A 377,504-nucleotide genomic window follows, 5' to 3' on the forward strand; every position below is an offset into this window, starting at 1 on the left:
AAATGGCGAAGCAGAGTCCGCTTCTCTCTATAGAGAATATACGCTCTAGCTACACGGTAGTCTCCGTTTTGCATGAGGGATTCCTCTACCGCATTCTGAATTTCTTCCACGGAAACACGAAACTTATCCTCTAGAGCTTCCTCCACCTTTCCCAAAAGAAAGTGGAGCTTCTCCGCCTCTACTGCAATTCCCTCCGAGAGAAAGGCCTTCTCCATGGCTTTTTCGATCTTCTCTCCTCTGTAATCCTCTTCTCCGAGTCCCCTCTTAATGATTGTTTTCATTTAAACCGCTTTCTTTATCTGATGTACACTCGATTTTGTAATCCATTCTTTACGCTTGCCTACGATTTTCCGGTGATGTACGTTTGTGCAGTATTCTCCAAAAAATATTTTCTAAAAATCGGGTAGAATGGCAAAAAAAATACAGCTATAAGCAGTAAACAGGGCTGTAAAAGGGTTCTTTTTAATACGGAATGAATTCCCCAAAAATACAAAATCTTGTGTCCGTTAATTGGCACCAACACAATATAGCAAGGATTTACATTTTTCTCAAGGACTTTTTATATAGAAAAAAACTACAATTTTTTATAAAAAACCCCGGCACCACGTTTTGCAACGGGTATCGGGGTTTCAAATCTTATTCATAACGAGTATCGTGCGCAAAGCGTGCGATATCTCGTTTAGGAAAGCAAAGCAGTCCTATTAGCCAAAATCACCTTAGCGATTTGACATGCCTCGCAAATACAAGTCTCCTCTCCCTTTTCCTTTGCTTCCTTGGCAGCCTTCAAGATGGCTGCGGCCTTCTCTTCACCAAATATCTGCCTTCCATGCTCGCTTCCTGCAAAAGCAATCAAGTCATCAATACTTGTGATGTCCTCTTCCAATTCCTGTAAAAGCGCTTCTGCTTTGCTCTTTTCGTCCGCAGTCCCGTAGGCCTCCAGATAGGCTTGTACCGCTTCTCTACCCTCAGGACAAAGACTGTTGGCCTTAAGTAACTTTTCCACTTCCTGTTTTACTTCCGTTTTCGTCATATGCTCCTCCTTGATAAACAACTCGAATAGCACTCTTTACTGCTATCTATATAGTATACCATCAAATATCCTTAGATATAATACTGTTGTACAAACGGGATATCGCACGCTTTACACACGATACTCGATATGAATATAAATGCGAATCACTTCCCATACGTGGGGCAAATCACTTCCGCCTAAAGACAGGGCGCTCTTCTGTAGGATTATCCCCGCATACGCGGGACAAATTTCACGGTAATTCGAGCACTTACAGCCCCATCAGGATCACCCCCGCATGCGCGGGACAAATAAAAAAGTAACAGTAAAGGTTGAGAAGCTTATAGGATCATCCCCGCATACGCGGGACAAATTAGAAATGGAGAATCCCGCGCCCTCTAATGATGGGATCATCCCCGCATACGCGGGACAAATAAAACGAGATTGCAAACTGCACTAGCACAAGCGGGATCATCCCCGCATACGCGGGACAAATCAGGAGTACCTGTAGATGGAAGAATCCTCTATGGGATCATCCCCGCATACGCGGGACAAATGCGTCTATGAATTCCTCATGACTAATAAGACTAGGATCACCCCCGCATACGCGGGACAAATGAAATTCCTCGTTAGGCGTTTTCTCAAGCAGAGGGATCACCCCCGCATACGCGGGACAAATATAAAAGAGCCCAGCGCAAGGCCGTCTTGTAAAGAATCATCCCCGCATACGCGGGACAAATTTCAAAAAATCTTTTGTCATAAAAACAATTGCGGGATCACCCCCGCATACGCGGGACAAATGCATCATTGATAAGCCTTGTTGCGCTCACCGTAGGATCACCCCCGCATACGCGGGACAAATTCTTTCATTCTTTCACTTCTCCTTTCTTTGGCGGGATCACCCCCGCATACGCGGGACAAATTGTGGATTACTTAAATCAGAAGGGGCAGGGAAGGGATCACCCCCGCATACGCGGGACAAATCAAAGCAATCAGAGTACATAAAGCGGATAAGGAGGATCACCCCCGCATACGCGGGACAAATGGGTAAGCGGAAACACCAAAGAGCACAAGGACAGGATCACCCCCGCATACGCGGGACAAATGAATTTTGTGATAGACGAAATATCTATCAAAGGGGATCACCCCCGCATACGCGGGACAAATTGAATCCTACAAAGGACTTAGGCTTTTTCCCTGGGATCACCCCCGCATACGCGGGACAAATACTTAAAGATCCCCTAAAATAAAGAGCCTTACAGCAGATGTTGACAAAATCCATTCACTTTTGTTGCCAATTCATAAGTCAATCTAGCATCTTCCAAGGCTCTATGCAACTGCTCTTTTTGTATCCCATAGCTTTGTAGCGAAGTTTCCAGCTTATAGTTTTTCTGAAATGGCTTTTCTTTTTTATAATCCTCATTAAATCCATAGAAGGATTATGTAACTTTTCCATGCCATTTTTTGTAAAATAGCATTCAAGAAACGAAGGTCAAAGGCAATATTATATCCGACAATAATTGCCCCTTCTAAAAAATCCAATATCTCTTTCAATACAATCTCAACTTTTCTGCCTTCCCTTTTTAAAAGGTCTGTAGTAATACCTGTTAATCCTGTAATTTCATTTGGTAGCTCTCCCTCATATTCCAGCAAAGAATGGTATCCTAAAATACCGGAGTCCTGCATTACTTTTACTGCCCCTATTTCGATAATACTATTGTACTGTTCCTTCAAACCATCTGTTTCCAAATCCAGAAAAGCATAGCACTCTTTCTTTTCGCCACTATGGTTATTCGCAAATTTTCTGGCTTTATAGTATTTGCTGGCATTACTAAAGCCTTCCTTTATTCCTTCATCATCTCCTTCCGGTTCTGTTTCCAAGGGAAAACAAATCAACGGTATTCCATCACTATTATAAATTTCTCTCCTAGTATTTAAGGTATTGAAAGTATATCCAAGTTCATTTCTCATGGGGTAAGATATCGTTGCTTCTCCGCTTCCCACAGCATCTTGAATTCGTTCCCACAGTTTATCTCTTATTTTCGAATTAAAATTTCCAATATAAACTCCGGTAGCAATTTCTTGCATCCACTTAGATAAATCTCCCTTAAGAGAGTTGCTGACCTTGGATAAAGTAATCACTGTCATCGGCATGATGAATCCTCACTATAATTTACACCGTAAGAAACAAGCCTTTCCTTATCATCCCATAAATTAATACTGTCAACTTCAAAGAATTGATCTTCTTCTACCTCCAGCAAATTTTGAATATCCTTAACCATTCGTTCCAATAGCTTCGTCTCTGTAAAAATATCTCTCATTTTTTTACGAACTTCTCGTGGAAGATTCTCTTCTTCCAAACATTCTGAAACTGTCTGAAAGGCTACCGGAATCGAAGTCCAAGCCTTATACAAATCGGCAATATCATATACAAAGGACAAGTCATGTCCTGTATGCACAAATCCCAATCCCGGAGAAAGTCCCAAGGCAACAATCACACTGTAAGCCAATCCGTATAACGCAACATTGGCAACCGATAATGCTTGATTTATAGGCGTTGCATCAAAAAAATCTTCCGGATCATAATCCCTTTTATCCCATGCCACATGATATTCCTTGGACATATTTCGATAAACTGTTCTAATTCTGGCACCTTCTCTACCTCGAAGCTGCTGCATGGTTAATTTCGAAACATCTTCTCCTGCAAAACGCATTTGATACATTTTTCTGGCAATCTGTAATCTGCTTCGTGTATTACTCACCAAATCAGCTTGTTTTTCCAAGAAACGAGAGGAATGAGACAAAGCCCTTCCGTGGGCGTATTGTCTCACTCCTCTTTCTCCTGTCCATAGGACACTGGTACCTGTATCCCCCAAAAGTTCCATTGCTCTATGAGAGATATCCGTTCCCGGTCCCAGCATAAAAATGCCGATCATAGAAACCGGTACACGAACAATACCATGCTGGTCTGCAACAGTAATAGAAGAATCTTGGCGGTGAATTTTAGCATGCTCTACATAAATAAAACTGACACGATCCCCAATTCTGGGAAGTTCATTTAATTCTACTTTCTTTACATATGCATCACGATTCTTATTCATATTTTTATACCGGTATCACAGTTAATAAACCACAACCATAAGCCTTTTTCTTTCCAATACCATCACATAATGCCTTTCTAAATTGCTCAGCATCAATAACGGTTAGAATTCCTTCATAGATTACTTGAGAAATAGGTGTATCCCTCATTCCTTTCTTTTTCAGCGTTTCAAACTTTCTTTCCTTAATCACAAAGTCTGATGAATTCAAAGAAAATCCATTTTTTTCCGCCCTATCTAAGAGAAAACGACTCTGGTTTTCAATGGTGAGGAGGGGTACAGGCTTTCCGCGTTTCTCTCCTTCAATAGGCTTCGCTACAACCGGGTTTAAAGTGGTGCGAAAACGGTACTTTTTCCCTTCTTGAATACTCGCCAAAAAAGAATCGTAGGATTTTGTTTCCCCACTACCATCCACACCATACTTTTCTAAAGCCTTTAAAGAAGGCTTTTCTTCGCTTAAAATAAGCAAATATTGTCTCCCCTGAATGCTATCAATTCTCCATAGTTTTCTTGAGCGTTCCAACATAGAAATTTGTCCTACAAAGGAATCTTCCACCCAACTATGATATGCTCCCAAATGGGTCAAGTCTCGGATTTTTCTCCGGTTCTCTTTATCAATTTCCACTCTTGAAAGATACATTATGCCTCCTCCAATGTTGAAAAAACGTCATGTTCTATATCTTCCGTTCCTAAGCCTTTTTCTATTCCGCTTAAAACTTCGATAGATATACAAGCTTCCTGCCTAAAGGCAAACTGCCTTCCCTTCCGCGAAAAAGAAATAGGAATATCCCTTCTGAGTTTCGACCTGGTAATTTTCTCTTCTTCTACTATCTCCTCATCCGCATAGACTTCCAGAGATATCTTCTCTCCAATACCTTGTTTTTCTTTCTTTTTTTATACCAAGGGGCAGCCTGCCAAGGCAAGTTTCTAAGGCTATCCAGAATATCTTCTGTACTTACTCCTAAGAAAAAATCCACAGGAACAGGCAAGGATCGTCTCCCCATAAAAGGCTGAAAATAAGGGGTTTTGATAGCCTCTATAAGAGTATCTATCAATTCGTCCATACCGGAAAGAGCAACAACAAATAGAGCATCCTCCAAGTAATAACGGTTTGTTACATACGTTTTGGACTCAACGCCCTTTTCATTATAGGATCTGGCAATATGGTAATCTCTCAATAAAGTTCCATCCTGGTCTATCCGTACTGCAAATTTCAGTTTGGATAGCTCTCTTAAATTCTCTGCCTCATCTCGTCTATAGCCTAAACATGCTGCCAATAGCCCTATCACTGCACTTTTAGATGGATAATAATCGGTATAACGAGTCTCAAAATGAGAAGATGTTCCGTAGGACTGAAGGGGGCCTGTAAATTTCAGCAAAATAGTCTTCATCCTCTTCTCCTTATAAACGGTTCTTTAATTCTGCTCCTAAATCATTTAACAAATTAGACAAGCTAAGTTCCTCTTTCGCTCCCTCTAAGGAATGCCCCTCAGATAAGTTTAGGTAAAAAGAAATTTCCGGTTTTTCTACAAATCGTTGCACGTTCTTATACTCTTTAAACATAGCTTCTATGGACTCATCTACATAGCCTTCTTGCGATAATTTTGTTTTAACCGCTGTCTCAAAAGCACTAACAAAACTTACGGGGCGATCTTTCCTTAAGGATATTACAACGGAAGAGGGTACCGTCTGGTTTGCAAAGCTATTCATCTTTCCTGTAGGAAGAGAATTTAAGAAGGCTTCCACAAATAGCTTTGTTGCTTCAATGGTTTGACTTTTGTTTTCATTTAATTGGTGAAAAAACTCATGCAATGCCACATTGCCATATCGGTATAAGGTTGAAGAATTGTATTCAATAGTATCTATCATTGCTGCACCGGGCTTGGCATCCTTTGATAAATCATCTAATGCAGTGAAATAGTCAAACTCCGTCTGTACTCCATGGGTAGAAATAGCATGGGCAATTTGAGAAGATGCATTCTCACTTAGCTCCTTATCATTTGCTAACATTCGGCCAAATAAAGCAATGTCAATAGCCGCTTTCTCTTTAAATACCTTCCGAAGTTCTTCTTTATTGTATTTTTTTTCAACTGCTTTTTTAGCCAAATTTTCAGCCTGTTCTTTTCCTAAGAAAAATAAAGCTTTTACTCTATTATTTTTCGTTGTTTTAATTCCAGCTTCATTAAAGACTTTTACAGATCTCTGGATTGCATCTTCCAGAGAAATCTCCGGCTTAAGTTCTCTGATTTTTTCTGCAAGAAAACTTACTACATCCAAGCTACGCACTCCCACATTAGAAAAGTTTCCATTTTCTTTAAAGTAATCTCGCATTGCTTTCTTCCAAGACTGTGAACTAACTCTTGCTCTTCTTACTCCACCATAAACCGCCGTCTTAGGACTACCGGTATCATCTCTATTGATATTAGAGGGTGGAAGGGTTTGAATAACATGGATGTCTAAAAATAGCTTTTCTTTACTCATTTGTGTTCTCCTTTTCTACAGTACTTTTTTGAAATGTTTGATAATAGGCTCTTGCCCAATCCATCAGAATATTGTCCTGCTTACCTTTTTGCATCCAGAATAAATCCTTTGCCAATTTAGGATAGTCCACAGAAGGAGTGTCTATATTTGCCTTTAAAATTTTCACCATTTGTCTAAGATAATGAGCTAACTCCTCAAAACTTCCGGCTGTAACCATGGTATTAAAGCGCTCATCCATCGCTTTTGCCTTACTTTCATCTCCTCGAAGAATCCGCAAGCTTTCTCCGATATTTCGAGTAGATTTCACCTCTCCTCTTTCCGACTTTGAGGCGCCCTGCTGCATTAAAGCATAAATCTGCAAACTAAGATAAATCGCATTTTCCTCTGCTGTTATCCTCGCTTTATCCCCAAGATATTCCTCCGGGAGATTTTCAAAAAGTAAGGGCCAAACCTGAGGAGCATTAGTCAGTTCTTTTCCTATTGAATCTCTAATTCCTGCCAGTAAGGCTTTTCCACTTCCAAGAGTTTTGATAGGCTCAATTTCTCCAATGATCTTTCTCATCACCGCATCTACTGATTTTCTTTCTTCATCCATAGCTCCTCCTATTTCATATTTCATACTTTTTTAATTCATGGCAAAAAGATTCATAGATAGTAAAAATATTTATTATAATTTTACCATCTTCAATATAAGTTCCTTGTATATCTCTTGCATCGGCTTCTTTTATTTTTTGAAATGCATGCTCTTTAATAAATCGTATTAGGAAGTCCTTCCATTCCTTAGCTTTTTCTTCTTTTTTGCTAGAAATCTCTATTCCGATAAGCCAATTTCTAAACGGCTTATCAATCTCAAAGTAAATTTGTTTCAGATTATCCTCAAGATAAATTGTAAGGTTTTTATCTTCAATTTTTTTCTTATTGTTACCTCCTTCATAGCTTTTCTTCCTTCTAAGCTCTGCTATATCCTTTAAATATTTCCTATATTTAGTGCTAATAATTTCCTTAGTCTCGTCTACTATTCCTTTTATTCTAGCTACCCATCCTTCTACCCCTTTTTCAAAAAGGACTATTTCATGTAATGCTAAATCATCATTAATTTCATTTACCATCATCCTTGATGCATCAATTCCATCATCCTGAATCCCTACTGCAGATATCATGAGCTTATGACTATAAAAATACGGCCTTATCTTATTCAGCCAGGTTATTATTCCAGGCTCTTTGCCAATTTGGATAATCTCGTCAGGGATAGCAATAGAACCATATGACCTCCATAGTGCTTGATTAGGTTCATGACATTTAGGAACAAAATTATATTTATTATCTCCTTTCATGTCGTATTCCCACAAAGTCATAGGCTCTATTTCCATAATCGAATAATCTAGTTTTGGAAGCTTAACAACTTCAACTAAAATATCTTCAAAAAAATTCAATTCGGGATTCACCAGCATCGCTCTGCTCCAATTTGTATATAGTGCAGCAAGATTATCCTCCACTCCATGAAAAGCTCTTTTTATATTTTCTACTCCAGAATTCTCCCAACATGGACTTTGCCGTGGTATCTCTTCTCCAACTTGTTCAACTGTAATTTTAAAATTCATCATGAGCGTTTCAAATAAATTCTGTCCTCTTAGATAAATCCCTCCTAACTCATATAACCAGCCTATAGAAGGGGTATATTCTTGGCAAAATTTCACTTTATCAAAGTTCCCAAAATAACCTTGTAGCATAATTAGCCATCGAGCAAGCTCACTTTCCAGCATTTTACTTTTGCCTTCTTCTAGTTTAGGCGAAAATAAAGCAACCTTATTATTGCTCTCCGAAATGGTTCTATTAAACTGTTTTCCTAAGATAGGTCCTAGGTTTTGATAATTTCTAGGTAGTGAATCAATCTCTTCCTTGGTCACCTGATAAAAAGGATATTTCTCATCCAGCAGGTAAAAATGCTCTTTCCAAGCCTCCAAATATTCCCTAACTACTGATGGGAATTTTCCTCTTTGCCACAGTGTCTTCCACGTTTCCATAAGGGCATCATTGTATTCCTCTTCATCATCCTCGGAAACAGCCTCCTTTTGTCGGAATTTCTCGTCAATTTCTAAAAACTCATAGGCTTCTCCATCCGCATTCACCCGGGAGAACACGGTATGCAATACCGCTAATATGAATCGCAGCATTGCAAAATCCTGCGTCGCCATCTCCCCTGCCAAGCACCGATACTTTTCCGCATTTTCAAAAAGGGTAATGAGGGATACTTCTTTCATTTCCCCTTCTTCCAAAACTCGAATCCAGTTTTCTTCTAACAAATTAAATCGGCTCAAGCTTTACACCTCCTTCTTATGCCACTGCAAGCCAAATTTTTCATCGTAATGTAAAACAATATTTTTTAAGGGAAAGTCATTGTTCTCATCAAAGATCAATCCTAAACTTCCCTTTAGCCACGCTTCGTTCTGCCACTCCGGAAGTTCCCGTCTGTTATAATCTTCTAAATAACGAATGAGATCCTCTTCCTTGTTATCTTCTTTGTCCTTTTCCATATGAATAATACTTTCTCCTAGTCTTAAAGTTTGACATGCCAGTTTTCTTGCAATTGACGCTTTAGAAAGCTCTTCTGAAATGTCCTTCTGCTCTTGAAAAAGTCCATATCCCGCTCCATATTTTTTTACCGCTATCACTTCTATAGAAGAACCGATATCTCGAACCTTAGCCTGACAAAGTTCTTCTGAATCTATATACGTATTATCCAATAATCCATTTAAACTAATCTCATCTGAGCACTCCAATTTAGGCTTATCTAATCGAAATCCTTCAGCTTTTCTTTTTTGCTTGTCTAAGGTTTCATTTTGTTTCTCTTTACTCTCCTCATATTTCTTCCGAAGGTCAGGTGCTAAAGATGGATTCCATTCTCCATACACTTCCTGCACCAGTGGTGAAATATCTCTTGGGATGGAAATGCTTTTCCCTAAAGCACATTGGGTTTTAATAAGTAAATAATCTCCATAAACCCTTCTTGATCCTTTTTCAAAGTCAAAGCTCTCACTTATTCCCATAAGATAGAGTCTTGCTTCACTATGTTCCTTAGGCCTTTCTATCTTATGCCTATGAAGTCGACCTATTCTTTGGATTAACAGATCCACAGGACATAAATCACTAATCATTAAATCAAAATCAATGTCTAGGGACTGCTCTATCACCTGGGTTCCCACTACGATAAAACGCTTAGGTCTCTCTGCATTTTTCCCGATTTTTTTGAGTAATTCCTCTTCTTTTTTTATGCGATCCGTGTCGATAAATCGAGAATGTAAAAGATGGACTTCTTCCTCCGGAAAAGCTTCTAATAAATCTTTTGTGATTCTCTGCGCCCTCCCAACCGTATTTACAATAATGCCTATGACCGCTCCATTCTTACCAAGACTCTTTACGGTATCTACTAAATTCTCTTCGTCCAGCTGATAAAGCGTAACCTTTTTTTCTTTCTCTTCTTGAAAGTCTGAAAAAGATTCAACCTCACTTCCTTTGCTAAAGGTAAGTAAGGGATAGCTTTCTGCCTTAAGGAAATCAAAATTTCCTATGTCCTTCTCTTTAATCCCTCTACCTTTCAAGTAATACTTCATCAGGTCTTTTCTTCGTTCTATGGGTAAGGTCGCGGATAAGATAATGGTTGGCACTTTATAGGCTCCAAGCCATTGTAAAACCATGTAGAGGTACTGCCCCATATAGGCATCGTAGGCGTGCACTTCATCAATGATGACAACCTTTTTACTAAATCCCAAATGCCGAAGCATAAGATGTTTTTGTTTTAAAGCCATAAGGAGTAAATGATCTACAGTTCCTACTATAAAATCATCCAGCATGGCCTTCTTTCTCCCGGAAAACCATTCATTTACATACACATACTTCGTTTTTCTCCGTCCGGATCTATTCCCTCACTACAGTTTCTGGACAATGTTTGAAACTCTTCATTTAAAGCCGCCTTTCCATGAGATAGGCGAAGAGATAATTTCTCTTGATTTTCTTGCCCAAGGGAATCTACCCAGGACTCCACTCTCGGAAAAATGCCGTTGGAACTGGCTTGAGTAGGCAGTCCAAAGAAAACTCCGGCACATTGCTGCTTTCCCGCTAATTGTTCCGCAGTCATTAAAGCCGCCTCTGTTTTTCCGCAGCCCATGGGCGCCTCAAGAATCACTAAGCCGATGTCCTCAGCCCCGGCAATCTCTGTAAAAACTTTTTCTTGAAAGTCTCTAGGCATAAAGTGAAAGGAATTCTGATAAGACTGATTCGCATCAAAAAGCTGCTTCGCTTCCCATGTTTGATTCTGCGTCCATTTTAGCCAGGCCGATTCCACCCTCTCACTTATTTGTGTTCCTTCTTTCTTCCTATCTTCTTGATTTACTGTAGCATCATCCAACTCATGATCAACTTCATTCTGTAAAGAAAATAAAGGAAAATATTCCTCATTACTGGCTATCCAGTCCGCCATAATTAAAAGTCCGGAAAGTAAGAGCTGTGTCGGTTTGGGACATACCGGAAGTTCCTCTACTTTTTTATAACCGCAACTCTCTAAAGCCCAAGAAAGTAAGTTCTCCTGAGTATCTTTCCATTTTTTGCATATTTGAGAATCTTCTTTTTCTTCCTGATAAAAGTTGGCAGTATAAGCCTCAATAAAAGATGTAAGATTATAGTTTTCCTTCATAGGAATTCCATGATGAGCTCCTATGATAGAAGCAATTCCTCGGTTCATACCCGCTAAACGGCAAATCACTTCTCCAGCATAGGCATGCGGCGTTTTTCCTCGGTCTGTTAGTTCCAGGTCTTTGATTCCGGAAAAACCTTTACGCTCCAATTTCTCCAGTAAAAGAAAATCCAAGTCCTCAGAATTTTGAAATCCTCTTTGAATCTGAAAGGCCGGGGTAGCCTTTCCGATATCATGTATTGCTCCAACAAACATGGCCAAAGACTTAGCTTCATCCTCTTCGACCTTCATAGATTTAGTAATATAGACTCTCTGTCCCTCTGAAAGCCAGTGCTCCCATAGAAGCCCCATGATTTCCCTTGTATCTTCCAGATGCCGCTTTAAAGACAGCCAGTAAAAAATGCCATCCTTCTCTTTCTTTTTCGCCCAAAGTTCTAAACCGCTCCGCATAATTCTACAAATTCCTGTTCTCTGTTTCAGTAAAACCAACCCTATTAATTTAGTTGCATACTCATTGTTTTTTATGCATTTTTCATTATTATTTTGTTTTTATTTGAAATAATTATAGCACTTTTTACAATTCAAACAAGAAGAAGCAAAGAGCCTCTTCATTGTTTTTTCCGTCGTTCCTCAACCCTTCGTACAAAACCATATCCGAATATGGAGTATAGGAGATTGCAATTATCCTTGGTATAATGGGCACCAAGAATTCTATAGCTCTGCAATATTCTATTTTCTCTATCTTCATTCTCATTCTGTCCTTCTTGAGGGAGCTTTTCTATGTCAAAAAAGAGTATCAATTTAAAATTCTCCACAGAACAAGATTTAAAGCGAAAGTTCTTAGCCGAACTCATTCTTATGGATGATATTTTTATGCGCGTCGTTTTAAAGGATGTAAAATGCACGGAATTTATTCTCCAAACCATTTTGGAAAAACCGGAACTCAAGGTGAAAAGCCAAAGTATTCAAAGCGATTTAAAGAATTTGGAAGGACGCTCTTTGGTCCTTGATTGTCTTTGTACAGATAAAGAGGGCACTATTTACAATATTGAACTGCAAAATGACTCTCTAGGTGCCAGCCCAAAACGAGCGCGCTATCATTCCGGACTTATAGATATGAATATTTCAAAAAAAGGAAAATCTTTTGATTATTTACCGGAAAGCTATGTTATATTTATTTGTGGTCGAGATATTTTGAAAGGGGATAAACAAATCTATCACATTTCCAGAATCATAAAAGAATCCGGAGCAGATTTTCCCGACCAAACAAATATTATCTATCTCAATACCAGTAAAAGTAGCAGCAACGACTTAGGAAAATTAATAGAAGATTTTTATACCGCAGATCCTCAAAAAATGCATTCAAAAATACTGGCTAAAAGAGTGAGTAGGCTAAAAATTGCAGAGAACTTAGAGAAAGGAGACGAAAAAGCCATGACTACATACTATGATCGTTTAAAGAGACAATGGAAAAAAGAAGGAACAGAGGAAGGAATGGCTAAAGGAATGGCTAAGGGTCTAGCGGAAGGACTTGAAAAAAGCGAAGATATCATGGCTAAACTGATGGGTATACTAGTTAAAGAAGGTCGTATTGACGATCTTGCCAAAGCTTCAGAAGATAAATCCTATAGAAAATCTCTCTTGAAAGAGTTTCAGTTAATTTAAACGAGATATCGTAAGCTTTGCGCACGATACTCGTTATGAATGAAAATAAAAATACTACATCCGATGAGCCGAAGAGAAACGGATTGCCTTACTTGCCTATTCATCATAGAGGATATCTCTCTGACTTCACCCAAACTCTTTAATCAAAGCTGACATTTTTCAAATGTCAGTTCTGATACCGGCTAAAGTCCATTAACAAAAAACACTGTACTCCCCTGTTCATCGGGGCTGTACAGTGTTTTTAGATAAAAGTCTAATATTCCTAAAACTCCAGCTGTCTCTTTACCTGTTCCTTGTGTTCCGCCTTGATTTTCTTCAAGGTTTCCGGCTCTTCCAGAAGCTCAAGAGCCGTAAATGCCAAGACCTTGGCACCAAGTAAAATAGAGGCGAGGCCAAGATTCGAGCAGGAGGCTTTCACAAATTCCGGGCTGTGTGCCGGAATTTTCTTTTTGCTGATGCAAATGCTCGGTTGGATGGTCGGCACTACTTGGGAAACATTTCCCACATCGGAAGAGCCCATCTGCAATGCCTTCCAATCACAGGGGGTAAACTGTTCTCCAAAGCGATTCAAATGCTTTTCATATAAATCGTCAAAGGAGGGCGTCGGCACGATATTTTCCACCCAGTTTTGATAAGCCTTCATCCTTCCCTTCGCTCCCATGGAAAGGGCGGATCCGACCACAACATTTTCCACCTTCTTATATAAAGCTTCGAGAGACGGCTTTGCACTGGTTCGGAGATAAAACTTCGCATGGGCATAGTCCGGTACAACATTCGGGGCAGAGCCGCCGGAAAGAATGACTCCGTGAATTCGTGTATCATCGGTCAAATGCTGTCTTAAGGCATTGATGGAATTATAGGTCTGAATGAGTGCATCCAAAGCATTGATTCCCTCTTCCGGCTCTCCTGCCGCATGAGCGGATTTTCCCCAAAACTCGATGTCCACCGGCACACAGCCTAAGTTTCTTCCTGTCCTCTTGTGCTCATCCGCAGGATGGGCACAAAGTGCAAAATCAACATCCTTAAAATAGCCCTCTCTCACGAAGGAGCCCTTTGCAGAGCCTTCCTCACCGCCTTCTTCTCCCGGTGTCCCATAAACACGGATTTCACCACCCACTTCATCAATCACTTCCTTTAAGGCTACAGCGGAAAGGGAGGCAGTTGTACCGAAAAGATTGTGTCCGCAGCCGTGTCCCAGCCCTTCTAAGGCATCATATTCCGCAAGGAACACTACAACCGGCCCTTTTTTCTTACTCTTATAGCTTGCCGCAAATCCTGTCCTATGTCCTGCTGCAGGCATCTCCACAAAAAAGCCGAAGGAGGAAAGTGTCTTTGACAGCTCTTCCGATGCAAAAAACTCATAGTTACTGACTTCCGGCTTTTTATGAATGGCCAGCGCCAGATTCTGAAAAAGCTTTCCCTCTTTTTCTACCTTCTTTACAATTCTTTCTTCTCTATCCGAAAGCTGCGCTTCTTCTATTCCTTTCTTTCCCATATTCTTTTCCTCCGTTTCTTCTTTTAAAAATAGGAGGAGCAAGGCTCCTCCTTAGGTTCATCGACCCCTCTATACCCTATACAAATTAGTCCCAAACCGGGATGGACTGTCCGTCGTAGTGCTCTAAAACAACCTGCTTAACTTCGTCGGAATTGTAAGCCTTCTTAATCTTCTGGAAGTCTTCGCTCTCGATACGATCCTTCTTTGCCGCAATGATGTTCCAGTAGTTCTTCATATCCGGCTCTTTGTAATCCTCATAAACGATGGCATCGTTCTTAAGGGTTAATCCCGCATCCTTCGCTACACCGTTGTTAATGCAGGCAAAAGATAAGTCAGGAAGAGAAGCCGGAATCTGGGTTGCTACCATTTCCACAATTTCCACATCCTTGTTATACTTTTCGATATCCATTACGGTCGGAGTCAATCCCGCTTCCTTCTTCAAGGTCAGGAAGCCGTTCTTCTCGAGGAACTTAAGTGCTCTTCCTCCATTGGTTACATCGTTCGGAATAGCAATGATTAAGTGACCTGTTGCCTCGTCCAGGCTCTTATACTTGGAAGAGTAAATGCCCATCGGAGCAACCTGCGTATAAGCAAGAATTCCCAAATCGGTATAGCCTCTCTCCTTCACAAAGTTATTGAAATAAATCTCTGTCTGGAAAGCATTTAAATCAATTTCTCCGTCCTCTAAAGCCTCATTCGGTTTAACATAATCGCTGAACTCTACCATCTCGAGCTTAATATTGTCTTTTGCAAGCAGCTCATTTGCCTTTTCCCACTCCTCGTGGTCGGAACCGTTTACACCGAGCTTGTAGGTACGAAGCTCCCCGGCATCCGCCTTCTCTTCTTTTGCAGCTTCTGTTGCCTTCTCACTGCCCTGCTCTGTACCTGCCTCCGCTTTCTTCTCTGTAGTCTTTGTGCTTGCACCGCCGCATGCCGCTAAGGAAGCTGCAGCAAGTGCTACGGTAAGTCCTAATGCTAAAATTCTTTTTTTCATAATCCTCTCTCCTCTAAACAAAACTGTATATAGTACTTTTATCGATGGCTTACCAGCTTACTTAAGCTGTCTCCCACCCATTGTACGAAGAACACCATGACAAGCATGATGACTATCGTCAGAAACATGACATCGGTCTTATTTTGCCCATAGCCGTAACGGATGGCAAAGTCTCCGAGTCCGCCGCCGCCTACCGATCCGGCTACCGCCGAATAACTGATAAGACCGACCAGCATAATGGTCACCGCCTGAATGATGGCGGAAAAACCTTCCTTTAGCATAACCTTGAAAATGATGGCAATTTCCGAAAATCCCATTGCTCGGTATGCCTCAATCACTCCCTTGTCAATGCTTTGGAGCGCAAGCTCCGTCTGCTTCGCCATAAAGGGTATGCAGGCAATAATCAGAGGAACAATGGCTCCCTTCATTCCTATTGTCGTCCCTACAATGGCACGAACAAGCCAGGGAATGGATGCAATCAAGATGACGAACGGGATGGAACGCACCGTATTCACAATCTTGGAAAGAATGGAATAGAGCGGCGGGAAGGATAAAAGTTCTCCCTTCTTTGTCACTGCAAGGACGATTCCCAAGGGAACACCCAGCACTGCCGCAAACACGCCGGAAATACTGACCATGATGAGCGTCTCATTCAAGGATTTCACAATATAGGGCCAAAGCTTTGCTACATTCGGAAACATACTGTTTAGCCATTCCATATTTTGTCCTCCTCTCTCTTTCCCTCTATCTTATGTCCTCCAAGCTCTTCCACCTTAATCTCTCTACTCTTTAAGTATGCCACCGCATCCAGAATATCTTTCCCTTCTCCCTTCATATCTATCGTAAGGGTTCCAAAAGGTACACCTGAAAGAATTTCGATATTACCGAACAGGATAGACACCTCTACGGGGTAGTTTCGAACCAAATCCATGATAGCCGGATCATTGGCTTTCTCTCCAATAAAGGTAAGTTCATAGAGATTTCTCTTGTTCTTTTCCGCAAGGGCAATCGCTTCCTTCCGGTAAAGCGTTTTCTCACGGAACTCCTTCGTGATGCTGGACTTCGGTTCGGAAAATACCTCTACAAGACTTCCTTCCTCGATAACCTTTCCCTCCTCCATCACCGCAACCTTATTGCAAATGCTCTTCACCACTTCCATTTGGTGGGTAATCATCACTACTGTAAGCTTCAGCTTTTCTTGTAAAGAACGGAGCAATTCAATAATCTGCGTTGTGGTATTCGGATCCAACGCGGAAGTCGCCTCATCGCATAGAAGAATCCTGGGTCTTCCTACCAAGGCTCTTGCTATAGCCACTCTTTGCTTCTGTCCACCCGAAAGCTGTGAAGGATAAGCTCTTGCTTTATCTTCCAGTCCCGTTAAACGAAGCATTTCCTCGACTCTTTCCCTGATTTCTTTTCCGGAAATTCTACCCTGATTTTTGAGCGGTGCAGCAATATTCTCAAAAACATTTGCAGAATTTAAAAGGTTAAAATGTTGGAAAATCATCCCCATTCTCCGCCGTACAGCTCTAAGCTCTACTTCCGAATACGCAGTAATGTTTTTCCCCTCTACGATAACCTCTCCGCTTGTCGGTTTTTCTAAGAGATTAATGCAACGAACCAAGGTAGACTTTCCTGCACCGGAATAGCCGATAATCCCGAAAATATCTCCCTCTTCAATCGTCAAGCTGACATCTCTCACCGCATGAACGCCCTCACCGACCTTCTCCGAAGGGAAGGTTTTTACGATATTCTTTAATTCAATAATCCCCATAACTTTCTCCTCCGGCTTCCAATTGCGCACTTTATGTACGACGCTCGTTATGCATTAAAAATCCCTCCATATTCATCCTTTTCGGGAGTACCCCGGAAAGATTATGAATATTTTGGGATTATAGCCATTTTTTTGAATCCTGTCTAATCGCTGTTCTATATGTCCTGTTATAGGAATAAACTATAGCAGAACAGAAAATCAAGAATTTGGATAAAGCTCCTCAAAGGCTGCCTGCACAATAAAACGCTGGTTTCCTCCTGATGGACCTGAACAGGTTGAAAGCGTAATCAGATTCGGACGTGTAGAAAAGTCAATCGCCCCTTTCGGATAATTTCTATAGGATGAAAGTTTGCTTGTCAATTGCACATAACGATCGTATCCGCTATCTCCTTCAAAGTCCGCGTAAATGTCACTCTCCGTGGTTGTTAAATAATAAGAATAAATGCGATAGCGATAAATTCCATCCGGTTTACAGAGGAAAACATAAGGATTCGAATCCGCAAGACTCGGATCCTTCAAAAAATTCTTCAGCTTTCCGAACATGGACCCATTTTTCATATTGTGGCCAAAGATAAAGGTATTTTTATTGTCATAGCTTCCCTTTGCATTGGCATCCAAAAATATGGAGCCGGCAAAGTTTGCCTTTCCTTCAAATGTTCGGTGCAAATAATCTTCATTATCCTTGCTGCGCACAACCGGATAACTTATACCGATTGCAGGCACATAGATAACGGCAGTAAAATCTCCGTTAATCTTCGCTAAAGTATCATAATTAATCTGAAATTTGGGATGTGCAATGTCAACAGGCTCCGGTGCCTCGGTCTCCGGTTCACTTCCCTTCTCTTCCGCGGAGCCCTCCTCTTTCTTTTTTTCTTCCTTCTGCTCTACCGTCTCCGGCTGGACAACAATGTGTTCTTCCAAAGCGGCATATTCGTCATCTGCCGCTTTATACTCTAAAAAGTCTCGCAGAAACAATCCGCCGAAAACCAACATGGAAATGAATAAAACAAGGGGGATAATCTTATGAATTATGCTCTCCCGCCTTCTTTTATAAGACCTTTTAGAGGGCTGCTGCTCCTGTACTTTCTTTTCTCCGGAAGACGCATCTTCCGTCTTTTCTTCTATAGTTTGTATATTTTGTCCTGCTGCTTTCTTCTCTTCATTTCTATTCTCTTCGTTTCTATTCTCTTCCATTTACCTGATTCCTTCTTTCTCTAAGAGGCACACACACTCGCAGTTATTAGTTCTCGGGAATAAATCCACCGCACAAAGCTTCTTTACCCTGTATCCTGCTGCCTGAAGTGCCTCCAGATCCCTTGCTAAACTCTTGGGCTTACATGCCACATAAATGAGTCTCTCTACTCCGTAACGAATAATTAAATCCAACGCCTTCCTATGCATCCCGTCTCTTGGCGGGTCTACGATAATAAAGTCGGGATGCGGAAGAACAGTTGTCTCCAAGTTCCGCTCTCCATTGCAGTTCCGCGCTCCATTAGCATCCTCTTTTTCCGGGTTTTCCCCTTTCGTTTCCTCCCGCTTTGCACTCTCTTCCAATACCTTCAGCACATCTCCGGCGATAAAATGACAGTTCGTAATGCCGTTGTCTTTCGCATTTTCCTTCGCGGATTCGACTGCTTCTTCGATGATTTCTACCCCGTAAGCATCCCGAGCCACTTTACTCATGAGCTGGGTAATCGTTCCGGTTCCGGAATAGAGATCAAAGATAATCGGTTTATCTTTTGCAGAGTCCGAAAGATTTGCATACTCTCGAATTTTTTCATACAATTTTTCAGCTCCAAGACTATTGGTCTGAAAAAAGAAAAGGGTGTTATTTTAAAACGCAAGCCCAAAAGTTCTTCGTAAAAGAAATCTTTTCCGTAGAGAATCTCCGTGCCTTGGTTTACCACCGCATCCGCCGGACTGTCATTTTTCGTATGCAAAATTCCCGCAAAATGCCCTTCCAAGCTGCCTTCTTTTTCCAATTCCAAGAGGCTTTCGCACCATCCTGTAAGAAGAAACTCCTCAGTCTGTACACTTTCCGGATTCCACGAAGCATGAATGAGGGAAACCAGGATTTCTCCTGTTTTTTCCGCCCTTCTAATCAGAAGATGACGTAGATAGCCCTCATGTCTCTTCTTGTGAAAATAAGAAATACCCTTTTCCCGAAAATAATTTCTGCTCACGGTAAGAATTTTTCCCATATCCGGGCTGGGGAGTCTACAGTCATCCATATTTAAAATATTAAAAAAGCTTCTTTTTTGGTGAAGTCCCAGACAAAGAGGGCCATCCTTTTCCTGATCGCCGAAAGAAAATTCCATCTTATTCCGGTAAGCTTCTTTTTGAGGCGAGGATAAGATTCCCTCAAAGGGAAGCTCTCCTAATACTATCGGCATAAACAGACTTCTTATTTCCTCTTCTTTTTTCTTCAGTTCCTCTTCATAGGAAATCTTCTGGTAAAAGCAGCCTCCGCAATATTCTTCATTTTTACACCATTCCATTGCCATTTTCACCTATACTCTCCCTTACTATTCCTTCCTTTGCGGTTGATTCACGTAGCCCATTCTACAACAAAAACAGATAGATGAACAATCTATAACAAGAACTCCTGCGCTTTCCGTACCATTCTCGTTATGGATGAAGAAAAGGAGGCATTTCTGCCTCCTATATCTGTCCTACCTTCTCTTTTACTCTTCTTCCGAAAAATCCTCGGAATCCTCATCGTAATCATCATACTCATCATACTCATCCGAGTGATTGGGAGCCAAGAAGCGATACACGCAATAAGCCAATCCACAAAAAAGAATAATCCCGCTGATAACCGCTAGTACAATGCAAATCGTTTCCGTTGTCTTTTTTTCTTCTTTATGCTTATCTCTTGTCCTAAGAGCATACTGAAAATCGGAGCTCAAACTTTTCGCCTCTTCCGTAAATCTTCTGGCTCTATCTTTAAGATTTTCTATATTCCACTGTTCCATACATTCTTCCTTTCGAAAAGCATTACCATTCCCGAATGCCTTGTTGATAACTGCCAAATGGCCTTATCACCGGGCGAGTTTTGAATCAGTATATCGGTCTTTTTCTGAAAATGCAATGGGGAAATCACACTGTACCGGATTATTCCAATACCCAGTTTCCATCCGCCATAACAAAGTTCTTCTCCACACCGAGCTTATTCATCCAGAACTTGGTTAAAGCAATCGTATACGTTTCCTGATCCTCCGTAAACGGTTCCTTTCGTTTATCCCAAAGTTCTTTAGAACTGGGCCAGAGAGCATACCGCGGATTAACTGTGCTATAGAAGGCAAAGCTTCCGCCGTGCTGACCGTGATGAGCCATTTGCACAATATCCGCTTTCAGCTTCTCCGCCGGCAATTCCTCCAAAAGCTTTCCCGCCGCCTCATAAGGAAGATCCCCGGTAATCAAGAGCTTCTTTCCGTTTATCGTAATCATGTAGCAAATAGAACTGTTATTTCCGGTATCAATCGGGATGGAATAAGCTGTATTTAAAATCTCCACGGATACATTTCCATAAGAAAATGTTGTACCCCTCTCGGAATTCTCGTGCTTCTTCTCCGCAGGATAAGCAGCAAGATCATCCATTACTTCCTTAATCATCGGTAATCTGTAGCTCTGCTCATACTGCTCATAAAAGGAGTATGGCGCAAAGCTGAAATAAATCTGTCCCGGATCAATATTATAATAATCCGGATGCCCGGCCACCTTCTGCTGTTCCAAAATAACGGAAAGTGCTCCGACATGATCCTCATGCGGATGCGTAAGGAGCCATGCGCTAACCTTTCCTCCCCTTGCCTTAATATACTTGGATAAATAGGGTGCATTGGTCTTTAAGCCGCCATCCACAACAATTAATTGTCCTTCATTGCTTTCAATCACAATACTGATTTGTTGTCCGCTTTCATTGCCCTTAATCATAGTAATCTTGGCACCGCCGAGGCCGATTGTGGAATCGGTATAGGTAGGGGTTGCCTCTCCATTCCGAACATAGATGGGAGCATTGCCTCCACTGGTCTTATCTTGACTTAAACTTGCCTCCGTGTTTGCGTTTCCATAGATGGTTCCCGTGCTGCTTTCCTCAGCAAATGTGGGTAATGCCAAAAGAAAACTCATTCCCACAGCAAGTGCCAGGCTTCCAAATCTTTTATTCATTTATACTCCTTTACGTCTTTCTTACTGTCTTACTCCGTCTGCCCCAATGGAAAAACCGTCTTTTACCGTATTCTGTTCCATGGCTCCTACAGGGATGTCAGCATCACTCACATTGAAGAAATACCACTTCTCTCCGATATTTTCCCAACCGGTCTTCATTTCGCCGTTTTGGATATCCAGATAGTACCACCGGTCATTCAGCTGTCGCCAGGATGTCGCCATCTGTCCCGCAGCTCCGCCTTCCGTATCAAAGTAATACCATTTTCCGCCTACTTCCTGCCAGCCGGAAAGCATTACGCCGTCACCGTTCATATAGTACCAGTGCTCCCCTATCTTCTGCCAACCGGAAAGCATCTTTCCCTGCTCATCAAAATAGAACCAATAATCTTTCACTTTGGTCCAGCCTTTGGCCAATCTTCCGTTTGCTTCATAGTACCAATCCGCACCGTTCTGACGCCAGCCTGAAGCTGCCTCTCCGGGGCCGTTTGCATCGGGATTTTCCTGATTTTGCTGTCCATTATACTTCTCGGAAGCTCTCTTCTTATTATCCTTCTCCCGCTCAGCCTTGGTTTTTTTCTTCTTTTTTGCACTGTATTCTTTGAAGCTTCCCTTTGAGATACCGGTAGCCTTTAACGTAATCAAATTAAAGAAATACTCTCCGCTATCTCCGTCCGGATCTTCTACGCTTCCTGAAGAATCCACATACAGGGAATCCGCAAAATACTGTGCCATATCATCCCTTTTATCATATACGGCACGAACCGCGATATGATCGAACTCTTTTCCGCTTTGGGTATAAGAAGAAAAATTGAACTTGGGAGAATTGCTGTGCTTTTTTACAATTTTTTCATCTCCGTTTGCTGTATTGTAGAATACCAGGACATCATAGCCTGTTGCATAATTAACCTTTTCCCAGGTATAGGATTTTTCATCAGAACTAAAGTTTGTCGGTTCCTTCAAAACATAGTAGGGGTAAGCATTTGCCTTTATTTTAATCGTATTCTTTCCCTTCTCGGTTACCGCCATTTCATACGCGCCGCGTACCTCCACCACGGTAGAAGAATCAAAGAATTGTCCCTCGTCCGCCTTCACGGTTATCGTATAGGTATAGGGTTTTTTGGGAGTATTGTACTTTCCGTCCACAGAGAAACTGCTGACCTCGTATCCGCTATCCATCGCTCTTGCATCCGGCTTGGAATACGTTGCACCGGCTTCCAGCTCTAAATCCTCATTGGGGCTGATGTCCACCTGCACCCTTCCTACCAATTGCTCCGCAAAAGCAGGAAGCGCAAAGATTCCCGATAAAAGTGCGGTAACCAAGATGATTCTTTTCTTCATCATAATTCTCCTTATGTTTCTGTTTTTTTATATTTTTGAAACGCCTTACGGCATCCATGCTCCGTTTGCATCGAAGCGGTATTCCACCCCGTTAATTGTACGGCTTGTATTTTCCAGCATTGCACCGGATTCTTCCATATAATACCACAGATTGTTAATGAATTTCCATCCTGTTCTCATGGCTCCGTCCTGATTTAACCAGTACCATTTTCCGTTAACATTCTGCCAATTCACTGCCATTGCGCCGGAATCCTTCAGATAATACCAAAGATTATTTTGGAATAACCATCCAGTCTGCATGATTCCCCGTGCATCCATAAAATACCACAGGCCGTTTACCTGTTTCCAACCGGTAGTCGCCTTACCGTTTTCCATGTATTTCCATTGTCCGGGCACAGTCTGTACCCAGCCGTTTTCTATACTTGCCGCTTCCTTTCCGGGTCCCTCACCGGAAACAACTGTACCATCAACACCGTTTCCGCTTCCCGTAGTAGAAGTTTTCTCCGTATTTCCGGATGTCTTTTGTGAAGTGCCTGAAGAAGTGGACACGGAATTCGACCCGCTACTTCTTTTTCCCGCATTTTTCTGGGAAGGGTTTCCTCCCCCATATACCTTCCAGGAAAATTCAGTGGTGACCTGTCCTTTGATTCCCTTTACCACACCCTTTTCACTGGACTGCCAGATCGTCGTCTTACTCCCTCCTACCGGTACATAGACCCGATTTTCCGGATAAGCCGCAAACCAAACGTCATAAGAAATCTTGGACAGATTCATGTATTTTGTAAGCCAGGTACGGTTTGCATAGACCATAGGAATAAAACCTGCGTCCTCCACCTTCTTGCAATATGCATTGATCATATCCGTCAAATCGTCCTTACTCAATCCCTCAGACAGCATGGATGCCACTTCCAGGTCATAAGCAACCGGATACTCCAGTTTATAGGGTTTTATTTTTTTAAGGTCAAATCGGCTTCCGCCATCGCATCGTTCATATTTTTTGCGGTCGAACAAAGATAAACGCCGACTTTGATACCGGCCTTCTGCGCCCCTTTTACGTTCGCATCAAAATAAGCATCCTCCTTTGTCCCGTAGGCAAGCCGAATCATAACAAAGTCGAGTCCGTCCTTCTTTGCCGCATTCCAGTCTATGGGACCGTTCTCATTTTGAAACCTGGAAACCTCCGTTCCCTTCTCCAAATATAGAAAATCGGAACCGTCCTGATTGGTATAGCCGTACCACCCGGCATATTCATCCGTTACCGTATTTTCCACAACATCCGTACTCACCGCAGGTTCCGTCTTTCCGATTAAATCTCCCGGTCCAACGGCAAATGCACAACTTGGCGAAAGACAGCTCAGCATAATCATGCAAATAGATGTAAAACAAAGCTTCGTTATTTTTATGGGCATTCTTGTGCAAAACCGCTCATTCGCTTTTTGAAAAACCATTTTATTCCTACTCCTCCACTTCTTATTCCTCTAAGACTATCGGCGAAAAAGAAAAATGGCAATAGCGGGGGAAGAACCGTAAGAGATATTCAGAAAAGAGTAAGGACTTAGCGAATAAAAAGAAGCTTTCGAGGCCGCAAAATAGAGCTATAGGACAAAATATGCTTTATGAAACAATAAGTCCCACATAGAAAGATAGGCCTATAACAAAAAACTTCGGCATCCCAATGTTTTCAGGATACCGAAGCCTCTTGTCACATAGAAGAACATAAGCAAGCTCACTTCTTCTCTTTATATCTCACACACTTACCCCGAAGGGATACTTACTCAGTATATATACTGTATCGGCAAAAAGCGAATTAGTATAAATTATTTGCCCTATATTTTAAAAAAATAATTTAAAACAATCTCCTGATTGATTTAATCGGTTTATAGGTAGCCGACTCAATCGTCACACCGGAACGAGAATTCAGTGCGGAAAGCATTCTTCCTTCCCCGAGGTAAATGCCGACATGACCGGAATAAGCCAATATATCACCGGGAAGCGCATTTTCCAAAGAGCCTACACTCGTACCAACGGAACGAATTGCTCCGGAAGAATGCGGAAGGGAAACCCCGAAATGCCCGAATACGCCTACTAAAAAGCCGGAACAGTCCGACCCGTGAAGAAGACTCAAACCGCCATATCGGTATGGACGTCCGATAAACTGCGAAGCATAGTCTACAACCTGCTGTCCTTTGGCGCGGCTGTCTCCTTTTAAATTATCCTCTACAACTATTTCAACTGTCTGTTCTTCCTCAGAAACCATCCCTCCGTCTTCACTGAAAACCAAAATATCATCTTGCTCCGAAGGTGCCGCCAGGGCGGACAGAGAAGGTACGGAAGAAAAAGCAAATACTGCAATTCCCAGTGCAAGGATTCCTTTTTTTGTCCTTTGCAATACAGAATGTCTTCCTTTCCGTTCAAAGTGCTTGGGTTCTTCCCCTGCTGTGCACAAACTAGCATTCCACTTCTGCATAAAATCTCCTTTGCTCTTTTCTCCGGGCAAAAAGAAAGCCCGAATATCGTAATACGCTATCATTCTAGGGAGAACTTATGGCGAAAATAAAAACACAGTATGAAGATTCGCTAACGCTTTCTTACGAAAGAAACTGTTTTTTTAACGCTTTCATACCGTGTTTTTTACAATTTTATGACATTTTAAGCTTTTTTATAATCAAAATTAAGAGTTTGCCGAAGAGCTTCTCTTTTAACCTTTTAATGCGTCTCTCGCTTCTTCTTCCTTTTCCCCTTCCGGTGTATAGCCGATTAATTTTTCAGATACATGGGTATCAAAGAAATGTACTACCGGTCCGAGACCGAATGCGGATATCAAGGTTCCTATGCCGACCAATCCTCCGGTAAGGAACGTTCCCAGAGCACAGATTCCATCCGTAAACATTCTACAGGCAAAATAATGTTTCTTCGTCTTATCTCGAAGCCCCAGGGAAAGATAGTCATACGGTGCAATCCCGAGGTCAGCCGTCTGGTAAAGAGATACTCCCAAAGAAGTTACCACCACGGCAACTGCAGCCCAAACAATCTGTACAATGAGACCGTGTTCCTCAGCCGCCCCAAAGTTTCGGAGCAGAATAGCATAGAAAAAGCTTACGATATAACCAAGTAAAATTCCATTCACAAAAGTCCCCGCTCCAATGTATTTTCTTCCAAAAATAAACTGAATCAGGAAGAACAGAATATTGCATAACAGATTTTGAAAACCATAGGGAATGCCGAATATCTCCGCTATGCGCATATTCAAGGCGGAAATCGGATCATTTCCGAGATGAGACTCTTTAAACAGAGCTATCCCGATGGAAATAATAAATACCCCGAGCACCATGCTTGCATGTCGTTTAAGCAATACTCTATTATTTTTCATTTTTCACCCGCTCACTAAATGATTGCTTCCCGGAACGCGACTATCACTACTCATGAACCACAATCGGGCATCCCTTCTGAATCCGATTATACAACTCTGCCGCCTTATTTCTCGGCAAATTAATGCAACCGTGGGAGCCGCCTCTGACATAGATATTTCCCCCAAACTTGGAACGCCAGGATGCGTCATGTAAGCCGATTCCCCCATTAAACGGCATCCAATAGTCTACGTGGGCTTCATACTCCGGTTTCCCGTTAACCAGTTTGCCACGGAGCGTTCTATTCGTTTCTTTGCCTTTCAAGAAAAAAATCCCCGACGGCGTCGCTCTGTCTCCGCTCAACATTCCGGTTACCGTAGGACTTTCCCAAACCAGGTTACCGCCTTCATAGTAATAAACATGCTGTAAGCTTAAATCTATTTCCACAAAAGTCGTTCCGAATTGAGGTTGTGCATACTGGGCAGGTCTATAGCTGTAAACCGGTTCTCTTTCCATCGTCTTAAAGGCGGAAATAGCCTGTTTTAAGGCTTCCTTTTCTCCCTGTACATTGATATGAAGAGCATAAGGAGTCAGCATGGCAATGTCCTTCCCGCTGGCCGAATGAAAAGAAACCGTATTTCCCGGGTTTCCGTACTTTCCCTCCAAGTAATTGGCATAGGCCAAAACCTTTGCCTCATCAAAGATAACTCCGTTTCCATTGATTCCCAAAACCATATCACTTAAGGTATCTCCGGAAAGAACTTCCTTGTTCCCTAAAATATTGGTCACGATTTCTACGGACTCCAGACGTCTAACGGCCTCCAGCTTCGGTTCGAGATCGCTCTTATGCACTGTCACCGTGTCGTAAATCCCTCTTTGCGTTAAGTCAAGAGTATTTTCTCCCCTCTGCAGAGCGGAGTACAAATTCGCATAGAACTTTGCCTCGTCCAAAGAATCTCCCTCTACTTCGGGAACAATACTGTATGTACCGTCTTTTTGGATATAAGCATTCGCGGTTTTCTTGCTGTACTTTAAAACGGAAAGCTGTGCAATCCTTTCTTTTAGCTTTGCCTCATCAAATTTTGCGGAACTGCCTTCTAAGGAAAAATCATAACGACCGTCCGCTTTGGGTTCCAAGCCTTCTTTCTCTTCTCTTTTCAGGATTTCCTCTAAATTCGTTGCCGCGGAAAGCTGATAGCCGATATCGGATCCTTTGATTTCCTCTACCTTATCTCTTCCCTTAATATATAAAACATAATTTCGGCTGTATTCTCCTTCCAGATAGGACTTAGCCTCCTCTACAGTCTTTTCGGAAAGGGGAATCCCGTTTCCGTACGTTCCCATAACAAACCGATCCAAGGCATAGGCAGACATCGGTAAAAGCACGCTAAGCAGCAATGCACTCAAAAACAGTTTAATCTTCTTCATGTATTCCTCCAAAAGTATTTTCCCCCTATTCTACACTGTCCGCCTATCTTTGAGTAGTCAAAATATTAAAATTTGTCTTAAGCCCCAAACACCTTTTTTCTTAAAGCCAAACCTGTAGGACTGGCTGCCAGTCCTCCCTGCGCAGTTTCTTTCAGACTGGAAGACATGTTGTCCCCTACCGATTTCATGGCAGCAATGCACTCATCTACCGGAATCTTTAAATCTATTCCGGAGAGCGCCATATCCGCACTGGAAAAGGCAATCATCACGCCCGAGACGTTTCTTTTCACGCAGGGAATCTCCACGAGTCCGGCTACCGGATCACAGACCAGTCCCATTTGATTGATAATAGCCATCCCCAAAGCATCTCCACAGGCACTCGGGCTTCCACCCATAAGCTCCACGAGGGCCGCTGCAGCCATGCCCGATGCGGAACCGCATTCCGCCTGGCATCCTCCCTCCGCCCCGGAAATGGAAGCGGTTTGCGCAATCACCATCCCGAAGGCTCCTGCCGTAAAAATAGACATCACTATATCCCTCTTAGCAAATCCTCTATCCTCATACATGGATACCAAGCATCCCGGAAGGATACCGCAAGAACCTGCCGTGGGGGTAGCCACGATTCTTCCCATCGCGGCATTACAGTTGGAAACACACATGGCTCTTCCTATGGCCTTGGTTAAAAACTTTCCCGAAAGACCTCCGTTTGTCTTTTCGGCATAGTTTAACATCTTATTTCCTTCTCCCCCGGTCAGACCGGAGGTGGAACGAAGGTTCGGATCATTTCCCTTGCTGACGGACTCCAACATCACCTCAAAATTTCTTTCCATGATGGAGTAGATTTCCTCCTCCGACTTCTGCATCTGTTCCGCCTGATCTTTTAGACAAAGCTCACTGATTTTGATTCCCTGCCTCTCTGCCGTATCGCAGAGTTCTTTGATACTCGTATATTTAATCATTTTTTCTCCCGGCTTTCTACTTTCCTGCTTTTCCAAGCCCAAAACTGTTACTAATCCTAAAACTGTTACTAAGCCCAAAACCGTTATATTGCCCTTATCAAAATGGCATTTTCCACATTCGGTAATTGATTGATATCCTTCATCAGATCCTCCGGAGGTAACTGATCAATTTCAATAGTCATTAGAGCCGTTCCCCCTTTTTCAGGACGACTTAGCCGGAAGTTTCCAATATTCAGTTCCTTATACTTTTCATACATAATATGGGTAACTTCGGCAATCACCCCCGGTTTATCCCTATGCAGGACCAGGATGGTATTATTCTCTCCCGTAAAATCGACACGCATGCCGTTTACGGAATCCACCCGAATATTTCCTCCTCCGATGCTGGCACCTTCTACAACTCCGCTTTGTCCGTTATCCAGGGTGTAATGGATTCTCGCCGTATTGGGATGCGCTCCCGGAATATCATTTTCTATAAAACGATAATCTATCCCTCTGTCCTTTGCAATCTGCAAAGCATCTCGGATTTCCTCGTTGTAACTATGGTAGCCCATAATGCCGGCTAATAATGCCCTATCCGTACCATGTCCTCTGTAGGTTCTGGCAAAGGAGCCGGACAATTCAATATCTACCTCTTTGAATTCTCCTCCCTCCGCGAGCTTATTTACAACTCTGCCGAGTCTTACCGCTCCGGCCGTATGAGAACTGGAAGGTCCTATCATAATCGGTCCGATAATATTAAAAACATTCACTGTATACCTCTTTTCTTAAACAGGGGTTGCAAAAAAGAACAGATTATAATTTTTACCTGAAATCCATCCTTTTCACAACCCCTTTTCCATTCTTGCCGCATATGCGGAATTCTTTAATTCTGCTTTATTTACTTCTTTTCTTTGGCAATCATTCTTGTATAGAACTCGTTGACCACTACTCCAATTGCATTATCCCCGGACACATTACAAGCCGTTCCAAAGGAATCCTGCGTGATGTAAAGGGCAACCATGATTGCGCAAATCGGTCCGTTCGGATCTCCCGCTTCTTTCCCAAAAATCATATAAAGGAAGGGGAGCGCCGTCATGATAGAACCGCCCGGTGCACCCGGAGAAGCAACCATCGCAATACCCAGAGTCATAATAAACGGGACTACCGTGGACAAACTGATGGGAATCCGATTCATAAGGCAAACTGCCGTTGCACAAGCCGTAATCGTAATCATGGAACCGCACATATGGATATTGGCACAAAGGGGAACGACGAAGTTTCGAATTTGTTCGGAAATGCCGTCATGCTTTGCACATTCCAAGTTAACCGGGATTGTCGCCGCGGAGGACTGTGTTCCCAGCGCAGTAGTATAACCCGGAATCTGATTTTTCATCAAAGTTAACGGATTTTTCTTTGAAATCGTACCGGCTACAATAAACTGCACAAAGAGATAGCAAAGGTGCATGATAATTACAACAATAAATACCTTCCAAAGAATAGACAAAATAGCAAAGGTCTTTCCGGAACGGGTCATGTCCACAAAGGTTCCCAAAATATACAGCGGAAGCAGAGGAATAATCACTTTGTGTAAAACCCTATCGATGATACCGGAGAAGTCCTTCATTGCGTCATAAAGTGTAGACCCGATTTCCTTCCCGCGCATCGTAGACAGACACAGCCCCATGATAAAAGCCAGTACTACCGCCGACAAAGTATCAAACATCGGCGGGATACTGATGCTGAAAAAAGATGCCACAGATTGATCTGCCGTCGCCTGAATCTGCTTCATTGCATCTGCCGACATAAAGCTTGGAAACAAATTAATAGAGACCAAATAAGAAATCGTTCCGCCAATCAATGTGGAGCCATATGCCAGAATCACCGTAAATAGCAGAAGTTTTCCCGCACCCTGAGAAAGATCCGCAATTCCCATACTGACATAGGCCAAAATCATTAAAGGAATTACAAACTTTAAAAAATTACTGAAAATTCCGGACAAGGTCACAATCAGACTACAAAGTCCGAGTGGTGCATATTGCCCGATTAAAATACCGAGAATAATTGCGATAATGAGTTTTGGTACCAAACCTAGTTTTCTTTTCATTTCCATTCCTCCTCCCAAGGGATATGGCACAGCTTTTCGCCAAGCTTTATACAAAAATCCCCGAGCAGAGACTTCTACCCGGGGATTTTTATTAAAAATATACAAGTAAAATATCTCTTCTTTGTATATTATATCCTATATATTTTGCTTTGTTAAGCTTTTTCTATAATATTCCACCAACTGCCACAATGAGCGGAGCAAACACCAGAGCAATAACCGTCATCAACTTGATGAGAATATTGATAGAAGGTCCGGATGTATCTTTAAAGGGATCCCCAACCGTATCACCCACTACTGCCGCCTTGTGGGTTTCCGATCCCTTTCCGCCGTGATGTCCCTCCTCAACGTACTTTTTCGCATTATCCCAAGCGCCGCCGGAATTGGACATGAAGATAGCCATCATAACTCCGGACACCAGAGCTCCCGCAAGAAGGCCGCCCAAAGACTCTGCCCCCAGTAAAAGACCGATTACAAGTGGAGCAAGTACAGCCAGAACACCGGGAATAATCATCTCTCGTAGCGCTGCATGAGTGGAAATACTCACACAAGTTCTGTAATCCGGCTTCTCCGTACCTTCCATGATACCCGGTTTTTCTCTAAACTGTCTTCTTACCTCGGAAATCATGGAGAAGGCAGCCTTACTCACCGAACTCATGGTAAATGCAGAGAAGAGGAAGGGGAGCATAGCACCGACAAAAAGCCCGATACATACACGGCTGTCCAATACATTGATGTTTTGTAAGCCCACTGCATTCGCATAGGAAGCAAAAAGAGCGAGTGCGGTAAGTGCCGCAGAACCGATGGCAAAGCCCTTTCCCATAGCAGCCGTAGTATTTCCCACAGCGTCCAGCTGATCCGTGATATTTCTTACTTCCTCGGGGAGACCTGCCATCTCCGCAATACCTCCCGCATTATCCGCAATCGGACCGTAAGCATCTACCGCAACGGTAATTGCAGTGGTAGATAACATTCCTACTGCGGCAAGCGCAATCCCGTAAAGTCCCAATACATGATAGGAGACAAAGATTGCCGCACAAATCAGTAAAATCGGAACGGCAGTCGAACGCATACCGATTGCCATACCGGAAATAATATTCGTTGCCGGCCCGGTTTCGGACTGCTTCGCAATGTCTTTTACCGGATTGTAAGCGGACGAAGTGTAATACTCCGTAATAGCACCGATCGCAAGACCCGCAACTAAACCGGCCGTCACAGCCAGAGCCGCATGGAAATTTCCAAAGAAATATTGAGAAAGCCCAAAGGCAAAAACCAGTACAGCCAGCGCCGAAGAATAGCTTGCCATTTTCAAAACCTTACTCGGATTTTCTCCTCCGAGAGAAAGCACCAAAATACTGCCCAAAACGCAGGCAAGTAAGGACAGCCCCGCTAAAAGAAGCGGAAATGCAACACCCTCAACGGACTTTGCCTCCAGCAAGGCTCCAAGGGTCATAGCAGAAACCAGTGCACCGACATAAGACTCAAAGAGGTCAGCTCCCATACCGGCAACGTCACCTACATTATCTCCTACGTTATCGGCAATGACTGCAGGGTTTCTCGGATCATCCTCCGGGATTCCGGCCTCAACCTTTCCAACCAGGTCCGCCCCGACGTCAGCCGCCTTGGTATAAATTCCTCCGCCTACTCGAGCAAAAAGAGCAATACTGGAAGCCCCAAGGGAAAAACCGGAAAGGACGCCGACATCCTTCGTAACAAGGTAAAAAATTCCAACTCCGAAAATACCGAAGCCGGAAACACACATTCCCATAACGGAACCGCCGGAAAAAGCTACCGAAAGAGCCTTTTTCATTCCGGACTGTCTTGCCGCCTCAGCAGTACGAACATTGGCAGCTGTTGCGGAACGCATACCGAAGTAGCCTGCCAAAGTGGAAAGCAGTGCTCCAAAAACAAAAGCTACCGCACTAAGCCAGCTTCTTGTTCCGAATCCGATGCACAAAAATAAGCTGCAAACAAAAAAAGAAGAATCCGATATTCTGCAAAAAGAAATGCTTCTGCACCTTCTGCGATGGCCTTTGCAATTTCTTTCATTCTTTCATTTCCGGAATCCTCTTTCAGAATCTTCTGTCCTTGAAAAAGCGCGAACAAAAGACCCAGAATACCCAAAACAGGTATCGCGAAAAATAAACTATTCATTTTTCCTCCCTCATTGATGAAAATACTGTCACTTCTCCTGTTGTTTCCTCATAATACCAAACGAACATGTATTTTTCTACTATTTATTTAAAAAAAGAAATTTTTTTCTATAAATTATGTGATTTTTTTCCAAGCCTTCCACAAAAAACCCAGAAGATAGAGGAGAGAACCCAAAAAAATAGCTATATCTGCCAGATTAACGATTGCTTTTTTTAGTACTCCTATCCGAATATAAATATAATCCGTCACTTTACCGTCTCTTATCCGGTCAAGAGTATTGGAACCGGCACCGCCCAAGATGAGGGCCGTTCCGATTTTTTGTAGCAAGAAGTTATCTCCAACGGTATAGCTGAAATAAGGTAAACTAAAAAAAAGGAAGCCGGTTGCAAAAATGGAAACAAATCCCACAAACTTCGGATATTTCTCCAGTTTACCCATAGAGAATCCGGGATTATGTGCTTTTCGAATTTCTATCATTCCTCTCGTGCCTCTTAATTTCTTCGGAAAATTTTCTTCCTTCTCCCGATTAATTTTCTTTTTCCAAATTTGATCCAAAGAAAAAACAGCCGCACTAAGGCAAGTGAGTTGTACAAAACCTTTGGGAAGGTACCATATCCAATCAATTTTAAAATGTCGCACTGTTTCTCCTCCGTCTTTTAATTCGATTAATATGCCTTTCAAACTCTCCTCCCTGTAAAAGCTCCGTAAGCAAGCATTGCTCTAAAACCGGAACCGAACAGCTGTAAATAGAGATTTTTTGAAGGTCTTCTTCTACTCTCTCCTTCGGAAGGAGTAAGTAAGCCATTCTGAAAGCGGGTCCTATCGTCCTAGAAAAGCTGTTGATATAGTACACGGAATTTCTCTCATCCATCGAAAAAAGACTGTCTTCCGGCTTTCCCAGAGCTGAGAACTCCGAGTCATAGTCATCCTCTATGATAAATCCGTTTTTTCGTCTGGCATAGTCCAGATACTCCCGCCTTTTTCCCGCAGTAGCGGTAACACCGCTCGGATAGCTGTGAAACGGAGTTACATGCAGAATCCGGCTTTTCGCCTTACGTAAAGCCTCACTGTGAATTCCCTTTTTCCCCATTTCCAAAAATTCCAGTTCGATTCCGTTTGCTTCGTATATTTTCTGCATCTTCTCATAAGAGGGGGACTCCACTGCAAAGCTTTGTCCTCTTCCTAAAATTTGCGCTAAAAGAGAGTAGAGATGCTCTGCTCCGGAGCCGATGAGAATTTGCTCCTCCGTTACAAAAATCCCTCTTGCCCTCCTTAAGTAATCCTTTAATGCTGTACGAAGAAAATACTTTCCTTGCGCTTCAGAACGGCGCAGCAATTCTTCTCCATACTTCCCGAGTACCTTTCGTATCATTTTACTGATAATCGAGAAGCTCATTTCCTCCTTGCCCTGCCCCGGTATTTCCGAAAGAGCCTGAACCGGATCCTCTTTCTCTTCTACCGGAAAAAGTAAACCGTCCTGGTAGCTTACAAAATAGCCACTTCTTTCTCTCCCCTCGATATAGCCTTCCTCTTCCAGAAGAGCATAACAGTGTTCCACGGTTAGGAGCGATACTCCCATGGTATCCGAAAGAATACGCTTTGAAGGCATTTTTTCCTGAAAACGATAGCGTCCCTCCACAATATCTCTTCGGATTTCTTTATACAGTCGGATGTATTTGAATTGCTTCTCCATGGACTACTCCTTTTAAGATAGCACAAAACTCTTGTAAAACCCGTATGCGGAAGGGATACTCAAGTTGTTTTTTATTTCTTCCCTCGTATAAAATCGGAATCCTTCCTCCTTCACCACCGCTTCCGGAAATTCCCCTAAATCTATTTCGTAGCCAATCATGTCCCATTCTTTATGGGTAAAGATATGTCTTGTCGCTCCCAGTTCCCGTAGTTTTAAGGCAGAAAAGCCAAGTTTCCTTGCTTCTTCAAGAGCCTCCTTTTTGCTTACATGGCCTGCCACTTGATAAAAGGCGTAAAGCCCCGCAAGAACACCTTTTTTAGGGCGCTTTACAAGCGCGATTCTATCTCCCTCTCGGAAGACAAAAATACTGTATTTTTCTATTTTCCTGGGTTTTTTTGTCCGCCGTTTCGGATAGTCCTCCGGATTTCCCCCACGATGCGCTTTGCAAAAAGAGGATATCGGACAAGAAGCACAATCTATTTTCCCCTTCGGTAGGCAAACTGTTGCCCCTAAATCCATGAGTGCCTCATTAAAATCTCCCGGAAAATCCCTCATTTTCTCCTGAAAATATTGAAAAGCGGCAAATTTTGCTTCTTTGGAAAGAATATCTCCTTCGTAAAGCTCGCAACGGGAAAAAATCCGGAGAAGATTTCCGTCTACCGCCGGCCTCTTCTCACCGAAAACGATGGAGGAAATCGCCGCCGCCGTATATTCTCCGATTCCCGGAATAGAACGAATATCCGCATAGTTTTTCGGCATTTTTCCGTCAAATTTCTCTACGAGAAGCTTTGCCCCCTTGTGAAGATTCCTTGCACGGGAATAATATCCCAGCCCCTCCCAGAGCTTTAAAACCTCTTCCTCCTCCGCGAAGGCAAGGCTTTGTATGTCGGGAAAACGCTCAATAAAGCGGAAAAAGTATCCCTTTACCGCCTCCACTCGGGTTTGCTGTAGCATGATTTCAGAAAGCCAAGTATAATATGCATTTTTCTTTCCCCGCCAGGGTAAAACTCTTCCATTTTCCCTAAACCAGCTTAAGAGCTCCCCTGAAAACTCCATTCTTCCTGTCTCCTCTTTACAATAAAACAGCTACAGCCAAGAGTACAATTCCTCCCAGGATATCCGCATTTCCGGCATAAACCGTGCCGAACTTTTTCCCGACAAGTATGGCGCAGTAAGATAAGATAAAGGTGACCAAACCTATTATCAGGGCGGAAAGAAATACTCTCGGGATAGAATCTTGCGAAAAGGTAAAGCCCAAAGATAAGGCATCGACCGAGGTCCCCACAGCTTGAAAAAGCAGATTCCCCTCTGTTTCTTCCGTTTCTTTATTCTTTTTCTTCCGGTATCCGCTTAAAATCATTCGCGCCCCGAGATAGCAAAGAATAAGCGTAGAAATCACCGAAACATATTTCATCACAATCGGTGCAAATCCGGCAAAACTTTTTACCAAAAAGAAACCCAAAATCGGCATAAAAAACTGAAAGAAGCCAAAGGAAAAGGCAATCGACAACTTTCTCTCTTCCTTCATTTGCGGATTCTTTAAACCATTTGCCATGGAAACCGCCACTGCATCCATAGACAGTCCCACTCCCAATAAAAGGCTTTTTATGAATAACATGGTTCTCCTTTTATAAAATCAAAGGCGAGACGGCTGCTTCCGTCCTCCACATAAACAATTCCGCAGTAATGAAAACCGAAATTTCTTAAAGCCGCTTGCATGGAAAGATTGTTTTCATGTGTATCAATACGAAGATAAGGAATCTTATCGAGGCAAAAAGAAAAACAGGCTTTCGTAATCCCTCTCCTCTTCCCCGAAGAAGCTACCCGATGTATAGTACCGTAAGGCTCCGCCTTTCTCCAAGCTCCACCTTCAATCTTTCGATAGTTTTTCTCTTCTCCTGTAAAAAAGCTGAAGGCTCCCAGAATGCCATCTTCTTCCAGAACATACAAGGCTTGCTTTGCAAGATCCTCTAACGCATTTGTTTCATTCGGGTACTTTTTCCATTGACTTGTATTCCCTTCAGCCCGCATATGCTCTCTTGCCAACTCATAGATACGACAAATCTCCGGAATATCCTCCTGTCTTGCCAAACGAATTTGCATTCTTTACTCCTTATTGCCCCCTACTTTTCATAACATAGTAAATTTCTATTATATCACTCGCCCTTTTAAAAAAACTATACAATTTTTTCTATCTGAATTTGTGAATGGAGCACAGTTTTTTGTTTTATATACATTATTCTCTTTCAAAAAGCAATCTCCCTTCCGGAAATCATATCATTATTTCTCTTTTCCGCATTATCCGTTTAAGGATAATATCCATGAAGAAATAATATCCGAATATCGAGTATAGGCATTCCGAAATGCCGGCTTTATACTGAATCCAGTACAGGAAGGGATAAAAACACTCTTCCGAAGAGGAGGTAGCCATGCTTCATTCTCATTACGAAGTCCTCTTACTTTTCCTACTCTATGCCGCCTTAAAAGACATCCTGGAGAGAAGAATCCCCAAGCAATTCTTTCTTTGCTTTTTTCTATGCTTCTTCTGTCTTTTGCAAAGCGACTCTTCTAAACACTCTATTCTTCTTTTCCCGATTCTTCTTTTTCTGATTCTTCTGCTAAGCTATCCCCTCTTTTATTTTACCGGAAGCGGAGGAGGAGACTGGAAATTATTCTCTCTCCTTCTCTCCCTGCTCCCGATTAATCTAAGTATTTCCCTCTTGTTTCTTTCCTGTATTTTTTCCTTATTGCTCTTTTATTATCTCAAAGAAGACATTCCCTTTGCCTTCGCCTTATTCTTGGCAGCCATTCCCCTGTTAAGCTAAACGAAACCGATTTCTCATCCGTCTATAGGAAAGGAAGTTCTATGGAAAAAATTTTAACTATTTATGATGAAGACGAGCTGTATTGTAAAAGATTAAGTCTCTACCTACGACAAAATACAAAACTTCCCTTTCAAATTTATCCCATGAGTACTCCTGAACGCCTGGAGGAGTTTCTTAAAAAGAAAAACTCGGATCTCCTTCTCCTATCGGAAAAGAATGCAAAGTCCTTGCATTTTTCCCCTAAGTCCGGAAGGACGCTTTATTTAACAGAGGAGAGTCCTCTTTCCAAAAAGAAAAAAGAGAACTCAATTTATAAATACCAATCTGCAGATCGGATTATGAGAGAAATTCTTTTACAATACGGTGAACTCGCCCTCTTAGAGAGCAATGGGCAGGGAAGAGCAGATATTTTTATGATTTACAGTCCCTTGGGACGGTCGGGAAAGACCGCCTTAGCCTATGAAATAGCGCAAGTTTTGGGAAAAAACAGACAAACGCTGTTTCTTTCCCTTTCCGAGTCAGGTTCTGCCTATAAACAGTCGTCCAATTCTCCCGGCATTTCAAGTATTAAAAGTAATGAAGCAAAAGAAAGGGAGTGCTTAACCGAGGCTCTTTATCACTTTAAAGAAAATACCTTAAGCCCCTTAATTATCAAAGCATTAAGCTACGACAGAGGAAGCTATTCCACCATTCTCCCCGTCCGTTCTCCGGAAGATATCCAGAGTATGAGTTCTCGTGAGCTTGCTCTTTTTCTGGATAAACTGGCAGAGGATGCAGGGGTTTCCGCCTTGATTCTGGATACAGACTGCTCCTTAAGTAAATACCTGGATTGTTTTCCCCAGTGTAAAAAAATCTTTATGCCCATACTCCCCGATATAATTTCCAAAGAAAAATTAGCCTTCTTCCGGAACTATCTGAAAAAAAATCTTGCGGAAGAGATTCTGGAAAAGTTTGTTCAATGTGAAATCCCCTCAGCCATAGAATCCTCGGAATACATCCATCCTGCACAGGGAAAAGTAGAGTATTTGCGGTCCTCTTCCCTAAAGGATTATACCGAATCCCTCCTGCTTCGCTATATCTATGAGGAGGAAGATAAAGAAAAGGAGCAATATAGAAAAATGATTCTCTAGGAGGAAACATGTTGGCCTTAGACAATATTAAACAGGAAATCAAAAGAGAATTGCTGACCGATCTTGAAGAAAGGCAAATGTCCGATTCTCACCTCTACCAACAAATCGACAGCGCCTTACTAAACAGACGGGACATCGGTTTACAGGAAAAGCTGTATTTAAGAACCGCCGTATTTGACAGCTTTCGTCGCTTGGATCTTTTATCCGAACTGTTAGACGACAAAAATGTGACAGAAATTATGATTAACGGTCCAAAGGAAATATTCGTAGAAAAAAAGGAAAGATGGAAAAGTGGAACCGCTCTTTTCAAAGCGAAGAACAACTCTTTGAGCTAATCCAGCAAATCGTTTCCAGAATAAACCGTGCAGTCAATACAAAAAGTCCCATCGTTGATGCCAGATTGGAGGATGGGTCGCGTGTTCATGTGGTCCTTCCTCCGATTGCACTGAAGGGACCGACCGTGACCATTCGAAAATTCCCGGAGCCCATAACCATGGCAAAACTGATTCAGCTTGGGAGTCTTACCGAAGACGCCGCTTTATTTCTGGAGTCCCTGGTGAAGGCCTCCTATAACATCTTTATTTCCGGAGGAACAAATAGCGGAAAGACAACATTTTTAAATGCATTATCACAGTATATTCCCAAGAGAGAAAGAATTATTACGATAGAAGACAGTGCGGAATTACAAATTCAGGAGGTGGAGAATCTGGTTTCTCTGGAGACCAGAAATGCCAATGCCGAAGGCGAAGGGGCAGTCAGCATTTCCGATCTGATAAAGGCTTCTCTTCGAATGAGTCCGAACCGAATTATCGTCGGAGAAGTCCGCGGAAAAGAATGTCTGGATATGCTGAACGCCATGAATACCGGGCACGACGGCAGTATCTCTACAGGACACGGCAACACAAGCAGGGACATGTTGCGCCGAATGGAAACGATGGTTTTACAAGGGGCGGATCTACCCTTAAGTTCTATTCGAAACATGATTGCCTCTGCAATCGAAATCATGGTGCATCTGGGGAGAAGCAAAGATCACAAACGGCGAGTCTTGGAAATCAGCGAAGTGACAGGAGTGGAGAATGGAGAAATTCAGCTTAAGACCTTATATCAATACAATGGGGAAGTTCTGGAAAAATTGTCGAATCTGTCTCGTGAAGAAAAACTCCTCCGTAGATTATAGGCAGTATGAAATCTCTTTAGGAGAATATCTCTATATCCTTGTGAAAATTCTTGGTATTCTTCTTGCCTTTTCTTATGCCTTCTATCATTCTTTTTTACTTTTTTTCATTTTAATTCCCTTTGGCCTCCTGATTCCGTTTTTCTTTCGTCAGACACTGCGAAAAAAGAGACAAGAGCTTCTGCTTATCCAGTTTAAAGAAATGCTTTCTATTTTAAATTCATTTTTAAGTGCCGGTTACTCTATTGAGAATGCATTGATTGCCGCCATTCCCGACTTATCCGCTCTACTTGGAGAAAACAGTTATATGGTCGAAGAACTGAAACAAGTTAAACGAAGTCTGGCTATGAATCGTCCTCTGGAAGAGCCTCTTTCGAATTTTGCCCTGCGTTCGGGATTAGATGATATTCATAACTTCTCGGAGATTTTTCTCGTCGCAAAACGTTCCGGAGGAGAACTCTCGGAAATTATTCAACACAGTAGTTCCATCATTCACGACAAACTGAGTATCCATGAGGAAATATTGACCCTCAGTGCTGCAAAACGTTTTGAGCAGAAAATCATGAATTGCATTCCCTTCTTTATCATTCTGTATTTAAATGCATCTTCTCCGGATTTTTTTCATATTCTGTATCACTCTATTATGGGAAGAATCGTCATGACTGTCGCTCTTTTTATCTACCTCCTTGCGATTTACCTCTCTCAAAAAATCATCAATATTCCCATTTAAACTTGGTCACAGGAATACCCAAAAATCCGTCCACAAGGAATATAAATGCAATAAATTCAGCCGCAGAAATATTAAAAGGCGTTGAATCCTGCTTCTTAAGGTGAACCCATGAAAAACAATGTACTATTTCAATATTTGCATCAATTTCTACAATCCTTCAGTCCGAAAGAGGAGGCAATATTAAAGAAACAATCTCTCCTTATTATTCTTTCTCTTCTACTTTCTTCCGTCGTCTTTCTTAAGACGCAGGAAGAAAGCCATATACAGTCCGGCTATACTTTAAAGCGAGAGGGGATAGGAGGCTCGGAATACAGTCTCCCCTTGCAAGTTCAAGGTCTGAATCCGCAGAGAAAAGAAAATCTGAATATTACCGTCTCGCCCAGAATTTATACCAAGGAAGAAGCGGATAAACTTTTTTCCGAGCTTCATGACAGAATGGAGAGTCTCATTCTCCCGGAAGAAGAAAGCCTGGACGGTATAAAAACCTCTCTCCAATTAAGCTCTTTTTTCCCGAAGGAAAATGTCAAGGCCTCTTGGTCTTTTTCCCCAACAGCTTTAATCAACGGAAAAGAAAAGCTCACCACGGAAAATAATCTGGATTTGATTTTGGGCTATCGCTCTATTTTGGAAGAAAGAGGAAAAATCCATCATGAAATGCTTGCTCAAAATCAGATTTTAGAAGGAGAACTCGAGCTTAAACTCAGTACGATTATCTTACCCCCGAAAGAGGAGAAGACCAATGCCGATTTAGAAAACTATGTTCGAGATTCGGAGGATTATCTTTATTACTCTCCTCGTTATATTTTTCCAATTCGCATTCTTCCCGAAGAAAAAAACTCCCTGGAAACCCTAAGAGATCTTTTGATTCAAAAAATATCCATACTGAACCAAGAAGAAAGAGGAACGGAAGAGCTCCACCTTCCTCAAGAAATAGAAGGACATAGAATTCATTTTTCGGAAGAGAAAAGTCGTGCTTATCTCTACATTCCACTTCTTGGACTCTTTGCAGCATTTCTGCTCCCCCTAAAAGACAAAGAAGAGAAAAAAGAAAACTTGAAAAAACGAGCAAACTCTCTGGAACTCGACTATTCTGAACTGGTTTCCAAATTGGTTGTATATCTCGGTGCCGGTCTCTCTCTTCGTAATGCCTTCACGGAAATCAGCAAGCAATATGAGTATCTTGTAGAGTCCTGCGGTCTTGAAAATCATCCTCTCTACGATGAGCTGCACACTCTCTTAAATCAATTAAAAAGTAATATCGGTGAGGGAAATGCCTATCTCGCCTTTTCCGGCCGAATTTCTCTTCGTCCCTACAATAAATTGATCAGTGTAATCGAACAAAATCGAAAAAACGGAAGCAAACACCTACGTCTGCAATTGCAGGTAGAAATGCAGGAAGCCTTTGAAATGAGAAAAGCAACTGCAAAAAGATTGGGCGAAGAAGCAGGAACCAAACTCCTACTCCCCCTCTTTATGCAACTCTTTATCATCATGATGATGATTCTTTATCCCGCCATGACTTCTTTATCCTAAAAAGCCTTTAATTACTTTATTCTAAAAAGTCTTGATCTACTTTATAGATTAAAGCACTTCCCGTTCTTATTTTTATTCTTTAAAGAAGCATTACAGCGAGGAAGACTTCGGTAAACAGCGATTCTTCTTCGCCTTGTAATACACCTGCGTAAAATATACGCAAAACAATAACGGCAATATTTGCCCCATTTAAAGGAGGTCCTTATGCTACTACAAAACTTGACAGAACTGCAATATTCCTTAGATGCTTTTCTCCTTTCCCGCTGGGAGCAGTGTAAGAAAAAGCGAAAAGAACTGCTGCACGGAAATGACGCCCTAGGCACAATTGAGCTGGTCTTAATTATTGTGGTGCTTATTTCTCTGGTCGTCATCTTCCGAGACAGAATTCAGAAAGTTTTAAATGATATCTTAAAAAAGATTGAAAGCAACGCGAAAAACGTATAGTACCTCATTCATCCGCCCCGCCGGCAAAAGGAAAAATCATGAAAAAGAATTATTCCGCCTCCATTACGGTATTCCTTTCCCTAAGCTTTGTGTTGATTGCTGCACTCATTCTGACCATTACCGAATCAGCCAGGACAATCGCACAGAAGTATTATATGCAAACCGCCCTGAATAGCGCCATGGAATCTCTGTTTTCAGAATTTCACAGGCCTCTCTGGGAAAACTACCGTATTTATGCCTTGGAATTCAGAGATGATAATTTACTGAAAGAAGAACTGCAAAGCTTCATCAAACCTTATTCCGATGCGAGGAATCTATTTCCGGCAAAAATAGAAAAAGACGGTTTCTCCTTTACCGGCAGGGGACTGTTGTCTGAAAGTCATTATTTTGAAGAAGAAATATTGGAGTATATGCCTGCTCTTCTGGCAAAAGACTGTATAGAGTTTTTGGGAGAAAAGAAAAGCGGTACAGATATTCCCTCTATTCTGGAAGAGGCTTCCAAAAAAGAAAAGGAAGCCGACAGCATACAAAGATTACAGGAAAAATATGCCTTAAATCATTACGATGTGGAGTATCTTGAAGACTGCATTAACAACATTGACCGCTTTTGTAAAAAAACGGAGACCTTAAAGCACTATGCTCTTTATTCTTTACAAGCTCATGATGCTTCCCTTTTCTTCAGCTATTCGTCTTCTCTGAAAGCTACATTAAACAGCCTGAAAAATACAGTGAACTCTTATGATGCTCGCGCTGACCTTTTAAAGTCCAAGGTGGAAGCCCTATGGAATGACTTCTCCGCAGAAAAGGAAAATTTGGAGGAAGACGGTATCGCCGCCATTGAAACACAATTGAAAAGTTATGATAACTACCTGGATGATGGCGGAAGAGTCCGGCAAAAGATTGATGGATTTCCCGCGCAATGCGAGAATTTAGACTCTGCAATAGAAGGAATCGAGGAGAATGTCCGGCGCTTTCAAGAATATATTGAAGAAGAGAGGGAAAGGCGCAGAAAGAGAAAAAAAGAGGAGGAAGATTATGATGAAGATAACGGACTGCAAGCAGAAATTGACAACTTTTACAATGACACCATCTCCACATGGCAAGCCCTTACCATGCCCGTATACGGAGAAGCCGTCACGCAAATCAATAAGAAAAACAAAAGAATCCTCGAAAGTATTCACGATATCGGAAAAAAGAAGCTCTTGGAGCTTCTCCTCCCAAGCGGAAAAGAATGCCCCTCTGCCGAGGAATCTTTTTCCTCCGCTCTCTTCTCTACCGAGTCCGCTGCAAATCCCATACAAGTCGGACTGCTCGGGGAATATTCCCTCCGTTTCTTTCATTCCTATCATAAGGAAGAATCCGCCCATACCACTCCTTACAGCAATGCAAAAGGCTTGGAGGTGGAATACCTGCTGCACGGAAAGAAAAGCGACTATGAAAACCTGTCTGCACAAGTCACCTCTCTTCTAGCCTTTAGAGAGTCTATGAATTTTATCCATATCATGTCCGATCCTGAAAAACTGGAAGCTGTTGAAGAATTTGTTACAAGCTTTCTGGCAATCACTGCAAACCCTGTTGTAATTGCGGTTTTTAGCGCATTTGTAATCGGGATATGGGCTTTTGCCCAGTCTCTCCTTGATGTAAAGGAACTCTTAAATGACCAACGTATTCCCCTAATGCACAGTTTAGAGTCGTGGAGTCTTTCACTGAACCATCTTTTAGATTTTCTCTCCTATCTTTCCGGTGAAGAAATCCCAAGAGAAAATATAGGCTTGTCTTACGAAGACTATCTTCGTATCTCCTTATTCACAAAAGGATTACTGTCTCAAGCAAAAATAAACGACTCCATGCTTTACTGTATGGAAAAAGACATACAGACGAGTATCCGGGATAAAGAGCCTTCCTTCCGAATGGATAAATGTCTCTATTATCTCTCTACGGATGCGGAAATTTTTTCCAGGCACAGCCTGTATCATAAGGGCTTCCTGGAGATGATTGGCGTAAATACAGGAGAGGAAAGATACCAAACGGTCTTACATTCTGACTATAAATACAAAAATCTGAGCCATTAAAGGAGCCCCTATGAAATCATATTCCGCCTCCATGACGATAGAGGCCTCTCTCTCCTTGAGCATTTTTATTCTTTCAATGGTCATGCTGATGACTCCGCTCCTTATTCTAAACCGGAGTATCAAAATTTCCTCTATTTTGGAGAAAAATGCACGTTGTGTCAGCATGTATAAGTACCTGGAACATTACGGTCTTTTAAAGACGGAGATAAATGATGTTCCGCACATTGATGAAATTCTGACCGTCGGAGAAACCGCCTTGGAGGACTTGGCACTTCCCGTCGAAGTGGAAATGGAAGGCATGACAAATATAAGGGCTTGGAAATCCCATATTACAAAAGAGGACATTCTTCTTGACTTGGAATATGAAGAACTGATTCCGCTCTCCATCATCAATAAAAAATCCATCTACCAGGAAATCGTAGCTCACAGAAGAGCCTGGATAGGTGTAAAAGGTGCACGGTGGGAAAAGGATGAGGAAGAAACTACGCCTCCGAAAGAAATGGTTTATGTAATCAACGGGCCTTCCCTTGTCTATCATAAGAGCAGGGATTGCAGCTATATCTCTAATGACTTTTTAAGTTGTAGTCCCAGAATGATTGATGGCAGTAGTGCAAAATACGGCGGAAAATTCTGTCCCTGTAAAGCTTGCAAACCTTCCTTAAACAGTGCAATTGTATATTATACCGTTGCGGGAAGACGATATCACAGCAGTCCCGACTGTCCTGCCATGCGTTCTTCCATACATGAAATTCCACTCAGTCAAGCCCTTTCCGAGGGACGGCATCCCTGTCCAAGATGCGGAAACTAAAAGTCCCGGATTAAGGAGTCCTCATGTCAATACTCTTCTTTCTTTTTCTTTTAAAAACCATTTTATTTTACTCTTTTTTTCTCTTTTCCGTTCTCTGGGATTTTCGAAAAAAGTCTCTCCCTAAATTGCTCCTTCTCTTTTATTCCCTAGTCGGAGTCCCTTTTTTTCTTTTCTCTCTTTGGCAGGATTTCTTTCAAGGTCCCTTTCAACTTTCTCTTCCCTTCCTTTACAGTTTTTATCCGTTTCTTTTTTCCTTTCTTCTCTTCCTTTTCGCCAAATGTTCAAAAGGTGCCTTGGGGTGCGGAGACGGATTATTTCTTCTTTGTTGTGCCTTCTATTTAAACTATAAAAGTTTTCTGTTTCTTTTCTTATCCGGACTAATCTGCTCGGCACTGGTTTCCATACTCCTCTTTCTCTTCTCTCTAAAAATGAAAAAGAATTGGAAAAATTTGTCTTTTCCCTTTATTCCCTGTTTTATTCCTGCCGGAGTTTATTTCTTTGTTTTATTATTTACTCCCCGTACTTAAACCGAAAGGAAGTCTTATGCATAGTATTGAAACAAGCCTAATCCTTTTCCTAAGCTTTGTCTGTATCGTATTGCTCCTGCAATGCTGTATTTTCCTACACAGTACCGTAAAGGAAAGAAGCGAAAAAGAATACAGTCGTGAAATAGAAAGTCATAGACTAGGTAAAGATAAGGATTTTTATAAGGTGGAATGCTATACCCGCTTCGTATCTGTCGTGGAAGATCTCCTGCGAAAAGAAGAAGCGGAAAGCAAAGTGAATCCCGAACCATAAGCCTTGCATAAAGTTCAAGTTCGAATCAGAAAGGAATCACCATGTCTCATAGTTCTCTAAGAGTAGAAAAAGATCTTACTCACAGCTACCTCTATCTTTACGGAAAAGTCTGGAAAGAGAATAGCCATGAGCAAAAAATCATTCAACAATGCAGCATTCCGGGAACACTTCCCTTTCGTCTGATTCAAGAAGAACAGGAAGACATTTTTCAGTATAATTTTTCACCCTATGAACGAATGCTGGACTATTTTTCGGATAAAAAAATGAATCTAAATCATATTCTTTCTTTATTCGAGTCTATTCGTTTCGCACTTTTCCATCTGGAAGAATTTCTTCTTTCTCCGGAAATCCTGGGACTCGATGTAGAAGAAATTATTTATGATGCGGAAAATTCCGCTTTTCTCTTTCCACTGATTCCTTCCGCAAAAAACGTATTGGAGGACGAGCTGAAAAAACTGATTGATTATGTTTTTAACCATGTGGATGAAGCAGATGAGCGCGCAATTTTATCCGCCTATTTTCTTCAACAGGAAAAGAAGAAGGACCATTTACAACTTCCCCGCATCCTGCAAATTTTACATTGCACCGTGAATAAGGAAGGAAGGCTCGGTGTTCCTTTCTCGTCTTCCCCGGATCCCAATGCGACTTCTTCCGGAAAGCCCCCCTACGGAAAGCCGGCTTCCGAAGAAACCGAAAAATCACCCGCCAATTCCGTAAGCAAAGCCGATCCGAAGTCTGAAAAAAATCCGGATGCCACTAAAGCGCTTTCTGTGCAGGAGTTGGATTTGTCAAGCTGCAGCTATTCGGAATATATGGGAAAGCAACAAGAAAAATCAGAAAGTTCCATCCCTTTTTCCGGCACTTCGGATTTGACTCCTCCTTTTTCCGAGGAAATCGAGAAAAACGAGAAAAAAAAGGAGAAATGGGCCCCTCCCCGTTTCTCCTCACTAAAGCAAGTTCTTAGAAACAAGAAAAAAATTCTTCTCTGTCTCCTTATCATGATTTTATTTCCCATAATACTTTACGGTTGGAAGGGCAAGACAACCCTGATAGAGGTTCTTCCCTGCATTATTCTTATCGAAGTTGCCATCTTGCTTTATGGCATTTTGGATTTCCTTCCCGTCTTCTTTAACTCTGAAAAAGAAAAAAGTAAAAGTCTTAACGACAAGTAAATGCTCTGACTTCCGGAAACGTTCTTTCTTCCTTTCTCTTACTGAAACATTTCCGCATCACCGAGCTGTTCCTCATGGTTTTCCATAAAAAACATCTGCGCCTCATCTTTGATGAACGACAGCTTTTCCATGTTTAAAGTATGAATACCGAAAATCACCCTCCTCTCGTCCTGAGCCTCCTCAGAGCGTATTAAGATATAGCGCTTCCAAACATACTTTTTCTCCTTGTTTTTTGCCCGAAAATAAGACAATACAAAGCCTTCTCCATTGCTTCCAAGCCTTTCCCACATATCCGAGGGATTGAAAAATTCCCGACAACGGGCGAAGTCATCCGGATGAATATATTTATGGAGATATTTATCCAAATCGTTTGTTAAATCGTTACTTCTCTCTATCTTTTCCGCTGCATTCGTTCTGTAAATCGGAAGCAGTGTGTTATTCTGCAAATCCAGAAGAACAACGGTGTCATACATGGAATACAAAGGCCTTAAGCTATTATCCAAGTTATTTGATTTCTGAAAGGAATCATTATTCGTCAAAATATCTATTCGCAGAAGATAAATATAACTGTTTCCCTTACTGGTTACTCTTCTGACCTGTATTTGACAATACTGTCCCCGAGAAATAAAGTCGGTCGTTTCAATTCCCAGAGAATCCTTTGCCAAGCTGATCGTATCCCTGATTCTCTCCACCACCAGGGACTTTTCATCATTTAAGATGCCCTGAAATTCTTCGATATCTTCATAGCCCAAGTCTTCAATCGTCTTTTTATAAGGTTTTGTCCAATTCAAGTGTTTGATTTTTCCCGCCTTTTCCGAAACCAAAGCCATTGCTAAAACCGTATCAAAACCATATATGGTGGGAGTCTCATCTAAACGATCAAATACAAAGGGTGTAGGACTTAAAATATTGACTAAGCCGACCCGATCATAAAGAAAGGTATCCTCTCCGCTTTCTACTCCATTCTCCTCTATCCGTTCCGCCAGCCAGTTCTCTATAGGCTCCGGTCTTCCAAAACAATAGCCCTGCATACGTTCACAGCCTGCAGCCTTCAAAAACTGATATTGCTCCTCCGTCTCAACACCTTCCGCAACAGTATGAATGCCGATTTCCTTCGCCATATAGAGTATAGAAGAAATAATAATTAAAGATTTCTTTCCCATATCGCTTAAAAAGCGCATATCGATTTTAAAGGTATCAAATTCAAATTCCTTTAAAAGATTCAAGGAGGAGTAGCCTGAACCGAAGTCATCCATCCAAACCTTATAGCCCTGCTCTCGAAGTTGTCGAACGGCAAACTTCATATACTCCTCATTATGCATGACTACGGATTCCGTAATTTCAACATGTAAAATGGATTTCGGAATTTTATACAAAGCCACAAGATCATCCAACTTGTCTAGGAATCTTTCCACATCAAAATCAAGTCTTGAGAAATTCAGGGAAATCGGAAATACCGCCTCTCCTCTGTTTCTCCTCTTGGCAATATTCCGACAGACCTCTTCAAAAACAAAAAAATCCAAGAGATGAATCTTAAGGCTTTTTTCCAAGACGGGAATAAAGTCACCCGGGTAAATCATCCCATACTTAGGGTCAACCCAACGAGAGAGTGCCTCTGCGCCGCACACTCTCCTCGATAAGCCCCGAATATTTACTTGTAGATAAACTTTAATCCATCTCTTTTCAATCGCTTCTTCTATATGAGACTCAATATATTGCTCTAATTCCAAGCGGCTAAAATCTATCTTATCTTGTTGTGAACGAGGAAATTTACGAATTCCTTTTTTTGGCCGTCCCTGATTTTGTTCGTGCTCCATCACTATTACCTATTCTTGCTAGTCCAAGTTACCATTAGAAATTTCGTCCAAAATTTATAAAAACATAAGCAAATCCCGCACCACTTCCGAAGCCAAAATGAGCCCGGCAACAGGGGGAACAAAGGGTACCGACCCGGGCACCCCTCTATCTATCTGCGGTTTCTGAGGATTTTCTTCCGAGTAAACCACTTTCAGTTTGTTGATTCCCCTCTTTTTGCACTCTCTCCTCATCACTCTGGCCAAAGGGCATACTCTGGTTTGATAAATATCGGAAACCTTAAACGCTGCGGGATTCAGCTTGTTTCCGGCTCCCATGGCACTGATAACGGGAGTCCCTGCCCGTTCCGCTTCACAGATTAACGAGAGCTTCGCCGTAACCGTATCAACCGCATCAATGATGTAATCATACGATGAAAAATCAAACTGCTCTTTTGTGTCGGGAAGGTAAAAGCAACAATAGGAATGAACTTCACAATCCGGATTAATGCTATGGATTCTTTCCGCCATAACCTCAACTTTTTCTCTTCCTACCGTATCCCTTGTGGCAATCAGCTGTCTGTTTAAATTGGAAAGACTCACGGTATCTTTATCGACCAAATCTATCCTGCCCACACCGGATCTTGCCAAGGCTTCTACTGCATATCCTCCCACACCGCCTACTCCAAACACAATCACCTTGGCACGGCTCAACTTTTCTATTGCATCCCTTCCCAGGAGAAGTTCGGTTCTTGAAAATTGTTCTAGCATTCTCCACTCCGTTTCTTCAATATCGCTTTCACCTTTCGTCCCAGAACTAAAGCCAAGAAAACTTTAATGCAATCCGGTCCAATGAAGGGAAGAACACCAATCGATAATGCCTTCATAAAGCCCAAGTAAAGCACCTTGGAAAGCCACAACGTTCCCATGATATAACAAAGAAGAATCCCCAGAAGAAAGAACAGGTACTGCAGTATCGGCTTCTTTGCAAAACGATCCACCCCAAAACCGCCCAAGAGACTTAAGAAAAGCATTCCGATGAGATAGCCTCCCGTTGGCCCCATTAACTTAGCAAGACCACCTTCATAATTAGAAAATACAGGCAGACCTGCTAATCCCAGTAAAAGATAGGTCAAGTACGAAACTGTCCCTAAATTCTTGCCGAGAATCGTTACCGAAAGACAGACTGCAAAGGTTCCCAAAGAAATCGGCACCGGTCCGATGGGTATCGAAATAGGAGATAATATTGCTAAAACAGCCGTCATAAGTGCCGCCAAAACAAGTTCTTGTATTTTTAATTTTCTCATAGCCTTATCCTTTTAATCCCTAATTCATTACTTTTCCAAAAAACTAAACAGCCAATTTCCCGCTCCGGAAAACTCCACTTCTCCGCTTCCTGCCGGAATAAAGAAGCTATTTCCCTTCTCTGCAATCATCTCCTGTCTGCTCTCCTCCAAAGAGGCTCCTTCTTCCTCTGTTCTCTTCCTCACTGTTTTTTGGACAATTTTCCCTTTTCCGTCTATTAGAATCGCGGAAAGAAAGCTTTCTTTTCCCACCACTCTCTTATGGATTTCTCCTTCTTTCAGAGAACAACGCTCTACCGTAAAATAGGGGCAGGAGGCAAGACGCTCTGCACCGTTTTCCGGAAGGACGGGTCCGGAAGAAGTTAAGTCCCTGATTTCCGTTTTTTTACAGTTCATAACGGAAAGGGCCTTTTCTATATGTAATTCCCTTTCCCTTCCATCCTTATCTTTTCTTCCATAATCATAAACCCGGTAGGTTAAATTTGAGTTCTCTTGAATCTCCGCAATACAAATCCCGGCCCCGATTGCATGAACAGTGCCTGCCGGAATAAAGAAAACATCCCCTTTCTCTACGGGAATCTTATTCAAGTATTCCGTCAGGAAATGCCCCTCTATTGCTTTTCGTATTTCATCCTTACTGTATTCACTCTTAAATCCGTAATATAGGAATGCCCCTTCTTCTCTCTCTAAAACCACCCAGAGCTCCGTCTTGCCAAGGCTTCTTTCCTCTAAAGCCGCATACTTATCGTCCGGATGAACTTGGACTGAGAGAGGCAGCTTTGCATCAATCAATTTAATAAGCATAGGAAATACGGGAAATTCTTTTCCCATATCTCCTTCGCTTTTCGGATTCTCTTGCAAGAAAGAAGAAAGAGGAAGTCTGACAGAATTGGAGAGCAAAATCTTGCTCTCCCCATCCTTATGACACGACAAAAGCCACGCCTCCGCCAAAGGACTTTTTTCACTGCTTACATGATACTCTTCCCGCAGGCGCTCTCCTCCCCAAAGATAGTCTTTAGTGGCGGCCTCCATCAAATATATACCCATCCTTAGATTTTCCTCCTCCATTCTTTCTAGGGGCTGACTCCGGGACCGTTTTCACTATCCCTTTCTCCTAAATAATTGCCTGCTCCGGGACCGTCATAGAAGTTGCTGCTTCCTCCGGGACCACCGCTATCCTCTTCTTTTAACGGGAGCTTCCGTACTCTTGTAATCGCTTTCTCCAGCTGTTGGCTAAGGGAAGCATAATCCTCAGCCCCTGCCAATTCATGCAGACTGTCTGTTGCATCTGCAATTAAGGCTTCCGTGTCTCCATCCCGATATTCCAAACTTTGTAAAGAACTTAAATAGGATAGAAAAGCCTCTCTGTTCGCACTGTTCTTTTCCTCTTCCTCCTTTGCTTTACTTTCCTCCAGAGACTCGGCAAGCCGGGATTCTTCTTCTTTTTTCTGAAGATATGCTTCTATTTCCACTTTCCATTGTTCTTCAATCTTCAAAAAATCCTTTTGTCTGGCAAAAAGTTTTTCTTGGTATTCTTTTTTGAATTTTTCATCCGGAATATCATTTAAAAGGTCACGAGTCTCTTCAAAAAGAGTCCTTGCGGTAAAAATATCCTCTACCGTATCAACATGCAGATTCTTGTACTCTTCCAATTGCCGAATCACGGTTTGCTTATTCTCTTTTTCCGCCCTCTTCTTGCGTTCCTCTTCTCCTTTTCTCATTGCAGTTCGAGAAACATAGTCTGTAATCCCCGAGTCTTGATCCGTTTCTTTCTCAACGGTAGAAGGAACTTCCCAATCCTCGGGATCCAAGCCTTCATGCAAAACATCCATAACATTTTTCCAAATTTTACCCGCATAAGTCGCCCCATAAATGCCTGGCATTTCTACGGGAATGTCATGTCCTACCCAAACAGCCATGCTGTAGTATTTCGTGTAACCGCAAAACCAGGTGTCTTTGGAACCGTTACTGGTTCCCGTTTTTCCCGCTGCCGGCATCTTATTTTTTAACTTCAGTCCTCTTCCGGTCCCATATTCTGTAGTCATGGTCCCTTTCAGAATATCCGTCATAATAAAGGCTGTATCTTCAGTATATACCTGCGTCTTTTTTAAGCTGTTTTCGTCTGCGACCACGCCGTCCTTTTCCGACGTAATCTTCACGATACAGGTCTTATCCTCGTAAATTCCTCCATTGGCCAACGTAGAATAGCCTCGTGCCATATCGACAATTCGAAGGCCGTTTGTAAACCCTCCGATGGATACCGCAGGCGCTGTATAATCCTTTAAACTGATTCCCAGAAAATGCATTTTTTCCAGATACTCCAAACCGTCGGATATTCCGACACTGTCCAGAATCTGCCACGCCACCGTGTTTAAAGAGCGATTCAAAGCCTCTCTCAAAGTCACTTCTCCGAAATAATTTCCTCCGGAATTGGAGGGTCCGTCCTCCCACTTGTGATCATCTACAAGACTTGCTGCATTGTAAATTCCCATATCCAAGGCAGGTGCATAATCCAGTAAGGGTTTAATGGAAGAACCCGGTTGACGATAACTCAAATAAGCACGATTATACTTATCCTCCGTACCTCTTCCCCCGATTGTAGCCACAACGTAGCCCGTCTTATTATCTATAATAACTGCCGCCCCCTGCATGGAAAACTTACCGTTCTCCTGCACTTCTTTAAACTTGGCAAGTCCCTCATCCAAGAGTGTCTGCGCCTTTGCCTGAATTTCCGGGTTCAAAGATGTATAAATGGTGTATCCGCCTGCCCGAAGTTCTCTATTGTAATAGGCATAACTCTCTTCATATTGTTCCTGATAATTTTCTTTTTCCTCCCTAGTGGAAAAATGATAGGTAAAAGGAAATTGATTCACTTCCATCATCCGAAGTGTTGCCGCATAAAGTGCAAACGAATTTAAGTAATCTTCGTCTGTTCCCTTTTGACTGTTTCCGGAAATCGTTAAGGGCGATGCAACTGCAGCCTCATAATCCTCTTCCGTAAGATACCCAACCGTCTCCATGGATTTTAAGACCTGATTTCTCTTCTTTAAAGCAAGATCCGGATGACGAACCGGTTCATAACGGGAAGGCGCATTGGAGATTCCTGCCAGAGTAGCTGCTTCTTCCACAGTTAAATCCTTTGCCGCTTTATCAAAATAGAATTGGCTTGCCGCCTCAACACCGTAGCAGTTATTTCCATAGAAATTCGTATTACAGTAAATCTCCATGATATCCGCTTTGGTATATCTTTTTTCCAGTTCTTGCGCCAAAATCATTTCCACAATTTTTCTGGTATAGGTTCTCTCAGAACTGAGATAGGTATTCTTGACTACCTGTTGGGTAATGGTAGAACCGCCCTGTTTGATTTTCCCCCTATTTTTAACCAATTGCACAACAGCACGTAGCGTCGCCATGTAGTCTACTCCGTGGTGGCTTCTGAACTTGCGGTCTTCCTGTGCAATATAGGCATTTTGCAGGTTGGGAGAAATCTGATCTATCGTCACATAAACGAAATGCCCGGCATTAACGGTTCCCAGGGTATTTCCCGCATAATCCAAGACTATGGTGTCCGAACGCTTGGTCAAATCTTTCAGATTTCCGCTCGCCAATTTGTCATAGGCAATGGTTCGCAGTCTGTTCAATTCCGGACGAATAAAAATAAAGAATCCCAAAAGGGTCATGAGGGCTAACAGCCCTGTTAAAAACAAGAAAACTTTTCCAAAGAAGCGTAAAATCGACTTCCGCTTTCTTTTTCCTCTGCCTCTATCCCTTCCATTCTCTTCTCTCATGCATTACCCCTTATAAAATACGGCACAAAGCCCCTATGGGCCTTGCGCCGATACCGACACTCTCATGCTAAAAGTCCGGACATAAAGACCTTCCTACTTTGCATAGTCCACTGCTCTGGACTCTCGAATAATATTTACCTTGATTACGCCCGGATATTGCATCTGGTCTTGAATCTGCTGGGAGATGTTTCTAGCCATAATGGTCATATCGTCATCGCTGACTTCATCCGGAACAACCATAATACGAACTTCTCTACCCGCCTGCACAGCAAAGGACTTCTCTACGCCCTTATAGGAATTGGCAATTTCTTCCAGTTCCTTCAAACGATTGGTGTAGGTCTCCAAGGACTTTCTTCTCGCCCCCGGTCTTGCTGCGGAAATGGCATCCGCCGCCGCTACTATAAAGGAAATCAGGGAAGTCGGTTCCGTACCTCCGTGGTGTGATGCGACCGCATTGATGACCACTTCCGGCTCATGATATTTCTGGCAAAGTTCGATTCCCAAATCGACGTGACTTCCTTCCACCTCATGATCGATGGCTTTTCCGATATCATGTAACAAACCGGCACGCTTTGCCATACGGGTATCCAAGCCCAACTCCTGCGCCAAAAGACCGGATATCTGAGCCACTTCCATGGAATGCTGTAATGCATTCTGCCCAAAGGAAGTACGAAATTTCATTCTTCCCAAAAGCATAACAAGCTCCGGATGAATGCCGTGAATCCCCAGCTCTAAAGTCGCCGACTCTCCTTCTTCCTTAATGGTATCATTTACTTCTTTCCTGCTCTTTTCAACCACTTCTTCAATTCTTGCAGGATGAATCCGTCCATCTACAATCAGCTTCTCCAAAGCAATTCTGGCTACTTCTCTTCGAATAGGATCAAACCCGGAAAGCACCACCGCTTCCGGCGTATCGTCAATAATGAGTTCCACTCCCGTAAGTTGCTCTAAAGTCCGAATGTTTCTACCCTCGCGTCCGATGATTCTTCCCTTCATTTCATCATTGGGAAGCTGAACAACGGATACGGTAGACTCTGTTACCTGATCCGCCGCACAACGCTGAATCGCCTCAACAATATATTCCCTGGCTGTCCTCTCCGCCTCCTCCTTGGCTCTTGCGTCATACTCTCTGATGATTAAAGCAGTGTCGTGCTTAATACTGTCTTCCACGGAATGAAGCAGTTCCTGCCTTGCCTGCTCTTTGGTCAGCCCTGATACCCGTTCCAATTCAACAAGCTTCTGTGCCTGCAGCTGCTCAACCTCTCCCTCTTTTTCCTGTAAAACTTCCTCCTTGTGCAGGAGTTCCGCTTCCTTTCGCTCTAAGCTCGCCGCCTTCTTCTCCGAGCTCTCCTCTCTCTTTAAAATTCTTCTTTCCAGCTCATTAACTTCTTTTCTTCTGTCTTTCATCTCCTTATCCAGCTCATTTTTGGCCTTTAAAGCCTCTTCTTTCGCTTCCAATAAGGATTCTCTCTTTTTGCTTTCTGCTGTTCGGATGGCATCATCAATAATTTCTCTGGACTTTTGCTCAGCACTTCCCACCGTTTTAGCATAGATAGACCGCTGTTTATTTTGTCCAAGGATAAACATGATGACCCCCACGATAAGCGCCACAATAACCACAAGGGCTATTCCTAATGGGTCCACTGTTTATACCTCCCTTAATATTCGTTTGTTAATGTACAAATATGCGAAGCAATTATTTTCTTGCGAAATTTCAGATTCCATATTCATCATTTTAACGTATTTATTCTAAGGTATCCGAAAACTTGTGTCAACAATTGTCTAGCCTTGAAATAACGAGAGCATTTTCTTGGACTGGCTTTCTCCGATTCCCATCACATTATTGACAAAAACAATTTCTCCGATTTCCTTATCCCGTATAAGCTCCGGAAGCTTTTTCTCATAATGACGGTAGTCAACCACATAAATATTCCGGTAATCTTGTGCCAAAAAGGGAACAAAAGCATTGGCATAGGAATCTTTAATCACCAGAAGATTTCCGTTTCCCTTTTCATTATGCACTTCAACATAAGGATGATCCCCCAACATGAAACAATTATATTTATTCCCCGGCAGCATATTGGATGCATCATTGATCAGTTTGGCATCACCTTCTTTTCCGTCCGCACTTTGAAAATGCATATCATTTACGGCTCCGGTATAGGCGATTACACTGTCCGGATTCGCCTTCAAAGCCTCCGGACGGTTCATATAGAAATAAAACGTACCGTAAAAGCCGTCATATTCCGCCTTCGAAAAACTCTCCAGAGCTAAGGCTTTGATTCCCCTTACCTTACAATATTCCACGTAAGCATAATACGCACCAAGCTGTGTCCAGTGGTGATCCGTCCTGAAATAAATGTATTCCGACCTATGACGATAAAGAGAAGAAAATACATCTATCGTATGGATGCGCTTATCCATCAGACTGTAGGTGTAGGAAATCGCCTGATCCATCCCCGAGGAAGCCAGCTTCTCCTGCGTTTTGGGATCCAAGAGAACACCGAACGAATTCGGCACCATCATGGCAGTAATCTCCAAATTGGGATAAAGACTGTTCACAGTATTCAAAAGGGATGCATAGCTTCGTACTCCCTTTTCACTGAAATAATACAGTTCAAATGCTTCTTTTCCGCTCAGATAGATACTTCCCGCAGTCTCTCCCTGTAATTCCACATTGGCATCTGCCTTCTTGATTTCTAGATTTCCTTCTGCATCCGTCTCAAAATGTTGATTTTTTTCGGATTCTTTGCTCTCTTCTCCCGTTTTTTCCACTTTCTTAAGCGTTTCTGCATTCTGATTCTCGGAATCCGCAGCAGAAAGTGTCTCTTCAACAGGAACTTTCTCCTTAGAACTCTTTTCCTCATCCTTTTCTAAGGAAAATGTTTCTGCAAGTTCCCCTTCTGTCGGAATGCTCTCTTTTACATTTTTCCCCTCACCGTACAACGCTTCTCCCTGAAAGCCGTAGAGTCCCTCGACCTTGGCTTCCAGGCTGAGCCATCCTTCTTTTCCGGGATAACTGTCCTGGTACCATTCAGAAATATCCTGAAAATAACTTCCTTTCAACACTGCTCCTAAAGAAAATTTCGGAAAGGCCTTCAGCTCTCGTTTTTCCTCGTTAGAATACCGCTTCCGTAAGGGGAGCATCATGCCGATGATGCATAGCACAAAAAGAAAGAGAAACAGGACAACTGCCGATGCCGCCTCATATAGACTTCCTTTCTTTTTATTCCACTTCATAACTCCTCTTCCCCGACTTTCTCTATTGAACCGCTGACTTGAATCATTAGCTTGAACCGCTGTCTTAAACCGCTGACTTCAATCATTAGCTTGAACCGCTGACTTGAAACACTAACTATATCCATTCTTTTACTGTTTGGGCTGTAAAAGAAAATTTTATCCGCTCCACGTTCTTCTCTCTACCATCAGAACTGGTTATACAAGAAGGGAGTATAGCTTTGCCCTGCCATAGCCGCAAAGGAAAGTGCCAATGCCGATAGAGCCAGTGCAAGCTTTACAAAATAATAAATTTTTTCACCATAATCCAAAAGAAAGATTTTCCATTTTGTTTTGATTTGAATCTTTCTTAGAGCCAGAAGGTGGCGCCTATGCGCTTCCTCCGACAGGCCCTCTTCGGCAATTTCCGTTTCCTCCGGTTTTACCTCTTCGGCGATTTCCGTTTCCTCCGGCTTTACCTCTTCCGCAATTTCCGTTTCCTCCGGCTTTACCTCTTCCGCAATTTCCGTTTCCTCCGGCTTTTCCGTCCGCACAAAAGCTGTTTCCGTATCCGTTGTCCGTTCCGTATCGGCTAAGTACTCCGTATCTCCGGTCGCAGGCTCGCAGAATGCAGGTCCACTCGCTTCACGCACAACCTCACCCTCTTCTTCTGCGTCGTCATTATCCTCCATACCGTAAAAGCCTTCCCTTTCCCGCTTAACTTTCCGTTCTTTTCGAAGTCTTCCGCGCATCATAAGTTCTCCCCAGGCTTCATCCATTTTCTTAAAGAAACTCGTGGAGAAGAGTATGGCCAGGATAAACAAAAAGATGTGATTTCGCAGTAAAAGCAAAGTCTTTTCATCGGTAAATGCTTCCGTATTTAGAAAAAAATGTGCCTTAAGGACATTTTTTAACGCCTGAAAATCCTGATACCGGAAAAGAATCCAGGAAAGATAAACTGCAAAGAGGGTATAAATGTGTAAAACCGGCTCTTTCAAAACTTTTAAACGAGAGGAAGTCATTTTTTCCTTCCACTCCGGACGTAAGGTTTCCAAACGATGCAGGGCTTTTCTTCCCATAAGTTCCAACACGATCAAGACAAAGAAATATAGTCCCCAGAGAATAAAATTGAAACTTGCTCCATGCCACATTCCCGTTAAAATCCAAATCAAGAAAAGATTCAGTACTCTTCTCGGAAAGGAAAGTCGGTTTCCGCCCAACGGGATATAAATATAATCTCTAAAAAAAAGAGATAAGGAAATGTGCCAACGTCTCCAGAAATCTCGAACGTTTTTTGCTTCATAAGGATAGTGAAAGTTTTCCGGAATAGTGAAGCCCACCATTTCTCCGATTCCTATTGCCATATCCGTATAAGCGGAAAAATCCAAGTAAATCTGTAACATAAAGGAAAGCGAAGACAAAAAAACCGCCGTAAAAGACGGCAGGGTATTTCCACTGCCTGATAAACCTTTTGCAAGTTCCAAGGGAAGAAAAGAATTGGAAAGTTTTCCCATAGAATCTGCCAGAAGAAGCTTCTTCCAAAGTCCGAAGGAAAAGCGATATAAACCGCGAGAAAGTTTGTCAAAATCCCATTCTCTGTCTTCTATCTCCTCCCGCATTTCCTTATAGCGAAGGATAGGTCCCTGCGAAAGAACCGGAAAGGCAAAGGCATACATTGCAAAATGGAAAAAATTCTCCTCCGCTTTTTCTCCCTTTCTGCAATCCGCAAGATAGGTAATCAGTCGAAAAGTATAAAAGGAGATTCCAAAAGGCATAAACCCTTTTAGCCAAAGAGGTAAAGCCGACAAATAGATACTATACTTAAAGAAAAGGAGCGGCAGGAGCAGGACAAAAATGGAAAAGGCGAAGAACGTCCGGCTCTCCTTCTCCATTCGCTTTCCGATAAAAAAGCTGTAATAGCTAAGTAACGCAAGAATAGACAGAGAAATGAGGCCCTGAAACAAAAGAAAGAGAAGAGAAAAAAAGAGAAAGACCATATTCTTTCCCTTTATATCTCTTCTTAAAAACGAAAAGATAAGGAACAGCGGAAGAAATCCCCCGACAAATATCATTTCCGAAAATTGCATACTTCCCTCTTACTCTGTCTTATATCTTAGCTACTCTGTCTTACTTAGCTACTCTGTCTTACTTAGCTACTCTATCTTATGCCTTAGTACTCCGTCTTATGTCTTAGTACTTTGTCTCATGTCTTAGCGGCGCTGCCTCGAATTCTCAAGCTTCATATAAAAACTTGCAAAGCCTCCTAAAATCCGTTATACTTCTACTGCTTCGGGGGCAATGAAGCTTGGGCCCCACGCAATGGAAGATACCGAACCGTGTCAGGATGGGAACATAGCAGCACTAAGGTAAACCTTTCATGTGCCGTGGGTAATCCTGGGTGGAGTCTCCGAAGTTTTTTTATTTCCAACAAGTATCGAAAGTTCTTCGGGATAGCCTTTGATCACCACACGGGAAAAGCCTCAATATCTTATTTTATTCTGTATACCCGCTTTCCGTTTTCCGCCGTCTTCCGAATCACGTCTTCCACGGAGATTCCCTTCAGTTCCGCTAACAGTTTTGCTACATACTGCAAGTTTCCGGAATGATTTCTTGTTCCCCGGACAGGAACCGGAGCCATATAGGGGCAGTCCGTCTCCAAAACAATGTGTTCCAAAGGAATTTCCACGGCTACCTGCTTTAATTTTTTTGCATTCGTAAAGGTTAAAACACCGCCGATACCCAGCATCATCCCGAGGGAAACGAAGTCCTTTGCCACTTCAAGCGGATAAGAAAAGCAGTGCACAATCCCTCCGTTTACAAAACCCTTCTGATCCCGAATGATTCGGAAAGTATCTAATGCGGCATCCCGGGAATGAATCACGACAGGGAGGTCTCTTCTCTTGGCGAGATCCAGCATCTCGATGAAACAGCTTTTTTGCACTGTCGGTTCCGGATTAAAACATTCCTGGACCTCTTCCCCTCTCCTCTTCTTTTCCTCATCCCGCTCTTTTTGTACTTTAGAACGTTTATCGAGGCGAAAATAATCCAAACCGATTTCTCCGATGGCAACGACTTCCTTTTCCTTGCTTAACGCTTCTATTTTTGCCGTCGCTTCGGGACTCCATACTGCAGCATGTTCGGGATGAATACCGACTACGCTATGAATGGAAAGAGAACTGTCCACGTAAGCTTTCGCAAGTTGAATAGCCTTTTCAGAGCTTTCCGGGGTATATCCGATTTCACAAATTCGATCTACACCCTTCTCCGGAAGACTACGCAATAGTTCTTCTCTATCTTGATCAAAGCTTTCATCATTGTAATGACAATGTGTATCAAATATCATCTTCTTCCCCCTTTAAGCTGTGATTTTCGCTCCCAAATAAATCAGCAAATAGAAAAATATCAAATGTAAGGGATAATAAAAGTACAAAACTCTCCCCAGCGGAAGTCTTCCTTTCTCTCCATTATAGAAGAAAATAGGAAGAAAGCTGCATGCGGCTGCACCGAAGTTCCCAAGAGACAACAGCACGGAAAGAAAGGCTCCCGAAGCGATTCGAAGTGCCTTTTCCTTACGAAAATTATACAAAACGGCAATCAAAAGAATGCCCAATGCTCCGTAATCAAAGTGTAAAAGTTCCGAAAGAGCGGCACAGCCCAGTACCGAAGTCCATTTCAGGAAGGGCTTTCTGCGATATTTTTTCATCAGGAACATGGTTGCAATGCCGAGCGCTAGGGTAAAGCCGATATTTTGTGCCGAAAAGTCGAACCATTGATTGAAAAGGCATAAGTCAAAAGGAATCTCCGCACAAAGTCCCATAAACAGAACTCGAAGAAAATATTTTTTTCTGTCCTTCGTGTGTATAAAGCCCTCTGTTAGCAGAAAGGCAAAAATCGGAAAAGCCAATCTTCCTAAGGTACGGAAAATATGATAAATCCGCATCAGTTGCATGCCTTTTTCCGTTGCTATAGCCATTTGGTAGTATTCCGGATCAAAGCCGTATAAATTTCCATTGTAAATTACAATGGCGGCATAGTGGTCTATCGTCATGGAAACAAGGGCAAGAAGCTTCAGCAAATCCGCTGAAACTCCTCCCCCTTTCTTTTTTGTATCCAGTGCATTTAACCCGGTCATATTATGCGATATCCGCTCCTGCAGGCATATCCCGCAAAGAGGTCATAAGCGATAAAATTTCTTCTCCGTCCTCTTCAAAAGCTGCAGACAGAAGCATACCCTGAGACTCATAGCCGGCAATCATTCTGGGCTTTAAGTTCACGAGTACCATAACCTTCTTCCCCACTAAATCTTCCGGTTTATAGGCAGACTTGATGCCGGAAAGAATCTGACGAACTTCTTCTCCGATTTGTACTTTAAAGAGCAAAAGCTTCTTGGACTTCTTCACTTCCTCCGCATGTAGAATCTTTCCGATACGGAAATCCAGCTTTTCAAAGTCCTCATAGCTTACCTCGTCTTTATAAGGAAGCACTACGGGATTCCTGTCCCTCGGTGCATCCCCTTCTACCGGAGATTCATCTGCAGCATCCTTATTTCCATCTTTCTTCTCCAGCTTTTCTTCTTCCAAGGAGGCCTTTCGAATCTGCTCTTCCGTTATCTTTTCTACTTCCTTCTCAATTTCTTTCCAGTCTTTTCTGTCAAATAAGGTAGAAGGATTCTCGGAAACCTTGGTCCCGGACGGGTACAGACCAAACTGATCCAGCTTTGTAAACTCTCTTTTTTCTGTGGAAAGTTCCTCCAAAATCGTCTTTGCCGTGTTCGGCATAAAGCTTTCCAGAAGAGAAGCTCCAATCACGATGGATTCCGTTAAATTGTAAAGAACATTCTTTAAGCGAGGCGCAAGCTCCTCTTCTCTTGCCAAAACCCATGGTTCCGTCTCATCAATATATTTGTTGGAACGTCTGAATATCTCAAAAATAGCGGTCAGTGCATCGGCAACCCTGTGCTCTTCCATCTTTTCAATCGCAAGCTTCGCCTGAGAAATCACCGTATTCTTTAAATCCGCATCTACGGGCTCTACTGCATCGGTTTTCTCCACGATTCCATCAAAATACTTATTGCTCATCGCAATGGTACGCTTTACCAGATTTCCTAAGATATTTGCAAGCTGAGAATTATAGCGCTCTACCATCAGTTCCCAGGAAATGACACCGTCATTTTCAAAGGGCATTTCATGCAGAACAAAGAAGCGAACCGCATCGACTCCAAAGAGGCGAACCAAATCGTCCGCATAAATTACATTTCCTCTGGACTTGGACATCTTCGTGCCCTCATCGGCCTTTCCTACCGCAGTAAGGAGCCAGGGATGTCCGAATACCTGTTTCGGAAGCGGAATATCCAGGCTCATCAGGAAAATGGGCCAGTAAATCGTATGGAAACGGACGATATCCTTTCCGATTAAGTGAAGATCCGCCGGCCAATATTTTCGATAATTCTCGCCATGCTCCCCATCCACATCATAGCCAATGCCGGTAATATAGTTGGTAAGTGCATCAAGCCATACATAAACCACGTTCTTCTCATCAAAATCTACAGGAATGCCCCAGGTAAAAGAAGAACGAGAAACGCAAAGATCCTGCAGACCCGGCTTTAAGAAGTTGTTCACCATCTCGTTTTTACGGGAAACAGGCTGAATGAACTCGGGATGGGACTCAATATGCTCCATTAAACGGTCGGCATACTTGGACATCTTGAAAAAGTATGCATCCTCACTGGCCTTCTCCACAGGACGTCCGCAGTCCGGACACTTTCCGTCCACAAGCTGCGAATCTGTCCAGAAAGACTCACAGGGCGTGCAATACCAGCCCTCATATTTTCCTTTATAAATGTCCCCTTTTTCATACATCTTTCGGAACATTTTCTGAACCTGTTTCTCATGATAGGGCTCCGTTGTACGCATGAACTTATCGTAGGAAGTATCCATTAAGTCAAAAATACTTCGAATCTCTCCCACTACCTCGTCTACAAACTCCTTCGGAGTCTTTCCAGCATCCTTCGCCTTACCCTCTATCTTCTGCCCGTGCTCGTCGGTTCCGGTCATAAAGAATACATCATATCCCTCATAGCGCTTAAAACGAGCCATCGCATCTGCAAGAATAATTTCATAAGTATTCCCGATATGAGGCTTCCCTGAAGCATAGGCAATCGCCGTGGTAATATAATATGGTTTTCTTTCCATGGACTCTCCTTTACGAACTAAGCATCCCGACAAATTATTAAGAACGTTTCTAGTCTAGCATAGATTTTTAACTAGTCAACAAGTTGTATGAATGCAAAAAGTGGTGTTTCCTTATAGAAACACCACTCTCTGCAAAACTCTTCCCTTATTTCATTTTTTCGGAAAAGCCAAGCTTATTCCGTAAAATGCTTATTAAGTAACTCGTCCACAAACGGAACCGTTATGCTTGCCTGATTCAATGCCTTAAATGCCAGAGCAAGGAATAGACAGGTTCTGAAAATTTCTATAGCCTGGGTAATCAAAGACCAAAATGAAGTAAACGCATAGGTGCTCACATCAAGGCTGATTACGGTAAAGCAGGTTCCTATCCATTTTACAACATCCGGAACCAGACCGAGCACGCTCAGCAGGAAGCTGAAAAACAGCATGGTTGCTACAGCCTTCAATGCAGACTTCTTAAGCCAATCATTGTCTTCCACAAGAAAAATATAACCGGCCGCCAACAATATTGCGGTATAGTTTCCCACTATTGCAAGAATATAAACTCCTGCAGCAACTAAAACGGCAGATACTCCTAATTTTGTTTTCATCTTTTCATTCCCCCTTGCCAAGCTGTCTTACTGTCCTGTGGACTGATTCTCATTTACTGCATTTTCTACCGCAGCTTCCGCTTTGTTTACCGCCTGAGCAGCAGCATCAGCAGCACCTTCCGCAGTACTTTTAGCAGCATCGGCAGCGCCTTCTGCAGCACTTTTAGCAGCGTCTGCAGCGTGATTCAACGTTTCCTTCGCTTCTGTTGCAGCGGCTTCAACCGCAGCCTTGCCTTCATTCTTTAAAGCATTCAACTTCTCCTGAATTTCCGCAATCTTAGCCTGAGCGGCATGGATTTCATCCACGAATTCCTTAAAGCCTTCAGCAGGTGCATTCTTAAAATCTTCAAAGTACTTCTTACCGATCTTGCTGTAAACCGCGGTAATCTTCTTTTCTTCATCATGAATCATGGAGTTGAACTTGGCAGTATCTGCCATTTCCTTCCCCTTCTGCATAACATCCTGACTTGCGTCTGAAATCTTCTTTCCCAATTCATCAAAAAATCCCATAATCTGCCTCCTTTTACATTATTTTTTTCATTTTATCATTTTCACAAGACAAACACAATTCTATTTCTTTACTTGTACCACACCGTTCTTTACCCATCTGCCCTCGTTATCCACTTGATAACCATCCGGTGTTTTTTCATTTCGATAGAGATGCCCTTCGTTGTTTCCGCTGTCCGCTCCGAAGTAATAGCAATATCCGTCAATCCACTGCCAGCCTGTCAACATTCTTCCCATCCAACCGTCGGAGCCAGAGAAGAGATAGTATTTACTGCCATTCAAGTCTACCCATCCTGTTGCCATGTATCCGCTGTCTAGAAAATAATACCAGTAGGACTTTCCATTGTAGGCTTCATAACCCCAGGTATTCTTTGGATAGCTTCCGTCTTTTCTCTTGTACCACCAGCCTTTTTCATCCTTCACCCATTCTCCATTGGAAAGAGAACGATCTACTCCTAAAACTTGCCCGGCAGGACTTCCACTAAAGATTGCAGAAGAACCACCCCCGGAGCCGCCGCTACTTCCGCCGGAGCCGCCGCCACTGAATGCCCCTCCACCGGAGGAGCTTCCGCCGCTATATGAGCCGCCACCCAAGGAACTGCCACCACTGCTACCGCCGGAGGAGCTACCGGAACCGCCGCCATGAGAAGAACCGCCGCCGGAATTTCCACCTGCACCCGTTAGAGTGATATAGTCCGGGTCATACAAGGTAACTTTCAGGCTTCCCGTCACCGGATCGATTGAATCCAAAGAACTTGTTCTCGGATCAATCTGCCATTCTTTATCATTGATGTAAAACCTGGTTACAAGACTGCCATCTACTCCACCGAAGGTGAGTCGATAATGACTGATTGAATTCATCTTCAGTATAAAGTTGCGAAGCACACGGCGATAAGTTCCCGGTCTTGTGATCTTCGATCCGCTTCCATAGTATCCGCCCCTCGAAACATCCTCTAACGCATATTCGCATCTTACTTTATTTTCGCCCTTATGCGGAATGGAGACTTCCGTCTCTGTTTCCTCTCCATTTCCATCAAGCAGTCCATCTCCCATTTTACTCCATGTGGTATAGGGTACCTCGTCTCCTAATTTTCCATACTGTAAATCTTTCTCCGGAAGAAACATCCTGATTTCTTTAAACGGATAATCCTCTTCTACTTTACTCATAGACCCTTCAGAAAAATAAAGAACGAGTTTGTTTGCACTCTCTTCTTCTCCCGCAAAATAGAAAGAATAGGTATGATGGACTCTAATTGTTGCTTGCCCATAAACGGTTTCCAGAGAAAAACTATTCCGTAAATCATTCTCAAACCAGTAATTCTTGTTTGTTGTAGTCAGTTCAATCCCGTAAAAATAGTCTCCGGGAGTAAATGTTCTTTCCGTGTACCGCTCATAATCACTTTCCCCGGTCATCTTGTTATAATAGATAGGAGAGGAAATGTAGATATCGTCTACATTGATGAACTGATTCGGGGCATCCCCCTTCTGATGAATCTTCAGCTTCAAGTTCTTTCCTCTGAGATCAAGCTCTTGTACCCGCATCCCATCTCTCGGTGTATTAGGCATCAAATCAGGCATCAAATCATTTATTTGTTCACGAAGTTGAATCTCGTCAATGACAATCTTTCCTGCAGGCGGAGTCTCGCCAAAATATCCATAGTTAGCTCCGGCAGAAAAAAATTGAGTTCCATGCAAGGAAGAAATATTTGAAGAGCTGGATCTAAGTTCTCTCCCTTCTTCTGCATAAACGCTCATCTTCCCTGCCATAAAAGAGAGTACTATGCCCATACATGCCGCGAATACTATTCTGCTTCTTTTCATCTGCACCTCCTGTAAGCCTGAAAACTCGAAGTACTTTACTCCAACTTTGTATTTTACGCTATATTTCCATTAAGTCCATGCAGAAATATTAAATATTTAATAAAATATTTTTAATCTGAAAATCCATCTGAGACATTCTTTCTCTCTTTAATCTTTTAAGAATCCTTCACAAACGAGATACCGCAGGCTGCACAAGCAATACTCGTTAAGAATGGGATGCCGCAGGCTTCGTCTGTAACACTCGTTATGAATATAAAACAGTCTGCACAGAGCTCTCTGAAACTCCATGCAGACTGTTTCTTATCTTTTTTAATTCATTTTCCGCTCAATGCATCGAAAGCAAATGTCTCCGGACAATCTCTTCCAAAGCACGCTACGACAAATTACTTTCTGTTGAATGCGCCAAATCCCGGATAGTAAGCTGCCTCACCAAGCTCCTCTTCGATGCGAAGAAGCTGGTTGTACTTTGCCACTCTCTCGGAACGGGAAGGAGCACCGGTCTTAATCTGGCAGGTATTTAAAGCAACAGCCAAGTCAGCAATGGTGGTATCCTCCGTCTCACCGGAACGATGAGAAGCGATTGCGGTATAACCGGCCTTATGTGCCATCTTGATAGCCTCTAAGGTCTCGGAAACGGAACCGATCTGGTTCAACTTAATCAGAATGGAGTTAGCGGAACCATTCTTGATTCCCTTGGAAAGACGCTCGGTATTGGTTACAAAGAGGTCATCACCAACGAGCTGCACCTTGTCGCCAAGCTCCTTGGTCATCTTCTCCCAACCTTCCCAGTCTTCCTCATCCAGGCCATCCTCGATGGAGTAAATCGGGTACTTCTCAACCAAAGACTTCCAGTGTGCAATGAGCTCATCGGAAGTGAAGTCCTTTCCGGACTTCGGCTGATGATAGAAGCCCTTACCCTTTTCGCTCTTCCACTCGGAGGAAGCGGCATCCATAGCCAGAACGAAGTCTTTGCCCGGCTCATAGCCTGCTGCCTTGATAGCCTTTAAGATGTGCTCAATGGTATCCTCATCGGAAGCCAAGTTCGGTGCGAAACCGCCCTCGTCTCCTACTGCAGTAGTATTTCCCTCATCCTTTAAAATCTTCTGCAGCGCATGGAAAACCTCAGTACACCAACGAAGACCCTCACGGAAGGAAGGAGCGCCGGCAGGCATAATCATAAATTCCTGTGTATCTACGGAGTTGGTAGCGTGTGCACCGCCGTTTAAGATGTTCATCATCGGAACCGGAAGACGATTTCCGTTTGCACCGCCGAGGAAACGATAAAGAGGAATATCTAAGGCATTTGCTGCAGCCTTGCAGGTAGCAATGGAAACAGCAAGGATTGCATTGGCACCGAGCTTGGACTTATCCTTCGTTCCGTCAGCCTCGATCATAGCGCGATCCACTGCATAGATGTCCATCGGATCCATACCGATTAAAATGTCATTGATTACCGTGTTAATATTTTCAACAGCCTGGGAAACGCCCTTTCCGCCGTAGCGAGACTTGTCCCCATCTCTTAACTCTAATGCTTCAAATTCTCCTGTGGATGCGCCGGAAGGTGCCGTTCCTCTTCCCACTGTTCCATCGGACAAAATAACCTCTGCCTCAACAGTCGGATTTCCTCTGGAGTCAATAATTTCTCTTCCAAGGACCTTTTCAATCTCTAAGTAGCTCATTATACCCTCTCTTTCTTATGCAAATCCTTTGCATAAAACACATTGTCCTTTTATTTTAAGGTGATAACGCCTTAAAAAGTCGGTCTCTATGCCTTAGAAAACTGCTTCCTCTCACGCATAAAATAACCTTACTAATAGTAATGGATTGTCTTATTTGTGTCAAGTTGGACTGACGGCATAAAGCCCTCTGTCTCGACCTTCATAATCCTGAAAAACCTCCACTTCCCGATAGCCTTCTTTTTGGAAAATACTTTTCACGCTTTCACCCTGATCATAGCCGATTTCCAGATAGACTCTGCCTCCCGGAAGTAGAAAACACTTCCCTTCCTTCGCAATTCTCCGATAAAAATCAAGGCCGTCAGTACCGCCGTCCAGGGCCATCCTCGGCTCATGAAGAGCCACCTCTTCATCTAAGCCGGGAACTACGGAAGACCTGATATAAGGCGGATTCGAAACCAAAACATCAAAACCGGAAATCCCCTTCTCTTCCATAAAGGGAGGAAGGGCGGAAAACAGATCCGATTCCGGAAAATACACGGAAACTCGATTCTTTTGTTCCCTTAAATGCTCCCTCTCTACGTTTGCTATCCTTTCTTCCTCTTCCAAGAAGAGTCGCCTGTAATTTTCCTTTGCAACTTCCAGAGCCTTATCCGACTTATCAAGAAGCAGCATGGTTTTACAGTTTAAGTACTTTAACAAGGTAAGACCGATGCAGCCCGAACCGGTACAGAGATCCAAAACGGAAAGTTGCTTTTCGTTTGTATTTGCATCATCTGCGAATGGAAAAGCGGAACTGCCGGGAATGCCTTTACTCTTTTCACTTCTTTTCCCCTTCTCTTTCTCCTCCTGAAGAATCCGCTCCACTATGCATTCCGTATCCTGCCTGGGGCTTAATACATTTTCATTCACTAAAAAGGAAAGCCCGAAGAATTCCTGCCTTCCGAGAATTTGAGAAAGAGGAACGCGTTCTAAGCGCTTCTCCAGAAAAGAGAAAAAACAAGTGAGCGCAGAATCCAATGCTCCCGAAAAGCAAAGTAGAGAATCCGCCGACTCCCCCGGAGCGCTTTTCTGATTGAAAACAGAATGTGCTTCTCTCTGCCGGTAGAAAGCAGAAAGTGCCTCCCTCTTCCATAAAAGGTAGTCTTTTGTCTCCAAAGAAAAGGCTTCTTGCATAAGAAGGCGTAAATCCAGTTCCGCCTCCGGAATCCCCGCTTCTTCTAAAAGAGGAAGTGAAAATCGCTCTATATCCTGCAGGGAAAAATCCTCTTTCGATATACTCTCCTTTGAAAGGCTATCCCAAAAGCATTTTTTAAGGGAAGAAGCCCCTCCTGTTGGATTGGCTTCATGCTTGTTTCCTGCATTCACGTTATCATTTTTCTCCGCATTAAGTTTACGATTATTTTCTGAACTAACTTTACAATTATTTTCTAAATTCATTTTACGATTATTTTCTAAGATGTTTGATTTCCGGCATGAACATTCTCCGAAAAATGCTCTTTCTGAAAGGCTCTCCAATCAAAGACCTTCTCCACAGCGGCAATGGCGACCTCCACTTCCTCGGCGTCAGGCTCTTTAGTAGTTAAGCCCTGCATCCACATTCCCGGAATAAAAAGAATGTGTGTGAGAGGATTGTCAAAGAGTCCCACGAGACGCAGGACTTCATAGCTGATTCCCGCAATGACCGGAATCAGAAGAAGCCGGGAAAGTACTTTCAGCCACAGGCTGTCAAATTGCAGGAACATAAAGAGGAAAATGGAAATCATCATGACATAGACGATAAAACTGGTTCCGCAACGCTTATGCTCCTTAGAGGAAGCGAGAACATTTTCCACAGTTAAATCCAGACCATGCTCCACACAGTTAATGCACTTGTGCTCCGCTCCATGGTACTCGAAGGTTCTTCGAATGTCCTTCGCCCGAGAAATCAGCTTGATATACAGAACAAAAATCAGAATACGAAGAACGCCCTCTAAAAAGGCAAGCATGGAGGACGAAATGGATAATCTTGTTTTCAAAAAATTCAGGAGAATGGTCGGCAGTGCCACAAAAATAAAGAGGGCGGCGGCAAAAGAAAAGACCATAACAAGGGCCGATAAAACCTGCTCCACCTTATCCCCGAAGAGCTTTGTTAAAGCTTTCTCCAATGCTCCGGGTTCAGACCCCTCATCGTCCTCATAAAAGCTTGCGCTATGACTTAAGCACTTCATACCGAGTGCCATAGAATCATAAAAGGAAACAATTCCCCTCAAGAAGGGAAGCTTCAAAAAGGGATATTTGTCCGTCAGGGAAAGGTATTCGCTCTCCATGACATCGATTTCGCCGTTAGGCTTTCGTACCGCCACGGAATATTTTTCCCCATTCTTCATCATAATCCCTTCAATGACGGCTTGCCCGCCAATACCGCTATATCTCTGTTTACTCAATCTTATCCTCTTTTCTACTTACACTTTTATAAATCTATTTTTTGCAGTTCTGCCTGAACGCAATATACATTGAATATCCGTGTACAAATTCTTATGCATTTTGTTCTATCGGTTCTTATCATTCTAACTATACTTCTTCTTCCGTACAATAGACTTAAGCAATACTGTATGGTGTTAAACAATACTATATGGCATTAAACAATACTATATAACGATTATGAAAAAGAAGTGAACAAAAAAGCAGAGCCAAAGCTCTGCTCTTTTCATCTTACTGCTGAATTCCAAAACGCTTATTGAACTTATCAATTCTACCCTTAGCAGCTGCTGCCTTCTGGTTTCCTGTGTAGAACGGATGACACTTGGAACAAATTTCCACGTGAATTTCCGGCTTTGTGGAACCTGTCACGAAGGTGTTTCCACAGTTGCAGGTTACGGTTGCCTGGTAGTAGCTTGGATGAATGTCTTCTCTCATTTTTTCCCTCTTTCTGCATGGTTTCCAACCATGCGCATTCGTCTATCCGCAATCGGATTACTTGGTTTTCATAAAGCAAAATCCGCTTTAGCCAAGATACGATACCACAGAAAAGAGAAAGGCGCAAGAGCTGTTTTCCTATTCTCTTTCCTAAAACGGTATTTTTCTCTTGACTCTTAAGTTCTTACTTTTTTTTCGAAAAGATATCTTCTTGTTTCCGCCTTAATTAGATGGAATCCGAAGAATAGTTCGGTGCCTCTTTCGTGATATGAATATCGTGCGGGTGAGATTCCTTTAAGGATGCGGAGGAAATCTTTACAAACTCGGAAGTTTCCTGCAAGGTCGGAATATCCTTTGCTCCGCAGTAGCCCATACCGGCGCGTAGTCCTCCAATATACTGGAAAATGGTATCCTCCACCTTACCCTTATAGGCGACTCTTCCTTCCACGCCTTCCGGAACCAGCTTCTTCGCTCCAGCCTGGAAGTAACGGTCAGAAGAACCGTTCTTCTGCTTCATGGCGCCAATGGACCCCATTCCGCGATAAACCTTATATTTTCTTCCCTGGAAAAGTTCGAACTCACCGGGTGCTTCATCGCAGCCTGCAAATACTGAGCCCATCATAACCGAGGAACCTCCGGCAGCAAGGGCCTTCGTCACATCTCCGGAATACTGAATTCCGCCGTCTGCAATAATGGGGATTCCGTATTCTTTAGCTACGGCATAGGCATCCATTACTGCAGAAATCTGCGGTACACCGATTCCGGCAACCACTCTGGTTGTACAGATGGAGCCCGGTCCGATACCGATTTTAATGCAATCCGCACCGGCTTCAATCAATGCCTTGGTTGCCTCTTTGGTTGCCACATTTCCGGCAATCACCGGAAGATCCGGGAATTTTTCCTTCAAGCTGCGAACGCAAGTAATTACATTTTTGGAATGGCCATGCGCTGAATCCAGTACAATAGCATCCACATGCGCATTAATCAGCTCTTGTGCTCTGTCCAAGACGTCCATGGTAATCCCGATAGCCGCTCCGCAAAGAAGTCTTCCCTGCTTATCCTTTGCCGCATTGGGATATTTGATCTGCTTCTCAATATCTTTGATGGTGATTAAGCCCTTTAAATTTCCCTCCTCATCCACAATGGGGAGCTTTTCCACCTTGGCACGGGCCAGTATGGATTTTGCCTCCTCCAGGGTTGTACCTTCCTTTGCCGTAACCAGATTTTCAGAGGTCATGCAGGCGGAAATCGGACGATTATAGTCTTCTTCAAACACCAAATCACGATTGGTGATAATTCCGATCAACTTCTTGCCTTCCGTAATGGGAACGCCGGAAATCCTAAACTTTGCCATTAAATCATTGGCATCCTTCAGACTGTGATCCTTGGTAAGGGAAAAGGGGTCGGTAATTACGCCATTTTCCGAACGCTTTACCATATCTACCTCTTCCGCCTGTTCGGAAATAGACATATTCTTATGGATAATGCCGATTCCTCCGCATCTGGCCATCGCAATCGCCATCTGATGCTCTGTTACGGTATCCATTCCTGCGGAAATAAAAGGAATATTCAATCGGATATTCTTGGTCAAATTGGTACTTAAGTCCACTTCATTCGGAATAATATCGGAATAATGCGGAACCAGAAGTACATCATCAAATGTAATACCTTCTCCAATGATTTTTGCCATATTTCGCCTCTTTTCTTTAGCCAGATGAACCCACAGAAAAATATTTTTTCAGTACTATAGCATAGGCTTTTTGGAAAAACAATATTCTTAAACCCGGAAAGACCGGAAGGTGAAATTTTCTTCAGCTTTCACGTTCTGCGACATCCTAGTACTCCTGACTAATCAGAAAATCCGCCATGTGCACAAGCTTTACCCCATTCACATTTCCCCCTGCCAAGTCATCCAGTGTCACCACGTACTTCGGATAATGATCCTTAAGCTCCAAAAGATTCGTTAGCTCCCGGTCCGAATCCTCCGGAAGATTCCGGCAGACCTGTACATAGATTCGCTCATCCCGCCGAACCGCCACAAAATCAATCTCCTTCGTCTCATTTTTCCCGATATAAACCTCATAACCTCTTCGTTTCAGCTCAAAGTACACAAGGTTTTCCAGCATGGACGCAACGGACTTTGGGTTGAAGCCCATCATACAATACTTTAAGGAAGAGTCCGCCAGATAGAATTTTTCCTGTGTTTTCAGGACAGACTTTCCCTGTAAATCATATCGGGGACAGCGGTAAATCACGAAGGCTTTCTCCAGATAGCTTAAGTAGTTGTATATGGATTCAATGGAAAGGGAACGCCCCTCGCTTTTCAGAAACTTAGCTATGGCATTGGCGGAAAAGGTTTTTCCTACATTTTCCACCACAAATTTAACCACACGCTGAAACAAATCCAGGTTTACAATCTTGTACCGCCCGGTAATGTCACTGTTAATGACGGAATTATAGATTCCTTCCACAATCTGATAGGCGGAGCGTTCATCAAAATTGCTGCGGGCCACAATGGGAAAGCCCCCCATACGAATATAGTCCTGCAAGAGCTCCTTTTTAGAACGGAGGTCTCCTTCCTTAAAGCGTAAATACTCGGAAAAAGACAGGGTGTAAACAGGAATGGAAATATACCGCCCTGTTAAATAGTCGGAAATCTCTCCGGACATCAGCTTGGAATTGGAGCCCGTCACATAAATGTCGGTGTTTGCGTCCTCCAAAAGACTGTTTATCGCCTTTTCCCAGCCTGTCACTTCCTGCACCTCGTCCAGCAGAAGATAATAGCGGTCTTTATCCCGCATTAACCGCTTTATCCCCCGATACATTTCCTTACTACTCATGCCCTCTTCCAACTCTTCCGAGGTATAACGCAGGCTAATAATATGATCCTCCGAAATTCCGCTCCGAATCAGCTCTTCCTTGAACATTTCCAATATGGTGGATTTTCCGCAGCGCCGAATTCCTGCCAGGATTTTCACCAAAGGCATATCCCTATACTGCTTAAGTGTCTGCAAATATTCAGGACGCTCTATTCTATTCCGCTCTTCCATACCGTTCTCAGCTCCTTATAAGACTTTCTTTTAGCTGATATTATACCACAACAATGTAGAAAAACTTCCTTGTTTTTAAAAGTTTTTACCTCTTAACAATAAAAAACCGCTATTTTTTACTTCTTTTTTCCACTTTATATTCAGCATTACCGGAAAATCAAGGATGTAGTGAACCCCTGCTCTATTCCTCATACAAAAAATGAGGCTGTAAAATCAAAATAAAAGCAATTTTCGGCAATATAGGTCTGAATGCAGGGGTAGTCTGAGCCCGTCGGTACTTGCGAAAAACAAGAGAAACGCAGTTTTTCGCTTAGTATCCGATACGAGGCGAAGCTAGCGAGAGCGTGCCCCTAATTCAGACCTATATTGCTTAGAAAATTATTTTGATTTTTACAGCCTCAGTTTTATATTTTAGTGTAAGCCTTTATTCTTTCGGTTCATCCGGCTTGATTTCTTCTTTAATTTCTTCCGTTTTAATCACTTCCGTCTTGATGACTTCCGTAGTTACTTCTGCCGCCGGATTTGCTGCTGCAAGCTTCAGCGCTTCCTTCTTCTTTTTCCAGCCTTTAAAGAGGAGGAACTGGCAAAGGAGGTAAAGCACTGCAAAGAGGATATCTACTCCTAAGAAGATTTTATCCATATTGCTCATCTTGCCGGTGGGGTCTCCGTTGTCATAGACGCCGCTATTGGCTACCGTATAAAGAATGTTCTTACATGCCTTTCTCATAGCAAGAGCGGCAGTTGCGCTCTTGTCTGTAAACTTGTTGGAGTCTGCCATAGCAAAGCCCAGCATCAGGTCATTTCCGTTTCGCACGGACTTATCGGAGATCATATAGCCGTAGGAGCCGTCATAGTCGGTGATTACCATACCTTGGAAGCCCCACTCCTTACGAAGCACATCGTTCAAAAGCTCGGGGTTCGCACTGCCTGCAACGGTACCGATGAAGTTGAAGGAGGACATCATGGCCTGAATATTTCCCTCATAGTTCTTCAATCCGATTTCAAAGCCCTTCAGATAATTCTCACGAATCGTCTGCTCCGTTGCGAAAGTCAAAAGGAAGGCACAACGGTTGGTTTCCTGATCGTTCAAGGCAAAATGCTTCAAATACGGATAGACTTTATACTTAATCGCCCCGTTCATTTCCGCTGACGCAAGATGGCCGGAAAGCACGCCGTCTTCGGAGTAATACTCAAAATTTCGTCCGGCAAAGGCACTTCTGTGGGTATTTGCCGCAGGGCCGTACCAGCCGTAGTAGCCTGCAGCCTTAAATTCTGCCGCAATGGCTTCTCCTATCTCGCCCAAAAGCTCTCTATTAAAGCTCTGCGCCATCAGGATTTCTCCCGGGAAGGAGGTCCCGTAAACCTGGGTGATGAAGTTGTTCAGTCCCGCAGGACCGTCACACTCCACCGTTGCCGGCTTACTGATGGACTTAATGGCTGCAGTCTGCCAGCCGCCCACATTGATTAAGGCGCCCATATCGTCAAAGCTCATCTGGTCCAAAAGCTTGTCCCACTTTTCGTCATCGTAGGAGGCTCCCACGAGGTCATAGAGCTTCAGACCGTTCTTTTGCTCCATATTCGGCATGGTGTCCGAAGCATTGTCATACTTTGTCGGATCATAGTAGGCAAAGGACTGCTCTTCCACTGCCTTACGGGTGGCATCGTCCATCACATAGGCATCCTCGGAAAGAGGACCGCAGGCCTCCTTGTAATTGGCAAAATGATCCTTACGGGAAAGAACGGTGAACTTTCCTCTGGTGTAATCTTCAAAAAGATTGACTGCCGCAACCTTGTCACTTTCTCTCTTATTCTTCGAGTAGTCGATATCCTCCGCTACCGTGAAGCTTTCCGATGCGATTTCCTTATGGGAATTTTCCCGAATGGAAATCTTATACTCTCCCGCTTCCAGGATATATCCGCCGCCCTTTACCTTGATGCCCTCCGAATCATAGGAAGCAAGGTCTTCTTTGTTAATGGTAAAGGATAATTTCTCCGACTCACCGGGATTAAGAAGCTTCGTTTTTCCAAAATCAATGAAATTGACTGCGGATTTCTCGATGCCGCCGTTATAGTAGGGAGGGGTAAAATATACCTCTACCACATCTTTTCCGGCTACCTTACCGGTATTTTTCACCTCTACATCAAAGCTCAGCTGATTTCCATTATCCTTAAAGTTCTCCATGGACTGGGTAAAGCTGGTGTAGGAAAGACCGTAGCCGAAGGGATATTGCACAGTATCTTCGTAATTTAAGAAGCCTTCTTCCGCTGCCGTTTCATAGAACTTGTAGCCTGTGTAAATGCCTTCCGCATAATTTACAAAGGAAATGTTTCCTTCCGCAGATTCGTCTGCCGCCACAATCGCCTTCTTGAGGTCATCCACGTTGGAATAGGAATGGTTTCCGATGTTGTTAATGTAGGGAGTCTGCTGCAAATCCTTCACAAAGGTATCCACGGTTCTTCCGGAGGGATTCACATCTCCCTTCAAAATCTCGCCCAGAGCGGAAAATCCTGTTACACCCGCACCGGGAGCCCAAATCATGGACTTAATCTGATTATAGTCATCCGCAAAGCCCAGCTCCATGGGGTTGTTGGCATTGACAATCAAAACTACCTTATCGAAATTTTTACAAACCGTATCCAGCATATCCTTTTCCGGCTTGGAAAGCTCCAGATAGGACTGTCCTTCCTCAAAGTCCGGCGTGGAACCGTTGTTCTTATAGGAAGCACCGAAATAACCGTACTTATCCGGATTCGCCGATACTTCCTTGGCAATATTGTACTTACCGTCGATAATGGCGCGCATATCCATGGGAAGGTCTGCGCCCTCTCCGCCGGATCTGCCCAGTACTACTACGGCCACATCGGAGAAGCTCTTCGCCTTATTCATCAGATCATCCGTATAGTAATCCGCTGTGGGCTCGGGAAGACTCCAATCCTGCTCTTTCATGTTCAGACCCTTGGAAACTCTGCCGTCCTGATACTTCTTATACATCTCCGTAAGGTCGGAATTTAATTCGTAGCCTGCATTCTTAAGAGAATCCAAGATTCCTTCATTGTTCGTGGTATCGGAAGAACCGGAACCTGTTCCGCCGTAAATCGGTGCGGTGGATGCCCAGCCGAAGACATTTAAGTTCTTTTCGTCTTGCAGAGGAAGCAGGGAGTCGTCATTTTTCAGAAGCACAAAGCCCTCTTCTCCCACCTTCTTTACCACTTCTTTACTATGGTTCCTGGTTTCTTCCGGAATCGTCACCTTGGAAGCATTTAAAAATCCGGAGATATTACTGTGCATCGGGCCATAAGCCACCAGATTCACAACGAACACCAGCACCAGGAAGAAGTTCAGCACTGCCTGAAGCCGCACAAAGCGCTTATGCTGCTTTTTAATTACGCTTGCCAAAATCAAGATCACAAGCATTAAAATGAGGGCAATCAAAACCGCTAAGATGTAGCCCTGCAGGGTGGTAATGTAAGACTTTAAATCCGCCTCACTTACCCCCAGGCCGAAGAAAAACGGCCCCACTGTTTTTAAGAGAAAATCAACCATTCATACTCCTTTCTACTCCTTGGCTTATGCAAAGCTCGCACAAGCCATTATTCTTAACGAGTATCGCTCGCGTAGCGTGCGGTATCTCATTTTCCTTTCGGCATAATCCAGAACTTCATCGTAGGGTAACTTAAAAGTACCTGCACAACAATATTCACGATATTGGCCAAAGTCGGCGCAAGGGCAGCCGAAATCCCCATCTTAATGAAAAGACTTTGGCTGTAACCCGGCAATGCCGCAGAAACCAGCACAAGGAAAATAGCAAAGATCACATACTTCGGGATGGCCTTTTCGAAGGCCGCATCGGACTTAAAGACCAGATTCTTCTGCACGAAGAAATTTACCGTCTGGGCCAATGCCGTTGCCAAAAGAAAGCTTAAAAATCCGCAAAGCATCAGGCTCTCGGGGCTTGTGTAATCGAAGACAAGAAAGCGAAAGGGTGTCGTCTTCCAAGCTGTAAAAATCACCCCCGTGCACAGCCACATCATGATGAAATTGGTTACGGTAGCGCAGTTGGAAAGCAGGTTAAAGAGGATAAATTCCCAAAGATTCGGATGGGCAGCAATCCATTTTTTTATGGCGTCCATTCTTTTCCTCCTTCCAAGGCTTGTTCATAGGCCTTATTCTCCTTGCGGTTTCTAAACCATCCGCCGATAAGTCCGCCGATTCCTTTAAAGAAATGGCCGTTTACCACCTTAAGCATGGCCCGTGCCATTTCCATGCTGACATTTCCGGCGCTCATTTTGGCAATGGCACGGAAGGGCATATTGTAAATGAAAAGAATATTTAAATCCGGTTTGCCTTTACGCTCCGCCTCTTTCTTTTTTCCCTCTAAAAATTTAAATAACAGCCTTGCCAATCCGCTTTTCGCATAATACATCTGGCAAATGGCATCATTTTCATCCAATTCTCCGCTCCAGCTGCTGTCCGGAATCGGATGTCCCAGCAGCTTTTCGAAGCATGCATCGGAAATATCGGTGACTTTTCCGCTAAAGTAAGGCTCCAATCCCCCCTCCTGATAGGGAAGCTTGTCCGTACTGGCAGCCTTTTCGATGCTTCCCTCCAAACGGATATCCGTAAGAGAAGCCCCTACCATAATCCGGTATACTCCGCCCTCTACTTCAAAGCGCTTCGTTACATTGTTCCAGTAGCGGAAGCTCTTATCATCAAAGGGAATCTCCACCGCCTTCGTCTCTCCGGCTTTCAGGAAAACCTTGCTAAAGCCCTTTAACTCCTTCTTTGCCCGGAAAATCTTGGAATCCGGAAGGCCGATATAAAGCTGTGCGATTTCCGCCCCGTCCCGCTCTCCGGTATTTGTAATCCGGAAACAAACGCCTTCTTCCGTTACTTCCAGGTCGCTGTACTGAAATTCCGTGTAGGAAAGTCCATAGCCGAAGGGGAAATGCACCTTGGTGTCCGTGGTATCGTAGTAGCGATAGCCCACAAAGATCCCTTCCCGATATTCGGAAGCCTTCTCCTTTGCCGGATAATAATGGTATTCCGGCCCGTCCTCTCCACGAATCGGATAGGTTTCCGCAAGCTTTCCGGAGGGGTTGGCTCTTCCTGTTAAAAGGTCAAAAATAGCACCTGCCCCTGCCTGTCCTCCTAAGTAACTGTGCAGCAGTGCCTTCAAATGTACGGTATGCCCCATGGTTACGGCGGCACCGGAACTTAAAATTCCCACAATGTTGGGATTCACGGTCTGCAAACGGGAAAGCAGAGCAATCTGGTTATTGTTGATTTCCATGTGCTCTCTATCCAGGCCTTCCGACTCACTCATTTCATCCAAACCGAAGAAGAACAGGACAAGCTCCGCACTTTTCGCAAGGTCCAGGGCTTCTTTTTCCAGCGCAAGGTCCTCTCCCCCATGACGGAGGAAGCCCTTGGCCATGCCTACCACTTCAATCTCCGGATACTCTGCGTGCAGTTCTGCACCGATTTCCAGCTTTGTAGTATTTACCACGGAGGAGCCTGCGCCCTGATATCTTGGGGTAAAGGCAAAGTCTCCGATAATGGCTACCTTAGCTCCTTTTTTCAAAGGAAGGGTATGCTCTTCATTCTTTAAAAGCACCGCAGTTTCCAAAGCCGCCTTTCTGGCCAGGCTATGATGTGCTTCGATATCAAATTCCGCCTTCTTATCCTTTGCAGACTCTTTGGTCTCAAAAATTGCGGAAAGCAGTTCGTCTACCCTCTCATCAATCTCCGCTTCCGTGATTTCTCCCTTCTTCACGGCACGAAAAAGGATTCTTGCAGAGTCCAGTCCGGGATTTGGCATTTCCAGATTGGAGCCGGCCTTTACTCCCGCGGTGTGATCGTTGGATCCGCCCCAGTCCGTAATCACGATACCCGGAAATTCCCAATCTCCCCGTAAAATGTCCTTTAAGAGGTGCTCATTTTCATTGGCATAAATGCCGTTCACCCGATTATAACTGGTCATAATCGCCTTGGCTTTTCCCTCTTTTACCGCAATCTCAAAGCCGGTGAGATAGATTTCCCGAAGGGTCCGCTCATCCAAAACCGCGCTCATGGCCATTCTTCTGGTCTCCTGGCTGTTCACGGCAAAGTGCTTTACGCAGGAATAGACCCCCTCACTCTGGATTCCTCTGGCATAGGAAGCCGCCATCTTTCCGGCAAGGTAAGGATCTTCCGAAAAATACTCAAAATTTCTTCCGCAAAGAGGACTTCTCTTGATATTTAATCCCGGGCCTAAAAGCACATTTACGTCCTGCACCTTGGCTTCTTCTCCAAGAGCCTTTCCGACCGCTTCTCCCAAATTCACGTCCCAGCTGTTGGCGATAGATGCCGCTGTGGGAAAACAGGTTGCCGGAAGAGAGGCGTTTAATCCCAAATGATCTCCCGCTCCTGCCTGTCTACGAATACCGTGGGGGCCATCCGAACAGGTCATGAACGGGATGTTGAGCCGCTTTACCTCTCTAGTGCTCCACTCGTCCTTTCCGCTTAAAATAGCGCATTTCTCCGTCAAAGTCATTTGCTGAATCAATTCACTATATTTCATATTTTCCCCCAAAAGAGACACCCTACTCTATTACAGGTCAAAATTCGCCTGAAAATCTGCCTGCATTTTATCAAAAATAATTTTTCTATACAAGAAAAATCATGGCGGGGGATGGAGTAAACTTACTGTCAGTTAGCGAGCTTCAAAAATACGCCTTGATAAAGGTCCTCAACTTTTCAATTATCTTATTATCATTTTTATGTCATGTCAAAATTTTATAATAAACGAAGGTGGTGCGGGTAACCAAAACAACTATTGAAATTTTTTACAACAAAAACTGCATTGCCTCCCACCGTCGCCTGCGCGGCCGCAAAGGGCAGGACAGCACCGTCACGGATCATATGCCGGAAGACCACCAGAAGTATCTGGAATGGAACAGCGATCGTTTCCGCAGCTGGGCTGCACGAATCGGTTATAATACAAACACGGTCATAAATGCACTCCTGACCTCCAAACGAGCGGAACAGCAGTCCTATCGAAGCTGTATGGGATTATTGAAACTGGCGGATAAATATTCCGTCGACAGGCTCGAAGCAGCCTGTGAAAAGGCTCTCACCTATACAGCATCGCCCAGCTACAAGAGCATTAAAAACATCTTGGTCGTCGGGCAGGACAGGCGGTTTCCACTTTTCCGGAATAGCAGCTCCGCCGCACCGGAATATTCAATATATCCAATATTCAATAGACAGTCCATCAGACTGGACTTTACATTGCCAACAAGTATTTGGCTAAATACATCGGCATTTCTTCCATTATTTATATTGGAATTATCCATCTGTACTTTTAAATGCTGATTGAAAAACCCCTTCTCAGTAAATTTTGTTTCCATCGTATCTCCCCTCAGGATTATTTTTCAGTAATTTCCGGTTTATTCTTGTTTTTTATAAAAATAGTTGTTTCAACCGCTATTACCGTGATGATTGAGCAGATTATGTTGACAAGAAACATGTTCTGGTTAAATGCTGTTCCCTGTCCTTTCCCACTTTGCATAACTATCTCATATATTGGTAGGCCAAAGATATTCACGGTGTATTCATTAAAATTATCCTTATAGAAAGTCGAGTAGCCTAAAAAGATTAAAATGCAACACAAAATTACCGAGAATACCATTCCTGCAACTAATTCTAAGATGATACGTAGCCCTTGCTTATTTTTCATTGTTTTTCCCTCCACTGTAAATAAATCTTTTATTTTCTCTAATAATACAGATGCACAAAACTATAGTGCTTATTACCAAGTACACTGCAGATATTAGTAAAAAATCCTTGTCCCAGAATTTCTCCATATTCCAAATGTCAAAGAAGTCATTCATTGCATACTTTATTGGCAAATATGAAGATATATTTCGGAATAACTGTGGTATTTGATCGATAGATATGAACACGCCACAGAACATATATAAAACAAACATTACGACTAGCCCTAGAGTCATTAAAATCTGCGGATTTTTAAATACATAGGCAAATATGCCACCAATAATCATAGCTATAACAATAGCTATGAAATATTGTATAATAAAAGAAAGAAAATGACCTATGGACGGAAATTTTAGTCTCCAAAACAAAAAAGCAACTAATATATTAATAGCCATGCTTATCATTGCCAGTATGAAATGAGCCAGTACATCACCTACGAACATTTTACTTGTATTTACTCCAAAAAAATTCAAGCGTTCTATGCTTTTATTTTCAAAGGAATTGCCTATCCACATTGGGAAAGAAATTAAAGCGAGAGGAAGGATTCCCATTCCAATAGCGGTTCCATAGCCCCTCCATAAACCCGTAACGTATAGTTTCTTAATTATCTGTAATGCCATGACATGGCAATTGTTTTTTTGAAATAGCCTCCAAAGCTTTTGCAACTCTGGAGACAGATGTGATGGAGTAAGCCTTTTACCAAAACTTCTAATAGTGATACAATATCCATGAGAGTAATCTCCTTTGCATAGTTTTTTAGTCGAAACCATTGTATCAAAAGATCATTGATTACTCTCTTTTTATTTCTTTATCAACTGACAAAATCTTTACTCTATTATGGCGGAGGATTAAGGAATCTTTGCGAGGGATTAGGCTATGCACGAAAAAGACGGTCACGAGGCTTCCGTAGGGAGCTGCGCTCTAGCAACGAAGGCGGGCGCATGTTTGAGCCCGAAGGGCGAGTTTGCGCAGGAGCCTGAGTAAAAAAGCGAGTGCAGCGAGTAGGAAACGCAGTGTGTCTTTGAGGCAGAGCCTAAACCGAAGCAAGATATTCATAAGTCTATATGATGGAGTTGCCAACGATTACTTGACAGTAAGCTCCTGTCCCTATTCCACCGGAATTCCGATGTCCTTTCGATAACAGGCTCCCTCAAAATGAATTTCTCCGATGTGGGCGTAAATCTTCTCCCGGCAGGCGGAAAGGCTGTCTCCCATGGTGGTGACGGAGAGCACTCTTCCTCCGTCGGAATACGCTGCGCCCTCTTCCAGGACAGTATTGTTATGGTAAACAAAGATAGTCGGATCGGTAATTTCTCCTGTAATCCGCTTATGCTTTTCATAGGCATGGGGATAGCCCTTGGAGGTCATCACCACCGTCATGCAAGCTTCCTCCGACCACTGAAAGTCTTCCACCCGAAGGCTGTGGGAAATCGCCTTGTCCATAAGAAGCAGTAAATCGCTTTGAAGCCTTGGCAAGATTACCTCCGTCTCCGGATCTCCAAAACGGACGTTAAATTCCAGAATCTTCGGCTCTCCCCTCATTATCATAAAACCGATAAAAAGAATGCCGCTGTACTGAAGTCCTTCCTGCTCCAGTCCGTAGGATATCTTCTTAAGAACCTTTTCAATCTTCTCCTTTAATTCCGCATTAAACAGCTCGTTGGGAGAATAACAGCCTACCCCGCCGGTATTGTCCCCCAGGTCTCCGTCATAGATTCGTTTATAGTCCCTCGCTGATTCCAAAGGAAATAGCCGGTTTCCGGAAACTACGCAAAGAAGGGATGCCTCTTTTCCATCCAGAAATTCCTCTATGACCACCTTCTTCGCTTCTTCTCCAAAAATTTTCTTCACAAAAAGATCCTCTAAATACTGCTTTGCTTGCGCTGCCTCCTGAAAAATCCCAACACCCTTTCCGGCGCAGAGGCCGTCCGCCTTAATCACAAGGGGATAGGAAAAGTCCTGCAACGCCTCCACCGCTTCTTCATAAGAAAATACCGTTTTGTACCGGGCAGTGGGTAAGTCATATTTCTCCAGGAAGTGCTTCGTAAAATCTTTGCTTCCCTCTAATTGAGCCGCCTTCTTTTTCGGGCCAAATGCTTTTACTCCTACCCCTTCCAGTTCATCTACAAGGCCCTCGCACAAGGGCTTTTCCGGGCCCACAACAACAAAGTCCACGTGCTCCTTTGCAAATCTTACTATTTCCTCGTTACTCCCTAGGGAAAGATTCTCTGCATAGCGGGCTGTTCCCCCATTTCCCGGACAGCAATACAGCTTTTCGCAGAGCGGACTTTCCTGTAATTTTTTGCAGAGTGCATCCTCCCGACCGCCATTTCCCACAACTAATACACGCATAGCACAGCCCCTTTCATTTTTATGATATGAACTCTTTGTTCCTCGATATCTTAGCTTCTTAAAATCCAAGTCCTATAGAACCTTGATACTCCGATAGGTTTTTTTCTCGTCCTATAGAGCCTCGATGCTCCGATAGATTTCATACCTTTTAGTGTCTGAAATGCCGAATATGAGTCATCACCAAAGCAATCCCGTACTGATCGCAGAGTTCAATCACTTCCGGATCCTTCACGGAGCCCCCCGGCTGGATTGCCGCACGGATGCCGTGTTTCTGCAAAAGCTCCACCGTATCGGCAAAGAAGAAGCCGTCGGAAGCAAGAACCGCCCCGGAATGTTTCCCTTCTCCATGGGAAAGGGCATCCTCTACTGCCCAGGTACGTCGCACCTGCCCCTGTCCGATGCCGAGAGTTGCGCCGTCCTTTACCAGAACCGCCCCATTGGAAGCAACCATTTTTACCGCCTTAAAGCCAAAAAGCAAATTCCGCATTTCCTCCTCTGTGGGCTTCCGCGCACTGACCACTTCCATTTCTTCCGTAAGATTCGCATTATCATAATCCTGTACCAAAATGCCTCCAAGCACTTCTTTCACCGTCTTCTTCGGCAGGGAGAAGGTGGACAAGTTCGGCATCACAATCACCCGCAGGTTCTTCTTTTCTTCCAGAATGGAAAGGGCCTCTTCCTCATAATCCGGTGCGATCACAATTTCCATAAAGAAGGAATGCAAAACCTCTGCGATATGCTTGGTCACCGGTCGATTCAAGGCAAAAATTCCTCCGAAGAGAGAAGTTGCATCACAGGCATAGGCCTTATCGAAGGCTTCATCAATCGTTTCCCCGATTCCTATTCCGGCCGGATTGTTATGCTTGGTGCCCACCACTGCCGGCTCGGAAAATTCCTTTACAAAGCGAACCGCATTGTACATATCCGTATAATTGTTGTAGGACAGCTCCTTTCCGTGAAGCTGCTTCCACTCTGCCGGATTCTCCTCATATACCTTCTCGTAAAATGCGGCATTCTGATGGGGATTCTCTCCATAGCGAAGGCTTGTGCCCAGGCGATAGCTCAGGCTTAGGTACTCCGGATTGGCTACAGAGAGTCGATTACTAAAGTACTCGGAAATCAACGCATCATAATAGGCGGTATAGCGGAAGGCTTTCGCCGCCATTTGCTCCCGATAGGAAAGGTCATTTCTTCCCTCCCGAAGGCGAAGAAGCACCTCTTCATAATCTCCCGCATCCGTGACCACCAGAACATCCTGAAAATTCTTTGCTGCGGCGCGAATCATGGAAGGTCCGCCGATATCGATATTTTCTACCTGCTCTTCCTCACTCACCCCTTCCTTCTTAAGTACCTTTTCAAAGGGATAAAGATTGTTTACCACAAGGTCAATGGAGTCGATTCCCAGTTCTTCCACGGTTTTTTGATGCAATGCACTTTCTCTTCGATACAGGATTCCGGCATGGATGCGGGGATGCAAAGTCTTCACCCTCCCATCTAAAATTTCCGGAAAACCGGTCAGTTCGGAAACCTCTTTCACTTCCACTTCTTTTTTCAATAATTGATAGGTCCCTCCCGTGGAAATCAGCTGAAAGCCTAAATCCTTTAAGCCTTTACAAAATTCCACAATGCCGTTCTTGTCAAACACACTGATTAATGCAGTTTTCATACTTTTTCCTCCCGAATAAAGGCACGTTCTCCCTGCCAAAACACCCGATCTTCCAAACACGCTTTCACTGCAGCCGGTAGAATGCGATGTTCCACTTCCAAGACCTTTCCGGCAATCTCTTCCGGACCGTCTGCTTCCAAAACGGGAACCACCTCCTGTAGTAGGATTGCCCCGCCATCCACTACTTCACTGACAAAATGCACCGTCGCGCCGCTCCATTTCACTCCGGCACGATACACCGCTTCATGCACCCGCATCCCGTAAAATCCGGGACCGGAGAATGCCGGAATCAAAGAGGGATGAATATTTACAATATGCCGGGGAAAATGGCGGATAAACGCCGGTGTGAGTATCTTCAAAAAGCCGGCGAGCACAATCCACTCCACTTCTCTCTTTTTCAGCTCTTCCAAAAGCGCGCTGTCGTAGTCCCCTTTCGGAAGCACCATAGTCTCTATCCCCTTTTGCTTCGCTCTTTCCAGTCCATAGGCATCCTCCCGACTGGAAACCACAAGGCTGATTACGCCGCTCTTTTCATGCACATTGTCAATAAGGGACTGTAAGTCCGTTCCCCCTCCCGAAATAAACACTGCTATTTTCTTCATTTTGCTCCCTTAAAATACTGTACCCCGCTATAAAACAGATTCTGGGGATTTGGAATTCGACGATTCCGATACAGTCCCTCGCCATAGCGTTCGCTGTGTCCCATTTTTCCGAGGATCAAGCCGTCTTCCGAAACCATGCCCTCGATACCGTACAAAGAGCCGTTGGGGTTGAACTTTCCGTTCAGGCTTGCATTTCCGTCAAAGTCCGCATACTGGAACGCCGCAAGATGCTTCCATTTCTCAATGGATTTTCCTACAAGCTTCCCTTCGCCATGGGAAAATACCACGTCATGCATTTCCCCTAAGCGGAAATGCCGTGTCCATGCACTGTTCGTATTGGCCACCCTGGTAAAGGCGGTAGTGGATACATGGTGCATACAGTCATTGTGATACAGCGTTAAATCCTCCTCAGTTAAATCCCGAATCTCTCCATAGGGAAGTAAGCCGGATTTTAAGAGGGCCTGGAAACCGTTACAGATTCCAAGGATGAGGCGCTTTTTCTTTAAATGGCTATGAACCGCCTCTTTCACCTTCTCATTTCTCAGGAAATTCACAATAAACTTGGCAGAGCCGTCCGGCTCATCTCCGCTGGAAAAGCCGCCCACAAACATCAGGATATGGGCGCCATTTAACTTCTCCACGAACTCTTCCATGCTTTCCTTTAAATCATGCTCTCTTTTATTCCGGATAATAACCGTTTCCACCTCCGCTCCCTCTTTTTGGAAGGCGCGGACACTGTCATACTCGCAATTCGTTCCCGGGAAGACAGGAATCAGGACTTTTACCTGCTCCACCTTTTCCGGAGAGAAAAACTCTCTTTCCATTTCTGTAGACAAGTTCTCGCAGTTTTCCTTCTCCAAATTCACATACTCCGGATAAAGCTTTTCAAAGGTGCCGGTATAGGCTCTCCGTAAGTTCTCCTTATCCAATGGCTCACCATTCGTAAGAATGTCCTCTTCAACCGTTCCGATCTTACGGAAAGGAAGGTCGGTGACCCTGGCTTCAATAACCATGGAGCCCGGCTGAAAGTCTGAAAGCTCTTCCATCGTAACGTGAAAACCTAAGGCATTTCCTACTGCCATCTTGTAAAGGGCGGAAAAGGCGGAGCCTTCCTCTAAAACATAGACGGAACAAACCTTTTTCTCCGAAATATAGCGGTGCAGGAGATCATACTCCGCTACCGTCTCCGCTATATTCGGAAATCCTCTCTCATCCTTTACGACCGGCAGGAAATAAAGGGTATTCCCGCAGTTTTTCAGCTCCGGTGTAAGCACCTGATCCACCTTCACCGTACTGCAAGCAAAGGAAATCAGGGTTTCTACCACATGGAGATCATTAAAGGTACCGGACATACTGTCCTTTCCCCCGATGGCGGAGATCCCCAAGGCTCTCTCGGCGTGCAATGCTCCCAGCAACGCTTCCGTTGCCATGCCCCACTTCTTTTTATCTGTTCCCAGCTTCTCGAAGTACTCCTGACAGGAAAGATAGAGGGTCTTTCTGTCCCCTCCTACCGCATAGACCTTGGCAATGGAGAGAAGAACCGAATAAAGCGCGGATAAAAAGGGAGAATAGTGGGAAATCCTCGGAATAAAGCCATAGGTTAAAACAGTCGCAATGTCACTATCAAATCCTAAAGTGGGAAGCGCCTGTACGGAAGCCTGCGTCGGCGTTAATTCTTCTTTTCCCGTAAAAGGCATCAACACCGTTGTTGCCCCGATACTGCTGTCAAAGTTCGTAGCAAGTCCCTTCTGAGACGCCACATTTTTCTCTGAAAGTTCTTTTACAGCGTCGTCTTTATGAAAGCCATGATGGAGGAATGGATTCTCCTCAGGGTGATCCGTTAAAACAGCCTCTCTATGCTGCCGTACCCCGGAGGTTTCTAAGAAAGAGGCCTTTAAATCCACCACCCTTTCCTTTCCCATAAACATTTCCAGTCGATTTCGACCGGTTACAGTGGCAACATGGGCATATTCGATATTTTCCTCTTCGCAGGCTTTGACGAATGAAGCGTAGTCCTTTTCCGAAACCACCACCGCCATTCTTTCCTGAGATTCACTAATGGCAATTTCCGTGGCATTTAAGCCCTGATACTTGAGAAGCACCTTGTCCAGATGAATCTCCATTCCGGGACTGATTTCTCCGATAGCAACGGCTACCCCGCCGGCACCGAAGTCATTACATTTTTTAATCAGACGGGAAACTTCCGGACGACGGAAAAGTCTTTGAATCTTCCGCTCTTCCGGGGCATTTCCCTTCTGTACCTGGGAAGCCATGGTGTGAAGAGAGGCACTGGTATGCACCACACTGGAGCCGGATGCACCCTGGATGCCGTCCCGACCGGTTCGACCGCCGATTAACACCACAAGATCTCCCGGCGCGGGAAGCTCTCTTCGCACATTTTCAACCGGACTCGCCCCCACTACCGCACCCACCTCCATGTGCTTCGCTACATAGGAATCATCGTACAATTCCCGTACAAAGCTCGTGGCTAGGCCGATTTGATTTCCGTAAGAGGAATAGCCCTGCATGGCTTTTTTCGAAATCTCCGCCTGGGGAAGCTTGTTGGGAAGAGTCTTTTCCCGCCCTTCCAGCACATTTCCCGCACCGCTTAAACGCATCGCCTGATAGACAAAGCTCCGTCCGGACAAGGGATCTCGAATGGCGCCGCCTATACAGGTACTGGCTCCCCCAAAAGGCTCGATTTCCGTCGGATGGTTATGGGTTTCATTTTTAAACTGAATGAGCCACTGCTCATCCTTTCCATCGTGCCGGACGGTCGTAAAGAAAGAACAGGCATTGTTCTCGGAACTGACTTCCACGGTCTGATCCTTTAGAATGATTCGATGATACTTACCTACAATGGTCGCCATATCCATAAGGGTAATCGGTTTCTCCGTCCCAAGCTCCTTTCGAAGGCTGAGATATTCCTGCATAGCCTCTTCCATTTCCTTCTGAAAATGCTCAGACTCCACGGAAATCTTATCCAGCACCGTCTCAAAGGTGGTGTGCCGACAATGATCACTCCAGTAGCAATCCAGAACGTAAAGCTCCGTTTCGCTTGGGTCTCTTTCTTCTCCTCTGTAAAATTCCTGAATAAAGAGGAGGTCTTCCATCAGAAGAGAAAGATTCATCTCCGTCTTTAAAGCAGCCAGCGCTTCTGTGCTGAGCCTCCGGAAACCGCTCATATCCCGCATTTCTTTTCTTTCTGCATCCGGCGAGAAAGAAAGAACTGACATGTCCTTCTCCCGGGACTCAATGGGATTCACCAGATATTTGGAAATCTTCTCCATTTCCGAAGGGCTGAGGCTTCGGTCAAACACAAGTAAAGTTCCGGAGCGCACAAATGCCTTACTTTCCGCATCCAAGAGGCGAATACACTGCATCGCACTGTCTGCCCGCTGGTCAAACTGTGCCGGCAAGGTTTCATAGGCAAAATAAAAGCTTTCCTGAAGGGGCAGCTCTTCGAAAACTTCGTTCACCATTACCTCGGAAAACACGGACTGCTCCGCCCGTTTCAATACTTCTTCTTCAATAGAATACACATCATAGATTTGGTAAATGGCCGCGCTTTTCACAGGGATAGAAAGGCCGCGGAACAATTCCCCTACCAGTTTTTCCTCTTCCTGCCGGTACTGCTCTCTCTTTCGTACAAAAATACGTTTATCCATAGTCCACCTTTTCCCACATGTTAAGTGCCGGAAGTCCTCCGGCGTCTATTCAATTGTCACTTCTTCGGTGCCTACCGAATGTTCACTTTTCCTGCGGCTACTAAATGCTCACTTCTTCGGCGGCTACTGAATGGTCACTTCTCCCTTTCCTCTCACCACTTCTCCGATTCGCCGTGCCTCCGGAAGCATGGATAAAACTTTCTTCTCCTCCTCTTTCCTTACAAAAAGGGTAAAGCCTACCCCCATATTGAAGGTGCCGAACATTTCCTCCCGACTTAATTCTCCCCACTCCTGTAATTTAGTGAAAATAGGAAGGCGGGGCAAAGCGCTTTCGTCGATAAGCACAGAAAGTCCTTCCGGTAATACCCGGGGCAGATTCTCCGGCAAGCCTCCTCCGGTAATGTGGGCCATGGCATGCACATCCACCGCATGGAGAACGTGAAGCACTTCCCGAACATAGATACGAGTGGGGGTGAGTAAAATATCTGCCAAAGACTCACCGGAAATCTGCTCCTTTTCCAAATCCAAGTGCATCTTGTCAAAAATGATTTTCCGAACCAGAGAAAACCCGTTGCTGTGGATTCCGGAAGAGGGAAGTGCCAAGATCAGGTCTCCTTCTTCCACCTTCTTCTTTCCGTCAATAATCTTCTCCCGGTCAACAATTCCCACAGCAAATCCGGCAAGGTCATAGTCCTCTTCCCGGTACACCCCGGGCATCTCCGCGGTCTCCCCTCCGATTAATGCCGCTCCTGCTCTTTTACAACCTTCCGCAACTCCTTCCACAATCCCTGCCATCTTCTCGGCATGGAGTTTTCCGCAGGCAATATAATCTAAGAAAAATAAGGGTTTTGCTCCCTGACAAAGGATGTCATTCACGCACATTGCCACACAGTCAATGCCGATGGTTTTGTGTCTATCCAGCTTCTGCGCCAGTACCACTTTCGTTCCCACACCATCTGTACCGGATACCAGAACAGGATGGGAAATCTTTTCCTGTTCCAAGGAAAACAGGCCTGAAAAGCCCCCCAAATCCGATAAAACGCCGGAAGTATAGGTCTCTTTGATGAACTTCTTGATGAGTCCTACCTCTTTATAGCCCTGCTCCTTGTCTACTCCCGCCTCCTTATAGCTTAGTGACATACTGCCTCCTCTTGGAAAATATCCACTCCTGTAAAATATTTTTCATAATAGCCCTTATTGCCACAGCAATCTTCCAGCCCCTCCAGACTCAGATAATAGAGACTGTCACAGCCGATATAGTCGCGAACCTCTTCTACCGTCTTGTTGTAGCCGATAAGCTGTTCGTTTTTTGGAATATCAATCGCATAGATATCGTTGGAAACCACCTTGGGGCTGGCAACCCGGATATGGACTTCTTTCGCCCCGGCATCCTTTAAAATTTTAATGATTCTCTTCATGGTCGTCCCACGAACGATGGAATCATCCACCAGAATCACCCGTTTATCCTGCAGGTTTTCTTTGATCGCATTTAACTTGATATTGACACTGCTGACTCTTTCCTCCTGGGTGGGTTTAATGAAGGTTCTTTGAATGTAACGATTCTTTAAAATGCCGTCCACAAAGGGAATCCCCGATGCCTTCGCATAGCCTTTCGCGGCAATCAAACCGGAATCCGGAGAGCCGATCACGATATCCGCCTCTGTGGGGCACTCCTCATAGAGCCGCTCTCCCGTCTTATAGCGCGCCTGATAAACGCTCACCCCATCGATAATGGAATCATGGCGTGCAATATAAATCATCTCAAAGAGGCAGAGATGGTGTGGTTTTTGCGCGAATCGATGAACGGAATACTCCCCCTTCTCCACGAGAATCAACTCTCCCGGCTCCACGTCCTGTAGAAATTCCGCATTCATGGCATCTAAGGCACAGCTTTCGGAAACGGCAATAAAGGTATCCTTCAACTTCCCGAGACACAGGGGCTTCACGCCATAAGGATCTCTGGCAATCAGCATTTTCCCCTCATCAATGTAGATGAGGTTATAGGTGCCCTTTAAACTTTCCATATAGTCCTGAAAGCTCTCCAGGGGGCCGTTTATCTTATTCACAAGCTCACAGAAATTAAAATTCCGATTTAAGATTGTACCGTCCAGGGCAATCATGGAGTTGCCATGGTCTGTTTGATACACAAAGGGCATCATCGGCTCATATTTGGTATTGTGGGAAAAAAGATATTTCACAAAACCGATGCCGGCCGATCCGCAGATATCCTCAATAATCTGTTGGTTCAGTACCTCTGAAAGCATGCCCTTCCGCTTTAATTCACAGACTCTCTGCCCCTCCATGGTGGTAATCCCGAATCCCTCCTGTCCTCTGTGCTGTAAGGCATAGAGTCCCACCTCCAGAAGGTCGGTAATATCGTTCTTTTTATCAAAAGAAAAAATGCCGCATAATCCACTCACACTGTACCTCCTAGAGAGAAATCCGCTCATTCATCTCCTGAACGGACTGCTTCATTTTTTCCTTGTATTGTCTAAGCTTCTCTTTTAAATCCGGGTTGGAGAGCGCCAGCATCTCTATAGCAAGAATGGCTGCATTTTCCGCCCCATTGATGGCAACGGTGGCAACCGGAACGCCTTTCGGCATCTGTACCGTACTAAGTAACGCATCCATACCGTCCAGGCAGGAGGACTGGATCGGTACGCCAATCACGGGTTTGATAGATAGTCCGGCCAGTACGCCGGCAAGGTGTGCCGCCTTTCCGGCAAAGGCAATGATAATATCAATCTTATTCTGCTCCATGCTCTCTACGTAATCCAAAACAAGATTCAAAGAACGATGGGCAGAAATCACACGGCAGTCATATTCCACGGAAAAATCCTTCAAAACAGCAGCAGACTTTTTTACAATTTCCTCATCGGAAATACTTCCCATAATCAAAGCGACTTTCATACTTCTCCTTTCAAAAGGGATTAGCGAACACAATTACACAATCACTTTCATAAATAAGATATCTACAGATTCACATACAGCACCGGTTCAGAGCGAGCTCCCCCGCGCCTTGCCGGCTAAACTCATCAGGAATAATACTCTTTAGAAACAAGAAAAGAACTGTAAAAAGAGGGCTAGGACAGTCCTTTGTACAGGCCTTCTCGGGAAGGACTCCCGATATTGACCTGTACAGGGGAAAACTGTTCCTTCATTTCCTCTTTTATACAGTTCCTTTTTCTAAATACGAATATATCTTTAAGGGCTCTACATAGCTGTCTCCGTCAAAAACACGCATATTTCCGCCGGATAGTTCATCGATTAAAATCACTTCTCCATTATGCCGTCCGAATTCCAGCTTAATGTCGTAGAGCGTCAGCCCCTTCTTCGCCAGATCCTCTTTGATGATTCCGGTAATCTCTTTGGTCTTTTCTTTCAGCTCTTTGTATTCTTCCTTCGTAAGAATCCCGAGCATATCCAAAGCATCCTCAGAAATCGGCGGGTCATTTCTTTGATCATCCTTTAAGGTAACTTCTACGAAAGTCCCGGGAAGCACGGTTTTGTCCTGAATGTATGCCCCGTACCTGCGGATGAAAGACCCTGTTGCAATAAAGCGGGCAATCACTTCCAGCCCCTTTCCAAAAACCTCACAGGGCAGCACGGTCATGGTATTTTCCGCTACGTTTGCATCCACATAATGTGTCTTCACGCCGTTCTTTCTTAAGAGCTCAAAAAAGTACTTACTGCACTTCAAATCCTCTTTTCCAACGCCCTCAATGGTCAGGGCAACGGCATTTGCCCCCGGATCAAATACTCCATTCTCTCCGGTGACATCGTCTTTAAACTTTAAAACCAGATTGCCGTCTTCCAGTTTAAAAACATCCTTCGTTTTTCCGGTGTAAATCTTCTGCATAATTTCCTCCTTAAACTCACTGAAATGGTTCTCCAAGAAATAAATGAAGCCTCGGAAGTAGGCTTCAAGTGAAACCTACCTCCGGGGCTTTTATCCCTAAGGTGTCATACTGCCAAGCAGTATGTGTATCGCTCGGACCAGCTTGACCGGAACCCTAGATACACTTTCTCTCGTGATTTATTCGTGGGAATTAGTTCGAATTACGCCTTCATCAAACACCATATCCGTCGTTCTGTCAAGGGGGTTTGAGAAATATTTTAACCTCCAATTTTCGGAAAAAATTTTAATACTTTGCAACACTCAACGAGATGCCGCACACTACGCTATCCATACTCGTTAAAAATAAGTGCTTCCGTATGGAAGATGTGCTGAAGCTACAGCGCTCTATGTGACTCTTCCGTAATGGCATGAATCTTCTCCTCCATGCCCTCCGGAAAGCTTCGGCTCTCTTCTCCTTCATAGCGTAGATAGGCCAGATATTCAATATTTCCCTCCGGTCCTTTAATCGGAGAGAAGCTAAGGCCTTCTATGGAAAATCCGATGCTTGCCGCAAACTCGAGTACCGTACGAATCACCTCTTCATGCACCTTCGGATCTCGAACTACGCCTTTCTTTCCAACCTGCTCTCTTCCGGCTTCAAACTGTGGTTTAATCAGACAGACCACCTCTCCGGGGAGACTTGCGAGCTTTTTTACCACCGGAAGCACGAGCTTTAAACTGATAAAGGAAACATCAATGGAGAAAAAACTCGGTTTTTCTCCCAGATCCGTCTCTTCCACGAAACGAATATTGCACTTTTCCATGCAGTGCACCCGCTCGTCATTTCTAAGCTTCCAATCCAGCTGTCCGTGTCCTACATCCACGGCATAGACCTCCTTTGCCCCATTTTGCAACATGCAATCGGTGAAGCCGCCGGTAGAAGCCCCGATATCCATACAAATCCGGTCTTTCAGCTCTATCGGAAAACTCTTCAATGCCTTTTCCAGCTTTAGACCCCCTCGGGAAACATAGGGAAGGGGATTTCCTTTGACTAAGATTTCCGCAGTAAGAGGAAAGGTCGTTCCTGCCTTGTCTTCCTTTTCCCCATTAACAAAAACAAGACCGGCCATGATGGCACGCTTTGCTTTCTCCCTACTGTCAAAATGTCCTTTCTCCACTAAAAGCACATCCAGGCGTTCTTTCTTCTCTCCCATTTACTTCCCTTCTATTAAAGCTCTCTCTTTGCTGCCTTATCTTGTTGTTACAATCCATGTTGAAAAGGGCCCGTTTATTTTTCATTTCAATCAACGAGATATCGCACGCTTTCCGAGCAATACTTGTTATAAATAGCCAAAAGTACTCGAATTGCACTATTCGAGCGTTTTGAGAAAAATGTTTTATGCTTGCGCCAGTTTTTTCTGTAAAAGCTTATCAATATCCTCAAATGCATTTTCCAATCGTTCTACATGATAGATTTCGTATAAATCATAAATTAAATTTGTAAGACCAATCCGATCCCAAAGCTTAAGAATCTCACTTGCCTTTTCCTTCTTGAAATCAGCATACCGCTCCAAGAGGTAAATAAAAAATTCTCCCTCTTTACTCATTTTCTTCACCTCGTATATATTGCGAATTGCGCGGATCACCCGTAATCATCTCACTTTCCCACATTTCAAAAACAATCTGCGGACTGAAGCTATACACCTCGGTCAAAGGGTCCAAGAGCATTTGATATGTTTCTGAAAACAAAAAAGAGCGAATTGCTTTCATATCTTCCATGCCATATTTCGCTTTTATTAAATAGATTACCTGCCGATCAAAAAAATCTCTTGTTCTGGCATTAACTTCGGTCACCCCTTTTCACTCCCTTCAAAAGTCAAAAAACGAATCGCTTTTTCTGTCAAAAATGCATACTGGTCTGTCAGTTTTTGTGGCAACAATCGCTTCACGGCCTCTTCCTTATCATATTTTCCATCCATATAATCGTCAATAACCGGAAGTGTGGAGTCATTTGCCACAGGTCCAATCACTAAATCGTAAGAACACGCACGCTTTTCTTTCCTGTTCTGTACCACAAAATCCAACCATTCCGCATTTGCTGTTGGAAATTCCAAAACAGACAGTTTAGAGTAAAACTCATCCTCTAATTCATAGATATTTACTATACTATCTCCTTCTCCCCTTCTTCTTGTGACAGCTTTCGCCCATTTCCTCGCCTGTTCTTTGCTGGAAGTCAGATAAAAGCCTGCGCCAAAATCCAAAGCTCGAAGTTTAGTTAGTATTCGAGGTGTATTCACGATAACATTACTTCCATGAAAAAGTTTCATCTCCACCACCTTTTTCAAATAGATATTTTTTAACTTCTTATACTCAGTATAGCATAGATATGAACGTACTGTTTAGACGTCCTATTTTTTAGCGTATTCATTTTAGGACTGTAGAAGCTACTTTTTCATGCAGTTGCAGGTCTAAATATGGGGCAATCTGAGCCCGTCAGTACTTGCTGAAAGCGAGTGTAAACGATGCTTGAAGCTTAGTACTGCAAGGACAGACTTTTCATCAGAAAAGTCTTCCTGTAACAGACCAACTTCCGAAGGAAGTTGCTTTGCGAAGCAAAGTGAGCAGTGAGTAACAAAACCACTGCTCAGTCGGGCGAGGTTAGCGGGAGCGTGCCCCAATTTCAGACCTGCAACTGCAGAAAATATCCTTCTGTAGCCATAATATTTTACTTGAAAAATCCCTTCTCCTCCAGCCCTTCTATAATGCTGTCCGAATCAATCTTTAGCATTTTCCTAAGGGTGGAAACATCGCCGTGCTCCACATAGGCGTCGGGGAGGGTGATATTTTCCACAGCTACCTCTTTGTGATGCGTCTCCATGTAGGAGAGTACCGCCTCTCCAAAACCACCGGAGCGTACGCCCTCTTCCAATGTGAGAATCTTTCTATAGCCTTTTTCGGAAAGTTTATCCAGCATTTCCGTATCAATCGGCTTGGCAAATCGGGCATTCACGAGACTTAAGTTCACGCCTTTTTTTGCCATTTTCTCCACAATATGCTCTCCGGTTGAAACCATGGACCCAAGAGCCAGAAGCGCTATTTTTCCCGTCTGCTCCTCAATTAATATCTCCGCCTTCCCATACTCTATCGGCTCCTGTTTTTCGGAAAAACCTTGGTAGGCTGTCCCTCTCGGGTAGCGAATCGCAATCGGACCCTGAAACTGCAAGGCAAAATGCAGCATTTCTGTAAGCTCCCTCGCATTCTTCGGTGCCATAACCGTCATATTCGGAATACTTCTTAAGTAGGAAATGTCAAAAATCCCCTGATGTGTTTCTCCGTCCGCCCCTACCAGGCCGGCTCTGTCAATCGCAAAGACAACCGGGAGCTTCTGCAGGCAGACATCATGCACCATTTGGTCGTAGGCTCTTTGCAAGAAGCTTGAGTATACCGCAAAAACCGGCTTTAATCCCGCGCTGGCAAGACCTGCTGCAGAGGTTACCGCATGGGCTTCGGCAATCCCCACATCAAAGAAACGCTTCGGAAAGGCCTTTTCGAACTTAGTAAGACCCGTTCCGTCCGGCATGGCCGCCGTAATCGCTACAATTCTCGCATCTTCCTTTCCCTCTTTAATCAGACTTTCCGCAAAAATATCCGTGTAACTCTTCTCCGTACTTTCTTTTTTACTTTTTCCCGTAGCAATGTCAAAGGGCCCGACGCCATGAAATACACTGGGATTTTGCTCCGCCGGAACATAACCCTTTCCTTTTTTCGTAACCACATGCACAAGGACCGCATGATCTATGCGTTTTGCCTCATGGATAACCTGCTCCAAAGCATGAAGATTGTGCCCATCCACCGGCCCGAGATACGTTAGACCCATATTTTCAAAAAGCATTCCGGGCACAAGGAGCTGTTTAATGGAGTTCTTCGTGTTTTTCAGACGCTCCACCAGTCGATCTCCGATCACCGGAATTTTCCCAAGACTGCTCGCCAGATTTTCCTTAAACCGTGTATAGCCCTTATGGGAACGGATACCGTTCAGATATGTGGACATTCCGCCCACATTTTTCGCAATCGACATCTCGTTATCATTTAAAATAATGATGAAATTTTTCTTCATCTTGGAGGCATTATTCAAGGCTTCATATGCCATACCGCCGGTAAGTGCCCCGTCTCCGATTACGGCAAGAACAGTATAGTCCTCTCCCAAAAGATCTCGCCCCTCCGCAATCCCGAGGGCTGCGGAAATGGAGGTCGAGCTGTGTCCTGTATTAAAGCAGTCGTATGGGCTCTCCTCCCGTTTCGGAAAGCCGCTGATTCCCTTGAATTTTCGAAGGAGTGCAAAGTCATCCCGTCTTCCAGAAAGAATTTTATGAGTATAGCACTGGTGCCCCACATCCCAGACGATTTTGTCCTTCGGGAGATTCAGCGTATGAAATAAGGCAATGGTCAGTTCCACCACGCCAAGATTTGAGGCGAGATGCCCTCCATTGTCTGCCATTTTTTCTATGATAAAGCGACGGACTTCCTTCGCTAAGATTTTTTGCTCTTTCAGGGACAGCTTTCGTACATCCTCCGCCCCGCTGATATTCTCCAGTAACATAAATAAACCCTTTTTATTGTTTTTTCTCTATTCGGTCTGCCTAAGACAGCCCGCGGAAGTTTAAATCATTCCCAAAAATGAGAACTTCATAACTTTATTTTTCCTACTCGCAAGGTAAAGCGCAAGTTCCTTTAGGAAAAGGTAAGCGTTATCTCCATCTACATCGGCTTGACATATCTCAGCTAAACGTTCTCTATGCAAATTCTCCAGCGCGGAAATGGCCTTTTCCGTATACTCTTCTACCTTCTCTTCCGCCTTTTCTCTCCCGTAGAGGGAATAAGCCGTTATCTTCCCTTCCTCCTTATCGGAATGTACCGGCTTTCCGAGTTCCTCCGTCGTAGAGATTTCGTCTAAAATATCATCCCGAATCTGAAAGGCGAGACCGAGGTTTTCCCCGTAAAAAGCAATCTTCTCCTGCACTTTTTCCTCTGCGCCGCCTAAAATAGCCCCCATAAGAAGAGATGCCCGAAGTAGTGCCGCCGTCTTCTTCTCCATAATAAAGAAGAGCTCCTCTTCGGAAAGAGGCTGTCCCTCTTTTTCAAGATCCACGACCTGTCCGCCCACCATGCCGTCTATGCCGGACTCTCTCGAGAGCACAAGAAGTGCCGAAAGCACTCTTCCTTCATAGCGGGAAAGCAGGGGATTCTTTCTCTTTTCTTTCTGAAAAGTTTCCAAAACCGCCTGAAAAGCATAGAGCGAGAGGGCGTCTCCCGCAAGGATTCCCTGCGCCTCCGAAAAATGTGCCCAGGTGGAGTCCTGCCCTCTTCTCACGCGGTCATTGTCCATAGCAGGCAGGTCATCATGGCAAAGGGAAAAGCTGTGAATCATTTCGATGGCAGCCATAAAGGAATGTAAAATCGGAAGAAGCACTTCCTTCTCTTCCTCTTTGCAGCAGAGAAAAAATGCTTCCTCCACTAAGATCGGGCGAATCCTCTTTCCCGGTGCCATAAGGCTATAGTTCATCGCCTCTCTGCCGGTTCGGTCAAAGCCTTTTTCTTCCGCTAAGAATCTCTGTAAAATGGCTTCCACAGCTTCTTTCTTTTTCCCGAGTGCCTCTTTGATACTCATTATTTTCCCTCTTCACCGTCTAAAATACGGACTTGCTTTTCGATTCGGTCAATACTGGAATTCGCTTCCTTTAAAAGGGCCACCGCCTTTTCATAGATCGCAAAGCTCTTTTCCAGACTTTCCTCGCCCTCCATCTTTTGCAAAAGGCCGTCCAAGTCCGTAAAAATCTCGCTTAAATCCTTTTTCTTCTCCGCTTTTTTTGCATTGTCTGCCTTATCCACCTTTGTATCCGGAGTGAACACCACTTGCCCATCCTCCACTACTGCTTTCTTCTCTTCATTTCCCTCTATCATAGCCTAAGCTCTCCTCTTATTTGTTATTTTATTCCGTAGTAATTCTTAGTTTTTTGACCTATTTTTCTTATCTTCTACTAAAATCGGCTTTCGTAAATCCATGCATCTTCATCTTTACCGAGACTTTTTATTGCTAATCTCTTCCACCCTGGCTTTTGCAGAGCCGTCTGAGAAATGCAGTTCCAAAAGTTCACCCTTTTGAAGCTTTTCTGCGCTGCTTACCCTGCGCCCTTCCTCGTCTCGCACATAAGAGTAACCGTTAGAAAGGAGACGAAGGGGGGAAAGCGCATCAAACTGCTCCGAAAGAAGCTGCATTCGATGTCTGCTTTCTGCCAGCTTCTCCTCCATAAAGTGAGGAAAATCCTGATAGTTGATAAGTCTGTGCCTTGCCTTTAAGAGTTTTTCCTCCATAAGGTGCGGAAAGCTCTGATAGCGACTGAGACGCGCCTTATCTTCACTGAGTCTCCTCTCCATAAGCTTTGCAAAATTGCCATAATCTTGCAAATTTTCCTTGGCGCTCTGCAGGGACTTCCTCATCTGATTTTGCAAGCGATTCTGTAAATCCAAGAGCCGATGCTGTTTTCCCTGTAAAATGGCTTTGGGATGCAGAACAGAGAATTTCAATTCCTTCTCCTTCAGTCTTTGCCTAAGGAAAAGGATTTTCTTCTCGATTCGCTCGTGAAAGCTATAGGTATAGGAGCTTAAATCATCTACGAACTGCATATAGTCAAAGACCGCAAGCTCTGCAGCGGCAGACGGTGTCGGCGCGCGTAAATCCGCGACAAAATCCGCAATAGTCGTGTCTGTCTCATGTCCGACTGCAGAAATAATAGGTGTCTCCGCATCAAAGATTGCCTTTGCCACCGCCTCTTCATTGAAGGCCCAAAGGTCTTCTATCGATCCGCCTCCTCGCCCCACAATGAGAGCGTCCAGACCAAGCTTATCCAGTCTCTCTATTCCCCGCACAATCGAAGCCACCGCACCCTCTCCTTGCACAAGAGCCGGGAATAGCGTAATTTCCACAAAGGGATTTCTCCGTCTTGCAATCTGCACGATATCCCTCACCGCCGCGCCGGAGCTTGCCGTAACCACGCCGATGCGCCTTGCATACTTCGGAATCGGCTTCTTATACATGGGATCGAAAAGCCCCATTTCCATGAGCTCCTTCTTCAGCGCTTCAAAGCGAAGATGGAGGTCACCCTGTCCCGCAAGTTGGAAGGAATCCGCATAAATCTGATAGATTCCCCCCTGCTCGTAGAGGCCGATTCTTCCCGTACAGAGCACTTTCATACCATTTTCCAAACGAAAACCAAGCCCCGCCCTCTTTCCGGCAAACATGATGCCCGAAAGCTGCGAAGCTTGATCCTTAAGCGTAAAATAAATATGTCCCGACGGGTGCATTTTCAAGTTGGAAATCTCTCCGGACACCGTAAGGTGAGAAAGAAAGAAATCCTCCTGCATCATTCGCGAAAGATAGCGACTGACCTGCGAGACCGTATATTCCTTCTTGGAAGTTCTTTCCATAAATTAATCTTTCTTGTTCAGAACGATGTGGAAAGAAGAATTTTTCTGCTCTTTCTTTCCCTTCTTTTCGCTCTTCTTTTCTTTCTTTTCAGTAGAGTCGGAAAGTTCCGGAGAAAGCTTCGGAAGAATCCGCGCAAGCACGCCGTTCACAAAAGAGCCGGAATCCGCGCCTCCGTACTTCTTTGCAATTTCCACCGCCTCATTCAGGACAACCTTCTTCGGAATTTCCTCTTGGAATTTCAGCTCATAAAGAGAAAGACGAAGCACCGTAAGATCAGTCTTACTCATTCTCTTTGTGGTCCATCCTTCCGTATCCGCATTAATCATGCTGTCGAGCTCGGGAAGCCGTTCCAGAATCTTCAGCACCTCAGCCTCTAAATACGCTTTTTCCTCATCGGGAAGACAATCAAAGGCAATGACGTCCTCATCATCTTCCTCTTTCTCAAAGGAATAGTGACTGATTTGCTCTTCCTTCTCCTCCCCCTCATAAAAGAGGGTGGAAAATAAGAGCTTAAACTTATGACTTCTTTCTTCTCTCTTATTCATTCTCTTTATCTACCACTCCGGAAATCCTGATGTTGACCTCGGAAACATTGAGTCCCGTCATATTGTTGATACTTGCGGAAACCTTATCCTGCACAAGGTCGGAAACCTTCGGGATAGCATAGCCGTATTCCATATTAAGGCTTAAATCTACCTTGACCTCTCCCTCTTTCACCTGTACCTTGACCCCTCTTGCGAGATCCTTGATTCCAAGCTTGGAGATAAACTCCCCTGACCAACCGCCATCCATAGAATGTACGCCCTCTACCTCGGTTGCCGCAATCCCGGCAATAATGGCAAGCACCTCATTGGCAATCACCACATCCCCCAAACTTTTATTTCCCTCTATTTGAATGTTCTTCTCGTCTTCCATATAAGCCCTCCTATCGTCTTTTACAATACTAAGCCTTGCAAAATTCTACCATAAAAAAAGAAAAGGGGAAAGAGATTTAGACAGCCCGGACTTTCGCAAGCATAATTTGCTTTACAGTATTTTAACATAGCGATACTGTTTGCCGATTTCTTCCGGAATATACAGGCTTCCATCTTCTCTTTGCAGGACAACTATTTGCTTTTTCATCGTGAGCACTTTACCGTCACGGTTCACCGCATCGTACAATGTCTTTTCCATAGCGCGTCCTGTAAAGACGAGAAGTTCCGTCTTTTCCGCTTCTCCAGCGGATACATGCCATACCCCGTTTGATTCTTCCGGAAGCATTTCCAAAACCGAACCATCTCGCACAAAAACCGGAATTTCGTCTATTTTCGGATGAACTTCCACATCTGTTCCTCCCTGCAGAACCTCTCCTGTAAATAAGTTCGTCCATCTTCCCTTGGGCAGGTATACCCGATAACTACTTCTCTCAAAGGGTGGACAAACCAAGAGGGAATCCCCCAACATATATTCAAGGTCTTCCCGCACAGCCTGCCGGTCACCGGGATATTCGAAATAGAGAGGCCTCAACATGGGAATACCGGTAAGATGCGCTTCTATCGCCGTATGCCAAAGATACGGAATCAAGCGATGGCGAAATACATCATATTTTCTGGCAACCTCCAGCGCATTCTCGGAAATATTCCAGGGCTCTCTCGCCGTCTTCCCATGAGCTCTTGCAAGCGGCAGAAACATCCCGGTCACGAAGGAGCGCAAATACTGCTCCTCTGACGGAAGACATTCATTTCCATCCAATCCGGTAAGAAAAAAGCCGCCAAGATCATAGCCCCAGTAAGGTGTTCCACACGCAGAAAGTCCCAAGCCTCCATGAATCAGTGCCGAAAGTCCTGCACTCTCGGAGGAAGAATCCCCTGCCCAAATTGCCGGAATGCGATGTGCTCCAAGATACCCGCTCCGACTCCAGATGAGAGGGATTTTCTCTGTGCCTTTGAAAGCTTCCCTCATCGTATCGTAGATTAGATTCGTATACAGAAATGGAATCTTGTTATGCGCTTCCGTGCCGGTACTGCCGTCAAATAAGATCACATCTTCGGGAAGCGCCTCGGAGAAATCCGTCTTAATAACATCTACCCCGTCTCGTAGAATAGCAAAGATACGCTCACGATACCAAGCAACAAAGGCGGAATTCGTAAAGTCATAACAAGCCACTTTATTCTTTGAATCTGCAGTCGCATAGAAAAGTGCAGTCTCTCCCCGGGTATTCCGTACAAAAAATCCCTGCTCTTCGAGTTTGCAAAATTCCGGACAGTTATCATTCACATAAGGAAAGGTCCAGACACTGAGATGAATATGCTTCTCATGCAGTGCATGAATCATTCCCACCGGGTTCGGAAACGCCGTCTTATCCCACTTTAACGTGCCGGCATTGATTGCTCCCTGCCAGTCATCGATATGGATAACATCAAGAGGAAGATGCAGCTTATCAGCCCGCTCAGCGATAGCCATCACTTCATCCTGTGTATGATAAGTACACTTAGACTGCCAGTACCCCAGTGCCCACTTGGGAATAAGAGGCACTTCTCCCGTCAGTTCTATATAATCCTCTATGATTTCTCGATATTTTTCCTTGCCTTCCAATATCAGAACAAGATCCAGGTCTGCATCTTTTACTCCAATCTGAAGACTTAACGTGGAGGAGGCCCCGACATCAAACATACTCTCCGAAAAACTGTTACAAAAAAGACCATAGCCTTTACTCGAAAGATAAAACGGTTCTCCGAGATAAGCCTTTTCCGAATCCGTACTGAGCGCATCAACTTGACGGATCTGATAAACATGCCCTCTTCGATTCATGGATGTGTACTTTTCCCCGAGCCCCCAAATTGCCTCATCGCTTCCGAGCGAAAAATTTTCCCGAACCGCTACGGCTTTTCCGTCTTCCAAGGTGAAACCAAGAGGCAGCATCTTCCATCGATTGTCCACATTCGCATCCGTGACCCCTTCTTCCAGAATCTTCTCATTCTGAACAAAGGCTTCCATCTTCCAGTAATCTTTTCTGAATCTGAGTGTTACATCCCCTGTTTCCGCAATCCATGCATTGTCCCCATCCCGGAATGTCACAGGGACATCGCCATTTTTCGAAAAAGTGAAAACCTGTTTTGTACTTCTGATAGGAAAGAGTGCTTGCCCCTTCGAATCCGAAAGAAATAGATGAAGTTTCACGATTTTTTTGGACAGGAAACGAAGCTTCAAACAGGCATTATTTCCATTTGCAGTCAAAAGGAGAAAGCTGATTTCCCCTTTTTCTTTTTGAGAATCATCCGCATGAATCGCTTTTAAAATATAATCCTCTGAGGCCGGATATAAGCTTCTTCTCTTTCCGGTCTGTTCATTGTAATCAACCTTGGTAGACATATCGCATTCCTCCTGCTCAGATTCTCCTAATCGGCTGCTCCAAATAATATTCATCCGTTCTCGGTATCCAGTCGAGGAACTTCCGTACTTCAAGATCCCAGAATGCCCATTCATGACCGTATCCGGAGAGAATCTCCTGCTCGATTTTCAGTTTTCCGGAAAACTCTTTCTGCAAGAGTTCGGAAAACCAGTCTTGCTTTTTCTTAAGGAAATCTTCTGTCCCGTAGCAGTAGTAAAGAGAAGGAACGCTCTTAATCTTCCCCTTCTCTTTTGCCAAGACAGCCTTTCGCATAAGCAGTTCCGGTTCATAATTGTACAGATTTTCAGGAACGACAGGATTTTCTTCCTTCCCATCCTCGCCAAGAGTTCCTATGGTTGTGAGTGGGGAAAAAGCACCGATTGCACAAAAGCGCTCAGGATTCCGAAAGCCATTACACATGGCTCCATATCCTCCCATGGAAAGTCCGGCAATGTAAGTATCCTTTGGATTCTCCGTCACCGGAAACATGCTGGTCACAAAGTCGGGAATCTCCTCTAAAAGAAGTTTTTCATAATCAGCCGCAACGATCCACCCTGAAGGGTCTTCACAGCCCGTGAATTTTCCAACATTGACATACATGCTGTTTTCAGCAGAGAATGTCACGATTGCAATTCGACGTTCTTCCGCATAACGTTCAATAGAGGTATAGCGTTCCCAGGTACTGTAATCATTGCAATAACCGTGCAGTAAGTAGAGGACGGGATATTTGTATTTCATCCGGTGAGTAACATCGCGTTCTCCCGCTTCAGTGGACGTAACACCGGGTATAATGACATCAATATTGATTGCCCTATTAAGAGTATATGATAGAAAATTACAGGTAAAATGTGCCATTTTTTATCCTTTCACGGCACCTGCCGTTACACCTTCAATAATGTACTTTTGGCAGGCAAAATAGAAGACAACAATGGGAATCAAGGCAATTACAATGACCGACATAAGATGGCCATAGTCCACCGAACCATATCCGCTCTTTAAATATTGTATGGCAACCGGAATGGTCTTGTACTTTGTTCCAATCACCAGGTACGGAAGCAAAAAGTCATTCCAGATCCACATGGCGTTCAGAATGCCAACCGTGATTGTGATAGGCTTCATGACGGGTAACACAATCTTGAAGAATGTCTGGAAAGGATTGCATCCGTCAATCAAAGAGGCTTCCTCCAGCTCGATAGGAATGCCGCTTATAAAACCGCAAAACATGAATACCGCCATTCCGGCACCGAATCCCAAGTACAAAACACAAATTCCGACAAAGTTATCCAGGTGTAGTGTATTGGCAACCTTCGTCATCGTGTACATTACCATCTGAAACGGTATAACCATACTGATAATAAACAGATAATATAAGGACGATGAAAGTTTCCCTTTTACCCGTGAAATCATCCAAGATGTCATCGAGCAGAACAGCACGATAAGAACAACGGAAATGACTGTAATAAAGACCGAGTAGCCTATGCTGGACAGAAAATGGATTTTCGCAAGACCGTCAACATAATTTTTAATATTGACATAGCTTTCCGCATCCGGGAATGCAAACGGCGTGGTAGAGATATACAGCTTGTTCTTGAAAGAATTCATCACAACAAGTGCAATCGGGAAGATGAAAAAAACCGCTAAAAGCGTCATGATGATGTAGAACAGTACCGATGTAATATTTCTCGTTTCTTTCATACCTCCTTCACCTCCCTCGATCTCGAAACTCTCAGCTGAATGATAGATATGGCAAGCACGATGATTGTAAAGATTACCGCCTCAGCTTGCCCGATGCCAGCAAAGCCTTTTCGATTGTAATACGTATTGAATATATTCAGTGCCAGCATAGTGGTCTGGTTAGCAGGGGCTCCTCCGGTTAACGCGAGGTTCTGGTCGTACATTTTAAAGCAATCCGTCAAAGACAAGAACATACAGATTGTGACGGAACCGGAAACCAGCGGAACAATAATCCGCCTAAGGATCTGTTTGGCATTTGCACCGTCGATTCTTGCCGCTTCAATAAGGTCTCCGGGAATCGCCTGGATTCCTGCAATATAAATAATCATCAAGTAGCCTATTTTCTGCCAGTTGTACAAAATAATAAGCCCCCAATAGCCATACTTTGCGTCAAACGTAATATCGTTTCCCGTCAGTCTAATCAGAATACCGTTCAGCAACAATTGCCAAATGTAACCGAGAATGATTCCCCCGATGAGATTAGGCATAAAAATGATGGTGCGGTAAGCATTCGTTCCTCTTCGGTTTTTGGAAAGAACCAAAGCAAGTGCGAATGCAATAAGATTTGCACTGATAACACCAACTACAGCAAACTTTACCGTAAACCACAGTGCCGAAAGAAATCCCTTGCTATCTGTCAACGCATAGATGTAGTTGGAAAGACCGACAAATTTGGCATTCTTTAAAGTCTTGAATTTGCAGAAGGATAATCCTACCCCCATAACAAAAGGCCAAACAAAAGCAATACCGTATGCAATAAGAGTTGGTATTACAAACCACCCATAATACTTCTTATATGTTTTCTCCATAATTTCCGGTGATCCTTTCTCCTATACGAATACCATAATCTTTTTAGAGTATACGAGATAGCGCAAGAAACCCGTACGATACTCGTTACAAACAAGATGTCTCAGGCTTCGCCTGCATCGCTTGTTAAGAAACGAGAAATCACAAGCTTTGCAAGCGATACTCGTTATGAATAGAAAATGCGCCTTGTCGGATTTTATCCGGCAAGGCACATCCATTTCAGAGTGCCCCGTCAGGACATCTGCTATTATTTAGCTGCTTCGTTTGTAATTTTTCTTTCCGTCTCCCACTCAGTAACCGCGTCGGAAACAACCGCATCCCAGTCCTTTTGTCCCTGCGCATACTGCAGAAGACTTGCACCGTAATCATTCTTCCACTGGTCATCCGGAATCAAATTTGCAGCCCAGCAATAAGCTTTCTTCCCTTTTCCTGCGATATCATTTTCACTTTCGAATAACGGATTCGTGTATTCCGCATCCGCCATTGTCGTGAAAGGTGTGACAAGCTGGAGCTTTTGCGCAACAAGCTGTTTACCGGTATCAGAACTGAAAAGCCACTCAAGAAATGCAAGCGCTGCATCCTGATCTTTCTGGTCCAGCTGGCTGTTGATGCACATATACTGAGATGCACCAACGTTCAGACCCATGTCCTTCTCGCCTTCCACGCCGCAGGTAATGGGAATGAAGCAAACATCCTTGTCATTCACTTTCTTTCCGTCCGTTCCGGCAATTGTGCTCCATGCCCAGTCTCCATTCTGAATCATAGCGCACTTGCCCAGTGCAAACTCCGCCATGGAATCATCAACTGTCTTTGTACCTACCAGACTCTTGTCAATGACACTGTTATTCAGATACAGATCCAGGATATCCTTGAAATTTTTATTGTATTCAAACTTGAATTCCGGAATCAGTCCATTTAAATCGATCTTATCGTTTCCGCCCCACTCCCAATACAGCGGCTGGTTCATCAGATGTGTCTGATATCTCCAGTCATCTCCGGCTTTCAAAGACGTCGAACCGAAGACTCCCTCGATGCCGAGCTCATCCTTCATGGACTGCATATCCTCCACAACGGCTTTCAGTGCATCAAAGGTGTATAAATCATCCAGAGAGGTATATTCCGTCTTCTTATTGGGAGAGGCAAAGTAATCATCCGTGATGGCCTTGTTGACAATGATTCCCCACCCTTCCAATGCATAAGAGATACCGTAAACTTTATCATCCTTCTTGAGTGTGTAGGTCTGATCGGAAACAAAACCGTTCAGTTTTGTATTCGTGAGATCCGCACAGTAATCCTGCCACTCATTCAACATCTTCATGCTATCGCAAACGAAAATCGTCGGAGCATCCGAGCTATCCATTCTTGCCGTCAACGTCTGCTCATAGGTATTGGATGCCGCCGTCTCAATCTGTACGTTAACTCCTGTCTCATCCGTATAGGCCTTTGCAACTTCAACCAGCTGATCGGCAATCTCCGGTTTATAGTTGAGCCAACGAATCGTTCCAGTAAAATCACTTGCACCTTCTTTGGCAACATCCGCCTTAGCGGCCTCTGTTGCTTTTGAGCCGGCTGTCGAAGAAGAGCTGCCGCAACCCGCAAGGGCTACCGCCATCATAGACATGCACAACGTTACACCAATTAGCTTTTTCTTCATTTTACCCCTCCCATTTTTGAATTGTCCTAAAAATGTTTCTTCATCAATTGTTTTATTACCTTTTTGATGATTTTTATGATGGATATATTTCTAATTGCAACTAGTATATTATACGATTTCATATCGGAGTACAAGTTTATTGTGCATTATTTTCCAAGTCATTGTTCTTATTTTTTGTGTATATTGCCCAATTGAAAAAAAGCCTCCCTTAGGTACATCCTACGCCTTACTAATCCTTAAAATCGTGTCCTAAAGCAAATCATCCGGTAATCTCTCCAAATCCTCTAAGATATCTTCCAGTTCATCCTCTATAAAGCCCGGATCCATGTGGGCAAGAAAATGCCAGTCTTCCGTTCCCTTTTTTCTGTAAAGCACGGCTTCTCCATCTTCCGAACCGAAGTAGGCTCTGTCCGCCTCATAGCCCTTTTCCTCTAAGAGCCCTTTTATTTTTTGTACTGAAACTCCCTCTTTTCGATATAATCTTTCACTTCTTCATTGGGAATCGCATAAGCATCCACTCGAGTACAGCCTTCCACCATGCCGTCTCCGGGAGAACTCAAATCCGGTATTTCTTTCCAGAAAATGTCTATATCCCCCTCTTCGGTAAACATGAACTTGCTAAAAGGAACGATGTTGCCATTGTAATGCAGCTCCAAATACTTCGGAAGCTTCCTGATGTCCAAGCTTTCATAGAGAAAGCCCTCTTCTTCCTCGCAGCGGTAGCCGTCCACTTGAGAAATAAAGGCTCTTCCCTCTTCGATAGTACGGAATACGGCGATTTCCGTTTCCATGCCCTCTTGGTTTAATTCTAAGATGAACATATTTCCTCCTTTAAGCTTCTCTATCTTGATAACTTTATGCAAAAGATAAATTTTCCGTCTCTTTCCGAGGCCTCATAGGGAATCTTGTAGTTCTTCAGTAAAGTGCTCACAATATATAAGCCCAGACCGTTGCTGTTTTCCTTATTTAAATCAAAATTCATAATACATAGTTTTTCCGTATCAATAGCTGTTCCCTTGCTATGTTCCCTGCTTCCTTCCTTTTTTTCAAAGTAGCGTTTTTCCTGCTTCCGTCCATAAGAAGGATGAATGCTGTTCTCCACATAGAGCAGGCCTTCTTTCGCATAAATCTCTATAGTTCCCCCTTCTTCCGTATATTTTACCGCATTGCTCAATAAGTTGGATAAAATAATCTTTAGAGCCGGCCTTCCGATATAGAGCTTTTCACCCGCTAAGCGATTTTGTAAATGCAGTTTTTTCTGCTGCAGTAAAACCTCGTATTTTTCTAAAACGCTAAGCAGTACAGGCTGAATCTCCAGACTTTCTTCATCCTCTTTTAAATTTTCCAAAGAAGACACGGATAAAATCCGGGAAATACTTTGGCTAAGGCTGTCTACAGTGGCTATACATTCTCCGATATAGAGGTCTCTATCCTTATACTTTCCGATATTGTACTGCATATTTTCCAGAATGATTTTCAGACTCGCAAGAGGGGTTTTCAGCTCATGGGAAGCCCCCTTTAAGAAGTCATATTTCAGTTTTTCCAGCTTTAAAATCTCCTGATTTTTTGTTTCTACATTTTCAATGGATTGTAAGAGGCTTCGATAGAGGGTATTGATTTGCTCCTTTAACTCACCAACTTCGTCTTTGGTGTCAACCGGCAAACACGCCTCTTTATTTAACGCAATCATCTTGTCCGTCTCGTTTTTAATTTCCGAAATATTGTTCTTAATCGCTTTCGCATACACTAAGGAAACCACTATGGAAAACAAAAGAGAAATGGCCAAAGAATAGGGCAGAAATTGCAAGCTCAGTTCCTTTGCTTCCTTTTGCATATCTGCGGTGGAAATAAACTGTAAAATAAGCTTATTCCCCCTATCCGTTTGAATCTCCCTTTCTTCGATAATCATAGAATTGGTCTTACTGTCAAAATCAATAGGCACCGTATCATCTATGGGAATATTCGCGTCAACGGGAATCGATCGGCTCTCCGCACCTTTCTTCACGAAAGCCTGAATATCGCTGCTTTTAGAGTAAAGAGCCAAAGTATTCTCTATGTCTGTAAGGGACTTTCCCTCCATGCCGGCGGAAACTTCATTTGCCCGATTCGTAATGGCTTCCTTCCTCTGTTCAAGATAGCTTACGGGAAAGAAGAAAAAGACCAAGAGATGAATCAAGAGAATAATGATTCCAAGAATAGAAAAAAGCTGTATGAACATTTTCGGAAATAGCTTTAAATTTTTCATTCTTTCTCCAACTTATAGCCCACATTTCTGATGGTAAAAATGCAGTCCAGCTTGAGTTTTCTTCTTAGCTCCTTGATATACACATCAATCACCCTGTCGAAGGGGATTTCTTCCATTTCCTTCCACACATGGTCCAGTATTTGCGTCCTGCTGAGTGCCCGACCTTCATTTTCGGAAAGATACTTTAAAATCTCCACTTCCTTGGCATTCATGTCCACAGGCTTTCCATCCAATTTAGCGGTGTAGCCGGAAAAGTCCACCTCTACATTTTTATAAAGAAACTTATCCGTCTGCCCGTAACTCTTTTGGATTAAAGAATCGATTCTCGCCTTTAAAAGCGGCAGGGAAAAGGGCTTTTCCATATAGCCGTCTGCAAGATGTGTGAAAGCATCAATCTTATATTCCTCATCACTAAAGGCGGTAAGAATTAAAACAGGGAGCTTACTCTGCCTCCGAATCTCCTTTAAGACCTCGAGACCGTTTACAAAGGGAATTTGAATATCCAAAATGACAAGATGAATCTCTTTGTTGAATTTTGAAAGGGCCTCTCGGCCGTCTTTCGCTTCCAGTATGGTATAGCCAAATTCCGACAGAAAGGCGGCGATTCCCTCTCTGATCCTTTGATCGTCTTCCACTACAAGGATGTTCATGCTAGGCCTTCACTTTCACTTCTGCCGCCCCGGCCTGTTCTTTCGGTCTTGTTACCCCGCAGGCAATGGCATCCACCGGGCAGGCGTTTTTACATTTTCCGCAACGGATACACTCCAAATCATTGCAGTTTTGTACCGGATCACATTGCATCTCGCAAACCGCCTTACATCTTCCGCAGTGAATACACTTCTGATGGTCCAAAGTATAACGGAAAAAGGACACGGAATTAAAGAGAGAATAAATCGCGCCCAAGGGACAGATATACTTACAGAAGGGTCTGTAAATGATTACGGAAAGGAGGATGGTTAAAAGCAAAATCAAGCCCTTCCATGCATAAAGAAAGCCTACGGCTCCCCGCATACTGGTGTTCATCCACACCAGAGGAATCCCTCCCTCCAGCATTCCCACAGGACAAATCAGTTTACAAAAATAGGGCGCCCCCTGTCCTATAATATCCACCAAAAAGAGAGGAAGAAGAATCACGAAAACAAGTAAAATAAGATACTTTGCCTTTCGTAAAGGCTTATCCCACTTAAAGGTCTCTATCTTCTTCACAAAGGGAATCTTATGCAGTAAATCCTGTACCAGTCCAAAGGGACAAAGGTATCCGCAAACACCTCTTCCTATCAGCGCTCCCACGAAAAAGAGAAAGCCCACCACATAGTAGCTGAACTTATATTTCGGACTTCCTATGACCGCCTGTAAAGCTCCTATAGGACAGGAGCCCTTTGCTCCCGGGCAGGAATAGCAATTCATGCCGGGAACGCAAAGCTGCTTCAATTCTCCACTATAAATTTTTCCGGTTTTAAATCCCTCAAAAAAGGAATTGGTCACTAAAAACCAAAAGGATTGAAATAAATGTCTTATGTTATTTCTGGCCTTGTACTTATCTTTTTTCGTTTTTCCGTTGATGAATTCTTTTAACTTATCCAATGCCTATACACTCCATGCACACTCTGATTGCCTTATTCATTACTACCAGTGCCTCTCCCCGATGGACTCCTATGTACATCATGGCGATGCCCATACATAGGAGAACCAGGGAGGTCAACCGGGACTTTAAAATATTCTGTTTCATATTCCCTCTTTACTGTTTTACTTTAGTCAGTCTGCTTTACTTTAGTCCTTCCGCTTTACTTTAGCCAGTCCACTTTACTTTAGCCAGTCTGCTTTACTTTAGCCAGTCTACTTCACTTTAGCCAGCTCCTTCTCTATGATTTCCATCCAAGCCTTCTTATTGCGAGAGCCGGAATAGGTCTCGCCCACAATCTGTCCCTTCTTATCCACAAAGAAGGTCTCCGGAAAGGCCTGAATCCCGCTGAGTCTGCCGTTAAAATTACTCTGATCCGGAATCAGGAAGGGATACTCCGCCTTGCTCCTTTCCCGAATCAGCTTCGCCTTCTCCAACGCCTCCCGGTTTTCTCCGGTCTGATCCACCGTATCCGTTACTACCCCAACGATATTGACCCCCTTGTCCTTCATTTCCTTCTGAATTTCCGCAAGGTCCGGAATTTCCTGCACACAGGGACTGCACCAGGTGGCAAAAACATTCACCATGGTAAGGTCGTAATTGGCAAAATCTTTACTGCTAAACTCTTTTCCGTCAATGTCCTTGGTCTGCAGATTACTTAAGTCCGTAACTGCGTTTTGGGAATCGGCGGAAAAAGCCATATCCCCCTCCAAATCGGACTTTTCGGACAAAACAAAGCCATTGTCCGGACGTTCTTTTTTCTCCGTAATCTCTACGGTCGTCTGTTTTAATTCCTCTATCGTCTCTACATCCGCTGTGCTATTTACACTAAGATAATAGCTGTATTTTCCGTCTTTGGACTCTCCCAGTTTCGTACGGCTGTCGCATTTTGTAATCTTCCCGATTTCTTCCTCGGAAAGACTCTTTTCAAACATCCCGATGGTACCGATTCTTTCCAGACTCTCCTGCCACTTTTCGTAGCCGTCTCCCATCTTACCGACTTCCGCATTTTTCTGCTCTTCTGTCAGTTTACTAAAGCTAAGCAGTCCATACTTTAAGTCCTGGTCGATGGGACTTTGGTCATCGAGCATTACGATGTCTTTTGTCTTCATCGCTTCTTTTATTTTTTCAGAAAGACTGAATTGCAGTCCCAAATACTCATAAACATACTCGTCTTTTACAGGAAGCGTATAGTCTGCCGGTTTAAAGCTGTCTCCATTACTGTCCTTATTTACCGATACTCCCGCGTCTTCCGGACTGACCACAAGTCCTTGCTCTCCTGTAGCTTTTTCCTCTGCCGACTTCGTTTCCGTCGAAGTTGGCTCTGCAGCTCCCTTATTTTGACATGCCGTAAAGCTTAAGCTTACGCATAAGCCAAGTACAAGAAATGCTCCCTTAAATTGAGTCTTAACCATGAATCTTCCTCCTTCAATCACTTTATCATTATACGCCCTAATTCTTAAGCTATCTCTCTCGAAAAAAGAAAAAATTCCTTTTCCAATATAGTGTTTCTCTAAACAGAATACAGGGCATTTATAAAATGAATATGAAATGGAAGTAGGGGATTGTATCTTCTCATTGTTCTAAAAGTATAACCATGGATCTACCGGAATTTTTATAGATATCTAATCTATTGCTTTGACTTATCCTCTAAACTCTTAATTCCAGTATTGTTCAACTTTTCAATTGACAGCAGCTGAGTTCTTGCAAGCTTTCTCAGTTCTATCATTCTTTCTTTTTGATCCATACCTTTTCCAATAAGAATTGCATTATAGCTTTCCATATTGGCAAGAACCAATAATTCATTTAAACTCGCATAGTCTCTCATATTCCCTTTTAGGTCCGGATTTTCTTCACGCCACTGTTTTGCTCTTTTGTTAAATAAGGCAACATTGAGCATATCCGCTTCACTTGCGTATTGATAAGATAACTGCTCGTTGGTAAGATCCTTTAAGAGATATTCTTTGATTGCATCTGTATGAATTTTATAGTTAATCTTAGAAATTTCTCGATTAAGATTCCAACCTAATGATAATTTTGAATTTTCATCTGACTTAAGTCTTTTGTAATCTTGGATTAGATAGAGCTTAAACTCTGCTGAAATCCATGAAGCAAATTCCATTGCTATATCAGGATGAGCGAATGTTCCCCCACCTCTCCCGGATTTAGAAAGAATACCGATTGCATTTGTATTTTCAATCCATCTCTGAGGCGATAATGTAAATGCATTTGTTCCTGCTTCCTTTCTAAAGGAGTCGAATTCGACCCCTTTAAAACTAGGATTATGAATAGTCTCCCAGAGTCCAAGAAATTCAATTGTATCTCTTACTCTTAACCAGTTTTTAACAACATCTTTAGGTTCATGCGCGTTTTTATATCTTGCAATATCCGTTAGACTTATATAGTCATTTTTAAAGTCTTCAGTATAAATTTGAATAGTAAAACCCTTTGCTTCAATCGTGTCTTTGTTTCCCTTAGGCATGTGAGTTCCTCCTTCACTAAAGATGGCTCCATGGTACCATATTGCCGAATGTTTTTCCATTATTCCATGACTTGCATTCCGTACTCACCTTATTTCCGGTCAATCCTGCTCTTATTCCCGGTCAAGCTTTTTCCCTCTTGACCCGCTTCTTAATCTTCCCCATAATAGGACTGTTTCTACGATATCTTCTTTGATACGAAAAGCATGAAAACTTCTGATTCGTGCAGAGAAGATTCATTTATGCAATTCCATGGGAGGAAAATGATGAAAAAACAACTATCTTTATTACTCGGCGGCCTTCTTCTGGCTTCTTCTCTGGTAGCCTGCGGTGCAAAGGGAAGCACAGCTTCCACCACTGCGGCGGCAAGTGACAAGGAAACTGCGGCAGAAAGCAATACTGCAAAAGAGGGAGAAAGCAAGGCAGAAGCTTCTTCCGATAGTTCCGATTTTAAGGCACAGATTCTATTCTGCGGTTCCACCTCTTTGTACCCCATTATGTCCTCTTTAGCTTCTTCCTTTACCGAGAAGTATGAGACCTGGGACAAGGTAGATGCTTCTTTCCCGAAGGAGAATATCTCCATCTATGTGGCTCCGGGCGGATCCGGCGTAGGCGTAAAGGCTGCTGTTGACGGCACTGCAGACTTCGGTATGCTGGCAAGAGACATTAAGGATAAAGAAGTAGAGAGCCTTGGCAAGGACTATAAGAGCTTTGAAGTGGCAAAGGATGCTTTAACCGTGTCGGTCAGCAGCAAGAACCCCAATGCGGATAAGCTGGAAAATCTGGATACGGAAACCTTACAGAAGATTTTCGACGGAGAATATACCAAATGGAGTCAAGTGGATTCCTCTCTCTCCGATGATGAGATTCATGTGTACATCCGCGACCTTTCCGGCGGCGCTTATGAAGTTTTCCAGAAGGCAGTTATGGGCGACAAGGAAATCACCCCTTCCGCTACCCAGTCCGCTTCCATGACAGAGCTGGCTACCAATGTGGCAAACGATCCGAACGGTATCGGCTATGTAGGATTCGGTGCATTTAACAAAGCAAACAAAGAAAGCACTGTTTTGAAAGAAATCAAGGTTGACGGCGTAGAAGCTTCCGAAGAGAAGATCTTAAGCGGTGACTACAAGATTCAAAGACCGGTTATGTTCGTTACCGGAAAGAAAATCACAAAGAATGAACAGGCCTTTATTGATTACGTTTTCTCCGAGACAGGGTATGATGCGGTTGTGGCAAATGGTTATATTCCTGCTTTCACCAAGTAAGAATTCGTAAAAACAGAGCTGAAAAATTACAAAAAAGCTTTCCATGCGTATAGCTTTGAAATCGGGGGGCGCTTTGATTGCCCCCTTTTCAAAGCTATACTGCATAGAAGGCAGAAACTATGGTTTAGAAAGGAAAGAAAAAATGCGGAATCTTAAAAGCAGAAAGCTGGAAAACTCTCTCTTTCTTTTTTTCGTTTACGCTTTTTTGTTTCTCTCCACCGGTATTCTGAGTTTTTTCTTTCTTTTTCTGGCTAAGGAATCCTTACCCCTCTTTGAAAGTGTTTCCCTTCCCTCTTTTTTGTTTAGTGCAAAATGGAACCCCATGGCATTTACCGGAACGGCCTCCTTCGGCATTTTCCACTTTCTGATGGGCTCTATTTCCGTTTCCTTCCTCGCCCTCTTGTTCTCCACCCTTTTGTCTCTGGGTTGCAGTATCTTTTTTGCTTTTTATTTTTGGGAGAAGGGAAGACGCATCCTCTACCCACTTTTGGACTTGCTTTCCGGCATTCCTTCCGTGGTTTACGGCTTTATCGGTTTAACGGTAGGAAAGCCTCTCTTTTTGAAAATGGGCGTGAGTACAGGCTCCTGTATCTTACTGGCTGCTGTCCTGCTTTCCATTTTGATTTTCCCCTTTATGGTGGATTCCATCACGGACAGTATGGTGAAATTAAAGGCGAAATACTTTTTAGAGGCAAGGGCTCTGGGACTTTCTCCCGCCTACATTATCCTGAGACTAATTCTACCCTCTTCCCTTCGAAGCATTTTTATGGCCTTCCTGCTGGGTAGCGGAAGAGCGCTGGGAGAGACCATGGCGGTGATGATGGTGGTAGGCAATGCCAACCTTTTTCCGAAGCTCCTCTCCAAGGGCGAAACCATCGCTTCACTCATTGCGCTGGAAATGGGCAGTGCGGAGCATCATTCTCTCCACTACCATGCGCTCTATGCCTCCGGACTCGTGCTTTTACTGCTGGTCGCGCTGCTTCATTTGCTGGTGAAAATGGGAGAAAAACCGGGCGTGCTGCTTCACATTTTCCGATTCGGCAAGAAGAACGCTTTGCAAGATGGGATTTCTCGGAACGCATCCAAGTCATCCCACGCAGTCGATACGGATACGGTCACTGCGGAGTCTCCTTCTGTGCATTCCCCGGAAAATAGGGAAAAAGTAGCGCCTCGTCTACTTGCTACCGGGAAGAGGGCAAAGGCGTCCCGGTCTTTTTCCGCTATCCTCCTCTTCCTGTACAGCTTTCTTTCTTTCCTGCTGATTTTTTCCGCCCTGCTGTTTTTCTTTCTTTATATTTTTTATAAGGGAAACAAGGTCATCTCCCCAAGCTTTCTTTTGGACACGCCAAAGGGAATGGTCTTGGGAGAAGAGGGCGGTATCTTCCCCGCCATCACCGGTTCTTTGGCCTTTTCCCTTACCGCTTTAGTGCTTTCGGGACTGCCAAGCCTTTTTACCGCCCTTTTCATGGTCTTTTATGCAAAGGAAGGCAGAAAAAAAGAGAGCCTGCATTTCTTTATTCACCTGCTCTCCGGCGTTCCTTCCATTGTGTTGGGACTCTTTTCCTACAGCTTATTTGTATACCAGCTAAAGCTGGGACGCTCGGTACTCTCCGGCGCCATCGCTCTGGCGATTATGATTTTCCCCTTCATGGAAATCCGTATGGAAAAGATATTTGAAGAAGTGCCGAAAAGCTACCTCCATTCTTCCGAAAGTCTGGGCTGCTCCAAAGGCTATACCTTGAGAAAGCTTGTACTTCCCTATACTTTGCCGGAACTTCTTTCCACCATGCTTCTGGCCTTTTGCTTTGCTCTCGGTGCCACACCGCCGATTTTATTTACCGGAGGAGTCGCCTTTGCGAAAAGTCCTACCTCCTTACTGTCCCCGGCCATGGCGCTTCCCCTGCATCTATATCTGCTGCTCGTGCAAGGTGGATCCTCCTTATCCAGAGCCTATGGAACCGCTTTGGTGATGCTCTTCCTTTTACTGATTGGAAACGGAATAGCCAGCCTTCTGACCGCTTACTGCCACAGAAAATGGAAAAGATAGCAAGCATGCTCACCGGCTACTACCACAGGAAACAGAGAAGATAAAAGTAACTGACATAAAAAACAACAACCATAAAAATGAACAAGAACTATGTCGGATATCCATAAATCGCAAAATCGAATGGAATAAGAAATATCCGAAAGATTAAAAAAAGCTATTTCAGGAGAATAAAATGTCTACCGAATCTACAAATCCCATTTTATCTACAAATCCCATTTTGGAAGTGAAAAATCTGAGCCTTTCCTACGGCAAAAGACAAATCCTCCGGAATCTGCATTTTCAAATTCCGGAGAAGAGCATCACGGTTTTTCTGGGAAGCTCCGGCTGCGGAAAGTCCACCCTCTTAAATAGTCTAAATGGTCTTCTTTTGGAAAATAAAGAAGCCTCAATGGAAGGGGAAATCTTTCTTTCCGGTGAAAATCTGACAAACAAAAAAGAAAAGCGACTGGAGCAGATTGCCATGGTCTTTCAAAACCCCAGTCCTTTTCCTTTTTCTATTTATAAAAATATGACTTATGCCTTGGAGTACTACGGTATCAAGAACAAAGCCGAGCAGAAGAAATTAATCCTGCAAAAGCTTAAAGACGTAGGACTTTGGGAGGAGATTTCCGGGGATCTCCATCGCTCCGCCCTAAGCCTTTCCGGAGGGCAGGCCCAAAGACTTTGTATTGCCCGCGCCCTTTGCATAGAGCCGAAAATCCTCCTTCTGGATGAGCCCTGTTCTTCTTTAGACCGACTTTCCACCTTAAAAATAGAAGAGCTCCTTCAGAATCTCAAAGAAAGATACAGCATGATTATCGTGACCCATAACCTCTCCGAGGCGAAGCGTATCGGCGACCAGATCCTCTTCTTTCACGAAGGAGAACTTTGGGAAAGCGGCACAAAGGAGGAGTTTTTCACTCATCCAAAGAGACCGGAAACCAAAGAATTTATAGAGGGAGAATGGTAAGCATTCCAAGTGCAAACAACGCATTTATTCATATTTAAACTTGGAAACAGCCTGTCGAAGTTCCGCAGACATCTCCGCAAGCATTGTCGTAGAGTTTGTAATTTCACTCATCGCCGCCGTCTGAGACTCGGAAATCTGCTTGACACTCTCGATATTATTCATGGTATTGTCGGACTTCTCCACAATATCCCTGAAGCTGGTCTGCAAAGTTTCAATCTTTTCGTAGATCTGTTCTACCATCTTCGTGATATCCGTAATCTGGGAAACCACCATCTGCACCTCCGTGCTGATTGCACCGAAGGTTGCCTTGGATTCCTGTACAACGGATACTCCTTCTATCAATTTTTCATTATTTTCCTTACTGGAAACCACTACGCTGTCAATATATCCGCGAATTTCCCGGATAAGTGTCGCAATGGAGTTCGTGGAAGTCTTTGACTGGTCAGCCAGCTTACTCACCTCGCTTGCCACAACCGCAAGGCCTCTTCCCGCCTCTCCCGCACGTGCAGCTTCTGTAGAAGCATTGAGTGCCAGAATGTTGGTCTCATCCGCAATACGGCGGATAGTATGAACAATTTCTTCAATCTTAACCGATCCTGCATTCAGTTTCTCAATTTTAACATTGTTATTCTCAGAGGTTTCCTGCAAATCCAGAATACTCTCCTCGATTCTTGCCGAAGCGTCTGTTCCTTCATTTGTAGAAGTAATCACAGTGTCAATAGACTGATTAATCAGCTTTACGCTTTCATTTAGTGCAGAAATCCGATCCGCCATAAACTGGACATCCGACTTAGCATGCTCTACGGAAACATGCTGTTCGGAAGCCAATGTGCTCGCATCCACTACATTTTGAAATACCTCCCGGTTGGAAGCGGAAAGCTTCTCTCCGGTAACGGAAATCTCTTCCGAATTATTGACCACCTTATAGGACATATCTCCAATGACATGGAACATCTCCTTCAACCCGCCGGAAATGTGATCCAAAGACTTACTGATCATACCGATTTCATCCTTGCGGTTCGTTGCAAAGTGCTTAGTAAAATCTCCCTGTGCAATCACTTCCGCATCCTTTACCAAGGCATGAAGCGGGCGAAATGCAATGGTTAAGAAGAGCATGGCAAGGATAGGAATGATAATCAACATGGCAAGCACTACCATTCCCAATTTACGGAAGGTTTCCTTCTCCTGCATCACAAGGTCCGTGCGGTCATCCACAAACTCTAAAAATCCCAAGGTTTTTCCGTCAAAGGACTTCAAGGGCAGACAATAATAGTTTTGTGTCTCATCCTCGGAAGTCATAAAAACAACTTCTCCATTTTGAATGGCATCCAACTTCTCCGGATAAGGAAATGCAATTTCATCCTCTGAAATGGTAGAAGAAATATACTTTGCTTCTCCATCCTCCAGCTTATACAGGAGAAAATCCCCGTTATAAGACTCTTTCAGAGTCTCTAAGAAACTATGCTCCAACTCTCTTCCGTATTCGAAGCTTCCGATGTGCGTTCCTTCGTAGAAAACCGGCATAACCACTCTGAATCCGAATCCCGATACACCGGCCTCTATTCCCTTTACCGTCTTTTTAGTACTGTTCGCCTCATTTACCGTAAAACGGAAATCTTTCAGGCTGTCGCCGAATTTCTCAGGCTTGTTCATACGAAGAAAAGACACGGAATCCGGAAGATGAAAATGAGCCTGCGGAAACTCTTCCTTCATACTCTTATACGTAGGCAGCATATATTCGTACAGACCTTCTCTATCCCGTTTTGCAAAAAGCTCCTGCACTTTTTGATTCTCCACCACTGCCTTTACATTTGCTTCCGTAAAATCCAGATTGTCCGCAATTTCCTTTTCAATGGATTTACTGACAATGGCTTCCAGGCTTCTCTCGGACTGTGCCATTAAATCTCTTGTCGACTGGTAAAAATACAGCGCGAAAAATCCAACCATCAGCATCATCGCCAGTAAAAAAACAGAATAATCCTCTTCTTCAATGATAAATGCATAACTTCCTCTCCTTTAGTCCCGGATACTATGTGATTGTCACATACTGCATTCCCGCAACAATCGTCATGACTCATGGTTCAAGCGAGAGAACTCCTGCTTTTCTCCCGCTACTCGCTATAAATAGACGTGCCGCGACTTCTCTTGTTAAAAATGTCACGAACTTAACGTTATGATGTATATCGTCACTTTCTCCATTACTTTAGCTATTTTTCGTTTTCTTTTATGAAAATTAAAATTGAATCAAAAAATGACGAAAAGGAACATAAGAAAAAATAAGAGGCATACAATTTGCCTCTTATTTTTTTGATGGTTTAATATTCCACTTTACGATAGTACCTGCGGAGATCCATATCGTGTCCGCTGATTTCCTCTCACTGAGAACAAATCTAAAGATAACCTTAGAGATGTAGCAATTGTAAATCACAAGGGGGATGCTTATAGCATCCCCCTCGTGATTTACAATTTATTTCTTTTCGTAATCCGTTCCGCTCTCTGTCATATAAACATTATGTCCATCTTCACTAAGAATAATCGGCTGATCCCATCCCGGAATCTTCTCACCGTTCTTTAACTCATTTCCCTGCAGAAGATAGCTTGCAACAGCCATTGTAATTCTGCCAAGATCCTGTGTGTTCCACAGATTACCGCAGTCCAGAGATCCATCGGAAAGAACGTCCTGAATATCAGCTTCAACACCGTTTGCTACCAATGTTACCTTATCCTGAAGACCAAGATCTCTAATTGCTTCACCACAGCCGGGTGCTGAAGGTGTGGAATATCCAAGAATTCCGATAACATTCGGATATGCTTTCATAATGTCCTTTGTGGTGGAATATGCAACGTCCTGCTTCTCATCTGTTGGATATGGGTCACCATTGTTTACAATCTCAATGTTAGGATATTTTTTTGCAAGATAATCCTTGGATGCTTTAATCCATGCGTTCAGATTTGCCGCAGAAAGACCACCGGTAACCAGCGCAATCTGTCCAGAATCGGTTCCCATATACTCAATAAGCTTGTCAACCATGTGCTCTCCAAATTTCTGGTCATTTACCTGACAAACAGAAACTTTGGTCAGAGAGGGATCGGCCTGTGTATCCCAGTCCATAACCAAAATACCAGCATCCTTCGCTTTCTTCAGAACGGATGTCATCGCTGCAGGGTCATTGGGAGCAACTGCAATTGCATCAACACCCTGTGCAATATAGTCTTCCAACATAGTTACCTGCTGTGCGGCATCTGCGGTAGTAGGACCGTTGTATGTACAGGTAATGCCCAGTTCTTTTGCAGCTTCCTGTGCACCTTCATTACAGGTTGTGAAATACGGAATACCAACCAGCTTTGGCATAAACACAACATTCTTTTCGCCGCTACTTGCTGTATCCCCTGCTGCAGCTGCTTTAGAGCTTTCTGTTGTAGTTGCTTTATTCCCTCCTCCGCAGGCCATGAGGGACAAGGCCATGGAACCAACCAACAGTGCACTAATCACTTTCTTTTTCATTTACTTTCCTCCTTCTGTATGAATGGTTTGTATGTATATTCTATCATGCCTTTATCATGAAGAATAAACTTTTGTATCTTTATGTAGCCGAAGACTTTTCTTTACGTGCTGCAATCTTTCTACAATCTGAAAGAATCCCAGTAATGTGTCGAATAGCCAGTACTGCTATTAAGATGCCTCCGGTGATGATATTAATGATATATCTGTCCGTACCAAAGATATTTAATCCGGTGGAAATAGTCTGCATAATCATCACGGCAATGACTGTTCCTGCAACCGTTCCCTCTCCGCCATTAATGCTTGTGCCGCCAAGCACTACTGCTGTAACAGCCTGCATAAGATAGGACGAACCGTAGTCCACCTTGGCACTAACGTAATGTGCGCTGATGAGAACCCCGGAAAGCCCGTAACAGAAGCTGGAAAAAACATATACCAAAAAGATTACCCTACGTGTATTAACACCGGAAAAGCGAGTAGCAACTTCGTTAGATCCAAGCATATAGACTTCATGCCCAAATCTGCTGCGCTCAAGCAGGAAATAAGTCACTATGACCATCAACAGGTAAATCAGAATCGTCACGGGAAGCCATCCGATAGTGGCAGAACCGATACTGCTAAACTGCTCAGGAAATCCCGATACAGACCCTCCCTTTGTCAAACGGAGTCCTATTCCTTCAAAAATCATTCGTGTTCCCAATGTAATTAGCATAGCAACACAACCGACATATCCAATAAGATATCCGTTGACAATTCCTGTTAAAAGGGAAATCCCCATAATAATCAGAATTCCAAGTATTGTACCGGCAACAGGGTTAGCCTTAGAAAATTCTGATGACATGAAAAACCCTGCAACAATAGCCGACAGCATAGAGCCGGTAATGATGGACAAATTCATTCCACCTGTCAAAACTGCCGCCATCATGGCAAGTGCCATCAAACCAAATTCCGGCATTTGAAAACACATATTCTGTAGGTTTGTCGATGACAAAAACTTATTTGGTGAAAGCACCGACATTAAAACAAATAAGATGATGAAGATCAGGAACAGCACCATCTCGTTACGGCGCTTCTCTCTTATTCCCTTAAAAAACATATTCCTTCCCCCTTACACATCAACATCTACCTTGATAGCATTTTTCTCCGTTAACCGTGTATTGATGGCATCCATCATAATCGTTGCAACGATAATCGCTCCCATAACGACCTTCTGATAATAGGTTGATACACGCACCAATACCAGACCATTCTTTATGATTGCCATCAAAATGATGCCCAGCGTTGTTCCAAAGACATTTCCTATACCTCCTGACAAAGAGGCTCCTCCCAACACGATGATGGCAATAACATCCATCTCATAGTTTAGATAGGTATTCGGATCCACCTGTCCTACGATACTGATATGGGCGATGGCCGCCAGTCCTGCCATTGCTCCGGAAAACATATATGCAAACATAAGAATTCTATCCGGTTTATATCCGACCCTCAGTGCAGACTGCATATTACCGCCTACCGCATAAATACCACGTCCGGTTAATGTATTGCGAAGGATAAAGGAAGTCAGTACTCCTGTAATTATCAGGAGTATGATTTGGCTATATATACCTGTGATATTACCGGCACTCTCTATTTGTCCCAGCTCGAAAGAACCAAAAGTGGAAAACCATTCCGGAAGCCCGGAAATCCATATTCCTCCGGAATAGAGAAGAACTGCTGCCAGGGTAATGGTTTGTGTTCCAATGGTTGCCACGATGGGCGGAATCTTAATCTTTGTAATAAGAAATCCGTTAAAAGCACCTACTAAGGATCCCACCAACATAGACAAAAGCATGACTACAAAGATGTTGGAGCCGGGATTTGCAAGCATAAAATTACCTGAAATGACTGCACAAAGCGCAATGGTCGAAGAGATCGACAAATCAATTCCCCCTGTAATCAGAACCGGCAACATACCAAATGCCATAATGCCATAAACCGCATTGCTACGAATGAAATCCAAAATGTTGTTCAAAGTAATGAACACCGGATTGACAAACGTAATCAAAATGGAGAGGACAATAATGATTGCGAGAATTACAAATTCTTTTTTCGTTTTAGAAGACTTATCAACTTAGACATGTAGTAGTCATTCCTCCTTATGATACAGACTGATTCATGATCTGTTCCTGTGTAAGGTCCTTATTGTCCAAAATACCGGCAACCCGCCCTCTACGCATGACCATAACTCTGTCGCTGCAAGCCAATACCTCCACCAGTTCAGAGGAAACCATAATCACTGCTGTTCCCTGATTGGCTATGTCACGAAGTATCTTATGGATTTCATCCTTGGCACCGATATCAACGCCATTGGTAGGTTCATCCACAATCAACACACGGGCATTGGTAGATATCCATTTTGCCAAAACTACTTTTTGCTGATTACCGCCGGATAACTGCATAGCAAGATTATTCGGATCACCGGGACGAACATCCAACATCTCAATCCACTGATTCGCCGCATCCCGCATCTTGGCATTATTCAATATTCCAAAGGCATTGGCATACTTGGATAGCTGAGGCAGAAGAATATTATCTCGAATCGTCTTCTTCAATATGAGTCCCTGAGTTTGTCTGCTTTCAGGAATATAGGCAATGCCATGGTCCAGTGCTTCCTTCGGCGAGTGGATATGAACCTCCTGACCATCGAGGATTATCTTTCCCGAATCCGCCGTGTTAATGCCGAAGATTGCCTGCATGGTCTCACTTCTCCCTGCACCAACCAAGCCGGTAACTCCTAGTATTTCTCCTGCTCGTGCTTCAAAGGTAACATCCTTGAAATTTCCGCTCTTACACAGATTTTCGACTCTTAATACCGCTTTCTTTTCTCCCTTAGCCTCTCCCAAATAACTCTGTACTTCAATTTTTCGGCCAACCATCATGGAAATCAACTCCGATTCAGCTGTCTGTTTAGCATCTACCGTATTTACATACTGGCCGTCACGGAATACCGTAAAACGATCAGCCACATGATAGAGCTCATCCATTTTGTGACCCACAAACATAATGGCTATATTTTGTTTTTTTAGATCTTCAATAATCTCATACAGGCGTTCAACTTCTGATCTAGAAAGGGCTGAGGTAGGCTCATCCATGATGATCATTTTGGCTTTCTGTGCCACAGATGCCGCAATAGCAACCATCTGTTGTTTTGCAACCGAAAGATGCCCCACCATATCCTGCGGATTAATGTCTGTTTTCAGGAAAGCAAGCGCCTCTTTCGCCTTTCTATTGACCTCTTTCCAAGGAAGAATCCTTTGATTCTTTTCAATCATTTCATTGATTCCAATATTCTCGGCAACAGTGAGATTTGAAAACAAACTAAAGTCCTGATAAATAACGGAAATTCCCCTTTTTATTGCATCCATGGGACCTTTTAAATGGACTTCCTTTCCCTCGATAATGATTCTTCCCCCCTCATCCGGCGGTTGAACTCCGGAGAGAATTTTAATCAGAGTGGATTTTCCGGCTCCGTTTTCACCTACCAGAGCATGAACCTCTCCCGGATAGATATCAAACTTAACATGATCCAGAGCCTTAACCCCCGGAAATGTTTTGCTGATATTTAAAAGCTCCAAAAACTTTTCCGACATACTTTTACCCTTTGGCTGAAAAATTCAGCCTCCCTTATCCTTGACGATACAATTTCCTATTATTTTCTTAAGGTACCTTCTTATTCTACCACATAAATTTACATTTAAGGGTAATCTTTTTCACAATCGGAGGATTCGATGAGCGACTGCATCTCATCCCAAAAAGAATCCAGTGACTCAATAGCACGAACATACAATCTATACTTCCTGTCATAAATATCTTTCATCGCAGGATTAGGCATTACCGCATCAGATATCCTACTCATGTGGCTAACGGCCTCACTCAAATCCTTATATTCTCCTGTTGCCTTTGCTGCCGCAATGGCACAGCCCAATGCCCCGTTTTCATTCGCACTTAGCGTTTCCACCGGCAACTGCATTACGTCCGCAAACATCTGCACCCATACTTTGGCTTTGGCAGCTCCTCCCGAAAGACGAATCGCTTTCGCTGGCTCCTCTCTTGTTGCCAAAAGCTTTTCCAAATGATAACGGTGACTAAAGGTAATTCCTTCAAATACGCTTCGCACAAGATGTTTTCTCTTATGACTGTAACTGATGCCGATAAAGCTCCCTTTTGCATTCGGATGGACGTTCGATGCCATAGTGAAAGGAAGGAATATAGGCACAAACTCTGATGGCGCTATAGACTCCACCCATTCATCCATCATGTCATATACATTCCGTCCTTCCTGCTTCGCTTGTAATTTCAGCTCCGGCAATAGTTCTCTTACAAACCATTCATTATTCCCTGCACTGGTTGCACTAGACTCTTCTATCAGATAGTATTCCGGTAAAGCAAAAAGAGAATTCATCTGTACCTTACCGTCCAGTACAGGTTCTTTCCGAATATATTCATTAATGGACCAGGTTCCTGCAATCATACAAATCAAGGAAGGATCCAGCACCCCTGAAGCAATGGCACCGGCGTTGATATCAAAAAAGCCTCCAATCACAGGTGTTCCTTCACTCAAACCAGTTTTGGCAGCAGCCTCCGAAGAAATATGTCCACAAACTTCATCCGCACGACAGAGAGGAGGAAGAGCCTTCTGTATCTCCGGTATCCCAAAGAGCTCCAAAATCCTCTGATCATACTCTCCGGTCTTTAAGTTCATAAGATTCGCTCCGGAATAGTCCGTCATCTCCGCCCTGGCTTCACCGGTCAGACGAAAACGAACATAGTCCTTACACTCAAAAACATATTGAATATTCTTGTAATTTTCCGGCTCATTATCTTTTAGCCATGCCAGAAGTGCTACAGGCTGACAAGGCATAATATGCTGGCAACTGTATTCAAACACCTTATCTTCCGTTCCGTCTGCCTTCCATTTTTTGGAATAACGATATGCACGATTATCTGAGGAGATGATTCCGTTACGAACGGGTTGGCCATCCTTTCCCCAAAGGTATAGTCCCTTTCCATGACCACAAACACCAATACCGGCTATGTCCGCCGCTGAGACTCCTGTTTTTTGCAGGAGTTCCTTGATAACCTGACAATTTGCATCCCACATTTCTTCCATGTCACGTTCCACAAAGTCAGGCCTTGGCGTTATAGAAGCAGTAGACATCCCTGCCACGCCAATCTCCTTTCCGTTTGTATCGAAGAGGGCTGCCTTAGTAGTTGTTCCACCGTTATCCAGCCCGATATAATAATGCATAGCTACCTCCGTTTATCCCTTACAAGCAGATAGCTTTCGGGCCATATCCGCCGGTAAGCATCATACCGGCTCATAAGTTTTTACTCCAAACGATCTGAACACGCATCTTCGAAATGCTTTCAAATCCTTAAAAACTCCGTCTGCTATCATTTGTGCCCCGATGTTCCCAATTGCGCTTGCCTCGATAGGTCCTGCATAAACCGTGCGTCCGGTTTCCTTCGCAGTAAGCCTGTTTAGATAGTCTGCTCGGGAACCTCCTCCTACAATATGGATAGAGGAAAATGTTTTCCCTGTTACACGCTCAATTTCCTCTATTGTTCTTTTATAGCAATGCGCAAGAGAACGGTAAATAACCCTGGCAAGTTCCCCTGGTGTTAGCGGGACCTGGCTTCCTCGATCTCTACAGGCCTTCTGAACGGCTTCAATCATCGAATCCGGCGACAGAAAGCACACATCATTTGCATCTACTATGGATTCTATGTGTTCTTTCGCCGCCATTTCGCATAGTCCGGAAAAAGACAAATCCTCCTCTCCTGTTTTCCCCGGGAAAGGATACCCAGCTTCCAGCTCTTTTTTTACGGATTGAATCATCCATAAGCCCATAATATTCTTCAAAAAACGATAGCGGTAATCATAGCCTCCTTCATTGGTCAAATTAGCCTCCCTCGCTTCTTTGGAACAATTGGCATTTGGCAACTCACATCCCATCAGTGACCATGTGCCGGAAGAAAGATACATGCAATCATCACTATCGGAAGGCACACTCATTACTGCTGATGCTGTATCATGAGTGGCCGGTCTGACAACCTTACAGTTAAATCCTACCATCTGCTGAACTTCCTTCGTTAATTGCCCTGCTACTGAACCGGGAAGCACAAGGTCCGGAAATATTCTCTCCGGGTACCCAAGCATTTTAATGAGTTCCATATCCCAAGTATTCGTCTTTGGACTAATCAGCTGTCCTGTCGTTGCATTACAGTATTCTTGGCGGGCATCTCCACACAAAAGATAATGCATATAGTCCGGCATCATCAAAATTTTACTTGCGGCTGCAAGCTTTTTGGGCTCCTGCTCTTTATCCGCCATCAGCTGATAAATTGTATTGAATATGGCTTTCTGTATTCCGGTTCTTTTATAAAGATCTGATTCAGAGATAAACTTATACACCATATCGTCCATGCCATTTAGACGTTTATCTCGATAGGCATAACACTCTCCCAGCTGTTTCCCGGCCGCATCCAGTAGAACATAATCCACGCCCCATGTATCTACACCCATGCTATAAGGGATTTTCCTCTTTTCAGCACATTTTTTCATGCCTGTAATAATTTCACTAAAGAGACGCTCCGTATTCCAAACCTTGTGTCCATCTCGCTTATCCATTGCATTTTCAAAGCGATACAGCTCTTCCAAGCAAATCTTCCCGTCCTCCATGTGTGCAAGCATATGTCTACCGGACGATGCCCCAATATCCACCGCAAGATAATATTTCACACCCATCCTAATACTCTCCGATTAAGCCACTCTTTTTCTCATAAAGAAAATCTTCCTTGATATCCACTCCAAAGGGTGCCTTCAATGCCCGGAAATTCTCCGGTGTGATAGTCTGTCGTTTTTTGTTTGTAACAGACATCACCTTAATTAGAATTTCTGCGGACTTCTCTACTGTATGCATCAATCCGAAAGATTCGTCAAAATCTCTTCCGCAAACAAACACGCCATGGTGCGCCCAAATGGCAATGTCTTGCTTCTTCATAATTTCTGATGTCTTGATGCCGATTTCTCTCCCGCCACAAACCATCCATTCAATGACACCTATGCCTTCCGGAAAAACCACGGGACACTCCGTTGCCATCTCCCATAGTTCCCTCGTGAAAATCTTTCCGTCAAGGGGGAGTATAAAGGTCAGTGCAATGACATTTGTCGGATGACAATGGTAAACGACACGAATTTCCGGATCACGCTTTTTACAAACTTCCAGATTCATAACATGGGTCGGAAATTCAGATGTAGGTCTTGCATTTCCTTTTAGTCCCCATTCGATTCTATACTTACTGCCGCTATCATCGAGTTTTACTAATCCGATATTTGCCGGAGGATCAATTTCCACATTTCGAAAATACTTGCCGGATCCTGTGACCATGAAGTACTCCCCGGCAAGCTCCGGCACTGTAGTCCCCAAGTCATGCCAGACTGCATTTTCATCTAAATCGTCCTTTACGGAAGCAAGTTCTTCCTCCCTAACTCTATAACTTAGGTTGCCACCATTTCTTTCATGCCAACCCATTGTAAATCCATCAGAACACATTCTGATGAAGGACTTTGTAAAACCTGCATCGATTACTTTCATATTGCCTCCCTTTTTCCATTCTATACAAGCATTTTTCCTGCCTGCAATGAAGATAAATCATCTTTACCGAACAGAAAGAACTTCCTTCTCATATCTTTTGCAATCATCGTACCACTGCATTTCCGGTAAAACCCCATGTTGCTCACAATAATAGTCCCAAACATCCCCAAATGGCATCATTTTAGATGCTTCGCTCAGCGACATTGCACTTGTAAAATCTCTTGCTTCCTGTAACTTTGCAAGCTCGGTATTAGGCTGTAAGTTAGCATAGAGCAATGCCTTTTCTAGACTACGCATTCCATTTGTCCATGCAGCTATTCGATTAATCGACGCATCAAAGTAGTCCGTCGCGATAAGCAGCTTTTTGGCATCATTCTTGACAATTTCCTGGGCAATTTCTCGTAAATCATCATTAAAGATAATGACATGATCCGAATCCCAGCGAACAGGTCTTGAAAGATGCAATGCCATTTTGTCAAAAAACAGCAGCATCGAAGAAATTTTATCTGCAACATTTTCCGTTGGATGAAAATGCCCAGTATCAATCAAACACATTAAATCATTCTGCGCAGCATAATTCATATAGAATTCGTGCGATCCAACGGTGTAGGATTCTACGCCGATTCCAAACACTTTTGACTCTACTGCAATATAGACCTTGTCTTTGTCGTATCCTGCTGCCAAAATCCGATCTAAAGAGTCCTTCAGTCTTGCTCTAGGTCCTCGGCGGTCCATAGGAACATCTTTCAGTCCGTCGGGAATCCAGATATTCATTAAACATGGAATACCTGTCTCCTCTGCAAAATACTCCGAAATACGGATACAAGCGATACAGTGATCAATCCAAAATTGACGAACTTCCGAGTCTTCCGAGGAAAGTGTTCCATTTTCTGCTTTTGGATGGGCAAACATTGTCGGGTTAAAGTCCAAACCAATGCCATTTTTCTTTGCAAAATCAATCCATTTTCTAAAATGTCTGGGTTCCAACCTATCTCTGTCCACCCACTCGCCTTCATTAAAAATCGCATAACTGGCATGCAAGTTCAGCTTATGTTTCCCAGGAACATAGGAAAAGACTTTCTCAATATCGCTCATTAATTGCTCTGGTGTCTTTGCCTTATACGGATAATTTCCTGTCGTCTGAATTCCCCCGCTGAGGGTTCCTTTTCGATCAAATCCGGCGACATCGTCTCCCTGCCAACAATGCATGGAAACACGGATTTCCGATGTTTTATTTATTGCCGCATCTATGTCCACAGCTATTTGGGCATATTTCTCTTTTGCATATTCATATCTTTCCTTCGCTGTCATGGAATGTGCTCTCCTCTCTTTTGAATCAAAAATACTACATTCTTCCATACCATACTACTATTTTCACTATTACTAACATGGTTCAAACTTGCCCCTCAATATATAGTTAGTGAATTTCACTATTTTTATATCCTTATCCATCTAAATATTCACTATATTTTATCATAATAAAAATAATATAGAAAGTCCTACGCTAAATATTGATGGGGGTAAACTTACTGTCAGTTATCGAGCCCCGTCTTTGACAGTTGCGAAAGAGTCAAGAGCCCATAAACGGCGTAATTACACCATTTATGGGCTCGTGTTTTCTTTTTGAATTCTAGTAATATTTCTACTTTCTCGTTGCGGTTAAAATCTTTTTTATTTCTCTTTGAGATACAATCTCGTAATCCGTTCTAAAACCAAATGTGTCGTGATTCGATCTTTTCTACTGAGATATACCGGTCTGGCTTGAAATTCACTTTGCATAATCCGGAAACATTCTTCAATCTGCCATCGCTTTTGATTCATACTTATAATCGTTTCCACATCATCTTCCAGGTTTGTGCATACGGCATAGAAACCGTCATAACGTTCCTCTTCTGTGGCAACATCTTCATCTATCGAAGGGATCATTTTATCTGCAATCTCGCCCTCAGAAGTACAGTGATTCTGACGTATAAAACGCTTGGGATCGTTCGGACATTTTTTATTCAGAAATGATACGCAAAAATAATTCAAATATTTTTCAATCTCTTTTCTTCTTTGCTAAAAGTTTTTCTCCAGCCTTTCCGGCTATTCCTATATTATCTTACAGAGAATCAACTTCTAAGCTTATAACTTTCCTGCCAGTCTTTCTATTTCCAGTCCGGCCTTAAAGGACTCCATAAAGCTTTTAAAGCCTTCCACTTCTTTCGAATCAGGCAAAATGGTATTCACATGGCTGTCTGCATATATTTTCTTGGAAAGGAAGTCCTGTAGCTCCTCCCCTTCCTCTCTTTCTAACATAAAGGCAGTAAGTATAGCCATACCCCAAGGGCCTCCCTCACCTGCACTATCCATAACGGAAACAGGAGCTTCCACTGCTGCTGCAAGGAACTTCTGTCCCACGCCGGGAGTCTTAAAATATCCTCCATGCCCAAAGATACTATCAATACGAACATCTTCCTCATGCTTAAGAATATCCATGCCAATTTTCAAAGTTGCTAAGGCAGAATACAGCTGGGCTCTCATAAAATTAGCCAAGTTCATCTTACTATCCGGCTTTCTCACAAAAAGAGGACGTCCAGCTTCACAAGCTGTAATAAATTCTCCGGAAATATAGGCATAGGATAAAAGACCGCCGCAGTTCACGTCTCCTTCCAAGGCTTTTTGGAAAAGTGTACGGTACAAAGTATTCTTATCCACTGAGCTTCCCACTGCTTGTGCAAACTCTTCAAACAAACTTACCCAAGCATCAATGTCGGAAGTGCAGTTGTTGGCATGCACCATAGCCACCGTATGACCTGCAGGCGTCGTCACCATATCAATTTCCGGATGAAATTTTTTCAAGTTATGCTCTAAAACAAACATACCAAAAATGGAGGTTCCCGCAGATACATTTCCGGTTCTTACCCCAACACTATTGGTAGCCACCATCCCTGTTCCTGCATCTCCTTCAGGAGGCGCAACAGGGCACCCCGCTTCCAAAGATCCTGTTGGATCCAAAAGTCTTGCTCCCTCTTCCGTAAGTCTTCCCGCTTCCTCTCCTGCCACCATAACCTTAGGCATAAGATCCAAAAGCTTCCAAGGATATTTCCCTGAAATCTTCTCATCAAAGCTCGCTACCATCTTGCTATAGTAATCTTTCGTCGAAGAATCAATCGGAAACATTCCCGAAGCATCTCCAACGCCCAAGATGCGTTTCCCGGTCATTTTCCAATGGATATAACCGGAAAGGGTGGTGATATAGGAAAGCTCTTTCACATGCTCTTCTCCATTTAAAATCGCCTGGTACAAATGTGCAATACTCCAACGCTCCGGAATATTATATTGAAACAAAGAGCTTAATTCCTTTGCAGCCTGATTTGCTGAGTTATTTCTCCAAGTCCGAAAGGGAGTAAGCAAATCCCCATTTTGGTCAAATGCCATATAGCCATGCATCATCCCTGAAAATCCAATTGCGGCCACTTTACGAAGCTTGGTCTGATATTCTTTTTCAATATTTTCTGCTAAATTTTGATAGCAGTCTTGAAGTCCGGACCAAATCTCCTCTAAAGAATAGGTCCAAATACCTTTTTCATAGTGATTTTCCCAACCGTGTCCTCCAATAGCAATCGTCTGATGATTTTCTCCCAGCAGCACCGCTTTAATTCTTGTGGAACCTAGCTCAATTCCAAGTATCGCCTTTCCTGTCTCAATAATATCTTTGTTTGTTGTCATTTCGCCTCCGTTCTTGGGATTCTACAACCCTATCACACCCAGCACTCTAGCACTTTACAAGCAGCAAATTTCCCGAAACAATTGTATCAAAGGGTTAATGATTTCTCTCTTTTTATTTCTTTATCAACTGACAAAATCTTTACTCTATTTATTGTTTTTATTACATATATTTTTATGCGGTCGATTAGGATGGTTTCCAATTTTTATTATCTGTATTTACCCTTCTTCTCTCTTCCTACTCATCGTTTCCATCCGCTGCTTAATTTGAGGACCGGCTACCTGAATGAGACTTTCTAAACTCTTCTACCTCTATCTTTGTAGGCATGGCAATTTGTGCGCCACACTTCATTACCGTTAATGCACTGCAGGCAGTCGCAAACCTACAGCCTTCAAACAGACTCATTCCGCTTAAAAGTGCGTAAGCTAAGGCTCCAATATAGGAATCTCCTGCCCCCAATGACTCAATTGCATTTACTCTGTAGGAGGGAATAAAGATGACTTCCTTATTACTTGCAACAACCGATCCTGTTGCACCAAGCGTAATAATCCAATCATTTCCCATTTCCATACTCATTTTTAATGCTTCAACTTTTGCTTCTTCTACAGAATCAATTTTTGTCCCACAATAAAATCCGGCCTCAACCTCATTCACTACCACAATATCACACTTGGCAATGTAATGTCGGCTCATCTCTCTAGCCGGTGCAGCATTATAAATAACTTTGTACCCAAATTCTTCCGCCTTATCTACCACATAATAATCTACCTCTCTCGGAATCTCATTTTGCAGAATGACTATATCTGCACTTTTCAATAAAGATTCCGCCATAGTAACATCTTCTATTTTCAATTCAAAATTTGCCCCTTTTACAACCGTACAAAACAAATGGCCATCCGGTAATACATGGGCATCCGCCATTCCGGTAGGGGCATTGGACCTTTTTACATGCGTGACATCCACATGGAATTTCTCTGCTTCAGTTAAGAGAAACTCTCCCATTGTATCTTTTCCTACAGATCCAATCATAGACACATTAGCTCCCAGCTTAGCTGCTTGAACAGCCTGATTAGAGCCTTTCCCCCCAGCCGCCAAAATGCATTCATCCACCATCATGGATTCACCCAAATCGGGCATTCGACTTATTTTCATAATAATATCTTGATTCATGCTCCCTATTACAACAATATTTTTTCCCATAATAACTCCTTTCTTTTCATTATAGCTGATTCGAAATAGAAAAATATTCCTTCTCACTTTAATCATTATATTAAGGCGTCTCCAATAGTCTATAAATTATTAAAGAAAAATAGTTATTTTTTTATCAACTAAGAAAATCTTTACTCGCTTGGGGAACAAGGAGTCTTATAGGCTGTTTCTCCAGTAAAGAAAATGGAAAAATAGAGTCTTGTTCCTCCCTTTTCTTAACCAGTAAATATCCTTGTCCATTAACAAGCAAAAAACAGCCGCAGGAAGGATTTCAATCCCGCCTGCGACTGTTATCATTCTATTGCTTCAATCCTATTTACTTTCGCTAACCAATGTCTGGAAGAGTTCATATCCTTCCGCACCGGTGAGACCGTTGTGAACGACCTCATGCACAGCGTGTGCCATCTGAACCGGATGAGTACTCTGGAAAATATTTCTTCCCATATCTACACCGGCTGCACCGCCCTGGATGCACTTATAGGTCATTTCCAGAGCATCCTTCTCCGTAAGCTTCTTGCCGCCTGCAACCACAATGGGAACAGGGCAAGCGGAAACCACTTCTTCAAAGTTATCGCAGTAGTAGGTCTTTACAATCTGGCAACCTAATTCCGCAACGATTCTTGTCGCAAGCTTAAAGAATCTGTCTGTTCTCTCCATTTGTTTTCCGACAGCTACAACACCCATTGTCGGAATGCTGTACCGGAAGCCGGCATTGACAACCTTGGAAAGGTTATCCAAGCTGGAAAGCTGACCATCTGCACCGATAAAGGTCTGCACTGCCATACAGTCCGCATTCATACGAATTGCATCTTCGATGTCCACCGCTACGACTTCCTGGCTAAGATCCTCTTGTACCATGGATGATCCGGAAGTAACACGAAGTGCAACGCCGTTTTTCAAGTTTGCAGGAATACAGGTTCTGAGAGCGCCTCTCGTAGCCATCCAGACATCTACATAAGGTGCCAAAGGCGGAATCTTAAGATCCAAACGCTCCAAGCCTGCTGTTGATCCCATGAAATAACCATGGTCAAATGCAAACATCACTGTTTTACCGGTCTTCGGATTAAAGATATTGGACAAGTGCTTCTTCATGCCCCAATCCAGACCATTACATCCTTTTACCTGGAAATCCCCCTGATTTGCAAACGGAACATCCACATAATAGTTTTTCGCGACTTTTAATTCATCTAAATCCGCCATTCTTTATCTCCCTCTTACCCTGATTTGCCAATATGCAAACTGTTATCCTTCACTATAACTTAGAAATTATAATCTTTTACGTTCTCTTTAGTAAATACAACTCTTTCCGGAAGAAGTACTACACCGTTGTTCTCCGGAGCTGTCTCTGTTCCGGGTACGAGCTCGCTGTTCGGTACAGTCTTTACAGCGCCGATACCGGGAACATCAATGGTATCTCCTGCCTTAATTGTATTTCCTGCTGCAAGATATGCTGCGAAATAGCATCCTAAAGCACCCTGAACACCACAATCCCAAAGTCCCCATCTCTCCAAGATTCCTGCATCAAGATATGCAGTCATTCCGGAAGGTGTACAGAAACCGGTAATGGTTACGTCCTTCATGGTTAATCCCTTGTTCTGTGCAGCCTGGCACTGACCGGGAAGTGCTGTGGAGTCATTACAGATAATCAAATCGATATCGGGGTTATCATCCAGAACAGCCTCACCGATGGTTACAGACTTCTGAGAATCCTGCTCGGAATAGTACGGATCATGTACAGCAACCCACTTCGGATACTTTTCCTTGATATACTTCTCACCTGCAACATACCAGGAGTTCTGGTCTGCTACTGCAGCCTGAGAATAGTGCCAAGCGTACTTAACTTCTCCCTCAGGATCAACACCGCGGTTCTTAAGAGCTTCAACACCCATATCTACAAGCATTGGTCCTAAAACATCGGCAGTACCCTGAGAAACCATCATAGATCTTGCATCCGGAGATACATCGGAGTCCCAAGTACAAACTACGATTCCTGCATCCTTTGCCTCTTTCAACTTCTCATCCAATGCTGTAGCATCTACAGAGGAAATGGCAATGGCATCTACGCCGGCATCAATAGCCTGCTGGATAACTTCAAGCTGATCTGTTACGGTTGCGTTAGCGCTTCCCATATAGTCAACTGTGATTCCCCATTCCTTAGCATACTTCTGTGCGCCGTTATTTGCAGCCTCAAAGAATGAGTTTCCTGTAAGCTTCGGAATAAAAGCTACCGTCTTTCCCTCGATAGACTTAATGTCACCGGACGCCTGATCAGGCTTAGCTTCTGCAGCGGCCTCTGTTTTAGCCTCTGCCTTGGTTGTCTCGGTAGATGCTCCTCCCGATGTGTTTCCTCCGCCGGCACATCCAACTAAGGACATCACCATACTTGCTGTTAATACAGCTGACAACAGTTTTTTCATAATAAACCTTCCTTTCTTATAGAAAAATTATGGGGATTTCTCCCTCATTTTTTACCTTTTTATTTTCTTCTCTTAAAGAGCTGAAGAACGAGTTTATTTTTCGCCAATTCTCTTCCTATTACGACAATCAGGAGCATGATTCCAATCGGCAGGTCCAAGGACTGCGTCTTGATTCCGAAGCAAAGCGGTAAGCCGTATCGCATAATGCAAATCATCAAAGATGCCAATACCGTTCCGAGAATACTTCCCTTTCCTCCGGTAGACAAGGTTCCGCCAAGCACTACCGCCGTAATGATAGACAGGGTAAAAGTTGATCCCAAATCATATTTAGCCGAATCAATATTTGCCGTTAAGAGTACGCCCGCAATCGATGCACCGATACTGGTCAAAATATAAGTACTCATCACGATTAATTTACTGTTAATTCCCGAATACTCCGCAGCTTCAGGATTCACACCGATAAGAAATACTTTTCTGCCGTATTTTGTTTTATGTAGAAGGATAAAACAAAGCAAAATCAAAACCGCATAAATCGCAACCGGCACAGGTATGGTTCCGAAGAGCATCCCTTTTCCGAGGAAACGGAAACCTGTGAAGCTACCGTTCGCAGCCTTTGCCGGAAATCCGCTGATTCCCTGATAAGCAGGCGTCTTGGAAAGGCCGGAAATGAGCAGTGCCAGACCGGAGTACAGTAAGCTTCCGCCCAAGGTTACAACCATCGGCTGTACTCCACAGTATGCGATAAAGTATCCCGACAAGGCTCCGCAAAGCGTGGACAGAAGCATCGCAAGCAGTACGGCAGTCCAGATATTTAATCCCACATCACTCCACAAAACACCGATACAAATAGACGTCAGACCGATTAAGGCACTTGCCTGAATATCAATTCCTCCGGTAATCATAACAAAAGTAACAAACAAAGCAATAATACAAACACTGATATAATTTGTTACACTCGCCAAAATGGAACTTGCCCGGAAGAATTTTGCCGGATTCGCTACACCGAAAATACCTATCTCCAACACAAACAGCAATAAGAGAATAAATTCCCAATGCTTCAGTAGGCCTTTTATTGTTTTCATTTCTTTGTACCTCCCACTTTAGCATCCATAGCTGCCGTTCTGGACAACAATCTTTTTCTTCTGGCAGATTCCACAGCATGTCTCTGTACCAGAGCATCCGCCACAACAATAATCAAAAGCATGACTCCCGTCAGCGTGTTATTAAAATTGGAGGGAAGATGGATAAATACAAGCATACGGCTTACCGAAGACATAATCACTGCGCCGAAGGCAGCACCCAGTATATTTCCAAGTCCTCCGGAGAGAGAAATTCCTCCCAGCACACAAGCCGCAATGGCGGACATCTCATAGCCGGTTCCGGCCACGATATTGACTTGTCCGTATTTGGAAGCAAAAACAACTCCTGCAACTCCCGCAAAAATGCCGCAGATAATATAGGCGAGCATTTTGGTCTTCATCACAGAAATCCCGACCAGCGTCGCACCGTTCGGATTATCTCCTACCGCAATAAAGTACTTTCCCTTTTTCGTTTTCGTAAGCAGCAAATGAATCACCGCAATAATCACGACTATGATTGCAAGATAAATCGTCACTTCCGCAAACAAAACCTGATTTCCGATTTTCGTAAAGGCTCCGGCAAAGTTTTCCGTTGTTTTTCCGCCGGATACAACATAGATGAGGCCTCTTAAGGCTCCGTTTATGCCCAAGGTAAAAATCAGAGAAGGCACATGGAAAAACGAAACTCCGATTCCGTTCATGGCCCCGACAAGCATCCCGATAAGCACCGCAAATACCAGCATTTCCAGTATACTTCCGTTTCTTTTCGCAATCTGTCCGGCTATTGTCGCCGTAAGCCCCATCACCGCACCGATAGATACATCGATTTCTCCGGTCATAATCACAAAGGCAATTCCGATTGCCAGTAAGGTAAATACGACAGATCCGTTAAAAGAAGTAACAATATTGGAGTAGGTCAAAAAGTCCGGATTAACCATTCCCGTAACAAGGAATAAGGCGATAAGAAAGAGGAAGCTGGACAGCCATCTCGCTTTCTTTAATTCATTTAAATACTTCACTCGGACACCTCCTTTTCTCCCTTAAAGCCGAAGGAGGCCGAGGTTAATCTATCCTGCGTCAGCTCTTCCCGTGAAAATGTTCCCGTAATTCTTCCCTGGAACATGATGATGGCGCGGTCTGCGAGTTCCTCTATTTCCTCCATATCGGACGATACAAGCAACACCGCAACTCCGCTTCGCTTCAAACGGTGAATAATGTTGTAAACATCTCCTCTTGCCGCCGCATCGATTCCTCTTGTCGGCTCGTCCAGAATAACCACTTTGGGACTTGTAGAAAGAGATCTTGCAATAATGACCTTTTGCTGATTTCCGCCGGAAAGGCTTCCGATTTCATCATTCAAACCTACTATTTTGGTCCTGAAGTCATCCGCATAGCTCTTGGCAATCTCATCTTCCTTTTTCCGATTCAGGAAAAAGCGTCCCAGTTTCGGACCATTCAGGAGTGCCGAACTTGTATTGGCGGAGATAGAGCTGATTTTAAACAAACCCTGGTAGTGTCTGTCTTCCGGCACATAATTGATTCCGGCTTCCAGCACCTTTCGAGTAGAAAGCCCTGTAATATCCTTACCACTGAGCTTCACCGTTCCGGACAGTACCTGATCCCGTCCGTAAATGGTACTTACAAGCTCCGTTCTGCCCGCCCCGACAAGGCCGGCAATGCCCAGGATTTCTCCCGGATATAAAGAAAAGTTGATATGACTGAAGCCATAGCCGCTAAGATCGTCAACCACCAGCACCGGATCCAGCTTTCCGCGTTCGAACGCCTCTTCTTCTTGTCGTTCCTCGGTCTTCTTCTCCAGATTCGGAGGCAATAAACCGTTCACAAGATCTTCCTTCGTAAAGTCCGAAACAGGACCGTTCACGGTGATCATGCCGTCTTTCATAATGGAAACGTGCGTCGTAATCTCAAAGACCTCGTTCAGGCGGTGTGTGATGTAAATGATTCCGATTCCCTTCTTTCCGAAGTTACGGATTACTTTGAAGAGAGACTGCACTTCATCAAAGGTCAAGGCACTCGTAGGCTCATCCAGAATCAAAATTCTCGCCTCTCGCATCATACCTCTTAAAATTTCTACCAGCTGCTGTTCCGCAATGGAAAGCGTGCTCGCTTTCCGCTGTAAATTGACATTCCAGTTGAGTTCCTCTACCTTTTCCGAAAGGCGCTTCTTTAATTCGGAAGAGCTCTCAGAAAATCCCATCAGAACATTCTCTTCTACCGTCATGTTCGGAAACAGCATCGGTTCCTGTGGAACCATATAAATCCCTTTGGACAACGCAACCGAAGGATTGACCAGTTCCGTCTTTTCTCCGGCAACGTAAATTTCTCCCGAATCCGCCTGATAAATTCCCATGATGATCTTCATCAAGGTACTCTTACCGGCACCATTTCCTCCGATCAGAGCAATCACTTCCCCCGAGCGAAGATCTAAGTCAATTCCTTTCAATACCGCATTGCTGCCAAAGGTCTTACAGATTCCTTTTACGGACAGTAAGCTATTCGACAATCCCGGTACAGCTTGGTCTTTCTCATGATCCATTACAGTTGTCTCTTTCATTTTCATACCCTTATTGCATCATTTGTTTATGAGTATAACTTTTGTTCTTAGCAGTATGATACTGGATTTCCCCTGCATTGTCAACTGATTTTTGTCTTCCCAAAACCTTAACCCGCCACTCTCGCAATATATCCTTATTCAAGAGTACGAGCCATTAAATTCGGAGTTTTCCGCCTCTTTTTAATAAGAAGTATTTTGCCGCATTCTTGCAATAGTTTATTGACAGAGGATTCTTTGATTGCTATACTTCAACTGTTAACATTTGTTTTGTTTTCAAACATTTATATAAGAAGGAATTATGGAAATCTATGATTATGAAGAAAGCCTGATGGCTAAAACCGCTTGGTACTACTATTCCGAGAATATGACGCAGCAAAATATTTCTGAAGTTCTCGGGATAAGCCGTATGCGTGTCATTAAGCTTTTGGAAAAGGCAAAGCAAAGCGGAATTATCCAGTTTCGAATCCGTTCCAATATTGATAAGAGAATGCAGCTGGAACAAAATCTGATTGAAAAATTCGATTTAAAGGACTGTTTTATTGTTCCCGATTCCGTTCAGACTTTGGCCGTAAACGAAAATGTTGCCAGAGCCGCCGCAATGTATATCTCGAACCGAATCAATGCCGACACCTTTATCAATATAGGATACGGAGACACCACAGGGAGAATTCTGAATCATCTGGCTATCAACACCGAATATACGCCGTCATTTGTCTCCTTAACCGGAGGAGTCAGCTATTATTTGCCTAACGCCAGTTCTTCCACCTTTAACTCCAGGTTATACCTGATTCCTTCTCCTTTAATTACTTCAACCAAAGAGATGGCAAGCGCAATAAAGGCGGAAAAATCCGTGAAAGAGATAGAGCAATTGATTCCTTCTTCTCACCTTTCCGTCGTCGGAATCGGTGCCATGAATCCGAAAGCCACCATTTTGCAGTCCGGTATTTTAAGTCAGAACGAATTTCTGATTTTGGAAAACAACGGCGCCGTGGGGGATGTACTAAGTCATTTTATTGATAAAAATGGGGATGTCGTGAATTCCTCTTTGGAAGGGCGAACCATCAGCACCTCTTTGGATGTGGTTAAGCAGCTGGAAAATGTCATCGGTGTAGCTGCCGGTCAGGAAAAAGTGAATGCCATTCGTTCCGCCTTAAACGGACGTTATCTGGATGTATTGATTACCGATGAGGGAACCGCAAACTCATTAATCTAAAAATAAAATTGGGTAAAGGAGCACATTTATGAATCAACAATATTTGCTTGCAATTGATGCCGGAACAGGCAGTATCAGAGCCGTATTGTTTGACACAAGCGGTCGACAGATTGACTGTGTACAGGAGGAATGGGAACACCACGAAGATCCTCGCTGGCCGGGAAGTATGGACTTCGATTGGACTTTCAACTGGAACTTGGCATCGAGCTGCATAAAAAGACTCATTGAGAAAACAAAGATTGACAATAAAGATATTGCCGGTATATCCACTACTTGCATGAGAGAGGGCATTGTTCTTTATAATAAAGAAGGAAAAGAAATCTGGGCATGTGCAAATGTTGACGGCCGCAGTGTCGATGAAGTTGCCGAGTTGATTCGGCAGAATCCCGCTTTAGAGAAAGTCCTGTACAGCGAATCCGGACAGACCTATGCACTCGGCGCACTCCCCCGCCTTCTTTGGATCAAAAACAAATTACCTCATATTTATGAGGAAACCGCTGTGCTGGGTATGTTTAACGACTGGCTGATTCATAAGCTTACCGGCGTGCTGGCAGTAGAGCCGAGCAACGGTTCCACAACCGGAATCTTTGATTTAAAGAAGCGTTCCTGGAATCCTGAAATTGCCAAGCAATGCGGATTAAGAGATGACATTTTCCCGCCGGTACAGGAATGCGGTACTAAGGCAGGTTATGTCACGGAAAGTGCCGCAGCGGAAACCGGCCTTGCCGCAGGAACCCCTGTCATTGTAGGCGGTGGAGACTGCCAACTGGGATGCATCGGCGTCGGGGCCGTGAACCCGGGAGATGCGACCATCTTTGGCGGAAGCTTCTGGCAGTATGAATATAATACGGAAAGCGGACAAACCGATCCGGAATGCAGAGTCCGTGTAAACTGCCACGCTGTACCGAATCTTTGGCAGTTCGAAGCACTCGCCTTTAAACCGGGACTCGTTATGCGCTGGTATAGAGACGCCTTCTGCCAGCAGGAGAAGGAACTCGCGAAACAAAGTGGAGATGACCATGACCCCTACAACTTGATGAACAAAGAAGCGGAAAAAATTCCCGCAGGTTGTTACGGCATGATGTGTACCTTCTCCGATGTGATGAATTTCATCCAATGGAAGCACGCCGCTCCTTCTTTCTTGAATTTTGAGTTGGATGCGGAGAAATTTAATCGTTACACCTTTTACCGTGCCATTCTGGAAAATGCGGCACTGGTAACGAAGGGGCACATGGAGCTGGTTCAGGCCTCCACAGGTAAGGCGCCAAGTCATGTTGTTTTTGCCGGAGGAGCCAGCAAGTGTCCTCTCTGGTGCCAGATTCTTGCCGATGTATTAAATCTGGAGGTAAGAGTCCCGGTTGTAAAAGAGGCGACCGCACTCGGCGCCGCCATTCTCGCAGGATACGGAGTCGGAATTTACAAAGATATTGCAAGCGCTGCAAAAGAATGTGTGAAGTGGGATAAAGTTTATACACCGAATGCCGAAAATCACGCGGTATATCAAAAGATGTATCCCGTTTGGAGAGAAGTTTACAAAGCACAATTAGAGCTTTGCGACAGAAAATTGACCAAGAATATGTGGATTGCACCGGGCATTTCTTAATCAATAAATCATTAGAAAATAGGAGGGAAAAAATGTACGTAGTTGATGAGAAGGATTATGAGTACCGAAATGAAAATTTGAATGGGCCGAAATACTTAATGAAAGGACCGAGAATGAATTTTGCGCTGGTTCAGTTCCAGCCCGGAAAGGATTTCAAGGCACATTATCACAATGTCATGGAAGAGAATTTCTATATTCTGGAAGGAAAAATCGATGTGATTGTTGACGGTGTTGTGAACCATCTTTCACCGGGACAAATGATTCATATCGAACCGGGCGAAGTACACTATGTTGTTAACAACTATGACGAGCCGGTAAAAATGATTTCCACCCTTGCCCCCTATCAGGAAGTAGATAAGGTTGAAGTCGATAATTATACCTACTAAGTTTGGGAAATAGAAAACAAGTAAAAAAGAGGCATAAGATTTGTATTTCAAAATCATGCCTCTTTATGTTTGTCCGGAATGGCAACACCCCCGTGGCAGAAATCTGCTGCGGGGGTGTTATTTTAAGGGACATGTTATTTACCATTTACTTTCTATTTCATTACTATCCATTTTCCTGACTTAGTAGAGCCTTCTCTTTTAATCTTACCGTCTGCTCTTAATTTCTTTATGTGATAACGAACTCCGTCAAAAGAAACATTTAAATGTTCCGCAATTTGTTTTGCTGTAATATTTGGCTCCATCATCATCAATTCAATAATTCTATTCGGTACGGATTTCTCAATTTTTATTTCTTGGGTAGTTTCTTGGGTAGTTTCTTGGGTAGTACTACCATTAAACTCTTCCAAAAACTCTGCATTTATACCTATAACTGCATTTGTATAGTTATCTTCTTCATTATCCGGGTAAAACTTAAGCTCAGGAGAACCATTTTCAGATAGTGCATCCTTTGCACGCCTTATACCTGAACCGTAAGACTCTATTAAGTTAAGGGAAAAGAACATATCTTTAAGTTCTTTGTTAAGATACTGCCTTCTGTCAAAGCTTCTGTCCTTGTTAAGAGCTTCAATTGTCACAGGAGGGAGTGGTCTATTATGATTTACAAAAGAGATTCTATCCTTGTAAATGTAGATTCCTACGTATTCAGGCGTATCGTATTCCTTATGCAAAATGGCATTCGTAGCAAGCTCTTCAAATGCTGTAAGAGGATAGTTATAGATAATCTTATGCTCGATTTTATCTGCTTCCCTTATGGTATATGAAGCCATAATATTGTCTTCAAAATATTTACTGACTTGTTTTGCCTGTATCCAAACCGGCCCATCAAATCTTTTTGATTCCATTTTATCCGTTCCGTCAATTTCTCTTATGATTTCAACATGGGCATTTGGAATAAATTTATTTGGTGTTTCGGAAAACATCAGCACAGCAAAATTTTTAGCTCTATAACCGCCATACTCACTTTCACTGACAAGTCCCATACTCTTTGCCATATCCAACTTAGACATTTCTCTAATATCTTTCTTTGCTCCCGTCTGAAGCAGATATTCTTTCATATATTCATAGCTTAAATCATCTATGGTAGCTCTATCATTGAGATTGGAACTAAAAGAAAAGTTTGCAAATTTCTTTAAAAGTTCAAATTCTTCGATTGGATTTGGAAGTCTTGAATCTCTGCCGACTCTGATATATCTTCCTGCCTTTAGCTTAATATCTTTATCTCTTTCCGCCCTTTCACTTGTTTGAAACGGTCCATTACTACCACTCTCTACCGCAACTACGATATAATATTCATCATCAATTTTGTCCGTAATAATATGGTAATTTATTTTAGGATAGATATTAGAAAGGAGCGATTTAATTTCATTTTCAATTCCCTCTAATTTTGCTTCTTTTATCCCTTCAATTGGTCTTTTAGGAATTGCTTTTTCTCCCGTAGCTTTATCATCAACTTCTTCAATACCAACAAATAACAATCCTATCTCATTGTTCATATAGTTATTAGCGAAGGCACAAGCGGTTTTTAGTATTTTATCTTTAAAATTTGCCGACTTTTTATATTCGATAAAGCTGCTCTCTATGTATTGATTTTCAAGAATGTTATGAGCCATTCTTTTTATATCTAAAAGCTGCATAATACCCCCTCTTTTCACAAATTTTATCAGTATATTATAGCATTTTTAGAGGGTTTTTTTCACTCTGAAATTAGCAGGTGCTCTGAAAAAAGCTTGAGGAGCTATTCTCCACTAATTCTGTTAGCCGTTATACGTATCTACGTGGAGCATCTAACCACAAGATGGGAGAGTATGAAATTTTTTCTGTAAATGATGACCTTCTATGAAATTTACTTTGTGCTTAATCCCTTTGCATACATGGAAATAATCTTTCGGTCGATATCAGAAATATCTTTCTGACGTTTCTTTACTACTTGAGGTTCAAACTCAGACAAACGATCTTGAGGAACCTCAATATCCATGCTTCCAAAGCTGGAATTAACTTGCTTGGTCTTATAGTTATTTCGGTAGTCTCGTACCTCATCCGTTGAATCAGTATGTTCAGATTTTTCATATCCAAGATGGTGATTCATTTCCGCTTCCATCATTTCTTTGATGGTTCCACCCAATAAATCCTTTAATGCATCCTGAATATCGTATTCTTGCAAAAGTTGCTGGATGATTGCACGTTTGCCATCTGTCATTTGAACGTGATGTACCGGTTTTCTTTCTCTCTTTGCCATAATTAAAGGCCCTCCATGATTTTTCATTGTATCATAGAAGACCTTATGATTATTTATTTACAGACTTTTTTCATACTCTCGAGAAATAAAGCTCTTTATTTTCGACTTGATTCTAATCCGTTTAAGAATCGGCTATAGCATCGGTATGGTTACTCCTGACTTACAATCTCTACATCTCTCTTAGAGTTATAGTTTGCCGCATCCTTGGCTTCCAGAACCTGATTTCCTAAAACAACCTGCTTGGGAACTTTGCCGCCGTCAAGATAGGTATGAGCCGCTTCTAAAATGGAAACTCCAAGTCCGTAAGGTGGCTCGGAAATGGAAGCTTCAATCTTACCTTCCTTCATTGCATCAATAGTGTCGTCAATGCAATCGCATCCGATAATGGTAATTTTATCCAGTCTTCCTGCTGCTTCAATTGCTTCTACCGCACCAAGTGCCATCTCATCATTTGCTGCATAAAGACCGTCAATTTCCGGATTTGCGGATAAAATGTTTTCCATTACGCTCATTGCTGTAGCTCTGTCAAAGTTAGCCACTTCAGACTGAACAACTTCAATATTGGGATACTTCTTAATTTCATCCGTAAATCCCTGGTGTCTGTCCTGTGCCACATTGCTTCCCATGATACCCTGCAATTCAACAACTTTACCTTTTTCGGAAAGAGCCTTAGCTAAATAATCCGCAGCCATGGCGCCGGATTTGATTGCATCGTAGCCGATGTGAGAAACCACCTCTCCGCCGTTGGCCTTTCTATCCATAGTGAATACCGGAATTCCCGCTTCATTACAGGACTCAATAGCCGGAACAATGGCATCCGAATCGCAAGTGTCCACAATAATTGCAGCAGGCTTCATAGAAATTAAATTTTCAATATCTTTTGCCTGGATGGCAGGATCGTCCTGTGCGTCGGTGGCTACAATTTCAATCCCATACTTCGCCGCAGCATCTTTTACACCCTGCTGTACAGACACAAAGAAAGGATTAGTCTGCGTATTCATGGAAAGCCCAATCATTACGCCATCCTTCTTGTCTTCAGACGCTGCAGCTTCTGTAGCTTTTTCTTCCACTTTCGTTTCTGCAGCCTTTGTTGTCTCCGTTTTGGCTCCTGTACTACAGCCAACCAACGCTAACACGGAAAGCATTGCCACTGTTGCCATAAATCTTTTTTTCATCTTTTTTCCTCCTATTTTCCTTTTAAGAGAAAAGAGCAACAAATCTCTTCCTCTTATATTCACATACTTTTAACGATCCGAAAGTTCATTTACCTTCTTGTCCACGAGCACTGCCAACAAAATAACAGCACCTTTTACTATGTTCGTTGCATGAGGATCGATTTTCATCAAAGTTAGAAGATTATCAATAATACCCATTATGATAGCGCCGACGACTGTAGGTAGAATAAAGCCGCTTCCACCGCTCAAACTGGTACCGCCCAGAATAACCGCCGCTATAGCATCCATTTCTATTCCTTCTCCACCGGTAGATTGTGCGGATGCCAGACGGGATGTTAAGACAATTCCGGCCATAGCACACATAAAGCCGTTGATAACATAAACCATCCACTCTACCAATTTCGTACGAATACCGGAAAGCCTTGCCGCTTCTCTACTTCCGCCCAGAGCATACACCGCTCTTCCATACGCCGTCTTGGTCAGAATGTAATGCCCCAGCAAAAAGAAGAAAACAACAAACAGAATCGGGAGTGGAATCCCCAAAAGATTTCCTTTTCCTATAAATTTATAACCTGCGTTCTTAATTGCAATAGGAGAACCTTGGGTATAAACCAACACGCAGCCTCTAAGCAATGTCATCATTCCAAGGGTAGCTATGAAAGCAGGAATTTCACAATACGCGACAAAAAAACCATTGATACAGCCGCATAGCACGCCTACCGTAATCGCTACTAGGATAGCCAGCATCATATTATCCGTGCTCTTTAAAATGCCTGCACAAAGAGCTCCCGTCAGTCCGACTATTGAGCCTACGGACAGATCAATTCCTCCCGTTAAAATCACAAAAGTCATTCCCGCAGCAACTAAGCCGCCAACAGCAACTTGTCGTATAACATTGAATAAGTTACTGAGGCTCAAGAAGTTCTTGGACAAAATACTGGCTACAATACAGATTAATAACAGAATCAGTACCGAACGATAAATATTGACTTGTGCAACCAGTACTCCCTTATTTACTTTTTTCATGATTCAATTCCTCCCGATTCATAAGCCAATATCTTCTCTTGACTTAACTCTTCCTTACTTAACTCCAGAACACGATAGCCTTCTCTCATAATCACCACTCTATCGCTCATTCCAATTACTTCCGGAAGATCTGTGGAAATCAAAATTATACTTTTCCCCTCTTTTGTCATTTGATCCATGATATTGTAAATTTCAGCCTTGGCACCGACATCTACTCCTCGTGTCGGCTCGTCTAAAATAAGGATATCCGTGTCCGCTTCCAAAACTTTGGCGAAAACAACCTTTTGCTGATTCCCTCCGCTAAGTCTTCCTGCAAGTTGCATAGGACTGCTTAGTTTAATATTCAATCGTTCTACTTCATTTTGTACCGCGTTTTGTTCCTTCCGTTTATTAATCCGGAATCCGGAAGAAAACTTCTTTAGGGAAGAAAGAACAATGTTTTCCTTGATACTTCTATTCAGGACAAGCCCTTCATTCTTTCTGTCATCTGAAACAAAACCTATTCCCGCTTGAATCGCTTTATTTGGACTGGAATTATCAATCCTTTTTCCATGAACGAGAATTTCTCCGGACTTCATCGGGATTGCCCCGTAAATCATTTTTGAAAGTTCAATTGTCCCTGAGCCCAACAAACCTGCAATGCCGAGTATCTCCCCTTTACGGAGCTCTATGCTTACGCCGTTAACTCCTTTTCCATGAATATCCTTAGCTTCGAAAACAACTTCACTTCCTTGATAATCTCTTTCAGGATATAAACTTTCCAAACTTCTACCCACCATCAAAGAAACCACTTCCGCATAATTGGTATCCTTGATTTCCTTTGTCTCAATATACGATCCGTCACGGAACACCGTCAGTCGATCCGCAATCTGAAATATTTCATCCATACGGTGGGAGATGTAAAGAATGGATATTCCTTTTTTCTTTAAATCCTCAATAATTTCAAAAAGCACTTTGATTTCTTCATCCGTAAGAGCCGCTGTCGGCTCATCCATAATGATGATTTTTGCTCCGATTGTGAGACACTTTGCAATCTCCGTCATCTGCGCTTCAGCAACACTTAGGTGCTTCACCTTTGTGCGAATATTAATATGAAGCTTCAGTCTATTGATGATTTCCTCCGCATCCTTGTAGAGCTTTCCGAAATCAACTCTGCCTCCGCCCTTCATCGGTAAACGGCCCAAGTACATGTTTTCAGCGACGCTCAGTTCAGGAACCATGTTAAATTCCTGATATATCATTGCAATCCCGTGTTTTTCCGCCTCCTTTGTGGAATGGAAAAATACCTCTTCTCCATCCAAATAAATATGTCCCGAAGTATAGCCTTGTGCACCGGCAATAATCTTCATCAAAGTAGACTTTCCCGCACCGTTTTCCCCACATACGGCATGAACTTCTCCCCTTTTAATTTGAAGATGTGCATCCTTCAGTGCAATGACGCCGGGGAACTTCTTCGTCACTGATTCAATTCGCAATACACAATCATCCATCACTATTTCTCCAATCAATAAGCACAGCCACAAGTCAGAATTACATTGGTATAGCCGGTAAATTCACCTGTTAAAATGATTGCCTTCGCCGATTCGCTCTCTTTCTTCAGCTCTGTATGCGGAATATAACGAAGCGGAAGATTTTCCGGAAGTAAGGAAAGCGCCTTTTTATGGAATTCCGGAGAGACCGTCTTTGCCTCTTCTGCAAAAGTCGCCTGCTCCACCACAAGATATTTTAATATTTCCTCCAAAACTTCCAAATACCCCGGGCTACCGGCTTTCCATCCGAGGTCTATTCTTTCTACCCCATTTGGAATCGGAAGCCCTGCATCACCTATTACCAATGTGTCTCTATGTCTCAGCTCTCCCATAACTCGAAGAAGTTGTGGATGAAAAATACCCTGCTTTATCATATCAGGCCTCCTTATTATTCTCTAAAAATGCTTCTATTTCAGAACGAATCGGCATAGACGGAGTGGTGCCAATCTTCTGTACCGACAATGCCGCGAGTGCGTTTGCAAATCTTGACGCTTCGAGAAGATCCTTTCCCTCCGCCAGAGCCGTAACCAAGCCTCCATTAAAGGCATCTCCCGCCCCGGTGGTATCAATTGCATTGACCTTAAACGCGGGAATTAACTTTCGTTGTTCTTCCGAGGCCACATAAACCCCTCTGCCCCCTAGGGTAATAATGACTGACTTGACTCCCTTATCCATAAACCAATCTGCCGCTTTTTTTGCATTTTCCTCATCGGTAACCGGAATGCCGGTCAAAATCTCGGCTTCCACCTCGTTCGGTGTGATAATGTCTATTTTCGAGAGTACCATATCACTAATCTTTTGAACGGGTGCCGGATTCAAAATAACTTTAACACCCTTCTTTTCTGCCAATGCAACGATTCCTTCCACCGCAGAAACATTCGTCTCCAACTGGGTAAGAAGGTATTCAGACTCTTCTAATACCGGGGAAAGGCTATCCACTTCCTGATCCGTAATCTGGTTGCATGATCCGAGAACAACCACAATTTCATTTTGGCTGGTATTCTCATCTACCATGATGAGGGCTGCACCGGTTTCCGCTTCATCAGTCTGAAAAATATAATCTGCATTCATTTTCAGATTCTTCATGGTTTCCAGAGCTACATTGCCAAAGGTGTCCTTTCCGAGCTTGGTAACCATGACCAGATCCGCTCCGGCTTTATGCGCCGCCACCCCCTGATTGAAGCCTTTACCGCCCGGTCCCATTTTAAACACACTCCCCTTTACCGTCTCTCCGGGAACCGGCAGATGCGGAGTCCTACTCATTAAGTCCACAACGAAACTTCCAAAAACAAGAACTTTTCCCATACATATTTCTCCTTTATATCTTCGGTTTTTCAACAATGTAACCGGTTACTTATTTGTCCTTAAACAAGTATCTCACTCTTTGCGAGTAATACTCTTTTATAAAATATTCTCTTAAATCCACTTCTTATATCTCATGGAGCTTTTTACATTTTTCCGATCCCCTTAATATAACTTTATGAGGAACAAGAATCTTCTTTTTAATTCCCGTATTTCCTTTATTTTTTAACTTGGAAATGAGTGCCCGCATAGTTTCTTTTCCCTGAAACTCTGCATCTCTTTCCACTGTGGAAAGGGGATAAGCAATGAATTTCAACGCATCGATTTGGTCAAATCCGAGGATGGAAATATCTCGCCCGATTTTTATATGATTCTCCGTAAAGTACTTTAACGCCCCTAAAGTTGTTTTATTATTTGAGGTAAAAATTGCTGTTGGCGCCTCCTCTAAAGCCAGTAATTCCCTGGTTCTTTCATATGCCTTATCAATTTGGAAGTCTCCAAACACAATATATTCTTCCTTAACTTCCAATCCGGCATCCCGTAAAGCCTCTTTATATCCAATCAATCTTTCTCTTCCGGGAAGCGAAGTCTCCGGTCCGGCAATGATTGCTATCTTTCTATGCCCTTCTCGAATCAGTGCATGAACCCCTTCGTAAGCCCCCTTCACATTGTCCACAAAAACACCATCGAGTTCTCCCCCATAAACTTCTCTGTCCGCAAGTACCACAGAAATATTTTTCTTCTCCAGTTCTGCCAGTCGATGATAGGTCTCGGCATCCTGCTCGGAAACCGGTGCAATGATAATCCCCGATAGGTATTGCCGTTCTACTTCAGACAGAGCATTATGTTCCTTGTTCATGTCTTCTGCCGTGTCACACAGAATCAGTCTGTATCCTTCCTCTTCGGCCACAGACCCTATTCCTCGAATCAGAGCAGAAAAGAATTCATTTGTAATATCAGGAACAAGCACTGCAATTCCGGAGCTTTCTCTCGAACTGAGGCTTCTTGCCACTTCATTCGGAACATAGCCTGTTTCTTGAATTACTTGTAGTATTTTCTTCTTAGTCTCTTCCTTAACATATCCTGAGCAATTGATTACTCTCGATACCGTCGTGGACGACACGCCCACTATCTTTGCTATATCCCTAATATTCATACTTCCTCTATGTGTAACCGGTTTCTTGTTCTATATTACCTCTATATTGAGATTATGTAAACAGAATTTGTGCAGTTATTATTTTAACAGACACAAATCTGATTTAATTATTATAAAAAATTAAAAAAATCCGCCATTGTTAGCGGATTTTTTTATCAATATATATAAAGCAAATTATTCCGTTGCCATTCCTTTGAAAATCAAGGTTCCCACAACTGCACCACCATCCACGAGGCCCAGGCTCTTCTCTCCGTAATAAGCCGCTCTTCCATGGACTGCCATCATCTCTTTCGTCTTTTCAGCTCCGGCCTTCGATGCTTCATAAGCATTCTGAAAAGCCACTTTATCCTCTTCCGAGCCGGAAGAAAGTAAAGACTCTATTCCGGGAGAAAGAGAATCAATAATCGTTTTTTCTCCGACTTTTGATCCCGTCTTATCCAAGATATTGTCCAGACCTTTTTCCAGCGCTACGGAAAGCTCCTGTCTGGAAACCTCGGTCTTTCCCTTCAGCTCTTTGGCTATTCCCATTAAGCCAAAAGACAGAATGGTTCCGAGAGAGGAAGGCGCCGACTCATTAAAGGTTTTCGACAAATCTCGAAATACTTTCCCAAGATCCGTCTCTTCCGTCTTATTCAGCACCTCTACAAGCGCATTAAATCCTTCCGACATGGAAATCCCCAAATCTCCGTCTCCGTTTCTTTGGTCCAGTTCCACTAAATAATCTCGATTTTCCGTCATTTCTTTCGCGATAGCCGAAATTCCTTTTTTAATTTCCGAAATAGCAATCATGCTTGCCTCCTAAATATTTATCATACCGCAGTTTTTACTTATTGGAATTGGTATAGAAAGGTGTCGATGCCGGATAACGCAGCAAGTCTTTTAATTCCTCATCCAGTTTAAGGACAGTCAAAGACAGTCCGGCCATTTCCATGGATGTGGCATACTCTCCGATATGCGGCATGACAATCTGCACGCCCTTATCCTTCAGAATCTGACTCACCTTTCTGAAGATAATAAACTGCTCTTCCGTCGGAGTCGCTCCCAGGCCGTTAATCATTACGGACACTTCGTCTCCGCTCTTTAAGTCCGCTTCTTCCAGAATCTTGTCCAGCATATTTGTGGCAATTTCATCCGCTGTAGTGAACTTCTTCACTTCGATTCCTTTTTCCCCATGGATTCCCATTCCGAATTCCAGCTCATCTTCTTCGATGTGGAAGGTCGGCTTGCCTACCTCCGGAACAATGCAGGGGCTCAAAGCAATGCCCATAGTGTACATATTCTCCAACGCCTTCTTCGTTACCCGAACGACTTCATCAAGGCTCATCATCTTATCGGCAGCGGCTCCTGCAATTTTATAAGCATAAACAATTCCGGCCACGCCTCTTCTCTTTTCTTTGGTTTCTACCGGACTGGATGCTACATCATCCGCCCCAAGAAGAATTTCCGTCTTAATATCATCAAACTCTACGTCCTCGCACGCCATCTTGAAATTCAAGAGATCCCCGCCATAATTTCCAAAGAGACAAAGGACTCCTGCACCCGCATCACAGGCACGAATTAAATCCGCCATTTTAGAGGAAGCAGGGCTCGCAAAAACATTTCCTACTGCGCAACCATCCAGCATTCCTTCCCCTACATACCCCAGAAATAAGGGTAAATGTCCGGATCCGCCTCCGGTTACAATTCCTACCTTTCCCTTTACCGGTGCATCTTTTCGAATCACCATACGGAAATCATCATTTAATAAGCTGATTTTATCTCCATAGGCGGCAATAATGCCCTCCACTTCTTCCTTTACAAAATCTTTCGGGTCGTTCATTATCTTCTTCATAAAATCACTCCTTTTTGAAATCGAATCTTTATGCTCCAAGATATACTTTCTTTACGTTCTCATCATTTAACAAATCACTTCCCTTACCTTCCATCGTGATTTTTCCCGTTTCCAGTACATACGCTCTATCCGCAATAGACAAGGCCATAGACGCATTTTGCTCAATGAGTAAAATCGTCTTTCCCGTGTCTCGGATTTTTAAAATTAATTCAAAAATATCCTCGACAATAATAGGGGCAAGTCCCATGGAGGGCTCGTCCAGCATAATCAGTTCCGGCTTCATCATTAGGCCTCTGCCTATGGCAAGCATCTGCTGTTCTCCTCCGGATAAGCTTCCTCCAGCCTGTTTTCTTCTTTCTTTCAGTCTTGGGAACAAAGAGAAAATATATTCAATTTGTTCCTCTATTTCCGTCTTCTTTAGTTTGGGATTTCCCAAGCTTCCGACCAGTAAATTTTCATAAACACTCAGGCGCGGAAAAATCTTCCTGCCTTCAGGAACATGGGCAATACCCTTTCTCACAACCTGATCCGGAGGTAACTTGCCAATATCCTCATTATCAAATAAAATCTGTCCCGATGTTTTTTCCACAAGATTGGAAATTGCCATAAGTGTCGTTGTCTTCCCGGCGCCGTTGGAGCCAATCAGAGTAACAATCTCATTTTTGCATACCTGAAGATGGACATTTCTGACAGCTGCCACATAACCATAGTTCACTGAAAGATCGGAAACTTTTAAAATGGTTTCTTTTTCCATATCACATATCTCCCATCAATTTTCCATGACCAAAGTAAGCCTCTTGTACCATCTTGTTTTCCTGAACTTCCTTCGGTCCTCCTTCACAAATTTTCTCTCCAAAATTCAAAACCAAAATGCGATTACAGGAATTCATGATGAACTTCATATCATGTTCAATGACAACTATGGTATATCCGCTTTTGTTTAACGCAATAATAAATTCTCTCAAACTCTCCGTTTCGTTCGGATTCATTCCTGCTGCAGGTTCATCCAATAAGAGAATTTCCGGATTCAGTGCGAGTGCACGAGCAATTTCCACCTTTCTTTGAATCCCGTAAGACAAATTCCCCGCCATCGTATCGGCATAATCCGACAAACCTACCTTTTCCAGAACCTGAGCTACTTGTTCTTCTACAAACTTCTCATCTTCTTTAAATCTTTTAGAATGGAAAATGGCATCCATGATTCCCGACTTAGTCCGCGTATGAAACCCTATTTTTACATTTTCCCGTACAGTCATAAATTTAAACAGCTGAATATTTTGAAAAGTACGAGCCATTCCCTTTCGAGCAATTTGATCGGAGCTCATTAAGGAAATGTCCTCTCCGTTCAAATAAAACTTTCCCTTAGTTGGAGAATATATTCCGGAACAGCTATTAAAAAATGTCGTTTTTCCGGCACCGTTCGGCCCGATAATGCCGAAAATATCGCCTTTGGCAACCTGCATATCCACTTGATTTACCGCTTTCAAACCGCCGAAGAATTTGCAAACGCCCTTTGCTTCCAATATGGTTTCCATCTTTTTCCCTCTTCTATATAAAGTCCTATCTTAGGAACGCGAGATTTTTTTCCCGGAAAGAATACTGTCTGATGCTCCTGCCAAGCCTTGCGGTCTGAGCCAGAGCATGACAATAATCAAAATGGCAAAGGCTACAAGTCTCCACTCTCCAATCGGCCTGAGTATCTCCGTAATAAAGTTCACGATTCCCGCTCCGAGAATAGGGCCAAGTAAGGTTCCCTGTCCCCCTATAATGACCATAGATAATACATTCCATCCTTCATCCAGGGTAAAATAAGTCGAATCGATAAATTTTACATAAGGAGCGTAGGTTGCTCCGACAACGCCTGCCCAAAAGGCGCCATACATGAAATTCATGGCTTTATATTTAGGCGTTTCCACTCCCAGGGAACGGGAGGCCAACTGATCCTCTCTTATACTCATCCAAGCTCGACCCACTCTGGAATGAACCACCCTATTCGTCACAAATAAAAATAATGCAGCTATAACGAGGAAAATGTAATAATACGATTTTGCATTTTTTATGGAATAGCCAAAAAGCTCCGGTGCCGGAATACCCTTAATCCCGAGCGCCCCTCCGGTAACGCCGGTCCAGTTCAATGCAATGAGTCTTACAATCTCCGAAAACCCTAAGGTAACGATAGAAAGATAAATTCCTCTCATCTTCAAAGTCGGTAAAGCAATGAGCAAGCCAATCAATGCCGTAACGATACCGGAAACAGGAAGCAAAAGCCAAAAACTGAGGTGAAGCTTCGTTGCCAGTACAGCCTCCGTATAGGCTCCGATGCAGAAAAAGCCTGCAATACCGAGACAAGTCTGTCCGCTGTAGCCGTTAATACTGTTCAAGGCGCCGGCCAAGGTGGAGTACATCAGAATTCTACACAGTACTCCCATAATATAATTCTTAGGAAAAAGAACCGGCAGGATAAGGAGAACAATCCCCAGAAGGATGTAGAGAAAAATACGATACTTCCGGTAAAAGCCATCCCATCGTTCTAAAACAGGAACTTCGGATTTACTCATACTCTCTCTCCTTTCTTGGATTTAAATCCTTCCGGTCTGATTAGAAGCACCAGAATCAAGAAGCCGAAGGCGAAAATGTCACGAAAACTCGCCGAGGAAAAGGTGATTCCCAAATTCTCTATGATTCCGAGGCACATTCCTCCTACTGCAGAGAAAGGAATATCCGTCAGTCCGCCCAAAACAGAAGCGGAGAACGCTTTCATCCCGTAGGAACCGCCCATTGTCGGAATGGCCATTTGATAATACAGTCCGAGTAGAGTTCCCCCGACACCCCCAAGACCGCATCCGATACAGTTCCCAATCATGGACATGCGTTTCACGTTGATTCCTACCATACTTGCGGCTGTTTTATTCTGGCTTACAGCCCTAAGGCTGATTCCCCAAGTCGTTTTATTAAATACCAAACTTAAAATAACAGCGAGGACAACCACCACAAAAAGGATAATTAACTGTATTTTCTGTACCTGAACAGGACCGATTGTATAAATCGTATTGTTAATGACATTTAAAATCGGCTGTTGATTCGGTCCGAAGAAAATCTGCGCCAGGTTTTTCACCAAAATACTGAAACCGATTGTACAAAGGAGGGGGATATGCCTCGGCGCATTGCTGAATCTTTCATAACAAATATGATATATGGCTATTCCCATAATCCAAGTGGTCAAAAAGCTTGCCACTATGCCCATCAAGAGGTTATTTCCAAAATATTGAAACATATACATGGAGGTATATGCTCCAATCATAATTACCTCACCATAAGTAAAGGTAACCATTCCCACAACTCCCACAATGACAGAGTAGCCGATTGCGAGAAGTGCATAAATAGCCCCTTGGCACAGACCATTGATTAACTGATTCAGAAAATATTCCATAATCCCCCTCAATTTTTCTTCTGCCAAAAAACAAAATCAGTACGTTACATTGATACCATTCTATAAATGTTCTTTTTCAAGATTTTCTAGTTCTCTTTACTGTAGTCAAAGCCTTCCTTGATTACATACTGTCCGTTTTCAATTCCGCAAATCATGTACTGACGGTTAATATCTCCGTTTTCCGTAAACTTAATCGGCCCGGTTACCCCTGTGTAATCCACTTCAGCAAGCTTGTCACGAATAGCCTCTCTGGTGATATCCCCATCAATCGCCTCAATAGCTGTCTTAATGAGATATACCGTGTCATAAGCGCAAGCCGGATGAATGGTCGGCTGGAATCCCGCCTTCGATACAAACTCATCCTTCCATGCAGTAAGTTCCTTATTCTCCGGATCGAAGAAGAAAGGAGATGTAATCAATAAACCTTCGCTGTTCTTTCCGGTCTGGCTGATCAACTGCTCGGAAGTTCCCGGTCCAAGTGCTGCCAATGGAACATCCCATCCGCTTGTACGAATCTGATTGATAATCTGCGGAACGGCTCCCTGGTCAAGGATAATAACATGATCCGGATTAGCGGATTTCAACTTGGTAATCAAGCTGGAAAAGTCCTTTTCATCCTGTACATAGTTTACGCTGGCAGCAATATTTAAGCCGATTTCCTTTGCCGCTTTTTCAAAGTTGGAGAAGGCGGATGTTCCCCAGTCACTATTGATATAAATAACACCGACATTTTTTGCTCCTGCGTATTTCTGCAGTAAATACTTGGCGGCAAACGGTGCCTCCGCACTCTGCAATCCCATAATACTGAAGCAATATTTACTCATCGGAGCATAATCGGGGTTCGAAGCTGTCGGAGAGAGTTGCACGATGCCCGCTTCATCTACAATGCTGGCATTCGCCATACAGCAACCGGAGGTAAAGTCTCCCAAAATTGCCATAATTTCATCATCATCCGCAAACTGTCTTGCAAGGTCTGAGGATTCTTTCTGATCACCCTTTGAATCCTTCACACTAAGCTCGAACTTTTTGCCCTTTACTCCGCCATCTGCATTAATCTTGTCTACCGCCATCTGCATAGCAATCTGGAAGCCTTTTCCATACTCTGCATTGGTTCCTGTCAGCGGTGCCAACACGCCAAGCTTGATTGTGCCGCCTTCTGCAGCATTCCCTTCCTTGGCCGCTTGTGTCTCTCCGCTCTTTTCCGTTGTGTCCGCCTTCTTCTCCGCGCCACCACCGCATGCTGTCAAAAGAGACATGGACGCAACCAGCGCAACAGCAAGAGATGCCTTCATTTTCTTCAATAACATGTTTTCCTCCTTGTCTAAACGAAATGCTGTCCGACTTTTCGGGCACATTCTGTTTGGATAAAAATTAGTTCCTTAATTCAACCCGTGGAGATTGAATAAATTTCCTCAGTGCAACATCTAATTCGAACTGCAATTTTAAAACCGGATTATAATTTTCAATTTAGCCTACAATTTTTTGAAAATCGCCCTTGCACGCTTCTCTTATATATTGAATTTTTTCATAGTCAATCGATCTTGGCAATGTACAATCGGCACCGATGATGACACCCTTACGTCCAACGTCTTTAAGAAGCTTCTGGGTGTAATTCTGAATCTCCCCTTTGTTTCCGGTAAACAGTATGCTGTCCTCCGTATTCAAAAATCCGCCGATTACGCACTTATCATGGAAAAATTTCTTTCCCTCTCTAAGAGACAGGCACTCCGTATTCACTGCCCAGTTAAAAGCAATTGCAGGATAATCCTGATAAATCGTCAGGAAATTCGTATTGCCTCTCCAACCGCAAATATGAAGAAGATTGTACGGAGAAAATGCTTTTGCATTTTCCAGAACCTTTTTCTCGCTCGGGGTAACATATAGTCTGTAAAGTGCATCCGGAATGTAACGGTGCATATCCTGTGCACTAAGATAAATACCGTCTGTAACGCCCTCTTTGACCACTTCTTTCAAAAGAAGAGAAAGATTGTCTGCAATCTTATCGAGGCAAGAAGCCACCGCTTCGGGATTTTCCTTCAGATATCCCAAAATGATTTCATGAGATTCTTCCGCATCCACCTTATATGCTTTTCGAATTGCCTCTTCAAAATGCCATAGTGGGGCAAAAAGATTATGGAAGATGGCAATATCCTTTCCGTAAATCTCCCTATACTCTTTCGCAAGCTCTATCTGCTTTTGAAACCAAGGATGCTCAATTGGCACCAAGGTAAAATTCGGAAGCTTATCTACAGAAGAGATATCCAATTCTATCGGTAAATAAAAATATCCGTCTGTCATAACTTTTACAAAATCCGGATCAAATTCCTCTTTGAATTTTTTTGCCCCTTCGACATTCTGTGTATGGTATGCAGGAGTCTTCAGCGCATCGACATGCTCATCCTCTAAATAATGATGCCAAAAACCAACAGGTACATCCACTACCTCTTCATTTCGTAATGCCTTAAATACTCTCTCCTTTTTTGTTTCCATGCTTTTCTTCCTCCTTATATCGTTATTGAAAATCGCAAACTTCCTATGATTTTTTTGAAGGGTCACAATCATCCGGCAGTAATCTCTATTGCTGAGTCCACCCGTAAAGCAACGCTATGTCCTGCTTTATGGACTCAATATCAGACTGCAGAATCTTACAGGCTTTCTCTATGTCTCCTCTTCTGATTTCCTCCACTATCTCCATATGAACTCTTCCATTCAACTCGCGATTTTTCCCTCGTGCGGCAATAAAATATTGAGAGATAAAAGTAGCCCCCTGTCTTATCAACTTGGATAAATACTTTAGAGCAAATTCGTTTTCATAGAAAGAATATAGGGCAGTATGAAACTCATAGTTTTTAAACCATCCTTCCGACGCAGTTGCGTCGTTTTCCATCCCTCTTTCCGTTATTTTTTCCAAAACTGCAATTTGTTCGTCTGTAAAGTGGTTTCCATATCTTCGCAAACCGCTTATTTCAATATCTACTCTAAAGTCTATGATATTCAAAATGTCCTTTAAATTAACCGGTATAACCTGATACCCCATCCTGGGTATGCTTTTTAGTATTTCATCTTTGCACAGCTCAACCATTGCATCTCGGACCGGAGATTTGCTTACTCCATATTTTTCCGCAATTTTATTCTCAGAGATGATTTCATTCGGCTTTAAAATTCCGTTTGCCACATCCCGATAGACACCTTGATATATCAGGCTTTTTAGATTTTTCTCTTCCAATTTTTCTCCTGGTATGTTCACTGAACTATTACTGCAACCATTAGTATGTTATTTCAGTATACCGCTCTATATTTTTTTGTCAATATGCATAATTTTCACAAAATAAATGTCAAAATTTTGGTTATATAGCAAAAAATAAGAAGCCAAAGGCTTCTTATTTTACTTAATCATATTTTACTTAATGATGAATACCGCTTGCAAAACTGCAGTCTTTTCCCCCTTACAAATAGAAAATTCCGCACAGAATGGTCACAACCAGTCCGAAGATGATGCACATCGGGAAACCGCAACGGAAATAGTCCTTAATGGAATAGCCGCCTGCCTCCCATACCAGGAGATTCGGAGCCGTTCCGAAAGGCGTCGCAAAGGCACCGGATGCGCAGACGGAAACAGCCATGGCGGATGCCAGAGGGTTAATGCCTGCTGCCTGAGAAAGAAGAATGGCGATTGGCAGAACCAGTACCGTTGCCGAACTGTTCATCAGGAACTGCGTTACGAAAATCATCAGGAAGGTAATCGCTCCGAGCAAAATGATGGGCGGAAAATGAGACAGAACGGGCTGCACCGCCTGAACCATGAATTCCGCAGCCTTTGTGGAGACCAGCGCCTTACTCAACGGGAAAATACCGCCTACGATAAAGACTGTCGAAGTCGGGAATGCTTTAACGGCTTCCTCCGCGGTAATGCAACCTGTCAACACAACCAAAATGGCTCCGATAACCCCGGCAATATGCATGGGAATAATATTGGTGGCCATGGAAACCAGTACACCGATAAAGATAACAGCCACGAGAAGCATCTTTCCGGGATTCTTTTCACTGACTCTGTTTACCGCAGCACTTTCTACATCCTTTTCCGGAAGAAGTTTTACGCCGAAAAAGCACATATACAGAATACCGATGATAAGGAGCGGTAAACCGATTTTTGTATACTCAAAAAACCCGAATTCACGAAGTCCGTTGTCCTTTAAAATACCGTTTGCCACGATATGGGGCGTTGTTCCGACAAGGGTAACGGTTCCGCCAAGAGATGCAAAATAGGCAAGAGCCATAAGAAGCTTGGACTTCTTGACATTTGCCTTGTCTGCCATGGAGCCTACAATCGGCATAAGGCAGGCAGTTGAGCCTGTATCATTTAAGAAAGAAGAAAGACCGCCGGCAACAATGCCCGTTCCCAGGATTAGACCCTTTTCCGTCTTTCCGAGGAGCCCGATGATTTTTCCGCCGAGGAATTCCGCAAGACCCGTTTTAAAGAAGGCTTCACCAACCACAACGAGTCCCATAAAGAATACAACCGTGGTATTTCCGAAATCCGAGTAAGCTTCCTTCGGATCAATAACCCCCGCTATGGCAAGCACGGCCGGAATGGCGGCTCCGAGAATGACCATGGGAACCTTTTGCCAAACCAGTAAAATCAATGTAATCAAAAATACTACGCAAGTAAATGTAGCTTGCCAAGTCATACGGTCTCCTTTCCCGCCTCTATAAAAGCTTTGAGTTCTTCATCGTAGGTATTGAGTGCAAGGGAGCAATCCGGTGCAAGGAAGAAGGGAATGTCCTTCATTCGCTTTACGGCGTCTCTCGTTCGAAGATTGATTTCTATCTCCTTATGTTGCCCGAATAGACGCTCATCACAGCCCCCCATGGGTGTGATTTTCGGATCCAGCCACTCTTTCGAGCTGTCCAAAGAGGGATTTCCTATTGCACTTTCCGGCCAGTGTAAAATATCAATCGGATAATGTGCAAAATACTCTGGATGCACATAGATTCCGCAGGCATGCACCATCAGTTTCATAGGACGCATCGCCTCGAAAACCTCAAAATCATAGGGCTTCACAAATTCTTCCCACTCGGAATAATGAAGGTAAGAGTCACGGGACAATCCTGTCGCCCCATAGAATACGCCGAAGGTTCCGGCTTTCTTTAGCTCTTCCGCATAATTCTGCAGTGTTTTTGTAATCACCTTCAGCGCATGATGCACCTTTTCCGGATGATTTTTCATCGTTTGCACAAGCAAATCCTCGCGGCTTGCTTCCCGATATCTGCCGATTGGATTGATATTGCAGATTTTCTGTAAGATACTGGTCGGACACATGATTGTTTGGAAAATCGGAATCTCATCTCCTACCTTTTCCCGTATTTTCCGAATCACTTCCGCCTGTTCCTGAAAGATATTATGACTCCCGGGCACTTCCGTAAGTGCATCAAAATCGGATTCCTTCTCAATCGGTGCTTTAATGCAGGTCGGGAGAACACCCGCGTATTTCGTATAATCAAACTCCGCTCCGAAAGCTTCTTCATAATAAGATGCTCTGGGCTGTAATTTCATGTAATCGAAATCCCACTTTTCCTGCCAGTTCAACATCACTTCCACAAAGGGATCCACTCCATCGTGCTCCGATTCCGTAAAATGTCTCCATGCGGAAATCGGCGGCCTGTCTACCGCTTCTCTTTCAAGTACGGCAAGGACTCGTTCCTTTTTACTTAACATAGTCTCTCCTCCTAAAACCTCAAGACAACGAGTTGTAAAAAACAAGTTTAATTATAGATTTTTTAAAAAAAATATAGTTTTTTTGCCTATTCTTAATAAATTTATTGCACTAAAAAAGATGCCTAATCCATAAAGAATAAGGCATCTTTTTGAACAATTTTCTCTTTTTTTACACGACTTCCAGTCCGGATTTCGTGTATTTTATCTCACAAAGTTCCAATCCTTCTTCCACAGTCTTAATCGGGAGAATCTGCAGCTTCTCCTTAACCTCGTCCGGCACATCCCTAAGATCGTCTTCATTTGCCTTCGGAATCAGAACGGTCTTTACACCGGCACGTTCCGCCGCCATGAGCTTTTCCGGAAGTCCGCCGATGGGGTTCACCAAGCCTTCCAGAGAAACCTCTCCGGTCATGGCAATCCGCGGACTGACAGCCTGCCCCGTCACTAAAGATGCAAGGGCAATGGTAAGCGTAATTCCCGCTGAGGGTCCGTCCTTCGGCGTTGCCCCGTCCGGAACGTGAATATGCAAATCATTTTCCTTAAAGAGCTTCGCCTTATCGGGGAACATGGACTTTACCAAGCTGATGGCAATCTGGGCGGACTCCTTCATCACATCGCCAAGCTGTCCGGTGATATTCAGCTTCCCTTCACCCTTCGTGAACATGCTCTCGATATAGAGGATTTCTCCGCCTACCGCGGTCCAGGCAAGGCCGGTAACAATTCCCGGCTTTCCTTCTTCCTTTACTTCTCTTCTATGCAGCGGGTTCATGTCCAGATATTCTCTAAGGTCTCCCTTTCCTACGGAAATCTTCTCTCCCTTCCCCTTAACAAGATGGACTGCCGCAATACGGCATAAGGTATCCAGTCTCTTCTTTAAGCCTCTGACGCCGGCTTCTCTCGTATAATCGGAGATGATATTTTCCAGGGCTTCGTCCGTAATTTCCACATTTTCCTGTTGTAAACCTACACCCTTTAAGGACTTTCGAAGGAGGTGGCGCTTTGCAATCTCAAACTTTTCTTTCGGGGTATAGCCCTGATACTGGATGACTTCCATACGATTTAAGAGCGGCGCCGGTATGGTGTCCAGAGAATTTGCCGTACAGATAAAGAGCACATCGGACAAATCATAAGGCACATTCATGTAGTGGTCGGTAAAAGTATTATTCTGCTCCGGATCCAAAACCTCAAGGAGGGCCGCAGCAGGATCACCGTTATAGGAGGCGGAAAGCTTATCCACCTCATCCAGTACCATGACCGGATTGGAAACGCCTGCCTTTTGGATACCGTCCATGATTCGACCGGGCATGGCACCGAGATAGGTTCTTCTGTGCCCGCGGATGTCCGCCTCGTCTCGTACACCGCCTAGACTCACGCGAACATATTTTCTTCCCAGCGCTTTCGCAATGCTCTTTCCGATACTGGTTTTCCCTGTACCGGGAGCTCCCACAAAGAGAAGAATGGAGCCGGACTGCTGCTTCTTCAGATTCATGACCGCAATCTGCTGAATCATTCTCTCCTTAACCTTCTTTAAGCCGAAATGGTCCTCCGATAAAATCTTCTCCGCCTCATCCAGGTCAATTTCCTTCTGTTCTTCCTTCTTCCAGGAAAGCCCGGTCACGAAATCCAGATAATCATAGAGCATACCGGCTTCCTGCCCGTTCGTCCCCTCATTCTTCAATCGATTTAGAATCTTTCCGGCTTCCTTCTTTGCCGTTTCATTCATCCCGGCTTCCGCAATACGCAGCTCAAACTTTCGAAGGTCGGAAACCTTCTCCGGATGCATCTCATCCAGCTCTTTCTGGAGATAATCAATCTGTTTCTGGAGCGCCTGCTCCTTATACAGCTTCTGATAATCTTCCTGCTGCTGGGTTCTTGCATCGGTGGTAACCTTCGTCACCTCGATATATTCATAGATTATCTGCTCCAGCATTTTCGTGCGGACGGAAAGTCGGTCTTCCTGTAAAACGCGATATCTTTCTTCATTGTTGAGACTTAGCCAGGGAGACAGAACACACGCCACCTCCTGTATCGCCTGATGGTGGTCGATCATCCCTGCCATGACTTTCCCTGCATGGAAGCGCTCCACCAAGCCTTTTAACTCCTCTTTAATCTCCTGTAATTTCTTAGCCGCTTCCTCTCGATCCACATCTTCCACATCATATAAGGGCGTGGTTTGCAAAAGGAGGGGTTCTCCTTCCACCTGAGAAAGTGCATCAATACGCACTCGATTTCCGGTTTCCACTACCGCATAACCGTCCTTACTGATTTCTTTAATCGTTCCTTCCACACCGATAGGATGCACTTCTTCCTTGTGAAGCGCCCTGGTATCCACCTCATTTTTATGTAAAACGGCTAAAATAAGCTTATCGCCCTCTTCTACCGTCTTTCCTGCCAAAGTCCTGAAATTATCAATCTGAAAATAAATATAGGAATTGGGCAAAATCATCATGTTGTAAACCGGTACTACTCGCATAGCCTGTCCTCCTCTGTCTTTTTCTTCTTCGGAAAATGCTTGCAAAGCCTCCCCTGTCTTTTCGTTTGACTTTGCCTGTTCAGCATTTTTATCCTCTTCTCCGCTCTTCTTCTCCGAACAGGCCTCTCCCTTGGTCTTCGGAATTTCCCTGGAAATTGCGGAAATTCTTCCTTTTTTCTCTACTCCTTCTTCTCTTTTCTCTATCCATTTCTTTAGTGCTTCCACTAATTTATTCATTTTCATACCCATCCTTTTGAAAGGCGAAACGGAAACTCGAGAATCCCTCCGCCATGTCTTTCCTATCCGGCGAGAAACTCTTCCGGAGTGCCTTTTTCGTGCCCTTCGAAATCCTGTTAGCAATCATATAGTTCGAGTGCTAATATCCTCTACAGAGTATCACCCGCCCCTATCCCTGTCAAGGATTTTAGAAATTGTTTATATCCACAAAAAGACCGGACTCCAAGCTTTCCGAGTGTAGGGATAACCGGAATGCCGTAAGACTAATAGTAGGCGCAATCAGTCTTGACCGGTACACATTCCAAATCTTCATCTACATTCCATATAAAAAGTCTTGACATACTTATTTTGCACGTGTATAACACGTATTAAGAGAGGAGAAAGAAAATGAAAGTTTCAGAACTAAGTAAACTCTTGAAGAAAAATGGTTGCTACCTAGTAGAACATGGTAAAGAACATGATGAATGATACAGTGAAATCACAAGGAAAAGCTTCAGACTACCGAGACACCAATCAAAAGAGATAGCAACCGGAACACTAAACAGAATTTTAAAGGATGCGGGGCTGAGATAGCCCCTCTTCCGGAAGGAGAAAATATATGAAATACGTTTATCCGGCAGTATTTACACCTGAAGACAATGGACAATTTTCCGTAAACTTCCCAGACTTGGAAAGTTGCTACACCTGTGGAGACGACTTAGGTGATGCCCTCTATATGGCAGAAGATGTCTTGGCCATGACCTTAGTTAGTTATGAGGATAAAGGCTTGTCTATTCCGGCACCCTCCGAAAAACTTCCCTTAGAGGCTGGAGAATTTCAGAACTTTATAGCCTGTGATACAGAGATCTACAGAAAACAGAATTTGAACAAAGCCGTAAAAAAACACTCACTATTCCGGAATGGCTAAATGAAAAGGCCTTAGCACAAGGTATAAACTTCTCGCAGGTACTGCAGGAAGCTTTAATGGAGAGATTACAGGCTTAGGGTTATGCGTATTGACTTAATGCGTGTTCCTGGGATAGACTATACCTAAAGAAATAGAGAGGGGAAAGTATTATGCCGAAGAAAGCCAAGGAAATGGAAAGAATCATATTAAAAGACGGCTGGTACCTTGTAAGTCAAGAAGGCTCACACAGGCAGTACAAGCACCCGATTAAAAAGGGCAAGGTAACAATCCCCTTCCACACTAAGGAGCTTACTAAGTTTACCGAGTGTTCTATCTACAAACAAGCAGGAATAGAGAGGAGCTAACCATGTTAAGTATATATCCGGCAATATTTTACAAAGAAGACGACGGGAGATATTCCGTTTTATTCCCCGATTTTGATGTTGCGACCTGTGGAAACGATTTAAACGATGCCATGAACATGGCTGTTGAGTGCTTAGCTTTACAGCTTGTTGGTTTGAAACGTGACGGCGATCCATTCCCTGTCTCCTCTCCTGTTGATACAGTAGATCCTGTTGCCTATGCAGAAGAATTGGGGGCAGGTAAGCCGTCGGATTATTTTGTAAATCTTATCAGTGTTGATGCTGATGAGTATGCAAAGTTACACTTCAATAAGTCTGTGCGAAAAAACCTCACTATCCCCGTGTGGCTGAATGAGAAAGCCTTAGCACAAGGTATAAACTTTTCCCAAGTACTACAGGAGGCTTTACTGGAGAGATTAGGAGGATAGGGGGATTAATACTATGCCAACAATATCTATGTTTTATGGAATCATTATCAGAATGTATAACAATGGGGAACACAATCCACCCCATTTCCATGCAAGCTATCAAGGCTACTATGCTACTTTCACTTTGGACGGAGACCTTATAGAAGGTGAAATACCAAAGAAACAAATTAAATTAATTAGCGCTTGGGCTGAAATCCATAAGGACGAACTGCTTGCAAATTGGGACTTAGCAATATCAGAGCAGCCACTTTACAAAATAGATCCACTAAAATAAAAGGAGGACAACACTATGCATATTCCAAAGTGGATAGTTAAAGATGTTCAAGTAGCAAAAAACCATAAGCTTCTGCTTACTTTTATAGACGGTAAAAAAGGAATTTTCGACTTTCTTCCGCAACTTCACAAACCGATATACGAGAAACTTAAAAATGAGGATTTCTTTTCTACGGCTCACGTCGAGGACGGAACTGTAGTATGGGATGATGAAACGGACATAGCGCCGGAATACCTATACGAGAATTCATAGGAGGCAAGTATGAATAAACTTCCTAAAGGCGTTGACCAGCTTCCTTCCGGGAAGTATCGGCTTAGAAAAATGGTAAATGGGCAGATGCTTACGCCTTATTTGAGGAGCAGCCCACACAAAGAGAAGTGATGAGAGTTGTAAAAGCATCTTACAAAAAAGGAAGTAAAAACAAGCAAAAACGCTAGACCACAAGCCATTAAAGGCTTAAAATCTAGCGTTTTAAAATCACGGAGATGGAGGGATTTGAACCCTCGCGCCGGTTACCCGACCTACCGCATTTCGAGTGCGGACCCTTCAACCACTTGGGTACATCTCCATATTCTGCACAGGAAAGGTATAAAAAAACCGGCGAGATCTCTCACCGATTATTCTCCTTTGCTGCCGGCGACCGGGGTCGAACCGGTATGAGATTTATGTCCCGCAGGATTTTAAGTCCTGTGCGTCTACCTATTCCGCCACGCCGGCATGTTAAGATTGCTCCTAACCGTGTCGCTTCTATTGCAACAGACTAATGATACAGAATGAACATCCCTTTGTCAATATTTTTTTATCAGTCCAAAACCCACATTGGGGTCAGTCTAAAAACTACATTTAGCTCAGTCCAAAACCCTGTATTCCTTCATCATTTCCCCGTCCTTGAAGATAACGGGCTTGGCCGTAAGTCCGTCCGCGTCCTTATCATAGTAGCCCATCAGATAATCATTTACCTCCTGTAAAGAAGAAAACTCATCTACCTGGTACGGTAATTCAAAGGCCAGCTTCTCAATAAATAAGTACTTATCACCGTCCTGTACCAAAACGCCGACATGCCCGATAAACTCCTGCACCTTATTCAGGCCGTCGTCCATAGTCATAAAGACGGAAATCATATGCATCTTATCATTGTGAAAGGAAATTTCTTTCTCCTTCCAGGATTGAACAATAGCACTCGATAAGATAGCCGTGTCTTGTGTATTTTCTACATCGATATAGGAAAAAACGGTATCATAGTTCTTCTTTGCCTCTCCTGTAAAGATTTGTTTCGCGGAAATGGCATCAAAGTCGGAGAAGAGCATGGTGGTCTCCCCGGGAGTCGGATTTCCTACGGTAATAAAGTCTCCCATCAGGGAGAACGCGGTGATTCTGCAGTTCCGTCCGACATATCCGCCCTTATCCAGCCAGGCATCTACGAGTTTATCGCTGTCCAGGCTCGGAAATCCGGCATCAATCGTAGTCATCTCCTGTACCAGATTCTCTTTTCCCACGGCGTTATTGTATTCATCCACTGCGGCAAAAAAAGACTTGATTTTATCCTCCTTAAGTCCGGCATTCTTTAAGGCCGCCTCTACCCGCTCTCTGGTTTCCGCGTCAACGAGGTTGGAGTATTTCAACTTCAGCTTGGCCTTACTGATTGGAGCATCGGATTCCCCTGCCCCCGCACTATTCTCTGTTTCCTTTACCGTTTCTTCGCTCTTTTCAGACTTTTCCGAAGACTCCGCACTCTCACTTTCCTTCACTTCCGCTTTTTCCGTCGCTTCGCTAACTGTGCTTTCTTTCGCCTTTCCGCCACTGTTTCCGCACGCAGCAAGAGCAATCGTTAATCCTAAAATCGACATCCATATTTTTCTTTTCAAAATAACAAACCTCTCTTTCTCTTTTTCAGTACTATATAAGACAGAAGGCAAAATCCTGCGACTATTTTCTTAATTCTTTTTCTTATTTTATAAAAAGAAAGGGGCTGCCAAAAAGCCCCCTTATGCAGAACAGGTCCGCAGCGGGGCGCGTTTTCGCTAACCCCGCCACGGACCTGCATGGCAATAAAAAACTGCAACTTACATTTTTACAAATCCTTTTTTCTTATTTCTTCGGATAGAATCCGGACGGCTCTTCCTTCAGATTGATATAGATGTTCTTCATCTGTGTGTAGTGCTCTAAGATAACCTTATGCGTCTCTCTTCCCACACCGGAGGTCTTCACACCGCCAAACGGTGCTCCTGCTGGGATAGCATTGTAAGTATTGATCCAAATTCGTCCCGTCTCAATGCCTCTGGCCACACGCATTGCTCTGTTGATGTCTCTTGTCCAAACCGCTCCGCCAAGACCGTACTCGGAGTCGTTTGCCATGGCAATCACTTCTTCCTCGGTCTTAAACTTAATCACCACCGCAACCGGTCCGAAGATTTCCTCTCTGGCTGCGCGCATCGAATTGTCCACATTGATAAGAAGTGTCGGACGATAGAAGGCACCCTTACTTAATTCCCCTTCGTCAAAGACTCTTCCGCCGCAGGCAATCTTCGCACCGTCCTGCACCGCAATATCTACACAGGACTGAATCTTCTGCACCTGCTTTGCATTAATTTGTGCACCCATCTGCGTGTCCGCTTCCAATGGATTTCCAACCTTAACCTTGTTAAACTGTTCCACTGCCGCTTCCACAAATTTGTCGTAAATATCCTCATGGACAAATACACGGGAACCCGCACAGCACACCTGTCCCTGGTTAAAGAGGATTCCAAGCTGCAATCCGTCAATTGCCATATCGAAATCGCAATCCGGGAAAACAATATTAGCCGACTTTCCACCAAGCTCCAAGGTTGCCGGGATCAAGCGGTCTGCCGCTGCCTTTGCCACGCTGTATCCCACCTCTGTAGAGCCTGTGAATGCCAGCTTTCTGAAGCCTTTATGCTCCAGCATATACTGGCCGGACTTAGATCCGGAGCCGGAAATGACATTAATCACACCCTTCGGTACGATATCCTTAATCAGCTTCATCAGCTCCAGTACACTCAGCGGTGTGGAAGAGCTGGTCTTTAATACGGTACAGCAACCGGACGCAAGTACCGGCGCAAGCTTCCATGCCGCCATTAAAAAGGGGAAGTTCCAAGGCACAATCTGTCCCACAACCCCGATTGGCTCATGGATAATAAGGGAAAGGGTATTTTCATCGAAGAAGGTTGCAGAATCCTCTTCCGTGCGAATGGCTCCGGCAAAGTAGCGGAAATGGTCTGCCGCCAAGGGAACGTCTACAGCAAGGGTCTCTCTTACCGGCTTACCGTTATCCATACTTTCCACCCTGGCCAAATGCTCTTTATTGGCATCGATAATATCCGCAATATCCAGTAGAATCTTGGAGCGGCTTACCTTATCCAGCTTCTTCCAGGATGCAAAGGCTTTCCATGCACAAGATACTGCGCGGTCCACATCTTCTCTCGTAGCTTCCGCAACCTCCGCAAGAACTTCGCCGGTCGCCGGGGAATAGGTCTTGAATCTGGCCTTATCCGAACTTTCGCAAAATTCACCGTCAATAAACAGTCCATAAAATTGATCTAATTTTTCCATGATAGAATCTCCTTTTTCATAATAATAATTCCATAAGCTTCCAAAAAAGCTTTTATTCTTTACGAGTATCGCTTGCCGGGCACGCGGTATCTCTTTTTTCATTCATAACGAGTATCCTGCATAAAGCGTGCGATATCTCGTTTGGAATTTGAAAGGATTGTATCATAGAAAACCCAACAATTAGTCTATTCTAATTTGTGAAATTCTTCTAAAGTTTGACTATTTTTTGACTATTTATTCTATGATTTTTATACAATTTTAATAAATATAAAAATCTTTTCTCTGTTTTTCCGACAGAGATTTGGCAACGTACTGCCTATCCGGCTTCCCGAAGTTACGGCATTCTGGATGCGGAACAGGTAAAGTAAAGAATCTGTCTCTTTTCGGAAAGACCGTCTAAAAGAGCAAGTCCCCTTTCTCCTTTCTCATCATCAAAATGGCTGTAAGGGTCATCCAGGAATAGTACAGCCTTTCCGTCCGGAAACATCGCATCAAAAATAGCAAGTTTCATCGCAAAACGGCACAAATCCTGTAAGCCCTCACTCAGGTAGGCTAAACTTCTCCGCATTCCTCCCTCTATAAATTCAATTTCAAGGTCATTTGTGATGGCGAATTGCATCTTGGTCTTTGTTAATTCTTGGAAATATTTCGTGAAAGCGGAAAGAATCGGTCCTCTGTACTCTGATGCAAAGGCATCCTTTGCCTTTTCCAGATAGTCCTTGGTTTGCTGCAGGATATGAATTCGTTCTTCCATAGCCTGTCGTTCTTCCCGAACAGCTTGAAGCGTTCTTTCCTGTTCGGAAAGAGCCTTAAGAATCTCCACCCTGTCTTCTCTCTCTTCTCTCTTTTCCCGGATGTTGTCCTTCAGTAGCTCCTGTTCTTTTCGATGTCTTTCCAGCCTGCTTTGCGCCTCTTCTAATGAAACAAAGTCAGCCGCGGAATTCTCTACGGTTTTCTTATTTTCTCCCTGTGCCAAAAAGGCGGAAAGCGCCTCCTGCCTTTCCTTCTCTTCCGCTTCCAAAGAAAGCATCTCTTCTACCTTATGATAGTGGGAAAGCAGTTCCTCCAAAGACAAGAGACGGAGCGACTCTTCCTTTCCTCTCTTCTCTTCTTCCGCAAGGCGTCTTCCCAGATAAGCGTTTCTTCTCTCCCTTTCTCCATAGTAAATGGCAAAAGCAATCGCAAAAAGGAGAATGGCGATTAATAGCGAAAGGCTTCCCGGTACCGGCAGGTTTCCCCCGCTGATTTTAAAGAAAAAGAGAAGCAAAAAGACCAGTGCCGTGACGGACAAAATATAAATCAAAGGATTTCTTCTTTCCCTTTCTTCTGTTCCCTTCTCCAAAGAAGCTTCTTCCTTCGGTTTCTCCGCCTCCTTCTTTAAAGCATTGATCTTGGATTTCAATTCCTGCAGTTCTTCCTTCCACAGTCTGTCCTGTTCTTCCTCGCTCAAACTCTCCAAACGATTCTGATAGTACCATTTCTTCGCATTTTCATAACGATAATGGGCTTTTTCCAATTCTTCCTGCAGCTTCTGGTATTCTACCTTTTTCCCCAGCGCTTCCTTTTCAACGATTCCCTTTTGAACCTCCTCTTCCAGTCTTTCCTCTTCCTTTGTTTTCTCTTTCCATTGCTCTTCCAGGGAGAGGACTTCCTCTTCCAGAGAAAGCACCGCTTCCTCTTCCTCTTTCTTTCTGTAAAGAGATGCGGAGAGACTTTCTTCCTCCATTTTTTTCTTAAAAATCGCGCCGGTTCGTCGATTGGGAGAAAGTGCATTAATGGCATCCTTCAAGGTATTCTGTACCTTTTGGAACTTCTGCATATCCTCCCGGTCATCCGAAACATTGCCGAGCTTCGCGTGAATACTGGAGTTAAACCGTAAGGAAAGGTCCTCATGACTGATCATACATACCTTCTGAAAGGCTTCGCTGTCTAACGAAAAAATTTCCTCTCCGATATTCTCACTGTAGTCTTTACTTTCTTTTCCGCCTTCCTCTAAGAGCCGAAAGCTGTCTTCCGCCTTTCTTAAGCCGAAGCTTCGCTCCAAAATATAATTTTTTCCCTTCTCCTGAAAATGAATATTTCCGCCAAAATTTCCGCCCTGAAAAGGCATGAAATGCTTTCTTTCATTTTCAAGAATATCCTGTTTTCTATCTCCGGACAGACCGTAAAACATGATATGGAAAAAATGCATCAAGGTGGTTTTTCCCTCCCCGTTTTCCCAGAGATAAGGGTTCAACGCATCCGAAAAGGAGAAGTCCTTCTCCTTCCACTTTCCAAATTGTGCAATATGACAAGATTTGATAATCATAATTCCTCCCCCTGCAGAAGCCCTATCCCCAGAAGGATAATCTTTTCTTTTTCTTCTTCACTCAAGCTTTCACTGTCACTGACCATACGGAGAAACTCTCCTTTCAGGCTCTTTTCATGCATAAAATCCTCTTTATGAAGCTTTAAGCGACACTCCTCTTTTATCTCTACATAGGCATGATTTTCGCTTAATTGCTTCTCCAGATAGCGGAGATTCCTCTCTCCCTCAGGGCTTTTTTCTCCTTTTAAAATAATCCTGAGGCTGTCCTTTTCTCCTGCTTTTTCCTCTCGAATCCTTTCCGTTATTTTCTCAAGAGCCTCTAAGCTTCCGTCTTCTTCGGAAAGCAGTACCTCGATAATACGAAACTCCCCATCCTTTAGCGGAACAAATTCCGTTCGGATTTCCTTATTCTGCTCGTTAATTTCCAGATAATAAAAGCCTTTTTCTCCTTCTTCGTCAAATCCTCTTCCCTGCAGGCAACCGGGATAGAGGTAGCGTAGTGCACCGAATCTGCCCTCTTCCCTCTTATGGATATGTCCGAGTGCCAGGTAGTGAATCGGATATTTGCTCAGCGCCCTTAGAGAGATACCGTCTTCCGTTTGCACTGTCTCCGGCGTCCTCTCGGAGCTAGCCTTCTCTTCCGACGTCTCTTTGGAAACGGAGGACTCCCTTAGCATGCCGTGTAACATAAGAAGGTTACAATCTTCTTCCTTGAAATTCCAGATGCCTTGCACAGGCTCTTCCTTCTCCGGGAAGCAGTTCATCCCCTCCTCCAAAGCCTGTTCCTCCTCTTCTTCAGAATCAAAGAAGTAGTTTTCCTCTTCCTGCTCTCCTCTCCCGTAAAATTCCTGTCCCGCAAGAACAAGTTTTTCATTTAAGCGGTATTTTTTCCCTTCATGGGAGAAAAGAAACAAGTTTTTCGGGAGATTCTCCTGGAAACGGAAGGTATTTTTTGTATCATGGTTTCCCCTTAGATAAAAAAAGGAAATTTCGGGATTTTTCCTGATAGAAGAAAGGAAAATGTCCATGGTGGAACGGGAAACTACGGGGCTGTCAAATAAGTCCCCCGCAATCAGTACCGCCTGTACCCTTTTTTCCGCCCCGAAGTCCAAAAGCTTATTCCATGCCAGGAGCAGTCCCTGTCTCCTCTCTTCCGCCTCTTCTTTGGAAAAGCGCGACGAAAAAGTAGTATCCAAATGTAAATCCGCCGTATGTATCAAACGCACCATGAAAAGTCCTTTCCTCTCCTTACTCTGCTCTCCCTTACTACAGCATCGCAACTGCCCGGTCTAAAATCCCGTTCATCTTTGCCATAGCAAGACCATAATTGCAAATAGGAATTCCCTTGTCCAGAAAATCCCGATATCTGGATTGTACTTCTCTTTCGCTAAGCATACAAGCACCGCAATGAATCATAAGCTTTAGTTCTTTCTGTTTCTCTTCGGAAAGAAAGCCCTTCCCCTCCGTAAAAACAAAGTCCAGCTTCTTTCCGCTGTACTTTTCCAGCATCTTGGGAAGCTTCACCGTGCCGATGTCTCCGCACTGCCTATGGTGCGTACAGCCTTCCGCAATATAAATCTTATCTCCCTCTTCCAGAGAATCCAAAACCGCACAGCCCTCTAAAGCATAAGACAAAAAGCCCTTGTACCTTGCCATCAGAATGGAAAAGGAGGTCAAGGGAACCGCCTTCTCCAGGATGCACTCCACCTCTTTAAAGGCCTGAGAATCCGTCACAACAAGCTTTACCTTTCCCTCCAGACTCTCCATAATCGTCTTTAATTCTTCCGGCTGCGCAACAACAGGAATCGCATGGTAATCGAGAAGATCCCGTATTGCCATTTGCTGCGGTAAAATGATTCTTCCTTTCGGCGCCGACTCATCAATCGGGCTTACGAGAACGATATAATCTCCCGCTTCCACAAGATCCGAAAAAAGTCTTCTCTCTTTTTGTTTCGGAAGAAAGGCTCCCAGTGCACTTTTTATTTCTTCAATACCTTCTAAATTAAGGCCGGAGGAAGACCGGACTTCCGAAATGCCATACTTTGTTTTTTCTTCCCGCAGAATTTTAATGACTATCTGAAGCGCTTCCCGTTCCGCTTCGGATAGCCTGTCCACCTGACTGAAAATCAGCATAACAGGAATATCTTCCTCCCGGAAATCGGCCAAGAGCGCTCTTTCCCGCTCCGGAAGAAGAAACTGTTCCCTTTTCAAAGCTTTAAGCAATCGAAAAACAGGGGGCTCACCCCTCTCAAGCCCCCTTTGTAAAAACGCGGCATTTTCCTCCAGAAAGACCTTCGCGGACAAAACAAGCAGTGCAATATCCGTCTCCCGAATCACCTCTTTACTGCGCGCGACACGCATTTCTCCAAGACTCCCCTCGTCATCGATTCCCGGGGTGTCAATGAGAAGCACCGGTCCAAGGGGTAAGATTTCCATGGCTTTTCGCACAGGGTCTGTTGTTGTTCCGGGCGTCTCCGAAACGAGGGAAACCGGCTGTCCCGCAATGGCATTAATCAGGCTCGATTTTCCCGCGTTTCTCCTCCCGAAGAAGCCGATATGGATTCGCTCACTCTGCGGTGTATCCTGCAAGCTCATAGTTCCTCCTTAAGTGAAGATCATTGAGTTAAACTTTCTTCATTTTGCATTGCCACATAGGGACACGTAAAAATAAGAAAGATTATCTTTCTGAAATGGCTCCTCTACTGAACTTAAAAATAGAAGTCTCTCTTGTTTGATTTGTAGATACTCTTAATATGCTCCCCGGCAATTCTGCTCCGGTTTGCATTCGGAATGCTCGCAAGCTCTTTCTCGATAAGCTCTTCTCCGCATTTTCCGGTTTCGGGACTTGCATAGTCGGTCAGGTACTCTGCCAAGGTCATTAAGGCATTCGGATGACAGCAGTTTTGAATCTGTCCTGATTTGCAAAGTGCCATAAAGCGGTCACCGGTTCTTCCCTCTCTGTAGCAAGCCGTGCAGAAGGAGGGAATATAGCCGAGATCCATGAGCCACTTTACGACTTCATCCAAGGTTCTCTGGTCGGAAACGTCAAACTGCTCCGTATCATGCGGCCTTTCCTGATCCGTATAGCCGCCAACCGAGGTTCTGGACGCACCGGAAATCTGGGAAATCCCCATAGAAAGTGCTTTCTTTCGCACTTCTTCGGACTCTCTTGTGGAAATAATCATGCCGGTATAGGGTACGGCAATCCGAATGCAGGCAATAATTTTCGAGAAAATCTCATCGTCAATCCCGTTATCAAATTGAGTCGGATCGATGTCGTCCGCCTTCTTCAGTCTCGGTACGGAAATCGTATGCGGTCCAACACCGTGCACCGCTTCCAAGTGCTCCGCATGCATGAGAAGTCCTGCAAATTCATAGCGATATTTGTCGAGGCCGAAAAGAACACCGATTCCCACATCGTCGATTCCGCCTTCCATGGCTCTGTCCATTGCCTCCGTGTGATAACGGTAGTCGTGTTTCGGGCCTGTGGGGTGAAGTTCTTCATAAGCCTTCTTATGGTAGGTCTCCTGGAAGAGGATATACGTTCCGATTCCGGCCTCCTTTAACTTTCTATAGTTCTCCACCGTGGTTGCGGCAATATTGACATTGACTCTGCGAATGTCTCCATTTTTATGATGAATACTGTAAATGGTCTTGATGCTCTCTAAAATATATTCAATCGGGTTATGTACCGGGTCCTCCCCTGCCTCAAGAGCCAGTCTTTTATGCCCCATATCCTGTAGGGCAATGACTTCCTGTCTGATTTCCTCCTGCGTGAGCTTTCTTCTTGCAATGGTCTTGTTTTTCGCATGATACGGGCAATAGGTGCATCCGTTCACACAGTAGTTGGAAAGGTAGAGCGGGGCAAAGAGCACGATACGATTTCCATAAAAGGCCAGCTTAATTTCTTCCGCAAGTTTGATCATTTTTTCATTCAAATCCGGAATTTCACAGGCCAAAAGAACAGAGGCTTCTCTATGGTTCAGTCCTCCACAATGTAAGCTTCCGTTTGGATTGTAAATGGGTTTTGCTTTTTCTAAAATAGATTCGATGTAGGCTCTGTCGTTCTTCTTCTCGTCCGCAAAACGAAGAGTCTCAAGAATTTCCTCATGAGAAATGAATTCTTCCGCTTGTAAAGATTTTGGATTGTAGTTCATGATACTCCCTTCTTTCGGTCCGAAATCCTTTTTCAAATGCTTCTCACGTCAAATATCGAAATGATTCATTTTAAAAAAAATGAGCTATTCCGCTAAAGACATGTTCCATTCAAAAAAAGGAACATTCCGTTCAGATGATAAATAGACTAATTTGAACTGATTTTTCCGCACTTGCTTTTATTTCTCTCACTCACAGCAAGTCCGTCTGTTTCTTTTACTCTCGCTCTCTTTCTCTTTTTTCGCATCCCCCCTGTCTACTAAAAGCTCCGCTCCGATTGCTTTCATTTTCTTCTCTAAGTCCGCCCTGCACTGTGCCGACTCATCTCCCGTACAGATTTTGTTGTCATAAAGAAGATATTTCTTCCTGACCTCTTTCGGCGAAAGGTTCGGCATCAGTACATTCGCCCCGGAAAGAATGCCAAGTTCTCTGCCATGCTCATCAATCGTGCCGAGAGCCGTCGTAGCCGGAAGCAGGAGATTTGGCTTAATCAGACGAAGAAGTGCAAGAAGAAACAAGGTTTCCCTAAGACTTCCCGCCTTTTCCTTTGCAAATTTTGTGGCATGTTGCGGAATAAAAGGCCCGATTCCGCACATATCCGGTTGAAATTCCTGGATAAAGTAGAGGTCCTTTGCCAGGGTCTTTACAGTCTGTCCGGGAGATCCCACCATAAAGCCGCATCCCACCTGGAAGCCGATTTCCTTTAGTTCCTTCAGACAGCGCATCCTCTTCTTCCAGCTCAGCTCCTTCGGGTGCAGGTACTGATAATGCGCTTCATCCGCCGTCTCATGACGAAGAAGATAACGATTTACTCCCGCCTTAAAATACTTTTTATAGGACTCTCCGGACTTTTCCCCGATGGACAGGGTAATTGCACAGTCGGGGTAAGCTTTCCTTATCGCAGAAACAATGTCTACGATTCGCTCATCCGTAAAATAGGGATCCTCTCCCCCCTGCATCACGAACGTCCGAAAACCCAATCGATACCCTTCCTCACAACAGGAAAGAATCTCTTCCTTGGAAAGGCGATAACGCTCCACCTCGCCATTGTCTCTTTGGATTCCGCAATAATGGCAGTTATTCTTGCAAAAGTTCGTAAACTCTATCAGCCCTCTCGTATAGACGCCGCGTCCGTAATACTTTTCCGTGCATTCTCTTGCCAGACTCCTTGCAAGCTCCTCTTCCTCCTTCGTCCTTTCCCGAAGAATTTTCTCATAAGAGGAAAGGCTTAAGTGATGCTTTTTGAAAAGAAGCTGCAAGAGTTCGGAAACCCCTTTCTCCGTCTCCTTATGCGTTGGCATAGGCTGTTTTTACACTGATTCCGGAAATATTTCCTATCTTTCCTGCCAGAGCGGAAATGGTATCATTGGGCGCATCCAGAGCGATGGATACGATATGCAGGTTTTTCTTCTCATAGGGCAGTCCCATTCTTCCTACAATATAATTTCCATACTCGTGTAAAAGCGTATTTAACTCATCCACGGAATCCCTGTTTTCTACAATAATTGCCATCACTGCAATTCTGCTTTCCTGTTCCATTTCTTTGCCCTCCTTTGTGCATTGTTGTTGTGCATTGTTCTGCATTGTTGTACATTATTGTGCATTGTTCTGTAATGAAGTATACCATAGAAAAAGGTCTTGGAGCAAAACTTCCAAGACCTTTTTCTGACAAATGGCACAGGCATTGCCTGAGACACCTTGTTTATTCCAAATGTACATCCTTGTATGAAGTTTCCGTCACCTCGCTCTGACGCTATTCCGGAAGTTCTACCCAAAATTCCAAGGCGTGCCCCAAGAGTTCCCGCGGCTCCACCTGAAATTCTTTTGCCAATTCTCTTAAGCGATCATCGACCAGATAGTCCTTTTTCTTTTCATAGGCTTTCAGTTCTTCTCCATGGAGAAAAACTTCGCTGATCCCATGCGCCTTTCCGCCGATTTTTCGCATCATACTGATAGAGGCCTCATTATCCGCATCTACTCTTCCGCGGAAGACTCTCTCCCCTGTTCGTCTCTTTAAAGCTTTCATAAGAAGGAGCAGACTCTCCGGACCTATGCCGTGCCCCTGATACTGCAGTTTAAGTGCAATCGCGAGTTCCCAAGGCTTTGCCTGTAAATTTAAAATTCCGCAGTAGCCTAAGAAGACGGAGTTTAAGTTAAAAATACTGTAGTAAGCACGATTCGGTTGAAAAAATCCCTCCCACAGTTTTCTCAAAAAACTCTCATCCCGGAAGGCCTCCTTAAAAAAGGAAGCATCATACTCCACTTCCATATAGCCTCGATAGTCCGATTCCGAAATACCGAGCAGGCAAAGATTCTCTCCTTCAATCAAAAGTTCTCCCGCCTTCGGTAAGGGTTCCGGGTCAAAACGAGGATTCCGCTTTTCCGGGCTGTCCTCCTCACAAAGCTTCATTTCTTCCTGTAAGTCAGAAAAGAGGCTGCCAAATCCCTCAGCTGCCTCTTCTTTCCCGTCATATTCTCTATAAATTGTTTTGCTTCTTTTCTCTAAACGATCCAGTAATTCCGAAAACATCATTTGTTCTTTCAAATGAATGTTTCTTTCCTCCTTCTCTTTTCTCATAGGCACCCCTTTCTGTAGGTTGCCATCCTACTTATCTACATTGTACTCCTATAAATACAGAGTTCCTAGAGAAAGAGGGTATAAAAGTTTTTGGAGGACTCGATAAGTGATTCTACATTCAGCCGCTTTACGGAGTTTCTCATTAAACTTCTATAGCGAATATCACATTAAATCGCAATAGAGAATTTCGTATCAGTTAAAATTATACTCCGTCACAATCGGTTTTCTGCCTTCCGTCTTGTCCCTATAATACTCATAGAAAGAGATTCCAAGAAAGGATCCGGAAATATTATAAAGATTCGTATAACCAAGCTTCTGCAAGGCGCAGATTACATTATAACTGCGCTGCGAGGAGCGGCAATGTAAATAGACCGGAACATCCCTCGGAATTTCGGACAATCTCTCACGGAATTGTGACATGGGAATATTGACCGCATGAATGAGGTGCCCTCTTGCAAATTCTTTTTCTTCTCTGACATCGATAATACAAGCCTTGCTCTCCACCAGTTCTCTGACCTTATAAACCGGAACCTGTCTGAATTTTCCATGTAAAAGATTTAAGGCCACAAGGGCTGCCTGATTCACCACATCTCTTGCCGTGGAATAGTGAGGAGAATAGCAAAGTTCCAGTTCCTTCAAATCCTCCAGAGTGGCATTCATACTGATCATTGCCGCAATCACATCGATCCGCTTATCCGCACTCCCCTTTCCGACAGCCTGGGCTCCCAAGATCCTTCCTGTCGGCTTTTCAAAAATCAGCTTAAAGAAAAGTGGATGCGCATCCGGCATGAGACCAACCTTGTCTGTAGAAAGAGTGTAGGCAAAATCGTAGTGATAGCCGTGCTCTTTGCAATCCTTTTCATTTAAACCGGTATTGGCCACATTGAGCTTAAAAAGATGAAGACAGCTCGACCCGATAACCCCCCTGTTACTGTGTGTTTCTCCAAACATATGGTCAGCGGCGGCTCTTGCCTGTCTTTGGGCAGGTCCGGCGAGCGGAAGTCTGCTTTTATCATGGCTCAGTCTGTTTGTCAGTTCAATAGCATCTCCTACAGCATAGATGTCCGGATAATTGGTCTGATAATTGTAATTTACAAGAATACCGCCCGTCTGCCCCAGTTCAATTCCGCAGTCCTTTGCGAGCTTCGTCTCAGGACTGACACCGATAGCCATGATCACGGCTTCAGCAGGAAGTCGCTCTCCACTCGAAAGAACGACCTCCCCTTCTCCTATCTCACTGACCGTCTTCCCCAGATAAAGCTGTATCCCATTATCCAGGAGTTCCTTATGGAGAAATTGCGCCATCTCTTCATCCAGAGGCTTTAGTACCCGGGAAAGACCTTCCACAAGGCTCACTTCCTTGCCGGCCGCTCGAAAGTTTTCCGCTACCTCAAGACCGATGAAACCGCCACCGACAACCGATATCTTCTTGACCTTCTTTTCGGAAACAAAGGCTTCAATTTTCTTGATGTCACTGACATTCTTTAGCACAAAGACATTTTCCCGATCGATTCCCTTGATAGAAGCAGGCAAAATGGCATTCGCCCCCGGTGCAAGGGCAAGCTTATCATAGCTCTCCGTAAAGCATTCCCCGGTAAGAAGATTCTTTACCTTTACTTCCTTCTTGTCCGGCAGAATCTCCGTTACCTCATGTTTTACCAGAGCCTTAATCCTATATTTTTCCCAAAATCCCTCAGGAGTCATCAGCACCAATTTATCGCTCTTGTCCACGATTCCGCTCAGGGCAAAGGGTAGACAACAATTGGAAAAGGAAAGATGCTCTCCTCTTTCAAACATCACAATTTCTGCCGTTTCATCGATTCTTCTTGCTCTTGCGGCAACACCGGCTCCGCCTGCAACACCGCCTACAACTACAATCTTCATATCTCTCCTTTCCGGCGATTTTCTCTCCTTAGAGTATTATACAGCTATGATTTTCTGCCCTGCCGCCTTTTTCATCCGATTCATCAGGGCAAATCCTATCCCTTCCTCCGAATAGCCTTCCGAAAGAATCAGTCCTATTCCCTCCTCGTCACATTCCCGAAGAGTACGAAACAAGTTGTGAGTCATGGACAAGGGCTCATCCCGTCTTCCCAAAACCTTCAGGATTATTCCCTCTTTTTCCGCCATTTCTTGATAGAAATGCTTCGTTTCTTCCGCACAAAGAATGGCAATTTTCTCCCGAGGAAATCCCTTGCCTTCCTCTTCAAGGTACTCCGCTATTCTTTTCGAAACCTTGTATTCATATTCTTTTCCCTCTGAAATCCTGTCTTCAGACCCCTTTTTCTCCGAAGTCTTATCTTCCGATTCCTTTTCCTCTAAAGAGCAAAATAGAATCATTTCCGCCTTTGGCGCATAATGGCGATACTTCATTCCCGGTGCTTTCGGAATAAACCCGTCTTCCATCTTTTTTCCGAGCAAAGTCGGATCAATCTCCGGTTTTTCTCCCAGAACCTCCGTGAGGTCTTCCAACGTGATTGCGCCCGGTCTTAATAAAGTAGGCCTATCCGTGCTCATATCCAAAATCGTGGACTCCACTCCGATTCCGACCGCTCCGTCATCGAGAATTCCCTCGATTCGCCCGGAAAGATCATGATAGACATGAGAGGCCTCCGTCGGACTGGGACTTCCGGAAAGATTCGCGGATGGCCCTGCTACAGGAAGCCCCGCCCTTTCTATCAACTCCAAGGTCACTCCGTTGTCCGGGCAACGGAGTGCCACCGTATCTAAGCCCCCTGTGCTTTCCAAGGGAACGATTTTCGATTTTTTTAAAATGAGTGTGAGCGGGCCCGGCCAAAAGCTCTCCATCAGGAGCTTTGCCTTTTCCGGAACACTTTCGACAAGGGGATACACTTCTTCCATTTTCGAAACATGAAGAATTAAGGGGTTATCCGAGGGACGCCCCTTTGCCGCATAGATTTTCCGTGCCGCCTCCTTATCGAGTCCGTTTCCCCCGAGGCCGTAAACCGTCTCCGTCGGAAAAGCCACCAGTCCGCCTGCTTTCAAAATCTGTGCCGCTTCCTCTATATCCTTTTTCGAAAATATCCTTGTGTTCATAATATTTTTTTCTCTTTTGTGTGAGTTTAGTACCGCTAGCTCGGAATCGAGCGAGAGCGTCTTTAGAGGAAAGGGTATACAGGAACATCCTACTCCCCTGTAAGGATAGACCAAAATCCCTCCGGCTCCTGTCCGAGCTTCCAAGCCGCAACGCCCTGAATGCCATTTTCCTTAAGGAGCTTCATCTTCTCCTTCATCGACTTCTCATCTTCCATCCAGATTTCTTTCTTCTCGTTTCCGTCCTGGATGCTGCCATAGTTCTGCCCTATGTCGCTAAGCCATTCGAGGGAAACATTTTTCTCCTGAATCCATGCGGCCGCCGCCTTAATGGAAAGCGCTTCGGAGCGCAATTTTCCGGACTGATCCGTAATCCAGACTCTGGTGTAGAAGGGGAGAGCAATGATAATTCTGTCCTTATCCATGACAGCCACCGTTTCCTCGATTCCACGGCTCACATAGGAAAGAGAGGATACCGACCCGGCCTCTTCCGATCCCGCATAATGCTCGTCATAGCACATAATCACAACGTAGTCGCAAATCGTTCCCAGCTCCTTAATATTGTAATAAGCGTTATAGTTGAAAGGAACATAACAGTCTACACTTAAGTACAACCCGTTCTTTCGGCAGGCAATGGAAAGCTCCCTCATAAATTCAAGGTAATCTCTTGCCGCTTTTTCCGGAAGCAACTCAATATCCACATTGATGCCGTCTATGCCCTTTTCCTGCATATCTTGAATCAATGCTTCAATCAGTTTGCTACGCTTTGTTCCGCTGGAAAGAAGGCTCTTTAAGTCAATTTTTCCGGCGTCAAAGTTGTTTAATGTGGCAAATACCTTTCTTCCCGTACTATGGGAAAGCGCAACATAAGCCGCATCACTGTAGGAATTTAGATTTCCCTCATTATCCTTTATCGCATACCAGGTCGGTGCGAGAATATTCACTCCTGTCGCATTCGTGAGTAAAGATTGCAAGCCCTTGTTTGACTCGACATTGCTAATCTGGTGGAAAGCCAGCACCGGCTTTACCCCCTCTCCCAGATTTTTATGACTGTATTCCGGAGCCTTAAAGCCACTACTTCGCTCTTCGCTTGTTTCTTTATTTAAACGGCTGTTCCGAAGATAGCCGATAAAGCCGTCCTCCGTTTCCACCTTGGACCACTTCTCCATTTTTTCCAGGATAATGACTTTGGCCCCCTCCTCCAAATCCGTAAGAATTGGGCTCTTTACTCCCCCCTGCAACCGAACCGCCTCTTTTTTCTTGAGACTCGCTACTGTAGCGGGTGTAAATTCATTTTCCAAAAAGACACGCTTATGCTCCGTATCCGTATAACTCCGGCTTAAAAGTGCGGTATGTTTTTCAATTAAGGACAGGCTTATGAAAATGCTTTTCCCGTCCGTAAAGAAATCGGCTTTTCCGCTTTCCCCCTTTTCTCCGTCTGTAAAAAGAAGGAGTTCTTCCGGAAGCGCATAACGAAGGTTCTTCTCCACATCATCATAATAAAAGCGAATATTCAAATTCCGCACGACAAAGCCGTAAGGCAAATATACTTCTCCGTCCCGCATCCGTCCTATGGTAAGCTGCTCCCCGTCCTTCACTTTTTCATGATTCAGGTACAGCTCGACATTATCACCGGAAACGGAAAAATAACTGTTTAAATCGGCCCGTTCCTTGGTTGGCATATATTTTTTCACATAATAATAGCCACCGAAACCGGCAATCCCCAATATAAAAATAAAAAAGATAAGAAAGAAAGGAAGGATACTCCGTCCCTCCCTTCTGCCTCTCTTCCTGCTTTGCTTTTCCGTATTGAAATTCTCCATTTTCCCTCTACTTTTTTGATTCATAACGAGTATCGTGCGCAAAGCGTGCGATACCTCGTTTTGCATTCAATCTACTCTGTTAGCCAAATCTGTTCAAAATAACAGTTCCCATTCTATCTCTTATTTCATACCTTACAAGGCTTCTGCAGGAATCTCCATACTTTCGTAAGGCTTTCTTGCCAATTTACGGATTTTCTTCAGGCAAAGTGTTTTTTTGCAAATTTACGGATTCTCCTCCGACTAAGCGATTTCCCGTAAAATTACGAATCCTCTTCCGACTAAACGATTTCCCGCAAATTTACGGATTTTCCTCCAATCTGGCCAGCTTCTCCGCCTGATCTTCGGTAATCAAAGGATCAATAACAAGATCCAGGTCTCCGCCCAAAACGGCATCAATATTGTAAAGAGTGAGCTTAATGCGATGGTCCGTCACTCTTCCCTGCGGGAAGTTATAGGTACGAATCTTCTCCGAACGGTCTCCGGTCCCGAGCTGCGAGCGCTTTTCCTCCGCATTTTCCTTCTGCTGCTTCTCCAGTTCAATCTCATAGAGTCTTGCGCGAAGAAGGCGCATCGCCTTTTCTCTGTTTTGTACCTGAGAACGCTCTTCCTGACACTCCGCAACCATACCGGTGGGGACATGGATAAGACGCACTGCGGATGAGGTTTTATTGATATGCTGTCCGCCGGCACCGGAAGAGCGGAAAACCTCCATCTTCACATCGGCAGGGTTGATTTCCACCTCTACATCTTCCACTTCCGGCATAACGGCTACGGTCGCGGTGGAAGTATGAATTCTTCCGCCGCTCTCCGTTTCCGGAACTCTCTGTACGCGATGTACGCCGGACTCGTATTTCAATCTCGAATAAGCCCCCTGTCCGTTTACGATAAATACCACTTCCTTCAGACCGCCGAGTCCCGTTTCATTGAAGGAAACAAGCTCCGTCTTCCAGCCTCGTTTTTCCGCATAACTCGTATACATTCTGTATAAAGAGCCGGCAAAAAGAGCAGCCTCTTCTCCGCCTGCTCCGCCACGAATTTCCATAACGATATTCTTATCGTCATTTTCATCCTTCGGGAGCAACAAAAGCTGAATCTCTTTCGTGAGACGCTCCTGATCTTCTTTCGCCGTAGAAAGCTCTTCCTTCGCCATCTCGATTAAGTCCTTGTCCTTTTCATTATCCAAAATGAAAAGGGCATCCTTCTCGCTCTCTTCCGCTTTTCGAAAAGCAATATAGGCTTTATAAATGGGCTCTAAGTTACTCTGCTCTAAAATGAGCTTCTTATATTGGTTGATATCGGAAACCACCTCGGGAATCGTGAGATTCTCCATAATTTCCTCATAATGCTTCTTTACTTCTTCTAAATTCTCAAACATTTTGTCCTCTTTCTGAAGAGTCTGTCTCTTCATAATCTCATCAGACTATAAACAAAAAGAAAGAGGCTGTCAAACGTTACTGTCAAGTAATCGTTGTCAACTTCATCATGCTGGTTGCTGTCAAATAATCGTTGGCAACTCCATCATACAGAAATGTCTTGCTTTGCTTAGGCTCTGCCTCAAAGACACACTACGTTTCCTTCTCGCTGCACTCGCTTTTTCACTCAGGCTCCTGCGCAAACTCGCCCTTCGGGCTCAAACATGCGCCCGACTTCGTTGCTAGAGTGCAGCTCCCAACGGAATCCTCGCGACCGTCTTTTTCGTGCAGAGACTAAGCCCACGCAAAGATTTCTTGCTCTATTTCCTTGAAACGTTGCCCTTTTCTTCTAACATGGAATTCCTCATACAGCTCCTGACCGTAGTGTTTTTTTCAACCATAGAATAGGTTATTTCTGTATGATGAGGAAGAGGCTTCATTCTCTGCCTATTTTTTTCAACTAAAATTTTACTCTAAGCTCATTGTCTTCTCCTTGCAATAAAAAAGAGAAGCGGGTTATTTCTCCACTTCTCTCATTCACTTCTCTATCAGGGATAAATAAGTGTACTTAATCAGGATAAGGCAGTTCAACCGCATCCAGCTCTTCCATATTGAAAACTGCCTCATGCTCAGTAATTTCGTGCTCAATCCCTTTTGTTTTAAGTAACTCGTAAACATCTGTCTTATTCACAGGTTCACCTACGCGAGACAGCTAATGTATACACATTGCAACAACTAGAGGGCCTAAGACCGTCAGTAGAATGTTTCCCATTGCATATCCCGGTGTATATGCTACTGCAAAAATACTGGACTCATATTCCTCCACAACTCCGTTAAGCGCTGCGGTACAGGTTCCGGCACCACACAGAGCTCCAATGATATCTACAGCATCCAGCTTTAATACAAATCTCCCGAAGTAAACGGAAGCAATATGAGGCAAAATAGTCACCAAAACACCGATTAAAAGTACCTTTACGCCCATCGATTGCAGGGCAGATAAGAAGGATGCACCGGATGTAAGCCCCACAATGGCGATAAATAGATTTAGTCCCACACTCTTGCAAAACCACCGTGTTGCTTTCGGCATCAGTCCATAGTTAGAATGTTTGTCCTGATAATATCCGAATAAAAGCCCTCCAATCAAGGCACCTCCGCCGGATCCGAGTGTAATCGGAATTCCGGATACTACGAAGCTGATTGCACCGATTAATAAACCGACTACAAGCCCCATGCTGATGAAGGATACATCTGTCTCGGTACCTGTATCCTTCACATAACCAAGTTTCTTTACAACCTTCGCAATCAAGGCTTTCGGTCCCACCAAGGTCAAGTGGTCGAGAGCTTTTAACGCCTGATCTTCAGAAAGGACATTGTTGTCTCTCTTCCTCTCTGAAATGACAATTCCATTTTCTGAAAGATGCTTTATCACATCCAAAGAGAAATGATTAGTCAAAACAATTTCCTGCTTTATCACATCAAGCTTAAGGGCTTCCGAATCATCCGTTTCCTTCATGCCCGGAGCTTCAAAATGCAATACTGCATCAAGAAGTCCGATAATCGTAACCGTATCCCCTTCCAGGAGCTGCACATCCGATGCAAGGTTCACCTTTTTACCCTTTCGAATGATTTGCGTTATTGTAAGATCATCTCCGTACTGCTCTTCCACCGAACCTATTGTTTTACCAATAAATTCTGCACCATTTTCTATGCAAAATGCACGTGCTTTGATATTTCCAACAACAGTATTTTCCGAAGAAGACTCATGGAAATTTGTTTGATCTATTTTCTTCTTAACAGTATCTGTCAAATTTACACCAATTAACTTCGCTGCACCGTTTTTCAAAAATACCACTACCCCAACGGTTCCGAAAACATAGGTAAGAGCATAGGCAATTGCCATCTGACTTTCCGCTGTTTTCAGTTCTGTGCCTGAAAGCATTCCCTTCATCGTGGAATCCACTGTTCCCAGGATTGCAGACTGTGTAAGGCTACCGGCCAAAATTCCGCCGGCTTCTCCCGCTCCGATACCAAAAGCCTTAAACAAAACTATAGAAACGACAAAGGCTGCCACGGCGAAGAAAAGGGATAAGATAATAATCTTAAGACCGGAGCTTTTTAAACTTGCAAAAAACGAAGGTCCAACCTCATATCCGATAGCAAAAATAAACAGTGAGAAAAAGATTGTCTTCACAGTTCCGTCAATCTGATAGGTTCCCGCCCCCTTAAATACCAGGGATATGAGAAGTCCTACCAGCAAAGTTCCTACAGTGGCTCCTATAGTAAAGGATTTGATTTTTAGCTTTCCAATAAGATACCCTAGTGCAAGACATACAAAGATAGAAATAACCGGATTGGCAATCAAATAATGGGCTATATCGGAAAAACCTGTTATCGTAATATGCTGTGCTGTTTCCAACACTTCATGTGAGATTAATCCTATATTCATATTAAATCCCCCTTATCCTATTTATCCTTTTTCTCTTTTGCATACTTTTCGTGATACTCCTTCAAAAGAGACAGGATACGATTTGCTATTTTCTTATAATCATTGTCCGCTAAGTTTGCTTCAGAAACTCTGACTGTACCCGGAGTTGCTCCAAAACCAACTCCTTCCATCAACACAACACCATCTTCCTTTGCCAAGTGCAAAAGAAAATCGATTTCCTCAAAGTGATTTCTAAGCCATGTTGCGAAGTCCTTATCATAACTTTTCTCGGCAAGTTGGTAGATATCAAGCAGGGAATAATACTTAGCATTGCAGTCACTGTTATCCTCCGGCAAACCTAAAGTAGACATCAGATTGTGGTAACGCATAGCCACAATTTCTTTACAGCCTTCAATATACTGATCTTTTTCATTTTCAAGAACCAAATGAGTCATAGACAAAAGAACCATCATAATCTGCTGCGGAGTGGAGAGCCCACTGGTATGATACAATCCGATGGATCTGCTGTCCGCGCATATCCTGTCAATAAAGCTCATTTCCGAAGGATTCAGTGTGACAATCGAATAATCGCTTTCCAGCTCCTTTTTCTTCTTATCCGGAACCTTCTTAATCAGTTCATCAAAAACATTATCTTCATTTATTGCTATCACGCCGAGTCTCCATCCTGTAACCCCGTAAAGCTTTGAATACGAATAGACTAAAATAGTGTTTCTCGGGCAAACGGAATAAACTGTACGGAAGTTATTGACAAAGGTTCCATATACATCATCTGTGATAATAATAAGGTCAGGGCGCTTTTCAACTACTTTTCTTAACTGTTCCAAAGTCTCATCTGTAAGACTGCGGGAACCCGGATTAGACGGATTTACCAGAAAAAATGCCTTGATGGAAGGATCCAAAAGCTTTTCAAATTCTGAATCCGGAATTTGCCAGTCATTTTCTTCCGTTGCAAGAAGATTGATTTCCGCTAAATCGAAATTCGACAGTCTCGGAATCTGAATATACGGAGTAAACACCGGCGTGTTGATGGCAATGCGGTCCCCCTCCTTAATCAGGCCATTGTGCTTTAAAGCATCAAAAATATAGACGATTGCAGCCGTACCGCCTTCTACCGGAAATACCTTCGTCTTCTTTCTTAAGTCAGTCTTCCCGTACAGAATACTTTGGAGAAATGCATTGATGATGTGCTCCGTATTCTCCAGACAACGGCTAGGTACCGGATAATTGTTTCCGATAATTCCGTTTGTAAGTTCCGTAATCAAAGCTGCCTTATCTAATCCCAGATGGTCTGCGCTATACTCCACTATTTTTTTCAGGAATACATCCACCTCATCGCCATGATTTAGAAATGCATTGTACCTTTCCGCAATTTCTTTAGAGTCTACATATCCCGCCAAGTCTCCCTTGTCCAGAGTCCTTTTGCTTTCTGCCACGCCGAATTCCATCAGTCGTGCAAAAGCTAATCTGCCCAAGGAATTAATCCAATTCGGATTTCCCCTTCCGGCATTTAAAAATTTCAAATGCTTCTCATTCTTTTCTGACAGCTTCAACATATCAAAGCTAATTTCAAATGCTCCAAGTTTTTCCAATTCTCTTTCGTAGCTCTTTTTAATCATCCTTACTTCTCCTTTCACTGCATACGCATTTTCCAAGACCAATACAAGAAAGTTGCCACTTTTATGTATATGGAGATTGTATCATACTGTACAGATAAAAGCTTGTAAGACTTCTTCCTATTTTTTTGCCAACTAAAATTTTACTCTAAGTTTTTTAATTGTTGCAAAATTTTGGACAGTTAAGAGTTAAATGGGCGATAAAAATCAAAAATCGATATAAAATATTTCGATATATCAGTTGTTGATAGATTTTTGTGCTGTGATATAATAAAAAACAAGTGAATTTGAGAGGGAAACAAAGAGGAGAATAGAGATGAAGGACTACTATCTGCGTCTTACGGATTTAGAGATAAACGGTTTAAAAAATGTAAAAAACGGAAAACTGAATTTTGTAAATAAAAGAAAGGCATTTAAAGCCAGCGTTCTTGGACTCTATGGGCAGAACGGTACCGGAAAGACGGCTCTTATCGATGCCTTGCATATTTTAAAATTACTCCTTTCCGGAAAGTCGATTCCGGATGAGTATGGTAACTATATTAATGTGGATTCCCGGGAGGCAAATCTCTCTTATCGTTTCCGGATTTATGTTTCGGAAACGGAAAATTATGATGTAGATTACGAAGTTTGTTTGACGGTGGACGAGCAGAGAGAAGAATCATTTTCAACTTCCGTGGTAGCGGAGGAGGTGTTCCCCCATTTATCGGAAAGAGAGGGGAATCTATGGAATTCCCTGGGAAAAAAGAAGCGTCGATTGGAAATAAAAAGCGAAAAGCTGAGTTATGCCTATACGGATGGGGAGAAGAGGATCAAAAAGCATACTTTTCTGCAAAGCACAAGGACGGAATTGATTGCTCCTAAAAAGTATTACGCACTTCTCTTTGGAAGGAAAAAGAAAACAGCGGAAAGGTTGAAGCTCATCAGTTTTATGGCAAAACAGAAATCGCAGTCTTTATTTTTTTCTGCGGCATTTTTGCAACTGCTTTTTGAACAGCTGAATGCGAGTAAAACTCCGAATGATGAACTTCTCTTTCATATCGATATTTTGGTTAAGTTAGCAAATTACGGTCGTACCGAACTTTTTGTCCTTGGCGCGTCCAGCACGGGGAAGATTAATTTAGGAGAGCTGCCTATCCGGTATAAAGCTTCGGAAAAGCAGGAACACGGGATAACGGGAGAATATTTTCTGTCTTTATATGAGGCGACTGAACTACCGGAAGAACTTTTTCCGGAGGCGAAGAGATTGATTCAAAACATAAATGGTGTTTTGGAGCAAATCATCCCCGGCCTTACCATCTCCGTAGCGGATCTAGGTGCTGTTATGCTTATGGAAAACGGAGAAGGAAAAAAGGGCCGTCGCATACAGCTTATGTCCAATAAAAACAGCAAAGAAATCCCGCTTCGTTGTGAATCGGAAGGAATCAAGAAGATTGTCTCCGTGCTGCATCTTTTAATAGGAATGTACAATCAGTCCTCCATTACAGTGGCAATCGATGAGTTGGATGCCGGAATATTCGAATATCTTCTTGGGGAAATCCTGCACATCCTCTCGGAAAAGGGAAAGGGACAATTAATATTCACCTCACATAACCTGCGTCCCTTGGAGACGATAGACCGTGGCTTTATTGCCTTTACAACAACGAATCCCGAGAACCGATACATTCGCTTTACCAATATCAAAACAACCAATAATCTACGGGATTTCTATTTCAGAGATATTGTCCTCGGCGAGCAAAATGAGCCGGTTTATGAGATGACCAACAATGCGGAGATTGCCTTGGCTTTGAGAGAGGCGGGTGAGTAGCATGGCGCGGAAAAAAATCGTTTTTGTCATAGTAGAAGGCCCGTCGGATGATGAAGCCCTTGGGGCAATCTTTAGCCGTGCTTTCGATAAAAATGCTGTTTATGTGGAAGTGATGCATGGTGATATCACCAGCGTAAAAGGAAATCACAGTGGAAATATTGTAGGTAAAGTTGGAGATTTACTGAAACAATATGCGAAGTCTAACCACTACAGCAAAAGCGATTTTCTGAAAGTGATTCATATTATGGATACGGATGGCGCATTTATTTCCGATAAAAATGTGGTAGAGGATCATAGCCTTAGAACTTTGCAATACAGCTTGTCGGAGATTCGTTGTAAAGATGCCGCCTTAATTCGCAGTCGAAATCAGCAAAAAAGTGAAAATATGGATAAGCTGAGCAGACAAAGTCAAGTTTGGGATTCCGTTCCTTATCAATGCTATTATATGTCTTCTAACTTAGACCATGTCTTACACAATCTCTTAAACTGTTCCTCGGAGGATAAGGAGAGAAATGCTTTTCTCTTTGCTAAAAAATATAAAAATGCTCTAGGAGAATTTCTGCAATTTCTTTGCGAATCGGATTTTTCCGTAAACACAAGCTACAGGGAGTACTGGGATTTTATTAAAGAAGGACTGCGCTCTTTGGAAAGACATAGTAATCTCGGACTTTGTTTTGAATATATTTCTCTAAAATAAAAAAACAGTTCCAGCAAAGCTTACTTCAGATTCTTTGCAATTCATGTTAGAATTATGGAGAATATACGGAAATTTTTATTGTCATAAAACCAAGGATTCTCACAAGGGTCAAACTTGACCAAGAAAGGAGTACTTATGAAATTACAATTCTATGGTAGCCACCTCTGCCCGAAGTGTGTAGAGAGTCAGAAAATTCTGAAGGAAAAGGGAGTGGAATACGAATTTATCGATGTGAACGGAGATTTATACAACTTAAAACGTTTCCTGGCCTTTTGGGTACAGGAAGACATTTTTAAGCCCTTCCGTGAACAGGCCGAAAAACCCGATTATGCTGATGAAGGACGTATCGGACTTCCCTGCTTCCGCTTAGAAGACGGAGAGTGCACAATGGATCTCGATTATGTTCTGACGAAGGTATAGGATTTAGAGTTTTAAAATGAATAGTAAAATACCCCGCATAGCCTATTGCACAAAGTCGCTCTCGCTCGGTTCCGAGCTAACGGCACTAAGCATCAAACTTCGCTTTTGCTCGTTTTCTGCAAGTGCCGAGCTCTCCAAACGCTTTGTTCCACAGGCTATGCGGGGTATTTTTATCTCTTTATCTCATGTAAAGCTCTAAATCCGTCCCTTCTCCGCCTGTTCTTTGGCAAAGACTGCCGCCCCGAGGGCGCCGGCGTAGCGTGCATACCTGTCGGAGTGGATTGGTCTTCCAAGGACTTCCGAAAGAAGTTCTTGAAAATACTCCGCTTCACAGAGTCCGCCCGTGAGATAAACGTCCAAGTCCTGATTTCGTAGTTTTCCGAGCATCTGGGAAACCTTTCCGGCAACAGACTGCAGAATGCCGTAGGCAATATTTTCTCTTGCAATCCCCTGTCCCACCAGAGAAATCACCTCCGACTCCGCAAATACCGTGCACATCGAACTGATTTTCACCTCTTCCGTGTGCTTTCTTGCAAGCTCATTTAGCTCTTCCAGGGAAATATTCAATCGATTTGCCATGACTTCCAAAAACTTTCCCGTTCCGGCGGAACATTTGTCATTCATAAAGAATTCTTCCACCGCTTTTCCCTGACAGGTGATGACCTTCGTGTCCTGTCCGCCGACATCCACCACATTCATGGGATTTTTCCCGAAAAGTGTCATCGCGCCCTTTGCATGACAGGTAATTTCCGTCATGGTCTTTCCCGCAAAGGCTACCGCATTTCTCCCGTAGCCGGTTGCGATACAGGCATAATGCTCCTCATCCATCGGCATACTAAGTTTAGAACCAATAGACTTTAATGCCTCAAAGCTGCTCCAGCCGGTAGGCACGGTAAATGCCTGTTCAATCTCTCCCTTTTCATCGAGTACCACCGCCTTGGCCGCTGTGGAACCGATATCAATCCCCAGAAATTTTCGCTCCATTTTTCAGTTCCTTTCCGCTAACGCCCTTTTCTCCGAAAGCATTTTCACAAAAATATCTCCGCATTTTCCTCTTCGTTTTGCAAATTCTCTTACAGCATCTCAATAAAGGCCGCCACTCTGGTATTCAGCTGCCCGATATCCGACTGAGAGTAGTCCGTTTCCACATTGATATAGGGGATGCCCTTTTCTTCCGTGACAAATCGGCGCACTTTATTCGTCTCAATCGCATAGGTATGGCAGGCCTGCAAGGTCATATCCAGCACGCCGTCCGCGTGATACTCGTCAATCATTTCGGAAAGGCTGTCAAAACGATTCTTGTTTGGCGTCATAATGGAGCAGCCGATAGCCAGATAGCGCCGGGAGAGCGCCTCATAGATATCTTTCGCATTCTCCTCTACCTGAATGCCCACCGCCTTTTCTCCACTGCAATTCTCGTAGCCGATCACTACAGCTCCATTGTCCTCCACGGCACGAATCACCTTCTCCGTGGCTCCTCCGATAGGGCAACCCGTAATGAGAATTCTCGGTCTTTTTTCAAAATGTTTTCCTTCGGCGTATTCCCGCTCAATTTTCTCTCGTAAGGCATTGACCTCGTCCGCAAGAGCTGCACGGTCAAAACGGAAGGTGGAGCCGTAGAGCACCTTAAAAATATCATAGCCGGAAACGGGAGTCGGATCATGTTTCATCACGGAATACAAGTCCTTTAAGGCTTTGTTCGCAAGATTGTTGACTCTTGTCGCTTCTCGCACCATTTCTTCCGTAATCTTCACTTCAAACTTCTGTTCCAGATAGTCCTTTAAGCGCACAATCTCGTCTCTGTAGAGCGCAACCGCCTTCTCCGTCTGCTCGTGCGGAAGGCGAAGGAAGAAGACATCCTTAAACTCGCTCATCAGCTCATACATTTTCTTCTTTCCGTCACAGGTGCTTTCCCCTACCACCACATCGGAAAAATAAAAGAAGGGGCACTTGTCGGTTTTCGCAAAGCCGTAGCTGGACTTAATCAACGGGCAAAGATTCTTCGGTAAATCCTTCTCCGCCTCCGGAATCGTTTCATCGGAGGTCGCACAGAGGGAAATGCTCGCCGCCCCGGCCGCCATCGCAATTTCCTTCGGAAAATAAGTACAGTACGATCCCACAACCGGCTTTCCCTTGTCCTTCCACTCCTTTACGGAAAGAAAAGACTTTTGTCTCTGCTCGGAAAAGCTTGCAAATATCTCCGGTAAATCTTTAACCAGCTCCATAATTTCCTCCTAAAATATTGACCAAATTCTCCTGCTTTTAGGATAGGTTAAGCCGGTCCCTTAGACAAATTCCTTTTATCTATAGTTTTTTTGATTTATAAGGTAGGGGAATGAATCGATTTTACCTTACTCTCTCTTCCGCCACGGGAAGCAATTGTTCTTTCTGTCCATGGCACTACCGAGGAGTCGAGAGCAGCAGAGCGATTCCCCGTTAATCTTCGCGTTCCTCCGACAGCGAACGAATCGACGAACTGTACTCTGACGGAGACATTTTACACTCTTTCTTAAACTGCCGGGAAAAGTAGTGAATGGAAGAAAACTCAAGCTTATCTGCAATCTGCGTGAGGTTGAGCTGCCCTTCCCGAATCATGCGCTTCGCTGTATCCATTTTCATTTTGGAAAATAGAGCCATAACTCCGGTATTTCCGACTTCCCGGAAAATTTTCTGCACGTAGGAACGTCCCATCAGGTTGTCTCTACAGATCCGTTCCATACTGAGCTTCTCATAAACATGGCTCTCCAAGTATTCCACCAGGCGATTATAGCTTTCACTCTGTCTGGAGCTTTTTTCCACATAGTAGTCCTTCGCCTCCATCGGCAGCGGATAGGAAAAATAGCGGCGGTAAAGTTGAATCAAAAACTCGGAAAGATACTGACGGATAAGCTGCTGCCCTCCAAAGCTTTCCTCTTCCAAAAAGAGGAGTTTTTTCTGGTAAGGCTGATCCATTCTTCCGGAAAAAACGCCCTTTCCCTCGGTAATGATTTTCGCAAGAAGGCTCTTCTCCTTATCGCTGATTCGCAGACACTTCTTCTGAAAACGCCAGATAGCGGGACTGTTACAATAAAAGCTGATGACCACGATACTGGGGCTGCTCTTCCCATCCGCCTTCACCGAGTGAAACTCATTTGGCGCATGAAAAAGAATATCTCCTTTTTTCAGAAGATGCGTCTCTTCTCCTGCCTCTACCGTAATCTCCCCGGCATCCACGCAAACGAATTCCCAGAAAGGATGCGTCTCCCCGGGAAAATAAAAGTCACTTCTATATTGAAAATAATGTAGGGAAACAATCTCCCTGATTTCCATGCAATCCTTTAAGCAAACACTTTGATAGTCCATTTTCTGTCCTCAATTAACTGTCACATCACGCATAGTACCGATATTAAATGAGATACCGCACACGCCGCGCACGATACTCATTATGAACGAGATACCTCTGCTCTGCGCACGATACTCATGTAAAACAAGATGTTTCCGGCTTCGCCTGCGCCACTTGTCAAAGAAAAATGATACAATGCCTCTATGTGCAATTGTACCAATAAAGTAAGCAATCGTACAATAGATGGATATAGCTAGACTCTTGAATTTCTTTTATAATGCGAACAGATACTAAACGAGATAACGCACGCTTTGCGCACGATACTCGTTATGAATAAGTTTTTGCAGCGCAAAATACGGAAACAGCAGTACGAAATACGAGGAGATAAACATGAAGAAAACAAGCGGAAGACTGACCCTCCCCAGCGAAAACAATTTTCTAAAAGAAACGGAAGAATTGATTGCACGCCTGGGAGCGGATGCGATACGAGACAGTGACGGAACCAAGCTGGATGAGGAAACTCTTTCTCTTCCGGTGAAGGTTTACAGCACCTATTTCGTGGCGAGAGGCCACAATGAATTTGCCAAAGAACACATGGAAGAATGTCAGCAATTCTACCTCATGTCAAAAAGGGTAACCGCATTTTCGACTCATCTGGAAATCCCCTATATGGACGGTTTTTTCAGAAAGCAGGTCACACCGGACTTCCTGCATGACCCGAAGAAGTGGTGGGAGCTCATCGACAGAACAACGGGAGAAGTGATTTCTCCGGACAAGTGGAGACTTTCCCCTGATAAGTTTGGAAAAGACTCCGGCGAAAAAGCGGTAGCTTCGAAAGAAAACTCGAAAAGCTCTACGGAAAAGACAACAGAAGCAGGACTTCCTTCTTATTTTCTGCAAGATGGAGAAACCGCCCTTCTTATCCTGGAGGACGCCATTCCCTTCCATGAGTATACTTTGAGCTTCCTCGCCTTTGCGCTCTGGGATCCGACGGAAATGTATAACCACATCACGAACAACTGGGGCGATAAACCTGCGGATATTCCCTTTGATATTCGAAAGCCCTACAGCAATCGTTTTGCAAAGGAGGAGTTAAAGCGCTGGCTGGAAGCTCACCCGAAGACGGATGTAGTGCGCTTTACCACCTTCTTCTATCATTTTACTCTGCAGTTTAATCACGAAGAAAAGGAAAAGTTCGTAGACTGGTTCGGTTACGGCGGAACGGTTTCCGTAGAGGCCTTGGAAGCCTTTGAAAAAGAATACGGCTACCGCCTTCGCCCGGAAGACCTTGTGGATGAGGGCTATTTCCACAGCACATTCCGTACTCCGACAAAGGCTTACCTCGACTACATGGACTTTATCGCCCGCTTTGTGGCAAAGGAAGCGAAAGAGCTTGTAGACCTCGTGCACGCTTCCGGAAAAGAGGCCATGATGTTCCTCGGAGACAACTGGATTGGGACCGAGCCCTACGGCAAGTATTTTAAGGAAATCGGGCTGGACAGCGTGGTCGGCAGTGTCGGAGGCGGTGCAACACTCCGCTTAATCGCCGATATTCCCGGTGTGCGCTACACCGAAGGTCGCTTCCTCCCCTATTTCTTCCCGGACACCTTTTACGAGGGAAATGATCCCGTTCCGGAGGCCATGGAAAACTGGGTAAGTGCGCGTCGTGCCATTATGCGGAAACCCGTGGACCGCATCGGCTATGGCGGCTATTTAAGCCTTGCCTATAAGTTCCCGAAATTTATTGACTATATTGCGGAAGTCGCGGAAGAATTCCGTGACCTTTATGAGAAAGTCCAAGGTACAAAGCCCTATACAAAGCTAAAAGTCGGTATCGTCAATGCCTGGGGGAAGCTTCGCTCCTGGCAGGCTTACATGGTTGCCCATGCGCTCTACTATCAAAAGGCCTACAGCTACTTTGGAATCCTGGAGGCCCTCTCCGGAATGGACACAGAGGTGGAGTTCTACTCCTTTGACGAGCTTTTAGAGGGGGGCGTTCCCAAAGATGTGGATGTCCTGATCAATGCCGGAGATGCCATGACCTCCTGGTCGGGCGGAGAAATCTGGAAAGAAGAAAAACTCTTAAGCCTCCTCCGTGCCTTCGTCTATAACGGCGGCGGACTCATCGGAGTCGGAGAGCCGAGCGCCTGCTCCTTCCAGGGAAAATATTTTCAGCTGGCGGATGTCTTCGGTGTAGACAAGGAAATGGGCTTCAGTCTTTCTACGGACAAGTACTTTAAGACCGCAAAAACGGAACATTTCCTCTTGGAGGACTTCCCTGCGGAAAGCTTAAACTTCGGAGAAAGTCAGAAGAGCATCTACGCCTTGGAAAAGGAAACGGAGATTCTGGAGTACAGTGACGGCTCCGTGCATTTATCTGCCCACGATTATGGAAAGGGACGCGGCATCTATATTGCGGGGCTTCCCTACAATATGGAAAATACCCGTCTCCTCCTCCGTGCTCTCCTCTACAGTGCGCACAAGGAAGAAGAAATGCGGAAATGGCAATGCACAAATCTTTCCTGCGAGCTTCATGCCTATCCGGAAAAGGGAATTTACGCAGTGGTGAACAACAGTAAGGAAAAGCAGTGTACCGATTTTTATGACGGAAAGGGAGAGAAGCATTCCGCAAATCTTGCCCCCGGCGCAATGCTTTGGTATGAAATCGGATAAAAGAAACAAAGATAAATCTTTCTTTTCCAAGAAAAACAAAGAAAATCATTTTTCTTTCTTTTAAAAACTTAAAAACTTATGTTTTTTGCCGTTTTATAATAATCAATCGTGTAAATTGTTTGCGCAATAAGACAAAGAGTTTTCTGTTATTTCAACCTATACTGACGATAAATTCACCCTCTTTATTTAGCATTTTGCGCAAAAGAGGAAGTAAATTGGGAGGTATATATGAAAAGAAGAATTTTAGGAACTGCCGTAGCCATTCTTTCCGGATTAACGCTCTTCGCTTGTGGCGGAAAGAAGGAGGAGGCAAAGACAGAAGCTCCTGCTAACGCTCAGGAAAAGACGGACGAGAAAGATACAAGTGCTGCAGAAAAGACGGAAGCTTCTTCCGACGGATTGGTTTACTGGTCCATGTGGGAAGCAACAGAGCCGCAAGGTCAGGTTTTAAAAGAGGCAGTAGAGGCTTTTACCGCTGAAACGGGAATCCCTGTAGATGTACAGTTTAAGGGCAGAACCGGTATCCGTGAGGGATTGCAGCCCGCTCTGGATGCAGGAACCAATATCGACCTTTTTGACGAGGATATCGACAGAGTAAACAAGACCTGGGGAGACTATCTTCTGGATCTGGAAGAGCTCGCTAAGGCAAATGATTATGAGAAGACCGCCAATGCCGGTTTAATCAATGCTTGCCGTGAGGTAGGCGGCGGTACTTTAAAGTCCATTCCTTACCAGCCGAACGTTTTCGCCATGTTCTACAATCAGGAAATTTTTGACAAGGCGGGTGTTACGGAAGTACCGAAGACCTGGGAAGAGCTCGATGCAGCATGTGCAAAGATTAAAGAGGCGGGCTTCACACCGATTACCAGTGACGATGCTTATATCTTAAGCAATTTCGGCTATCACTTATCCAGAATCAACGGCTATGAGAAAGCTTCCGAAATTGTAAAAGAAGGAAAATGGGACGATCCTTCCGTTTTGGAAGTCGCAAAGGCTTACGAGGATTTTGCAAAGAAGGGCTATTTCTCCGAGCAAATCGCATCCAATGTATGGCCTGCAGGCCAGAACCAGGAATTGGCTCTTGGAACTGCCGCAATCTACTTAAACGGTTCTTGGCTTCCGAACGAGGTTAAGGATATCACCGGAGAAGACTTTAGCTGGGGATGCTTCAGCTATCCTGCAGTAAAGGGCGGAAAAGACGGTGTGGAAGCATCCAACTACGGTGCACAGGTTTTCGCCATCAATAAGAAGTCCAAGAAGGCGGAAGACGCTTTCAAGTTAATCCAGTTCTTTACAAAGGGCAAATTCGACGAGAAGCTTTCTCAGGAATCTTTAGGCATTCCGGCAGACTCCGACAATAAGGATTGGCCGAAGCAGCTGGCTAATGTAAGACCGGTTATGGAAGAGTTAAAGACTCGTTATCCCTGGGCAGCCTCTGCAGAAGACAATGTAGATATGACTCCGATTTTAAAGGAGAACTTCATGAAGCTCTGCGGCGGAAGTATTACTGCTGAAGAATTTGTTGCTAATTTAAAGAAATAATAGGATAATATTATCCTGTGAACTCAAGGAGGTGGCGCCGATTCAATGCTCCACTTCCTTTTTTAAAAGAAATCTTTCTAGGAGGTTTTTCGTGAAAAAGAATTCCGCCATGCTGATTGCCTTTGTAAGTCCGGCAGCGCTCTTTTTTATCATCATCTTTTTGTATCCCATTTTACGTACTCTTTTGATGAGTTTCTTTCGCATCGAAGGTGTAACGGACAGTTTTTCCAAATGGCAGTTTGTGGGATTTGCAAACTATGGAAAACTTCTCGGCACAACCCTTTTCCGCATTTCCATGTGGAATCTTTTTCGCATCTGGCTCTTCGGCGGGCTGATCGTCCTCTCTCTGGCCCTGCTCTTTGCCGTCATTATTACATCAGGAATCCGAGGACGGAGTTTCTTCCGCGCCATGATTTACCTGCCGAATATCGTTTCCGCCGTAGCGCTTGCAACCATGTGGTTACAATATGTCTACAGCCCGAAATTCGGTTTGTTGAAGAGCCTCTTCACGTTTCTCCATCTGCCGAAGCTGGCTTCTATCCAGTGGCTCAGTAACGACCATAAATTCATGGCACTGCTCATTGCCTACTGCTTCGGCATGGTCGGCTATCACATGCTCATTTTTTCCAGCGGAATCGAACGCATCAGTAGTGATTACTTTGAAGCGGCAACCCTCGACGGCGCAAACAAAATTCAGCAATTTCAACACATCACTCTTCCTCTGTTAAAGGGAATGTTTCACACGAACATTACCATGTGGTCCGTCAGCAGCGTAGGCTTCTTCGTTTGGTCGCAACTCTTTTCGACCGTAACGGCCGATACCCAGACGATTACCCCCATGGTTTACATGTATATGCAGATTTTCGGAGCCGGAAACAGTGTAACGGAACGAAATGCCGGCATCGGTGCGGCAGTCGGGGTACTTCTCAGTATCTGTGTTGTCATTATTTTCACCGTTTGTAATAAGCTCTTGCAGGATAAAGAGCTGGAATTTTAAGGAGGGGATTATGTTTTCATTGTTTAAAAAAGAAAAGAACTATGCCGAACCCTTCCGCTTAAAGAAGGAGCTGCGCCTTTTTCCGGGCTATCTTCTTCTCCTCCTTTGGATTTTCTTTACGATTGTTCTCCTCGGTTGGGTGCTTATCGCAAGTTTTTCCACCACCAAGGAAATCTTTGCGAACAAACTCTTAAGCAGCGGTTTCCATTTTGAGAATTATGAAAAGGCCTGGGTGAACTCCGATGTGTCCACCATATTCTTCAATTCCCTTTTCTACTCCTTGGTCTCCGTAAGCTTACTCATCCTGGTCTGCGCACCGGCTGCTTACGCCTTATCCCGTTTTGAATTTATCGGAAATAAGCTTATACAGCACTCCTTCGTGGCATCCATGGGTGTTCCGGTCGTGATGATTGTCCTGCCTCTCTTTGCCCTTGTTGCGGGACTCGATATTTTAAACCACGTGGCCGCCAATAAATTGACCTTGATTTTCTTATATGTTGGTATTAATGTTCCTTATACCACCATTTTCCTCATGGGATTTTTTGCCAATATTTCCCGTGCCTTTGAGGAAGCTGCTGCGATTGACGGCTGTCCTCCCGGAAAGACCTTCTGGAAAATCATGCTTCCGATGGCACAGCCCGGCATTATCACGGTGAGTATTTTCAACTTTATCAATGTGTGGAACGAGTACTTTATCTCCCTCATCTTCGGAAACTCCGACAAGGTGCGTTCCGTTGCGGTAGGACTCTACTCCATGATTAACTCCATGAAATATACCGGAGACTGGGCCGGCATGTTTGCCTCGGTAATCATTGTTTTCCTCCCCACCTTCATCCTCTACCTCTTCTTATCGGAGCGGATTATTGCAGGGGTGACCGGTGGCGGTGTTAAGGGCTAAGGCACGTTCTTAAGGGAACGGCTTGATACGTAGGACAGGATACCGCAATAAGAATATTACGGTAGAGAAAGAAAGTAGAAGCAAATAGGACAATCAAAAATGAATAAAGAATTAAGTAAAAAAGAAATTGAAAACGCCCTCTCCCAATTTCAAATTCAGGGAGAGGTGAAATCCTGTGCCCCCTATGGCTCGGGACACATCAACGATACTTTCCTGGTAAAAGCCGATCGGGATTATATCCTGCAGAGGATGAACACGAACATTTTCAAACACCCCAAGGAACTCATGGAGAATGTTACCTTGGTTTGCGACTTTATGGAAAAAGAAATTCTAAAGGCGGGTGGTGACCCCGAGAGAGAAGGCTTACGTCTTGTCCCCACAAAGGCGGGGCTTGGCTACTATGAAGATCAAGAAGAGAATTTCTTCCGCATGTATCTCTTTGTGGAAGATACCAAGTCCTATAATCTTGTGGAGAAGCCGGAGCACTTCTATGAAAGCGCCCGTGCTTTCGGGCATTTCCAAAATCTGCTTGCCTCTTTCCCTGCAGAAAAGCTTCACGAGACCATTCCCGACTTCCATAACAGCGTAAAGCGTTTTGCCCGCTTTAAGGAAGTCCTGGAAAAAGACGCTTTCGGAAGAAGAAAGGACTGCGAAGAAGAAGTACAGTTCTTCTTAAATCACGAGAAGGATCTCTCCTACGCGATGGATCTTCTTGCGAAAAAGGAGCTCCCTCTTCGGGTCAGCCATAACGATACCAAGTTAAATAACGTGCTTTTCGATGCCAAAACGGAAAAAGCACTCTGTATCATTGACTTGGACACCGTCATGCCGGGTCTCTCCATCTTCGACTTCGGAGACGCGATTCGTTTCGGAGCCAATACTGCAGAGGAAGATGAGAAAGATCTGTCCAAGGTTTCCCTCTCCCTTCCCCTCTTCTCCACCTATGTAAAGGGATTTTTAGAAGGTGCAGGCGGAAAGCTTACAAAAAAGGAGATTGAGTCTCTTCCGGAAGGCGCTAAAATCATGACTTTGGAATGCGGTATGCGCTTTTTGACCGATTATCTCGAGGGAGATGTTTATTTCCATACCGCGCGCCCGGGACATAATCTGGACCGTGCAAGAACCCAGATTGCTTTAGTGAAGGACATGGAGCGGCACTGGGAAGAAATGAAAAAAGAAACGAATCAATATACTTAAACAGGCTTTTTCTCTTATCAAATTCAGCCTTCTTTCCGATGAATATAGTATGTGAAACGTCAGAAAGGAGGCTGAGTTGAAAAACATCGCATTAATCATTGCCGGAGGGGTCGGAAGCAGGATGCACCAGGATATCCCGAAGCAATTTCTAAATGTCAACGATAAACCAATCATTATCTATACGCTGGAAGCCTTTCAAAAGCATCCCAATATCGACGCTATCGAGGTAGTCTGCCTAAAAGGATGGCGGGATATCTTATGTGCCTATGCAAAGCAATTCGGCATTACCAAACTCGAAAATGTAGTCACCGGAGGCGAAACCGGTTTAAAATCCATTCGAAAAGGATTATATGATATTGCAAAGCGCTATCAGGGAGAGGATGATATCGTACTGATTCACGACGCCATTCGTCCGATGGTCAGTCAGGATATCATTTCCGACAACATCCGTGTATGCCGGGAATACGGAAATGCCATTACGGTCATTCCCTGTACTGCGGTTATGCTGAAAACCATGGATGGACTCTCTTCCATGGATCAGGTTCCCAGAGACAACTTGAAAATCACGCAAACCCCTCAGACCTTTTTCCTGAAGGAAATCCTGGAGGTGCACAAAGAAGCCATCGAAAAGGGAATTGACGATTCTGTCGCTTCCTGTTCTCTTTATGTGGAATTGGGTCGAAAACTCTATCATTCCATCGGATCGGAAAAAAATATCAAGTTGACCACTTCGGAAGATATCGAAATCTTCACAGCCCTGCTTTCCGTCGAAAGACCGGATTGGCTTAGAAAATAGCGAATAGAATTGAGGAAAGATATGCGAATTGCACTCGGAAGTGACCGAAACGGTCTGGATTATAAAAAAAGAATTATTGCCCATTTGAAAGAACTCGGGCATGAAACCGTAGATGTCGGCACGGAGGAAAATATTCCCTGCGATACCCCCGTTTTTGCCGCCAAAGCAGCGAAATTGGTGGCCTCCAGGGACTGTCAATACGGGATTCTCTTATGTGCCACCGGAACGGGGATGGTTATGGCCGCCAATAAAGTAAAAGGGATTCTCTGCGGTCTTGGCTATGCAGACCTTGTTACGGAGTATATGCGTAAGCACAATGACGCCAACATGATTGCCTTCGGGCAGAAACACATGGGATATGAAGATGTGGAACATAGAGTGGACATCTTTTTGAATACGGAATTCATAGGGGGACATCATGCACCCAGAGTACAGCAAGTCCGTGACCTGGAAGAAGGAAAAGAAATTCAGCAAACCCCCATCATGAATCCCAATTGGAGATAAAAAATGATTATAGAAAAAATAAACAGCCCGGAAGATGTACAGGCCCTGTCTTCGGAGGAATTGAAAACCCTCTCCGCCGAAATAAGGGACTGTCTGATTCGGAAACTCAGTAAGACCGGAGGACATCTGGGATCGAATCTGGGTATGATTGAAATAACCGTAGCCCTGCACAAGGTCTTTCATTCCCCTGTGGATAAGATTCTTTTTGATGTATCTCATCAATGTTACACCCATAAAATCCTGACCGGAAGAAAACAAGCCTTTCTGGAGGAAGCGCATTACCATGATGTCTCGGGATACAGCAATCCCGCGGAAAGCGTACACGACTTCTTTCCCATCGGACATACTTCCACTGCCATCAGCCTCGCAACAGGGATGGCCAAGGTTCGGGATTTACAGGGCGGAAAAGAACAGATTGTCGCGGTAATCGGCGATGCGTCCTTAGACGGCGGAGAAGCCTTTGAAGCGCTGAACTATGTAGCGGAGCTGGACGGTCCGGTGATTATTGTGGTCAATGACAACGATATGTCCATCCCCGAAAATTACGGAGGATTGCATAATCTCCTGAATCGTTTGAAAGCCCAAAACGGAGAAGTCGAAAATAACTTCTTCAAGTCTCTCGGCCTGGAATATGTCCTTGTCCGAGACGGCCATGATATCGATGCCCTTACCGAAGCTTTTTCTTCCGCAAAAAACAGCGGGAAATCCACGGTAATTCATTGCTGTACACAAAAAGGAAAAGGCTATTCCTTTGCCGAAAAGGACAGAGAAAAATGGCATTGGGCAAAGCCCTTTTCTATAGAAAGCGGAGAATTTTTATCCTCTGTGCCGAAGGAAAACTACGGTGCACTGGTTGCCGAGCATCTTTTGGCCAAGATGAAAGAGGACCCGCGCGTTGTGGTCGTGGCTGCCTCCACGCCGCTCTGTATCGGTTTTCATGAAGAAAATCGGAAAAAGGCGGGAAAACAATACATCGATGTCGGCATTGCCGAACAAAACGCGATTACCATGACTGCCGCAATGGCTAAAGCCGGCGGAAAGCCCGTCTTTGCCACGAACAGCACCTTCTATCAAAGAGCCTATGACCAGATTGCCCAGGAGATGTGTCTCGGAAAATGTCCGGCGACACTCCTCCTTAGCCACGCTTCCGTGTGGGGGCATACCAATGATACCCATGTCGGCTTATACGATATGGCTTTGCTCTCGTCCATCCCGAATCTTACTTATCTTGCTCCGACAAATCTGGAAGAGTATCTTGCGATCTTGGATTGGAGTATCGAACAAGAGGAAAACACCGTTGCGATTCGTATTCCCTGGACCGGAGTCTATCATGCGGAAAAAGCAGTGCGAAAAGACTACTCCGACGTAAAATACATGGTGACGGAAGAGGGAGAAGAAGTTGCGATTCTGGCTCTGGGCAGTTTTTATCAGATTGGAGCGGAAGTCAGAGAAAAACTGAAAGCAGCCGGCATCCATGCCAGCCTGATTAATCCGCTTTACATCAATAAAAAGGATGAGACTTTATTGGAGTCGCTTAAGAAAAAGCATCGACTGGTCGTTACCTTGGAAGACGGCATATTGCAAGGCGGTTTCGGAAGCATGATTTCCCAATACTACAGTCTGGATAAGATGAAAGTCTTGAACAAAGGCTTTTTCAAAGCCATTCCTTCCAGCTATGTTCCGGAAGAATTCATGCGGGAAAATCGATTGCTCCCCGAGCAAATCACAGAAGACATTATAGAACTGATAAAGGAAAAATAAATGAGACTATCCACCATTGAGCGAGAAGAGCTCACGAAATATATCGAGACCCATTCTTTTGACCGGGATTTTAAGGGGAAGACCATCTTACTTACCGGAGCAAAGGGTCTGGTCGGTACTGCAATCACCAAGTGGATTCTACTGCAAAACGAAATCAAGAAGACGGATACCGTACTCTATGCTTCCACCAGAAATCCGGAGCAGGTTCCGGACTACATAGAAGACGGTGATCAAATCCACTACATCCCTCACGGAAAAGAAGCGGAGTATTGCAAGGCTCCGGATTATATTTTGCACGCAGCATCTCCGACCGGAAATCAATACCACATGCAATACCCCTTGGAAACCTTCCGCACAAATGTGGACGGCATGGAGAGACTGCTCGACTTATGCAGTCAGAAAAAAGACACTGTACTCCTCTATCTTTCCTCGGAAGAGGTCTACGGCTTACCGAAAGATGATGCTCCGCTTGTAACGGAAGAAACCGTCGGCGCAATCGACAGCCTGCACTTAAGAAGCTGTTACCCCTTAGGGAAGAAAGCCTGCGAGTTTCTCTGTCATGCAGCGGCCAAGGAATATCATTTAAACACGAGAATTATTCGTCCCACCGTAATCCACGGCCTTTTCCAGCGCTATGAGGAACCCAGGGTGGTGAATGAAATTTTACGTTGCATTGTGGAAAACAAAGACCTGCATATGAAATCCGACGGCCTAACCAAAAAGTGTATGTTGTACTCCCTCGATGCCATCAGTGCCATTTTCACTGTTTTGTTAAAAGGGGAAAATGGAGAAGCGTATAACGCATCCAATCCGGATACCTTCCTGACCGTACGGGATCTCGCTGACAGAGTTTTCCAAAAATTTAATCCTTCCATCAAGATTGTTTTTGAAAATGCAGCAAAACAGTCTGACGGTTTTTTACCGCATAGAAGCATCGTGCAGGACTGCACAAAACTGAAAGCGCTGGGATGGGAACCGAAGGCGGATTTAGAGCATATCTACCATGTCGATATTGCCCGGTTTAAGAAATAGTTTTAAAATCAAGTTAAGAAAAAGTTTAACCGAATGTCATCCGGGAACACCGGGACATTCGGTTTCTTTTTTGTCTAATTTGATGTAAAATAATAAATAAAGCACCAAATCACTGGAGAATTTAGCTATTATTTTTTTGCTTATTTCTCTTTGTTTTTATTTTCACACTCTCTTCAAAAGGAAGGAAAAATGCTATGCAAAGTAAAGAATGCGGGGAGAAAAGGCTCTATTTTAACTCCGATTATCTGGCCGGTTGTCACGAGCGGATTCTGCAAAGCTTAATCGAAACCAATCTGATCAAAGCGCCGGGCTACGGAACCGATGAATTCACCCTCGCCGCCAAGAAAAAAATCCTGAATGCCTGTGAACTGGAAGAAGGCGATGTGTACTTTCTGGTAGGCGGAACACAAACCAACGACACCGTCATTTCCACATTTTTACGTTCTTATGAGGGAGTTATCTCTGCCGACACCGGGCACATTGCCACACATGAGGCGGGCATTATCGAAGTACACGGGCACAAAGTCCTGACCATTCCCCATAAGGAGGGAAAGATTTATCCTGCACAGATTCGGGAGTATATGGTACATTTCCATGCAGACGGTAACAATGCCCATATGGTACAGCCCAGGCTGGTCTACCTTTCTCAGCCCACAGAATTCGGAACACTCTACTCCTTGCAGGAGCTGAAGGACATTCGCGAAATTTGCAATAAATACAGTCTCTCCCTTTATGTTGACGGTGCCCGCTTGGCCTACGCTTTGGCCTGCCCGGAAAATGACGTCCGTCTTCCCGATCTAGCTAAACTTTGCGATGCCTTTTATATCGGCGGTACAAAATGCGGAGCCTTATTCGGAGAAGCTGTAGTGATTCCCGAAAAGAGAAATTTTCCCTTCTTCCCGACAACGATAAAACAGCACGGCGCCTTGCTTGCAAAGGGTAAGGCTCTCGGCGTGCAGTTCGATGCTTTGTTTACCGATGATCTGTATCTGCAGATTGGGAAGCACGCTATAGAACTCGCGGATACAATTCGTTCCGCTTTACGAAAAAAGGGGATTCCTTTGGCCGTTTCTTCCCCTACCAACCAAATTTTTATTCTTTTGAAAAAGGAAGAGGCGGAAAGAATCGGAAAAGCCGTGGAACTGACCCACTGGGATGATCCGGACGACGAACATTCCATCCTGCGAATCTGCACCAGCTGGTCTACGGAAGAAGAAGATGTAGAAAAGCTTTTAGCGATTTTATAAAACGAGATACCGCACTACGCGAGCGATACTTGTTATGAGCGAGATGTCTCAAGTTTCGCCTGCGCCCTTGTTAAGAATAAAAAAAAGAGGCACTGCGTCCCTACCTAACGCATTGCCTCTTCTTCAATTTTACAAGTTAAACCTGCTTCAGGAAAATCCCTCTCCTCCATTTTCACTTCGGATAAAATCTTCCCGGTGCTTCACTGCTTACGCAGCGCAGCTCTTTTCACAAAGCAAGTCCCTAGTCAACCGAAAGCCTATTATCTCAGTAAGGATAATACACCCTGCGGCTGCTGGTTAGCCTGTGCAAGCATAGACTGAGCAGCCTGGTTAAGAATGTTGTTCTTAGTGAAAGCTGCGATTTCCTTAGCCATATCTGTATCACGGATACGAGACTCAGCAGAGGTCATGTTCTCGGAAGTAACCTTCAAGTTGTTGATGGTGTGCTCGAGACGGTTCTGAGCAGCTCCGAGCTTAGCTCTGTGCTTAGAAACCTGATCGATAGCTGCGTTCAGCTTTGTGATAGCAGTGTTAGCCTTAGAAACAGAGGTAACAACGATTCCGCTGATACCAAGCTTGCTTGCGTTAAGCTCACTTACAGCAACTGTAAGGATTTCGCCGGAAGTTGGTCCAATCTGAAGTGTGATCGGCTTTGTAGCACCAGTAGCGATCGGCTTAACACCGTTGTAATCAGTTGTGTCAGCGATTCTGGTGATTTCCTTCTTCAGCTCTTCAACCTCTTCCTTGATGGAAGATCTAGCAGTAGTATTGTAAGTTCCGTTAGCTGCCTGTGTGGAAAGAGTAACCAATCTCTGAAGCATGTTGTGAGTCTCAGTTAAAGCACCTTCAGCAGTCTGAATCAAACCGATACCATCCTGAGCGTTCTGTGTAGCCTGATCAAGACCATTGATCTTGGAACGCATCTGCTCGGAAATAGCAAGACCTGCAGCATCATCAGCAGAACGGTTGATTCTGTATCCGGAAGAAAGCTTCTCTAAGTTCTTCTGAGAACCGGTAGCATTCATAGATAAGTTTCTGTAAGCGTTGTTAGCAGCGATATTGTGTTGAATAACCATATAAAATTTCCTCCTATTAGGCGACTTATTGATCGCTATGTACCGTTTTTATTTTTGGCGGTCATAGAAATCCGTCCTATTCAGAGAACCTCCCTGTCCTCACTCCACACTCCCCTTTGCCGGCTTAGAAGAGGTAGATTTTTTTGCCTATACTAAGATTTCGTCGAGGATGGAAATTATATAAGTTTTAATATGCACAAGTTTGTTTATTATATATATAAATATAATTTATCAATCCTATCTCCTCTACGGCCATTCTTCTTTTTCACTGATTTGCTGCTTCCGGAACGTCAGACTGTCTGTCACTCTGCTGCTTCCGGCGCCATGCTGTGTCTATCCCTCTTTTCTACGGTAATTGATTGTAGTCCTCATCACTTACCGCTTCACACCACTCCAAACTGCAATGTTCTCCGGGCAGCTCCTCCGCAATATGCTGGAACCAACTGTCGGACGCCGCACCGTGCCAGTGCTTTACATGCGCAGGAATGAATACCGTATCTCCGGCATGCAACTCTCTCGCTTCTTTTCCCCATTCCTGATACCAGCCTCTTCCATAGGTACAGAGAAGCAGTTGTCCACCGCCCCGATCCGCGCGGTGCACGTGCCAGTTATTTCTTGCTCCCGGAGTAAAGCTCACATGGAAAACATTCATCTGTCCAAGGCTAAGTGTCGCAAGGTAGCTCTTCCCGACAAAATGGTCTAGATACGTCGTATTCTCCTCCCCCACGGGAAACGGTGCGAGGGTCTCCGGCATTGCCGTAATGCGCTTCCTTCCGCTGTTCGGGTTTTGATCCGTAATTCTATTATGTTCCGCGATGGCGGTTCTTTCTTCCGAAATCGCAGGTCCCTCTCCATAAATCTCTTCTATTAGAGGGAAGGCACTCCATGCTTTCGGCCAACCGCAGTAAAATGCAAGCTGCGTGATGATTTCCACTACCTCTTCCTTTTGAATGCCGTGTTCCTTTCCGAGGGCAAGATGGCTCTTTAACTGCGGATACTGCCCCGCGGTGAGCAATGACGCAATCGTAATCATACTTCTGTCTCTCAAGGAGAGTTCCTTTTCTCTCGCCCAAACCTTGCCGAAAAGCACATCATCGTTCAACTCTGCAAATTGCGGAGCAATCCTTCCAAGATATTCCCTGCCTGCTGTCTGTTTCTTCATTTTCTGCCTCCTTTATTGAAGCTCCACCTTACATTCTTTCCCCTATATTATACTCCTTCTGTAAATAGCGGAGACAAAAAAGAGGCTGTATAAAATCAAAAATGCCTTATGCCGCGAAGGTCTATAGGAGACACAAAATCATTGACCTCACAACGAAACTGCAGCGCAAGAAAAATGGCAAATTTGATTTTATACAGCCCCTCACTCTATTCTTTTTTAAGAGGAAAAGCTTTCTGATACAAAGAAAGTACTTTATTCGACAAGCATCAGTGCCAGGTAAACCAGATGAAGAGATAGCCCGCCATTACGGCAACAAAGGTAAAGGGAATCCCGATTTTCATGAAATCGGAAAACTTCACCGTATAGCCGTTCTGCTTCAGCATGCCGACCGCCGTGATATTCGCACTGGCTCCAATCGGGGTAATATTTCCTCCGAGAGTCGCTCCGGATAGCAGCCCGAAATAAAGCAGATAAGGTTCAATCCCGAGCAGTTGGCTGATTCCCGTAATAATCGGAAGCATGGTCGCCACATAGGGAATATTGTCCACGAAGGCGGAAAAAAGTACGGATCCCCAGACAATGATGGTATAAAGCAGGAATAGATTCTTTCCTCCGACCTTGGCAATGCCGTTTGCCACCATAGCAATAATGCCGACATCGGTAATGCCTTGAATCACCAGAAATAAGCCGGTCAGGATACAGAGCGTTTCAAAGTCAACGGAAAGAACAGCCTTCTTGAGATTCTCGGGCATCCTCTTCATCCGAAAATCCATGAGCATGCAAAGCACGGCAATCACACAACAAATGATTCCGTTAATCGTACTCGGTGTATTCGGGATAAAGGAAGCGATAATCAGACATACTACAACACCGCATAAAGCCACAGTCGGAAATATGCCTTCCACTTCCGTTTTTTCCGTCGCTTCCACCGGTTGATTCAGCTTATGGAAAAGGAAAATCATTACCGGAACCGTGAGCAATGCCCCAAGCTCCACTGCCCAGAATATTCCCGGCCTTCCATGCATAAAGAAGAATTGCATAAAGTTCATTTTTGCATAGGCGCCGAGCATAATGGAGGTCGTATCCCCCACGAGCGTTGCCGCCCCCTGCAGGTTAGAGGAAACGGCAATCGCAAGGAGCATCGATACCGGACTGATTTTCAGCTTCTTGCATATCGCAAGTCCGACCGGCGCAATCATTAGCACCGTCGCCACATTGTCGATAAAAGCGGAAACCGCACCGGCAAAGAGAGACATCAGAATAATCACCCACATCACCGTGGGACATTTTTCCAAAATAATCTCCGCCAAACGGTTCGGCATCTTGGATTCAATAAAGTAATACACGATGACCATGGTACCCCCGATCATCATGATTACATTCCAGTTGATGATCGAAAGCCAGTAGAGCGGATTTCTCTTTAAAATACCGAAAAGGACAAAGAGCACGGCCACGCTCCAGATTGCATACAGCCTCCACTCCGTTTTTGCAATCATCACGACATACATCAGAATGAAGAGAATGATTGCAATCATTTGTAAATTCATAAATTAACCCCTTCTTACTCCTTAAATGGAAGCTTTAAGATAATCTTCGTGTAGTTCTGCTCTTCTTTCGAATGCGCGCCGGGTCTGTGTCCGTCCCAAGGAAAGGCTGCCCAAAACATGCCTTTCTTAATTTTCATCTGATGAGAAAAATCGCCTGTATAGCGCGCAGCATCCTTTTCCGCATTGTACGGGATACTTTCCGTAAGTTCTTCTAAAATTGCCCAGGCAATTTCTTCCGAACCTTCCTCAATAATCTGCACATCAATAAAGTTCTTGTGCGCTTCATATGTACCATCGGAGAAAGCCTTGGTCTTGCCTCTTTCCACTTTAAAAAATCCGCCGTCAAAATCATATCTTCCTGCAGGAATCTCTCCTCCGGCCTTTTCCTTCTCCTCCCTAATCGCCTGTAAGCCCTTCTCGAGGTTCGGCAGAAGCGGTGCATAAAAATGAATGTTATCCAGATGATCGATAATCATAAAAGTACCTCCTTTTTTTCAAAAATCTCTTTAATAAACTACTTCTTAATTTCAAATCTTTGTATGCTGTTCCGAAATATAGTACCACAGGAACATCATTTTTCATAATGCCCTCTACAGGAAACAATCAGCAACTCTCCGGAGACAATGGTAAAAACAAGCCTATTTTCTTTATCAATTCTTCTGCTCCAGCCATCACGATATTTTAGGGGTTCAGATTTTCCGATTCCTTGTAAACCATTTCTCTCTATATCTTTTATTAAGGAATTAATCCTCTTCAATGTTTTTTTATCCTGCCCCTGCCAATACAGATAATCCTCCCAGGCTTCATCAGACCATATCTTTCTCATCTTAATCCTCAATTAATTCGTGCACAGTTCCCTTGCCGTCCAGCAATTGTTTAAATCCTCTCTCCAGTTTATCTAAATACCGTGCATTTCGTAATTCCTTTTCCATCTCATTGAACTGTTCCAGGCTTAAAACAACTACATTTTTATCTTCTTTTCGAGTAATGATGATCGTTTCTCCATTATCCGTAGCCAAATCGCAGTATTCCTTCAAATTATTTCTCATTGTTGTATAGTTTACCGCTATCATAAAAGCACCTCCATTTCTGTACAGTCTATTGTACAGAAATGGAGGTGCCATTTCAAGCCTTCTCTTGTATTTTCGAATTTTCAAGCTTTGAATCAAACTATTCCAAAGTAAGTAGAAGTGCCATCTTAAACTTCCCGAGAGCCTTCACGCTGTGCCGTCCGCCTTTAGCAAAATGGAACTGTTCTCCGGCATGGATGGTATGGTCTGTTCCCTCATAATTAATGATTGCCTCTCCTTCCAGCGCGAAGAAAATCGCCTCTCCGGGAGCCGCATGCTCGCTTAAGCCTGTCCCCTCATCAAATGCCATCAGCACGAACTTCATTTTCTCATTGTGAACAACATCCATATTCACAATTTTTCCTTCCCCGTACGGAAGTAAATCCTTTAATTGAAAAACCTCACCCGCCTTAATCACTTCATTCATCTTATCTTCCCTCCTAATATTTATTTCCGTATAAATTGCACCCTGTTTGCTTCGCATTCCTACCGGCTCATCCACCTTGCAGAGAATGGACTCCCCTTGTGAAAGGACCGTGGGATTCTGCAGCTTTTGGGATTTTCCCCCATAAACCTCGAGGTCTCCCGCATGGAGAATCAGAAACTTATGCTCCGAAAAAATCTCCGGGCTGATATCGGTATTCCTGTCCATGGAAAAAATCAGAATCGGATTACGGCCGCCCTCAAGCTCCTTCGACACCGTACAGCCCTTCAGCGGCTGATTCTCCTTTTCTATGGAAAATACTTTTCCTGCTTCCAGTTTCATCTTTCCTCCTTTCTCCTTTCTCCTTTCTCTTTACAGGTATACTGTAACATGCAGTTTACACTATATTTGTTGCAAATGTCACACTTTCACAGCCCTTCATTTCGTTTTATCTCGCAATTCCCATTAAATATACTTTAGTCTTATCCTTTCAAACATTTATGTTTTAACTATCTCGATTTTTAAGTTTTTCCGTCGAAGGAATAGTAGCTGAAATAACACAAAAATGACTTACGAGAGGAAAAAAAATGAAAAAGAAAGCAGCAACAAGAGAGAATACGGGAAAAAGCTCCCGCTGGAAGAAGATGAAGCTAAGTTCCCGCATATCCGTTATTACCGGCTTTCTCAGTATTTTGATTCTGGCAGCTGTCAGTATCTCTATAATTTACATGGGAAAAAATGCATTGTACAAATCCCTGCAGGGAAATATGAACGATAAAATCCGGCTGGGTATTGCAGATCTGGACAATGTGGTAACGCAGGCGGAAACTACCGCCAATACCATAAAAGACGGGATGATTTACATTTACGATCAGACCGATCTGTCGGGTGGTGTTCCGGCAAATCCCTGGACCATCTATGATGATTACGGGAATTTACTGGAAACCAAAGATATGAGCGGCACCATATTCCGCTCCAGAATCATTGATACCACGATTCCCGCGAGTCGTTACAATGCGGAAACCACCATACTGGATTCCCTTTATTCCGCCATCAAAAATAATGAGTCTCTCCTGGGCGCCGGTGTCTTCTTGGAACCGGATGCCTTTTACAAAGGAATTGACGAATATGCTCCCTATATGACCAGTGAACAGGTGCAGAAAAGAGAAGTTACCAATGCCGCCTATGTCAATTACAAAGACCAGGAATATTACCTGAGAGCACGCGAAAGTAAGGGACTCGTCTTGACCAATGCCTATGAAAACTTCGGAACAAACGAGTATGTTGTTTCCGTTGTGGAGCCTATCTTCTATGGAAATGAATTCAAAGGTGTCGTAATTCTGGATATGAATACAGAAGCCTTCGGCATTGTGGAGCAGGAGGATTCCCGTTTTAAAACTCTCTACAGTAGTGTAGTCGATACAAATGGCTTTGTGATGTACAGTATGGATGCCGAAGAAGACAAAAAAAATCTAAAAGATGTACTCCCCGCCGACAGCATGTCTACCTTGCAATCCTTCTTTGATAAAAATGAGCCTTTCTCGACGCATATTGCAAACAGCAAGGGGGAGCTCCTGCAATATAATGCTATGCCTTTACAGGTAGAGGGCGTAACGTGGTGGGTTTCTATTTCCGTTTCCGAAAAAGAGTATACTTCCGCCATTTCTCATATGGTTCTGGTTGCACTTCCCCTCTCTCTTTTAGGAATTCTGATTCTGGTCGCTGCGGGTCATTTCTTTATTCGGAAAGGGCTTGAGCCATTGCAAAGCATTGTGACCGCAGGAGATCGTCTGGCAGTAGGAGATTTCTCTCAGGATATCCAATATGCTTATCAGGATGAGATTGGAAGTATTTTCCTCAGTATGGGAAGAGTGGTCAGTCGAATAAAAAGTATCATCCATGATCTATCCGAAAAGCTATCCCAAATTGCCAAGGGTGACCTTTCCACCGACTTTCAAAACACGGATCTCTATATCGGAGAGTATTCCCCTCTTTTGGATAATCTCAAAGAAATACTGCTTGATTTAAACAATACCATGGGAGAAATCAAAGACAGTTCCACGTCCGTCAACTCTTCCGCCTTTAAGCTAAGTGAATCTGCACAGTACCTTTCGGACGGAGCCTCTGACCAGGCCTCCTCTATTGAGGAATTGAGTGTGACCATGGATGAAATTTCCGCCAATATCCAGGAAACAGCAAATAGGTCTATCCACGCCCTTACCTTGTCCGATCAGGCGGAACAGGCCGTAGGAAGGAGTAATTTGAAGATGGAAGAGATGTCCGAAGCCATGACGGAAATTACGGAAAAGTCTCATGAAATCAGTAAAATCATTAAGACTATAGATGACATTGCCTTTCAAACAAATATCCTATCCCTTAATGCCGCGATAGAAGCGGCAAGGGCCGGTGTAGCCGGAAAAGGGTTTGCCGTTGTTGCGGATGAAGTCGGTAATCTTGCACAAAAATCCGCAGAGGCCGCTAAAAATACGGCAAATTTAATTCAGGAAACGATTAGCTCTGTGAATAAAGGTGCCAAAATATCTACAGAAACAAAGGAATCCTTATCTCTTGTTTCCGAGCAAACCCAAAAAATCAATACAATCATCTCTTCTATTTCGAATGCTTCGGAAAAAGAGGCGGATGGAATTCAACAGCTTAGTAACGGCTTGACGCAGATTTCCTCCGTAGTACAAAAAAACAATGCTACAGCTGAAGAGTCTGCTCTGGCATCCACCGCACTTTCCAAGCAGTCGGAAAGAATGAACGGCTTGGTTGGAAAGTTTAAATTGCGAAGGAAAAGGGAAGACAACGATTAGAAAGAAGTCCCCTAAGCTCGTTATCTCATGCCCGACTCGTGTATGCTCTTAATGAAAAAGGATTGTATGCTCATAGCGAAACATACAATCCTTTTTCTATGTGGATGGCGTTCATACAGCCTTTATTGATTTTGACGCAGAGCGGCTTTTATCAATACATTTCTTCCTATAAACCAAAAGCTGCTTTCCTTAGGCTTCCTGCTCTTTCTTGCGAAGAACAACAAAACCGGCAAGGCTTGCTGCGGAAAGTCCGAACAGAGATGCCCAAAGGGCTGTGAAGTTGTTGTCTCCCGTAGCAACTGCTGCACGGCCGGAAACATTCTTTCCGCTCGGACGGGACTCTCCAAGAACCTCTCCCTTTTTCTCTACAGTCTCTACAGCAGTCGGTGCAGGACGGTTCTCCCCAAGAACTTCACCCTGGTTAGACGGTGTCGGACGATCCTCTCCCAATACATTTCCCGGCTGAGAAGGAGTAGACGGATTCACAATCGGTGTTCTGCTTCCACCGTTGCCACCATTACTGCCATTTCCTCCGTTACTCGGGTTAACAGGCTGTACGGGATTTACCGGATTCTCAGGCTGTACGGGATTTACCGGAGCAATCGGTGTTACCGTACGTTCCTTATCCGTAAACTTAACTGTCAAGTAAACCTTGTCATTATCCTGACCGGCAACACTATCACGACCGGCATCGTCCTGGATAGCGCCCCACTTGTAGGCAGCATCTCTCCATCCTCTGGCTCCCAAGCTGGCTTTCATATATCCAACCAAGGTTCCATTAATGGTTCCCTCCGTCGTTGTCGTGGTAGTGGTTGTTACTTCTGTAGCTGTTTCTGTAGATTCACTTGCCGACTGTTTATTGCCCTTGGCAGAATTAAACTGAACTCCAGTCATTATAAGTTGAATCTTTTGTGCGGATTCGCTGACAATCTTTCTTAAATTTCCAAAGGTACTTGTATTGTAAGTTACTTTATTTTTATAGGTACCATCTGCATTCTTTTTAGAATCATCAGGATAAGTTCCGGCATATTCTCCAGCATTATCTTTCGCAGGATTAAAGAAACCACGCTTAAATGTATGTCTAAAATTCTCGACAGTACTCACTGTATAATTCTTGCCGTCTTTTCCTTTGATAATTGTTGTACTATATAAATCCGGTCCATTTTTTCCATTCTCATACGTCGTTTTAAACGGTGTAATATTCGATAAATCCAAATCCATCGCAATACTTACTTTGTCCTTAGCAAAAGTTGAGTTTGCATAATTAATGCGGAAAATCATACGCTTTCCATCAGAAGCACTTAGTGCATAATGTTGTTTTGCATCCTCTAAGTCTGTAGGAAGATAGAAGCTTCCGTCAAGCTTATCTCCCATCGTAAAAGTAGCGCGAAGCCCGGTTTCCAAGTCATTAACATAAGTAGCCTTTGCATTATCTTTTCCCGCGATCTTATCTCCTACCTCCTCCGATGCAAGAATGGCATTCGTAACCGCGGAGACATCCAAATCCGCCTTTAAAGAGTATGGCTTTCCACTCTCTACGTCGTGTGCAGCAATCTCAGTGGAATCAAAATTCCCGGTACCTTGTTCTTTTATGGAAAGATCTCCCTTCATGACAAGGTCTCCACTTTCCTTATTTGCATACTCTGTTCCATTAAATTCGCTAGACTTAACAGAAAGCTCTGTCTTATCTTTTACATCATCAGGAGTGATTTCAAAGCTAACTCCATCCGCATTGATTTTCGTGCCTTGAAAATCATCCTTATTTACCACATTATTCACTTTATTCGGCACAGTAGTTGCAGGATCTGCTGCCGGCTCTGTAACGGTAACCGGAGCTGCCGGTGTAGCAGCCGTAGCCGTAGTTGTCGTACCTGCAGTAGCCGCTGTTGTCCCGGATGCTGCGGAAGAAGCGCCGGTTCCTGTTGTGCTTGCTGCCGCTGTAGTAGCTACTCCGCTTGCTGCCGGAGCTGTAGTTGTCGTACCTGTAGTAGCTGCTGTACTTTCTACTGCTGTTGCTGTACTGGCCGGAGCCGCTGTAGTAGCCGCTGTACTTTCTACTGTTGTAGCTGTACTAGCCGGAGCTGCTGTTGTTGTGCCTGCTGCTGTTGCAGTGGTCGGTGCTGTTGCCTCGGTACTTGTTACTGCCGCACTGCTTGTTTCTTCTGCTCTTGCTACAAATGGAGTTGTTGCGATTGCTCCCGTCACAGCGAGTGCCGCTACCTGAATCTTCAAATTTTTCTTTCTCATCTTCATTTCTCCTTGGATAAATGTACCATAGCAGTTACTGCTCAATCCTTGAAAATGTCCTATGGTATGGATTTCGGACAAAGACTTCAGACAGAACACGATTTTCCTTCAGAGGGCTCCATCAAATTGTCCACAATTATTTCTTTAAACAACGCCAATAACTATACTACGCATTATAAAGGAAATGCAATAGATAATTAAATTTTAAATTATGAAAATTAAATAAAATCTTAAGCAATTTTTGTAAGAAATGTCATAAAGGTTTTAAAAAAGGAAGGGCTTCTTAAAATCCCTCCCTTGAATAAAATTTTTTCAAACAATTTAATCTTCCGGAGCAAATTCTCCCCCGTTTCCGGGAACAAAATGCCCGCACCCTACGCCCAACACAAAATGGAGTTTTGCAATACCGAGATCCACCAAATCCATTTCGTAACTGTTTTCCACCGTAGCCGTAACAATCCCATTATGATAATGAAAGAAAGGTTTTTGCTTGTTCAAAGCACTCGGTGCAAGAGCTACCGCCTCCATCCCTTCCTTCACCCACTTGGGGTAAGATCGGTCTCCTTCTATACGGGCGGTCCAATCCTTCTTTTTCGTAGGGAGAAGGGAATGGAACAGCTTTCCTCTCAGCCCCTCGTCTCCCGGATAGCCCAGAAGAATCACAGCCTGTACATGCTCCTCCTCCGCATAGGAAAAGCTCTCCCTATCAAAGGTTCCTCCCACCCAACAGGTACTAAGGCCCAGACCTTCCGCAAAAAGAAGGAGTTTTTCACCGTAGTAACCGATTTTCTCCCGAAAGTGGGGTTGTCCCGGATTCCCCTTCAAAAGAAGGAGGCTTCGTACATTTTTAAATAGTCCATAGCTTTTTCCGAAACGGGAAAATGCTCTGCTTCCGTCTTCTACAAATTCAATGGTAAAACCGCTTTCCGCATTTACCTCCAGAATCTCTTCCTGTATCTTCCGAATGCAGTCCTCCTGCAATTCTTCTTTAGAAAAATATCGTTGTGATTTCCGATGCAATATCGTCTCGTCCATGCTAGTCCTTCTTCCATTTCCATATCGCCATGCTGAAAATCAAGGCATATCCTATAAAGCTGTAAATATCCGGTAATTCTCCCAAGATGACAAAGCCGAGTATTGCGGAGAAAATAACCTGACTATAATCAAATACGGAGATTTCCTTCGCGGGGGCATAGGAATACGCCTTCGTTACGAAAATCTGTCCCACAGCCGCACAAAGTCCCGCGCCTGTCAGGAAAAGCAGCTGTTCCGCACTTAAGGGTCTAAACTGCAGAAGGCAAATGGGTAAGAGCGCAATAGAAGAAATAAAGGAAAAATAGAACACAATCTGTGCTCCTCTTACTCCATGCGTTCCGAGCTTTCGCACAAAGGTAAAAGCCGTTCCGGCACAAAAACCTCCCAAAAGACCGACCAGAGCAGGAAGCCCCAGGAGTCCCTGTCCCGGTTTAACAACAAAAGCCGCACCGATTAAGGCGACTAGGACGGAAACGATACTGGTCAGATTCGGTTTTTCCTGCAAGATGAAAATGGACATCACAATAGAAAAAAACGGTGCCATTTTCTGCAGGATACTGGAATCTCCCAGCTTTAAATATCCAATCGCCCAGAAATTACAAATCAGCCCGGCCGTTCCGAAAAAACAGCGCAGAAAAAGGGGGAGCCGATTCTTCTTTTCTACATAAAAGGACACACCTTCGCGTCGCATGATAATGTAGGCAACCACCAAGGCTACCGCATTTCGGAACATGGCCTTTTCAATGACCGGAACCTTCCCGGACAGCTTTACAAAAAAGCTCATTCCGGCAAATCCCGCCGCGGAAATCATAATGGAGATAATCCCCTTCAGGCGTTTATCGTTTACAATCTGTTCACTCATCTCTTAATCCACTTTCCATTGGTAAAGTCGGGAATGGCTACCGCCTGTCCGCCGAGCGCAATCGACTCCTCGGAAAGAGCCGTAATGCTCATCCAGCTTGCCATATCATAGACATCGATAGGCATGGGAAGCCCTTCCTGCAGGCAGTGAATGAATTCGGAGAAAACAAGATAATCCATTCCTCCGTGTCCCTTCTTTACGCCTGCCTTAAGGTAATCCTTCCAAAGCGGGTGCTCATACTGCGCGCGGAAGCGTTCCACATTGCCCCACTGTTTCTTCCAGTCGAAATGATCCTTTGCCCCCTCATCTCCGTCCAGGAAAATAGAAGCATTGTCTTCCATATACATGCCCTTCGTACCTTGTACGGTAAAGCCTCGGGAATAAGCGCGCGGAAGCGTGGTATCCAAGGTCAGTAAAATGCTTTCTCCGTTACTACAGTGAATCATGGTGTTCACAATGTCTCCCTGTTGAAAAACCGTATTCTGCAGTACCTTATCTTCCGGCTTCTTTTCCTGAATGTAATCCCGAAGTCCTGCCGCCTTGGACGCCATGGAGCAGAGGCTCAGCATCCTGTTTCCTCTATTAATATGTAAAATTTTAGCAATCGGGCCTAACTCATGCGTCGGATAATTTTCCGAATTCCGATGGATGTAATTATCCAAACGATAATGGCGATTCTCTCTTCCGAAGGCGATTTCCTCCCGCAAATCATGCTTATAGCCGCCCTCACAGTGTACAATCTCTCCGAGAACGCCCGTCTCCGCCATATGATAAACCATCATTTCGTCTCTGCCGTAGACGCAGTTCTCCATAAACATAATGGGCGTCTTGGTTTCCTCATAGCAGTCCACGAGTCTCCAGCACTCGGCAACGGAATAAGCACCGCCCACTTCGGAAGCTACCGCCTTTCCGGCACGCATAGCGGCAATCGCGATTTCACTGTGGGTATCCCATGAGGCGGAAATGAGAACCGCATCCAGTTCTTTCATCTCCAGCATCTCCCGATAGTCGGAAAAGCACTTCGGTCTTTCCCGCCCCATCTCTTCCAAGGCCTTTGCGATATCTTCTCTTCGATCCTCATAAACATCGCAAAGTGCAATAAATTCCACATCCGGATGCTCTGAATACACGTTCTTTACCAGCTCAGCCCCCCTCTGTCCGAGACCGACTACTCCCAGATTGATCTTTCTTCCCATTATGACCCCTTTCTTGTCCTATGTCATAGCCTTTATACGGTACATCCGATTCTCTTATTTTTTCTCAAACTGTTTTCAATTCTAACATAATTTCGAAAATTAATCACTTTTGCTTTTGTTTCTTTATCAACTGACAAAATCTTTACTCTCTATTCCGTTTTATTCTTCTTTTTCTTTTGTTTTCCTAAATGGCTTGAAATCATTTTGAGATTTTTCCCATAAAATGATAAGATATTCCCAATCATTGCAGTTATTTTGCAAATACGGATTGATCCATCCTGTTACAGCTGACTGCCGAACGAGGAGGTTTCTATGAAAAAAATATTGGCAAATGCCGTTTCTTTGGGGCTGCTCGCCCTATCTCTTTCAGCCTGCGGAGCCGCTAAAGAAAACAGCAATCTTCAAACGACCGCCGGGGAGAGTTCCGCCGAAGAAAAGGCGCAAGAGCTGACGGACGCCGGAAGCCCCATAGATAAGCTGGATGTATGCATCGGCCCCTCTCCGGAAACCATGGATCCCCAGCTGAACTCTACGCTGGACGGAGGCACCATGATTATGCATTGCTTTGAAGGACTGCTAAAATACGGAGAAGACGGGAAAGTCCTCCCTGCCATGGCGGAAAGCTGGGAAGCTTCGAAAGACGGGCTCAGCTGGACCTTCCATTTACGGGATGGCTTAAAGTGGTCGGACGGTCAGGAACTGAGTGCGGAAGACTTCATTTACTCTTTCAGAAGACTGGCAGACCAAAAGACAGCGGCTCCCTATGGCTACGACATGCTGAACATGGTTGCCGGTTATGAAGAAGCGGCAAAGGGAAATCCGGAAGCATTGCAGGTAGAAGCGCCGGATAAGAAAACCTTTATCGTCCATCTTTCTACTCCGCTCAGCTATTATGAGAAAATTGCGGCATTTGTTTCTTTGGTTCCTCTTCGAAAAGACATTCTGGAGAAAAACGGGGAATCCTGGAGCATCAATGCTTCCAGCTACATCTCAAACGGAGCCTATCAGATGAGCGAGTTTGTGGATGGAGACTATATTTCCCTAAAGAAAAATCCCTATTATTACGATGCCGATAAAGTCAACGTAAACGAATTGATCTTCCACCTGGTGGACGATGATAATTCCGCTTACAATGCTTATCAGGAGGGAAGTCTGGATGTCACGAGCCGTATCCCTTCCGAGGAAATGTCCACCCTCCGGAATACGGAAGATTTTAAAACCTATCCCATGCTCGGCACCTCGGGGATGGTATTTAACACGGAAAAGGCCCCTTTTGACAATCCGAAAGTTCGTAAAGCCTTTGCTTTAGCCATTGATAAGAAGTATATTGCAGAAAATATTTTTGAAGGCTATCGTACGCCTGCCTCCACCTTCGTTTGCGAAGGAATCACGGATCCTGCAGACGGAAGCTCCTTTGTGGAAAAGACCTTGCAGGACTATGGAACGCCCTTCCATCCGGACGATTATGAAAAAGACCTGGAAGAGGCCAAGAAATTGATGGCGGAAGCAGGTTTCCCGAACGGAGAAGGTTTCCCGAAGGTAAAATACTTAAACAATGCCGGCGGAGCAAACAATACCATTTCCGAATATCTGCAGAGTGCCTTCAAAGAGCTCGGAGTGGAACTGGAAATTGATACCCAGGAGTGGAAGGTCGTTTCCGCAACCCAGCACGTCGGGGACTTCCAGTTAACTCGTTTTGCATGGGTTTATGACTACAATGAGCCCTCGCAGCTTCTGAATGTTTTCCGTTCCAAGGATCGGAACAACTACGGTCGCTACAGTAATGAAGCCTATGACAAGCTGATGCAGGAAGCCATGGCCGAAAGTGACGGAGAAAAACGTTCGAAACTCCTGCATGAGGCGGAACAGATTCTGCTCGAGGATCTGCCGATGGCGCCTATGGTATTTTCTAAAGACAATTACCTGGTTCGTCCCAATTTAAAGGGCATGCAACACCTCGAGACCGGAAATACTTATTTTATGTATTGCACAAGGACGGAATAGGATCGTGCGTTTTTCAGCACGGCACAAAACAAATTTAGCACGCTTTATGCACGATACTCGTTGTGAGTAAAAGAGACGGAGCAAAAAGAATTTTCTCTTTCTGCTCCGTCTCTTCTGTTTCAGACAAGATCTCTTCTTACTTTGTCTTCATTTCTTATTGTGCGAGGTGGTTTTCCAGACCGTCCGTATAGAATTCCGCACTGTACAGTCCTCTTACCGTAGCATAAACGGAACTGTGATTTCCCGGAACTAAAACAACTGCATTTCCCCTTTCTTCCACCTCATACCGCTTTACTCCATGCAGGAAATCGTCCGGTTCCGTCAGGTAAAGTGCGGTAAGCTTTCCTGCGTGAGTCCATTCTCCTCCAAGAACCAATGCGACTCCGGAAGTTTTCTTCTTTACGTCGCGAAGTCCGCTATGCTCCAAAATAAACGGCTGATTGTTCTCAATTTGTTCCTTGGCCCACTCGGAGAAGGAATTCAAATTTCCGCTGTTTCTTCTGCTTAGCAGGGCTTCTTCGCTATAGTTTGCGGGAATTTTCTTCCCTCTTGCATCCGCACTTAAGTTCGATGCACTGCTAACGGCCGTTCCCGCTTCCGCTGCTTTCTTATATAGAGCGATTGCCGTTTGACCGGCACCGTTCTCTTTCTCTTCCAGCACAGTCTTTAGCTTATGATTCCGTCCGAAAATTCTAAGAGAAGCATCTTCGTTGTCACGCAGGATGTTTTGTACTTCCGCATCATGACTCTTCAAGTAGTAGTCCAGGAGATCCCGTTCAATAGCATAATAAGAAAGTGCTGCAGAATACGCCTTCTCTCCTTCCGCATTCTCTACCTGCTCCGTAATGTTCGCCCGATCAATGATTCCGCTCCCTGCTGCATATTCCTTGAAGCCGTAGCTGTACGTCTTTTCTTCCACATGGACTTTTTTACTGCTAAAATCCGATTCTTGAAGGTCTACTCCGGCTATGAAGAAGGATTCTCTTCTTTCCTCCAGACGCTTTTTCTCCAAAGCCTCCCGCTCCAGTCTGTCCCTCTCCGCCTTACGACGTGCCTCTTCTTCACTATCTTTCTTCTGCTGCGCTTCCTCTTTCTCTCTTTGCTTTCTTTCCGCCTCCGCTCTTCTTTCAATTTCTTCTTTTCGCCTTAGCTCATTTTGTGCGTGATATTGATAGAGCTCTTCCGCTGTCTCAAACGGATTCGTTGTTGAGGGGTTGTAGCTTGTTTGCCAAGCGGAAGTGCTGCCGGATCCTGCTCCACCGGCGCTTCCCGATCCGCCACCGGAACGACCGCCTCCGCCGCCTGAACCGCCTGAGCCTCCTGAACGAATGCCGCTTCCTCCGCCGGAACCGCCGCCGTTAAAAGCCACTGTGCTCTCTTTGTCCTGTCCTCCGGCGTTCAAGGCCTCGGTCTGTTTTCTCTCCTTCTCCGCTTCCTTTTCTTTCTCTACCGTACTTTTTACGCCCAGTTCCGGCTTAAAGACGGATTCACCTTTTTCGTTGGCCCACTTTCCGCCACTTGACACAAAATAGCCGTCCGGAGTCTTTTCATTCTCCGCCATTTTCCCGGTATCGGCAGCAAAATAATAACAGTATCCGTCAATCCACTGCCAGCCCTGCGCCAATTTTCCAAGAGAAGCTTCCTTGGTATCCAGGAAGTACCACTTGCCTTCCATCTGTACCCAACCTGTTGCCAGCGTTCCTTTTACCGGATCAATAAAGTATTTCTGTCCTTTATCCTCTACCCAGCCCGTTTTCTTTTGTCCATTTTGATCCAGAAAAATCCATGTGTCACCGGTCTGCACCCATTTTCCGGCCGTCCCTGACTCTTCCGCTCTTACTGCCAGCGGGGAAAATGCAGTCAATGCCGCAATACTCAAAGGTATAAGTCCTTTTTTTGCCCAATGCTTCATGATTCCTCCTTCTTGCTATCCTATAGTTATTTATACTTATCTGAATTACAGTTTTTCCATATCTTTAGGAACATCGACCGCTTAGAAGGATTAAATAAGGAGTTTTGTTTGCATTTTATCTAAAATAATTAATTTTTATATTATAGGATGCTTTCGCGCAAGCAAGATACCGCACGCTATGCGCACAATACTCGTTATGAAATAGAGTACCTTAACAAGCCAATGTTATAATCGGCTTGTTAAGGTGTTTCATATTTTGAAGTATCAAAAATTATGAGGCTTTTTTTAGTTCAAAAAGATGCGTACCTGTTCGTTTGGCCGCTACGATGTTCTTATATTTAAAAAACTGAGATTATTTTCCATATCCTTCAGGCATGGAATTACTTCTTTTCGCTCCGTTTTCCTTGACGGTCCATGTTAATCCGACTAAAATAGAACAAATTTCTCATCCGAATCAATAATTCATTATTGACACATACACATTGTGAAATGATTTTTAATGGAGTCCGACTATCTTATGAGTACACTTGCCAAGCCAATGAAATCCTCCCAGGACCTTGTTGAACATATGAAAAGCAAGGGAATTACGTTCAATATCGTTTCTCCGGAAGATGCCGTACAGTACATGAAAAAAATAATAACTATTTCCGTGTGGCGTCCTACCGTAAGAACTATAATAAACGACTTGATTCAAAGCAAAATCCAATAGACGAGTATGTAAATTTAGATTTTGGATATCTTCAAGATCTTGCCATTATCGACATGGAACTGAGATACACGTTTATTCAACTCACACTTGATATTGAGCATTTTGCAAAAATGGATCTTCTAGGAGAAATTGAGCGTCATAATGAAGACGGTTATAAAATCGTCTCGGATTTCCTTGATGCTCAGAAAACCGACAGAAAACAACACATTCAATCAGAATTACAGCAAAATCAGAATAGCTATTACACGAAAGATGTCTATAATAAATATAATCCTGATTTCCCTGCTTGGGTTTTTTTAGAACTTCTTCCTTTTGGAACAGTCCTTGATTTCTATCTCTTTTGTGCTAAACGTTTTAACTCTAAACCGATGTGCGATCGCTTTTACATCATGATCAGATGTAAAAATGTTCGAAACGCCTGTGCCCACAACGATTGCCTCATCAATGATTTCCATATAGGTACTGCACCATATCAGCCCAAGTATCCTGTAATCCAAAAGTTAGCATTAATCCCCTCGCTTTCATCTGCCTCCCGTAGACGTCGTATGCAGAATGAACGGATGCAGGAGCTAATATATGTTCTCTACATCCATAACGAAATCGTAACCAGTAAAGGGGTCCACGACAAGGCCACTCAAAAATTACATGCATTTAAAGATCGGATGATGAGGCACGATGACTATTACAACACAAATCAGTTAATTGCCGCGAATTTCAATTTTTTGAAACTGGTCATTGACAACTGGTTCTCCATAGTTTAAACTAGTGGCACGTCGAAAAAGCAGCACTGCTTTTGTAAGGGCTCTATCTTAGGATCGAGCCCTATTTTTATTTACCCCTGGGGCAACCAAACTAATTCCTTGAGGTTTACATCAGGGCTCAGGTTGGCATTCACCTTCTGGATTGTAGCTATATGTAAAGTTGTCTATAGCATTTTCTCCATCAACAGAAAAGGGGAAATTCTACTACTTCCGAATTGCCAAGATGTTCGAGACTGATGTTGAGTTCTTCGGCACTTTTCCTGTTTCTTACCTCGGGCTTTACGAAGTGCTTTCAAACGATAACGGAACGAATCATTCCATTGATGGAATCATAAAGAATTCAAAAGGGGAAGAAATCCGAAAGATTCTTCCCCTTTTGAATTCACTTTTAACTCCCGCTTAGTCATGGCGATTCAGCCAATCGATTAAGAGCACCTTATACTTCTCCGGCTCATCCACAAAGCACATGTGCCTGGAATTTGGAAAGAGCTCCCACTCGGCATTCGGTATCGCATCGTACATCAGCTTTGCGATATAGGGTGAGCAGAGATCCTCCGCACCGCTAAAAATCATGGTCGGGTAGGAAAAGCTCCGGAGTTTCTCCCTATAGTCATAGTCACGAAGACTTCCCGTCGGCGTAAATTCATTCGGTCCCCATGCGGAAACATAGCTTTCCGTTCCGACTATTTTCTTTCTCTTAAGGCACTCCGGACTGCTCTCCGGGAAAGGCCCTGCGCAGTATCTTTCCATAAAAAGCTTAAGCGCACTAAGATACTCCGGCGCTTCATAATTTCCTGTTTCCTCCGCTTTCCGAAAGGCTTCCTGCACATCTTTTCCCATATAGCCTATACGGCGCTTTTGCTCCGATTCCCAAACGCTGTTGTAGGGGAGCGTACTGGAAAGAATCATGGATTTAATGCCCTTTGGTGCACAATCCGAGCCGTAAATAATGGCAAGCATGCCTCCCCAGGACTGTCCAAGCAGGTGGATTTCCTCGAGATTGAGGTGTTTCCTAAGCTCTATCAACTCCTCTACCCAGGTCTCCTTCGTCCAAAGCTCGGGTCTTCCCTCCAAGAAGGATTTTCCACAGCCGAGCTGGTCGTACATGATTATCTGTCTCTGATCCCGATCCGCTATGTCGTCCAGAAGCTCAAAATAATTGTGGGTGGAACCCGGCCCGCCGTGAAGGAGGAGCAGAGGTGCTTTCTTCGGGTTTTTCTCCCCTACAATCCGATAATATGTTTCATAGTTTAGATAGGGCATCATCCCTTCCGTAATCTTTGCCATTTTTCTCCTCTACTCTGCTACTTCCGTTGTGCCGTCTTCCTTTACGATAAGAAGATCCTTCGGATAATGGTTCAATACCATGCAGCCGTCTTCCGTGATTAAGACAAGGTCTTCCACACGCACGCCGGTATTTTCCTCCGGAATATAAATGCCCGGCTCCACGGAAAAGCACTGTCCTACCTCGATGATCTCCTCATTTACGGAAGAAACGTCACCCACTTCATGATCCTCAATTCCTGCGGAATGTCCGGTTCTGTGGGTAAAATATTTTCCAAATCCCTTTTCTTCAATATAATTTCGACAGGCCAGGTCGACATCACACATCCTGTTCCCGGGCTTTGCCATGGCAATGCCCCGAAGATTCGCATCTCGAACAATCTGATAAATCTCCTTATGACGCTCACTGACCTCTCCGAGGAAGACGGTTCTTGTCATGTCGGAAATGTAGTTATCGAGGACCCCGCCGATATCCAAAAGGACACAGTCCCCTCTCTTTCCCTTCGTATCGTCCGTCTCATGATGCGGATCCGCCGCACCTCTTCCGTAAGCGGTTATCGGGTCAAAAGAAACATCGGACGCACCGTGCTTTTTATAGAGATCCCTCGCGATTGCATTTAATTCCTTCTCCGTATGCCCTTTTACCACATAGGGAATGAGCTCCGCCATGACCGCATCATTCAATAAAGAAGATTGAATCAGCTTCTCCTGCTCATCCTTATCCTTAATCTGTCTCACCTTATCCACGATAACGGAACCGTTTACATAGGAGGAAGCGGCTTTCAGCTCCTGCAGGCGGAGGAGGAAGCGGGCAGGCCAGGTCTTATCCACACCCAAGGGACTTTCCTTTTCCACCACCTGGGAAAGCAGCTCCACGCTGTCTTCCATATCGTCAAAATACTGAATCTCTACGCCGAGGTCCTCTTCAATCGGGAAAAGGCGGTTCACAAAGAATCTTTCCTTTCCCTTGGTACTGATATACAAGGCAAGCATTCTTTCTCCCGGATGAATCCATTTGCCTGTCAAATAAAAAATCGCGGGAGGATCGGTAATAATCATTTGGGAAAGATTTCTCTCTTCCATTTTTTTGTAAATTCTCTTTAATTTTTCTCTATCCATATTTTCCTCTATTTCTAAATGCCTGCCTTGTCTACCGTACTTTCTTCTTTAAGCACCTTTTTGCGTTCCGCTAAGTAGCCTCTTCTTAAGCGCCCTTTTGCATTCCGCCTTGCCTTATCGCTGTACTCTTCCGGAGCTGTCTCCGCCCGCAAGCTTCTCGACTTCGGGAACGGTAACCATGTTGTAATCTCCTTCAATACTGTGCTTTAAGGCGGAAGCCGCTACCGCAAACTCCAGTGCCTTTCTACTGTCATCTCCCTTTAAGAAAGAGTAAATGAGCCCTGCCGCAAAGCTGTCTCCACCGCCGATACGGTCCACAATATGCACGGGATAGACCTTTGAGAAGAGACATTCCTTCCCGTCATAGAGGAGACCCGACCAGTCATTATCCGAGGCGCTCTTGCTCTCTCTAAGCGTGATAGCCACTTCAGAGAAGCGGAACTGTTCCATTAACTTCTTCGCCACCTCTTCATAGCCCTCTTTATTCAACTTTCCGCTATGCACATCGGTCTTATCCGCTTGAATCCCGAAGACGGTCTTCGCATCCTCTTCGTTAATAAGAATCAGGTCAATATACTCGCTAAGCTCCGTCATGGCTTCTCTTGCCGCCTCCTTCGTCCAAAGCTTACTGCGGTAGTTGACATCGCAGGAAATCTTGATTCCCTTCTTCTTTGCGACTTGGCAGGCTTCCCGACAAATCTCCAGAACATTTTCAGATAAGGCAGGGGTGATTCCGGTAAAATGGAACCACTCCGCACCGCTAAAGATACTCTCCCAGTCAAAGTCCTCTTTCTTTGCTTCGGAAATCGCGGAATGCGCTCTATCGTAGGTACAAATGCTGGGGCGCTGAGAGGCCCCCTTCTCATTAAAATAAATCCCGACTCTGTCTCCCCCGCGGACAATCTTTCCGGTGTCCACGCCATATCTTCTGAGAGAATTGACTGCCGCCTGCCCGATCATATGAGCGGGGAGCTTCGTAACATAGGAAACATCGACTCCGAAATTCGCAAGCGAAACAGCCACATTGGCCTCCGCTCCGCCGAAAGTAAACTGCACATTTTCCGCCTGCACAAAGCGCTCATAATGGTAAGGCTGCAAGCGCAGCATCACTTCTCCGAAACAAACTACCTTTGCCATGAATACCTCCAAGTCTTCACTATTGATTATTATTAAAACTATCCGATTGCTTACTTTATATCAGCTTTCTTAATCTATCTACTCTTCCATTTCTCTTACTTCTTTTATGAATTCCGGCTTCTTTTATGCATTTCTTGCTTCTTTTATAATGGCAACCGATTCTTCGCAGAGTCTTGTAATTTCATCCCAAGCTCCTTCTTCAATCATCTTATCCTTTACCATATAGCTTCCGCCACAAGCGCAAATGAGAGGAGAGGCAGAATATTCTCCTAAATTTTTTAGAGAAATGCCGCCGGTGGGCATGATTTTAAACATGGGGAAGGGACCCGCTAAGGCTTTAATCATGGCTAAGCCGCCGAGTTGCTCTGCCGGGAAGAATTTCAAAACCTTTAAATCATACTTTAAAGCCTTATGATATTCACTCGCACAGCTCACTCCGGGATAAATCGGCACATTTTTCTCCTGTGCATACTGAATCAGCTCCTCATCAAAGCCGGGACATACGATGAACTTCGCGCCGTTGTCCACTGCTCTGTCAATCTGCTCCGTAGTGGTCACCGTACCGGCTCCAAGCAGCATCTCCGGGATTGCCGCACTCATCAGGCGAAGTGCGGTGTCCGCCCCTTCTGCACGAAAGGTAACCTCTCCAATCGGAACTCCGCCCTTACAAAGGCTCTTTCCCAAATTCACGGCATCTCTTTCCGGATTCTTTAACTTAATCACCGGAACAATCCCCACCTCACTGATTCTCTCTGCAATACTGTCCATTTCTCTTTCTCCTTTCGGCCCTGTATGGTTTCCTGCTCCACTATCTTTAGGATTAACCGTATTGTTTTATTCTATCAAAAATTCTTCCGATTATATAGAATAAAAAGAAGAATTTTCCTTAATTCTCTTGTTATCTTTCTCTTTTTTCTTTTTGTCGTATACTGTAACTTCAGTGTCAAAAATTTTGTCCTATTCAATATGCACCAAAAATACTTTTGGCTATGCACAAAAAATACTTTTGGCTATGCACAAAGATACTTTTCGGCTTGCAGGGTTAAAATCATGCAACGGAAAGATAGATGAATAACAGCAAAGGAGTTTCGAAAAAATATGAGGCAGGCTTATTGCAAAGGGATTTCTTCCCGACTTAACAAAAATCTTTTTCTTTTTCCCCTTTTTCTTCTTTTCAGCTTTTTATTATTCTTTTCGATGAAAGGCTATGCGGAAGAAAATACGGGACATCGCTTGAAGTCTTACTATAGCTTGCAATATAAGGGCCTTGGCTTTTCCGCCTACAGTAATGACGGTCAAAGGCAGAGCCGTACCGATAGCTATCCCACTGCAATGAAGGTATTGTTGAAGCATCAGCCCGAGGGGCTTAGCGGTACAGTTCAGTATCAGGCAAATATTTCCGGAAGCGGTTGGTCAAGCGTCTTTGAAAACGGGCAGGTCGTCGGAGACGGACAGGAGATGCCGCTCGAAGGCATTCGCATTTTCCTAAACGGAGACTTGGCATCGCAATATGATGTGTACTATCGCACTTCCGTACTCGGAGAGTGGCAGAACTGGGCGAAAAATGGGGAGGACAGCAATCCCGTCGGAGTCGGAAAGCACATTGACGGAATAGTGGTTACGGTTGTAAAAAAGGGTGAAAATCCGCAGGAAGAGCAAGCCGCTGTAAATCCTGAAAAAGCCGTATCCACGGAGGGAAATGTCGATCCAAAAAAGCCCATGGTGGCTCTTACCTTTGATGACGGTCCCGGAAACTATGAAGACCGCATCTTAGCCGTGTTACAGAAGTACAATGCCAAGGCTACTTTTTTCTATGTCGGAACTCAGGCTGAAAAGTATCCTTCTACAGTAAAGCGGATGGCCGATGCCGGAATGGAAATCGGAAACCACAGCTATAAACATGAAAATCTTCCAAAGCTTTCGGAAGCCGGTATCGAAACTTCTCTTTCGAAGACCAATTCCATTCTTCGTAAGCTTTCCGGTCAATCCGTAAGCCTGGTTCGTCCTCCGTACGGAGCAACCGGCGGCAGCGTTAAGTCTGCCTTAGCCTCCACAGGGCAGCCTTCCATTCTTTGGAGTATCGATACACTGGACTGGAAGACCAAGAATACCCATAATACGGTCAATGTTGTGCTCACGCAGGTAAAGGACGGAGACGTCATACTGATGCATTCCATTTACAAGCAGACTGCGGAAGCCGCGGAGCAGATTGTTCCCGCTCTGAAAGAAAGAGGCTATCAGCTGGTTACCGTATCTGAGCTGGCCAAGGCAAGAGGTGTCTCCTTACAGGCCGGAAAGAATTACAGTTCTTTTAGAAAGAAAAAGTAGAATGGTGAAAAAATAGGGTGCCGCATATCACGCGGCACCCTATTTTCTTCAACAGGTTTGTATTATTAATCTTTTATTCTTCACCTTTTACATCGTCATAAAGGTGGCAGTACACAATATGACCATTCCCCATATCCTTCTTTTCCGGAACTTTGTTCTTGCAGATTTCCATACACTCCTTGCAACGGGTATGGAACTTACAGCCGGAAGGCGGATTTGCCGGAGAAGGAATGCTTCCTTCCAGAATGATTCGACTCATCTTAGCCTCCGGATCCGGAATCGGGATTGCGGAGAAGAGCGCTTTCGTATAAGGGTGGAGCGGATTGGCAAAGAGGTCCTTGGTATCGCCGAACTCCACAATATTCCCCAAATACATAACACCTACCGTATCGGAAATATGCTCCACTACGGAAAGGTCGTGGGAGATAAAGAGATAAGTCAGCTTAAACTTTTCCTGTAAATCCTCCAGAAGGTTAATCACCTGTGCCTGAATGGATACGTCCAGTGCGGAAACCGGCTCATCGCAGACTACGAATTCCGGGTTCAAAGCCAAAGCTCTTGCAATACAGATTCTCTGTCTCTGTCCGCCGGAGAACTCATGTGGATAGCGTCCTTTATGGAAGGGCTGCAGACCGCATTCGTCCATAATCTTATCAATATACTCCTCATATTCATTCATCGGAACGAGCTTATGCTCCTTCACCGCTTCTCCGATGATTTCTCCGACCGGAAGTCTGGGGGAGAGAGAGGAGAAAGGATCCTGGAAGATGATCTGCATTTTGGTACGCATCTCATTCATCTCATTCTTCGGAATATCGTAAACTTCTCTTCCGTTAAAGAGAACCTGTCCTGCTGTCTTTTCTCCGCCGAGACGTAAAATTGCTCTTCCGGTAGTGGTCTTTCCGCAACCGGACTCTCCAACGAGACCCATGGTCGTTCCTCTCTTGATATGGAAAGAGATTCCGTCAATTGCCTTTACCTGACCGACAACGGTATTGAAGAATCCGCCCTTAATCGGAAAATATTTTTTTAACCCGTTCACTTCCAAAATATTCTCTTCATTGTGAACAATAGGCGTGAAATCTTTCATTTCGCTTTTTTCCATCATTTCCTCGATTTCTTCTTTAAACTCTCTACAACTGGTTCTTTATGAAGCGTCTCAAAAATCGCTTTTCCCGACTTTAATCTTTCTGTGCTTCATCATAGAGATAACAGCTGACTCTGTGTGTTTCGGATAACCAAATCTCGCCCGGATATAATCCGTCGCAACAGGGCTTCCGCTTGTCACAACGATCTCGGAAATAGCAATAATTCGGCATATTAATCGGATTCGGCACCTTACCGGGAATGGAATAAAGCTTATCCACTTCTCTTCCTACTACCGGTTTGGAAGCCATAAGTCCGATAGTATAGGGGTGAGCGGGATGGGCAAAGATTTCCTTTGCCGTTCCGGCCTCCACTACACGTCCGGAGTACATGACTACGACATAGTCTGCCATCTCCGCAATGACACCGAGGTCATGGGTAATCAGCATGATAGAAGAATTAATCTTATCCTTTAGTCCGCGTAAGAGATCCAAAATCTGCGCCTGAATGGTTACATCGAGTGCTGTAGTCGGCTCATCGGCAATGATGAGCTTCGGGTTGCAGGCGAGCGCCATCGCAATCATAACACGCTGTCGCATACCGCCGGAGAGCTCATGAGGATACATCTTATAGACACCCTCACTGTTTGCAATCCCAACCATCTCCAAAAGTTCTATGGTTCTCTTCTTAATCGCTTCCTTTGTATTGTATTCATTCTCATGAAAGAGGAGGACCTCATCGACCTGATCTCCAATCCTGAAAACCGGATTTAAGGAAGTCATCGGCTCTTGGAAAATCATGGACATGAAGTTTCCGCGAAGATGCTGCATGATATGCTCAGGAGTCTTCGTAATCTCATAAACCTTTTCACCCGTATTCAGTCGAATGGAGCCTTCCACAACCTGTCCCTGGGGACGCTGCAACAGTTGCATGAGAGAAAGGCTGGTTACGGACTTTCCGCAACCGGACTCTCCTACAACGCCGACCGTTTTTCCTAAAGGAACATCAAAGCTTACGGAGTCCACACTCTTTACGGTTCCCGCATCGGTAAAGAAGAAGGTATGGAGGTTTTCAAACTCTACCGCATTGGCCGGATTCTTCATTTCCGTAAGATATTCACTTTCCGGAACATTTCTCCGTGTACGTTTCTTTTCCAGCTTGGATGTAATTGCTTTATTTTCTTTCGATATCCTCCGGGATTCTTTCGCGGAAAGATAACCGTCATTTCTTGCCATAGTTTTTCCTCGATTCTATCGTTTCATCTTCGGGTCAAAGGCATCTCGTAAGCCATCGCCCACCAAGTTGAATGCAAGTACCGTTAAGAGTAAGCAAACTCCGGCTGGAACCCAAATAAATAGATAGTTACTTAGTACATACGTGTTGTTTACATCGTTAATGATGTTTCCCCATGAAGCGAAGGGGAACTTTACACCGAGTCCCAGGAAGGACAGAACCGCTTCCGTAAGGATGACTCCGCCGAGGCTCATGGTACAAGTTACAATAAGCTGCGGAATAACGTTCGGCAGTAAGTGTCTGAAAATACGGTGTACAGGCTTAATACCCGTTGCTTCCGTTGCCGTCATGAACTCCTGCTCACGGAGCGTCAAAATCTGTCCGCGGACAAGTCTTGTGATGGACGGCCAGCCGAAGAAGCCGAGTATGATCATCAGATAGAACATTCGAAGCTTCGGATCGACACGCATTGCATCCATTGCGGCACCAATGATGATATAAATAGGAATAGTCGGAATGCAGTAGAACACATCCACCACTCTCATAATCAAATTATCAATCCATCCGCCGAAGTATCCGGAAATTCCGCCCATGATCATACCGATTAAGGTTTCAATGATAACTACGACAAATCCGATATAGAGAGATACTCTTCCGCCATACATCAGTCTCGTCAGCATATCCATTCCGTTCTTATCGGTTCCGAGCGGATGTGCCTTACTCGGTGAGGAATAGGTATCATAGACCATCTGCTCTCTGGTTTGTCTGATGTTGTAGGCTTTGGAAGGTGCATCGTATTCAATGTTGTATACGGATTCTTTACCGTCCGCATCCTGATAGGTAAAGCTCTTACTGTCCGCTTGAATCTCAGACAGCAATTTCTCTTTAAACTCCTTTGACAACTGGATATCACTCATAATGGTGTTGATGACATAACGTCCTGCCGTTGCATAAACCGTTCCGTCTTTTTCTACGGTACCGTCATCTGAAATAGTATAATTTACCCCGTCCAGAGTGAAGGAGCTTTCTTTATTGCTGTATGCCTTCAGGATATTTAACTGCTCGTTAAAACTCGGTGTTTCCGCACCGGCAGCTGTCACCAAGTCCACTGCGGCAAAGGCGACGGGAGTCGCGCTTCCCTTTACACTGATAATATAAAAGTCTTTTCCGGCTTCCTCATAGTTGTAGGTTTTATCGCCTGCGGAGAACTCGGTCTGTTTCTTTCCCTTTGCCAAAACAAACTGTGCCTGCGCAAGGGCGGGGAAAGCATCCTTTTCCGCCTGCTGATAACGAAGTTCGGTGTTTACTTTTACACCGGCATACTTCTGGCTTTGTACATCCTTTCTATAGAAGAGCTGAGACTCCTTATAAGGAGAAATCGCTCCGCCCAAAAAGGAAAAGAGGAACATAGCAAGCAAGATAATCATTCCGAATACCGCAATGCGGTTTCGGAAGAAACGCTTTGCCACCATAGCTCCGGGAGAAAGGGTTTTGACACGACGGTCATCGTTTAGGGAGTATTCCGCCTTGCTTTGTTCTTTTTCCGCAGTAGATTCATCGATTCTGCTATCCGCTGTTACAGCTTCTTCCACTTTCTGTTCTACTACAGCATCTTTCACTACTGCTTTTTCGTCCGCAGTACCGGCTGACATAGTAGATTCATCTACTGTGTTTTTTTCCATCTCAGACATCTTTCCCTCCCTTCCTACGCAATACGAACACGGGGATCAACAACCGCGTATAAAATATCGGTAATTAAGTTCCCGACCAAAGTCAACGCTGCAATAAATACCAGGTAGAACATGGAGAACGGAATGTCTCCGGAAATCATAGCCTGATAAGAAGTGTATCCGATACCGGGGATAGAGAAAAGCTGCTCCGTAATCATGGCACCGGAGAAAAGCCCCGGAAGGGAGGTTCCCCAGATGGTAACCAGGGTAATCAGGGTATTTCGGAAAGCGTGATGATAAATGACACGACGCTCGGAAAGACCCTTTGCTCTTGCCGTACGAATATAGTCGGAGCTTAAAACCTCCAGCATATTCGTTCGGATATATCGCATATAGGCACCGATGCTGGCAATCAGCAGGGTGATAATCGGGAGCACAAGGTGCATGGCAACATCCATTCTCTGCCCCATGGGGGAAAGGAAATCATAATTTCTTCCCACCAGACCGTTTAAATCAAACCAACCGAGCTTTACGGAAAAAATGAGTTTCAATAAGGATGCCGTAAAGAAGGTCGGAAGAGAAATTCCTGCCAAAGCAAGAATGGAAATGGCATTGTCGGTTGCGGAATACTGCTTGGTTGCCGCAATGATTCCGAGCGGAATGGAAATGAGCATCTCCAAAACCATGACAATCAGGCCCATCCAGAAGGAAATACCTACAACCTCGGTGAATTTCCGAGTTACCGGTACGGTATACTTCCAGCTGTCGCCGAAGTCCCCTCGAACGGCCTTGGAAAGCCACGCAAAGAAGCCCGGAACAATCCCCTTATCCATTCCGTAGGTTGCTTCGAGCTGTTGCATCCATTCCTCAAAGGTCTTGGAACCCGGTTGCTGCGACTTCTGTCTGGCAATCTGTTCCAGATAAGAGGTAGGAAGACTTCTCATCAAAATATAAAGCAAAAAGGCCACGATGAATAAAATCAACACAGACCATAATAATCGTTTGATAATATACTTTTTCACTACAAACCTGCTCTTCCAAATAGGCGGTAAATCTCCCGCATTTTATCCGCTTAGTATGGGGAAAAACCGCATTCCCTTAATCTCTTAAGGAACGCGGTTATCCCCCGAAACATGATTCTCGGACTAAACTCCGCTACTTTACTTCGCCAGCTGATAGTTCTGAATCTCTGCAAACCACTTATAGAAGGATGTCATATCCGGTGTAATGGTATCGATATTGATTCTCTGAGAGGAGAAAGTGGTTACTTCCTGTCTCTGGTAAATTGGAACTTCACAAGCCCAATCTACAATGTCATTCAGGCAAGCTCTGTACATCGTCTTACGATATTCCTGATCGGTAGACTCTCTGGCCTGCATAATCATTTCATCCAGCTTCGGATCTTCAATCTGATACATGTAGTTGGAACCGCCCGGCTCTTTTCCGCCGTTTGCAACGTCGGAGTAATAAACCTGGTACATATCGGGATCCGGTGTTGAGTTCCAAGCCGCACACCACATCTCGGCCTGTCTTGCCTGTAACTTGTTCCACAAGTCGGAAGTGTTGGATAAGTCGTTTACGGTTAAGGTGATGCCGATATCGGCAAGGGCTTTCTTTGCTTCGGTTAAGATCATGAAGGAAGGATGGTCACCGTTTCCGCCTCCGCCGATCATAACTTCATATTCCATCTTTGCACCTTCCGGTGCTGCAGTAACTTTTCCGTTCTCTACGGTGTAGCCTGCCGCTTCGAAGAATCCGAGAGCCGCCTTCTTCGCTGCTGCATACTTATCTTCATCGCTCATGCCGGAAGTATAAATCGGGTTTCCTTGTGCATCCTTGGAGAATGCGATTTCATAGCCGTCATCGGTAGGCTGCGGAGCTGCCCAGGAAGTGTTGGAAATCGGGTAGTTAATGACACTTGCTCTGTCTCCGTAATAGGTGCTGATGGCAAGGTCTCTATATACGGAGAAAATCGTTGCGAAAGCGCGACGAAGGTTCTTCGAAGCATCGCTTCCCGGCTCCTTATTTACGGAAACATTGTGGGTATTGATACCGATATAGCCGTAGCCTAAAGCGTCTACCGCTACAGTATGAATCTTATCGCCGGAGAGCTCTCCGTTGCTGTTTGCCTTCTTGATGGCATCTGCCACTTCCGTCGTGAAGGAAGGAGTAGCGATATCCACGGTTCCTGCCAGGATAGAGTTTAATCTGTCGGCTTCCGTTACATAGTTTACTCTTAAGTTCTTTACCTTCGGTGCACCGTCATAGTAGTTCTCATTTGCCGTGAAGGAAATAACACCGTTCTCATACTTTTCAAAAACATAGAAGCCTGCACCGAGCGGCTTGGAAATCTTCTCTCTCATCATGGAAAGATCGCCCTTCGGGAAGCCGAACTGATTCTTCTCTACATCAAACTGCGCCTTATCGCCGTAGTAGTGAAGAGGAGCTACGTTAATGCCGCCCACCTGATAAATCATCTGCGCATCCACTTTTGTTGCGATAACACGGAGCGTGTTCTCGCCGGTCTTCTGGATACCGCTGATATTCGGTGCGGACTCTCCCGTCTCTACACCGACAGAAAACTCCTTATAGCTCGGCATAAGATCGGCAAACTGGGTTCCGGCACTCTCTGCGGAACTCATCTTCGTCACACTGCCGTCATACTTTGCCAGCATGGCATTGAAGAAATCCATAGCCGTAGCGTCCTCTTTCAAGCCTTCATAGCCGTAATTTGCCGCACAAGCCGCAATGGAATCCCCTTCCTTGTTAGAGCCGTTAGACACGCAAAGGTCTACGATTTCCTTTACAAAAGCGTCTACCGCGCTCTTATAGTCTGTCCAGAAGGTCTTCTGCTGCTCTTCCGTCCACTTGGAGAAGTCCTTGTTCTCTTCTCCGGCAGCCAGAATCAGGTTAAAGAGTGTGTCCACACCGCTTCTATATTCCTTCATGCCCTGAATGGGAAGGGAGAAGAAGGAAGCATTTCCGTCATAGGTGGGGTCTGCATATACATACATGGAGAAAATAACATCGTCTACGGTAAGCGGCTCTCCGTCGGAGAACTTTAAGCCATCCTTCATCGTAAAATCATAGTATACGGTTCCGTCACTGTTCTCGGTTACCGTAAGGTCGGAAATGCCGTTATAGGTATATTCCTTCCCGTTATACTCTCTCTTTTCTCCTTCAATGCCCTTGTACACCATGGCACCGCTTCTATCCATAGTAAGAAGGCCGACACTGACAAGATCGTTAATGGTCTGATCGGGAACGGTATCCGCAAAGAACGGAGAGAATTTCGCGTTGAAATCATCCGTAGCAAAGACCATGGCACCGGAAGCATCGGCTTTCGTATCTCCGGCCTTCTTCTGATCCGTCTTCTGATCATCCGTCTTCTTTTCCGCTGTGCCTTTGGAACAGCCGGCAAGAAGTGAGGTGGCCATCACTGCCGCAAGCAGGGAAGCAATGACTTTTTTTCTCATTTTCATAGTACAATCTCCCTTCTGTAAACGAGATATCATAGACTCACGATACCCGCTATAAATAAAATATCTGGTTCATTATAAAGTAAAAAAAGCTATTTCACAACGTCCAATTACGAATTACCCGACTCAGATTCAGCCAAAACACACGGGAAAACACAATAAATCCCAGCTGTATTAAAAGAATCCCGAACTCCAAACCGTAGTTTTTTTCCTCTTTCGCAAGCAGTAAATAGAAAATTTCTATAAGTAAAAATCCGATTCCGAGAATACAGGATACCGCCGCCCTCCCCTGCAGGTTTTGAAAATATTTCCGGTAGTTTCCCCCGTCAATTGCGCCTTCCGCGAAGGAGCCGTCTTCTCTCCGGACTTTTCCGCCTCGGGAAAGATAGAGAAAGCAAAAGAAGCTCACCGTTGTAAGAACAACCGCCACCGCCTCCATGGCATAGGGCAACATGAGATAGGCTATCCGGGAGAGCGCCGCCTTCGCAAAAAAGCCGGGCAGGAGCATCAGAGGAAGAAGCGGAAGAAAATAAAGAAAAAGGCGAATATTTTCTTTTTTCGGATTTCCGGGCTTCTCCGATCCCGATAAATCTTCTTTCGTTCCTCTATCGCTTCTTTGGAAAGGACACCCCCACGGTCATAGGGGGACTGAAACATCCCCATTATTCTATCCCCGTAAGGTCATAGTCGGAAAGATACTTTGCCGCTGTTTCACAGATTCCTCTTAAGCAGCTTTCCTCGAAGGGACTTTCCATACCGGCGTTCTTTAAGAGCTCTGTAAATACCACGGATCCGCCCTGCTTGGTATAGTCCATATAATGCTTCCAGGCATCCTTCTGATCTTTCTGAATCTTATTCCAGAATTCCAGTGCCACTGTCTGCGCAAGGCAGTAATCAATATAGTAGAAAGGCATGGAGTAGATGTGGTGCTGTCTCTGCCAGCCTTCCCCTTCACTGTAGAAAGGAATCTCGCCGTCAAGCTTTAACCACGGCTGATAAATCTTGACAAGCTTCTTCCACTCGGCGTGTCTTTCCGCCGGACTTAAGTGCGGATTTTCATAAACAATGTGCTGGAAATGGTCCACCATCGTGCCGTAGGGGATAAAGGTCAGGGCTCCCGCAAGGTGCGAGTAGTTGTACTTTCTCGCATCCTTTCCGAAAAACTCCTCGGAAAAGGCCTCCGCAAAAAACTCCATGGACATGGAGTGTACTTCACAGGCTTCCATGCCCGGCCAAATCGTCTCAGCCGGCACTCTGTTCCGGTTGATATAGGCCGCAAAGGCATGCCCTGCCTCATGGGTGATGACTTCAATATCATGCTGAGTATCATTGAAGTTTGCAAAAATAAAGGGTGTCTTATAATCCATAATGGAGGTACAATAGCCGCCTCCCTGCTTTCCCTTCGTAGAAAGAAGGTCCATCAGCTCATCCTGAATCATATGATTAAAGAATTCGGAGGTTTCCGGAGAAAGCCAGTCATAGAACTTCTTTCCGGCTTCCACAATCTCATCCGGATTTCCCGCAGGCTTCGGATTTCCGGAACGGAACTCAATAGCCGCATCGGCATAGCTTAAGGGATAGCTCTTCCCCAGTCTTTCCGCCTGTCTTTCGTAAATCTTTGCCGCAAGCGGAACCAGATACTTCTGAACCGCTTCTCTGAACTTCTCCACATCCTGCTTCTTGTAGCAGTTTCTCTTCATTCGGTAGTAGCCAAGCTCCGTAAAGTCCTTGTAGCCAAGCTTCTTTCCCATGCCGTCGCGAAGCTTAACAAGTTCATCATAGAGTCTGTCGAGTTCCTGTTGATTGTCCTTATACCACTGTCCCTCCGCCTTCCATGCGGAAAGTCTTCTTGCATCATCTTTATCATTCTTAAAGGGTGTAATCTGAGACAGGGTGTATACCTTTCCCTCAAAAGGAATCTGCGCGCTCGCAAGGAGCTTCTCATAGGCGGTAACCAGCTCATTTTCCTTCTGTAAATCCGGAATGATTTCCGGAGAAAAGGTCTTTAAAGTCATCTCGGCATTCACAAACATGATGCTGCCGTATTTCTTTTCAAAATCTTCTTTAAAGGGAGAGGCGAGGAGCGCCTTAATCCATTCCTGTCCATATTCCTGAATCTTCGGATAGGCATTGTTCCAATAGTTCTCTTCCTCATCATAAAACTTGTCTTCGGTGTTAATGGAATGACGGATATGCGTCAGGGTGGACATCGTATCAACATGTCCCTGCATCGCTTCCATTCTTAAGAAAACTTCCTCCGCCTCGGAAAAACTCTTCGCAGCCTTCAATTCTTCTATAAGCGCCTTCGTCTCTTCCGCTATTTTTTCCACGGAAATCCGCTCATACTGCATCTCTTTAAATTTCATATTCTATCCTCCGTCCTCTTCGATTCAGAAAATTTTTTCCACAAACAATTTGATAATAAAACCTTTTCCCTACGCGGTCAATGCTTTTACGGAAAGGACAGTGTTACTCCCTTTCATACGACCCCCGGCCCATAACCGAGATACCGGCGCTATGCACAATACTCGTCAAGAACGGAAAGGGGCTGTAAAAAATCAAAATAATAAATAGATTTTAGGCAATATAGGTCTGAATGAGGGGTAGTCTGAGCCCGTCGGTACTTGCGAAAAACAAGAGAATCGAAGTTTTTCGCTTAGTATCCGCTACGTGGCGAAGCTAGCGAGAGCGTGCCCCAAATTCAGACCTACATTGCTTAGAAAACTATTTTGATTTTTTACTGCCCCTTTCTTCTTATGAGAAAGTGTATGATGATTTTACTTCTTGGTAAGATACTTTCGAATATCCAGAGATGCCGCAATAAAGATGACGATACCGATGGCAATGTACTGTGCATTGGCATTCACGCCCAGATACTGTAATGCCGTCTTTAAGAGCTCGAGTACCGCTACACCGATGATTGCACTGGATACCTTACCGCGTCCGCCCGTTACGGATACGCCGCCGAGAGCGCAGGCCGCAATGGCCTCCATCTCATAACCTAGACCGGTGTTTACCGAAGCGCCTCCCGCCTTGGCTCCCAGCATATAGCCTGCCATACCGTAGAACGCGGCAGCCTTTGCATAAATCAGTACAAGCGTCATATTTACCGGCACACCGGCAACCTCTGCCGCCTGCGGATTTCCTCCAATGGCATACATATATTTTCCGTGACGGGTCATGTTGAAGATAAACCAGGTGATTCCCGCCATAATGAGCGCCATCCAGATCAGATAGCTTAAGCCCAAGAATTTTCCGGTTGAGAAAACGGTATAGCCTTCAATATAGCCTCCGAGCGGAGTCGCATTGGTAAAGAGCAGTCCCAGACCATAGATAATCTCCATCATAGCCAGGGTCGCAATAAACGGCGGGACGGAAAGGTAGGCAATAAACCAACCGGTTACCGTTCCAAAGACGGCGCAGACTACCATAACCAAGAGCAAAACAAGAAATGGATTCATCGGGGTTATTTTCAAAAGAATCCCGTTCCCGAAATGCTCCCACTGCGGCTGCGCAAAAAATCTCCCGGAATTCTCCACCTTCTGCAGTAAGGTTCCTGCAATGCAGGCACCGAAACCGATCATACGTCCCGCGGAGAGGTCACAACCCGCCGTGATTACACAGCCTGCAATCCCGAGTGCAATAACCAGACGGTAAGACATATTGGCGAGAAGGTTCAGTCCGTTATCCGGTGTTAAGAAGTTCTTGCTGGTCAGTCCCGTATAGATGACCAGAATAAACATAACGATAATGACTCCGTTATTAATCAGAAAATCCGTTATTTTTGTTTTTGTGTCTTTTGCATTTTCCTTCTCCCCTAAAACATCGTTGCGAAGTTCATGACATTTTCCTGTGTCATCTCTTCCTTATTGTTCAGCTCGCCCGTGAGCTTTCCGTTACACATTACACAGATTCGGTCTGCCATACCGAGGAGCTCCGGCATCTCGGAGGAAATCATGATAATCGCCTTCCCCTGCTTGGCAAGCTCTTCCATGATTTCATATATCTCGTGCTTGGCACCGATATCGATTCCTCTTGTGGGCTCATCCATAATCAGAATATCCGGATCCTTGGCAAGCCACCTGGAAATAATCACCTTCTGCTGGTTTCCTCCGGAAAGGTTTCCGATTTGTTCCTTCATACCGGGCGTTTTGATGGAAAGTCTCTTAATGTTATCATTAACCACCTTATTGATGGCAGGATGATCAAGCATAATGCCGGCTTTTAAGAATTTATTGTAAATGGATACCCCGACATTATCCTTAATGGAAAGGCAGCCGAAAATGCCGTTTCCTCTTCTGTCTTCGGTGATCATGCCTATGCCGTTATTCATCGCATCCTTCGGCCTTCTGACACGAACTTCCTTGCCGTGAACCTTCAGCTTTCCCTTCGTGATGTGGCGAATCCCGAAAATTCCCTCCATAAGCTCCGTCCTCTGTGCCCCGACAAGACCGCCGAAGCCGAGAATCTCTCCTTTTTTAATGGAGAAAGTGATACCGCGGAAGGATTTATCATGAATCGAGGTATAATCCTCCACCTCCATGATGGTCTCTCCGATTTCGTGCCGGTGTTCCGGATAGATATTGGTGAGTTCACGACCTACCATCTTCGCAATAATCTGCTCCGTAGTCATGTCTTCCGCTCTCCAGGTTCCTACATAAGTGCCGTCTCGCATGATGCTGATGTCATCGGAAATGCGCTTAATTTCATCCATCTTGTGGGAGATGTAAATCATGGACACGCCCTTCTTCTTTAAATCTCCCATCACCTTAAAGAGGAATTCCACCTCCTTATCGGAAAGAGAAGAAGTGGGCTCATCGAAGATGATGACTTTCGCATCGTGGGAAACCGCCTTGGCAATCTCCACCATCTGCATCTGTCCGATGGAAAGAGAGGAGAGTGGCGCCTTGACATTGTAATCCAACCCCAACTCCGACAGCCATTTCTTGGTTTCCCGGTGCATTTTACCATGATCAATAACCTGCAGAGGACCAAACTTATGCACCGGAAATCTTCCAAGATACATATTTTCCGAAACGGAACGTGCAAGCACCGGTTGCAACTCCTGGTGCACCATGGCTACGCCGTGTTCCATCGCTTCATCCGGATTGTTGATTTCCACTTTCTTCCCATCCAGAAAAATTTCCCCCTGATCCATCTTGTAAATGCCGAAAAGGCACTTCATCAAAGTGGATTTTCCTGCTCCATTTTCCCCCATGAGGGCATGAACCGTTCCCGGACGGACAGAAAGCTGTACGTTATCCAGCGCTTTAACACCCGGAAATGACTTTGAAATATTTTTCATTTCCAATTTGAATTCTGTCATCTAGTCCTCCATTTCTTTTATAAAAAAATGAAGGAGAGAGGCTTGCAGCTTCACTCCTTCATTTCCTTAAAACATTACTTTAAAAGAGCCAAAATATCTTTCGCATTTTCTGCTGTAACCTTTACATAGTCACATTTGATGTAATGCTCGTTTTCCTTCCCGGCGAGATAATTGATTGCTGCATCACCCGCAGAGTGAGACTGTGTAAGGAAGTCGTTGAATACGGTTCCCGTCTGTGTGCCGGCAAGTACATTCTGGCAAGCCTCGGACAGTGCATCAACACCTACTAAGTAAATGTCTTTTCCAACCGTTCTTCCTGCCGCCTGGATAGCCTGCAATGCGCCAAGAGCCATAGCGTCGTTATTACAGAAAACAACTTCGATATCCTTGCCGTTCTTTGCCAGTGCATTGGCTACCAGAGACTGTGCCTGTGCCTGATCCCAGTTACCAACCTGCTCATCCAGCTTGTTTACTTCCATACCTTTATCCTGTAATGCCTTTACGGAATACTCGGTTCTGTACTGTGCATCGATATTCTCGGGATCACCCTTGATCATGATGTAATCTACCTTACCGTTTCCGTTCATATCCAGCTTATCCATTCCGATATCTCTAATGATTTCGCCCTGGAAAGTACCGGACTGACGAGCGTCACAGCCTACATAGCAAACATTCCACTTATTGTCTTCCCATCTCTTCTCTTCATCCTTACTCGGCTCTCTGTTGATGTAAACCAGAGGAATCCCTGCAGACTGCACCATATCGGTGATGGTTGCTGCGGAAGAAGAGTTAACCGGGTTAACAATGAGAACATCCACCTTGTCGGTGATGAAGTTCTGAATCTGGTTGGTCTGTGTTGCCTGGTCATTTGCTCCGTCTACAACCTTGATATTCTCCTCCTTGAATCCCTTGGATACAAGATAGCTTACCAGCTCATTGTGGAACAGGGACATGAAATTGTCTGAGAACTGGTAGATACAGATGCCGACCTTCTTATCGGAAAAATCTCCGCTCATTGCTTCTACGGCAGCCTTGGTCTCAGCCATTGCCTTGTCGGCTGCTGCAGTGGTTTCCTTTGCATCCTCTGCCGCCTTCGTGGTTGTAGCCGTGCTTCCGGAATTTCCGCAGGCTGCCAGCATGGAAACCGCCATAGCGGAAACCGTTAAAACACTTAAAATTTTCTTCATTTTTCTCTCCTCCCCTTGTTTAAGAGTCATTTAATATCTGAGGAGATTATAGGCGTACCTCGCCCGAAAAAAAATAGAGATTTCTTTCCTGTATCTTAGAATTTCTTTCCAAATTTTTTATTCCCTATGGATCAATTTTTTAATAAAAGAGGATTTTCCCCATTTCCTCCTTCGTGAGTTTTTCGTCCGTGAAAGGAAGATAAATTCGTTTTCTGTACTTTGCGGAAAGATAGATGGCTTTCACCAGCTCCAAGGTTTTTCGTCCTTCCACTCCATCCACCAAAGGCTTTCCGCCTTCTCTTACCGCACGATAGAAATCCTCCAACTGCATAATATGGGTGCTGCCCCAGTAATCCTTTCCCACGGTAACGCTTTTTTTAACCTCGCGGAATTCCTCATACTTTTCCCCAAGATAGGAGTAACCCATATCCTGTATCAAGCCGCATCTCCCCTTTTCACCGCAGAACTCAATTTGTATCGGCGTATCGAAGCCGTTGGTATTGGTGGCAAAGAGGTGATACTTCACCCCGTTTTGAAACTGAATCTGCGCCTCTGCCGTATCCTCCACAAAAAGCTTCGGATGGGTTCTGTTAAAAATGGAGGCCTCTACCCATTCCACATCGGACGCGACAATATAGCGAACCCGGTCGATGCTGTGAATGGCTTGATCGATAATCGTTCCGCCTCCCTCATATTCCCAGGTCCCCTTCCAGTCGCTCCCCGTATAATAAGAATCCGGTCTGTTCCAGGTCAGAATCGAACTTGCCGTAAGGAGTTTTCCGTAAATTCCCTCTTCCAAGCGTCGCTTTAAGATGGAAACCGACTCATTATAGCGAGTTTGAAAAATGCAGCCCAGAAGCTTTCCGCTCCGCTTTTCCGCCTCGAGCATTTCATCCGCCTCTTGCAAGCTCATTGCCATCGGCTTCTCCGTAAGGACATGCTTTCCGTGTTCCAATGCAAGCACGCTGTATGGTTTATGCAAATAGTGCGGAAGACAGAGGTGAATCACATCCAGTTCTTCCTCCAGGATATCTTCATAGCAATCGGTATAGCGGCAGGAAAAATCCGCCGCAAAGTTTTTTGCCTTTTCTATGTCCTTATCTACCGCATAGACCACGCTGACACTGTCCGAGAGCTTCTGAAAAACATCCCGGTAACAATCGGAAATTCTCCCGCAACCCACAATCGCAAGCTTTAACTTATCCATTTTCCCCTCCCAATCTATAGTTTGCCAATATTGTAACCTCTGCAAAGCATTTTTCCCATTATCCCAAGTGAATTCCCTCTATCTTTCTCTCCGTAAAATGAAAATAGCGGGAAAAGAAATAGTCCGCGGCAGCTGCCTGAAGTTCTTCCTTCTCTTCTTTACTGTACAACAAATGCAGGTCCTGCATGATATAGGAAAAGCCGATACGATTGATCTCCGCCTTCAGCTCCTCCAAAAAATCCTCTCCCCATAGGGAAAAGAAACCGCCGAGAAGAATCAAATCCGGAAAGACCATGGTGGAAACATTGGAAATGGCCAGGGATAGGTCTTTTAGAAACTTCTCCTTCACCGCAGTATAGACTCCCTCCGCCTTTTTTCTTCCGTCTATGATTTTTCGTAAAAGCTCCCCCTCTAAAAGGGGCTTAAGCTCTTCCTTTCCGAAATAGGATGCAAATTGCTCTTGTAAAGCGTGCTCCCCGATTTCCGCTTCCAGACACCCGCGCGATCCGCAGGAACATAAACTCCCTCCCGGGTGGACGATGATGTGCCCAAACTGTGTCAGCTTGCCTCCGGCATCTCCGAAAATCTCTCCCTTCATAAAGTAAGCCGCACCGATTCCTGTGGAAAGGTTAATATAAAGAAAGTTTTTTTCCTGCAGGTTCAATCGTTGCATGGCCGCATAGCCCAGGATTGCGTTATCGTTCAATATGCCGACGGAATTCTCTCCGCTCTCTTCTATTTCCGAAATAATCCGTCTTCCCGTCTCCAGATCTATCCCGAGCGGGTGGGATAAAACAGCTCTTCTTAAGGGATCAACTATCCCGGGAAGAACCAGGACACTGCCAAGATACTTGTCTTTTCCATACACTTTTTCATATTTATTTTTGAAGTCCGAAAGAAGACTGAGAGAGCGTTTGCCATATTCCTTTGCAGAGGAAACGGGGCATTCCAGACTTTCCAAAACTCTCTCCGCTCCGCTCTTGTCCTGTGCCATGGAAACAACACTTGCCGAAATCCGCTTGGGCTTCCAAAACAGCACGATACAAAAATGTCTTCGAAAATCCGCCCGGATAACAATCGGGGTTCTTCCGACCCCTCTCTCCCCCTCCTCTTTTCCGTCCTCAAAAAGAGCTCCCATGGAAAGAAGTTCATCTACCAAAGAGGAGCTGGAGGGCCTGCTCAGTCCCAGCGCTTTGGCAATTTTTGCTCTGGACGCACCGGAACTGTGCAAGACGTAGTCATATACATTTTTTAAATTTTGCTCTCGTATATCAATTTGCTTAATCTGTTGCATTGTTCTCATGAAAGACCCGCTGTCAGACTTTTACTCCAATTTCCCGATTAAGTCGGAAAGATACTGTTTGGCAAAAAGGATGTCCCGAATCTGTTCTTCTCCGGAGATTTCCCGTTCTATCGTAATATCTCCCTGATAGCCCAGTTGAAAGAGTTTCTTTAAAAATACCGGATAATCGACTTTTCCGTCTCCAATTTTAGTTTCCCGTCCAAGTTCCCCCGGACAAGTCGGGTAGAGCCCGTCCTTTCCGTGTACACCGCGAATCTTTTTTCCGAAAATGTCTACGGCATCCACGGGATTGGCCTTCCCGTAAAGGAGGAGGTTTGCCGGGTCAAGATTGATTCCCAAATAGTCCGATCCGATGTCCTGAATCATTCGCATTAAAGTAATCGGCGTTTCCTGCCCCGTTTCAAAAAGAAAATATTGCCGATTCGCTTCACAAACCTTCATGAGGTCTTTCAAAGCCGCAAGCGTTCCCGCGTACAAGGGGTCATGTCGGTTTTCCGGTAAGAACCCGACATGGGTAATGAGGTCGGAAACCCCCAGGTCTTTCGCAAAATAGGATCCTTCCTTTAAAGTCTGCAGACGTTCCATTCGATAAGCCTCAGGAACCAGCCCCAGTGTGATGGGGCCTTCCGTAAAGTTCCAGAAAGCAGGGCCTTCCCAGCCGCACCAAAAGGCAGTGATCGTAATTCCCAGGCTCTCCGCCGCATCCTTCACTCTTTTCGCATTTTTTTCCGTATTGAAAAACTTTCTGTCCCAGGAGACCACCTGGCAACTGTGAAGCCCCAGCCCTGCAAGATTCTTCATTTCCTTTTCAATATCCGGATCTCTTTCCAAACGAACTATACAGCCGATATTCATTGCTTCCTCCTATTTCTTTTAACCCTTTACCGCTCCGGCAGTAATTCCCGTTACAATATATTTCTGCATCACCAGGAAGAAAAGCAAGCTCGGAATAATGCTCATCATCGTTCCCGGTAAAGCATGGGACCAGTCCGTACTCTGTACGGAGAAAAACATATACAGGGCATTTTGAATATTCATGGAGCTCATCTTTGTCCCTACAATCAACTGATTGGTAATGACATCGTTCCAGGTGGAAAGTGCGTCCAAAACCAAAACCGTAGTCAGAATCGGCCTTAAGAGAGGCAGAATAATGTAGAAGTAACACTGGAAAATATTTGCCCCGTCGATATAAGCACTCTCCTCCAAGGTCATGGGAATCGTATTGATGTAATTATAAATGATGTATACGGCAAGGGGAAGCAAAAGGCCTACCGTTACCGAAATGTACCCCAGACGAGTTCCGATCAGGTGAAATCCGCCCAGAAACTTCGTAAGGGAAATCATGTAGGTCTGGAAAGGCACCATAATCGGGAGAATCATGAGGAGCAGGCTGATTCTGCACACCAGCATGTGCCGACTTCTCGCAATAAAGTAGGACGCCATGGGGGCAAAGAGCAGAACCATGACCGTAGTCGTTACCGTATAGAAAATCGTATTTTTCAGAAGCAACGGAAAATTAAATTTATTCCAGGTTGCGACGTAATACTGCAAAGTCCATTCCTTCGGAAGGGCCAAGAAATGATTAATAATTTCCGCATCCCCCTTGAAGGAGTTCATAAAAATAAAGATGAGGGGCATCAGCCAAAAGAGAGACAGAACTATGGTAATGGCGAAAATGCCCTTGCCGAGAATCGCTTTTTTCACATCTCCACCTCCCATTTCTTTCTAAGCTGGAACAGTACGCCTGTAATACAAAGCACTACCGCCACGAAGAAGAGGGACTTCGCCGTAGCAAGCCCGTAGTGGTTTGCACTGAAGGCCTCCTTATAGATATTAAAGGAAACGGAAATGGTACTGTTCACCGGTCCGCCCTGCGTAAATACCATGATGATATCGAAAAGCTTTAAACCGAACATCATGGAAAGAAGAATGCAAATGGAGAGAGACGGCACCATAAGAGGCAGCATCACCTTCATAAAGCACTGCTTGCTGTTTGCGCCGTCAATGACCGCCGCCTCCACGAGCTCTCTCGGAATCGTAATGATTCCCGCAATATAGTTCACCATGTAAAAGCCGATGTTCTGCCAAATCGTCATCACAAGAATGATGATAAAAGTAAGCTTCGGTCTTCCGAGCCAGCTGTAATGGAAGAAAGGAATTCCGGTAATATCGTAGAAACCGGAAAAAATCGGTCCCAAGATAAACTGCCAAACCAGACTGATTGCGGTAAGAGAAATGATATGCGGCACATAATAAAGGGTTCTGCCCACCTTGCTTGCAAACGTATTTTTCCAAAGCTGCAGTGCCACAAAAAGGGACAGGATATTGACCAAAATCACGTAATAAACCGTGTAACGCATGGTAAAAAGAAAGCTTTTCCAGAAAAGCTTGTCATGAAAAACCTTGACAAAGTTTTGTAAGCCTACAAAAGTTGCCGACTTGGAGATTCCATTCCATTCAAACAAGGAATACACCATATTTAAAACGAATGGTATATCCGTAGCCAGCAGAACAAAGAACAGTGCCGGAAGAACAAAGAGTATAAAATAAAGGTATTGCTTCCGACCGCGATGTATGCTTCCCATCCTTTTTCTCTCCCCTTTCTGTGCTCCTTTTCCGGCGAAAGTGCCGGGACGTTTCCGGAAGGAAACGCCCTGTACTCCCGCAGTTTTCCTTTTACTGTAAATTCTTAAAGTAATCTTCGAAGCCCTGTGTTACTTCTTCCTTCGTGTACTCGCCGAGGATATAGCCCTGAATCAGCGGTCCAACCGTATCGGAGTAAGTCGTATCACAAATGGTGTGAATCCATCCGTTGGTCTTTCCGGCCTTGATGTACTTCTGTGCATCCTGGGGAAGATCACCGGAAGGCTGTAAATCGCTCGTTGTACTTGCCGGAACGGCATCTACCCCTTCCGTCATCCACTTTGCACCTTCTTCACTGCAAAGCACATACTCACAATATTCCTTTGCCAGATCCAAATTCGGAGAATCCTTATAAACCTGGAATACCCAACCTACGGAGGATAAAATGGTATTGTCGGCCTCACTGCTGCCTACCGGAACGGGAAGGAATGCTAGCTTGGTATCCGGTCCCATCTTTGTGAAGTTGGCCTGTGCCCAGTCTCCCATATGGAGCATTGCGGCTTCTCCTGTTGCTACCGCATTTTCTGCAGGCTCCCAACCGGTCTCAATCGCCTTGTCGCCGTCATATTCCTTTACCAGGTCCAGGAGCTTAAAGAAATTGTCCCAGTGAGGAAGATCCTTAAAGCTCTTCTCGCCGCTCTTTAAAGCCTTCACCGTACCGGCCGCATCCAGACTCTTATCCATAATAAAATGGGTAGCCATCTGTCCCAGAGCCCACTTCTCTTTGCCTGCGATAGCAAGCGGCTTTACCCCGCTATCCTGCAGTTTCTTGCAAATCTCACCAAGTTCTTCGACGGAATTCGGAAGGGTGGTGATTCCGGCCTTATCAAAAACATCTTTGTTGTAAATGAGCGCCATGGTTTCATAGGTCCAAGGCAGTCCGTAGATTGCACCGTCCTCGGTCTTCGTTAAATCCAAAGCATCCTCTTTGAACTTCCCTAGAGTTTCCGTATCCTTTGACCAGTCATAAGAATACTCATAATAGAGCTGTGCTCCTGCACCCGGCTCGTTTAAGAAAACATCGGGAATATCGCCGGAGTTGAATCTGGACTGCAGGAGGGTATTGCTGTCATTTGCCGCATGCTGAATTTCCACCTTGACGCCGGGATGATTCTCTTCGAATTTCTTGATGACTTCGTCATAAGCTTCTACACCATAGGCCATGGAATCGTAGACTTTCAGGGTCACCTCCTGTCCGTCCTTCTGTCCGTCCTTCTTTTCTTCCGCCTTCTGTGTCTCCTTGGAAGTCTCCGCTCCCGCCGGTGTCTCCTTTTCCGTCTTCTGTCCGCAAGAGCAAAGTGCCGCCGCGGTGAGACTCGCTACCATGAGCATTGCCGTCATTTTTTTCATACACTGTCTCCTTTACTTAAGTATGTATTGAACAGGTTAAACGAAACCTGCTTCTAACAAGCTCCCTTTGTTTGCGTGAGAATTTGAATTCCCAGACGCACAGACTCTACCGCATCCGCAAGCGATACCGGATTCTCCGTACTTTTTCCGAGCAGATAGGCAATGAATTTCCGGTCCTCTATCAGATAGGCTCCCAGACTCTTGATATTCATTTCACTTTCTATTTCCTTGTCTTCCCCTCCGATTTTTTTCTTTTCCGCCTTTCCGTCCGTGCAGAGGAAGACGTGTTCCTTATCTATCGCGGAATGGAATTGCACGGTCGCTTTCTCAAAGTCTGCCCGATAGCTCGCGTGGAAAGGATAGGAATCGGCATGATACCAGGCGGCTTCGCATAAGACCTCCAGATCTGGATATTTTGCCTTTGTGACAATATGGTTCACCATCCCGTCTGAAAAACTTGTGTGATGCAGAACCTCCGCCGAATCTGGTTCTCCCAAGATAAAGCGCATAAAATCGAGGTCATGGATGTGCAAATCCAGGATTACGCTGCCGGACTTCTTTTCGTCGTGGAACCAGTCTTCATAGCCCCAGTTCACATTTCCGGAAAGTCTTTCAAAGGACAAATCCAAAAGCTTTCCATATTTTCCCGAATCAATGCATTCCTTTAAAAATAAAAACTCCGGCATATGGCGTACAACCTGGCCGATGCAGATGGGTTTCTCATATTCCGCTTCCATCTTCACAAGCTGATCGCAGTCCTCCGGGCTGAGGCACACCGGCTTTTCACAGAAAATAGAGAGCTTTTTCTCCATTGCCTTTTTCATAAGGGGAAAATGCTCATAGCTCGGTGTAATAATGAACACGGTATCCAATTCTTCTTTTTCCAACAATTCCAAGCCGTCCGTATAAAGCTTTGCCTCGGGAAATACTTTTTCCGCCATTTCCCGCCGTTCTTTTCGTTTATCCGCAATGGCAGATACGCAAATTTCCTCCGTGCCCGCAATTTCCTTCAGGCAAAGTAGGTGGGTATATCCCATGCCCCCTACGCCGATAAAGCCGATTTTCATGGACGCCTCCCCGTCTTGCCGAAAAGCCCGGCAATGCATAGTTTTTTGTGAATATATCTAGGATTTTAATTGTAATGCGGGTTTACAAATAAATCTATGCATAGTTTTTTATATATATTCAAGAATTTTTTATGCGTTTTTTCCAATTTTTTACTTCCGGAAGGAGAGAAGTCGTTCCCAAGATTACAATGGGAAGCCCTTTTTCTTCCGCCTTTTTCATCGCCTCCGTAAAGTTTTCCGCCCATTCTGTCGCGATTCCCTCTTCCGCTATTCTCTCACATTGCTTTTCTGAAAAATGATAATGCGGGTTATTCGTACGGGTCAGAATGACGCTCTCCGAAAGGGGGTGCATTTCCTGCACCACACCGCGGTAATCCTTATCCTCGGGTATCGCAATGATGCTGACCGGCTTCTCTATCTTTCTTTCTGTGAGCACGGCCTTTACCGCCTTCGTGCTTACCCGGTTAATGCAGCAATCCAACAGAATAAAGGGTTCTCCGGAAATCAGTTCCAGTCTGCCCGGCCAGTTGATTTTCGAGAGCCTCTTTCGTACCGCTTCGATCTCCAAAGTCCTTCCCCTTTCCGGGCTCTCCGGAAGCATTGCACTGTGTGAGCTTTCTGTATTCGGCAAACTTTCTGCACTCGGCAAATTTTCTGTATTCGGCATACTTTCTTCTACAACGGAAGCTTTTTCGCTCAAATCCGAAAAGACGGTTTCCGAAACCGCCATGGCCAAGGCACAGTTTTTCGCCTGAAAGTCGCCCAGGAGAGGCAGTCTGATATCCCGGTATCGCTTTCCGAAAACATAGAGGTCAAAAACAATACCCGTCTGCTCCGTGCGAAGATTTTCCTCCCAAAAATCTCTGCCGTAGACCTTTAAGGGTACGGAAAAAAGAGCGGCTCTCTTCTCGATAACCGCCATGGCTTCCTCCGTCTGTTCGCCGACAAACACGGCTTTCTCTCTTCCCGTAATCACATGCGCCTTATCTTCCGCAATTTCAGCGATAGTATTACCGAGTTCTCTTCTATGCTCCAAAAATACCGAATTTATCACCGCGTAATCGTGCAGGATATTGTTTACGTCATCCAGCTTCGCCCCTTTTCCGCATTCAAAAACATTAAAGTCCGTCTTTCTGCTCCGAAACCAGGTCAAGGCAAAATCCGCCTGAATGCCCATGGGACTTACGCAAAACTCTTTCGGAATTTTCCGATCTATCTCTTCTATTTCCGGACGAATCTCTTCCATAAGCATAGAAAAAAGGGGAGAAGATACCTTTTCCCCATTTACCTGAAAACGTTCGCAGAAATCCTCTATATGCGGGCTCGTCATTAAACCGATGGTGAACTTCGTCTGCAAGATTTCCGCAATCATCTTGGAAACGGAGCCCTTTCCCTTGCTTCCCGTCACAATAGCGGCAGGCGTTCCGAATTTTTTCCGAAGGAGCTCCCTCGTAAATTCCGGATGCCTTCGCTCGACATCCTTTTCCTCATAGCCATGGTATTTTTCCGCCCTCAGATAGGAACTGTACACAAAGTCTTCCGCTTCTTTTCGATTCATTTTCTTATCCTTACTTTACTACGTCCTTACTTTTATACGACTTTACTTTAATACGCCCTTACTTTAATGCGCTCTTACTTTACTTAGCCCTTACTTTAATACATCCTTACTTGACTTTAATACGTTCTTCGTTCAAGACCAAATACAGGATGGCCGGGACTAAAACGATGCAGAGCAGTGTTCCGAGCCATAAATTGCTGATAACCTGGAAAACCGCTAAAAAAGTCCCGAGAAAGGCAATCGTCTGCTCCTCGGAGTGCCTCAGGAAGATGTGCATCATATCTCTATGCACCGTAACGATATCGTTAATGCTGTTCATGCCGAGGCTCTTTCTGGTCGGTGCGGGAATCCCGATTTGATAGTCGCTTAAGGTATCCTTATCCAGCACCCGCAGAACCGCCTGCTTTTTTCCGAAATGAATCACAATCTTGTCATTCTCCGAAACCCCGAGGAGATTCATCATATTGGAATTCAAGCGCGCGACATTGTTTCGGTCATCGGTTTCACTGCTCCACTCCGCCTTAAGCAGATAATCCGCCTTTCCGATAGCGAAATTAAGTAGAGAGTTAAATCGCGCTCCTGCCGACGTCTTCAGACTTTTTCGCTCTTCTTTTTCCGCATCCGGGCAGCGGAGCGTCTTCAGCAAATCCACCCTGTCAAAAACATCCAGTCTTCCTTCCGCAAAGCCGGCATAGATTTTATTCTTTAGAATCTCATGCGTTTCTTCCTCCGCTTTTCTTTCCGGAAAGGCAAGCCCCTGTCTTAAGGCAAATTCCAGAACCTCCTCCAGCGAAATCCGGATTTTCTTTAATCTTTCCTCCATGTCCGGCGTCTTTTCCGTAATGCGCGGGATAAGACTCTTTTTCATTTTTAAGCCGAAAAAGGATTCCTCTTCCTTGCTTCCCTTCTGCAAATACGGGTCGAACTCTTCCTCTATGGAATGCCCGCCAAAAAGCTTCGGATAGGCCTCTTTTTCTTCCGTATCTTTCTGCAGGATAGCATGGATAATCCTCCGGATTATGGAACTGTCCTTTTTCCCGGGGTGGAGCAAGTCTTCTACGAAATTACTGACTTCAAACTGCTCTCCCTCATAACTGTCCCGAATCCGGTAAAAAAGTTCCCCGGGAATCGCCTGATAGCAGGCGTCGAAGGCTTCTCTTTCTTTGGGATGCAACTTCTCCCTCAGCACCAAAAACTCTTCTTCCCGAATCATCTTCAGCGGGAAATCCAAATAGCCCAGGAGGCGCTTATAGTAACGGGGCAGCATCACCTTCCGCTCCTTCACGCGTCCTTTGTCCCCGTAATCCGCCTTTGTGAAGTCAAGATGCAATCGAGAATCGGTATAGCGGTTAAAGACCATATAATCATAAAACTTTGCCTCGTCTTTTTTCGATTCCGCAAGAAGGGACGAGAGAAAAATGCCGTCCAGTTTATCCGCCAAAGGCAGACCGATTGCATAATCCTCTCTGGCATATTCATAAACGATGACCGGAGCATAGCCTAAGCGCTCCTTGTCCCACTTCTCCCCGAAAAGCTGCTCTATCAAGCGATTGGTCAGGAAAATCATTTCCCCGATGCCGCCCGCTCCGTCTCCCGCATAAGAAGACGTAAAGCCCAGAGCAAAATCCTCTTTGGGCAGACGAAGCCGCACCTTTTCCGACCCCCTCCCGTAGGAACTGATATTGACAAGGGCGTTGCAGGAAAAGCACTCTCCCTTGATTTCAATCTTATCCTGCGGCTTATGGGTCCTGGACTGCCAGAGCCGGTAAACTTCTATTTTTTCAGCACTCCAATCCAGATGAAGAAGAAGCTGTTCCAGCTCTTCTACCGCCTTATAGAAAAGAGCTTCCGTGTTTCCCGAAAGGGCGCTTTCCCCTCGCCCCTGTATTTCCGTATCGGAAGAAATCTCCGGAAGGAAATCCTCCTCTTCGCACTCTTCCTCCAAAGAGGGGTTAAAATAAAGCTGAAAGCTGCTTAGCGCTTGGAAAGCGGGCGCCTCCGAGAGAGTCTCCCGGCTCTCCTTAAGAAGAATTTTTCTCCCATTCCGTTTCAGACTGTACTCCAAGGAGTAACGGATTGCCCGCCTTACAAAATCAAATCTTTTCTCTCCGCTATCTTCCAACCGAACAAGAAAGCCGGCTTCTACAGGATTCCCCTCCGCACGAAGCCTTAATCCTATCTTTTTCTGTTCCCAAATCCGATTGATTGTTTGAAAATGCTTCTTGCTCATTCGAAAGTTCTCCTTAGTTTGTCCCAATCCAGAGTAGAAAAATAGGATATGCAGTCTCTTAGTCCCTCCACCAGACTCTGCATAGCCAAAGAATGCTCCGTTTCCCGATATTCCCGATTAATTTCCAGCTGAATACAGGCAGTGTTCGTGTGCGCGGAAATATAGTTTGCTATCGTATTTTGATTTTTTGCGGCAAAAAAACATTTTTCGAGATATTCTTCTTTTCCGTGTTCAGGAATAGAAATTTCTCTTCCAAAATTGCTTTAATCACATCATCCACAAAGGGATATTGCAGTAAAGACGCATCCTCTTTTCTCTTCCTCGGCGCCGTTCCCATTTCCACCGCAAACTCCCTTTCCCGTGCCGCACCGTGCAAATCCATCAGTAAATACACGGGATGCGTTTTTAAATATGCTTTAAGACTCTCCTTATATCCTCCCGCCTTGGGACTGTCGTAGTTCGGATCCGTTTCCGTAAAAGACGCGGAATAAATAATGGAACAACCTGTCAGCTCCCGTAAATATCTGGCAATTCCTCCGGTATAGCAATCCGCCGCCTTCAGCTTCCCGTCCCGAAAATGGTTTACCGCATGAGGGGCAGACAGCATAATGGGAACACTGCCCTCCTCAATCCGAAAGGCAGTGTTCCCTGAACCGTTGTAGTGATTGGCTGAAAAAACTTTTTCCAGCTCCTCTATTCTTTTACAATCTACTTCCATATTTTCCGAATTAGGCATGTTCCTCTACTTTTCCGAATTAGGCATGTTCCTCTGCCGGCTTATAGGTGCCTACAATCTCCTTCACAATCTCACGAATGTCCTCTTCCTTATTCTTGTATGCCACGTCCATCAGTCCGTCGATTTTCGTGAGAAAGGCCTCAATATCAAACTGCAGAGGCTTTCCGATATGAATGCGACTGTTTTCCGTCTCCTCCAGTCCTTCTTCCGCCATCAGCTTCTCTTCATAGAGCTTTTCCCCCGGACGAAGTCCGCTGTATTGAATCTTGATATCGATGTCCGGTTTAAAGCCGGAAAGCCGAATCAGGTTTCTGGCCAGACTGTCGATTTTTACGGGAGAGCCCATGTCCAAGACAAAAATCTCTCCGCCCTTGGCAAATCTTCCGGCCTCCAGAACCAGACTTACCGCCTCCGGAATCGTCATAAAATAACGAATGATATCGGGATGCGTGACCGTTACCGGCCCTCCCTTTTCAATCTGCTTTTTGAAAATAGGAATCACGGAGCCGTTCGAGCCTAAGACATTTCCAAAGCGAACCGCCACAAACTCGGTATGAATATTTTGAAAAACGGTTCCGTCTCCCTCTTTATCCGCATTTTCCATTCCCTTATGCGTATAAAGCTGTGGGATTTCCTCCGCCTTTCCTTCCTTAATCTTCTTGTCGAAGGCCTGGATAATCATTTCACAGACCCGCTTGCTGGCTCCCATAATGTTTGCGGGATTCACCGCCTTGTCCGTGGAAATCAGGACGAAACGCTTGCAGCCGTGCGTCATGGCCGCATAAGCCGTCTTATAGGTTCCAAGCACATTATTTTTGATACTCTCACAGGGGCTGTCTTCCATGAGGGGAACATGCTTATGTGCGGCCGCATGATAGACGATGTCCGGGTGATATTTTGCGAAAACCTGGAAGATTCGGCGGGAATCCCGAACCGAACCGATAAGCACAGTAAGCTTCAATTCCGGAAAGTTCTCCCGAAGTTCCAGCTGTATGCTATACGCATTATTTTCATAAATATCAAAAATAATGAGCTCCTTCGGATTGTGTCCGGCAATCTGCCGGCAAAGCTCCGAGCCTATGCTTCCTCCGCCGCCGGTGACCAGTACCGTCTTTCCGTTAATAAAGCGGAAAACCTCCTGTAAATCCGCCTGAATCGGTTCTCTTCCAAGCAGGTCCTCTACGGAAACCTGTCTCATCGCGGATGCCGTTACCTGTCCAAGCACGAGCTGATACATTCCCGGCAGATTCTTCAGTTCACAACTCGTCTCATTGCAGATACTTAAAATATCCCTTCTTTGCGACGGCGTCGCGGAAGGAATGGCGAGGAAAATCTTGTCTATGGAGAACTTCTCCACCATTTCTAAAATGCTCTCACGTCCGCCGACTACGGGGATATTGTCAATCATCCTTCCCCACTTGTTCTGGTTATCGTCAATGATGCAGACCACTTCCCCGTCCACTTCACCGGCACGATGAATGTCCCGGATAAGCATCTGTCCGGCCGCTCCCGCACCGATGACCATAATACGGGAATTGACCTGCTTCGCCTTAATCTTCCGGATGAGAAGAATAAAACGGTAGGAAAAACGAATGCCCAGGACGGCAAGGTACTGCAACAGTGCGCCGATGATGTAGTAAGAAATCGGCATTCTTCTATGCAAAAGGGTGATTCCCACGATATGAAATACCGCGCTGATAAACGTGGCTATACTGACTCTTAAGAGTTCGGAATAGCTCGCAAAACGCCATATGCTCTTGTATAATTTTAAATACCAAAAAACGAGTAAGGAAAAAATTACATGGAACGGAAGAAAATTTTTCCAAGCCTCCACATATACCGTATCAATCATGCTGTAGCGCAGGTCAAAACGGAGCCATAAGGCGATAAAGTAGGAAAGCCCTAAAGCCAAGGCATCATATATCATGAGTAATAGAGCAATAAAATGCCAATGCTCAAACGAGATACCGCACGCTTTGCGAGCGATACTCGTTATGAATTGAAAGCCCTCTCGCTTTCTCTCTGTTTCGTTCTTCATGAATCGTTCAACACTCCAAGTCCATTTTTGTTTCTTCGAGGAGGCAGCACTTCTTGCCGCTTTTCACTGCAGTAATGCTAAAACTCCATCGGCTTTTCCCCGATGTCGATGCGCTTATGCGCTAAACGGGAAGGCTTCTCCCGGATCCACCGTAACGTCCTCTACGGTCTCCTCCCCCTGCTTTACAATATAATGCACGCTGTACTTCTTAAAAAAGCTGCCATACTCCGTATCCGTAGACTTGGAATAGCGAAAATCCTGAATCGCAGCCTCATTGGCAATGGTCTTCATGACTTCGTTCAGGAAGGTATTCAGGGCCTCCGTACTCACATTTTCCACAATTTCCACTTCAACGTTAACCGTCTTTGCGCTGTTATCTCCGGAGATATTTAAGTTCTTTACAAACGGATAGTCCGATGGAGAAACAGATTCCAGCACATCGTTGTGAATCTGATCAAAATCCATGGGAATCTCTACCTCTGCCGCAGCCGTGGTCATCACCGGTGTCTCATTTACGCCGTACTTCGGCTTACAGGCACTAAGCCCCGAGAAAGCAAGAAGCGCTATCGCAATATATACACTGTTTCTTTTTACTATATTCCCATATACTCTCTTCATTTTTTTATCCGTCCTTATCCTTTTCTTGATGAAAAATCGAAATATCATAACGGTTATTATACCATGCTTCTTCCGTATTTCTAGGAAAATGTGCCGAAGAAAAAAGAGCCGTGCAAAAGCACGACTCTTTTCCTATATGCATATTACTTTCTCGGATTCTTAATCTCAGCCTGTGCTGCAGCAAGACGTGCTACCGGCACACGGAACGGAGAGCAGGATACATAGTCCAAACCAATGTTGTGGCAGAACTCAACGGAAGAAGGATCTCCACCGTGCTCACCGCAGATTCCTACGTGTAAGTGCGGATTTACCGGTCTTCCTAGGTCAATCGCCATCTTCATCAGCTTTCCTACACCAACCTGGTCAAGCTTAGCAAACGGATCGGACTCGAAGATCTTGTTGTCATAGTAAGCGTTCAGGAACTTTCCGGCATCGTCTCTGGAGAAGCCGAAGGTCATCTGGGTTAAGTCATTGGTTCCGAAGCAGAAGAAGTCCGCCTCCTTAGCAATCTCATCCGCAGTGAGGCACGCTCTCGGAATCTCAATCATGGTACCTACCTGGTAAGCAAGCTTCACGCCGGCCTTCTTGATTTCCTCTTCGGCAGTCTCTACAACAACCTTCTTAACAACATTGAACTCCTTTACTTCGGAAGTAAGCGGAATCATGATTTCCGGCTCAAGCTTCCAATCCGGATGCTTCTTTTGTACGTTGATTGCCGCACGGATAACAGCCTTCGTCTGCATAACGGCAATTTCCGGATAAGTAACGGCAAGACGCAGTCCTCTGTGTCCCATCATCGGGTTAAACTCGTGTAAGGAAGTGATAATGTCCTTAATCTCCTGAACAGTCTTGTTCTTTGCCTTAGCGAGCTTCTCGATTTCCTCTTCCTCCTGCGGTACGAACTCGTGGAGAGGCGGATCCAAGAAACGAATGGTAACGGGGTTACCCTCAAGAGCCTCATAAAGTGCCTCGAAGTCTCCCTGCTGGAAGGGAAGAATCTTCTCTAAGGCTTCTTCTCTCTCTTCCTTCGTGTCGGAAACAATCATCTCACGGAAAGCAAAGATTCTCTCGGGGTCGAAGAACATGTGCTCTGTACGGCAAAGTCCGATTCCTTCTGCACCGAGCTCTCTTGCTTTCTTAGCATCCTGCGGTGTATCGGCATTGGTACGAACGGCAAGCTTTCTGTATTTGTCAGCCCATCCCATGATACGACCGAACTCACCGGCAATGCTTGCATCTACTGTCGGAATGATGCCCTCATAAACATTTCCTGTTGTTCCGTCGATGGAAATCGCATCTCCCTCATGGAAGGTCTTTCCGCCGAGAGTGAACTTCTTGTTGGCCTCATCCATCACGATGTCACCAAGACCGGCTACACAGCAGGTTCCCATTCCACGTGCAACAACGGCTGCGTGAGAAGTCATACCGCCACGAACGGTTAAGATACCCTGTGCCACCTTCATTCCGGTAATATCCTCCGGAGAAGTCTCTAAACGTACCAAAACAACCTTTTCTCCGCGAGCTGCCCAAGCTTCAGCATCGTCTGCGGAGAATACCACCTTACCGCAAGCAGCTCCGGGAGATGCACCGAGTCCCTTTCCAAGCGGAGTGGCAGCCTTCAATGCCTTCTGATCAAACTGCGGGTGAAGAAGGGTATCCAGGTTACGAGGATCGATCATGGCAACCGCCTCTTCCTCGGTACGCATTCCTTCATCTACTAAATCACATGCAATCTTAAGTGCTGCCTGTGCGGTTCTCTTACCGTTTCTGGTCTGGAGCATGTAGAGCTTTCCGTGCTCAACGGTGAACTCCATATCCTGCATATCTCTGTAGTGCTTCTCCAGAGTACTGCATACCTCTGTAAACTGCTTAAATGCCTCCGGGAACTTCTGCTCCATCTCATTGATGTGCATCGGTGTACGAACACCGGCTACTACGTCTTCTCCCTGTGCATTGGTTAAGAACTCACCGAAAAGTCCCTTGTTTCCGGTTGCCGGATCTCTTGTGAAAGCCACACCGGTTCCGCAATCGTCACCCATGTTACCGAATGCCATGGACTGTACGTTTACGGCTGTACCCCAAGAATAGGGGATGTCGTTGTCTCTACGATAAACGTTTGCACGGGGGTTATCCCAGCTGCGGAATACGGCCTTGATGGCACCGAAAAGCTGTTCCTTCGGATTAGTCGGGAAATCCTTACCGATCTTCTCCTTGTATTCAGCCTTGAACTGCTCGGCAAGCTCGTGAAGGTCTTCTGCGGAAAGCTCAACGTCCTGCTTAACGCCCTTCTTCTCCTTCATCTTATCGATAAGTTCCTCGAAGTACTTCTTTCCAACTTCCATAACAACGTCGGAGTACATCTGGATAAATCTTCTGTAGCAGTCCCAAGCCCATCTTGGATTTCCGGACTTCTCTGCAATAACTCTTACTACATCCTCATTCAAACCAAGGTTTAAGATGGTATCCATCATACCCGGCATAGAAGCTCTTGCGCCGGAACGAACGGATACAAGAAGGGGATTCTCATGGTCTCCGAACTTCTTTCCTGTAATCTCTTCCATCTTCTTGATATGTTCTTCAATCTGCCCCATGATTTCCGCATTGATTTCTCTGCCGTCCTCATAGTACTGTGTACAAGCTTCCGTTGTAATTGTGAAGCCCTGCGGAACAGGTAAACCAATATTGGTCATCTCTGCAAGGTTTGCTCCTTTACCTCCAAGAAGCTCTCTCATGCTTGCGTCACCCTCTGTGAAGAGGTAAACCCACTTTCTTGCCATCTTTAACCTCCTTATATTTCTCTCTTACAAATGAATGTAAAGAAGATAAGTTTGAACGATGTACACCATGTACAACTATGTTGAAACCCCGTGCTTTTTCTTAAAAAAAGGAATAAACACTAAGCGGAATTATATATGACAGGGCATTTTTAGTAAAGGGACGAATGCTATAATTCGAGAATTTTTCGCTATTTCGAAGAAAAAGGCCGGAAGCAGAAAGCCTGCAGAGCTCTCTTCTTCCAACCTTATGAAAAACTTATTTATGCTTTAAAACGATATCCTACGCCCCAGATTGTCTCGATATACTGCGGCTTCACCGCATTACTCATCTCGATTTTTTCACGAAGCTTTTTGATATGTACGGTAACGGTCGCAATGTCTCCGATGGATTCCATCTTCCAGATTTCCTGGAAAAGCTCTTCCTTGGTAAAGACACGGTTCGGATGTGCCGCAAGGAAGGCCAAAAGATCGAATTCCCGAGAGGTAAAAGTGACTTCCTTCCCGTCCACAAAAACCCTTCTTGCCGTAGTATCAATCCGAAGTCCGCGGATCTCAATGATTGCATTTTCCTCTTTTCCGTTGTCTCTAAGTCTCTTATAACGAGCCAAATGTGCCTTCACCCGCGCTACCAGTTCACTCGCGGAAAAAGGCTTCGTCATATAATCATCCGCTCCAAGTCCCAGGCCGCGAATCTTATCAATATCATCTCTTCTGGCAGAAACCAGAAGAATCGGGATATCTTTCTTTGCTCTTAACTCCTGTGTGACGGAAAAACCGTCTCTTCCGGGAAGCATGATATCCAAAATCAAAAGATCGTAGTCTGAAGCAAGGGCACGTTGCAATCCTTTCTCTCCGTCCTTCTCCGTATCTACCAAAAAACCGGACAATTCCAAATAGTCTCTTTCCAGTTCCGCAATGGACTCCTCATCTTCCACAATTAATATTTTCTGCTTTTCTTCCATAAAATTCTCTACCCCTCCATAAAGTGTTTTCTCAAAACAAAATGTATACCGGTACCTACGCCTATTTCACTGTCTGCCCAAATCCGTCCTCCACTGTCCTCAATAATCTTTTTCACAATGGACAAGCCAATACCGGAACCTCCGGTTTCCGTGCTTCTGGCCGTGTCGGAACGATAAAACCGTTCGAAGATATAGGGAAGGTCTTTTTTCTCGATGCCTTTCCCGTTGTCCTCTATCACTACCTCTACAAAGTCTCCCGCATCCAAAAGGCTGAAATGGATCTTCGGCTCCGCCTTATCCATATACTTTACCGCATTGGACACGATATTGTTCAGTACTTTTCTAAGCTGCACGGGATCGGCAATCACCTCTACCGTATCTTCCACGTAGTAATCGGTCGTAAGCTGAAATCCTATAGCGTCCAAGTCTATCGCCATTTCCATGCCGTAATCCTGAAAATATTCCAGCGCCGGAAGATGCACAAAATGATACGGAATCTTGTTCGTCTCAATCTTCGCATAGTAGTTCAACTCATCTATCAGCCGATTCATCTCAACAGCCTTATGATAGATGGTTTGCAGATACTTTCTTTTTTTCTCTTCCGTTGCCGCAACCCCGTCCAGGATTCCCTCCGCATAGCCTCGAATGGCCGTAATCGGCGTTTTTAAATCGTGGGCAATATTGCTGACCAACTCCCGGTTTTCCTCCTCGTCTCTCGCCTTTTCTTCCTGATTTTGCTTCAGCTTCATCCGCATTTTTTCAAAGGCCTGTGTCAGTTCGGCAAACTCGTCATGCGATTCCGCTTCCAGGGTAAAGTTCAAATCACCGGATTCTATGCGCCTCGCGGCATTTTTTAAGCTGTCAATCGGTTTCACGATTCCGTTATAAATCCAAGCCACAAGAAAAATGCCGGCAAGAGCCAGGATGAAAATGTTCTGTCCCATACTCGTAATGCCGTGTGTGGAGAGGAAAAAAGAAAAATCGGCAGAATGGTACTGACACAAAAACTCACCGCCACTCTTCCCATCAAGCCAAGGCTTTTCATTGTCCCTCCTCTCCCGTTCGAAACGGTATTCCGTCCTTACGGCATAGAAACGATTCAGCTTTACCACCGCTGACTCCTACTTGTTTTAACTCCGTCCTTACGGCATAGAAACGCTGTTAAAATGACATGCCTTATCTAAGGGTGTTTTCCGAAAATTGCAGTGCAGCCGCAATCACGGCATCCATATCATAGTACTTGTACTCTCCGAGGCGGCCTCCGAAAAGAAGCTTCTCCTCTTTCTTTGCGAGAGCCTGATACTCTGCAAAGAGAGCCTGATTTTTCTCATCATTTACAGGGTAATACGGTTCTTCCCCTCTCTTCCACTCCGCACTGTATTCCTTGGAAATAATTGTGGTCGGAATGTCTTTTCCTTCCCGGTCTTTTCCGAAGGTAAACCACTTATGTTCGATGATTCTCGTGTAAGGGCTTTCTTCGTCCGTGTAGTTCACGGCCGCATTTCCCTGGAAATTCGGTATCGGAAGCTCCTCCACTTCGAAACGAACTTTTCTGTACTCCAGTTCTCCAAGGCAATAGTCGTAGTAGGCATCGATAGCACCGGTAAAGATGACTTTCTTCGCCTTCCTCATCCACTCCTCCTTCTTTTCCAGGAAGTCTACCGAAAGCTCTACCGGAATGCCCTCCAGCATCTTCTCCACCATAGCCGTATAGCCCTCTACCGGAATCCCCTGATAAAGTGCATTGAAATAGTTGTTGTCATAGGTAAATCGCACGGGAAGTCGACGAATAATGGACGCCGGAAGATCCTTGCAATCTCTTCCCCACTGCTTCTTCGTATAGCCCTTGATGAGCTTTTCGTAAATCTCTCTTCCGACAAGGGAAATGGCCTGCTCTTCCAGATTTTTCGGCTCGCCGATACCTGCAGCCCGCCTCTCCTCTTCAATCTTTTTCTCCGCCTCTTCCGGCGTAATCACTCCCCACATCGTGTTAAAGGTATACATATTGAAAGGAAGAGAATAAATCTTTCCCCTATAGTTCGCTACGGGAGAGTTGGTAAAACGGTTAAAGTCTGCAAAGCGATTCACATAATTCCATACCTTAGTATTGTTGGTATGGAAAATGTGCGCTCCGTAATGGTGTACCATAATTCCGTTTTTCTCATAGGAATACACATTTCCGCCGACATGATCCCGCTTATCGATTACGAGCACCTTCTTTCCCAGGCTCGCAGCTTCGTGTGCAAATACCGCCCCAAAAAGTCCGGCTCCCACTACAAGATAATCCAGCTCTTCCATATTTTTCTCCTTTGCTTTTCGCTCAAAACGGCAACATCCGATTCCTAAACTATTTCGGGGTTTTCCATTGCATGCAGGGTCCTGCTCAATAACTTCTTTAATATCCCTATTTCTTCCAAACTTAAGGGAATACAAGCGCGCATGGAATGCGGCACCGATTTAGCCTTCTCCTGCAGCTTCTCCCCCTCTTCGGTAATATGTACGCAAAGAGCCCTTTCATCGTCCCGATACCGGGCACGGGTAATCAGTCCCTTCTGCTCCAGACGCTTTAAAAGCGGTGTCAGGGTTCCGGAATCCAGATACAAAACCTCTCCCAGGTCCTTCACCCGGACTTCTTTCTTCTCCCACATTACCATCATGGTGATGTATTGGGTATAGGTTAAGTCCAAAGGATCCAAAAAAGGTTTATACCTCCTGGTGACTTCCTTCGCACAAGCATAAAGAGGAAAGCAAAGCTGATTCTCCAGTCTTAACTCCTTATATTCTTCCTGCATAACTCTTTCCTTTCCTTTTTTTCTGAAAATCTATATCGACTTATAAAGCAAGTCCGTTAATATAATTTACGGCAGCAAGGGCCGCCACAGCACCGTCGGAAGCCGCGGTCGCCAATTGCCTTACGGCCTTCGTCCTGCAGTCTCCTGCCGTGAAAATGCCTGCGGTCTTTGTGCTGCAGTCTTCCCCTGCGGAAATATAGCCCTTACCGTCCAGGTCCACCTCATTCCGGAAGGCTTCATTGTCCGGAGCCTGTCCGATAGCCACAAAGAGTCCATCCACCTGAATTCGTCTTTCCTTACCGTCCTTGTCTACAACCAGTATTCCCGTAAGGCCGGAAGCATCGCTTTCCAATGCTTTGATGGTCGAATTCAAAACCAACTCCACATTCTTCTTGGCAACCAGTCGATCGACCTCCGCCTTATCCGCCCGGAAACTGTCTCGTCTATGAATGACATAAACCTTTTCCACGTATTCCGAAAGAAAAGTGGCGTCTTCTACCGCAGTGTTTCCTCCGCCGTTTACCGCTACAACCTTTCCCCGATAAAACATGCCGTCACAGGTCGCGCAATAGGAAACACCCTTCCCTACAAGCTCCTGTTCCTTTTCTATGCCGAGGTTCCTATTTTTTGCTCCGGTTGCCAGAATTACCGCTTTCGCTTCATACTCTTTGTCCTTCGTGACTACAATTTTGTGCCCATTCTTCTCCTGAACGGAGAGAACCTTTTCAAAACGAATCTCCGCTCCCAGTTCCTTTGCCTGGTTATACAGGTTGGTCGCAAACTCAAAACCGGAAATCTTCTTGATTCCGGGATAATTCTCTATCTCCGGTGTATTGATAATCTGTCCACCGTAAGCCGCACCTTCCAATACAAGAACGGACTTGCCGGCGCGAACGCCGTAAATTGCCGCGGAAAGGCCGGCGGTCCCTGCCCCTACTATAATCAAATCGAACATATTTTTCCTCTTTCTTAAACGAGGTGCCGCACAATACTGAGCGACACCTCATCATCTTTTTTCTGTAGTCCCGTATCTCACGGAATCCTTTTTCTGAGCGTTTCTTATTTTTGATCGTTTCTTACTTTCGATCGTCTCTTATTTTCAATCGTTTCTTATTTTCGACCGTTTCTTACTTCAAGAGATCTAAAACCTGGTCCTTCGGAATAAAACCGGTATTCTGCTTATATACCTGACCGTCCTTAAACACAATCAAAGTCGGAATCGCACGAACACCGTAGCGAACCATGAGTTCCTGTTCTTCATCCGCATTTACGGCATAAACCTTAAAATCCTTTGCTTCCTCTGCAATCTCTCCGATGATGGGAGACAGCATCTGGCAAGGACCACACCAGCTTGCCCAGAAATCAACCAAAACCGGTTCCTTAGACTGTAAAACTTTCTCTTCAAATTCTTTTCCTGTGATGCTTGGTGCTGACATAATTTTCTCCTCCTATAAATTTAAATACTGTTTTTCTGTATACTCGCATACGAAATTCCGCATGCAGTTCCTCTTCCCAACTACTTTATCTCTCAATTTTATTTAAGACAAGTTAATTGTACGCAATCTAATGATGCCTGTCAACTGTTTTTTTCTTCCTTTTTTAAAACTCCTTCGCTTTTTTTAAGACTGCTTTTTTAGACCGCCTTCTCTTTCCGTCCCGCTATGATTCAAAGTCTTCTATATCCATCATTTCCCGAATCAAGCTATAAGAAAATCCCTTTCTCATAAGAGAAGCCAAAAGCTTCTCCCTGTCTTTCCGATCGGAAAGGTCAAGACTTCTGCTCTTCTTCTCTATCCACTTCTTTAAAGCTTCCCGCTCGGGATTCGTCTCCTCTTCTCTTTGCTTTTCTCGGAAATCCGCGATGGCACGTTCCAGGGAAACGGAATCCACCCCTCTTAAAAACAGTTTGGACTTCATGTCCAAAAGAGAGCGCTTTCCCGCATTCTCCTCCAGATAACGCAGGGCGTAGTGATAGTCATTCAGATAATCATAGTCCTTCAAAAAGGCAATGGTTTTCTCTATCACATCCTCTGTATACCGTTCCGATTTCACGAGCTTCTCACGAAGACGGCGCTCCGTCTTTGCCGTTCCAGAAAGCAGGTAAAGACTCCTCTCCTTGCAACGCTGTAAGAGCTTCTCCTCCGTAGAGAGAGAAGCCCTTTCCAGAGGATTTCTAACCGTGATTTCTTCTTTCCATTCTTTCATTACGCTTTATGCTTCCTGGCCGGCAGTGTCGGTCTTCCGCTCTTCCGGACTTTCCTCTTCGGCTGCATTTAACACAGCTTCCAGATACGGATCTTCCTTTAAGCCATATTCCTTACGAAGCGCAATTTCGAGTTCAGCCATCAGCTTCGGGTGCTTCCGTAAGAAGTCCTTTGCATTTTCTCTACCCTGGCCGATTTTATTGCCCTGATACGCAAACCATGCTCCACTCTTGTCAATCAGCTTCTTCTCCGCACCAAGATCCAGAAGCTCTCCCTCTTTGGAGATTCCGGTACCGAAGCTGATGTCAAACTCTACCTGCTTAAAGGGTGGTGCAATCTTATTCTTGGCAATCTTTACCTTAACGCGGTTTCCGCTGAACTCACCCTCACCCGCCTTAATCGTCTCTCCTTTCCGGATATCGATACGAACGGAAGAATAGAACTTCAAGGCTCTACCGCCGGTAGTTGTCTCGGGATTACCGAACATCACGCCCACCTTCTCACGGAGCTGGTTAATGAAAATCAAAATACAGTTGGACTTCGCAATGATTGCCGTAAGCTTACGGAGGGCCATGGACATCAGTCTTGCCTGCAGTCCCACATGGCTGTCTCCCATCTCTCCGTCGATTTCCGCCTTCGGCACCAGAGCGGCAACGGAGTCCACAACCAGGATATCCATAGCACCGGAACGCACCATAGTCTCCGCAATATCGAGAGCCTGCTCTCCGGAATCGGGCTGAGACACATAGAGATTGTCAATATCCACGCCGATAGCCTCCGCATATCGCGGGTCCAAAGCATGCTCCGCATCGATAAAGGCTGCAATGCCGCCTCTCTTCTGTACCTCCGCAACGGCATGAAGCGCCAGAGTCGTCTTACCGGAAGACTCCGGACCGTAAATCTCTATAATTCTTCCTCTCGGAAAGCCGCCTGCACCGAGCGCAATATCCACGGAAAGCGATCCGGTCGGCACCACCTCGATGTCCTTGTTCACGCCGGCATCTCCCAGCTTCATGATGGAACCCTTTCCACAATCCTTCTCTATCTTAGTTAAGGCGGCATCCAGTGCCTTCAGTTTTTCCTCATGATCCACCAATGCCACAACCGGAGCCTTGCTCACTTTACCTGCCATACTTTCTCCTTTTCTTCCTATCTCTTCTACCAATCTTTATTCTACTTAAAAAAGCGTACGACCGCCCTGTAACTCAAGCTTTTCCTGTACTCTTTTTCACTCTATGGAAAGCCATAGAGCTTTGCTTTCTGCATTATATCACAGAACATACTTTCTTCCTATACTCCACATTCGGATAAGGTTTTTTGAAAATACCGGCAAAAATCCGCCATTCCGCACGAAAGAGAACAGCAAATTCATTTTTTCAGGAAATGTATTTTTTGAGGAAACGCATTTTTCGAAGAAGGAATAGACATTCCCCTCGCCTAGTGTTAAAATGAGCCGGTCTTAATTGAATCTGTTTTTTCACATTTTTTCATAAGAAGATAAAACTGTTTTGCAATAACCCGGATGGATATGGTTTTTTACTTATTTTCACTGTTAAAGGTAGGTTGAAATTCCCGATTTGGATTGTTACAAAACTTTTTTTATTTTTTACGAATATCGCTCGCAAAGCGTGCGGTATCTCGTTTATAAGGAGTGCCGCACAGTGATTGTGCCGTCTTGTTTCCAAAAGAAGGAGGAAAAATGAGTCAAGAAAAGTCAGAAACCGTCTCTATGGAGAACATTTACCGTCTTGACGGTCGTGTTCCCGTCGCCAAGGCCATTCCCTTCGGCCTGCAGCATGTCCTTGCCATGTTCGTGGCAAACCTAACCCCCATGACCATCATCGCTGCGGCTGCCAAACCCGCACTAAGTCAGCAGGAACTGGCAATGCTGGTACAAAATGCCATGTTTGCTGCAGGCATTGCGACCATGATTCAGCTCTATCCCGTCTGGAAAATCGGCTCAAAGCTCCCGATTGTCATGGGAGTCAGCTTCACCTTCGTCACCATTCTCTCCACAATCGGCGGACAATTCGGCTATCCTGCCGTAGTCGGTGCCGTTTTGGTCGGCGGTATCTTTGAAGGAATCCTCGGACTTCTCGCCAAATACTGGAAAAAAATCATTTCTCCCATAGTGGCCGCAACCGTAGTCACTTCCATCGGTTTTTCTCTCTTCACGGTCGGCGCACGCTCCTTCGGCGGAGGCTATGCCGAGGACTTCGGTTCCGCGACAAATCTCATTATCGCCTCCATCACCCTGGCCACCTGTATACTCTGGAGTATCTTCGTTAAAGGATACATGAAGCAGCTTTCCGTTCTTGCGGGACTGGTTGTCGGCTATATCTGCGCTATTGCCGTAGGAAAGGTGGATTACACCCTCATTTTCTCAAAAGGTCTGATTTCCCTTCCCCACATTCTTCCCGTGATGCCCGTGTTTAACATCGGTGCCATTCTTTCCACCTGTATCATCTTCTTAGTTTCCGCAACGGAAACCATAGGAGATACCACAGCCATGGTCGTTACCGGTCTGAATCGGGATATTACCGAGAAAGAAATTTCCGGATCTTTAGCCTGTGACGGTTTTGCCTCTTCCATTTCCGCCCTCTTCGGCTGTTGTCCGGTAACTTCCTTCTCGCAAAACGTCGGTCTCATCGCCATGACCAAGGTTGTCAACCGTTTCACCATTGCAAGCGGGGCAGCCATGATGCTTCTTGCGGGGCTTCTTCCTCCGGTAGGACAGTTCTTCTCTTCCTTACCCCAGTGCGTTCTGGGCGGATGTACCATCATGATGTTCGGAACCATCGTGGTGTCCGGTATGCAAATGGTGGCTTCCTGCGGATTCTCTCAGAGAAACATCGTCATTTCTTCTCTTTCTCTGGCCATCGGAATCGGTTTTACCTCTACTTCGGAGATTGAAATCTGGAAGATTTTCCCTCCTATCGTACAAAATGTTTTCGGTGCCAATGTTGTTGCGGTTGTTTTTGTTGTTGCCTTGCTCCTGAACCTGATTCTTCCGAAAAATATGGATATTCAGAAGTTATCCGTGGAGTAAAGCTAAGGCCTCTTTTCCGGGAGGCGAAAGCGACAAAATGCATCCAAGGCTTTTCTTCCGAGAAGCTTCATCAGGACAAGAGAGAAGCCGATTAAGAACAAATAGAATAACACGACAATCCATAGGGAGAGTCCCCCTTCCAAGAAGTATCTGTCCGCCCCACATGCAAAAAAGGCATCCCGGAAGGGACGATGGAATACGAAAATCGGAAGGGTGTACTCTCCCGTTTTTTGCAAAAAAGACTCTATCTTCTTCGGTTTTTCCCTGTTTCCGTAAGGAAAGGCGCCGGAAAATCTTTGTCCGCCCCCTTTTTCCAAAAGAAAGCGAAGCAGGAAGAAAAAGAAATAAGCAATGCAAAGCGCAAAAGGAATGTATGCTATACGCAGTACAATCGGATACGTCTTAAAAAAAGGAAGAATGGCTTCCCGCTCTATCCTGTAGCCCCAGGTCCCGTAAAAAACCCGGGTATAGGGGAGAAGCTGCGGTAAGAAGCCGAATAAAGATAAAGAAAAGAGCAGTCCGAGCGTAGCGGGCAGTTTATAGATTTTTTGAAAAGAAAAACCATAGCACTTCGCTAAAAATCCCAAATAGTAAAAGGGAGCGAAGCTAAGGCTTCTGTCCAGGGCAAGGAAGTCCTTCAGTGTTCTCCCGACTTCCAGGAAGGAAAGCGGGACGGAGAGCAGGATCAGGAAGAGGAGGTATGCGGTAATTTCCTTTCCCTCCCTCCTCCTAAGGAAAAGCTCCGCCGGAAGCAGTGCCAAATTCCAGAAAATAAGAGCCAAAATATACCAGGGTGTGGAAGAAGCATGCCAAAAATCCGGGAAAATTCGCGTTGATCCATAGAAAAAAATATCGCAGATATGGAGCATCCCCTGCATAAAAAGATATAAGAAAACATAAGAAAGGAGGGAGCGAAAGTTCGTTCCCCTTTTTTTCCATCCACTATAGCCGAAATAGCCGGAGAGAAAAACAAATGCCGGCATATGAAAACTGTAAATCAGGTAAAAAGAACGAGAAAACAGAGGATAAGGGCTTTCTTTCAGCGGAAGCAAAAAGTGCCCGAACACCACTATAAAAATCAAAAATCCTTTAAAACTGTCCAGTTCTTTTATTCTCTGCGTCTTCTTTTTGGACTGCTTCTCTGTCTGCTGCTTCTCTGTCTGCTGCTTCTCTGTCTGCTCCTTCTCTAGCAAAATGCGGTCCCTCTCTTCTTTCTGCATTCTTAAGCGGGATCATGAAACTTAGCTAAAAATCGGTTGCAAAGCCTTTGCAAGCTTGTCTTTCTCCGCTTTCGCTTCGTCCTTTGTCCTTCCCAGGGTCGTATAATACGCCTTAATCTTCGGCTCCGTTCCGGAAGGACGCACAATGATGCTCTCCCCGTTTTCCAAACTGTACAGCAGGACATTGGACTTCGGAAGTCCCGTCTTCTCACTCTCCAAATAGTCCGTACAAGCCTTTACGGGAATGCCTGCAAAATCCTTCGGGCAATCTTTTCTGAGTGTCTCCATGATACCCTGCATCTTGTCCATGCCGGACAGACCCGGGAAGGAGAAACTGTCCACTGCATTCAGGTAGTAACCATACTTCTTATAAATCTCTTCCAAACGTGCCTTGATGGAAGAGCCGTTCTTTCGATAGTAAGCCGCCATCTCACAAATGAGCATGGAAGCCACCACTGCGTCCTTATCTCTTACCGCGGTACCGGAAAGGTAGCCGTAGCTTTCCTCAAAACCGAAGATGAAACGGTTCTCTTCCCCTTTTTCTTCCAGGAACTTAATCTGCTCTCCAATCCACTTAAAGCCGGTTAAGGTGTGGCGAAGTTCTACCCCGTAGTCTGCTGCAACCTTATCCGCAAGAGGCGTGCTGACAATGGATTTTACGGCAACCGGATCTTTCGGAAGTGTTCCCTCCGCAATTCTGCCCGCCGCAATATAGTCCAGAAGGAGAACGCCCATCTCATTTCCGCTTACCAGTTCATACTCTCCGTCCTCTGTTCGCATGGCAATGCCCACGCGATCCGCATCAGGATCGGTCGCAAGCAGCAAATCCGCATTTTTCTCCTTTGCCAGGGCAAGACCCTTTTCCATAGCCTCCAAAATTTCCGGATTCGGATAAGGGCAGGTGGTAAAATAGCCGTTCGGATATTCCTGTTCCGGTACAATCGTAACATCGGAAATCCCGAGCTCCTTAAAAATACGGGTTACCGGCTCAAGCCCCGTTCCGTTTAACGGAGTATAAACCAACGAAAGTCCTGCATCCTTGCACACTCCCGGATGTACACTCTGAGAAAGAACAGCCTTATAAAAGGCCTCCTTACACTCCTCTTCCACAAAGCGAATCAAGCCCTGATCCACGGCTTTAGAGAAAGGCATTGTCTTAGCTCCGCTTAAAATATCCGTCTCCTGAATTTTCCGGTAAACCTTATCCGCCGCTTCGTCCGTCATCTGACAACCGTCACTGCCGTAGGCCTTGTAGCCGTTATAGACGGCCGGATTGTGGGAAGCGGTAAGCATGATTCCCGCACTGCAATGATAATATCTTGTCGCAAAGGAAAGTGCCGGAACCGGCATCAAAGCATCATAAAGGCGAACGGCAATTCCGTTTGCGGCAAGCACCTGTGCCACTTCTTTCGCAAAGGTCCAGCCCTTTAAACGGGAATCATAGCTGATCGCCACCAGCTTCTCCAGGCCCTCTTCAAGAATATATCTTGCCAGACCCTCCGTTGCCTGCCGAACCACAAAAATATTCATGCGGTTTGTGCCCACACCTAAAGTGCCGCGAATACCGGCAGTGCCGAATTCCAGACTTCTTCCGAAATGCTCTTTTATTTCATCATCCTTCCCCGAAAGGGAATCCAGTTCCCTGCGAAGGTCAAAATCCGGCAAATCCGCCTCTTTCCAGCGTTCGTATTCTTTTTTGTAGTCCAGCATATAAACCCTCCGTTTGCTTCTAAAACAAATGTGACATGTAGTTCTATTCTACTACTTTATCTTTTAAAATAGCAGTGTTTTTCTCCAAATAGAGCAGTAATTTCTCTCTTTGATTTTCCTTCGGATTCTGCAAAACATGGTCAAAAGCATACTGCAAAAGCTCTCCCAGTTTTTTCCCCGGTGCTATTCCGAGGGCAATCAAGTCCTTTCCGCTAAGCGTGAGGTCCGAAAGACAAACACAGTCGCCCTCTTCTTCTATCTTTCGAAGCCAAGACAGTCGTTCCTCCACAACGGCTAAGTCTTTTTCCGGACTGTCCTCTGTGGCATCTCCATTTGTGGCATTTCCCTCTGTGGCACATCCCTTTGTCACATCTCTCTTTGCCGCATCTGCCTCCGTCTCACTGTCTTTCGCCCTTTTAAGAAGCTCTTTCCTTGCTTCATAAAAGTCTCGGACCATTTTCTTTCCATAGCGGGCAATCCGTTTTCGTAAGGCATAGGGCGTGTCCACTTCTTCCTCCGCAAAGAGTCCTGCCAAGTGGCTCGCTCCCTCAATGGTATCCCGATCCAGCTTTAAATCTCTTAAAATCTTTCGGGCATCTTCGGGAACCCCTCGAAGAAAGAGACCGAAACGAAGAATCTTTTCCTTCGGTGCAAAGGGAAGAAGCTCCGGAATCCCTCGAAGGGCAATCTTCGGAAAATCCTCCGTAATATAGGGCGCAAGCCCCGTCGCAAACAGTCTCTCCACCTTCTCCGGATGTGCACTGGCCAAGAGCTTCCAAAGTTCCACGGCAATGCGTTCCTTGGACACCTTGGAAAGACTCTCCTTCAGCTTGCAAATTCCCGAAAATGCCTCTTCGTCCAAGGCAAAGTCGAGTTGCGCGGAAAAGCGAATCCCCCGCATCATTCGAAGCGCATCTTCCCGAAAACGGTCTTCGGCTCTTCCCACTGCCCGAACAATTTTCTTTTCCAAATCCTCCTGTCCGGAAAAAGGATCAATAATCCCTCTTTCCATATGATAAGCCATAGCGTTGATGGTGAAATCCCGCCTTGCCAGGTCTTCCGTGAGAGAACCGGTGAAGGAAACCGCATTCGGATGGCGGTGGTCCGTATATTCCCCGTCAATCCGGTAAGTCGTGACTTCAAAGCTCCGAATCCCTCTCTCCACCTCATCGGGCGGAACAAGCACCGTTACCGTTCCGTGCTCAATGCCGGTATCCACCGTAACCGGAAAGACGGACTTCACTTCCATAGGCTTCGCATTGGTAGTAACATCCCAGTCTTCCGGCTCTCTTCCAAGAATCCCGTCCCGGACACAGCCTCCCACAATATAGGCCTCAAATCCGGCATTTTCCAGAGAACGAATAATAAATTCCGCCCCCTTCGGCATCTTTATTTTCACCATTCTATTTTCCCGGTTTTCCATTCTCGTCTTTTTCCATCCCTTACATAGCCTATCCCTTGTCCTTCTTGGGAAGCATCACGGCAATTGCCCTTTCCAGAATGTCCACTTGCATCTCCCGATAGGCCCCGCCGAACTCTCCGTCCAGAGTCCATTCCAAGTCCTCTTCCGCCTGAATCTCCAGGCTTTTTACCTTAAAAAACTGCACAAGCGGATTGTTTTCCGGAATATCCCCTCCTACTATCGTACTCAGAATTTCTCCGTAATCCGCAATATTTTTCGGCTTATGTATCAACAAAACCTCAAATTCTCCGTCCTGCAAATCCACAGCCAGTCTCTCTTCTATCGTTCCGCCAGGAAAGCCGGTAAAGCCTCCGACAGAACGGGAATTAAAGATGGCGCCGAAAATGTATTCTCCGGAAAAATGGCTCTCTTCGGAGCTGATTTTTAACGAGTAACTCTTGGAAAGGCTCTCCGGCATGGTACGAATCGATTCCAGAAGATAAGCCATATGCCCAAGGTTGTTTTTTAATCCCTGGTCCGTGCCGTAGCTCACCTTGGTAAACGCTCCGAATGCGGCTATGTAGTTAAAATACTGCCCGTTCAACTTTCCGATATCGCAGTAAAAAGGCTCTCCTCTTACAATTCCTTCGATATTCTCTTTCAAGTCCTTAGGAATGCCGAGAGAGTTCGCAAAGTCATTCGTAGACCCCGTCGGAATGTAGCCGACCGGAACAGACAAGTCCTCGCGCATCAGGCTGTTTACCAGATAGTGCAGGGTTCCGTCCCCTCCGACGCAAACAATTAAATCAAATCTGTCTTTATACTTTTCCACAATGGCTTCGGTATTCAATTTTTTCGACTTCGGAAGAATTGGAAAAACCGTCACAACACAGTTTTTCTTGGCAAATTCCTCCACAATATTATACAGGAAGGTTTTCCCCTTTTCCTGTCCGCTTTTACTGTTCACAAGCAAAAGAACATTCTTTCCCATACTACTCCACTCCTTTTTCGAAAAAATCTTTTCCGCTTTTTCCCGAAACGCTCCTTCGGCTATTTGTCATTATATAATGAAAAAGGGAGAAGCCCAAGGCTTCTCCCCGAAATATCTCTTAATAGGCTCTTCCCCAGTAGACCATCTTTGCAGCTTTCTTTCCGCAAACCACACAGGTATCGGAAATCTCTTCCTGCGCCATAGGGATGCAGCGGGAGGTGATTCCGGAATATTCCTTCAGCTTATCTTCACATTCTCTGCATCCGCACCACATCGCGCGTACAAATCCCGGCTTCTTATCGATGGATGCCACAAGCTCGTCCAGACCCTTTGCGTCTGTCGTTCTTTCCTTTTGGAAGGAAAGCGCTCTCTCATACATATCCTTCTGCATCTGCTGCAAAAGTTCCTCCACCTTTGTTGAAAGGCCGGAAAGCTCGGCTACAAGCTTCTCTCTGTTGTCTCTCCGAACGAGGACCGCCTGATTCTTTTCTATATCCTTCGGTCCGATTTCCAAACGAAGCGGAATTCCGCGCACCTCTCCGTCCGCAAACTTAAAGCCCGGCGTCTTATCGGAATCATCCACCTTCACACGAATACCGGCCTTTGTAAGCTCCTCTTTTAAGGCATAGGCTTTGTCGAGCACTCCTTCTTTATTCTGCTGAATCGGGACAATCACAACCTGCGTCGGTGCGATTCTCGGCGGAATCACGAGTCCGGAGTCGTCTCCGTGTACCATAATCAGTGCGCCGATGGTTCTCGTTGTGATTCCCCAGGAAGTCTGGTGCACCGGCTCTATTTTATTTTCCTTACTCAAATACTGCACATCAAAGGCCTTCGCAAAGCCGTCTCCGAAGTTATGGGAAGTCGCACACTGCAGAGCCTGTCCGTCATGCATCAAAGCCTCAACCGTGTAGGTGGCTATCGCACCGGCAAACTTCTCCTTGTCCGTCTTTCTTCCCTTTACTACCGGGATGGCCAACTCATTTTCCAAAACATCCGCATAAATGTCCAGCATCATCCGCGTTCTCTCCTCCGCTTCTTCCGCTGTAGCATGCACGGTATGTCCCTCCTGCCATAAGAACTCTCTGGTTCTTAAGAACGGTCTGGTCGTCTTCTCCCAGCGCACTACGGAGCACCACTGGTTTAAAAGCTGGGGCAAGTCTCTGTAGGACTTGACCACCTTGGAATAGTAGTCGCAGAAAAGCACCTCGGAGGTCGGACGAACGCAGAGCCGCTCTTCCAGTCTCTTGGAACCGCCGTATGTAACCCAAGCCACCTCGGGTGCAAAACCCTCCACGTGCTCGCTTTCCTTCTGCAAAAGGGACTCCGGAATCAGAAGCGGCATAGCACAATTCTGCACACCCGTCGCCTTAAAACGACTGTCCAGTTCCTCTTGAATTCTCTCCCAGATGGCATACCCTGCAGGACGAATGACCATAAAGCCCTTCACGGAAGAATAGTCGGTCAGCTCCGCCTTCTTCACCACATCCGTATACCACTGTGCAAAGTCTTCCTCTCTGGAAGTAATCTGCTCCACCAATTTCTTATCCGCCATATTGCCCCCTCTTGAACCTTATTCTATGTATTCCGGAATCCGTTCCCTTCCGACTCTTCCCTCGGAGTAATCCGCTCTCCGAGGCAAATTCTCGCGGAAGCTCTTCCGATATCCTCTCTCCGATAAAACTATTTGTTGATTCTACCCCATGAAAAACAGAATCGCAAGTGAAGATTTCAGCAGTCTGCGCCTACAAGATTTCAGCAGTCTGCGTCCTACGAGATTTCAGCAGTCTGGGTCCTACAAGATTTCGACAGTCCGCATCCGCCTTGAAACAGGGAATGCACTATTCGTCACGATACTCCGCCGCCATAAACATGGGCTTAATGACAACAAGCCAATCATACACTTTCTGTGAGACCTGCTTCGTGCTGTCCAGTTCTTTCAACTCCTTTTTCAAGAGCTCATAAGAAGAGGCGAGCGTCTCCGCCTTCCCTTCCAAAATATTTTGCTTCATCCATAAAAGGCAGACAGGATGGGCATAGCGCGCGGGAAGCGGGAAGTCCTCCGGAAGAGAATCCTTCATCTTCCGAATGGACTCTTCATACTCCCTCTCCACCTCTTCCTTATTCTGTCTCCCCGTCGGACGGACACGGAAGCCTACCAAAAAGAGCATGAGGAAAAAGCCGAAAAGCACAATGGCATGGCTCTGATCTCCGTTTTTATAAAATATCCCTGCAGAGAGCAGACAGAGCAGACCGCCAAAGAAGAGGAGCAGTGCAAAATGTCCGTAATACGGATTCGTACTTTGCACCATTCTTTCCTGCTTGGCTCGCACTGCAAGATTTTTGCAGAGTTCTTCTCTTTCCCGCAACAGACTATCCGCCTCTTCTATCTCGGAAACGGCCTTTTCGGCCTCCTCCGAAAGCTTAGGAAGAAGCTTGGCCTTTTCTTCCTCTTCTTCCCTGCGAAGACTTTCCTCCGCTCTTTTACTCATAGTGGGGAGATGCGGAAACCGTTTTCGGATTTCCGAAAGCGCTTCATCCACCCTCCATTCCTTTCGAATAAGACAGGCCTTTTCCTTCCCGCCGTCATATTCCACCACGAGGTAGGAAAGGCTCGCAAAAATGCCCTTTCCGGAGAATCCGCCCTTACTCATGGCAACACGCTTATACACTCGCTCTATAGCCTCTATCGGAATATAGTACATCCTGTCGATATAAAAGGAATTTAAGTACAGAGCCTTCTCTCCGATTCCTATCGGGCCGATATGCTTAGCCTCCCTTTTATCCTTCTTTAAAACATCCTTCTCCAGTTTTTTCTCACTCAGGGGAAAATTCATACACTACCCTTTCTATACACTTACACTTGTAATACGCTCTCTTTTTATTTTATCTTTGCTTTTTACGGCTTTTTCCCTATTTTTTAACTCTTCTATTATAAAATTCACCCCGCTCTCAGTACAAGCGAGGTGAACAAGATAACACATTCAATTTTCTGCCGGCTTATGCCTTAGCCTCTCCGGAATAGGGCTTCTTCGTCGCCCGTAAGAAGAGGATTAAGAAAAGTGCCGCAAGAAGAATTCCTGCCGGGTAAGCCACGGTTGTGGTCAGACCGAAAGCGCCCAGACACTCCGGTGCGCAGAAGAAGTAGGTCATGGAAACCGCACTCATAAATACTGCGGGAACCGCTGTAATCCAGTAATTCTTCTTCTCTCTGTAGAGATACATGGAAGCCGCCCAAAGGACAATCATCGCCAGCGTCTGGTTCGTCCAGCTGAAATATCTCCAAACAACGTTATAAGGCAGGTGAGAAATCACTGCACCGGCTCCCAGAATCGGCAGAGTCAGAAGTCCACGCTTCTTGAAGTCGTTCTGATCAATCTTAAACCAGTCCGCAATCGTAAGACGTGCGGAACGGAAGGCCGTATCTCCGGAGGTAATCGGACAAGCAATAACGCCCATCATCGCAAGGAACATTCCTACGGAACCCATTGTGGTCTTACAAATCTCATATACGGTAGTCGAGTTACCGCCCAATAAGTCCACAAGCTTCTGACTGCCATAAATCGCACAACCGGCCGCCGCCCAGATAAGAGCAATAATTCCCTCTGCCACCATGGCACCGTAGAACACGAAACGTCCCTGTTTCTCGCTCTTCATACAACGTGCCATCAGCGGAGACTGGGTAGCATGGAAGCCGGAAATCGCACCGCAGGCTACCGTGATGAACATGAAAGACCAAATCGGAAGTCTATCCGGATGTTCATTGGCAAAATGCTCAAAAATCTCCGGAATCACAAAGCCGTGGGAGAAAATTCCGATTCCCACGCCCAGTGCCATGGCAATTAAGCAGATACCGAAAACCGGATAAATCTTACCGATAATCTTATCAATCGGACAGAAGGTTGCAATTAAGTAATAAAACAAGATAATCCATAACCAAACTTCCTTATTCGTTAATACTGCGTTTGCGGAACCACCCGACTTAATCAAGGTTACAATCAGTCCGGCAGGCCCTACCGCAAATACGGTACCGACCATAATGAGAAGCACTACGGAGAACACACGCATCAGGTTCTTCATGCCAAGTCCGAGATAGTTTCCGGTAACCTCGGAAATAGACGCACCTTCCGAACGCTCACTGAGCATTCCGGAAAAATAATCGTGTACACCGCCGGCAAAAACCGTACCGAAGGTAATCCATAAGAACACAACCGGTCCCCACTCTGCACCGGTCAAAGCACCGAAAATCGGACCGAGACCCGCAATGTTCAGAAGCTGAACAAGGAACAATTTCCATTCCGGCATCACCACATAATCCACGCCGTCGTTAATTCGTACTGCAGGCGTCTCTCTATCATCCGGCCCAAAGGTATTCTCCACGAATTTACCATAGGTAAAATACCCGCCAATCAGAATAAAAAGACACACAAAAAAGCTAACCATAACTTCGCCTCCACTCTTTTTTCTCCTGTTTTTACAAAAAACATTATAAATTTACGAATTTATCGTCGCAAGACAAAGATTAAAGGCATTTTTTTCTCCATTTGGGCAAATTTTCATTACTTTGTTAATTTGTCCAAAAAAAGTTTTGCTATAGTTCATTATTTTGTTGTTTTTTAGGGTTTCAGGCTAATACTCCACCGTTTTCTCGCAAAGGATAAGAATTTTCTTATTCAAAAAAATATTGTATTCGGTATGCAGTATTACAAACTTCTACAAGCTGCCGTTCTCTTTAAAATCCTTTTTACCATTTTATGAAGAAAAACATCTCTATCTAAGTCCTTTTACCTGATTTTGGAAGGTCTTCTCGTTATTTGAAAAACTTGCGGTCGCAAATGGACCTCCTCCAATACCACACCCTCCCTTTGCCGAAGAATCGTTTCCACAGCGGAAGCCACATCGGAAGGAAGGAGATAGCTTTCCGCATTTTCCCCCACCGTAAAATCCGCATTGCGGTATAAATGGCTGTCCGTCATATCCGGTAAAATGCTGTGCACCTTTAGACCGGACTTCCTGTTTTCGACAAAAAGGCTTCTCGCAAAGGAGAGAAGTCCCGCCTTTGTCGCGCCGTAGGCTGCCCCGTATCCGTTTTCATGAAGGGCGGTCACGGAGGAAAGAAAGAATATATGCCCTTTCTCTTCTTTCAAATCTCGCAGGAAATACTGCGTTATCGAGAGCGGAATCGTAAAGTTCACCTCTGTCATTTCCATAATCTTCTCTGCATTTAAACTCTCGTGAAAACCGTAGTAGGCGACCCCCGCTGAATGCACCAGAACCGAGAGTTTGCCCTCCGATTTCAGCTTCCGAAAAAATTCCTCCGAGGCTTTCCGGTCCCGTAAATCCAGACGAACGGGAAGAAAGGGGCAGCTTCCCTCTTCTTCTTTAAAATCCCGTCCTATCCCATAGACAAAATAGCCCATTTCCGAAAGCTTCTCCGCAATGGCCCGTCCTATTCCGCCGGAAGCGCCTGTCACCAGGGCAAGCTTCCGCTCTGAATGCCGAGCGCTATTCCCTTCTTTTTGTCCCTTTTTCATACAATTTCCTTTTCTTTCCATGCACAAATGCCGAGCGAACTCTCTATTTTTCCCCATCGCTCCTTAGCGCATCCTTTCGTCCGTTTCGTCTATCTCGTTGCCTTTATCCTACTTTTCTTCTTCCGTCCACCGGAAAATCTTCTCTTTCGGAAGCTTCTCGAGGAGCCTCTGTTCCAAGAAGCCTTCCATCTTCAGAAGAAGCTCCTTCGGATAATGGTAATAGCCGTCCGTATTTTCGTAAGGAAAAGAAATATAGGGAGAAGCACCGCAGGACTTCGTCATAGTCTTCAGGTAACTCTCCGAAATACGGAAGCTTCCGACACTCACGTCGTATAGTTTTTCCATTGGGATTTCCCTGAAAACCGTTTCTAAAAGTGCGGAATACAGCCTCCCCCAATCCGCATGATAAAGCATGGGATCAAAGCAAAGACGCAGCGTAAAGCCCTCTTCCATGGCCATTTTAACAGCCTTGAGCCTCCCCTTAAGGCCTACCGTTCCATGCTCCGCCTCCGAAACGATTTTCTCCGGAGAGAGGGTAAAGGCAAAAATCAGGCGTTTTTTCGCGTCCTGGGACAAATGCATTTTGAGAAGTCTTCGAAAAAGGCTTTCTCCCCCTGCCTTGGTTCGTACCTCGATGCGGAGATTCGGCTCTTTCTCCAAAAACCTCGCGAAGCGCTCCACAAAGGGATAGAGCTCTTCCAACGCCAGCAAATCCGTGTCATAGGAAATGCAAAGATAGAGACTCCCCCTCTCTTTTATAAGCCTTTGGCAGTCCGAAAAATAATCCTCGAGATTCAGGAAGAGCACCAGATTGGCGGAGGGGTACATCCCCTGTAAGTAGCAGTATTCACAATGAAAGGGGCAGTTCATAAGAAGAGACGCATAATAGAAGCTGCTTTCGGAAAAGCTTTGGCAGACGGGTGCTCCCGGGTAAATCCTCTGCCCTTCCTTCTTGGCAAGAATGAGTTTTCGACTCTTCTCCTGCAAGGCACGATTCTGCTTCCTCCTGTTAAAGAGGTCTTTATAATGCCGAATCGGAATGCACTTCGCCTTCGGAAATTTCCGTAAAATTGCCTCTGCTTCCTCCCCTCCGAGAAGCGCCTCCTCTATATAGATATGCGAGAACGGCGGATAGAGCGGAAGAGCCTTCTCCGACTCTTTTCTCCTTTTCTGCCGAAACTCTTCCTTCTTCCTACTTAGTGCAGATGCTTCTTTCATGGCACCTAATGCATCTACCGCTTCTTCCTTATCCTGCCTTCCCTGCTTTTCCTGAACTAGAAGCCACGCCGTGAAATCGGAAAGCACTTTCTGCCCGCCCCGCTTGTCCCGGCAGGGAAGACATCCTTCTTCCCTCTTTTTTTGAAAATAGGCTCTCCACTCCGAAGAAAGGCTCTCTGCATAGGAGAGTAGACCCTCCAGCTTTTTCGCAAGGACAAAGGATAGACGCAGTTCTTCCGCAAGAGTTGTGCTTTCCCTAAGAAATGCTTCTTCTTTTTCCCTCTCTTTTTCTTTCTCCGCATCCAGTCGCTCTAAATTCGAAAGAAAGGAAAATACCTTCTCCTCTTCCTTCCGCATCTGCTCTCGCAGCATTTCCGGCACAGTTTTCCCGCTTTCGAGTTGCCTGCTTCCGTTTTCCCCTATTCCGAAGTCCGTACCGCAGCGTAAGAAAAATAAATTTTCCAAGGAAAGAAAAGCATTGGCAGCCTGGAAAACCGCTGTGGACTCCATGTCGTAGAGTAAGGTTTCCTCCGCATCCATGCGCTCCGGTCTTTCACCGCACATCGGCACAAACGCATTCGTCCCGAAAGGCGAAACATTCTCTTTCCCACTGTCACTTGCCGGAGAAATCTCCTCTTCTATAGAAGAGTAAGACTTCGTCTCTGTAGTACATGTTGCACCCGAACGCCGTAATACTTTATCCCCTGTAATCAGTCTTGCCGTGGGAAAGTCGGTCTGATAAAGAAGCTCAGGGTAAAAAGCCCTTCCGCTTCCTTCCTCTTCCAGGGCATGAATCAAAAACCATTTTCCTAAAAGACGCTCTTCCCCTACTCCCTTAAGCATTGCCGCGCTGCCGATAGAAAGCAGAATGTCTCCCTTTTTCGCTTCCTCTTTTGCCAGGGTCGCTGCAACCGCAGCTGCCGCATTGTTCCGTCCTTCCCCGCATATCGTCAGCAATATCCTTCCGTCTGCACCCGCACTCTCTTTCATACAGGAACGCTCTTTTCCGGCTTGCTTCTGTTCTTTCTTTGCTCCTGACTCATTCCATCCGTCTGTACAGTACTGCAAAAAGGGAAACGAAATCTTTCGTTTCCCCATTTTCTTCTGCTTTATGATGTTTTCCACTTCGCCGTAATGTGCCGCAAAGATAAAAATCATAATATTTTACTCCAAATTCCTATAGGCCTTTAAAGATAAAGTCATAGTGTTTTACTCCAAATTCCTATAGGCCTCTCGATAAAAGAAGTCCTGCGAGTTAAAGCGTTCCTCCCCAACGCCCTCGGGATCATGATAGAGACCATCGGAAAGAAGCCATTTTCCCTTTTCCGTATCCTTAAAGCCCAGGTCGAAAATTTCCCGTACACGCATCCTGCAACGCTCATCATAAATCGGAGCGGCAACCTCCACCCTTCGAAGGGTATTTCTGGTCATAAAGTCCGCACTGGCAATATAGATTTCCTCTTCTTCGCCCTGCCCAAAGCGATAAATACGGGAATGTTCCAGGAAACGCCCCACTATGCTGTGCACCTGAATATTCTCCGTCTTCCCGGGAATGCCCGGTATCAGGCAGCAGATTCCGCGGATTAAAAGTTGTATCACCACGCCTTTTTGAGAAGCCTCAATCAAAGCATCGATAATGTCCTTATCCGTAAGCGCATTTAACTTCAGGCCGATATAAGCGCCACGCCCCGCTTCCGCCTTTCTGCCCTCCGCCGCTATCTTTTCCAAAATAGCATTTTGCAGGCCCTTCGGTGCAACAAGAAGCGCCGAGCTTTCCTCCACGGTTTCCCCCAGAAGCAGGGTACGGAATACCTCCAGTGCATCTCGCCCGATAGCCTGATTTGCAGTCATCAGGCTTAAGTCCGTGTAAAGCGTTGCCGTTTTCTCATTATAATTTCCGGTGCCGATTTGGGTGAGGAAGGATACTCCCTCCTCCGTTTGCTTCGTAATGAGACAAAGTTTGGAGTGCACCTTATAGTCGGGAAGGCCGTAAATCACCTGACATCCCGCATCCTCCAGACGCCTGGACATCTCAATGTTGGCAGCCTCATCGAATCTGGCACGTAACTCCACGAGAGCAAGGACTTCTTTTCCATTTTCCGCCGCCTCGCAAAGCGCATCCACAATCTGACTGTGATTTGCCATGCGGTAAAGCGTTATCTTAATGGAACGAACGGAAGAATCCACTGCCGCCGCCTGCAAAAAACTGATGAAGTTCTTCATGCTCTCATAGGGATAAGAAAGTAAAATATCCCGTCTTTCCACCTGACTCAAGATATTCTCATCCCTTCGAATCTCCGGACTCATTCTGGGACTGTATTTCGGATAATACCACTCCTGATGCTCCCGCATCGTATTTTGCAAAGTAAACAGATAGGATAAGTCGAGCGGTGTGCCGCAATGTAAAACATGTTCTTCAGAAATGCCGAGGAATTTTGCAAGCTTTTTCTTAATCGACTTATGCAGGTCGCGGCTGAGCTCCAGTCTGACCGGATTTAAGCGTTTTCTCTTCTTCAGAAGCTGTTCCATCATTCCGCGGTAGTCCAAATCCTCATCGTAAACATCTCCTGCATCGATGTCCGCGTTTCTGGTAATGCGGATAATGGATTTTTCCCGAATCTGGTAAGCGGGATAAAGCTTCGATACAAAGTGGAGAATGAGTTCCTCGGAAAGCATGTGGTAGCCTTTTCTACCGGGAATTTCAATCAGTCTCTTAAAGACAGGGTTCCAGCAGGGCACAATCCCCAATCGTTTCTTTCCGCCCTTTGTCTCGAGCCTTGCCACCGCATAGAGCTCCCGATTTTGAAGGAAGGGGAAGGGCTGCTGCTTCCCGACAATCATGGGAGAAAGATAGGGTCGGATTGCCTTATCAAAATAGGCTTCCAGCTGGCTTTGCTCCTGTTTCGAGAGCTTCTGAAAGTTAATGATGTGGATACCCGCCGGTTCCAGCTCTCCCATCAGCTGCTCATAGATTTCTTTTCGCTTTAGTTCGAGGCGCTCTACCTCTTCCAGGATGAGAGCGATTTGCTCCTTACTGCTTAAGCCGGTCTTGTTGTCCTTTGTGGTCTTTTTACCGTTCATCTGCTCCATGAGCGTTCCCACGCGCACCATGAAAAATTCATCTAAATTGGTCTGGTAAATGGAAACGAACTGCAGTCTCTCCATAAGAGGCACGCGAGGATTCGCCGCCTCATTTAAAACTCTTTCATTAAATAAAAGCCATGACAACTCTCTGTTCCGGTAGCATTGCCTGTTATCTTTCATTGTCCCTTCTTCTCCTTCCGGCCTTTTCCCTTAAGAACTGTTTCCTGCCTTTTCTCTACCCCAAATTGTATTTTTCCTATTATACTCGAAATTCCGAAAATATACCAAAAAAGCGCTCGGATTATTTGCACCTGAGCGCTTCTTCTATGAAATGTATTTTTCACCCTGTTCTCAGCTTGTAGCGATACCGTTCAAAACAGCCTCGGAATCTCTATAAGCTTTTTTTATTTTTGGGCTTCGCTTTTGGCCAAAATCGGCATAATGATTCCCAAGACGGAAAGCACCAGAGGGGTAATGATGTTTAAAGCCATGGTAAACAGATCATCGGAGTACATACCGAGAAGACAACTTGCCGCAGTAATCAGGAAACACCAAACACCGAAAGCCAAAGCCAAAGTATTATTCTTCACAAAACAATATTCCGGATGGAACTTGTCTCCCGCCTTACGAAGCGCGATATAAGCTGCAAATACCCAAAGATAACGAAGCGGCATACATACGGAGTTTAACTTAGTCAGCTGCTTTAATACCGCTGCCGCTCCCGGCACAAAGGACTGCACAAGGATGATGGAACCGGAAAGTACAGCCACCATGACAATCCCGTTTGTGTAGGCGCCCACATCATTCTGCTTCAAAAGCTTCTTCGGAATAAACTGCTTTGTGTCTTCATTGTCCAAGAGCATACGAAGCGGTGCATCGATACTTATGATGAGAACGGCAAACTGACCGATCATATTGCACAGGGCATAGATGATTAAGAGGGTATCTCCGATATTATAGTATTGTCCCAGTCTCTGGAAGGCCCAGTAAGCACCGTTTGCCGCATAAGAGTTAAAGCTCTCATCCGAAGCCTTGATCACAGTCGGGTCAAACATCATGCCCATCGCAATGGTACCGAGCATAGCACAAACCACAACCATGATAGCTAGGGCAATCATGCCCTTCGGGAAGCCCTTACTCGGGTTCTCTACCTTGTTTACGTACGGAGAAATCTTCTCACATCCGCCCACCGCAAAAACCAGGATAGAAAGAGAGGTGAAATACTCCAAACGGAATTGCGGGATTAAGTTCTTTAAACTAAAGTCCATAGTGACGTAATCCGCCTTCGGGTTGATTACCGGTGCGGCAAACATCATCAGAATATAAAGCAGGGACATGATAAACATACTGGAACCTGCAAGGGTTGCCATCTTCTTCAAGGGGTTCAAGCCTCTGCTTGCCACATAGCAGAAAATCAGGAGCAGAGCAAAGGTAATCAGCTGAATATAAATACTCGGTAAACGATCATAAAGCTCCGCACTGCGGAAGATGACCCAGGATAACGCCTTCAGGCCGCCACTCGGCTTACTGGCAATATAGGTAATGTGACAAGCCCAATAGGTCCATCCCGCATAGTACGCAAGCTTGGTTCCCATGGTTTCCCGAATCCAGGAACTTACTCCGCCACCTGCATTTTTAAATGCGGAACCGAGTTCTCCTACCATTAAGGCATAAGGTACAAAATACAAGGCAAACATGAAAATCCAGCTGAAAATAACCTGAATTCCGTCAAACCAGACGAAGCCGTTTACCACATTTCCGAAGCCCCAAACCGTGGAAAATGCCATAAACGCCAGCAATTTCCAACTAATCTTTTTTTGTTCCATACTTTTCCTCCAAAATAAATTGTTTCTTTCGTAAAAGAAAATTTTTCTCCTGTAAAAATTCTCTTTTGCTTCCGTCTTCTACTGCGTGCCTCTCTATCCGCTTCTACGACAGCGCCTTAGAATTTGATTTCCAGATTCCCGTCTCCTCTTCCCAGTACAGAAGAAGAGTAGAAAAGCTTAGCCACTTCCACAAGATAGTAGGTATCTTCCACCCCTGCCGTCTCATACGGGGAATGCATGGAAAGCTGCGGCAGTCCGATATCTACGGTATTCAGTGCCACCTGACTGTTTGAGATATTTCCCAGTGTGGAACCGCCCAGCATATCCGAACGGTTGGCAAAACTCTGATACGGCACCTTCGCCTTGTCGCAAAAACGCTTAAACACGGCAGCGGATACGGCATCCGTAGTATACTTCTGGTTTGCACTGTACTTCAGCACGATTCCCTTATTCATATACGGCCGGTTTAAGGCATCCGCCTTGTCGAGGTGCGCGGGGTGCACGGCATGCGCGTTGTCTGCGGAAACGAGGAAGCTGTTCTGCAAAGCCTTCATATAGTCTTCCTCTCCCATCCCGAAAGCAAAGAGAATTCTATGCAATACATCCTTTAAGAAGGTCGAATCCGCTCCCTGTTTCGTGCCGCTTCCCACCTCTTCGTTATCATAAACGCAGTGGAGTGCTACACTCTCCTTCGGCGTTGCGGAAAGCAGTCCCTGTAAGGAAGAAAAGGCGCACTGCAGGTCATCCAGTCTTCCGCTTGCGATAAACTCTTCTTTTCCTCCTAAAATTGTCGCCCTCTGTCTGTTGTAAAGGAACAAATCCCAGTCCAAAATATCCTCTTCTTTAACGGACGCAGCATCGGCCACCGTCTTCTTAAAGCTCCCCTTTCCTTCGATAGTGGAAAACAGGGGTAGCATATCCTTCTGTGCATTGAACTTGTAGCCGTCGTTCACTTCGCGGTTCATATGAATCGCAAGATTCGGGATGATCACTAAGTCACGATCAATGTTCACCAGCTTCGTCTCTACGCCCTTTTCGGTCTTTACCAGGACTCTTCCCGCGATGGAAAGCGGTCTGTCCAACCAGGGAGAGCAAATCATGCCGCCGTACTTTTCCACATTTAACTGGATATAAGACTTATCGATCTCGAGTTCCGGTTCTCCCTTAATCTTAAAGACCGGAGAATCGCTGTGGCTTGCCATCATCTGAAAGCCCTTGAAAGGCTTCTTGGGAAGTACAAAGGCGATGAGTGCGGAACCGTTTCTTGTGACAAAATACTTCCCGCCCTTCTTCAAATTCCAGTCTTCTCCCTCATATAAAGGAAGAAATCCCTCTTCCAAAAGGATATTTTTCATATTTTCCACGGCAAAGAATGCATTTACACTGCTGTCCAAAAAGTCCATCAGTTTCCTGTTCAGCTTCTTTACTTCCGCTGCTTTATTTGCTGCCATATCGGCTCCTTTCCTGATCCTTTACGGAGAAAAATAAGAGCTAGCTAATAGAAAAAACCGGCTTTCCAAACCTCGCCTTTGCTCTCCCGGACCACAACCCTCTAGCATTATACAGGAAAGAAGAAGGCCTGAGAAGCAAAAAAATAGGAGAATTTACCAAGTTTATTTTTTCACAAGCAGCAACGCGAATTGTTGCATTTGCAACACCATTTTTTTATTGTATTTGCTATACTACTCACCGTGACGAAGTATCGTGTGCTGATAAAGATACTCGTTATATATCGATGATTTTGCTCCCTTTCCAAACGCGGGAGTAAAATAAAAGCAGAAAAATCAGGAGGAATATAAAATGGCAAAGATTTCCAGTGATATGTTGGTAGGACAGATTGTGAATGAGCACCCGGAGTTGATTGATACCTTACTTGAGGTCGGTATGCACTGCCTGGGTTGCCCCAGCTCCCAGATGGAGTCCTTAGAGGACGCTTGTATGGTACACGGTTTAAATCCGAATGCGGTTCTCGGCATTTTAAATGAAAAGTTAAGTGAGGTTTCCGAGTAATGAGTGCATTTTTAGGACCGATTCACTATTGGCTTTACAATAAGATTCAGCTGCAGGAAGAGTTGATTCGGAAAATGGCGGAGTACGGCGAGAAAGCAGGCTGGCCCGTTTTTTCCGAGAAGCATTTGGAAAAAGAAACGGTAAACAAGGAGCTTCGCCCCTTAAATGAGTTGATTGACGTGATGAACATTCACGGATGGCTGCAGGAGAGAGTGCAGGATGCGGAAGCGCGTTATGCACTTCTGGTCAGTTCTGTTTTAAAGGAAGATTCGGATCGATTGCCCGAGCTGGAAAAACTGGCCTTCCAATTTGGAAAAGAACGCGCGCTCGATGCTTCTTCCGATGCTTCGGACGCTTACAGAAAAATGGATGATTCTCTCTTAAACGGCATGCCCTGTGACAGGGTAAATGTCATTACGGAGCAGGATCCGGAACGGACCTCCTGGGTACAGGAAGAAGATATCCATGCTCCGTTCTGGATTGCTGTAGATGGAGATCCGACAGTTTACTACCGATTAAGAACGAAAATCATGGAGGGAATGCTCTTCGGAACGGAGCTTCACCTGGACTGCAGCGAAGAGGGACACTACAGCCTCTATAAGTAGCGCTTTAAAGGCGGCTTTCCGGATTACGTTAACTAAGAAAGAGGAAAACAATGAATGTAAGTATTGCCATCATGGAGGAAGAACACAGTAATATCAATCGGGCTCTCGCAGTCGTTCGTACGATCTGCTTGCAAATGATGCAGGGCGCCGAAGTTCCGGATGACGATTTTCGGCAAATTATTGATTTTATCAGAAACTATGCCGATAAACACCACCACGGAAAGGAAGAAAAGTTTCTTTTCCCCGCTATGGTTGCCAAAATGGGGCCTGTAGCGGACAAACTGGTTACACACGGCATGCTGGTAGAGCATGACCTCGGAAGAGCGGATGTGCTTGCCTTGGAGACCGCCTTAAACGAATACCGGAAGAACCCTATTCCGGAGTTAAAGCTGGACATCCTTTCCTACGCGATGGCCTATGCTCATCTTTTACAGCTGCATATCGAAAAAGAAAACAGTGTCGTCTATCCTTTTGCGGAACGAGGCTTAAGCGAAGAAGATTTTCGGGATATCAACGAAAAAAGTGAAACTTACGAGGCGGAAAAGAAAAAAGAAGGGATTCAGGAACATTACCTGACCGCCCTTGGCGCTTTAGAGAAGAAGTATCGGCTGTAGGCTTCTTTCCGGAGGAAATTACGGAGTGAGAGATTGATTTTTCTTCCTATTGTTTATCGTTTTTTTACTGGTATTCTCTTCCGTATTTCGCTATAATGGAATTCCGTATAGAGTGTTTTTATATATTGCAACCGGTTAACAGCAATTTGCCTGGATAGATTTAAAAATACCGCGCGTGACCGCGCGGTATTTTTGTGCTTTCTGAGCAAAGAGCCCTTTCCGGTTTATCCTTTCTCAAAGTTTCCCGTTTACAGTGCCGCCTGTGCTTTCAGAATGAAGGTATTTCGGTCAAAGTCAATAATCCCTTCCTCTTTTAAGGCGGAAAGTTCTCTCGTCATCGCGGAACGGTTTGTGCAGAGGAACTGTGCCATATCCGTGCGGCTTAGGCCGAGTTCTATATACTTCGACTTCTGTTTTTGTGCCTGTAGCGATAAATAGGCCAGAATTTTCTCCCGCAGGCTGCTACGTGAAGTGACCTCTATCTTCTCCATCAGCTGAATATTTTTTTTGCTGATTAAATCAAAGAGATTCTCAATTAAACGGAAGTGAAAGCCGCACTGGTTTTTACAAACGTGAATGGCCTTTTCGAAAGAAAGGAAAAGCACCTCCGTCTTCGCCGCGGAAAGAAAAGAGACATACTCATCCTCGGAAGCACTGTTTCCGAAGGTTTCTCCGAAGATTTCCCCCTCCCCCATATAGGTAAGCAGGGTTTCCTTTCCCCAGACATCCGTTTTAATCATGTGAATGCTGCCGTAAAGCACTACCCCCACATGCTTTTCATGATTTTCCTCCAGGTGAATCATTTCTCCCTTTTTATAAGAGCGTACATAGCTTTTCATACAGTAAAGCAAGGCATTCAGATTTTCTTTCTCAATGCCCTTAAAAATTTCCATATCCGAATAACGAAGAACCTCCTCCTTATTCAGCTTTTTCCGCTCTTCCGTGGTACTGCATCCGCAACTGCAGCAAGCCTTCTTTTCTTCTATCATAAGTACTCCATCCTCTTTGTATTTAATTAATGCACAGTCTAATCTTATTTTGTTGCGCGCGCAACATATTTTTCTTTCCTTTTATTGCAAAATGGAGAACATCGAGCGGCGGAGAACGTTCTTCCGAGATTGTTCCGGGCATAAACGCCTCTTCGCAAAGTAAGAATGAGTCAGGTTTTTTCTTAGGAGGGAAAAATGGAGAATAAGATGTTTTGTTATCAGTGTCAGGAAACGGCAAACTGTTCCGGATGTACCGTATCCGGTGTTTGCGGAAAGAAACCGGATGTCGCGGCTATGCAGGACCTTTTGGTCTATGCCACTAAGGGCTTATCCGCTGTGGCTGAAGAGTTAAGAGCCGAGGGAAAAGAAGTTTCTCCGGAGTTGAATCACCGCGTAACGATGAACCTTTTCATCACCATTACCAATGCAAACTTTGATAAGGATGCTATCGTGGAAAATATTAAGGAAACCTTCGCGCTTAGAGATGCGGTTAGAGCAACACTTTCCGACAGCTCAAAGCTTCCAAAGGCCGCAACCGTGGAAGTCGCAGAGAAGGATTACGAGATCTTTGCACAGAGCATCGGTGTTTTAGCTACGGAAAATGAAGATATCCGTTCTTTAAGAGAGTTAATCACTTACGGATTAAAGGGTCTTGCCGCTTATTCCAAGCATGCAAACGCACTTTTAAAGGATGATGCCAATGTTGACGCTTTCATCCAGAAGGCTCTTACAAAAACCTTGGATGACAGCCTCTCCGTAGACGATTTGGTAGCTCTTACCTTAGAGACCGGTAAGGCCGGTGTAGAGGGTATGGCCCTTCTTGACAGCGCAAATACTTCCACCTACGGAAATCCTGAAATCACAACCGTAAATATCGGTGTTCGCAATAACCCGGGAATCCTCGTTTCCGGACACGATCTTAGGGACCTTGAAATGCTTCTCGACCAGACAGAGGGCACAGGCGTAGATGTTTACACCCACTCCGAGATGCTCCCTGCCCACTACTATCCCTTCTTTAAGAAGTATAAGCACTTCGCAGGAAACTACGGAAATGCTTGGTGGAAGCAGAAGGAAGAGTTCGAGCCGTTTAACGGACCAATCCTGATGACCACAAACTGTATCGTTCCGCCAAAGGACAGCTACAAAGACAGACTTTGGACTACCGGTGCGGCGGGTTATCCCGGATGCAAGCACATCGGCGGAAAGTATGGCGAAATCAAGGATTTCTCCGCTATCATTGAACAGGCTAAGTCCTGCCCCGCTCCAACAGAAATCGAGACCGGAACCATCGTGGGCGGATTTGCGCATGAGCAGGTATTTGCCCTCGCGGATAAGGTGGTAGAGGCTGTAAAGTCCGGCGCCATCAAGAAGTTCGTGGTTATGGCAGGTTGTGACGGAAGACAGAAGAAGAGAGATTACTACACAGAGTTTGCCAAGGCACTTCCAAAGGATGCCATAATCTTAACCGCAGGATGTGCAAAGTATAAGTACAATAAGCTGGATCTTGGCGATATCGGTGGAATTCCAAGAGTTCTCGATGCCGGACAGTGTAACGACTCCTACTCCTTAGCCTTAATCGCTCTGAAGCTGAAGGAAGTATTCGGCTTGGATGATGTAAACAAGTTACCACTCGCATACAACATTGCTTGGTATGAGCAGAAGGCTGTTATTGTTCTTCTTGCCCTTCTCTACTTAGGAGTAAAGAACATTCACCTTGGACCAACCCTTCCCGCCTTCCTTTCTCCGAACGTAGCCAAGGTTCTCGTAGAGAACTTCGGTATTGCCGGAATCGGAACCGTAGAAGACGACATGAAGATTTTCTTCCCGGAAACAGCATAAAGAGAAACGGGATACTGCACGCTGCGCGAGCGATACTCGTTAAGGATCAGAAAAAGAGATTGTCCCGAAAGAGGGCAATCTCTTTTTTAAATTTACTGGAAACTGCTATTCGCATATGCTATATTTATCTATACAATAAAACGAATATCGTAATAGGCTCGATTTGGTAGTGTAGTTCTTAGGAAAATGAGTTTTCCGGGATTCACGCCGGTACTCCCGTTTTCTATGCAACACTGCAGATTTCCTCTTGGGAAGAAAGTGAGTGCAATATGTGTCGATTACAAACGAAACGAATTTATCTTGCGCAGGCTGAAACGGACGGTTTTCGAATATTAACAGACCGATTATGGCCACGAGGCGTGGCAAAAGAAAAAGCGGCAATTGACTACTGGGCAAAGGATTTCAGCCCCTCCACCCACCTGAGAAAGTGGTTTGACCACAAGGAAGAGCTTTTTCCTCGTTTTCGTGAGCTCTATCGTGAGGAACTGGAAAACAATCCCGATAAAGAAAGCTTGATTCAGCTCGTAAAAGAACATCTGGAAAAGGAAAATGTCAGTCTCCTCTTCGCTTCCAAAGAGGAGAAAATGAATCAGGCCGTGGTCTTACTGGAGTGGCTGAAAGAGAAGCTGGCATAAAAGCGGCTCTTCATTCTTTACGCTTTCAAAATGTCCTCCGTTCCTTCCGGGACGGGGGCTTTTTCCTTCCTTGGGAACAATTCCTCCACAATTTCCCGCACCGATACAATTTCCCGAAGCTTTCCCAGATTGGCTCCCGAGAAGAAGAGACCCTCCTCCACATTTCCCTCTACTGCGGAAATGAGAGCATGAGTAATACAATATTTCACACTTCCCGGGTCGCAACTGTGAATACAGCGGGAGCAATGTTTCGGGGGAATGCGACCTGTTTCTCCCAGCTTTTCCAGCATAGGGCTCTTCACCGCCCTTCCCGGCATTCCTACCGGACTATGGATGATGGCAAGGTCCTTTTCACTCTTGGAAATAAGATATTCTTTATAGGCGGTACTCGCGTCACATTCCTCGGTGCCGATAAAACGGGTAGCCATCTGTACACCGTAAGCTCCCGCCTCTTGTACTCTTACAATGTCTTCCCTGCTCCAGATTCCCCCTGCCGCAAAAAGCGGAATCTTCCGGCCGAATTCTTCTTCAAAGCTTTGTAATGCGGCCAAAACTTCCGGAATCAATTCCTCCAGCGATTTAGCCTTCCCTTCCTCCACTTCTACAGCCTTAAAGCCCAGGTGCCCTCCTGCCAAGGGGCCTTCCAAAACCACAAAATCGGCAGTCCTTTGATACTTTTGGCTCCATGTTTTGAGTAAAACCTTGGCCGCCCTGCCACTGGAAACAATGGGCGCAATAAGCGCCTTTCCCTCCGGTACCAGCTCCGGCAGGCTTAAGGGCAGGCCCGCTCCGGAAATCACGGCATCGATTCCCTCTTCCACGGCAACTTTTATAGCATCCTCCCACTGTCTTGTGGCAACCATAGCGTTAATGGAAAGCAGTCCTCTTCCTTCGCTAAGTTCTCTTGCCCTTCGGATCTCCTTCCGCAAGGCCCGCAGATTCGCTTCCTCAGGAGAACGGCGAAAATCCTCCTCACGGTAGCCGCAGTCCGCGGTGCTGATGCAGCCCATAGCACCTGTTTTTGCCACAGCCCCCGCTAAGCCGGAAAGGGAAACGCCTACTCCCATTCCTCCCTGTATTAAGGGAATCTCCAAACCTCTGTTTTCCAAGCAATTTTTCAACTGATTCATTTTCCGTATCCTTTCCGTAATGAAAAAGGGAATTCCTATATGAAAAAAACGAGTTCATATGATTCAATATTTTTAATTATTTGATTGCTCTATCTTAAATCTTTTGAAAATACCCGTAAAGTCATTTTTATACATTCTTTCTTGTGTATTTATTAAATATTTTGAAATATTAACCGTATCCTCCGTGTTTTATTTGTTAAGAATCGAGTAGGAGGCGTGCCGTCCTCTCACAGCAAAAAAGAGGCCCTGCGTATGCAGAACCTCTTTCTATTCTTAACAAGTGACGCGGGCAAAGCCTGAGACAGCTTGTTCATAACGAGTATCGCTCGCAAAGCCTGCGATATCTCCTTTTTTCCTTAAGCCTTAGCCAAAGCCTCTCCTAAAGCCTTACAGTTTGCAAGTCCTTCTTCATCCGGTGTCAGGTTGCAGATAACGGGCTCCGCCACTAAAACCGCTCCGGCCTCTTTCATTCTTCCTTCCCAGGTACGCATCCACTCTCCATCACCCCAGTCATAGGATCCGAAAAGAGCAATCTTCTTTCCCGAAACGGACGGAAGCAACTCTTCTACGAAAGGTTCCATCTCGCCCTCATCCAGAACCTCATCTCCCATTGCGGGACATCCTAAAGCAAAAACGGATTCTCCTGCCAAATCGGCTGCGGAAATATCGGATACGCTGATTGCCTTTCCCTCTCCGCCTGCAGCCTGAATGCCCTCTACTACCGCATCGGCCATAGCCTCTGTATTTCCTGTCTGGCTCCAAAATACAACCTTAATCATCGTTTGTCCTCCTTTGTAAAAAATACATTTGCTCCTTTGTCTATATCATACTATTTTACCGGGAATTGCTTGTTGCGATTGCAACAGTTCTTTGTCCTGTTTGCAATAAGCTTTCCTTTCCAATAGATGGAACACGAATAAATGAATCCCCTCCTTAGGGAATCTTTCCGACTATGCCGCCGTTGCTTTCTTACAGCAGTTCCCGGCTATGCCGCCCTAGCCTTCTTACAATGGCTCTCGGTTATGCCGCAAAAGCCTCCTCACAGCAGTACCCGGCCATCACAGCCAAATTTTCACAACGCTCGGCAAACGCTGTAAAGCGGGCTATACATTCGTCAAAAAGTTGAAAACGTCTCAATGCCCCCTCTACATCAAAGTAAACCTTCCAGTACCCCGTCAGCTTCGCCTTTTGCTTGGGATTCTCGATAAATGCACGAATGTCCCAAAGAGGATAGCCCAAGAAAATCCCGACCTCGTGAGGAAATACGTCTCCCGCCCCCTTATAGTTTTGGAAGCGCTCCTTAAAACGTAGAATCCAGTCTTCTCCTTCCTCATATCCCAGATGCAAGGAATACAAAAAACGCTGTACCCTTTTATCCGCCAAATGGCGAAGTAAGGTTTCTTTTCGGTATAGTAAAATGCTTTCCTTTTCTGCTGAATATAAAGTCAAAATGGAGAGCTCGCTTTCCGTTCCCTGTTCTGCTCCCGCATTTCTTCTTTGGAGCAGCACTCTTTCCAATAATTTCTTTTCTTCCTTCGTGACTGTAAAGATTGCCGCCGGCTTTAAGCCGACAATAACCGGTGCATTCAGACAGAGATGTTCTTTTACCAAATCTTCTGCTGTCTTGTTTTTTTAAAGAATACTCTGCCCTTCTCCATAATTACCCCTCTATTAGTTAGTTTATATTAACTAACCATAACGAAGATTATATTAGTAACACCTAACTTTGTCCAGTGCTTTTTAGTCCGAAGGAACAGATTCCTCTCTTTCCGCCTTTTGCTTCTCTTACCTGTCCTCCCCCGCAATTCTTGCAGCTTTGTAAGATTTCTTTCATCCTTTCCTTCTTTTCTACTGTTTTTCTTTATCTTTTTTATTTTTCTTTAAGTCATAAAACATATTTTAATCACAGTTTCCGATTATCCTATACACAGTTACATAAGATGTAACTAATAAAAAAGCTTTTCATACTCAACTCCGGAACCTTCTCCTGTAAATACAGGTTTCGGAGTCCCCCTTCAAAATGATAGCAAAAGAGCAAGGCGCACGCCTTGCTCTTTTGCTATCTTCTTATACGCGGATAACGCAGGGGTAAATCTCACGCGACCCGTTTTAATAATGCTCTAGCATCCCCTCGGAGAGAGTCTATCCCTCCTCTTCCGCCTCCTTGTCACTCTTCCAATTTCTGCAATCTTCCGCCAAAGCACGAAAGGCCGGAAGAGACGCTTCTATTTTCTCATAAGGCACACAATAGGCTAAACGGAAATAACCGGGAAGTCCGAATCCGTCCGTCGGAACCAAAATAATATGCTGCTTTTCCGCAAGCTTCACAAAGCTTTCCGTGTCTTCCAGAGGGGACTTCACAAGAAGATAAAAGGCGCCCTGAGGCGGTACACAGGTAAAGCCCATTTCGGTAAGCTCCGTGTAGAGTAATTTACGGTTTCTGTCATAGAAGCCTAAGTCGATTTTCACATCCAGGCACTGCCCGATTACCTTTTGGAATAGAGAAGGGGCATTCACAAAGCCGAGTGTCCTCCCTGCAATGATTGCCGCCTGCATAAGCAGCTCTCCGTCCTCCACTGCATCGGAAATTGCCATATAGCCGATACGCTCACCCGGAATGGAAAGTGTCTTGGAAAAGGAATAGAGATAGATGCTGTTTCGATACAGATTCGGTAAATACGGGACCTCCCGTCCGTCGTAGGCCAGTTCACGATACGGTTCATCGCAAATCAGATAAATCGGATGCCCCACTCTTTCTTCCGCTTCCTTCAGCATCTTCGTTAAAAGAAGCAGTTCTTCTTCGGAGTAAATGATGCCGCTGGGGTTATTCGGGTTATTGAGAATTACCGCCTTGGTTCTCTGTCTGATCATCCGCTCTGCAGCGTCCAAATTCAGAGAGAAATCGTCCGCCTTCATCGGAACTACAACCAGTTTTCCCTTATAATGCGAAACATAGGACTTGTATTCCGTAAAATACGGGGCAAAGCAAAGGACCTCATCCTCCTCGTCCAAAAGGCAGCGCATAAGGATATTCAGTCCCCCTGCAGCACCTGCACAAAGTAAAATATTGTCTTTATGGTAGTTTTGCCCGAAACGGGAGTTCAAATGCTCCGCAACCTGTGTCCGAACATCATCGAAGCCGGCATTTTTCATATAGCCGTGAATCTCATGCGGATCCTGATTTTCCAAAAGGCTGATAATGGCGTTCTTCACCTCATAGGGTACCGGCGCAACCGGATTGCCCAGGCTGAAATCATAGACCTGATCTTTTCCATAATTTTTCGCCATTTCCTGTCCCATTTCAAACATTTTCCGAATGACGGAATTCCCTGCCATGAGACCTTCCATCGTGCGTGCTAAACTCATTTCCTCCTCCTAAAGAGCTTGATTCAGCTTCTTTTTTTCTAAAGGCTTCCATGCTGATTTGTATCCTTTAAGGGCTTTAGAGCCGCTTTCTTTAAATCGTCAAATCCACTTGCCTCGGACACCGCCTCCGGATTGTTCCGAAGCATCGTTTTTACCCACCAAGGCATCTTTCCGCTGTTTTCATTTCCGCCGTCTTCCAGAAGAGAGAGTCTCTCTTCCAGACGGGTCTTGTCTTTTTCCAATTCAACGAGCGTTTTCTGCCCAGAGAAGATGGCTTCCGCGGAATCCTTGACATTGCCCGCTACCGCTACGACAGAGTTCTTCAGGCTGCTGGCTACCGCCACGGTGGAGTCCTTCATGGAACTCGCCATGGCCACGGTAGAATCTTTTACGGTACTCGCTACCGCTACGGTGGAATCCTTTACGGTACTCGCTACCGCTACGGTGGAATCCTTTACGGAGCTCGCCACCAGCTTTGCCGCCGCTACATTGCCTTCCGTCTTCTGGACTTCCCGGATTTCTTCCGCAGACTGTTCCCACTCTGCCCTGGTATCCGCAAGTTTCTCATAGACTTCGGCAATGGACTTTCTCAAAAGCTGAATCTCCTCCGAATTCGCCGCCAGACGTGTAACTCTTTCCTTCAGTTCCAGTGCGGCAATCACGGAGAAAATCACATCTTCCACAAATAAAGTATAAAAAATGGTATTCATCACAACAAAGGTGATGTAGGACCAGGTCTCCGGAATACTGGCAATTCGAGGATGCACTACCCGGATCACGAAAATGGCGGCAAGCCCCCAGCCAATGGATGCCGGTAAACAAATGTAGCCGTGAAAATTCAGGGGATTCTGCGAATAATCCCACCAACGCATATGGAAGATTTTGTTCATTAAAAATCCGGTAACGAGCTCCAAGCAAGTACCGCCGAAAAAGCCGACCAAAAACAAATACAGTCGATTCCCCTCATGCCCCTGCGTAAACAGAAGTAAGAGAGACGCGCCTACGCCGTAAATCGGAAGCCATGGTCCATGGCAAAATCCTCTGTTTTGCAGGTGCCCCGACTTGATGGAGCAGTAAGCCGATTCAAAACACCATCCGAACATACAATAGAGCATAAAAAAGTAGTCCATTGTAATACCGTATATGACCCCATAAAAATACCTCTTTGTATCTTTCTGCAAAATCATATCCTAGCACAAAATGGACTTTTTTACAAATTTTCGGCAAAAGGAAACGAGCTCTATCCCCTCTTTGCAAGCCGTTCCAGCGCTTCCGGAAGTTCCTTAAGACAAGTGATTTTCTCTTCAAAGCTCTCCGGATTCCCAAAACCGTATGAAGCGAAAATAAAGGGAATCCCGCATTCCTTTGCGGAAGCACGGTCCAATGCGGTATCGCCGAGGTAAACCGTCTTTTCCCGGCTCAGACCGTTTCTTTCCATAACAAGACGGATGTTCTCCGCCTTGGATTTTCCGGTATTTCCGAAGCACTCGATATCCCGGATAAGCTGCCCTTCCCCGAAGGCTAAGCCTGCCGCAGTAAGCATGGCTTCTATATAGCCCGACTGACAGTTGGAGACGATAAAGAGTTTTTTCCCGGCTTTCTCCAAGCTTTTCACCGTAGAAACAAAATCCGGAAAAAACCTGCCGGGATGTTTTGCCAGGTAAATATTTTCATACTCCATGGCATAGCACATGATTTCTTCTCTTCTCTCCTTCTCCAATCCGGGAAGCAGCCCCTCTCCGATGGCTTCCATCGTGAGCCCCATATACGGTTCCAAATCCGCAGCCGTAAGAACTCTCCCCTTGCTCTCAGGGTAGTTCTGAAACGCCTCCGTCCAAGACTCCGCTACTTCCTTCGCACTGTCCCAAATCGTTCCGTCCACATCAAAAATCACTGCTTCCATTTCCATTCAGACCCCTTTCCTCCATTACCGTCTTCCATTGCTCTTCTCCCCCGTTAATCTTCCGGAAATAGAGCTCCAAAAATACTTCTTTCACCGGTCTTGCCTTTTCTTCCAAGCCTACCGCCGCAGGAATAAACAGCAGAACCTCTCCTATTTCCTCCGCCATCTTTCTGGACAGCGACTCATCGCTCATGCGAATCATCCCAAAGACTGTAGAGCCATAGCTTTTATCCTTTACACAGTTTTCCAGCCAAAGTAAGGCAAAGCACTCTATCTCTTTCTGTCGCAAAGCCGAAAGCGCATCCGCTCCGCCTTCCGTTTGTCCTTCCATTTTCCCGTCCGGAACAAAAATATCGAGGAGCTTATCAAGCTCTTTTTTTACCGCCCTTCGATTCCAAAAGTGAATCCCGGTTCTGCCTGCAATCAGAATATTCATCCAGCTGTACATGTACCGGTCCACAATGATGGGATTCTTTTGAAACGCTTTGCTTTCCCGGAGCGGACGATCCTGCAGGCTCGGATAGCGTTCATAAAGCACACTTAGCCGTTTTTCTTCTTCTCGCTTCTCTTCTTCCCGCTTCCCGTTTTCACTCTGTTCTTCCGGCTGCTCTTCTTCCCGCTTCCCGTTTTCACTCTGTTCTTCCGGCTGCTCTTCTTCCTGTTTCCCGTTTTCACTCTGCTCTTCCGGCGCATCTCCCTGCAAGCGTCTTATTTTTTCTAAAATAAGCTTTTCCCTTTTTTCCGGATTCCTCTCTTCATAGAAGCTCTCCGGCCAATCCGAAAACGGATCTTTTTCTTCCGCTAAATCCTCTCTAAACAGCATATTCCCTCTCAGTTCATGATTCATTCATATTTTGTTATCACATTGTTTACAGCATAAACATAGTTTATTCATGCCTCTTTTTTATACTGCATGCAGATAACGAAATAAACGTTATTCATTAAATAGATTTTTTTCATAATACTTGGCAGGAGTAACCTTGGTGTTGCCCCTGCCTCCTCCCTTTTATGGGAGTTTTTTTATTTCTCACTTTGTACATTTTCCTCTTCGGGCTCTTGCTCTTCCGGCTTCTTTTTCTCGTAGCGGGCAAAAATCCTCCTGAAAAAAGCGGAATTCATCCAAGCCAGCAGCGGAAATCCCAAAATAAAGAAGACGGGAACAAACATCGGAACAAGTCTCAGTAAAAAGAAAACCAGAATGACCGATGCAAAGTCCAAAGCCAGAATTCCCAAGGTATAGGGAAGGTGGTGAATAGACATCAGTAAGGCATGGAGCATCACCTTCTGCCAGCTGTTTTCAAAGCGGGAGAGAAGCGGCCATACATATAGAAATACGAAAATCCAAAGCAAAATCAGTGCATCGGTAATTCCCTGCAGAAGAAAGCGCAGGACGGCATGATTCTGAAACAGCACGGTGAAGAATCGATGATCCAAAAGCAAAATGCCCAGGACGGGAAGAAGAATCAGCCAGATAATCAGCCCTTCCTTCCAGTTCCTTTTGAAGGAACGGAAAAACATACGAAAATTTCCGTCATCCTCATCTTTCACGATTTTCAAAGTGCAATAGTACAGGGCAGTCGTGGAAATCCCGAAGGTCACAATCGGAAGAGAGCAGACGATCCAAAGTAAGTTCAGTACCATGATGTCCGCAAGTCTGCCCACAAAGCGCCATATATCGTTGTCATAATTAAAAAAGCCTTGTAACATTTCGTTTTATTCCTTTCCCGCTTCTTCCTCGCTATTTCCCGTTTTCCTCTTTTCCAGCTCCTTTAAATACGCCTTGGCATCTTTTAGAAAGCTGAAGCTGATCAAGAGAATAATAAATCCGATCGGAAAGGCGGCAATAATTGAAACCGATTGCAGGTTTGCCATAGAGCTTTCCGAAAAAACCAGAGCAAGCGGTAAAAGGATCAAGAGAACCGCCCAAAATCCCTGCACCTTCTTATTCGGTTCTTCTCCTTCCTCCAAATTCTTATAGCTGTACTGCGATGCCACCAAAGCAATCGAATCAAAGGATGTGGCATAAAAAGCAAGCATGGTAAGGAAGAGCAGAGCCAGTACCAAAGGTGCCAGCGGAAGGGCCTCCAGGGCTTGTACGATCACCTCATAAAGAGACTGTGTCTTTTCATAAATCGAAAGAATCGGGACTCTGTGGAAGAGTTCCAGAGACAGGCTGTAATTTCCTAAAACCAGGAAGCTCACAAAAGTACTGCCCACTCCGAAGACATAGCCTCCCAATATGGTTTGCCGTATCGTTCTCCCCTTACTGATACTTCCGATAAAAAAGGGAGATGCCACACACCAAACCATCCAGTAGGCCCAGTAAAAGATTGTCCAATTCTCCGGAAAATGATTCTCCCCGAGTGCATCCGTATAGGTCGCCATGCTCGGGAAGTGTTCCACCATTTTCCCAAAAGCGGAAAAGCCGTGCTTCAAAATAAAATTTCCGGCCCCTCCGAAAAAGAAGACATAAAATAACAGCGAGTAGAAAAGCCAGGTGCAGGTTTTTGCCAAAAGAGAAATCCCCGCCATGCCCTTTAAGAGGGAGTAGGTATAGACCACGCAGGTAATGACCAGAATCAGAATGGTTAAAGTCACCGTAGAAAAGCCAGGCAGAACCTTTCTGATGATTTCAGCCATAAGCGGTGTCGCCACGGAAAAGGTCGTGGCGGTCCCCGCAAGTAATGCAAAAACAGCCAAAAGGTCTATTCCGCGTCCCAGTATTCCGTCCGTCTTTTCTTTGAGAATCGATCTGCAAGCTTCCGAATAACGCTGCCTCTTCCGTTTCCGAACATGAAGCATGAACCCGAAAGCCGCCGCAAGAACCAGATAAAAGCCCCAGGGAATAAAACCCCAGTGAAACAGGGTGTAAACGGTCGCCCACTCTTCCGCATTACCGAGGCTTTGAATATAAGGCTCTCTCACATACAAAATCCATTCACAGAGAGAGTAAAACAGGATATCCGCCGCGAGCCCCGCAGTGAACATCATACTTCCCCAGGTAAAAAAAGAATATGCCGGCTTCTCGTCCGGCTTTCCCAAAACAATCGTTCCATAGGGAGAAAAGGCAATAAACAAAGAGAGAAGAAAGATAAAGAGCCCCAAGCCCAGGTAATATACGGCAAATTCCGAACCCAAAAAGCTGCGAATCGCAGATAGTCCCCGATTCGAATTCTCCGGAAAACGGAAAAAGAAAAAGCACATCAGGAGAATCGCCAAAAGGGGAATCCCGCTGATACCAAAATCCAATCTCTCTTTTTCGCTATTACTCTTCTGCTCTGAATTCTGCATAATTTTCACCGGTTACCTTCCTGTAGGGAATTTTGGTAATCTTCTGGATATCCCTATCCCCTTCCTTTCCTCCATCCTCTGTCGCAAGCTGAAAGGCAATGTTGAAAAGAGCCTTGGCCTGTGCCATCTCATCATTATACACCGTCGCCTTCATTGCTCCTTTTTTAACGGCATTGATGCCTGCCATGGTTCCGTCAATGCCGTATATCCATGGGCGCGCATCCTTTTGCACCCCTATTTTATCATACGCATCCAATACGCCAAGAGCCATATCATCATTGTTAGAAAGAATTAATTCAATCTTATCCTCTAATTCCGAATAAAGCTGCATCATCCTACTCTGCGCTTCCGCTCTGCTCCAGTTTGCAATGCCGTATCCGAGTCTTTCCAGAGGAATCCCCTTCTTTTGCAAAGTACTGACCACATACTCGGTCCGCATGATGGCGTCCTGATGCCCTGCCTCTCCCTCAAAGAGGACATACTGCAGCTTACCGTCTCCGTTTTTGTCTACACTTCGCGGTAACGCTACAGACTTTTCCGACTCCGTTTTTGACTGTACTGTCGTATCGAATTCTTCCCCTAAGAGTCTCCCGCCAAGCTCACCTTCCCATTCCGTTTCCGACTCCGTAACGCCTTCCGGCGCCGGTTCTTCCGGCGCCGTTTCTTCTTCAAGAGTCCTTGTCGTTTCCGGCGCTCCCGGTTCTTCCGCAGAAGAAATCGACTCTTCTTCATGCTCTGCCGAAAGCCCTTCTTCCTTTCCTTCTTCTCTTCCGGAAGCTTCTTTCTCCGCCTCCGCCAATATATCCTCCGCTACCAATTCTCCCTGTAATATTCCGGATTGCTTGGCATCCGCTCCGACATAATAGAGTTGATTCCAGCGGTACAAATCCTCTTCCACAAGTTCTCTGTTGAAGAAGACAACCGGTGTATTTTTCTTCTTAGCCATGTCAATAATCTCGGACGGTGCAGTCCGGTCCACCAAATTGATGCAAAGCACATCACAGGAATTCTGCAGCATTTCCTCTACCTGCTCATTTTGCACGGACTGACTTCCCTCCGCATTGAAACGGAGAACATCCACCTCATAGCCTTCCGCACGCTTCTCCGCCACTTCCTTGTCAAAGGCGCTCATATAGCCGGTGATAAAGGTATCATGACTGTCATACAGGGTGATGCCGATCTTTATTTTCTTCTTTTCCCTTCTCTTCTCACTCGTTTTACAGGCAGATAAAGAAAAAAGCAGAAGAACAACCAAAATCCAAGTTAAAAATCTTCTCCTATTCACACGCATCTCTTTCCTCCCTTCGCTTTGAGCAATCCTTCTTTCAAGTCCTCTCTTTTCGAAAGCTGCTCCGAAAATTTCCCGCTCTTCCCGGAGGGGAAAGCGGCCGTCGGCTTATTAATCTGTCGGAAACAGAATCCGTTCCATTTTTTTACTGTACATATTGCCGGCCTTCACGACATAAAAATCAACAAGGTGGGTTTCTCCGGTCTTTCGTCCCCCGGACAATTGTTTCCACAAGGCTTCCACCGCCGAATAAGCCATATCGTAATGGTCGATAACAATCAGGCTCCGAATCACGCCCGTATCCAAATCATAAATCACTTCCTCGGAATCTCCTACCCCATAGAGCTCGATAAAGCTTCTTCCGGTTTCCTGTGTATAGTGTGCAGCCGCTTCCAGGCTGTCGTTATCCAGAGCAATGATGACATCCACACTCTTCCTATGGCTTTCCTCATCAAGGTCCTTTCGATACTGTCCGCGGTCCTCAATCACCCAGGCAATTTCCTGCTCTCCGCTCTCCAAAACCTTCTTTAGGGCATCCAGGCGTTTCTTCATATTGCCCTTGCTCTGATTTCCGGCGAGAATCCCGATACTCAGTTTTTCTGCCTGTAAGGAGCTTTGTAAAACCTCTGTTCCGAGCGCCGTTCCGAGCGCCTCTTCATCCACGGAAAAGGTCGGAATGAAAAGGTCGGGTCTCACGTTTTCCCGCTCGCTTTCCACCAGGGCGATCTTCACCTGCTTCCCAAGCTCATCCAAAATTTCTCCCGTCCCCTCCGTCGCGCGTAATTCCGTAATAATGCCGTCCGTTCCGTTCTTGACTTCCCGGGTAAGACTTGCATATTCCTGCTGAATGGAACTGAAGCGGCTTGTCGTCACAAAATTATATTCCATGTTGTATTGTTTGACTGCTGCATTTAAGCCTCTCCGAAAGCTGTCCCAGGATGCCGAACTGCTCCGGTCCACCACGATGGAGATCTTATATTTTTCGGGTTTATTCTCCCCCAGGAATCTTCCCAGAGAGAGCAGCAGAAGAATCATCGCTATGACTGCCACCGCCACCGTGAATATCCGATTTTCTTTCATTGTCTTTGCCCCCTCCGTGAAATCCGTCTGTACTGCTGTGCATATTACCGTGCTCCAGACTTTTCTGTGTTTCTTCCGTATACTCTATCGCGGGAAGTCGAACTTCCACTCTGGTTCCCTCATCCGGTTCGCTGTGGATCCTGAGGCCGAAACGAGTTCCAAAACGCAACTGAATTCTTCTGTGTACATTAATCAGTCCCACACCGGAACCTCGTTTCTTCCGGTCGGAGAAATCGGAAATCTCCGCCTCCGTATCGAGCAGGGACTCCGCCTTTTCCTCTGTCATGCCGAAGCCGTTGTCTTCCACGGACAAAAGAACCATGGAACTGTTTTCTCCCTTAATCATTTCGCCTCTGACATGGATTTCCCCATCCTCATCCACACCCGCCATACCGTGATAGATGGCATTTTCCAGGATGGGCTGCAGAATAAGCTTTACGGTCAGACAACGTAAGACTTCCTCGCTCACCGTAAAATCCACCTTGAACTTATCTTTAAAACGGATTTGCTGGATATTCATATAGTTCTTGGCGTGCTGCAGTTCCTGAGAAAGAGGGATGATATTTTTCCCGCCGGAAAGACTGATACGGAAAAAGCTTCCCAGCTCGGTTACCATAAATACCGCATCATCCTTCTTGCCGCTCTCAATCATCCATACCACGGACTCCAAGGTATTATAGAGGAAATGGGGATTAATCTGGGATTGCAAGGCGTCCATCTCGGTCTGTCTTTTCTCTTCCTGTTGCTCTATCTTCTCTTCCGTCAGTCTGTCTATCTGCCGGAAAGACTGCACCAGGGTTTTTCCCAGGTGAATGATCTCCGTGCTGCCGTAGTGGGCGATATCTTCCATAGAAAGTCGCCGCTCCCCCATTTTCTCCAAATCCTCATTCAGCTTACGAATCGGATAGGACAGGCGGAGAGATACCAGCTGGTTAAACAAAAGCGAGATTAATAAAGTTAACGAAATCAGAATGAAGACATAATATAACATTCCGCCGGAGGCAAAAATCCGATTACCTTCCTCCAGAACGGCAACCATCTTCCACCCGGTATAACCTATCGTATCCACGATGATTGCCCTACTGTTACTCCCCGCCTTGATATGATGGATCCCGTCATCCAGCTCGGAAAGCAGCTCCGTATTCTCCTGAAAATCATTTCGTAAAATTTCCCGCATCCTGGGATGGTAAATCAGATTGCCCTTTTTATCACAAAGGTAAAAGTAACGATATTGATCTTCCCCGTTCAGCTTCTCCATCATTCTCTCAATGGTATTAAAATTCATGTCAACAAGCAGAACGCCGTTGCTGCTGGCTCCATTTTCACTCAGTTCCACAACGCGGCTGAGAGAAACGACCCAGTGTGTCCTAAAAGAGGGGTCATCAAAAAGATTCTGCACATGCGGAAGGGAAAAATGCAGATTCTCCACCTGCTGCACGGCAGACGTAAAAAAGTCCTGTTCCACCACCTTTCGATTCTTCTTCTCCGTTGAGTTCGGAACCGCCGTAAGAAGCTTTCCTCCTCCCGAAAAAATGGCAACAGAAACAAGACTTTCCTTATGCGCCTCATATAAGAGGTTCATTTCGGTATTCACTTTCAATAAATTCAGATTGGAACCCTTAATCACATCATAATACATCGCATCCGAAATCTGTCGCATGCTGATCAGGTATTCTTCCAGGCGATTTCCGCCCTGTTTTAAGAGCTGTTCCGCCTGTGTTTCCCGTTCTTCCTTCAGCCGTGCGGAAAACTGCAGATACAGAACCGAGGATAAGAAGAGAATAATGATAATCGATAAGAGCATAAAGCTCATGAGAATCATATTGTGAAAAGAGCGAAACGGGCTCCTTAAAGAAAGGGGCAGGAAAGCACCTTTCTTAAAAAAGATGTCCTGTAGGAAGTGTTTCTTTTCTCCTTTTTCCGATATCCTCATCATACACCCTCTTGCTTCATCCCGCTGGTTTTATATTTGGAGGGAGACATCCCGAATTTTTTCTTAAAAGCGTAGCTGAAGTAATTCGGATCCGCATAGCCTACCGACTCTGCGATAATATAGGTCTTTTCCTCCTCTTCAATGAGAAGACGCAAAGCCTTCTCCATGCGATAATCCGTAAGGTAATTGATAAAGCTCTTTCCCGTTTCCTTCTTAAATACCGTTGAAAAATAAGCCGCCGAAACATGGAGCTCCATGGAAAGTCCCTCTACGGAAAGGTTTTTATCCATGTAATGACTGTGTACATGCTCCACCGCCTTTTTAACAAAAGACTTCGTCTTATCGCTTCGCTTTTCCTGAATAATGCCCTGAATCCTTTCACAAATCCGCTTCATCCAAGCCGAAAGCTCTTCCAAACTGAACTGCTGCACCTTCTGGTACACATCCTCGTCCTTCGGAAAAATAAGGGTCGCGTCCACCTGATTGGACAAAAGGAACTTATGAATATTGGTCACAAGCTCCATCAGGAAAAACTGATACTCCTGCAGAGAAGGCTTCTCCAGGCGGCTGTTCTGGATATAGAGATCGATGTCCTTGAAAAGCTCTTCCTTGGATGCCATCCTGATGCTTCGATAAACGTCCAGAAGCCTTTCCTCATCCAGAAGTTCCCGATTTAAAGACGGGTTCTCCCGTTCCTCCGGGTTAATGTCGGAAACCGCGATGGCCTTTCCCCGTCCGTAGAGAACACGATACGCTACCGCGTCGCGTGCACCCAGATAAGAAAGCGGTAAATCCAATAAGGAGCTCACCGTTTTTCCGATACCCGCCGTAATCGTGGCATTACAGACATACTTTGCCATCCGGCAGAGCGTTTCCATCTCATCCGTCAAGCGATAATGCTCTTCTTCTCTTTTTAACTGTGTAAGGATGACCGTGTTTCCGAGGTAGGTAAAAAAGCAGGCTCTCCATCCCTTGTGCATCCGCTCCTCCGCAAGCTTGCGAATAGACATACTGATTAAGACCGGATTGATGCCTTCCGGCGAAAGGCTTATGGAGTTATGCAGAATCACCACGGCATAGAATTTCCCGGTCAAGTCAATCTGGTAGTCCAACATCGCCCGTGTCAAATCTTCTTGCCGGACATTTCCCTCAATCAGGGAGGTGTAAAAACTCTCCTGCAAAATGGGCAGACTCTCCAGATAGTAATTCTTTAAGTGATTAATATTCTGTTTTTCGTCAAATTCCTTGTCCAGTCTCTCATGTACCGTACGGAAAATGCGGGAAAGTTCTCCGCTGTCTACCGGCTTTAATACATATTCTTCCGCTTCGAGTCGAATCGCCTCTTTGGCATATTCAAATTCATCAAAGCCCGAGAAGATAACAATCTTAATGGAAGGATACAGCTCCTTCAATTTGTGTGACAGAGTCAGCCCGTCCATATACGGCATTTTAATATCGGTAAGGACGACATCCACCTGCTTTTCTTCGGCAATTTCCAGCGCCTCCAAGCCGTTTTTGGCATAGCCCAAAAGCGAATAGCCGAGGCCGTCCCAATCGATTTTCTGCATGATTGCTTTTACTACATCCTCTTCGTCATCGACCAAGAGTACGGAATATTTCTTCATTTTCTATCCCCACTATACTTTTCCTCCAAACGCCGAAATTGCATAGCGACAAGAATAAATCCCAGCAAAATGAGCGATATCCCTAAAAATGGATGAATAAGCATACAAAAAGATGCCACTAACGAAATAGCTGCAAAAATAAGAACCAATATTCCGGCTTCCCTGCCATATCCCTTCTTATCTTGAATGGGAGCGCGCCCCTTCGGACGAATGCTCTCCACATCTTGAAAAACCATTAACTTTATTGCGTAATACAGCAATAGGACTGTAAAAAGTAAGGGCAGCCCCATTTCCTGTATAACTCTCTCTACCATACCTACCGTCTCGATTCTATATTATCTTAAACACCACGCCAAAAAAGCGGGCGCTTTTACTTAAAAAAACTTAAAAATTACCATAAAGCTTCTTTTTATTTTACAAAATCCCCGCCTTCTTTGCAAGTGTCTCATCCTCTCAATACTTAAAGATTTAAGACGATTTGCTTTCGATTGACAGTTCGGAAACTTCCTTGTAGTATCAGGAAAACAGAATTATTTTTTTCATGGAATAAGGAGGGGTTTTTATGAAAAACAAATTATTTATTCAAAAGCTCGTCGGTACCGCCATACTGGCCGCCGTCGTAATCAGTCTTCAGCTTATTCTGGGCAGCATCAAACTCGGCCCTTTCAACATCACTTTTACACTCATTCCCATTATCCTGGCGGCAATTTTATACGGTTCCTTAAGTGCCGCGTTTCTCGGTGCCGTTTTCGGAATCATGGTCTGCTTTTCCGTAGTTTCGGGAAATGATGCGGGCGGCTATATTTTATTTTCACAAAGGCCGCTGATTACCCTCCTGCTCTGTCTTTTGAAAAGCACCCTTGCCGGATACCTCGCAGGGCTAAGTGTGCACTGCACGAAGCAAAAGTTTCTCCGGATTCTTCTGCCGGCTGTCCTTGCTCCCGTTGTAAACACCGGGATATTCATTCTGGGACTGGTTCTCTTCTTTCAGGAGACGCTTGCTCTTTGGGCGAACGGGCAGGACGCCGTCGTACACTTCTTAGTTTTCAGCATTTTAGGCGTGAACTTCCTGATTGAGCTCTTGGTGAATCTGCTTGTCTCCCCCGTCATTGTCCGCATCTTACAGGGAATCCGTTTCACCAAGGAAGAAGTAGAAAATATTTAGCAAAAAAGTAAAAGTATTTAGCAAAAAAGCAAAAGTATTTAGCAAAAAAGCAAAAGTATTTAGCGAAAAGAAGTCGGTAATATTCAGCAAAACAGAACTTGCACAAATTCAGTAAGGGGGAAGCCATGATTTTAGCCATTGACTGCGGAAATACCCACACCAATTTCGGATGCATCCGGGAAAGCGGAGAAATCGCACAGATTTTCTGCATGGAAAGTAACCGCAAGAAAACCAGCTACGAGTATGCGGCGGACATCGATGAAATCTGTACCCTTCTTAAGATTTCCGCCCACGACTTCCAGGCCATGGTGCTGTCCTCCGTTGTACCGGAGCTCACCGGCTCTTTTCAGGAAGCCGCCGAGATTTTAGGCATTCGTGAGTGTTTTATTGTAAACCGGGAAAATGTTTCCGCCGTTTCCTTTTCCGCCGCATCCTACGCGGACGTCGGCCCGGACCTGATTGTTTCCGCTGTTGCGGCCAAGAAACGCTATCCGCTTCCCGCCATCATCATCGATATGGGTACCGCCAGCACCCTGACTGTAGTGAATCGGGAAGGGGTATTTATGGGAGGCGTCATCCTCCCGGGCGTGGGCATTTCCATGAATGCTTTGGCAAAAGAAACCTCGCTTCTTCCTTCTATTGACGTTGCTCCCGCGAAGAAGCTGATTTCCTTAAATACCGTCGATGCCATGCGTTCCGGTATTATTTACGGTACGGCAGGCTCCTTGGACGGCCTCATCGACCGCTTCTTAAAGGAACTCGGTCAAGAAGCCACCCTTCTTGCAACCGGCGGGCTTTCCCATCTGATTTGTCCCTACTGCAGACATTCCATTATCGTAGATGAAAATCTGCTACTCACGGGCTTATGGGAGATCTGGAACGACTCCCGAAAGGCAGGCGCATAGGTCTTTTATAAGGAGAAAGGCAAGCGCATAGGCCTTTTATAAGAAGAAAGGCAGGCGCATAGGCCTGTCATAAGAAGAACGGCAGGTACATAAGCCGATTACCAGAAGGATGGCCGACGCCAAAAGATCTCCTTCCGTGCCTTTTAAGAATAAGCCGACGGGAGAAAGATAAGGCAGGTATTTTACCCATCCGCTTAGGGCACTAAAATCCATAAAAGCGCCTCCCGAAAGGCAGAAAAACAGGCCCAGATTCAAGCTGAGTCCGGTCTCCGCTCCCTCTCCGAGCACTCTTACGGAAAGAAAGCGGGAGAAGCCGAAGAGGAAGAGCGTGTAAGAAAGAAGGGACAGCATCGTATTAAAACTGAAGTCGAGCCGGAGCGCAAAGAAAAAGCAAAGACTGACGCCCAAAAAGACGAGAAAGAGCCCGATCAGATATCTTCTGCTTGCACCGGCTATACTTTGCAGTCGGGCAGCGACTCTTTTTTCTTCTCCTTCTCCGGCAACGGAAGCCAGGGAGAACAGAAAGAAATAGAGCAAAAAGGCATAAACCGCCTCTCTTCGCGGAGAGAAGAGCTCTTCCCGCGTTGCACCGTTTTGTTTTCTTACCGTATATAACGGACTCGTTCTTTTATATTGTTTTTGATTTTTCGTAAGCAAGTCTTGTTCGTCCGCACGAATTTCCCGCCCTAAAAGAGAGGAGAGATAGTCGTTCGCCCCTCTTTCAATCTTCTCACCGGCCACGACCGCCGCCACGATTTCCCGTAGCCCCATTTCCGAAAGAGAAGCACTGCCGCTCTCATAGAGGAGCTTTCCCTTTTCTTCCCGATCTCCGGTATAGCCTTTCCGAATCGTCAGTACCCCTTCCTTATCGCCATAGAGGAGTTTTTCCTCCTTTTCCCTTTCCGGAATGAGCTGTATATCCAGGCTCTTTTCCGCATCCAGGTCTCTAAGCAATTCCCGGCTCCACTCTCCACCGTCCTCATTCACAAGATAGACCGCAATTTTTTCCTGCGTCTTATCCTCGGCATATCTTCCAAGACAGAGGCAAAACAGAAGAAAAAGAAGCACTCCGACCGTTCTCCCCAGTAGAATATAGCCTCTCCACAAGGGGAAAGGAAGGCAGTGCATCAGGAAAGATTTTCCGAAACTCCCTTCTTCACCCCCCCCTTTCTTAAGTAACCCCGTTTTCTTTTCGAGTAGGCCTCTCTTCTCCATAAAGCTGTGTACGAAGCGAAGCAGAATTCCCAAAAGGAGGAAAAGTCCGAGCGGCAGGACGAAAGGCATTAAACGCGCCGGACTGTATCCGCGCCGCAGGCCTTCCAAAAGGACGGCATTGATGCTGATTGGGGAGAAACGCGCTAGAGAAAAAGGCAGCCTTCCCGCGCTAAACAGCCTCCCCGTAAAGAGCAGGAGCAAGAAAATCAAACAAACAGAGAAATTTTTCGCCAGTCGTTCCTCTCTTACAAGACTGAAAATCCCCCAAAAGAAGAGATAAAAGCTGAGTAAGGAAAGCTTGTAATACAGGGCAAAAAAGAGAAGCAATTCCGGTGACAAGGCAAAAGCCTTGTAAAGAAAAAGAAGCGATAATGCGAGAACCGGAAGGGCAAGAAGCAACAGAAGCAGGAATTTTGAGAGGTAAAAGCCCCTTCCTCCCATTTGCCTGAAGCGGGAAACAATGCCCTTCTTTTCCTCCTCCGGAACGGCGGACACCATAGACAGGCTGATAAAGGATAGAAAAAGGAAAAGCAGGGCGGAGGCAATCCGCATAATCAGTGCAAACGCTACATTTGCCCCGACTTCCTCATTCTGAAAAATAAGCTGCCTCTTTAAAACCGAATTAAGCAATCGTTCCGAAGCCCTGTGATAGAGTTCTTCCTCTTCCGAAGCGGAGAGCTTCTCCCCATAAGCCGTATGAAAAACAGCAAGACTCATCTCCTGTTCTTTTTCCATGATTTTCATAATGGAGGTGAAAACCGATTCCAGAATGGCGCTTTCCGTCGCTCTTCTTTCGTTTAAAATCAGCTCTACCGGCTCTCCCTGAAAACGATAAGCCGTATAAAAGAAATCCTTCGGAATGCGCAGAACGCCGACACTTCCCTTTTCCAATTCTTCCGAAATGTCCTCTCGACTGATTTTATGCACTTCCGAAAAAAGCTCCACCTCTTCCATTTGTCGAATGAGGGTTTTCGACATCAGGGTTTCATCCTCGTCAATCACCGAGACCGGAAAAGCTTGCAGACCTCCGGAGCTTCCCCGGAAGAAAAAGAGAAAGAGGGGAAGTAAAAGCAAGGGAAACAGAAGGGAGAAGAGTCCCCCTTTTCGAAAGAACAAACACATATCCTTTTTTAAAGCTGCCAGAAAGCCGTTCATTCTCTTATCTTCCCATCCTCTAAATACACAATGCGATCCGCCATTTCCTCCAATTCTCCCCTACCGTGGCTGATGAGAAGCATGGCCGTGCCCTGTGCTTTCATTTTCCGAAGGAGAGACAAAATCCTCTCATAGGATTCGTTGTCGCACCCTACAGTCGGCTCATCCAGGAGGAGAATAGCCGGTCTTTTCATGAGCGCGGAAGCCAAGTGCACTCTTCTCTTCATCCCGCCGGACAGGGCGGAGAGGCGCTCTCCGGCTTTCTCTTCCAGCCCCAGTTCCCTAAGAAGCCAAGTTGCCCTTGTAAAAATCACCTTCTTCGGAAGCCCCTGTATTTTTCCGTAAAAATACAGATTCTCCATGGCCGTAAGACTCTCATAAAGAGAAAGGTCCTGCGGCAGATAGGAAAGCTCTTTTTGGACTTTGGGCGCAAAGACAATCTCTCCCTCTCCATAAGGAAGAAGACCTGCAAGAGCCTTTAAAAGCGTACTCTTTCCGGCTCCGTTTTCTCCCCTTATGCCCAGAATCTCCCCTTTATGGAAAGAAAGGGAGAGCCCTTTCAAAACCGCTCTCCCCCCTCTTTGGTAGTGAAGTCCCAGATTCCTTATCTCGCAAATCTGCTCTTCCATCTATGATCTTCCTCCATTACTATCCGCCAAAAATCTCCTCCCCGATGTCCTCGATTTCAGAAGAAAACTCTCTCATCAAGTCATAGAGCTCGTAAACGGAATAATCGGTAATGTCCTCCGTCTTTCCCTTGGGCTTAGAGATGTCTGCCCCCTCCTTCACATTGATATGCAGGGTCATGGAGCGAATATCATTGTAGTCTAAGTCATACAGCCCGCTCATTTTCAGCTCGCAGTCCGTACTGTTCTTTTTTCCGGCCTTTACGGTAAGGGTTACCTTTCCGTTATCCCCTTCAATATCTCTAAACTTATACTCTCCATAGGGAAGAATCTGATACTTCTTTCCCGTCTCGATGGTATAGTCCGTTTTATTTAAATAGAGAGTGTCCAACATGCCGGTAATTGTTCCGTCCAGTGTTTTCCCTTTTTTCTTATACGTATTCCAAAGATAGACCACCGAAGAATAACCGTTCGGAGAAATATTAAAGAATTCCGCCACTTCCTCTTTGTCTTTCCCCGATGCCAGCACAAAGTAGGATTCTTCCTCCGTGTCCAGTTCTCCGTTGTCATCGTAGTCGGAGAAAAGATAGATTTCGTGCAGGGTCTTTCCCTCTACTCCCACTACCCAGGTAAGGTTCTTGTCTTCCAACTCCTCCCCTATGTCTTCCGCATTATCACGGAGCCTTTCGGCAATGTCGGAAAGCTGCTCGGCAGTGGATTCATTGCTTCCGTATCCGGAGATTAACTCAAGATACTTCCCGTAAGCGCCCTGTTCAATAAACTTCTCGATGTCCTTGTCCTTTTCCATCATATCGGCGAGCTTCTCTACAAATTTCTCAATTTCTTCCGCCTTAGGCTTAAAGGTATACCTTGTCCCCTTATATTTTGTATCTTTCAAATCCTCATCCAGATGCTCAATTGCGAAGGTTCCCTTCTCCGTAGTGAGATTCTTCTTGTTCATCGACTTGGAAAGGAGTACCCCGTACTTCGCTAAAAGCTTCTTTCCGAGTTTCCGATTTTCCTTTGATTTCTTAAGATCCGGAATCTGCACCTCTTCTCCCGTATTATTCTCGAGTAGGGTCTTTACATCCGCTTTATAAAGCTTCTTATCGATGGACGGGAAGGCAAAGGAAAAGTTTCCGTTATCATATTCACCGTAAGCATCCAGTACCGAGTTTCCCGTCAGTTTAACAAGTAAACTCGCCTGGAGATTTCCCTTATCCAGGTTAGTCTTTGTCTTAAGAACCAGAGAACTGTCTTCCAGATACTCCGCAACCTCTTTATTGCCTTTTACTTCTCCGGTCACGGTGAAGGTCAAAGCCCGATTATCTTCCATGCGAAGCAGTCCAAGATCCTCCATGGCTTTCAGCTTGCCGTTAAAATAATCCGTCTGATAGCCAAGGAACTTTTGTCCCGGAGTTCCGCCTCCCAAAAGCTGCATCGGATTGAAGCCGCCGAATACTTTTCCCAATGCCACAAAACCAATGACCACAAGCAATACAACGGCCGCAACTCCAATCAGAAAATACGGTGGCTGTTTCTTCTTTTCTTCCGGAGTCTCCCGACTCTGCCCGTTATCCCCCGGCGCTCCGGCAGGCTCTCTATATACCGCCTCTTCCATCATCGGCGCAATCGGTACTTCGGAAACCGGTTCCGAAGCAGGCTCCGCAGCCTGAATCTCCTCCGGCACTTCTACAGCCGGTTCCGATACAGGGTCTTCCTTTACCGCCTCTACCGGTACTTCGTTTGCTACAGATACCGGCACTTCGGAGGCAGGCTCTTCCTTTGCCGGCTCCGTTACCGCTTCAGCACTAGGCTCGGTCACGGGTGCTTCCGCCGCTGCATCTGCGTTAGGCTCATTCACGGGTGCTTCCTCTACTGTCTCTGCGGCAGGCTCTGCACTCTGCGCAGGCTCAACCGGCTCCAGCTTTTCTCCACAGTTTGTGCAGAAGCGGAATCCTTCACTAACTTCTTTTCCACAATTCGGACATTTTGCCATGTCTTTTCTCCCTTCAAGCAGGCACGGACATTGCCGGCCTTTTCTCCTGTCTTATAAGCTGTAGCATAACATAAAAGAGGAAAGCCTTCAAATGGCTATCCCCTTTTTTCTGTGAACTATCCTTTTTTTCACTGAAAGGATTAATGCGTCATAAAATATTCGATTTGGAAAAACAGACTTCTCATACTGTCTGGCCCTAATATTTCTTCCCCGATATTCGAAAGTTCCTCCGAGAATGCCTCTCCCAGCTCATTCACTTCATCCAAAGTATAGTCGGAAATATCTACTGTCTTTCCCTTCGGTCTGGAAAGATCCGCCCCCTCGCCTCTTCTATTTTTGTCTTACTTTAAAGAAAATCTCTTCAATAATAACACTCAGCGCCATACAAATACCACATATTGCCCCCATATGAGTTCCTATTGATTTACCAAAATACTCTGATCCGGACTTTGTAAGTTCATAGATAGGTATTCCAAGTATTTTGACGGTTAGTACATTTATATTTGTACTATATGCATTAGTAAAACCAAAATAGATTTTGACGCTCATAAGCAGCATCGCAATAACAAATCCAACAGCCAAAGCAATTAGAATTCTATTTATCATCTTCATATTTTACCCCACTTCGTTTACTTGTACTATCAAAATAGTATTGTATCTCTCAGAATATATTTTTCTCAAGCCATTAAATTACTGTACTTTCAATAGTTTTACAGCCAAAACACTTTGTTACCACTTAATCTAAGCTTCTAATTTACCTATCCCGACAGACAGGGATTTACCTCTACAAACGATATATCATCAGTCCATCGATAATACCACACTTTTGAAATCCATATTTTTCAGCTATCCGAATACTACTTTTTTGTTCAGGTACACATTCAATCACTACCTGTTTACCTGAGTTTCTAGCTTTTGCTATCATACCTGATGTCAAGCCTGATGCAATCCCTAGCCCCCAAAAGGAAGGTTCTAAAACCCATCCAATCTCGACACTCTCTGAATCGTAATCATGATAAATCACATATCCGATGAAGTCGTTATCTTTTTCAACTGCGTATATCAATGGTGTCTCAGAAAGACCGGATCGAAAGAGGAATTGCTCGGTCTGCTCTTTTGTGTAGGGTGCTTCGAGATATTGCATTACTTTCGAATTCGACAAAAGTTTGTAAAGCGGTTCCAAATCACTGACTGTCATTTTTCTAATTCTTATATTCATTCATACTCCACAACTTCTAATCTACCATTTTCTATTTTCCAAAAAAGCCCCCCATCAAAATGATGGAAGGCTTACTATTATTTCTCACCTAATTGTTCATTGAGAAATAAGTATCGCATGTGAAACTCGCTCAATATTTGTTATCACGAGATGTTATCAAAGTTTCCGATTTCGCACTATTTTGCTAGGTGCTGGTTCGGTACAAACTCTATTCTCAGCGTCGAATTCACCGCTTCGGCGATACGATTCAGTAAGGCCAAACTAGGATTCCTTGTGCCATTCTCCAATCTGCTGATATCTGCCTGACTGATTCCGGTTTTCTCGGATAACTCCGCTTGCGTAAGTCCTGCTTCCTTTCTCGCACGAACCAAAGACATCGTGATGTCTCTCTCCGGCTGAAGAGCTTCATATTCCTTTCTAAACGCAGCATCCTGCATGAGTTCGTTAGTCAATTCCTGTAAATCGCTCATCGTATGCTCTCCTTCCTTCTCAAGTAAATCGCTCTCCTCTGCTTTGCTAGCTGGATCTCACTTTGCGGCGTTTTCTGCTGCTTCTTGACAAAACCATTTGTCGCAATAATAATCTCATCTTCATCAAAGAAATACAGAATTCTCACGAACAAATCGCATCTCCTTTATGCTATATATAGCATAATACATGTGGTTCACTCCGTCAATACCTATTAATTCCCCTTTTTCTGTGTACTTCTTTGTGCATTACCTTCTATTTACTTTATTGATTCGATAAACTTTCCGGACTTTAGTTACCGAATATTTCCTCTCCAATATTCGAAAGTTCCTCCGAGAATTCCTCTCCCAGCTCCTTCACCTCATACAAAGTGTAGTCGGAAATGTCTACCGTCTTTCCCTTCGGTCTGGAAAGATCCGCCCCTTCCTTCGCATTGACATGGATGCTGAGGGTTTTGATTCCGGGTAAATCATCCTCTTCTAATCCGCTAATTTTTATTTCATAGTCCGTACTGTTCTTCTTTCCGGCTTTTACCGTCATCTTACCTCGAGGCCCATCATAGCCTAAAGCATCGCTAAAATCATACTCACCGTACGGTAAGGATAAAATCTTATCCTTCTTCCCTTTTTCCACGGAATATTCAATGAGTATATATGGCGATGTAGGAATGCCAGAGCTATAGAAGGAAAAACGTCCCTCAAATGTCGAACCCTTATCCTTATATACATTGTGGAATTGCAAAATGGGACTTCCGTTTGGCTTAAGCAAAAAATACTCTTCTCTTTGTTTTTCATATAGGATGCTAATATAATCAAGGAAAACCTCATCCTCTCCCTCATCAATTTCTCCGTTATCCTCTCTATCAGCTCCTACTTGAATTCTCTGGACTTGATTTCCCTCCATGGTAAGTACCCATTTTATATGCTTTTCTTCGAGCTCTTCCGCGAGTTCTTCCGCATTCTCGCGAAGCCAATCGGCAAAGTCTGCTAAGCGACTCTCATCTATAAATTCATCATAACCTATGTTCTCTGAAATCATTATACCAAGTCCGCTTTGTATCAGAAATTTCGCACAGTCCTCATCCTTTTCCAGCTTATCAGCGAATTTCTCCAAGATTCCCTCCAGATCTTCCGCACTCGGCTGAAAAGTATAAACAGTCCCCTTAAATTCCTTTTCTTCATTGGTACTAACCCCGTAAACAAGCGTCTTAAAGCTTCCCTTTTCTACCGTAAAATTCTCTTCGGTGAAAAATTCGGAAAGCAGGCTTCCGTATTTCTTGAATAACTTTTCGGCAAGCTTTCGGTTTTCCTTCTTATTGAAGTTCGGAAGTTCTATCTCTTCGTCGGATGAATTACTCAGTATGGACTGAAGCTCCCCCTGATAAAACTTCTTTTCCAGAGAGGGAAAAGCCAAGCCGAGTTTTCCGTCCCCATATTCACCATAGGCATCCAGCACATCTTCTCCCATAAGATTAAAGAGCAGGCTCGCCTGATAACTTCCCTTTTCCGGATTCGTCTTGGTCTTCATCACGATGGAAGAGTCTTCCAGATATTTTGCCACCTCTTTGTTTCCCCTCACCTCTCCGCTTATGGTAAAAGTGATGTTTTTTTCGTTAGCGGGAAGATTTCCAGTTTATCGAGATCGTTAAGCTTTTCATTAAAGTAATCCGCCTGATACTTTAGGAATTTCTGTTTTGGACTTAAAAACAGTCCCATGGAAAGGACGGTCTTTCCCAAAACAAACACACCGACCAAAACTGCAATGAAAACAGCCGCTACACCAATGAGAAAATAGGGTTTCCCTCCCTTTTTCTCCTTCGTTTCTTGTGAAGCAGCGCCACTAGAAGCCACATGCACCTCATTCGCACTATTCTGCACAGGCGCTTCGCCTCCCACGGCCTCCTGCACCGGCATTCCCTCTCCTACAGGGTGCTCCTCCAGCTTCTCTCCGCAATGCGTGCAAAACAAACAGCCGTCTTGTACCGCATTTCCGCAATTAGGACAGTTTCTCATGTACTTTCCCCCTTCAAACAGTAAACGTACCGCGTTATTTTGTTTTTCTCCTGTTCTTGTAGAATAACATAAAAGGAGAGAGCCTTCAAACGACTCTCTCCCTTTTTAATCCCGTTCTTTCGGAATCCTATTTTTTACTTCACTACATCTTCCAAACTCTCAAAAATATGCTCGAAGCCCTGCCCGAATTTTTCGGCAAGCTCCGACAATTCCTCTTCGGAGTAATCGGAGATATCCACGGCCTTTCCCTTCGGTGCGGAAAGTTTTGTCTTGTCCGAGCTGTTTACATTGATTTTCAGGGAATCAAATCCCAGATAATAGGATTGCAGCCCGCTGATAACCAGTTCATGATCCGTACTGCCGTTTTTCCCCTCTTTGACGGTCAAATTTGCCTCTCCGCCCATTCCGGTAGGATCCTTTACGGAATAGGTGCCGTAAGGCATCAGAACAGACTTCTTATCCGTTTCAATGGAATATTCCAGTCCCTGAATATTAATGATGCCGTTTCCGCCGGAAATACTTCCCTTCAATGTCTTACCCTTCTTTGTGTAGGTATTGGTAAGATAATAGTTTTCACTGTCGGCAGGCTGAGCATTAAGCTGTTCCACGGTCTTTGCGCCGTCTTTTCCGCTCTCCAGACTGTAAACTCCCTGATCCGAGGAAATCTTAATTTGGCGAAGCTCTTTTCCTTCTACGGCAATTTCCCAGGTGAAGTTCGCCTCTTCGATTGTCTTCCCCATCTCTTCCGCATTGTCCCGAAGATTCTCCGCAAACTTTGCGAGCTGCTCCTTTGCATCCGGTTCCTCTTCGAGCCCCATAGCCGCCTCGAATCCGTTACCATAGCTTCCCTGCTCTAAGAGGGTCTCTAAATCCTTGTCCTTCTCCACCATCGTCGCAAGCTTTTCCATGAAGGCTTGTATGTCTTTTGCTTTCGGCTTAAAGGTATAAACCTCTCCCTTATAGTCCTTTTTTACGGAGTCCAAGGTAAACTTCGTCTTCTCTACTGTAAGATTGTCCTTGGTAATCAGTGTGGAGAGCAGAGCGCCGTACTTCTTTCTCAGCTTTTCCAGCGTTTTCTTATTCTCCTTAAACTGCTTTAAATCGGGCGTTTCATCCGCTTTTTCGCCGGTCAGATTCTCATAAATTTTCTTATAATCACCCTTATAAAAGTTCTCGTCTATCGTAGGAACGGAAAAGCCGATATTTCCGTCTACATACTCTCCATAGGCATCCAGGATATCACTACCCATGAGCTTTAAGCCCATGCTCATCTGCAGACTGCCCTTATCCATATCGGTTTTCGTTTCCAGAGTCAGCGCCGTATCCTCCAGATATTTATTGATTTCTTCCTCTCCTTCCACTTCTCCGGTCAGAACCAGCGTTGCTTCCTGATTCTCTTCCGTACTAAGGAAACCGAGATCCTCCAAGGCTTTAAACTTGTTCTCGAGGTAATCATACTGGTAGTTTAAGAATTTCTGTTCCGGACTTAAGTTCAATCCACCGGAAAATAAATTCTTGCCGAAGGAAAAGACAGCCGCCACAACAATGGCAAGTAAAAGGAACAGACCGATAAAGATAAGCGGTGAAAATCCTTTTTTCTTCTTTTCTTCTACCGTATATCTTGCATATTCCGGTGCCTTCTCCGCCGCAACCGGCGTTGGCTCTACTGCAGAGGATGTCTGCCCTGCTGCCGCTGAAGTTGCATCCGCCGTCGGCTCTACTGCCGCCGGAGTTGCCTTCGCTGTAACCGGCGTTGCTTCCGATGCCGGCTCCGCTGCGGGTTCAATCGTCACGGGCGTCGGCGCTGTTTCGGACTCCACTTTTTCTCCGCAATACGTGCAAAATACATCCTGATCCTGTAAATCTTCTCCACAATTAGGACATTTTTTCATATATTCCTCCCCTAACTCATCTGATGATGAACATTAAGCTTCCTAAAACACTCTCATGGTAGCATACCATAGGACATAATTTATTTCAAATTTATAAATATTTTAAGAAAACTTCTGCCGATTAAGAACCAACGAGATATTGCACGCTTTGCGAACGATACTCGTTATGAAGAAAAAGCCCTCCGCACATGCGGAGAACCCATAAAAAAAGCACCGCTAGAGTAGCGGCGCCATAAAACGCAAAAAGCCTTGAATGCTTCTTTTCAAGAGACTTCTTTTCTTTCCCCATTCCGGGCTGACCTCCCGGGAAACGCGGAAGACTTCATAGAAATCATCCGCAATATCAAAAATGCAGGGGCTTTCATATATCAGCACTCCATTTTCAAAATGATGGTAGAGGGAACGGTAGTCAAAGTTGATTGTCCCCACTGTAGCAATGCGATGATCCACCAGAACCTGCTTGGAATGGATAAAGCCCGGTGTATATTCATAGATACGCACCCCCGCCCGAAGAAGCTGAGCATAATATGAGCGACTGATTGCATAAACCAGTTTTTTATCCGGGATTCCCGGCAAAACAATGCGAACATCCACTCCGCGCCTTGCCGCATTGGTAAGCGCACGACTCATCTCGTCGGTGATAATCAGGTAGGGTGTCGTGATATAAATGCAGTCTTCCGCAGAAGCAATCAGATTCAGATAAACGTCTTCCCCGATCGTCTTATTGTCAATGGGCGAATCCCCGTAGGGGGCACAGTATCCTTCCCCCGGAAAACGATCCCAGTGTCTCGGGAGGTAATTGTAAATCCCGCGCACCAGACTGTCATCCATAGCATGCCACATCTCCAGGAAAAGCAAGGTCAGCGTTCCGACAGCCTCTCCCCGTAAACGAATGCCCGTATCTTTCCAATAGCCGTAGGGAGAATGGATATTAAAATACTCATCTGCAAGATTGTATCCCCCCGTAAATCCGATCTGCCCATCTATAACGGTGATTTTCCGATGATCCCGGTTGTTCATAAAAAGATTCACAATCGGCACAATGGGATTAAAGATGCGGCACTGAATGCCGCCGTCTTCCAGCTCCTGCACAAAGCGCGGATTCACAAAACCGACAGAGCCCACATCGTCATAGAAGAGACGCACTTCTACGCCCTCCTTCGCCTTTGCCAAAAGGACTTCCTTCATCTCTCCGAAGCTTTCCCGGTCTTCTATGGCGTGATACTCCATGAAAATAAACTTTTTGGCTCCCCGAAGCGCTTCTATCTGCGCTTCAAAGCCCAGGCTGGCTTCCTTATAGAAGACTACCTCCGTATTTCTGTAAACCGGAAAGCCCGCATATTGCTCCAGCATGGCAAACTGATTTCCCGCTACCCGGCTCTCTCTCCGTAGCGTTTCTAAAACACCGTGGCTCTGATCCAGGTAGGGAAAAAGCATTCCGTCCGCGAGCTCAAAACGCTTTTGCATGGTTCTTCTGAAATTGGTGCCGTATACCAAAATATAAAGTACCCATCCCAGAATCGGTGCCGCCATAATAAAAACAACCCAAGTCATCTTGATGGAAGCATTCGTTCTCTTTCCGATGATGGAAAAAATGAAAAGAACGGAAAGAATCCGAAAACCGATTGAAATAAAGATATAATTGTCAACAAGATGAACCAGTATAAGATAGAACCAGGCAATCTGCAGAAGAACGGCAAATACCACAAAAAGCAGTCTCCCGACACTATTCTTTTGGTCTTCTTTGTGGATGACTTTCGTCTTTTTCGGCATAACCGGTTCCTTCTTTCCTTCTTAATCTACCTTTCATTTTAGCACGGATTTGCTTTTCTGAAAATTCATCCCGCCTACCGTTTTTCCAATCCGACATTTTCTTGCAGAAAATGCTCTAAATAACTGAGCGGAAAAGGGGGCGAGGCAAGAGGCTTTACCGCGAGCTGCATCAGGAGAATGGGATTGTCATCGGCAAGCGCTCTGTTTAAATTCAGTTTTCCGCAACGCTTGCAGCGGTGAAGAATGCTCCAGTCCCCGTCCTCTCTGGAAACGACCGCAATCGGCTCCATTTTCCCGTGACAGGAAGCCTTCCTGTCCCCGGGCTCTTCATCCACATGAAGACTGTAGAGACAATACGGGCAATGATTTCTATGGTTGGAGCCGGCCCCATCCGGATGAATCTCCTTTCCGCAGTTCGCGCAGAAGAAGCTCTCCATGCAGGCCTCTGTGCGATAATCCGCCTGCACGGACTCTCTTCCCTGCTGCCGTACGCACTGTTTATCCTCCTGCTGCATCTGTTTTTTCGCCTGTTGCGTCGCCTGTCCTTCCGCCTGCTCCCTTCCCGGCACTGCACAGTCTGTTTCCCTTTTTTGCTGTCCCGGCCTTTTAGCCTTTCTTTTTACCGCCATTTCCCCGTTCTTCATTCCCGCTTCTCTCCTAACTTGACAAGGTAATTTTTTAACAATATTATACCATTCTGGCTTGCAAGCAGCATTTTTATTCCGTCCAATCCGGCAGCTTCTTACTCATGGTATAGGTCAGAATGGCAATTTCCAGAAAGAGCCTGTCGCTATGCTCCCGAAAATTCCGATGGATTAATTTTCCGATTTGCTCCATTCGATACTTCACCGAATTCGGGTGAAGAAACATCCTCTCCGCGGCAAGCTTCAGATTCCAATCGCATTCCGCAACAATTTGTAGGGTTTCCAGCATATTTTTTCCATTATCCCGGTCATAATCGAGTAAGGGCTGTAAGCAATTTCTACAGGCCTCCAAAGCTTCCTGATTGTCCAAAATCGGAAGAAGCACCCGAAACAAATCCATTTTCTCATAATACAAAATACGGTCAAACCAGGAGAAAATATAGCTTAAACGAATGACCTCCCGAGCCTCCTGGTAGCTTAAATAAATTTGCTCTATATTCTCATAATATCTGCCGATTCCGAAGGAAATCGTAAAGGGAATGTTCGCAATGCATCGCTGAATCTTGGAAAAGATCTCCGCAAAATTCTTTTCCATCTGCTTCCGCTCTTTGGGGCGAATGCTGAGCACAAAGATGATGATGTCGCTCAAGTTGACATAATGCGCATTGGGATAAAACTTCAAAATCTCCCGTATGGAAATATCAAAGATTTCCGTACTCATTTCCTCCAGCATCTTACTTGTGTTGTTGCTGAAGTTCCTTTTGAAGCGTTGCTTAATGTTATTGATATCCACTTCCAGCACGATTCCGCCGTCATGAAAGTCCCAGCCGAAGATTTCCGCACGATTATGGATTTCGGTTTCGCTCTTAATATTATGAATCAAAATGTCCTGAATGAGGAGTCCCTTATACCGCTCCGCAACCTGTCGGTTGGAGATGATGGTTTGCTCTCGCAGGATGATATTTGTGGTTGTATTTTCCAGTGCAATCTTAAAGCCCGGATCCTTTTCTTGCATCAATAATGCATTAGCGCTTTCCTCTCCCGTCTCCCGTTCCAAGACTCCTTTTTCAAAAATGAGTACACCGAAGCTTCGACTTTGGTTGGCAATCAGATGAAGATCATACCGTGTCCGGTCAAGATCCCGATGAGAAAGAATTCTTTCCGCCTGCAAGTGCTGTGCAAGGCTGCTGTCCGAATCCGAATACCAGATTTGCACCGTTTCAAAATCCAAAAACGCTGCCGGAACCCCCACTATCGACATGAAAGTCGCAAGGATATCGGGGATACTGGCGTCGCTCACGGCCAGTTCCGTGAACTTGGTATGAATAAGATTCGCCTGAATCAGACGGTTCGTTTGCTGATTCACCAGTTCGCTCAGAATAGGATTGATAATATCCGCATAGGGAAACTTCTGCGGAATCAAAAGAAGAGGAAGACCGAGGTCATCGGCAAGTGAAACTGCCGAGTCCGGAATGTTCTCGATATAACGCCCCTGCTTTATCCCGAGCGCACTGGCATTTCGCCGATGCAGGGTATGAATAAAGGCAAGAAGCGCCTCTTCATCGTCTTTTAGCATATAGGCGGTCGTAATGACGAATTCTCCGCCCGAAAGCCATTTGGCACCGTCCGGCGTGTCAATGACCGTCACCGTGCTGATGGCATTTCCTGCACCGGACAAACCGGCAATCAGAGAAAATTCGGAAAATCTTTTGTCCTTTAAAACATCCTGTATCTTCATAATAAGTCCCATTTTCTGCAAGCGATACAAACCGTGACTTTCATTATACGAAGCGCGAAAGAGGATTGTCAAATGCGATATAGGATTGCATGAGACAATACACTGCAAATACAGTGCAATACGCTGCAGCACGGATGAGACAATATAACAAAGTATGAGCCGGCCAATACAACGAACCGAACGAAGTAAAAGTGACTCCCGAAAGGGACAAAGCCCTAAACGAAAGCCACTTTTACAGAGGCAGGAATTTATGGAAACGCGAGTCTCCTCCCCATTCGAAAACGTGAAGGAGACAAGCGTTATCACCTGTATTTCGAGGATTCAGCTCTTTTAACTGTAGAAATTTCTCTGTATTTTACTTCAGGAATTTCTCCGCAATCGCTACGAAGCTTGCGCTACCCATCCAGAATACATCCTCATCCACGTCAAACTTCGGATTATGATGCGGATAATCGGTCTTTTTGGCCGGATTCGCGGAGCTTAAGAACATAAATGCTCCCGGCGCTTTCTGCAGGTAGAGAGCAAAATCCTCTCCGCCCATGTTCGGGCTCTCTCTATAAGTAACCATATGCTCTCCGAAGATATCCCGGATGGCATCCTGGGCAAAGAGCGCCATATCCTTATCATTGATAACGGGAGGTGCACCCCAGTCCATGGTATAGTCTACACTGCCGCCGAAAGCCTCCGCAGTGGTTTTTGCGATTTCACCGATTCGTTTTGCCAGCTTCTGCCTGATCTCTTCTTTTAAAGCACGGGTGGTTCCCTCAATATGCACGGTTGACGGAATGGCATTGTACTGCTCTCCTCCGCGGATCATGCCCATGGTGATTACCCCGGCATCCGTTGCAGCAATCTCTCTGGCATTGATGGTCTGCAATGCGAGGACGATGTGGGATGCCATATTAATCGGATCAACTCCCTTTTCCGGTGTAGAAGCGTGACAGCCCACACCCTTTACATCCAGAACAAAACGGTCATAGGAGGCCATAATCGGTCCGGGAATGCAAGCGATGGTTCCGCAGGGAATCGTCTTATCCAGGATGCTTCCGATGTGGATTCCGAAAACCGCATCCACGCCTTCCATTCCGCCGTTCTCAATCACAATAGCGGATCCCTTAGCCAGCTCCTCTGCGGTCTGGAAGAAGAAACGAATCTCGCCGGAAAGCTCTTCTCTATGCGGGTAGAGCACCTTGATTGCCCCGAGCAGCATAGCCGCGTGCGTATCATGTCCGCAGGCATGCATGCATCCCGGATGCGTCGAGCTAAAGGAAAGACCCGTATCTTCCGTAATCGGAAGAGCATCCATGTCCGCGCGAAGAGCAAGAACCTTTCCCGGTTTTCCACACTTCATAGTCGCAATAACGCTGCTGTCCTTCTCGGAAAGTGTATAGGGAATGCCGATTTCATCCAGCTTCTTCACAACAAACTCACGAGTCTTCGGTAAGTTAAAGCCCAGCTCCGGAATCTTATGCAATTCTCTTCGCATAGCCACAATTTCCTCTTGCAAATCTTTACACTCTTTCCACCACATAATTTCCTCCTTTTATCTATGCAGTTCTATTCTTTTTTTCTCCATCCTTTATGCCGTCTGTGCCGTCTTCTTATCCATTACATAGAAAATTCTGGCAAAAATAACCGTTCCGAATACCGATAAGAGGATAATGAGCCAAGCAGGAAGTCCTCCGACAGCCTTGCAGCAAATGGGAATCGCCAAGCCGATCAGCGCGAGCTTCGGATTCTTCATTCCGAAATTTCCGAGTGTTGCACCGAAAATAGCTGCGGAAGCATAGGATTTTAATCCTTCACTCACAACTGCAGGCAAGACGGTAACGACTGCCGCTCCCACAAAGGCGGCCGCCGTAGTGGCAATGAGGTTCGTGATGATGGAGCCGCAGATTGCCATGGTGGAAACCACCTCGGCCTGAATGGTTCCGGGCTCACTCTTCGTCACATCCTGTGCTAGAGCCGCGCAGGGAACACGCATATTTCCGATATTTCCGGAAAGGAAGCTAAGGTAAGTTCCGGACATGCCGAGTGCCGCATAGTAAGAAACCGGCTCTACTACATAGAAGGCACCGAAGGAAATCAAAAGCATGCCCCACGCTGCGATAACAAGCTTCGGATCCGGCCAACAGTTATAACGAATACAGAGGTAAAGCACCGGGATAAACGCGGTAATTGCCGCTAAAATATTCGTAGGACTTCCTATCAGGATACTTTTCTTTCGCCAAATCGGCATATATTCTTTGCTATCCATAACTTTGTCTCCTTTCCCTTATTTCCCGAAGAGGATGGCAACAGCAATCCCCAGAATCATAGCGATTCCCAAAGAGTACTCCGCAAGCTTCGGAACCTTAGGCACAATAAATTTCCCGAGAAGGATCATAAATATCGCACCGCCAATGCAAGCATAGGCGTTTCCGATTTTCAAATCGCTAAGACCGCCTTTTCCGATACTGAGATTCGCAACAAGGTAGGCAAAAATACCGATGGAGCAGGAAGCGGACATTACGGAAAGCCACTTCATATCGCCCCCGGACATCTTTTCTCTGATTTTCTCAAGCCCCGGTGTGGCAACTCCGGTGAAAAGAAGCCATCCTGCACCGTTTAAGGCCATGGCAAACCAGGAAACCGCAAGCACTTGTATGTTGTATCCCGGGTCGGAAAGTCCACTTAAGCCGCAAGCCTCTGCACCGTAGGTTGCCGCAGTAAGCTCGGTCGGAGCCGCACCGATAATCGAAAGACGAAGCCAAGACATCGGTCCGCCGATAACGGACATCAAGCCCACCATGATGATAAATACGCCTAGTGCCGGGCCTATTGCGGAAACCAAGCCGATTTTAAACGCTTTTTTCGGAATCTCCGGATCCACGTTACAAACCTTGGTTGCCTTTTTTGCTTCCCGGATATAGAGGAACGTCTGGAGGGCGGAAATAAAAACGGTGAAGCTCGCCAGAAGCCAAAATATGGGAAGATTGGAAATTTTTACATGATCCATAAATTTTCCTCCTTCATGATGTCGGTAACTGTGGGACAAGTCGCACGCTTATCCCGCTCAACTTGTCTTAATTTTAACAAAATCAAGTTCCGAATTGTATTAATCCTAAACACAAAGAAATCCCATATTCTTTGTTATTTTATACAAATTATGTAAATCTTGACAAATAAAGAGAAGCGGATTGTGTACATTTTTAATAAAAATAAATAATAGACGTTTTATTTTTTGTTTAAAATACCCCTGTATCCTCATGCAAATTTCTTGACAGCGAAGAAGCCTAGTACTAGGATTATATTAGTTTAAACTAACTTATTTGAGAGAAAGGCAATATCATGAAGAAAAAAAGGACCATGAGTGTCTTGCTAAGAACTGTTCTCATCAGGAAAAATCCCCTTCTCCGATTCTTTGGGCTCTGTCTCAGACCGGCTCTCACAAAGGGGAATATATAAAAAGTGTACTTTTTGCCGTCATCGGCGTGGCCTTTTCCCTTGCCCCGTATTTTGTCATTGTAGAAATAGTAGATGGCCTGATGAGCGGCAATCGGGACTTCTCCTTCTACCTTGGAAAATGTCTTATTACAGCACTCCTATGGATAGGGAGAGTTCTTTTTCATTCCCTTTCCACAGGGAAGAGCCACGCGGCGACCTTTGCGGTGCTCGGAGAGATTCGAAAACGCTGCACGGAAAAGCTCATTCGTATGCCTCTCGGTGCCGTACAGGAACAAAGCTCCGGAGCCTTAAAAAGCACGATCATCGAGCGGATTGACAGTATGGAGACCACGCTCGCGCATATCGTGCCGGAATTCACGGCGAACCTTCTGATTCCCCTGTGTATTCTCCTGTACATTTTTAGTCTGGATTGGAGAATGGGGCTTGCCGAGCTTCTTACCCTTCCCATAGGACTCGTAAGCTTCGCCTTCATGATGGGCGGCAGTCAGAAGTTCTATGAGCATGCCGTGGAAGCCACGAAAACCTTGAACAATACCTCCGTGGAATATATCGGAGGGATTCAAGTCATCAAAGTCTTCGGAAAAACAAAATCCAGTTACGCACGCTTTGTAAGAGACGCCTATGAAGCGGCAAACAGCTACATTTCCTGGATGCGCTACTATATTCTCCCTATGACCTTTTCTCTTTCCGTCATGCCGGCAACCCTCCTCCCCGTTCTTCCGATTGGAGGACTTTTGGTGCGCGGAGGCTCACTTAGCAGTAATCACTTTGTGATGATTATCATTCTTTCCGTAGGGCTTGTTACTCCTCTTATCACTTTGATGAGCTACGGCGATGATTTCCAAACCATGGGAACCATTATGGGCGAGGTAAGAGCTCTTCTGAACGCCCCGGAAATGGAGCGCCCGAAAGAAGGAAATTCCCCGGAGAAAAATGACCTGGCGCTTCGTGATGTCCATTTTTCCTACAAAGAAAAAGAAGTACTGCACGGCATTTCCATGGAGATTCCGGAAGGGAGTTTCATTGCCCTGGTTGGCCCGAGCGGTAGCGGAAAAAGCACGATTGCAAGGCTGATTGCCTCGCTTTGGGATGTAGAGAAAGGCGGTATTTTCCTCGGAGGAAAAGATATTCGGGAGATTCCGCAGGAGGACTACGCCGAAAAGTTCGCCTTCGTCTCCCAGGATAACTATCTGTTTAATAGGAGCGTACGGGAAAATATCCGACTGGGGAATCCCCTCGCAACAGACAGCGAGGTGGAAGAGGTTGCAAGGAAAGCCGGCTGTCATGATTTTATCCTCTCGCTGGAAAAAGGCTATGATACCATGGTCGGAAGTTCGGGCGGTCATCTTTCGGGCGGCGAGCGCCAGAGAATTTCCATTGCAAGAGCCATGTTAAAAGCCGCCCCCATTGTCATCCTTGACGAGGCGACCGCCTATACCGATCCGGAAAATGAAGCCCTGATTCAGCGTTCCGTCTCCAAACTTACAGAAGGAAAGACTTTAATCGTCATCGCACACCGCCTAAGTACCATAATCGATGCGGATAAAATCTTCGTTATAGAGGACGGAAGAATCAATGACTCCGGAATGCACGAAGAACTCTTGTCCCGAGGGGGACTTTACAGCGCGATGTGGAAAGCGCATGAGGAGGTGAAGGACAATGCTTAGTATCATTCGTCGTTTCTTTCAATTTTGCGGGGAGGAAAACCGCAGGAAATTCACCCTTTCCATTTTTCTCGGAGTCGGTGACGCTTTTTTCAACGCCTTAAAAATCCCCGCTATTGCCGTGATGTTAAAGGCTCTTCTTGCTTCCGAAATCCATATGGAGGACATTTTCCTAAGTCTCGGTATCATGCTCCTCAGCGTCTTCGGCATCAGTCTTATCAAGTCGAAAAGCATGATGTTGCAAACTGAAGCGGGCTATGATACCTGCGCAAGGAAAAGAGTGGAAATCGCGGAACACCTCCGTTACCTTCCCATGGGCTATTTTAATCAGAATTCCCTCGGGCAAATCAGCTCTGTCGCAACAAACACGATGCAGATGCTGGAAAATGTGGCTACCCGCGTGATTATGCAGGTTTCGGAAGGCTTGCTCACCACAAGCCTCATCATTCTCATGCTCTTTTTCTTTGACTACCGTATCGCTCTCGTTCTGCTTGTCGGCTTTGTCCTCTTCCTCTTCTGTAACAGCGCTTTGCAAAGGGCAGCCGGGAAGCTTTCAGGACGGAAAATCGAAGCCGAAGCCTCTCTTGTGGAAAAGGTTCTCGAGTACCTCCAAGGGATGGCGGAGGTCAAGGCTTACCATTTAAGCGGAGAAAAGAGCCGGGAGCTAAACGAGGCCATTCATGAAAATGTGCGGATCAACACGGAAATGGAGCTCTCCTTTATTCCGATAATGGCTCTGCAAAGCCTTATTGCAAAGCTCAGCGGCGTCGCCATGGTGCTCTTTTCCTGCCTTTTCTACTGCAGCGGCAGTATGACCACCTTAAATGCCATTGTCATGGTCATCTCCGCTTTTATTGTAAATGCGAGTCTGGAAAGTGCCGGAAGCTATTCCGCCCTCCTCCGTATCGTGGATATAAGTGTGGATAGAGCGGAAGAAATTCTCCGCACCCCGCAAATGAGTATTTCGGGAGAGGACATCCAGCCGAAAAAAAGAGAACTTTCTGCGGAAGCGCTTGCCTTTTCCTACGATCAGCGTTTAATTATAGATGGAATATCTCTCGCAATTCCGGAACACACGACCACAGCCATTGTCGGACCGAGCGGCAGCGGAAAAACCACTTTAGTCAGTCTACTTGCGCGCTTCTGGGATCCGGAAAAGGGAAAAGTTCTGCTCGGCGCGCGAAACGTCAAGGACTACGACATGGACAGCCTTATGGCGAATTTCAGTTTCGTCTTCCAAAATGTCTATCTCTTCCACGACAGCATCTTGAACAATATCCGCTTTGCCCGTCCGGAAGCATCTTTAGAGGAAGTGATCGAGGTTTCCAAGAAGGCCTGCTGCCACGACTTTATCACTGCGCTCCCTGACGGCTATGACACCGTAATCGGAGAAGGCGGCGCCTCTCTTTCCGGCGGAGAAAAGCAGAGAATTTCCATTGCCCGCGCCATGATGAAGGACTCGCCCGTCATTTTCCTGGACGAAGCAACCGCAAATGTGGATCCGGAAAATGAGAACGAGCTGATGCACGCCATTTCCTCTCTCACGAAAGAGAAGACCGTGATTCTGATTGCCCACCGCTTAAAAACCGTTTCCAAGGCGGATCAGATTCTGGTACTCAATCACGGTAAAATTGTACAAAGAGGAACCCATGAAGAGCTGCTTAAGGAAGACGGCCTGTACAGGGATTTCATTCAGGAAAGAAAAGAGGCGGTCAGCTGGAAGGTCAGAAAATAAACGTTTCCCCCGCTGCATCCTTCCAAAGCTTATGCTATGGAGTCTTCCTGTCGACTATTCCAGGGGAGATAGGAGATCGGAAGACACAAAGAAAGGATGCTTATGAAGGTACTGATTTACGGAGTTGGCCTTACCGGAAGGCAGATTTATAAGAATATCAAAAATGACGTTCAAGTCATCGGTTTTTTAGACGGAAATCCGGAGAAAAAAGGGCAGACCGTTGCCGACGGTTTACTCTGTTTCGGCGGGGCGGAAAGCCTCTCCGATATAAACTACGATCGTATTTATATCGGCTCTCTTTTTTGGGAGGATATCCGAAAGACCCTGCTGGACAGCGGTGTTTCAGAGGATAAAATCGTAATCGATCTCCCGGAAGATCCCATTTCGGATATTCGGAATACCTGGTTGGCATCCTATGCAAAACTGCATAAAGGTACGAAAGCATCTGTAGCGGAAGGCGGTGTATTCCGCGGAGAATTTGCCAAATTCATCAATAAGGCCTTCCCTGATTCCAAGCTGTATTTATTTGATACCTTTGAAGGCTTTGATAGCCGGGATGTGGAATACGAGTCGAAAAATTATTCCTTCGGCTTGAATGCCCATGAATTTTCCAACACTTCCATCGATTTGGTGATGTCCAAAATGGAGCATCCCGAAAATGTCATCCTAAGAAAAGGCTTCTTTCCCGAAACCGCTGCCGGCATTGACGACCGCTTCTTATTTGTCCATTTGGACTTTGACTTGTACCTTCCTATATTGGAAGGCTTACGATTCTTTTATCCCAAGATGATTGAAGGAAGCGTCATCCTGATTCACGATTACTACAATATCGGCTTACCCGGGGTAAAAGACGCCATCGAAGATTATGAAAAGGAAATCGGAAGAACAATCTATAAGCTGCCGATAGGAGAAGATCAGAGTATTGCTCTGATAAAGGATAGTCGTTCATAACTTTAAGGAAAGATTCGCACATTTTAAGGGAAGATTCTCATGGATTTTACTGCAAAGGATTTTATTGTTTCGGAAAATGAAGACTTCGCCCTCGTGAATAAGCCGGTCGGTATGGACTCGGAGCGTGCACCGGGCGAGGGCTTTTTTCCTGTACACCGCCTGGACAAGGTCGCAAGCGGGCTTCTTCTTTATGCCAAAAATCCGCGCAGTGCAAAAAAGCTTTCCGAATCCCTCCAAGAGGGGAAAATCAAAAAGAGATACCATATTATTGTGGAAAGTGCCGGCGATACTTCCAAAGAAGATGACGAAGCTCTGTCCGTCAAAACAAACAGCACAAAGAATACAGGCTCTTCCGAAGCTAAGCGGCTTCCGAAAGAAGGCTCTTCCAAGGCTAAGCGGCTTCCGAAAGAAGGCTCTTCCAAGGCTAAGCGGCTTCCGAAAGAAGGCTGTTTCTCCGATTATCTTTATAAAGATACGAAGAAGCAGAAGATGTTTCCCGTAAAAAAGCTCCGTAAGGGGGTAAAAGAAGCTGTCCTCCATTATCAGGTGCTGGAAGAAAGGGACGGCCTTGCCCTTGTGGATGTGGAGCTCGAAACCGGGCGCTTCCACCAGATTCGTGCGCAGTTCTCCGCACACGGCTTTCCTCTCTTCGGAGACGGAAAATACGGTTCCCGTCAGAAGGGGAATGTTGCCCTGCATTGCTATACCCTCTCCTTCCCGGATCCAAAAAGCGGAGAAGAACTGCATTTTGAAATCAAGGACAGGGACGAGGAGCCTTGGAGGAAATTCTTGAAGGAGTGAAAGCGCTCACAAAAAGCATTGGAACGCTTGAAAACATGGTAAAATAATGGTAACTTTTACAGAAAATGCGCTGGAAGAGTATATTTCTTGGCAAACAGAAGACAAGAAAACTCTCAGGCGCATTAATCAACTGATTAAAGATATTTAGGAGGGCTTTCATGTTCGTTGCAAAAAACTGGAAAGACTATGAGGTCATCGACTGCTCTAGGGGCGAAAAACTCGAGCGCTGGGGAAAGTATATCCTTTGCCGTCCGGATCCTCAGGTCATCTGGCAGAGCGAAAAGAAGAACCCTCTCTGGAAGAAGCTGAACGGCCATTATCACCGCTCCAAGGCAGGCGGTGGAGACTGGGAGTTTTTCTCTCTTCCGAAGCAGTGGCAGATTTCCTATCCCTTGGGAGAAAATGGAGAAGACAGGCTGAACTTTCATTTAAAGCCCTTTGCTTTTAAGCACACCGGCATCTTTCCGGAGCAGGCCGTAAACTGGGAATGGTTTTACCGTCTGATTAAGAAAGAAAAGGAAAGACGAGAAGAAAAAGGAGACAAAACACCGATTAAGGTCTTAAATCTCTTTGCCTATACCGGGGGCGCCACCCTTGCCGCTGCAAAGGCCGGTGCGGAGCTCACCCATGTGGACGCATCGAAGGGCATGGTTTCCTGGGCAAAGGAAAATGCGGAAAGCTCAGGACTTGTCAATTCTCCCATTCGTTATCTCGTAGACGACTGCATGAAGTTTGTCGAAAGAGAAATCCGAAGAGGAAATCTCTATGACGGCATCATTATGGATCCTCCCTCTTACGGCAGGGGACCCAAAGGGGAAATCTGGAAAATCGAGGACAGCATCTATCCCTTCCTAAAGCTTAGCGAGAAAATCCTGAAGAAAGATGCCCTCTTCTTCCTCCTAAATTCCTACACAACAGGCCTCCAGGCAGGGGTCATGCAGTATATGCTGGAAGAGCTCATCGGAAAGGGGAGAAACGGAAAAGTTTCATCCGATGAAATCGGACTCCCCGTAGCGGAAAACGGTCTGGTACTTCCTTGCGGTTGTGCAGCCAGGTGGGAAAAAGCCGAATCGTAAGGCATTTGGCGCTCTTTGTCAGAAAAACTTTATTGTTTTTCCCTATAAGAGCGGATAGTATTAAGAGTATCAAGTATGAGGGGACGTGGCTTTATCGGAAAGCTATTTTCCTATAAAAATATAAGCGGCGAACTTTTCAGTTCGGCGAGAGAAAGGATTCAATTCATGCACAAGGGATTTAAAGCTCTTTTATTTAGTTTGACCGCAGCCTCCGTATTTTCCGGAACGGCGGTTGCGGCCGGATGGACTGTCAACGAGCGCGGACAGCAGGTTTATCAAAATGACAACGGCTCCGTTGCCACGAATACCTGGATTAAGATGACCCAGAACGGACGTACTGAGTGGTATTACGCTACCGCAAACGGAAGCTTGAAGCAGGACGGTTGGCAGAAAATCGGAGACAGCTATTATTATTTTGACGGAAACGGGATGATGCAGACCGGCTGGGTACAGGACGATAAATATTACTGTGACCCGTCAAGCGGAAGAATGGTGACCGGTTGGAAGTTGCTTCCCCTTCCAGAAGGGGTAAGCGCTGCAGAAGGCCGAAAGAGTATTAACAACAACTACTGGTTCTATTTTAATGAAAGTACCGGCGAAAAGCTCTACGCGAGAGATGAGCGCGTGGTCATTAAGACCATCGGTAATGCTTCCTACGGCTTCGATGAAAATGGCATCATGGTCATCGGTTGGGCACAGATCGCCGACGGAAATCCCGAAATCGCGGGCTATTCCTATTTTGCGGATAAGACGGAAGGAAACTTAAAGCTCGGCCAGCGCATCTCTGCAAGCTGGTATGCCACCGTCGGTCCCGAAGGGGACAGCGCAAACCTTTCCACCGGAAATGTAGAATGGTTCTATTTTAAAAACAACGGCCATCCTGCTGCAGGAAACGGTTCCGTGTATGAAGTACAGCGTATCGGGGACAAGCGTTACCTCTTTAACGAGAAGGGTAATCCCGTATACGGCATTCAGAAGGGAAAGACCTCTTCCAATGCTGCCGAAGCCTTCTACTATTGCGGAAAAAATAAAGACGACAGTTCCGTAAAGACCGGTAAAATGAATCTGGTGGACGGAGAAGGCGAAGTCATTACCTGTTACTTCGAAAATAGCGGGAAAGGCGTAACCGGTGTCAAGCAGGATTACGTTTACTATAACGGACGTCTGCAGAAGGCGGAAAAAGGAACACATTATCAGAAGATTACGCTTCCCGGGCAGAACCGGAGCTATGTCATTAACGAGTCCGGAAGGATTATGAAGTCCAGAACCAAGTATAGAGATGCAGACGGAAGCAAGTGGTCCGTTAATGCCAGCGGTGTGATCACCCTGGATGAAGGTTTGGACACGGTAGAATTGCTCTCCCCCGCCGTTACGGACATCAGCTAAACGAAAACCGTTCTTGAGGTATCGGCAGAACTTGCCCGATACCTCATTTTTTTTATCTTATAGCCTCCCTTTATTTTTCTTATCCGGTGACCCTTGACGAAAACGGGAATTCGTCCTACTATGAAAAGGTCGCTAGGGGCGCTGTATGCTGAGAGGTGAAAACCGACCCTTTAACCTGACCCGGATAATGCCGGCGTAGGGAAGCTATACTCTTTGCCCCTCCCAGCCATTTTGGCATAAAGGAGGTTTTTTTATGAAACAAAGTACAGAGAAACTCGCATTTTCAGGGGTGTGCATCGCCCTGTCCATGGTTCTTGGAATGGTTAAGGTATTTTCCCTTCCCATGGGTGGATCCGTGACCGCCTGCTCCATGCTCTTTGCCACTCTGCCCGGCTTCTTTTTCGGAACGGGCTACGGTCTGCTTTCGGGCTTCGCCTACGGTCTAATCAGCTTCTTCTTAAAGCCGGAATTCTACAGTCCCGCACAGTTCGTTGTAGACTATATCTTTGCTTTTTCCGCGCTCGGTCTTTCCGGCCTGTTCAGTCGTAAGAAACACGGTTTGTATATCGGCTATATCGTAGCCTGCCTTGGACGTTTCTTCTTCGCCTTCCTGTCCGGCCTGCTCTTCTTCGCCGCGTATGCTCCGGAAGGCATGAATCCGGCATGGTACTCTTTCCTCTACAACATCAGCTATATCAGTATCGAAGCAGCTGTAACCATCGCTGTCTTACTGATTCCGGCCGTTCACAAGACAATTTATCGTCTAAAGGGAAAGTTCATCCGGGAAGTGCCGGTTCCGTTGCGGCCTTAAATCAATTGAAATTCCTGCAGTAAAGACTTCCGATAAGCTTCACTTTCGGAAGCCTTTTTAATATCCGCAATACGCCCCTCTTCTGCCAGAATCCCCATCAGCTTCGCCATTCTGGCTTCACTCTCCGCTCGACCTTCTGCACGGCCTTCTACACGCCCTTCCGCATGTCCTTCTGCCACCGCTTCTTTCTTCCATTGTCTTTTTAACCGTTCAAGATAACTGCTCATCGTATTCCCTTCTCCTTCCTCTATATAGTTTGTCTCCTTTAGTTCCTTCACTCTTTGAGAAAGAATGCGGGAGTGCATCTTCCTCGGGTCTTCCGCATAAAAATCCTCAATTAGCTCTCCCAATTCATCCTGACTCGTTTTTCCCGTATTCAGATAAATAATATGCGTTTTATCCGGAAAGGAATTACCGCTTTCTTCTATGACGCGGGAAATATGATAGATTTGCCTATTTTCCTTTAAGACATCTTTCTCACAGATAAATATAACATAGCTTTCCGGCAAATTCTCAAACTTTTTTCCTGCTTTTAAAAGGTTCATGTCAATGAGTCCGGAATGGTAACGAGCCCGTTTGGGACTTGCTCCCTTAGCCCCATTCTGCAATTCTATGTTGTATACTATGCCATTTTTATCCGTACAAAAGCAATCCAGGATTAACGATCTCCCCTGCAAATTTTTCAAATCCATTTGCAAGGATTGCTTTTTTACTTTTAGATCCGGCTTTCCGAGTATGGTTTGTAAAATGTACTCGGTACATTTTACATCCAGTAAAACCACTCGTATAAAAGCGTCATCCATGAGAATCAGTCTGGGAATAAGCTTCTGTTTCCAATTTTTTCGTCTTTTTGTATGTACTCCGGTAGCACTCATATACTGCCTCCTTTGAAAAAGAGATTTGAGAATTTAGTTCATAGAACAATGAAAAAAGAAAGAACATAGACTAAAGAATAAAAGTGAAAACGAAAAACGAAAAAGAACGAAAATGACCTAAGTACTTTTCTTAGGATTCATTTTACCAAAGAATAGCGCTTAGGCCTATACTCCATATTCGGATAAGGTTTTTATAGGACTGTCTGAAAAAACTTTGCACAATCGTTTTCCACATTTATCTTGTAGGCTTCCTCTATCCTCTTCCCCCATTCAATAGCTTCCACAGCCTCGGAGACAGTCTCTTAATTCCCTTTCCTGTAAAATAGGCAAGGAAGAGGCAGTAGACCGGACTTAAGAGGTAAAAGAAAAGTTTGAATGCGTCCCTCCCCACGTCTCCTGTAGGGAAAACTGCCGTCCTCGTCTCCAAAAAGCTTTGCAGAAAGAACCACAGGCGGAGAAAGAGATAATGTGAAGCATAGATATAAAAGCTCATTTCACTGAGAGTCTGCAGGATGCTTTTCCCCCTCTTCATAAGAAGGATACTTCCCGCCTTCTTCATAAAGAGACTTAAGAAGAAAAGTGCCATACCGAGGCGATAGAAGACGGTTGCCAGCAGTAAAATGCCGATGGCATGAGGCAGGAGTGTCTGTGCATAGCAAAATAAGGCAAAGAATAGGAGCGGAAAGGAAGGCACAAAAAGCTTTCTTCCGTCCCACAGTAGTGCCAATGCCGCTCCAAAGCTGTAGTAAAAGGCCGCATCTTCGTTTACGAAGGGAATATCCACTTGAAAATACACAAGAAGGAGAAACAGGAGCGGAAAGCAGAAAAAGAGCGGAGACATTGGACTTCCGGTACCCGCTCCGTTTATAGCAGTTTTTTTATTTATGGCAGTACTTCTGTTTATGGCGGTATTTCTGTTTATGGCGGTATTCTCCCTTATAAGGATTCCCAAAATCGCCATAAACGGAAGGCAGAAGCTCAGCAGAATCAGCTGATAGAAGTACCAAAACACCGGATTAAAGCGGTAGAGGAAGATTCCTTCCCACAGGCTTTTCAGGCTCCACTCCGCCTTTCCGAAAGAAAGGTAGAGAAGTGTCATAGCGCTGTTCCAAAGGAGATAGGGAAGGACATAGGAAAATACTCTCGACTTTAGTTTTCTTCTCCAACTTTTCACATCGTCCAAACCTCGGAAAAAGAGAAAGCCGCTTAAGAAAAAAAGCCCGGTACAGCAATCTGTCCCAAGAATTCCGAAAAGAAAAACTCTATCTTGATCAAAAAAGAAGCGGAAAAAAAGCCCGAATGCGGAACAGCCTGCAGAGATGCAAGAGAAAAGTGTGTGCTATGCACAAAAATGACTAAGACAGACAAAAAAAGGGTGTAGGACGGCAGAAAGGAAAAGTAGGGATGGGCAGAAGAAAGCAAGCGTCTCTCCTCTCCTTCCGCATTAGCGGAATGACCGCCTTTTTCCTTCGTGCTCTCCATCCCTACCCCTTTTTCTAAGCGTTATATCCTTACTGCTCAAGAGGACCTCATTGCCCAAGAGTTATCTTATTAGCTAAGGCGAACCTGACCGCCCAAGTGCACTCTCCGACCGATTCTTACATATCGTCAAACTCGATGGTAAACTGTGCATTTTCCGTCGCTCTGTGTGCCTTGTATTCATTGACACGCGCATTGATTCTTCCTACCGGATCAAGGATGGAAGAAATGGAAATGTCGTGATTCATATTGTCGATTAAAAGCGCAATATACTTTGACATATCTACGGAAATATACCATTCTCTCTTCAAGAGCTCTTCCGACTGGTAAATCAGATTCGTGGTTAATACCCCTTCCAAAACGCCTGCAGCATAGGCTTCATCAAACTTGTTCAGGCCGTTTGTAAAAAGCCCGAAGGTACAGCAGGCATACACCCTCTTTGCCTTTCTGTCCTTAAGCGCCTTTGCAGTATCAATTAAGGACTCTCCGGAGGAAATCATATCGTCAATGATGATGACATCCTTCCCCTCCACATCCGTTCCCAGGAATTCATGCGCCACAATCGGGTTTCTGCCGTTTACAACTTGAGTATAGTCTCTTCTCTTATAGAACATACCCATATCTACGCCGAGAACGTTTGCATAGTAAATCGCACGGTTCATTCCGCCCTCATCCGGGGAAATCACCATCATATGATCCTTATCAATATCCAAATCTCTTACATTCAAAAGAAGAGCCTTGATAAACTGATAGGTACAGGAAACATTGTCAAAAGAATCTCTTGGAATCGCATTCATGACTCTCGGATCATGCGCATCGAAGGTGAGGAAGTTCTCCACGCCCATCTCATGAAGCTCCTGCAGCATCATCGCGCAGTCCAGGGATTCTCTTCCGGAACGCTTGTGCTGTCTGGACTCATACATAAAGGGCATGATGACGTTGATACGCTTTGCTTTTCCCGTAGTCGCTGCAATCAAGCGTTTCAAATCCGCATAGTGGTCATCCGGAGACATGTGATTCACATGACCGAAGATGGAATACGTGATGGAATAGTTCATCACATCCACCAGTAAATAAATATCCACACCGCGAACCGTCTCCAAAATCTCGCCCTTTGCCTCTCCCGTTCCAAAACGGGAAATCTTGGTCGGTACGATATAATCCGACTTCTGATAACCGGAAAAGGCCAGCGTCTGCTTGTGCTCACTCTCCCTCTTTGTACGCCAGGAAACCAGATAATCGTTTACCTTCTTTCCAAGCGGTGCAATAGACTGAAGCGGCATCAATGCCAAGGGTCCCACCGGAATCCGCTCAATAAACTGAGACGTTCTAGAATCTGCCATGCTAATCCTCCCTATCCATGATAATTCACAACACTATATTCTAAGCTTCTTACACGGTTCCATCCTGCCTATACGGCATACTCCTTAAAAATACAGGAAAGATACGGAAATGTCCATGCCTTTCTCCCTATCCGAGCCTTAAATCTCTGCCATATAAGGGAATAATCTCATAGTCCGACATCATTCGGGAAACCACACGATCCGAGTAAAGCTCCCGGAGGTCTTTAAAATTCAAATTGGTGGAAATCATCATCGTTTTTCTCGTTAAAATCCGCTGGTTCAAGAGATTGAAGAAACGGGATGCCGTAAAGGAATTCGAAAATTCCGTCCCCAAATCATCCAGGAGCAAAACATCCACTTCTTCCACAAACTCATCCTCTATTCCTTCCCGCATCAGCCTGGAAAAATGATTGAACAGCCCTTCCGCGGTGAAATACAGCACGCTTACGCCCCGATCCAGCAGTGCCTTTGCAATGCAGTGGAGGAAAAAGGTCTTTCCCGTTCCGGTTCCTCCCGTGAAAATAAAGTTTCCCTGATTCTCGGGATAATTTTGGCAGTAGCCGTAAAAATAATCCCGGATGTCCTTCATATATTCCCTAACCGTCTTATTGCCGGTCTGTGCCTTCCTCTCCGTATTGTCAAAGCGTTCCAGCTGAAAACGGGAAAATTCTCCCGTTCCAAAATTTCTCCCATCTTGGACTGCTTGTAGAGAATATCCCCCTGCAACTTCATAAAACAGCGACACTTCTTTCCCTCAAAGATACCGCTGTCCCGGCAAAGAGTACAACTGTAATGCGCTTCCAAATCCTCCGGGGAATAACCTGCCTTCTCCAGGAGCACACGCTTCTCCTCCCGAATCTTCTGTATCGCGGGACGCAGTGCGCGAATGGCTTCCGCGTCTCCCTCCTGCGCCTTCTCCATCGCGGAAATGGAAAGCGTACGCAACTTCTCGTCCAGATCCGCGTAGCCCGATACCTTCTCCAGTACCTCTCTCTGCTTCTCTAAGGCCTCTTTCTCCGCCCGAAAACGTCTTTCGGAAAGAATCTCCTGAATCTCATGAAATTGCTCAGCAGTTAATGCCATTCCGTACTACCTCCCTGCCTCAGCAGCTGTAAGGCCTTTTCCTTTGCCAGAGAATCGTAGTCCACCTCATCCTGCTTGAAATTCACAAAGCGGTTCTTCTTCTCTTCCGGCTTTCCCGCATCCTGCCGCGCATTTTGCTTCCTGCTTTTCTTCGTCAAATCAAATTGCTCTATCAGATTCTTTGCCTGCTTTACTGTCTGAATGCGCTTCTCATGCCAGTCCAGCGCAACACTCTCGATATAGCGGGGGCTCGTCTTATCAATGCTTGCACAATAATCCAGTAAGAACTCTATGAGCTCTGAACTCATCCCCAAATACTCCACCATATACTCAAACTTCTGAATATGGCTGCGGCTCACGCCTCCCGGTAGCAAATACTGTGCCACATAGAGGATACCCTCAAACTCTTCCTCATTGATTTCCTGCTTCTTTTCCTCTATCGGAAGCAGATTCCGCTGCGTGTAGGACACGTTCTGCTCTGCTAAAGGCAAATTTTTTTCTGCAAGAGGTAAATGTTTCTGATTTTTCTCAGCAAAAAAAGACAGCTTTGTAAAATTGTTCGCCTGCTTTCTGTGTAAGACTTCCTCGGAAAGTCTGGCAGCCTCCTCGGAGCGAATTTCTTCCTCTACCGCCTTCGCCGTCCCTTCTTTGAAAATCCCTCTTTTTTCCCAATATAAAATAGCTCTCTTGATGTCGTAATCCGTCAAGTTCAATGCATCCGCAATAGAATGAATCTTCAGGTTCTCCCGTAAATGACGCAACAAATAGAGGTAGACCCGAACATACTCTCCGCTTGCCTCCCCTAAATATTCATCTATAAATGCATTCGGGACGCAGGTAATCTCCGCCTTTATCCCTTCTTGAAACTGAATTTCCATCTCTGCCCTTTCCCCGTCTTCTCCCGTTGTCATACTCGATTTGCATCATAGCACAGGAAAAAAATCTCTTCAATGGCACTGTTCCACAAGTTTATCAACAGGACTTATCCACAGCAATGTGGATAATGTGGGTTTCTTTTTTCCAATATTCTAAAAGCCTTTATTTACTGGCTTTTTTACACTTTACTTCTTCTAATGACAGCAACTTTATCCACATTTCATAGGTGGATTTCCAAAAAAATCTTCCTCACGAAAGTTTTTTTATTTTGCTATGATTCCTGTAAAAAATAAAGAGCCTCCGACGTCGAAACCGACGTCCAAGACCCTTATTATCGTATAAACGAGTTTTGTACGAAACTTTACTCGATAAGAAGCCTTGCCACCCGCAATGCGTGTGGCAGTTTGTCTCCCTACAAATTATTTCTCCTATTAATATATCACACCGATTATGGGTAGATACCTTTACTATTGGATATTCTTCTTCTGTTTCTTTTTCTGCCCTAAGCCCCAGAAAAGAAGAGATATCATGGAAACTAGTGCAAACATACCGTAGAGTGCCATGACACTGCCGTCGCCCGTAGCAACCTGTCTCAGTACACCGAGGACATCCGGTTTCTTCATGGTTACATCCGGAGTGGTAATCAGAGGTCTGTTTTCACCTTGTACAGTCGGAACCTTCGGATCCGGTGTATTGGTTCCCGGACTTGGCGGCCTGTTTCCTCCACCGCCCGGATTTCCGGGGGTTGAGCCTCGACTATAGCTATTGTTAAAGACAATCTCATTCTTCTTAGCCAGGTCCTCTCCGGTTCCCACCAGAGCAACCGCTGCAAGATAAGGCGGAACAGGATTATCATTCGCATCCTTCGTAAATTCCATTACCTTCACCAGAACCGTATATACTGTCTGATCATAAGTAAAATAACTCTTATTCCCTGCCGTTTGCTTAATGAAATACCGGTAATCTCCCTTTCTTGTATAGGTCATTTCATTAAAGTTCAGTTCGTGTTGCTGTGGTCCTGCACTTGTCACTGTAAGCTCGCTTGGACTTGCAAGCGGTGTAATCGCCGCATTTTCACTTGCCGGATCCACTTCCATGGTAATCTTATAGGTCTCTTCCGGAGCATTACCGGAAATATTTACTTTAACAGGAATCTTTACGGATGTACTCTCAGCCGCTTTGGCAACCATTCCCAACCCTGCCGATAGGAAAAGCACAGCCGATAGAAGCTTGCCAGCCCTTATTAAAAACTCTTTTGCTTTCATCTCCGTTACTCCTCCATTTATGGGTTCACTCTTACCATAACTACTGCTCTTCCGTTCGTTTCCAAAGAAACACAGGTAGACAAGGCCATAATCTGATCCGATTCCTTCATGCCGATGTCTCTGAAATTCGTAGCGTGATTCTTCAAATACTCTACCAGTTCCATGACATGTCCATTTTTATTATCCGTCCTGTATATCATTTGGTCATACGCGTCACACTCTATGACGGCAAAGACATCCAGCTTTCTTGCTCTTCCATCCGGTAAAAAAAGATGTCCTGTCAGGTGCTTATCAAAGTAATCCTTCTTAATGAACTCCATGACATCCCCATACATCCCGCCGTTATCCATGTGGTGACCATAGGTCAGCATATAGGGATCGCTAAAGTCCGCTTTGTTTTTGGCGCTTAGAAAAATTGAACCGGATAAGGAAAACTCACACGTTACATCCTTATTAACATACTCCATATCGTCTTTTCCCTGAACCATGGGGTAGTCAATGTGTGTTCCGTCTAAAGTAATCCACGCTCTGGTATCGGGATTGATCGCCATAAGCTCTTGCAGGCTCAGCCTCGTTTGCTCGGGATTGTCCAAGCTGGGCTTATACTTTAGAAGATCATTTTTCAGAAAGGCACCGCTCATCGTTACATAGGTGTCCCAAAGAGAATATCCTCCGAAGGACAACATAACCACCATAAGGATGATTGCAAGAAAGGATAAAATCTTGTCGCCAAATCTGGCGGCACTTGCTACTACATCCATGCTTTGTCCTTTCTACTCCTTTAACTTGTACACTGTGTGTACATGATAAACTTTGCTAAACTATCGTCTATTTTCACAAAATTTATAATCTACATACCTTGTATTTCCAGTATCCCTCCCGGGGAGTAAACTCCCCGGGAATTATACTGATTCAAAACTTTCCGTAAACCCCACCGAGTTTGGAGAAGAAGATTTGATTACTCGACAAGACTCGCAGAAATATTTTGAAGCTTAGTTAAAGAATATCGAGAAATTATTCCTCTTCCTTCTTACGGTTAACGAATACTACACCTAATCCACCTGCTACAGCAAGCATCAAAGCGTACGGAGCAACATTCATTACGATACCGGTCGGTGTAATGTTACCCTTGGTATTGGTAACAACAACCTTAGCTTCGTTCTTCAGAACGTTAAAATCTAACTGACGATCATTATCTACATCAATTGCAGTCTTATTGATACGAGATCCTGCTTCCTTAGAACCGGTGTTTGCATAGTTGGACTCATCCTCACCTGCAGTAACTGTGTAGCTTGTGTCGGAATCAATTTCCTTTACAACAACCTTATCACCCTTGGTTAAACCGGTGATCTTGATTCCCTTACCCTGTCCTGCTTCGAAGGTTACAATTTTGTGATTATCTGTTGTAAGCTCTTCACCTGCTGCACTTGCTACAATATGATTACCAACAACATTATCTGATCCCTCATTGATTACAGCGTACTTCTCTCTCTCTCCTGTTGTTACAGCGGTAGTACTTGCAGGAATAACGGAAACTTGGAACTTAAATGCCTTGCTCAGATTCGATCCATTACCTTCAATCTTCTTTGCGATGTGTACTACATGAGTAGAATCGTTTGGCTTGTCATCATTGGGAGGTGTTACAGGAGGTGTATCCGGGTTCTCTGGGGGCGGAGTCGGGTTACCATAGTTATTGGAAATTCCGGAAACCTTTTCGCCAAGAGCTGTCTTCTTTTGTTCCTCTGTAAGTTTTGTATTCCCTGCTTCTACGCGAACTACCTTTGTAATGAGGTGATCTACTTCCTGTCCGCCCTCTGTCATATGATACTTCATAACATAGAGCTTAAACTTAGATGCACTGTACTTTACACCCTCGTACTCGCTATCCTTCTCTACCAAATCATACTCGTAGGTTCCGTATGGCTTAGTTGCAAATTCAGACTCAACAATCTTAAATTTAGCATTTGCAGTAAAGTAGGGATATACTTTTCCGTTTACATTCTCTTCATCATCTTTGAACTTAAGATTCGGTGCAACAGTAGGTGCGAATGTAGCTTTCTCTGCTACAATAACTCCGCCTGCAGGTCCCGGAACTGTATTTACTTCTTCTTCCTTCGTTACAGCACCCTGTTTAACTTGATATTTCCACTTGCCGTTAGCAGTCGCAGGTGTAATCTCGAAGTCAAAAGCAGTCTGCGGTGCTAAAGTTTCACCATCTACGTACAACTTCTTGGTGAATGGAATGGTCAGCTCATTTGCCGGAAAAGCAAATGCCGGAACAGCCATGGACATTACCATCATTCCGGATAATGCCAGTGTTGCGAGTTTGTTTAAATTCTTTCTCATTTTTTCTCCCCTTTTTTAAAAAATAGTAGAAGTGTGTGATATATAAACAGAAGGTGTGCGCCTTCAATTTATTGAGTTACGTGAGGTACGGCTTTGCGCCGTTCTCATTTTCCATTGAAAAGTCTTATATTCTTTCCTGCTTAGCCGATATTACATCTGTCTAAGCTATCTCTTCCGATGCAGATGCAACTGCTGTTGGAGACGCCGGAGTCGCCATTTAAACTCCTTTCGTCGGTCTTCGGTGATTCGAAGTTCTTTTCCAACTTTGTTCTTCTTCAGCAGGTGTATCTGCATCGGAAGAGATATTTTTATAAGCTTTTCAACGAACTTGGTAGGTGTTTCTTTATCAGGAAAGGATGGTGTTTCTATCCTTTCTTTTTGTTTTACGAAGTCTCTGTATTCAGTAGACTTCCTGCTTAGAAAAGAATCTTAAATCTCTACTCTTTTCCTTTTCCTGATTGTGAGGTACATCCCCGCCATCATGGTGAATCCGAAGATACTGAAGAGGTACGGTGTAATGTCTCCACGAAGTCCGGTCGGAACCAAAGTGATTCTCGGGTTTTTGAAGGTAAACTCTTTCCCTTGATCCATAATCTCGGTAATCGAATAATCACACTCATTAATATGAACTTCCTTAATCGTTATCGGTGACTCGTGACCGGAATTGTTCACTACCGCTTTCGCTACTTCATATCCTTCGTCTTTTGACTCCAATATTTTGTAGTACAAGTTTGCATCCAAGTCTAAACTGATTGACTCACCGTGCTTCAGAGAAATCTTTGGCAAGTACGTCTTAACCGTCTTATTATCCCCTATTGGAACGGGTATTTCGTCCTTATATCTGCCGGTTACTATGTCCCCCTTCCCCGGATTCTCCGCTATCCACTTGTTGATTATCGTTTCGATTTCTCTATAGTTCAGTGCTTCATACTCGGAACCGTTATACTTATATAAAGCAATGTAGAAATCAAATTTCTTGTTTAGAGCTTCCTGTGAATAAGCTGTGCCTCCAAATTCTTGAACAATCTTCTTGATGGTGACAGTCTTCTTAGGCTGTTCCTTTTGATAGCTGTTTTGGAACTTAAAGATTCCGCATGCCGTATTGTCAATGGATTTGGGACCATTCGGACCGCCTCCGCCTATATATCTGTACTGTGTACCTGGTTCATCCGGATCCAAAACCGCTTTAGCCTTGTTGTTCTCTAAACCGTTAATATACTCCCAAACATGATAATCATATTTCTCGGAATCAAGGTTATTTACTGTAATGCTAAGCTTTGGCTTACCGTTTGCTTCGTTGATGAGTAGAATCGTAACTTCATGATTCTCTCCGTCAATGGTAACCGGCACTTTCTTACCGTTTCGGGATACTTCCGGATCATTCAGAGCATCTGCCCAAGGCGCCTCTTCAAAGTTGATTGTTAAGAAAGACTTTGCAGGATTCGTTCCCGGCTTATTCTCCGATCTTAAAATATCAAACTTGAGTTGCTGGACTATCTCCTTTCCAAACTTCGTTACGCCGGAACTGTTATTTACAAGCTTCTTATCCAAGCCGACAAAGGTTTTCTCAATTTTTAAATCAGCCCTGTTGACCTTGATTATCGGTCTTTTATAATCTTTGCTCTTATCCTGGCCTTTCCACTTATAACCGAATTTCGCTTCATCGTTCGTATATAAACCAAATTTTTTTGCAGAGGTTCCATACATTGCAGAGTTGCTAAACTCTGACGGTAAGCTAATTTCTTCTCTCCTGAAAATGTCTTGCAAGTCTGTACGTTCATCTCCTTCGTCTTTTGAAGCTTGACCATTTCGGAGCTTTTCGTAAGCCTTTACACTTGGTTTGATTGTCGCAGTTAGGCGTATTTCATACCCTCCGGGTAATGCGAAATCTGCCGGGTCGGTACTTAGTTTTATTTTACCTCCCTGTTCCAAGCTAGCTAACGGCTTTTCAAGAATGAATTTCTTCAGACCCATATCTTTTAATTGAGCTTCTGTTAGAGCATTCCCGTCCGGTTCTACTCCATTCGACTTCATCTTAAATACTTCAACTTTAAGCTCTGTATCCTTCACAAAAGTAACATTTTCGCTTAAGGTATCATTGATTGTAAGATTTGTTGCCTTTGGAGCTATTGTGTTTTTAAGCTCTATAAAAGTGGACTTTAATAACTCGGGAGTTGAACCATCATATACTTTATGATCTACATTTTTTGCTAACGCAGATCCGGCACGAATGAATTTCGATCCAAAACTCGCCCACTTACTGTCCTGATCAAATGCATGAGCTTCTGTAAGTTCCTTCAAGTGAGGCCAGTTTTTCGTATTTCCTATTCCTATGCTATAAAAAGCAGAATACCTATCAATTTTTGCCAGTAATCCCCTAGCTTGATTTAGTCCTACTCTGTTGAATGTTTTTCCATTTCCATAGGAGTAGCCCCTCTTTAAGTTTGTGACAGTTTCGAAAACACTGCTGTAATTTTTATTAAAACCTGTATTAACGGTTGTATCATCGTATTGTCCATCTTCAAGAGCGTAGCTGTACATAGGATCTCCGTCTGCAAGCATAACAACAATCTTTTTTGCATTCGGTCTAGCTTTATTGGCTCCCACTATTTTGCCTTGAAGTTTTTGGTATTCGTCTCCAGTCAATAAATAGTTCATTCCAATTATTGCAGCTACATAGTTCGCTCCTGTGTTTACAGACTCAGTTTCAGGAAGATTTTTAAGGTTTCTTTTAAACTGTTCTGCAGAAGATGTAAATTCGTATACACGGGTGGTATCATTGAACGGAGTATCTGTAATTGTAATTGATTCAGGTTTTACCTTCGATTTCTTTTCATCAGCCAGTATTCTTCTGTCTCGAGTTGGTCCTCCCCAGTAAAAGTATCCACCTTGAGCTACCGTTTCTTTTCTATCACCGCCAAATCCAACTAAAGCAAATTGTGCATCATAGTTTTTATCACCTGAAATATCATCCACCATCGCATTGATATATTCTATGGTCTTATCTTTTCTACTTACTAGTGATTTTTTTGACGCAAAATCATCTTCGGTATAGTCTCCAAGCCCTTCAATCGTCTCGAACGGCAGGTTCATACTCTTAGTAGTATCCAACAAGAAAATGATGTCCAGCTCTTCTTTTGTTTGATTTTTAACTTGTCCTGTAAGAGTCAAGTCGTATGTTCCATCAAGATTGTCTTTAATAAACTTTTCATTCCGAGGCTCTACCTCTTTATCATCAATCTTGGTGACTGTTACAGGATCAATATCATAAACGAAATAGAAGTCATATGTACCGCAGTACTGTATCTGTCCAGCACTGTTATACCAATACCATCTTGTATCATGTTCTCCATTGCGGTAGCTTTTCCAGGTCATAAATCCTGTGTCATTAATGTATTTAACGCCTTCTCCAAATTCTTTTGGAGGGTTGGAACTATCGTACTTATACTGGATATCAAAATAATCCGTACTATTTCCATTGTTTATGTATTGTAGATTGTCATAGGGAAGCTTAAAGGGATAAACTTCAACAAACTTATATCCATAGAAAGATTTTAATGCATCTCCACTAGGTGTAGAATCCGGATTCGGACTTCTATTAAAGAACGTTTGTCCAACATATAGCTGAGAGCCATAGATGCCCGAACGTTTTTTAATTTCAACCCTTTTCGTTGGCCAAATCTCATTAAAGTTCTTATCCACATAATGAAATCTGATTGGCGGACAGTTTGCTAACTCATCATCAGTCCAAGTAATCTGATACAAGGAGAAAGAATCCACCGTAAATTCCTTGGTGATTGTTTCCTTCTTTACTTCCTCATCACTATCACCATTATTTGTTTTCAAGGTGCTTTTTGAATTTTCTAATTCCTTTTCATCTTCACTATTGTAAGTTGCATCATCATTTACAATAAGTTTTTTAGATGCATTTGCTTGAACTACCGTGTCTACCTTTTCAATCTCTTTTGTTTCATCATTTTCTACCAGGTGATGAATGGAGATTGTGTCGGGGGAAACCGTTTCAGGTAAAGCCTTCTTATCAATAGTAATTCTTACCGATACCGGAGACTTTGGCTCTACTTCTGTAGCGCTGTCTTTCTTATCCACAAAGCGGATATCCAAGCTAGCTGCATCGTCGTAGATGGAATGCTCCTTCAGAACCTTAACCTGTTCTTCGGAAAGCTTTTCTCCTTCGGTTTCTTCTTCCGGCTTAAAGAGACGCTTTGCTTCTAAAACCACTTCTTTATCGAAAGCCGCTTCTTCATAGAACACTTCTACGGTTGCAAAGCCTTCGATTTCAACGTTCTGGCTCTTTCGGCCAAGCTCATTTAAGCTGTACTGTGAGAATCTCGCCGATACCAGCTCTCCCAGGAATTCTTCATAGTGGCTGATAACATCCTGTAAGAAGCCGCTAAACTTTACTTCAACTTCTTTAGTGCTTTCTTTCTTTACCGGAGCTTCGGCCGCAGTTTCCGTTTCCGCAGACTCTTCGTTCTTCTCTTCAGCCTTTACTGCCGCCTCGGATGTCTCTTGTTCGCTTGTTTCTTCCTTCTTTTCCTCGGAAACAATGCTTACCTTGGATGCACTGTCTTCTGTGCTTGCCTCCGTAACGGAAGCTTCGGTAGTTTCTTCTTTCGATGCAGCCTGCTTGGCTGTTTCCTTTACTTCTTCAGAGGATGTAGTGGACTCTGCAAGCTGTGCTTCCGATGCAGTGTTCTTCGCCTCTGTACTTTCTTCTATCTTACTTTCCGGCGCCTTCGTAGTTTCTACCGGAACTTTCTTTTCTTCTTTCTTCAGCTTATCCACAAGTTCCTTGAAAAGCTGTGTCTTCGGAGATACCGTAACCTTCGGGTACTTGTTTCCGTCTACGGAAAGCTGGAAGGTGATTCTGTGGTCCGCCTTATTCTTATAAAGGAAGGTAATTAACTCGCTTCCTGTCAGCTCCGTGTTTCTTACCAGGTTGCTGTCAGAAGCAAGGTTTTCCTCTTCTTCCTTCTTAACGGACTCTGTTTCTTCTCCCTTCGGGAACAACTGTTCCAGCTGACTCTTTCCGTCATAGAGAAGCAAGCTTTCCTTACTTTCTTTTCTAACGAGGTTGTCCAGATCCTGTGCATCTCTTTCTACAAAAACCTGTAAACCGGCTTCTTCTTCCGCAAGGCTTTCGGAAAGTCCTTCGGAGATACTGTCTAAAGGAATCTCGTAAACTTCTTTATCCAAGGAGAAGATTCCTGCATAGCTCTTCTGTAATTCCTCATCCTTGCTGTATCCCTTTAAAACCGAATCGTCAACTCTCTCTCCCTTTTCAATCGCTTCCTTTGCCGCTCTTCTTAAGTCTTCTCCAAGAAGCTGTACCTTCACCTGTGTTCCGGAAACGGAGATTTCGTTATTCTGTTCTTTATTCCCCTGTTCCGCTCTTCCGGGAATCGTTAGTCCTCGATAGCCCGTGAACAGGAGGCACGCAATCAAGAGCATAGAAAGCTTCTGCTTCATACCCTTGTTCATATTCATTATATGATTGTTCTGATTAGTCTTCATCATACCTACCTCTTCACAGCACCTTGTCATTTCTACAGTAATAACAGTTTCGTCAGTACAGTACGGGCTCGATGTTGCGGGCGTTCCTCCTCTGTAACTCACTCTATACTTTTCGATTGCATCGGATGTGATACAATCCCTACTCTGATATCGATTCTATCAATCCCATTTTCTTTTTCAATAGACCTTGCTTAAGAGGCCTTTAAAATGTCATAGAATCGGTTTTCCCCGTTTTGAAACAAAAATTTCTTGTTTTGGGATTGGAGAAATCATTGTCATAAACCGCATCATAGCTCTTTTATTTTGTGCAGTTTTTCTTTTACCTCCTTCAAGTTGAAATATTTTCTTAGTTTTTCCTCTCTTCTTTCTTTAGAAGAGGAGTCTGCATGGAATTTAACATTTCTTTCTCGATGCCCTTCTGCTCCACTCTATTCTTTCATTGGAGAAGGGTGTTTTTGCATTTCGTAATTGCTAAAAATATTAAATTCTTAAAACATTTTTCGACAAGCTTTATTTTTTTAATAAATTGATTTTGCCATTTTTGTTAATTTTTTTTCAAAGAAACAGATTACAAAGCTAAAAATGGCTATTTTAGGGCATTTTAAAGGGTGGGGATTCTCTTACAAATTTTTCTGCATTTAGTGGAAAGTATGCTATATTTATTCGTGGACAAAATGTCCGGGTGGATAGAAAGTCATTTTCAAAGAGTAAAAAATAGAATGTTTAAGAAAGAAGGAGACGGAATGACGATACAAGAAGAAAAAGCTTATCAAGAATTACAGATTTTAGAAGAGAGATACCCTGTGCTTGTCCCGTTGCATAAGGAGATTGCAGAGGCATTTTCCATGATGCGGGATTCTTTTGAAAGGGGCGGCAAGCTTCTTCTTTGCGGAAACGGCGGAAGCTCCGCGGACAGTGACCACATTGTCGGAGAGTTAATGAAGGGTTTTTGTAAGAAGAGAAGGATTTCCGAAGAGCTCTCTTCCGAACTCAAGACTCTTTACGGTGAGGCGGAAGCGGAGTATTTTACAAAGCATTTGGAGCAGGGACTGCCGGCTATCGCTTTCAGCGCGCAGACTGCGCTGCATACAGCGTATAGCAACGACCAGGATGAGGCCTTATTTTACGCACAATGTCTCTTAGGATACGGAAAGAAGGAGGATGTGCTTTTCGGCATCAGTACTTCAGGCAATGCAAAGAATGTGGGATATGCTTTAAAGCTCGCCAAAGCTATGGGGATTAAGAGCATTTTACTGACAGGAAAGGACGGCGGTACCGGAAAGGAGCTGGCCGATCTCTCCATCATTGCACCCTCCAAGGAAACTTATCAGATTCAGGAGCTGCACCTGCCGATTTATCACTGTCTGTGTTTGATGATAGAAGCATATTTTTTTGGATGAACAAAGACTAGTATTTCAATGGCTATGAAAAAATATAATCTTGACAAAAACAGTAAACTGACGGATGAGCAGTTTTTAGAATTAAAAGAAGCAGCCCTGCGCCCACTCTCCTTTGATGAAGATTGCCCTGAACTAACAGACGAAGAACTTGCCCGATTTAAGAGAATTGCAGAAATAAATAAAGAAGAGAGAAGGAAGCAATCTGTAACTCTTCGTTTATCCCCACATGCTCTTAAAAAGGCAAAGTCTCTCGGAAAGGGATACACTTCCGTATTAAGTAGGATATTGGAGTCTGCCTTAGATGATAATGAATTGCTAAAGAAAAGCTTATAATATCGCCTTTACCGCATCCAAAAATGTAGGAAAGTAGGAGAAGTCTTGCTTTCCTTCTTTTTTTGCTTTTTTCAGCTCCTCTTGTCCGTAGCCTGTACCGAGGAGTATAGGATTAACACCAAAGTTCCCGCCGGCCAAGCAGTCCAAAAGCTTATCTCCTACCATATAGGAAGAGCTGAGCCAGCTCTTTCTATCGGGAAGCGTTCGATTCTCTTCTTCCAGCTCTGCTTCTTCCCTTGCAGTCAATCTATAGGGGGAGTGAATTTGTATGGTATGAGCAACACTTTCTATGCCACTTAATTCCTTCTCTATGGTTTTTCCGGCACTATTTCTCTCTTCCGTAAGCATATCCCATTCCGCCTGATAGAAGAGTCCGGCCTTCGGCTTTCTGCAGAAGCAGTCGGTATTGTACGGAGGAAGTCCCTCCAAGTGGTGAGGGCAGTAGTAGATTCCTTGCAGGAGTATGCCCTGCTTCCTAAGCTCCTCTCTCATATAACGGTGAAGCAGCTCTGCATCTTTTTCCGTGTAATATCCTCTTCCAATTCCTGCCTGATTCGTAATCACAACAAGCTGAAAGCCGTGCTCATAGAGAAGCTTCATCCCCTCTATCACGCCGGGCAGAAAACGGAAGTCCTCCGCCTTATGGAGGTAAGAAACTTCTTCGTTAATTGTTCCGTCCCGATCTAAAAATACGGTTTTTTTCAGCATTTTCCGCTCTCCACATCTTCCCTAAACTGCGCATAGTCTTCCGGAATCCCGATATCCATAAAGTAGCCGTCCGAGGGAATCGCCTGAAGATAAAGGCCGTCCTCTAGCCATGCCGGGATGCAGTCATTTTCCAAACTCTGCTTTCCTTCGGGGATTTTCTCAATAAGGCTTTTTTGCATGACATAAATGCCCCCGTTGATTTCTCCGGGGCGCGGTGCTTCCGCCTGATCCGAAGACATTTTCTCATTCCAACGAAGAATCCGCCCGCTTTCATCCTTAAGGATTGCTCCGTAGCGGGAGATATCCTCTATTTTCCGGCTGGCAATCGTCATAGCCGCCTTGTTCTTAAGCTGCTCTCTTAGCAAGCTTTCATAATCCGTATGGAAATAAGTATCCGCGTTTAAGACGAGGACATTTTCCCCGGAAACATGGAAAAGAGCATTGCGAATCGCACCGCCTGTCCCTAATGGACTGTCCTCATACGAATAGGAAATAGAAAGTCCATAGTCCTCTCCGCTCTGAAAATACGCCTCTATCTGTTCTCCCATATAGCCGAGGGCAAATATCAGGTGCTTTACACCGCTCTCGGAAAGCATTTTCACAAGGTAATGCAAAAAGGGCTTTCCGGCTATATCCGCCATGGGCTTCGGGCGGTCGGAGACCACTGAGCGAAGCCTCGTACCAAGGCCTCCGCATAAAAGAATTGCTTCCATAGATTTTTCCTAGCTCCTTCCTAACTATGCTGTGCTCGTATCAAGTTGTATTGCAATCGAATCCGATGCTACTGAGGGATTCTCATTGATGATTTCAAGTAGTTTTTCTATTCTTCCTCGCTTTTTACTGCTTTATGAGATAGTTTGGATTTTATCCCATCATTTATCACCTCAGTTTTGTCTTTTGGGGATTTATCACCTCATTTATCACCTCATTTTTACCTTTTTTGGGATTTATCACCTCATTTATCACCTCATTTTTACCTTTTAAGCGATTTATCCCATCATTTATTCCATCATTTTTGCCTCAGTGTCCACTTCTCCGGACTTTGTTACACTATAAGTATGATTTTGGGATTGTATGTGATTTTAGCCGCATACTGCGATTTTGCAGCTGTTGGAATAAGGGGTAATCTGAGCCCGCCGGTACTTGCGAAAAACAAAGAAACTGCAGTTTTTCGCTTATTATCCGCAAGGACAGACTTTTCATCAGAAAAGTCGTCCTGTAGCGGACCAACTTCCGAAGGAATTTGCTTTGCGAAGCAAAGTGAGCAATGGGCTACCGAGCCCATGCTCAGTCAGGGCGAAGTTAGCGGGAGCGTGCCCCTGTTTCAACAGCTGCAAAATGCAGTGTTAGCATAATCTTCTTACACTCCAAAATCATCCTTTATCCCCTTAAACACTGCATCGGGGGAGAAATATTCCGCAATATACTCTGTCGCCTTCTTCGAATACTCCCGAATCCTCGGCAGATTCCGGTACAGCAGCACCGCTTCGTCGGCGAATTTCCGGGGATCGTCCTCTACGACCATGACTTCCTTCGCATGGGGAATGCCTTCTGCGCCACAGGAGGTGGTAAGCACTGCAGCACCCTCATGGAGGGCTTCCACTACCTTTCCTTTTACCCCTGCGCCGTAGCGGAGCGGAACAATCACAAGACGGCTTTCCTGATAGAGCTCATGCAGTCTCTCATCGCTCACAAAGCCGAGAACCTCGACTCCTTCTATCTTTTCCAGCTCCTTCACCTTTTCCGTAACGTGACTTCCTACAATACGGAACTTCAGCTCCGGGAGCTGTCTTTTCATAAAGGGAAGGATTTCTCGAGAGAACCAAAGAACGGCGTCCTCATTGGGCGGGTGCGCAAAGCCTCCCACAAAGAGGATTCCCTCTCTTTCTTCTCCAATCTTCTCTACTGCTGCAGGCTTATCAAAGACATAGGCGGTAATGGCCTTTACCGGGATACTGTCGTCTATCTTATGGATTTCCTCGACTTCCAAAGAAGAGGGATAATAGTTCATTTCCGCCTTGCCCATCACGGAGAACTCCATATTTTTAAAATACTGAATTTCTTCCAGAAGCTCCGGTCGCTGCTCGAGCTCGTACTCTCTTTGGAGACGGAGGAAGTGCAGGTCGTGTCCGTAGAAAATAATCTTCCAGGGCGTATTTTCCTTAATGAAATCAATGTACTTTGTCGCAATATGCGGACGGTTCAAATACGCGACGTCAATCATGTCCTTGTTTCGCTCCATCCAGTTCCAGATATCGCCCTGCATCTTCGTGCCGTAAAGCACCTCGATTCCGAGTTCCTCCAAAGCGGAGGTATAGGGTTCCTCATGGAGGAAGTTATCCCCGAGGAATTTCACGATTACCCCTTTGTCCGTCAGCATTTTCAGGTACTGATAGGTCGTTTTTGAACCGGCATCCTTATCGAAGGTCGGTACATAGTGGTCAACAAAGAGAACATAGCGCCTTCCCTGCCCCCGTTCCCTTGCACGGAAAGGATTGGGATTACCGGTATTGACACTCTGTTTTTTCAGCTCTTCCTTCCACTTTTCCTTGAATTTCTCCTGATTTACCTTCTGATAACGCTTTAAGCCGCTGCCCTCCACATCGGTGCCGTTTGAAATTCCCTCATAGTGGATGACCTTGGAGCGTGGCTGATACAGCACCTTAAAGCCGTGCTTCCGCACGGAGAAGGCGAGGTCGGAATCCTCACAGTAAGCCGGAGCAAAGAGTTCGTCAAAGCCCCCGATTTCTTTCCAAAGGGAAGTGCGAATGAGAATTGCCGCACCGGAGATATAGTCCACTTCCTTCACATAATTATATTCCGGATCATCCGGGTTCTGCAGTCTTCCGTAGTTCCAGCCGGAGGCATCGGACCAGATAATTCCGCCTGCCTCCTGAAGCCTTCCGTCCGGGTAGACGAGCTTTGATCCCACCATACCGGCATCCGGGCGCCTTTCCATAAGCTCAAGCAGGGAAGAAAGCCAGCCTTCGGTCACTTCCGTATCATTGTTTAAGAAGAAGATATATTCTCCTCTTGCGACTTCCGCTGCCTGATTGCAGTTTTTCAGGAAGCCCATATTTTCTTTATTTCGAGCAATGACGAGGTTCTCCGAAAAGAGACGCAGATCCCTCGTTGCGTCAGTGGAAACATCATCCGCAATAATCACTTCGTAAGGCGTTTCCTCCTGGCTCGTGTGAGCAAGGATGGATTGCAGGCAGCGATAGGTATAGTGAATCTGGTTATAGCAGGGAATGATAATGCTGACCTTCGGCTGCTCCATTTTCTCAAAACGAACTTTTCCGCCCTCTATGTAAGCCTTTCCGATTTTAAAATGCCCTAAAATCCGATTTCTTCCGTCCGGAAGAAGATAAAGAAGCATCGTTCTGATCGGGTGCAAAAAGGTCTGCGTGATATAGTGGAGAATCAGTCTTCTCCTGCTATCCTCCGGAAAACGGCGATTGAAAGCGGAAGAGACTTTTCTTCTTACACGGGAATAGAGGCTCTGATGTTTTTCAAAGTACGCCTTTTCCGTCTGAAGCTGCGCAATATCCCGTTCGTGGGTGCTGATCACCTTTTCGAGGTTTCCGACGTGCACCTGGGTCAGACGCAGCACTTCTCTTTCTTTCTTCAGTGCCACATCTTTGTCCTTTATATCTTCCTGAAGATGCGCAATGATTTGCTCTTTTTCCTCTATCACTTCCTTTTGCTTTCGGAAGTTTTCGGGGCTGAAGCGCTGGCTGCGGTAAGCCCAGATATTGCTCTCCTCGCTCTCTCCGTGTACTTCCTCCTGGAATTCTCTTTCCTTCTTCTCCGCAGCGAGAAGCTCCGGCTTTCCCACGGAGAAAAGACGGAAAAAGCTCTCTTCGTCTCTATATCTTAATTTATGCTTATAGCTTTCGTACCAGTAATGGAGAATCCGATACTCCAGAAAGCTCCTTTCCACGCCCTCCGGAAATACCCATTCGCAGTCAATGAGCACCGCCTTATCCTGCACCATTAAGACATTTTCAAAAAGCAAATCATAATTCGCAGGCTGGATCCACTCCTCCCTTCCAAGAAGAAGAACTAAGGCCTCCGTAATTTCCTTAACGGGCGCTTTTCCGTCGGAAATCAGTTCTCCGAGGATTTCGGAAATGCTCTTTCCCTTTACAAAGGGATAGGCGATATAGGAGAGTGCGTCCGAGGATTCATAGGCTCTATGGAACTGCATTTCCTCCAGGACGCTGACATTTCGATCGGCAAAAAATGCTTCCATCAGCTTCCGTTTTTCCGGAAGGGACTCGATGTGCGCATTGGCTTCCTTCGTTATGCCCTCTTTTAAAACGAACTTTTCCCCTTTTTTCTCCGTAAGGATTTCCGTCTTGATGGCATACTCGGGCTTTCTGCTGGAATTGTACTTAATATAGTCCACTCTCTTACTGTGGATGTCCTTCATGCCCCGAATGCCCGCCGTGTCCTTTCTAAAACGATAGAGAAAGCAGGGCGCAAAGGCGGGAAATACCCCTTCCTCGGAGAGGGCGATAATGCTCTTTCCCTCCTCTCCTTCCTTCGGGAGTCTGTCCTTGGTATAAAAATGAATGGGATAATCCAGAGACGGAAGCGGAAAATACACTCTTCCCTCTCCCTTCTCATACTTTGTGAGCAGGACTTTCTCAATGCTTTGTAACTCCAATAGGTTTGTATAGGCGAGTTCCTTCTCCAGATACTCTGTCGCCAGGCTCTCCATACTTTTCTCATTATGTATTCCCAAAACAATTTCCCCTCCGGGAACCAGATATTTTTCCATAAGGGAAGAAAGCAGGAACTCCAACGAGTCCTGAAAAAGCGTAAGGAGACGCTTCGTAAGGTTCGGAATCAAAATGTAATCATATTGTCCTTCCTCCAGGCGAAGCGAGAGACGTTTTACCCGTCTCTTTAAGCGGCTTGCAAACATCTCCTCCGTCTCTTTATCGGAAAGAAGCAGAACTCTCGCATCTCTTTCCAAACCGCCTTCAGCCGGGAAGAAATAGATCCAATCTATGAGATTGCCTTTATATTCGCTAAATGTCATGCGTCATGCCTTTCCAGAGTCACCTTCGACTCCATATCGTAAATCCCCACCGTATTTTTATTGGACAGCACGGTGATGCTGGTAATATCGTATTTTCTGTCATAAACGGTATGCTCTCCGCCCTCAAAGCCCGTACAGGAAATGGAAAGGAGATACTCTCCGCCCTGCAGGTTCATTTTCTGGGTGAAGGAGCAGATATACTCGTCTCCGGCCTTCACACCGGGAATATTTTCCCCTTCAAAAAGCGTATTGGTTCCGCTTAAATCCATGCCGCGCTTATCCTTTATCGTGAAGGTGAAAATCGGGGACGCAATGTCGTCATAAAAGCGTATTCTCTCCCGGATGGTGAAGTTCTCTCCTTTTATGAGAATGTTGCTGAGCTTCCCTTCGTTGTCGAAAATACCGAAGTCCACAATCTCCGCCTTTCCGTTTCCGTAGAGCTGCGCGGAGGGGTTGATGCTCATCTCGTCCTTCATGAGGTGCGAAAGGTCCGTCTCGGCATCCTTACTGCTTTCCGATTCTACAGCTTCTTCCTTCGCCTGTCCCGCCTTCTCCTGTCCTATCGTACCCGCTGTCGTCCCGTCCCCAAGGAAATCCTGCTCATCCACAAACTTCTCCGCTGCGGGGTTCTTTCCGGCAAGGATTTTCTTATACTGATCCACCATTTCTCCGGGAAGGCCTTCCCCGACCTTTTCTCCCTTGTTGAAGAGAATCACGCGGTCGCAATATTTCATAACGGATCCGAGGTCGTGCGTTACCATGAGAATGGTCGTTCCCTTCTTCTTCAGCTCATCCATGCGGTGATAGCATTTTGCCTGAAAGAAGACGTCTCCTACAGAAAGAGCCTCATCAACAATCAAGATTTCGGGGTCGATGGAAATGTAAAGGGCAAAGGCCAGGCGGACGAACATACCGCTGGAATAGGACTTCACGGGCTGATACACGAAGTCTCCGATGTCGGCAAAGTCCAGGATATCCGGAAGCTTCTTGTCCATTTCCTCCTTACTGATACCCATCATGGTGCCGTTCATGTAAATGTTTTCAATCCCGGTATAGTCCTGATTAAAGCCTGCGCCAAGCTCCAGGAGTGCGCAGACGGTTCCCTTCGTTTCCACGCTGCCGCTTGTCGGGGTCAGTACACCGGTAATAATCTTCAGCATTGTGGATTTTCCGGAGCCGTTTGTTCCGATAATCCCCACCGCTTCTCCTTTTTTTACGGAAAAGGATATGTCCTGCAGGGCAAAAAAGTCCTTATGATAGGACTTCTTTCTTATGCTGACACTTTCCAGCAATCTATCTATAGCGCGGTCATACAAACGGTAGACCTTGCTTACCTTTTTCACGGAAATCAGTTCTTCGTTTTCCATTTGCCTCCCTCTTTGCTCTATGCATTCTTTCTTTAAAGACATTTGGAAAAATTATACCATTCCGAAGAACTATGGTCAAAGAAAAGGCGTATTCCGTTCACACAAAAAAACAGCTCCACTTTCGTGGAGCCGCTCTTATTAATCTACCTGATATGGCAATAATGCGATGTGTCTTGCACGCTTAATTGCTGTTGTAATTGCTCTCTGGTGAGATGCGCAGGTACCTGTGATTCTTCTGGGAAGAATCTTACCTCTCTCAGAAATGAACTTTCTAAGAGTTCCTACGTCCTTATAATCTACCGGCTTGGACTTCTCTCCGCAGAATGCACAAACTTTCTTTCTGCTGCGGAAGCCGCCGCCAGCGCGTCTTGGTCTTGCTGAACCGCTTTTATCTGACTTCTGAAATGCCATGGCTTTCCTCCTTCTATGGCAGACTACTTCTGCCTTTTTTCATCCTGAGGAAAACTTCCCAACCTAGGTGAAGGGGAGTCCCTCGTCCTCTACCCCATCAGGTATACTCATAAATCCTTCGCTTAAATCGTCTGTTCCGCCCATAAACGGACTGTTCGATTCTCTGGAATAGGAAGAGCCGTTTCCGCCTCCCTGTCCTTTGCTGTCCGCGAACTCCTGGTCATCCACAATAATATCCGTGGTATACACCGTCTGTCCGTCTTTGTTCTGATAACTGCCGGTTTGAATGCTTCCGGAAACCAACATACGCATCCCCTGATGCATATATTTCTCGGCGAATTCCGCTCTCTGTCCGAAGGACACGCAACGGATAAAGTCTGCCGTCGGCTGACCGTCGTTCTGGTTTCTTCTGCCTCTTCTGTCTACCGCAAGAGTGTATCTTGCAATAGCCATGCTATTCTCCCCTTGGGAATACCGAATCTCAGGATCTCTTACCAATCTACCCATTAGGATAACTCTGTTCATCTTTTACTCGCTTTCCGCTTGCTTATTCAGCTACAGTTTCTGCTGCATGCTCCGTTGTCTTAGCCTGTGCTGTTTCTTCCGGCTTAACAACAAGATAACGGATTACCGGCTCCATAATACGAACCTGGTTCTCGAGCTCGTTAGGAGTGTTTGCATCTCCTGTGAACGGGATGAAATAGTAGTAGGCTTCCTTCATGTGCTGAATTTCGTAAGCCAGTCTCTTCTTTCCCCACTCTTCGATAGGCTCAACAACAGTTCCATTGTAACGGGTAATAAATCCCTTGATCTTTTCAATGGCTGCCGCTCTCTCCTCATCATCGAGCTTCGCACTGAGAACAACGCATAACTCATACTTGTTCATTCGCTTTTACCTCCTTATGGTCTCTGGCCTTTCCTAATGGAAAAGCAAGGAATAGTGATACAGTCGTCTATTTTAGCAAAAAAACTGTTATTCCGCAAGCTAATTCTGGATTTATGCTACCTTTTCTTTACACACCGGTTTTTAGGGAAGGCACACGGCGTTTCTCGTTCTGCCTTCCATAGCTTCCGTTGCTATGGCTTACCACCGCACTTCCGGTATACCGGACTTAAATGTCATCCGAAAAATGAATCCGTTCGCCGGAAAGTCTTCTCAGCAGCTCCTCCTCGCTTTCATCCGGATAGCCGGTATAGGATAGAAAGAGCGGCTTGTTTAAAATCTTCATCATAAGAACCGGATTTTCCGGAAGTGCATCCTCCTCGGAATCCAGTAGCGCTTCCTTTTTTCTCCGTTCCAAAAGTGCCTTTGTCGGTACCGCGTAGAGGACATTTATCCCTTCTTCCGCCTCGCTTTCCTCTTTGGAAAGCTTCGCCACCGTCCGAAAGCCGTAGGGACTGTAAATGCTTTCCGCTACGGGAATCAGGATGCAGAAGACTTCTCCCTCTTCTTTTAAGAGTTGAAAGGCGTAACGGAGGAGTTCTCCCATGATGCCCTGTCTTCTTTTCTCTTTTTTCGTCGCTACCGCATAGATATAGCTGGCGGTGATTTCCTTTCCGAAAAAAGAAAGCAGGAAGGGATTTAAGTGAAGCATGGCAATAATCTGCCCGTCTTCCTCCATGGCAAGAATCCGCTTCGGCCTCTCCTTGTAATAAAAGTCCAGGAACGCTTCCGTATCTTCAGGAAAAATCTCCCGATACAAGGCCTTCGTCCTTTCCTGCTCTTCCGGCGTTTTAAGAAGGAGTATCTTCCTCGTCATACTGCATAACCTCTTCCTCAAACTTATCTACAACAAAGTCTTCATAGCCCTTGAAATCCTTCTGCACGACCATATACTTCCGCGCAAAATCAATGGGATTATAGCTTTCCTTCGCCTTTCGCAGGCCGGCAAGTCCCATGTCGTCCTCTCGATTCACAAGCTTCGCCTGCGGGAACTCATGCAGTAAAAATTCCTGGTTAATAACCTGGTAAATGCCCGGAATCTCGGGATTGCCTTTCTCTATGGAAATGCTGGCCATTTCCTCCCTCGGGTTATAGGCCCCGATGGAAAAAGCTTCCAGTCGGCCATCAATAAAAATGCCGCCGATATAATGGTCAATGCTCATGCAATTCTGCAAAACTTCATGAATCCCCTTGATTTCATATTCCAGGGTATCTTCGCCGTTTCCTTCTTCCTTGACACGAGACTGATACCATCGGTCCAAAAACTCCCAAACAACGACCTTCTCACTGCAGCAAATGCTCCGGTACTCCCAGCGTCCCTCATATTCTCTCTTGAACTTGTTTACCAGGTTCTTCTTCTTATGAAAACGCTTCCCGGGCAGAGTCCTAAGCTCCTCCGCATCATAGAGATAGTCCTTAAAATCTTCCTCTTCCTTCACCAGATAACGCGGGTTCTCTTCCAATTTGAGAAACTTCACCGCCTCCTCATCCGCAAGATAAATCTTGAGAGGTTGGTTCAAAACCTGATTAAAATACTCCTCAATTCTCTGAAAATAAATCGGGAGATCCTCTTCATCACAATACGGCATCGCCGTATATTTCTCACCTTCCCGATCCATCAGAAGAAAAAGGGCCTTGTCCTCCTCTTCAGCGACCATAATATCGCAGTACTCTCTCCATAAATAACTGTCAAGGGCACAGCTGTCACAGGTTCTGTTCGGTCTGCGATAAAAATACGGCGCGATATGCTTGGAGTCTTCAGCCCGCAGTACTGAAAATTGCAGCTTTTTTGCATCCTGCATGAATATTCGTTCCTTTCCTTTTACACTCTAGGCTTATTATTTTACCACAGATTGAAAAAAGAAAAGGAAAAAAGAACTGATTTCCTCCTTTCTTTATGCTTTTTTTAGCTTTCATCGGAAGACATCTTCTCTGTAGACTCCTCTCCAATGATTTCCTTCAATCTAGCACGGCCAAATGCCCTCGCCTAGTCCCTTTATTCGGATAATATCCGTTTACGGATATGCTATTCCGTAGATTTCTTTCAGTTCGTCCGTGTATTCTCCATCTTCCCGATAAACCACAAGCGGAGGGAGGATGCGCAGTTCTACACCGGCATCCTTTCCCGCCTCCATGAGAAAGAGCTTGGCCTCTCCGTTTAGATAGGAGTGCACCATTTGCAGCCGCTTCGGCTCAAGCTTATTTTCCCGCAAAATACTGATAATCTCCGCCATTCTTTTCGGACGATGCACGATAAAGAATTTTCCTCTGCTGTCCAAAGCAAAACGCGCAGCCTTGGCCACATCTTGAAAACGGCAGAGAATTTCATGTCTTGCGATGAGTTTCTTCGAGTCGGGGTTTTGCAAATCCGACTGCATATAGGGAGGATTGGCGGTCACGACCTGAAATCGATGGGCAAGTCGCTCTCCGCCTTTCATGCGAAGCTCTTCTATATGACAAAGATCTCCTGTCAGCATTTCCATTCGTTCTTCTTCCCGATTCAGGGAAATGGATCGCCTCGCAAGACTTGCCGCTTCCTCTTGAATCTCCACTCCGACGAGCTTTCCGGCCTCGGTTTTCGCAGCAAGAAGCAGAGGAACAATGCCGTTTCCGGAACACAAATCCAAAACGGCATTTCCCTTTTTTACCGCTCCCTTTGCAAAGGCACTGAGCAGTACCGCATCTATTCCATAACAAAAGGCTTCCGTATCCTGTACAATACGGTAGCCCTTACACTGCAAATCATCTATTCTTTCCAAAGCTTACTCCAAATCCATTTTCCGACGAGGCTTGAACTTCAAATCCGAAACCGAGTACTCCCTGAGTTCTTTTTCATCCTCTTTTTCCAGATTGACAATCAATTTTACTTTCTGATTCAGAACGGATACGGAAATCACCTCTCCCTTTAAGCCTTCACGCGTGGTCACAAATTCCCCGAGCGCGGGCAGCTTGGAGTTTAAAAAATCATAAACCTCTTCTTCATTTTTTAAACAGCACATCAATCTCCCGCAGACACCGGAGATACTGCTGGGATTTAAGGACAGACCCTGTTCCTTTGCCATCTTGATGGATACCGGTGCAAATTCCGAAAGAAAGCTATGGCAGCAGAGGGGTCTTCCGCAGACACCATAGCCGCCAAGAAGCTTCGTTTCATCCCGGACACCGACCTGTCTCAATTCAATTCTCGTTCTGAAGATGGAGGCCAGGTCCTTTACCAAAGCACGGAAGTCCACTCTTCCCTCCGCCGTAAAGTAAAACAAGGCCTTTCCCTTATCAAAGGTATATTCCACATCAATCAGTTTCATTTCCAAACCGTGCTCTTTAATCTTCTTCTGGCAAGTCTCATAGGCTTCCCGCTCTAAAGCGTGGTTTGCTTCGTACTGTACTCTGTCCTCCTCCGTAGCCTTACGGAGAATATCCTTTAACGGAGCAACAATTTTATCCTCCGTAATCTCCTGATTTTCTAAAAGTACCTCTCCGTATTCCACCCCTCTTGAGGTTTCCACAATGGCATATTCTCCGCGAGAAAAACTCACCCCCTTGGGAGAGAAATAATACACCTTCCCCGCCGTGCGAAACTTAACGCCAATCACTTCTGTCATATAGTAAAACTCCTATCCTTCTTCATGCAGTAGGAAAAATAAATCCATAATCTGTAGGGAAATTTGTACATTATACGTCTTCCCCCTCTTATATCGCTCCAGATATTCCCCCCATTTGCCAAGCAAGCGGAAAGAATATCTCTGCCCCATCTCGGCCAAACACGGAATTCCCTCTTTTTCATATAAAAGCGCCGGATTCCCCGTGCACTTATAGCATAACACATCCCTTAAAATAATATCAAGGAAGCAAAACAAATCCTCAGCAGGTACGGTAGAGAGCTCTTCCGCAAATTCCTGCATTTCCTGTTGTTTCTTAAAGGAAAGCTCCCGAAGAAAGGGTAAGAGCTTGATAAGCGCGGGATTCTGCGAAAAAAATCGAAGGCGCTTCTCTATATCCATTTCCCCCGCAAAGACCTTCACCACACGGCTTAAAACCGTATCCAAAAGCTTCGTTTCATTCTGAGCAAGGAGAAGAATCACCACAAAATCCGGTGCCTCTTCGAGCGTTTTCAAAATCGCATTTTGCGCCTCTACAGTCATGGTATCACTGTGTTTAATGAGATACAGCTTATACTCTCCCTCCTTTGGAGAAATATCGGCTGTGCCCTTGACCTCCGTACGAATCTGCTCTATGGAAATGCTGCTCTTTTTCCCGCCTCCGGCTTTCTCCTGAAAATCCACTACGATGCAGTCCGGATGCTCGCCTTTTTCAACACGAAGCGCCACATTTTCCCGATACTGCTCTTTCGTTGCAAAGCCCTTTTCCTGAAAATGCTTTTCTTCGGAGAGAAGCGTAATGGCAAATCGATTTGCCATGTTCACCAAATCTTCCTCTTCCTGTCCGAGTAGAAGATAGGCGTTATGAATTCGATTGGACGATATCTTGATTTCTTTCATCTTCCTTCCTAAGGCTTCTCCTCTACTCCGTATCCTTTTCGATTTCTCTCGTGCATTCCGAAAGAACCGTATCTTGTTCAATCTCTTTCGTGCATTCCGTAAGATCCGTATTTGGGTAACGCTTTCGGATGCCTGCCTGAGCCAGCTTATCCTCGGAAAAGTCTTCATCATCCGCTTTAAAGCGGCGAAGAATCTCTTCCCTTGTTTTCTTGCCGCCTCCCTCCTGTCTAAGAAAGGCGCGTTCCAGTCGAATTTCGTCCGGAACCTCAATATAGAGTGGAAAGATTCCCCGCTCCCCGAGTTTCTCTTTCAGCTGCAGATAGCTTTCGAGTGTCCCGATTGCCAGGTAACGCTTCTTTGCGGCTCGTTCCGTCTCAGCGGCTTGTTCGGTAACTGCCGTTCTTTCAGGCTTATCAGCTTGTACTGCGGATTCCGCCTCTTCGGGTAAGACGGTACCGTAATACCATTTTCCGAATACCGTATCATAGATACGATGCTCCGCCATTTCTCCGGTGGAAATCAGCTTTTCAAACTCTTCTTCGGAAATAAAATGATACTCCTGCCCCTCCGCCTCTCCTTCCCGCATCGGTCTTGTCGTATAGGGAATCAAGCGTCGGAAATGTCCTTTTTCAAGAAGCTTATGAAAGATGCTGTCTTTTCCGGATGCGGATTTTCCCATAAGGTAATAAATCATCAGTGTACCCCAGGTCCTTCTTCCACAACATCTCCGTCCGCAGCCTTCGGCGCCTCTCCGATGGCAACATGGTCGGAAGGAGCTTTTCCGGAAGAGGTTTCCGCCTTTGTGCTTTCGGCCTTCTTTGTTGCCGCAGTGGGAGATTCCCCGACAACACCATTTTCTTTCGCGGTGCTGCTTTCTTTCTTTGTCTCCGACTCCTTCGTGCTTTCTTTCGTTTCTTCCGTAGTGCTTTCCTTTGTGCTTTCCGTTTCTTTAGACTCTTCTGTCTGCTCCGTTGTCTCTTCTCGACTCTCTTTTTTCGTCTCCTTCGCTGCCTCCGTAATCACAACCGCATCCTTGGTCTGTTCCGTACTGACTTCCGTTTCCTTCAAGTTCGGAAGGCTGAAGCCGGAAATATTTTTAAATAAGATAAAACCTGCCACCACTGTCACTACGGCGATAGACAGGGCAAAAAGCAAACGTACAACGTCGCCGATAAAATTGGCTTCTTCATCCACTCTGTTTCGTTTATTTCGCTTATCTTTCATACTCTCCTCCATACCGACACTTATACAGTACATCAATATAGCATGGTAACGGCTCTGAAATCAAATTTTATCTCTTTCCTCATGAAACAAATTTCACTTCTCCGGATAAGAGAATTTGCGATGCACCGGAATCCAGGCTAAGGAAAAGTTCGCCATGCTTTGTAATTGCTGTCACTACTCCTTCTTTTTCGATTCCATTTTCCGAAAATAAAACACGTCTTCCCAAAACAAGATTATTTTCCCGATATTCCGGTAAAACTTCTTTTTCGTCGCAAATACAGAAGTAATGATAAAGAATCGTAGCCATTAGCCGGTTTCTGTCAAAATCAAAAAAGCGTTCCTCCTGATATTCTCCGAAAAGAGAGCCTGCAATTTCACTTATCTCTGCAGGATATCCGCCTTCCGGTGTGAAAAGATTAATCCCGATACCCATAATGCAATATTCCAAGGCTGGGCAGAATTTTCCTTCTGCAAGAATCCCGCAAACCTTTTTCCCATTTAAAAAAAGGTCATTTACCCACTTAATGGAAAGGGAAATATCGTAAAGCTCCTTCACAGCCCGCACGACCGCTACTGCGGCATGCGTCGTAATGGTTAATGCATCTCCCGAACTTTCCTTCGGCCTGGTTAAAATAGAAAAATATATTCCCATTCCCTTTGGAGAGTAAAAACTGTGTCCCTGTCTTCCTCTCCCGCCGCTTTGACAGTCCGTAAGATATACCGTGCCTTCCGGAGCTTCTCCCTCTTTTTTCAAAGACTCCTTCATATCGGTATTCGTCGATCCCGTTTCCGGAAAAATTTTCACAGACGGAAGAGGGAGCTTCTCTTGATGAGGAGAAGAGATAAGTTTCTCCTTAAAATAGGCAAGAATCTGTTTCTCATTTAAATCAATCATGACTTGGCTTTTTCCTTCTCTATCTTTAGAAGACCGGCATAATACTCTTCCAATTTGGAAAAGAGTTCTTTGTAATCCTTGAAAATCTGCTTCCGTTTCAATTCCGCGCCTATCGGATCATAAAGAAAATCATCGTCCTCTTTTATGGAAGCCATGTCCAATTTTCCCTCTTCATCAAATTGCAGTATAAATATCCCACCAATCTCTTCCGTATAAACGACGGCAATCTTCTGTAGGCTCTCTTGAACCTCTTCCGGAAGATTCTGAAAGCGAGGATTAAAAAAATATTTTTCAATATAGGAATTGGCTCCACACAGTACTCTTTTTGCGGCTTCTCCCTGTTCCGGCAAGTTCATGCTGTCCTCCTTCATCCGGTGAATTTTTATAACAAAAAAATCTCAAGGAAAACCTTGAGACAAAATGACGCCAACGAGACTCGAACTCGTGATACCACCGTGAAAGGGTGGTGTCTTAACCGCTTGACCATGGCGCCAAACTCTTTGTAGAGTGAAAGGCGAAGACCGGATTTGAACCGGTGATCAGGGTGTTGCAGACCCACGCCTTACCACTTGGCTACTTCGCCACACTTCCCTCGGTGAGAGATGTGAAACGCCTCCAGATGGACTCGAACCAACGACACCGCGGTTAACAGCCGCGTGCTCTACCGACTGAGCTATAGAGGCATAAATAAATATCCGTCAGAAAAGGATTATATCGAATAGGGCAAACCCTGTCAAGATAAATCCGCATTGCCTACGATTTCCGGACTCCGCAATCATTCCAGCAGTAAAACATATCAATCAGACGCATTGGATAAGCCCTCGACCTATTAGTAGCTGTCAGCTGAATGCTTTGCAGCACTTACACCTCAGCCCTATCTACCTCGTTCTCTTCAAGGGGTCTTACTCTTAACGATGGGATATCTCATCTTGAGGTTGGCTTCACGCTTAGATGCCTTCAGCGTTTATCCATTCCCAACTTGCCTACCCTGCGATGGGATTGATTCCCAACAGGTTCAGCAGAGGTCAGTCCATCCCGGTCCTCTCGTACTAAGGACAGATCCTCTCAAATATCCTACGCCCGCGCCGGATAGGGACCGAACTGTCTCACGACGTTCTGAACCCAGCTCGCGTACCGCTTTAATGGGCGAACAGCCCAACCCTTGGGACCGACTTCAGCCCCAGGATGCGATGAGCCGACATCGAGGTGCCAAACCTCCCCGTCGATGTGAACTCTTGGGGGAGATCAGCCTGTTATCCCCAGGGTAGCTTTTATCCGTTGAGCGATGGCAATCCCACTTTCATACCACCGGATCACTAAGTCCGTATTTCTACTCTGCTTGGCCCGTCAGCCTCGCAGTCAGGCTCCCTTATGCCTTTACACTCTTTGGATGGTTTCCAACCATCCTGAGGGAACCTTTGAGCGCCTCCGATACACTTTCGGAGGCGACCGCCCCAGTCAAACTCCCCACCTGACATTGTCCCTTGACCGGCTTACGGCCTAAGGTTAGAAATCCAATAACATAAGGGTGGTATCCCAACAGCGACTCTGATAATACCGAAGTACTATCTTCTCAGTCTCCCACCTATCCTGTGCATACATTACCGAATCCCAGTATCAAGCTGGAGTAAAGCTCCATGGGGTCTTTCCGTCCTGGCGCGGGTAACCAGCATCTTCACTGGCACTTCAATTTCACCGGGTGCATTGTTGAGACAGCGCTCAAATCATTACGCCTTTCGTGCGGGTCGGAACTTACCCGACAAGGAATTTCGCTACCTTAGGACCGTTATAGTTACGGCCGCCGTTTACTGGGGCTTCAATTCAAAGCTTCGATTGCTCTAACCTCTCCTCTTAACCTTCCAGCACCGGGCAGGCGTCAGCCCATATACTTTACCTTACGGTTTCGCATAGACCTGTGTTTTTGCTAAACAGTTGCTTGAGCCTTTTCTCTGCGG

320 protein-coding genes, 5 tRNA genes, 1 rRNA gene, 1 other RNA gene, 6 pseudogenes, 1 CRISPR repeat array and 1 riboswitch (1 of these 335 running past the window's edge) are annotated in these 377,504 nt (G+C 44.8%); of the genes and pseudogenes, 62 read left to right on the forward strand and 271 right to left on the reverse strand.

Annotated elements, in window-relative coordinates; translation table 11 throughout:
* The 11 genes from HMPREF9124_RS09725 to HMPREF9124_RS12410 form a co-directional block, all read right to left on the reverse strand.
* On the reverse strand, positions 1-281 hold the 5' end (the start) of the coding sequence (locus HMPREF9124_RS09725) for a ribonucleoside-diphosphate reductase subunit alpha (protein WP_009429083.1). Its footprint begins 2,230 nt before the window's first position; the window shows 281 of its 2,511 coding nt (coding positions 1-281); its start codon is at positions 279-281; the stop codon falls past the left edge of the window.
* Between the two features lie 398 nt (positions 282-679).
* A complete protein-coding gene (locus HMPREF9124_RS09730) occupies positions 680-1,030 on the reverse strand; it encodes a hypothetical protein (protein ID WP_009429533.1) in 351 nt (116 codons plus the stop codon).
* A 203-nt stretch (positions 1,031-1,233) separates the two neighbouring features.
* Positions 1,234-2,237: a CRISPR direct-repeat array (repeat unit 28 nt; unit sequence GGATCACCCCCGCATACGCGGGACAAAT).
* Positions 2,238-2,431: 194 nt separating this feature from the next.
* Complete coding sequence (gene cas2e / locus HMPREF9124_RS09735) at positions 2,432-3,157, reverse strand: type I-E CRISPR-associated endoribonuclease Cas2e (protein ID WP_009428698.1); 726 nt, start codon at positions 3,155-3,157, stop codon at positions 2,432-2,434.
* A complete protein-coding gene (gene cas1e / locus HMPREF9124_RS09740; RefSeq protein WP_009428504.1) occupies positions 3,154-4,110 on the reverse strand; it encodes a type I-E CRISPR-associated endonuclease Cas1e in 957 nt (318 codons plus the stop codon). Before cas1e ends, cas2e begins: the two co-directional genes overlap by 4 nt.
* A 4-nt stretch (positions 4,111-4,114) precedes the next feature.
* Complete coding sequence (gene cas6e, locus HMPREF9124_RS09745; RefSeq protein WP_009427694.1) at positions 4,115-4,747, reverse strand: type I-E CRISPR-associated protein Cas6/Cse3/CasE; 633 nt, start codon at positions 4,745-4,747, stop codon at positions 4,115-4,117.
* A 187-nt stretch (positions 4,748-4,934) separates the two neighbouring features.
* A complete protein-coding gene (gene cas5e, locus HMPREF9124_RS09750) occupies positions 4,935-5,498 on the reverse strand; it encodes a type I-E CRISPR-associated protein Cas5/CasD (RefSeq protein WP_009429844.1) in 564 nt (187 codons plus the stop codon).
* Between the two features lie 10 nt (positions 5,499-5,508).
* Positions 5,509-6,588 (reverse strand): type I-E CRISPR-associated protein Cas7/Cse4/CasC, encoded by a 1,080-nt coding sequence (gene cas7e / locus HMPREF9124_RS09755; RefSeq protein ID WP_009429036.1) that lies wholly within the window; start codon positions 6,586-6,588, stop codon positions 5,509-5,511.
* The gene (casB, locus tag HMPREF9124_RS09760; protein ID WP_009429506.1) at positions 6,581-7,183 is read right to left on the reverse strand and encodes a type I-E CRISPR-associated protein Cse2/CasB; all 603 of its coding nucleotides are present in this window, start codon (positions 7,181-7,183) and stop codon (positions 6,581-6,583) included. The genes cas7e and casB overlap by 8 nt, the downstream gene beginning before the upstream one ends.
* 13 nt (positions 7,184-7,196) lie before the next feature.
* Positions 7,197-8,906 (reverse strand): type I-E CRISPR-associated protein Cse1/CasA, encoded by a 1,710-nt coding sequence (locus HMPREF9124_RS09765; RefSeq protein WP_009428278.1) that lies wholly within the window; start codon positions 8,904-8,906, stop codon positions 7,197-7,199.
* Positions 8,907-8,909: 3 nt separating this feature from the next.
* Entirely contained in the window at positions 8,910-10,478 is a 1,569-nt protein-coding gene (cas3, locus tag HMPREF9124_RS12405) for a CRISPR-associated helicase Cas3' (RefSeq protein WP_009427775.1), read from the reverse strand.
* The gene (locus HMPREF9124_RS12410) at positions 10,469-11,728 is read right to left on the reverse strand and encodes a CRISPR-associated endonuclease Cas3'' (RefSeq protein ID WP_009429625.1); all 1,260 of its coding nucleotides are present in this window, start codon (positions 11,726-11,728) and stop codon (positions 10,469-10,471) included. Before HMPREF9124_RS12410 ends, cas3 begins: the two co-directional genes overlap by 10 nt.
* A 330-nt stretch (positions 11,729-12,058) precedes the next feature.
* On the opposite strand from HMPREF9124_RS12410, the gene HMPREF9124_RS09780 reads away from it, so the two are divergent.
* The gene (locus HMPREF9124_RS09780) at positions 12,059-12,943 is read left to right on the forward strand and encodes a PD-(D/E)XK nuclease family transposase (RefSeq protein ID WP_009429223.1); all 885 of its coding nucleotides are present in this window, start codon (positions 12,059-12,061) and stop codon (positions 12,941-12,943) included.
* A 262-nt stretch (positions 12,944-13,205) separates the two neighbouring features.
* Here HMPREF9124_RS09780 and HMPREF9124_RS09785 read toward each other — a convergent pair whose 3' ends face one another.
* From HMPREF9124_RS09785 to HMPREF9124_RS09890, 23 genes and pseudogenes are all read right to left on the reverse strand, one after another.
* Positions 13,206-14,438, reverse strand: coding sequence for a M20 family metallopeptidase (locus tag HMPREF9124_RS09785; protein WP_330367738.1), 1,233 nt, complete (start codon positions 14,436-14,438; stop codon positions 13,206-13,208).
* A gap of 85 nt (positions 14,439-14,523) precedes the next feature.
* A complete protein-coding gene (locus HMPREF9124_RS09790) occupies positions 14,524-15,432 on the reverse strand; it encodes a MetQ/NlpA family ABC transporter substrate-binding protein (protein ID WP_009428246.1) in 909 nt (302 codons plus the stop codon).
* Positions 15,433-15,470: 38 nt separating this feature from the next.
* On the reverse strand, positions 15,471-16,151 hold the full coding sequence (locus HMPREF9124_RS09795; protein WP_009428350.1) for a methionine ABC transporter permease: 681 nt from the start codon (positions 16,149-16,151) through the stop codon (positions 15,471-15,473).
* Complete coding sequence (locus HMPREF9124_RS09800; RefSeq protein ID WP_009428701.1) at positions 16,139-17,206, reverse strand: methionine ABC transporter ATP-binding protein; 1,068 nt, start codon at positions 17,204-17,206, stop codon at positions 16,139-16,141. The genes HMPREF9124_RS09795 and HMPREF9124_RS09800 overlap by 13 nt, the downstream gene beginning before the upstream one ends.
* Positions 17,207-17,404: 198 nt before the next feature.
* Complete coding sequence (locus HMPREF9124_RS09805; RefSeq protein WP_009428615.1) at positions 17,405-18,400, reverse strand: class B sortase; 996 nt, start codon at positions 18,398-18,400, stop codon at positions 17,405-17,407.
* Positions 18,401-19,704 (reverse strand): annotated as a pseudogene (locus HMPREF9124_RS12890) (class I SAM-dependent RNA methyltransferase). It abuts the gene before it with no gap.
* 186 nt (positions 19,705-19,890) lie between these two features.
* Positions 19,891-20,181, reverse strand: coding sequence for a hypothetical protein (locus HMPREF9124_RS09815; protein ID WP_009428405.1), 291 nt, complete (start codon positions 20,179-20,181; stop codon positions 19,891-19,893).
* Positions 20,182-20,320: 139 nt separating this feature from the next.
* Positions 20,321-21,373, reverse strand: coding sequence for a ComEC/Rec2 family competence protein (locus HMPREF9124_RS09820; RefSeq protein WP_009428302.1), 1,053 nt, complete (start codon positions 21,371-21,373; stop codon positions 20,321-20,323).
* A 21-nt stretch (positions 21,374-21,394) separates the two neighbouring features.
* Positions 21,395-22,714, reverse strand: coding sequence for an N-acetylmuramoyl-L-alanine amidase family protein (locus HMPREF9124_RS09825; protein WP_009427811.1), 1,320 nt, complete (start codon positions 22,712-22,714; stop codon positions 21,395-21,397).
* A gap of 42 nt (positions 22,715-22,756) precedes the next feature.
* Positions 22,757-23,722: a GH25 family lysozyme gene (locus tag HMPREF9124_RS12510; protein WP_255348633.1), complete on the reverse strand. Its 966-nt coding sequence runs from the start codon at positions 23,720-23,722 to the stop codon at positions 22,757-22,759.
* Positions 23,659-24,159, reverse strand: coding sequence for a GH25 family lysozyme (locus HMPREF9124_RS12515; protein WP_009428827.1), 501 nt, complete (start codon positions 24,157-24,159; stop codon positions 23,659-23,661). Before HMPREF9124_RS12515 ends, HMPREF9124_RS12510 begins: the two co-directional genes overlap by 64 nt.
* Positions 24,160-24,557: 398 nt before the next feature.
* Positions 24,558-25,178 (reverse strand): C40 family peptidase, encoded by a 621-nt coding sequence (locus HMPREF9124_RS09835; RefSeq protein WP_036597830.1) that lies wholly within the window; start codon positions 25,176-25,178, stop codon positions 24,558-24,560.
* Positions 25,179-25,409: 231 nt separating this feature from the next.
* Entirely contained in the window at positions 25,410-26,081 is a 672-nt protein-coding gene (locus tag HMPREF9124_RS09840; RefSeq protein ID WP_009429836.1) for a YczE/YyaS/YitT family protein, read from the reverse strand.
* Positions 26,082-26,127: 46 nt separating this feature from the next.
* Positions 26,128-27,486 (reverse strand): L,D-transpeptidase family protein, encoded by a 1,359-nt coding sequence (locus HMPREF9124_RS09845; RefSeq protein WP_009429437.1) that lies wholly within the window; start codon positions 27,484-27,486, stop codon positions 26,128-26,130.
* A gap of 77 nt (positions 27,487-27,563) precedes the next feature.
* Entirely contained in the window at positions 27,564-28,445 is an 882-nt protein-coding gene (gene sdaAA, locus HMPREF9124_RS09850) for an L-serine ammonia-lyase, iron-sulfur-dependent, subunit alpha (protein WP_036598099.1), read from the reverse strand.
* 83 nt (positions 28,446-28,528) lie between these two features.
* Complete coding sequence (gene sdaAB / locus HMPREF9124_RS09855) at positions 28,529-29,197, reverse strand: L-serine ammonia-lyase, iron-sulfur-dependent subunit beta (protein WP_009428413.1); 669 nt, start codon at positions 29,195-29,197, stop codon at positions 28,529-28,531.
* A gap of 128 nt (positions 29,198-29,325) precedes the next feature.
* Positions 29,326-30,537, reverse strand: coding sequence for a dicarboxylate/amino acid:cation symporter (locus tag HMPREF9124_RS09860; protein ID WP_036597831.1), 1,212 nt, complete (start codon positions 30,535-30,537; stop codon positions 29,326-29,328).
* A gap of 157 nt (positions 30,538-30,694) precedes the next feature.
* Positions 30,695-32,607, reverse strand: a pseudogene (locus HMPREF9124_RS09865) (sodium-translocating pyrophosphatase).
* Positions 32,608-32,796: 189 nt separating this feature from the next.
* A complete protein-coding gene (locus tag HMPREF9124_RS09870) occupies positions 32,797-33,321 on the reverse strand; it encodes a signal peptidase II (RefSeq protein ID WP_009428931.1) in 525 nt (174 codons plus the stop codon).
* Positions 33,308-34,375, reverse strand: a complete 1,068-nt coding sequence (gene pdxR, locus HMPREF9124_RS09875) for a MocR-like pyridoxine biosynthesis transcription factor PdxR (RefSeq protein ID WP_009428091.1) — start codon at positions 34,373-34,375, stop codon at positions 33,308-33,310. The genes HMPREF9124_RS09870 and pdxR overlap by 14 nt, the downstream gene beginning before the upstream one ends.
* Positions 34,376-34,387: 12 nt before the next feature.
* Positions 34,388-35,431, reverse strand: coding sequence for an A/G-specific adenine glycosylase (mutY, locus tag HMPREF9124_RS09880; RefSeq protein ID WP_009427928.1), 1,044 nt, complete (start codon positions 35,429-35,431; stop codon positions 34,388-34,390).
* 16 nt (positions 35,432-35,447) lie between these two features.
* Positions 35,448-35,993, reverse strand: coding sequence for a manganese efflux pump MntP (locus tag HMPREF9124_RS09885; protein ID WP_009427719.1), 546 nt, complete (start codon positions 35,991-35,993; stop codon positions 35,448-35,450).
* Positions 35,981-36,478: an acetyltransferase gene (locus HMPREF9124_RS09890; RefSeq protein WP_009429560.1), complete on the reverse strand. Its 498-nt coding sequence runs from the start codon at positions 36,476-36,478 to the stop codon at positions 35,981-35,983. The genes HMPREF9124_RS09885 and HMPREF9124_RS09890 overlap by 13 nt, the downstream gene beginning before the upstream one ends.
* Before the next feature lie 326 nt (positions 36,479-36,804).
* Between HMPREF9124_RS09890 and HMPREF9124_RS09895 the strand changes: the two genes are divergently transcribed.
* The 11 genes and pseudogenes from HMPREF9124_RS09895 to HMPREF9124_RS09945 all read left to right on the forward strand — a co-directional run bounded on the left by HMPREF9124_RS09895 (position 36,805) and on the right by HMPREF9124_RS09945 (position 47,061).
* Positions 36,805-37,200: a prepilin peptidase gene (locus tag HMPREF9124_RS09895; protein ID WP_009428818.1), complete on the forward strand. Its 396-nt coding sequence runs from the start codon at positions 36,805-36,807 to the stop codon at positions 37,198-37,200.
* Between the two features lie 41 nt (positions 37,201-37,241).
* Positions 37,242-38,330: an ATPase AAA gene (locus HMPREF9124_RS09900; RefSeq protein ID WP_009428003.1), complete on the forward strand. Its 1,089-nt coding sequence runs from the start codon at positions 37,242-37,244 to the stop codon at positions 38,328-38,330.
* An 8-nt stretch (positions 38,331-38,338) separates the two neighbouring features.
* Positions 38,339-39,507 (forward strand): annotated as a pseudogene (locus HMPREF9124_RS09905) (CpaF family protein).
* A complete protein-coding gene (locus tag HMPREF9124_RS09910; protein ID WP_242821585.1) occupies positions 39,407-40,234 on the forward strand; it encodes a type II secretion system F family protein in 828 nt (275 codons plus the stop codon). Before HMPREF9124_RS09905 ends, HMPREF9124_RS09910 begins: the two are co-directional and overlap by 101 nt.
* Before the next feature lie 108 nt (positions 40,235-40,342).
* Positions 40,343-41,767 carry a hypothetical protein gene (locus tag HMPREF9124_RS09915; protein ID WP_009429507.1) on the forward strand — a complete coding sequence of 475 codons (1,425 nt, stop codon included), beginning with the start codon at positions 40,343-40,345 and terminating at the stop codon, positions 41,765-41,767.
* Between the two features lie 204 nt (positions 41,768-41,971).
* Positions 41,972-42,211 (forward strand): Flp1 family type IVb pilin, encoded by a 240-nt coding sequence (locus tag HMPREF9124_RS09920; RefSeq protein WP_009429259.1) that lies wholly within the window; start codon positions 41,972-41,974, stop codon positions 42,209-42,211.
* A 38-nt stretch (positions 42,212-42,249) separates the two neighbouring features.
* Positions 42,250-44,283: a DUF5702 domain-containing protein gene (locus HMPREF9124_RS09925; RefSeq protein ID WP_009428360.1), complete on the forward strand. Its 2,034-nt coding sequence runs from the start codon at positions 42,250-42,252 to the stop codon at positions 44,281-44,283.
* 10 nt (positions 44,284-44,293) lie between these two features.
* Complete coding sequence (locus HMPREF9124_RS09930) at positions 44,294-45,091, forward strand: hypothetical protein (protein WP_009429376.1); 798 nt, start codon at positions 44,294-44,296, stop codon at positions 45,089-45,091.
* A 23-nt stretch (positions 45,092-45,114) separates the two neighbouring features.
* A complete protein-coding gene (locus HMPREF9124_RS12895; RefSeq protein ID WP_009429913.1) occupies positions 45,115-45,618 on the forward strand; it encodes a prepilin peptidase in 504 nt (167 codons plus the stop codon).
* Between the two features lie 16 nt (positions 45,619-45,634).
* The gene (locus HMPREF9124_RS09940) at positions 45,635-45,889 is read left to right on the forward strand and encodes a hypothetical protein (RefSeq protein ID WP_009537051.1); all 255 of its coding nucleotides are present in this window, start codon (positions 45,635-45,637) and stop codon (positions 45,887-45,889) included.
* A 41-nt stretch (positions 45,890-45,930) separates the two neighbouring features.
* The gene (locus HMPREF9124_RS09945; protein WP_009428614.1) at positions 45,931-47,061 is read left to right on the forward strand and encodes a DUF6382 domain-containing protein; all 1,131 of its coding nucleotides are present in this window, start codon (positions 45,931-45,933) and stop codon (positions 47,059-47,061) included.
* A gap of 38 nt (positions 47,062-47,099) precedes the next feature.
* Here the strand turns inward: HMPREF9124_RS09945 and HMPREF9124_RS09950 are convergent, their stop codons facing one another.
* The 8 genes from HMPREF9124_RS09950 to HMPREF9124_RS09985 all read right to left on the reverse strand — a co-directional run bounded on the left by HMPREF9124_RS09950 (position 47,100) and on the right by HMPREF9124_RS09985 (position 59,249).
* A complete protein-coding gene (locus HMPREF9124_RS09950; RefSeq protein ID WP_009428062.1) occupies positions 47,100-48,791 on the reverse strand; it encodes an EAL domain-containing protein in 1,692 nt (563 codons plus the stop codon).
* Between the two features lie 141 nt (positions 48,792-48,932).
* Entirely contained in the window at positions 48,933-49,625 is a 693-nt protein-coding gene (locus HMPREF9124_RS09955) for a tRNA threonylcarbamoyladenosine dehydratase (protein ID WP_009429928.1), read from the reverse strand.
* Positions 49,619-50,161: a biotin transporter BioY gene (locus tag HMPREF9124_RS09960; RefSeq protein WP_009428196.1), complete on the reverse strand. Its 543-nt coding sequence runs from the start codon at positions 50,159-50,161 to the stop codon at positions 49,619-49,621. Before HMPREF9124_RS09960 ends, HMPREF9124_RS09955 begins: the two co-directional genes overlap by 7 nt.
* Before the next feature lie 27 nt (positions 50,162-50,188).
* Entirely contained in the window at positions 50,189-51,205 is a 1,017-nt protein-coding gene (locus HMPREF9124_RS09965) for a type I phosphomannose isomerase catalytic subunit (protein ID WP_009428290.1), read from the reverse strand.
* Between the two features lie 26 nt (positions 51,206-51,231).
* The gene (locus tag HMPREF9124_RS09970; protein ID WP_009428965.1) at positions 51,232-53,946 is read right to left on the reverse strand and encodes a transglycosylase domain-containing protein; all 2,715 of its coding nucleotides are present in this window, start codon (positions 53,944-53,946) and stop codon (positions 51,232-51,234) included.
* A 93-nt stretch (positions 53,947-54,039) separates the two neighbouring features.
* Positions 54,040-55,590 (reverse strand): ribonuclease Y, encoded by a 1,551-nt coding sequence (gene rny, locus HMPREF9124_RS09975; protein ID WP_009429356.1) that lies wholly within the window; start codon positions 55,588-55,590, stop codon positions 54,040-54,042.
* Between the two features lie 138 nt (positions 55,591-55,728).
* A complete protein-coding gene (locus HMPREF9124_RS09980; protein ID WP_009428832.1) occupies positions 55,729-57,186 on the reverse strand; it encodes a DHHW family protein in 1,458 nt (485 codons plus the stop codon).
* A gap of 185 nt (positions 57,187-57,371) precedes the next feature.
* Entirely contained in the window at positions 57,372-59,249 is a 1,878-nt protein-coding gene (locus tag HMPREF9124_RS09985) for an MBOAT family O-acyltransferase (protein WP_009429531.1), read from the reverse strand.
* Between the two features lie 216 nt (positions 59,250-59,465).
* Between HMPREF9124_RS09985 and ffs the strand changes: the two genes are divergently transcribed.
* Positions 59,466-59,565, forward strand: an RNA gene (gene ffs, locus HMPREF9124_RS11530) — signal recognition particle sRNA small type.
* An 85-nt stretch (positions 59,566-59,650) separates the two neighbouring features.
* On the opposite strand, the gene HMPREF9124_RS09990 is transcribed toward ffs, so the two are convergent.
* The 15 genes from HMPREF9124_RS09990 to HMPREF9124_RS10060 form a co-directional block, all read right to left on the reverse strand.
* Positions 59,651-60,505, reverse strand: a complete 855-nt coding sequence (locus HMPREF9124_RS09990) for a TatD family hydrolase (protein WP_009428640.1) — start codon at positions 60,503-60,505, stop codon at positions 59,651-59,653.
* A 12-nt stretch (positions 60,506-60,517) separates the two neighbouring features.
* Positions 60,518-61,294, reverse strand: coding sequence for a TraX family protein (locus HMPREF9124_RS09995; protein WP_009428438.1), 777 nt, complete (start codon positions 61,292-61,294; stop codon positions 60,518-60,520).
* A 1-nt stretch (position 61,295) separates the two neighbouring features.
* The gene (gene metG, locus HMPREF9124_RS10000; RefSeq protein ID WP_009428057.1) at positions 61,296-63,353 is read right to left on the reverse strand and encodes a methionine--tRNA ligase; all 2,058 of its coding nucleotides are present in this window, start codon (positions 63,351-63,353) and stop codon (positions 61,296-61,298) included.
* Between the two features lie 173 nt (positions 63,354-63,526).
* Positions 63,527-63,943 (reverse strand): hypothetical protein, encoded by a 417-nt coding sequence (locus HMPREF9124_RS10005; RefSeq protein WP_009428567.1) that lies wholly within the window; start codon positions 63,941-63,943, stop codon positions 63,527-63,529.
* Positions 63,944-63,970: 27 nt separating this feature from the next.
* The gene (locus tag HMPREF9124_RS10010) at positions 63,971-64,453 is read right to left on the reverse strand and encodes a hypothetical protein (RefSeq protein WP_009429302.1); all 483 of its coding nucleotides are present in this window, start codon (positions 64,451-64,453) and stop codon (positions 63,971-63,973) included.
* A gap of 60 nt (positions 64,454-64,513) precedes the next feature.
* On the reverse strand, positions 64,514-66,271 hold the full coding sequence (locus HMPREF9124_RS10015; protein ID WP_009429651.1) for an N-acetylmuramoyl-L-alanine amidase family protein: 1,758 nt from the start codon (positions 66,269-66,271) through the stop codon (positions 64,514-64,516).
* A 383-nt stretch (positions 66,272-66,654) separates the two neighbouring features.
* Entirely contained in the window at positions 66,655-67,950 is a 1,296-nt protein-coding gene (gene eno, locus HMPREF9124_RS10020; RefSeq protein ID WP_009429690.1) for a phosphopyruvate hydratase, read from the reverse strand.
* A 159-nt stretch (positions 67,951-68,109) separates the two neighbouring features.
* Positions 68,110-69,387, reverse strand: a complete 1,278-nt coding sequence (prmC, locus tag HMPREF9124_RS10025; protein ID WP_083816313.1) for a peptide chain release factor N(5)-glutamine methyltransferase — start codon at positions 69,385-69,387, stop codon at positions 68,110-68,112.
* Between the two features lie 14 nt (positions 69,388-69,401).
* Positions 69,402-70,373 (reverse strand): DUF1385 domain-containing protein, encoded by a 972-nt coding sequence (locus tag HMPREF9124_RS10030; protein WP_009427959.1) that lies wholly within the window; start codon positions 70,371-70,373, stop codon positions 69,402-69,404.
* Positions 70,374-70,641: 268 nt separating this feature from the next.
* The gene (rpmE, locus tag HMPREF9124_RS10035; RefSeq protein ID WP_009428743.1) at positions 70,642-70,845 is read right to left on the reverse strand and encodes a 50S ribosomal protein L31; all 204 of its coding nucleotides are present in this window, start codon (positions 70,843-70,845) and stop codon (positions 70,642-70,644) included.
* 226 nt (positions 70,846-71,071) lie between these two features.
* On the reverse strand, positions 71,072-72,535 hold the full coding sequence (guaB, locus tag HMPREF9124_RS10040; RefSeq protein WP_009429016.1) for an IMP dehydrogenase: 1,464 nt from the start codon (positions 72,533-72,535) through the stop codon (positions 71,072-71,074).
* A 145-nt stretch (positions 72,536-72,680) separates the two neighbouring features.
* On the reverse strand, positions 72,681-73,895 hold the full coding sequence (locus tag HMPREF9124_RS10045) for an ATP-binding protein (RefSeq protein WP_009429779.1): 1,215 nt from the start codon (positions 73,893-73,895) through the stop codon (positions 72,681-72,683).
* Between the two features lie 424 nt (positions 73,896-74,319).
* A complete protein-coding gene (locus tag HMPREF9124_RS10050) occupies positions 74,320-77,439 on the reverse strand; it encodes a glycoside hydrolase family 3 C-terminal domain-containing protein (protein WP_009429661.1) in 3,120 nt (1,039 codons plus the stop codon).
* Between the two features lie 86 nt (positions 77,440-77,525).
* Positions 77,526-78,026 (reverse strand): polysaccharide biosynthesis protein GtrA, encoded by a 501-nt coding sequence (locus tag HMPREF9124_RS10055; RefSeq protein ID WP_009427668.1) that lies wholly within the window; start codon positions 78,024-78,026, stop codon positions 77,526-77,528.
* The gene (locus tag HMPREF9124_RS10060; protein WP_036597834.1) at positions 78,014-80,455 is read right to left on the reverse strand and encodes a beta-glucosidase family protein; all 2,442 of its coding nucleotides are present in this window, start codon (positions 80,453-80,455) and stop codon (positions 78,014-78,016) included. The genes HMPREF9124_RS10055 and HMPREF9124_RS10060 overlap by 13 nt, the downstream gene beginning before the upstream one ends.
* Positions 80,456-80,688: 233 nt before the next feature.
* Between HMPREF9124_RS10060 and HMPREF9124_RS12980 the strand changes: the two are divergent.
* A pseudogene (locus tag HMPREF9124_RS12980) lies at positions 80,689-81,069 on the forward strand (IS21 family transposase); the annotation flags it as partial.
* Here HMPREF9124_RS12980 and HMPREF9124_RS12010 read toward each other — a convergent pair.
* The 34 genes from HMPREF9124_RS12010 to HMPREF9124_RS10220 form a co-directional block, all read right to left on the reverse strand.
* Entirely contained in the window at positions 81,030-81,284 is a 255-nt protein-coding gene (locus tag HMPREF9124_RS12010) for a hypothetical protein (RefSeq protein ID WP_009429809.1), read from the reverse strand. The pseudogene HMPREF9124_RS12980 and the gene HMPREF9124_RS12010 overlap by 40 nt on opposite strands.
* Positions 81,285-81,301: 17 nt before the next feature.
* Positions 81,302-81,613: a DUF5963 family protein gene (locus HMPREF9124_RS10070; RefSeq protein ID WP_036597835.1), complete on the reverse strand. Its 312-nt coding sequence runs from the start codon at positions 81,611-81,613 to the stop codon at positions 81,302-81,304.
* On the reverse strand, positions 81,603-82,271 hold the full coding sequence (locus tag HMPREF9124_RS10075; RefSeq protein ID WP_050791215.1) for an ABC transporter permease: 669 nt from the start codon (positions 82,269-82,271) through the stop codon (positions 81,603-81,605). The genes HMPREF9124_RS10070 and HMPREF9124_RS10075 overlap by 11 nt, the downstream gene beginning before the upstream one ends.
* 487 nt (positions 82,272-82,758) lie before the next feature.
* The gene (purD, locus tag HMPREF9124_RS10080) at positions 82,759-84,003 is read right to left on the reverse strand and encodes a phosphoribosylamine--glycine ligase (protein WP_036597838.1); all 1,245 of its coding nucleotides are present in this window, start codon (positions 84,001-84,003) and stop codon (positions 82,759-82,761) included.
* A gap of 148 nt (positions 84,004-84,151) precedes the next feature.
* Positions 84,152-85,669 (reverse strand): bifunctional phosphoribosylaminoimidazolecarboxamide formyltransferase/IMP cyclohydrolase, encoded by a 1,518-nt coding sequence (gene purH / locus HMPREF9124_RS10085; protein ID WP_009429035.1) that lies wholly within the window; start codon positions 85,667-85,669, stop codon positions 84,152-84,154.
* A complete protein-coding gene (purN, locus tag HMPREF9124_RS10090) occupies positions 85,666-86,271 on the reverse strand; it encodes a phosphoribosylglycinamide formyltransferase (RefSeq protein WP_009429721.1) in 606 nt (201 codons plus the stop codon). The genes purH and purN overlap by 4 nt, the downstream gene beginning before the upstream one ends.
* Positions 86,268-89,939: a phosphoribosylformylglycinamidine synthase gene (locus HMPREF9124_RS10095; protein WP_009428263.1), complete on the reverse strand. Its 3,672-nt coding sequence runs from the start codon at positions 89,937-89,939 to the stop codon at positions 86,268-86,270. Before HMPREF9124_RS10095 ends, purN begins: the two co-directional genes overlap by 4 nt.
* A 123-nt stretch (positions 89,940-90,062) precedes the next feature.
* A complete protein-coding gene (gene purM, locus HMPREF9124_RS10100) occupies positions 90,063-91,079 on the reverse strand; it encodes a phosphoribosylformylglycinamidine cyclo-ligase (protein ID WP_009429123.1) in 1,017 nt (338 codons plus the stop codon).
* Entirely contained in the window at positions 91,070-92,359 is a 1,290-nt protein-coding gene (purF, locus tag HMPREF9124_RS10105) for an amidophosphoribosyltransferase (RefSeq protein ID WP_009429900.1), read from the reverse strand. The genes purM and purF overlap by 10 nt, the downstream gene beginning before the upstream one ends.
* A gap of 10 nt (positions 92,360-92,369) precedes the next feature.
* Positions 92,370-92,849, reverse strand: coding sequence for a 5-(carboxyamino)imidazole ribonucleotide mutase (purE, locus tag HMPREF9124_RS10110; RefSeq protein WP_009427766.1), 480 nt, complete (start codon positions 92,847-92,849; stop codon positions 92,370-92,372).
* Between the two features lie 259 nt (positions 92,850-93,108).
* Positions 93,109-93,798 carry a phosphoribosylaminoimidazolesuccinocarboxamide synthase gene (locus HMPREF9124_RS10115; RefSeq protein ID WP_009428224.1) on the reverse strand — a complete coding sequence of 230 codons (690 nt, stop codon included), beginning with the start codon at positions 93,796-93,798 and terminating at the stop codon, positions 93,109-93,111.
* A 374-nt stretch (positions 93,799-94,172) separates the two neighbouring features.
* Positions 94,173-94,991, reverse strand: a complete 819-nt coding sequence (locus HMPREF9124_RS10120; RefSeq protein ID WP_009429871.1) for a TlyA family RNA methyltransferase — start codon at positions 94,989-94,991, stop codon at positions 94,173-94,175.
* Between the two features lie 183 nt (positions 94,992-95,174).
* Complete coding sequence (locus tag HMPREF9124_RS10125; protein ID WP_009429901.1) at positions 95,175-95,384, reverse strand: DUF3791 domain-containing protein; 210 nt, start codon at positions 95,382-95,384, stop codon at positions 95,175-95,177.
* Positions 95,377-95,631 carry a hypothetical protein gene (locus HMPREF9124_RS10130; protein WP_009428548.1) on the reverse strand — a complete coding sequence of 85 codons (255 nt, stop codon included), beginning with the start codon at positions 95,629-95,631 and terminating at the stop codon, positions 95,377-95,379. The genes HMPREF9124_RS10125 and HMPREF9124_RS10130 overlap by 8 nt, the downstream gene beginning before the upstream one ends.
* Entirely contained in the window at positions 95,628-96,104 is a 477-nt protein-coding gene (locus HMPREF9124_RS10135; RefSeq protein WP_036597840.1) for a DUF3990 domain-containing protein, read from the reverse strand. The genes HMPREF9124_RS10130 and HMPREF9124_RS10135 overlap by 4 nt, the downstream gene beginning before the upstream one ends.
* A gap of 398 nt (positions 96,105-96,502) precedes the next feature.
* Positions 96,503-98,377, reverse strand: coding sequence for a 1-deoxy-D-xylulose-5-phosphate synthase (gene dxs, locus HMPREF9124_RS10140; RefSeq protein WP_009429592.1), 1,875 nt, complete (start codon positions 98,375-98,377; stop codon positions 96,503-96,505).
* A 60-nt stretch (positions 98,378-98,437) separates the two neighbouring features.
* Positions 98,438-99,445 carry a polyprenyl synthetase family protein gene (locus HMPREF9124_RS10145; protein WP_009429853.1) on the reverse strand — a complete coding sequence of 336 codons (1,008 nt, stop codon included), beginning with the start codon at positions 99,443-99,445 and terminating at the stop codon, positions 98,438-98,440.
* The gene (locus HMPREF9124_RS10150) at positions 99,445-99,738 is read right to left on the reverse strand and encodes an exodeoxyribonuclease VII small subunit (RefSeq protein WP_009427835.1); all 294 of its coding nucleotides are present in this window, start codon (positions 99,736-99,738) and stop codon (positions 99,445-99,447) included. The genes HMPREF9124_RS10145 and HMPREF9124_RS10150 overlap by 1 nt, the downstream gene beginning before the upstream one ends.
* Positions 99,739-99,852: 114 nt before the next feature.
* Positions 99,853-101,262, reverse strand: a complete 1,410-nt coding sequence (xseA, locus tag HMPREF9124_RS10155; RefSeq protein WP_009428497.1) for an exodeoxyribonuclease VII large subunit — start codon at positions 101,260-101,262, stop codon at positions 99,853-99,855.
* 3 nt (positions 101,263-101,265) lie between these two features.
* On the reverse strand, positions 101,266-101,808 hold the full coding sequence (gene nusB / locus HMPREF9124_RS10160) for a transcription antitermination factor NusB (protein ID WP_009428853.1): 543 nt from the start codon (positions 101,806-101,808) through the stop codon (positions 101,266-101,268).
* On the reverse strand, positions 101,801-102,178 hold the full coding sequence (locus HMPREF9124_RS10165) for an Asp23/Gls24 family envelope stress response protein (RefSeq protein WP_009428835.1): 378 nt from the start codon (positions 102,176-102,178) through the stop codon (positions 101,801-101,803). Before HMPREF9124_RS10165 ends, nusB begins: the two co-directional genes overlap by 8 nt.
* 111 nt (positions 102,179-102,289) lie before the next feature.
* Positions 102,290-104,614, reverse strand: coding sequence for a glycoside hydrolase family 31 protein (locus tag HMPREF9124_RS10170; protein ID WP_009429028.1), 2,325 nt, complete (start codon positions 104,612-104,614; stop codon positions 102,290-102,292).
* Between the two features lie 16 nt (positions 104,615-104,630).
* Complete coding sequence (locus tag HMPREF9124_RS11510; protein ID WP_083816315.1) at positions 104,631-105,488, reverse strand: alpha/beta hydrolase; 858 nt, start codon at positions 105,486-105,488, stop codon at positions 104,631-104,633.
* Positions 105,489-105,491: 3 nt separating this feature from the next.
* Positions 105,492-106,328, reverse strand: coding sequence for a carbohydrate ABC transporter permease (locus tag HMPREF9124_RS10180; protein ID WP_009428776.1), 837 nt, complete (start codon positions 106,326-106,328; stop codon positions 105,492-105,494).
* Positions 106,325-107,176, reverse strand: a complete 852-nt coding sequence (locus HMPREF9124_RS10185) for a carbohydrate ABC transporter permease (RefSeq protein ID WP_009428007.1) — start codon at positions 107,174-107,176, stop codon at positions 106,325-106,327. Before HMPREF9124_RS10185 ends, HMPREF9124_RS10180 begins: the two co-directional genes overlap by 4 nt.
* A 245-nt stretch (positions 107,177-107,421) precedes the next feature.
* The gene (locus HMPREF9124_RS10190) at positions 107,422-108,828 is read right to left on the reverse strand and encodes an ABC transporter substrate-binding protein (RefSeq protein ID WP_009429582.1); all 1,407 of its coding nucleotides are present in this window, start codon (positions 108,826-108,828) and stop codon (positions 107,422-107,424) included.
* Positions 108,829-109,077: 249 nt separating this feature from the next.
* Positions 109,078-109,203 (reverse strand): hypothetical protein, encoded by a 126-nt coding sequence (locus HMPREF9124_RS12520; RefSeq protein WP_009427815.1) that lies wholly within the window; start codon positions 109,201-109,203, stop codon positions 109,078-109,080.
* Positions 109,204-109,271: 68 nt separating this feature from the next.
* Positions 109,272-109,649: a hypothetical protein gene (locus HMPREF9124_RS10195; protein ID WP_009428043.1), complete on the reverse strand. Its 378-nt coding sequence runs from the start codon at positions 109,647-109,649 to the stop codon at positions 109,272-109,274.
* A 20-nt stretch (positions 109,650-109,669) separates the two neighbouring features.
* Positions 109,670-111,073: a sensor histidine kinase gene (locus HMPREF9124_RS10200; RefSeq protein ID WP_009429772.1), complete on the reverse strand. Its 1,404-nt coding sequence runs from the start codon at positions 111,071-111,073 to the stop codon at positions 109,670-109,672.
* Positions 111,070-111,723, reverse strand: coding sequence for a response regulator transcription factor (locus HMPREF9124_RS10205; RefSeq protein WP_009429419.1), 654 nt, complete (start codon positions 111,721-111,723; stop codon positions 111,070-111,072). The genes HMPREF9124_RS10200 and HMPREF9124_RS10205 overlap by 4 nt, the downstream gene beginning before the upstream one ends.
* Position 111,724: 1 nt before the next feature.
* On the reverse strand, positions 111,725-112,657 hold the full coding sequence (locus HMPREF9124_RS10210) for a 4Fe-4S binding protein (protein ID WP_009428733.1): 933 nt from the start codon (positions 112,655-112,657) through the stop codon (positions 111,725-111,727).
* Positions 112,650-112,802, reverse strand: coding sequence for a CD1871A family CXXC motif-containing protein (locus HMPREF9124_RS12015; RefSeq protein ID WP_009429491.1), 153 nt, complete (start codon positions 112,800-112,802; stop codon positions 112,650-112,652). The genes HMPREF9124_RS10210 and HMPREF9124_RS12015 overlap by 8 nt, the downstream gene beginning before the upstream one ends.
* 107 nt (positions 112,803-112,909) lie before the next feature.
* Positions 112,910-114,109: a TlpA family protein disulfide reductase gene (locus HMPREF9124_RS10215; RefSeq protein WP_009427923.1), complete on the reverse strand. Its 1,200-nt coding sequence runs from the start codon at positions 114,107-114,109 to the stop codon at positions 112,910-112,912.
* Between the two features lie 215 nt (positions 114,110-114,324).
* Positions 114,325-115,176 (reverse strand): KilA-N domain-containing protein, encoded by an 852-nt coding sequence (locus tag HMPREF9124_RS10220; protein WP_009429493.1) that lies wholly within the window; start codon positions 115,174-115,176, stop codon positions 114,325-114,327.
* 264 nt (positions 115,177-115,440) lie between these two features.
* Here HMPREF9124_RS10220 and HMPREF9124_RS10225 point away from each other — a divergent pair, with 264 nt between their 5' ends.
* The 3 genes from HMPREF9124_RS10225 to HMPREF9124_RS10240 all read left to right on the forward strand — a co-directional run bounded on the left by HMPREF9124_RS10225 (position 115,441) and on the right by HMPREF9124_RS10240 (position 119,438).
* On the forward strand, positions 115,441-116,442 hold the full coding sequence (locus tag HMPREF9124_RS10225) for a phosphate ABC transporter substrate-binding protein (RefSeq protein WP_009428434.1): 1,002 nt from the start codon (positions 115,441-115,443) through the stop codon (positions 116,440-116,442).
* Positions 116,443-116,584: 142 nt separating this feature from the next.
* Positions 116,585-118,489: a phosphate ABC transporter permease gene (locus HMPREF9124_RS11515; protein WP_242821587.1), complete on the forward strand. Its 1,905-nt coding sequence runs from the start codon at positions 116,585-116,587 to the stop codon at positions 118,487-118,489.
* Between the two features lie 172 nt (positions 118,490-118,661).
* The gene (locus HMPREF9124_RS10240; protein ID WP_009429816.1) at positions 118,662-119,438 is read left to right on the forward strand and encodes a phosphate ABC transporter ATP-binding protein; all 777 of its coding nucleotides are present in this window, start codon (positions 118,662-118,664) and stop codon (positions 119,436-119,438) included.
* Positions 119,439-119,462: 24 nt separating this feature from the next.
* Here the strand turns inward: HMPREF9124_RS10240 and HMPREF9124_RS10245 are convergent, their stop codons facing one another.
* The 17 genes and pseudogenes from HMPREF9124_RS10245 to HMPREF9124_RS10325 form a co-directional block, all read right to left on the reverse strand.
* The gene (locus HMPREF9124_RS10245) at positions 119,463-121,337 is read right to left on the reverse strand and encodes a methyl-accepting chemotaxis protein (RefSeq protein WP_009428215.1); all 1,875 of its coding nucleotides are present in this window, start codon (positions 121,335-121,337) and stop codon (positions 119,463-119,465) included.
* 568 nt (positions 121,338-121,905) lie between these two features.
* Positions 121,906-122,943 carry an autoinducer 2 ABC transporter substrate-binding protein gene (locus HMPREF9124_RS10250; protein WP_009428893.1) on the reverse strand — a complete coding sequence of 346 codons (1,038 nt, stop codon included), beginning with the start codon at positions 122,941-122,943 and terminating at the stop codon, positions 121,906-121,908.
* A gap of 79 nt (positions 122,944-123,022) precedes the next feature.
* Positions 123,023-124,036: an ABC transporter permease gene (locus HMPREF9124_RS10255; protein ID WP_009429438.1), complete on the reverse strand. Its 1,014-nt coding sequence runs from the start codon at positions 124,034-124,036 to the stop codon at positions 123,023-123,025.
* Between the two features lie 12 nt (positions 124,037-124,048).
* A complete protein-coding gene (locus HMPREF9124_RS10260; protein WP_083816316.1) occupies positions 124,049-124,951 on the reverse strand; it encodes an ABC transporter permease in 903 nt (300 codons plus the stop codon).
* Positions 124,952-125,075: 124 nt separating this feature from the next.
* Positions 125,076-126,569 carry a sugar ABC transporter ATP-binding protein gene (locus HMPREF9124_RS10265; RefSeq protein WP_009429873.1) on the reverse strand — a complete coding sequence of 498 codons (1,494 nt, stop codon included), beginning with the start codon at positions 126,567-126,569 and terminating at the stop codon, positions 125,076-125,078.
* 104 nt (positions 126,570-126,673) lie between these two features.
* Positions 126,674-128,227 (reverse strand): FGGY-family carbohydrate kinase, encoded by a 1,554-nt coding sequence (locus HMPREF9124_RS10270; protein ID WP_009427843.1) that lies wholly within the window; start codon positions 128,225-128,227, stop codon positions 126,674-126,676.
* 60 nt (positions 128,228-128,287) lie between these two features.
* Positions 128,288-129,727, reverse strand: a complete 1,440-nt coding sequence (locus HMPREF9124_RS10275; RefSeq protein ID WP_009429261.1) for a rhamnulokinase — start codon at positions 129,725-129,727, stop codon at positions 128,288-128,290.
* 1 nt (position 129,728) lies between these two features.
* Complete coding sequence (gene rhaD / locus HMPREF9124_RS10280) at positions 129,729-130,577, reverse strand: rhamnulose-1-phosphate aldolase (RefSeq protein ID WP_009428867.1); 849 nt, start codon at positions 130,575-130,577, stop codon at positions 129,729-129,731.
* A 63-nt stretch (positions 130,578-130,640) separates the two neighbouring features.
* Complete coding sequence (locus HMPREF9124_RS10285; protein ID WP_009428525.1) at positions 130,641-131,888, reverse strand: L-rhamnose isomerase; 1,248 nt, start codon at positions 131,886-131,888, stop codon at positions 130,641-130,643.
* Positions 131,889-132,219: 331 nt separating this feature from the next.
* Positions 132,220-132,590: pseudogene (locus HMPREF9124_RS10290) on the reverse strand (IS1634 family transposase); the annotation flags it as partial.
* Positions 132,591-132,701: 111 nt separating this feature from the next.
* On the reverse strand, positions 132,702-134,288 hold the full coding sequence (locus HMPREF9124_RS10295) for a xylulokinase (protein ID WP_009428886.1): 1,587 nt from the start codon (positions 134,286-134,288) through the stop codon (positions 132,702-132,704).
* Positions 134,289-134,547: 259 nt separating this feature from the next.
* Positions 134,548-135,486 carry a ribokinase gene (locus tag HMPREF9124_RS10300; RefSeq protein WP_036598114.1) on the reverse strand — a complete coding sequence of 313 codons (939 nt, stop codon included), beginning with the start codon at positions 135,484-135,486 and terminating at the stop codon, positions 134,548-134,550.
* A 321-nt stretch (positions 135,487-135,807) separates the two neighbouring features.
* The gene (lsrF, locus tag HMPREF9124_RS10305; RefSeq protein WP_009429618.1) at positions 135,808-136,695 is read right to left on the reverse strand and encodes a 3-hydroxy-5-phosphonooxypentane-2,4-dione thiolase; all 888 of its coding nucleotides are present in this window, start codon (positions 136,693-136,695) and stop codon (positions 135,808-135,810) included.
* A gap of 59 nt (positions 136,696-136,754) precedes the next feature.
* The gene (locus HMPREF9124_RS10310; RefSeq protein WP_009429067.1) at positions 136,755-137,912 is read right to left on the reverse strand and encodes a substrate-binding domain-containing protein; all 1,158 of its coding nucleotides are present in this window, start codon (positions 137,910-137,912) and stop codon (positions 136,755-136,757) included.
* A 59-nt stretch (positions 137,913-137,971) separates the two neighbouring features.
* Positions 137,972-138,994 (reverse strand): ABC transporter permease, encoded by a 1,023-nt coding sequence (locus HMPREF9124_RS10315; RefSeq protein WP_009429585.1) that lies wholly within the window; start codon positions 138,992-138,994, stop codon positions 137,972-137,974.
* Entirely contained in the window at positions 138,991-140,010 is a 1,020-nt protein-coding gene (locus HMPREF9124_RS10320) for an ABC transporter permease (protein WP_009429048.1), read from the reverse strand. The genes HMPREF9124_RS10315 and HMPREF9124_RS10320 overlap by 4 nt, the downstream gene beginning before the upstream one ends.
* Positions 140,007-141,566, reverse strand: a complete 1,560-nt coding sequence (locus tag HMPREF9124_RS10325) for a sugar ABC transporter ATP-binding protein (protein ID WP_083816317.1) — start codon at positions 141,564-141,566, stop codon at positions 140,007-140,009. The genes HMPREF9124_RS10320 and HMPREF9124_RS10325 overlap by 4 nt, the downstream gene beginning before the upstream one ends.
* A gap of 298 nt (positions 141,567-141,864) precedes the next feature.
* On the opposite strand from HMPREF9124_RS10325, the gene HMPREF9124_RS10330 reads away from it, so the two are divergent.
* From HMPREF9124_RS10330 to HMPREF9124_RS10340, 3 genes are read left to right on the forward strand one after another with little or no spacing between them, the layout of a single operon-like run.
* On the forward strand, positions 141,865-142,779 hold the full coding sequence (locus HMPREF9124_RS10330; RefSeq protein WP_009427752.1) for a sugar-binding transcriptional regulator: 915 nt from the start codon (positions 141,865-141,867) through the stop codon (positions 142,777-142,779).
* Positions 142,780-142,807: 28 nt separating this feature from the next.
* Positions 142,808-144,382 (forward strand): autoinducer-2 kinase, encoded by a 1,575-nt coding sequence (gene lsrK, locus HMPREF9124_RS10335; RefSeq protein WP_009429936.1) that lies wholly within the window; start codon positions 142,808-142,810, stop codon positions 144,380-144,382.
* Positions 144,383-144,414: 32 nt separating this feature from the next.
* Complete coding sequence (locus HMPREF9124_RS10340; RefSeq protein ID WP_009429420.1) at positions 144,415-144,768, forward strand: cupin domain-containing protein; 354 nt, start codon at positions 144,415-144,417, stop codon at positions 144,766-144,768.
* 152 nt (positions 144,769-144,920) lie between these two features.
* Here HMPREF9124_RS10340 and HMPREF9124_RS10345 read toward each other — a convergent pair whose 3' ends face one another.
* From HMPREF9124_RS10345 to lon, 20 genes and pseudogenes are all read right to left on the reverse strand, one after another.
* Positions 144,921-146,462: an AlbA family DNA-binding domain-containing protein gene (locus tag HMPREF9124_RS10345; RefSeq protein WP_009428590.1), complete on the reverse strand. Its 1,542-nt coding sequence runs from the start codon at positions 146,460-146,462 to the stop codon at positions 144,921-144,923.
* Positions 146,463-146,674: 212 nt separating this feature from the next.
* Positions 146,675-147,064, reverse strand: a pseudogene (locus HMPREF9124_RS10350) (transposase); the annotation flags it as partial.
* Positions 147,065-147,213: 149 nt separating this feature from the next.
* The gene (locus HMPREF9124_RS10355) at positions 147,214-148,239 is read right to left on the reverse strand and encodes a substrate-binding domain-containing protein (protein WP_036598117.1); all 1,026 of its coding nucleotides are present in this window, start codon (positions 148,237-148,239) and stop codon (positions 147,214-147,216) included.
* Positions 148,240-148,308: 69 nt separating this feature from the next.
* Positions 148,309-149,265 carry an ABC transporter permease gene (locus HMPREF9124_RS10360; protein ID WP_009428001.1) on the reverse strand — a complete coding sequence of 319 codons (957 nt, stop codon included), beginning with the start codon at positions 149,263-149,265 and terminating at the stop codon, positions 148,309-148,311.
* A complete protein-coding gene (locus HMPREF9124_RS10365) occupies positions 149,262-150,755 on the reverse strand; it encodes a sugar ABC transporter ATP-binding protein (protein ID WP_009428363.1) in 1,494 nt (497 codons plus the stop codon). The genes HMPREF9124_RS10360 and HMPREF9124_RS10365 overlap by 4 nt, the downstream gene beginning before the upstream one ends.
* 14 nt (positions 150,756-150,769) lie before the next feature.
* Complete coding sequence (gene rbsD, locus HMPREF9124_RS10370; RefSeq protein ID WP_009427650.1) at positions 150,770-151,168, reverse strand: D-ribose pyranase; 399 nt, start codon at positions 151,166-151,168, stop codon at positions 150,770-150,772.
* 1 nt (position 151,169) lies between these two features.
* Entirely contained in the window at positions 151,170-152,099 is a 930-nt protein-coding gene (gene rbsK, locus HMPREF9124_RS10375; protein WP_009429697.1) for a ribokinase, read from the reverse strand.
* A 124-nt stretch (positions 152,100-152,223) separates the two neighbouring features.
* The gene (locus tag HMPREF9124_RS10380) at positions 152,224-153,252 is read right to left on the reverse strand and encodes a LacI family DNA-binding transcriptional regulator (RefSeq protein ID WP_009429052.1); all 1,029 of its coding nucleotides are present in this window, start codon (positions 153,250-153,252) and stop codon (positions 152,224-152,226) included.
* Positions 153,253-153,426: 174 nt separating this feature from the next.
* Entirely contained in the window at positions 153,427-154,041 is a 615-nt protein-coding gene (locus HMPREF9124_RS10385) for a dihydroxyacetone kinase subunit L (RefSeq protein WP_009428021.1), read from the reverse strand.
* 34 nt (positions 154,042-154,075) lie between these two features.
* Positions 154,076-155,083 (reverse strand): dihydroxyacetone kinase subunit DhaK, encoded by a 1,008-nt coding sequence (locus HMPREF9124_RS10390; protein WP_009429876.1) that lies wholly within the window; start codon positions 155,081-155,083, stop codon positions 154,076-154,078.
* 28 nt (positions 155,084-155,111) lie between these two features.
* Positions 155,112-155,837 (reverse strand): ABC transporter ATP-binding protein, encoded by a 726-nt coding sequence (locus HMPREF9124_RS10395; protein ID WP_009429114.1) that lies wholly within the window; start codon positions 155,835-155,837, stop codon positions 155,112-155,114.
* A gap of 1 nt (position 155,838) precedes the next feature.
* Positions 155,839-156,618, reverse strand: coding sequence for an ABC transporter ATP-binding protein (locus HMPREF9124_RS10400; protein WP_009428579.1), 780 nt, complete (start codon positions 156,616-156,618; stop codon positions 155,839-155,841).
* Between the two features lie 30 nt (positions 156,619-156,648).
* Positions 156,649-157,641 (reverse strand): branched-chain amino acid ABC transporter permease, encoded by a 993-nt coding sequence (locus tag HMPREF9124_RS10405; protein ID WP_009428884.1) that lies wholly within the window; start codon positions 157,639-157,641, stop codon positions 156,649-156,651.
* The gene (locus HMPREF9124_RS10410; protein ID WP_009429569.1) at positions 157,638-158,513 is read right to left on the reverse strand and encodes a branched-chain amino acid ABC transporter permease; all 876 of its coding nucleotides are present in this window, start codon (positions 158,511-158,513) and stop codon (positions 157,638-157,640) included. Before HMPREF9124_RS10410 ends, HMPREF9124_RS10405 begins: the two co-directional genes overlap by 4 nt.
* 86 nt (positions 158,514-158,599) lie before the next feature.
* The gene (locus tag HMPREF9124_RS10415) at positions 158,600-159,820 is read right to left on the reverse strand and encodes an ABC transporter substrate-binding protein (protein WP_009428833.1); all 1,221 of its coding nucleotides are present in this window, start codon (positions 159,818-159,820) and stop codon (positions 158,600-158,602) included.
* Positions 159,821-159,980: 160 nt separating this feature from the next.
* Positions 159,981-161,003, reverse strand: coding sequence for a uroporphyrinogen decarboxylase family protein (locus HMPREF9124_RS10420; RefSeq protein WP_009429548.1), 1,023 nt, complete (start codon positions 161,001-161,003; stop codon positions 159,981-159,983).
* Between the two features lie 85 nt (positions 161,004-161,088).
* Positions 161,089-161,739, reverse strand: coding sequence for a GntR family transcriptional regulator (locus tag HMPREF9124_RS10425; protein WP_009428093.1), 651 nt, complete (start codon positions 161,737-161,739; stop codon positions 161,089-161,091).
* Positions 161,740-161,959: 220 nt separating this feature from the next.
* Positions 161,960-163,201 carry an SLC13 family permease gene (locus tag HMPREF9124_RS10430; RefSeq protein ID WP_009428807.1) on the reverse strand — a complete coding sequence of 414 codons (1,242 nt, stop codon included), beginning with the start codon at positions 163,199-163,201 and terminating at the stop codon, positions 161,960-161,962.
* Positions 163,198-164,229 carry a uroporphyrinogen decarboxylase family protein gene (locus HMPREF9124_RS10435; protein WP_009429168.1) on the reverse strand — a complete coding sequence of 344 codons (1,032 nt, stop codon included), beginning with the start codon at positions 164,227-164,229 and terminating at the stop codon, positions 163,198-163,200. The genes HMPREF9124_RS10430 and HMPREF9124_RS10435 overlap by 4 nt, the downstream gene beginning before the upstream one ends.
* Before the next feature lie 169 nt (positions 164,230-164,398).
* Complete coding sequence (gene lon, locus HMPREF9124_RS10440) at positions 164,399-166,945, reverse strand: endopeptidase La (protein ID WP_036598123.1); 2,547 nt, start codon at positions 166,943-166,945, stop codon at positions 164,399-164,401.
* Between the two features lie 471 nt (positions 166,946-167,416).
* On the opposite strand from lon, the gene HMPREF9124_RS12900 reads away from it, so the two are divergent.
* From HMPREF9124_RS12900 to HMPREF9124_RS10470, 6 genes are all read left to right on the forward strand, one after another.
* Positions 167,417-167,512, forward strand: coding sequence for a type II toxin-antitoxin system HicA family toxin (locus HMPREF9124_RS12900; protein WP_255348639.1), 96 nt, complete (start codon positions 167,417-167,419; stop codon positions 167,510-167,512).
* Between the two features lie 25 nt (positions 167,513-167,537).
* Entirely contained in the window at positions 167,538-167,846 is a 309-nt protein-coding gene (locus HMPREF9124_RS10450; protein ID WP_009428099.1) for a type II toxin-antitoxin system HicB family antitoxin, read from the forward strand.
* Positions 167,847-167,995: 149 nt separating this feature from the next.
* Positions 167,996-168,190, forward strand: coding sequence for a type II toxin-antitoxin system HicA family toxin (locus tag HMPREF9124_RS10455; protein ID WP_009429558.1), 195 nt, complete (start codon positions 167,996-167,998; stop codon positions 168,188-168,190).
* A gap of 2 nt (positions 168,191-168,192) precedes the next feature.
* On the forward strand, positions 168,193-168,615 hold the full coding sequence (locus HMPREF9124_RS10460) for a type II toxin-antitoxin system HicB family antitoxin (RefSeq protein WP_009428338.1): 423 nt from the start codon (positions 168,193-168,195) through the stop codon (positions 168,613-168,615).
* Between the two features lie 13 nt (positions 168,616-168,628).
* Positions 168,629-168,889, forward strand: coding sequence for a DUF4160 domain-containing protein (locus HMPREF9124_RS10465; protein ID WP_009537152.1), 261 nt, complete (start codon positions 168,629-168,631; stop codon positions 168,887-168,889).
* 15 nt (positions 168,890-168,904) lie between these two features.
* Positions 168,905-169,141, forward strand: coding sequence for a DUF2442 domain-containing protein (locus HMPREF9124_RS10470; protein ID WP_009427691.1), 237 nt, complete (start codon positions 168,905-168,907; stop codon positions 169,139-169,141).
* A 228-nt stretch (positions 169,142-169,369) separates the two neighbouring features.
* On the opposite strand, the gene HMPREF9124_RS10475 is transcribed toward HMPREF9124_RS10470, so the two are convergent.
* From HMPREF9124_RS10475 to HMPREF9124_RS10560, 18 genes are all read right to left on the reverse strand, one after another.
* A tRNA-Ser gene (locus HMPREF9124_RS10475) sits at positions 169,370-169,457 on the reverse strand.
* Positions 169,458-169,520: 63 nt separating this feature from the next.
* Positions 169,521-169,606, reverse strand: a tRNA-Leu gene (locus HMPREF9124_RS10480).
* A 131-nt stretch (positions 169,607-169,737) separates the two neighbouring features.
* Complete coding sequence (locus tag HMPREF9124_RS10485; protein ID WP_036597846.1) at positions 169,738-170,754, reverse strand: DUF4300 family protein; 1,017 nt, start codon at positions 170,752-170,754, stop codon at positions 169,738-169,740.
* Positions 170,755-170,977: 223 nt separating this feature from the next.
* Positions 170,978-172,459 (reverse strand): aldehyde dehydrogenase family protein, encoded by a 1,482-nt coding sequence (locus HMPREF9124_RS10495; RefSeq protein WP_036598124.1) that lies wholly within the window; start codon positions 172,457-172,459, stop codon positions 170,978-170,980.
* A 334-nt stretch (positions 172,460-172,793) separates the two neighbouring features.
* Positions 172,794-174,767 carry an ATP-binding protein gene (locus HMPREF9124_RS10500; RefSeq protein ID WP_009429700.1) on the reverse strand — a complete coding sequence of 658 codons (1,974 nt, stop codon included), beginning with the start codon at positions 174,765-174,767 and terminating at the stop codon, positions 172,794-172,796.
* Entirely contained in the window at positions 174,764-175,996 is a 1,233-nt protein-coding gene (locus HMPREF9124_RS10505) for a metallophosphoesterase family protein (RefSeq protein ID WP_009428877.1), read from the reverse strand. The genes HMPREF9124_RS10500 and HMPREF9124_RS10505 overlap by 4 nt, the downstream gene beginning before the upstream one ends.
* A 37-nt stretch (positions 175,997-176,033) precedes the next feature.
* Positions 176,034-177,362, reverse strand: a complete 1,329-nt coding sequence (locus HMPREF9124_RS10510; protein WP_009429973.1) for a GTP-binding protein — start codon at positions 177,360-177,362, stop codon at positions 176,034-176,036.
* Positions 177,363-177,475: 113 nt separating this feature from the next.
* Positions 177,476-178,924 (reverse strand): [FeFe] hydrogenase H-cluster radical SAM maturase HydG, encoded by a 1,449-nt coding sequence (hydG, locus tag HMPREF9124_RS10515; protein ID WP_036598125.1) that lies wholly within the window; start codon positions 178,922-178,924, stop codon positions 177,476-177,478.
* Positions 178,925-179,110: 186 nt separating this feature from the next.
* Positions 179,111-180,223: a [FeFe] hydrogenase H-cluster radical SAM maturase HydE gene (gene hydE / locus HMPREF9124_RS10520; RefSeq protein ID WP_009428011.1), complete on the reverse strand. Its 1,113-nt coding sequence runs from the start codon at positions 180,221-180,223 to the stop codon at positions 179,111-179,113.
* Positions 180,210-180,461 carry a TM1266 family iron-only hydrogenase system putative regulator gene (locus HMPREF9124_RS10525; protein ID WP_009428667.1) on the reverse strand — a complete coding sequence of 84 codons (252 nt, stop codon included), beginning with the start codon at positions 180,459-180,461 and terminating at the stop codon, positions 180,210-180,212. Before HMPREF9124_RS10525 ends, hydE begins: the two co-directional genes overlap by 14 nt.
* A 214-nt stretch (positions 180,462-180,675) precedes the next feature.
* The gene (locus HMPREF9124_RS10530) at positions 180,676-181,500 is read right to left on the reverse strand and encodes a GNAT family N-acetyltransferase (protein WP_009428329.1); all 825 of its coding nucleotides are present in this window, start codon (positions 181,498-181,500) and stop codon (positions 180,676-180,678) included.
* A 192-nt stretch (positions 181,501-181,692) separates the two neighbouring features.
* Positions 181,693-183,384 (reverse strand): FAD-dependent oxidoreductase, encoded by a 1,692-nt coding sequence (locus HMPREF9124_RS10535; RefSeq protein ID WP_009429021.1) that lies wholly within the window; start codon positions 183,382-183,384, stop codon positions 181,693-181,695.
* A gap of 36 nt (positions 183,385-183,420) precedes the next feature.
* Positions 183,421-184,557, reverse strand: a complete 1,137-nt coding sequence (locus tag HMPREF9124_RS10540; protein WP_009427651.1) for an L-threonylcarbamoyladenylate synthase — start codon at positions 184,555-184,557, stop codon at positions 183,421-183,423.
* 89 nt (positions 184,558-184,646) lie between these two features.
* Entirely contained in the window at positions 184,647-186,377 is a 1,731-nt protein-coding gene (locus tag HMPREF9124_RS10545; RefSeq protein WP_036597848.1) for a glycosyl hydrolase family 18 protein, read from the reverse strand.
* Between the two features lie 298 nt (positions 186,378-186,675).
* Positions 186,676-187,752 (reverse strand): peptide chain release factor 1, encoded by a 1,077-nt coding sequence (gene prfA, locus HMPREF9124_RS10550; RefSeq protein ID WP_036597850.1) that lies wholly within the window; start codon positions 187,750-187,752, stop codon positions 186,676-186,678.
* Between the two features lie 605 nt (positions 187,753-188,357).
* The gene (locus tag HMPREF9124_RS12530) at positions 188,358-188,480 is read right to left on the reverse strand and encodes a hypothetical protein (RefSeq protein WP_009429969.1); all 123 of its coding nucleotides are present in this window, start codon (positions 188,478-188,480) and stop codon (positions 188,358-188,360) included.
* A 21-nt stretch (positions 188,481-188,501) separates the two neighbouring features.
* Entirely contained in the window at positions 188,502-190,235 is a 1,734-nt protein-coding gene (locus HMPREF9124_RS10555; protein WP_036597851.1) for a TrkA C-terminal domain-containing protein, read from the reverse strand.
* A 17-nt stretch (positions 190,236-190,252) separates the two neighbouring features.
* On the reverse strand, positions 190,253-191,851 hold the full coding sequence (locus HMPREF9124_RS10560) for a bifunctional aspartate transaminase/aspartate 4-decarboxylase (RefSeq protein ID WP_009428865.1): 1,599 nt from the start codon (positions 191,849-191,851) through the stop codon (positions 190,253-190,255).
* Between the two features lie 313 nt (positions 191,852-192,164).
* Between HMPREF9124_RS10560 and HMPREF9124_RS10565 the strand changes: the two genes are divergently transcribed.
* The 3 genes from HMPREF9124_RS10565 to HMPREF9124_RS10575 all read left to right on the forward strand — a co-directional run bounded on the left by HMPREF9124_RS10565 (position 192,165) and on the right by HMPREF9124_RS10575 (position 194,769).
* The gene (locus HMPREF9124_RS10565) at positions 192,165-193,652 is read left to right on the forward strand and encodes an AAA family ATPase (protein WP_009429981.1); all 1,488 of its coding nucleotides are present in this window, start codon (positions 192,165-192,167) and stop codon (positions 193,650-193,652) included.
* 1 nt (position 193,653) lies between these two features.
* The gene (locus HMPREF9124_RS10570) at positions 193,654-194,349 is read left to right on the forward strand and encodes a hypothetical protein (protein ID WP_009428327.1); all 696 of its coding nucleotides are present in this window, start codon (positions 193,654-193,656) and stop codon (positions 194,347-194,349) included.
* Between the two features lie 135 nt (positions 194,350-194,484).
* Positions 194,485-194,769 (forward strand): glutaredoxin domain-containing protein, encoded by a 285-nt coding sequence (locus HMPREF9124_RS10575; RefSeq protein WP_009428665.1) that lies wholly within the window; start codon positions 194,485-194,487, stop codon positions 194,767-194,769.
* A 195-nt stretch (positions 194,770-194,964) separates the two neighbouring features.
* Here the strand turns inward: HMPREF9124_RS10575 and HMPREF9124_RS10580 are convergent, their stop codons facing one another.
* From HMPREF9124_RS10580 to HMPREF9124_RS10590, 3 genes are all read right to left on the reverse strand, one after another.
* Positions 194,965-195,753, reverse strand: coding sequence for an acyl-CoA dehydratase activase (locus HMPREF9124_RS10580; RefSeq protein WP_009427980.1), 789 nt, complete (start codon positions 195,751-195,753; stop codon positions 194,965-194,967).
* Between the two features lie 89 nt (positions 195,754-195,842).
* Complete coding sequence (locus tag HMPREF9124_RS10585) at positions 195,843-196,994, reverse strand: double-cubane-cluster-containing anaerobic reductase (RefSeq protein WP_009428617.1); 1,152 nt, start codon at positions 196,992-196,994, stop codon at positions 195,843-195,845.
* A gap of 211 nt (positions 196,995-197,205) precedes the next feature.
* On the reverse strand, positions 197,206-198,111 hold the full coding sequence (locus HMPREF9124_RS10590; RefSeq protein WP_009427715.1) for a helix-turn-helix domain-containing protein: 906 nt from the start codon (positions 198,109-198,111) through the stop codon (positions 197,206-197,208).
* A 370-nt stretch (positions 198,112-198,481) separates the two neighbouring features.
* Between HMPREF9124_RS10590 and gnpA the strand changes: the two genes are divergently transcribed.
* The 10 genes from gnpA to HMPREF9124_RS10640 all read left to right on the forward strand — a co-directional run bounded on the left by gnpA (position 198,482) and on the right by HMPREF9124_RS10640 (position 210,738).
* The gene (gnpA, locus tag HMPREF9124_RS10595) at positions 198,482-200,764 is read left to right on the forward strand and encodes a 1,3-beta-galactosyl-N-acetylhexosamine phosphorylase (RefSeq protein WP_009429676.1); all 2,283 of its coding nucleotides are present in this window, start codon (positions 198,482-198,484) and stop codon (positions 200,762-200,764) included.
* A gap of 228 nt (positions 200,765-200,992) precedes the next feature.
* Positions 200,993-202,306 carry an ABC transporter substrate-binding protein gene (locus HMPREF9124_RS10600; RefSeq protein ID WP_009429736.1) on the forward strand — a complete coding sequence of 438 codons (1,314 nt, stop codon included), beginning with the start codon at positions 200,993-200,995 and terminating at the stop codon, positions 202,304-202,306.
* 91 nt (positions 202,307-202,397) lie between these two features.
* Positions 202,398-203,303, forward strand: a complete 906-nt coding sequence (locus tag HMPREF9124_RS10605) for a carbohydrate ABC transporter permease (protein ID WP_009429357.1) — start codon at positions 202,398-202,400, stop codon at positions 203,301-203,303.
* Between the two features lie 10 nt (positions 203,304-203,313).
* Complete coding sequence (locus HMPREF9124_RS10610; RefSeq protein ID WP_009428135.1) at positions 203,314-204,201, forward strand: carbohydrate ABC transporter permease; 888 nt, start codon at positions 203,314-203,316, stop codon at positions 204,199-204,201.
* A 99-nt stretch (positions 204,202-204,300) separates the two neighbouring features.
* Positions 204,301-205,398 (forward strand): phosphotransferase enzyme family protein, encoded by a 1,098-nt coding sequence (locus tag HMPREF9124_RS10615; RefSeq protein WP_009429891.1) that lies wholly within the window; start codon positions 204,301-204,303, stop codon positions 205,396-205,398.
* A gap of 76 nt (positions 205,399-205,474) precedes the next feature.
* Entirely contained in the window at positions 205,475-206,194 is a 720-nt protein-coding gene (locus tag HMPREF9124_RS10620; RefSeq protein WP_009429539.1) for an IspD/TarI family cytidylyltransferase, read from the forward strand.
* Positions 206,195-206,215: 21 nt separating this feature from the next.
* A complete protein-coding gene (locus tag HMPREF9124_RS10625; RefSeq protein ID WP_009428836.1) occupies positions 206,216-206,698 on the forward strand; it encodes an RpiB/LacA/LacB family sugar-phosphate isomerase in 483 nt (160 codons plus the stop codon).
* A 3-nt stretch (positions 206,699-206,701) separates the two neighbouring features.
* Positions 206,702-208,459: a 1-deoxy-D-xylulose-5-phosphate synthase gene (locus HMPREF9124_RS10630; RefSeq protein ID WP_009427647.1), complete on the forward strand. Its 1,758-nt coding sequence runs from the start codon at positions 206,702-206,704 to the stop codon at positions 208,457-208,459.
* Complete coding sequence (locus tag HMPREF9124_RS10635; RefSeq protein ID WP_009429678.1) at positions 208,460-209,491, forward strand: NAD-dependent epimerase/dehydratase family protein; 1,032 nt, start codon at positions 208,460-208,462, stop codon at positions 209,489-209,491. It abuts the gene before it with no gap.
* A 194-nt stretch (positions 209,492-209,685) separates the two neighbouring features.
* Positions 209,686-210,738: a threonine aldolase family protein gene (locus HMPREF9124_RS10640; RefSeq protein ID WP_009428656.1), complete on the forward strand. Its 1,053-nt coding sequence runs from the start codon at positions 209,686-209,688 to the stop codon at positions 210,736-210,738.
* Between the two features lie 260 nt (positions 210,739-210,998).
* On the opposite strand, the gene HMPREF9124_RS10645 is transcribed toward HMPREF9124_RS10640, so the two are convergent.
* From HMPREF9124_RS10645 to HMPREF9124_RS10675, 7 genes are all read right to left on the reverse strand, one after another.
* A complete protein-coding gene (locus HMPREF9124_RS10645) occupies positions 210,999-211,814 on the reverse strand; it encodes a flagellin N-terminal helical domain-containing protein (protein ID WP_009429080.1) in 816 nt (271 codons plus the stop codon).
* A gap of 346 nt (positions 211,815-212,160) precedes the next feature.
* On the reverse strand, positions 212,161-212,976 hold the full coding sequence (locus tag HMPREF9124_RS10650) for a carboxymuconolactone decarboxylase family protein (RefSeq protein ID WP_009429587.1): 816 nt from the start codon (positions 212,974-212,976) through the stop codon (positions 212,161-212,163).
* Positions 212,977-213,242: 266 nt separating this feature from the next.
* The gene (locus tag HMPREF9124_RS10655) at positions 213,243-214,523 is read right to left on the reverse strand and encodes an SLC13 family permease (RefSeq protein ID WP_009428049.1); all 1,281 of its coding nucleotides are present in this window, start codon (positions 214,521-214,523) and stop codon (positions 213,243-213,245) included.
* Between the two features lie 14 nt (positions 214,524-214,537).
* Positions 214,538-214,999, reverse strand: coding sequence for a YhcH/YjgK/YiaL family protein (locus tag HMPREF9124_RS10660; protein ID WP_009428550.1), 462 nt, complete (start codon positions 214,997-214,999; stop codon positions 214,538-214,540).
* Positions 215,000-215,094: 95 nt separating this feature from the next.
* On the reverse strand, positions 215,095-215,349 hold the full coding sequence (locus HMPREF9124_RS10665) for a Txe/YoeB family addiction module toxin (RefSeq protein WP_009429064.1): 255 nt from the start codon (positions 215,347-215,349) through the stop codon (positions 215,095-215,097).
* Between the two features lies 1 nt (position 215,350).
* Positions 215,351-215,596 (reverse strand): type II toxin-antitoxin system Phd/YefM family antitoxin, encoded by a 246-nt coding sequence (locus tag HMPREF9124_RS10670; RefSeq protein WP_009429868.1) that lies wholly within the window; start codon positions 215,594-215,596, stop codon positions 215,351-215,353.
* Positions 215,597-215,693: 97 nt separating this feature from the next.
* Positions 215,694-216,359, reverse strand: coding sequence for a cupin domain-containing protein (locus HMPREF9124_RS10675; protein WP_009428006.1), 666 nt, complete (start codon positions 216,357-216,359; stop codon positions 215,694-215,696).
* A 245-nt stretch (positions 216,360-216,604) separates the two neighbouring features.
* Between HMPREF9124_RS10675 and HMPREF9124_RS10680 the strand changes: the two genes are divergently transcribed.
* On the forward strand, positions 216,605-218,833 hold the full coding sequence (locus tag HMPREF9124_RS10680; RefSeq protein ID WP_009428794.1) for a methyl-accepting chemotaxis protein: 2,229 nt from the start codon (positions 216,605-216,607) through the stop codon (positions 218,831-218,833).
* A 189-nt stretch (positions 218,834-219,022) separates the two neighbouring features.
* Here HMPREF9124_RS10680 and HMPREF9124_RS10685 read toward each other — a convergent pair whose 3' ends face one another.
* The 4 genes from HMPREF9124_RS10685 to HMPREF9124_RS10700 all read right to left on the reverse strand — a co-directional run bounded on the left by HMPREF9124_RS10685 (position 219,023) and on the right by HMPREF9124_RS10700 (position 224,173).
* On the reverse strand, positions 219,023-221,080 hold the full coding sequence (locus HMPREF9124_RS10685; RefSeq protein ID WP_009429316.1) for a hypothetical protein: 2,058 nt from the start codon (positions 221,078-221,080) through the stop codon (positions 219,023-219,025).
* Between the two features lie 321 nt (positions 221,081-221,401).
* Entirely contained in the window at positions 221,402-222,115 is a 714-nt protein-coding gene (locus HMPREF9124_RS10690) for a nitroreductase family protein (RefSeq protein WP_009428155.1), read from the reverse strand.
* A 1-nt stretch (position 222,116) separates the two neighbouring features.
* Positions 222,117-222,977 (reverse strand): DMT family transporter, encoded by an 861-nt coding sequence (locus HMPREF9124_RS10695; protein ID WP_009427819.1) that lies wholly within the window; start codon positions 222,975-222,977, stop codon positions 222,117-222,119.
* Positions 222,974-224,173: a Gfo/Idh/MocA family protein gene (locus tag HMPREF9124_RS10700; protein ID WP_009428483.1), complete on the reverse strand. Its 1,200-nt coding sequence runs from the start codon at positions 224,171-224,173 to the stop codon at positions 222,974-222,976. The genes HMPREF9124_RS10695 and HMPREF9124_RS10700 overlap by 4 nt, the downstream gene beginning before the upstream one ends.
* Before the next feature lie 312 nt (positions 224,174-224,485).
* Between HMPREF9124_RS10700 and HMPREF9124_RS10705 the strand changes: the two genes are divergently transcribed.
* Positions 224,486-226,177, forward strand: coding sequence for a peptide ABC transporter substrate-binding protein (locus HMPREF9124_RS10705; protein ID WP_009429372.1), 1,692 nt, complete (start codon positions 224,486-224,488; stop codon positions 226,175-226,177).
* A 154-nt stretch (positions 226,178-226,331) separates the two neighbouring features.
* Here the strand turns inward: HMPREF9124_RS10705 and HMPREF9124_RS10710 are convergent, their stop codons facing one another.
* Positions 226,332-228,089: an N-acetylmuramoyl-L-alanine amidase family protein gene (locus tag HMPREF9124_RS10710; protein ID WP_009429814.1), complete on the reverse strand. Its 1,758-nt coding sequence runs from the start codon at positions 228,087-228,089 to the stop codon at positions 226,332-226,334.
* 651 nt (positions 228,090-228,740) lie between these two features.
* On the opposite strand from HMPREF9124_RS10710, the gene HMPREF9124_RS10715 reads away from it, so the two are divergent.
* The gene (locus HMPREF9124_RS10715) at positions 228,741-229,559 is read left to right on the forward strand and encodes an Abi family protein (protein WP_083816320.1); all 819 of its coding nucleotides are present in this window, start codon (positions 228,741-228,743) and stop codon (positions 229,557-229,559) included.
* 399 nt (positions 229,560-229,958) lie between these two features.
* Here the strand turns inward: HMPREF9124_RS10715 and pepI are convergent, their stop codons facing one another.
* From pepI to eda, 4 genes are all read right to left on the reverse strand, one after another.
* Complete coding sequence (gene pepI, locus HMPREF9124_RS10725; protein ID WP_009428857.1) at positions 229,959-230,846, reverse strand: proline iminopeptidase; 888 nt, start codon at positions 230,844-230,846, stop codon at positions 229,959-229,961.
* 9 nt (positions 230,847-230,855) lie between these two features.
* The gene (locus HMPREF9124_RS10730) at positions 230,856-231,962 is read right to left on the reverse strand and encodes a M24 family metallopeptidase (protein WP_009427818.1); all 1,107 of its coding nucleotides are present in this window, start codon (positions 231,960-231,962) and stop codon (positions 230,856-230,858) included.
* A 114-nt stretch (positions 231,963-232,076) separates the two neighbouring features.
* On the reverse strand, positions 232,077-233,099 hold the full coding sequence (locus HMPREF9124_RS10735; RefSeq protein ID WP_009428956.1) for a sugar kinase: 1,023 nt from the start codon (positions 233,097-233,099) through the stop codon (positions 232,077-232,079).
* Positions 233,100-233,222: 123 nt separating this feature from the next.
* Entirely contained in the window at positions 233,223-233,867 is a 645-nt protein-coding gene (gene eda / locus HMPREF9124_RS10740) for a bifunctional 4-hydroxy-2-oxoglutarate aldolase/2-dehydro-3-deoxy-phosphogluconate aldolase (protein WP_009429476.1), read from the reverse strand.
* Between the two features lie 465 nt (positions 233,868-234,332).
* Here eda and HMPREF9124_RS10745 point away from each other — a divergent pair, with 465 nt between their 5' ends.
* Entirely contained in the window at positions 234,333-235,427 is a 1,095-nt protein-coding gene (locus HMPREF9124_RS10745) for a polysaccharide deacetylase family protein (protein ID WP_242821588.1), read from the forward strand.
* A gap of 73 nt (positions 235,428-235,500) precedes the next feature.
* Here HMPREF9124_RS10745 and HMPREF9124_RS10750 read toward each other — a convergent pair whose 3' ends face one another.
* The 32 genes from HMPREF9124_RS10750 to recA form a co-directional block, all read right to left on the reverse strand.
* Positions 235,501-236,535 carry an ABC transporter ATP-binding protein gene (locus tag HMPREF9124_RS10750; RefSeq protein ID WP_009427788.1) on the reverse strand — a complete coding sequence of 345 codons (1,035 nt, stop codon included), beginning with the start codon at positions 236,533-236,535 and terminating at the stop codon, positions 235,501-235,503.
* A 73-nt stretch (positions 236,536-236,608) separates the two neighbouring features.
* Entirely contained in the window at positions 236,609-237,748 is a 1,140-nt protein-coding gene (locus tag HMPREF9124_RS10755) for an ABC transporter ATP-binding protein (RefSeq protein WP_009428264.1), read from the reverse strand.
* 15 nt (positions 237,749-237,763) lie between these two features.
* Positions 237,764-239,437: an ABC transporter permease gene (locus tag HMPREF9124_RS10760; protein ID WP_009429136.1), complete on the reverse strand. Its 1,674-nt coding sequence runs from the start codon at positions 239,435-239,437 to the stop codon at positions 237,764-237,766.
* Positions 239,438-239,451: 14 nt separating this feature from the next.
* Entirely contained in the window at positions 239,452-240,438 is a 987-nt protein-coding gene (locus HMPREF9124_RS10765) for an ABC transporter permease (protein ID WP_009429656.1), read from the reverse strand.
* 138 nt (positions 240,439-240,576) lie between these two features.
* Positions 240,577-242,898, reverse strand: coding sequence for an ABC transporter substrate-binding protein (locus HMPREF9124_RS10770; RefSeq protein WP_009428685.1), 2,322 nt, complete (start codon positions 242,896-242,898; stop codon positions 240,577-240,579).
* Positions 242,899-242,992: 94 nt separating this feature from the next.
* A complete protein-coding gene (locus tag HMPREF9124_RS10775) occupies positions 242,993-243,403 on the reverse strand; it encodes a hypothetical protein (protein ID WP_009428628.1) in 411 nt (136 codons plus the stop codon).
* Positions 243,403-243,558 carry a hypothetical protein gene (locus HMPREF9124_RS12435; RefSeq protein ID WP_009429150.1) on the reverse strand — a complete coding sequence of 52 codons (156 nt, stop codon included), beginning with the start codon at positions 243,556-243,558 and terminating at the stop codon, positions 243,403-243,405. The genes HMPREF9124_RS10775 and HMPREF9124_RS12435 overlap by 1 nt, the downstream gene beginning before the upstream one ends.
* Complete coding sequence (locus HMPREF9124_RS10780) at positions 243,558-245,261, reverse strand: M3 family oligoendopeptidase (RefSeq protein WP_009429908.1); 1,704 nt, start codon at positions 245,259-245,261, stop codon at positions 243,558-243,560. The genes HMPREF9124_RS12435 and HMPREF9124_RS10780 overlap by 1 nt, the downstream gene beginning before the upstream one ends.
* A gap of 411 nt (positions 245,262-245,672) precedes the next feature.
* Entirely contained in the window at positions 245,673-246,638 is a 966-nt protein-coding gene (locus tag HMPREF9124_RS10785) for an ABC transporter permease subunit (RefSeq protein ID WP_009429431.1), read from the reverse strand.
* A gap of 74 nt (positions 246,639-246,712) precedes the next feature.
* The gene (locus HMPREF9124_RS10790) at positions 246,713-248,221 is read right to left on the reverse strand and encodes a sugar ABC transporter ATP-binding protein (protein ID WP_009429878.1); all 1,509 of its coding nucleotides are present in this window, start codon (positions 248,219-248,221) and stop codon (positions 246,713-246,715) included.
* A 74-nt stretch (positions 248,222-248,295) separates the two neighbouring features.
* Positions 248,296-249,408: a galactose ABC transporter substrate-binding protein gene (locus HMPREF9124_RS10795; protein WP_009427794.1), complete on the reverse strand. Its 1,113-nt coding sequence runs from the start codon at positions 249,406-249,408 to the stop codon at positions 248,296-248,298.
* 139 nt (positions 249,409-249,547) lie between these two features.
* Positions 249,548-250,615 carry a Gfo/Idh/MocA family protein gene (locus HMPREF9124_RS10800; RefSeq protein WP_009429835.1) on the reverse strand — a complete coding sequence of 356 codons (1,068 nt, stop codon included), beginning with the start codon at positions 250,613-250,615 and terminating at the stop codon, positions 249,548-249,550.
* 58 nt (positions 250,616-250,673) lie between these two features.
* Entirely contained in the window at positions 250,674-251,918 is a 1,245-nt protein-coding gene (locus tag HMPREF9124_RS10805; RefSeq protein ID WP_175282434.1) for an ROK family protein, read from the reverse strand.
* Positions 251,919-251,939: 21 nt separating this feature from the next.
* A complete protein-coding gene (locus HMPREF9124_RS10810) occupies positions 251,940-252,773 on the reverse strand; it encodes a sugar phosphate isomerase/epimerase family protein (protein ID WP_009427907.1) in 834 nt (277 codons plus the stop codon).
* Between the two features lie 18 nt (positions 252,774-252,791).
* Positions 252,792-253,622: a carbohydrate ABC transporter permease gene (locus tag HMPREF9124_RS10815; RefSeq protein WP_009428341.1), complete on the reverse strand. Its 831-nt coding sequence runs from the start codon at positions 253,620-253,622 to the stop codon at positions 252,792-252,794.
* Positions 253,619-254,503, reverse strand: coding sequence for a carbohydrate ABC transporter permease (locus HMPREF9124_RS10820; RefSeq protein WP_009428770.1), 885 nt, complete (start codon positions 254,501-254,503; stop codon positions 253,619-253,621). Before HMPREF9124_RS10820 ends, HMPREF9124_RS10815 begins: the two co-directional genes overlap by 4 nt.
* 91 nt (positions 254,504-254,594) lie before the next feature.
* Entirely contained in the window at positions 254,595-255,911 is a 1,317-nt protein-coding gene (locus tag HMPREF9124_RS10825) for an ABC transporter substrate-binding protein (protein WP_009429594.1), read from the reverse strand.
* Between the two features lie 53 nt (positions 255,912-255,964).
* Positions 255,965-256,978: a Gfo/Idh/MocA family protein gene (locus tag HMPREF9124_RS10830; RefSeq protein WP_009429812.1), complete on the reverse strand. Its 1,014-nt coding sequence runs from the start codon at positions 256,976-256,978 to the stop codon at positions 255,965-255,967.
* Positions 256,979-257,096: 118 nt separating this feature from the next.
* A complete protein-coding gene (locus HMPREF9124_RS10835; protein WP_009429669.1) occupies positions 257,097-258,536 on the reverse strand; it encodes a bifunctional folylpolyglutamate synthase/dihydrofolate synthase in 1,440 nt (479 codons plus the stop codon).
* Between the two features lie 106 nt (positions 258,537-258,642).
* On the reverse strand, positions 258,643-260,766 hold the full coding sequence (locus HMPREF9124_RS10840; RefSeq protein ID WP_009428984.1) for a cell division protein 48: 2,124 nt from the start codon (positions 260,764-260,766) through the stop codon (positions 258,643-258,645).
* A gap of 169 nt (positions 260,767-260,935) precedes the next feature.
* The gene (locus HMPREF9124_RS11520; RefSeq protein WP_139090300.1) at positions 260,936-261,502 is read right to left on the reverse strand and encodes a hypothetical protein; all 567 of its coding nucleotides are present in this window, start codon (positions 261,500-261,502) and stop codon (positions 260,936-260,938) included.
* A 19-nt stretch (positions 261,503-261,521) separates the two neighbouring features.
* Positions 261,522-263,540: a nucleoside-diphosphate sugar epimerase/dehydratase gene (locus HMPREF9124_RS10850; RefSeq protein ID WP_036597858.1), complete on the reverse strand. Its 2,019-nt coding sequence runs from the start codon at positions 263,538-263,540 to the stop codon at positions 261,522-261,524.
* A 114-nt stretch (positions 263,541-263,654) separates the two neighbouring features.
* On the reverse strand, positions 263,655-264,158 hold the full coding sequence (locus HMPREF9124_RS10855) for a hypothetical protein (protein ID WP_009429992.1): 504 nt from the start codon (positions 264,156-264,158) through the stop codon (positions 263,655-263,657).
* Between the two features lie 143 nt (positions 264,159-264,301).
* Positions 264,302-266,935, reverse strand: a complete 2,634-nt coding sequence (gene ppdK, locus HMPREF9124_RS10860; protein WP_009428676.1) for a pyruvate, phosphate dikinase — start codon at positions 266,933-266,935, stop codon at positions 264,302-264,304.
* A 260-nt stretch (positions 266,936-267,195) separates the two neighbouring features.
* Positions 267,196-267,897 (reverse strand): response regulator transcription factor, encoded by a 702-nt coding sequence (locus tag HMPREF9124_RS10865; RefSeq protein WP_009429040.1) that lies wholly within the window; start codon positions 267,895-267,897, stop codon positions 267,196-267,198.
* 8 nt (positions 267,898-267,905) lie between these two features.
* Positions 267,906-269,009 carry a sensor histidine kinase gene (locus HMPREF9124_RS10870; RefSeq protein WP_009428678.1) on the reverse strand — a complete coding sequence of 368 codons (1,104 nt, stop codon included), beginning with the start codon at positions 269,007-269,009 and terminating at the stop codon, positions 267,906-267,908.
* Positions 269,010-269,073: 64 nt separating this feature from the next.
* Entirely contained in the window at positions 269,074-270,195 is a 1,122-nt protein-coding gene (glf, locus tag HMPREF9124_RS10875) for a UDP-galactopyranose mutase (RefSeq protein ID WP_009427757.1), read from the reverse strand.
* Positions 270,196-270,239: 44 nt separating this feature from the next.
* Complete coding sequence (locus HMPREF9124_RS10880) at positions 270,240-270,689, reverse strand: MarR family winged helix-turn-helix transcriptional regulator (RefSeq protein ID WP_009428016.1); 450 nt, start codon at positions 270,687-270,689, stop codon at positions 270,240-270,242.
* Between the two features lie 40 nt (positions 270,690-270,729).
* Positions 270,730-271,644, reverse strand: a complete 915-nt coding sequence (gene trxB, locus HMPREF9124_RS10885; RefSeq protein WP_009429781.1) for a thioredoxin-disulfide reductase — start codon at positions 271,642-271,644, stop codon at positions 270,730-270,732.
* 172 nt (positions 271,645-271,816) lie between these two features.
* On the reverse strand, positions 271,817-272,125 hold the full coding sequence (gene trxA, locus HMPREF9124_RS10890) for a thioredoxin (protein ID WP_009429720.1): 309 nt from the start codon (positions 272,123-272,125) through the stop codon (positions 271,817-271,819).
* 223 nt (positions 272,126-272,348) lie between these two features.
* Positions 272,349-272,894, reverse strand: a complete 546-nt coding sequence (locus HMPREF9124_RS10895; RefSeq protein ID WP_009428998.1) for a regulatory protein RecX — start codon at positions 272,892-272,894, stop codon at positions 272,349-272,351.
* 6 nt (positions 272,895-272,900) lie between these two features.
* A complete protein-coding gene (gene recA, locus HMPREF9124_RS10900) occupies positions 272,901-274,025 on the reverse strand; it encodes a recombinase RecA (protein WP_009537223.1) in 1,125 nt (374 codons plus the stop codon).
* Between the two features lie 567 nt (positions 274,026-274,592).
* On the opposite strand from recA, the gene HMPREF9124_RS10905 reads away from it, so the two are divergent.
* On the forward strand, positions 274,593-275,942 hold the full coding sequence (locus HMPREF9124_RS10905) for a uracil-xanthine permease family protein (RefSeq protein ID WP_009429118.1): 1,350 nt from the start codon (positions 274,593-274,595) through the stop codon (positions 275,940-275,942).
* A 2-nt stretch (positions 275,943-275,944) separates the two neighbouring features.
* On the opposite strand, the gene HMPREF9124_RS10910 is transcribed toward HMPREF9124_RS10905, so the two are convergent.
* The 12 genes from HMPREF9124_RS10910 to HMPREF9124_RS10965 form a co-directional block, all read right to left on the reverse strand.
* A complete protein-coding gene (locus HMPREF9124_RS10910) occupies positions 275,945-277,135 on the reverse strand; it encodes an acyltransferase family protein (protein WP_139090302.1) in 1,191 nt (396 codons plus the stop codon).
* Between the two features lie 48 nt (positions 277,136-277,183).
* On the reverse strand, positions 277,184-278,872 hold the full coding sequence (locus HMPREF9124_RS10915; protein ID WP_009429027.1) for a phospho-sugar mutase: 1,689 nt from the start codon (positions 278,870-278,872) through the stop codon (positions 277,184-277,186).
* Positions 278,873-278,915: 43 nt separating this feature from the next.
* Positions 278,916-280,274, reverse strand: a complete 1,359-nt coding sequence (locus tag HMPREF9124_RS10920; protein WP_242821589.1) for a CCA tRNA nucleotidyltransferase — start codon at positions 280,272-280,274, stop codon at positions 278,916-278,918.
* A 49-nt stretch (positions 280,275-280,323) separates the two neighbouring features.
* Complete coding sequence (locus HMPREF9124_RS10925; RefSeq protein ID WP_009428409.1) at positions 280,324-281,265, reverse strand: diacylglycerol/lipid kinase family protein; 942 nt, start codon at positions 281,263-281,265, stop codon at positions 280,324-280,326.
* Positions 281,266-281,383: 118 nt separating this feature from the next.
* The gene (gene proS / locus HMPREF9124_RS10930; RefSeq protein ID WP_009427688.1) at positions 281,384-282,820 is read right to left on the reverse strand and encodes a proline--tRNA ligase; all 1,437 of its coding nucleotides are present in this window, start codon (positions 282,818-282,820) and stop codon (positions 281,384-281,386) included.
* A gap of 286 nt (positions 282,821-283,106) precedes the next feature.
* On the reverse strand, positions 283,107-284,102 hold the full coding sequence (locus tag HMPREF9124_RS10935; protein WP_009429694.1) for a hypothetical protein: 996 nt from the start codon (positions 284,100-284,102) through the stop codon (positions 283,107-283,109).
* Positions 284,103-284,265: 163 nt separating this feature from the next.
* Positions 284,266-285,708 (reverse strand): carbon starvation CstA family protein, encoded by a 1,443-nt coding sequence (locus HMPREF9124_RS10940; protein ID WP_009428602.1) that lies wholly within the window; start codon positions 285,706-285,708, stop codon positions 284,266-284,268.
* A 341-nt stretch (positions 285,709-286,049) separates the two neighbouring features.
* Positions 286,050-286,799, reverse strand: coding sequence for an SDR family oxidoreductase (locus HMPREF9124_RS10945; protein ID WP_050791233.1), 750 nt, complete (start codon positions 286,797-286,799; stop codon positions 286,050-286,052).
* 108 nt (positions 286,800-286,907) lie between these two features.
* Entirely contained in the window at positions 286,908-289,175 is a 2,268-nt protein-coding gene (locus HMPREF9124_RS10950) for a spore photoproduct lyase family protein (RefSeq protein ID WP_009429447.1), read from the reverse strand.
* 51 nt (positions 289,176-289,226) lie between these two features.
* Positions 289,227-291,281, reverse strand: coding sequence for a polyphosphate kinase 1 (gene ppk1 / locus HMPREF9124_RS10955; protein ID WP_009427831.1), 2,055 nt, complete (start codon positions 291,279-291,281; stop codon positions 289,227-289,229).
* A gap of 224 nt (positions 291,282-291,505) precedes the next feature.
* Positions 291,506-292,927 carry an APC family permease gene (locus tag HMPREF9124_RS10960; protein WP_009429410.1) on the reverse strand — a complete coding sequence of 474 codons (1,422 nt, stop codon included), beginning with the start codon at positions 292,925-292,927 and terminating at the stop codon, positions 291,506-291,508.
* Between the two features lie 116 nt (positions 292,928-293,043).
* Positions 293,044-294,378: a M18 family aminopeptidase gene (locus HMPREF9124_RS10965; RefSeq protein ID WP_009429919.1), complete on the reverse strand. Its 1,335-nt coding sequence runs from the start codon at positions 294,376-294,378 to the stop codon at positions 293,044-293,046.
* A gap of 349 nt (positions 294,379-294,727) precedes the next feature.
* Between HMPREF9124_RS10965 and HMPREF9124_RS10970 the strand changes: the two genes are divergently transcribed.
* Genes HMPREF9124_RS10970 through HMPREF9124_RS10980 form a run of 3 tightly spaced genes read left to right on the forward strand, consistent with a single transcriptional unit; the run spans position 294,728 to position 296,156 of the window.
* A complete protein-coding gene (locus HMPREF9124_RS10970; RefSeq protein WP_009429475.1) occupies positions 294,728-294,937 on the forward strand; it encodes a DUF1858 domain-containing protein in 210 nt (69 codons plus the stop codon).
* A complete protein-coding gene (locus HMPREF9124_RS10975) occupies positions 294,937-295,542 on the forward strand; it encodes a hypothetical protein (protein WP_009428963.1) in 606 nt (201 codons plus the stop codon). Before HMPREF9124_RS10970 ends, HMPREF9124_RS10975 begins: the two co-directional genes overlap by 1 nt.
* 50 nt (positions 295,543-295,592) lie before the next feature.
* Positions 295,593-296,156, forward strand: coding sequence for a hemerythrin domain-containing protein (locus HMPREF9124_RS10980; RefSeq protein WP_009428335.1), 564 nt, complete (start codon positions 295,593-295,595; stop codon positions 296,154-296,156).
* 248 nt (positions 296,157-296,404) lie between these two features.
* Here the strand turns inward: HMPREF9124_RS10980 and HMPREF9124_RS10985 are convergent, their stop codons facing one another.
* Positions 296,405-297,145 carry a Crp/Fnr family transcriptional regulator gene (locus HMPREF9124_RS10985; protein WP_009429606.1) on the reverse strand — a complete coding sequence of 247 codons (741 nt, stop codon included), beginning with the start codon at positions 297,143-297,145 and terminating at the stop codon, positions 296,405-296,407.
* Positions 297,146-297,340: 195 nt separating this feature from the next.
* On the opposite strand from HMPREF9124_RS10985, the gene hcp reads away from it, so the two are divergent.
* Together hcp and HMPREF9124_RS10995 are read left to right on the forward strand one after the other, a co-directional pair.
* Entirely contained in the window at positions 297,341-298,984 is a 1,644-nt protein-coding gene (gene hcp, locus HMPREF9124_RS10990) for a hydroxylamine reductase (RefSeq protein WP_009428531.1), read from the forward strand.
* 269 nt (positions 298,985-299,253) lie between these two features.
* Positions 299,254-299,619, forward strand: a complete 366-nt coding sequence (locus HMPREF9124_RS10995) for a DUF488 domain-containing protein (protein ID WP_009428608.1) — start codon at positions 299,254-299,256, stop codon at positions 299,617-299,619.
* Positions 299,620-299,636: 17 nt separating this feature from the next.
* Here HMPREF9124_RS10995 and HMPREF9124_RS11000 read toward each other — a convergent pair whose 3' ends face one another.
* From HMPREF9124_RS11000 to HMPREF9124_RS11065, 14 genes are all read right to left on the reverse strand, one after another.
* Positions 299,637-300,749, reverse strand: coding sequence for an NAD(P)H-dependent flavin oxidoreductase (locus tag HMPREF9124_RS11000; protein ID WP_009429581.1), 1,113 nt, complete (start codon positions 300,747-300,749; stop codon positions 299,637-299,639).
* A 356-nt stretch (positions 300,750-301,105) separates the two neighbouring features.
* A complete protein-coding gene (locus HMPREF9124_RS11005) occupies positions 301,106-301,528 on the reverse strand; it encodes a flavodoxin (RefSeq protein ID WP_009427658.1) in 423 nt (140 codons plus the stop codon).
* Between the two features lie 241 nt (positions 301,529-301,769).
* Positions 301,770-302,360: a DUF3793 family protein gene (locus HMPREF9124_RS11010; RefSeq protein WP_009428334.1), complete on the reverse strand. Its 591-nt coding sequence runs from the start codon at positions 302,358-302,360 to the stop codon at positions 301,770-301,772.
* A gap of 531 nt (positions 302,361-302,891) precedes the next feature.
* Positions 302,892-304,115 (reverse strand): pyridoxal phosphate-dependent aminotransferase, encoded by a 1,224-nt coding sequence (locus tag HMPREF9124_RS11015; RefSeq protein ID WP_036597860.1) that lies wholly within the window; start codon positions 304,113-304,115, stop codon positions 302,892-302,894.
* 38 nt (positions 304,116-304,153) lie between these two features.
* Positions 304,154-305,296: a putative ABC transporter permease gene (locus HMPREF9124_RS11020; RefSeq protein ID WP_009429957.1), complete on the reverse strand. Its 1,143-nt coding sequence runs from the start codon at positions 305,294-305,296 to the stop codon at positions 304,154-304,156.
* A gap of 59 nt (positions 305,297-305,355) precedes the next feature.
* Complete coding sequence (locus HMPREF9124_RS11025; RefSeq protein ID WP_009429239.1) at positions 305,356-306,024, reverse strand: HAD family hydrolase; 669 nt, start codon at positions 306,022-306,024, stop codon at positions 305,356-305,358.
* Positions 305,999-306,841 carry a DUF6553 family protein gene (locus HMPREF9124_RS11030; protein ID WP_009429896.1) on the reverse strand — a complete coding sequence of 281 codons (843 nt, stop codon included), beginning with the start codon at positions 306,839-306,841 and terminating at the stop codon, positions 305,999-306,001. The genes HMPREF9124_RS11025 and HMPREF9124_RS11030 overlap by 26 nt, the downstream gene beginning before the upstream one ends.
* A gap of 197 nt (positions 306,842-307,038) precedes the next feature.
* Positions 307,039-307,725, reverse strand: a complete 687-nt coding sequence (locus HMPREF9124_RS11035) for a YesL family protein (protein ID WP_009427858.1) — start codon at positions 307,723-307,725, stop codon at positions 307,039-307,041.
* Between the two features lie 6 nt (positions 307,726-307,731).
* On the reverse strand, positions 307,732-309,309 hold the full coding sequence (locus tag HMPREF9124_RS11040) for a BCCT family transporter (protein ID WP_050791234.1): 1,578 nt from the start codon (positions 309,307-309,309) through the stop codon (positions 307,732-307,734).
* Positions 309,284-310,600, reverse strand: a complete 1,317-nt coding sequence (locus tag HMPREF9124_RS11045; RefSeq protein ID WP_009429077.1) for a galactose ABC transporter substrate-binding protein — start codon at positions 310,598-310,600, stop codon at positions 309,284-309,286. Before HMPREF9124_RS11045 ends, HMPREF9124_RS11040 begins: the two co-directional genes overlap by 26 nt.
* Before the next feature lie 108 nt (positions 310,601-310,708).
* Positions 310,709-311,677: a substrate-binding domain-containing protein gene (locus HMPREF9124_RS11050; protein WP_242821590.1), complete on the reverse strand. Its 969-nt coding sequence runs from the start codon at positions 311,675-311,677 to the stop codon at positions 310,709-310,711.
* Entirely contained in the window at positions 311,586-313,613 is a 2,028-nt protein-coding gene (locus tag HMPREF9124_RS11055) for a cache domain-containing sensor histidine kinase (protein ID WP_242821591.1), read from the reverse strand. The genes HMPREF9124_RS11050 and HMPREF9124_RS11055 overlap by 92 nt, the downstream gene beginning before the upstream one ends.
* Positions 313,610-315,235, reverse strand: a complete 1,626-nt coding sequence (locus HMPREF9124_RS11060) for a response regulator (protein ID WP_009428416.1) — start codon at positions 315,233-315,235, stop codon at positions 313,610-313,612. The genes HMPREF9124_RS11055 and HMPREF9124_RS11060 overlap by 4 nt, the downstream gene beginning before the upstream one ends.
* Positions 315,232-315,549: a hypothetical protein gene (locus HMPREF9124_RS11065; RefSeq protein WP_009429989.1), complete on the reverse strand. Its 318-nt coding sequence runs from the start codon at positions 315,547-315,549 to the stop codon at positions 315,232-315,234. The genes HMPREF9124_RS11060 and HMPREF9124_RS11065 overlap by 4 nt, the downstream gene beginning before the upstream one ends.
* A gap of 248 nt (positions 315,550-315,797) precedes the next feature.
* On the opposite strand from HMPREF9124_RS11065, the gene HMPREF9124_RS11070 reads away from it, so the two are divergent.
* Together HMPREF9124_RS11070 and HMPREF9124_RS11075 are read left to right on the forward strand one after the other, a co-directional pair.
* A complete protein-coding gene (locus tag HMPREF9124_RS11070; protein ID WP_009427947.1) occupies positions 315,798-316,400 on the forward strand; it encodes an ECF transporter S component in 603 nt (200 codons plus the stop codon).
* Positions 316,401-316,525: 125 nt separating this feature from the next.
* Positions 316,526-317,305 carry a type III pantothenate kinase gene (locus HMPREF9124_RS11075; RefSeq protein ID WP_009428863.1) on the forward strand — a complete coding sequence of 260 codons (780 nt, stop codon included), beginning with the start codon at positions 316,526-316,528 and terminating at the stop codon, positions 317,303-317,305.
* A gap of 36 nt (positions 317,306-317,341) precedes the next feature.
* Here HMPREF9124_RS11075 and HMPREF9124_RS11080 read toward each other — a convergent pair whose 3' ends face one another.
* The 16 genes from HMPREF9124_RS11080 to HMPREF9124_RS11150 form a co-directional block, all read right to left on the reverse strand.
* Positions 317,342-319,675 carry an ABC transporter permease gene (locus HMPREF9124_RS11080; RefSeq protein WP_009428476.1) on the reverse strand — a complete coding sequence of 778 codons (2,334 nt, stop codon included), beginning with the start codon at positions 319,673-319,675 and terminating at the stop codon, positions 317,342-317,344.
* On the reverse strand, positions 319,672-320,304 hold the full coding sequence (locus HMPREF9124_RS11085) for an ABC transporter ATP-binding protein (RefSeq protein ID WP_009427888.1): 633 nt from the start codon (positions 320,302-320,304) through the stop codon (positions 319,672-319,674). The genes HMPREF9124_RS11080 and HMPREF9124_RS11085 overlap by 4 nt, the downstream gene beginning before the upstream one ends.
* Before the next feature lie 19 nt (positions 320,305-320,323).
* Positions 320,324-322,300 (reverse strand): zinc ribbon domain-containing protein, encoded by a 1,977-nt coding sequence (locus HMPREF9124_RS11090; RefSeq protein WP_009429152.1) that lies wholly within the window; start codon positions 322,298-322,300, stop codon positions 320,324-320,326.
* Positions 322,301-322,630: 330 nt separating this feature from the next.
* The gene (locus HMPREF9124_RS11095) at positions 322,631-322,912 is read right to left on the reverse strand and encodes a DUF5963 family protein (protein WP_036597862.1); all 282 of its coding nucleotides are present in this window, start codon (positions 322,910-322,912) and stop codon (positions 322,631-322,633) included.
* Between the two features lie 172 nt (positions 322,913-323,084).
* The gene (locus HMPREF9124_RS11100) at positions 323,085-323,519 is read right to left on the reverse strand and encodes a GNAT family N-acetyltransferase (RefSeq protein ID WP_036597864.1); all 435 of its coding nucleotides are present in this window, start codon (positions 323,517-323,519) and stop codon (positions 323,085-323,087) included.
* Positions 323,520-323,695: 176 nt separating this feature from the next.
* Entirely contained in the window at positions 323,696-323,989 is a 294-nt protein-coding gene (locus tag HMPREF9124_RS11105) for a helix-turn-helix domain-containing protein (protein WP_009428098.1), read from the reverse strand.
* On the reverse strand, positions 323,986-324,135 hold the full coding sequence (locus HMPREF9124_RS11110) for a type II toxin-antitoxin system RelE/ParE family toxin (RefSeq protein ID WP_330367774.1): 150 nt from the start codon (positions 324,133-324,135) through the stop codon (positions 323,986-323,988). The genes HMPREF9124_RS11105 and HMPREF9124_RS11110 overlap by 4 nt, the downstream gene beginning before the upstream one ends.
* A gap of 143 nt (positions 324,136-324,278) precedes the next feature.
* Positions 324,279-325,547 carry a zinc ribbon domain-containing protein gene (locus HMPREF9124_RS11115; RefSeq protein ID WP_242821592.1) on the reverse strand — a complete coding sequence of 423 codons (1,269 nt, stop codon included), beginning with the start codon at positions 325,545-325,547 and terminating at the stop codon, positions 324,279-324,281.
* A gap of 26 nt (positions 325,548-325,573) precedes the next feature.
* Positions 325,574-325,999, reverse strand: coding sequence for a zinc ribbon domain-containing protein (locus HMPREF9124_RS12440; RefSeq protein WP_009428433.1), 426 nt, complete (start codon positions 325,997-325,999; stop codon positions 325,574-325,576).
* A 134-nt stretch (positions 326,000-326,133) separates the two neighbouring features.
* A complete protein-coding gene (locus HMPREF9124_RS11120; protein ID WP_009427936.1) occupies positions 326,134-327,891 on the reverse strand; it encodes a zinc ribbon domain-containing protein in 1,758 nt (585 codons plus the stop codon).
* Between the two features lie 216 nt (positions 327,892-328,107).
* A complete protein-coding gene (gene cls, locus HMPREF9124_RS11125; protein ID WP_009428430.1) occupies positions 328,108-329,664 on the reverse strand; it encodes a cardiolipin synthase in 1,557 nt (518 codons plus the stop codon).
* A gap of 74 nt (positions 329,665-329,738) precedes the next feature.
* Complete coding sequence (locus HMPREF9124_RS11130) at positions 329,739-330,308, reverse strand: RNHCP domain-containing protein (RefSeq protein WP_009428201.1); 570 nt, start codon at positions 330,306-330,308, stop codon at positions 329,739-329,741.
* Positions 330,309-330,381: 73 nt separating this feature from the next.
* Complete coding sequence (locus HMPREF9124_RS11135; protein ID WP_036598136.1) at positions 330,382-332,046, reverse strand: PucR family transcriptional regulator; 1,665 nt, start codon at positions 332,044-332,046, stop codon at positions 330,382-330,384.
* A gap of 355 nt (positions 332,047-332,401) precedes the next feature.
* Entirely contained in the window at positions 332,402-333,577 is a 1,176-nt protein-coding gene (locus HMPREF9124_RS11140; protein ID WP_009428840.1) for a M20 metallopeptidase family protein, read from the reverse strand.
* A 48-nt stretch (positions 333,578-333,625) separates the two neighbouring features.
* Positions 333,626-334,303 carry a hypothetical protein gene (locus HMPREF9124_RS11145; RefSeq protein ID WP_009428783.1) on the reverse strand — a complete coding sequence of 226 codons (678 nt, stop codon included), beginning with the start codon at positions 334,301-334,303 and terminating at the stop codon, positions 333,626-333,628.
* 18 nt (positions 334,304-334,321) lie between these two features.
* Complete coding sequence (locus HMPREF9124_RS11150; RefSeq protein ID WP_009428260.1) at positions 334,322-335,044, reverse strand: DUF5058 family protein; 723 nt, start codon at positions 335,042-335,044, stop codon at positions 334,322-334,324.
* Positions 335,045-335,357: 313 nt separating this feature from the next.
* On the opposite strand from HMPREF9124_RS11150, the gene HMPREF9124_RS11155 reads away from it, so the two are divergent.
* From HMPREF9124_RS11155 to HMPREF9124_RS11185, 8 genes are all read left to right on the forward strand, one after another.
* Entirely contained in the window at positions 335,358-337,160 is a 1,803-nt protein-coding gene (locus tag HMPREF9124_RS11155) for an ABC transporter ATP-binding protein (protein ID WP_009429611.1), read from the forward strand.
* Positions 337,153-338,892 (forward strand): ABC transporter ATP-binding protein, encoded by a 1,740-nt coding sequence (locus HMPREF9124_RS11160; RefSeq protein ID WP_009429085.1) that lies wholly within the window; start codon positions 337,153-337,155, stop codon positions 338,890-338,892. The genes HMPREF9124_RS11155 and HMPREF9124_RS11160 overlap by 8 nt, the downstream gene beginning before the upstream one ends.
* 102 nt (positions 338,893-338,994) lie before the next feature.
* Positions 338,995-339,843, forward strand: coding sequence for a TylF/MycF/NovP-related O-methyltransferase (locus HMPREF9124_RS11165; protein ID WP_009428362.1), 849 nt, complete (start codon positions 338,995-338,997; stop codon positions 339,841-339,843).
* Positions 339,844-339,882: 39 nt separating this feature from the next.
* Positions 339,883-340,644, forward strand: a complete 762-nt coding sequence (locus HMPREF9124_RS11170; protein WP_009429179.1) for an RluA family pseudouridine synthase — start codon at positions 339,883-339,885, stop codon at positions 340,642-340,644.
* A gap of 46 nt (positions 340,645-340,690) precedes the next feature.
* A complete protein-coding gene (locus HMPREF9124_RS11750) occupies positions 340,691-340,792 on the forward strand; it encodes a type II toxin-antitoxin system YoeB family toxin (protein ID WP_081465291.1) in 102 nt (33 codons plus the stop codon).
* Between the two features lie 10 nt (positions 340,793-340,802).
* On the forward strand, positions 340,803-341,720 hold the full coding sequence (locus HMPREF9124_RS11175) for a class I SAM-dependent methyltransferase (protein ID WP_009429854.1): 918 nt from the start codon (positions 340,803-340,805) through the stop codon (positions 341,718-341,720).
* Positions 341,721-341,795: 75 nt separating this feature from the next.
* Positions 341,796-343,106: an N-acetylmuramoyl-L-alanine amidase family protein gene (locus tag HMPREF9124_RS11180; protein ID WP_009428083.1), complete on the forward strand. Its 1,311-nt coding sequence runs from the start codon at positions 341,796-341,798 to the stop codon at positions 343,104-343,106.
* A gap of 124 nt (positions 343,107-343,230) precedes the next feature.
* A riboswitch (TPP riboswitch) is annotated at positions 343,231-343,325 on the forward strand.
* A gap of 34 nt (positions 343,326-343,359) precedes the next feature.
* The gene (locus HMPREF9124_RS11185; protein ID WP_009429521.1) at positions 343,360-343,917 is read left to right on the forward strand and encodes an energy-coupled thiamine transporter ThiT; all 558 of its coding nucleotides are present in this window, start codon (positions 343,360-343,362) and stop codon (positions 343,915-343,917) included.
* On the opposite strand, the gene HMPREF9124_RS11190 is transcribed toward HMPREF9124_RS11185, so the two are convergent.
* The 11 genes from HMPREF9124_RS11190 to HMPREF9124_RS11230 form a co-directional block, all read right to left on the reverse strand.
* The gene (locus HMPREF9124_RS11190) at positions 343,914-344,792 is read right to left on the reverse strand and encodes an Rpn family recombination-promoting nuclease/putative transposase (RefSeq protein WP_009429296.1); all 879 of its coding nucleotides are present in this window, start codon (positions 344,790-344,792) and stop codon (positions 343,914-343,916) included. The two genes, HMPREF9124_RS11185 and HMPREF9124_RS11190, sit on opposite strands and share 4 nt — an antisense overlap.
* A 253-nt stretch (positions 344,793-345,045) precedes the next feature.
* Complete coding sequence (locus tag HMPREF9124_RS11195) at positions 345,046-346,113, reverse strand: acyltransferase family protein (RefSeq protein ID WP_330367775.1); 1,068 nt, start codon at positions 346,111-346,113, stop codon at positions 345,046-345,048.
* Positions 345,999-346,274 (reverse strand): hypothetical protein, encoded by a 276-nt coding sequence (locus HMPREF9124_RS12445; RefSeq protein ID WP_009428273.1) that lies wholly within the window; start codon positions 346,272-346,274, stop codon positions 345,999-346,001. Before HMPREF9124_RS12445 ends, HMPREF9124_RS11195 begins: the two co-directional genes overlap by 115 nt.
* 116 nt (positions 346,275-346,390) lie before the next feature.
* Complete coding sequence (locus HMPREF9124_RS11200; protein WP_009428954.1) at positions 346,391-347,614, reverse strand: ribose-phosphate pyrophosphokinase; 1,224 nt, start codon at positions 347,612-347,614, stop codon at positions 346,391-346,393.
* Between the two features lie 127 nt (positions 347,615-347,741).
* Positions 347,742-348,203, reverse strand: coding sequence for an ATP-binding protein (locus tag HMPREF9124_RS12450; RefSeq protein WP_009429636.1), 462 nt, complete (start codon positions 348,201-348,203; stop codon positions 347,742-347,744).
* Positions 348,200-348,697, reverse strand: a complete 498-nt coding sequence (locus tag HMPREF9124_RS12455) for a hypothetical protein (RefSeq protein ID WP_009429750.1) — start codon at positions 348,695-348,697, stop codon at positions 348,200-348,202. Before HMPREF9124_RS12455 ends, HMPREF9124_RS12450 begins: the two co-directional genes overlap by 4 nt.
* Positions 348,688-349,608 (reverse strand): DnaD domain-containing protein, encoded by a 921-nt coding sequence (locus tag HMPREF9124_RS11210; RefSeq protein WP_009429153.1) that lies wholly within the window; start codon positions 349,606-349,608, stop codon positions 348,688-348,690. Before HMPREF9124_RS11210 ends, HMPREF9124_RS12455 begins: the two co-directional genes overlap by 10 nt.
* A 432-nt stretch (positions 349,609-350,040) precedes the next feature.
* Complete coding sequence (locus HMPREF9124_RS11215) at positions 350,041-350,838, reverse strand: Spy0128 family protein (protein WP_009427800.1); 798 nt, start codon at positions 350,836-350,838, stop codon at positions 350,041-350,043.
* 17 nt (positions 350,839-350,855) lie between these two features.
* The gene (gene srtB, locus HMPREF9124_RS11220) at positions 350,856-351,599 is read right to left on the reverse strand and encodes a class B sortase (RefSeq protein ID WP_009428461.1); all 744 of its coding nucleotides are present in this window, start codon (positions 351,597-351,599) and stop codon (positions 350,856-350,858) included.
* Positions 351,600-351,852: 253 nt separating this feature from the next.
* On the reverse strand, positions 351,853-353,124 hold the full coding sequence (locus HMPREF9124_RS11225) for a DUF7601 domain-containing protein (protein WP_242821594.1): 1,272 nt from the start codon (positions 353,122-353,124) through the stop codon (positions 351,853-351,855).
* Positions 353,125-353,613: 489 nt separating this feature from the next.
* Positions 353,614-358,722 carry a DUF7604 domain-containing protein gene (locus HMPREF9124_RS11230; protein ID WP_009429664.1) on the reverse strand — a complete coding sequence of 1,703 codons (5,109 nt, stop codon included), beginning with the start codon at positions 358,720-358,722 and terminating at the stop codon, positions 353,614-353,616.
* A 740-nt stretch (positions 358,723-359,462) separates the two neighbouring features.
* On the opposite strand from HMPREF9124_RS11230, the gene HMPREF9124_RS11235 reads away from it, so the two are divergent.
* Both HMPREF9124_RS11235 and HMPREF9124_RS11240 read left to right on the forward strand, forming a co-directional pair.
* Complete coding sequence (locus HMPREF9124_RS11235) at positions 359,463-360,119, forward strand: D-sedoheptulose-7-phosphate isomerase (protein WP_036598141.1); 657 nt, start codon at positions 359,463-359,465, stop codon at positions 360,117-360,119.
* Between the two features lie 18 nt (positions 360,120-360,137).
* Entirely contained in the window at positions 360,138-360,452 is a 315-nt protein-coding gene (locus HMPREF9124_RS11240; RefSeq protein WP_009429905.1) for a BrnA antitoxin family protein, read from the forward strand.
* Here HMPREF9124_RS11240 and HMPREF9124_RS11245 read toward each other — a convergent pair.
* Both HMPREF9124_RS11245 and HMPREF9124_RS11250 read right to left on the reverse strand, forming a co-directional pair.
* Positions 360,447-361,160, reverse strand: coding sequence for a D-glycero-alpha-D-manno-heptose-1,7-bisphosphate 7-phosphatase (locus HMPREF9124_RS11245; protein ID WP_009429430.1), 714 nt, complete (start codon positions 361,158-361,160; stop codon positions 360,447-360,449). The genes HMPREF9124_RS11240 and HMPREF9124_RS11245 overlap by 6 nt on opposite strands.
* Positions 361,154-361,873 carry a nucleotidyltransferase family protein gene (locus HMPREF9124_RS11250; RefSeq protein ID WP_009428809.1) on the reverse strand — a complete coding sequence of 240 codons (720 nt, stop codon included), beginning with the start codon at positions 361,871-361,873 and terminating at the stop codon, positions 361,154-361,156. Before HMPREF9124_RS11250 ends, HMPREF9124_RS11245 begins: the two co-directional genes overlap by 7 nt.
* Positions 361,874-362,017: 144 nt before the next feature.
* On the opposite strand from HMPREF9124_RS11250, the gene HMPREF9124_RS12020 reads away from it, so the two are divergent.
* Positions 362,018-362,515 (forward strand): hypothetical protein, encoded by a 498-nt coding sequence (locus HMPREF9124_RS12020; protein ID WP_175282435.1) that lies wholly within the window; start codon positions 362,018-362,020, stop codon positions 362,513-362,515.
* A 5-nt stretch (positions 362,516-362,520) separates the two neighbouring features.
* On the opposite strand, the gene HMPREF9124_RS11260 is transcribed toward HMPREF9124_RS12020, so the two are convergent.
* The 18 genes from HMPREF9124_RS11260 to HMPREF9124_RS11345 all read right to left on the reverse strand — a co-directional run.
* Positions 362,521-366,210 carry a glycosyltransferase gene (locus HMPREF9124_RS11260; RefSeq protein WP_009429221.1) on the reverse strand — a complete coding sequence of 1,230 codons (3,690 nt, stop codon included), beginning with the start codon at positions 366,208-366,210 and terminating at the stop codon, positions 362,521-362,523.
* Positions 366,207-367,577: an ABC transporter ATP-binding protein gene (locus HMPREF9124_RS11265; RefSeq protein WP_036597867.1), complete on the reverse strand. Its 1,371-nt coding sequence runs from the start codon at positions 367,575-367,577 to the stop codon at positions 366,207-366,209. Before HMPREF9124_RS11265 ends, HMPREF9124_RS11260 begins: the two co-directional genes overlap by 4 nt.
* A 138-nt stretch (positions 367,578-367,715) precedes the next feature.
* Positions 367,716-367,988 carry a 30S ribosomal protein S18 gene (gene rpsR / locus HMPREF9124_RS11270; RefSeq protein ID WP_009428553.1) on the reverse strand — a complete coding sequence of 91 codons (273 nt, stop codon included), beginning with the start codon at positions 367,986-367,988 and terminating at the stop codon, positions 367,716-367,718.
* 63 nt (positions 367,989-368,051) lie between these two features.
* Entirely contained in the window at positions 368,052-368,513 is a 462-nt protein-coding gene (locus HMPREF9124_RS11275) for a single-stranded DNA-binding protein (RefSeq protein ID WP_009427741.1), read from the reverse strand.
* Positions 368,514-368,535: 22 nt separating this feature from the next.
* Positions 368,536-368,874 carry a 30S ribosomal protein S6 gene (rpsF, locus tag HMPREF9124_RS11280; RefSeq protein WP_009429918.1) on the reverse strand — a complete coding sequence of 113 codons (339 nt, stop codon included), beginning with the start codon at positions 368,872-368,874 and terminating at the stop codon, positions 368,536-368,538.
* Positions 368,875-369,100: 226 nt separating this feature from the next.
* Positions 369,101-369,748: a GNAT family N-acetyltransferase gene (locus HMPREF9124_RS11285; protein WP_009428176.1), complete on the reverse strand. Its 648-nt coding sequence runs from the start codon at positions 369,746-369,748 to the stop codon at positions 369,101-369,103.
* The gene (locus HMPREF9124_RS11290) at positions 369,723-370,733 is read right to left on the reverse strand and encodes a DUF2156 domain-containing protein (RefSeq protein WP_009429995.1); all 1,011 of its coding nucleotides are present in this window, start codon (positions 370,731-370,733) and stop codon (positions 369,723-369,725) included. The genes HMPREF9124_RS11285 and HMPREF9124_RS11290 overlap by 26 nt, the downstream gene beginning before the upstream one ends.
* A gap of 213 nt (positions 370,734-370,946) precedes the next feature.
* A complete protein-coding gene (locus HMPREF9124_RS11295) occupies positions 370,947-371,690 on the reverse strand; it encodes a tRNA1(Val) (adenine(37)-N6)-methyltransferase (protein ID WP_009428336.1) in 744 nt (247 codons plus the stop codon).
* A 3-nt stretch (positions 371,691-371,693) separates the two neighbouring features.
* Complete coding sequence (locus HMPREF9124_RS11300; protein ID WP_009429580.1) at positions 371,694-372,533, reverse strand: PSP1 domain-containing protein; 840 nt, start codon at positions 372,531-372,533, stop codon at positions 371,694-371,696.
* A gap of 12 nt (positions 372,534-372,545) precedes the next feature.
* The gene (locus HMPREF9124_RS11305) at positions 372,546-373,430 is read right to left on the reverse strand and encodes a hypothetical protein (RefSeq protein WP_009428720.1); all 885 of its coding nucleotides are present in this window, start codon (positions 373,428-373,430) and stop codon (positions 372,546-372,548) included.
* A gap of 22 nt (positions 373,431-373,452) precedes the next feature.
* Positions 373,453-374,124 (reverse strand): guanylate kinase, encoded by a 672-nt coding sequence (locus HMPREF9124_RS11310; RefSeq protein ID WP_009428510.1) that lies wholly within the window; start codon positions 374,122-374,124, stop codon positions 373,453-373,455.
* Positions 374,124-374,654, reverse strand: a complete 531-nt coding sequence (locus HMPREF9124_RS11315; RefSeq protein ID WP_009427685.1) for a hypothetical protein — start codon at positions 374,652-374,654, stop codon at positions 374,124-374,126. Before HMPREF9124_RS11315 ends, HMPREF9124_RS11310 begins: the two co-directional genes overlap by 1 nt.
* Before the next feature lie 79 nt (positions 374,655-374,733).
* Positions 374,734-375,549, reverse strand: coding sequence for a biotin--[acetyl-CoA-carboxylase] ligase (locus tag HMPREF9124_RS11320; protein WP_009429791.1), 816 nt, complete (start codon positions 375,547-375,549; stop codon positions 374,734-374,736).
* The gene (locus HMPREF9124_RS11325; RefSeq protein ID WP_009428999.1) at positions 375,546-375,905 is read right to left on the reverse strand and encodes a DUF6145 family protein; all 360 of its coding nucleotides are present in this window, start codon (positions 375,903-375,905) and stop codon (positions 375,546-375,548) included. Before HMPREF9124_RS11325 ends, HMPREF9124_RS11320 begins: the two co-directional genes overlap by 4 nt.
* 65 nt (positions 375,906-375,970) lie before the next feature.
* A tRNA-Glu gene (locus HMPREF9124_RS11330) sits at positions 375,971-376,042 on the reverse strand.
* A gap of 19 nt (positions 376,043-376,061) precedes the next feature.
* Positions 376,062-376,132: transfer RNA gene (locus tag HMPREF9124_RS11335), tRNA-Cys, on the reverse strand.
* Between the two features lie 27 nt (positions 376,133-376,159).
* Positions 376,160-376,232: transfer RNA gene (locus tag HMPREF9124_RS11340), tRNA-Asn, on the reverse strand.
* Positions 376,233-376,358: 126 nt separating this feature from the next.
* Positions 376,359-377,504, reverse strand: a 23S ribosomal RNA gene (locus HMPREF9124_RS11345); the annotation flags it as partial.

This window comes from Oribacterium sp. oral taxon 108 str. F0425, from assembly GCF_000214455.1.
In the GTDB taxonomy this organism is placed as follows: Bacteria; Bacillota; Clostridia; order Lachnospirales; family Lachnospiraceae; genus Oribacterium; species Oribacterium asaccharolyticum.

Coding starts and splice junctions, on each gene's coding strand:
- HMPREF9124_RS09825 (WP_009427811.1), bottom strand. CDS start 22,714: ATGATGAAGAAAAGAATCATCTTGGTTACCGCACTTTTATCGGGAATC.
- HMPREF9124_RS09820 (WP_009428302.1), bottom strand. CDS start 21,373: ATGAATAAAAGATTTGGAAGCCTGGCACTTGCTGTGGGAATGAGTTTT.
- cas6e (WP_009427694.1), bottom strand. CDS start 4,747: ATGTATCTTTCAAGAGTGGAAATTGATAAAGAGAACCGGAGAAAAATC.
- dxs (WP_009429592.1), bottom strand. CDS start 98,377: ATGTTACTGGAGAATATCAGCGGGGCGGAGGATGTACGAAAGCTGTCC.
- HMPREF9124_RS10385 (WP_009428021.1), bottom strand. CDS start 154,041: ATGATTGCTATTTCGGAAATTAAAAAAGGAATTTCGGCTATCGCGAAA.
- HMPREF9124_RS10895 (WP_009428998.1), bottom strand. CDS start 272,894: ATGAAAGAATGGAAAGAAGAAATCACGGTTAGAAATCCTCTGGAAAGG.
- HMPREF9124_RS10540 (WP_009427651.1), bottom strand. CDS start 184,557: ATGAACACAAGGATATTTTCGAAAAAGGATATAGAGGAAGCGGCACAG.
- HMPREF9124_RS09910 (WP_242821585.1), top strand. CDS start 39,407: ATGGAGAAATTCAGCTTAAGACCTTATATCAATACAATGGGGAAGTTC.
- HMPREF9124_RS10770 (WP_009428685.1), bottom strand. CDS start 242,898: ATGAAAATGAGAAAAAAAGTCATTGCTTCCCTGCTTGCGGCAGTGATG.
- HMPREF9124_RS10295 (WP_009428886.1), bottom strand. CDS start 134,288: ATGACAACAAACAAAGATATTATTGAGACAGGAAAGGCGATACTTGGA.
- HMPREF9124_RS11285 (WP_009428176.1), bottom strand. CDS start 369,748: ATGACGAGGAAGATACTCCTTCTTAAAACGCCGGAAGAGCAGGAAAGG.
- HMPREF9124_RS11510 (WP_083816315.1), bottom strand. CDS start 105,488: ATGGCACATTTTACCTGTAATTTTCTATCATATACTCTTAATAGGGCA.
- mutY (WP_009427928.1), bottom strand. CDS start 35,431: ATGGAGTTTTCAGGGGAGCTCTTAAGCTGGTTTAGGGAAAATGGAAGA.
- HMPREF9124_RS10345 (WP_009428590.1), bottom strand. CDS start 146,462: ATGCAGCTTTTAGATATAAAAAGAATGGCTCATAACATTCTTGAAAAT.
- metG (WP_009428057.1), bottom strand. CDS start 63,353: ATGGAAAGAAAACCATATTATATTACCACGGCGATTGCCTATGCTTCA.
- HMPREF9124_RS11060 (WP_009428416.1), bottom strand. CDS start 315,235: ATGAAGAAATATTCCGTACTCTTGGTCGATGACGAAGAGGATGTAGTA.
- HMPREF9124_RS11030 (WP_009429896.1), bottom strand. CDS start 306,841: ATGCTGTTTAGAGAGGATTTAGCGGAAGAAAAAGATCCGTTTTCGGAT.
- HMPREF9124_RS10840 (WP_009428984.1), bottom strand. CDS start 260,766: ATGAGCAAGAAGCATTTTCAAACAATCAATCGGATTTGGGAACAGAAA.
- HMPREF9124_RS10810 (WP_009427907.1), bottom strand. CDS start 252,773: ATGAATATCGGCTGTATAGTTCGTTTGGAAAGAGATCCGGATATTGAA.
- hydG (WP_036598125.1), bottom strand. CDS start 178,924: ATGAACTACAATCCAAAATCTTTACAAGCGGAAGAATTCATTTCTCAT.
- HMPREF9124_RS10225 (WP_009428434.1), top strand. CDS start 115,441: ATGAAAAAACAACTATCTTTATTACTCGGCGGCCTTCTTCTGGCTTCT.
- HMPREF9124_RS11005 (WP_009427658.1), bottom strand. CDS start 301,528: ATGATTAAGGTTGTATTTTGGAGCCAGACAGGAAATACAGAGGCTATG.
- HMPREF9124_RS10285 (WP_009428525.1), bottom strand. CDS start 131,888: ATGACAGCGAAGGAAAGATATGAATATGCAAAAGAGAAATATGCCCAA.
- HMPREF9124_RS10420 (WP_009429548.1), bottom strand. CDS start 161,003: ATGGAAACAAAAAAGGAGAGAGTATTTAAGGCATTACGAAATGAAGAG.
- HMPREF9124_RS10960 (WP_009429410.1), bottom strand. CDS start 292,927: ATGGAACAAAAAAAGATTAGTTGGAAATTGCTGGCGTTTATGGCATTT.
- HMPREF9124_RS11150 (WP_009428260.1), bottom strand. CDS start 335,044: ATGGATCATGTAAAAATTTCCAATCTTCCCATATTTTGGCTTCTGGCG.
- guaB (WP_009429016.1), bottom strand. CDS start 72,535: ATGGCAAAAATCATTGGAGAAGGTATTACATTTGATGATGTACTTCTG.
- HMPREF9124_RS10180 (WP_009428776.1), bottom strand. CDS start 106,328: ATGAAAGAAACGAGAAATATTACATCGGTACTGTTCTACATCATCATG.
- lsrF (WP_009429618.1), bottom strand. CDS start 136,695: ATGGCGGATTTAGATGAATTAAAAGTCGCGAAAAACTATTATGTGGAT.
- HMPREF9124_RS10360 (WP_009428001.1), bottom strand. CDS start 149,265: ATGAAAAAAGTAAATAAGGGAGTACTGGTTGCACAAGTCAATATTTAT.
- recA (WP_009537223.1), bottom strand. CDS start 274,025: ATGGCAGGTAAAGTGAGCAAGGCTCCGGTTGTGGCATTGGTGGATCAT.
- HMPREF9124_RS11265 (WP_036597867.1), bottom strand. CDS start 367,577: ATGGAAAACGAAGAACTGATTTCCGTGAAAAAGGTAAGCAAGGTCTAC.
- HMPREF9124_RS11190 (WP_009429296.1), bottom strand. CDS start 344,792: ATGAGTGCTACCGGAGTACATACAAAAAGACGAAAAAATTGGAAACAG.
- HMPREF9124_RS10980 (WP_009428335.1), top strand. CDS start 295,593: ATGAATGTAAGTATTGCCATCATGGAGGAAGAACACAGTAATATCAAT.
- pepI (WP_009428857.1), bottom strand. CDS start 230,846: ATGGCAAAGATTACGGAAGGGATGATGCCCTATCTAAACTATGAAACA.
- HMPREF9124_RS10010 (WP_009429302.1), bottom strand. CDS start 64,453: ATGGGATTTTTTGATGAATTGGGAAAGAAGATTTCAGACGCAAGTCAG.
- HMPREF9124_RS10255 (WP_009429438.1), bottom strand. CDS start 124,036: ATGTTTTTTAAGGGAATAAGAGAGAAGCGCCGTAACGAGATGGTGCTG.
- HMPREF9124_RS09805 (WP_009428615.1), bottom strand. CDS start 18,400: ATGGAAGAGAATAGAAACGAAGAGAATAGAAATGAAGAGAAGAAAGCA.
- cas2e (WP_009428698.1), bottom strand. CDS start 3,157: ATGACAGTGATTACTTTATCCAAGGTCAGCAACTCTCTTAAGGGAGAT.
- rbsD (WP_009427650.1), bottom strand. CDS start 151,168: ATGATAAAGCAGGGTATTTTTCATCCACAACTTCTTCGAGTTATGGGA.
- HMPREF9124_RS11065 (WP_009429989.1), bottom strand. CDS start 315,549: ATGGTAGAGAGAGTTATACAGGAAATGGGGCTGCCCTTACTTTTTACA.
- ppdK (WP_009428676.1), bottom strand. CDS start 266,935: ATGGCAAGAAAGTGGGTTTACCTCTTCACAGAGGGTGACGCAAGCATG.
- HMPREF9124_RS10570 (WP_009428327.1), top strand. CDS start 193,654: ATGGCGCGGAAAAAAATCGTTTTTGTCATAGTAGAAGGCCCGTCGGAT.
- HMPREF9124_RS10735 (WP_009428956.1), bottom strand. CDS start 233,099: ATGGCAAAGGTAGTTTGTTTCGGAGAAGTGATGCTGCGCTTGCAGCCT.
- HMPREF9124_RS11160 (WP_009429085.1), top strand. CDS start 337,153: ATGCTTAGTATCATTCGTCGTTTCTTTCAATTTTGCGGGGAGGAAAAC.
- HMPREF9124_RS10530 (WP_009428329.1), bottom strand. CDS start 181,500: ATGAGAAAAGAGAAGGAGGAAAGAAACATTCATTTGAAAGAACAAATG.
- HMPREF9124_RS10565 (WP_009429981.1), top strand. CDS start 192,165: ATGAAGGACTACTATCTGCGTCTTACGGATTTAGAGATAAACGGTTTA.
- HMPREF9124_RS11090 (WP_009429152.1), bottom strand. CDS start 322,300: ATGGCAAAATGTCCGAATTGTGGAAAAGAAGTTAGTGAAGGATTCCGC.
- purN (WP_009429721.1), bottom strand. CDS start 86,271: ATGAAGAAAATAGCAGTGTTTATTTCGGGAGGGGGAACGGACTTACAG.
- purH (WP_009429035.1), bottom strand. CDS start 85,669: ATGAAAACTGCATTAATCAGTGTGTTTGACAAGAACGGCATTGTGGAA.
- HMPREF9124_RS11230 (WP_009429664.1), bottom strand. CDS start 358,722: ATGATGAAGACTAATCAGAACAATCATATAATGAATATGAACAAGGGT.
- HMPREF9124_RS10355 (WP_036598117.1), bottom strand. CDS start 148,239: ATGAAAAAAAGATTTATGGCAACAGTGGCAATGCTTTCCGTGTTAGCG.
- HMPREF9124_RS11225 (WP_242821594.1), bottom strand. CDS start 353,124: ATGGCTGTTCCGGCATTTGCTTTTCCGGCAAATGAGCTGACCATTCCA.
- HMPREF9124_RS11070 (WP_009427947.1), top strand. CDS start 315,798: ATGAAAAACAAATTATTTATTCAAAAGCTCGTCGGTACCGCCATACTG.
- HMPREF9124_RS10575 (WP_009428665.1), top strand. CDS start 194,485: ATGAAATTACAATTCTATGGTAGCCACCTCTGCCCGAAGTGTGTAGAG.
- HMPREF9124_RS11325 (WP_009428999.1), bottom strand. CDS start 375,905: ATGAACTTGCCGGAACAGGGAGAAGCCGCAAAAAGAGTACTGTGTGGA.
- HMPREF9124_RS10315 (WP_009429585.1), bottom strand. CDS start 138,994: ATGAAAACAATAAAAGGCCTACTGAAGCATTGGGAATTTATTCTCTTA.
- HMPREF9124_RS11145 (WP_009428783.1), bottom strand. CDS start 334,303: ATGGATAGCAAAGAATATATGCCGATTTGGCGAAAGAAAAGTATCCTG.
- HMPREF9124_RS10495 (WP_036598124.1), bottom strand. CDS start 172,459: ATGGAAAAATTAGATCAATTTTATGGACTGTTTATTGACGGTGAATTT.
- HMPREF9124_RS10675 (WP_009428006.1), bottom strand. CDS start 216,359: ATGAAACTGGAAGCAGGAAAAGTATTTTCCATAGAAAAGGAGAATCAG.
- HMPREF9124_RS10780 (WP_009429908.1), bottom strand. CDS start 245,261: ATGAAATTTAAAGAGATGCAGTATGAGCGGATTTCCGTGGAAAAAATA.
- HMPREF9124_RS10265 (WP_009429873.1), bottom strand. CDS start 126,569: ATGTCGGAAAAGTTTTTGGAGCTTTTAAATATCAGCAAAACATTTCCG.
- HMPREF9124_RS10800 (WP_009429835.1), bottom strand. CDS start 250,615: ATGGATAAGTTAAAGCTTGCGATTGTGGGTTGCGGGAGAATTTCCGAT.
- HMPREF9124_RS11130 (WP_009428201.1), bottom strand. CDS start 330,308: ATGAAGAACGGGGAAATGGCGGTAAAAAGAAAGGCTAAAAGGCCGGGA.
- xseA (WP_009428497.1), bottom strand. CDS start 101,262: ATGGAAAGAACTTCCAAGAAGGAATATACGGTCTCGCAGGTCAGTCGC.
- HMPREF9124_RS12435 (WP_009429150.1), bottom strand. CDS start 243,558: ATGGGGATGTTTCAGTCCCCCTATGACCGTGGGGGTGTCCTTTCCAAA.
- HMPREF9124_RS10330 (WP_009427752.1), top strand. CDS start 141,865: ATGGAAATCTATGATTATGAAGAAAGCCTGATGGCTAAAACCGCTTGG.
- HMPREF9124_RS09815 (WP_009428405.1), bottom strand. CDS start 20,181: ATGGAACAGTGGAATATAGAAAATCTTAAAGATAGAGCCAGAAGATTT.
- HMPREF9124_RS10115 (WP_009428224.1), bottom strand. CDS start 93,798: ATGCAGAAGATTTACACCGGAAAAACGAAGGATGTTTTTAAACTGGAA.
- HMPREF9124_RS09860 (WP_036597831.1), bottom strand. CDS start 30,537: ATGGAAATGAAAAGAAAACTAGGTTTGGTACCAAAACTCATTATCGCA.
- HMPREF9124_RS10610 (WP_009428135.1), top strand. CDS start 203,314: ATGTTTTCATTGTTTAAAAAAGAAAAGAACTATGCCGAACCCTTCCGC.
- HMPREF9124_RS10660 (WP_009428550.1), bottom strand. CDS start 214,999: ATGATTATCGATCATCTGGATAACATTCATTTTTATGCACCGCTTCTG.
- HMPREF9124_RS10650 (WP_009429587.1), bottom strand. CDS start 212,976: ATGAAGAAACAGACAGCAGGCAGGGAATATCTTGGAAGGATTGCTCCG.
- HMPREF9124_RS10790 (WP_009429878.1), bottom strand. CDS start 248,221: ATGACAGAATTCAAATTGGAAATGAAAAATATTTCAAAGTCATTTCCG.
- HMPREF9124_RS09785 (WP_330367738.1), bottom strand. CDS start 14,438: ATGGGAAAGAAAGGAATAGAAGAAGCGCAGCTTTCGGATAGAGAAGAA.
- prfA (WP_036597850.1), bottom strand. CDS start 187,752: ATGTTTGAGAATTTAGAAGAAGTAAAGAAGCATTATGAGGAAATTATG.
- HMPREF9124_RS09895 (WP_009428818.1), top strand. CDS start 36,805: ATGCTTCATTCTCATTACGAAGTCCTCTTACTTTTCCTACTCTATGCC.
- HMPREF9124_RS10730 (WP_009427818.1), bottom strand. CDS start 231,962: ATGGATAGAGAAAAATTAAAGAGAATTTACAAAAAAATGGAAGAGAGA.
- HMPREF9124_RS10390 (WP_009429876.1), bottom strand. CDS start 155,083: ATGAAGAAGATAATGAACGACCCGAAAGATTTTGTAAAGGAAGAAGTG.
- HMPREF9124_RS09915 (WP_009429507.1), top strand. CDS start 40,343: ATGAAAAACAATGTACTATTTCAATATTTGCATCAATTTCTACAATCC.
- gnpA (WP_009429676.1), top strand. CDS start 198,482: ATGAAGAAAACAAGCGGAAGACTGACCCTCCCCAGCGAAAACAATTTT.
- HMPREF9124_RS11175 (WP_009429854.1), top strand. CDS start 340,803: ATGTTCGTTGCAAAAAACTGGAAAGACTATGAGGTCATCGACTGCTCT.
- HMPREF9124_RS10655 (WP_009428049.1), bottom strand. CDS start 214,523: ATGAATTTACAAATGATTGCAATCATTCTCTTCATTCTGATGTATGTC.
- HMPREF9124_RS10615 (WP_009429891.1), top strand. CDS start 204,301: ATGAATAAAGAATTAAGTAAAAAAGAAATTGAAAACGCCCTCTCCCAA.
- HMPREF9124_RS10525 (WP_009428667.1), bottom strand. CDS start 180,461: ATGGAACAGGAAAGCAGAATTGCAGTGATGGCAATTATTGTAGAAAAC.
- HMPREF9124_RS10045 (WP_009429779.1), bottom strand. CDS start 73,895: ATGGAAGAGCGGAATAGAATAGAGCGTCCTGAATATTTGCAGACACTT.
- HMPREF9124_RS12450 (WP_009429636.1), bottom strand. CDS start 348,203: ATGAAGGACATCCGGGATTATTTTTACGGCTACTGCCAAAATTATCCC.
- HMPREF9124_RS11080 (WP_009428476.1), bottom strand. CDS start 319,675: ATGAACGGCTTTCTGGCAGCTTTAAAAAAGGATATGTGTTTGTTCTTT.
- HMPREF9124_RS09845 (WP_009429437.1), bottom strand. CDS start 27,486: ATGAAGAAGATTAAACTGTTTTTGAGTGCATTGCTGCTTAGCGTGCTT.
- HMPREF9124_RS10670 (WP_009429868.1), bottom strand. CDS start 215,596: ATGATAGCGGTAAACTATACAACAATGAGAAATAATTTGAAGGAATAC.
- HMPREF9124_RS10325 (WP_083816317.1), bottom strand. CDS start 141,566: ATGAAAGAGACAACTGTAATGGATCATGAGAAAGACCAAGCTGTACCG.
- HMPREF9124_RS10970 (WP_009429475.1), top strand. CDS start 294,728: ATGGCAAAGATTTCCAGTGATATGTTGGTAGGACAGATTGTGAATGAG.
- HMPREF9124_RS11315 (WP_009427685.1), bottom strand. CDS start 374,654: ATGAAAGATAAGCGAAATAAACGAAACAGAGTGGATGAAGAAGCCAAT.
- HMPREF9124_RS10190 (WP_009429582.1), bottom strand. CDS start 108,828: ATGAAGAAAAAGCTAATTGGTGTAACGTTGTGCATGTCTATGATGGCG.
- HMPREF9124_RS12895 (WP_009429913.1), top strand. CDS start 45,115: ATGTCAATACTCTTCTTTCTTTTTCTTTTAAAAACCATTTTATTTTAC.
- HMPREF9124_RS10145 (WP_009429853.1), bottom strand. CDS start 99,445: ATGAGTATCAAAGAGGCACTCGGGAAAAAGAAAGAAGCTGTGGAAGCC.
- HMPREF9124_RS09890 (WP_009429560.1), bottom strand. CDS start 36,478: ATGCAAATTCGTTTGGCAAGACAGGAGGATATTCCGGAGATTTGTCGT.
- cas5e (WP_009429844.1), bottom strand. CDS start 5,498: ATGAAGACTATTTTGCTGAAATTTACAGGCCCCCTTCAGTCCTACGGA.
- HMPREF9124_RS09885 (WP_009427719.1), bottom strand. CDS start 35,993: ATGTTATTCATAAAAAGCCTTTTATTGGGAGTGGGACTGTCTATGGAT.
- HMPREF9124_RS10925 (WP_009428409.1), bottom strand. CDS start 281,265: ATGGGAAAGAATGTTCTTTTGCTTGTGAACAGTAAAAGCGGACAGGAA.
- HMPREF9124_RS11210 (WP_009429153.1), bottom strand. CDS start 349,608: ATGACAACGGGAGAAGACGGGGAAAGGGCAGAGATGGAAATTCAGTTT.
- HMPREF9124_RS10310 (WP_009429067.1), bottom strand. CDS start 137,912: ATGAAAAAACTGTTGTCAGCTGTATTAACAGCAAGTATGGTGATGTCC.
- HMPREF9124_RS11215 (WP_009427800.1), bottom strand. CDS start 350,838: ATGAAAGCAAAAGAGTTTTTAATAAGGGCTGGCAAGCTTCTATCGGCT.
- HMPREF9124_RS11305 (WP_009428720.1), bottom strand. CDS start 373,430: ATGAAAGAAATCAAGATATCGTCCAATCGAATTCATAACGCCTATCTT.
- HMPREF9124_RS11245 (WP_009429430.1), bottom strand. CDS start 361,160: ATGCTGAAAAAAACCGTATTTTTAGATCGGGACGGAACAATTAACGAA.
- HMPREF9124_RS10220 (WP_009429493.1), bottom strand. CDS start 115,176: ATGCCTAAGGGAAACAAAGACACGATTGAAGCAAAGGGTTTTACTATT.
- HMPREF9124_RS10635 (WP_009429678.1), top strand. CDS start 208,460: ATGAGACTATCCACCATTGAGCGAGAAGAGCTCACGAAATATATCGAG.
- cls (WP_009428430.1), bottom strand. CDS start 329,664: ATGCCGAAAAAGACGAAAGTCATCCACAAAGAAGACCAAAAGAATAGT.
- HMPREF9124_RS12515 (WP_009428827.1), bottom strand. CDS start 24,159: ATGGTTTTTCAAAAAGCGAATGAGCGGTTTTGCACAAGAATGCCCATA.
- HMPREF9124_RS11140 (WP_009428840.1), bottom strand. CDS start 333,577: ATGTGGTGGAAAGAGTGTAAAGATTTGCAAGAGGAAATTGTGGCTATG.
- rpmE (WP_009428743.1), bottom strand. CDS start 70,845: ATGAGAGAAGACATTCATCCAAGCTACTACCAGGCAACCGTAACCTGC.
- HMPREF9124_RS10850 (WP_036597858.1), bottom strand. CDS start 263,540: ATGAAGAACGAAACAGAGAGAAAGCGAGAGGGCTTTCAATTCATAACG.
- HMPREF9124_RS10915 (WP_009429027.1), bottom strand. CDS start 278,872: ATGCTGGACTACAAAAAAGAATACGAACGCTGGAAAGAGGCGGATTTG.
- HMPREF9124_RS10785 (WP_009429431.1), bottom strand. CDS start 246,638: ATGTTTATTCTGGTCATCTATACGGGACTGACCAGCAAGAACTTCTTA.
- HMPREF9124_RS10365 (WP_009428363.1), bottom strand. CDS start 150,755: ATGGATGATTGTGTATTGCGAATTGAATCAGTGACGAAGAAGTTCCCC.
- HMPREF9124_RS10600 (WP_009429736.1), top strand. CDS start 200,993: ATGAAAAGAAGAATTTTAGGAACTGCCGTAGCCATTCTTTCCGGATTA.
- HMPREF9124_RS10150 (WP_009427835.1), bottom strand. CDS start 99,738: ATGATAGAGGGAAATGAAGAGAAGAAAGCAGTAGTGGAGGATGGGCAA.
- HMPREF9124_RS11250 (WP_009428809.1), bottom strand. CDS start 361,873: ATGGAAGCAATTCTTTTATGCGGAGGCCTTGGTACGAGGCTTCGCTCA.
- HMPREF9124_RS10405 (WP_009428884.1), bottom strand. CDS start 157,641: ATGAGTAAATCCGAAGTTCCTGTTTTAGAACGATGGGATGGCTTTTAC.
- proS (WP_009427688.1), bottom strand. CDS start 282,820: ATGGCGGATAAGAAATTGGTGGAGCAGATTACTTCCAGAGAGGAAGAC.
- HMPREF9124_RS10430 (WP_009428807.1), bottom strand. CDS start 163,201: ATGACTTGGCAAGCTACATTTACTTGCGTAGTATTTTTGATTACATTG.
- HMPREF9124_RS10710 (WP_009429814.1), bottom strand. CDS start 228,089: ATGAAGCATTGGGCAAAAAAAGGACTTATACCTTTGAGTATTGCGGCA.
- HMPREF9124_RS10185 (WP_009428007.1), bottom strand. CDS start 107,176: ATGGAGAAAACATATAAGAAGTATTATGGGTGGTTTGTAATACCAACT.
- HMPREF9124_RS10200 (WP_009429772.1), bottom strand. CDS start 111,073: ATGAAAAATTTAAAGCTATTTCCGAAAATGTTCATACAGCTTTTTTCT.
- HMPREF9124_RS10270 (WP_009427843.1), bottom strand. CDS start 128,227: ATGCATTATTATATCGGGCTGGATAACGGTGGAACAACTACTAAGGCA.
- HMPREF9124_RS11290 (WP_009429995.1), bottom strand. CDS start 370,733: ATGCAGGATGCAAAAAAGCTGCAATTTTCAGTACTGCGGGCTGAAGAC.
- HMPREF9124_RS10830 (WP_009429812.1), bottom strand. CDS start 256,978: ATGAAAATCGGCTTTATCGGCGTAGGGGGCATGGGATATACCCACCTA.
- HMPREF9124_RS10805 (WP_175282434.1), bottom strand. CDS start 251,918: ATGAGAACAATGCAACAGATTAAGCAAATTGATATACGAGAGCAAAAT.
- HMPREF9124_RS10640 (WP_009428656.1), top strand. CDS start 209,686: ATGCAAAGTAAAGAATGCGGGGAGAAAAGGCTCTATTTTAACTCCGAT.
- HMPREF9124_RS10125 (WP_009429901.1), bottom strand. CDS start 95,384: ATGAGTAAAGAGGGAGAATTTTTTATTTACCTCTTGGAGCGGTATGCT.
- HMPREF9124_RS11235 (WP_036598141.1), top strand. CDS start 359,463: ATGACGATACAAGAAGAAAAAGCTTATCAAGAATTACAGATTTTAGAA.
- HMPREF9124_RS11025 (WP_009429239.1), bottom strand. CDS start 306,024: ATGGAAATGGAAGCAGTGATTTTTGATGTGGACGGAACGATTTGGGAC.
- HMPREF9124_RS09940 (WP_009537051.1), top strand. CDS start 45,635: ATGCATAGTATTGAAACAAGCCTAATCCTTTTCCTAAGCTTTGTCTGT.
- HMPREF9124_RS10095 (WP_009428263.1), bottom strand. CDS start 89,939: ATGGATAAACGTATTTTTGTACGAAAGAGAGAGCAGTACCGGCAGGAA.
- HMPREF9124_RS11300 (WP_009429580.1), bottom strand. CDS start 372,533: ATGACAGAAGTGATTGGCGTTAAGTTTCGCACGGCGGGGAAGGTGTAT.
- HMPREF9124_RS10070 (WP_036597835.1), bottom strand. CDS start 81,613: ATGAAAAATAAGCAAGGGCTACGTATCATCTTAGAATTAGTTGCAGGA.
- HMPREF9124_RS10905 (WP_009429118.1), top strand. CDS start 274,593: ATGAGTCAAGAAAAGTCAGAAACCGTCTCTATGGAGAACATTTACCGT.
- HMPREF9124_RS10165 (WP_009428835.1), bottom strand. CDS start 102,178: ATGGAAGACGAGAAGAACATTCAAATAGAGGGAAATAAAAGTTTGGGG.
- HMPREF9124_RS10760 (WP_009429136.1), bottom strand. CDS start 239,437: ATGTCTGAGATGGAAAAAAACACAGTAGATGAATCTACTATGTCAGCC.
- HMPREF9124_RS09730 (WP_009429533.1), bottom strand. CDS start 1,030: ATGACGAAAACGGAAGTAAAACAGGAAGTGGAAAAGTTACTTAAGGCC.
- HMPREF9124_RS10250 (WP_009428893.1), bottom strand. CDS start 122,943: ATGAAAAAGAAAGTGATTAGTGCACTGTTGGTTGGTTCCATGGCCTTG.
- HMPREF9124_RS10920 (WP_242821589.1), bottom strand. CDS start 280,274: ATGGTGAAAATAAAGATGCCGAAGGGGGCGGAATTTATTATTCGTTCT.
- lsrK (WP_009429936.1), top strand. CDS start 142,808: ATGAATCAACAATATTTGCTTGCAATTGATGCCGGAACAGGCAGTATC.
- HMPREF9124_RS10170 (WP_009429028.1), bottom strand. CDS start 104,614: ATGTCTACCAAGGTTGATTACAATGAACAGACCGGAAAGAGAAGAAGC.
- HMPREF9124_RS10205 (WP_009429419.1), bottom strand. CDS start 111,723: ATGAACATCCTTGTAGTGGAAGACGATCAAAGGATCAGAGAGGGAATC.
- HMPREF9124_RS10775 (WP_009428628.1), bottom strand. CDS start 243,403: ATGCTCCTGCCCGGCTTTTTTGCGAAGGCGGCGCTCTCCCGGATAGCC.
- HMPREF9124_RS10665 (WP_009429064.1), bottom strand. CDS start 215,349: ATGAGAAAGATATGGTCTGATGAAGCCTGGGAGGATTATCTGTATTGG.
- HMPREF9124_RS10015 (WP_009429651.1), bottom strand. CDS start 66,271: ATGAAAAGAAGCAGAATAGTATTCGCGGCATGTATGGGCATAGTACTC.
- HMPREF9124_RS11095 (WP_036597862.1), bottom strand. CDS start 322,912: ATGAAGATGATAAATAGAATTCTAATTGCTTTGGCTGTTGGATTTGTT.
- HMPREF9124_RS10995 (WP_009428608.1), top strand. CDS start 299,254: ATGTGTCGATTACAAACGAAACGAATTTATCTTGCGCAGGCTGAAACG.
- prmC (WP_083816313.1), bottom strand. CDS start 69,387: ATGAATTTAGAAAATAATTGTAAAGTTAGTTCAGAAAATAATCGTAAA.
- HMPREF9124_RS12410 (WP_009429625.1), bottom strand. CDS start 11,728: ATGCGGAGCGGTTTAGAACTTTGGGCGAAAAAGAAAGAGAAGGATGGC.
- cas7e (WP_009429036.1), bottom strand. CDS start 6,588: ATGAGTAAAGAAAAGCTATTTTTAGACATCCATGTTATTCAAACCCTT.
- HMPREF9124_RS11320 (WP_009429791.1), bottom strand. CDS start 375,549: ATGATTGATTTAAATGAGAAACAGATTCTTGCCTATTTTAAGGAGAAA.
- HMPREF9124_RS12015 (WP_009429491.1), bottom strand. CDS start 112,802: ATGAAACAGAATATTTTAAAGTCCCGGTTGACCTCCCTGGTTCTCCTA.
- cas1e (WP_009428504.1), bottom strand. CDS start 4,110: ATGAATAAGAATCGTGATGCATATGTAAAGAAAGTAGAATTAAATGAA.
- lon (WP_036598123.1), bottom strand. CDS start 166,945: ATGAAAATGAATAAATTAGTGGAAGCACTAAAGAAATGGATAGAGAAA.
- purD (WP_036597838.1), bottom strand. CDS start 84,003: ATGCGTGTATTAGTTGTGGGAAATGGCGGTCGGGAGGATGCACTCTGC.
- HMPREF9124_RS09980 (WP_009428832.1), bottom strand. CDS start 57,186: ATGAAGTGGAATAAAAAGAAAGGAAGTCTATATGAGGCGGCATCGGCA.
- HMPREF9124_RS09790 (WP_009428246.1), bottom strand. CDS start 15,432: ATGAAAAAAAGAATTTTAGCATTAGGACTTACCGTAGCACTTGCTGCA.
- HMPREF9124_RS10410 (WP_009429569.1), bottom strand. CDS start 158,513: ATGGAATATTTTCTGAATCAGTTAATCAATGGTCTGTGCCAAGGGGCT.
- HMPREF9124_RS11135 (WP_036598136.1), bottom strand. CDS start 332,046: ATGAAGATACAGGATGTTTTAAAGGACAAAAGATTTTCCGAATTTTCT.
- HMPREF9124_RS11260 (WP_009429221.1), bottom strand. CDS start 366,210: ATGACATTTAGCGAATATAAAGGCAATCTCATAGATTGGATCTATTTC.
- HMPREF9124_RS11085 (WP_009427888.1), bottom strand. CDS start 320,304: ATGGAAGAGCAGATTTGCGAGATAAGGAATCTGGGACTTCACTACCAA.
- rhaD (WP_009428867.1), bottom strand. CDS start 130,577: ATGAAAGTAATCGATGCAGGTTTTACAAAGTCCTTCATCAGAATGTGT.
- HMPREF9124_RS10705 (WP_009429372.1), top strand. CDS start 224,486: ATGAAAAAAATATTGGCAAATGCCGTTTCTTTGGGGCTGCTCGCCCTA.
- HMPREF9124_RS10055 (WP_009427668.1), bottom strand. CDS start 78,026: ATGGACGCCATAAAAAAATGGATTGCTGCCCATCCGAATCTTTGGGAA.
- HMPREF9124_RS10590 (WP_009427715.1), bottom strand. CDS start 198,111: ATGGACTATCAAAGTGTTTGCTTAAAGGATTGCATGGAAATCAGGGAG.
- rpsR (WP_009428553.1), bottom strand. CDS start 367,988: ATGGCATTTCAGAAGTCAGATAAAAGCGGTTCAGCAAGACCAAGACGC.
- HMPREF9124_RS10435 (WP_009429168.1), bottom strand. CDS start 164,229: ATGTTAAGTAAAAAGGAACGAGTCCTTGCCGTACTTGAAAGAGAAGCG.
- HMPREF9124_RS10005 (WP_009428567.1), bottom strand. CDS start 63,943: ATGAAAACAAAATTAGGAGTATCTGCCGTTTTAGTTGCTGCAGGAGTT.
- HMPREF9124_RS10460 (WP_009428338.1), top strand. CDS start 168,193: ATGTTAAGTATATATCCGGCAATATTTTACAAAGAAGACGACGGGAGA.
- HMPREF9124_RS12445 (WP_009428273.1), bottom strand. CDS start 346,274: ATGGAGAGCACGAAGGAAAAAGGCGGTCATTCCGCTAATGCGGAAGGA.
- ppk1 (WP_009427831.1), bottom strand. CDS start 291,281: ATGAAAGATAACAGGCAATGCTACCGGAACAGAGAGTTGTCATGGCTT.
- HMPREF9124_RS11750 (WP_081465291.1), top strand. CDS start 340,691: ATGGTAACTTTTACAGAAAATGCGCTGGAAGAGTATATTTCTTGGCAA.
- eno (WP_009429690.1), bottom strand. CDS start 67,950: ATGAGCTACTTAGAGATTGAAAAGGTCCTTGGAAGAGAAATTATTGAC.
- HMPREF9124_RS10510 (WP_009429973.1), bottom strand. CDS start 177,362: ATGAGCTTGCAGGATACACCGCAGAGTGAGCGAATCCATATCGGCTTC.
- HMPREF9124_RS11100 (WP_036597864.1), bottom strand. CDS start 323,519: ATGAATATAAGAATTAGAAAAATGACAGTCAGTGATTTGGAACCGCTT.
- srtB (WP_009428461.1), bottom strand. CDS start 351,599: ATGGATGTAGTAGCAAGTGCCGCCAGATTTGGCGACAAGATTTTATCC.
- eda (WP_009429476.1), bottom strand. CDS start 233,867: ATGGACAGTATTGCAGAGAGAATCAGTGAGGTGGGGATTGTTCCGGTG.
- HMPREF9124_RS11310 (WP_009428510.1), bottom strand. CDS start 374,124: ATGATTTATTACCTTATGGGAAAATCCGCATCCGGAAAAGACAGCATC.
- HMPREF9124_RS12440 (WP_009428433.1), bottom strand. CDS start 325,999: ATGAGAAACTGTCCTAATTGCGGAAATGCGGTACAAGACGGCTGTTTG.
- HMPREF9124_RS09925 (WP_009428360.1), top strand. CDS start 42,250: ATGAAAAAGAATTATTCCGCCTCCATTACGGTATTCCTTTCCCTAAGC.
- rbsK (WP_009429697.1), bottom strand. CDS start 152,099: ATGGGAAAAGTTCTTGTTTTTGGAAGTTTCGTTGTGGACTTAATGAGT.
- HMPREF9124_RS09930 (WP_009429376.1), top strand. CDS start 44,294: ATGAAATCATATTCCGCCTCCATGACGATAGAGGCCTCTCTCTCCTTG.
- HMPREF9124_RS10835 (WP_009429669.1), bottom strand. CDS start 258,536: ATGAATCGAAAAGAAGCGGAAGACTTTGTGTACAGTTCCTATCTGAGG.
- HMPREF9124_RS10275 (WP_009429261.1), bottom strand. CDS start 129,727: ATGGGTGTGAAATATTATCTTGCGGTGGATATTGGGGCATCGTCCGGT.
- HMPREF9124_RS10535 (WP_009429021.1), bottom strand. CDS start 183,384: ATGAAGATTGTAGTTGTAGGCGGTGTTGCAGGCGGAGCCGGTGTTGCC.
- HMPREF9124_RS11035 (WP_009427858.1), bottom strand. CDS start 307,725: ATGTTACAAGGCTTTTTTAATTATGACAACGATATATGGCGCTTTGTG.
- HMPREF9124_RS10415 (WP_009428833.1), bottom strand. CDS start 159,820: ATGTTATTGAAGAAAATGAAGGCATCTCTTGCTGTTGCGCTGGTTGCG.
- HMPREF9124_RS10500 (WP_009429700.1), bottom strand. CDS start 174,767: ATGATTATCAAATCTTGTCATATTGCACAATTTGGAAAGTGGAAGGAG.
- HMPREF9124_RS10945 (WP_050791233.1), bottom strand. CDS start 286,799: ATGAAAAAGGGACAAAAAGAAGGGAATAGCGCTCGGCATTCAGAGCGG.
- HMPREF9124_RS11050 (WP_242821590.1), bottom strand. CDS start 311,677: ATGAAAGAAAATCGGATATTCACGGTGGCGGTGGCAGTCATAGCGATG.
- HMPREF9124_RS11275 (WP_009427741.1), bottom strand. CDS start 368,513: ATGAACAGAGTTATCCTAATGGGTAGATTGGTAAGAGATCCTGAGATT.
- hydE (WP_009428011.1), bottom strand. CDS start 180,223: ATGCCAACGCATAAGGAGACGGAGAAAGGGGTTTCCGAACTCTTGCAG.
- HMPREF9124_RS11240 (WP_009429905.1), top strand. CDS start 360,138: ATGGCTATGAAAAAATATAATCTTGACAAAAACAGTAAACTGACGGAT.
- HMPREF9124_RS11170 (WP_009429179.1), top strand. CDS start 339,883: ATGGATTTTACTGCAAAGGATTTTATTGTTTCGGAAAATGAAGACTTC.
- HMPREF9124_RS10340 (WP_009429420.1), top strand. CDS start 144,415: ATGTACGTAGTTGATGAGAAGGATTATGAGTACCGAAATGAAAATTTG.
- HMPREF9124_RS10560 (WP_009428865.1), bottom strand. CDS start 191,851: ATGATTAAAAAGAGCTACGAAAGAGAATTGGAAAAACTTGGAGCATTT.
- HMPREF9124_RS11120 (WP_009427936.1), bottom strand. CDS start 327,891: ATGAAAAAATGTCCTAATTGTGGAGAAGATTTACAGGATCAGGATGTA.
- HMPREF9124_RS09955 (WP_009429928.1), bottom strand. CDS start 49,625: ATGCTAGAACAATTTTCAAGAACCGAACTTCTCCTGGGAAGGGATGCA.
- HMPREF9124_RS10450 (WP_009428099.1), top strand. CDS start 167,538: ATGAAATACGTTTATCCGGCAGTATTTACACCTGAAGACAATGGACAA.
- HMPREF9124_RS10695 (WP_009427819.1), bottom strand. CDS start 222,977: ATGAGTGAACAGATTGTAAACGATAAACGCCTGAAGGGGATTATCTCC.
- purM (WP_009429123.1), bottom strand. CDS start 91,079: ATGTCACTAAGCTATAAGGAGGCGGGAGTAGACAAGGAGCAGGGCTAT.
- HMPREF9124_RS10965 (WP_009429919.1), bottom strand. CDS start 294,378: ATGGCAGCAAATAAAGCAGCGGAAGTAAAGAAGCTGAACAGGAAACTG.
- HMPREF9124_RS10400 (WP_009428579.1), bottom strand. CDS start 156,618: ATGGAAACCATATTGGAAGCAAAGGGCGTTTGCAAATTCTTCGGCGGT.
- trxB (WP_009429781.1), bottom strand. CDS start 271,644: ATGTTCGATTTGATTATAGTAGGGGCAGGGACCGCCGGCCTTTCCGCG.
- HMPREF9124_RS09780 (WP_009429223.1), top strand. CDS start 12,059: ATGTCAAAAAAGAGTATCAATTTAAAATTCTCCACAGAACAAGATTTA.
- HMPREF9124_RS09970 (WP_009428965.1), bottom strand. CDS start 53,946: ATGAGAGAAGAGAATGGAAGGGATAGAGGCAGAGGAAAAAGAAAGCGG.
- HMPREF9124_RS10245 (WP_009428215.1), bottom strand. CDS start 121,337: ATGGCACAGTCCGAGAGAAGCCTGGAAGCCATTGTCAGTAAATCCATT.
- HMPREF9124_RS09920 (WP_009429259.1), top strand. CDS start 41,972: ATGCTACTACAAAACTTGACAGAACTGCAATATTCCTTAGATGCTTTT.
- HMPREF9124_RS09995 (WP_009428438.1), bottom strand. CDS start 61,294: ATGACCGGGTTAAATGCACTGGATACAAAAAAGAAAGGGGGAGGAGTT.
- HMPREF9124_RS12455 (WP_009429750.1), bottom strand. CDS start 348,697: ATGGCATTAACTGCTGAGCAATTTCATGAGATTCAGGAGATTCTTTCC.
- HMPREF9124_RS10855 (WP_009429992.1), bottom strand. CDS start 264,158: ATGAAGAGAGTATATGGGAATATAGTAAAAAGAAACAGTGTATATATT.
- rpsF (WP_009429918.1), bottom strand. CDS start 368,874: ATGAACAAGTATGAGTTATGCGTTGTTCTCAGTGCGAAGCTCGATGAT.
- HMPREF9124_RS11000 (WP_009429581.1), bottom strand. CDS start 300,749: ATGAATCAGTTGAAAAATTGCTTGGAAAACAGAGGTTTGGAGATTCCC.
- HMPREF9124_RS10545 (WP_036597848.1), bottom strand. CDS start 186,377: ATGGAGAATTTCAATACGGAAAAGCAAAGCAGGAAGAGAGGCAGAAGG.
- HMPREF9124_RS11105 (WP_009428098.1), bottom strand. CDS start 323,989: ATGAGCGATTTACAGGAATTGACTAACGAACTCATGCAGGATGCTGCG.
- HMPREF9124_RS10580 (WP_009427980.1), bottom strand. CDS start 195,753: ATGGAGCGAAAATTTCTGGGGATTGATATCGGTTCCACAGCGGCCAAG.
- HMPREF9124_RS11075 (WP_009428863.1), top strand. CDS start 316,526: ATGATTTTAGCCATTGACTGCGGAAATACCCACACCAATTTCGGATGC.
- HMPREF9124_RS10975 (WP_009428963.1), top strand. CDS start 294,937: ATGAGTGCATTTTTAGGACCGATTCACTATTGGCTTTACAATAAGATT.
- HMPREF9124_RS09960 (WP_009428196.1), bottom strand. CDS start 50,161: ATGAGAAAATTAAAAATACAAGAACTTGTTTTGGCGGCACTTATGACG.
- HMPREF9124_RS09985 (WP_009429531.1), bottom strand. CDS start 59,249: ATGCAATTTTCGGAAATGATATTTGTCGGGGGATTTCTTCCGCTGTTC.
- HMPREF9124_RS09835 (WP_036597830.1), bottom strand. CDS start 25,178: ATGCAGAAGTGGAATGCTAGTTTGTGCACAGCAGGGGAAGAACCCAAG.
- HMPREF9124_RS10950 (WP_009429447.1), bottom strand. CDS start 289,175: ATGATTTTTATCTTTGCGGCACATTACGGCGAAGTGGAAAACATCATA.
- HMPREF9124_RS11045 (WP_009429077.1), bottom strand. CDS start 310,600: ATGCGTGTGAATAGGAGAAGATTTTTAACTTGGATTTTGGTTGTTCTT.
- HMPREF9124_RS10940 (WP_009428602.1), bottom strand. CDS start 285,708: ATGGTTAGCTTTTTTGTGTGTCTTTTTATTCTGATTGGCGGGTATTTT.
- HMPREF9124_RS10630 (WP_009427647.1), top strand. CDS start 206,702: ATGATTATAGAAAAAATAAACAGCCCGGAAGATGTACAGGCCCTGTCT.
- HMPREF9124_RS10455 (WP_009429558.1), top strand. CDS start 167,996: ATGCCGAAGAAAGCCAAGGAAATGGAAAGAATCATATTAAAAGACGGC.
- HMPREF9124_RS10120 (WP_009429871.1), bottom strand. CDS start 94,991: ATGGGAGAGAAGAAAGAACGCCTGGATGTGCTTTTAGTGGAGAAAGGA.
- HMPREF9124_RS10685 (WP_009429316.1), bottom strand. CDS start 221,080: ATGAGAAAGAAAAATTTGAAGATTCAGGTAGCGGCACTCGCTGTGACG.
- HMPREF9124_RS10700 (WP_009428483.1), bottom strand. CDS start 224,173: ATGGGAAGAAAGATCAATCTGGGAGTAGTCGGTCTCGGACAGAGGGGG.
- HMPREF9124_RS10240 (WP_009429816.1), top strand. CDS start 118,662: ATGTCTACCGAATCTACAAATCCCATTTTATCTACAAATCCCATTTTG.
- HMPREF9124_RS10465 (WP_009537152.1), top strand. CDS start 168,629: ATGCCAACAATATCTATGTTTTATGGAATCATTATCAGAATGTATAAC.
- HMPREF9124_RS10795 (WP_009427794.1), bottom strand. CDS start 249,408: ATGAAGAAAATTTTAAGTGTTTTAACGGTTTCCGCTATGGCGGTTTCC.
- sdaAA (WP_036598099.1), bottom strand. CDS start 28,445: ATGATTAAATATACGAGTATCAAAGAACTCTGCGATACGGCAGAGAGG.
- HMPREF9124_RS11180 (WP_009428083.1), top strand. CDS start 341,796: ATGAGGGGACGTGGCTTTATCGGAAAGCTATTTTCCTATAAAAATATA.
- HMPREF9124_RS10075 (WP_050791215.1), bottom strand. CDS start 82,271: ATGGCATTACAGATAATTAAGAAACTATACGTTACGGGTTTATGGAGG.
- HMPREF9124_RS10555 (WP_036597851.1), bottom strand. CDS start 190,235: ATGAATATAGGATTAATCTCACATGAAGTGTTGGAAACAGCACAGCAT.
- HMPREF9124_RS11165 (WP_009428362.1), top strand. CDS start 338,995: ATGAAGGTACTGATTTACGGAGTTGGCCTTACCGGAAGGCAGATTTAT.
- HMPREF9124_RS09990 (WP_009428640.1), bottom strand. CDS start 60,505: ATGATATTTGATACACATTGTCATTACAATGATGAAAGCTTTGATCAA.
- HMPREF9124_RS10865 (WP_009429040.1), bottom strand. CDS start 267,897: ATGGAAGAAAAGCAGAAAATATTAATTGTGGAAGATGAGGAGTCCATT.
- HMPREF9124_RS10880 (WP_009428016.1), bottom strand. CDS start 270,689: ATGCAGGAAGAATATAAGGAGTTAAGACTGGAGAATCAGCTTTGCTTT.
- HMPREF9124_RS09965 (WP_009428290.1), bottom strand. CDS start 51,205: ATGGGTATATATTTGATGGAGGCCGCCACTAAAGACTATCTTTGGGGA.
- HMPREF9124_RS10585 (WP_009428617.1), bottom strand. CDS start 196,994: ATGGAGCTGGTTAAAGATTTACCGGAGATATTTGCAAGCTTTTCCGAG.
- HMPREF9124_RS10050 (WP_009429661.1), bottom strand. CDS start 77,439: ATGGTTGATTTTCTCTTAAAAACAGTGGGGCCGTTTTTCTTCGGCCTG.
- HMPREF9124_RS10750 (WP_009427788.1), bottom strand. CDS start 236,535: ATGATGGAAAAAAGCGAAATGAAAGATTTCACGCCTATTGTTCACAAT.
- HMPREF9124_RS11055 (WP_242821591.1), bottom strand. CDS start 313,613: ATGATGAGGATATCGGAAAAAGGAGAAAAGAAACACTTCCTACAGGAC.
- HMPREF9124_RS09900 (WP_009428003.1), top strand. CDS start 37,242: ATGGAAAAAATTTTAACTATTTATGATGAAGACGAGCTGTATTGTAAA.
- HMPREF9124_RS11185 (WP_009429521.1), top strand. CDS start 343,360: ATGAAACAAAGTACAGAGAAACTCGCATTTTCAGGGGTGTGCATCGCC.
- HMPREF9124_RS11200 (WP_009428954.1), bottom strand. CDS start 347,614: ATGGCAGATTCTAGAACGTCTCAGTTTATTGAGCGGATTCCGGTGGGA.
- HMPREF9124_RS11520 (WP_139090300.1), bottom strand. CDS start 261,502: ATGCCTAATTCGGAAAATATGGAAGTAGATTGTAAAAGAATAGAGGAG.
- HMPREF9124_RS11040 (WP_050791234.1), bottom strand. CDS start 309,309: ATGCAGAATTCAGAGCAGAAGAGTAATAGCGAAAAAGAGAGATTGGAT.
- HMPREF9124_RS10470 (WP_009427691.1), top strand. CDS start 168,905: ATGCATATTCCAAAGTGGATAGTTAAAGATGTTCAAGTAGCAAAAAAC.
- HMPREF9124_RS09795 (WP_009428350.1), bottom strand. CDS start 16,151: ATGGAATGGCTAAACAGTATGTTTCCGAATGTAGCAAAGCTTTGGCCC.
- HMPREF9124_RS10690 (WP_009428155.1), bottom strand. CDS start 222,115: ATGGACGAGACGATATTGCATCGGAAATCACAACGATATTTTTCTAAA.
- HMPREF9124_RS10380 (WP_009429052.1), bottom strand. CDS start 153,252: ATGAATATTAGGGATATAGCAAAGATAGTGGGCGTGTCGTCCACGACG.
- HMPREF9124_RS09840 (WP_009429836.1), bottom strand. CDS start 26,081: ATGAAAAATAATAGAGTATTGCTTAAACGACATGCAAGCATGGTGCTC.
- HMPREF9124_RS10680 (WP_009428794.1), top strand. CDS start 216,605: ATGAAAAAGAAAGCAGCAACAAGAGAGAATACGGGAAAAAGCTCCCGC.
- HMPREF9124_RS10505 (WP_009428877.1), bottom strand. CDS start 175,996: ATGGTGCGTTTGATACATACGGCGGATTTACATTTGGATACTACTTTT.
- HMPREF9124_RS10820 (WP_009428770.1), bottom strand. CDS start 254,503: ATGGGAAGCATACATCGCGGTCGGAAGCAATACCTTTATTTTATACTC.
- HMPREF9124_RS10825 (WP_009429594.1), bottom strand. CDS start 255,911: ATGAAAAAAATGACGGCAATGCTCATGGTAGCGAGTCTCACCGCGGCG.
- HMPREF9124_RS10395 (WP_009429114.1), bottom strand. CDS start 155,837: ATGGAAAAAGAAACCATTTTAAAAGTTTCCGATCTTTCAGTGAACTAT.
- HMPREF9124_RS10135 (WP_036597840.1), bottom strand. CDS start 96,104: ATGAAACTTTTTCATGGAAGTAATGTTATCGTGAATACACCTCGAATA.
- hcp (WP_009428531.1), top strand. CDS start 297,341: ATGGAGAATAAGATGTTTTGTTATCAGTGTCAGGAAACGGCAAACTGT.
- HMPREF9124_RS10625 (WP_009428836.1), top strand. CDS start 206,216: ATGCGAATTGCACTCGGAAGTGACCGAAACGGTCTGGATTATAAAAAA.
- HMPREF9124_RS11015 (WP_036597860.1), bottom strand. CDS start 304,115: ATGAGTTTAGCACGCACGATGGAAGGTCTCATGGCAGGGAATTCCGTC.
- HMPREF9124_RS12010 (WP_009429809.1), bottom strand. CDS start 81,284: ATGGAAACAAAATTTACTGAGAAGGGGTTTTTCAATCAGCATTTAAAA.
- HMPREF9124_RS10215 (WP_009427923.1), bottom strand. CDS start 114,109: ATGGTTAAGACTCAATTTAAGGGAGCATTTCTTGTACTTGGCTTATGC.
- casB (WP_009429506.1), bottom strand. CDS start 7,183: ATGGATGAAGAAAGAAAATCAGTAGATGCGGTGATGAGAAAGATCATT.
- HMPREF9124_RS09800 (WP_009428701.1), bottom strand. CDS start 17,206: ATGGGGATTATTGAATTAAAGAATATCGTAAAAACCTTCCCTTCGGAG.
- HMPREF9124_RS10755 (WP_009428264.1), bottom strand. CDS start 237,748: ATGGCAAGAAATGACGGTTATCTTTCCGCGAAAGAATCCCGGAGGATA.
- HMPREF9124_RS10985 (WP_009429606.1), bottom strand. CDS start 297,145: ATGATAGAAGAAAAGAAGGCTTGCTGCAGTTGCGGATGCAGTACCACG.
- HMPREF9124_RS10195 (WP_009428043.1), bottom strand. CDS start 109,649: ATGTTCATCTTAGAATTAAACCAAGAGGGCATGGAAACGGAAATCGCC.
- HMPREF9124_RS10645 (WP_009429080.1), bottom strand. CDS start 211,814: ATGGTTATTCAACACAATATCGCTGCTAACAACGCTTACAGAAACTTA.
- glf (WP_009427757.1), bottom strand. CDS start 270,195: ATGGAAGAGCTGGATTATCTTGTAGTGGGAGCCGGACTTTTTGGGGCG.
- nusB (WP_009428853.1), bottom strand. CDS start 101,808: ATGAATAAGAGAGAAGAAAGAAGTCATAAGTTTAAGCTCTTATTTTCC.
- HMPREF9124_RS10935 (WP_009429694.1), bottom strand. CDS start 284,102: ATGAATTTTCCCCTGAGTGAGAAAAAACTGGAGAAGGATGTTTTAAAG.
- pdxR (WP_009428091.1), bottom strand. CDS start 34,375: ATGGAGAAGCAATTCAAATACATCCGACTGTATAAAGAAATCCGAAGA.
- HMPREF9124_RS10300 (WP_036598114.1), bottom strand. CDS start 135,486: ATGGGAAAAAATATTGTTGTAATAGGGAGCATGAATCAAGATATTATT.
- HMPREF9124_RS09945 (WP_009428614.1), top strand. CDS start 45,931: ATGTCTCATAGTTCTCTAAGAGTAGAAAAAGATCTTACTCACAGCTAC.
- HMPREF9124_RS11515 (WP_242821587.1), top strand. CDS start 116,585: ATGCGGAATCTTAAAAGCAGAAAGCTGGAAAACTCTCTCTTTCTTTTT.
- purE (WP_009427766.1), bottom strand. CDS start 92,849: ATGAAAGTCGCTTTGATTATGGGAAGTATTTCCGATGAGGAAATTGTA.
- trxA (WP_009429720.1), bottom strand. CDS start 272,125: ATGTCAGCACCAAGCATCACAGGAAAAGAATTTGAAGAGAAAGTTTTA.
- HMPREF9124_RS10060 (WP_036597834.1), bottom strand. CDS start 80,455: ATGAAATATAGTGAATTGATTCAGCAAATGACTTTGACGGAGAAATGC.